General features: G+C 64.6%; 382 protein-coding genes, 17 tRNA genes, 3 other RNA genes, 6 pseudogenes and 1 riboswitch (2 of these 409 running past the window's edge). Of the genes and pseudogenes, 276 read left to right on the forward strand and 132 right to left on the reverse strand.

Translation table 11 applies throughout. The features are described from left to right. Positions 1 to 332, forward strand: the 3' portion of a protein-coding gene (locus ACCQ16_RS04435) for a glutathione S-transferase family protein (protein WP_031421206.1). 310 nt of this gene lie to the left of the window's left edge; only the last 332 of its 642 coding nucleotides appear in the window; its start codon lies beyond the left edge, outside the window; the stop codon is at positions 330 to 332. A gap of 1 nt (position 333) precedes the next feature. Next, positions 334 to 564 (forward strand): putative signal transducing protein, encoded by a 231-nt coding sequence (locus ACCQ16_RS04440; protein WP_014089453.1) that lies wholly within the window; start codon positions 334 to 336, stop codon positions 562 to 564. A gap of 94 nt (positions 565 to 658) precedes the next feature. Here ACCQ16_RS04440 and ACCQ16_RS04445 read toward each other — a convergent pair whose 3' ends face one another. From ACCQ16_RS04445 to ACCQ16_RS04455, 3 genes are read right to left on the reverse strand one after another with little or no spacing between them, the layout of a single operon-like run. After that, entirely contained in the window at positions 659 to 1,123 is a 465-nt protein-coding gene (locus tag ACCQ16_RS04445) for a response regulator (RefSeq protein ID WP_008572608.1), read from the reverse strand. Then, the gene (locus ACCQ16_RS04450; RefSeq protein ID WP_277573164.1) at positions 1,120 to 3,030 is read right to left on the reverse strand and encodes an ATP-binding protein; all 1,911 of its coding nucleotides are present in this window, start codon (positions 3,028 to 3,030) and stop codon (positions 1,120 to 1,122) included. Before ACCQ16_RS04450 ends, ACCQ16_RS04445 begins: the two co-directional genes overlap by 4 nt. Next, positions 3,027 to 3,734 carry a helix-turn-helix transcriptional regulator gene (locus ACCQ16_RS04455; RefSeq protein WP_109291192.1) on the reverse strand — a complete coding sequence of 236 codons (708 nt, stop codon included), beginning with the start codon at positions 3,732 to 3,734 and terminating at the stop codon, positions 3,027 to 3,029. The genes ACCQ16_RS04450 and ACCQ16_RS04455 overlap by 4 nt, the downstream gene beginning before the upstream one ends. Before the next feature lie 124 nt (positions 3,735 to 3,858). Here ACCQ16_RS04455 and ACCQ16_RS04460 point away from each other — a divergent pair, with 124 nt between their 5' ends. Next, positions 3,859 to 4,374 carry an SgcJ/EcaC family oxidoreductase gene (locus tag ACCQ16_RS04460; RefSeq protein WP_011346501.1) on the forward strand — a complete coding sequence of 172 codons (516 nt, stop codon included), beginning with the start codon at positions 3,859 to 3,861 and terminating at the stop codon, positions 4,372 to 4,374. 95 nt (positions 4,375 to 4,469) lie between these two features. Next, on the forward strand, positions 4,470 to 5,120 hold the full coding sequence (gene msrA / locus ACCQ16_RS04465; RefSeq protein WP_008576346.1) for a peptide-methionine (S)-S-oxide reductase MsrA: 651 nt from the start codon (positions 4,470 to 4,472) through the stop codon (positions 5,118 to 5,120). 415 nt (positions 5,121 to 5,535) lie between these two features. Here the strand turns inward: msrA and ACCQ16_RS04470 are convergent, their stop codons facing one another. From ACCQ16_RS04470 to ahpC, 6 genes are all read right to left on the reverse strand, one after another. Then, positions 5,536 to 6,105, reverse strand: a complete 570-nt coding sequence (locus ACCQ16_RS04470; protein WP_218506756.1) for a type 1 glutamine amidotransferase family protein — start codon at positions 6,103 to 6,105, stop codon at positions 5,536 to 5,538. A 356-nt stretch (positions 6,106 to 6,461) separates the two neighbouring features. Then, positions 6,462 to 7,430 carry a transaldolase gene (tal, locus tag ACCQ16_RS04475; protein ID WP_031421219.1) on the reverse strand — a complete coding sequence of 323 codons (969 nt, stop codon included), beginning with the start codon at positions 7,428 to 7,430 and terminating at the stop codon, positions 6,462 to 6,464. Between the two features lie 51 nt (positions 7,431 to 7,481). Next, positions 7,482 to 7,922, reverse strand: coding sequence for a nucleoside diphosphate kinase regulator (gene rnk / locus ACCQ16_RS04480; protein WP_011346504.1), 441 nt, complete (start codon positions 7,920 to 7,922; stop codon positions 7,482 to 7,484). A 497-nt stretch (positions 7,923 to 8,419) separates the two neighbouring features. Further along, entirely contained in the window at positions 8,420 to 9,361 is a 942-nt protein-coding gene (locus ACCQ16_RS04485) for a LysR substrate-binding domain-containing protein (protein WP_011346505.1), read from the reverse strand. A 91-nt stretch (positions 9,362 to 9,452) separates the two neighbouring features. Further along, entirely contained in the window at positions 9,453 to 11,045 is a 1,593-nt protein-coding gene (ahpF, locus tag ACCQ16_RS04490) for an alkyl hydroperoxide reductase subunit F (RefSeq protein WP_031421221.1), read from the reverse strand. A 186-nt stretch (positions 11,046 to 11,231) separates the two neighbouring features. Then, positions 11,232 to 11,795 carry an alkyl hydroperoxide reductase subunit C gene (gene ahpC, locus ACCQ16_RS04495; protein WP_003488826.1) on the reverse strand — a complete coding sequence of 188 codons (564 nt, stop codon included), beginning with the start codon at positions 11,793 to 11,795 and terminating at the stop codon, positions 11,232 to 11,234. Between the two features lie 202 nt (positions 11,796 to 11,997). Here ahpC and prmC point away from each other — a divergent pair, with 202 nt between their 5' ends. Then, entirely contained in the window at positions 11,998 to 12,858 is an 861-nt protein-coding gene (prmC, locus tag ACCQ16_RS04500; protein ID WP_277573166.1) for a peptide chain release factor N(5)-glutamine methyltransferase, read from the forward strand. 235 nt (positions 12,859 to 13,093) lie between these two features. After that, positions 13,094 to 14,035: a prolyl aminopeptidase gene (gene pip, locus ACCQ16_RS04505; protein ID WP_277573167.1), complete on the forward strand. Its 942-nt coding sequence runs from the start codon at positions 13,094 to 13,096 to the stop codon at positions 14,033 to 14,035. Positions 14,036 to 14,245: 210 nt separating this feature from the next. Here the strand turns inward: pip and ACCQ16_RS04510 are convergent, their stop codons facing one another. The 4 genes from ACCQ16_RS04510 to ACCQ16_RS04525 are packed head-to-tail and all read right to left on the reverse strand — an operon-like array spanning position 14,246 to position 17,130. After that, entirely contained in the window at positions 14,246 to 15,031 is a 786-nt protein-coding gene (locus ACCQ16_RS04510; protein WP_277573168.1) for an N-formylglutamate amidohydrolase, read from the reverse strand. Continuing rightward, on the reverse strand, positions 15,024 to 15,575 hold the full coding sequence (locus ACCQ16_RS04515; RefSeq protein ID WP_029818743.1) for an NUDIX hydrolase: 552 nt from the start codon (positions 15,573 to 15,575) through the stop codon (positions 15,024 to 15,026). The genes ACCQ16_RS04510 and ACCQ16_RS04515 overlap by 8 nt, the downstream gene beginning before the upstream one ends. Beyond that, positions 15,572 to 16,558 (reverse strand): 5'-3' exonuclease, encoded by a 987-nt coding sequence (locus ACCQ16_RS04520; protein WP_277573169.1) that lies wholly within the window; start codon positions 16,556 to 16,558, stop codon positions 15,572 to 15,574. The genes ACCQ16_RS04515 and ACCQ16_RS04520 overlap by 4 nt, the downstream gene beginning before the upstream one ends. After that, on the reverse strand, positions 16,555 to 17,130 hold the full coding sequence (locus ACCQ16_RS04525; protein ID WP_008578127.1) for a nitroreductase family protein: 576 nt from the start codon (positions 17,128 to 17,130) through the stop codon (positions 16,555 to 16,557). The genes ACCQ16_RS04520 and ACCQ16_RS04525 overlap by 4 nt, the downstream gene beginning before the upstream one ends. 585 nt (positions 17,131 to 17,715) lie before the next feature. On the opposite strand from ACCQ16_RS04525, the gene pacR reads away from it, so the two are divergent. Together pacR and ACCQ16_RS04535 are read left to right on the forward strand one after the other, a co-directional pair. Continuing rightward, positions 17,716 to 20,073: a PacR family protein gene (pacR, locus tag ACCQ16_RS04530; protein ID WP_011346511.1), complete on the forward strand. Its 2,358-nt coding sequence runs from the start codon at positions 17,716 to 17,718 to the stop codon at positions 20,071 to 20,073. Positions 20,074 to 20,218: 145 nt separating this feature from the next. Beyond that, positions 20,219 to 21,316, forward strand: a complete 1,098-nt coding sequence (locus tag ACCQ16_RS04535; protein WP_218555185.1) for an NAD(P) transhydrogenase subunit alpha — start codon at positions 20,219 to 20,221, stop codon at positions 21,314 to 21,316. Between the two features lie 402 nt (positions 21,317 to 21,718). Here ACCQ16_RS04535 and ACCQ16_RS04540 read toward each other — a convergent pair whose 3' ends face one another. Genes ACCQ16_RS04540 through ACCQ16_RS04550 form a run of 3 tightly spaced genes read right to left on the reverse strand, consistent with a single transcriptional unit; the run spans position 21,719 to position 23,126 of the window. Continuing rightward, complete coding sequence (locus tag ACCQ16_RS04540; protein ID WP_011346513.1) at positions 21,719 to 22,210, reverse strand: DUF3106 domain-containing protein; 492 nt, start codon at positions 22,208 to 22,210, stop codon at positions 21,719 to 21,721. 5 nt (positions 22,211 to 22,215) lie between these two features. Further along, positions 22,216 to 22,566, reverse strand: coding sequence for a hypothetical protein (locus ACCQ16_RS04545; protein ID WP_029818748.1), 351 nt, complete (start codon positions 22,564 to 22,566; stop codon positions 22,216 to 22,218). Further along, the gene (locus ACCQ16_RS04550; RefSeq protein ID WP_039417440.1) at positions 22,563 to 23,126 is read right to left on the reverse strand and encodes an RNA polymerase sigma factor; all 564 of its coding nucleotides are present in this window, start codon (positions 23,124 to 23,126) and stop codon (positions 22,563 to 22,565) included. Before ACCQ16_RS04550 ends, ACCQ16_RS04545 begins: the two co-directional genes overlap by 4 nt. Positions 23,127 to 23,249: 123 nt before the next feature. On the opposite strand from ACCQ16_RS04550, the gene ACCQ16_RS04555 reads away from it, so the two are divergent. Both ACCQ16_RS04555 and ACCQ16_RS04560 read left to right on the forward strand, forming a co-directional pair. Then, positions 23,250 to 23,555, forward strand: coding sequence for an NAD(P) transhydrogenase subunit alpha part 2 (locus ACCQ16_RS04555; RefSeq protein ID WP_008578134.1), 306 nt, complete (start codon positions 23,250 to 23,252; stop codon positions 23,553 to 23,555). Further along, positions 23,552 to 25,009 (forward strand): NAD(P)(+) transhydrogenase (Re/Si-specific) subunit beta, encoded by a 1,458-nt coding sequence (locus ACCQ16_RS04560; protein WP_046932510.1) that lies wholly within the window; start codon positions 23,552 to 23,554, stop codon positions 25,007 to 25,009. Before ACCQ16_RS04555 ends, ACCQ16_RS04560 begins: the two co-directional genes overlap by 4 nt. Before the next feature lie 570 nt (positions 25,010 to 25,579). Here ACCQ16_RS04560 and ACCQ16_RS04565 read toward each other — a convergent pair. After that, positions 25,580 to 25,999, reverse strand: coding sequence for a hypothetical protein (locus tag ACCQ16_RS04565; protein ID WP_014089469.1), 420 nt, complete (start codon positions 25,997 to 25,999; stop codon positions 25,580 to 25,582). Positions 26,000 to 26,185: 186 nt separating this feature from the next. Between ACCQ16_RS04565 and sufT the strand changes: the two genes are divergently transcribed. The 5 genes from sufT to ACCQ16_RS04590 all read left to right on the forward strand — a co-directional run bounded on the left by sufT (position 26,186) and on the right by ACCQ16_RS04590 (position 33,639). Continuing rightward, a complete protein-coding gene (gene sufT / locus ACCQ16_RS04570; protein ID WP_003488784.1) occupies positions 26,186 to 26,740 on the forward strand; it encodes a putative Fe-S cluster assembly protein SufT in 555 nt (184 codons plus the stop codon). A 64-nt stretch (positions 26,741 to 26,804) separates the two neighbouring features. Beyond that, a complete protein-coding gene (locus ACCQ16_RS04575; RefSeq protein ID WP_184420332.1) occupies positions 26,805 to 27,890 on the forward strand; it encodes a branched-chain amino acid aminotransferase in 1,086 nt (361 codons plus the stop codon). Positions 27,891 to 28,197: 307 nt separating this feature from the next. Further along, entirely contained in the window at positions 28,198 to 29,931 is a 1,734-nt protein-coding gene (locus ACCQ16_RS04580; RefSeq protein ID WP_014089471.1) for a S8 family peptidase, read from the forward strand. Between the two features lie 258 nt (positions 29,932 to 30,189). After that, positions 30,190 to 31,599 (forward strand): S8 family peptidase, encoded by a 1,410-nt coding sequence (locus tag ACCQ16_RS04585; protein WP_008578141.1) that lies wholly within the window; start codon positions 30,190 to 30,192, stop codon positions 31,597 to 31,599. Between the two features lie 342 nt (positions 31,600 to 31,941). After that, positions 31,942 to 33,639, forward strand: coding sequence for a S8 family peptidase (locus ACCQ16_RS04590; protein ID WP_014089473.1), 1,698 nt, complete (start codon positions 31,942 to 31,944; stop codon positions 33,637 to 33,639). A gap of 198 nt (positions 33,640 to 33,837) precedes the next feature. Here the strand turns inward: ACCQ16_RS04590 and ybaK are convergent, their stop codons facing one another. Together ybaK and ACCQ16_RS04600 are read right to left on the reverse strand one after the other, a co-directional pair. Further along, on the reverse strand, positions 33,838 to 34,311 hold the full coding sequence (gene ybaK / locus ACCQ16_RS04595) for a Cys-tRNA(Pro) deacylase (RefSeq protein ID WP_008578143.1): 474 nt from the start codon (positions 34,309 to 34,311) through the stop codon (positions 33,838 to 33,840). 4 nt (positions 34,312 to 34,315) lie between these two features. Continuing rightward, entirely contained in the window at positions 34,316 to 34,801 is a 486-nt protein-coding gene (locus ACCQ16_RS04600) for an asparaginase domain-containing protein (protein ID WP_008578144.1), read from the reverse strand. Between the two features lie 510 nt (positions 34,802 to 35,311). Between ACCQ16_RS04600 and ACCQ16_RS04605 the strand changes: the two genes are divergently transcribed. Continuing rightward, positions 35,312 to 36,532 carry a glycoside hydrolase family 30 beta sandwich domain-containing protein gene (locus ACCQ16_RS04605; RefSeq protein ID WP_277573170.1) on the forward strand — a complete coding sequence of 407 codons (1,221 nt, stop codon included), beginning with the start codon at positions 35,312 to 35,314 and terminating at the stop codon, positions 36,530 to 36,532. A 222-nt stretch (positions 36,533 to 36,754) separates the two neighbouring features. Here ACCQ16_RS04605 and ACCQ16_RS04610 read toward each other — a convergent pair whose 3' ends face one another. Beyond that, positions 36,755 to 37,099 (reverse strand): DUF2069 domain-containing protein, encoded by a 345-nt coding sequence (locus ACCQ16_RS04610; RefSeq protein ID WP_008578146.1) that lies wholly within the window; start codon positions 37,097 to 37,099, stop codon positions 36,755 to 36,757. Continuing rightward, a complete protein-coding gene (gene wrbA, locus ACCQ16_RS04615; RefSeq protein ID WP_033837399.1) occupies positions 37,096 to 37,692 on the reverse strand; it encodes an NAD(P)H:quinone oxidoreductase in 597 nt (198 codons plus the stop codon). The genes ACCQ16_RS04610 and wrbA overlap by 4 nt, the downstream gene beginning before the upstream one ends. A 111-nt stretch (positions 37,693 to 37,803) precedes the next feature. On the opposite strand from wrbA, the gene ACCQ16_RS04620 reads away from it, so the two are divergent. The 4 genes from ACCQ16_RS04620 to ACCQ16_RS04635 all read left to right on the forward strand — a co-directional run bounded on the left by ACCQ16_RS04620 (position 37,804) and on the right by ACCQ16_RS04635 (position 41,270). Beyond that, positions 37,804 to 39,081 (forward strand): YihY family inner membrane protein, encoded by a 1,278-nt coding sequence (locus ACCQ16_RS04620; protein WP_008578148.1) that lies wholly within the window; start codon positions 37,804 to 37,806, stop codon positions 39,079 to 39,081. After that, the gene (locus ACCQ16_RS04625; RefSeq protein ID WP_065628016.1) at positions 39,078 to 39,689 is read left to right on the forward strand and encodes a TlpA family protein disulfide reductase; all 612 of its coding nucleotides are present in this window, start codon (positions 39,078 to 39,080) and stop codon (positions 39,687 to 39,689) included. The genes ACCQ16_RS04620 and ACCQ16_RS04625 overlap by 4 nt, the downstream gene beginning before the upstream one ends. Further along, the gene (locus ACCQ16_RS04630; RefSeq protein ID WP_008578150.1) at positions 39,689 to 39,955 is read left to right on the forward strand and encodes an acylphosphatase; all 267 of its coding nucleotides are present in this window, start codon (positions 39,689 to 39,691) and stop codon (positions 39,953 to 39,955) included. Before ACCQ16_RS04625 ends, ACCQ16_RS04630 begins: the two co-directional genes overlap by 1 nt. An 85-nt stretch (positions 39,956 to 40,040) precedes the next feature. Next, entirely contained in the window at positions 40,041 to 41,270 is a 1,230-nt protein-coding gene (locus ACCQ16_RS04635; RefSeq protein ID WP_029818757.1) for a hypothetical protein, read from the forward strand. Here the strand turns inward: ACCQ16_RS04635 and ppk2 are convergent. From ppk2 to hemA, 5 genes are all read right to left on the reverse strand, one after another. Further along, positions 41,252 to 42,034 carry a polyphosphate kinase 2 gene (gene ppk2 / locus ACCQ16_RS04640; protein WP_008578152.1) on the reverse strand — a complete coding sequence of 261 codons (783 nt, stop codon included), beginning with the start codon at positions 42,032 to 42,034 and terminating at the stop codon, positions 41,252 to 41,254. The two genes, ACCQ16_RS04635 and ppk2, sit on opposite strands and share 19 nt — an antisense overlap. 32 nt (positions 42,035 to 42,066) lie before the next feature. Then, a complete protein-coding gene (moaB, locus tag ACCQ16_RS04645; RefSeq protein WP_011346528.1) occupies positions 42,067 to 42,585 on the reverse strand; it encodes a molybdenum cofactor biosynthesis protein B in 519 nt (172 codons plus the stop codon). A gap of 402 nt (positions 42,586 to 42,987) precedes the next feature. Further along, on the reverse strand, positions 42,988 to 44,694 hold the full coding sequence (locus tag ACCQ16_RS04650) for an O-linked N-acetylglucosamine transferase, SPINDLY family protein (protein ID WP_209261718.1): 1,707 nt from the start codon (positions 44,692 to 44,694) through the stop codon (positions 42,988 to 42,990). Beyond that, positions 44,691 to 45,776 carry a peptide chain release factor 1 gene (gene prfA, locus ACCQ16_RS04655; RefSeq protein WP_372380216.1) on the reverse strand — a complete coding sequence of 362 codons (1,086 nt, stop codon included), beginning with the start codon at positions 45,774 to 45,776 and terminating at the stop codon, positions 44,691 to 44,693. The genes ACCQ16_RS04650 and prfA overlap by 4 nt, the downstream gene beginning before the upstream one ends. Beyond that, positions 45,754 to 47,052 carry a glutamyl-tRNA reductase gene (hemA, locus tag ACCQ16_RS04660; protein WP_372380217.1) on the reverse strand — a complete coding sequence of 433 codons (1,299 nt, stop codon included), beginning with the start codon at positions 47,050 to 47,052 and terminating at the stop codon, positions 45,754 to 45,756. The genes prfA and hemA overlap by 23 nt, the downstream gene beginning before the upstream one ends. Before the next feature lie 65 nt (positions 47,053 to 47,117). On the opposite strand from hemA, the gene ACCQ16_RS04665 reads away from it, so the two are divergent. From ACCQ16_RS04665 to tuf (ACCQ16_RS04785), 25 genes are all read left to right on the forward strand, one after another. Continuing rightward, positions 47,118 to 48,806, forward strand: coding sequence for a tetratricopeptide repeat protein (locus ACCQ16_RS04665; RefSeq protein ID WP_071117517.1), 1,689 nt, complete (start codon positions 47,118 to 47,120; stop codon positions 48,804 to 48,806). Beyond that, complete coding sequence (gene lolB, locus ACCQ16_RS04670; RefSeq protein WP_057682254.1) at positions 48,803 to 49,450, forward strand: lipoprotein insertase outer membrane protein LolB; 648 nt, start codon at positions 48,803 to 48,805, stop codon at positions 49,448 to 49,450. The genes ACCQ16_RS04665 and lolB overlap by 4 nt, the downstream gene beginning before the upstream one ends. Then, a complete protein-coding gene (gene ispE, locus ACCQ16_RS04675; protein WP_008576042.1) occupies positions 49,432 to 50,319 on the forward strand; it encodes a 4-(cytidine 5'-diphospho)-2-C-methyl-D-erythritol kinase in 888 nt (295 codons plus the stop codon). The genes lolB and ispE overlap by 19 nt, the downstream gene beginning before the upstream one ends. A gap of 3 nt (positions 50,320 to 50,322) precedes the next feature. After that, positions 50,323 to 50,399, forward strand: a tRNA-Gln gene (locus ACCQ16_RS04680). 165 nt (positions 50,400 to 50,564) lie between these two features. Then, complete coding sequence (locus tag ACCQ16_RS04685; RefSeq protein ID WP_003486761.1) at positions 50,565 to 51,524, forward strand: ribose-phosphate diphosphokinase; 960 nt, start codon at positions 50,565 to 50,567, stop codon at positions 51,522 to 51,524. A gap of 108 nt (positions 51,525 to 51,632) precedes the next feature. Further along, entirely contained in the window at positions 51,633 to 52,268 is a 636-nt protein-coding gene (locus ACCQ16_RS04690) for a 50S ribosomal protein L25/general stress protein Ctc (RefSeq protein WP_003486759.1), read from the forward strand. Positions 52,269 to 52,319: 51 nt separating this feature from the next. Beyond that, the gene (gene pth / locus ACCQ16_RS04695; RefSeq protein WP_008576043.1) at positions 52,320 to 52,901 is read left to right on the forward strand and encodes an aminoacyl-tRNA hydrolase; all 582 of its coding nucleotides are present in this window, start codon (positions 52,320 to 52,322) and stop codon (positions 52,899 to 52,901) included. A 77-nt stretch (positions 52,902 to 52,978) separates the two neighbouring features. After that, positions 52,979 to 54,070 carry a redox-regulated ATPase YchF gene (gene ychF / locus ACCQ16_RS04700; RefSeq protein ID WP_029818762.1) on the forward strand — a complete coding sequence of 364 codons (1,092 nt, stop codon included), beginning with the start codon at positions 52,979 to 52,981 and terminating at the stop codon, positions 54,068 to 54,070. Between the two features lie 154 nt (positions 54,071 to 54,224). Next, a tRNA-Tyr gene (locus ACCQ16_RS04705) sits at positions 54,225 to 54,310 on the forward strand. Between the two features lie 29 nt (positions 54,311 to 54,339). After that, positions 54,340 to 54,413, forward strand: a tRNA-Gly gene (locus tag ACCQ16_RS04710). Positions 54,414 to 54,446: 33 nt separating this feature from the next. Then, a tRNA-Thr gene (locus ACCQ16_RS04715) sits at positions 54,447 to 54,522 on the forward strand. A gap of 46 nt (positions 54,523 to 54,568) precedes the next feature. Continuing rightward, positions 54,569 to 55,759 carry an elongation factor Tu gene (gene tuf / locus ACCQ16_RS04720; protein ID WP_003486726.1) on the forward strand — a complete coding sequence of 397 codons (1,191 nt, stop codon included), beginning with the start codon at positions 54,569 to 54,571 and terminating at the stop codon, positions 55,757 to 55,759. Between the two features lie 106 nt (positions 55,760 to 55,865). Next, positions 55,866 to 55,941 (forward strand) — tRNA-Trp (locus ACCQ16_RS04725). Between the two features lie 49 nt (positions 55,942 to 55,990). Further along, the gene (gene secE, locus ACCQ16_RS04730; protein WP_005917581.1) at positions 55,991 to 56,398 is read left to right on the forward strand and encodes a preprotein translocase subunit SecE; all 408 of its coding nucleotides are present in this window, start codon (positions 55,991 to 55,993) and stop codon (positions 56,396 to 56,398) included. Positions 56,399 to 56,411: 13 nt separating this feature from the next. Then, on the forward strand, positions 56,412 to 56,969 hold the full coding sequence (gene nusG, locus ACCQ16_RS04735; protein ID WP_011346537.1) for a transcription termination/antitermination protein NusG: 558 nt from the start codon (positions 56,412 to 56,414) through the stop codon (positions 56,967 to 56,969). A 198-nt stretch (positions 56,970 to 57,167) separates the two neighbouring features. Then, the gene (gene rplK, locus ACCQ16_RS04740; protein WP_008574191.1) at positions 57,168 to 57,596 is read left to right on the forward strand and encodes a 50S ribosomal protein L11; all 429 of its coding nucleotides are present in this window, start codon (positions 57,168 to 57,170) and stop codon (positions 57,594 to 57,596) included. Positions 57,597 to 57,599: 3 nt separating this feature from the next. Continuing rightward, positions 57,600 to 58,298, forward strand: coding sequence for a 50S ribosomal protein L1 (gene rplA / locus ACCQ16_RS04745; protein ID WP_003486747.1), 699 nt, complete (start codon positions 57,600 to 57,602; stop codon positions 58,296 to 58,298). Positions 58,299 to 58,840: 542 nt separating this feature from the next. Then, on the forward strand, positions 58,841 to 59,374 hold the full coding sequence (gene rplJ, locus ACCQ16_RS04750) for a 50S ribosomal protein L10 (RefSeq protein WP_005930748.1): 534 nt from the start codon (positions 58,841 to 58,843) through the stop codon (positions 59,372 to 59,374). 54 nt (positions 59,375 to 59,428) lie between these two features. Then, on the forward strand, positions 59,429 to 59,794 hold the full coding sequence (gene rplL / locus ACCQ16_RS04755) for a 50S ribosomal protein L7/L12 (RefSeq protein ID WP_008574194.1): 366 nt from the start codon (positions 59,429 to 59,431) through the stop codon (positions 59,792 to 59,794). A 285-nt stretch (positions 59,795 to 60,079) separates the two neighbouring features. Next, complete coding sequence (rpoB, locus tag ACCQ16_RS04760) at positions 60,080 to 64,231, forward strand: DNA-directed RNA polymerase subunit beta (RefSeq protein ID WP_029818764.1); 4,152 nt, start codon at positions 60,080 to 60,082, stop codon at positions 64,229 to 64,231. A gap of 100 nt (positions 64,232 to 64,331) precedes the next feature. After that, a complete protein-coding gene (gene rpoC, locus ACCQ16_RS04765) occupies positions 64,332 to 68,546 on the forward strand; it encodes a DNA-directed RNA polymerase subunit beta' (RefSeq protein ID WP_011346539.1) in 4,215 nt (1,404 codons plus the stop codon). Between the two features lie 218 nt (positions 68,547 to 68,764). Continuing rightward, on the forward strand, positions 68,765 to 69,139 hold the full coding sequence (gene rpsL, locus ACCQ16_RS04770) for a 30S ribosomal protein S12 (RefSeq protein ID WP_002811712.1): 375 nt from the start codon (positions 68,765 to 68,767) through the stop codon (positions 69,137 to 69,139). Positions 69,140 to 69,151: 12 nt separating this feature from the next. Continuing rightward, on the forward strand, positions 69,152 to 69,619 hold the full coding sequence (gene rpsG, locus ACCQ16_RS04775; protein WP_005917592.1) for a 30S ribosomal protein S7: 468 nt from the start codon (positions 69,152 to 69,154) through the stop codon (positions 69,617 to 69,619). A gap of 137 nt (positions 69,620 to 69,756) precedes the next feature. Further along, positions 69,757 to 71,874: an elongation factor G gene (fusA, locus tag ACCQ16_RS04780; RefSeq protein ID WP_008574200.1), complete on the forward strand. Its 2,118-nt coding sequence runs from the start codon at positions 69,757 to 69,759 to the stop codon at positions 71,872 to 71,874. A 48-nt stretch (positions 71,875 to 71,922) separates the two neighbouring features. After that, entirely contained in the window at positions 71,923 to 73,113 is a 1,191-nt protein-coding gene (gene tuf / locus ACCQ16_RS04785) for an elongation factor Tu (RefSeq protein WP_003486726.1), read from the forward strand. Positions 73,114 to 73,400: 287 nt separating this feature from the next. Here tuf (ACCQ16_RS04785) and ACCQ16_RS04790 read toward each other — a convergent pair whose 3' ends face one another. Then, positions 73,401 to 74,075 (reverse strand): secreted signal peptide protein, encoded by a 675-nt coding sequence (locus ACCQ16_RS04790; RefSeq protein ID WP_218501510.1) that lies wholly within the window; start codon positions 74,073 to 74,075, stop codon positions 73,401 to 73,403. A 1,008-nt stretch (positions 74,076 to 75,083) separates the two neighbouring features. Between ACCQ16_RS04790 and rpsJ the strand changes: the two genes are divergently transcribed. The 28 genes from rpsJ (at position 75,084) to ACCQ16_RS04930 (ending at position 90,317) form a co-directional block, all read left to right on the forward strand. After that, a complete protein-coding gene (gene rpsJ / locus ACCQ16_RS04795; RefSeq protein ID WP_008571672.1) occupies positions 75,084 to 75,419 on the forward strand; it encodes a 30S ribosomal protein S10 in 336 nt (111 codons plus the stop codon). 11 nt (positions 75,420 to 75,430) lie between these two features. Further along, positions 75,431 to 76,081, forward strand: a complete 651-nt coding sequence (gene rplC, locus ACCQ16_RS04800) for a 50S ribosomal protein L3 (protein ID WP_005917121.1) — start codon at positions 75,431 to 75,433, stop codon at positions 76,079 to 76,081. A gap of 12 nt (positions 76,082 to 76,093) precedes the next feature. After that, a complete protein-coding gene (rplD, locus tag ACCQ16_RS04805; protein ID WP_005917124.1) occupies positions 76,094 to 76,699 on the forward strand; it encodes a 50S ribosomal protein L4 in 606 nt (201 codons plus the stop codon). After that, on the forward strand, positions 76,696 to 77,010 hold the full coding sequence (rplW, locus tag ACCQ16_RS04810) for a 50S ribosomal protein L23 (protein ID WP_014089487.1): 315 nt from the start codon (positions 76,696 to 76,698) through the stop codon (positions 77,008 to 77,010). The genes rplD and rplW overlap by 4 nt, the downstream gene beginning before the upstream one ends. 10 nt (positions 77,011 to 77,020) lie before the next feature. Continuing rightward, positions 77,021 to 77,848 (forward strand): 50S ribosomal protein L2, encoded by an 828-nt coding sequence (gene rplB, locus ACCQ16_RS04815; RefSeq protein WP_003486715.1) that lies wholly within the window; start codon positions 77,021 to 77,023, stop codon positions 77,846 to 77,848. A 6-nt stretch (positions 77,849 to 77,854) separates the two neighbouring features. Continuing rightward, positions 77,855 to 78,124 (forward strand): 30S ribosomal protein S19, encoded by a 270-nt coding sequence (gene rpsS / locus ACCQ16_RS04820; RefSeq protein WP_005917128.1) that lies wholly within the window; start codon positions 77,855 to 77,857, stop codon positions 78,122 to 78,124. A gap of 12 nt (positions 78,125 to 78,136) precedes the next feature. Continuing rightward, on the forward strand, positions 78,137 to 78,472 hold the full coding sequence (rplV, locus tag ACCQ16_RS04825; RefSeq protein ID WP_003486710.1) for a 50S ribosomal protein L22: 336 nt from the start codon (positions 78,137 to 78,139) through the stop codon (positions 78,470 to 78,472). A gap of 17 nt (positions 78,473 to 78,489) precedes the next feature. Further along, entirely contained in the window at positions 78,490 to 79,224 is a 735-nt protein-coding gene (gene rpsC / locus ACCQ16_RS04830) for a 30S ribosomal protein S3 (protein WP_008571670.1), read from the forward strand. Between the two features lie 5 nt (positions 79,225 to 79,229). Then, positions 79,230 to 79,643, forward strand: coding sequence for a 50S ribosomal protein L16 (gene rplP / locus ACCQ16_RS04835; protein WP_003486706.1), 414 nt, complete (start codon positions 79,230 to 79,232; stop codon positions 79,641 to 79,643). Next, positions 79,643 to 79,828 carry a 50S ribosomal protein L29 gene (gene rpmC / locus ACCQ16_RS04840; protein WP_003486703.1) on the forward strand — a complete coding sequence of 62 codons (186 nt, stop codon included), beginning with the start codon at positions 79,643 to 79,645 and terminating at the stop codon, positions 79,826 to 79,828. The genes rplP and rpmC overlap by 1 nt, the downstream gene beginning before the upstream one ends. An 11-nt stretch (positions 79,829 to 79,839) precedes the next feature. Further along, positions 79,840 to 80,109, forward strand: a complete 270-nt coding sequence (gene rpsQ, locus ACCQ16_RS04845) for a 30S ribosomal protein S17 (RefSeq protein ID WP_003486701.1) — start codon at positions 79,840 to 79,842, stop codon at positions 80,107 to 80,109. Between the two features lie 14 nt (positions 80,110 to 80,123). After that, a complete protein-coding gene (gene rplN / locus ACCQ16_RS04850; RefSeq protein WP_003486699.1) occupies positions 80,124 to 80,492 on the forward strand; it encodes a 50S ribosomal protein L14 in 369 nt (122 codons plus the stop codon). 15 nt (positions 80,493 to 80,507) lie between these two features. Next, positions 80,508 to 80,825, forward strand: a complete 318-nt coding sequence (gene rplX / locus ACCQ16_RS04855) for a 50S ribosomal protein L24 (protein ID WP_003486696.1) — start codon at positions 80,508 to 80,510, stop codon at positions 80,823 to 80,825. 11 nt (positions 80,826 to 80,836) lie between these two features. Continuing rightward, positions 80,837 to 81,379, forward strand: coding sequence for a 50S ribosomal protein L5 (gene rplE / locus ACCQ16_RS04860; RefSeq protein WP_008571668.1), 543 nt, complete (start codon positions 80,837 to 80,839; stop codon positions 81,377 to 81,379). An 18-nt stretch (positions 81,380 to 81,397) separates the two neighbouring features. After that, positions 81,398 to 81,703 (forward strand): 30S ribosomal protein S14, encoded by a 306-nt coding sequence (rpsN, locus tag ACCQ16_RS04865; protein ID WP_008571667.1) that lies wholly within the window; start codon positions 81,398 to 81,400, stop codon positions 81,701 to 81,703. Between the two features lie 205 nt (positions 81,704 to 81,908). Next, complete coding sequence (gene rpsH / locus ACCQ16_RS04870; RefSeq protein ID WP_003486688.1) at positions 81,909 to 82,307, forward strand: 30S ribosomal protein S8; 399 nt, start codon at positions 81,909 to 81,911, stop codon at positions 82,305 to 82,307. Positions 82,308 to 82,322: 15 nt separating this feature from the next. After that, a complete protein-coding gene (gene rplF / locus ACCQ16_RS04875; protein WP_031421274.1) occupies positions 82,323 to 82,850 on the forward strand; it encodes a 50S ribosomal protein L6 in 528 nt (175 codons plus the stop codon). Between the two features lie 91 nt (positions 82,851 to 82,941). Then, a complete protein-coding gene (gene rplR, locus ACCQ16_RS04880; RefSeq protein WP_003486684.1) occupies positions 82,942 to 83,301 on the forward strand; it encodes a 50S ribosomal protein L18 in 360 nt (119 codons plus the stop codon). A 159-nt stretch (positions 83,302 to 83,460) separates the two neighbouring features. Beyond that, a complete protein-coding gene (rpsE, locus tag ACCQ16_RS04885) occupies positions 83,461 to 84,003 on the forward strand; it encodes a 30S ribosomal protein S5 (RefSeq protein WP_003486682.1) in 543 nt (180 codons plus the stop codon). Then, on the forward strand, positions 83,996 to 84,187 hold the full coding sequence (gene rpmD, locus ACCQ16_RS04890; RefSeq protein WP_003486678.1) for a 50S ribosomal protein L30: 192 nt from the start codon (positions 83,996 to 83,998) through the stop codon (positions 84,185 to 84,187). The genes rpsE and rpmD overlap by 8 nt, the downstream gene beginning before the upstream one ends. Positions 84,188 to 84,191: 4 nt before the next feature. Next, positions 84,192 to 84,635 (forward strand): 50S ribosomal protein L15, encoded by a 444-nt coding sequence (gene rplO / locus ACCQ16_RS04895; protein WP_003486676.1) that lies wholly within the window; start codon positions 84,192 to 84,194, stop codon positions 84,633 to 84,635. Positions 84,636 to 84,642: 7 nt separating this feature from the next. Next, positions 84,643 to 86,007 carry a preprotein translocase subunit SecY gene (gene secY, locus ACCQ16_RS04900; RefSeq protein WP_008571664.1) on the forward strand — a complete coding sequence of 455 codons (1,365 nt, stop codon included), beginning with the start codon at positions 84,643 to 84,645 and terminating at the stop codon, positions 86,005 to 86,007. 332 nt (positions 86,008 to 86,339) lie between these two features. After that, positions 86,340 to 86,696, forward strand: a complete 357-nt coding sequence (rpsM, locus tag ACCQ16_RS04905; RefSeq protein ID WP_003486672.1) for a 30S ribosomal protein S13 — start codon at positions 86,340 to 86,342, stop codon at positions 86,694 to 86,696. Between the two features lie 10 nt (positions 86,697 to 86,706). Further along, positions 86,707 to 87,099 (forward strand): 30S ribosomal protein S11, encoded by a 393-nt coding sequence (gene rpsK / locus ACCQ16_RS04910; protein WP_003486671.1) that lies wholly within the window; start codon positions 86,707 to 86,709, stop codon positions 87,097 to 87,099. A gap of 15 nt (positions 87,100 to 87,114) precedes the next feature. After that, positions 87,115 to 87,741: a 30S ribosomal protein S4 gene (rpsD, locus tag ACCQ16_RS04915; RefSeq protein WP_372380218.1), complete on the forward strand. Its 627-nt coding sequence runs from the start codon at positions 87,115 to 87,117 to the stop codon at positions 87,739 to 87,741. A gap of 53 nt (positions 87,742 to 87,794) precedes the next feature. Beyond that, positions 87,795 to 88,793, forward strand: a complete 999-nt coding sequence (locus ACCQ16_RS04920; RefSeq protein WP_002811635.1) for a DNA-directed RNA polymerase subunit alpha — start codon at positions 87,795 to 87,797, stop codon at positions 88,791 to 88,793. 180 nt (positions 88,794 to 88,973) lie between these two features. Then, entirely contained in the window at positions 88,974 to 89,357 is a 384-nt protein-coding gene (gene rplQ / locus ACCQ16_RS04925) for a 50S ribosomal protein L17 (protein ID WP_003486665.1), read from the forward strand. 441 nt (positions 89,358 to 89,798) lie between these two features. Next, positions 89,799 to 90,317 carry a disulfide bond formation protein B gene (locus tag ACCQ16_RS04930; protein WP_008571663.1) on the forward strand — a complete coding sequence of 173 codons (519 nt, stop codon included), beginning with the start codon at positions 89,799 to 89,801 and terminating at the stop codon, positions 90,315 to 90,317. A 148-nt stretch (positions 90,318 to 90,465) separates the two neighbouring features. Here ACCQ16_RS04930 and ACCQ16_RS04935 read toward each other — a convergent pair. Next, positions 90,466 to 90,775 (reverse strand): annotated as a pseudogene (locus tag ACCQ16_RS04935) (hypothetical protein); the annotation flags it as partial. A gap of 46 nt (positions 90,776 to 90,821) precedes the next feature. Next, a complete protein-coding gene (locus tag ACCQ16_RS04940) occupies positions 90,822 to 92,945 on the reverse strand; it encodes a TonB-dependent receptor (protein WP_277573174.1) in 2,124 nt (707 codons plus the stop codon). A 246-nt stretch (positions 92,946 to 93,191) separates the two neighbouring features. Between ACCQ16_RS04940 and ACCQ16_RS04945 the strand changes: the two genes are divergently transcribed. Together ACCQ16_RS04945 and ACCQ16_RS04950 are read left to right on the forward strand one after the other, a co-directional pair. Continuing rightward, positions 93,192 to 94,574: a class II 3-deoxy-7-phosphoheptulonate synthase gene (locus ACCQ16_RS04945; protein WP_031421281.1), complete on the forward strand. Its 1,383-nt coding sequence runs from the start codon at positions 93,192 to 93,194 to the stop codon at positions 94,572 to 94,574. 100 nt (positions 94,575 to 94,674) lie between these two features. Next, the gene (locus ACCQ16_RS04950; RefSeq protein WP_008571659.1) at positions 94,675 to 95,802 is read left to right on the forward strand and encodes a mechanosensitive ion channel family protein; all 1,128 of its coding nucleotides are present in this window, start codon (positions 94,675 to 94,677) and stop codon (positions 95,800 to 95,802) included. 241 nt (positions 95,803 to 96,043) lie between these two features. Here ACCQ16_RS04950 and ACCQ16_RS04955 read toward each other — a convergent pair whose 3' ends face one another. From ACCQ16_RS04955 to typA, 3 genes are all read right to left on the reverse strand, one after another. Continuing rightward, on the reverse strand, positions 96,044 to 97,693 hold the full coding sequence (locus ACCQ16_RS04955; protein WP_277573188.1) for an amidase: 1,650 nt from the start codon (positions 97,691 to 97,693) through the stop codon (positions 96,044 to 96,046). Between the two features lie 104 nt (positions 97,694 to 97,797). Further along, positions 97,798 to 98,217: a DUF2127 domain-containing protein gene (locus ACCQ16_RS04960; protein WP_372380345.1), complete on the reverse strand. Its 420-nt coding sequence runs from the start codon at positions 98,215 to 98,217 to the stop codon at positions 97,798 to 97,800. 67 nt (positions 98,218 to 98,284) lie between these two features. Then, entirely contained in the window at positions 98,285 to 100,114 is a 1,830-nt protein-coding gene (typA, locus tag ACCQ16_RS04965) for a translational GTPase TypA (RefSeq protein ID WP_003486646.1), read from the reverse strand. A gap of 241 nt (positions 100,115 to 100,355) precedes the next feature. On the opposite strand from typA, the gene ACCQ16_RS04970 reads away from it, so the two are divergent. Beyond that, positions 100,356 to 100,850, forward strand: coding sequence for a peptidylprolyl isomerase (locus ACCQ16_RS04970; protein WP_277569865.1), 495 nt, complete (start codon positions 100,356 to 100,358; stop codon positions 100,848 to 100,850). A 118-nt stretch (positions 100,851 to 100,968) separates the two neighbouring features. Then, positions 100,969 to 101,955: a malate dehydrogenase gene (locus ACCQ16_RS04975; RefSeq protein WP_008571655.1), complete on the forward strand. Its 987-nt coding sequence runs from the start codon at positions 100,969 to 100,971 to the stop codon at positions 101,953 to 101,955. Positions 101,956 to 102,038: 83 nt separating this feature from the next. Here ACCQ16_RS04975 and ACCQ16_RS04980 read toward each other — a convergent pair whose 3' ends face one another. The 4 genes from ACCQ16_RS04980 to ACCQ16_RS04995 all read right to left on the reverse strand — a co-directional run bounded on the left by ACCQ16_RS04980 (position 102,039) and on the right by ACCQ16_RS04995 (position 108,143). After that, positions 102,039 to 102,653 carry a glutathione binding-like protein gene (locus ACCQ16_RS04980; RefSeq protein WP_008571654.1) on the reverse strand — a complete coding sequence of 205 codons (615 nt, stop codon included), beginning with the start codon at positions 102,651 to 102,653 and terminating at the stop codon, positions 102,039 to 102,041. A 408-nt stretch (positions 102,654 to 103,061) separates the two neighbouring features. Further along, on the reverse strand, positions 103,062 to 103,523 hold the full coding sequence (locus tag ACCQ16_RS04985) for a cell wall hydrolase (RefSeq protein WP_005915848.1): 462 nt from the start codon (positions 103,521 to 103,523) through the stop codon (positions 103,062 to 103,064). Between the two features lie 1,354 nt (positions 103,524 to 104,877). Then, a complete protein-coding gene (locus tag ACCQ16_RS04990) occupies positions 104,878 to 106,917 on the reverse strand; it encodes an oxidoreductase (protein WP_372380219.1) in 2,040 nt (679 codons plus the stop codon). A gap of 203 nt (positions 106,918 to 107,120) precedes the next feature. After that, a complete protein-coding gene (locus tag ACCQ16_RS04995) occupies positions 107,121 to 108,143 on the reverse strand; it encodes a zinc-binding alcohol dehydrogenase family protein (RefSeq protein ID WP_014089494.1) in 1,023 nt (340 codons plus the stop codon). 415 nt (positions 108,144 to 108,558) lie between these two features. On the opposite strand from ACCQ16_RS04995, the gene ACCQ16_RS05000 reads away from it, so the two are divergent. The 3 genes from ACCQ16_RS05000 to ACCQ16_RS05010 all read left to right on the forward strand — a co-directional run bounded on the left by ACCQ16_RS05000 (position 108,559) and on the right by ACCQ16_RS05010 (position 111,244). Continuing rightward, entirely contained in the window at positions 108,559 to 109,656 is a 1,098-nt protein-coding gene (locus ACCQ16_RS05000; protein WP_008571649.1) for an OmpA family protein, read from the forward strand. Between the two features lie 192 nt (positions 109,657 to 109,848). After that, complete coding sequence (locus tag ACCQ16_RS05005) at positions 109,849 to 110,364, forward strand: hypothetical protein (RefSeq protein ID WP_007968908.1); 516 nt, start codon at positions 109,849 to 109,851, stop codon at positions 110,362 to 110,364. Between the two features lie 19 nt (positions 110,365 to 110,383). After that, complete coding sequence (locus ACCQ16_RS05010; protein ID WP_014089496.1) at positions 110,384 to 111,244, forward strand: pseudouridine synthase; 861 nt, start codon at positions 110,384 to 110,386, stop codon at positions 111,242 to 111,244. Here ACCQ16_RS05010 and ACCQ16_RS05015 read toward each other — a convergent pair. Together ACCQ16_RS05015 and kbl are read right to left on the reverse strand one after the other, a co-directional pair. Then, on the reverse strand, positions 111,195 to 111,587 hold the full coding sequence (locus tag ACCQ16_RS05015; protein ID WP_031421295.1) for an HNH endonuclease: 393 nt from the start codon (positions 111,585 to 111,587) through the stop codon (positions 111,195 to 111,197). The genes ACCQ16_RS05010 and ACCQ16_RS05015 overlap by 50 nt on opposite strands. Before the next feature lie 2 nt (positions 111,588 to 111,589). Then, entirely contained in the window at positions 111,590 to 112,798 is a 1,209-nt protein-coding gene (gene kbl / locus ACCQ16_RS05020) for a glycine C-acetyltransferase (RefSeq protein ID WP_031421297.1), read from the reverse strand. Between the two features lie 90 nt (positions 112,799 to 112,888). Here kbl and ACCQ16_RS05025 point away from each other — a divergent pair, with 90 nt between their 5' ends. From ACCQ16_RS05025 to ACCQ16_RS05045, 5 genes are all read left to right on the forward strand, one after another. After that, the gene (locus ACCQ16_RS05025; protein WP_014089499.1) at positions 112,889 to 113,986 is read left to right on the forward strand and encodes a sulfate ABC transporter substrate-binding protein; all 1,098 of its coding nucleotides are present in this window, start codon (positions 112,889 to 112,891) and stop codon (positions 113,984 to 113,986) included. Between the two features lie 3 nt (positions 113,987 to 113,989). Continuing rightward, positions 113,990 to 114,850, forward strand: coding sequence for a sulfate ABC transporter permease subunit CysT (cysT, locus tag ACCQ16_RS05030; protein WP_011346559.1), 861 nt, complete (start codon positions 113,990 to 113,992; stop codon positions 114,848 to 114,850). Continuing rightward, positions 114,847 to 115,800, forward strand: a complete 954-nt coding sequence (cysW, locus tag ACCQ16_RS05035) for a sulfate ABC transporter permease subunit CysW (protein WP_011346560.1) — start codon at positions 114,847 to 114,849, stop codon at positions 115,798 to 115,800. Before cysT ends, cysW begins: the two co-directional genes overlap by 4 nt. 7 nt (positions 115,801 to 115,807) lie before the next feature. Next, entirely contained in the window at positions 115,808 to 116,839 is a 1,032-nt protein-coding gene (locus tag ACCQ16_RS05040) for a sulfate/molybdate ABC transporter ATP-binding protein (RefSeq protein ID WP_008571641.1), read from the forward strand. Between the two features lie 279 nt (positions 116,840 to 117,118). Further along, positions 117,119 to 117,835: a TorF family putative porin gene (locus ACCQ16_RS05045; protein ID WP_372380220.1), complete on the forward strand. Its 717-nt coding sequence runs from the start codon at positions 117,119 to 117,121 to the stop codon at positions 117,833 to 117,835. Between the two features lie 663 nt (positions 117,836 to 118,498). Here ACCQ16_RS05045 and tdh read toward each other — a convergent pair. Further along, positions 118,499 to 119,533, reverse strand: a complete 1,035-nt coding sequence (gene tdh, locus ACCQ16_RS05050; protein WP_181388270.1) for an L-threonine 3-dehydrogenase — start codon at positions 119,531 to 119,533, stop codon at positions 118,499 to 118,501. A 273-nt stretch (positions 119,534 to 119,806) separates the two neighbouring features. Further along, positions 119,807 to 122,230: a TonB-dependent receptor gene (locus ACCQ16_RS05055; RefSeq protein ID WP_277573177.1), complete on the reverse strand. Its 2,424-nt coding sequence runs from the start codon at positions 122,228 to 122,230 to the stop codon at positions 119,807 to 119,809. A gap of 106 nt (positions 122,231 to 122,336) precedes the next feature. Here ACCQ16_RS05055 and ACCQ16_RS05060 point away from each other — a divergent pair, with 106 nt between their 5' ends. The 10 genes from ACCQ16_RS05060 (at position 122,337) to ACCQ16_RS05105 (ending at position 136,088) form a co-directional block, all read left to right on the forward strand. Then, positions 122,337 to 124,418, forward strand: coding sequence for a phosphocholine-specific phospholipase C (locus ACCQ16_RS05060; RefSeq protein WP_277573178.1), 2,082 nt, complete (start codon positions 122,337 to 122,339; stop codon positions 124,416 to 124,418). A gap of 237 nt (positions 124,419 to 124,655) precedes the next feature. Then, positions 124,656 to 126,740, forward strand: a complete 2,085-nt coding sequence (locus tag ACCQ16_RS05065) for a S46 family peptidase (RefSeq protein WP_372380346.1) — start codon at positions 124,656 to 124,658, stop codon at positions 126,738 to 126,740. A gap of 91 nt (positions 126,741 to 126,831) precedes the next feature. Beyond that, positions 126,832 to 127,476 (forward strand): histidine phosphatase family protein, encoded by a 645-nt coding sequence (locus ACCQ16_RS05070; protein WP_031421310.1) that lies wholly within the window; start codon positions 126,832 to 126,834, stop codon positions 127,474 to 127,476. Between the two features lie 328 nt (positions 127,477 to 127,804). Beyond that, a complete protein-coding gene (gene folC, locus ACCQ16_RS05075) occupies positions 127,805 to 129,103 on the forward strand; it encodes a bifunctional tetrahydrofolate synthase/dihydrofolate synthase (protein WP_277573179.1) in 1,299 nt (432 codons plus the stop codon). Positions 129,104 to 129,170: 67 nt separating this feature from the next. After that, positions 129,171 to 130,238, forward strand: a complete 1,068-nt coding sequence (locus ACCQ16_RS05080; protein WP_109291221.1) for an SPOR domain-containing protein — start codon at positions 129,171 to 129,173, stop codon at positions 130,236 to 130,238. A 213-nt stretch (positions 130,239 to 130,451) separates the two neighbouring features. Then, positions 130,452 to 131,198 carry a CvpA family protein gene (locus ACCQ16_RS05085; protein WP_008571630.1) on the forward strand — a complete coding sequence of 249 codons (747 nt, stop codon included), beginning with the start codon at positions 130,452 to 130,454 and terminating at the stop codon, positions 131,196 to 131,198. A 30-nt stretch (positions 131,199 to 131,228) separates the two neighbouring features. After that, the gene (purF, locus tag ACCQ16_RS05090; RefSeq protein ID WP_008571628.1) at positions 131,229 to 132,695 is read left to right on the forward strand and encodes an amidophosphoribosyltransferase; all 1,467 of its coding nucleotides are present in this window, start codon (positions 131,229 to 131,231) and stop codon (positions 132,693 to 132,695) included. A gap of 174 nt (positions 132,696 to 132,869) precedes the next feature. Further along, positions 132,870 to 133,715 (forward strand): ferritin-like domain-containing protein, encoded by an 846-nt coding sequence (locus tag ACCQ16_RS05095; RefSeq protein ID WP_209260845.1) that lies wholly within the window; start codon positions 132,870 to 132,872, stop codon positions 133,713 to 133,715. 565 nt (positions 133,716 to 134,280) lie between these two features. Further along, positions 134,281 to 135,534, forward strand: a complete 1,254-nt coding sequence (locus ACCQ16_RS05100) for a zinc-dependent metalloprotease (RefSeq protein ID WP_372380221.1) — start codon at positions 134,281 to 134,283, stop codon at positions 135,532 to 135,534. Between the two features lie 134 nt (positions 135,535 to 135,668). Further along, positions 135,669 to 136,088, forward strand: a complete 420-nt coding sequence (locus ACCQ16_RS05105) for a hypothetical protein (RefSeq protein WP_008571624.1) — start codon at positions 135,669 to 135,671, stop codon at positions 136,086 to 136,088. Between the two features lie 182 nt (positions 136,089 to 136,270). Here ACCQ16_RS05105 and lpxH read toward each other — a convergent pair whose 3' ends face one another. The 8 genes from lpxH to ACCQ16_RS05145 all read right to left on the reverse strand — a co-directional run bounded on the left by lpxH (position 136,271) and on the right by ACCQ16_RS05145 (position 147,165). Continuing rightward, a complete protein-coding gene (gene lpxH / locus ACCQ16_RS05110; RefSeq protein ID WP_008571623.1) occupies positions 136,271 to 137,014 on the reverse strand; it encodes a UDP-2,3-diacylglucosamine diphosphatase in 744 nt (247 codons plus the stop codon). Positions 137,015 to 137,536: 522 nt separating this feature from the next. After that, positions 137,537 to 138,079 carry a phosphatase PAP2 family protein gene (locus tag ACCQ16_RS05115; RefSeq protein ID WP_008571423.1) on the reverse strand — a complete coding sequence of 181 codons (543 nt, stop codon included), beginning with the start codon at positions 138,077 to 138,079 and terminating at the stop codon, positions 137,537 to 137,539. Beyond that, a complete protein-coding gene (locus ACCQ16_RS05120; protein ID WP_008571424.1) occupies positions 138,060 to 139,196 on the reverse strand; it encodes a glycosyltransferase family 4 protein in 1,137 nt (378 codons plus the stop codon). Before ACCQ16_RS05120 ends, ACCQ16_RS05115 begins: the two co-directional genes overlap by 20 nt. A gap of 134 nt (positions 139,197 to 139,330) precedes the next feature. Next, positions 139,331 to 140,851, reverse strand: a complete 1,521-nt coding sequence (gene ppx / locus ACCQ16_RS05125) for an exopolyphosphatase (protein WP_008571425.1) — start codon at positions 140,849 to 140,851, stop codon at positions 139,331 to 139,333. A 178-nt stretch (positions 140,852 to 141,029) separates the two neighbouring features. Beyond that, a complete protein-coding gene (gene ppk1, locus ACCQ16_RS05130; protein WP_008571427.1) occupies positions 141,030 to 143,132 on the reverse strand; it encodes a polyphosphate kinase 1 in 2,103 nt (700 codons plus the stop codon). 112 nt (positions 143,133 to 143,244) lie between these two features. Continuing rightward, positions 143,245 to 144,573, reverse strand: coding sequence for a phosphate regulon sensor histidine kinase PhoR (phoR, locus tag ACCQ16_RS05135; RefSeq protein ID WP_011346580.1), 1,329 nt, complete (start codon positions 144,571 to 144,573; stop codon positions 143,245 to 143,247). Positions 144,574 to 144,646: 73 nt separating this feature from the next. After that, positions 144,647 to 145,336, reverse strand: coding sequence for a phosphate regulon transcriptional regulator PhoB (gene phoB, locus ACCQ16_RS05140; protein WP_003483753.1), 690 nt, complete (start codon positions 145,334 to 145,336; stop codon positions 144,647 to 144,649). A gap of 182 nt (positions 145,337 to 145,518) precedes the next feature. Continuing rightward, a complete protein-coding gene (locus ACCQ16_RS05145; RefSeq protein WP_033837401.1) occupies positions 145,519 to 147,165 on the reverse strand; it encodes a M48 family metalloprotease in 1,647 nt (548 codons plus the stop codon). 149 nt (positions 147,166 to 147,314) lie between these two features. Here ACCQ16_RS05145 and grxC point away from each other — a divergent pair, with 149 nt between their 5' ends. The 3 genes from grxC to ACCQ16_RS05160 all read left to right on the forward strand — a co-directional run bounded on the left by grxC (position 147,315) and on the right by ACCQ16_RS05160 (position 149,249). Continuing rightward, positions 147,315 to 147,623: a glutaredoxin 3 gene (gene grxC, locus ACCQ16_RS05150; RefSeq protein WP_017158114.1), complete on the forward strand. Its 309-nt coding sequence runs from the start codon at positions 147,315 to 147,317 to the stop codon at positions 147,621 to 147,623. Further along, positions 147,620 to 148,015: a carboxymuconolactone decarboxylase family protein gene (locus tag ACCQ16_RS05155; RefSeq protein WP_008575003.1), complete on the forward strand. Its 396-nt coding sequence runs from the start codon at positions 147,620 to 147,622 to the stop codon at positions 148,013 to 148,015. Before grxC ends, ACCQ16_RS05155 begins: the two co-directional genes overlap by 4 nt. 226 nt (positions 148,016 to 148,241) lie before the next feature. After that, entirely contained in the window at positions 148,242 to 149,249 is a 1,008-nt protein-coding gene (locus ACCQ16_RS05160) for an isocitrate dehydrogenase (protein ID WP_008575004.1), read from the forward strand. Between the two features lie 134 nt (positions 149,250 to 149,383). Here the strand turns inward: ACCQ16_RS05160 and ACCQ16_RS05165 are convergent, their stop codons facing one another. After that, a complete protein-coding gene (locus ACCQ16_RS05165) occupies positions 149,384 to 150,145 on the reverse strand; it encodes a Bax inhibitor-1/YccA family protein (protein WP_008575005.1) in 762 nt (253 codons plus the stop codon). Between the two features lie 150 nt (positions 150,146 to 150,295). Here ACCQ16_RS05165 and ACCQ16_RS05170 point away from each other — a divergent pair. The 4 genes from ACCQ16_RS05170 (at position 150,296) to ACCQ16_RS05185 (ending at position 150,769) form a co-directional block, all read left to right on the forward strand. Beyond that, positions 150,296 to 150,372, forward strand: a tRNA-Pro gene (locus tag ACCQ16_RS05170). A gap of 42 nt (positions 150,373 to 150,414) precedes the next feature. Next, positions 150,415 to 150,491, forward strand: a tRNA-Arg gene (locus ACCQ16_RS05175). Positions 150,492 to 150,523: 32 nt separating this feature from the next. Then, positions 150,524 to 150,600 (forward strand) — tRNA-His (locus tag ACCQ16_RS05180). Positions 150,601 to 150,693: 93 nt separating this feature from the next. Next, positions 150,694 to 150,769 (forward strand) — tRNA-Lys (locus tag ACCQ16_RS05185). 391 nt (positions 150,770 to 151,160) lie between these two features. Here the strand turns inward: ACCQ16_RS05185 and ACCQ16_RS05190 are convergent. Beyond that, positions 151,161 to 152,429 (reverse strand): PAS domain-containing sensor histidine kinase, encoded by a 1,269-nt coding sequence (locus ACCQ16_RS05190; protein WP_277573180.1) that lies wholly within the window; start codon positions 152,427 to 152,429, stop codon positions 151,161 to 151,163. 248 nt (positions 152,430 to 152,677) lie between these two features. On the opposite strand from ACCQ16_RS05190, the gene ACCQ16_RS05195 reads away from it, so the two are divergent. The 10 genes from ACCQ16_RS05195 (at position 152,678) to ACCQ16_RS05240 (ending at position 162,098) form a co-directional block, all read left to right on the forward strand. Beyond that, positions 152,678 to 152,762 (forward strand) — tRNA-Leu (locus tag ACCQ16_RS05195). Positions 152,763 to 152,963: 201 nt separating this feature from the next. Next, positions 152,964 to 154,256 (forward strand): trigger factor, encoded by a 1,293-nt coding sequence (gene tig, locus ACCQ16_RS05200; protein WP_005913863.1) that lies wholly within the window; start codon positions 152,964 to 152,966, stop codon positions 154,254 to 154,256. 92 nt (positions 154,257 to 154,348) lie between these two features. Continuing rightward, positions 154,349 to 154,975 carry an ATP-dependent Clp endopeptidase proteolytic subunit ClpP gene (clpP, locus tag ACCQ16_RS05205; protein ID WP_002806026.1) on the forward strand — a complete coding sequence of 209 codons (627 nt, stop codon included), beginning with the start codon at positions 154,349 to 154,351 and terminating at the stop codon, positions 154,973 to 154,975. Between the two features lie 125 nt (positions 154,976 to 155,100). After that, positions 155,101 to 156,387 (forward strand): ATP-dependent Clp protease ATP-binding subunit ClpX, encoded by a 1,287-nt coding sequence (gene clpX, locus ACCQ16_RS05210; protein ID WP_003483788.1) that lies wholly within the window; start codon positions 155,101 to 155,103, stop codon positions 156,385 to 156,387. A gap of 144 nt (positions 156,388 to 156,531) precedes the next feature. After that, positions 156,532 to 159,003, forward strand: coding sequence for an endopeptidase La (gene lon / locus ACCQ16_RS05215; protein ID WP_127167994.1), 2,472 nt, complete (start codon positions 156,532 to 156,534; stop codon positions 159,001 to 159,003). A 213-nt stretch (positions 159,004 to 159,216) separates the two neighbouring features. Then, positions 159,217 to 159,489 (forward strand): non-specific DNA-binding protein Hbs, encoded by a 273-nt coding sequence (hbs, locus tag ACCQ16_RS05220; RefSeq protein ID WP_002806049.1) that lies wholly within the window; start codon positions 159,217 to 159,219, stop codon positions 159,487 to 159,489. Between the two features lie 11 nt (positions 159,490 to 159,500). After that, positions 159,501 to 159,575, forward strand: a tRNA-Val gene (locus ACCQ16_RS05225). Positions 159,576 to 159,603: 28 nt separating this feature from the next. Then, a tRNA-Asp gene (locus ACCQ16_RS05230) sits at positions 159,604 to 159,680 on the forward strand. A 94-nt stretch (positions 159,681 to 159,774) separates the two neighbouring features. Then, a tRNA-Asp gene (locus ACCQ16_RS05235) sits at positions 159,775 to 159,851 on the forward strand. A 276-nt stretch (positions 159,852 to 160,127) separates the two neighbouring features. Further along, on the forward strand, positions 160,128 to 162,098 hold the full coding sequence (locus ACCQ16_RS05240; RefSeq protein ID WP_277573182.1) for a peptidyl-prolyl cis-trans isomerase: 1,971 nt from the start codon (positions 160,128 to 160,130) through the stop codon (positions 162,096 to 162,098). Positions 162,099 to 162,795: 697 nt separating this feature from the next. Here the strand turns inward: ACCQ16_RS05240 and ACCQ16_RS05245 are convergent. Both ACCQ16_RS05245 and gloB read right to left on the reverse strand, forming a co-directional pair. After that, the gene (locus ACCQ16_RS05245; protein ID WP_008575009.1) at positions 162,796 to 163,974 is read right to left on the reverse strand and encodes a lytic transglycosylase domain-containing protein; all 1,179 of its coding nucleotides are present in this window, start codon (positions 163,972 to 163,974) and stop codon (positions 162,796 to 162,798) included. Then, positions 163,971 to 164,738 carry a hydroxyacylglutathione hydrolase gene (gloB, locus tag ACCQ16_RS05250; protein ID WP_372380222.1) on the reverse strand — a complete coding sequence of 256 codons (768 nt, stop codon included), beginning with the start codon at positions 164,736 to 164,738 and terminating at the stop codon, positions 163,971 to 163,973. The genes ACCQ16_RS05245 and gloB overlap by 4 nt, the downstream gene beginning before the upstream one ends. A gap of 12 nt (positions 164,739 to 164,750) precedes the next feature. On the opposite strand from gloB, the gene ACCQ16_RS05255 reads away from it, so the two are divergent. From ACCQ16_RS05255 to dnaQ, 3 genes are read left to right on the forward strand one after another with little or no spacing between them, the layout of a single operon-like run. Then, on the forward strand, positions 164,751 to 165,407 hold the full coding sequence (locus ACCQ16_RS05255) for a class I SAM-dependent methyltransferase (RefSeq protein WP_003483816.1): 657 nt from the start codon (positions 164,751 to 164,753) through the stop codon (positions 165,405 to 165,407). A gap of 27 nt (positions 165,408 to 165,434) precedes the next feature. Then, on the forward strand, positions 165,435 to 165,887 hold the full coding sequence (gene rnhA / locus ACCQ16_RS05260) for a ribonuclease HI (protein ID WP_008571574.1): 453 nt from the start codon (positions 165,435 to 165,437) through the stop codon (positions 165,885 to 165,887). Between the two features lie 8 nt (positions 165,888 to 165,895). Continuing rightward, positions 165,896 to 166,630 carry a DNA polymerase III subunit epsilon gene (gene dnaQ / locus ACCQ16_RS05265; RefSeq protein ID WP_008571573.1) on the forward strand — a complete coding sequence of 245 codons (735 nt, stop codon included), beginning with the start codon at positions 165,896 to 165,898 and terminating at the stop codon, positions 166,628 to 166,630. Between the two features lie 41 nt (positions 166,631 to 166,671). Here dnaQ and ACCQ16_RS05270 read toward each other — a convergent pair whose 3' ends face one another. After that, positions 166,672 to 167,376, reverse strand: coding sequence for a PP2C family protein-serine/threonine phosphatase (locus tag ACCQ16_RS05270; RefSeq protein ID WP_033478511.1), 705 nt, complete (start codon positions 167,374 to 167,376; stop codon positions 166,672 to 166,674). Positions 167,377 to 167,572: 196 nt separating this feature from the next. Here ACCQ16_RS05270 and ACCQ16_RS05275 point away from each other — a divergent pair. Both ACCQ16_RS05275 and ACCQ16_RS05280 read left to right on the forward strand, forming a co-directional pair. Continuing rightward, positions 167,573 to 167,663 (forward strand) — tRNA-Ser (locus tag ACCQ16_RS05275). Positions 167,664 to 167,920: 257 nt separating this feature from the next. Further along, positions 167,921 to 168,325 carry a DUF6165 family protein gene (locus ACCQ16_RS05280; RefSeq protein WP_277573184.1) on the forward strand — a complete coding sequence of 135 codons (405 nt, stop codon included), beginning with the start codon at positions 167,921 to 167,923 and terminating at the stop codon, positions 168,323 to 168,325. Positions 168,326 to 168,536: 211 nt separating this feature from the next. On the opposite strand, the gene ACCQ16_RS05285 is transcribed toward ACCQ16_RS05280, so the two are convergent. After that, a complete protein-coding gene (locus tag ACCQ16_RS05285; protein WP_031421417.1) occupies positions 168,537 to 169,586 on the reverse strand; it encodes a glycosyltransferase family 9 protein in 1,050 nt (349 codons plus the stop codon). A gap of 20 nt (positions 169,587 to 169,606) precedes the next feature. On the opposite strand from ACCQ16_RS05285, the gene ACCQ16_RS05290 reads away from it, so the two are divergent. From ACCQ16_RS05290 to ACCQ16_RS05320, 7 genes and pseudogenes are all read left to right on the forward strand, one after another. Continuing rightward, the gene (locus ACCQ16_RS05290; RefSeq protein ID WP_008571294.1) at positions 169,607 to 170,356 is read left to right on the forward strand and encodes a 3-deoxy-D-manno-octulosonic acid kinase; all 750 of its coding nucleotides are present in this window, start codon (positions 169,607 to 169,609) and stop codon (positions 170,354 to 170,356) included. Continuing rightward, complete coding sequence (locus ACCQ16_RS05295; protein ID WP_277573185.1) at positions 170,356 to 171,105, forward strand: MBL fold metallo-hydrolase; 750 nt, start codon at positions 170,356 to 170,358, stop codon at positions 171,103 to 171,105. Before ACCQ16_RS05290 ends, ACCQ16_RS05295 begins: the two co-directional genes overlap by 1 nt. Beyond that, complete coding sequence (gene moaA, locus ACCQ16_RS05300) at positions 171,105 to 172,136, forward strand: GTP 3',8-cyclase MoaA (protein WP_218489227.1); 1,032 nt, start codon at positions 171,105 to 171,107, stop codon at positions 172,134 to 172,136. The genes ACCQ16_RS05295 and moaA overlap by 1 nt, the downstream gene beginning before the upstream one ends. Further along, positions 172,133 to 172,512, forward strand: a pseudogene (locus ACCQ16_RS05305) (nuclear transport factor 2 family protein). Before moaA ends, ACCQ16_RS05305 begins: the two are co-directional and overlap by 4 nt. Before the next feature lie 24 nt (positions 172,513 to 172,536). Then, a complete protein-coding gene (moaC, locus tag ACCQ16_RS05310) occupies positions 172,537 to 173,034 on the forward strand; it encodes a cyclic pyranopterin monophosphate synthase MoaC (protein ID WP_008571290.1) in 498 nt (165 codons plus the stop codon). Beyond that, positions 173,031 to 173,276, forward strand: a complete 246-nt coding sequence (locus tag ACCQ16_RS05315) for a MoaD/ThiS family protein (RefSeq protein WP_277573186.1) — start codon at positions 173,031 to 173,033, stop codon at positions 173,274 to 173,276. Before moaC ends, ACCQ16_RS05315 begins: the two co-directional genes overlap by 4 nt. Then, the gene (locus ACCQ16_RS05320; protein WP_008571286.1) at positions 173,273 to 173,719 is read left to right on the forward strand and encodes a molybdenum cofactor biosynthesis protein MoaE; all 447 of its coding nucleotides are present in this window, start codon (positions 173,273 to 173,275) and stop codon (positions 173,717 to 173,719) included. The genes ACCQ16_RS05315 and ACCQ16_RS05320 overlap by 4 nt, the downstream gene beginning before the upstream one ends. Before the next feature lie 386 nt (positions 173,720 to 174,105). Here the strand turns inward: ACCQ16_RS05320 and ffs are convergent. Then, an RNA gene (gene ffs, locus ACCQ16_RS05325) (signal recognition particle sRNA small type) lies at positions 174,106 to 174,202 on the reverse strand. Between the two features lie 337 nt (positions 174,203 to 174,539). Between ffs and ACCQ16_RS05330 the strand changes: the two are divergent. After that, a pseudogene (locus ACCQ16_RS05330) lies at positions 174,540 to 174,800 on the forward strand (transposase); the annotation flags it as partial. Between the two features lie 835 nt (positions 174,801 to 175,635). On the opposite strand, the gene ACCQ16_RS05335 reads toward ACCQ16_RS05330, so the two are convergent. Beyond that, positions 175,636 to 176,598, reverse strand: coding sequence for an IS1595-like element IS1595 family transposase (locus ACCQ16_RS05335; protein ID WP_011347617.1), 963 nt, complete (start codon positions 176,596 to 176,598; stop codon positions 175,636 to 175,638). Between the two features lie 210 nt (positions 176,599 to 176,808). Here ACCQ16_RS05335 and ACCQ16_RS05340 point away from each other — a divergent pair. After that, positions 176,809 to 180,878: pseudogene (locus tag ACCQ16_RS05340) on the forward strand (RHS repeat domain-containing protein); the annotation flags it as partial. Positions 180,879 to 180,910: 32 nt separating this feature from the next. On the opposite strand, the gene ACCQ16_RS05345 reads toward ACCQ16_RS05340, so the two are convergent. After that, positions 180,911 to 182,013 (reverse strand): IS3 family transposase gene (locus ACCQ16_RS05345; protein WP_094030629.1). Its coding sequence is split into 2 segments (ribosomal slippage): positions 180,911 to 181,755 and positions 181,755 to 182,013, totalling 1,104 coding nucleotides; the frame shifts between segments, so codons are not numbered across the junction. Between ACCQ16_RS05345 and ACCQ16_RS05350 the strand changes: the two are divergent. Further along, a pseudogene (locus ACCQ16_RS05350) lies at positions 182,011 to 182,784 on the forward strand (RHS repeat-associated core domain-containing protein); the annotation flags it as partial. The gene ACCQ16_RS05345 and the pseudogene ACCQ16_RS05350 overlap by 3 nt on opposite strands. Then, on the forward strand, positions 182,781 to 182,993 hold the full coding sequence (locus ACCQ16_RS05355; RefSeq protein ID WP_144080866.1) for a hypothetical protein: 213 nt from the start codon (positions 182,781 to 182,783) through the stop codon (positions 182,991 to 182,993). The pseudogene ACCQ16_RS05350 and the gene ACCQ16_RS05355, both read left to right, overlap by 4 nt. Before the next feature lie 339 nt (positions 182,994 to 183,332). On the opposite strand, the gene ACCQ16_RS05360 is transcribed toward ACCQ16_RS05355, so the two are convergent. The 3 genes from ACCQ16_RS05360 to ACCQ16_RS05370 form a co-directional block, all read right to left on the reverse strand. Next, complete coding sequence (locus ACCQ16_RS05360) at positions 183,333 to 184,295, reverse strand: IS1595-like element IS1595 family transposase (RefSeq protein WP_011347617.1); 963 nt, start codon at positions 184,293 to 184,295, stop codon at positions 183,333 to 183,335. Positions 184,296 to 184,524: 229 nt separating this feature from the next. Further along, the gene (locus tag ACCQ16_RS05365) at positions 184,525 to 186,045 is read right to left on the reverse strand and encodes a site-specific integrase (RefSeq protein WP_218505298.1); all 1,521 of its coding nucleotides are present in this window, start codon (positions 186,043 to 186,045) and stop codon (positions 184,525 to 184,527) included. A gap of 87 nt (positions 186,046 to 186,132) precedes the next feature. Further along, positions 186,133 to 186,225: transfer RNA gene (locus ACCQ16_RS05370), tRNA-Ser, on the reverse strand. Positions 186,226 to 186,360: 135 nt separating this feature from the next. Here ACCQ16_RS05370 and dnaX point away from each other — a divergent pair. The 4 genes from dnaX to ACCQ16_RS05390 all read left to right on the forward strand — a co-directional run bounded on the left by dnaX (position 186,361) and on the right by ACCQ16_RS05390 (position 189,881). Further along, positions 186,361 to 188,412: a DNA polymerase III subunit gamma/tau gene (gene dnaX, locus ACCQ16_RS05375; RefSeq protein ID WP_372380223.1), complete on the forward strand. Its 2,052-nt coding sequence runs from the start codon at positions 186,361 to 186,363 to the stop codon at positions 188,410 to 188,412. A 6-nt stretch (positions 188,413 to 188,418) separates the two neighbouring features. Next, on the forward strand, positions 188,419 to 188,739 hold the full coding sequence (locus ACCQ16_RS05380) for a YbaB/EbfC family nucleoid-associated protein (protein WP_005913896.1): 321 nt from the start codon (positions 188,419 to 188,421) through the stop codon (positions 188,737 to 188,739). 97 nt (positions 188,740 to 188,836) lie between these two features. After that, a complete protein-coding gene (gene recR, locus ACCQ16_RS05385) occupies positions 188,837 to 189,430 on the forward strand; it encodes a recombination mediator RecR (RefSeq protein ID WP_011346623.1) in 594 nt (197 codons plus the stop codon). A 100-nt stretch (positions 189,431 to 189,530) separates the two neighbouring features. Beyond that, on the forward strand, positions 189,531 to 189,881 hold the full coding sequence (locus ACCQ16_RS05390; RefSeq protein WP_008571618.1) for a histidine triad nucleotide-binding protein: 351 nt from the start codon (positions 189,531 to 189,533) through the stop codon (positions 189,879 to 189,881). A 117-nt stretch (positions 189,882 to 189,998) separates the two neighbouring features. Here ACCQ16_RS05390 and ACCQ16_RS05395 read toward each other — a convergent pair whose 3' ends face one another. From ACCQ16_RS05395 to ACCQ16_RS05410, 4 genes are read right to left on the reverse strand one after another with little or no spacing between them, the layout of a single operon-like run. Further along, complete coding sequence (locus tag ACCQ16_RS05395) at positions 189,999 to 190,532, reverse strand: Slp family lipoprotein (RefSeq protein ID WP_007968994.1); 534 nt, start codon at positions 190,530 to 190,532, stop codon at positions 189,999 to 190,001. Further along, positions 190,529 to 192,481 (reverse strand): transglutaminase TgpA family protein, encoded by a 1,953-nt coding sequence (locus ACCQ16_RS05400; protein ID WP_218505300.1) that lies wholly within the window; start codon positions 192,479 to 192,481, stop codon positions 190,529 to 190,531. The genes ACCQ16_RS05395 and ACCQ16_RS05400 overlap by 4 nt, the downstream gene beginning before the upstream one ends. Next, positions 192,474 to 193,430: a DUF58 domain-containing protein gene (locus ACCQ16_RS05405; RefSeq protein ID WP_008571614.1), complete on the reverse strand. Its 957-nt coding sequence runs from the start codon at positions 193,428 to 193,430 to the stop codon at positions 192,474 to 192,476. The genes ACCQ16_RS05400 and ACCQ16_RS05405 overlap by 8 nt, the downstream gene beginning before the upstream one ends. Before the next feature lie 4 nt (positions 193,431 to 193,434). Then, on the reverse strand, positions 193,435 to 194,388 hold the full coding sequence (locus ACCQ16_RS05410; RefSeq protein WP_031421433.1) for an AAA family ATPase: 954 nt from the start codon (positions 194,386 to 194,388) through the stop codon (positions 193,435 to 193,437). A gap of 37 nt (positions 194,389 to 194,425) precedes the next feature. Between ACCQ16_RS05410 and ACCQ16_RS05415 the strand changes: the two genes are divergently transcribed. Then, positions 194,426 to 196,267: a glycosyltransferase family 39 protein gene (locus ACCQ16_RS05415; RefSeq protein WP_277572799.1), complete on the forward strand. Its 1,842-nt coding sequence runs from the start codon at positions 194,426 to 194,428 to the stop codon at positions 196,265 to 196,267. Positions 196,268 to 196,526: 259 nt separating this feature from the next. After that, positions 196,527 to 198,239, forward strand: a complete 1,713-nt coding sequence (locus ACCQ16_RS05420) for a hypothetical protein (RefSeq protein ID WP_228729575.1) — start codon at positions 196,527 to 196,529, stop codon at positions 198,237 to 198,239. 104 nt (positions 198,240 to 198,343) lie between these two features. Here ACCQ16_RS05420 and ACCQ16_RS05425 read toward each other — a convergent pair whose 3' ends face one another. Beyond that, on the reverse strand, positions 198,344 to 198,919 hold the full coding sequence (locus tag ACCQ16_RS05425; RefSeq protein ID WP_127167986.1) for a Maf family protein: 576 nt from the start codon (positions 198,917 to 198,919) through the stop codon (positions 198,344 to 198,346). Between the two features lie 111 nt (positions 198,920 to 199,030). Here ACCQ16_RS05425 and ACCQ16_RS05430 point away from each other — a divergent pair, with 111 nt between their 5' ends. The 15 genes and pseudogenes from ACCQ16_RS05430 to ACCQ16_RS05500 all read left to right on the forward strand — a co-directional run bounded on the left by ACCQ16_RS05430 (position 199,031) and on the right by ACCQ16_RS05500 (position 210,837). Continuing rightward, on the forward strand, positions 199,031 to 199,540 hold the full coding sequence (locus ACCQ16_RS05430) for a YceD family protein (protein WP_029818825.1): 510 nt from the start codon (positions 199,031 to 199,033) through the stop codon (positions 199,538 to 199,540). 97 nt (positions 199,541 to 199,637) lie between these two features. Further along, entirely contained in the window at positions 199,638 to 199,832 is a 195-nt protein-coding gene (rpmF, locus tag ACCQ16_RS05435) for a 50S ribosomal protein L32 (RefSeq protein ID WP_003483870.1), read from the forward strand. A gap of 90 nt (positions 199,833 to 199,922) precedes the next feature. Then, positions 199,923 to 200,900, forward strand: a complete 978-nt coding sequence (locus ACCQ16_RS05440) for a beta-ketoacyl-ACP synthase III (RefSeq protein WP_277569214.1) — start codon at positions 199,923 to 199,925, stop codon at positions 200,898 to 200,900. 247 nt (positions 200,901 to 201,147) lie between these two features. Beyond that, a complete protein-coding gene (locus ACCQ16_RS05445; protein ID WP_218499390.1) occupies positions 201,148 to 201,588 on the forward strand; it encodes an MEKHLA domain-containing protein in 441 nt (146 codons plus the stop codon). Between the two features lie 288 nt (positions 201,589 to 201,876). Next, positions 201,877 to 202,821 carry an ACP S-malonyltransferase gene (gene fabD, locus ACCQ16_RS05450; protein WP_372380224.1) on the forward strand — a complete coding sequence of 315 codons (945 nt, stop codon included), beginning with the start codon at positions 201,877 to 201,879 and terminating at the stop codon, positions 202,819 to 202,821. An 82-nt stretch (positions 202,822 to 202,903) separates the two neighbouring features. Next, positions 202,904 to 203,647 carry a 3-oxoacyl-ACP reductase FabG gene (gene fabG / locus ACCQ16_RS05455; protein WP_008571604.1) on the forward strand — a complete coding sequence of 248 codons (744 nt, stop codon included), beginning with the start codon at positions 202,904 to 202,906 and terminating at the stop codon, positions 203,645 to 203,647. A gap of 204 nt (positions 203,648 to 203,851) precedes the next feature. Continuing rightward, positions 203,852 to 204,091, forward strand: a complete 240-nt coding sequence (gene acpP / locus ACCQ16_RS05460; protein WP_002814322.1) for an acyl carrier protein — start codon at positions 203,852 to 203,854, stop codon at positions 204,089 to 204,091. Positions 204,092 to 204,232: 141 nt separating this feature from the next. Continuing rightward, positions 204,233 to 205,468 carry a beta-ketoacyl-ACP synthase II gene (gene fabF, locus ACCQ16_RS05465; protein WP_011346636.1) on the forward strand — a complete coding sequence of 412 codons (1,236 nt, stop codon included), beginning with the start codon at positions 204,233 to 204,235 and terminating at the stop codon, positions 205,466 to 205,468. A 165-nt stretch (positions 205,469 to 205,633) separates the two neighbouring features. Then, positions 205,634 to 206,989: an aminodeoxychorismate synthase component I gene (locus ACCQ16_RS05470; RefSeq protein WP_011346637.1), complete on the forward strand. Its 1,356-nt coding sequence runs from the start codon at positions 205,634 to 205,636 to the stop codon at positions 206,987 to 206,989. 60 nt (positions 206,990 to 207,049) lie between these two features. Next, a complete protein-coding gene (gene mltG / locus ACCQ16_RS05475) occupies positions 207,050 to 208,123 on the forward strand; it encodes an endolytic transglycosylase MltG (protein ID WP_277572801.1) in 1,074 nt (357 codons plus the stop codon). Beyond that, positions 208,120 to 209,079 (forward strand): DNA polymerase III subunit delta', encoded by a 960-nt coding sequence (locus tag ACCQ16_RS05480; protein ID WP_218501745.1) that lies wholly within the window; start codon positions 208,120 to 208,122, stop codon positions 209,077 to 209,079. The genes mltG and ACCQ16_RS05480 overlap by 4 nt, the downstream gene beginning before the upstream one ends. Continuing rightward, a complete protein-coding gene (locus tag ACCQ16_RS05485; protein WP_003483889.1) occupies positions 209,076 to 209,429 on the forward strand; it encodes a PilZ domain-containing protein in 354 nt (117 codons plus the stop codon). Before ACCQ16_RS05480 ends, ACCQ16_RS05485 begins: the two co-directional genes overlap by 4 nt. A gap of 164 nt (positions 209,430 to 209,593) precedes the next feature. Further along, positions 209,594 to 209,668 (forward strand) — tRNA-Val (locus tag ACCQ16_RS05490). Between the two features lie 72 nt (positions 209,669 to 209,740). Next, positions 209,741 to 210,307, forward strand: a pseudogene (locus ACCQ16_RS05495) (hypothetical protein). A gap of 203 nt (positions 210,308 to 210,510) precedes the next feature. Beyond that, the gene (locus tag ACCQ16_RS05500; protein WP_008571594.1) at positions 210,511 to 210,837 is read left to right on the forward strand and encodes a hypothetical protein; all 327 of its coding nucleotides are present in this window, start codon (positions 210,511 to 210,513) and stop codon (positions 210,835 to 210,837) included. Between the two features lie 202 nt (positions 210,838 to 211,039). On the opposite strand, the gene prpR is transcribed toward ACCQ16_RS05500, so the two are convergent. Next, entirely contained in the window at positions 211,040 to 212,665 is a 1,626-nt protein-coding gene (prpR, locus tag ACCQ16_RS05505) for a propionate catabolism operon regulatory protein PrpR (RefSeq protein ID WP_372380347.1), read from the reverse strand. A 145-nt stretch (positions 212,666 to 212,810) separates the two neighbouring features. Here prpR and prpB point away from each other — a divergent pair, with 145 nt between their 5' ends. From prpB to pbpC, 11 genes are all read left to right on the forward strand, one after another. Beyond that, on the forward strand, positions 212,811 to 213,707 hold the full coding sequence (gene prpB, locus ACCQ16_RS05510) for a methylisocitrate lyase (protein ID WP_031421450.1): 897 nt from the start codon (positions 212,811 to 212,813) through the stop codon (positions 213,705 to 213,707). A 74-nt stretch (positions 213,708 to 213,781) separates the two neighbouring features. Next, complete coding sequence (prpC, locus tag ACCQ16_RS05515) at positions 213,782 to 214,936, forward strand: bifunctional 2-methylcitrate synthase/citrate synthase (protein ID WP_008571591.1); 1,155 nt, start codon at positions 213,782 to 213,784, stop codon at positions 214,934 to 214,936. A 160-nt stretch (positions 214,937 to 215,096) separates the two neighbouring features. Continuing rightward, positions 215,097 to 217,691 carry a Fe/S-dependent 2-methylisocitrate dehydratase AcnD gene (acnD, locus tag ACCQ16_RS05520; protein ID WP_372380225.1) on the forward strand — a complete coding sequence of 865 codons (2,595 nt, stop codon included), beginning with the start codon at positions 215,097 to 215,099 and terminating at the stop codon, positions 217,689 to 217,691. A gap of 9 nt (positions 217,692 to 217,700) precedes the next feature. Further along, complete coding sequence (locus tag ACCQ16_RS05525; RefSeq protein ID WP_127172092.1) at positions 217,701 to 218,258, forward strand: hypothetical protein; 558 nt, start codon at positions 217,701 to 217,703, stop codon at positions 218,256 to 218,258. A 113-nt stretch (positions 218,259 to 218,371) separates the two neighbouring features. Continuing rightward, a complete protein-coding gene (prpF, locus tag ACCQ16_RS05530; protein ID WP_011346646.1) occupies positions 218,372 to 219,571 on the forward strand; it encodes a 2-methylaconitate cis-trans isomerase PrpF in 1,200 nt (399 codons plus the stop codon). A gap of 515 nt (positions 219,572 to 220,086) precedes the next feature. Then, a complete protein-coding gene (locus tag ACCQ16_RS05535) occupies positions 220,087 to 222,303 on the forward strand; it encodes a TonB-dependent receptor (protein ID WP_218505308.1) in 2,217 nt (738 codons plus the stop codon). A gap of 76 nt (positions 222,304 to 222,379) precedes the next feature. Continuing rightward, positions 222,380 to 223,387 (forward strand): nucleoside hydrolase, encoded by a 1,008-nt coding sequence (locus tag ACCQ16_RS05540; protein ID WP_277572805.1) that lies wholly within the window; start codon positions 222,380 to 222,382, stop codon positions 223,385 to 223,387. 547 nt (positions 223,388 to 223,934) lie between these two features. Beyond that, entirely contained in the window at positions 223,935 to 228,836 is a 4,902-nt protein-coding gene (locus ACCQ16_RS05545) for an alpha-2-macroglobulin family protein (RefSeq protein ID WP_277572806.1), read from the forward strand. Positions 228,837 to 229,162: 326 nt separating this feature from the next. Further along, on the forward strand, positions 229,163 to 232,165 hold the full coding sequence (locus ACCQ16_RS05550) for a TonB-dependent receptor (protein WP_277572807.1): 3,003 nt from the start codon (positions 229,163 to 229,165) through the stop codon (positions 232,163 to 232,165). Between the two features lie 144 nt (positions 232,166 to 232,309). Next, positions 232,310 to 233,257, forward strand: coding sequence for a glycerophosphodiester phosphodiesterase family protein (locus ACCQ16_RS05555; RefSeq protein ID WP_218499383.1), 948 nt, complete (start codon positions 232,310 to 232,312; stop codon positions 233,255 to 233,257). A 390-nt stretch (positions 233,258 to 233,647) separates the two neighbouring features. After that, on the forward strand, positions 233,648 to 236,068 hold the full coding sequence (gene pbpC, locus ACCQ16_RS05560) for a penicillin-binding protein 1C (RefSeq protein ID WP_372380226.1): 2,421 nt from the start codon (positions 233,648 to 233,650) through the stop codon (positions 236,066 to 236,068). A gap of 348 nt (positions 236,069 to 236,416) precedes the next feature. On the opposite strand, the gene ACCQ16_RS05565 is transcribed toward pbpC, so the two are convergent. Continuing rightward, entirely contained in the window at positions 236,417 to 236,977 is a 561-nt protein-coding gene (locus ACCQ16_RS05565; RefSeq protein WP_008571580.1) for a ferritin-like domain-containing protein, read from the reverse strand. 40 nt (positions 236,978 to 237,017) lie between these two features. Continuing rightward, on the reverse strand, positions 237,018 to 237,500 hold the full coding sequence (locus tag ACCQ16_RS05570) for a peroxiredoxin (protein WP_008571578.1): 483 nt from the start codon (positions 237,498 to 237,500) through the stop codon (positions 237,018 to 237,020). Positions 237,501 to 237,662: 162 nt separating this feature from the next. Between ACCQ16_RS05570 and ACCQ16_RS05575 the strand changes: the two genes are divergently transcribed. From ACCQ16_RS05575 to ACCQ16_RS05610, 8 genes are all read left to right on the forward strand, one after another. After that, a complete protein-coding gene (locus ACCQ16_RS05575; RefSeq protein WP_008571577.1) occupies positions 237,663 to 238,139 on the forward strand; it encodes an Hsp20/alpha crystallin family protein in 477 nt (158 codons plus the stop codon). 413 nt (positions 238,140 to 238,552) lie between these two features. Further along, entirely contained in the window at positions 238,553 to 239,458 is a 906-nt protein-coding gene (locus ACCQ16_RS05580) for a DnaJ C-terminal domain-containing protein (protein ID WP_014089562.1), read from the forward strand. A 494-nt stretch (positions 239,459 to 239,952) separates the two neighbouring features. Beyond that, positions 239,953 to 240,339, forward strand: coding sequence for a twitching motility response regulator PilH (gene pilH, locus ACCQ16_RS05585; protein ID WP_008578169.1), 387 nt, complete (start codon positions 239,953 to 239,955; stop codon positions 240,337 to 240,339). Between the two features lie 686 nt (positions 240,340 to 241,025). After that, positions 241,026 to 242,153, forward strand: a complete 1,128-nt coding sequence (hflK, locus tag ACCQ16_RS05590) for an FtsH protease activity modulator HflK (protein ID WP_011346658.1) — start codon at positions 241,026 to 241,028, stop codon at positions 242,151 to 242,153. Next, on the forward strand, positions 242,153 to 243,016 hold the full coding sequence (gene hflC / locus ACCQ16_RS05595; RefSeq protein WP_008578171.1) for a protease modulator HflC: 864 nt from the start codon (positions 242,153 to 242,155) through the stop codon (positions 243,014 to 243,016). The genes hflK and hflC overlap by 1 nt, the downstream gene beginning before the upstream one ends. Before the next feature lie 250 nt (positions 243,017 to 243,266). Next, positions 243,267 to 243,731, forward strand: a complete 465-nt coding sequence (locus tag ACCQ16_RS05600) for an REP-associated tyrosine transposase (protein WP_011346659.1) — start codon at positions 243,267 to 243,269, stop codon at positions 243,729 to 243,731. Between the two features lie 535 nt (positions 243,732 to 244,266). Next, positions 244,267 to 245,559, forward strand: coding sequence for an adenylosuccinate synthase (locus ACCQ16_RS05605; RefSeq protein ID WP_005913957.1), 1,293 nt, complete (start codon positions 244,267 to 244,269; stop codon positions 245,557 to 245,559). Between the two features lie 374 nt (positions 245,560 to 245,933). Further along, positions 245,934 to 248,606 carry a M1 family metallopeptidase gene (locus ACCQ16_RS05610; RefSeq protein WP_277572809.1) on the forward strand — a complete coding sequence of 891 codons (2,673 nt, stop codon included), beginning with the start codon at positions 245,934 to 245,936 and terminating at the stop codon, positions 248,604 to 248,606. Between the two features lie 245 nt (positions 248,607 to 248,851). Here the strand turns inward: ACCQ16_RS05610 and ACCQ16_RS05615 are convergent, their stop codons facing one another. Both ACCQ16_RS05615 and bdcA read right to left on the reverse strand, forming a co-directional pair. Continuing rightward, positions 248,852 to 249,004 (reverse strand): hypothetical protein, encoded by a 153-nt coding sequence (locus tag ACCQ16_RS05615; protein WP_218499379.1) that lies wholly within the window; start codon positions 249,002 to 249,004, stop codon positions 248,852 to 248,854. Between the two features lie 313 nt (positions 249,005 to 249,317). Continuing rightward, complete coding sequence (gene bdcA / locus ACCQ16_RS05620; RefSeq protein ID WP_277572810.1) at positions 249,318 to 250,031, reverse strand: SDR family oxidoreductase; 714 nt, start codon at positions 250,029 to 250,031, stop codon at positions 249,318 to 249,320. A 71-nt stretch (positions 250,032 to 250,102) separates the two neighbouring features. Between bdcA and ACCQ16_RS05625 the strand changes: the two genes are divergently transcribed. From ACCQ16_RS05625 to ACCQ16_RS05685, 13 genes are all read left to right on the forward strand, one after another. Further along, on the forward strand, positions 250,103 to 250,699 hold the full coding sequence (locus tag ACCQ16_RS05625) for a TetR/AcrR family transcriptional regulator (RefSeq protein ID WP_277572811.1): 597 nt from the start codon (positions 250,103 to 250,105) through the stop codon (positions 250,697 to 250,699). 130 nt (positions 250,700 to 250,829) lie between these two features. After that, complete coding sequence (locus ACCQ16_RS05630; protein ID WP_011346667.1) at positions 250,830 to 251,360, forward strand: hypothetical protein; 531 nt, start codon at positions 250,830 to 250,832, stop codon at positions 251,358 to 251,360. Beyond that, on the forward strand, positions 251,350 to 252,036 hold the full coding sequence (locus ACCQ16_RS05635; protein ID WP_277572812.1) for a hypothetical protein: 687 nt from the start codon (positions 251,350 to 251,352) through the stop codon (positions 252,034 to 252,036). Before ACCQ16_RS05630 ends, ACCQ16_RS05635 begins: the two co-directional genes overlap by 11 nt. 95 nt (positions 252,037 to 252,131) lie before the next feature. After that, the gene (locus tag ACCQ16_RS05640) at positions 252,132 to 252,395 is read left to right on the forward strand and encodes a YlcI/YnfO family protein (RefSeq protein ID WP_057681002.1); all 264 of its coding nucleotides are present in this window, start codon (positions 252,132 to 252,134) and stop codon (positions 252,393 to 252,395) included. 6 nt (positions 252,396 to 252,401) lie between these two features. Beyond that, on the forward strand, positions 252,402 to 252,710 hold the full coding sequence (locus tag ACCQ16_RS05645) for a type II toxin-antitoxin system RelE/ParE family toxin (RefSeq protein ID WP_277572813.1): 309 nt from the start codon (positions 252,402 to 252,404) through the stop codon (positions 252,708 to 252,710). Positions 252,711 to 252,931: 221 nt separating this feature from the next. Continuing rightward, on the forward strand, positions 252,932 to 255,349 hold the full coding sequence (locus ACCQ16_RS05650; protein ID WP_372380228.1) for a type I restriction-modification system subunit M: 2,418 nt from the start codon (positions 252,932 to 252,934) through the stop codon (positions 255,347 to 255,349). Then, the gene (locus ACCQ16_RS05655) at positions 255,346 to 256,602 is read left to right on the forward strand and encodes a restriction endonuclease subunit S (RefSeq protein ID WP_136733029.1); all 1,257 of its coding nucleotides are present in this window, start codon (positions 255,346 to 255,348) and stop codon (positions 256,600 to 256,602) included. The genes ACCQ16_RS05650 and ACCQ16_RS05655 overlap by 4 nt, the downstream gene beginning before the upstream one ends. After that, a complete protein-coding gene (locus tag ACCQ16_RS05660; protein ID WP_136733028.1) occupies positions 256,599 to 257,546 on the forward strand; it encodes an endonuclease NucS domain-containing protein in 948 nt (315 codons plus the stop codon). The genes ACCQ16_RS05655 and ACCQ16_RS05660 overlap by 4 nt, the downstream gene beginning before the upstream one ends. A gap of 59 nt (positions 257,547 to 257,605) precedes the next feature. Continuing rightward, the gene (locus ACCQ16_RS05665; RefSeq protein ID WP_136733027.1) at positions 257,606 to 257,881 is read left to right on the forward strand and encodes a hypothetical protein; all 276 of its coding nucleotides are present in this window, start codon (positions 257,606 to 257,608) and stop codon (positions 257,879 to 257,881) included. Positions 257,882 to 257,942: 61 nt separating this feature from the next. After that, positions 257,943 to 258,704 (forward strand): ATPase, encoded by a 762-nt coding sequence (locus ACCQ16_RS05670; RefSeq protein ID WP_234878371.1) that lies wholly within the window; start codon positions 257,943 to 257,945, stop codon positions 258,702 to 258,704. A gap of 36 nt (positions 258,705 to 258,740) precedes the next feature. Continuing rightward, a complete protein-coding gene (locus ACCQ16_RS05675; RefSeq protein WP_136733025.1) occupies positions 258,741 to 261,851 on the forward strand; it encodes a type I restriction endonuclease subunit R in 3,111 nt (1,036 codons plus the stop codon). A gap of 3 nt (positions 261,852 to 261,854) precedes the next feature. Continuing rightward, positions 261,855 to 262,571: a M48 family metallopeptidase gene (locus tag ACCQ16_RS05680; RefSeq protein WP_136733024.1), complete on the forward strand. Its 717-nt coding sequence runs from the start codon at positions 261,855 to 261,857 to the stop codon at positions 262,569 to 262,571. A 305-nt stretch (positions 262,572 to 262,876) separates the two neighbouring features. Then, a complete protein-coding gene (locus ACCQ16_RS05685) occupies positions 262,877 to 263,143 on the forward strand; it encodes an XAC0095 family protein (protein ID WP_016851301.1) in 267 nt (88 codons plus the stop codon). A 246-nt stretch (positions 263,144 to 263,389) separates the two neighbouring features. Here ACCQ16_RS05685 and xopAU read toward each other — a convergent pair whose 3' ends face one another. Next, a complete protein-coding gene (gene xopAU / locus ACCQ16_RS05690) occupies positions 263,390 to 264,964 on the reverse strand; it encodes a serine/threonine protein kinase (protein ID WP_277572814.1) in 1,575 nt (524 codons plus the stop codon). Between the two features lie 400 nt (positions 264,965 to 265,364). Between xopAU and xopAV the strand changes: the two genes are divergently transcribed. Then, entirely contained in the window at positions 265,365 to 266,141 is a 777-nt protein-coding gene (gene xopAV / locus ACCQ16_RS05695) for a type III secretion system effector XopAV (RefSeq protein ID WP_372380231.1), read from the forward strand. Between the two features lie 63 nt (positions 266,142 to 266,204). Here xopAV and ACCQ16_RS05700 read toward each other — a convergent pair whose 3' ends face one another. After that, entirely contained in the window at positions 266,205 to 266,834 is a 630-nt protein-coding gene (locus tag ACCQ16_RS05700; protein WP_277572816.1) for a TetR/AcrR family transcriptional regulator, read from the reverse strand. Positions 266,835 to 267,041: 207 nt separating this feature from the next. On the opposite strand from ACCQ16_RS05700, the gene ACCQ16_RS05705 reads away from it, so the two are divergent. The 3 genes from ACCQ16_RS05705 (at position 267,042) to ACCQ16_RS05715 (ending at position 270,500) form a co-directional block, all read left to right on the forward strand. Then, complete coding sequence (locus ACCQ16_RS05705) at positions 267,042 to 267,830, forward strand: histidine phosphatase family protein (protein ID WP_277572817.1); 789 nt, start codon at positions 267,042 to 267,044, stop codon at positions 267,828 to 267,830. Then, positions 267,830 to 268,699 carry an NAD(P)H-hydrate dehydratase gene (locus ACCQ16_RS05710; RefSeq protein WP_277572818.1) on the forward strand — a complete coding sequence of 290 codons (870 nt, stop codon included), beginning with the start codon at positions 267,830 to 267,832 and terminating at the stop codon, positions 268,697 to 268,699. Before ACCQ16_RS05705 ends, ACCQ16_RS05710 begins: the two co-directional genes overlap by 1 nt. A gap of 322 nt (positions 268,700 to 269,021) precedes the next feature. Next, a complete protein-coding gene (locus ACCQ16_RS05715; RefSeq protein WP_057680995.1) occupies positions 269,022 to 270,500 on the forward strand; it encodes a glycoside hydrolase family 30 protein in 1,479 nt (492 codons plus the stop codon). Between the two features lie 129 nt (positions 270,501 to 270,629). On the opposite strand, the gene ACCQ16_RS05720 is transcribed toward ACCQ16_RS05715, so the two are convergent. The 3 genes from ACCQ16_RS05720 to ACCQ16_RS05730 all read right to left on the reverse strand — a co-directional run bounded on the left by ACCQ16_RS05720 (position 270,630) and on the right by ACCQ16_RS05730 (position 276,116). Then, a complete protein-coding gene (locus tag ACCQ16_RS05720) occupies positions 270,630 to 272,435 on the reverse strand; it encodes a glycoside hydrolase family 15 protein (protein WP_209260877.1) in 1,806 nt (601 codons plus the stop codon). Then, positions 272,432 to 273,334 (reverse strand): SDR family oxidoreductase, encoded by a 903-nt coding sequence (locus ACCQ16_RS05725; RefSeq protein ID WP_029818864.1) that lies wholly within the window; start codon positions 273,332 to 273,334, stop codon positions 272,432 to 272,434. The genes ACCQ16_RS05720 and ACCQ16_RS05725 overlap by 4 nt, the downstream gene beginning before the upstream one ends. A 427-nt stretch (positions 273,335 to 273,761) precedes the next feature. Further along, complete coding sequence (locus ACCQ16_RS05730; protein WP_277572819.1) at positions 273,762 to 276,116, reverse strand: GH92 family glycosyl hydrolase; 2,355 nt, start codon at positions 276,114 to 276,116, stop codon at positions 273,762 to 273,764. A 127-nt stretch (positions 276,117 to 276,243) separates the two neighbouring features. Between ACCQ16_RS05730 and ACCQ16_RS05735 the strand changes: the two genes are divergently transcribed. Then, a non-coding RNA gene (locus tag ACCQ16_RS05735) (sX9 sRNA) lies at positions 276,244 to 276,320 on the forward strand. A 212-nt stretch (positions 276,321 to 276,532) separates the two neighbouring features. Here ACCQ16_RS05735 and ACCQ16_RS05740 read toward each other — a convergent pair. After that, on the reverse strand, positions 276,533 to 277,513 hold the full coding sequence (locus ACCQ16_RS05740; RefSeq protein ID WP_277572820.1) for an SDR family oxidoreductase: 981 nt from the start codon (positions 277,511 to 277,513) through the stop codon (positions 276,533 to 276,535). A gap of 160 nt (positions 277,514 to 277,673) precedes the next feature. Between ACCQ16_RS05740 and ACCQ16_RS05745 the strand changes: the two genes are divergently transcribed. The 3 genes from ACCQ16_RS05745 (at position 277,674) to ACCQ16_RS05755 (ending at position 280,663) form a co-directional block, all read left to right on the forward strand. Beyond that, positions 277,674 to 278,303 carry an alpha-ketoglutarate-dependent dioxygenase AlkB gene (locus ACCQ16_RS05745; RefSeq protein ID WP_008574129.1) on the forward strand — a complete coding sequence of 210 codons (630 nt, stop codon included), beginning with the start codon at positions 277,674 to 277,676 and terminating at the stop codon, positions 278,301 to 278,303. A 348-nt stretch (positions 278,304 to 278,651) separates the two neighbouring features. Further along, on the forward strand, positions 278,652 to 280,361 hold the full coding sequence (locus tag ACCQ16_RS05750) for an FAD-dependent oxidoreductase (RefSeq protein WP_031421519.1): 1,710 nt from the start codon (positions 278,652 to 278,654) through the stop codon (positions 280,359 to 280,361). Further along, a complete protein-coding gene (locus tag ACCQ16_RS05755; RefSeq protein WP_008574123.1) occupies positions 280,358 to 280,663 on the forward strand; it encodes a UBP-type zinc finger domain-containing protein in 306 nt (101 codons plus the stop codon). The genes ACCQ16_RS05750 and ACCQ16_RS05755 overlap by 4 nt, the downstream gene beginning before the upstream one ends. A gap of 203 nt (positions 280,664 to 280,866) precedes the next feature. On the opposite strand, the gene ACCQ16_RS05760 is transcribed toward ACCQ16_RS05755, so the two are convergent. Beyond that, positions 280,867 to 281,613, reverse strand: coding sequence for an EAL domain-containing protein (locus tag ACCQ16_RS05760; protein ID WP_277569202.1), 747 nt, complete (start codon positions 281,611 to 281,613; stop codon positions 280,867 to 280,869). A 148-nt stretch (positions 281,614 to 281,761) separates the two neighbouring features. Between ACCQ16_RS05760 and ACCQ16_RS05765 the strand changes: the two genes are divergently transcribed. Together ACCQ16_RS05765 and ACCQ16_RS05770 are read left to right on the forward strand one after the other, a co-directional pair. Continuing rightward, positions 281,762 to 282,400: an HD domain-containing protein gene (locus tag ACCQ16_RS05765; RefSeq protein WP_011346691.1), complete on the forward strand. Its 639-nt coding sequence runs from the start codon at positions 281,762 to 281,764 to the stop codon at positions 282,398 to 282,400. Between the two features lie 234 nt (positions 282,401 to 282,634). Beyond that, positions 282,635 to 285,163 (forward strand): excinuclease ABC subunit UvrA, encoded by a 2,529-nt coding sequence (locus tag ACCQ16_RS05770; RefSeq protein ID WP_277572821.1) that lies wholly within the window; start codon positions 282,635 to 282,637, stop codon positions 285,161 to 285,163. Between the two features lie 411 nt (positions 285,164 to 285,574). Here ACCQ16_RS05770 and ACCQ16_RS05775 read toward each other — a convergent pair whose 3' ends face one another. Genes ACCQ16_RS05775 through ACCQ16_RS05785 form a run of 3 tightly spaced genes read right to left on the reverse strand, consistent with a single transcriptional unit; the run spans position 285,575 to position 289,508 of the window. Then, positions 285,575 to 287,872: a xanthine dehydrogenase family protein molybdopterin-binding subunit gene (locus ACCQ16_RS05775; RefSeq protein ID WP_136733016.1), complete on the reverse strand. Its 2,298-nt coding sequence runs from the start codon at positions 287,870 to 287,872 to the stop codon at positions 285,575 to 285,577. Further along, positions 287,869 to 288,957, reverse strand: a complete 1,089-nt coding sequence (locus ACCQ16_RS05780; protein ID WP_211242534.1) for an FAD binding domain-containing protein — start codon at positions 288,955 to 288,957, stop codon at positions 287,869 to 287,871. Before ACCQ16_RS05780 ends, ACCQ16_RS05775 begins: the two co-directional genes overlap by 4 nt. Further along, on the reverse strand, positions 288,930 to 289,508 hold the full coding sequence (locus ACCQ16_RS05785; protein ID WP_005916366.1) for a (2Fe-2S)-binding protein: 579 nt from the start codon (positions 289,506 to 289,508) through the stop codon (positions 288,930 to 288,932). Before ACCQ16_RS05785 ends, ACCQ16_RS05780 begins: the two co-directional genes overlap by 28 nt. A 297-nt stretch (positions 289,509 to 289,805) precedes the next feature. Between ACCQ16_RS05785 and ACCQ16_RS05790 the strand changes: the two genes are divergently transcribed. The 4 genes from ACCQ16_RS05790 (at position 289,806) to ACCQ16_RS05805 (ending at position 292,788) form a co-directional block, all read left to right on the forward strand. After that, on the forward strand, positions 289,806 to 291,125 hold the full coding sequence (locus ACCQ16_RS05790) for a DUF763 domain-containing protein (RefSeq protein WP_057680987.1): 1,320 nt from the start codon (positions 289,806 to 289,808) through the stop codon (positions 291,123 to 291,125). Further along, entirely contained in the window at positions 291,122 to 291,715 is a 594-nt protein-coding gene (locus tag ACCQ16_RS05795; protein ID WP_008574111.1) for a GIY-YIG nuclease family protein, read from the forward strand. Before ACCQ16_RS05790 ends, ACCQ16_RS05795 begins: the two co-directional genes overlap by 4 nt. 62 nt (positions 291,716 to 291,777) lie before the next feature. Further along, on the forward strand, positions 291,778 to 292,122 hold the full coding sequence (locus tag ACCQ16_RS05800) for a cupin domain-containing protein (RefSeq protein ID WP_008574109.1): 345 nt from the start codon (positions 291,778 to 291,780) through the stop codon (positions 292,120 to 292,122). A 162-nt stretch (positions 292,123 to 292,284) separates the two neighbouring features. Further along, positions 292,285 to 292,788 (forward strand): DUF6496 domain-containing protein, encoded by a 504-nt coding sequence (locus tag ACCQ16_RS05805; RefSeq protein WP_014089599.1) that lies wholly within the window; start codon positions 292,285 to 292,287, stop codon positions 292,786 to 292,788. Positions 292,789 to 292,896: 108 nt separating this feature from the next. Here ACCQ16_RS05805 and ACCQ16_RS05810 read toward each other — a convergent pair whose 3' ends face one another. Further along, a complete protein-coding gene (locus tag ACCQ16_RS05810; protein ID WP_029818875.1) occupies positions 292,897 to 293,322 on the reverse strand; it encodes a type II toxin-antitoxin system death-on-curing family toxin in 426 nt (141 codons plus the stop codon). Positions 293,323 to 293,330: 8 nt separating this feature from the next. After that, complete coding sequence (locus ACCQ16_RS05815; protein ID WP_008574105.1) at positions 293,331 to 293,552, reverse strand: AbrB/MazE/SpoVT family DNA-binding domain-containing protein; 222 nt, start codon at positions 293,550 to 293,552, stop codon at positions 293,331 to 293,333. 149 nt (positions 293,553 to 293,701) lie between these two features. On the opposite strand from ACCQ16_RS05815, the gene lexA reads away from it, so the two are divergent. The 10 genes from lexA to ACCQ16_RS05865 all read left to right on the forward strand — a co-directional run bounded on the left by lexA (position 293,702) and on the right by ACCQ16_RS05865 (position 309,222). After that, positions 293,702 to 294,307 (forward strand): transcriptional repressor LexA, encoded by a 606-nt coding sequence (gene lexA, locus ACCQ16_RS05820; protein ID WP_031421534.1) that lies wholly within the window; start codon positions 293,702 to 293,704, stop codon positions 294,305 to 294,307. A gap of 1 nt (position 294,308) precedes the next feature. Beyond that, a complete protein-coding gene (gene imuA / locus ACCQ16_RS05825) occupies positions 294,309 to 294,962 on the forward strand; it encodes a translesion DNA synthesis-associated protein ImuA (protein WP_011346702.1) in 654 nt (217 codons plus the stop codon). A 9-nt stretch (positions 294,963 to 294,971) separates the two neighbouring features. Further along, a complete protein-coding gene (locus ACCQ16_RS05830) occupies positions 294,972 to 296,390 on the forward strand; it encodes a Y-family DNA polymerase (protein ID WP_008571902.1) in 1,419 nt (472 codons plus the stop codon). A gap of 174 nt (positions 296,391 to 296,564) precedes the next feature. Then, positions 296,565 to 299,813: an error-prone DNA polymerase gene (locus tag ACCQ16_RS05835; RefSeq protein ID WP_277572822.1), complete on the forward strand. Its 3,249-nt coding sequence runs from the start codon at positions 296,565 to 296,567 to the stop codon at positions 299,811 to 299,813. 432 nt (positions 299,814 to 300,245) lie between these two features. After that, positions 300,246 to 301,838: an alpha/beta hydrolase family protein gene (locus tag ACCQ16_RS05840; RefSeq protein ID WP_041470025.1), complete on the forward strand. Its 1,593-nt coding sequence runs from the start codon at positions 300,246 to 300,248 to the stop codon at positions 301,836 to 301,838. A 209-nt stretch (positions 301,839 to 302,047) separates the two neighbouring features. Then, positions 302,048 to 302,866 carry an HDOD domain-containing protein gene (locus ACCQ16_RS05845; RefSeq protein ID WP_014089602.1) on the forward strand — a complete coding sequence of 273 codons (819 nt, stop codon included), beginning with the start codon at positions 302,048 to 302,050 and terminating at the stop codon, positions 302,864 to 302,866. A 430-nt stretch (positions 302,867 to 303,296) separates the two neighbouring features. After that, positions 303,297 to 305,267, forward strand: a complete 1,971-nt coding sequence (locus ACCQ16_RS05850) for an OPT family oligopeptide transporter (protein WP_277572823.1) — start codon at positions 303,297 to 303,299, stop codon at positions 305,265 to 305,267. 706 nt (positions 305,268 to 305,973) lie between these two features. Continuing rightward, a complete protein-coding gene (locus ACCQ16_RS05855) occupies positions 305,974 to 306,810 on the forward strand; it encodes a transporter (protein WP_008571897.1) in 837 nt (278 codons plus the stop codon). Positions 306,811 to 306,873: 63 nt separating this feature from the next. Then, positions 306,874 to 306,948: non-coding RNA, sX9 sRNA (locus tag ACCQ16_RS05860), on the forward strand. Between the two features lie 153 nt (positions 306,949 to 307,101). After that, positions 307,102 to 309,222 (forward strand): alpha/beta hydrolase family protein, encoded by a 2,121-nt coding sequence (locus tag ACCQ16_RS05865; protein ID WP_277572824.1) that lies wholly within the window; start codon positions 307,102 to 307,104, stop codon positions 309,220 to 309,222. 239 nt (positions 309,223 to 309,461) lie between these two features. On the opposite strand, the gene ACCQ16_RS05870 is transcribed toward ACCQ16_RS05865, so the two are convergent. Continuing rightward, a complete protein-coding gene (locus ACCQ16_RS05870) occupies positions 309,462 to 309,887 on the reverse strand; it encodes a hypothetical protein (RefSeq protein WP_372178235.1) in 426 nt (141 codons plus the stop codon). A 284-nt stretch (positions 309,888 to 310,171) separates the two neighbouring features. Here ACCQ16_RS05870 and ACCQ16_RS05875 point away from each other — a divergent pair, with 284 nt between their 5' ends. The 4 genes from ACCQ16_RS05875 (at position 310,172) to xopP (ACCQ16_RS05890) (ending at position 316,583) form a co-directional block, all read left to right on the forward strand. Beyond that, on the forward strand, positions 310,172 to 310,630 hold the full coding sequence (locus ACCQ16_RS05875) for a hypothetical protein (RefSeq protein WP_011346711.1): 459 nt from the start codon (positions 310,172 to 310,174) through the stop codon (positions 310,628 to 310,630). 131 nt (positions 310,631 to 310,761) lie between these two features. Beyond that, positions 310,762 to 311,487: an AraC family transcriptional regulator gene (locus ACCQ16_RS05880; protein ID WP_008578160.1), complete on the forward strand. Its 726-nt coding sequence runs from the start codon at positions 310,762 to 310,764 to the stop codon at positions 311,485 to 311,487. Positions 311,488 to 312,162: 675 nt separating this feature from the next. Then, on the forward strand, positions 312,163 to 314,307 hold the full coding sequence (gene xopP, locus ACCQ16_RS05885) for a type III secretion system effector XopP (protein WP_277572825.1): 2,145 nt from the start codon (positions 312,163 to 312,165) through the stop codon (positions 314,305 to 314,307). A gap of 116 nt (positions 314,308 to 314,423) precedes the next feature. Beyond that, the gene (gene xopP / locus ACCQ16_RS05890; RefSeq protein ID WP_277572826.1) at positions 314,424 to 316,583 is read left to right on the forward strand and encodes a type III secretion system effector XopP; all 2,160 of its coding nucleotides are present in this window, start codon (positions 314,424 to 314,426) and stop codon (positions 316,581 to 316,583) included. A gap of 322 nt (positions 316,584 to 316,905) precedes the next feature. On the opposite strand, the gene ACCQ16_RS05895 is transcribed toward xopP (ACCQ16_RS05890), so the two are convergent. The 6 genes from ACCQ16_RS05895 to raxX all read right to left on the reverse strand — a co-directional run bounded on the left by ACCQ16_RS05895 (position 316,906) and on the right by raxX (position 327,493). Beyond that, the gene (locus tag ACCQ16_RS05895; protein ID WP_218501757.1) at positions 316,906 to 318,141 is read right to left on the reverse strand and encodes a type III secretion system effector protein; all 1,236 of its coding nucleotides are present in this window, start codon (positions 318,139 to 318,141) and stop codon (positions 316,906 to 316,908) included. Between the two features lie 800 nt (positions 318,142 to 318,941). Next, a complete protein-coding gene (locus ACCQ16_RS05900; protein ID WP_008576589.1) occupies positions 318,942 to 321,050 on the reverse strand; it encodes a catalase in 2,109 nt (702 codons plus the stop codon). 207 nt (positions 321,051 to 321,257) lie between these two features. After that, positions 321,258 to 322,112, reverse strand: coding sequence for an aldo/keto reductase (locus ACCQ16_RS05905; RefSeq protein WP_277572827.1), 855 nt, complete (start codon positions 322,110 to 322,112; stop codon positions 321,258 to 321,260). A 57-nt stretch (positions 322,113 to 322,169) separates the two neighbouring features. Then, complete coding sequence (locus ACCQ16_RS05910) at positions 322,170 to 323,804, reverse strand: carboxylesterase/lipase family protein (RefSeq protein WP_008576585.1); 1,635 nt, start codon at positions 323,802 to 323,804, stop codon at positions 322,170 to 322,172. 179 nt (positions 323,805 to 323,983) lie between these two features. Then, the gene (gene gcvP, locus ACCQ16_RS05915) at positions 323,984 to 326,857 is read right to left on the reverse strand and encodes an aminomethyl-transferring glycine dehydrogenase (protein ID WP_277572828.1); all 2,874 of its coding nucleotides are present in this window, start codon (positions 326,855 to 326,857) and stop codon (positions 323,984 to 323,986) included. 90 nt (positions 326,858 to 326,947) lie between these two features. After that, a riboswitch (glycine riboswitch) is annotated at positions 326,948 to 327,062 on the reverse strand. A 251-nt stretch (positions 327,063 to 327,313) separates the two neighbouring features. Beyond that, on the reverse strand, positions 327,314 to 327,493 hold the full coding sequence (gene raxX, locus ACCQ16_RS05920; protein ID WP_014089614.1) for a RaxX family RiPP: 180 nt from the start codon (positions 327,491 to 327,493) through the stop codon (positions 327,314 to 327,316). 422 nt (positions 327,494 to 327,915) lie between these two features. Between raxX and raxST the strand changes: the two genes are divergently transcribed. From raxST to ACCQ16_RS05945, 5 genes are all read left to right on the forward strand, one after another. Further along, on the forward strand, positions 327,916 to 328,719 hold the full coding sequence (raxST, locus tag ACCQ16_RS05925; protein ID WP_218211615.1) for a sulfotransferase family protein: 804 nt from the start codon (positions 327,916 to 327,918) through the stop codon (positions 328,717 to 328,719). Beyond that, entirely contained in the window at positions 328,700 to 330,043 is a 1,344-nt protein-coding gene (locus tag ACCQ16_RS05930) for an HlyD family secretion protein (RefSeq protein WP_277572829.1), read from the forward strand. Before raxST ends, ACCQ16_RS05930 begins: the two co-directional genes overlap by 20 nt. Continuing rightward, on the forward strand, positions 330,040 to 332,199 hold the full coding sequence (gene raxB, locus ACCQ16_RS05935) for a peptidase domain-containing ABC transporter RaxB (protein WP_277572830.1): 2,160 nt from the start codon (positions 330,040 to 330,042) through the stop codon (positions 332,197 to 332,199). Before ACCQ16_RS05930 ends, raxB begins: the two co-directional genes overlap by 4 nt. Positions 332,200 to 332,477: 278 nt before the next feature. Continuing rightward, the gene (locus ACCQ16_RS05940) at positions 332,478 to 333,731 is read left to right on the forward strand and encodes a multidrug effflux MFS transporter (protein WP_277572831.1); all 1,254 of its coding nucleotides are present in this window, start codon (positions 332,478 to 332,480) and stop codon (positions 333,729 to 333,731) included. 16 nt (positions 333,732 to 333,747) lie between these two features. Next, positions 333,748 to 334,152, forward strand: coding sequence for a hypothetical protein (locus ACCQ16_RS05945; protein ID WP_003484384.1), 405 nt, complete (start codon positions 333,748 to 333,750; stop codon positions 334,150 to 334,152). A 482-nt stretch (positions 334,153 to 334,634) separates the two neighbouring features. Here the strand turns inward: ACCQ16_RS05945 and ACCQ16_RS05950 are convergent, their stop codons facing one another. The 4 genes from ACCQ16_RS05950 to ACCQ16_RS05965 form a co-directional block, all read right to left on the reverse strand. After that, the gene (locus ACCQ16_RS05950; protein ID WP_277572832.1) at positions 334,635 to 336,653 is read right to left on the reverse strand and encodes a M2 family metallopeptidase; all 2,019 of its coding nucleotides are present in this window, start codon (positions 336,651 to 336,653) and stop codon (positions 334,635 to 334,637) included. 114 nt (positions 336,654 to 336,767) lie between these two features. After that, on the reverse strand, positions 336,768 to 338,435 hold the full coding sequence (locus tag ACCQ16_RS05955) for a phosphoethanolamine transferase (protein ID WP_014089619.1): 1,668 nt from the start codon (positions 338,433 to 338,435) through the stop codon (positions 336,768 to 336,770). Further along, complete coding sequence (locus ACCQ16_RS05960; protein ID WP_127167911.1) at positions 338,432 to 339,196, reverse strand: phosphatase PAP2 family protein; 765 nt, start codon at positions 339,194 to 339,196, stop codon at positions 338,432 to 338,434. The genes ACCQ16_RS05955 and ACCQ16_RS05960 overlap by 4 nt, the downstream gene beginning before the upstream one ends. Positions 339,197 to 339,295: 99 nt before the next feature. Further along, positions 339,296 to 341,029 carry an ArnT family glycosyltransferase gene (locus ACCQ16_RS05965; protein WP_277572833.1) on the reverse strand — a complete coding sequence of 578 codons (1,734 nt, stop codon included), beginning with the start codon at positions 341,027 to 341,029 and terminating at the stop codon, positions 339,296 to 339,298. A 216-nt stretch (positions 341,030 to 341,245) separates the two neighbouring features. Here ACCQ16_RS05965 and ACCQ16_RS05970 point away from each other — a divergent pair, with 216 nt between their 5' ends. Beyond that, entirely contained in the window at positions 341,246 to 341,962 is a 717-nt protein-coding gene (locus tag ACCQ16_RS05970; RefSeq protein ID WP_003484375.1) for a response regulator transcription factor, read from the forward strand. Further along, positions 341,928 to 343,244: a sensor histidine kinase gene (locus ACCQ16_RS05975; RefSeq protein WP_029818902.1), complete on the forward strand. Its 1,317-nt coding sequence runs from the start codon at positions 341,928 to 341,930 to the stop codon at positions 343,242 to 343,244. Before ACCQ16_RS05970 ends, ACCQ16_RS05975 begins: the two co-directional genes overlap by 35 nt. 170 nt (positions 343,245 to 343,414) lie before the next feature. Here ACCQ16_RS05975 and ACCQ16_RS05980 read toward each other — a convergent pair whose 3' ends face one another. The 5 genes from ACCQ16_RS05980 to ACCQ16_RS06000 all read right to left on the reverse strand — a co-directional run bounded on the left by ACCQ16_RS05980 (position 343,415) and on the right by ACCQ16_RS06000 (position 346,429). Beyond that, complete coding sequence (locus tag ACCQ16_RS05980) at positions 343,415 to 343,906, reverse strand: hypothetical protein (protein WP_014089622.1); 492 nt, start codon at positions 343,904 to 343,906, stop codon at positions 343,415 to 343,417. A gap of 68 nt (positions 343,907 to 343,974) precedes the next feature. Next, the gene (minE, locus tag ACCQ16_RS05985; protein WP_003484370.1) at positions 343,975 to 344,232 is read right to left on the reverse strand and encodes a cell division topological specificity factor MinE; all 258 of its coding nucleotides are present in this window, start codon (positions 344,230 to 344,232) and stop codon (positions 343,975 to 343,977) included. Between the two features lie 2 nt (positions 344,233 to 344,234). After that, positions 344,235 to 345,044: a septum site-determining protein MinD gene (gene minD / locus ACCQ16_RS05990; RefSeq protein ID WP_005930297.1), complete on the reverse strand. Its 810-nt coding sequence runs from the start codon at positions 345,042 to 345,044 to the stop codon at positions 344,235 to 344,237. 35 nt (positions 345,045 to 345,079) lie between these two features. Continuing rightward, positions 345,080 to 345,826: a septum site-determining protein MinC gene (gene minC / locus ACCQ16_RS05995; RefSeq protein ID WP_011346732.1), complete on the reverse strand. Its 747-nt coding sequence runs from the start codon at positions 345,824 to 345,826 to the stop codon at positions 345,080 to 345,082. A 3-nt stretch (positions 345,827 to 345,829) separates the two neighbouring features. Continuing rightward, a complete protein-coding gene (locus ACCQ16_RS06000) occupies positions 345,830 to 346,429 on the reverse strand; it encodes a GNAT family N-acetyltransferase (protein ID WP_008574695.1) in 600 nt (199 codons plus the stop codon). 236 nt (positions 346,430 to 346,665) lie between these two features. Here ACCQ16_RS06000 and ACCQ16_RS06005 point away from each other — a divergent pair, with 236 nt between their 5' ends. From ACCQ16_RS06005 to ACCQ16_RS06025, 5 genes are all read left to right on the forward strand, one after another. After that, positions 346,666 to 347,862, forward strand: coding sequence for a sensor histidine kinase (locus ACCQ16_RS06005; RefSeq protein ID WP_008574698.1), 1,197 nt, complete (start codon positions 346,666 to 346,668; stop codon positions 347,860 to 347,862). Next, the gene (locus ACCQ16_RS06010; RefSeq protein WP_008574699.1) at positions 347,862 to 348,503 is read left to right on the forward strand and encodes a response regulator; all 642 of its coding nucleotides are present in this window, start codon (positions 347,862 to 347,864) and stop codon (positions 348,501 to 348,503) included. The genes ACCQ16_RS06005 and ACCQ16_RS06010 overlap by 1 nt, the downstream gene beginning before the upstream one ends. A gap of 350 nt (positions 348,504 to 348,853) precedes the next feature. Then, positions 348,854 to 350,020, forward strand: a complete 1,167-nt coding sequence (locus tag ACCQ16_RS06015) for a polyketide cyclase (RefSeq protein ID WP_057680971.1) — start codon at positions 348,854 to 348,856, stop codon at positions 350,018 to 350,020. 81 nt (positions 350,021 to 350,101) lie between these two features. Next, the gene (locus tag ACCQ16_RS06020) at positions 350,102 to 350,488 is read left to right on the forward strand and encodes a DUF423 domain-containing protein (RefSeq protein WP_031421575.1); all 387 of its coding nucleotides are present in this window, start codon (positions 350,102 to 350,104) and stop codon (positions 350,486 to 350,488) included. Positions 350,489 to 350,490: 2 nt separating this feature from the next. Beyond that, positions 350,491 to 351,165, forward strand: a complete 675-nt coding sequence (locus ACCQ16_RS06025) for a DNA-3-methyladenine glycosylase family protein (RefSeq protein ID WP_031421578.1) — start codon at positions 350,491 to 350,493, stop codon at positions 351,163 to 351,165. Between the two features lie 75 nt (positions 351,166 to 351,240). On the opposite strand, the gene ACCQ16_RS06030 is transcribed toward ACCQ16_RS06025, so the two are convergent. The 4 genes from ACCQ16_RS06030 to ACCQ16_RS06045 all read right to left on the reverse strand — a co-directional run bounded on the left by ACCQ16_RS06030 (position 351,241) and on the right by ACCQ16_RS06045 (position 353,550). Further along, on the reverse strand, positions 351,241 to 352,038 hold the full coding sequence (locus ACCQ16_RS06030) for a M15 family metallopeptidase (RefSeq protein WP_039418947.1): 798 nt from the start codon (positions 352,036 to 352,038) through the stop codon (positions 351,241 to 351,243). 116 nt (positions 352,039 to 352,154) lie between these two features. After that, complete coding sequence (locus tag ACCQ16_RS06035) at positions 352,155 to 352,337, reverse strand: type II toxin-antitoxin system antitoxin (RefSeq protein ID WP_008574708.1); 183 nt, start codon at positions 352,335 to 352,337, stop codon at positions 352,155 to 352,157. Then, positions 352,334 to 352,618 (reverse strand): hypothetical protein, encoded by a 285-nt coding sequence (locus tag ACCQ16_RS06040; RefSeq protein WP_008574709.1) that lies wholly within the window; start codon positions 352,616 to 352,618, stop codon positions 352,334 to 352,336. The genes ACCQ16_RS06035 and ACCQ16_RS06040 overlap by 4 nt, the downstream gene beginning before the upstream one ends. 155 nt (positions 352,619 to 352,773) lie before the next feature. Continuing rightward, complete coding sequence (locus ACCQ16_RS06045) at positions 352,774 to 353,550, reverse strand: SPFH domain-containing protein (protein ID WP_371893724.1); 777 nt, start codon at positions 353,548 to 353,550, stop codon at positions 352,774 to 352,776. Positions 353,551 to 353,767: 217 nt separating this feature from the next. Between ACCQ16_RS06045 and purT the strand changes: the two genes are divergently transcribed. Continuing rightward, positions 353,768 to 354,970: a formate-dependent phosphoribosylglycinamide formyltransferase gene (gene purT / locus ACCQ16_RS06050; protein ID WP_277572834.1), complete on the forward strand. Its 1,203-nt coding sequence runs from the start codon at positions 353,768 to 353,770 to the stop codon at positions 354,968 to 354,970. Between the two features lie 256 nt (positions 354,971 to 355,226). On the opposite strand, the gene ACCQ16_RS06055 is transcribed toward purT, so the two are convergent. Next, entirely contained in the window at positions 355,227 to 356,555 is a 1,329-nt protein-coding gene (locus ACCQ16_RS06055; protein ID WP_277572835.1) for an endonuclease/exonuclease/phosphatase family protein, read from the reverse strand. Further along, the gene (locus ACCQ16_RS06060; protein ID WP_029818910.1) at positions 356,509 to 357,423 is read right to left on the reverse strand and encodes an arginyltransferase; all 915 of its coding nucleotides are present in this window, start codon (positions 357,421 to 357,423) and stop codon (positions 356,509 to 356,511) included. Before ACCQ16_RS06060 ends, ACCQ16_RS06055 begins: the two co-directional genes overlap by 47 nt. 40 nt (positions 357,424 to 357,463) lie before the next feature. Here ACCQ16_RS06060 and ACCQ16_RS06065 point away from each other — a divergent pair, with 40 nt between their 5' ends. Next, positions 357,464 to 358,054 carry an EF-hand domain-containing protein gene (locus ACCQ16_RS06065; RefSeq protein WP_011346743.1) on the forward strand — a complete coding sequence of 197 codons (591 nt, stop codon included), beginning with the start codon at positions 357,464 to 357,466 and terminating at the stop codon, positions 358,052 to 358,054. Positions 358,055 to 358,221: 167 nt separating this feature from the next. On the opposite strand, the gene ACCQ16_RS06070 is transcribed toward ACCQ16_RS06065, so the two are convergent. From ACCQ16_RS06070 to ACCQ16_RS06090, 5 genes are all read right to left on the reverse strand, one after another. Further along, positions 358,222 to 358,707 (reverse strand): hypothetical protein, encoded by a 486-nt coding sequence (locus ACCQ16_RS06070; RefSeq protein ID WP_008574722.1) that lies wholly within the window; start codon positions 358,705 to 358,707, stop codon positions 358,222 to 358,224. A gap of 259 nt (positions 358,708 to 358,966) precedes the next feature. Then, positions 358,967 to 360,160 carry an RNA polymerase sigma factor gene (locus tag ACCQ16_RS06075; protein ID WP_218501755.1) on the reverse strand — a complete coding sequence of 398 codons (1,194 nt, stop codon included), beginning with the start codon at positions 360,158 to 360,160 and terminating at the stop codon, positions 358,967 to 358,969. A gap of 109 nt (positions 360,161 to 360,269) precedes the next feature. Continuing rightward, positions 360,270 to 360,782 carry a putative signal transducing protein gene (locus ACCQ16_RS06080; RefSeq protein WP_014089633.1) on the reverse strand — a complete coding sequence of 171 codons (513 nt, stop codon included), beginning with the start codon at positions 360,780 to 360,782 and terminating at the stop codon, positions 360,270 to 360,272. A gap of 239 nt (positions 360,783 to 361,021) precedes the next feature. Beyond that, on the reverse strand, positions 361,022 to 361,927 hold the full coding sequence (gene tesB / locus ACCQ16_RS06085; protein WP_029818913.1) for an acyl-CoA thioesterase II: 906 nt from the start codon (positions 361,925 to 361,927) through the stop codon (positions 361,022 to 361,024). A 69-nt stretch (positions 361,928 to 361,996) separates the two neighbouring features. Next, a complete protein-coding gene (locus ACCQ16_RS06090) occupies positions 361,997 to 362,767 on the reverse strand; it encodes an enoyl-CoA hydratase/isomerase family protein (RefSeq protein WP_029818914.1) in 771 nt (256 codons plus the stop codon). Between the two features lie 65 nt (positions 362,768 to 362,832). Here ACCQ16_RS06090 and ACCQ16_RS06095 point away from each other — a divergent pair, with 65 nt between their 5' ends. Continuing rightward, on the forward strand, positions 362,833 to 363,261 hold the full coding sequence (locus ACCQ16_RS06095; protein ID WP_014089634.1) for a copper chaperone PCu(A)C: 429 nt from the start codon (positions 362,833 to 362,835) through the stop codon (positions 363,259 to 363,261). A gap of 113 nt (positions 363,262 to 363,374) precedes the next feature. Here ACCQ16_RS06095 and ACCQ16_RS06100 read toward each other — a convergent pair whose 3' ends face one another. Together ACCQ16_RS06100 and uvrA are read right to left on the reverse strand one after the other, a co-directional pair. Next, positions 363,375 to 363,779, reverse strand: coding sequence for an acyl-CoA thioesterase (locus ACCQ16_RS06100; RefSeq protein ID WP_007967522.1), 405 nt, complete (start codon positions 363,777 to 363,779; stop codon positions 363,375 to 363,377). Next, positions 363,779 to 366,745 (reverse strand): excinuclease ABC subunit UvrA, encoded by a 2,967-nt coding sequence (uvrA, locus tag ACCQ16_RS06105; protein ID WP_029818918.1) that lies wholly within the window; start codon positions 366,743 to 366,745, stop codon positions 363,779 to 363,781. The genes ACCQ16_RS06100 and uvrA overlap by 1 nt, the downstream gene beginning before the upstream one ends. A gap of 292 nt (positions 366,746 to 367,037) precedes the next feature. Here uvrA and rplU point away from each other — a divergent pair, with 292 nt between their 5' ends. The 3 genes from rplU to obgE all read left to right on the forward strand — a co-directional run bounded on the left by rplU (position 367,038) and on the right by obgE (position 368,945). Continuing rightward, positions 367,038 to 367,358 (forward strand): 50S ribosomal protein L21, encoded by a 321-nt coding sequence (gene rplU, locus ACCQ16_RS06110; protein ID WP_003484328.1) that lies wholly within the window; start codon positions 367,038 to 367,040, stop codon positions 367,356 to 367,358. Positions 367,359 to 367,370: 12 nt separating this feature from the next. Further along, the gene (gene rpmA / locus ACCQ16_RS06115) at positions 367,371 to 367,631 is read left to right on the forward strand and encodes a 50S ribosomal protein L27 (protein ID WP_003484326.1); all 261 of its coding nucleotides are present in this window, start codon (positions 367,371 to 367,373) and stop codon (positions 367,629 to 367,631) included. A gap of 246 nt (positions 367,632 to 367,877) precedes the next feature. Next, positions 367,878 to 368,945 carry a GTPase ObgE gene (obgE, locus tag ACCQ16_RS06120; protein WP_011346750.1) on the forward strand — a complete coding sequence of 356 codons (1,068 nt, stop codon included), beginning with the start codon at positions 367,878 to 367,880 and terminating at the stop codon, positions 368,943 to 368,945. 91 nt (positions 368,946 to 369,036) lie between these two features. Here obgE and rpsT read toward each other — a convergent pair whose 3' ends face one another. Beyond that, positions 369,037 to 369,306: a 30S ribosomal protein S20 gene (gene rpsT / locus ACCQ16_RS06125; protein ID WP_003484323.1), complete on the reverse strand. Its 270-nt coding sequence runs from the start codon at positions 369,304 to 369,306 to the stop codon at positions 369,037 to 369,039. Positions 369,307 to 369,422: 116 nt separating this feature from the next. On the opposite strand from rpsT, the gene murJ reads away from it, so the two are divergent. The 13 genes from murJ to ACCQ16_RS06190 all read left to right on the forward strand — a co-directional run bounded on the left by murJ (position 369,423) and on the right by ACCQ16_RS06190 (position 385,611). Next, on the forward strand, positions 369,423 to 371,015 hold the full coding sequence (gene murJ, locus ACCQ16_RS06130; protein WP_029818920.1) for a murein biosynthesis integral membrane protein MurJ: 1,593 nt from the start codon (positions 369,423 to 369,425) through the stop codon (positions 371,013 to 371,015). Between the two features lie 185 nt (positions 371,016 to 371,200). Then, positions 371,201 to 372,253: a bifunctional riboflavin kinase/FAD synthetase gene (locus ACCQ16_RS06135; protein ID WP_277572836.1), complete on the forward strand. Its 1,053-nt coding sequence runs from the start codon at positions 371,201 to 371,203 to the stop codon at positions 372,251 to 372,253. A 6-nt stretch (positions 372,254 to 372,259) separates the two neighbouring features. Further along, on the forward strand, positions 372,260 to 375,091 hold the full coding sequence (gene ileS, locus ACCQ16_RS06140) for an isoleucine--tRNA ligase (RefSeq protein WP_277572837.1): 2,832 nt from the start codon (positions 372,260 to 372,262) through the stop codon (positions 375,089 to 375,091). Between the two features lie 78 nt (positions 375,092 to 375,169). After that, positions 375,170 to 375,688, forward strand: a complete 519-nt coding sequence (lspA, locus tag ACCQ16_RS06145; RefSeq protein WP_008577115.1) for a signal peptidase II — start codon at positions 375,170 to 375,172, stop codon at positions 375,686 to 375,688. 66 nt (positions 375,689 to 375,754) lie between these two features. Further along, complete coding sequence (gene ispH, locus ACCQ16_RS06150; protein WP_014089639.1) at positions 375,755 to 376,705, forward strand: 4-hydroxy-3-methylbut-2-enyl diphosphate reductase; 951 nt, start codon at positions 375,755 to 375,757, stop codon at positions 376,703 to 376,705. 90 nt (positions 376,706 to 376,795) lie between these two features. After that, a tRNA-Thr gene (locus ACCQ16_RS06155) sits at positions 376,796 to 376,871 on the forward strand. Between the two features lie 360 nt (positions 376,872 to 377,231). Beyond that, positions 377,232 to 378,167 carry a ubiquinol oxidase subunit II gene (gene cyoA / locus ACCQ16_RS06160; protein WP_011346764.1) on the forward strand — a complete coding sequence of 312 codons (936 nt, stop codon included), beginning with the start codon at positions 377,232 to 377,234 and terminating at the stop codon, positions 378,165 to 378,167. Then, a complete protein-coding gene (cyoB, locus tag ACCQ16_RS06165) occupies positions 378,167 to 380,167 on the forward strand; it encodes a cytochrome o ubiquinol oxidase subunit I (protein ID WP_003484298.1) in 2,001 nt (666 codons plus the stop codon). The genes cyoA and cyoB overlap by 1 nt, the downstream gene beginning before the upstream one ends. Further along, the gene (cyoC, locus tag ACCQ16_RS06170) at positions 380,164 to 380,796 is read left to right on the forward strand and encodes a cytochrome o ubiquinol oxidase subunit III (RefSeq protein ID WP_008577121.1); all 633 of its coding nucleotides are present in this window, start codon (positions 380,164 to 380,166) and stop codon (positions 380,794 to 380,796) included. The genes cyoB and cyoC overlap by 4 nt, the downstream gene beginning before the upstream one ends. Continuing rightward, positions 380,796 to 381,131 carry a cytochrome o ubiquinol oxidase subunit IV gene (cyoD, locus tag ACCQ16_RS06175; protein WP_003484294.1) on the forward strand — a complete coding sequence of 112 codons (336 nt, stop codon included), beginning with the start codon at positions 380,796 to 380,798 and terminating at the stop codon, positions 381,129 to 381,131. Before cyoC ends, cyoD begins: the two co-directional genes overlap by 1 nt. Before the next feature lie 168 nt (positions 381,132 to 381,299). After that, positions 381,300 to 383,180, forward strand: a complete 1,881-nt coding sequence (locus ACCQ16_RS06180; RefSeq protein WP_029818923.1) for a M61 family metallopeptidase — start codon at positions 381,300 to 381,302, stop codon at positions 383,178 to 383,180. 241 nt (positions 383,181 to 383,421) lie between these two features. Then, the gene (radA, locus tag ACCQ16_RS06185; protein WP_008571089.1) at positions 383,422 to 384,813 is read left to right on the forward strand and encodes a DNA repair protein RadA; all 1,392 of its coding nucleotides are present in this window, start codon (positions 383,422 to 383,424) and stop codon (positions 384,811 to 384,813) included. Positions 384,814 to 385,224: 411 nt separating this feature from the next. Beyond that, entirely contained in the window at positions 385,225 to 385,611 is a 387-nt protein-coding gene (locus tag ACCQ16_RS06190) for a DUF805 domain-containing protein (protein WP_008571090.1), read from the forward strand. A 524-nt stretch (positions 385,612 to 386,135) separates the two neighbouring features. Here the strand turns inward: ACCQ16_RS06190 and ACCQ16_RS06195 are convergent. Then, positions 386,136 to 386,927 (reverse strand): response regulator transcription factor, encoded by a 792-nt coding sequence (locus tag ACCQ16_RS06195; RefSeq protein WP_008571091.1) that lies wholly within the window; start codon positions 386,925 to 386,927, stop codon positions 386,136 to 386,138. Positions 386,928 to 387,831: 904 nt separating this feature from the next. Here ACCQ16_RS06195 and ACCQ16_RS06200 point away from each other — a divergent pair. The 9 genes from ACCQ16_RS06200 to ACCQ16_RS06240 all read left to right on the forward strand — a co-directional run bounded on the left by ACCQ16_RS06200 (position 387,832) and on the right by ACCQ16_RS06240 (position 399,694). Beyond that, positions 387,832 to 389,187, forward strand: a complete 1,356-nt coding sequence (locus ACCQ16_RS06200; RefSeq protein ID WP_017156588.1) for a helix-turn-helix transcriptional regulator — start codon at positions 387,832 to 387,834, stop codon at positions 389,185 to 389,187. A gap of 211 nt (positions 389,188 to 389,398) precedes the next feature. Beyond that, positions 389,399 to 391,267: an ATP-binding protein gene (locus ACCQ16_RS06205; protein ID WP_372380235.1), complete on the forward strand. Its 1,869-nt coding sequence runs from the start codon at positions 389,399 to 389,401 to the stop codon at positions 391,265 to 391,267. A 25-nt stretch (positions 391,268 to 391,292) separates the two neighbouring features. After that, positions 391,293 to 393,617, forward strand: a complete 2,325-nt coding sequence (locus tag ACCQ16_RS06210; RefSeq protein WP_277572838.1) for a tetratricopeptide repeat protein — start codon at positions 391,293 to 391,295, stop codon at positions 393,615 to 393,617. 660 nt (positions 393,618 to 394,277) lie between these two features. Beyond that, a complete protein-coding gene (locus ACCQ16_RS06215; RefSeq protein WP_218491046.1) occupies positions 394,278 to 395,120 on the forward strand; it encodes an STAS domain-containing protein in 843 nt (280 codons plus the stop codon). 1 nt (position 395,121) lies between these two features. Continuing rightward, positions 395,122 to 395,484: an STAS domain-containing protein gene (locus ACCQ16_RS06220; RefSeq protein ID WP_003484273.1), complete on the forward strand. Its 363-nt coding sequence runs from the start codon at positions 395,122 to 395,124 to the stop codon at positions 395,482 to 395,484. Continuing rightward, entirely contained in the window at positions 395,481 to 395,876 is a 396-nt protein-coding gene (locus ACCQ16_RS06225; RefSeq protein ID WP_008571097.1) for an ATP-binding protein, read from the forward strand. Before ACCQ16_RS06220 ends, ACCQ16_RS06225 begins: the two co-directional genes overlap by 4 nt. A gap of 2 nt (positions 395,877 to 395,878) precedes the next feature. After that, positions 395,879 to 396,877, forward strand: a complete 999-nt coding sequence (locus ACCQ16_RS06230; RefSeq protein ID WP_277572839.1) for an ATP-binding protein — start codon at positions 395,879 to 395,881, stop codon at positions 396,875 to 396,877. After that, positions 396,874 to 397,749 carry a sensor histidine kinase gene (locus ACCQ16_RS06235; protein ID WP_014089646.1) on the forward strand — a complete coding sequence of 292 codons (876 nt, stop codon included), beginning with the start codon at positions 396,874 to 396,876 and terminating at the stop codon, positions 397,747 to 397,749. The genes ACCQ16_RS06230 and ACCQ16_RS06235 overlap by 4 nt, the downstream gene beginning before the upstream one ends. Continuing rightward, the gene (locus tag ACCQ16_RS06240) at positions 397,739 to 399,694 is read left to right on the forward strand and encodes a response regulator (RefSeq protein WP_014089647.1); all 1,956 of its coding nucleotides are present in this window, start codon (positions 397,739 to 397,741) and stop codon (positions 399,692 to 399,694) included. The genes ACCQ16_RS06235 and ACCQ16_RS06240 overlap by 11 nt, the downstream gene beginning before the upstream one ends. Before the next feature lie 92 nt (positions 399,695 to 399,786). Here the strand turns inward: ACCQ16_RS06240 and ACCQ16_RS06245 are convergent, their stop codons facing one another. Next, positions 399,787 to 401,472 carry a glycoside hydrolase family 43 protein gene (locus ACCQ16_RS06245; protein WP_209260906.1) on the reverse strand — a complete coding sequence of 562 codons (1,686 nt, stop codon included), beginning with the start codon at positions 401,470 to 401,472 and terminating at the stop codon, positions 399,787 to 399,789. 257 nt (positions 401,473 to 401,729) lie between these two features. On the opposite strand from ACCQ16_RS06245, the gene ACCQ16_RS06250 reads away from it, so the two are divergent. Beyond that, positions 401,730 to 404,099: a TonB-dependent receptor gene (locus ACCQ16_RS06250; protein ID WP_008571103.1), complete on the forward strand. Its 2,370-nt coding sequence runs from the start codon at positions 401,730 to 401,732 to the stop codon at positions 404,097 to 404,099. A 105-nt stretch (positions 404,100 to 404,204) separates the two neighbouring features. On the opposite strand, the gene trxC is transcribed toward ACCQ16_RS06250, so the two are convergent. The 6 genes from trxC to ACCQ16_RS06280 all read right to left on the reverse strand — a co-directional run bounded on the left by trxC (position 404,205) and on the right by ACCQ16_RS06280 (position 411,253). Beyond that, the gene (trxC, locus tag ACCQ16_RS06255; RefSeq protein ID WP_029818931.1) at positions 404,205 to 404,651 is read right to left on the reverse strand and encodes a thioredoxin TrxC; all 447 of its coding nucleotides are present in this window, start codon (positions 404,649 to 404,651) and stop codon (positions 404,205 to 404,207) included. Positions 404,652 to 404,824: 173 nt separating this feature from the next. Further along, positions 404,825 to 405,190, reverse strand: coding sequence for a DUF1428 domain-containing protein (locus ACCQ16_RS06260; RefSeq protein ID WP_008571105.1), 366 nt, complete (start codon positions 405,188 to 405,190; stop codon positions 404,825 to 404,827). A gap of 366 nt (positions 405,191 to 405,556) precedes the next feature. Then, entirely contained in the window at positions 405,557 to 406,687 is a 1,131-nt protein-coding gene (locus ACCQ16_RS06265) for a hybrid sensor histidine kinase/response regulator (RefSeq protein WP_008571106.1), read from the reverse strand. Then, on the reverse strand, positions 406,684 to 407,268 hold the full coding sequence (locus ACCQ16_RS06270; RefSeq protein ID WP_011346781.1) for a chemotaxis protein CheB: 585 nt from the start codon (positions 407,266 to 407,268) through the stop codon (positions 406,684 to 406,686). Before ACCQ16_RS06270 ends, ACCQ16_RS06265 begins: the two co-directional genes overlap by 4 nt. Beyond that, positions 407,265 to 408,113, reverse strand: coding sequence for a CheR family methyltransferase (locus tag ACCQ16_RS06275; protein ID WP_008571108.1), 849 nt, complete (start codon positions 408,111 to 408,113; stop codon positions 407,265 to 407,267). Before ACCQ16_RS06275 ends, ACCQ16_RS06270 begins: the two co-directional genes overlap by 4 nt. Continuing rightward, positions 408,086 to 411,253, reverse strand: a complete 3,168-nt coding sequence (locus tag ACCQ16_RS06280; RefSeq protein ID WP_372380236.1) for a response regulator — start codon at positions 411,251 to 411,253, stop codon at positions 408,086 to 408,088. The genes ACCQ16_RS06275 and ACCQ16_RS06280 overlap by 28 nt, the downstream gene beginning before the upstream one ends. 159 nt (positions 411,254 to 411,412) lie before the next feature. On the opposite strand from ACCQ16_RS06280, the gene ACCQ16_RS06285 reads away from it, so the two are divergent. Both ACCQ16_RS06285 and ACCQ16_RS06290 read left to right on the forward strand, forming a co-directional pair. Continuing rightward, positions 411,413 to 412,576: a two-component system sensor histidine kinase NtrB gene (locus ACCQ16_RS06285; protein ID WP_014089652.1), complete on the forward strand. Its 1,164-nt coding sequence runs from the start codon at positions 411,413 to 411,415 to the stop codon at positions 412,574 to 412,576. Continuing rightward, the gene (locus ACCQ16_RS06290; RefSeq protein WP_007967477.1) at positions 412,569 to 412,937 is read left to right on the forward strand and encodes a response regulator; all 369 of its coding nucleotides are present in this window, start codon (positions 412,569 to 412,571) and stop codon (positions 412,935 to 412,937) included. The genes ACCQ16_RS06285 and ACCQ16_RS06290 overlap by 8 nt, the downstream gene beginning before the upstream one ends. 228 nt (positions 412,938 to 413,165) lie before the next feature. Here ACCQ16_RS06290 and ACCQ16_RS06295 read toward each other — a convergent pair whose 3' ends face one another. Continuing rightward, positions 413,166 to 414,749, reverse strand: a complete 1,584-nt coding sequence (locus ACCQ16_RS06295) for an alpha-N-arabinofuranosidase (RefSeq protein WP_277572841.1) — start codon at positions 414,747 to 414,749, stop codon at positions 413,166 to 413,168. 237 nt (positions 414,750 to 414,986) lie between these two features. Between ACCQ16_RS06295 and ACCQ16_RS06300 the strand changes: the two genes are divergently transcribed. After that, a complete protein-coding gene (locus tag ACCQ16_RS06300; protein ID WP_372380237.1) occupies positions 414,987 to 416,036 on the forward strand; it encodes an aldose epimerase family protein in 1,050 nt (349 codons plus the stop codon). Positions 416,037 to 416,300: 264 nt separating this feature from the next. On the opposite strand, the gene ACCQ16_RS06305 is transcribed toward ACCQ16_RS06300, so the two are convergent. Then, positions 416,301 to 417,092, reverse strand: a complete 792-nt coding sequence (locus tag ACCQ16_RS06305; protein ID WP_008571117.1) for a cytochrome C assembly family protein — start codon at positions 417,090 to 417,092, stop codon at positions 416,301 to 416,303. 369 nt (positions 417,093 to 417,461) lie between these two features. On the opposite strand from ACCQ16_RS06305, the gene ffh reads away from it, so the two are divergent. The 7 genes from ffh to rplS all read left to right on the forward strand — a co-directional run bounded on the left by ffh (position 417,462) and on the right by rplS (position 423,172). Continuing rightward, positions 417,462 to 418,838 (forward strand): signal recognition particle protein, encoded by a 1,377-nt coding sequence (gene ffh / locus ACCQ16_RS06310; protein WP_008571118.1) that lies wholly within the window; start codon positions 417,462 to 417,464, stop codon positions 418,836 to 418,838. Positions 418,839 to 419,025: 187 nt separating this feature from the next. Further along, the gene (locus ACCQ16_RS06315) at positions 419,026 to 420,096 is read left to right on the forward strand and encodes an NAD(P)H-dependent flavin oxidoreductase (protein WP_122272230.1); all 1,071 of its coding nucleotides are present in this window, start codon (positions 419,026 to 419,028) and stop codon (positions 420,094 to 420,096) included. Next, entirely contained in the window at positions 420,087 to 420,884 is a 798-nt protein-coding gene (locus ACCQ16_RS06320) for an aminotransferase class IV family protein (RefSeq protein WP_065627818.1), read from the forward strand. The genes ACCQ16_RS06315 and ACCQ16_RS06320 overlap by 10 nt, the downstream gene beginning before the upstream one ends. Before the next feature lie 97 nt (positions 420,885 to 420,981). After that, a complete protein-coding gene (rpsP, locus tag ACCQ16_RS06325) occupies positions 420,982 to 421,239 on the forward strand; it encodes a 30S ribosomal protein S16 (protein ID WP_003484223.1) in 258 nt (85 codons plus the stop codon). Positions 421,240 to 421,282: 43 nt separating this feature from the next. After that, entirely contained in the window at positions 421,283 to 421,795 is a 513-nt protein-coding gene (gene rimM / locus ACCQ16_RS06330) for a ribosome maturation factor RimM (RefSeq protein ID WP_008571121.1), read from the forward strand. Between the two features lie 65 nt (positions 421,796 to 421,860). Then, positions 421,861 to 422,619, forward strand: coding sequence for a tRNA (guanosine(37)-N1)-methyltransferase TrmD (gene trmD / locus ACCQ16_RS06335; RefSeq protein WP_014089658.1), 759 nt, complete (start codon positions 421,861 to 421,863; stop codon positions 422,617 to 422,619). A 145-nt stretch (positions 422,620 to 422,764) separates the two neighbouring features. Continuing rightward, positions 422,765 to 423,172 carry a 50S ribosomal protein L19 gene (rplS, locus tag ACCQ16_RS06340; RefSeq protein WP_003484215.1) on the forward strand — a complete coding sequence of 136 codons (408 nt, stop codon included), beginning with the start codon at positions 422,765 to 422,767 and terminating at the stop codon, positions 423,170 to 423,172. Between the two features lie 268 nt (positions 423,173 to 423,440). Here the strand turns inward: rplS and ACCQ16_RS06345 are convergent, their stop codons facing one another. Beyond that, positions 423,441 to 424,934 carry an MATE family efflux transporter gene (locus tag ACCQ16_RS06345; protein WP_029818941.1) on the reverse strand — a complete coding sequence of 498 codons (1,494 nt, stop codon included), beginning with the start codon at positions 424,932 to 424,934 and terminating at the stop codon, positions 423,441 to 423,443. 390 nt (positions 424,935 to 425,324) lie between these two features. On the opposite strand from ACCQ16_RS06345, the gene ACCQ16_RS06350 reads away from it, so the two are divergent. The 3 genes from ACCQ16_RS06350 (at position 425,325) to ACCQ16_RS06360 (ending at position 427,367) form a co-directional block, all read left to right on the forward strand. After that, entirely contained in the window at positions 425,325 to 426,020 is a 696-nt protein-coding gene (locus tag ACCQ16_RS06350) for a helix-turn-helix transcriptional regulator (RefSeq protein ID WP_277572843.1), read from the forward strand. Positions 426,021 to 426,078: 58 nt separating this feature from the next. Continuing rightward, the gene (locus ACCQ16_RS06355; RefSeq protein ID WP_127167940.1) at positions 426,079 to 426,735 is read left to right on the forward strand and encodes a glutathione S-transferase family protein; all 657 of its coding nucleotides are present in this window, start codon (positions 426,079 to 426,081) and stop codon (positions 426,733 to 426,735) included. 224 nt (positions 426,736 to 426,959) lie between these two features. Further along, positions 426,960 to 427,367 carry an RNA-binding S4 domain-containing protein gene (locus ACCQ16_RS06360; protein ID WP_029818945.1) on the forward strand — a complete coding sequence of 136 codons (408 nt, stop codon included), beginning with the start codon at positions 426,960 to 426,962 and terminating at the stop codon, positions 427,365 to 427,367. 123 nt (positions 427,368 to 427,490) lie between these two features. Here the strand turns inward: ACCQ16_RS06360 and katG are convergent, their stop codons facing one another. The 3 genes from katG to mutS form a co-directional block, all read right to left on the reverse strand. After that, positions 427,491 to 429,737: a catalase/peroxidase HPI gene (gene katG / locus ACCQ16_RS06365; RefSeq protein WP_277572844.1), complete on the reverse strand. Its 2,247-nt coding sequence runs from the start codon at positions 429,735 to 429,737 to the stop codon at positions 427,491 to 427,493. Positions 429,738 to 430,168: 431 nt separating this feature from the next. Continuing rightward, positions 430,169 to 430,783 (reverse strand): DUF937 domain-containing protein, encoded by a 615-nt coding sequence (locus ACCQ16_RS06370; RefSeq protein ID WP_277572845.1) that lies wholly within the window; start codon positions 430,781 to 430,783, stop codon positions 430,169 to 430,171. 287 nt (positions 430,784 to 431,070) lie between these two features. Continuing rightward, the gene (gene mutS, locus ACCQ16_RS06375) at positions 431,071 to 433,692 is read right to left on the reverse strand and encodes a DNA mismatch repair protein MutS (RefSeq protein ID WP_372380238.1); all 2,622 of its coding nucleotides are present in this window, start codon (positions 433,690 to 433,692) and stop codon (positions 431,071 to 431,073) included. Between the two features lie 1,370 nt (positions 433,693 to 435,062). Between mutS and ACCQ16_RS06380 the strand changes: the two genes are divergently transcribed. The 6 genes from ACCQ16_RS06380 (at position 435,063) to ACCQ16_RS06405 (ending at position 441,399) form a co-directional block, all read left to right on the forward strand. Continuing rightward, positions 435,063 to 435,590 carry a VOC family protein gene (locus ACCQ16_RS06380; RefSeq protein ID WP_008571133.1) on the forward strand — a complete coding sequence of 176 codons (528 nt, stop codon included), beginning with the start codon at positions 435,063 to 435,065 and terminating at the stop codon, positions 435,588 to 435,590. A gap of 49 nt (positions 435,591 to 435,639) precedes the next feature. Next, the gene (locus ACCQ16_RS06385; RefSeq protein WP_014089669.1) at positions 435,640 to 436,761 is read left to right on the forward strand and encodes a tryptophan 2,3-dioxygenase family protein; all 1,122 of its coding nucleotides are present in this window, start codon (positions 435,640 to 435,642) and stop codon (positions 436,759 to 436,761) included. Then, entirely contained in the window at positions 436,758 to 438,203 is a 1,446-nt protein-coding gene (locus ACCQ16_RS06390; protein WP_014089670.1) for an FAD-dependent oxidoreductase, read from the forward strand. Before ACCQ16_RS06385 ends, ACCQ16_RS06390 begins: the two co-directional genes overlap by 4 nt. 174 nt (positions 438,204 to 438,377) lie before the next feature. Then, complete coding sequence (locus ACCQ16_RS06395; protein ID WP_277572847.1) at positions 438,378 to 439,463, forward strand: aminotransferase class V-fold PLP-dependent enzyme; 1,086 nt, start codon at positions 438,378 to 438,380, stop codon at positions 439,461 to 439,463. After that, entirely contained in the window at positions 439,460 to 440,251 is a 792-nt protein-coding gene (locus tag ACCQ16_RS06400; protein WP_372380239.1) for an SDR family oxidoreductase, read from the forward strand. The genes ACCQ16_RS06395 and ACCQ16_RS06400 overlap by 4 nt, the downstream gene beginning before the upstream one ends. Positions 440,252 to 440,262: 11 nt before the next feature. Beyond that, positions 440,263 to 441,399, forward strand: coding sequence for a pyridoxal phosphate-dependent aminotransferase (locus tag ACCQ16_RS06405; protein ID WP_008571138.1), 1,137 nt, complete (start codon positions 440,263 to 440,265; stop codon positions 441,397 to 441,399). Between the two features lie 356 nt (positions 441,400 to 441,755). On the opposite strand, the gene ACCQ16_RS06410 is transcribed toward ACCQ16_RS06405, so the two are convergent. Both ACCQ16_RS06410 and ACCQ16_RS06415 read right to left on the reverse strand, forming a co-directional pair. Next, positions 441,756 to 444,017, reverse strand: coding sequence for a methyl-accepting chemotaxis protein (locus ACCQ16_RS06410; protein ID WP_277572849.1), 2,262 nt, complete (start codon positions 444,015 to 444,017; stop codon positions 441,756 to 441,758). Positions 444,018 to 444,238: 221 nt separating this feature from the next. Continuing rightward, on the reverse strand, positions 444,239 to 444,523 hold the full coding sequence (locus tag ACCQ16_RS06415; RefSeq protein ID WP_277572850.1) for a hypothetical protein: 285 nt from the start codon (positions 444,521 to 444,523) through the stop codon (positions 444,239 to 444,241). 263 nt (positions 444,524 to 444,786) lie between these two features. Here ACCQ16_RS06415 and ACCQ16_RS06420 point away from each other — a divergent pair, with 263 nt between their 5' ends. Beyond that, positions 444,787 to 446,715, forward strand: coding sequence for an alpha-L-fucosidase (locus tag ACCQ16_RS06420; RefSeq protein WP_277572851.1), 1,929 nt, complete (start codon positions 444,787 to 444,789; stop codon positions 446,713 to 446,715). Between the two features lie 166 nt (positions 446,716 to 446,881). Further along, entirely contained in the window at positions 446,882 to 447,235 is a 354-nt protein-coding gene (locus tag ACCQ16_RS06425) for a hypothetical protein (protein ID WP_372380348.1), read from the forward strand. A gap of 236 nt (positions 447,236 to 447,471) precedes the next feature. On the opposite strand, the gene galA is transcribed toward ACCQ16_RS06425, so the two are convergent. From galA to ACCQ16_RS06445, 4 genes are all read right to left on the reverse strand, one after another. Continuing rightward, on the reverse strand, positions 447,472 to 450,036 hold the full coding sequence (gene galA / locus ACCQ16_RS06430) for a beta-galactosidase GalA (protein ID WP_277572852.1): 2,565 nt from the start codon (positions 450,034 to 450,036) through the stop codon (positions 447,472 to 447,474). Beyond that, positions 450,033 to 451,244 carry a glycoside hydrolase family 53 protein gene (locus ACCQ16_RS06435; protein ID WP_014089677.1) on the reverse strand — a complete coding sequence of 404 codons (1,212 nt, stop codon included), beginning with the start codon at positions 451,242 to 451,244 and terminating at the stop codon, positions 450,033 to 450,035. The genes galA and ACCQ16_RS06435 overlap by 4 nt, the downstream gene beginning before the upstream one ends. A 184-nt stretch (positions 451,245 to 451,428) precedes the next feature. Next, on the reverse strand, positions 451,429 to 454,122 hold the full coding sequence (locus ACCQ16_RS06440; protein ID WP_014089678.1) for a TonB-dependent receptor: 2,694 nt from the start codon (positions 454,120 to 454,122) through the stop codon (positions 451,429 to 451,431). 515 nt (positions 454,123 to 454,637) lie between these two features. After that, positions 454,638 to 456,023, reverse strand: coding sequence for a helix-turn-helix domain-containing protein (locus ACCQ16_RS06445; RefSeq protein ID WP_277572853.1), 1,386 nt, complete (start codon positions 456,021 to 456,023; stop codon positions 454,638 to 454,640). A 138-nt stretch (positions 456,024 to 456,161) separates the two neighbouring features. On the opposite strand from ACCQ16_RS06445, the gene ACCQ16_RS06450 reads away from it, so the two are divergent. The 5 genes from ACCQ16_RS06450 to mmsB form a co-directional block, all read left to right on the forward strand. Continuing rightward, positions 456,162 to 457,667, forward strand: a complete 1,506-nt coding sequence (locus ACCQ16_RS06450; protein ID WP_277572854.1) for a CoA-acylating methylmalonate-semialdehyde dehydrogenase — start codon at positions 456,162 to 456,164, stop codon at positions 457,665 to 457,667. Positions 457,668 to 457,677: 10 nt separating this feature from the next. After that, entirely contained in the window at positions 457,678 to 458,859 is a 1,182-nt protein-coding gene (locus tag ACCQ16_RS06455) for an acyl-CoA dehydrogenase family protein (RefSeq protein ID WP_277572855.1), read from the forward strand. After that, positions 458,856 to 459,653, forward strand: a complete 798-nt coding sequence (locus ACCQ16_RS06460) for an enoyl-CoA hydratase (RefSeq protein ID WP_209260920.1) — start codon at positions 458,856 to 458,858, stop codon at positions 459,651 to 459,653. The genes ACCQ16_RS06455 and ACCQ16_RS06460 overlap by 4 nt, the downstream gene beginning before the upstream one ends. Then, a complete protein-coding gene (locus ACCQ16_RS06465) occupies positions 459,653 to 460,840 on the forward strand; it encodes an enoyl-CoA hydratase/isomerase family protein (protein WP_277572856.1) in 1,188 nt (395 codons plus the stop codon). Before ACCQ16_RS06460 ends, ACCQ16_RS06465 begins: the two co-directional genes overlap by 1 nt. Before the next feature lie 150 nt (positions 460,841 to 460,990). Continuing rightward, a protein-coding gene (mmsB, locus tag ACCQ16_RS06470; RefSeq protein ID WP_031421779.1) for a 3-hydroxyisobutyrate dehydrogenase crosses the window boundary here: on the forward strand, positions 460,991 to 461,373 show its beginning. The gene runs 520 nt beyond the window's last position; 383 of the gene's 903 nt are visible here — the first part of the coding sequence; the start codon lies at positions 460,991 to 460,993; its stop codon lies beyond the right edge, outside the window.

Genomic DNA, 461,373 nt, shown 5'->3' on the forward strand with positions numbered 1-461,373 from the left:
ATTCGGGCTTTGCGGCCTTGCGCAGCCAATTGCCGATGAATTTGGCCCGCGCGCCGGGCCCTGCCCAGTGGGATGCCGCGGCCGAGCGCGACATCACGCGCATTCAGGCGCTGTGGGCCAGCCTGCGCGCCGAGCACGGCCATGCCGGGCAGTTCCTGTGCGGGCAGTTCGGCATTGTCGATGCGATGTATGCGCCGGTGGCGCTGCGTTTTTCCAGCTACGGCGTGCCGCTGTTTGAAGCGGCCGGAGATTATGTGGCGGCGCTGGATGCATTGCCGGCGCTACGCGACTGGCGCAATGGCGCGCAGCGCGAACGTGCAGAGCGCAGCTGAGATGCAGATCGCCTACCGCGCCAGTCACCTCATCGATGCGCATCTGGCCAAGCACGCGCTGGAAGATGCCGGCATCACCGCGTTTGTCTTCGGCGAATCGCTGCTGGGCGGTGCCGGCGAGCTGCCCGCCTTCGGCGTGCTGCAGGTCTGCGTGGCAGATATGCATTTGACTCAGGCCCAGGCGGTGCTGGCGGAGATCGGCTTGTGCGGGCAGGTCACGCGGGCGCTGTAGCGCAGCGCCAGTCGTAGGAGCGCACCCGGGCGCGACGAGGCTCTGCCGATAAACGCCACGTCGCGCCCAGGTGCGCTCCTGCGATGTATGCGCGTCATTCCTGCTGACGCCACCCCGGCGGCGCTGCATCCGGCGCGGCCAATGCGCGCAGACGCTTGAACAACACGGTGGTTTCGGCCACGTTCCAGACCCGCAGTGCGACTTCGAAGGTATCCAGCGGCTTGGTCAAAAAGTCCTTGGCGCCCAGGCCCAGGGCGCGGTGGCGCGCGCTGCGGCTGGGGTCGGCGGTGAGCACGATCACGGGCAGGAACCGGCCAGGGTCTGACAGCCGCGCCAGCTGTTCCAGCAGCGCGTAGCCGTCCAACTCGGGCATCTTCAGATCCAGCAGGATCAGGTCCGGGGCAAATGCCGAGACCAGGCCCATGACCCGTAGCGGATCGGTGGTGGCGATCACTTGCTGGAAACCTTCGCGTTGCAGCAGGTCTTCGAGCAACCGCACGTTGGCCGGCTCGTCGTCGACGATGAGGATGCGGGAACCGAGAATTTCGTCGCGTGTCATGCCAGCAACCCGTCGATCACGGTGAAGAATTCCGCCACGTCGAGCGGCTTGGTCAGATAGGCGCGCACGCCTTGATTGCCCACGCGCGCCAGTGTGGCGGTGGTGGCATCGGCACTGATCACCACCACCGGGATGGCCGCCAGCGCCGGCTGCGCCTGCAATTCGCGCAACAGCTCTTCGCCGTTGCCATCGCTTAGGTGCAGGTCCAGCAGGATCAGATCCGGCGCGCCGTGCTGCAATAGCGCACGCGCCTGCGCCAGGCTGGCCGCCTCGAGCAGCTGCCACTGCGGGCGACGCTCGGTGAGCGTGCGGATCAACGCCTGATTGGATGGATTGTCTTCGATGCTCAACAGCCGGCACACGCCGCTGCCGGCACTGCTTGGCGGTACCAGCGGCCGCGCCGGTTCACTGTGCTGATGCTCGCCCTGCGGCAGCGAAATCCAGAACCGCGCGCCCTCGCTGCTGCTGTCCACGCCGATCTGTCCACCCATCGCCTCGATCAAGCGCTTGCTCAGCGCCAACCCTAGCCCCGTTCCTTCCACCGCAGAGCGCTCGGCGCCCAACCGCTCGAACGGCGTAAACAGGCGGTCGATCTGCGCCGGGGTCAGCCCCGCGCCCTGGTCGGCCACGGTGATACGCACCTGTTCGCCATCGGCCTGCGCGCTCACCTGCACCTGCCCGCCAGTACGATTGAACTTGACCGCGTTCGACAGCAGATTGAGCAGCACCTGGCGCAGCCGCTGCGCATCGGCGCGCACCGTCCAGGGTCCGTCGATGGAGGCCGGTTGCAGTGCAATGCCATGCTTGTCGGCATCCGGCGCGATCAGTCCCAGGGCTTCGTGCACGGCCGCGCGTACCGTGACCGGCTCCGGACTCAGATCAAGTTGATCGGCTTCGATACGCGCGATGTCCAGCAGCTCGGTGATCAACCCGAGCAAGTGCCTGCCGGCACCCAGAATGTGCTGCAGATGCCGCCGATGACCCGGCTCGGGCAGATCCATTTCCAGCACCTGCGCATAGCCCAGGATCGCATTGAGCGGAGTCCGCAGTTCATGGCTGCTGCGCGAGAGAAATTCGGTTTTTGCGCGGTTGGCGGTTTCGGCCTCGCGCCGCGCCAGTTGCGCTTCGGCTGCGCGTGCGGCCAACAATTCGCTGGCTTGCGCCAGACGCTGGCCGACCTGGCCCAGTTCGTCGCCGGCACGCGGCTGCGGTGCCAGCGGCAGGCCTTCGCCCAGCCGGTCGGCGTTGGCGGCCAGGGTGCGCAGGCGCCCGGACAATGCCGAGGCGAACCATGCCACGGCAAATACCGCGCCCAGCCCGCCCAGCATCGCCGCGCTCAAGGTGATGATGAGGTTGCGCTGGCGCAGCCCTTGCGCCTTGGCGGTACGTACCTGCAACTGCGCGGTTTCGTAGTTGCGCAACTCGCGCAGTTCCGCACGCAGGATGTCGAGTTTGTACTTGCCATCCCACAGTTGCCGGATCTCTTCTTCGCGGCTCAGATCCGGTGCCAGCAATCGGCGCCAACCCTGCATTTTTTCCGCAAAAAGCGGCTTGATGCGCGCAAAGCGCCGCGCTTGGCTGGGATCGGTGATGCGTTGCGAAAGACGGTCGGCCACGCGCTGCAGCCGCGGCTCGGCATCGCGATACGGGGTCAGGAATTCATCGCGCCGCACCAGACGATATCCGCGCACGCCGGCCGCGGTTTCGGCCAACAGTGCGTGCGCTTCATACAGATCGCTGAGCACTTCCAGGGTCTGCCGCACGTCGTTTTCGGCGGCGATGTTCTGCCGTTCCACGCTGTAGATCGCCATCAACGCAACGGCCAGCAACAGCAGCGGCAGGGTGACCACCGCCAGGCTTTTGCGGGTAATCGGCCAATCGTTCCAACGCACCGCCAATGCATTCATAGCGCAAGTCCGGATTGGACCGCGTACACCGCGGCCTGGGTGCGATCTTTTACCTCAAGTTTCTGCAGGATTCGCTCCACGTGCACTTTGACCGTGCCGGGAGAAATCCCCAGTTCAGCTGCGAGGGTCGCGTTGGTGAGTCCGCGCGGGAGCAACGACAACACCTGTTTTTCGCGCTTGCTCAACGCGCCCAGACGGTCGTCCTGCAGCGGTTTGCGCCGCCGCGTGGCAACCGGTTTGGCCGGCTCCGCCACCATCGCCGGCAGCAGCAGCGCGAACGCCTGCAGCGCCTGCACGTCGTCATTGCCGGGGGCCGGGCGGCCTTCGCTCCAGGCCACGCAGAGCATGCCGTGCGTGGTGCCCAGCGCGTGGATCGGCACCCTGGCTTCGCGGATGTCGGACGGGCGCGGTGGCATCAACCAGGCCGCTTCCTGGCCGTCGCCGGCGGCGCTGGCACCGGGCGGCAATGCACGGCCGCGGCTGGCCAACACTTGCGCGCGCGGGCCGCGCTGCGCCAGTACCGCGCCGTGTTCCAGGCCCAGCAGCAGCAGCACCCGCCCAAGGACCGCATCGCAGGCCTGCTCGGGGCTGTGCACCTGGCGCAGTGCAACGGCAGCTTCCCACAGCGCCTGCCAACGCGCGCTATCGGAGGCCTCGCGGCGCAAGGCTAGGCGCCAATCGCCAGCATTGGTGGGAGTTTCCATAGGCTCGCTCTAGGCCGATCAGCATATTTGAGTATATGTCACCCGGCAGAATTGTTGGGGCTGCTTGATTTCGATACTGGCCCTGCCCGCTGAGGCACCCCCATCAATCACACGGAGATTTCCCATGCGTCGCACCCTCTTCTCTCTGGTTCTGGCTCTGGCTGCCACCCCGGCGCTGGCTGGCGGCGTGATGCATTACACCGACAAGGCCAAGCTGCCGGCCGGCGGCGAAGAACGCGAGGTCGCTGCCCTGTTCGACACCTGGAACGCGGCGCTGGCCACGGGCAACCCGCACAAGGTGGCCGACCTGTACGCACCGGACGGCGTGTTGCTGCCGACGGTCTCTAACGAAGTGCGCGCCTCGCGCGAGCAGATCGAAAACTACTTCGCGATGTTCCTGACCAAGAAGCCGCAGGGCGTGGTCAATTACCGCACCGTGCGCGTGCTCGACGACGACAGCGCCGTGGATGCCGGGGTGTACACCTTCACGCTGACCGACAAGCACGGCAACAAGAGCAACGTGCAGGCCCGCTACACCTTCGTGTACGAAAAGCGCGACGGCAAGTGGTTGATCATCAACCACCACAGCTCGGCGATGCCGGAAGTGGACACGCGCGCGGCGGTTGCCAAGGCGAAGTAATGCGGCGCGGGCGACAGGCGCTGGTCGGGCAGGCTTGAAAGTGGCTCTGGCCGGCGCCATCCAGCAGGCAATCCTCACGATTGCGGAGTTGCACCATGCTGGGAATCGGCGCCTTCAAACAACGTATGCCACGCCCGGGCGAGGCACTACCCGGGCGCGAGCAAGCGCTGCCGCTGCATAACACGCACCTGGTCAACGGCCATCCGTTGCGCGGGGAGTTCACCGGTCTGGCCCAGGTGCAATTCGGGCTCGGCTGTTTCTGGGGCGCGGAACGCAAGTTCTGGAACGTGCCAGGGGTCTACACCACAGCGGTGGGTTACGCCGGCGGGCAGACGCCGAACGCGACCTATTCGGAAGTGTGTTCCGGGCAGACCGGCCACACCGAAGCGGTGCTGGTGGTGTTCGACGAACAAGCGGTGTCGTTCGCACAATTGCTGCGCACCTTCTGGGAAAGCCACGACCCCACCCAGGGCATGCAGCAGGGTAACGATGTCGGCACGCAATACCGTTCGGCGATTTACTGCACCACGCAGGCGCAGTACGACGCCGCGCTTGCCAGCCGCGATGCGTATCAGCAACAACTGACTGCAGCCGGGTACGGCGCAATCACCACGGAGATCCGTTTCCCGGCGCCCACGTTCTATTACGCCGAAGACGATCATCAGCAATATCTGGCCAAGCACCCCAATGGTTATTGCGGGCTTGGCGGCACGGGAGTGAGCTGCCCGATCGGGCTGGATGCCTGACGGAAAGGCGGGCCGGATTGAAACGCTGTCGTCCACATGATCGTGGCAGCGTGCCGATGGCCGACAGTGACCGGCAGCGTTATCACGATCAGGCACTGCATGGGAGTGCGTGCTAGGCAACTTGAATGGCTGCGTCGGAGACGGCGCGGCCATCTTTTTTGAGTGCCATTCTCGCCAGGCATGCCGCTGATGGCGTGGTGCGTCTGCAGGCGAACCGGCTCGGTGGAGTTGTGCCGCGAATTGGCAGTTGCGCGCTGCCGCGGCACGCGCGGCGTCAAAACCGGTGCGCAGCCCACGTGACGTTCGTTGCGCCATCATTGGAAGCAAGGCGCCAGGGTGCGCGAACGACCGGTTTGGCGCATCGGAATGGTAGGCCTATGCAGCGCATCAACCATGCCGGCCCAAATCCGTTGGATTAAACGAATTCTCCGGCAAACATGCCGCGCAACTGGGCAAGCGTATCGGTGCGCTCCGGATGCAATTGCCGCATGCATGCCAATGCAAAATTCACCGGGCTGGTGCCAGGTGCGGTGATGACGCCATCGGCGCTGACGACCTTTTCGTGGCGATAGTGCGCGGCGCCTGCGTACGGCACCACGTGCTCCTGCAAGAAGGCCAACGCGTTGCTGGTGTGCGCGCGCTCATCGAGCAGGCCGGCATAGGCGAAGGCGAGGGTGGCGCCGCAAATCGCCGCGACCGGGCGCTGCTGCTGCACGCGCTCGACCAGCAAGCCGCTCAGCCCGGGAATTTCGCCGGCTTGCCAGCGTTCGCTGCCGGGCAGGATCCACAGATCGGCCTGCAGTGGCGCCAGATCGGAGAGGGCAAATTCCGGCGTGATGCGCACCCCGCCCATGGACTGCAGCGGTTGCCCGTCGATACTGGCAATGGCGACCTGGTCGCCGAACCATTCGCGTGCTGCCGGCAGCACCACGCCGATTTCCCAATCGGCCACGCCATCGACCATCACCACTGCAATGTTTGCCATTGTCCGTTACGCCAGTTGAGTGAATCCGGATTCTAGGCAGTGCGCGTGCAGCGGGTGTAAGCGATATGTGGAGAGCAGGGGGTTTGGTCCAAGGCGGTACACGGCGCAGGCATGGCTGTCCTGTGCCACGCGGTCTTCTGTCTGTCGTGCAGAGGTGCTGATAGGCGGCTGCTGTCGATCCCCGGCAATGCCGGCTGCGGAAGCGACAACGCCCACGTCCACGAGCTGCCCGCATCCTTACCCGTTATCGCGATGCAGACCGGCTTGGCCGCACACCTCTAAACCAGACTCAAAAACGACAACGCCCGCAGCCAGGCAGCTGCAGGCGTTGTATGCAGAACAGGCTCGCTGTGTGATTAGCCAGCGAGCTTGTCGGCGATGGTCTTGCGCAGTGCGTGCAAGTCCTTGGCGAACGTGTCGATACCGCCGGCCAGCTTCTCGGTGGCCATCGGGTCGGCGGCCAGGCCCGAAGCGAAGCTGTCGCTGTCGATCGGGGTGAACTGGGCATTGTCGGCCTTGGCCGGCGAGAGCTTGCGCGGCAATTCGCCGTGCTCGGCGTCGAGCTTTTCCAGCAGGTCCGGCGAAATGGTCAGGCGGTCGCACCCCGCCAACGCTTCGATCTGCGCAGTGGAGCGGAACGAGGCGCCCATGACCACGGTGGACGAGCCGCGCTGCTTGAACTCGTTGTAGACGGTGCGCACGAAGACCACGCCCGGGTCTTCGTCGATGCTGGCCGGGGTCTGCCCCTGGGCGACGTAGTAGTCCAGGATGCGGCCGACGAACGGCGAGATCAGGAACACGCCGGCTTCCGCACAGGCCAGCGCCTGCGCGCGGTTGAAGATCAATGTCAGATTGCAGTCGATGCCTTCGCGTTGCAGCTGGCGCGCGGCTTCGATGCCTTCCCAGGTCGCTGCAATCTTGATCAGGATCTTGTCCTTGGACACGCCGCGCTCGGCGTACATCGCAACGAACTTGCGCGCCTTGGCGATGGTGGCCTGGGTGTCGTACGCCAGGTCGGCATCGACTTCGGTGGAGACACGGCCCGGGACCAGCTCGGCCAGCTTGACGCCGACGCCGACGGTGAGGCGGTCGGCCACTTCGTTGACGGTGCTGGTGCGGTCTTCGCCACCGTGTTCGCGGCCCCAGGCCAGTTCGCGCTCGATCAGGTCGGCATACACCGGCAGATCCAATGCCTTTTTGACCAGGGTGGGATTGGTGGTGCAGTCGACCGGCTTCAGGCGCTTGATGGCGTCGTAATCGCCGGTATCGGCAACGACAACGGACAGTTCACGCAGCTGGGCGAGCTTGGAGGGGGATGCAGTCATGCGGGTTCTCTCGAATCGTGGAACGGGTCGGGGATGGCGCAGCGCGTTACGTTAGCGCGCCGCGCGCCGGAAGTCGCCCGCCGCTGCGGGTTGGTCGTGCACGGCAGTCACGCGCAGGCGCAGGTCGCGTCCGTCGGGCGTACGCCAATCGATGCTCTGGCCGACCGACAGGCCGAGCAACGCGCTGCCGACCGGCGCGAGCACCGAGATGCGGCCGTGCTGCACATCGGCCTCATGCGGGTACACAAGGGTGAGCGTATGCCGTTCGCCATGCAGTTGGTCCTCGCATTCGATGCGTGAGTGCATGGTGACAACATCGCCGGGAATCTGGTCGGGCGGCAGCACGCGGGCGCGGCCCAGTTCGTCGCTCAGCGCAGTGGCGGCGGGATGCTTGTTGAAGGCTGGCGAATCGAGCAATGCCTCAAGCCGGGCAAGGTCGTGGCTGGACACCAGGATGGATGGCGGCAAGCCGCTGTGGTGTTGCGAAGTCATGGCAGTCTCCTCATAGAAACGGCTCGCCAACATGGCAAGCAGCACTGACAAGATGAGGGCGCCGGCGGCTGATCGCAATGCATGGATGGTGCGAAGCCAAGACATCGGCAGGGACGCCAGGCAGTCGCTGCGGGCCTGGTGCGGCGAGCAAGCGCTGCGGTTGGATCAATTGGAGGAGGGCATGACGGCCGCTGCACACGAGCCTGCTTCCAGCGCATGCCGCAAACGCCGCATTATCGGTCTCAAGCAAGCGAACAAGACGCTACGCGTAAATCGCATGGTCGCGTGGGCAGCGTGCCCTCGCCAGCCGCGTCGAGCAGACAGCGGCGGATTGATGCTGGGCAAGAGGGCTGTACACAAACAAGCTGGGCAAGAGGGCTGCACACAAACAAAAAGCGACGCTCGCGCGCCGCCCCAATTTCAGACCTCCAACCACAGCCAAAGCGATCGCAACCGCGACACGCTTTTACGATTCCCGATTCCCGATTCCCGATTCCCTAAGCCGCAACCGCCTTCGGTCCCGTCGCAGGCTGATCCAGAGTGAACAGGCTCTCGGGCAATTCCTTGAACAGTTGCGACAACTGCTCCAGAAACGCGGTCATGGCCGAACTGCGCCGCCACGCCATCGCAATGCGGCGGCTGGGCTGCTTGTCTTCACGGAAGCGGATCAGGCGGATGTTTTCCGAGCGCGCAACCGGAGGCTTGACCGCCAGCAGCGGCAGCAAGGTCACGCCGACATTCGCCGCGACCATCTGGCGCAGGGTTTCCAAACTGGTGGCCTGAAATTCGGATTTTTCCATCGCCCCGGCCAGGTGGCAGACATCCAGTGCCTGGTCGCGCAAGCAGTGGCCATCTTCCAGCAGCAACAGGCGCTGCTCGGACAAGTCGTCCAGGGTCATGCTGTCGTGTCGCGACAGCGGGTGGCCTTCCGGCACGGCCAGCACGAAGGGTTCTTCGAACAGGAATTCGGCATGCAGTTGGTCGTCCTGCAATGGCAATGCAAGCAGCGCGGCATCCAGCCGGCCTTCGCGCAACTGGTGCATCAGCTGGTCGCTCTTTTCTTCGATCAGCAGCAATTCCAGACGCGGAAAACGCTCGCGGATGCGCGGTACCACGTGCGGCAACAAATACGGTGCCAGGGTGGGAAAGATGCCCAGACGTACCGTGCCCGCTTCCGGGTCCTGGCTGCGGCGTGCGGCTTCCTTCATCTGTTCCACCTCAGCCACGATGCTGCGCGCACGCACGGCAGCTTCGCGGCCGGCCGGGGTCAGCATGACCTTGCGCGGCGCACGCTCCACCAGCGACACGCCGAGTTCGTCTTCGAGTTTCTTGATCTGGGTGGACAGCGTCGGCTGGCTGACAAAGCAGGCCGACGCAGCGCGGCCGAAATGCTTGTGGTCGGCCAGGGCTACCAGATATTTCAGGTCACGCAGATTCATGTGCAGCAGCCTTCATTGCGGTGACGGGGAACGACTGGCGCGTGTTGCAAGCTTAGCGCCCGGGTCGGCCGGGCGCTAAGCAGGCGCTCGCTTATGCCGCCTGGGCCACGCTGTCGGCAGTGGCCGGTGCGCTGGTGCGGATCAGATGGTCGAAGGCGCTCAACGCGGCCTTGGAACCTTCGCCCATCGCGATCACGATCTGCTTGTACGGCACCGTGGTGGCGTCGCCCGCGGCGAACACGCCGGGCACATCGGTCTGGCCACGGTCGTCGACGATGATTTCGCCGCGCGGCGACAGCGCCACCGTGCCGCGCAGGAACTCGGTGTTGGGCAGCAGGCCGATCTGCACGAACACACCTTCCAGCTCGATGTGCTGGATATCGCCGCCGGTGCGGTCCTTGTAGACCAGACCGGTCACCTTCTGCCCGTCGCCCAGCACCTCAGTGGTCTGCGCGCTGGTGATGATGCGCACGTTGTGCAGGCTGCGCAGCTTGCGTTGCAACACTTCGTCGGCGCGCAGCTTGTCGTCGAATTCCACCAGCGTGACATGCGCCACGATGCCGGCCAGATCGATCGCCGCTTCCACGCCGGAGTTGCCTCCGCCGATCACCGCCACGCGCTTGCCCTTGAACAGCGGGCCATCGCAGTGCGGGCAATACGCCACGCCCTTGTTCTTGTACTGGTCTTCGCCGGGCACGTTCATCTGCCTCCAGCGCGCGCCGGTGGACAGGATCACGGTCTTGCTCTTGAGCGAGGCACCGTTAGCTAGCTTGATTTCGATCAGGCCGTCGGCACCGGCCGGAATCAGCTGCTCGGCACGCTGCAGGTTCATGATGTCCACGTCGTACTGGCGCACGTGCTGCTCGAGCGCGGCGGCCATCTTCGGGCCTTCGGTTTCCGGCACGGAGATGAAGTTTTCGATCGACATGGTGTCCAGCACCTGGCCACCGAAACGCTCGGCCGCCACGCCGGTGCGGATACCCTTGCGTGCGGCATACACCGCCGCTGCCGAACCGGCCGGGCCACCGCCCACCACCAAAACGTCGAACGCTTCTTTCGCGGCGATTTTCGCAGCGTCGCGCTTGGCGGCATTGGTGTCGAGCTTGGCGACAATCTGCTCCAGCGTCATGCGGCCCTGGTCGAACAGCTCGCCGTTCAAGTACACGGTGGGCACCGACATGATCTGGCGGGCCTCCACTTCGTCCTGGAACCAGGCACCGTCGATGGCCACGTGCTTGATGCGCGGGTTGAGCACGGCCGCCAGGTTCAGCGCCTGCACCACGTCCGGGCAGTTCTGGCACGACAGCGAGAAATAGGTTTCGAACCGGTAGTCGCCCTCCAGGTGCTGCACCTGCTCGATTAGTTCGGCTGCCGCCTTGGACGGGTGGCCGCCCACCTGCAGCAGCGCCAGCACCAGCGAGGTGAACTCGTGGCCCATCGGCAGGCCGGCAAAGCGCAGCGAAATGTCCTGGCCCGGCGTGGTCAGTGCGAACGACGGCTTGCGCTGGTTGTCGTCGCGGTGGATGTCCAGGCTGATCTTGTCCGAGAGCAGGACCAACTCTTCCAGCAGGTCGAGCATTTCGCGCGAGCCGGCACTGTCGTCGATCGAGGCGTTGATTTGAATCGGCCGCGTCACCCGTTCCAGGTAGGCGGTCAGCTGGGTCTTGAGATTGGCATCCAACATGGAGAACTCCTGGGAATGGGCAAGGGGAGGGCGTGGCGTCGCTGCGCTGAGGCAGGTCGCCGGGAAGGAAGGGAGTGAACCGCAGCCGGCGCGAGGTCGGGATGCGTGCTGGCGGCGGCTGGCGGGCAGCCCGGCACCGGCTCCGGTTCACCCCCGGCCCTTATCGGGCCGGAGGTGACAGCCGGCTTAGATCTTGCCGACCAGGTCCAGCGACGGAGCCAGGGTCTTGGCGCCTTCCTTCCACTTGGCCGGGCAGACCTGGCCAGGATTGTTGGCCACGAACTGTGCCGCGGTCAGCTTGCGCAGCGTCTCGGTGACGTCGCGAGCGATGGAGTTGTCGTGGATTTCCAGGGTCTTGATCACGCCTTCCGGATTGATGATGAAGGTGCCGCGCAGCGCCAGGCCTTCTTCTTCGATATGCACGCCGAACGCGCGGGTCAGCTTGTGGGTCGGGTCGCCGATCAACGGGAACTGCGCCTTGCCCACGGCCGGCGAGGTTTCGTGCCACACCTTGTGCGAGAAATGCGTGTCGGTGGTGACGATGTAGACCTCGGCGCCAGCCTTCTGGAAGGCGGCATAGTTGTCGGCGGCGTCTTCCACTTCGGTCGGGCAGTTGAAGGTGAACGCGGCCGGCATGAAGATCAGCACCGACCACTTGCCCTTCAGGCTGGCTTCGGTGACTTCGATGAAGTTGCCGTTGTGGTACGCATTCGCCTTGAACGGCTGGACCTGAGTGTTGATGAGAGACATTGAGTTTCCTCGTGCGGTGAAAAGGGGGCGGGGGATGGAACAGGCGCCATGGTAGGCAGGATCGATAGATTCCTCAAATCGATTGATGGAATTGCATAGATAGTCTTAGGCTATCGACTCGTCAGATGGCATCTAGCGCAATCGCGGTGCACGCCATGGTCGATAATGGTCAGCCGATGTTGCGTGTAGGTGAACAGCCCGTATGTCCGACGATCTCGCCGCCATTCCCGCCGATCAGCTGCTTCGCCGCGCCGCCGGGCGGGTCGAGCGCGGCGATGCCGAAGCACTGCTGCTGCACGCGCTGGGCCGTGATCGTGCCTGGTTGTTCATGCACGGGCGCGATGCGGTGCCTCTATCGGTCGCGCAGGCCTTCAATGCCCTGGTGCAGCGCCGTGAGGCCGGCGAGCCGGTGGCCTATCTGACCGGCTCGCGCGGATTCTGGACGCTGGACCTAGCGGTCTCGCCGGCCACGTTGATCCCGCGCGCCGATACCGAAGTGCTGGTCGAGCTCGCGCTGGAGCGCCTGGACACCTTGCCAGGCCGTCGTGTCGCCGATCTGGGGACCGGCAGCGGCGCGATCGCGCTGGCCATCGCCAGTGAACGTCCGCAGGCGCAGGTGATCGCCACCGATGCCAGCGCCGCGGCGCTGGCGATGGCCCGGCACAATGCAGACAGCCATGGCCTGCGCAATGTCGACTGCCGGCAGGGGAGCTGGTTTGCGCCGCTGGCTGGCGAGGCCTTCGACCTGATCGCCAGCAACCCGCCGTATATCGCCGCCCACGACCCGCACCTGCAGCAGGGCGATCTGCGCTACGAACCGGCCAGTGCCCTGGCCTCGGGCAGCGACGGGCTGGACGATATTCGCCTGATCGTGGCCGATGCGCCTGCGCATCTGCTGCCCGGCGGCTGGTTGCTGCTGGAACACGGCTGGGATCAGGGGGCGGCGGTGGCCGAACTGCTGGCCGCGCGCGGCTTCGCTGCGGTGGCCACGCATCAGGATCTGGAGCGGCGCGATCGCGTGACCTTGGGGCGCTGGTCGCCAACTGCGGGCCAGGCCGGCTGAGCAATTGCCGCAGCGTCCATTGTCGGCAGACTGGCCGCGCGTTCCGAAGCGGAGCACGCGCGTTCGATCGAGCGGTCGTGCGCACCGAGTGCGCCCGCCTGCCGGTAAGCGCGGAAGGTCGATGTGCTCTTCAGCGCCTCGCCCATCACCGCGCACCGGTCTTTTCGATCACATGGCGTTGCCCGTGTGCGCCCGCAGCAGCCGATACACTAGCGGTTTCCCGCAGGACCGACGCATGCGCACGCTCTATCCCGAGATCACGCCCTACCAGCAGGGCAGCCTGAAGGTCGACGACCGCCACACGCTGTATTTCGAGCAGTGCGGCAATCCGCAGGGCAAGCCGGTGGTGATGTTGCATGGCGGCCCTGGCGGCGGATGCAACGACAAGATGCGGCGCTTCCACGACCCGGCCAAGTACCGCATCGTGTTGTTCGATCAGCGCGGTTCCGGCCGGTCCACGCCGCATGCCGATCTGGTGGACAACACCACCTGGGATCTGGTGGCCGATATCGAACGGCTGCGCACGCATCTGGGCATCGACCGCTGGCAGGTGTTCGGGGGCAGCTGGGGCTCCACGCTGGCGCTGGCCTATGCGCAGACCCACCCGCAGCAGGTCACCGAGCTGGTGCTGCGCGGCATCTTTCTGCTGCGCCGCTTCGAGCTGGAATGGTTCTACCAGGAAGGCGCCAGCCGGCTGTTCCCGGATGCCTGGGAGCACTACATCGACGCGATTGCACAGGATGAGCGCGGCGACCTGATCGCTGCCTTCCATCGCCGCCTCACCAGCGATGACGAGGCCACGCGCCTGGCCGCGGCCAAGGCCTGGAGCGTGTGGGAAGGCGCCACCAGCTTCCTGCATGTGGACGAGGACTTCGTCACCGGGCATGAAGACGCGCACTTTGCCCTGGCCTTCGCACGCATCGAAAACCATTACTTCGTCAACGGCGGTTTCTTCGAGGTCGAAGACCAGTTGCTGCGCGACGCGCATCGCATTGCCGACATTCCCGGCGTGATCGTGCACGGCCGCTACGATGTGGTCTGCCCGCTGCAAAGCGCGTGGGACCTGCACAAGGTGTGGCCGAAGGCGCAGTTGCAGATCAGCCCGGCTTCCGGGCATTCGGCGTTCGAGCCGGAAAACGTCGATGCCTTGGTGTGTGCCACCGACGGGTTTGCGTGAGCGAATGCATGCACATCGATCAGAGTTCGCTTTGGTCGATGTGCATGATCACTCCGCGGCACGCGCTGAGGTGCGATGACATACGCATGACGTGTAGGAGCGCGCGTGCGCACACTGCGGCGTTACCGGTAACGCTCGATCGCGCGCAAGCGCGCTCCTACAGATTGCAGATGTTCAACGTGCCGGCATGCAGGCGCCAAACGCTGCTGCTCAAGGCGCCAGCAAGGCATCTGCCAACGGCGGCAGGATGCGCGCCAGGCGCGCTGCCCAGGCCTGTTGCCCGGCCGCGTCGGCAATCAGGTCCTGGCGGATTTCCAGTTCCACATGCAGCAGGCCGCGGCCCTCGCCATACACCGGGATGGCGTAATCGGTGGCATCGCTGACCGCATACGGCTGGTTGTCGCCCACCACCAGGTCGGGTTCGGCACGCAGCGCCTGCAACAGGCGATGCGCCAGCCGCGTATCGCGGTGGTAGAGCACGCCGGCATGCCAGGGCCGCGCGTTGCCGGCCATGACCGGGGTGAAGCTGTGCATCGACACCAATATTGTCGGCTGACTGCGCTGTGCACGCGCATCCAGTTCGGCGGCGATGCGTGCGTGATACGGCGCGAAGATCGCAGCGATGCGCTGCTGCCGGTCGCTGTCGGTCAGGTGCTGGTTGCCCGGAACCAGGGTGCCGTCGCTGACCGCCGGCATCAGGCTGGGTGCGTCGTGCGGGCGGTTGCAGTCGATCACCAGGCGCGAATACGTCTGCGCGATGGCCAACGCATCCAGCGCCTCGGCCAGCCGCTGCGTGACCTGCGCAATGCCGATATCCCAGCCGATATGGCGATCCAGCTCAGCCTGCGGCAGGCCCAGGTCGGCCAGCCGCGCCGGCACGCGCTGGCCGGCGTGGTCGGCGATCAACAGCCACGGCGATGCGGCCTGCGCGTTGTGCACGGTGAACGGCGCCGGATCGTCGGCGCCGAGCAAGGGTTCGATGGCTGCGTCAGCCACGCGGGGTGCCGTCCAATGCGTGATCGGCCAGATACAGGCCGGCCCACAGCTTGGGGTCCATCTGATAGCCCTCGGCCATCTTCTGCACCAGCCAGGCGCCGACCTGCGCGCGTGGAATTTCGTGCACGGTGATGTCTTCGCTAGCATCGCCGCCGCCGTCGCCGACCTTGCGCAGACCGGTGGCGCGCACGAAGGCGATCTTCTCGCTGCTGGCGCCGGCCGAAGTGGGGCCGATCATCAACACTTCGGCATGCTCGGCGGTCCAGCCGGTTTCTTCTTCCAGTTCGCGAATGGCCGACAGTTCGATCGACTCATCGGCATGCACATCGCCTACCAGCCCGGCCGGCATTTCGATGGTGCGCGCCTGCAGCGGCACGCGGAACTGTTCGACGAACAACATCGCATCGTCCGGCGTCACCGCCACGATGATCGCGGCCAGGCCGCCGGCATGCACTCGTTCGGAATACTCCCAGGTGCCACGCACGACCATGCGCTGGTACTTGCCTTCGTAAACCACGGTGGGCGGGGTGTCGTGTCGGTTCATGGGCGGGGACCTTGTGCCAGGGAAACGGGAGGAAACGGTGCGGCGGCGCCGGTGCTGGCGGCCAACAGACGGCGCCGGGTGAGCGGGCCGAAGCGCAGGCTCTCGCACAACCCTGTGAGCATGTCCGCATCGGCGTGGGCACGCGTGAAGCCGGTTTCGGTCAGCGCCAGCGGCGCGTCGAGCGCGATGGTGGTGAGCTGACGCCACAGCAATGCGTGTTCGCGCTGTTCGCGCAGCCGCACCGTCATTTGCGCCGCGCCGCGCAGGCGCAGGAAGGGAATCTCGTCGATGCGCTCCAGCAGCGCATCCAGGCTGCCGAAGTGCGCCAGCAGCACCGCCGCCGATTTGGCGCCGATGCCGGTCACGCCGGGGATGTTGTCGATGGCATCGCCGCATAACGCCAGGTAGTCGGCGATCTGGTGCGCATGCACGCCATGGCGCGCCTTCACCCCGTCGATGCCCCAGCGCTGGTTGCGCGCGTAGTCCCATTGCTCGTCATGCTCGAGCAATAACTGCGACAGGTCCTTGTCGGCCGACACGATCACTCCGCGCAAGCCGTGCGCCCGCGCGCTGTGCAGCGCGCTGCCGATCAGGTCGTCGGCCTCGTAATCGCGGTGGGCCAGCACGCTCAGCCCGAGCGCTGCGCACAGCGCCTTGCAATGCGCGAACTGGCGGCGCAACGCATCCGGCGCAGGCGTGCGGTTGCCTTTGTAGGCCGGGTAGATCGCATGCCGGAAGCAGCTGTCCAGGGCTTCGTCAAAGGCAATGGTGATGTGCTGCGGATCCTCGCGTTCGAGCAGGTCCAGCAGAAACCGCGCAAACCCGTGCACCGCATTGGTCGGCCAGCCCTGCGCATCCTGAAATTCGTCCGGGATGGAATGCCAGGCGCGGAACACGTACAGGCTGGCATCCACCAGATACAGCGGGGTCGGGCGCCGGATGGCCAGCGGCGCAGCGTCGAGCGGGTCGGTCGGTGTGGTCACGGGGTCCAGTCGCGCAGCAAGGCACGCGGGTCCGGGCGCTCGCGTTCGGGCACCTGCATGCGCGGCGTGCCGATGTGGATGAAGCCGGCGATGCGTTCGTTGTCTTCCAGGCCCAGGTAGCCCGTCACCGCCGGGTCGTAGGCCATCCACGCGCTCAACCACTGCGCGCCGAAGCCGTGCGCCTGCGCGGCCTGCAGCAGCGCGAAACAGACGCAGCCGGCGGTGAGCAGTTGCTCCTGCACGGGCACCTTGTGCTCGGGGCGCAGCGAGGCGATCACCACGATCACCACCGGTGCGTCGCTGAAGCGTCCACGTTCCTTGGCAAGGGTGGCCGGCGATGCCAGCGGGTCGGCGGCCAGGGTGCGCTCGGCGAGGAAATCCCCCAGCGCAGCGCGCGCGGCGCCGCTGATGCGCAGAAAACGGAACGGCACCAGCTTGCCGTGGTCGGGCACGCGCACCGCCGAGGTGAGCATGCGCAGCAAGGTGTCTTCATCCGGCCCGGGCGCGCCGAGTTGTTTGGAGGGAACCGAACGGCGCGCGTCCAGCGCCTGGAGCGAATACGGTGCGTGCATAAATCCGGGTCGGGGCAACGAGGCATTGAATTATAGACGGCCGCTTCCCAACGCTCGCCGCAGCATGGCCGGTGGGGGCCGTGGCCGCCGCGATCGACCTCATGTAATGGCACCCACCTGGATTTCATTGGCCGCGACGTTCTCGGAAAAGTAGGCACGCTGTCGTGGATCAGCCCGATCTCCGGGCGCCTGATGTTCGCCAACCGGCGTGGTGGCAGCTGTGCCTCGCTTCACCGGAGGAGCTGGCGATGACGGCGTTGCTGGACGGCCTGCGCCTGCACTGCGATGCCGCTGCCGCTGCCGCTGCGGCGCGATGCAAGGCGTGGCAGATGTCCGGAAGCGCCCGCGAAGCTGAAGGCTTAACACCCGCAGGCGCAGAATGACTGCCGGCAAGCTCCACCGCGACGTGGCGAGCTAGGATGGCCGCTTGACACGCAAACCCTGGGCGGTCACGAGTAAAGTGAGTAACATGTCACACTTAACGGATGCGCGAACCGCCTACCATGCACGGGCGGAATTTGGGGCCGCGTCTGTTTTTTCTCGTTCGAAAATTTTCACGCCTGCAGAGGCGGGGAGCCTTTGCGCATGACTTTTCAGCCCAGTCCGTCGGGACACCCGGGCCGTGACCAACGCTTGCTCGAGCAGGCCCACGACGTGTTCGTGCCGGCGCTCGCGCAGGTTTTTGCTGCTGCAGTTGCGCATTTCGACGATGTGCTGTTCGACCGTGCCGAATCCGCTGGCGCGTCGCAGTTGCTGTTTCTCGATGGCATGCGCGAATTGCGCCGCAAGCGCGAAGAGGTCGCCCGCCAGTTCCGCCAGCAGCTGGAAGACGGCTGGCAGGCGTTGGTGCTCGGCACGCCGTTGTCGGCCGAAGTGGTGCTGGCCGGCGACATGGGCAGCGGCCCGCTGAGCCTGGTGCCCGAGCACGTGCTCGAATCGCGGCTGGCTGTGCGCAATCTGGCCACGGTGCTGTTGCGCGATTTCAAACAGGTGCTGGCACGGGTGGACCGCCGCCTGGGCTGGATCGCCGGCGGGCTGGAGCTGATGGCCGACACCAACCCGATTGGCCCCGAACATCTGGGTGTGGCGATCCACGAAGCCTTCGCCACCTGCGATCTGGCGCCGGAAGTGCGACTGGTGCTGATCAAGCTGTGCGAGCGCGATCTGGCCGAGCCGATCGGCAAGTTGTACGCACGCCTGGACGAAACCCTGGCCAAGGCCGGGGTGATGCCGGAAATTTCACAGGCCAAGCGCGCGCCGCCGCGCATGCAGCCGCGTGGCGAAACGCCGGAAGAGCGCGCCCAGGTCGAGGCGCAGGGCGGTCACGCCGAGGTAGGTGGCGACGATCAGGGTGATCAGTACGCACCGGCCTGGGCCAACCGTTTCCTTGACCGTTGGGCGCATAGCCGCGGCCGCATGCAGGCTGCGACGCAGCGCGGGCATGCCGATGGTGGCGGGGCTGGCGGCATGGACGGTGAGGCCGACCATCCCGGCGGTAGCCAGGGCATGCTGCTCGAGGCGCTGCACGAGTTGCTGCAACAGACCCGCAGCGTGCGCGACACCGCCGCTTCTGCCGCCACCGTCGCGGTGGGGCAGCAACGCCCGTTGAGCCAGCGCGAAATGATGTCGGTGCTGTCGCTGTTGCAGGCCACACCCAGCGCGACGCTGCAGGCGGCCATCGGCGACGACACCGAATCGCTTGCGCAGCGATTGAAGAACGAGGTGCTTTCCAGCGCCACGCGGCTGGGCGTGGACCCGGCCACTGCAAAGCTCGACCCGATGGACGAAGACGCCATCGACCTGGTCGGCATGCTGTTCGATGTGATGCTGGACGAGCGCGATCTGGAAAATCGCTCGCGCGAAATGATCGGCCGCCTGGTGGTGCCGTTCGTCAAGGTCGCGCTGCTGGACCGCAAGATGTTCGTGCAGAAGACCCACCCCGCGCGGCGCCTGCTCAACTCGCTGGCCGAGGCCTGCGAAGGCAACAACGGCGACAGCGCTGCCGAGCGCGTGCTGATGGGCAAGGTCGAAGAGATCGTCGACCGCCTGGTGGCCGAATTCAACGAGAACCTGGCGATCTTTCTCACCCTGGAGGAAGAATTCCGCGACTTCCTGTCGCAGCACCGGCGCCGGGTGGAAATTGCCGAGCGTCGTGCTACCGAGACCCAGCGCGGGCAGGAAAAGCTCGAACTGGCGCGCAGCCGCGCGCTGTCGGAACTGGAGCAGCGTGCCCCCGAAGACGCGGGCCTGCCCAAGGCGGTGGACGACTTCCTGCGCCAGCCGTGGCTGCATCACCTGACCATGGCGATCCTGCGCGACGGCGAGGAAGGTCCCGGCACCATCGAGGCCCTGGCGCTGGCCGACGGCGTGCTGGAAGAACTGGCCGAAGCGCGCCGCCATATCGTCGGCAAGCCATGGCTGCAGGTGTGGCAGCCGGCGCTGCACCGCGTGTTCGCCAGCGTAGGCCTGCACGGGGATGCGGTGGTGGTGGCGATCACCGCCTTGCACGACACCCTGCAGGCGATCGCCGAAGCGCGCCCGGAACTGGAAAAAGCCCTGCCGGAACTGCCGCAGGTCAATCTGCCGCCACCGGCTGCCGAAAGCGTCAGCGTGGTGCTAGGTGCCGAAGCGGTCGCGCAGAGCATCGACAGTGCCGACGCCGAACGTTTCCGCGCGATGGATATCGGCACGTGGCTGGATTTTGTCGACAAGGACGGCAAGGTGCAGGCCGGCAAGCTGTCGTGGGTGAGCCCGATTTCGCAGCGCCTGCTGTTCGTCAATCGACGTGGCGTGCGTTTCTGCGTCGCCTCGCCGGAAGAACTGGCGGTGATGGTGCGCCTGGGCCGCCTGCGCGAGCACATCAACGACGGCGCTTTCGACAGCGCCATGCAGGGTGTGATCGATCGTCTGGATCCGTTGCAGAACAACAGCACGGTGCACTGAGCGGTCCCACGCGCATGGGGAGCCGCTGCGGCGTCCGTAGACATGTGGCACGCGCGCGCTGCACTGGCGTCGTTGCCGGTACCGCCGGCAGTGGCGCCGCGCTCTGCTAGCATCGCCGCGACTGGGCGCAAGACCGGAGCAACGCATGGCTGTGCAGGTGCTGGTGCTGAAAGAACGGGCCGCTGGCGAACGCCGCGTGGCCGCGACGCCGGAAACGGTCAAGAAACTGGTCGCGCTCGGTGCCGGCGTGTGGATCGAGTCGGGGGCCGGCCTGGCCAGCAGCATGGACGATGCCGCGTATCTGCAGGCCGGTGCGCAGCTTGCCGGCGCCGACGCCGTGGCACAGGCCGAGATGGTGCTGTGCGTGCAGGCGCCCTCTACCGGGACCTTGCTTGGCTGCAAACCGCACACGGTGGTGATCGGCATGCTGGCGCCGGACACGGATCCGGCGCGCGCGCAGGCCTTTGCCGCGCGGCAATTGATCGCGTTTGCCCTGGAGCGCCTGCCGCGCACCACGCGCGCGCAATCGATGGATGTGTTGAGCTCGCAGGCCGGCATGGCCGGCTACAAGGCGGTGCTGATTGCCGCGCAACTGGCGCCGCGCTTTTTTCCGATGCTGACCACTGCGGCCGGCACCATGCGCCCGTGCAAGGTGTTGGTGATCGGTGCGGGCGTGGCCGGCCTGCAGGCGATCGCAACGGCCAAACGGCTGGGCGCGCAGGTGGAAGGCTTCGATGTGCGGCCGGAAACGCGTGAGCAGATCGCCTCGCTGGGTGCGCGATTTCTGGACCTGGGCGTGAGCGCTGCCGGCGAAGGCGGCTACGCGCGCCAGCTCAGCGACGACGAACGCGCCGAACAGCAGCGCCGTTTGGCCGAACATCTCACAGGTGTGGATGTGGTGGTGTGCACCGCAGCGGTTCCGGGCCGGCCGGCGCCGAAGATCGTGACCACCGAGATGGCGCGTGGCATGCGCGCCGGCAGCGTGATCGTGGATCTGGCGGCGGAAACCGGCGGCAATTGCGCGGCCACCCGCCCGGGCGAAACGTATGACCTCGACGGCGTGGTCATCGCTGGCCCGCTCAATCTGGCCAGCCAGGGCGCAGTGCAAGCCAGCGAGATGTTCGCGCGCAACGTGTACGCCTTCGCCGCCTTGTTGATCAAGGACCGTGCGTTGACGCTCGACTGGGACGATGAGTTGCTGGCGAAGACGCGGTGGTCGGCGCCGGCGCCGACCACCGCGTAGGCGTCGCAGAAAGTTCGGTGCGTGCAATGCGGCAAGGGCAGCACGATGCGCATCGCGAGCCGTCGTCGGTCCGGCGCTGAAGAGCGCTCTTTCAAGCAGGTTGAGATTTGGCGCGGTCAGGGATTTCGTGGTTGTCCTTGCGACCAGCGACGCCACCGATGCCAGCACGGGTGCTGGCATGCATCTGGTTGCCGCGACGTCATGCAGCTGCGTGCGCTACACACACTTACGCGGCCGCGCGCGCGGGGTGCGCAGGGTGCGCGTCGCTGCAGCGACTGGCCCTGGCATGCTGCAAGATGCCAAGCGCGACGGCTGGATCATATCCAGCGCCCATCGCAACCCTGCGCGGCGCCTGAGCAAACGCAATCCGCTGCTGCGACCGCTGCGCAGTGCTGGGAAACGTCAGTCCTCCACCGGCGGATGCTCGCGCAACCAAGCGCTGCGCTCGGCCGGGCTCATCTTCTGCCAGCGTTGCTGCAGTTCGTTGCGCTGTTGCGGGTTGAGCGTGCGCATGCGGTCGAACAAGGCCTTGGCCTCGCGGCGTTGCTCCGGACTCATGTTGCGGAAGCGGTCCATGCCGGCCTTGGCCTGCTTGCGCTGCTCGGGCGTCATGTCCAGCCAGCGGCGGGCGTGCCGGTACATCCTGGGACGTTCTTCGGGCACGTCGTTCCAGCGCTCGCGCAGCGCATCGATCATGACCTGGCGCTGCTGCTTGGTCAGTTGGTCCCACTCGGGCATGGGCGTCTCGTCACGCGGACCTTGGCCGCGTGGGCCAGGCGCGTCCATGGGCGGACCCGGGGGAGGAGGTCCGGGTGGGCCGTCCTGAGCCAGCGTGGAGGCGCATGGCCCGGTGCACAGCAACAGGGTCAACAGCAGGCGGGTGGTGTGGGTCATCGTGCTTATTCCATGGCCAGGGCGGTGTCGGAGCCGAGCCAGACATACAGGTCCGGGTTCTGGGCCAGCAGGTCGTCTGTCTCGGTGGTGGCGCTGGTGCTGGCAACCGGCGAGGTCGGCGCGGTGCCAGAGGAGACGCTTTGGCTCGGATGCAGCTGCAGGCCGATGCCGATCGCCAGCAGGCCCGAGCACGCGGTGGCCAGCAACCAGTAGCCACGTCGGCTGCGCGTCGGGGCCGCGGCGTGGCGGGCCTGGCGCAGGCGCGCCAGGGTTTGCGGCGGCAGGCTGGTCAGCGCGGTGGCGTGCAGCTGGCGCAGCTGCGCATCCAGCCGGGCGGTGTCGTGGGAGCGGTTCACAGGAAATCCTCGAACTGTTTTTGCAACGCGTCGCGCGCGCGCGACAGGTGGGTTTTGACCGAGCCTTCGGAGCAGCCCATCGCCTTGGCAGTGGTGGCCACGTCCAGGTCCTCGAGCACGCGCAGGGTGAAGGCTTCGCGCTGGCGCGCCGGCAATGTGCGCAATGCATCGACCAGCCGTTGGTAGGCCTGTCGATGCTGTTGTTCGTCGACCGGTCCGGTGCCGGGGTCGGCCCAGTCGATCGGACCTTCGTCGTCGGCGCGCTCGGCCGGTGCCCAGAACTTCAGACGAAAGCTGCGTCGCCGCTGCAGGTCGATGATGCGGCTGCGCAGGATGCTCCAGAACAGCGGCGTCCATTCCTCGGCCGGCCGTTCGCGGTAGCCCAGCAGCTTCACCATGGCGTCCTGCACGGCGTCCAGCGCATCTTCGCGGTGCCGCAATCCGGCCTCGGCAAAACGGAAGGCACGCGGCCCGATGCCGGCCAGAAATGCATCCAGCGACACCGGTGCGGTGGCGGCCGGTGCGGTAGCTTGCGGATCGAAAGGAGTTCCCACCAGCACAGCGTAGCTTCCGCGGAGACGATACGACGTCAACGGGCGAGCGCGGATTCGGTTGACAGGCGCCCGCACGGGCGTGGCGTGGGTATGATCGGCGGGCCGCACCGGCCAGTGGAGCCAGAGACGATGAGCGACGGATTCGTAGCGCTGTACATCTTCATGCTGGCGGCCATCGCCGGCCATGTGATCATCTCGCGGGTGCCGGTGATCCTGCATACGCCGCTGATGTCCGGTTCCAACTTCATCCACGGCATCGTGTTGATCGGGGCGATGGTGGTGCTGGGGCATGCCGACACCACACTGGAAAAAGCTCTGGGATTTGTCGCAGTGGCGCTGGGCGCGGGCAACGCAGCGGGCGGTTATGTGGTGACCGAGCGAATGCTGGAGATGTTCAAGTCCAGCAAGAAGCCGCCGGGCGGGGATGCGCCATGAACGTGTCTATTGCCCAATTGCTGTCGTGGCTGGTGAAGTCGAGCTATCTGGTGGCAGCGACCTTGTTCCTGCTCGGCCTGCAGCGCATGGCCTCTCCATTGAGCGCGCGCAGCGGAATCCGCTGGGCCGGGCTGGGCATGTTGATCGCCACCGTGGCCACGTTCTTCCTGCCCGAGCTGCACAACGTGCCGCTGATCCTGGCGGCATTGGCGATCGGCACCGGCGTGGCGTGGGGGTCGGCCAGGAAGGTCGCCATCACCGACATGCCGCAGATGGTGGCGCTGTACAACGGCATGGGCGGCGGCTCGGCGGCGGCGATCGGTGCAGTGGAGCTGCTGCGGTTTTCGTTCTTCGCCAATCGCGACACGGCGCACTGGAGCGCGCAGGCGATTGCGCAGCTGGCGGCGCGGCAGCCGGACACCACCACGGTGGTGCTGGCGGTGATCGGTTCGGCGATCGGGGCGGTGTCGCTGTCGGGGTCGGTCATCGCGTGGGCCAAGCTCGACGGCCGGCTGGACCGGCGGGTGACCTTCCCCGGTCAACAGGTGTTCAATCTGGTGGTGGCCGTGGCGGTGCTGGCCCTGGCCGTCTGGGCGGCGAGCAGTCTGCAGCCGTTGGCGATCATTGCGTTCTTCGTGGTGGCGTTGGCCTTGGGCGTGCTGATGACGCTACCGATCGGCGGTGCCGACATGCCGGTGGTGATTTCGCTCTACAACGCGTTTACCGGGCTGGCGGTGGCGTTCGAGGGCTATGTGCTCGGCAATGAGGCATTGATCATCGCCGGCATGATGGTCGGCGCCGCCGGCATCTTGCTGACGCGGTTGATGGCCAAGGCGATGAATCGGCCGATCGGCGGCGTGCTGTTTTCCAACTTCGGCGGTGGCGGGCAGGCGCAGGAAATCAGCGGTGTGCAGAAGCCGATCGAGGCCGGCGATGTGGCGGCGATGATGGCCTTTGCCGAGCGGGTGGTGATCGTGCCCGGCTATGGCATGGCAGTGGCGCAGGCACAGCACAAGATCTGGGAGCTGGCGCAGCGCTTGATGGCGCGCGGGGTCAAGGTGAAGTTTGCGATCCATCCGGTCGCCGGGCGCATGCCCGGGCACATGAACGTGCTGCTGGCCGAGGCCGGTGTGCCCTACGATCTGATCGCCGACATGGACGACATCAATCCGGAATTTGCCAGCACCGACGTGTCGTTGGTGATCGGTGCCAACGACGTGGTCAATCCGGTTGCCAAAACCGATCCGGCCAGCCCGATCTACGGCATGCCGATTCTGGACGTGGTCAATTCGCGCAACACGGTGGTGATCAAGCGCGGCAAGGGGACGGGCTTTGCAGGCATCGAGAATGCGCTGTTCTACGCCGACAACACGCGCATGTTGTACGGCGATGGAGCAGAAGCCGCTGGTGCGCTGGTGAGCGAATTGAAAGCGCTGGATGGCGGCGGGCATTGAGTGCTGGTGTGTCGTCAGGCGCGCTCGGATGCTTGAGGCAACGCACGGTCGGTCGTGTCCTGTTGCGTTACAGGGGGGCGCTTACACGTGCGGATCAACGCCAGGGTTAGTCGAAGGCGCGGTGCCCTCACCGCTTGCGGGACACGCCGTCAATCCGTGCCTGGAGGCTCGATGGCGGCATCGATGCCGCCAACGGTCCCGCAATCGGCCAGGGCACCGCGCCAGACAGTTTGCTGATTGCCTCGTTCAAGAACAAAGGCACCGGGTTGGACAGTTTGCGAGCTGCTCTTTTGAACGCTACGCACCCCGACCAACGTGACTGGTCCTTGCCCGCCCACCGTCGCGGGACCCTTGGCGGCATGGATGCCGCCAAGGAGCTTACAAGGACGTACTTGCAGCGTGGCTCGCGATGGTGGGCGGGCACGGATCCTGCGGCAAACGCGCAGCGCTTTCCGATGTATCTCTGATGGGAGCGATGGCGCTTGACGAGCACCGGCGCTCGAATCTGTGCAGCTGACGCGTCAGCTTCAACGACGTGCGATGTTGGCTACTGAAACAATCGCGCCTGGCTCAACGCGCCGCCCACCACGCCACCAACAGTGCGGCGGCGTAGCACAGCAAGTCGAAGCCGTTGTTGGCCAGTTGCAGCAGCGTCCAGGCCAGGCCGGTGCCCATCTTCTGTGCCGAGGTCCACGGGTCCAGGCCCAGCGGTCCGCCCAGTTGCGCCGAGGCGATGCCCCAGTTGGCGCCCGCGATGATCAGCGCCGTCGCCACCATGGCCACGCCGATGCGCAGGCGGCCTGCATGCAGGGTGCCCAGGCGCAGCATCCAGACGATCTCCAGTGCTGCGACCACGGCCATCCAGCCGGCCTGGTTGCCCAGGGCCAGGGCGATGAGCAGCCAGGCGATGAGGGCGGTGACGCATCCCAGCAACAGGAGCGGGGGCCAGAGCCAGTGGGCCGTTCTGGCGGATGCGGTGGTGGGCGGCATTGGAGCTCCTGACAGTGCGCACATGATAGAGCGCGCGCCGGCGTTTGCGACGCACGCCACGCCACGACAGTGCGGCTGATGGAATGCAGCGTCGTTCCCGGCTGGCGCGGTGGCCGGCGGCGGTGGCGTCGTGGTCGGCTAGAATGGCCGACTTGCGCGCGACCTGCGCGGCCCCATATCCAGCCCATGTATTCCCGTAGCAGCGAACCCGTCCAGTTCGAACGCGATTGCGATGCCGTCATGGTGCCGCAGGGCGATTCGGTGACCCTGCCCGCAGGCAGTTACGGCTATATCACCCAGGCGCTGGGTGGCAGCTATACCGTCTTTGTCGAAGGCAATCTGTTCCGCATTGCCGGCAAGGACGGCGATGCGATCGGCAAGGAGCCGCCGCCGGGGCTGGAACTGCCCGCCAATGCCAGCGACGAAGAGGTGGAAGCGCTGGTGTGGCAGCAGCTGCGCACCTGTTTCGACCCGGAAATTCCCTTCAATATCGTCGATCTGGGCCTGGTCTACGAGGCGGTGGTCAGCCATCGCGAGGAAGACGACCAGCGCCGGGTCGACGTCAAGATGACCCTGACCGCGCCCGGTTGCGGGATGGGCGAAATCCTGGTCGACGATGTGCGCAGCAAGGTCGAGATGATCCCGACCATCGCCGAGGCCGACGTCGAGCTGGTGTTCGACCCGCCGTGGGGCCGGCATATGATGTCCGAAGCGGCCCGTCTCGAGACCGGCATGCTCTGATCGTCACGCGCCATGTCCACGATGTGGCGCTGCGTCCTTTCGCCCGCCATACAGGAATCTCCCGGTGTCCGTGTCCTTCGCTTCCACCCGTTCTCCGTCGCCGCGCAGCGCCGACGAATTGTCCGTGATCCTGGCCGCACCCGGTTTCGGGCTGCATTTCACCGACCACATGGTCGCCATCTCCTGGAACAACGAGCAGGGCTGGCACGACGCGCAAGTGCGCGCGTACGGCCCGCTGCAGCTGGATCCGGCAGCGTCGGTGCTGCATTACGGCCAGGAGATCTTCGAAGGCATCAAGGCCTACCGGCACGCCGACGGCTCGATCTGGACCTTCCGTCCGCAAGCCAACGGCGAGCGCCTGCAGCGGTCGGCGCGCCGTCTGGCGCTGCCGGAATTGCCGGTGGACCTGTTCGTCGAATCGCTGCGTCAGCTGGTCGCCGTGGACGGCAATTGGGTGCCGTCGGCGCCGGAGACCAGCCTGTATTTCCGCCCGTTCATGATTGCCGATGAGGCCTTCCTGGGCGTGCGTGCGGCGCACAAGGCGTCGTACTACGTGATCGCCAGCCCGGCCGGCCCGTATTTCGCCAAGGGCGTGGCACCGGTATCGATCTGGTTGTCCACCGAGTACGCACGTGCGGCCAAGGGCGGCACCGGTGCGGCCAAGTGCGGCGGCAACTACGCCGCCTCGCTGTTGCCGCAGCAGAAGGCCTATGCCCAGGGCTGCTCGCAGGTGTTGTTCCTGGACCCGGTGGAAGGCAAGTACGTCGAAGAACTCGGTGGCATGAACGTGTTCCTGGTCTACAAGGACGGCACGTTGGTGACCCCGGAACTGTCCGGCAGCATCCTGGAAGGCATCACCCGCGACAGCATCCTGCAACTGGCCCGCGACCGTGGCATGCAGGTGATCGAGCGCAAGGTCGCCATCGACGAATGGAAGCAGGGCGTGGCCTCGGGCGAGATCACCGAGGTGTTTGCCTGCGGTACCGCGGCGGTGGTGACCCCCATCGGCGAGCTGAAGGGCGAGGGGTTCGCGGTGGGCGATCTGTCCGCGCCGGCGGGCGAGGTGACCATGTCGCTGCGCCAGGAACTGACCGATATCCAGTACGGCCGCGTGCCGGACCGCCACGGGTGGTTGGTGCGTTTGTCGTAAGCAGACATATTCGTCAAACAAGGGCCTCCGTGTGTCAGCACGGGGGCCTTTTTGTTTGCGCAACAGCAAAAAGACCCTTTTTCGCCTGGGAACCGGTCGAATTCAGCATGAGTCAAGTGTGATTGAAGTCACGCAATGACATTTTGATTTCGAAAATTACCAACTCCGTATTGTCCAGTTCGGTTTCTTTGGGATAGGTTCGCTGAACGGATCGATAACAGGGGCGGTCCGGGGCACTGGGCCAGTCGCCATCGCGACGGTTTCGGAACTACCGCTTCGGCGGTTCTCTTGACTGGAAGGGAATTCGATGTCTAACGCGTCGTTTCGTCCGCGCCACCGTGCGCTCTGCATCCTGGGTGCTTCGGCACTTACCTCGCTGTTGCTGGCAACGCCGGCATTTGCCGGCGATGTCTACCTGGGTGGCCTGGCCACCGCGCAGACCCACCAGAAGTTCATCGTGACCTACAAGGACGGCAGTAGCGCCCTGAGCAGCCCCAGTGTGTTGACCACCTCGTTGCGCACCGCTGCACGTGCGTTGCCGGCCAAGGCCGGCAAGCCGCTGGGCCTGAACAGCGTGCGTCGTCTGGCCGTGGGACCGGAGCTGATTCAGGCCGACCGCGCGCTGGATCGCGCCGAAGCCGAAACCCTGATGCGCCAGCTGGCCGCCGACCCCAACGTGCAAAGCGTGGAAGTGGACCAGATGCTGTACCCCACGCTGACCCCCAACGACAGCCGCCTGTCCGAGCAATGGGCCTTCGGCACCACCAACGCCGGGCTCAACATCCGCCCGGCCTGGGACAAGGCCACCGGTGCCAACGTCGTGGTTGCGGTGATCGACACCGGCATCGTCAGCCACCCCGACCTCGACGCCAACATCCTGCCCGGCTACGACTTCATCAGCGATGCCACCGCCGCGCGCGACGGCAATGGGCGCGACAACAATCCTGCCGACGAAGGCGACTGGAACTCGACCAGTGGGTGCGCCACGTCCAATTCCAGCTGGCACGGCACCCATGTCGCCGGCACGGTGGCGGCGGTGACCAACAACACCACCGGCGTGGCCGGTACCGCGTTCAACGCCAAGGTGGTGCCGGTCCGCGTGCTGGGCCGTTGCGGCGGTTCGCTGTCGGACATCGCCGATGCCATCATTTGGGCCTCCGGCGGCACCGTCAGCGGTGTGCCGGCCAATCCCAACGCGGCCGAAGTCATCAACATGTCGCTGGGCGGCGGTGGCACCTGTTCGTCCACGATGCAGAGCGCAATCAACGGCGCCGTCTCGCGCGGTACCACGGTGGTGGTGGCGGCCGGCAACAGTGCCGCCAACGTGTCCGGTTCGTTGCCGGCCAACTGCGCCAACGTGATCGCAGTGGCGGCCACGACCTCGGCCGGTGCCAAGGCCAGCTATTCCAACTACGGCAGCGGGATCGACGTCTCCGCGCCAGGGTCGGGGATCCTGTCCACGCTCAACAGCGGTACCACCACGCCGGGCAACGCCAGCTACGCTTCGTACAACGGCACCTCGATGGCGGCGCCGCATGTGGCCGGCGTTGTTGCCCTGGTGCAGTCGGTGGCGCCCACCACGTTGACGCCTGCCGCAGTGGAAACACTGCTGAAGAACACCGCACGCGCCTTGCCGGGCGCCTGTTCGGGCGGTTGCGGTGCGGGCATCGTCGATGCCGATGCGGCAGTGACGGCGGCCATCGCCGGCAGCAGTGGCGGTGGTGGTGGCGGAACCGGCAACACCTTGACCAACGGCACGCCGGTGACCGGCCTGGGTGCAGCCACGGGCGCGGAGTTGAACTACACCATCACGGTGCCGGCCGGCAGCGGCACGCTGACGGTGACCACCAGCGGCGGCAGCGGCGATGCAGACCTCTACGTGCGGGCCGGTAGCGCGCCCACCGACACCGTCTATGCCTGCCGTCCGTATCTCGATGGCAATGCCGAAACCTGCAACATCACTTCGCCGTCGGGAACCTATTACGTGCGGATCAAGGCTTACAGCACGTTCTCCGGCGTGACCCTGACCGCCAGCTACTGACGCTGGATCGCTGCACGCGTTCCCTGGCATGACCGCCAGGGAACGCGCCTTCCTCGCTTCAACCCCATCTGCGATACCTCGCCCAGGTCTGCCGTTTCGGCAGGCGCAGGCGACGTGTTGCCGCTTGGCCGGAATGGACACCGGCCAGTCGCCCCGACGGGCCTGGCGCCCGTGCAGTTCCGGCTCCGAACCGCAGCGTGCGGCAACGAGCCGGCCCTCTCGCCGCAGCTGCGGTACCTCTCCAATAAGGAACGATCGATGTCCAATGTGTCGCAACGTCGTGCGCCCACGCGCGCGCTGGTAGTCCTGGGTGTTTCCGCGCTGACCTCGCTGCTGGCCGTGCCGGCGTTTGCCGGTCAGGTCAATCTGTCCGGGTTGGACTCGCAGCCCACCCTGGACCGCTTCATCGTCAAATACAAAGACGGTTCCAGTGCGGCGGTTAGCCCGACCTCGATGCGCGCATCGCTCAATTCGGTTGCCGGTGCGATGCCGGCACGCGCCGGCCGTGCGCTGGGCCTGAACCACGTGCGCCGCACGGCGCTGGGTTCGGAAGTGCTCAAGACCGACCGTGGCCTGGACCGCGCCGACGCCGAAACCCTGATGCGCCGCATCGCCGCCGACCCTAGCGTGGACTACGTGGAAGTCGACCAGATCATGTACCCGGTGCTGACTCCCAACGACACGCGCCTGTCCGAACAGTGGGGCTTCGGTACCTCTTCCTCCAGCATCAACGTACGCCCGGCCTGGGACACCGCCACCGGCACCGGCGTGGTGGTGGCCGTGATCGACACCGGCATCACCAGCCATCCGGACCTCAACGCCAACGTGCTGCCGGGCTACGACTTCATCAGCGATGCCACGCGTGCACGCGACAACAACGGGCGTGACAGCAATCCGGCCGACCAGGGCGACTGGACCACGGCCGGCCAGTGCGGCAGCGGTACGTCGGCCGCCAATTCCAGCTGGCACGGCACCCATGTGGCCGGCACCATCGCGGCGGTCACCAACAACAGCACCGGCGTGGCCGGTACCGCGTTCAACGCGCGCATCGTGCCGATTCGTGCGCTGGGCGCATGCGGCGGCGCGACCTCCGATATCGTCGATGCGATCGTGTGGGCCTCGGGTGGCACCGTGTCCGGCGTGCCGGCCAATGCCAACCCGGCCGAAGTGATCAACATGTCGCTGGGCGGCAGCGGCAGCTGCTCGAGCAGTTACCAGAACGCCATCAACAGCGCGGTGTCGCGCGGCACCACCGTGGTGGTGGCGGCCGGCAACAGCAATGCCAACGTGGCCAACTTCACCCCGGCCAGCTGCGCCAACGTGATTTCGGTGGCATCGATCACCTCGGCCGGCGCGCGTTCGAGCTTCTCCAACTACGGCACCGGCATCGATATCTCCGCGCCGGGTTCGGCGATCCTGTCGACCTTGAACAGCGGCACCACCACGCCGGGTTCGGCCAGCTACGCCAGCTACAACGGCACCTCGATGGCGGCCCCGCACGTGGCCGGCGTGGTGGCGCTGGTGCAGTCGGTCGCCAGCCGTCCGCTGACGCCTGCGGCGGTGGAAACGCTGCTGAAGAACACCGCACGTCCGCTGCCGGGCGCCTGCTCGGGCGGCTGCGGCGCGGGCATCGTCAACGCGGCCGGCGCGGTCAGCCAGACCCCGTAAACCTGCGCCGACGACCGCGATGCCGGCGCGATGCCGGCAATGCGTCGGGTCTTTTCCGACGCCGGTGTCGGTGCTTTGAAACCTGCACTGCCCCGCTCTACGCGGGGCAGTGTGCGTTCGGGAAGCGGTAATGGCCGCACCGCCGGCCAGGGCCGCCAGCGCTGGCTGAATGAAGCGCGTGCCAGCACGGCATGGCTGCCTTCAGTGCGCCCGGTAGCACGCCGATAGCCAGCCCACGTGAGGCATGCAACATCTGCATGCACGCGCAACGGGCACGGCGCAGCGCAGTGGCTTCAGTGCGTTGCCAACCGGGTTGCAAGATCCTTGGGGAGGGATGGAGTCATGCCGTATCACTCAGTGGGCGCACTGCGCCGCGTTGCATTCGTCTGTGCGTTGTCCTGCACGTTTCATGCCGCCGCTGGCGAGGTCAGTCTGCAAGGATTGAATTCCAGCAGCACCCATCAGCGCTTCATCGTCAGCTACAAGAACAGCGTCGGCAGCGGCCGGGCGACCGGGTTGTCTGCGCCATGGGGCGACATCGCGCGTGCCGTGCCGCAAGCGCGCGGGAAGGCGCTGGGCCTGTCGGCCACGCGCCGGCTCAGTGGCGGGCCGATGTTGCTGGTGGCCGACCGCAAGCTGGACCGCCTGGATTCGGAAAGCCTGATGCGGCGCCTGGCCGCCGACCCGGCGGTCAAACGCGTGGAAGTGGACATCCTGATGCGGCCACTGCTGGTTCCCAACGACCCCGGCGTGCCGCAGCAGTGGGCGATGGGCGCGACCGCCGCCAGCCTCAACATCCGTCCGGCCTGGGACCGTTCCACCGGCAAGGGCATCGTGGTGGCAGTGATCGACACCGGCATCACCAATCATCCGGACCTGGCAGCCAATGTGCTGCCCGGCTACGACTTCATCGTTGATCCGGCCACGGCGCGCGATGGCACGGCGCGCGATGCGAACGCGGCCGACCAGGGCGACTGGGCCGCGGCCAACGAATGCGGGCCCGGAGCGTCGGCGTCCAATTCCAGTTGGCATGGCACGCATGTGGCCGGCATCGTGGCGGCGGTGGGCAACAACGCGGTGGGCGTGGTCGGTACCGCGTTCAACGCCAGGATCCTGCCGTTGCGGGTGCTGGGCCGCTGCGGCGGCTACATGTCCGATATCGCCGATGCGATCGTGTGGGCGTCCGGCGGCAAGGTCTCCGGCGTGCCGACCAACCCCAATCCGGCCACGGTGATCAATCTGTCCTTGGGCGGTACGGGCACCTGCTCGGCGACGTTGAACAACGCCATCACCGCAGCGGTCACGCGCGGCAGCGCGGTGGTCGTGGCCGCCGGCAACAGCAATCTGGACGTCTCCACCAGCGTGCCGGCCAATTGCGCCAACGTGATCGCTGTGGCGGCCACCACCTCGGCCGGCGCCAAGGCCGGCTTCTCCAACTTCGGCAAGGGCGTGGATATCGCCGCGCCCGGGCAATCGATCGTGTCCACGCTCAATACCGGCACCACGGCACCGGGCAATGCGGCATATGCGGTGTACAGCGGCACCTCGATGGCGGCGCCGCATGTGGCTGGTGTGGTGGCGTTGATGCAGTCGGTGGCCCTGAATCCGCTGCCGCCGGCAACGGTGAAAGCCCTGCTCAAGGCCAGCGCGCGGCCCATGCCGGTCGCCTGCACGCAGGGCTGCGGGGCAGGGCTGGTGAATGCCGATGGCGCGGTGGCGGCGGTGATCGAGTCGACCACCTTGGCCAGGAATGTGGCACGCACCGGGCTGAGCGCAGCGCTTTCCGACTCGCTGTATTACCAGGTCAATGTGCCGGCCGGCACACGTTCGCTCAAGGTCACGCTCGCCGGTGGCAGCGGCAATGCCGACCTTTCGGTACGGGCCGGTGCGTTACCGACCGACGCCGCGTACAGCTGCCGCAGCGTGTTGCCGGGCAATGGCGACAGCTGCACGCTGGCCGCGCCGGCCGCGGGCGTCTATTACGTGCGCTTGAAGGCAACGCTGGGCTTTTCCGGCGTCAGTGTCACGGCAGCGTATTGAGTGGTGCCGGCGCGGCGTCGTTGCCGTGCCGAAACACGCGACATGGTGTTGTGGTGCGGCAGTGGTGCATGGGTGAAGTGCGAAGACACTGGCGGAAGATCGAAATACGCAAGCGGTCCGTCGAGAGGCATCGCGTGAGTTAAGTCCCAAACGCGTCACGCGCATGCCAAGCGGCATGCGCGCATTGCGTCTACGCGTTCACTCGCACAGCGCGCAAGCGCGTGCGGCGAGTGCATGCACCAGTTGGGTGCCGGGCAATTCCAGCAGCAGTCCGCGCTGGCCGGCGTTGATCCACAGCGCCGGTGCGTCCAGCGCGGTGATTTCGACCAGCACCGGCGCCTGCCGTTGCTGGCCGAGCGGGCTGATACCGCCGACCTTGTAGCCGGTGCGCCGTTCGGCATCGGCCACGTCCATCATGCGTGCCGACTTGCCACCGTAGGCGCTGGCCAGTTTTTTCAACGACACCCGGCGGTCGCATGGAATCACCACGCACACCGCCTTGTCATCAACCCATGCCATCAATGTCTTCAACACGGCATGCGGCGGCAGGCCCAACGCATGTGCGGCCTGCAATCCCTTCGCATCGGCATCGGCCTGATAGTCGTAAGGATGCAGCACATAACCCACGCCGGCCGCGTCCAGTGCCTTGGTGGCGCGGGTGGCCTTGCTCATGCACTCAGACCGATTCGAAGCGGTTGGCGGCCACGTTCTTGCGCACTTTTTGCGGATTCCAGATGCGGCCGTTCATGGCGATATAAACACCCGACGGCAGCGATTGCACTGCGCCCACCGCGCAACCGATATTGAATTCGGCATCCGAGCCGCGAAAGCGCGCCGGATTCAAGGCGCCGGTCATCACGATGGTCTTGTCGGCGATCGTCTGCAGCACCTTGCCGGTTTCCACCATCGAATCGGTGCCGTGGGTGATCAACACGTGGCGGGTGGGCTGGGCGGCGATGGTGGCGCGGATCAGTTCGCGGTCGGCATCGGTGATGTGCAGCGAATCCTTGCGGATGATCGGAATCACCGAAAAACGAAACGTCACGCCCAGTTCTTTCAGAATCTGTCCGATCTGCGGGTCGCCGATCTGGTAGTCCGATTTGTCGTCGAAGTAGATCTTGTCGATCGTGCCACCGGTGGTGACGATCAGGAGGTCTTCCATTGCTGCGGATCCTGTAGGGCTAACGCGGCGCAGGCCGCGCGCGGGCCGCCATGATACCGCCCGGCCAGGGGGCTGGCAGTACGTTAGCCATCGCGATAGACCAGCGGGGGGCAAGACCGGCGCCTGGCTGCCGACTATGTGGCGGCGCTGCATCCGATTGAGATGGCCTGGCGCAGGCGCACGCCGACATGCCCAAGGGTGCCTGCATGTTCGAGGGCAGCGGGTGTCGTGCAGGCTGGCGTAGCCCTGCCCCTGGCGTGCTTGCGCCAAGTCAGCGTGCAACTGGAGTTGCCACTGAATGCGTTGCTTCAGCGTTGCCCGTGCCCAGCCTCCACATGCCGCAGCGCAAAACGCAGTGTGATCCACGCACCGCTCCGCTGCGCCGGGCGCGTGTGCTACGTCACGAACTCAATAAAGAGACATTACGGAAATTGACTTGACATTTGTGCGGTCGATAGTCGGCGAGCCGTCGGTACGCATGCCGTCGGCATTCCCTTCCCGGAGAGCCTCATGAACAGGTCCTTGTTGATGTTACGCGCACTTACCTGCGCGATGGCTGTGCTGCTGGCGGGCCATGCCGCTGCGCAGACGGTGACGATCACGCCCACGCAGACCTACCAGACGGTGCGCGGGTTCGGCGGCATGAATGGCGCCGGCTGGATCAACGACCTGACACCGGCGCAGGTGGATCTGGCTTACGGCAGCGGCACCGGGCAGATCGGGTTGTCGATCCTGCGCATGCGCATCGACCCCTCCAGCTCAGGCTGGGCCACCCAGGTGCCGACGGCAACGCGCGTGCATGCGCTGGGCGGGCTGGTGTTCGCAACCCCCTGGACGCCACCGGCTTACATGAAGTCCAACAACAGCCTGACCAATGGCGGCAAGCTGCTGACGAACTATTACGGCGCCTACACCCAGCATCTGCTGGATTTCGCCAATTACATGTCGGGCAAGGGCGCGCCGCTGTATGCGATTTCCCTGCAAAACGAGCCGGATTGGCACCCGGATTACGAATCGGCCGACTGGAGCAGCAGCGACTTCGTCAATTATCTCGTGAGCCAAGGCAGCAGGTTCGGCAGCCTCAAGGTCATCGTCGGCGAGTCGGTGGGGTTCAACTTCTCCATCACCGACCCGGTCCTCAACAACGCCACGGCCAATCAGGCCACCTCCATCGTGGCCGGCCATCTGTATGGCGCAAAGCCGCGCGACTATGCCTTGGCGCGTAGCAAGGGCAAGCAGGTGTGGATGACCGAGCATTACACCGACAACACCGATGGCAACGCATGGCCGTCGGCACTGGGAGTGGCCAGCGAACTGCACGCCAGCATGGCGGCCAATTTCAACGCTTACATCTGGTGGTACATCCGGCGTAGCTACGGGCTCATCAGCGAAAACGGCGCAGTGAGCAAACGCGGCTATGCAATGTCGCAGTTCGCACGCTTCGTGCGGCCAGGGTCGGTGCGCGTGGGCGCCACTGAACACCCGTACAGCGATGTCTCGGTGACCGCCTACCGCACGCCGGACAACAAGTTGGTGGTGGTGGCGGTCAACACCGGCAGCGGCCATCAGCGGCTGGACCTGACGCTGCCCTCCGGCACTGCCACGCAGTTCGCCAAATACAGCACCTCGAGCACGCTCAATGTCGGGTTCGGCGGCAACTACAGCGTGGTCAACGGCAAGACCTCGCTGTATGTCGACCCGCAGAGCGTGGCCACGCTGGTCGGAAACTGACAGCGGCCGCCGAAACGCCGCACGTCCTCGTCAGGTGGCGTGGACGGCGCGCTCGGGCCAGAGTGGAGGCTGTGCATGCCACCTGATCGCCGGCCGCGTTCGCCTGACGATGATCGAAGTTGGTGTCGTGGTTGCCTTGGGGTAGTCGCGGCTGACCACCTCGGCTAGCTGCATGCGCAGCTGCATCGCGCAGCTGCGCCTACGGTTTGATCGGCTCGCCGATCAACGTGGCGGGCGCTTCCTGCCCAAGCGCGCCGCCATGCCGGGACCACCTACCAGGCCCACCACGGCCAGGGCGAGCAGTAGTTCCATCCACGCCATTCCACGTGCCTGCGGCTGGCTCCAGGCGGCCATGACGCCGTGGCTGAACCAGCCCAGCGCAAACACACCGGCCCAGAAGCGCGCACGCGCGCTGCGCACTGCCAGTACACCGGTCAGCGCGGCCGGCAGCACGAACACGATGAGCGCGGCCAGTGGGCGCGGGTCGTCGTGGAACCACACCGCAAACAACGCCGCCAGCGCCAGCAGCGCAGCGCTCAGCAGCCAGTGCGTGGCGCGCACGCTCACGGGGTTGCCAGCCGCCGTGCGACATCGGCCACCCGGCGGCCCAGCGCACGCGCCAGCAGCGCTTCGTCCTCGCTCGGTTGCGGGTCGCCGCCAGCGCCGGAGACATGGCTGGCGCCATAGGGCGTGCCGCCACTGGTGGTATGGCTGAGCGCAGCTTCGGTAAACGGAATCCCCACGATCAGGCAACCGTGATGCAGCAGCGGCAGGTGCATCGACAGCAAGGTGGATTCCTGTCCGCCATGCATCGACGCGGTAGAGGTGAACACGCCAGCCGGTTTGCCGGCCAGGGTGCCACTGGCCCATTCGGCGCCCAGGCTGTCGAGGAAATGCTTCATCGGTGCGGCCATGTTGCCGAAGCGGGTGGGGCTGCCCAGCAGCAGGCCGCTGCAGTCGGCCAGATCGGCGCGGTCTACATAGGGCGCGCCCTCGTCCGGGACCGGCGGGGCGCTGGTCTGGGTGACCGCAGCCACCGGTGGGACGGTGCGCAGCCGCGCGCTCATGCCGGGCACTTCGCCGATGCCGCGTGCGATCTGCCGCGCCAGCCGCGCCACCGAACCGCCCCGGCTGTAATACAGCACCAGAATCTCCGCCATCGTGTCGTTGCCGCCTGTGTGAGTTGCCGCAGTATCGGCCAAGCCAGCCTGTTGCTGCACGCCGCAGCTGCGGCAAGGCCGCGATGACGGCGCATCGGGTACCCTTGCGCGATGTCGCGCGTGAACAAACTCCACCAATGGAAAGAACGTCTGCGCGACCGCGCGCGGACGGTGAGTTTCGGGCGCTTTCTGTGGCGCCGCTTCCTGGACGACCGGCTGTTCCAGGCCGCCGCCTCGCTGGCCTACACCACCGTGTTCGCGCTGGTGCCATTGGCGATCGTGGTATTCGGCGTGCTGTCGGCGTTTCCGGCCTTCAACGAGTGGAAGGACGCGCTGACCGACTTCATCTTCAACAATTTCGTGCCAGGCGCGGCGCGCTCGGTACAGAACTATCTCAATCGCTCGCTGGAAGACCTGGGCAAGTTCACCGTGGCCGGCATGGTCGCGCTGGTGGCCTCGTTGCTGATCACCCTGCACAGCATCGAACAAACCTTCAACAGCATCTGGCGGGTTGCCGCCGCCCGTCCCAAGGTGACGCGCTTCCTGATCTACTGGACGGTGCTGACGCTGGGCACGATGCTGGCTGCCGCCTCCATGGCGATGGCGGCCTACGTGTTCGCGCTGCCGCTGTTCCGCACCACCGAGGGCCAGTGGCTGGCCGAATTCGCCTGGCGGCTGGCGCCGATGGCGGTGGAGTTCGTGTGCATCGTGCTGATCTACCGGGTGGTGCCGCAGCACGTGGTGCGGCTGCGGCATGCGCTGCCGGGCGCGCTGCTGGCGGTGATCCTGATGGAAATCGTCAAATGGGGGTTTGGCTTTTACCTGGGTAATTTCCAGACCTACCAACGCATCTACGGCGCGCTGTCGGCACTGCCGATCCTGCTGTTGTGGATCTACCTGAGCTGGGTGTCGGTGTTGCTGGGCGCCTCGCTGGCCTCCTCGATGTCCGCCTTCCGCTACCAGCCCGAGGCCATGCGGCTGCCGCCGGGCTTTGAGATTTACGGCCTGCTGCGTCTGCTCGGCCGGTTCCGCCAGGCGCGCGTCCACGGCGATGGCCTGGACGAAGACCGCATCCTGGCGCTGGAGCCGATGCTCACCGACACGCTGATGCAGGAACTGCTGTGCGAGCTCAAACGCATCCGCCTGCTGCGTCGCGACGAGCGGGGGCAGTGGCTGCTGGCGCGCGATCTTGACGTGGTGCCGCTGGCCGAACTCTACGAAAACTGCCAGCTGCGCGTGCCGATCGAAGACCGCCCGTTGCCGTGCCGCGACGATGCCTACGGCCAGGCCGCCGCCGCCGCGCTGGAACAGCTGCGCCAACCCTTGCGCAGCGTGCTGGCGCAGCCGGTCGGCGACCTCTACACCCACCTTCCCGGAGATCCTCCATGACCGTGCGTCTTGTCCGCAGCGCCTGTGCGCTGCTGTTGCCACTGCTGTTGCTGAGCGCCTGCAAGCCGGCCAGCGAGGCCACTCCCGCTGCCGGCAACGGCGCTGCGCCTGCCGCCACGCCCCAGGCGCCAGCCACGCCAGCCACCCCGGCCGACCCGGCTGCACCGCCCAATAGCTCGGTGGTGCAGCAGACCGCCCAGATGCCCAGGCTCTCGCTGCCGACCGTGACCGGCGAGACCTACGACCTGGCCGCGCACCGCGGCAAATGGGTGGTGGTGAATTTCTGGGCCACCTGGTGTGCGCCGTGCCTGAAGGAAATGCCCGAACTGTCGGCGCTGCACACCATGCGCGACACCGTCGAGGTGGTGGGTCTGGCCTACGAAGACATCACCAGCGCCGACATGCAGGCGTTCTTGAAGGACCACCCGGTGTCGTACCCGATCGCCATCCTCGACCCGTACCAGCCGCCACAGGACTTCGCCACCCCGCGCGGCCTGCCGATGACCTACCTGATCGGCCCGGACGGCAAGGTCGCCAAGCAATTCCTTGGCCCGGTGACCGCACGCGATATCGAGGCCGCCGTCGGCATCACCGGCAAGGCGGGTTGATGCAGGCGGCGCGTTTCGTGGTGAGCGGGGTGGTGCAGGGCGTGTGGTACCGCGCGTCCACCCGCCAGCGCGCAGTCGCACTCGGCCTGGTCGGGCATGCCCGCAACCAGGCCGACGGCAGCGTGGAAGTGGTCGCGGCCGGTAGCGCGGCGGCGCTGGACGCCTTGGAAGCATGGCTATGGCAGGGCCCGCCGGCTGCCACGGTTGCGGCGGTCACGCGCACGGCCTGCGCGGTTCCGCCGACTGAAGACTTTGTAACTGGGTGAGCGTGCGTCACTGAAGCGGGGCAACAGAGTTGGGTTGCCTCGCCGATAACCTTGTCAACGCGATCAGGCGTGCACGGGGAATGTAATGGCCGCTCCATCTCAAGACCGCAACGACGGGCACGACCTGCCCGCGCATCGCCGCCACCGCCAGATGGCGCAGCTGGCGCCGTGGTTGTATCTCGGTGTCCTGCTGGGCAGCGGCTGGTTGTTGTTCCTGCACCCGCAAACCCGCGTGCTAGCAACCGGACAGGCGGCAACCAGCTGGCTGCTGGCCTGGATCTTTGGCGGCATCGTGATCGGCGCAGTGGTGTGGAGCCTGCGTCTGGCACGCCAGGGGCTGGGTCAGCCCTCGGCAAGCTTCCCGCTGTCGGCGCGCTTGCCCGATTCGTGGGCCGATGCCTACGCCGCACTCCTGCGCCCGGCCACGGCAGCTCCGATGGCCGCGGCCCGGCCGGACCCGGCCGGCGCCCAGCGTGGCGCAGCCTGGCATCGCTTCGGCGGCGGCATGCTCAGCGCGGAAACCTTCGACCCGAACGACGCCACCCGTGCGCCGTGGGACGGACTGGATGCGCAGTCCTGCATCCTGCGTCTGGACGATGTGCGTCAGGCCTGGCACAACGCTGCCGCCAACCGCACGCTGCAGCAGGAGCGCCGTTACTGGCTGGATGTGGTGTTGTCGCTGCTCGACCACGGCGTGATGCGCCCGCTGCAGGACGGCTACCTTCCCGACACCGCCGCGCTGCGTACCGAACGTTTCCTGCTGGGCGCCGATGCCGGCCCGATCGTGCTGTCCGAGGTGCCGGCGTTGTTTGCGCGGCGCCTGGCACTGGCCATCGAGGCCATGCCGGCCGCCCAGCGCGAGGCCGCCGGCGTGCAATGGCGCCTGCTGCAGCAATTGCATGCGCTGGTCGCCGAAGGTCGCATGCTGGACGAACGTTCGCAGGTGATCCAGGTGCTGGCATGGAATCCGGATGTGGACCTGGACCAGGTCGAAGTGGCCTACATCCTGGCCGCCGAATACCGCGAAGGCATGCGCGACTGGCTGCGCCGCGCCGCGCTGGTGCGCCTGCCCGACAGCGCGCTGCGCCTGGACGAAGTGCTGCTGTCGTCCTGCAGCCCGCTCGGTGCGCAGGCCGACGATGTGGACTACATGGAAGCGATGCGCCCGCTGCATCGCGGTTTCATGCAATTGTTCAGTCAGCGCCTGAGCCAGCTGGTGCTGCAGGCCGAGCAGGCCGAACGTCAGGCCGGCCTGCACCCGCTACCGCGTGCCACCGCGGCCAGCGACGAAATCTCTCAGGACTGGGCGGCGTAATCGTCGATCGGCTCCAGCACGCCATAGCGTTCCTTGTGCAGCTTGCCGGGCAATGGCGGCAGCTGCACCAGCTCGTCGGGCACTGCGGTGTCCGGTAGCCGGTCCAGCAGATCGCGGATCAGGCTCAGGCGGCCACGCTTCTGGTCGTTGAAATCCACCAGCGTCCACGGTGCATCGGGCGTATGCGTCGCCTCCAGCATGCGTTCGCGCGCGGCGGTGTAGTCGTCGTACTTGGTGCGTGACTGCAGGTCCACCGGCGAGAGCTTCCAGCCCTTGAGTGGGTCTTCGCGGCGTTCGGCAAAGCGCTTTTCCTGCTCGGCCTGGTCCACGCACAACCAGTACTTGAACAGCAGGATGCCGTCGTCGACCAGCATCTGTTCGAAACGTGGCGCCTGCTCCAGGAACAGGTCGTATTGCGCGTCGGTGCAATAGCCCATCACCTTCTCGACGCCGGCGCGGTTGTACCAGCTGCGGTCCATCAGCACCAGTTCGCCGCCCGCCGGCAGGTGCGTCACATAGCGCTGGAAATACCACTGCGTGCTTTCGCGGTCGTTGGGCTTGGGCAGCGCCACCACGCGACACTGGCGTGGGTTGAGATGGCTGGCGATGGTCTGGATCACGCCGCCCTTGCCGGCGGTGTCGCGGCCTTCCACCAGCACCAGGGCGCGCTGGTTGGTGTGGCGCAACCAGCGCGCCATGTCCACCAGCTCCAGCTGCATCGGCGCCAGCAACTTTTTATAGGCCTTGCGTTTCAGGTGCGACATGCGCGTTCCAGCAACAGTGGAGAGCGCGCAGGCTATTGCCCCAGGCGTGGACGCAATGTCGCCAGATTGCAGGGCCTGGTGCGCGCATCCAGCTGCGCACGCACGATCTTCTCCCAGGCCGTGCGGCAGGCCGAGGTGGAGCCGGGCAGGCAGAACACGAAGCTGTGATTGGCCAGCCCGGCAAAGGCGCGCGACTGCAGCGAGGAGGTACCGATTTCTTCCACGCTGATCGCGCGGAACATCTCGCCGAAGCCAGGCATGACCTTGTCCAGCAACGGGGTGATCGCTTCCGGGGTGCTGTCGCGACCGGTGAAGCCGGTGCCGCCGGTGATCAGGATGCCGTCGACCTGCGCATCGGCAATCCAGCGCGACACGATCGCACGCATGCGGTAACGGTCGTCCGGGCACAGTGCACGTTCGTGCAGCACATGGCCTTCGTGGGTGAGGGCATCGGCCAGGTAATCGCCGGAGCGATCGTCGGCCAGCGTGCGGCTGTCGGACACCGTCAGCACGCACAGGCGCAGGGGAATGAAGTCGAGAGTGGAAGGCATGCCACAAGCCTAGCGAGCCGGGACGACCGGGTACAGCACCACGGCGTGAAGCCGCACAACGCAGCTGCTGGCGTCGGTCAGGGCAACAGCGCGGCCGCGGATCGGCTCCTCGGCCCGGCACACATCCTGTCTGGCTCGCCGTCGCGGCACATCCGTGTGCCGCTTTCCGCCAATCCCCGGCCACGCTGCCGACTCGGCGCGTGGCTTCCATGGCCTGAAAAGGTCTCGACGAAACTTGATGGCCCTTTCAATCCTCTCCGGCCCGGGGTGGGGAAGGACGGCTGCGCGCCCTGGGTGCACGTGCCCCGGAGCGCCCGCGCTGCAAGCGCCGGCCACGGCGGGGCGCGGAGGTTGGGGGCAGGGTGCGGCGGCAGACAGCGATCCATCACGTAGCGGCCGTTGCTAAACCCCTAACCAGCCATGCTTTCCCGCGACCCCACGCACCAATTCTCCAAACGCATCCGCAAACCCGTCCATATTGAACAGGTCCGATTCGCGCCGACGCTCCGCCACCCGAGCACGCAACGCACCCAGTGCCGCTGGATCGCTCGCCAACGCCACCGCCGTGGCCACGAACGCAGCGTCATCGGCCACATTCATTTCATCCAGCCCCAGATGATGATTCAGGCTGCCGGCCACACGCGCGGCAAACGTCTGGCCAGGTGTGGTCAAGACCGGGCAACCTGCCCATAACGCATCGGAGGCGGTGGTGTGCGCGTTGTAAGGGTGCGTATCCAAAAACAGATCCGCATGTCGATAGCGCGCCAGATACTGCGGGTGCGGCAGTTTGGGCATGAAGACCAAACGCTGCGCGTGCACGCCCTGTGCCTGCGCTGCTGCACGCAATCGCGCATCCGCCTCACCCGGGCCGGACAGCAGCCACAGCACGCTGCCGGGCACCGCGCGCAACACCGCCAGCATGCGCGCCATGCTGCGTGGATTGAGCTTGTAACTGTTGTTGAAGCAGCACAGCACCACAGCGTGCTCAGGCAGCCCGCACTGCGCACGCGATGGCGGTTCGGCTACCGTGCGCGAGGTGTCCGATGGCTGGAAGGCGCGCGGCAAGCGCAGCACCTGCTCGCTATAGAACGGCTCAAGCGACGTCGGCAATGCAACGGTATCGCCAAGCACATAGTCCATCCACGGCGCGCCCGAGGTGCCCGGATACGCCAGCCAGTTGAGCTGCACCGGCGCCGGCCGCAATGCGAAGACTTCCGGCCGTCCGCCACCGCCCCAGCCGCGCAGATCGAACAACAGATCGATGCCCTGGTCGCGGATATGTTGCGCGGTTGCCAGATGCCCCAGCGCAGTGACCTCGTGCATGCGCGTTGCCTGCGCCAGGCGCGCGCGAATGTCGCTGCCATCGTCCGGGCTGGTTGCAAACAGCTGCACGTGCAGGTCCGGTTGGCGTTGCTGCAACGCTTCGAACAAGGCCACCGTCAGTAAGCCCGTCGGGTGGGCGCCAAAGCCGTTGGACACGAACCCGAGTTGCAGCGCGCCGCGGCTGCGCAGCGTGGACGCTGGCAGCGGGCGCACCGAGGAGGCAATGGCGTGCGCACGGGTACGGGCGCACGCCAGTTGCTCCGCGGCGCTGGCGTCCTCGCTCAGGAACGCGAAAGGCTCCACGGCCGCCTCGCCTTGTGTGACTGCGGCCCGCACCTGTGCAGCCAGTGAGTCCAGCTCGCGCCAATCGCATAAGCGGCGTCGCCAGTTGAGCAGTTGTGCGGTGATGTAGGGCTCGTCGGGCAGCAGCTTGTGGGCGCGCGTATAGGCGGCCGCAGCCTGTTCCGGTTGGCCTGCATCTTCGAGCGCGTGCCCAAGCCACAGGGCGATCCCCGGATGCTGCGGTACCAGGTCCGAGGCCTGTTGGAGCAGCGTGGCCGCTTCTGCATGGCGCTGCTGCGCCCAGCGCACCCGTCCCAGCCGCGCCACCGCTTCCGGATGGCCCGGATGCAGCGCCAGCGCGCGCTGCACGGCCGCCTCGCCGGCAGCGGTGACGCCCATGCCCAGCTCGGCATCGGCCAGCATCAACCAGGCGACGAAATCGCCGGGCTGGCGTCGCACTTGCTCGCGCAGCTGCAGCAGCTCGCGCGGGACTTGCGCACTCACGGGCTATCGCTCAACCGTGCCAGTTCGTCGGCTTGATGTTCGTGCAGCAGCCGCCCGATCAATGCATCCAGATCGCCTTCGATGATGTTGGGCAGGTCGTACAAGGTCAGCCCGTCGACGCGATGGTCGGTGATGCGACCCTGCGGAAAACTGTAGGTGCGGATGCGCTGGCTGCGGTCGCCGCTGCCCACCTGCAACTTGCGCGTCTGCGCTTCGGCCGCTGCCGCCTTGCTGCGTTCGGCGTCCAGCAGCTGCGCCTTCAACCGCTTCATCGCCTTGTCGCGATTGGCATGCTGGCTGCGCTCGGTCTGGCATTCCACCACCACGCCACTGGGCACGTGGGTGATGCGGATTGCCGATTCGGTCTTGTTGACGTGCTGGCCGCCCGCACCGGACGAGCGGAACGTGTCCACCTTCAGATCGGCCGGATTGATCGTGATCTCTTCCACGTCGTCGGCTTCGGGAATGATCGCCACCGTGGCAGCCGAGGTGTGGATACGGCCTTGCGATTCGGTTGCCGGCACGCGTTGCACGCGATGGGTGCCGGATTCGAATTTCAGGCGCGAATACGCACCGCGCCCGACCACCCGCGCCACCACTTCCTTGTAGCCGCCATGCTCGCCGGGGCTGTCGGATTCGATTTCCACCTTCCAGCCCTGGCGCTCGGCGTAGCGTGCGTACATGCGGAACAGGTCGCCGGCAAAGATCGCCGCTTCGTCACCGCCAGTGCCGGCGCGCACTTCCAGAAACAGGTTGCCGTCGTCGCGCGGATCACGCGGTACCAGCAGCGATGCAAGTTGTGCATCGAGTTGTTCCAGGCGCGCCTGTGCAGCGGCGATTTCCTCTTCGGCCAGTTCGCGCATCTCCGGGTCGTTGCGCAGCGCTTCGGCCGTGGCCAGGTCGGCCTTGGCGCGCGCCTCCTCTTCCAGCGCCATCGCCACCGGCTCCAGTTGCGACAGTTCGCGCGAGAGCGTACGGAACGTGTCGTTGTTGCCCACCACATCGGGGTCGGAGAGCAGGTGCTGCAGTTCTTCGCGGCGCTCGGCCATCGCTTCGAGCTTACGGCGCAGGGTCGGCGTCATCGGTCCTCACGATCGGGGTAGCTATGGGGGGGTGTTGGTAACCCGGCTTTTCCGGAAACAGCCGGTCGGCCGCAGTGGTCAATTCCAGGTCGTTGTTGAGCGCCGCATTGCGCAATGCGGCCGTGGGCGGATGCAACAAACGGTTGGTCAGCGCATGCGCCAACTGTTCCAGCACTTCGTCGGCCGGCTTGCCGTTGTGCAACTGCTGGCGTGCCTTGGCCAGCAGCTCGTCGCGGGTGCTATCGCCAAAGGCGCGCAGCCGTTTGAGGGGTGCCTGGCGCGCAGTGGCCTGCAGCATTTCGACATAGCGCGCCACTTGCAGGTCGATGATGGCTTCGGCCTGGTCGGCCGCTTCGCGGCGGCCACGGCGATTGTCTTCGACCGCGCGTTCCAGATCGTCCACCGTGTACAGGTAGGCGTCGCCCAACTCGCCTACCGAGGCCTCGATATCGCGCGGCACGGCCAGGTCGAACAGCAGCATCGGCTTGCGCTTGCGCGTGCGCAACGCCTGTTCCACCTGTGCGCGGGTCACCAGCGGCTCACGCGCAGCGGTGGCCGAAAACACCACATCCGCCTCGGCCAGGTGGCGTTCCAGATCGGTCAGCGGCAAGGCGAAGCCGCCGTGCTGGCTGGCCAGTGTCTGGGCATGGGCCAGGGTGCGGTTGGCGATCAGCAGGCGGCGCACGCGGCCTTCGCTCAGATGCTTGGCCGCCAGTTCGATGGTTTCGCCGGCACCGATCAGCAACACCGTCGACTCGTTGAGCCGGGCAAAGGAGTCCTGTGCCAGCCGCACCGCCGTGGATGCGACCGAAACCGGATTTGCGCCGACACGGGTGTCGGTACGCGCGCGCTTGGCCACCGAAAAGGTCTGTTGGAACAGCCGGTCCAACCCGCTGCCCAGCGCGCCGTGCGCCCGCGCCACCGCCCAGGCGTCCTTCACCTGGCCCAGAATCTGCGGTTCCCCCAGCACCATCGAATCCAGCCCGGTGGCGACGCGGAACAGGTGGCGCACCGCCTCGGCTTCCCGGTGCTGGTACAGATGACCGCTCAGCCCGGGCGCGTGCGTTTCCAGCCAGTTGACCAGGCTGTGCGCCTCGTCGGCCATTGCATACAACTCGGTACGGTTGCAGGTGGACAACAGCGCGGCCTCGCTTACCTGGGGTAGCGCACGCAGCGATTCGAGCGCGCGCGGCAGCGCATCACCTGCGAACGCCGCGCGTTCGCGCAGGTCCACAGGTGCGGTCTGGTGATTCAGTCCGAGCACCCACAACGTCATTGTTCAGTTGCTTGCGATAAGCTGGCGGCCATTCAGGGCCCCATTTTACGGCCCGGTTGCCCCCGATGCCTGTACCGATTCGCATCCTGAGTGTTCTTTTGCTGGTCGCAGTCTCCGCCAGCGCCACTGCAGCACCCAAGAAAGCACGGCCCGCTCCGCCCCCAGGCAATGCCGGCACCTCGTCGCTGGAACCCGTGCTGGCCGGCGAATTCGCCTTGCAGGCCGGGCAGCTGGACGATGCCGCGCGCGCCTACCTGGACGCCGCCAAGGCCGAAGCCGGCGATGCCGGGCTGGCCGAGCGCGCCGCCCGCATCTCCATGCTGGCCAACGACGACCCGCGCGCGATCGAAGCGCTGGCGTTGTGGCGCGCCCGCGCGCCGTCGTCGATGTCCATGCGCAGCACCGAGGCCTCGTTGGCGCTGCGCCGCAACGACCTGCGCACCGCGCGCCGCGATTTGCTCGGCTTGCTCAAGGAGCCCGATCCGCGTGGCTGGCGCTTTGCGCTGATCGCCCTGGCCAACGGCGGCCGCGAGCCGGAAGCCTCGGCCGATGTGCTCGAAGACCTGGTCAAGGCCGGCGCCATCCCGAATCAGATCGAAGCCTGGCAGGAATTCGGCCGGCTCGCGCTGCGCATGGAGCGCCCCGCGCTGGCCAAGCGCATCGTCGACGAGGTGGTACGCCGCTTCCCCGAAGAGCCGCGCGTGGCCTTGTTGCATGCCACCCAGTTGCAGCAGGAAGGCAAGAACGACGAAGCGCTGGCGCTGCTCAAGAATATCGAACCGCAGGCGGTCAAGGACTCCGAGCTGCGCGGCGCGCTGGCATTTGCCTACGACGCCATGGGCCAGACCGAAGCTGCTGCACGCGTGCTTTCGACCGGGCCGCAGGACACCCAGACCTATGGCTTGCGTGCCTCGATGCTGGCCAAGGAGAAAGACCGCAGCTCGCTGGAGGCGCTGTACGCCGAGCTCAAGAGCAACGCTACCAAGCCCGATCCGGACCGCCGTCTGCTGCTGGGCAAGATCGCCGAATTCCTCAAGCGCTACGACGAGGCGGTGGAGTGGTATCGCGGCGTGCCGGGTGGTCCGCAGGTCAGCGAGGCGCGTCTGCGCACCGCCAGTGCCTTGTACGAACTGGGCCGCAAGCCCGAAGCGCTTGCCGAAGCCCGCGCCCTGCAGGGCGACGCCAGTGCCGACGATGACGCGCGCCGCGACGCCTACGTGCTCGAAGCCGAGCTGCATCAGCGGGCCGACGATGCGCCGGGCGAACTGGATGCCTTCGAACGTGGCCTGGCCGCCTACCCGGACGATAGCGCGTTGCTGTACGCCCGCGGGCTGGCCTGGGAGCGGCGCGACGACGTCCCGCGTGCCGAGGCCGATCTGCGCAAGATCCTGGTGACCGAGCCGGAAAACGTCGCCGCGCTGAACGCGCTGGGCTACACCTTGGCCGACCGCACCACCCGCTACAAGGAAGCGTTGGCGCTGATCGACCGTGCCCGCACCGCCGACCCGGACAACCCGGCCATTGTCGACAGTTATGGCTGGGTGCTGTACCGGATGGGCCGCACCAAGGAAGCGTTGGTGCAGCTGCGCCGCGCCTGGGCGCTGGTCAAGGACCCGGAAATCGCGGCCCACGTGGGCGAAGTGCTGTGGGTCAGCGGCAAGCAGGACGAAGCGCGTCGCTACTTCGATGAAGCGCGCCGCCTCGACCCGGACAACCGTGCGCTGCAGCGCGCCGTGGAAAAGTTCGGGCTATGAGCAGGGCGGTTCGAACGCTGGCCCTGGGCGGGCTGGTCGGGCTGTCGGCCTGCGTCAGCGTGCCGCGCGGGCAGGGCAGTGGGGCGGCCGTGGCCGATCACGTCTCCGACAGTGCGCGCCAGGCCGAAGCCGCTCGCCAGGCCTGGTTGCAGGCGCACCCCAATTGGTCCTTCCAGGGCCGGGTGGCGATCAGCAAGGACCGCAATGGCGGCAGCGGCCGCATCGACTGGCAGCAGGATGGCCCACGCTACCGCGTGCAACTCAGTGCGCCGGTCACCCGGCAAAGCTGGGTGCTCACCGGCGACACCACCAGCGGCGCCGGCCGGCTGGAAGGGCTGGACGGCGGTCCGCGCAGTGGTCCTGATGCCGAGCAGGTGCTGCTGGAAGCAACCGGCTGGACCATCCCGGTCAACCAGATGCCTGCCTGGGTGCGCGCGCTGCGCATCGCCGACGCCGGTGCCGCACGCGTCGACCTGGATGCCGCCGGGCGCCCGCGCACCGTGCAGCAGGATGGCTGGACGATCGAATTTTTGGCCTGGACACCAGCCGGCGCCGACCAGCCCGAGCTGCCGCAGCGGATCGAAGCCCGCAACGGCGAGGCAAAGGTGCGCCTGTTGGTCGACCAATGGACCGTGTCGCCCTGATGGACGCGCCGGGCACTGATTGGTCGGCGTGGCCTGCGCCGGCCAAGCTCAATCTGTTTTTGCAGATCACCGGGCGCCGTGCCGACGGCTACCACCTGCTGCAGACCGTGTTCCGGCTGCTGGACTGGGGGGACACCGTTCATCTTCGCGTGCGTCGTGACGGCCAGATCCGCCGCCTGGGCGAGAGTCTGCCCGGCGTATCCGAAGACGATGACCTGGTGATCCGCGCTGCGCGCCTGCTGCAATCGGCAGCCGGCACCCAGGCGGGCGCGGAGATTCGGGTCGACAAGCGCATCCCCGCCGGCGGCGGTTTCGGCGGCGGTTCCTCGGACGCGGCGACCGTGCTGGTGGCGCTCAACGCCTTGTGGGGCCTGGGCCTGGCGGCCGATGTGCTGGCCGAGCTGGGCCTGCAGCTGGGTGCGGACGTGCCGGTCTTCGTGCGCGGCCGCAATGCCTGGGCCGAAGGCGTGGGCGAACAACTGACCCCGATTTCCCTGCCGGAAGCGGCGTATCTGCTGGTCGATCCCGGCGTTCATGTACCGACCCCGGCGTTATTTCGATCACAGGAATTGACGCGGGATGCTGCGCCCGCGAAAATAGCGGACTTCGCTTCCGGTTCCCTGCTCGACAATGCGTTCGAGCCGGTCCTGCGGCGCCGCGAACCCGCCGTCGAGGCCGTGTTCCAGGCGCTTTCCAGGGTCGGTACACCGCGTTTGACCGGGTCGGGAAGTGGCTGTTTCGTCGAGTTCGCCACGCGCGCTGCTGCAGAGCAGGCGCTGGCGCAGTTGCCGGGCAGCCTGCGGGCGTGGGTGGTGGAGGGTGCAGCGCACTCGCCATTGCTCGATGCGCTGGACGCGACACAGGTTTGATGCAGGGGCGTCGCCAAGAGGCCCAAGGCACCAGGTTTTGATCCTGGCATTCGTAGGTTCGAATCCTACCGCCCCTGCCAGTTTGTCGAGAAAGGCAGGTCCGCCTGCACCAGGTTTCACTGCAGATCCTTCTGCAATACCTCGCGCATCCTTGCGCGGGAATCGAACGAAAGCCCGGCATTGGTTCGGCTTTGTCCTGCTCCACCATCGATCCGCACGCTCTTCGCCGCCGCCCGAGAGATCTCATGCAAGACCAACGTAATCTGCTGGTGTTCTCCGGCAATGCCAACAAGCCGCTTGCCCAGAGCATCTGCAAGGAACTCGGCGTTCGCATGGGCAAGGCGTTGGTCACGCGCTTTTCCGACGGCGAAGTGCAGGTGGAGATCGAAGAGAGCGTGCGTCGGCAGGAAGTGTTCGTCATCCAGCCCACCTGCGCGCCCAGTGCCGAGAACCTGATGGAACTGCTGGTGCTGATCGATGCGCTCAAGCGCGCCAGCGCCCAGTCGGTGACCGCGGTGATCCCGTACTTCGGTTATTCGCGCCAGGACCGTCGCATGCGCTCCTCGCGCGTGCCGATCACTGCCAAGGTGGCTGCCAAGATGATCTGCGCCATGGAGGCGGACCGCGTGCTGACGGTCGACCTGCACGCCGACCAGATCCAGGGCTTCTTCGATGTGCCGGTCGACAACGTCTATGCCTCGCCGCTGCTGCTGGCCGACATCTGGCGCGCCTACGGCACCGACAACCTGATCGTGGTGTCGCCGGACGTTGGCGGCGTGGTGCGCGCACGCGCCGTCGCCAAGCGCCTGGACGACGCCGATCTGGCCATCATCGACAAGCGTCGTCCGCGCGCCAATGTGGCCACCGTGATGAACATCATCGGCGACGTGCAGGGCAAGACCTGCGTGCTGGTCGACGACCTGGTCGACACCGCCGGTACCTTGTGCGCAGCTGCCGCAGCGCTGAAGCAGCGCGGCGCGCTCAAGGTCGTGGCCTACATCACCCATCCGGTGCTGTCGGGTCCGGCGGTGGACAACATCAACAATTCGCAGCTCGACGAGCTGGTGGTCACCGACACGATTCCGCTGAGCGAAGCGGCGCGTACCTGCGCCAAGATTCGTCAGCTGAGCGTGGCCGAACTGCTGGCCGAGACCATCCGCCGTATCGCCTTCGGCGAATCGGTCAGCTCGCTCTACGTCGACTGATACCCCATTCGGTGCCCGGATTCCCGGGTGCCGCCACACGTCTCACCTGGTCGCGGGTGAGACGCTTCATCGCCGCGAGGCGGTGTTCCAACTAGGTAGTGAAATCCAATGGCAAAGACTCATGAAATCAAGGTCGAGCGCCGCGCTGACGAGGGGAAGGGTGCGAGCCGCCGCCTGCGTCATGCTGGCGTCATCCCGGCCATCGTCTACGGTGGCGAACTCGAGCCGGTCAGCATCCAGCTCAACCACGAGCAGATCTGGCTCGCCCAGCAGAACGAGTGGTTCTACTCGTCCATCCTGGACCTGAACCTCAATGGCGACGTGCAGCAGGTGCTGCTGCGTGACATGCAGCGCCATCCGTTCAAGCAGCTGATCATGCACATCGACTTCCAGCGCGTCAGCGCCAACGAGAAGCTCAGTGCTGCCGTGCCGCTGCACTTCATCAACGAAGCGTCTTCGCCTGCCGGCAAGTCGAGCGAAGTGGTCGTCACCCACGAACTCAACGAAGTCCAGGTGGTCTGCCTGCCGAAGGATCTGCCGGAGTTCATCGAAGTGGACCTCGGTGCACTGGAAGTGGGCAACGTGATCCACCTGTCCGAAATCAAGCTGCCGGCCGGTGTTGAAATTCCGGAGCTGAAGCTGGGCAAGGAACACGACGTTGCCGTGGTGGCTGCCAAGCATGTACGGATCGAAGAAGACGACGCTGCCGGCGAAGAAGGCAGCGAAGGCGCCGAGACCAAGTAATCCGTTGGCCGGTCCCCCGCATTGCGCGCGGGATCGGCTGCGGTCACTGGCATGTCTGCACTTCGTCTGATCGTCGGGCTGGGAAACCCCGGCCCGGAACACGCGCAAACCCGGCATAACGCCGGGTTTCGTTTCGTCGATGCCCTCATCGAGCGCAGTGGCGCCCGCTGGGCATTGGATAGCAAGTTGTTCGGCGAGACCGCCAAGGTCCAGGTCGCGGGACAACCGGTCTGGCTGCTCAAGCCGGCCACCTTCATGAATCTCAGCGGCAAGTCGATCACCGCCGCATTGCGATTCTGGAAGATCGAGCCGGAGCAACTGCTCGTTGCACACGACGAACTGGATCTTGCGCCGGGCATCGCGCGGCTCAAGTTCGATGGCGGTCACGGCGGGCAAAACGGCTTGCGCGACACCATTCGCCTGCTCGGGCACGGTAAATTTCACCGTCTACGCGTTGGCATCGGTCATCCCGGTCACAAGGACCGCGTGGTGCCCTGGGTGCTGGGACGGGCAGGGCGCGAGGACGACGCAGCGATCGGCGCTGCGGTGGATGCCGCCATCGATGTGCTGCCGCTGGCGATGGAAGGCAATTTCAACGAGGCGATGAAACGCCTGCATACCGAAAAAAAATAGAGAATGGGGAATAGGGAATGGACAGGGCGCTGCTCCTGCCATTCTCCATTCCCGATTCTCCATTCACTGGAAAACCCATGGGTATCAAATGCGGCATCGTCGGCCTGCCCAACGTCGGCAAGTCGACCCTGTTCAACGCGCTGACCAAGGCGGGCATCGCTGCGGCCAACTTCCCGTTCTGCACCATCGAGCCGAACGTCGGCATCGTGCCGGTGCCGGATCCGCGTCTCAATCAGCTGGCTGACATCGTCAAGCCGCAAAAGCTGATTCCTACTGCGGTCGAGTTCGTCGATATCGCCGGTCTGGTGGCTGGTGCGGCGAGTGGCGAAGGCCTAGGCAACAAGTTCCTGGCGCACATCCGCGAAGTCGATGCGATCACCCACGTGGTGCGTTGCTTCGAGAACGACGACGTCATCCACGTCAACAACAAGGTCGACCCGATCGCCGATATCGAAACCATCGATACCGAGCTGGCGCTGGCCGATCTGGATAGCGTGGAAAAGGCCCTCAACCGTGCCGAACGCAGCGCCAAGGGCGGCGACAAGGATGCAGCGGCGCGCAAGCCGGTGCTGGCCAAGTTGCAGGCCGCGCTGGCCGACGGCAAGGCGGGTCGTGCCGCCGGTCTGGACGATGAAGAAAAGGCACTGGTGCGCGATCTGTTCCTGCTGACGCTCAAGCCGGTGCTGTACATCGCCAACGTGCTGGAAGACGGCTTCGAGAGCAATCCGCACCTGGATGCGGTGCGTGCGCATGCGGCTGTCGAAGGTGCCGAAGTGGTGCCGGTCTCGGCGGCCATCGAAGAGGAGCTCTCGCAGCTGGACGATGCCGATCGCGACAGCTTCCTGGCCGATCTCGGCCTGGAAGAGCCAGGCTTGAATCGCGTCATCCGTGCGGCCTATACGCTGTTGGGCCTGCAGACCTATTTCACCGCAGGCGTCAAGGAAGTGCGTGCCTGGACGGTCAAGGCCGGTTCGACGGCGCCGCAGGCTGCCGCCGTGATCCATACCGATTTCGAGAAGGGCTTCATTCGCGCCGAAACGATCGGTTTCGACGACTTCATCAAGTACCGCGGCGAAGCCGGTGCGCGCGATGCCGGGCGCCTGCGCCTGGAAGGCAAGGAATACCGCGTCCAGGAAGGCGACGTGCTGCACTTCCGCTTCAACGTGTGATCGGCTGTGCGTGGCGCCTGACGCCGCGTATCGTTGAGAGTGAAGAATTGCTCAAAATTTTTGTTGACACTACATGCGTCCCACAACAAAATAACGGGCTGCTTCACCCCGAACCGAATATGCCTCGCGGCGCACCGGTCCGGTAGTAAAAGCTGGAGGGATACCCAAGCGGCCAACGGGGGCAGACTGTAAATCTGCTGGCTTACGCCTTCGGTGGTTCGAATCCACCTCCCTCCACCAGTTTCACGTTGTGGCATGCAGTTCCCGGCGCGGGAGTAGTTCAACGGTAGAACCTCAGCCTTCCAAGCTGATGGTGCGGGTTCGATTCCCGTCTCCCGCTCCATTGAACGCAAATGCATGGCATAATGCAAAACTCGCTCACGTAGCTCAGTCGGTAGAGCACCTCCTTGGTAAGGAGGAGGTCGAAGGTTCGATTCCTTTCGTGAGCACCATTACTCAATCGTCTTCAACTCCAAACGATTACCGAGACACGCACCCATGGCAAAAGCTAAATTCGAGCGCACCAAGCCGCACGTGAACGTCGGCACCATCGGTCACGTTGACCATGGCAAGACCACGTTGACCGCTGCGCTGACCAAGATCGGTGCCGAGCGTTTCGGTGGTGAGTTCAAGGCGTACGACGCTATCGACGCGGCGCCGGAAGAGAAGGCGCGCGGCATCACGATTTCGACCGCACACGTCGAATATGAATCCCCGACCCGCCACTACGCGCACGTTGACTGCCCCGGCCACGCCGACTACGTCAAGAACATGATCACCGGCGCAGCGCAGATGGACGGCGCGATCCTGGTGTGCTCGGCCGCTGACGGCCCGATGCCGCAGACCCGTGAGCACATCCTGCTCTCGCGTCAGGTCGGTGTGCCGCACATCGTGGTGTTCCTGAACAAGGCTGACATGGTCGACGACGCCGAGCTGCTCGAGCTGGTCGAAATGGAAGTGCGCGAACTGCTGAGCAAGTACGACTTCCCGGGCGACGACACCCCGATCATCCACGGTTCGGCGCGTCTGGCGCTGGACGGCGATCAGAGCGACATCGGCGTGCCGGCGATCCTGAAGCTGGTCGAGGCGTTGGATTCGTTCATTCCGGAGCCGACCCGCGACGTGGACCGTCCGTTCCTGATGCCGGTCGAAGACGTGTTCTCGATCTCCGGCCGCGGCACCGTGGTGACCGGTCGTATCGAGCGCGGCATCATCAAGGTGGGCGACGAAATCGAAATCGTCGGTATCCGCGACACGCAGAAGACCACCGTCACCGGCGTGGAAATGTTCCGCAAGCTGCTGGACCAGGGTCAGGCAGGCGACAACGCCGGTCTGCTGCTGCGCGGCACCAAGCGTGACGACGTCGAGCGCGGCCAGGTGCTGTGCAAGCCGGGTTCGATCAAGCCGCACACCGAGTTCGAAGCCGAAGTCTACGTGCTGTCCAAGGACGAGGGTGGCCGTCATACCCCGTTCTTCAAGGGCTACCGTCCGCAGTTCTACTTCCGCACCACCGACATCACTGGCGCCTGCCAGCTGCCGGAAGGCGTGGAGATGGTGATGCCGGGCGACAACGTGAAGATGGTCGTGACCCTGATCAACCCGGTCGCAATGGACGAAGGTCTACGCTTCGCCATCCGTGAAGGCGGTCGTACCGTCGGCGCCGGCGTGGTTGCCAAGATCATCAAGTAAGTGCCTGTATCCAGCTGCCTATGGGCGGCTGGATTCAAACGAATGGCGGGCCGGCTGAACCGCGGTCCGCCTTCGTTGTCTTGGGGTTTGCGGTAAACGAGTACATACGCCAGTAGCTCAATTGGCAGAGCAGCGGTCTCCAAAACCGCAGGTTGGGGGTTCGAGTCCCTCCTGGCGTGCCACTCCTCTTTCCGGCCCAGCGATTCGGGTCAGATCGGTAACTAGAGCCGGATGAATAGCAAAATCGAGCCTTCCAAGAGCGCGTCCTCTAGCGCTGATGTCGTTAAGTACGTTGTCTCCGCTGCCCTGGTGGTTGCGGGGCTTTTTGTGTGGTTCTGGTTCTCCGCTCCCGAGCGCGCGACCCAGCTGGGCGCGTGGACGCCGCAGTTGCGTGCGTTGGCTGTCATCGTTGGGTTGGTGGCGGGCGCATTTGTGTTTTTGGGTACCGGCAAGGGCCGGGAGACCCGCGAATTCCTGTCCGAATCCAGGTTCGAGTTGCGTAAGGTTGTCTGGCCGACGCGCCAGGAAGCTATCCGCACCACCTGGGTCGTGATTGTGGTTGTAATCATTCTGAGTTTGCTGTTGGGCGGCTTCGACTTTGTCATCCAGAAGCTCACGCAGTGGTTCCTGGCTCGTTGAGGAGAATCAAGCAGTGAAGCGTTGGTATGTCGTTCACGCCTATTCAGGCTTCGAAAAATCCGTTGCGCAGGCATTGCGTGACCGTATCGCGCGCGCCGAAATGGAAGACCGTTTCGGCGACGTGCTGGTGCCGACCGAAGAGGTCATCGAAATGCGCGCCGGCCAGAAGCGTCGGTCCGAGCGCAAGTTCTTCCCCGGCTACGTGCTGGTGCAGATCGAAACGCATGAAGAGGGCGGTATTCCGCGCATCGACAACGAAAGCTGGCACCTGGTGAAGGAGACTTCGAAGGTGATGGGTTTCATCGGCGGTACCGCCGACCGTCCTCTGCCGATTCGCGACGAAGAAGCGGATGCGATCCTGCAGCGAGTGCAGGATGGCGTCGAAAAGCCGCGTCCGAAGGTGTTGTTCGAGCCGGGCCAGATGGTGCGCGTCACCGAGGGTCCGTTCAACGACTTCAATGGCGTTGTCGAGGAAGTCAATTACGAAAAGAGCAGGCTGCGGGTTGCCGTGCTCATCTTCGGCCGCTCCACGCCGGTCGAGCTCGAATTCGGTCAGGTCGAGAAGGGCTGACCCTGCGGGCGCCAGCTAGGCGCTCGCCCCAAATGCTGCTATAGTGCGCGGCTCGCTGTCCTGGCGAACCGCCTGGAACCAATGGCTGCCGCATGGCGGCCATCTGCGTGTGTGGTCAACAACGTGAAGCCGGGACACGTGAATCCCGGTCCGATGGGGAGCCTGCAGGTCAGGCGCTAGCACCCGGAGAGTATTGAAATGGCTAAGAAGATTACTGCTTTCATCAAGTTGCAGGTCAAGGCCGGTCAGGCCAACCCTGCACCGCCGGTCGGCCCTGCACTGGGTCAGCGCGGTCTGAACATCATGGAATTCTGCAAGGCATTCAACGCCGCGACGTCGAAGCTGGAGCCGGGTCTGCCGACGCCGGTGATCATCACCGCGTATTCCGACCGTACCTTCACGTTCGTCACCAAGAGCACTCCGGCCAGCGTGCTGCTCAAGAAGGCCGCAGGCGTGACCTCCGGCTCGAAGCGTCCCAACACCGACAAGGTGGGCAAGGTGACGCGCAAGCAGCTGGAAGAAATCGCCAAGGTCAAGGAAGCCGATTTGACGGCAGCCGAGCTGGAAGCGGCGGTGCGCACGATTGCGGGTTCTGCCCGCAGCATGGGTTTGACGGTGGAGGGCTAAGACATGGCACAGAGCAAGCGCGTTAAGGCCATCACGGCCGCTGTCGTTCCGGGCAAGACCTATGCCTTCGAAGACGCAATCAAGATCCTGAAGACTGCCACCAAGGCCAAGTTCGTCGAGTCGATCGACGTCGCCGTGCGCCTGGGCGTGGACGCCAAGAAGTCCGACCAGCAGGTGCGCGGTTCCACCGTGCTGCCGGCCGGTACCGGCAAGAGCGTGCGCGTTGCAGTGTTCGCACCGGCAGGCGCCAAGGCCGACGAAGCCCTGGCTGCGGGCGCCGAGGCGGTGGGCATGGACGACCTGGCCGAGAAGATGCAGGCCGGCGATCTGAACTATGACGTGGTCATCGCGACCCCGGACGCCATGCGCGTCGTCGGTAAGCTGGGCACCCTGCTGGGTCCGCGCGGCTTGATGCCGAACCCGAAGGTCGGCACCGTGTCGGCCAATCCGGGCGAAGCGGTCAAGAATGCCAAGTCGGGCCAGGTGCGCTACCGCACTGACAAGGCCGGCATCATCCACTGCACGATCGGCAAGGCCAGCTTCGACGACGAAGCGCTGAAGTCGAACCTGCAGGCGCTGTTGCTGGATCTGGTCAAGGCCAAGCCGGCCACCTCCAAGGGTACCTACCTGCAGAAGGTGTCGGTCAGCTCGACCATGGGTCCGGGCGTGACGGTGGATCAGTCGAGCCTGTCGTTGAAGTAAGCGAATGCGTCCGGCGTCATGCGCCTGACGTATTTGGCAGTACAGCATTGTTTTTCCGGCCCGGGTCACCGTGTGCTGGGAGTCCGTTCCCTCCTTTGGGGTAACGGACATTTTGAAGGCGATCGCCGGCACGTCCGGCGGTAGCCGTCAAAGACCGCAGGCGCGGTCAGCGCAGATCGACGACGGGCACGGATGCTCGCACTGGCAAGGAGTCGCCGTCGATGCAGCGGGATCGCTTAATTGGTTCGTGTCGAACCGGCCGGCGTAGATGGTGTCGCCCTTCTGGAGCTTTCTGGTTTACGCGCGTCTGGGACATCCCGGATCGAGTCCACTCCAGGTCTAGAACGGCCACCAAAGGAACATCGGTCGATGTTCCCGGCTTCCAGGAAGGAGGCTGCCCTGGACCGCAACCGGCAGGAGCCGCGAGCGGAGTAGTTTGAAGCGGGGATGACGATTCGGTATGTGGGATCTGGCAACGGCGTGATCGCTGTGACGGATCCCGAAGTACCAATCCCGAATCCCGGCTTTAACGGAGGAGTGCAATGGCTCTCAATCTGTCCCAGAAGCAAGAAGTAGTCGCCGAGCTGGCAGACATCGCCGCCAAGGCCCACTCCCTGATCGCCGCCGAATACGCTGGCACCACGGTCTCCCAGATGACCGCGATGCGTAAGCAGGCCCGCGAAACCGGCGTGTTCTTGAAAGTTGTCAAGAACACCCTGGCCGCGCGCGCCGTTGAAGGTACTGATTTCGCTGTCGCTGCTGACAAGCTGGTCGGTCCTTTGCTGTATGCGTTTTCGATGGAGGAGCCCGGCGCAGCCGGTCGCCTGATCAAGGAATTTGCCAAGAGCAACGACAAGCTGCAGGCCAAGGTCGTGTCCATCGGCGGGGAACTGTTCCCGGCGGGTCACGTCGACGTGTTGGCCTCGCTGCCGACCCGTGACCAGGCCCTGGCCATGCTGGCCCGCGTGCTGTCCGAACCGGCTGCCATGTTCGCCCGTGCCGTCAAGGCCGTTGGCGACAAGCAGGGTGGTGGCGACGAAGCCGCCGCGCCGGTTGCCGAGACTGCCGAAGCTTGATGTCCTAGCGTTCGCTAGAACCCCAATCCAGAAAATCATTTAAAGGTAATCACAATGTCCCTTACCAACGAACAGATCGTCGACGCCATCGCCGAGAAGTCCCTGATGGAAGTGATGGAGCTGGTCAAGGCCATCGAAGAAAAGTTCGGCGTCTCCGCCGCTGCCCCGGTCGCTGCTGCTGCAGCTGGCCCGGCCGCCGTGGTTGAAGAGCAGACCGAGTTCAACGTGGTGCTGACCAACTGTGGCGCCAACAAGGTTGGCGTCATTAAGGCCGTGCGCGCCGTGACCGGCCTGGGTCTGAAGGAAGCCAAGGATCTGACTGAAGCCGGTGGCATGCTGAAGGAAGGCGCTTCGAAGGACGAAGCCGAGAAGATCAAGAAGGAACTGACCGAAGCTGGCGCGACTGTCGAAATCAAGTAAGCAGCACCTTGCATCGCCAGCGTTTCATGGTGATGCACTGAAGGCTGGGAGCGTAAAGCTCCCGGCCTTTGGCCGTTTCGGAGGGGAATCGGGATTGGACAATCGCAGTGCAACATCGCGCGATCATCCGATTCTCGATTCCCGATTCCCGGCCTCACCGAGTTGGTAGTTGGAAGTAGCGGGAGAAGGCGTGCTGGTGCCGGCAATACCAGCGACTTCCAACTGACAATTTTGTTATTTCAGGGCCGCCGCGATGTGGCCCCCGCAGCCTAGGGTGAAGACCTCATGACGTCTTATTCGTTCACCGAAAAAAAGCGTATCCGCAAGGACTTCGGTAAGCAGCGCTCGATCCTCGAAGTGCCGTTCCTGCTTGCCATCCAGGTGGATTCCTACCGCGAATTCCTGCAGGAAGACGTGGAGCCGAACAAGCGTAAGGACCTCGGTCTGCACGCGGCATTGAAGTCGGTGTTCCCGATTTCCAGCTACAGCGGCAACGCTGCGCTGGAGTACGTCGGTTACAAGTTGGGTCAGCCGGTGTTTGACGAGCGTGAATGCCGTCAGCGCGGCATGAGCTATGGCGCGCCGCTGCGCGTGACCGTGCGCCTGGTGATCTACGACCGCGAGTCGTCGACCAAGGCGATCAAGTACGTGAAGGAGCAGGAGGTCTATCTCGGCGAAATTCCGCTGATGACCGGCAACGGTACCTTCATCGTCAACGGCACCGAGCGCGTGATCGTTTCGCAGCTGCATCGCTCGCCGGGCGTGTTCTTCGACCACGATCGTGGCAAGACCCACAGCTCGGGCAAGCTGCTGTACAGCGCCCGCATCATTCCTTACCGTGGCTCGTGGTTGGACTTCGAGTTCGACCCGAAGGATGCGCTGTTCACCCGTATCGACCGTCGCCGCAAGCTGCCGGTGTCGATCCTGCTGCGCGCGCTCGGCTACAGCAACGAAGAAATGCTGGCCGAGTTCTTCGAGATCAACACCTTCCACATCAACCCGGACGAGGGCGTCCAGCTGGAGCTGGTGCCTGAGCGCCTGCGTGGTGAAACGCTGAACTTCGACCTGGCCGACGGCGACAAGGTCATCGTGGAAGCGGGCAAGCGCATCACTGCGCGCCACGTCAAGCAACTGGAAGCTGCCGGCGTTGCCGCGCTGGCCGTGCCGGACGACTACCTGGTCGGTCGCATCCTGTCGCACGACGTGGTCGATGGCTCCACCGGCGAACTGCTGGCCAATGCCAACGACGAGATCAACGAAGACCAGCTGGCTGCCTTCCGCAAGGCCGGCGTCGACGCGGTCGGCACCCTGTGGGTGAACGATCTGGATCGTGGTCCGTACCTGTCCAACACCTTGCGCATCGACCCGACCAAGACGCAGCTGGAAGCGCTGGTCGAAATCTACCGCATGATGCGTCCGGGCGAGCCGCCGACCAAGGAAGCGGCGCAGAACCTGTTCCACAACCTGTTCTTCACCTTCGAGCGCTACGACCTGTCCACGGTCGGCCGCATGAAGTTCAACCGTCGCGTCGGCCGCAAGGACGTGCTGGGCGAGTCGGTGCTGTACGACAAGAAGTACTTTGCCGAGCGTAACGACGAAGAATCCAAGCGCCTGGTCGCCGAGCACGCCGACACCTCCGACATCCTGGAAGTGATCAAGGTGCTCACCGAAATCCGCAACGGTCGCGGCGTGGTCGATGACATCGATCACCTGGGCAACCGTCGCGTGCGTTCGGTCGGCGAAATGGCCGAGAACGTGTTCCGCGTGGGCCTGGTCCGCGTCGAGCGCGCGGTCAAGGAACGCCTGTCGATGGCCGAGTCCGAGGGGCTGACCCCGCAGGAACTGATCAACGCCAAGCCGGTGGCCGCTGCGATCAAGGAATTCTTTGGTTCCTCGCAGCTGTCGCAGTTCATGGACCAGAACAACCCGCTGTCGGAAGTGACGCACAAGCGTCGCGTCTCCGCGCTGGGTCCGGGCGGTCTGACCCGCGAACGCGCCGGCTTCGAAGTGCGCGACGTGCACCCGACCCATTACGGCCGCGTCTGCACCATCGAAACGCCGGAAGGCCCGAACATCGGCCTGATCAACTCGCTGGCCGTGTTCGCCCGCACCAACCAGTACGGCTTCCTCGAGACGCCGTACCGTAAGGTGCTGGACGGCAAGGTCTCCGACGACGTCGAATACCTGTCGGCGATCGAAGAAAACGAGTACGTGATCGCCCAGGCGAACGCGCTGACCGATGCCAAGAACATGCTGACCGAGCAGTTCGTGCCGTGCCGGTTCCAGGGCGAATCGCTGTTGAAGCCGCCGTCCGAAGTGCACTTCATGGACGTCTCGCCGATGCAGACCGTGTCGGTCGCAGCGGCGCTGGTGCCGTTCCTGGAGCACGACGACGCCAACCGCGCACTGATGGGCGCCAACATGCAGCGCCAGGCCGTGCCGACGCTGCGTTCGCAGAAGCCGCTGGTCGGTACCGGCATCGAGCGTGCGGTTGCGCGCGACTCGGGTGTGACCGTCAATGCGCTGCGTGGTGGCGTGATCGAGCAGATCGACGCAGCCCGCATCGTGGTCAAGGTCAACGAGGCAGAAATCGGCGGCGGCACCGATGCCGGCGTGGATATCTACAACCTGATCAAGTACACCCGCTCCAATCAGAACACCTGCATCAACCAGCGTCCGCTGGTGAATGTGGGCGACGTGATCGCGCGCGGCGACGTGCTGGCCGACGGCCCGTCCACCGATATCGGTGAACTGGCGCTGGGCCAGAACATGCTGATCGCCTTCATGCCGTGGAACGGCTACAACTTCGAAGACTCCATCCTGCTCTCCGAGCGCGTGGTGGAAGAGGATCGGTACACCACGATCCACATCGAGGAACTGACCTGCGTTGCGCGCGACACCAAGCTGGGGCCGGAGGAAATTTCCGCCGACATCCCGAACGTGTCCGAGCAGGCCTTGAATCGTCTGGACGAAAGCGGCGTGGTGTACATCGGTGCAGAAGTGCGCGCCGGCGACATCATGGTCGGCAAGGTCACGCCGAAGGGCGAGAGCCAGCTGACCCCGGAAGAAAAGCTGCTGCGTGCGATTTTCGGCGAAAAGGCGTCCGACGTGAAGGACAGCTCGCTGCGCGTGCCCCCGGGCATGGACGGCACCGTCATCGACGTGCAGGTCTTCACCCGCGACGGCATCGAGAAGGACAAGCGCGCCCGCCAGATCGAGGAAAACGAGATCAAGCGGGTCAAGAAGGACTTCGACGACCAGTTCCGCATCCTGGAAGCGGCCATCTACGCGCGTCTGCGCTCGCAGATCGTGGGTAAGGTCGCCAACGGCGGCGCCAACCTGAAGAAGGGCGACACCGTCACCGACGCGTACCTGGACGGGCTGAAGAAGTCCGATTGGTTCCAGCTGCGCATGAAGGACGAAGACGCTGCCGACGCCATCGAGCGTGCGCAGAAGCAGATCCAGGCGCACGAGAAGGAATTCGAAGCACGTTTTGCCGACAAGCGCGGCAAGATCACTCAGGGCGACGACCTCGCACCGGGCGTGCTGAAGATGGTCAAGGTGTTCCTGGCCGTGAAGCGCCGTATCCAGCCGGGCGACAAGATGGCAGGCCGCCACGGCAACAAGGGTGTGGTCTCCAACGTGGTGCCCGTGGAAGACATGCCGTACATGGCCACCGGCGAGTCGGTCGACATCGTGTTGAACCCGCTCGGCGTGCCGTCGCGTATGAACATCGGCCAGATTCTGGAAGTGCATCTGGGTTGGGCCGCCAAGGGCCTGGGTCGCAAGATCCAGCGCATGCTGGAAGCCCAGGCCGCCGTCAGCGAGCTGCGCAAGTTCCTCAACGACATCTACAACCACGACAACGCGATCAATGCACAGCGCGTGGACCTGTCGCAGTTCAGCGATGAGGAATTGCTCAACCTGGGCAAGAACCTGATCGACGGCGTGCCGATGGCGACCCCGGTGTTCGACGGCGCCAGCGAAGCGGAAATCAAGCGCATGCTGGAACTGGCCGACCTGCCGCAGAGCGGTCAGACCCAGCTGTACGACGGTCGCACTGGCGAAGCGTTCGATCGCAAGACCACGGTCGGCTACATGCACTACCTGAAGTTGAACCACTTGGTCGACGACAAGATGCATGCGCGCTCGACTGGCCCGTACTCGCTCGTGACCCAGCAGCCGCTGGGCGGCAAGGCACAGTTCGGTGGTCAGCGCTTCGGTGAGATGGAAGTCTGGGCGCTGGAAGCCTACGGCGCGGCCTACACCCTGCAGGAAATGCTGACGGTGAAGTCCGACGACGTGCAGGGCCGCAACCAGATGTACAAGAACATCGTCGATGGTGAGCACGAGATGGTCGCGGGCATGCCGGAATCCTTCAACGTGTTGGTGAAGGAAATCCGCTCGCTGGCGATCAACATGGAACTGGAAGAGTGATCGAGACGGATCCCGGCGCCGCAATGCGCTGCCGGGATCCGGAACGTAACGCCCTCGGTTTCATCTCAGATACGAAATTCCTCCGACCCGGAGATATCAAATGAAAGACCTGCTCAACCTCTTCAATCAGCAGCGCCAGACGCTGGATTTCGACGCGATCAAGATCGCGCTGGCGTCGCCGGACCTGATCCGTTCGTGGTCCTACGGCGAAGTGAAGAAGCCCGAAACCATCAACTACCGTACCTTCAAGCCCGAGCGTGACGGCCTGTTCTGCGCCGCCATCTTCGGACCGATCAAGGACTACGAGTGCCTGTGCGGCAAGTACAAGCGCATGAAGCACCGTGGCGTGGTCTGCGAAAAGTGCGGCACCGAAGTCACCCTGGCCAAGGTGCGTCGCGAGCGCATGGGTCACATCGACCTGGCCTCGCCGGTCGCGCACATCTGGTTCCTCAAGTCGCTGCCGTCGCGCATCGGCCTGATGCTGGACATGACCCTGCGTGACATCGAGCGCGTGCTGTACTTCGAAGCCTATGTCGTCACCGAGCCGGGCCTGACCCCGCTCGAGCGCCGCCAGCTGCTGACCGAAGAGCAGTACCTGACCGCACGCCAGGAGTACAACGACGACTTCGACGCCGCCATGGGCGCCGAGGCGGTGTACGAGCTGCTGCGCACGATCGACCTGCAGTCGGAAATGACCCGCCTGCGCGAAGAAATCGCCAGCACCGGTTCGGAAACCAAGCTCAAGCGCCTCACCAAGCGCATCAAGCTGATCGAAGCCTTCCTGGAATCGGGCAACCGTCCGGAGTGGATGGTCATGACCGTGCTTCCCGTGCTGCCGCCGGACCTGCGTCCGCTGGTGCCGCTGGATGGCGGCCGCTTCGCGACCTCGGATCTGAACGATCTGTACCGCCGCGTGATCAACCGCAACAACCGTCTGCGTCGCCTGCTCGAGCTCAATGCGCCGGACATCATCGTGCGCAACGAAAAGCGCATGCTGCAGGAATCGGTCGATGCGCTGCTGGACAACGGCCGTCGCGGCCGTGCCATCACCGGCACCAACAAGCGTCCGCTGAAGTCGCTGGCCGACATGATCAAGGGCAAGCAGGGCCGGTTCCGTCAGAACCTGCTCGGCAAGCGCGTGGACTACTCCGGTCGTTCGGTCATCACCGTCGGTCCGTACCTGAAGCTGCACCAGTGCGGCCTGCCGAAGAAGATGGCGCTCGAGCTGTTCAAGCCGTTCGTGTTCGCCAAGCTGCAGCGTCGTGGCCTGGCCACCACCATCAAGGCCGCCAAGAAGCTGGTCGAGCGCGAAGAAGCCGAAGTCTGGGACATCCTGGAAGAGGTGATTCGCGAGCATCCGGTGCTGTTGAACCGTGCGCCGACCCTGCACCGTCTGGGCATCCAGGCGTTCGAACCGGTGTTGATCGAAGGCAAGGCCATCCAGCTGCATCCGCTGGTGTGTACTGCCTTCAACGCCGACTTCGACGGCGACCAGATGGCCGTCCACGTGCCGCTCTCGCTGGAAGCCCAGCTGGAAGCGCGTGCGTTGATGATGTCCACCAACAACATCCTGTCGCCGGCCAACGGCGAGCCGATCATCGTGCCGTCGCAGGACGTGGTGTTGGGCCTGTACTACATGAGCCGCGCCCTGGAGAACAAGAAGGGCGAGGGCATGGTGTTCGCCAACACCAGCGAAGTGAAGCGCGCCTACGACAACCGCGTGGTCGAACTGCACGCCAAGGTCAAGGTGCGCATCACCCAGGTGGACGTGGAAGCCGGCGGCAAGCGCAGCAGCGGCACCTCGATCGTGGACACCACGGTCGGCCGTGCGCTGCTGAGCGAAATCCTGCCTGAAGGCCTGCCGTTCCAGCTGGCAAACACCGAGATGACCAAGAAGAACATCTCGCGTCTGATCAACTCCAGCTACCGTCTGCTGGGCTTGAAGGACACCGTCGTGTTCGCCGACAAGCTGATGTACACCGGCTACGCCTACGCAACCCGCGCCGGCGTGTCGATCGGTATCGACGACATGCTGATCCCCGACGAGAAGAAGGGCATCCTCACCGAGGCAGAAGCCGAAGTGCTGGAAATCCAGGAGCAGTACCAGTCGGGCCTGGTCACCGCCGGCGAGCGCTACAACAAGGTCGTGGACATCTGGTCGCGTACCAGTGAGCGCATCGCCAAGGCGATGATGGACACCATCGGTACCGAAAAGGTCGAGAACGCCAAGGGCGAGACCATCGACCAGAAGTCGATGAACTCGCTGTACATCATGGCCGACTCCGGTGCCCGTGGTAGCCAGGCGCAGATCCGTCAGCTGGCCGGCATGCGCGGCCTGATGGCGCGTCCGGACGGCTCGATCATCGAGACGCCCATCAAGGCGAACTTCCGCGAAGGTCTGAACGTGCAGGAGTACTTCAACTCCACCCACGGTGCCCGTAAGGGTCTGGCCGATACCGCGCTGAAGACGGCGAACTCCGGTTACCTGACCCGCCGCCTGGTCGACGTGGCGCAGGACGTGGTGATCACCGAAATCGATTGCGGCACCACCGAAGGGTTGATCATGACCCCGATCGTGGAAGGCGGCGACGTGGTCGAGCCGTTGCGCGAGCGCGTGCTGGGCCGCGTGGTGGCCGAGGACGTGTACCTGCCGGGCAACGACGAAGAGCCGATCGTCACCCGCAACACGCTGCTCGACGAAGCCTGGGTGGCCAAGCTCGAAGACGCCAGCGTGCAGTCGGTGAAGGTGCGTTCGACCATCAGCTGCGAATCCTCGTTCGGCGTGTGCGCACGCTGCTACGGCCGCGACCTCGCACGTGGTCACCAGGTCAACATCGGCGAAGCGGTCGGCGTCATCGCCGCGCAGTCGATCGGCGAGCCGGGTACCCAGCTGACCATGCGTACGTTCCACATCGGTGGTGCGGCATCGCGTGCGGCTGCGGTGGACAACATCACCGTCAAGACCACCGGTTCGGTGAAGTTCAACAACCTCAAGTCGGTGGCGCATGCCAGCGGTTCGCTGGTTGCGGTCTCGCGTTCTGGCGAACTGTCCGTGCTCGATGGCCATGGCCGCGAGCGCGAGCGTTACAAGCTGCCGTACGGCGCGACCATCACCGCCAAAGACGGCGATGCGGTCAAGGCCGGGCAGAGCGTTGCCAACTGGGATCCGCATAACCACCCGATCGTGTCGGAAGTGGCCGGTTTCATCCGCTTCATCGACTTCGTCGACGGCGTCACCGTCATCGAGAAGACCGACGAGCTGACCGGTCTGGCGTCGCGTGAAATCACCGACCCGAAGCGTCGCGGTGCACAGGCCAAGGAACTGCGCCCGATCGTGCGCATCGTCGATGCCAAGGGCAACGACCTGACGATTCCGAACACGGATCTGCCGGCCCAGTACCTGCTGCCGCCGCGCTCCATCGTCAACCTGCAGGACGGCGCTGCCGTCGGCGTGGGCGACGTGGTGGCCAAGATCCCGCAGGAAGCGTCCAAGACCCGCGACATCACCGGTGGTCTGCCGCGCGTTGCCGACTTGTTCGAAGCACGCAAGCCGAAGGATCCGGCGATCCTGGCCGAACGCTCGGGCATCATCAGCTTCGGTAAGGACACCAAGGGCAAGCAGCGCCTGATCATCAAGGACACCGATGGTTCGGAACACGAAGAGCTGATTCCCAAGTACCGCCAGATCATCGTGTTCGAAGGTGAACACGTGACCAAGGGCGAGACCGTGGTGGACGGCGAGCCGAGTCCGCAGGACATCCTGCGCCTGCTGGGTGTCGAGCCGCTCGCTGCATACCTGGTCAAGGAAATCCAGGACGTGTATCGCCTGCAGGGCGTGAAGATCAACGACAAGCACATCGAGGTGATCACGCGCCAGATGCTGCGTAAGGTCGAGATCGTTGACCAGGGCAACAGCAAGTTCCTCAACGGCGAGCAGGTCGAGCGCCAGCGCGTCATCGAGGAAAATGCCCGCCTGGTCAAGCGCAACGAACTGCCGGCCAAGTACGATCCGGTGTTGCTGGGTATCACCAAGGCGTCGCTGGCCACCGAGTCGTTCATCTCGGCGGCATCGTTCCAGGAAACCACCCGCGTGCTGACCGAGGCGGCCGTCCGCGGTACCCGCGACAACCTGCGCGGTCTGAAGGAAAACGTGATCGTGGGTCGCCTGATCCCGGCCGGTACGGGTCTGGCGTATCACGCCGGACGTCGCAAGGCCTCGGGTCTGACCGACTCGGAAATGGAAACGCTGTCGGGCAAGCCGGCAGCCGCCGAACCGGTCGCTGCAGTGGCCGACGCTGGCGCGGACGAGGAGTAAGCGCTCCGACGGCGGTCGCAAGACCGCCGTAAGCCAGGCGAAAAGGAGGGCAGGAGGCCCTCCGTTTTCCGGCCTTGGATGGGCCAGCAGGTTCAGATTCCGTGAAGTTGACGGAGTTTCATCCTGCCAGCTATACTTCTCTGTCTCGGTGGGCCGGTCTCGGCCTGCCTTTGTTTTCGTGCAGGCCGTCTCGGCCTATCAATCAGAAGAATCAACTGATGACGACGATCAATCAGCTGGTCCGCAAGCCTCGGCAAGCGACCACCTACAAGAGTGCCTCTCCGGCACTGGACAAGTGTCCGCAGCGCCGTGGCGTCTGCACACGCGTCTACACCACTACCCCGAAGAAGCCGAACTCGGCCCTGCGTAAAGTCGCCAAGGTGCGCCTGACCAACCAGGAAGAGGTCATCAGCTACATCGGTGGTGAAGGCCACAACCTGCAGGAGCACTCCGTTGTCCTGATTCGCGGTGGCCGCGTCAAGGATCTTCCCGGTGTGCGTTATCACACCGTCCGTGGTTCGCTGGACGCCGCCGGCGTCGCCAAGCGTCGTCAAGGCCGTTCCAAGTACGGCGCCAAGCGCCCGAAGAGCTAAGGAAATACTCAAATGTCCCGTAAAGGTTCTACTCCGCAGCGCACCGTCCTGCCAGATCCAAAGCATGGCAGCGAAACCATTGCCCGCTTCATCAATATGGTGATGCAGAGTGGCAAGAAGTCGGTTGCTGAGAAAATTGTCTATGGCGCAATGGACGTCATTGGCGAAAAGAATCCGAATGCCATCGAACTGGTGCAGAAGGCACTGGACAACGTGGCCCCGGCTGTCGAAGTTAAATCGCGTCGCGTCGGTGGTGCTACCTATCAGGTGCCCGTCGAAGTGCGTTCCTCCCGTCGCATGGCGCTGGCAATGCGCTGGTTGATCGATTCCGCGCGCAAGCGTGGCGAGAACACCATGCCGCGTAAGCTGGCTGCAGAACTATTGGACGCCTCGGAAAGCCGCGGCGGCGCGATCAAGAAGCGCGAAGAGACCCACCGTATGGCGGAGGCGAACAAGGCGTTCGCACATTACCGCTGGTGACCTCGGGGGCCTTGGTAACGGGGCCCTTCAGCACCATATGAGTGCTGTTTGTGACGCATGTTGCGTCGCATCCAATCCGAAGGCCGCCGAAAGGCGGCGTTCGGCCATCCGAAATCCAAGAAATTGAGAGGCTCCCCGTGGCCCGCACCACCCCTATCGAGCGTTACCGCAACTTCGGCATCATGGCCCACATCGATGCCGGCAAGACCACCACTTCCGAACGCATCCTGTTCTACACCGGTGTGAGTCACAAGATCGGCGAAGTCCATGACGGCGCTGCAGTGATGGACTGGATGGAGCAGGAGCAGGAGCGTGGTATCACCATCACCTCCGCTGCGACTACCGCGTTCTGGTCGGGTATGGACAAGTCCATGCCGCAGCACCGCTTCAACATCATCGACACCCCCGGGCACGTCGACTTCACCATCGAAGTGGAGCGCTCCTTGCGCGTGCTCGACGGTGCGGTGTTCGTGCTGTGCGCCGTCGGTGGCGTGCAGCCGCAGTCCGAGACCGTGTGGCGCCAGGCCAACAAGTATTCCGTGCCGCGCATGGCCTTCGTCAACAAGATGGACCGTACCGGTGCCAACTTCGACAAGGTCGTTGAGCAGCTGAAGGCCCGTCTGGGTGCGTACGCCGTGCCGATGCAGGTGCCGATCGGCGCCGAAGACGGCTTTGAGGGCGTGGTCGACCTGCTGAAGATGAAGGCGATCCATTGGGATACCGCATCGCAGGGCACCACCTTCGAATACCGCGATATTCCGGCCGACCTGGTCGATGTCGCGACCGAGGCACGTTCGTTCATGGTCGAAGCGGCTGCAGAAGCCAGCGAAGACCTCATGGACAAGTACCTCAACGAGGGCGACCTGAGCGAACAGGAGATCCTGTCGGGTCTGCGCGAGCGCACCTTGAAGGTGGAGATCGTGCCGGTGTTCTGCGGCTCGGCGTTCAAGAACAAGGGCGTGCAGGCCATGCTCGACGGCGTCGTGCACCTGCTGCCGTCGCCGGCTGACCGTCCGCCGGTGCAGGGTATCGACGAAGACGAGAAGGAAGACACGCGCGCTGCCACCGATACTGCGCCGTTCTCGGCGTTGGCGTTCAAGATCATGACCGACCCGTTCGTGGGCTCGCTGACGTTCTTCCGTGTCTATTCGGGCACGCTGAACTCCGGCGACCAAGTCTACAACCCGGTCAAGTCGAAGAAGGAGCGCGTAGGCCGCATTCTGCAGATGCACTCCAACAATCGCGAAGAGATCAAGGAAGTGCGCGCGGGCGACATCGCCGCTGCCGTGGGTCTGAAGGATGTCACCACCGGCGACACGCTGTGTGCGCAGGACAAGATCATCACCCTGGAGCGCATGGTGTTCCCGGAGCCGGTGATCTCGATGGCGGTGGAGCCGAAGACCAAGTCGGACCAGGAAAAGATGGGCATGGCCCTGGGCCGTCTGGCGCAGGAAGATCCCTCGTTCCGCGTCAAGACCGACGAAGAATCCGGCCAGACCATCATCTCGGGCATGGGCGAGTTGCACCTGGACATCATCGTCGACCGCATGCGTCGCGAGTTCAATGTCGAGGCCAACGTCGGCAAGCCGCAGGTGGCCTACCGCGAAACGATCCGCAAGTCCGACGTCAAGTCTGACTATAAGCACGCCAAGCAGTCCGGTGGTAAGGGTCAGTACGGTCACGTCGTGATCGAGCTGTCGCCGATGACCGAGGAAGAGCGCAAGAGCGAGAACGTCAAGGACGATTTCCTCTTCATCAACGACATCACCGGCGGCATCATTCCGAAGGAATTCATCCCCTCGGTCGAAAAGGGTCTGCGCGAAACGATCACCAGTGGTCCGATCGCCGGCTTCCCGGTGGTGGGCGTGAAGGTCAAGCTGGTGTTCGGCTCGTACCATGACGTCGACTCCTCGGAAATGGCGTTCAAGCTGGCTGCATCGATGGCGTTCAAGCAGGGCTTCGCGAAAGCCAGCCCGGTGTTGCTGGAGCCGATCATGAAGGTCGAAATCGTCAGCCCGGAGGATTACCTGGGTGACGTGATGGGCGACGTGAGCCGCCGTCGTGGCGTGTTGCAGGGTCAGGACGACAGCCCGTCGGGCAAGATCATCAACGCGATGATCCCGTTGGGTGAAATGTTCGGTTACGCCACTTCGCTGCGCTCGATGAGCCAGGGCCGTGCGACGTTCTCGATGGAGTTCGACCACTACGAAGAGGCACCGGCCAACATCGCCGACGCCGTCACCAAGAAGGGCTGAGTTCGCTCAGCCGCTTCTCACAAATTTTTCAATTAGAGGTAGTTAGTCATGGCAAAAGCTAAATTCGAGCGCACCAAGCCGCACGTGAACGTCGGCACCATCGGTCACGTTGACCATGGCAAGACCACGTTGACCGCTGCGCTGACCAAGATCGGTGCCGAGCGTTTCGGTGGTGAGTTCAAGGCGTACGACGCGATCGACGCGGCGCCGGAAGAGAAGGCGCGCGGCATCACGATTTCGACCGCACACGTCGAATACGAATCCCCGACCCGCCACTACGCGCACGTTGACTGCCCCGGCCACGCCGACTACGTCAAGAACATGATCACCGGTGCAGCGCAGATGGACGGCGCGATCCTGGTGTGCTCGGCCGCTGACGGCCCGATGCCGCAGACCCGTGAGCACATCCTGCTCTCGCGTCAGGTCGGTGTGCCGCACATCGTGGTGTTCCTGAACAAGGCCGACATGGTCGACGACGCCGAGCTGCTCGAGCTGGTCGAAATGGAAGTGCGCGAACTGCTGAGCAAGTACGACTTCCCGGGCGACGACACCCCGATCATCCACGGTTCGGCGCGTCTGGCGCTGGACGGCGATCAGAGCGACATCGGCGTGCCGGCGATCCTGAAGCTGGTCGAGGCGCTGGACTCGTTCATTCCGGAGCCGACCCGCGACGTGGACCGTCCGTTCCTGATGCCGGTCGAAGACGTGTTCTCGATCTCCGGTCGCGGTACCGTGGTGACCGGTCGTATCGAGCGCGGCATCATCAAGGTGGGCGACGAAATCGAAATCGTCGGTATCCGCGACACGCAGAAGACCACCGTCACCGGCGTGGAAATGTTCCGCAAGCTGCTGGACCAGGGTCAGGCAGGCGACAACGCCGGTCTGCTGCTGCGCGGCACCAAGCGTGACGACGTCGAGCGCGGCCAGGTGCTGTGCAAGCCGGGTTCGATCAAGCCGCACACCGAGTTCGAAGCCGAAGTCTACGTGCTGTCCAAGGATGAGGGTGGCCGTCATACCCCGTTCTTCAAGGGCTACCGTCCGCAGTTCTACTTCCGCACCACCGACATCACTGGGGCCTGCCAGCTGCCGGAAGGCGTGGAGATGGTGATGCCGGGCGACAACGTGAAGATGGTCGTGACCCTGATCAACCCGGTCGCGATGGACGAAGGTCTGCGCTTCGCCATCCGTGAAGGCGGTCGTACCGTCGGCGCCGGCGTGGTTGCCAAGATCATCAAGTAAGCAACACCTGCAGCACGGCAGCTTCGGCTGCCGTGTCGCTGGAAAAGAAAAGGTCGGCGAAAGCCGGCCTTTTTCTTTGTCCGCGTGTTGGCCGGGACCCTGCCTGGCGCGGGAATGCGCTTGCCGATGCAAAGAGAAAGATGAAGAAAACAGGCGCCTGCCCCACTCATAACGCTGCGTCCGGTGGGCAGATGGTGCGTGCGCAAGTCGCATCGGCGGCATGATTGCGGATTGGTGAACCGGCTGTCATGACGTAAGGAGGCATGGCGCGCAGATGCCGGTGACAGTCAGCGAATGCCGTTGATCAAGCCGCTTGTCGGGTTCTTGAGCAGATTCAGGCCGGGCAGGTCGAAATTGTCCAGCTCCTGTTTGGTGGTTGCGATATTCAGCCCGACGATGGCCAAAGTGTCCGGGTCCACGTCAATGCCCAGTGGCATGGCGGAGAACTGGACGTAATCGCGGCTGGCATTCCATTGCGGGCTGCCGCCGATGGTTTGGAGGATGCGGTTGATCTGGGTGCCGACCGGATGGCCGAGTAGATGGAAGGGCAGGTGCGCCCTCTGATCGGCGAAGGCGATCAGGTTGCTGACACGGTCATTGCGCAATCCCACCGCCAGCTCGCCTTGCACGAGGGTGCCAGCTCGACGCGGATGCTGCGCCAGCTGTGCTTTGATGTCGCGCGGGTATAGATACAGCAGGCTGAGTCTGTTCGGATCCACCGCATCGGTGTGGGTAACGTCAGGCTGCCCTAGCGCGGCCAGTACCTGTTGCTTGCGCATTCCAAGTGCGAGCGGACCGATGTGCGCGCATGCCACCGGCAACGTGGTCGCGCTGGCGGAGATAGTAAACGTCTGGTGCAACGCACGCGAGCAGGCCTTGCCATCGTTGCTGGCAGCGCGGGAAGGCGGGGCGACGAGTCCGAAGAGTAGCAGGCCGCAAAACAAGAGGGGGTGCCGGGGCATAGGAGGTGTCCGGTGGGGAAATCCTGCAAGGACGAGGCCGGGTGGGAAAGAAAGGTTGGTTACTTGTATTGGCTGATACGTCTACCTTATGCCGCCTTTGCAGCTGTCGGTAATCCGGTCCGCGACGGAGGTCGACCCGATAAGCGCCGATGGGGCCGTCGATGTCGCTGAGACCGGAAGCGTTCACCGCGATACGGTCTAGCATCAGCGTCGTCAAATGGCGCGCCGCTTGCGCGGATACGGACGTCTTTGGTGAGTTCGATATGGATGGCGTTCCCAGTGTAGTGGGCGGATTCTTGCCGGTGGTTGACACCCTGCCACCGGGCGGATCGGGGGCGTGCTGCTTAGGTGTTATCTGCAGGGCCATCTTCGGAAGCCGCATTGCTGCAGTCGTGGCAGGCTTTGCCTGCACCAGCAGACCGGTGATGCAAACGCGTTGGCAAAGTAGGGCCCTGCAACGATCACTGCAGTATCCCGGCAACGCCGCTGGGGTCCGATATTGCCTGGAACCAGAGTCGCTATACTCCAGCCGTTGTCCATGCCCGCCGTGTTTGATTCCCGGCCCTGAGTTTGGTCAGTCCGGACTGGCGCCACGACAAAGGTGGTGTCCGGGGCGGATTTATGCGTCACAGCTGCTACCGGGCTAACTCTGGATCAGAGTAGCGCGCTTGCAGGAGCGGAGGTGAGCCGCTAGAATGCGCGGCTCGGTGTCCCTGGGTAGGGCGCTGAGTTACAGCGAAAAGAACGGCAGGATGCCGCTCGTGTTCGCCAGACCGGGAAGGTCGCGTTGCATGGAGCACTCAACAACTCTCACGTTGTTGACCGTGCTCTTGTTGCGCATTATACTTTTCCGTCTGGGCAGGCCGGGTCACCGGGCTGCCTCAGTTTTTGGGCGGAGGAAATGCCCTCGCCAGCAGGATGCGCGGCGATTTCATCAACGTCAGGAATATCGGGGCAGGTATCCCAGAGGCCTTGCCCGTCGCTCTTTTAACGAAGGAACCCACCGTCATGGCGGAGCAAAAGACCGGTCAGAAGGCGGATCAGAAGATCCGTATCCGGCTGAAGGCGTTCGATCATCGCTTGATTGACCGTTCGGCCAGCGAGATCGTCGAAACGGCTAAGCGGACTGGCGCGCAAGTGCGTGGCCCGATCCCGTTGCCGACCAAGATCGAACGTTACACCATCCTCGTATCCCCGCATGCTGACAAAGATGCGCGTGACCAATACGAAACCCGCACGCACAAGCGTGTGCTCGATATCATCGACCCGAACGACAAGACCGTGGACGCGCTGATGAAGCTCGAGCTCGCGGCTGGCGTCGACGTCCAGATCAAGTTGACCTGAGGACTACGACCATGACGAAGAAATATTCGTTGGGCTTCGTGGGCCGCAAGGCTGGTATGAGCCGCGTCTTCACTGAAGATGGCCGCTCGGTACCGGTCACGCTGATCGAAGCAACTCCTAACCGCATCGCGCAGATCAAGACCGTCGAAGTTGACGGCTACAGCGCCGTGCAGGTCACCGTTGGCGCCCGTCGTGCCGCGCTGGTCAACAAGCCGGCTGCAGGCCACTTCGCCAAGGCGAAGGTGGAAGCGGGTCGCGGCCTGTGGGAATTCCGTGTTGAAGATGCCCAGCTCGGCGATTTCGCCGTCGGTGGCGAAATCAAGGCGGACATCTTCGAGGTCGGCCAGAAGGTCGACGTCCAGGGCGTCACCAAGGGTAAGGGTTTCCAGGGCACCATCAAGCGCTACAACTTCCGTATGGGCGATGCAACCCACGGTAACTCGCTGTCGCATCGCGCGCCGGGTTCGCTGGGTCAGCGCCAGACCCCGGGTCGCGTTTTCCCGGGCAAGAAGATGTCGGGCCACATGGGCGCAGTGCAGCAAAGCACGCAGAACCTGGAAGTGGTCAAGGTCGACGTCGAGCGTGGTCTGATTGCTATCCGCGGCGCCGTGCCTGGCGCAGCTGGTGGCGATGTGATCGTCCGTCCGGCGAGCAAGGCATAAGGAGAGATGACGATGGAACTCGTTATCACGGGTAGCAACAACAAGGTCTCGGTCTCCGATGCCGTGTTCGGTCGCGAATTCAGCGAAGATCTGGTTCACCAGGTCGTTGTCGCTTATCGCAATGCCGGTCGCGCCGGTACCAAGGCACAGAAGACGCGTTCGGAAGTTGCGGGCACGACCAAGAAGTCGAAAAAGCAGAAGGGCGGCGGTGCGCGTCATGGCGCGCTGACGGCTCCGATCTTCGTCGGCGGTGGCGTGACCTTCGCGGCCAAGCCGCGCAGCTTCGAGCAGAAGGTCAACCGCAAGATGTACCGTGCGGCCATCTGCGCGATCTTCTCCGAGCTGAACCGTCAGGGTCGTCTGATGATCGTCGACGCGTTCGACCTCGAAGCGACCAAGACCAAGGGCTTGATCGAAAAGCTCAAGGGGCTGGAAGTGGGCAAGCGCCCGCTGATCGTTACCGAAGAGGCTTCCGAGCACCTGTATCTGTCCGCTCGCAATCTGCCGTATGTGCAGGTGCGTGACGTGCAGGGTCTGGATCCGGTCGCTCTGGTCGGGGCCGATACGGTCGTGATCACCGCCGACGCGGTCAAGAAGGTCGAGGAGTGGCTGGCATGAGCAGCAACGAAAAAAGCAGCAACGAAAAAATCTTCAGCGTGCTGCGTGCTCCGCGAGTCTCCGAAAAGACCGCGCGCCTGCAGGAAATTTCCAACCAGTATGTCTTCGAAGTTTCGAACGAAGCCACCAAGGCCGATGTAAAGGCCGCGGTTGAGCAGCTGTTCGACGTCAAGGTCAAGGCAGTCAACGTGGTCAACGTCAAGGGCAAGAGCAAGTCCTTCCGTAACCGTGCTGGCAGCCGCGGCAATTGGCGCAAGGCGTACGTCCGCCTGGTTGATGGTCAGTCCATCGACGTAACGGCCAAGGCCTGAGGTCCATCCCATGCCATTGATGAAGTTCAAACCCACCTCTCCCGGCCGTCGTTCCGCCGTGCGCGTGGTTACTCCCGATCTGCACAAGGGCGCACCGCACGCGGCGCTGCTCGACTCGCAGAGCAAGTCCGGTGGTCGTAACCACCACGGCCGCATCACCGTGCGTCACGTCGGTGGTGGCCACAAGCAGCACTACCGCATCATCGACTTCAAGCGCAACAAGGAAGGCATTCCGGCGCGTGTGGAGCGGATCGAATACGATCCGAACCGTACCGCTCATATCGCCCTGCTGTGCTACGTCGACGGCGAGCGCCGCTACATCATCGCCCCCAAGGGCCTGAAGGCCGGCGACCAGGTCATTGCCGGTGCCAACGCACCGATCAAGACCGGCAACACGCTGCCGCTGCGCAACATCCCGGTCGGTACGACGGTTCACGGTATCGAGCTGAAGCCGGGTAAGGGCGCTCAGATCGCACGTGCCGCCGGTGCAGCCGTCCAGCTGGTCGCTCGCGAAGGCATCTATGCCACGCTGCGTCTGCGCTCGGGCGAAATGCGCAAGGTGCCGGTCGAGTGCCGCGCCACCATCGGCGAAGTCGGCAACGACGAGCACAACCTTGAGAAGCTGGGCAAGGCCGGCGCCAAGCGTTGGCGCGGTGTTCGTCCGACCGTTCGCGGTGCGGCCATGAACCCGGTCGATCACCCGCACGGTGGTGGTGAAGCGAAGGCTGGTCAGGGTAATCCGCATCCGGTCACCCCGTGGGGTGTTCCGACCAAGGGTTACAAGACGCGCAAGAACAAGCGCACCCAGCAGTTCATCGTCCGCGATCGTAGGGGCTAATCGACCATGGCACGTTCACTTAAGAAGGGCCCGTTCGTCGATCACCACCTTGCAAAGAAGGTGGAGTCCGCTGCGGGTAGCAAGAAGCCGATCAAGACCTGGTCGCGCCGTTCGATGATCCTGCCTGAAATGGTAGGCATCACCATCGCCGTGCATAACGGCAAGAACCACATTCCGGTGCTCGTCAACGAGAATATGGTCGGCCACAAGCTCGGCGAATTTGCCGTCACCCGGACCTTCAAGGGTCACGGTGGCGACAAGAAGTCGGGCAGGTAAGGAGAGATGACGATGGAAGCGAAAGCAATCCTGCGCACCGCGCGCATCTCCCCGCAGAAGGCCCGCCTGGTCGCTGACCAGGTGCGTGGTTTGTCCGCCGAACGTGCGGTCAATCTGCTGAAGTTCTCGGACAAGAAGGCTGCACACCTGATCAAAAAGGTGGTGGAGTCGGCGATCGCCAATGCCGAGAACAATCAGGGCGCGGATGTCGACGAGCTGAAGGTCAAGACCATCATGGTTGATGAAGGTCCCTCCCTGAAGCGTTTCATGGCGCGGGCGAAAGGCCGCGGTACCCGCATCCTCAAGCGCACCAGCCACATCACTGTGGTTGTGGGCGCCGCCAAGTAAGCGGAAAGGAAAAGACCATGGGTCATAAAGTTCATCCGACTGGAATCCGCCTCGGCATCGCCAAGGACTGGAATTCCAAGTGGTACGCAAACAAGGCCGAGTTCGCCTCCTATCTAGCAGCCGACCTGAAAGTGCGTGAAATGCTGCGCAAGAAGCTCGCGCAGGCAGGTGTCAGCAAGATCTTGATCGAGCGCCCTGCCAAAACCGCCCGCGTGACCATTCACACCGCCCGTCCGGGTGTGGTGATCGGCAAGCGTGGCGAGGACATCGAAAAGCTGCGCAAGGAAGTGAGCCAGCTGATGGGCGTTCCGGCGCACATCAACGTCACCGAAGTGCGCAAGCCGGAGCTGGATGCGCAGCTGGTCGCCGAGTCGATCGCGCAGCAGCTTGAGCGTCGCATCATGTTCCGCCGTGCAATGAAGCGCTCGGTCGGTAACGCGATGCGCCTGGGTGCCTTGGGCATCAAGGTCAATGTGGCTGGCCGCCTCAACGGTGCAGAAATTGCCCGTTCGGAGTGGTACCGCGAAGGCCGCGTGCCGCTGCACACGCTACGTGCCGACATTGATTACGGTTTTGCCGAGGCGTCCACGACGTACGGCATCATCGGCATCAAGGTCTGGATCTATAAGGGCGAAGTCTTCGACTTCTCTCAGGTTGGCCAGGAAAAGCAGGACGACAGCCCGCGCAACGATCGTAACGATCGCGGCGACCGTGGTGACCGCCCGTCGCGCCCGGCTCGTGAAGCGAGGTAACGGCAATGTTGCAACCCAAGCGAACCAAATATCGCAAGATGCACAAGGGCCGTAACGACGGCCTGGCATGGAGCGGAAACGCCGTCAGCTTCGGCGAGTACGGCCTCAAGGCCACGGCGCACGGTCAGCTGACCGCACGCCAGATTGAAGCAGCACGCCGCACGATCAGCCGCCACGTCAAGAAGGGCGGCAAGATGTGGATCCGTGTGTTCCCCGACAAGCCGATCACCAAGAAGCCGATCGAAGTCCGCATGGGCTCCGGTAAGGGCAACGTGGAGTACTGGGTCGCGCAGATTCAGCCGGGCCGCATGATCTATGAAATCGAGGGAATCCCCGAAGAGACCGCACGTGAGGCGTTTCGCCTTGCCGCTGCCAAGCTCTCGGTGACCACCACTTTCGTGACCCGGACGGTGCGCTGATGGATATCAAACAACTCCGCGAGAAGTCGGCTGACGAATTGAAGGCCCACCTGACCGATCTGCGTAAGGAGCAGTTCTCGCTCCGTATGCAGCAGGTCACCGGCCAGCTGCCGAAGACCCACGAAACCCGCCGGGTGCGCCGCGAGATTGCTCGCGTCAAGCACCTGCTCGGCAGCACCAAGTAAGGACGGCCGCGATGAGCGACAATAACGAAAAGCAAACGCTGCGCACGGTCGAAGGCCGTGTCGTCAGCAACAAGATGGACAAGACGGTCACCGTGTTGGTGGAGCGCCAGGTCAAGCATGCGCTGTACGGCAAGTACATCAAGCGCTCGACCAAGCTGCACGCACACGATGCCGACAATGCCTGCAACGAAGGCGACGTCGTGCGTGTGACCGAGATTGCTCCGATGTCCAAGACCAAGAACTGGCGGGTGGTGGAAATCGTCACCCGTTCGGCCGAATAAGGGAGATCTGAATCATGATCCAGATGCAGAGCTACCTCGATGTCGCCGACAATTCGGGTGCCAAGGAAGTGATGTGCATCAAGGTGCTGGGCGGCTCCAAGCGCCGTTACGCACACATTGGTGACATCATCAAGGTGACCGTCAAGGACGCCATTCCGCGTGGCAAGGTCAAGAAGGGCGAAGTCTACGACGCCGTCGTGGTGCGTACCCGCAAGGGTGTGCGCCGTCCCGACGGTTCGCTGATCCGCTTCGATGGCAACGCCGCTGTGCTGTTGAACAATAAGCAGGAGCCGATCGGGACCCGCATCTTCGGGCCGGTGACGCGCGAGCTGCGTTCCGAGAAGTTCATGAAGATCGTCTCGCTCGCTCCCGAAGTGCTGTGAGCGGAGGACATACACATGGCTAACCGTATCAAGAAGGGCGACCAGGTCGTCATCAACACCGGCAAGGACAAGGGTAAGCAGGGTGAAGTGGTGCGTGTGGACGGCGATCGCGTGATCGTCTCCAACGCCAACGTCATCAAGCGCCACACCAAGCCGAACCCGCAGGCAGGCGTTGCCGGCGGCGTGGTCGAGCGTGAAGCGTCGATCCATATCTCCAACGTCAATATCGTCAACCCGGCAACGGGCAAGGGCGAGCGCGTTGGCTTCAAGGTGCTGGAGGATGGACGCAAACTGCGTGTGTTCCGCTCCAGCGGTGAGGCGCTCGACGCCTGAGGAATGAGATCATGAACACTCGTCTCGAAAAGTTTTACAAGGAAAACGTGGTGCCGGCCCTGATGAAGGAATTCGGCTACACCAATCCGATGGAAGTGCCGAAGCTGGTCAAGGTCACGCTCAACATGGGCGTGGGCGAAGCCGCTACCAACAAGAAGATCCTGGAAAATGCGGTCGCCGACATGGCCAAGATCTCCGGTCAAAAGCCGGTGGTCACCAAGTCGCGCGTTTCGGTCGCATCCTTCAAGATCCGTGACGGTTGGCCGATCGGCTGCAAGACCACCTTGCGTCGCGCCAAGATGTACGAGTTCCTGGATCGCCTGATCAACATCTCGTTGCCGCGCGTGCGCGACTTCCGTGGTGTGTCCGGTCGCTCCTTCGACGGTCGTGGCAACTTCAACATGGGTGTGAAGGAACAGATCATCTTCCCGGAAATCGACTTCGACGCCGTCGACGCGATTCGCGGTATGGATATCGCCATCACCACCACCGCCAAGACGGATGCGGAAGCGAAGGCGCTGCTGGCAGCGTTCAAGTTCCCGTTCCGTAACTGACCGTCGAGGACATCCGAAATGGCAAAGACCTCCATGATCCACCGCGACATCAAGCGTGCAAAGCTGGCGAAGAAATTCGCCGGCAAGCGTGATGCGCTGAAGAAGATCCTCTCCAGTCAGGATGCGTCCTACGAAGAGAAGATCGAAGCGTCGACCAAGTTGCAGAAGCTGCCGCGCGATTCGTCGCCGAGCCGCTATCGCAACCGTTGCGAGCTGTCCGGTCGTCCGCGCGGTGTCTACCGCAAGTTCGGTCTGGGTCGCAACATGCTGCGCAAGGCCACGATGAACGGCGACGTTCCGGGCCTGCGTAAGGCGAGCTGGTAACAGCATTCCGGCCGTTCGCGGCCGGATTTGAACAGGATGGTTCTGTTCAACAAGAGAGTCCGACGCAAGTCGGGCTCTTTTGTCGTATACTTCCGCTTCTGTCTTGCCCGTTCGGGCTTGGCGTGGCGTCAAGGGTCCTGGCCCGTCCCCAGGAAAACACAAGATTTTCGCGAAAGCGGATATCGGTGCACTCAAAGGTACTCACATGAGCATGACTGATCCCATCGCCGACCTGCTGGTTCGCATCAAGAATGCGGCCGCGGTTGGTAAGCAGACGGTGAAATTGCCGTCGTCCAAGATTAAGGTTGCGATCGCCCAGGTCCTGAAGGACGAGGGTTACATCACCGACCTGCGCGTGACCCAGACCGAAAACAACAAGGCGGAACTGGAAATCGTGCTGAAGTATTTCGAAGGCCGCCCGGTCATCGAGACCCTGAAGCGTTTTTCGCGCTCGGGTCTGCGCCAGTACCGCGGCAAGACCGAGCTGCCCAAGGTCCTCGGTGGCCTGGGTATTGCCATCATCTCCACGTCGAAGGGCATCATGACCGATGCGCAGGCTCGCGAAGCCGGCGTTGGTGGTGAAGTTCTGTGCTTCGTGGCCTAAGGGAAGGAATCGAACATGTCCCGTGTAGCCAAGAAGCCTGTCTCCCTCCCGAAGGGTGTTGAACTCAAGGTCCAGCCTGAGCTGGTCAGCGTCAAGGGCCCGAAGGGCACGTTGACCCTGCCCAAACCGGCTGGTGTCGAAATCGCCATCGATGGCGACGTTGCCACGCTGTCGGCCAACGATCCGTCGCAGATCGCCCTCACCGGCACCGTGCGCGCCATCCTGGCCAATATGGTCAAGGGTGTCTCCGAAGGCTTCGAGCGCAAGCTCGAGCTGGTCGGCGTCGGTTACCGTGCTGCCATGCAGGGCAAGGACCTGAGCCTGGCGCTCGGTTTCTCGCACCCGTTGGTGTTCGTGGCGCCGGAAGGCATCACGCTGTCGACTCCTACCCAGACCGAAATTGTGGTCCAGGGCGCCGACAAGCAGCGCGTCGGCGAAGTTGCCGCCAAGATTCGCGGCTTCCGTCCGCCGGAGCCCTACAAGGGCAAGGGTGTGAAGTACGCCGGTGAAGTCATCATTCGCAAGGAAGCCAAGAAGGCGTAAGGCAGGTCCCTCTGCGAGGAGCCTGGCCATCCATGGCCGGACTTTTCAATGTAAAAGCCTGTTTTCCTTCAGCTTTCGTAGGATAAATATCATGAGCATCAACAAGAACATCGCCCGTCTGCGTCGCGCCAAGTCCACCCGTGCGCACATCCGTGAGCTCGGCGTTGCCCGTCTGTCGGTGCTGCGCACCGGTCAACATCTGTATGCGCAGGTCTTCACTGCCGACGGCTCCAAGGTGATCGCTGCTGCGAATACCCTGCAGGCCGACGTCAAGGATGGCTTGAAGAACGGCAAGAACAGCGATGCGGCCGCTAAGGTCGGCAAGCTGATCGCCGAGCGCGCCAAGGCTGCAGGCATCGAGAAGGTCGCATTCGACCGCTCGGGCTACCGCTACCACGGCCGCATCAAGGCGCTTGCCGACGCTGCGCGCGAAGGCGGCCTGCAGTTCTAAAGCACTGCTGCGGAGGTGGTCATCGACCACCTTCGCGATACCGCCGGCAGGGAGATGCCGGACCGTCCCGTTCTTTTGCAACGGTGCCGGGAACACCGCTTCACTTCACAGCCATAAGCGGCTTCGAGCCGTACATACTCAATCAATCAAGGAATCAAGATGGCAGAAGAACGTGCACCGCGGGGTCGTGATCGCGACCGTAACCGCGAAGAGAAAGTCGACGATGGCATGATCGAAAAGCTGGTCGCGGTCAATCGCGTCAGCAAGACGGTCAAGGGCGGTCGCCAGTTCACCTTCACCGCGCTGACCGTGGTCGGCGATGGTCTGGGTAAGGTCGGTTTCGGTTACGGCAAGGCGCGCGAAGTGCCGGTTGCCATCCAGAAGTCGATGGAACAGGCGCGCAAGAATCTGGCCACTGTCGATCTGAACAACGGCACCTTGTGGCATGCCGTCAAGTCCGGCCATGGCGCAGCACGCGTCTACATGCAGCCGGCTTCGGAAGGTACGGGCGTCATCGCAGGCGGCGCCATGCGCGCTGTGCTGGAAGCGGTTGGCGTCAAGAACGTGCTGGCCAAGGCTGTCGGTTCGCGTAATCCGATCAACCTGGTCCGTGCGACCCTGAAGGGTCTGTCGGAAGTGCAGTCGCCGGCACGCGTTGCGGCCAAGCGCGGCAAGAAGGTGGAGGAGCTCAACCATGGCTAAGGACACCAACAAGACCGTGAAGGTGCGCCTGGTGCGTGGCCTGCGTGGAACCCAGTCGCGTCACCGCCTGTCGGTGCGTGCGTTGGGCCTGAATAAGCTGAACGATGTGCGTGAACTGAAGGACAGCCCGCAGGTGCGTGGCCTGATCAATACGGTTCATTACCTCGTCAAGGTTGAGGAGTAATCCCATGACTCTGCGTCTTAATGACCTCAAGCCGGCCGACGGCGCCCGTACCGAGCGCACCCGCGTCGGTCGTGGTATCGGTTCGGGCCTCGGCAAGACCGCTGGTCGCGGTCACAAGGGCTCGTTCGCTCGTAAGGGCGGCGGCAAGATCAAGGCCGGCTTCGAGGGCGGCCAGACCCCGATGCAGCGCCGTCTGCCGAAGATCGGTTTCCGCTCCAAGATGGCGCGCGATACCGCAGAAGTGTTGTCCTACCAGCTGGACAAGCTGGATGCCGGCGATGTCGACTTCGCAGCGCTGCGTGCGGCCAATCTGGTCCCGAGCCGCGCCAAGAAGGCGAAGATCGTGCTGAAGGGCGAGCTGAGCAAGAAGTTCGTGCTGAAGGGCGTTGCGGCAACCGCAGGCGCCAAGGCGGCAATCGAAGCTGCCGGCGGCAGCGTAGAGGAGTAATCGGCAGATGGCGCAGGCTGGCATTGGTAACCTCGGTGGCGGGCTCGGCAAGTTCACGGAACTTCGCCAGCGGCTACTGTTCGTCCTCGGGGCATTGATCGTCTATCGCATCGGCTGCTATGTGCCGGTGCCGGGCGTGAATCCCGATGCCATGCTTTCGTTGATGCAGGCGCAGGGCGGCGGCATCGTGGACATGTTCAACATGTTCTCGGGCGGCGCCCTGCACCGTTTCAGTATTTTTGCGTTGAACGTGATGCCGTACATCTCGGCGTCGATCGTGATCCAGTTGGCCACGCATATCTTTCCCGCCCTCAAGGCGATGCAGAAGGAAGGCGAGTCGGGTCGACGCAAGATCACCCAGTATTCGCGCATCGGTGCGGTGTTGCTGGCTGTGGTGCAGGGCGGCAGTATCGCGCTGGCACTGCAGAACCAGACCGCGCCCGGTGGCGCTCCGGTGGTGTATGCGCCGGGCATGGGCTTCGTGCTCACCGCGGTGATCGCATTAACCGCTGGCACCATCTTCCTGATGTGGGTAGGCGAGCAGGTCACCGAGCGCGGCATCGGTAACGGCGTATCGCTGATCATCTTTGCCGGCATCGTGGCTGGCCTGCCGTCGGCAGCCATCCAGACGGTCGAAGCCTTCCGCGAAGGCAATCTGAGCTTCATTTCGCTGCTGTTGATCGTCATCACGATCCTGGCGTTCACGCTGTTCGTCGTATTTGTCGAACGTGGGCAGCGCCGGATCACGGTCAACTACGCGCGCCGCCAGGGCGGTCGCAATGCGTACATGAACCAGACCTCGTTCCTGCCGCTCAAGCTCAACATGGCCGGCGTGATTCCGCCGATCTTTGCGTCCAGCATCCTCGCTTTCCCGGCGACGCTGTCGATGTGGTCGGGCCAGGCGGCGTCGGGTGGGGTGGGGTCTTGGCTGCAGAAGATCGCCAACGCGCTTGGGCCCGGTGAGCCGGTGCACATGCTGGTCTTCGCTGCGCTGATCATCGGTTTTGCGTTCTTCTACACTGCGCTGGTGTTCAACTCGCAGGAAACCGCCGACAACCTCAAGAAGTCGGGCGCGCTGATTCCGGGCATCCGTCCTGGCAAGGCCACCGCCGACTACGTCGATGGCGTGCTGACGCGCCTGACCGCGGCCGGTTCGCTGTACCTGGTGATCGTGTGCCTGTTGCCGGAAATCATGCGCACGCAGCTCGGCACCTCGTTCCACTTCGGCGGCACCTCGCTGTTGATTGCAGTGGTCGTGGTGATGGACTTCATTGCGCAGATTCAGGCGCATCTGATGTCGCACCAGTATGAGAGCTTGCTGAAGAAGGCCAACCTCAAGGGCGGCTCGCGCGGCGGTCTTGCGCGCGGTTAAGTGGTACACTAGATCTTCATTGCGTGAAGACGGCCCGGTTCCCGGGCCACGATCTTCCGATCAGAAGGGCGGCTCGCGCGACGTCTCGCGCGCGGGTGTGACGGGGTGGTCCTGTGCGGGAGTAGCACAGGCGATTCGGAGTAGTTTTCTGGATCAACACCGTCCGGCGCCGGAGCGAGGGCACACTCCCCACGCCGGGTCCATGGAACCTCTGGTTCCACGGGCTTCAAAGCAATCCGAGGCCTTGCTATAATTCCGAGTTCACTTTTGATCCATCCTGCCGGATGGCGCCTGGGCGCTGTCGGGCCATCACTCAGTTGGAGAATCGCGTCATGGCGCGTATTGCAGGCGTCAACCTGCCAGCCCAGAAGCACGTCTGGGTCGGGTTGCAAAGCATCTACGGCATCGGCCGTACCCGTTCGAAGAAGCTCTGCGAATCCGCAGGCGTTACCTCGACCACGAAGATTCGTGATCTGTCCGAACCCGAAATCGAGCGCCTGCGCGCCGAAGTCGGCAAGTATGTCGTCGAAGGCGACCTGCGCCGCGAAATCGGTATCGCGATCAAGCGACTGATGGACCTGGGCTGCTATCGCGGTCTGCGTCATCGCCGTGGTCTCCCGCTGCGTGGTCAGCGCACCCGTACCAACGCCCGCACCCGTAAGGGTCCGCGCAAGGCGATCAGGAAGTAAGGGATAGATCATGGCCAAGCCAGCAGAAAAGAAAACGAAGAAGAAGATCAAGCGCGTCATCACTGACGGCGTCGCTCACGTCCACGCTTCGTTCAACAACACCATCGTCACCATCACCGATCGCCAGGGCAACGCGCTGTCGTGGGCTACGTCCGGCGGCGCCGGTTTCCGTGGTTCGCGCAAGTCGACCCCGTTCGCTGCCCAGGTTGCCGCCGAGAAGGCTGGCCGCGCTGCGCTCGATTACGGCGTGAAGTCGCTGGAAGTGCGTATCAAGGGTCCGGGTCCGGGCCGTGAGTCGGCCGTGCGTTCGTTGAACAACGTGGGCTACAAGATCACCAACATCATCGACGTGACGCCAATCCCGCACAACGGGTGCCGTCCGCCGAAGAAGCGTCGCGTCTAAAGGGAGCGATAAGAAATGGCTCGTTATATCGGTCCTACCTGTAAGCTCGCGCGTCGCGAAGGCGCCGACCTTTCCCTCAAGAGCCCGGCGCGTGCGCTGGACTCCAAGTGCAAGCTTGAGCAGAAGCCCGGCCAGCACGGTGCGGCTCGCAAGGGCAAGCTCTCCGACTACGCCACCCAGCTGCGCGAAAAGCAGAAGGTCAAGCGTATCTACGGTCTGCTGGAACGTCAGTTCCGCAACTACTACAAGAAGGCCTCGACCAAGAAGGGCAACACCGGCGAGAACCTGCTGCAGTTGCTGGAAACCCGTCTGGACAACGTCTGCTACCGCATGGGCTTTGCCGTCACCCGTCCGGCCGCGCGCCAGCTGGTGTCGCACCGTGGCGTGCTGGTCAACGGCAAGTCGGTGAATCTGGCCTCGTACCAGATCAAGGCTGGCGATGCGATCACGCTGTCGGAAAAGGCACAGAAGCAGCTCCGCGTGCAGGAAGCCCTGACCGTGGCTGAGCAGCACGACATTACGCCGTCGTGGGTTGAAGTCGATTCGAAGAAGTTCAGCGGCGTGTTCAAGGCCGTTCCGGATCGCGCTGACCTGCCTTCGGATATCAACGAAGCGCTGATCGTCGAGTTGTATTCGAAGTAATTCACATTGGAGAACCTCCGGTACTGCCGGAGGTTCGCAGGAGACCCCGCAACATGACGGTTACCGCCAACCAGGTTCTGCGCCCCCGTGGTCCGCAGATCGAACGTCTTACCGACAACCGCGCCAAGGTCGTGATCGAACCCTTGGAGCGCGGTTACGGGCACACGCTGGGCAATGCCCTGCGTCGTGTGTTGTTGTCGTCGATCCCCGGTTTTGCGATCACCGAGGTCGAGATCGACGGCGTGCTGCACGAGTACACCACGGTGGAAGGTTTGCAGGAAGACGTGCTTGACGTCCTGCTGAACCTGAAAGACGTGGCGATTCGTATGCACAGTGGCGACAGCGCCACGCTGTCGTTGTCCAAGCAGGGTCCGGGTACGGTCACTGCGGCAGACATCAGGACCGATCACAACGTTGAGATCATCAACGGCGACCACGTGATCTGCCACCTGACCAAAGACACCGCATTGAACATGCGCCTGAAGATCGAGCGTGGCTTTGGCTACCAGCCGGCTGCTGCGCGTCGTCGCCCGGATGAAGAGACCCGCACCATCGGTCGTCTGATGCTGGATGCGTCGTTCTCGCCGGTGCGTCGCGTTGCCTACGCCGTGGAAGCTGCGCGCGTCGAACAGCGTACCGACCTCGACAAGCTGGTCATCGATATCGAAACCAACGGCACGATCGATGCCGAGGAAGCTGTGCGCACCGCCGCCGACATCCTCAGCGATCAGCTGTCGGTGTTCGGCGATTTCACCCACCGCGATCGCGGTGCGGCCAAGCCGGCTGCCAGCGGCGTGGATCCGGTGCTGCTGCGTCCGATCGACGACCTTGAGCTGACCGTGCGTTCGGCCAACTGCCTCAAGGCCGAGAGCATCTACTACATCGGCGATCTGATCCAGAAGACCGAAGTCGAGCTGCTTAAGACCCCGAATCTGGGCAAGAAGTCGCTGACAGAAATCAAGGAAGTGCTGGCACAGCGCGGCCTTGCGCTGGGCATGAAGCTGGAGAACTGGCCGCCGGCCGGTGTCGCCCAGCACGGCATGCTTGGTTAATGCATCAAGGCATGGGCGTCTTCGGGCGCCCATGTTTGTTTTCTACATCGACGGGTTAAAGCCTGCGATGACATCCGGTTCAAGGACGGCCGGCTCGGACCAACCGCAGTCCATTCAACAGCGCCAGGATGGCGACAACGTTTCTCAAGCAGTCTCAACATTCCCTAGGAAACCATACTCATGCGTCACCAGAAATCCGGCCGTAAGTTCAACCGCACCAGCGCGCATCGCGAAGCCATGTTCCGTAATATGGCCGCCTCGCTGTTCAAGCACGAGCTGATCAAGACCACCTTGCCGAAGGCCAAGGAACTGCGTCGCGTCGCCGAGCCGCTGATCACCATCGGCAAGGTCGATGGCGTTGCCAATCGTCGTCTGGCGTTCGCTCGCCTGCGCGACAAGGAAGCCGTGGGCAAGCTGTTCGTCGAACTGGGCCCGCGTTACGCGACCCGTCCCGGCGGCTACCTGCGCATCCTGAAGGCCGGCTTCCGTGCCGGCGACAATGCGCCGATGGCGTATGTCGAGCTGGTCGACCGTCCGGTCGTTGCCGAAGAAGTGGCCGAGTAATCGGATCGCTGCTGCACAGATTCTCGAAGAAGCCCGGCTGACGCCGGGCTTTTTTGTTGGATGCTTGAAACTGCGTGTCTGCCGACGGCTGTCGACTGCACGGGCACGCGTGCGTGCGCGTGGATGTGTGCGTTACGCAGCAAGCAGGGCGACGTCGCCAAAGCCTATGATCCAGTGCAGCTGCTGCCGCTTGCTGGGCCAATTGGAATCTCCTTCCGCTTGGTCGACGACGGCTTGCGGGCTCTGGATTGCCGCTCGCGGGTGGGCGTGCGGTGGGCCCTGGTCTTTCGGACATCGCATGCGTGTCACCCCGTGCCGCGGCGGCGCTGCAGCGCACAAGCAGCAGACGCTCGCGCGATTGGACTGCCCGCTCAGTCATGCGTGGTCACGGCCGTGGCGATGGCTGATAATCGACGACTTGACCCAAGGCAAGCAGTGACGATGAATCCATTTCGCTGGAGTTTCCGGGCGCAGTTTCTGCTGGGCTTTCTTGCATGCGCAGGATTGCTGGCTTACGCGATCTATGTGCAGTTGCATCTGGGTCTGGAGCCTTGCCCGCTGTGCATCTTCCAACGGATCGCCTTCGCGGCGCTGGCCGTGTTTTTTCTGCTCGGCGCGCTGCATGGGCCGCGTGCCGCCGCCGGGCGCAAGGTCTATGGGGTCTTGAGTTTCATCGCCGCGGGCGTGGGCATGGGCATCGCTGCGCGGCATGTGTGGGTGCAGATCCGGCCCAAGGACATGATGTCTTCGTGCGGGCCGCCGTTGAGCTTTCTGAGCGAGACCATGGGGCCCTTCGAGGTGTTCCGCACCGTGCTGACCGGCACCGGCGATTGCGGCAATATCGATTGGCGCTTCCTCGGGTTGAGCATGCCCATGTGGAGCATGGTGTGGTTCGTGGGGTTGGCGCTGTGGGCGCTGTACGCGGGCTTCAAGGCGCGGCGTAGCTCGGTCCATCACTGACGCATGACAGGTCTAGCGGCTCGCAAAGCCCTGCGGCAGCCTTGTAGGCGTGCAGTGGGATCGTGATGGGCAACGGGCGCTGTGCGCTGCTCAGGCGAGGCTGCTGCGCGGTTGGCGGTTGAAGGGCCGCCTGATCCGCTGCAGGTCGGGCGGCTTGATTCGTCGCAAGGCGCCCGACCTGCGCTGCGCTTGCTCGACGCGTCTGCTTCCTGGCCTTGATACTGGATGCCGTTGTTGCCGCTTGCATGCGTCTGCGGCGTGTCGACCGCGAGCGCCAAGAACGACATTGGAGACGTGACTGATTCCTGGCTCTTTCCGCTGGCTAGCGCGGATGGATCGCGGCATTGCTTCAATCGATAAGCCGATATTTACGTGTCTGCCAAACGATGCGCATCAGCCAGGCAGGCGGTCCGCAGCGTGGCCAGCCGTGCTGCAGGCTTGGCATCGGACTTCGGCAACGAATGGGCCGGTGTTGTTCCGGTCCATTCGCCGCCTTGCACCGCGTCAGAAGTCCTGCTGCAGGCTCACATAGACGCCGCGGCGCGGCGCCCACTGCGGCGCGAAGACGCCGATACCGCCGCCATCGCGCAACTGGTAGCTGCGGTTGAGGACATTGACCGCGGCCAGTTGCACATGCAGCGGATGCGTATTGACGTCGAAGTCGTGGCCGACGCTGGCATTCAACTGGAAGTACGACGGAAGCGAGGCGCCGTTGGGCACGGTGTCGGTATCGGTGCGCAAGCCGCTGCCGAACAGATAGTTGAGGCCGACCTTACTGCCTTCGCTGAAGGCGTAGTTGATGCCGCCGGACGAGGTCAGCTTCTGGTCGTGATCCAGGTGGATCCAGTTGTCGTAGGTGTAGGCCAGCGCATCCGGATCGAAGTTGTACAGGCTGGTCATGACCCGCTTGCCCATGGCTTTGCTGTAGGCGAGGTTGAAATATGCCGTCACTGGCCCGTTGGTGTAGTCGGCGCTGAATTCGGCGCCGCGGATGCGGCCATAGCGGTAATTGAAGGTGGAATAGATATAGGCGGCACCGAACTGGCCTTCGTCCTGCAGCCGGTCGGCCTTGCGGTAATAGGTGTCCAGGCCAAGCGTCAGATGGTCGGTGACCACTTGCGAGATGCCCAGGTCGTAGTAGTCGCTACGTTCGCTCAGTGGCGTGGTCGGGCCGTCACCGGCCGACTGCTGGTTGGTGGTGCCGTCGTAGAGCGCGATGTCGCTGGTGGAGATCAGCTCGCTGGCCGGCGGGGTGAAGTAACGCGCGTATCCGGCATGCACGGTGGTGCTGTCGGTGGCGTGCCAGATGACGCCCAGGCGCGGGCTGAGCTGACCTTCGGTCGTGCCGAAGGCCTTGTACTTGTCGCCGCGCAACCCGTAATTGACGGTCCAATCTTCGCCGATCTTCCACTCGTCCTGCAGGTAGAGCGCGTAGGTGCTGGCATGGAAACGGCTGCCGTCGGGAATGAACAGCGGCACGTTGCTGCTCTGGCTGCCGTCATCGTTGGCGGGGAAGACAGACGAATTGTTGCTGGCGATGGCGTGTTCGAAATTGCCGTACACGCCGTAGCGCAGCGTATGCGAGCCGCCCCATGGCGTTGCGAAGTCCGCCTGCACGGTATTGGCGCGGTTGCTGCGGTCCACCTGCGAGGCGATGCCGTTGAAGATCAGGTCGCCGGCGACGTCGGGGGAGAAGGCGACGCTGCTGTAACGCTGGCCGGCGGAGAGCTGATAGTTGGTGTCGCCGAGCGTGCCTTGCAGGGCCAGGGTGCCGAAACGGGTGTTTTCGCGCTGGTTCTCGTCCAGGCGCGAGGAGTCGAAATCGGTGGTGCCCAGGTAATCGAAGGCTGGCGTCTGCCCCGGATTGTTGGGGATCTGGAAGCGGTTGTTCGCGTAGCCGACCAGCAGGCTGAGACGGGTGTTCTCGTTGACCAGGTAGGTCAGATCGGCGAAGCCCTTGCCCTGATGGGTTTTGTCGTGGATGGGGTTGAGGCTGTCGACCGGGTTTTCCAGGCCATTCTTGTTCTGGTCGTAATCGCCGCTGACGAACCAGCTCCAACGCCCGCTGCTGCCCCACAGCGAGGCGTTGGGGTTGATGGTGCCGAATGAGCCGGCGGTGATGCCGACGCTGCCGCCATTGCCGAGTTCGGCACCGCTCTTGGTGGTGATGTCGACCACGGCTGCGGTGCGGTCGCCGAACTGCGCCGGCAGCGCACCATCGAGCAGCTTGAGGTTCTTGATGATGCGCGGCTCCAGACTCTGGCCGAAACCGGAGATGGATTCGGGAATCATCACCCCGTTGATGCGGTACTGCAGGTTGGCGTGGTCGCCGCGGACGTGAATGCCGCCGTAGGAATCCTGTACCACGCCCGGCGCCTGCAGCAGGACCTGATTGAGTGGAGTCGCCGCGCCGAGCGGCAGGCGATCGATATCGTCAGCGGTGATGGCAAATTGGCTGCTGCCGATGTCCGGCGACAGGGCATTGCGCGCCGCCTCGAGCTTGGCGATCACGTTGACCGTGTCCAGATCGGTCGTGCGTTCGGAGTCGGCATCGGCGGCAAACGCCGCACCGATGGGGGCGGCCAGCAGGGCGACGGTGATGGCAGCAGACAGAAGACGAGGAGTCATGGCAGTTTCGCGAGGCGGGTGAGGGGGAGGGTGTTGTTATTTTGTAACGTTGAGCGCTTTGGCGAGCGCTAGCGTAGGTCGAAAGTCATGGCTCGACGGGCGATGTTGTTTGCTGTTCAGGTCGAAAGGGCCGGCGCGCGACCGCACGTCGGACGGACGCGGCGGCAATTCGGTGCCATTGGCCTTCAGGCGCTTTGCGTAGCGTTCCGGCTCTGCCAACATCGCAGGCTGCCTAGGAGTCCTTTCATGAATCTTTCCGCTGCCACTTCCGCTACCGATTCGGCCGCCGCAGCGTGGGCGCCGGACAGCTGGCGCGGCAAGCCTGCATTGCAGCTGCCGGTGTACCCGGATGAGAACGCGCTGCAGGCGGCCATGCACGAGTTGGGGCGGCTGCCGCCGCTGGTGACCTCGTGGGAAATCTTTGCGCTCAAGCGCCAGCTGGCCGAAGCGCAGGAAGGCAAGCGCTTCCTGCTGCAGGGTGGCGATTGCGCCGAAAATTTCAGCGATTGCGAATCGGGCACCATCTCCAACCGTTTGAAGGTGCTGCTGCAAATGAGCCTGGTGCTGGTGCACGGCCTGCATTTGCCAGTGGTGCGGGTGGGTCGCTTTGCCGGGCAATACGCCAAGCCGCGCTCGGCCGACACCGAAACGCGCGATGGCGTGACCTTGCCGAGCTATCGCGGCGATGTGATCAATGCGCCGGCCTTCACCGAGGCCGCGCGCGTGCCCGACCCGCGCCGCATGATCACCGCACATTCGCGCTCGGCGATGACGATGAACTTCGTGCGCGCGTTGATCGACGGCGGCTTCGCCGACCTGCATCACCCCGAATACTGGAATCTGGACTGGGTGGGCTATTCGCCGCTGGCGGCGGACTACCAGAAGATGGTTGCCTCGATCGGCGACGCCGTGCGCTTCATGGAAACGCTGTCCGGGGCAGAGGTGTACAACCTCAATCGCATCGATTTCTACACCTCGCACGAGGCGTTGTTGCTGCCGTACGAAGAAGGCCTGACCCGTCAGGTGCCGCGTCAGTGGGGCTGGTTCAATCTCAGCACGCACTACCCGTGGATCGGGATGCGGACGGCCGCGCTGGATGGCGCGCACGTGGAATACCTGCGTGGCGTGCGTAACCCGATCGCGATCAAGGTGGGTCCGTCGGTGCAGCCGGACCAGCTGCTGCGCCTGATCGATGTGCTCAATCCCGAGGACGAGCCCGGGCGTTTGAGCTTCATCCATCGCATGGGCGCGGCGCAGATCGCCGACAAATTGCCGCCGTTGCTGGATGCGGTCAAGCGCGACGGGCGGCGGGTGCTGTGGGTGTGCGATGCGATGCATGGCAATACCGAAAGCACCGGAAATGGCTATAAAACGCGGCGTTTCGACAATATCCGCAACGAAGTGGAGACCTCCTTCGACCTGCACGCGGCCGCCGGCACGCGGCTGGGCGGCGTGCATCTGGAACTTACCGGCGAAGATGTCACCGAATGCACCGGCGGTGCGCGCGAGCTCACCGAGCGCGATCTGGAACGGGCGTATCGCTCCAGCGTGGATCCGCGGCTGAACTACGAACAGTCGCTGGAAATTGCGATGGCGATCGTGCGCAAGCAACAACAGGTGGCTTCGTAGCCGCTGGGCGGATGATCAACGTGTGCGCATGACGTGATGCTCATGCCGCGTGCGGCATGCTCTGGCAGCCATCCCTCTTTCCCCCCACAGGAGGAACGGTTTGACTGCCGATTGGAACGTCATCCGCGAATATGCAATTCCGCTCGGTGCCTCGCTGCTGGCGGGCATCGTCACCTGGTCGTTGATGCTGTGGCTGTTTCGCCGCATGCAGGGTCGCGACTACCGCCGTGCGCGCATCATTCGCGTGATCACGCTACCGGCGGCGTTTATCTTGCCGCTGTTGTTTCTGGGGGTTGCCACCGAAGCGACCCCGTTGGCCGGCAAGGCGCTGGCAGCGGTGCAGCATCTGCTGCACCTGGGAATCGTCGGCTGCGTCACCTGGTTGCTGGTACGCGCGGTGGCCGCCGGCGAGGCGGCGATCTTGCGCAGCAATCCGATCGAGGTGTCGGACAACCTCACCGCGCGGCGCATCCAGACCCAGACGCGGGTGCTGAGCCGCGTGCTGATGGGCACGGTGATCTTGCTCGGCATTTCGGTGGTGCTGCTGACCTTCCCGCAGGTACGCCAGATCGGCAAGACCTTGCTGGCGTCGGCCGGCATCATCGGGCTGGTGGCCGGTATCGCGGCCAAACCGGTGTTCGGCAACCTGATCGCCGGTTTGCAGATTGCACTGACCCAGCCGATTCGCCTGGATGACGTAGTGATCGTGGAAGGCGAGTGGGGCCGCATCGAAGAGATCGGCAGCTCGTACGTGGTGGTGCGGATCTGGGACGAGCGCCGCATGGTGGTGCCGCTGACCTGGTGGATTGAAAACCCATTTCAGAACTGGACGCGCAGCAGTGCCGATCTGCTCGGCACCGCGTTCCTGTGGCTGGATTACCGTACGCCGATTGCAGCGGTACGTGCGGAACTGGAGCGTATCTGCCACAGCGAACCGCTATGGGACGGCCGCGTGTGCGTGACCCAGATTACCGACACCAGCGACAACACCATCCAGGTGCGACTGCTGGTGAGCGCGCGCAATTCCGGCGATGCCTTCGATCTGCGCTGCCTGGTGCGCGAACGCATGATCGATTTCCTGACCCGCGAGCATGCGTATGCCTTGCCGAGGCTGCGCGCCGAAATCGCAACGCAGGAAAGAACGCCATCACGCCCTGCCGAGCCGATTGCACAGGAGAGCGTGCGCTCGCCGGGCGCAGAAGACGGCGAGCCTGCGGCCAGCATCTAGCGCGCCAAGAAAACGACGGCATCCCAGCCAGGCGCGTGCGGCCGGTGCCCGGAACCGGCATGTATTCCGCGGGCAGGCGGTTCTTGCGCGCCGCCCACGCCCGCCTGGCGACGCTCGTTGCGTTTTGTGGGACTGCTTTTATCGGGTGGTGTTGCGCAACTGCCGGCATCGAATGTGTTCGGCAGGCAGTTGCACAAGCACCCGCCAGGGCATTCTTCTTGGGCGCCAGGTATAGCGGCGGTCAATCATGCTGGCGCGAACCGGGCGCAGGCGCGACGGGTGTCGTGCCTGACGTGGCCCCACCTGGCGCAGCCGGCGCACTCGGCGCATAGCCAGGCGTAAAGCGCGCATGGCTGCGTTGCTCGTATGCATACGCCAGCTCGATCAGGCGCGGCTCGCTCCAGGCCGTGCCCATGAACAACAGGCCCAGTGGCAAGCCCTGGGTCTGTCCCATCGGTACGCTCAGGCTTGGATAGCCGGCCACCGCCGCGGCACCATAGCCGGCGCCGGGGAAGGTATCGCCCTTGCCGAGTGTGGTGATCCACGCCGCGCCCGTCGTGGGCACGATCAAGGCATCCAGGCGATCTGCCTTCAAGGCTGCGTCGATGCCTTCCGGCCCCGCCAATCGCTTGGCGTTGGCGCGCGCGCTCAGATACCCCGCATCGTCGAGACCGGGCGCTGCCTGCGCCTGTTCGAACAATTCCTGCCCGAAGTACGGCATTTCGCGCTGCGCGTGCTTGCGATTGAACGCAATCAACTGCTCCAGGTTCGCCACAGGCGCGTGGTGGTTCTGCAGATACGCGTTCAAGCCGGCCTTGAATTCGACCAATAAGACCATCTGCTCTGCAGCATCCCACTTGCCATCCGTGGCCAGGGCGGTCTCGACCACGGTGGCGCCTGCGTCACGCAGGGTGCGCACGGCGCGGTCGAGCACCGCGGCGATTGCCGGATCCTCGCGCAGCGGGTTGCGCAACAGGCCCAGGCGCGCGCCACGCAGGCTGTCGGGTTTCAGGTGGGCGAGATAATCGACACTGGTCGCCGGCGCCTTGGCGGTGGCGGGGTCCTGCGGGTCGGGTGCGGCAATGGCCTGCAGCACTGCAGCCGCATCGGCGACGCTGCGGGTCATCGGGCCGGCGGTGTCCTGGCTGGCGGAAATCGGGATGATGCCGTCGCGACTGACCAGGCCAACGGTCGGCTTGAGCCCGACCAGGCCGTTGACCGATGCCGGACAGGTGATGCTGCCGTCGGTTTCGGTACCGATGCCGACGGTGGCCAGGCTGGCCGCGATGGCCGCACCGGTGCCGGCACTGGAGCCGCAGGGATTACGATCCAGCGCATATGGATTGCGCGTGAGCCCCCCGCGTCCGCTCCAGCCGGAACTGGATTGGGTGGAGCGGAAATTGGCCCATTCGCTGAGGTTGGTCTTGCCCAGGATCACCGCGCCGGCGGTGCGCAGGCGCTGCACCATAAACGCATCGCGAGCGGGGCGGAACTCGGCCAGGGCGAGGGAGCCGGCGCTGTTGACCATCGGCAGCGCGTCGATATTGTCCTTGAGCAGCACCGGGATGCCGTGCAGCGGCCCACGCACGTGGCCGGCTTTGCGTTCGGCATCCAGGGCGCGTGCGTCGGCTTCGGCCTGTGGATTGAGTTCGATCACCGCGTTGAGCCTGGGGCCGGCGCGATCGATGCCGGCAATACGCTGCAGATACGCGCGCGTCAGTTGCAGGCTGCTGCTCTGGCCGCTGGCCATGCGCGCCTGCAGGCCGGCCACGTCGGCCTCGCTCAGATCGAGAGGGTGGGCGGTGGACGCGTCGGCAGCGCTGGCCGCAGAACGCGACGGAACATCGGCATGCACACAGCCGCACAGCGCGGCAAGCAGCGCGAAGGACAAAAGGGTGGATCGCATGGATGGTCGTCCCCGGGGAGAAGTCGCAGGCTAACGGCGCTGCGTCGGGGTGACAACGTAAGGACGTGCCCGCCAACGGGCAGGCAGGCTCAGCGACGGCGGCGTCGCACCAGGTCGCGTGCCAGCACGCCGACCACCAGCAGGTTGATCGCCAGCACACCCCAGGCGGTCCAGCCGGGATGCCGCACGATGGCGTAGATATCGAAAGGCAGATAGATGGCCGCCGACAGGCAGCCCAGCACCGAGGCCCAGGCCTTGGCACGCCACAGACCCCAGGCTTCCACCACATGCAGCAGGCCATAGGCCAGCATGGCGGCAGCGGCCAGATGCACCGCATCGGGGCTGATGGTCTTGAGCAACGACGGCAGTGCGCCGTGGCCGGGGTCCAGGTTGAAGCGGCGGATCAGGGTGATGACCGCGTTTTGCAGCGGGAGCGGGCCCAGAATTTCCAGGCCCGTCGCCGCCAACAGCGCAAGCGTCCCCTTGACCGCCTCAAGCAAGGCGATCACATGCAGTCCCGGATGCGCGCGCGGATCCGGGCTATAGGGTTTGTTACTCACGCGTCAGCTCAACAACTCAGCCCGAACGGCCAGCGCGCTTGCGGTCGCTTTCGGTCAGGAATTTCTTGCGCAGGCGGATTTCCTTCGGGGTGACTTCCACCAGCTCGTCGTCCTCGATGAAGTCCAGCGCCTGTTCCAGCGTGTACTTGATCGCTGGGGTCAGCTTGATCGCATCGTCCTTGCCCGAGGCGCGCATGTTGGTCAGCGGCTTGGTCTTGATCGCGTTGACGGTCAGGTCGTTGTCCTTGGAGTGGATACCCACCAGCTGGCCTTCGTACACGTTGTCGCCTTCGGCGGCGAACAGGCGGCCACGCTCTTCCAGCGGCCCCAAGGCATATGCCGGGGTCGCACCCGGTGCATTGGCAATCATCACGCCGTTCTGGCGCTTGGCGATGGCGCCCTGTTCCTTCGGACCGTAGTGGTCGAATACGTGGAACAGCAGGCCCGAGCCCTGGGTCAGGGTGCGGAATTCATTCTGGAAGCCGATCAGGCCACGCGCCGGGATCATGTAATCCAGGCGCACGCGGCCCTTGCCGTCGGGCTCCATGTTCTTCAGCTGGCCCTTGCGGGTGCCCAGCTTTTCCATCACGCCGCCCTGGTGCTGTTCTTCGATGTCCACCACCAGCTGCTCGATCGGCTCCATCAACTTGCCGTCGATTTCCTTGATGATCACTTCCGGGCGCGATACGGCCAGCTCGTAGCCTTCACGACGCATGTTTTCGATCAGCACCGACAGGTGCAGCTCGCCACGGCCGGAGACCAGGAACTTGTCGGCGTCCGAGCCTTCCTCGACCTTCAGCGCCACGTTGTGCACTTTCTCGCGGTCCAGACGGTCGCGCAGCTGGCGGCTGGTCAGGAACTTGCCGCCGGAAAGGTCCTTGTTGCCGGCGAACGGCGAGTTGTTGACCTGGAAGGTCATCGAGATGGTCGGTTCGTCCACGGTCAGCGCCGGCAGCGCTTCGGGATGATCGAGCGCGCACACGGTGTCGGAGATGGTCAGTTCCTGGATGCCGGAGATGGCCACGATGTCGCCGGCCTCGGCGGTGTCCTGCTCGATACGCTCCAGGCCCAGGAAGCCCAGCACCTGCAGCACCTTGCCCTGGCGCTTCTTGCCTTCGCGGTCGATCACGCTGACCGGCATGTTCTTCTTCAACGTGCCGCGCTGGATGCGGCCGATGCCGATCACGCCGACGAAGTTGTTGTAGTCCAGCTGGCTGATGCGCATCTGGAACGGGCCGTCCGGGTCCACGTCCGGGGCCGAGACGTGCTGCATGATCGCTTCGTACAGCGGGGTCATGTCGCCTTCGCGCACGTCCGAATCCAGGCTGGCGTAGCCGTTCAGTGCGGAGGTGTAGACGATCGGGAAATCCAGCTGCTCGTCGGTGGCGCCGAGCTTGTCGAACAGGTCGAACACCTGGTCGATCACCCAGTCAGGGCGTGCGCCGGGACGGTCGATCTTGTTGACCACCACGATCGGCTTGAAGCCCATCGCAAAGGCCTTCTGGGTCACGAAGCGGGTCTGCGGCATCGGGCCGTCCATCGCGTCGACCAGGATCAGCACCGAGTCCACCATCGACAGCACGCGCTCGACTTCGCCACCGAAGTCGGCGTGTCCGGGGGTGTCGACGATGTTGATGCGGTTGCCCTGCCAGGTGATGGCGGTGTTCTTGGCCAGGATCGTGATGCCACGTTCCTTTTCCTGGTCGTTACTGTCCATCACGCGTTCAGCCAACACGGTGCGTTCGGACAGGGTGCCGGACTGCTTCAGCAGGCAGTCGACGAGGGTGGTCTTGCCATGGTCGACGTGCGCGACGATGGCGATATTGCGGAGTTTTTCGATAGACATGCGGAAAGGGCCCCTGTCTGGCGCCAGTCTTGAGATGAGGTAAGCCCGACATTATAGCGGTTTCGTTGCGCTGCCGTTGCCGATTGCCCGGAGTCGATTCAGATCGCCCATTCAGCCAGCGTGACGGGCCGCGCGCCGGGCGGGCGGGAGCGTTGAACGATGGTCGTACCCATGCGGCCGGCCACGCACCCGGGTGTATCCTAGCGGGCTATTGATCACCCCAGAACCTGCAAGGATTTCTATGTCCCTGATCGCCACTTTCGACACCTCCCGCGGCCCGATCGTCGTCGAGCTGTACCCGGACAAGGCCCCGCTGACGGTTGCCAACTTCGTGAACCTGGCCAAGCGCGGCTTCTACAACGGCCTGAGCTTCCATCGCGTCATCGCCGACTTCATGATCCAGGGCGGTTGCCCGGAAGGTTCCGGCCGCGGCGGCCCGGGCTACCGTTTCGAAGACGAGACCAACAATGGCGTCGGCCACGAGCGCGGCGTGCTGTCCATGGCCAATGCCGGCCCGAACACCAACGGCAGCCAGTTCTTCATCACCCACACCGCCACCCCGTGGCTGGACGGCAAGCACACCGTGTTCGGCAAGGTCACCCAGGGCCTGGACGTGGTCGATAGCGTTGCCCAGGGCGACACCATCAATAGGCTCACCATCGAAGGCGACACCGACGCCGTGCTGGCCGCCAAGGCCGACCGCGTTGCGGAGTGGAACAAGATCCTCGCCGCCTGATCGCATCCCGTCGAACGGCCGCCATGTGCGGCCGTTCGCTTGTCAACGCGCGCCGCCAGGCCCTGCGCCCCGCCAGCGTGCGACCCCCACCAACGTTTTTTAGCAGAGGAAACACCCCATGAAAGCACCTGTTCGTGTTGCTGTGACCGGCGCTGCCGGCCAGATCGGCTATGCCCTGCTGTTCCGCATCGCTTCCGGCGAAATGCTGGGCAAGGACCAGCCGGTCATTCTGCAGTTGCTTGAACTGCCCATTGAGAAGGCCCAGGCCGCCCTCAAGGGCGTGATGATGGAACTGGAAGACTGCGCGTTTCCGCTGCTGGCCGGCATGGTCGGTACCGACGACGCCGAAGTGGCCTTCAAGGACGTTGATATCGCCCTGCTGGTCGGTTCGCGTCCGCGCGGCCCGGGCATGGAGCGCAAGGACCTGCTGCTGGCCAATGCGGAGATCTTCACCGCACAGGGCGCGGCCCTGAACAAGGTCGCCAAGCGCGACGTGAAGGTGCTGGTGGTCGGCAACCCGGCCAACACCAACGCCTACATCGCCATGAAGTCGGCGCCGGACCTGGACCCGAAGAATTTCACCGCCATGCTGCGCCTGGACCACAACCGCGCGCTGAGCCAGCTCTCGGCCAAGCTCGGCAAGCCGGTTGCCGGCATCGAGAAGCTGGCGGTGTGGGGTAACCACAGCCCGACCATGTACCCGGATTATCGTTTCGCCACCGCCGATGGTGCCTCCGTCGGTGATGCGATCAACGACCAGGAGTGGAACGCTTCCACCTTCATCCCGACCGTGGGCAAGCGCGGCGCAGCGATCATCGAAGCGCGTGGCCTGTCCTCGGCCGCCTCCGCCGCCAATGCCGCCATCGACCACATCCGTGACTGGGTGCTGGGCACCAACGGCAAGTGGGTGACGATGGGCGTGCCGTCGGACGGCTCCTACGGCATTCCGGAAGGCGTGATGTTCGGCTTCCCGGTCACCACCGAAAATGGCAAGTACACCATCGTCAAGGATCTGCCGATCGACGACTTCAGCCAGAAGTACATCGACAAGACCCTGGCCGAGCTGGAAGAAGAGCGCAGCGGCGTGGCGCACCTGCTGGGCTGAGTTATTCGGTCACTGCTGTCATGAAAACGCCGGGCATTGCCCGGCGTTTTTTTATTGCGCCTCGCGTGGCAGAGACTGCGCGGTCAGGCCAGGCCTTCGGCCTTGAGTGCAGCCTGCACATCGGCATCGGCCAGCATGCGTTGCACGAACGCCTGCAGCGCATTCAATCCATCCAGATTCACCGCAACTTTCTGCGCCCACAGCAAGGTGACGAACAAATACGCATCGGCACCGGTGTGGCTGTCGCTGGCGAGCCAGGTGCGGCCTTGCAGATGCGCATCGACGCGCTCGTACAGCGTGCGCAATTTGCTGCGCGCATCGTCCTGGCTGCGCGCAATCAGCGCCGGGTCCTGCAGATACGCGGTGCTGCCGAAGATCGGCTTGAAGGTGGGGTGCACGTCGGCATTGACGAAGGCGATCCACCGATTGATCTCGGCACGGCTGCGCGCGGTGCCATCGCCGGATAGGCCGGTGAGTGGTGCGATGTCGGCGATGTAATTGAGAATGGCTGCATTCTGGGTCAGTGCCCAATCGTCGACCATCAGCAATGGCACCGAGCCTGCCGGATTCAGACGCAGATACTCTGGAGATTTCATCGTTGCCGCATCGACCACACTCAGGTCGAACGGCAGCCCCGACCAACGCAACACGATGTGATCTGCCAGCGAACAAGCGCCGGGCTTGGTATACAGCTTCATGGACGATCCACGCGGGAATGAAGACCCAAGCTTAGCGGGCAGACGATGCCGTGTGGAGCGCGCAGCGGGAATTGGGCTTCAGCAGGGCGCCGCTCATTGGCCCATGGCTCGCTCGCGCTGGTGTCGCGCCGATATGAACGGCATCACCGAACTGGCAGCGCGCACGTGGCGGCTCCGGCCTGGTCAGGCTCTTCTTTGCAATCTGTCCGGGCGCGGGAAGCGAGTCGGTGCCTGATAAGGCTTGCTGCCGCGCCGGTCGATCGCCATGCGTGCAGTGTGTCCGTTGTATGCGACGCATGAGCGTCTTGAGATAGGCGCTTGAAACACGTCAAACGCAGCGGCACTGCGTCTCGATGATCAACGATCCCAGCGACGTATGACGCTCAGAGGTACCGCGCCAGTCCGCGCTTAGGACGCGTTGCGCGGGCGCAGCGATTGCACGCGATAGAACGTGTGGTCGCCGATGGTGGCCACCTGATAGGCATTACGCCAGCTGGGGCTCGCAATTGCGCTTGCGGCAAAGTGGCTGGCGCCCGGCACGATCTCCTTGCGTTGGCCAACCGGCAATGCCCAGTTGCGCTGCGCCGCCAGTGCCACGCCCAATGCCTTGTTCCAGGCATCGTCGTTCTTCAGCTGCGTGCCTGGCGCGACGATCGTCGGCGCGAACTGCTTGCGTGCAGTGACCACCTGACACATCGAGTCGCCCCACAAACCACTATCCAGGCGACGCAATGCAACTTCTGCAACGGCCTGCTGGCCACGCAAGGTCTGGTCGCGCGCTTCCAGATAGACGGTCGTGCTCAAACACAGCGAATCTGCGGCTGGCTGCGGCAACACATGCGACAGCCAGAGTATCCAAACAAGTTTCATAGAACTCCTTGCTCCGTATGGGCCGGTCCGCAGAGCATCCAATGTGGATGCACCAGTGCAGAAGGCTTGGCGTCATGGGGAGGCGACCTGCCACCGGTCGCCAAATGCTTCGGCGAAAGACCATCTGCCGAAGGCGCCCACCAAATGCGGTGGGTCAAAAAGTTGGCGCAAGGTAGGCGTCGATCACACAATCGCGGCTGAATGAGAGGGGTTGACGATTGCAACTGCCCGCAGCGCATGGCGCTGCGCACCCGCGTCGCGTGCATCGCAACATCGCATCTGCGTCGCATGGTTGCAGCGACTGTTGTGTTGCCTGGATTCTTAGCCACATCGCGCACGCTGCGGCATTGCGCGTTGGTTTGGGAAGATCGCCTGGCGGCCAAAAAAGCACCCTCCGCATAAGCGAATTTTTCTTACACGCGCTCGTCACGTGTTGTTGTGTTGTCCAGTGGAGTTGCGCAATTGGGTTTCGTACATCGACCACGGATGCGCGAGAAAAAAGAGCGTTGCGGTGACGCCAGCGATGGCGGACGTGCCATGTGTCCGAGATACATCGTCGTGCTGCAGTCTTGGCGATTTAACCATCATCTTGGATGCGTACAGATGCGCGGTCTCGACGCATCTTGCTGATAACGCCATCGGAAGCAGCACAGACGCCATCCGTTGCAGAGAAAGCTATCTGCCCTTACGACGCGATCTCCGTCACTGCATGACGTTCGGAGGATGCGTGACCATGTTTCGACAGCTTGTCGATCATTCGGTGCGCCAGGGGTGCGCCCTACCGCGTTGCGATGCGTTCCGAGGTCGCCTGCTTATGCGCGCAAGAGCACGAAGATGCTCAAGTGCAGAAGTGCCAGGCACATAAGTTTCAAAACGAATGGACGCCAAAGCGAAGGAGGCGATGAGGCGCCAGGTGCTGCAGTCAGTGCAGCATGCACTGTCGGCATCGCGTGCATGCAGCTTTCGAAAATCTTTATCCAAGTGACAAAGCGTGCGGTGTATTCGCATCCCATAACCGCGTTGATGCTCTCGCAGTAACTGCGAATCGACAGCGCAAGAAACAAGCATCGACCCGAGCGCGTTTCAGGTGCGCGAAGTGCCCACCCGTCTACCAGGCAGGTGCTTGTCGAAAATGCGCTGCGGGGCAGGCACGCAATATGGCAGGCGGCAGTGCGCGCGGTGACGATGCATGCGGCACTTATCGCCGAGCCGCACGACAAAAAGAGGGAATGGGCGTCGCAGACCGCCACATCCGCGTGCATGTCGGCGTCGGTAACGCCGCATGCACGTCAGCAGTGCAGCTAGGACGCGAACACAACGACGGCGTCGTGGTGACGCCGTCTTCGAAAACCCGTTACAAGATCGCGGCCAGCCGACTTGCCTGGTTGATCGCGCGCTTGGCATCCAGTTCGGCCGCCACGTCCGCGCCACCGATCAAATGCGGCTGCTGGCCATTGGCCTGCAGCGCAGCCAGCAACTCGCGACGCGGCTCCTGCCCGGCGCACACCACCACCGTACCGACATCCAGCAGCTGTTCGCTGCCTTCCACGCGAACGCGCAGGCCGGCATCGTCCACGCCCAGATATTCCACGCCGCCGAGCATCTTGACGCCCTTGGCCTTGAGCGTCGCGCGGTGGATCCAGCCGGTGGTCTTGCCCAGGCGTGCACCAGGCTTGCCGGGGCTGCGCTGCAACAGCCAGACCTGGCGGGCGGCGCGCTCGGGTTGCGGTTTGGTCAACGCACCGCGCGCTTCGAAGTTCGGGTCTACGCCCCATTCGGCCATCCAGCGCTGCGGATCCAGCGCAGGCGATTGGCCGGTGTGCACCAGAAACTCACCGACATCAAAGCCAATGCCGCCGGCACCGATGATCGCCACCTTGTCGGCGGCCACGTGGCGGCCCAGCACCACGTCGAGATAGCTCACCACCATCGGATGATCGGCACCGGGGAAATCCACCTTGCGCGGCTCGATGCCGGTTGCCAGCACGACTTCGTCAAAGTCTTTCAGATCGGCCGCCTGTACCGGGGTGTTCAGACGCAGCTGCACGCCGGTCGCTTCGATGCGATGGCCGAAGTAACGCAAGGTCTCGTTGAATTCTTCCTTGCCCGGAATGCGCCTGGCGACATTGAATTGCCCCCCGATCGCATCGCTAGCATCGAACAAGGTCACCCGGTGCCCGCGTTCTGCCGCCACCGTCGCGCAGGCCAGACCGGCCGGGCCGGCCCCGACCACGGCGATGCGCTTGGGCGTGGCAGTCGGGGTGTAGTTGAGTTCGGTCTCGTGTGCGGCACGTGGGTTGACCAGGCAGCTGGCCAGCTTGTTGTCGAAAACATGATCCAGGCAGGCCTGATTACAGGCGATACACGTATTGATGGTGTGCGACTGCCCGGCGCGCGCTTTATTGGTCCACTGCGGGTCGGCCAGCAGCGGCCGCGCCAGCGACACCATGTCTGCGGCACCGTCGGCCAGGATGCCCTCGGCCACCTCCGGCATGTTGATGCGGTTGGTGGCCACCACCGGAATGCGCAGATGCGGCTTGAGCTTGGCGGTGACCCCGACAAACGCGGCGCGCGGCACCGAGGTGGCGATGGTGGGAATGCGCGCTTCGTGCCAGCCGATACCGGAATTGATGATGGTCGCGCCGGCCGCTTCGATCGCCTGTGCCTGCGCCAGGATTTCCTGCCATTGGTTGCCGTCTTCGACCAGATCCACCAGCGACAGCCGGTAGATGATGATGAAGTCCGGCCCGCAGGCCTCGCGGATGCGCCGCACGATCTCCACCGCAAAGCGCATGCGCTTGCTGGCATCGCCGCCCCAGGCATCGCTGCGCCGATTGGTGCGCGCGGCGGTGAATTCGTTGATCAGATAGCCTTCCGAGCCCATGACCTCGACGCCGTCGTAGCCTGCCTCGCGCGTCAGCCGCGCGGCACGCGCATACGCGGCGATCTGCCGGTCGACCGCGCCGGCCGACAACGCACGCGGAGTGAACGGGTTGATCGGTGCCTTGAGCCTGGACGGCGCAACCGACAGCGGGTGGTACGCATAGCGCCCGGCGTGCAGCAGCTGCAGGCAGATCTTGGCGCCGTGTTCGTGGACTGCGCGGGTGACCTGGCGATGCGGGCGTACTTCCCACGGCCACGATAACTTGCCGCCGAATGGCTTGAGCCAGCCCACCAAATTGGGCGAAAACCCACCGGTCACGATCAGGCCCACGCCACCGGCGGCGCGCTCGGCGAAATACGCCGCCAACTTGGGGAAGTCGCGCGCACGGTCTTCCAGGCCCGTGTGCATCGAGCCCATCAGGACCCGATTACGCAATTGCGTGAAGCCCAGATCGAGCGGGGTGAACAGGTGCGGGAAAGACAAGGCGGAGGGGCCGGTGGCGGGCGACATGATGTGGATACGCTGGCGTACGGATTGCGCACGATGCCGGCAAACCGGTCTGGCGGCAAGTCCTGGTGCATGCAGCGGCGCGCCGATGCTGCAGACGCCCGTTCGGCACCACGCCTGTGCTGCCGTCCGCACAGGCGCGCCCCGATGCGCAGGCGCCTTTCGCACCAGGGCATCGGGGCAGCGACCTTGGCCCGCCGGCCGCCTTACCAGCCGGCCAGCACCAGCTTGCCGATCGTGCTGCCGCTTTCCAGGCGACGATGCGCCTCGCGCAGCTGCTGCGCATTGATCGGCGACAGCGTCTCGGTATGCGTGGTGCGCAGTTCGCCGGCATCGATCAGGCTGGCTGCCCGGTTGAGGATACGGTGCTGCTCGACCATGTCCTCGGTCGCGTAGCGCGCGCGCGTGAACATCAACTCCCAATGGATGCCGATGCACTTGGATTTGTAGGGGTCGCCGATCGACAACGGCCCGCGCGGCTCCACGATCAGGCCCACATGGCCCTGCGGCGCCAGCACTTCGCCCAGTGGCTGCCAGTAGCGGTCGGTGTCGGCCAGATTGAGCGCCGCGTCCACCGTGTCCAGTCCCAGCGCCTGCAGTTGCGGCTGCAGCGGTTGGTGATGATCGATCACGTGATGCGCGCCCATTTGGCGAACCCACTCGATGCTCTCCGGGCGCGAGGCGGTGGCAATCACCGTGAATCCGGCATGCCGCGCCAGCTGGATCGCGATGGAGCCCACGCCACCAGCGCCGCCGATGATCAGCAGATGCCTGCCGCGATTGCGTGCACCGTCGAACGAAAAGGGCATGCGCTGGAACAGCAGCTCCCATGCCGTCAGGGTGGTCAGCGGCAACGCGGCCGCCTGCGCGAAGCTGAGCGAGGTCGGTTTGCATCCGGCAATGCGGGCGTCCACCAGCTGGTACTGCGCATTGCTGCCCGGCCGCCCGATATCGCCGGCGTAGTAGACCTCGTCGCCGACCGCAAAGGCGGTGACCTCCGGGCCGACCGCCTCGATCACCCCGGCGGCGTCGTAACCCAGGATCTTCGGCGCGTGCAGCGGTTGCGGCTTGGGCGCGCGCACCTTCGTATCGACCGGGTTCACCGAGATCGCTTCCACCCGCACCAATAAGTCATACCCCGACGGCGCCGCAGGTGTCGGAAGTTCCATATCAAGCAGCGATTCGGGATCGTCGATCGGAAGATGGCGGGTGAGGGCGACAGCTTTCATTGGAGCGCTCCAGAGCGGGAGGTTCAGGGTGCGTTGTGGAGCAAGTCGCCCGCAACCACCGACCCCACAATTCAGCTCGGACGGGGCCTGGCGTTCACCAATGTAGTTTTCGAGGCCGCCTGGAACGCTAAAAACCAGTCAGCCTGAAAGCGTATTCAAGTGACTTAATTGGGCTGCGGTTCATGCAGGTGCGTTATCCGAATTGGGCGCACGGTCCTTTCCTTCATGAAGCTGTATACGTAGTATTGATTGGCGTTGCGGGACCCGGTGATTGCTTTCACATGTTATATGACCGTTAACGCGATCTTCACCGAGGCCGGCTTAATCTGCGCCCCGATGGCTCTGGATGTGACGAGCATCTTTACCAAGCACAACGCCTCTATCGGTTTTATCTCCCAAAGAAGGAGCTGTATAAATGAACAAGAAAATTCTCACTGCCGCGTTGCTCGGCGGTCTGGCAGTTGCCCAGGCTGCTTCCGCGCAGGAGTTCGACGACCGTTGGTACCTGACCGGTAGCGCTGGCTTCAACTTCCAGGACAGCGATCGCCTGACCAATGATGCCCCGTTCGTCACCCTGGGTCTGGGCAAGTTCGTCAGCCCGAACTGGTCGATCGACGGTGAGCTGAACTATCAGAACCCGAACTTCGATGCCAACCAGGATCTGAACTGGAGCCAGTACGGCATCTCGTTCGACCTGCGTCGCCACTTCATCCAGGAAGGCCGCGGCTGGAACCCCTACCTGCTGTTCGGCCTGGGCTACCAGCGTTCGGAAGAAGAATTCGACGCGACCCCGAACCCGGTTTCGCCGGGCCAGCAGAAGGACGGCAACTTTGCCGCCAAGGCTGGTGTCGGTCTGCAGACCACCTTCGACAAGCGCGTCGCCGTGCGTGCCGAGTTGGCCTACCGCGCTGACTTCAACGACCAGAGCGTCGCCGCTCCGCGCGAAGACTGGTTCGGTGACGTGCTGGCTTCGGTCGGCGTCGTGATCCCGTTGGGACCGGCTCCGTCGACCGCTCCGCCGCCGGCTCCGGCTCCGGTTGCTCCGAGCTGCGCCGATCTGGATGACGACGGTGACGGCGTCAACAACTGCGACGACAAGTGCCCGAACTCGCAGCCTGGCCAGACCATCGGTCCGGACGGTTGCCCGGTTCCTGTCTCGATCGACCTGAAGGGCGTGAACTTCGACTTCAACAAGTCGACCCTGCGTCCGGATGCCGTCTCGATCCTGAGCGAAGCGACCGAAATCCTGAAGCGTTACCCCGACCTGAAGGTCGAGGTTGCCGGTCACACCGACTCGAAGGGTACCGACGCGTACAACCAGAAGCTGTCCGAGCGTCGTGCGACCACCGTGTACGACTACCTGACCAAGAACGGCGTCGATGCGTCGCGTCTGGTCGGCCCGATCGGCTACGGCGAGAGCCGTCCGATTGCTCCGAACACCAACCCGGATGGTTCGGACAATCCGGAAGGTCGTGCGAAGAACCGTCGTACCGAGCTGAACGTCCAGAACTAATTGGACCGCTAGCTTTGCTGCATACAAAACCCGGCCTTGCGCCGGGTTTTGTCTATGCAGGCCCTGGAAAAGCGCGCTCAGGCGCTGCCGATCCTGTCTGTGTTGCCATCCAGGCACGGTTCCTGTTGAAACAGCGTTCATCGCTGCCTACACTCGCCGCGTCAATACCACACTCATACTTGGAAGAACCCGATGCTGCGTACCGCTACGGCAGGACTGCTCTGTCTCGCTCTGATCCCCGCCGCCTACGCCGCTCCGAACTGCGCCGGCAGCATGGTGTCCCAGCCACTGCCGTTGCCCGCCACCGTGGTTGCACCGGCGGCTGCCGAGTTCTACACCCGCAGCGTGCAGCTGGGCATGCCCACTGGCGTGCTGGCACAGCCCTATAGCAGCGACCAGTCGGTGGATCGCGTGCTGCTGCGCCTGCGCGTGGAAGGCTGCCAGGATCTGGCCAAGGTCATTCCGCCTGGCGGCACCGTCAACCCGAACGACCCGGCGGCCTACAAGGCGACCACCGCGTTCGACAACACCCCGTGGCGCTTCGACATGAGCCAGAACGGCAAGCGCATGACGGCAGAAGAATTCGATGCCTGGATGAAGGCCCGCGGTGTGCGCGTGGTCAAGGCACGCCCGGCCGCTGGCGCGGCACCTGCCGCGGCAGCGCCCGCAGCACCTGCAGCCGACGCCAAGTCGGTCGAAAACAAGTAAGCCCTGCGGTCGGGACGGCATGCCCCGGCGACCTGCGCCGGCAACGTCCCGGCAGCGTCAGCGTGGTCCGGGAGCGGCCGGTGCAGTGCGCACGTCCGCTGCCGCATCCGCCAATGCCGCGCCACGCCATGGGCTGGCGCGTGTGCTGTCCAAGCTTGGTGTGTGTTCGCGCACCGAGGCAGCGCGCTGGATTGCCGATGGCCGCGTCAGCGTGTCGGCGCGTGTGGTGCGCGACCCAGAATTTCCGATCCGCGGCGATCAGCAATCGTCCATCACTGTCGATGGGCAGCCGCTCGCGGGGCCGGCGCGTTGCTATCTGATGCTCAACAAGCCGCGTGGCGTGGTCACCACCGTGCGCGACGAGCAGGGCAGGGACACTGTCTACCGTTGCTTCGATGGCGCCGGCCTACCGTGGATCGCGCCGGTGGGGCGCCTGGACAAGGCCAGCGAAGGCCTGCTGCTTTTCAGCAACGACCCCCAATGGGCGGCGACGGTGACCGACCCGGCGAGAGGGCCGGACAAGACGTACCACGTGCAGATCGATTGCCGCCCCAGTGCCGCGCAACTGGCGCAGCTGCAGGCCGGTGTGGCAGATGCCGACCCTGAGGGCGAGGGTGTGCTGTTGCGTGCCAAACAGGTCAGCGTGCTGCGCGAAGGCGAGCGCAATGCCTGGCTGGAAATCGTGCTGGACGAAGGCCGTAATCGGCAGATCCGCCGGCTGTTGGCCGCAGTCGATATCGGCGTACTGCGGCTGGTGCGGGTGGCGATCGGCCCGCTGGCGATGGGGGAGCTCGGCAAAGGCGCGTGGCGGATGCTGAGCGCCGAGGAAGTCAGGGCGTTGGTGCCGGCGGCGCGCGCCAGCGCGCCAGACGCGCGCTGAGCAGGGCGCTCACCACTTCGTAAGCGCGTGCGTCGCCGGCGCCGTTGGCATCGTGGCGGCGACCCTTGGCGTGATTGCAGCCGGCACAGGCCAGCGCCAGATTGCGCGCATCGTTGGCATCGCCGCCCACCAGCGCGCACAGCGCCGCCGCCGCGCGACGACCGAACCAGGCCTGCGGCACCACGTGTTCCAGCGTGGTGTGGCCAAGCGGTTCGCCGTCGGCGCGCACTTGCAGATGCCGACGGCAATGCAGGCAGCGTGTCTCCCAATGACCGTCGCGCAGCTGCGCCTGCGCATCGGTCTGCGCCGCCAGCAGCAGCCGTTGGCGCAGCACCGTGCGCATGCTCAGGCGTCGATGACCTTGAGTTCGCGCCCGATCTTGATGAACGCTTCGATCGCTTGATCCAGGTGCTCGCGCGTATGCGCTGCGCTGATCTGGGTGCGAATGCGCGCCTGGCCTTTCGGAACCACCGGGAAGAAAAAGCCGATGGCGTAGATGCCTTCTTCCAGCAAGCGCTCGGCGAATTTTTGCGCCAGCGGTGCGTCGTACAGCATCACCGGGCTGATCGGATGCACGCCCGGCTTGACGTCGAAACCGGCGGCGGTCATGCGGGCGCGGAAATAGGTGGTGTTTTCGACCAGCTGCGTGCGCAGCTCGCCCGCGGCATCCAGCATGTCGAAGGCCTTGATGCCGGCAGCCACCACGTGCGGCGGCAATGAATTGGAGAACAGGTAGGGGCGCGAACGCTGGCGCAGCAACTCGATCACTTCGCGCTTTGCGGTGGTGAAGCCGCCGAGTGCGCCGCCCATGGCCTTGCCCAGGGTGCCGGTGAAAATATCGATCTGATCCAGGACGCCCTTGACTTCGGCCGAGCCGCGGCCGGTGGCGCCGAGGAAGCCGGTGGCGTGGCATTCGTCGATATGCACCAGCGCGTTGTACTTGCGGGCCAGGGCAGTGATTTCGTCGAGCGGGGCGATGAAGCCGTCCATCGAGAACACGCCGTCGCTGGTGATCAGCTTGGTCTTGCAACCGGCGGCGTCGGCGGCCTGCAGCTGCGCCTCCAGATCGGCCATGTCGCAGTTGGCGTAGCGGAAGCGCTTGGCCTTGCACAGGCGCACACCATCGATGATGGAGGCATGGTTGAGCGCGTCGGAAATGATGGCGTCGTGCTCGCCCAGCAGCGGTTCGAACAGGCCGCCATTGGCATCGAAACAGGCCGCGTAGAGGATGGTGTCTTCGGTGCCGAAGAACTCGGCGATGCTGCGTTCCAGTTGCTTGTGCAGGTCCTGGGTGCCGCAGATGAAGCGTACCGAGGCCATGCCGAAGCCGTGGCTGTCCAGCGCGTCCTTGGCGGCCTGGATGATGTCCGGGTGGTCGGCCAGGCCCAGATAGTTGTTGGCACAGAAGTTCAGCACGCGGCGGCCATCGGCCAGGGTGATCTCGGCCGACTGCGGACCGGTGATGATGCGCTCGGACTTGAACAGGCCTTGGGCCTGGATGGCATCCAGTTCGGCGGCGTAATGGGCAGTCAGCGCGGCGGGAGCGGTGGTCATGGCGGTCGCAGTGGCAGAAAGAAGCGCAATTTTAACGATCACGGTGGCATACCACTACGTCATGCAAAATCGGCATAAGAGGCGGCGCTGATGTCATTTCACCGCCTGCGTGCCGCTGCGCAGCATGGCATGCTTGCTGTTCAGCTGTGCTCAACCGGCCAGGAGATCGTCGTGACATACCCCCGTTTCCGTTTTGCCTCCCTTCTTTGCGCCTTGCTGGTCCTGGCCGGGCCGGCTGGCGCGCGCGAGATCGGGCTGCTCAACGTGAGCTACGACCCCACCCGCGAGTTCTACCGTGACTACAACGCCGCCTTCGCCGCGCAGTGGAAACAGCAGCACCCGCAGGACACGGTGACCGTGGAAACCTCGCACGGCGGCTCTGGCAAGCAGGCGCGCGCGGTGATCGATGGCATCGAGGCCGACGTGGTGACCCTGGCGCTGGCCTACGACGTGGATGCCATCGCGCAGAAGGCCAAGCTGATCGATGCCGATTGGGAAAAGCGCCTGCCCGACAACAGTGCGCCGTATACCTCGACCATCGTGTTCCTGGTGCGCAAGGGCAACCCGAAGAACATCCACGACTGGCCGGACCTGCTGCGGTCTGGCGTGGCGGTGGTGACGCCTAACCCGAAGACCTCCGGAGGCGCGCGCTGGAACTATCTGGCCGCCTGGGCGTATGCCGACCACATCTTCAAGGGCGACCGCCAGCGCATCCTGCGCTACATGCAGGCGCTGTTCCGCAACGTGCCGGTGCTGGATACCGGCGCACGCGGTGCCACCACGACGTTCGTGCAGCGCGGCATCGGCGATGTGCTGCTGGCCTGGGAAAACGAAGCGCTGCTGGCGCGCGAGGAACTGGGCAAGGACAAGTTCGAGATCGTGGTGCCGAAGTTGTCGATCCTGGCCGAGCCGTCGGTGGCGCTGGTGGACAAGAACGTCGACAAGCATGGCACCCGCGAGGTGGCCGAAGCCTACCTGCGCGATCTGTATGCGCCTGAAGGGCAGAAGCTGGCAGCCAAGCATTTCTATCGCCCGCGGCATCCCGAATTTGCCGACCCGGCCGACATGGCGCGGTTTCCGGACATCAAGCTGGTGACCATCCAGCAGGCGTTCGGCTCATGGGAGAAGGCGCAGCAGGAGCACTTCGCCGACGGTGGCGTGTTCGACCAGATCCAGGCCAACAAGTAGGCGATGTCGATGTCGGTTGCACCCCACCCAGCGCCGTCATCGCGCCGACGCGTGATGCCGGGGCTGGGCCTGAGTCTGGGCATCACCCTGACCTGGCTTGGCCTGATCGTGTTGATCCCGCTGCTGGGCATCTTCATCAAGACCAGCGGTCTGGGCTGGGAGGGCCTGTGGCGTGTATGGAGCGAGCCGCGCGTGCTGTCGGCGCTGCGGGTGAGCTTCGGCACCGCGTTTGCGGCCGGTGCCTTCAACGCGGTGATGGGCACCTGGGTGGCCTGGGTCTTCGTGCGTTACAGGTTCCCGGGCAAGCGCTTTTTCGATGCGGTGATCGATCTGCCGTTCGCGTTGCCCACCGCGGTGGCCGGCATTGCGCTGACCGCGCTGTACGGCGGCAACGGGTGGGTGGGGCGCTGGCTGGAGGCGATCGGGATCAAGGTGGCTTACACGCAGCTGGGCATCGTGCTGGCGTTGGTTTTTGTGGGCCTGCCTTTCGTGGTGCGGGTGGTGCAGCCGGTACTGGCAGAGAGCGATCGTGAAATGGAGGCTGCCGCCGCCACGTTGGGCGCCTCGCGCTGGCAGACGGTATGGCGGGTGGTGCTGCCGGGGCTGTGGCCAGCGGTCCTGACCGGGTTTGCGCTGGCATTTGCGCGCGGCGTGGGGGAGTACGGCTCGGTGATCTTCATTGCCGGCAACCTGCCCAATTCCACCGAGATCGCCCCGCTGCTGATCACCATCCGGCTGGAAGAATTCGACTACGCCGGCGCCACTGCCATTGCCGCGGCCATGTTGTTGCTGTCGTTCGTGATCTTGCTGGTGGTCAATACGCTGCAGGCACGGCTGCTGCGCTATCAACGGAGGCCCGTATGAACGATGCCGTTTCATCGCTGCCTTCCATGTTGCCTACCCACGCCATGACCAAGCAGGCGCGCCGCATCAGCGATTCGGCCACCAATGAGCCGCGCTGGGTGCAATGGCTGATGATCCTGGGGGCCGTGCTCTTTCTGCTGGCGTTCTTGCTGCTGCCGCTGGTGCTGGTGTTCGCCGAGGCATTGCGTGGCGGTTGGGAAACCTTCCTGCGTGCGGTGGTCGACCCGGACGCGTTGTCGGCGATCAAGCTGACCTTGCTGGTGACGGCGATCGTGCTGCCGTTGAATCTGGTATTCGGCGTGGCCGCGGCGTGGGCCATCAGCAAGCATCAGTTCTGGGGCAAACGTCTGCTGGTCAGCCTGATCGACCTGCCGTTTTCGGTGTCGCCGGTGGTGGCGGGCTTGATCTTCGTACTCATCTTCGGCCGCAGCGGCTGGGCCTGGCCGCTGATCGACGAAGGCTGGCATGTGCAGCTGCCGGTGCTGGGCGAGTTGGTGATTCAGCTGCCGCGGATCGTGTTCGCGTTGCCGGGCATCGTGCTGGCGACCACGTTCGTGACATTCCCCTTCATCGCGCGCGAACTGATGCCGCTGATGGAGCAGCAGGGCAGCGACGAGGAACTGGCGGCACTAAGCCTGGGCGCGAACGGCTGGCAGATGTTCTGGCGGGTGACGTTGCCCAATATCCGTTGGGGCCTGCTGTACGGCGTGCTGCTGTGCGCGGCGCGCGCGATGGGCGAATTCGGTGCGGTGTCGGTGGTGTCCGGGCATATCCGTGGACGCACCAATACGCTGCCGCTGCATGTGGAAATTCTCTACAACGAATATGCCTACAGCGCCGCATTTGCCTGCGCGTCGCTGCTGGCATTGACCGCGCTGCTGACGTTGGCGCTGAAGACGTATCTGGAATGGCGACACGGCGATTCGCTGGCCGCCAACCACCGCCATTGAGGTGACCATGGGCATCCGCATTCACCGCCTGCGCAAGCAGTTCGAGACCTTTACCGCGCTGGACGACATCAATCTGGAAGTGCGCCAGGGCGAGTTGCTGGCCTTGCTTGGGCCCTCCGGCTCGGGCAAGACCACGCTGCTGCGGATCATGGCCGGGCTGGAGCATGCCGATGGCGGCCAGGTGCTGTTCGGCGATGAAGATGCCACCCGCATGAGCGTGCAATCGCGCCGGGTCGGCTTCGTGTTCCAGCACTACGCATTGTTCAAGCATATGGACGTGTTCGAGAACATCGCGTTCGGCTTGCGCGTGCGCCGCGGCAACGCGCGTTGGGCCGAAGCACGCATCCGTGCGCGCGTGGAGGAACTGCTGGCGCTGGTGCAGCTGCAGGGCCTGGAACAGCGTTATCCCACCCAGCTCTCCGGCGGCCAGCGGCAGCGCGTGGCGCTGGCGCGCGCGCTGGCGATCGAGCCGCGCGTGCTGTTGCTGGACGAGCCATTCGGGGCGCTGGATGCGCAGGTGCGCCGCGACCTGCGCCGTTGGCTGCGCGAGTTGCACGAACGTACCGGCCTGACCACCGTCTTCGTCACCCATGACCAGGAAGAAGCCCTGGAACTGGCCGACCGCGTGGCCATCCTCAACCGCGGCCGCATCGAGCAACTCGACACGCCGGCCATGATCTACGACAAGCCGGCCTCGCCATTCGTGTATTCGTTCGTGGGTGCGGTGAACCGTATCCCCGGGGTGCTGGCGCAGGGGCAGATCCAGGTGGCTGGGCACGCACTTCCCCTGCCCAATGCCGCGCTGGCTGCAGGGCCGGTGGAGGTATATGTGCGGCCGGAAGATCTGGTGCCCGACGAGGCGGGCTGGCCGGCGACGGTGGCGTGGTCGCAGCGCAGCGGCCCACGCCTGCGGCTGCGCGCAACGCTGGAACCGGCGGGCAACGAAGTGGAGGTGGAACTGCCGGCCTCTGCCGGTAGCTTTCAGCCAGGGCAGCAAGTGCGCTTGGCAGCACGGCAGTACGGGATATTTCCCGCGTAAGCGGGCGCCGGCTGAGATCGCAGGGCGCGGGAATGGATGAGCGAGGCGCGTTTCGCCTTTGCTGCGACCAATTCCCACCGCCCGATTTCAACCCCGAACATCAAGATTCGGCGCAAGCGGTCGATGACATCGACACCTGATTCGCGCATGGGCTCTTGAGTGTGTGCGCTGGATCAAGCGAACGCGACTTTCATGTTGCGCTGCAATGACAGTTGGACTAATAAGTCCTTGCAGCCTCGCTTCGCGCCATCCCACCGTTCATCGCTCCAGGAGATGCCCATGAAGTCGTCCCCGCTCGCTTGTTGTCTTTCGTTACTCCTGTTGGGCGTTGCACCGCTTGCGCAGGCGCAGGACGAAGATGCGTCTACATCGCCGTTCAGTGGCACCTTCGCGGTGACCAGCGATTACCTGTTCCGCGGTATTTCGCAGACAAATGAAGAGCCTGCGTTTCAGGCCGGTTTGACCTACAAGACGCCATTCGGGTTGTACCTGGGGACCTGGTCGTCCAACGTCGATTTCGGCGCCGGCGACCCGGATTGGGAAGTGGATGGTTTCGTCGGCTACAACACCGACCTGGGCACCCACTGGAACTTCGACGTCATGATCAACCGTTACCAGTATCTGGGAGCGGGCGCATCCAACTACGCCGAGTTGATCACCAAGACCACGTTCCTGAAGACCTATAGCGTGACGGTCGCCTATACCGACGATCTGTACGGCAGCAAGACCGATGGCTATTACTACGCCTTCGATGCCAACTGGACGTTGCCGTACAACTTTACGCTCGGCGCGCACGCAGGTCACAGCGTCTACACCTCGTCGCTGAGTCAGGTGGACCACGACTACAACGATTTCGGCGTCAACGTCGGCAAGACGTTCGGCCCGCTGGGTTTGAGCGTGGGTTATTACGACACCAGCAAAGCCGCCGAATTCGGCTTCGGTCGTCAGAATTCGCAGAACCATCTGGTGGCAACGGCGACCGTCACCTGGCCGTGATGGCGACTGATTGAAGCGACTCTGACAACGTGCAGAGTCGTCGTCATGCGGGAAGCGTCGGCGCACTGGGTTGTCTGCCTCTGCGTCCAAACCAGGTCAAGACTCGTGGCTTGGCTGGTTCGATTCTTGAATGACTGCAGCTTGTGGATCGATCACGTGTGGAGCTGCCGATCGGCGGACCGTCTGCAGGGTCCTTGCCCGCCCACCATCGCGCAGCACGCGGCACGTGCGTCCGTGCAAGCTCCGTGGCGTTGTCCATGCCGCCACGGGTCCCGCGACGGTGAGCGGGCAAGGACCAGTTGAGCTGGTCGGTGCGTCGAGTTCCAAGGAGGCATTCAGTAGACGATCTGCCGCGGTGTGTTCGTTCTTCAATGAATCCACCACCAACTATCCGGCGCGGTGTCCTTGCCGATTGCGGGACCGTTGGCGGCATGGATGCCGCCATCGCGCCTACATGGACGTACTTGCGGCGTGTCCCGCGAGCGGCGAGGGCACCGCGCAATCGGCCCACTAGGCGTTTATCCAGACCCTAGCCGACCCCGCGTTGCTTGAGACGCTTCGCCAGCTCCTGAAAATCGCTCGCAGCATTTGTCAGCAAGCGCATGTCTTAAAAACGCAAAAGGCGCCTCGCGGCGCCTTTCGCAGATCTGCAGTGTCAGCCGATCAATTCCAGCTCAGCACGACCTTGCCGGCCTTGCCTTCTTCCATCAGGTCGAAGCCCTTCTGGAAATCGTCGATCGGCAGCTGATGGGTCAGCACCTTGTGCAGCGGAAAACCCGACAGCACCAGCTGCGTCATCTTGTACCAGGTCTCGTACATCTTGCGGCCGTAGATGCCCTGCACGGTGAGGCCCTTGAAGATGATCTTGTCCCAGTCGCAACCGGCGCCACGCGGCATGATGCCGAGCATGGCGATCTTGCCGCCGTGGTACATGCAATCGAGCATATCGTTGAACGCACCTGGGTTGCCGCTCATTTCCAGGCCCACGTCGAAGCCTTCCATGTGCAGGTCGGCCATGACGTCCTTGAGCGAGGTCTTGGAGACGTTGACCACGCGCGTGGCCCCCATGTCGGCAGCCAGCTTGAGGCGGAAATCGTTGACGTCGGTGACCACCACATTGCGCGCACCGATGTGCTTGCAGATGCCGGCGGCAATGATGCCGATCGGGCCGGCGCCGGTGATCAGCACGTCCTCGCCGATGACGTCGAATTCCAGCGCGCAGTGCGCGGCGTTGCCGTAGGGGTCGAAGAACGCGGCAAGCTCGGACGGAATCTGGTCCGGGATCGGCCACAGGTTGCTGGCCGGCATCACCATGTATTCGGCGAAAGCGCCGTTGACGTTGACACCGATCCCGACCGTGTTGGGGCACAGGTGCGGACGGCCGCCACGGCAGTTGCGGCAATGGCCGCACACGATGTGGCCTTCGGCCGACACCCGCTGGCCGACCTGATAGCCGGTCACGGCCGAACCGAGCTCGGCCACGCGGCCGACGAATTCATGACCGATGGTCAAGCCCGGCCTGATCGTGCGCTGGCTCCACTCGTCCCACAGGTAGATGTGCAGGTCGGTGCCGCAAATGGCGGTCTTTTCCAGCTTGATCAGCACCTCGTTGGGGCCGGGCGTCGGCACTGGCACCTGTTCCAGCCAGATGCCCTTGTTCGCTTCGCGCTTGACCAGCGCCTTCATCGTCTGCGCCATCTGGCGGAACCTGCTGAGTGAAAGTAAGCCGGCGATTATAGGCGTCGCGGCCTGTATGCCATGCGGCGGTGCGGGAATGGACGTGATGCCGCCCTGGATCCACGGTGGGGGCAGGGCCGATCCGGCCCGTGCCCGTTGCGACGAAGTTGGCACCTCGGCGCAGGATGAGAGCCACGCTCCAGACCTGCCGCCGCCTGCCAGGGCTAGCGCGTTGGCCAAACGGCAGGCGTGCGTCATCGGCGCCAGCACCGCTCCAATGCTGGTCAGCCGCGCCTAGAACTTCACATCCAGGCTCATGAAGTACTGCCGCGGTGCGCCGACCACCATGGTCTGGTTGTAGCCATCCGGATCGGAGGCGACATAGCCGTTGGTGCCGGTGCTGGCGAAGTAGCGCTTGTCGGTGAGATTGCTGATGTTGAGCGCCAGCGCCACATCGGCCACCCCGCCGACACGGCCGAAGTCGTAACGTGCCCCGGCATTGAACAGCCAGTAGGACGGCACCTGCGAATCGTTGAGGAAGGTGATGTAGCGCTTGTCCACGTACTTGCCGTCCAGATCCAGGCGCAGGTTGCCGATCTGGTAGCTGGCGCTGGAAGAGAACATCAACGCCGGGATGCCCACCACGTCCTTGCCGGAGGTGGCGACCACGCCGTTGTTGAGGTAATCGTCCTGGTAACGCGAGCGATTCCACGACAACGAGTTCAACCAGCTCACTCCTTCGGTCGGGCGCCACATCAGTGCCAGATCCGCGCCGGCGCTGTGCACCGCACCGACGTTGCTCAGGATCGAGGCGCAGGTCTGCACCGCGGTGCACGGCGAGGTGGTCAGCAGGCGGTTGGAGAACTCGGTGAAATAGGCGTCGGCCGAGAGCTGGAACTGCGCATCCTGCACGCGGTAACCCACCTGCACGGTCTGCGATTGTTCCGGTTCCAGCGTGGAGCGGCTGCGGTCGAACGCCGCCTGCGAGGTGGCGAACGGGGTGAAGCCGAACGCCGCGATGTTCTTGCTGTAGGACGCGTACAGGTCTTGGCGTTCGTCGAGCTTGTAGTTGATGCCCACTTGCGGCAGGAAATTATCTTCGGCGCGAATGCGGCCTTGCGCCAGTGCGGTGGTCGGCACCAGCGATTGTGCGCGCGTGGTGGTGCTGAGCGCCTTTGCGCCGTAGTTGAGGGTCAGACGGTCGTCGAGCAAGCGCACGGTGTCCTGTAGATACAGCATGCGGGTCTGGGTGGTGTAGCGCTGCAGGAAGTCGCGACGGAACGGGGTCTGTGCCTCGTATACGTTGTACAGCGAGGTGTAACCTTCGTTACCAAGCGCGAAGTAATTGCGGCCCTGCGTGGTGCGCGCGTTTTCTGCCCATGCGCCCACTTCCAGATCGTGATTGCCCCACGACCATTTCAGTGCGCTGGTCCCGCCGAAGCGATCGAGGCCGTAGTCGGTGGTGCGCATCGACAGCGGCATCTGCGCGGAGGTGGGCACATACGGTGTCACCCATTGCCCTTCGCCACGATTGCCGTGGTAATAGCCGCTGGCATCGAGCGTGGCACCGCCGAAGACAAACGTGCCCGACAAGCCCGCCAGGTTGTCGCGACGCAGTCCGCCGCCGGCGTAATAGCTGGCGTCGAGCCAGCTGTAGTCGCTGGGCAGACCGGCAAGCGATTGCGGGTAGCCGTTGGCCACGCCGCTGGTGGCCCCGGTGTTCTGGTAGGCGCGCGCCATCTGCACGGCAGTGGCCCAATCCGGTTGCAGGTAATCGTAGTCCCAGCCGAGCGCGCGCTGGCTGGTCAACGACAGATCCATGTAGTCGTATTCCTTGCGCCGCGAGGTATCGACGAACAGGCTCAGGCGGTTGCCGTCGCCCCACTGGTACACCGTCTTGAGATTGGCCTGTTCGGATGTCTGATCGCCATAGCCCTTCCATTTGTCGGTGCTGGCATTGGCATACGACAGATACGCCGACAACCCATCGCGATCGCCGGTGTCGGCGCGCACGAAGGTGCGGCGCGTTGCATCGCTGCCCACCGTCTGCACCAACCGTGCGCCAGGCGTGGTCTGCGGGTCGGCCGAGTAGAACTGCATGGTGCCGCCGAGATTGGTGTTGGACGCAGTGCCTAGTGCACCGGCGCCTTGCGCAATTTCCACCGAACCGAGGTTTTCCGAAATGATGGCGCGCGTAATGTGCAGGCCATTGGTCACGCCATAGCTCATGTTGCCCAGTGGAATGCCGTCGAGCGTGTAACCCAGGCGGCTTTGGTCGAAGCCATGCAGGGTCACCTGCGTGGACCATTCGTAGGTGCCGAATGGATCGGCGGACTGGAACTGCACGCCAGGCAGTTTTTCCACTGCCTTGAATGCGCTGCTGCCGGGCGTCAGCTGCTCGATGTCCTGCTGGCTGATACGTTGCACCTGGCGCGTGCTGCCTTGCGACACCACATTGATTGCATCCAGTTGCGTTGCATTGGCGGCGTCGGCCACAGGTGTCGCTGCCTCCGCTGCCGGAGCAACGGCAACCGGCTCAGCCGGCGACGCGGCCTGCGAAACGACGGGAAGCAGCGTTGCCAGGGCAAGCGCCAGCGGTGTGACATGAAAGCGACGAGCGGAAGTCATGGGGGAGTCCTGTTCGGCCACGGCTGAGGGCGGACGCACGGTGCAAAGCCGGCGTTTCGCGACGCAGGGTGTCAACGGCTCATGAAACATTGATGACGATCGCTGTCGCAAAACTGTCGCGCTCGCCCGCTATACGTGTCGTGTCCAACCGCGCTGCGCGGTGAAAAAAGCGCCACTTTTTGCAGGTTCTGCCGCCATGACATCTTCCTCTTCGCGTCGCGATTTCCTCAAGCGCGTCGCTGCGCTCACTGCTGCCGGCGCCTTGCCGTCTTCGATCGGCCGTGCGCTCGCGCTGCCGGCCAACGCGCGGACCGGCACGTTGCGCGATCTCGAACATGTGGTGATCCTGATGCAGGAAAACCGCTCGTTCGATCATTATTTCGGCGCGCTACGTGGCGTGCGTGGCTTTGGCGATCCGCGCGCGCTGCAACTGCGCGATGGCCATCCGGTATGGAGTCAACCCACGTCCGATGGACGACGCTTGCTGCCGTTCGCGTTCGATTCGCAAAATACCTGCGCGCCCTTGATCAAGAGCCTGGATCATTCCTGGAAGGCCGGTCACGGGCAGGAGCCGGCACGCTGGGCCGAATACGATGCGTGGGTGCCGTACAAGGGGGAATTGACGATGGGATACTTCCAGCGTCACGACATCCCGTACTACCACGCGCTGGCCGACGCGTTCACCATCTGCGACGGCTATTACTGCTCGCTGCACGGGCCGACCAATCCCAACCGCATGTATCTGTTCACCGGTACCAGCGGCCCAAGCGTGGGCAACGTCGGCGCGCAGGCGGTGACCAATGCCGACGATGGCAACTGGACCGCCGACATGGCGCGCGACAAGCCCGGCTACGCAGCACTGCAGTGGACCACGTACGCGCAGCGTTTGCAGGCTGCCGGCGTGGACTGGCGCGTGTATCAGGAATACGACAACTTCGGCTGCAACTCGCTGGCGTACTTCTCGCACTACCGCGATCTACGCACCGACGACGAACGGTACCGGCGTGCACGTGCGTGCGTGCCCGGGTCAACCGCGGACAATGCCGCCACCACCCAGGCCGAGCATCTGGTCGCCGCGATCGCTGCCGATGTGCAGGCCAATCGCCTGCCGCAGGTGTCGTGGGTCATCCCGCCCACCGCGTACTGCGAACATCCCGAAGCGCCGCCTGCCTATGGCGAGTCGCTGGTGGCGCGTCTGATCGATGCGCTCACCGCCAATCCCGAGGTGTGGGCCAAGACGGCACTGATCATCAATTACGACGAGAACGACGGCTTCTTCGATCACGTGCCCGCGCCGTTGCCGGCAGTGGACGCACGCATGGGGCGCAGCAATGTCGACACGCGTGGCGAGGTCTACGATGGCGTGCCGATCGGCCTGGGCATTCGCGTGCCGATGCTGGTGATCTCGCCGTGGACACGTGGTGGCTGGGTCAACTCGCAGGTATTCGATCACACCTCGGTCCTGCGTCTGCTGGAACGCCGCTTCGGCGTGGCCGAGCCGAACATCAGCCCATGGCGGCGTGCGGTCAGTGGCGATCTCACCAGCGTGTTCGACTTCCGCAAACCGGACGATTCGGCGTTGAGCGCATTGCCGTCGGTCGAGGACTATCGCGCACGTACCGCTGCCGTGCGCGACAAACCGCTACCGTCGGTGCCTGCCGCCGCAGCGATGCCGCGGCAGGCACCGGGGCAACGGCCAGCGCGCGCATTGCCGTATGCCTTGCAGGTGCATGCACGCGTGCAGGAGGGCGCCCCCGTGCAGTTGCAGTTCGTCAACAGCGGCGCGGCGGCCGCGGCGTTCAACGTCTACAGCAGCGCGGCCAGTGGCGGCCCCTGGTATTACACGGTGCTGCCCGGCACGCAGCTGGAGGATGCGCCGGTTGGGGCCACGCACGCGGGTGCATACGCCTTGCGCGTGCACGGGCCGAATGGCTTCTTGCGCGAGTTCGCCGGGCAGGTGCCAAGTGCCTCTGCGCCATCGGCCGCGCCATGGGTGGAGGCGCGGCAGGAGGGCGACGCCTTGGTGCTGGAAATCGGCAATGCCGGGCAGCGCGCCTGCACCGTGCAGCTGCGTGCGCTGGACTACGCGGACCCAGATGCGCGCACCTTGCCGCTGGCCGCAGGTCAGCGCGAGACCATTCGCCTGGCGCTTGCCGCCAGCGATCACTGGTACGACCTGGTGGTGGAACAGCCGGGCAGCGCTTTCCGCCGCCGGCTGGCCGGGCATCTGGAAACCGGCAGGCCCAGCCGCAGCGACCCCGCGTTCGGCCGCGCCTAGGCGGGCGCCCGGCCGCGGTAGCTGCAGGCGAACCGCGGGCGCCTGCTGCGCGGCACACGTGCGCGCGTGGGGAAAGGGCGCGCGCCGATCCTGTCATCGGCCGTGGGTTTGCCAGCAGACGTTGGCGTTACACTGTAACGACAATAACCCTTGGGGCTGTCGATGCGTCCGAACCTGTTCGCTGTTTCCGTGCTGGCCACGCTGGCTGTCGTTTCGTCTGCACAGGCGGGCGAGGGGATGTGGGTTCCACAACAGCTGCCCGAGATCGCCGGGCCCCTCCAGCAAGCAGGCTTGCGGCTTTCGCCGCAGCAGCTGGCCGACCTGACCGGCGATCCGATGGGCGCCGTGGTCGCCCTGGGTGGTTGCACCGCCAGCTTCGTCTCGCCGCAGGGTCTGGTCGTCACCAACCACCACTGTGCCTATGGCGCGATCCAGCTCAACTCCACCGCGCAAAAGAACCTGATCAAGGACGGGTTCAACGCTGTACGTCCCCCCGACGAGCTCAGCGCAGGTCCCAGTGCGCGTATCTACGTGCTTGATGCCATTACCGACGTCACGGCACCGGCAAGGGCAGCGATGGCCACTGCAGGCGACGATGCGCTCAAGCGCACGCTGGCCCTGGAGGATTTCAGCAAGCAACAGATCGCGTCCTGCGAAGCGCAGCCCGGTTACCGCTGCCAGTTCTTCAGTTTTGCCGGGGGCAACGCCTACCGGTTGTTCAAGAACCTGGAGATCAAGGATGTGCGCCTGGTCTATGCACCGCCCGGCAGCGTGGGCAAGTTCGGCGGCGACATCGACAACTGGATGTGGCCGCGCCACACCGGCGATTTCTCGTTCTATCGCGCCTATGTCGGCAAGGACGGCACGCCTGCTGCCTACGCCAAGGACAATGTGCCCTATCAGCCCAAGCACTTCCTGAAGTTCGCCGACCAGCCGCTGGGCGCTGGCGACTTCGTGATGGTGGCCGGCTATCCGGGCCGCACCAATCGCTACGCGCTGGCTGCCGAATTCGACAACACCGCCAGCTGGACCTACCCGGTGGTCGGCCAGCAATTGAAGGACGTGATCGGCCTGATCGAACAGGCAGGCAAGCAGGATCCCGACATCCAGGTGAAATATGCCAGCACCGTCGCCAGCCTCAATAACTCCGCCAAGAACTTCGACGGGCAACTTGAAGGTTTCAAGCGCATCAATGCGCAGGCCACCAAGCAGGCCGACGAAGCGGCCGTGCTGGCCTGGCTCAAGGGGCGGGGTGCGAGCGGGCGTAATGCGCTTGCCGCGCACGACACCTTGGTCAAGCTGCTCAAGCAGACCCAGGCCACGCAACAGCGCGACTTCGTGCTGCGCCAGTTCGACTCCACCGGCACGGTGGGTGCCGCGGTGACGCTGTACCGGCTGGCGCTGGAGCGTGCCAAGCCCAATGCGCAACGCGAATCCGGGTACCAGGACCGCGACCTGCCGTCGATCGAAGCGACGATGAAGCAGATGGAGCGCCGTTACGTGCCGGCCATGGATCGTCAGCTGCAGCAGTACTGGCTCAGCCAGTACCTGAAGCTGCCGGCCAACCAGCGCATCGCCGCGCTGGACCAGTGGTTGGGCGGTCGCGATGCGGCGGCCGTGCAGGCGGCCGTGGGCAAGCTCGATGGCACGGCGTTGGGGAGCACGCAAGCGCGGCTGACGTGGCTCGCCGCCGACCGGGCCGCCTTCGAAGCCAGCACCGACCCGGCGATCCAGTACGCCGTGGCGGTGACACCGGCCCTGTTGCAGATCGAGCGCGAGGACAAACTGCGTACCGGCGAGCAGCTCAAGGCGCGGCCGGTGTATCTGCAAGCCCTGGCCGACTACAGGAAGAGCCGGGGCGAATCGGTCTATCCGGATACCAACCTGTCGCTGCGCATCACCTTCGGCAACGTCAAGGGCTACGCCCCGAAAGATGGCGTGGCCTACACACCGTTCACCACGCTGGAAGGGGTGGTCGCCAAGGAGACCGGCGCCGATCCGTTCGATTCGCCCAAGGCCCTGCTGGATGCGGTCAAGGCCAAGCGCTACGCCGGGCTGGAGGATAAACGCCTGGGCTCGGTGCCGGTCAATTTCCTGTCTGACCTGGACATCACCGGCGGCAACTCCGGTTCGCCGGTGATGGACGCGCAGGGCAAGCTGGTCGGCCTGGCGTTCGACGGAAATTGGGAGTCGGTGAGCAGCAACTGGATCTTCGACCCGGCAATGACCCGCATGATTGCCGTGGACAGCCGCTATCTGCGCTGGATCATGACCGAGGTCGCTCCGGCGCCACAGCTGTTGAAGGAGCTCCGCGTGCGCTGACGCCGGCGCCGGCGCGGGGGCGGCAGGGGTTATCATGCGGTCCCGTTTTCGCTGCGGCGAGCGGGCCCCTCCCCCAAGGAACTCCCAGCGCATGCGCATCCTGCTTGCTCGTCACGGCGAGACGCCGTGGAACGCCGAAGGCCGTTACCAGGGCCAGATCGATATTCCGCTTTCGCCGGTCGGCGAAGGCCAGGCGCGCGCATTGGGCGAACGGCTGCACACGCTGCAGATCGACCGAGCGGTGGCATCGCCGTTGTCGCGTGCGCAGGCCACTGCCAAGGCCGCGTTGGGCGCGTCGCGTCAAGCGCTGCTGCAGACCGATGCCGATCTGCAGGAAATTGCGCACGGCGAGTGGGAGGGCCTGCTGGCCAGCGAGATCAACGACAAGGATCCCGCACGTCTGCGCGCCTGGCGCGAAGAGCCCGATACCGTGTTGATGCCGGGTGGCGAATCGCTGCGTCAGGTGCTCGATCGCAGTTGGCGCGGCCTGGTGCGTGCCACCGATGGGCTGGGCGCGCACGAAACCTTGCTGGTGGTTGCGCACGATGCGGTCAATCGCGTGATCCTGTGCAAGATCCTGGGCCTGCCGTTGTCCAAGCTATGGAGCTTCCGCCAGGCCCCGACCACGCTGAACCTGCTCGAAGGCGATGACGTGGAGCATCTCGAAGTGGTGCGCCTCAACGACTGTGCGCATCACACACCGTTCTTTGGTGAGGCAAAGCATCGGGCGTTGTAAGGCGAGGCAAGGACGCTGGATCACCAATGACACGCCATGTCGTTGCAGGTGCCAAAATGCCGAACGTCGTTGATACACGCTTGCAGGTTTGGGTGAGTTGGTGGAACAGGCCTCGGTGCGGTTGCGTAGTCAACGCTCCGTGTCGGGGCTGCGTCTTGGGGTGATCGCTAAACGTCCTGGGATGCGCTGGTGACGGCGTTCGCACCATGCGCGATCAACCGAGCTGCGTCGTACTAACCAAGCACGCGCGATACATCCAACACCGACGTGGCGTGCGTTGCGCAAGCGCAAATGGCGATAATGTGCCCCTCTCTGCGCAGCCCTCCCCATGAACGCAACCGACTCCCTCTCCGCCTGGCTCGCCTATATCGAGCAGCAGCATCCCAGTGCCATTGCGATGGGCCTGGAGCGTGTGCGCGCGGTTGCGGCGCGGTTGCAGCTTGCCGCGCCGGCCACGCATGTCATCGTCGTGGGTGGGACCAATGGCAAGGGCTCGACGGTGGCCTTCATCGAGGCGATCGGGCGTGCTGCCGGCTGGAAGGTGGGGGCCTACACATCGCCGCATCTGCTGCGCTACAACGAGCGCGTGCGCATCGATGGCGAAGAGGCCAGCGACGCGCAGCTGGTCGACGCGTTTGCAGCGGTCGAAGCAGCACGCGGCGACACCGCGTTGACCTATTTCGAGTTCGGTACGCTGGCGGCGCTGTGGTTGTTTCAGCAGTCGGCGCTGGAGTTGGCGGTGCTGGAAATCGGCCTGGGCGGGCGCCTGGATGCGGTCAACATCGTCGATTCGGATGTGGCGGTGATCACCACGGTCGATCTCGACCACACCGACTGGCTGGGCGAGGACCGCGAGGCCATCGGCGCCGAGAAGGCCGGGATCATCCGCGCCTGGAAGCCGGTGGTGCTGGGCGAGATCGATCCACCGTCCAGCGTGCTGCGTCGCGCCTACCAGCTGGGTGCCAATGCCATCCGTGCCGGCAGCGATTATTTCTTCGAGCCGATCGACACACCGCACGCCGAGAGCCCGCAACCAGACGCGCCGCGCTGGCGCTGGCGCGATGTGGCAGTGACGTTGGAACTACCGATGCCGGCACTGCGTGCGCCAGTGCAGCTGGCCAACGCGGCTGCCGCGATCGCCGCGTTGCAGGCATTGCCGGTGGAAGTGCCCGACGCGGCCTGGGCGCAGGGCATCGGCAACGCGCAAGTGGCCGGGCGACTGCAGCGGCTTGAGGTCGACGGCGTGCAGGTATTGCTGGATGTCGGACACAACCCGCAGGCCGCACGCGCGCTGGCCGCCGCGCTCGGTACGCAGGCGCATGCCGGCCGCACCTATGCGATCTACGCCGCATTGGCCGACAAGGATGTGCTCGGCGTGGTGGAGGCAGTGGCTGGGCAGATCGACCACTGGGCGCTGGCGGGGCTGGAAGGCGCGCGCGGCCAATCGGCGCAAGCATTGCATGCCCGTCTGCAAGGCAGTGCCGCCGCGCACGCGCCGTGTCATCGCGATGTTGCCAGTGCAGTGCGCGCGGTCCTGGACAGGGCCAGCCCCGGCGACCGCGTGCTGGTGTTCGGCTCGTTTCACACCGTGGCCGACGCGCTCGACGCACTTCATTCAGCCCGCTGAGGTCGTCGGGGTGGCGCCGGCCTTATAATCGCCGCGGCACCCCGCCACGCCGCCTCTCGTCTCTTCCGTGGATACTGCTCTGAAACAGCGACTGATTGGCGCCATCGTTCTGGTGGCGCTTGCCGTGATCTTCTTGCCGATGCTGGTCAAGGGCCCCGCGCCGTCGAGCGGTGTGGCCGATGTACCGCTCGAGGCGCCCGCAGCGCCCGCCAATGGCGAGTTCGAAACCCGCGAATTGCCGCTGGTCACTCCGGGCAATGCGCCGGCCGGTGGGGCGCTAGGCATGGCCGGTGCGCCGGCGCCGGTGCAGAACAACCCCGATGCCGCCGATCTGGCCGCTCCGTCCAGCACGCCCTCGGCTCCGGAAGTGGCTGCCGGCAACTACGCAGTGAATTTTGGTGCATACGCCACCAGCGCCGACGCCGACGCGGTGATTGCGCGGCTCAAGCAGGCGCAATTGCCCGGCTTCAGCGAAAAGACCCAGATCAACGGCCGCCCCGCCTGGCGCGTGCGCGTGGGGCCGTATGCCGACCAGGCGCAGGCCGAATCGGCCCGGCTGCAGGCAGTGAAGGTACGCAGCGACGTCAACGCCCAGGTGGTGACGTTGGACGCCAACGCCGCCGCGCCGGCGCCTGTCGCCAGCGCACCGGCGCCTGCGCCTGCCGTCAAACCCGGTAGCAGCGTCGCCGCCGCCAGCACCACCGCACCGACAAAGACCGAAAGTCTGCCGCCGGAGCCCGCCAAACCGGTGGCCGCCGCGCCCAAGCCGGCCGAGGTGGCCAAGCCCGTGCCGGCCAAGCCTGAGGTCACCAAGCCCGCCCCCGCCAAGCCCGAGCTTGCCGCCAAGCCTGAACCCGCCAAGCCGGTGGCCACCGCGCCGGCAGCGCCTGCGGCCAGTGCGGTCGGGTTTGCAGTGCAGCTGGGCGCATTCGGTCGTGCCGAAGATGCCGATGCCTTGCGCGACCGCGTGCGCGCTGCCGGCTTCAGTGCCTTCGTCGAACAGGTGCGGACCGACAAGGGCGCGTTGAACCGCGTGCGCGTCGGCCCGGTCGCCAATCGCAGCGATGCCGAACAGTTGCGTGCCCAGGTGGCAGCCAAGGTCGGTATCTCCGGCATGGTGCGTCCGCATCCGTAACCGCCATGCCGGCCGCAAGCAAACGCGGCCGCCGCGCAGGTGGCAGCCGCTCGTACACTGCACTGCCGGCGGACCGTCACGTGTCTGCCAACTGCCTGCACTGCGCGCCTGCAGCTGCTGTATTTTCCAACGCCTCGCACCCATGGAGGGGAGGGCAATGACGACCGAGCCCCATTGCATTCACGGCGCGCGCGCCACGCGGAGAGGTTGCCCATGATCGACATGGTGCTGGGCGTCATCATTCTGGTGTCGGCCCTGTTGGGCTTGTTGCGCGGCTTTGTGGCCATCGTGGTGGGTACGTTGTCGTGGTTGCTGGCCGGCTGGGCCACCTTCATGTTCGGCGGCGCGGCCGCGCGCTGGCTGGCCGATGGCAAGCATCCGTCTGCGACCGAATCGTTCGGCGGCTACGCCATGGTGTTCGTCGGTGTGCTGATCAGCGTGGCGGTGATTGGCATGGTGATCCGCGCGGGCGTGGATGCGATCAAGCTCGGCGGCACCGACCGCATGCTCGGGTTCGGCCTGGGCGTGGTGCGCGGTGCGTTTCTGGCCAGCGTGCTGGTGCTGCTGATGGGCTTCACCCCGCTGCCGCGCGAGCCGGCATGGCGCCAGTCGGTGCTGCTGCCCATGCTGCAGCCGGGCGCGGGCTGGATGCGGGCACAACTGCCGGCCTGGCGAATGCCATCGATGGAGATGCCATCAATGGAACTCGGCAACTTGCCCACGGAGTTGGGGAAGTTGCCTTCGGCAGGCGATAATACGGACCTGGGCAAGGCACTTGGCGGTTCCGGGCTGAGCGACACCATCACCCGTGCGCTTGGCAACCCCGGCAAGACGGCTGGCGACGGACGCGATCCGACGCAGGCGATGCCGGCCAACATCGATCCGGCGCAGGTTCGCGGCGGAGAAAGCGACCCGGCTCGGGTCGAATCCCAAGGCCAGGCACGGCCACCTTCACAGTAACGGCGCAAGCCGAAGCGGAGAACGCGCACCATGTGTGGCATCGTCGGTATTGTCGGCAACCAGAACGTCGCCGGGCAGCTATATGACGGCCTGACCGTCCTGCAGCATCGTGGGCAGGACGCCGCGGGCATCGCGACCGCAGATGGCACGCGCCTGCGCGTGCAGAAGGCCAACGGCCTGGTGCGCGACGTCTTCGACGAAAAGAAGATGGCGGTGCTGGAAGGGCGCGTCGGCATCGCCCATTGCCGCTACCCGACCGCAGGCTCGGAAGGCATGGACGAGGCGCAGCCGTTCTACGTCAATTCGCCCTACGGCATCGCGCTGGCGCACAACGGCAACCTGATCAACACCGAGGCCTTGCGCCAGCAGGTGTTCGAAGCCGACCGCCGCAACATCAATACCGATTCGGACAGCGAAGTGCTGTTGAACGTGTTCGCCTACGAGCTGGACGCGCAGCGCATGCTCACCCCTGAAGCGGCGATCCGCGCGGTGGCCGGCGTGCACCGCCGTTGCAAGGGCGGTTATGCGGTGGTCAGCGTGGTGCTGGGCCTGGGCCTGGTGGCGTTCCGCGACCCGCACGGCATCCGCCCGCTGGTGCTGGGCAAGCGCGAACACGCCGAAGGCACCGAATACATCGTGTCCTCCGAGTCGGCAGCGCTGGATATCCTCGGCTACCAGCGGATGCGCGATGTGCGCCCGGGCGAAGCGCTGGTGATCACCGCGCGCGGCGAGCTGTTCTCGGAAGTCTGCGCCGCACCGACCAACAACGCGCCGTGCATTTTCGAGTACGTGTACTTCGCGCGCCCCGATTCGATGATCGACAACATCTCGGTGCACAAGGCGCGCATGCGCATGGGCCTGAAGCTGGGCGAAAAGATCCTGCGCCTGCGACCGGACCATGACATCGACACCATCATTCCGATCCCGGACACCTCGCGCGATGTGGCGCTGGAGATGTCCAACGTGCTCGGCGTGAAGTACCGCGAGGGCTTCGTCAAGAATCGCTACGTGGGCCGCACCTTCATCATGCCGGGGCAGGGCGAACGGCAGAAATCGGTGCGCCGCAAGCTCAATCCGATCCACCTGGAATTCCGTAACCGTGTGGTGCTGCTGGTGGACGATTCCATCGTGCGCGGCACCACCAGCCGGCAGATCGTGCAGATGGCGCGCGATGCCGGTGCGCGCAAGGTGTACCTGGCCTCGGCCGCGCCGCCGGTGCGTTACCCCAACATCTACGGCATCGACATGCCGGCGGCCGAAGAGCTCATCGCACATGGCCGCAGCGAGCTGGAAATCCAGGAGTTTCTGGGCTGCGACTGGCTGATCTACCAGGATCTGGAAGACCTGGAAGTGGCAGTGCGCGAGGGCAACCCGGACATCAAGCAGTTCGATTCCTCGTGCTTCAACGGCGAATACATCACCGGCATCGAGCCGGGGTATTTCGAACGCATCCAGCAGCTGCGCTCGGACGATGCCAAGAAGCGTCGCCGCGCCTGAGTCACCGAACCAGGGCGGCCGATTGGCCGCGCTGGTTGGCGTGCGGAGAGGGTCGGCGAGGTGCGGCAAACAAAACACCGCAGCTATCGACACGCTCGATGAAGCGCGCCTGCGCAACGGGCAGCTACCTGCGGCCGAACATGTGCAAGCGCAGTGCGTTTCTGCAGCGCGCCAGTGCCCCGTGCGGCCAACGGCGTGAGCATCGATCCGTTCGCAAGCGCGGACCTGTTCGACGCTGCGCGCCTGTGCCTGGACCAGGCCGACCCGCGACAGAAAGTCGCGCTGACCCAGCACTACGCGGCCGCCTTTCGCGAAGGCGTCTTGACGCTCGATCCGGCAGCGCCTGCGCCTGCGCCGATCCGTATGCCAGGCCGTCCGGCAACGCCACTGCTGGTGCATCCGCGCCACTTGCCGCGCCGTGGACTGGGCACGCCGGAAGGGCGCGCTGCGTTTATCCATGCCATTGCGCACATCGAACTCAACGCCATCGATCTGGCCTGGGATGCGGTGTATCGCTTTCGCGGGCTTCCCGCGGCGTTCTATGCCGATTGGGTCGCGGTCGCCGACGATGAATCGCGCCACTTCATGCTGCTGCGCGCACGATTGCAGGCGCACGACCACGACTACGGCGATTTCGCCGCGCATAACGGGCTGTGGGAAATGTGTGAGAAGACTGCACACGACGGCCTGGCGCGCATGGCCCTGGTACCGCGCGTGCTCGAAGCGCGCGGCCTGGACGTGACACCGGCGATGATCGTCAAACTCCGTTCGCTCGGCGACGCTGCCACTGCCGAGGTGCTCGAAACCATCCTGCGCGAAGAGGTGGCGCACGTGGCTGCCGGCTCGCGTTGGTACCGGTGGTATTGCGAGCAGGCCGGTGTCGAACCGCGCGCACGCTTCAAGGCGCTGCTGCGCGAATACGCTGGCGGGTATCTGCATGGGCCGTTCAATCTGCAGGCGCGCCTGCTTGCCGGTTTCGACGAGGACGAGCTGGCCGACCTGGTGGAGCAGGCTGGCTGAGCGTGCCTGCACGGGAGCCGCGAATCTGCGTTCGTGACCTGTGAATCTACCTGACGCATGCGTGCGCGGATTCCGATGACGCCACACACGCCGCGTCACGCGCCACAGCTTGGAGCGCACCTTCACGTCATGGCCGATGAGGCGGGCATCGATGCACGCGATGCCATGCATGACGACCTGGCGTCACTCGCCATCTGCACCGACGCCGACGCGGCGCGGTGTCCACGACACAGGCGAGGATCGACGAAGCCAATCGCGGGGCGGACGCAATCGGGTCCATGTGCATCGATCCGTAGGGCGACGCAGGATCACCGTATTGTCCGTGAAGACCGCTTGTGCTCGTTTGACGCACGCCTTCAACGCGCGCGCTTTCAGTACGACTGTGCGCTGGTTCCCGTTCGAGAGCTGCTGGAATCGCATCCAGGGATTGGTAAACATCACAGAAACATAATTTTCCGTTGTAACAACTTGCATTCTGTGCAGTGCCACGCGCCCTAATGGCGTCCCGGGGACAGGGGCCCGGTGTTTCACATCCGTAACTTTCATGTCTTAGGAGAGAAAGACGATGAAGTCGAAGTCGATGTGCACCACGGTCGGTCTGATTGCCATGTGCCTGGCCGGCTCGGCCGCCGCTGCCGGCAAGCCGTTGTATCAAACCGGCCCTGCGCTGAGCCGCAGTGCCGCCGCCACCGCTGCAGCCGAACCTTCGCTGCAACGCCTGTTGAGCGCCCCGTCCACTGCCAACGCGCAGGTGGTTCAGCTCGATGCCGGCGCGGTAACCGCCTCGGAAAAATTGCTGGAGCTACAGCTGGATGGCCAGACCATCACCGCTACCCAGGCCAAGGTCGATGCCCTGGAGGGTGGCGACAGCGTCTGGTACGGTAACCTCGGGCCGCGTGCCGGCACCCGCGCACGCACGCTCTCCGGCGTGGACCCGCTGAACTCGGCCATCTTGGTGCGCAGCGGCGACACCGTGACCGGCACGATTCGCTACGCCGGCAAGCTCTATCGCCTGCGTCCGCTGGCCGATGGCCGCCACGTGCTGGTGCAGGTGGATGAGCAGCGCATGCCGCAGGAGCATCCGGCCGAATACAGCCTGCTGCCGAAGTTCGACATGCCCGGCGACGGACGCGTGACTGCCGCTGCTGCCTCATCAGGTAGCCCGGCCACCATTCGCGTGCTCGTGGTGGCCACCAACAAGGCCGTGACCGCTTACGGCGGCAACATGCAGTCGCTGGTGCAACTGGCGGTGGCCGAAGCCAACCAGGGCTACATCAACAGCAACGTGGGTATCACCTTGCAGCTGGCGCGCTACGAGACCACCAGCTACACCGAGACCGGCAACTTCACGACCGACCTGCAGCGTTTCCGCGTGACCAACGACGGCTACATGGACAGCATCCACACCAGCCGCAACACCTACACGGCCGATGTGGGAGTCATCCTGCTGGACAACAGCAGCTACTGCGGCCTGGCGTCGGGTATTGGCTCTAACGCCGCGAGCGCATTTGCGTCGGTGTACTGGGATTGCGCCACCGGCTACTACAGCTTCGCTCATGAAATCGGGCATCTGCAAAGCGCACGCCACGACGCCACCAACGACCCGAGCACCTCCCCGTATGCGTATGGCCACGGCTACCGCTACGGCAACAGCTGGCGCACCATCATGGCCTACGACTGCACCAGCGGTTGCCCACGCCTGAACTACTGGTCCAACCCCAACATCAGCTACAACGGCGTGCCCATGGGCAATGCCAGCACCGCCGACAACCAACGCGTGCTGGTCAATACCAAGGCCACGATTGCGGCCTTCCGTTGAGCGGTTGTTGACCGATCCAAGCCCGGCCCGGCACCGCAAGTGCCGGGCGTTTTGGCTACACCCGCGCGCATGGATCGCGCAGACTAGGCGCACCGCCGGTGACTGCCGGCCTTGTCCTGTCGAGCGGAGCCCTCATGTCCACGTCTCTGCGTCATGCGCTTGTGTTCCTGGCCGCGCTGACGGTTGCCGGATGCAAGCAGCAACCGGCCGACCCTGTCGCCACGCAACCCAAACCTGCCGTGAGCGCACCGGCGCCACCCCCCGGCGGCGACGCGCAGGCCCGCGCACTGCAGGCGCTCGAAAGCCGCTTGCAGGGCGACAAGGTGTACCCGGATAACTGCATCAGCATCATGGCCGAGGACGGCGATGCGCCTGCGCCGGACACGTTCGATTTTGCGGTGCGCGAACGCCATGGCGACGGCTGCCCCGGCGACCCGCAGACCAGCCCGGTACGCGACCGTTTCCGCGTACAGGCCGATGGCACGCTGCTGTGGTACGACGTGGTGAATGCCGATTTCGTCGACTACGCCGAGCGTGCGCGAAGCCTGCAGTGATGCGGTGCGGTCATTGATTGGCACGCTCGACGATGCTGCGTACCTCGATCGGCAAACGCTGCCGATCCATCGTTGCATCGCCGCGTGTCTGTGGCGTCAGGCGCGCTTTCGATCTTGCTGCGTGCCTTGAATGCAGCACCGCGTCGCTGCGCCTGCCATGGCAGGCGCGTGGATCTGCCGCGCTATAACGCCAACTGCTCCAGCGACACGCCATCGGCATCCACGCGCAGGACCGATCCTTGCTCGTACCAGTCGCCCAGCACGATGCGCGTGCAGGTGTTGCCGCCGGCCTGCAAGGTGTGGATCGCAGGGCGATGGGTGTGGCCGTGGATCAGCCGATCCAGCCCGTAACGCACGAAGGTGGCTTCCACTTCGGCCGGCGAGACATCGGTGACGGTTTCGAAGCGCGACTGGTCGCCCTGCTTGAGTTCTGCATGCCGCGCCTGGCTGGCAGCGCGCGCCTGCTGCGCGAACGCGACGCGTGCGGCCAGCGGCTGGGCCAGGAACTGCGCCTGGAACACCGGGTCGCGCGTCTGCGCGCGGAAGGCCTGGTAGGCCGTGTCGTCGGTGCACAGCAAATCGCCGTGCATCAGCAGCGTGGTGTGCCCGTACAGATCGATGACGGTGGGGTCGGGCAGGATCCGGAAGCCCGCGCGCTGCGCATAGGTTTCGCCTACCAGGAAGTCGCGGTTGCCTGCCATGAAGAACACCGGCACCCCGGAATCTGCCACTGCATGCAGGGCCACCGCCACTGCATCGGCGGCGGTGGATGGGGTGTCGTCGCCGATCCAGGCTTCGAACAGATCGCCCAGGATGTAGAGCGCGTCGCTGCCGGGAACCTGCGTGCGCAGGAACTCCAGAAACAACTCGGTGATTGCCGGCCGGGCCGGATCCAGATGCAGGTCGGAAATGAACAGGGTCGTCATTGCGCCATTGTACGGCGGTAGAGCGGGGCGGGAATCGGGAATCGGGAATCGGGAATCGGGAATCGGGAATCGCAGAAGCATTGCAGCTTCGCGGCGATTGGTGTGCCAACTTGCAACGACGCCGCAGGCTGGCGATCGCCATTCAGACATCCTGCGGGTCGCACGCGCCGTGCGACATGCGCGTGGGTGGGCAACCTGCCGCCAGTTCACCGCGTACCGTCAGCGCAAGATCCCCTCTCCCTGCGGGAGAGGGGTGAGGGTACGGGGCGAAGCCACGCGCTGGAGTCGCAATTGCTGCGCTGGGGCTCTTTTCGGCGTTTGCGAAAACACCCATCGACGGCGAGTGCATGAGGCTTCGCACGTACCCTCATCGGCCCTTCTCCCCCATAAAGGAGGACAATGTCCCGAAGGGAGAAAGATGAGGCGAAGAGGCCTTGTTGCTGACTGGGCAGCGTCTTGGTACCTGTCCGTTTGCCGTTACGCTTACCTGTCAGCGAGCCGCCATCACGCAACCACTAGCGCTTATCCCAACACCACCGGCAAGCCCCACAGCGACAGGCTGGCCAGCAGCACGCCGATCAGCGTGGCGGCCAGCACGTCGCTGGGATAATGCAGCCCTAGCACCACCCGCGAGAGCGCCACGCCGGCCGAAAACGGCACCAGCAAGGGGGCCAGCCAGGGGTAATAGGCCAGCGCCACGATGCTGAAGGACACCGCGTGCAAGGTATGGCCGGAGGGAAAGCTGAACTCGTCCAGCGGTGCCACCCACGCGCGAATACGCACGTCCGCCGCATATGGCCGCGGACGCCGGGTCCAGCGTTTGAGCGCCTTGTAGAGCGTCAATGCAAGCACGCCGGTGGCAGCCATGTGCGCCGATGCACGTACACCGTCCATGCCGTCGAGCACCACCAGCAACCCCATCAAGGCGTACCAGAACACGCCGTCGCCCAGGCGGCTGATGGTGGCGAAGACGCGCCGTACCGGGTGGCGTCGGCACCACAGATTGGCGCGTCGGCACCAGCGCGCTTCGTGACCGCGCAAGACCTCAAGCCGCGTTGACGACATAACGCCCCCGTGCAGCGCTGATCCCCAGCAACAAGGCTTCGAAGTCGCAGACCACATTGTCCGGATGCAATTTTTTCATCGCCTGCGCCGCCGCCGTGCCCATGCGCTGGCGCAGGGCGTCGTCTTCGGTGAGCGCGACGGCGGCCTGGATAAAGGCCTCGTCGGTGTCCACGGCCGCGCCGGTATGGCCGTTGCGCAGATATTCGCGGGCCGCGCCGTAATCGAAAGCGACCGTCGCCACGCCACTAGCCATCGCTTCCAGCGTCACATTGCCGAAGGTTTCGCTGCGGCTGGGAAACAGGAACAGATCGCCGCTGGCGAAGTGACGGGCCAATGCATCGCCACGCTGGACGCCGCAGAAGATGAAGTCCGGATTGTCGTGCGCAAGCTTCTCGCGCGCCGGGCCATCGCCCACCCAGACGAAGCGTGCCTTCGGGCGGATCTGCTGCAGTTTGCGAAAGGCGCGTACGGCCAACGGCAGATTCTTTTCGCTGGCGATGCGCCCCACATAGATGGCGGCAAAGCCTTCGCCTTCGATGCCCCAATCGGCGCGCAATGCGCAATCGCGACGGCTCGGATCGAATTGCTGGCTATCCACTGCCCGCGCCAGCAATTGCACACGCTCAAAGCCATCGTTGCGCAGGAACTGCTGCAGCTCGCGCGTGGGCACCAGGGTGGCATCGGCCTGGTTGTGGAAGCGCCGCATCCAGCGCAACGCGGTGCCCTGCAGCCAGGCAGCGCCGTAGTCGGGCAGGTATTCGTCGAAGCGGGTGTGGAAGCCGGTGGCGACCGGAATGCCGAGCCGGCGGGCTGCGCGCATTGCCGACCAGCCCAGGGGGCCTTCCGTGGCCACATAGATCGCGTCCGGCTGCGTGCTGCGCCAATGACGGACGAGGCGTTGCGTCGCCGGCAGGCCGAATTTCAATCCCGGGTAGCGCGGCAACGACGCGCCACGCACCAGTAGCGCATCGGTCGGGGCGGTATCGGCGCTCTGGCGTGGCCGCACCACATCCACCTGGTGTCCGCGCGTGCGCAGACCGGTTTCCAGACCATGCACGGTCAACGCAACACCGTTGACCTCGGGGGGATAGGTTTCGGTAACGATCGCGTAGCGCATGCCCGTTCTCCCGTTTTGACTAGCTTCCGGGAGTGCGATGGCATTGATGTTGCGCTAGTAAGACGTGGCGGTGACAGGTGTGACGGGAATGGAGAATCGGGAATCGGGAATCGCACCGCCTGAGGCCGCAGGCCTCAGGTCACAAACGGTTTGAACGCAATTCCCAGCCCGGCCATGCTGTCGACTTCGCCGATCAGGTCGGCGCGCAGCAGCGGGCGCGAGTCGATCCAGCTTTGCGACAGGATCAACGACAGCCGGGTGTCGTCGGCGGTGAGTTCCAGGGTCGGAATCGGGTCGGACTCATGCGCGCGGTGCAGCAACACCGCCAGTCGCAGCAGCGCAGCCTTGCGTCGGGTTGGCAGCAGCAGGCGGTCGGGCAGCGCATCGAAGGCCGTCTTGGGCACATTGCGCCGGTGCGTGCGTACCAGCGCCGCCAGCACCTGCTGTTCCTGTCGCGAAAAACCCGCGATATCCGAATGTTCCAGGATGTAGCTGCCGTGCACGTGGTACTGGCTGTGCGCGATGATCAGCCCCAGCTCGTGCAGGCGCGCGGCGCGGCGCAGCACCTGCGCATCGTCGCCATCCAGTTGCCAGGATTCGCAGACCTGGTCGAACAGGCGGCAGGCGGTCGCTTCCACGCGCTGCGCCTGCACTTCGTCGATGCCGTAGCGCTGCATCAGCGAGGTCACCGAACTGTCGCGCGGGTCGTTCTCGCCGCCGCGGCCAAGCATGTCGTACAGGATGCCTTCGCGCATCGCCGCCTTGCTGACCATCAGTTTCTCCAGCCCCAGCGCCTGGAATGCAGCTTCCAGCACCAGGATGCCACCAGCGATGATCGGCCGCCGTTCGGCCGCCAGGCCGGGCAGCTGGATGTCTTCGATGCGCTTGGCCTTGAGCAACTCATCGCGCAGCGCCGGCAGCGCCTGCGCGGTGATCGCGCCCTTGGTTAGCTTCATCGCCGCGCACATCTCGCCGATGGCCTTGTGCGTGCCGGACGAGCCGATCGCCTCATGCCAGCCCAGTGCCTTGTACTGGCCGGCAAATTGCTGGAACTCGGCGCCGATCTCGGTCAGCGCGTCCTTCCATTTCTTCTTGGACAATTTGCCGCCGGGGAAAAACCGCCGCGTGCTGGCAATGCATCCGGCCTGCAGACTTTCGCGTTCCAGTGTCTGAAACCCGCGGCCGATGATGAACTCGGTCGAGCCGCCGCCGATGTCGATCACCAGCCGGCGTTGGTCGGGCTTGGGCGGTTGCGCATGCGCAACGCCCAGATAGATCAGGCGCGCTTCCTCGCGCCCGCTGACCACCTCGATCGCATGGCCCAGCGCGGTTTCGGCCGGCATCAAAAACGCCTGTGGCGAACGCAGCTGACGCACCGTGTTGGTCGCCAGCGCACGCACGCGCAGCGAAGGCACGTCGCGAATGCGCTGGCCGAACCGCGCCAGGCATTCCAGTGCGCGCTGTCGCGCTTCATTGGAGAGCCCACCTTTGCCATCCAGGCCATCGGCCATGCGCACGGTCTCGCGCAGGCGATCGACGACGCGCAGCTGACCCATCAGGTAGCGCGCAATGACCATGTGGAAACTGTTGGAGCCTAGGTCGATGGCGGCAAGAAAATCGCCATCGCGCAGGGGCGGAATCGTGGGGGAGGGCATTGGCATGGCCGCATGGTAGCCGATGGGCTGTTGGCCACGTGAGAGGCCATGCGTGCGCCCAGCGGCAGGCGCACCAGATCTGCATTCGCAAGCGCGGCAAGCGGGCGGTCAATCGCCGTGATGGGCATGCCGCATGCCTGCGCAAGCGGCTTGCCACCTGGCGTGCGGCAGTGCGCGCTCAGATCCGCTCGAGCAAGGTCATCTGCGCCGAATGCGCCGGCTCGCCCGGGGCGGGCGTGCGCTTGTGGTACACGCCCTCGGCGTCCAGCTCCCAGGCGCTGACGTTGTCGTCCAGATAGTTCTGCAGCACTTCGCGGTAGATGCGCTTGGCCAGGTCCGGTTCCAGGATCGGGAAGCAAGTCTCCACCCGCCGCAGCAGATTGCGTTCCAGCCAGTCGGCACTGGCGCAGTACAACTCGGCGGCCCCGTCGTTGCCGAACCAGTACACGCGGCTATGTTCCAGAAAGCGGCCCACGATCGAACGCACGCGGATGTTGTCGGACACGCCTGGCACCCCGGGGCGCAGCGTGCAGGCCCCGCGCACGATCAGATCGATCTGCACCCCTGCCTGCGAGGCCATGTACAACGCACGCACCACCTGCGGTTCGTTGAGGGCGTTCATCTTGGCGATGATGCGGCCCGGGCGACCCTTGCGGGCCAGCCGTGTCTCGCGATCAATCCGCTTCAACACGCCCGCATGCAGCGTAAACGGCGACTGCAGCAACTGGTCCAGCTTCATGCGCGGCGCAAGTCCGGACAACTGCTGGAAAAGCATGTGCACGTCGTTGCCGATCTCGGCATCGGCGGTGATCAGGCTGATGTCGGTATACAGGCGCGCGGTGCCGCTGTGGTAATTGCCGGTGCCCAGGTGCACGTAGCGTTTGAGCTTGCGGCCCTCGCGGCGCACGATCAGCAGCATCTTGGCGTGGGTCTTGAAGCCGACCACGCCGTAGACCACCTGCACGCCGGCTTCCTGCAGTTTGTCGGCCAGGCCCAGGTTGGCTTCTTCATCGAAGCGCGCACGCAACTCCACCACCACCGTGACGTCCTTGCCGTTGCGCGCGGCCAGAATCAGCGCATCGACAATCAACGAATCCTTGCCGGTGCGGTACAGCGTCTGCTTGATCGCCAGCACGTTCGGGTCGACCGCGGCCTGGCGGATGACATCCAGCACCGCGGTAAACGCATCGAAGGGGTGATGCAGCAATACATCGCCTTTTTTGACGATCTCGAAGATGCCCTCGCTGTCGCGCAAGGTGCGCGGATTGAACGAGGGATACTTGAGTTCGGGGCGCTGCACCAGGTCATAGACCTGGGTGACGCGGCTCAGGTTGACCGGCCCGGTGATGCGGTACACCGCGTTCTCGTTCAGGCCGAAATTCTGCAACAAGGTGCGCAGGATCGGCGCCGGGCAATCGTGCGCGATCTCCAGCCGCACCGCCGGACGGTAGCCGCGCGTGACCAGTTCATCGCGCAGGGCCAGTGCCAGGTTTTCGACTTCTTCCTCGTCCACCACCAGTTCGGAATTGCGGGTGACGCGGAACTGGTATGAGCCCATCACCTGCATGCCCGGGAACAGCTCGTCGACGAATTCGGACAACACCGACGACAGGAACACGAAGCTCTGCGTGCCCTCCGGCGACAGGCTGGCCGGCAGCTGGATGATGCGCGGCAGCGAACGTGGTGCGCGCACGATGGCCAGATGCCCGGCGCGACCGAACGCGTCCTGGCCTTCCAGCACCACCACGATGTTCAAGGTCTTGTTGAGGATCTTCGGGAACGGGTGCGCCGGGTCCAGGCCCAGCGGCGACAGCACCGGCATGATCTCGTTGCGGAAATACGCACGCAGCCAGCGTTTCTGCCGCGCCGTCCATGCCGAGCGGCTGAGTACGGCAACGCCTGCGTCTTCCATCGCCGGCCGCAGCACCTCGTTCCACGCGTGGTATTGCTGCTCGACCAATTTGGCGGCGCGATCGTGCACGGCGTTGAGGATGGCGGTCGGGCTCAGCCCGTCCGGTGCTGGCGGCAGCCCGAACTCCTGTGCGTGCCGCACCGTGGCCGCGCGGATTTCGAAGAACTCGTCCAGGTTGGTGCACGAGATGCACAGGAAGCGCAGCCGTTCCAGCAATGGCACCTGCTCGTCGAGCGCCTGCGCCAGCACCCGGAAGTTGAAGTCCAGTTGCGACAGCTCGCGGTTGATGTACAGCGCCGGATCACGCAACGGATCGGTGGCGATGTCGTCGCCGGGTGTGATGTCGTGCAGTTCTTTGGCGTGGCCCATGGAATCGATCGTCAAGACGGGTTGTGTAATTGCCTGGGGCGCGCAACGCAGGCAATGCGGCGCGTGGCAGACGCGTCCATCGCAGCGCGCTGCGGCGCGCACTGACTACATATCACGCCGAGCGTGACAGTGGCACCGATTGCTCGCGCTGCACGACGCGCGCAGGCACGAAATGACACGAGAATTCGCTGCCGCGTCCCACTTCGCTTTCGATGTCCAGGCGCGCCTGATGCAGCCCCAGGATGTGCTTGACGATCGACAGCCCCAGCCCGGTGCCGCCGCTCTCGCGCGAGCGGCTGCTGGACACCCGGTAGAAGCGTTCGGTGATGCGCGGCAGGTGCGAGGCGGGAATGCCATAGCCGGTGTCGCGCACGGCCAGCGCCGCACCATCGCCTTCGCGCACGAAACGGATCGTCACCGTGCCGCCGCCGGGCGTGTAGCGCACCGCATTGGTCACCAGGTTGGAAAACGCACTGTGCAGCTCCTTGTTGGAGCCGAGCAGATCCACGCCGGCCTCGTCGATCACCTCCACGGTGTGGCGGCCCTGGCTGTGCGCCTCGGCCTCGCGGCGCAAGGTCGACAGCATCGGCGCCATCGCCACGTGTTCTTCGCCGAGTTCTTCCTGCGATTCCAGCCGTGACAGCGTCAGCAGGTCTTCGACCAGCTGCGCCATGCGCTGGGATTGCTTGCGCATTTCCGCCAGCATCGGACCCGAATCGGGGAAGTCTTCCGGATCGAGCATGTCCAGATAACCGTGCACCACCGTCAGCGGGGTACGCAGTTCATGCGAGACGTTGGCCACGAAATCGCGGCGCACCTGTTCCAGCCGCAGCAGCTTGCTGACATCGCGCGCCACCAGCAGCCAGTAGTCGTCGGAGTAGGGGATCAGGCGCAGATTCAGGCGCAGATCCGGGTCTGCCGGCGAGGCGGCATCCAGCATCGGCTCGGCGTTGCGCCCGGCCGCCAGCCAATGCGCCAGCGGCAACGGCTGCAGCCGCTCCACGATCGACACGCCCATGTCGCCGGGATGGTGCAGGCCGAGCAAACCGCCGGCCGCCTTGTTGAACCACTGCACGCGCTGGCTGTTGCGATCCACGACCACCACTGCATCCGGCAGCGCCTGCGCCGCGGCGCGGTAGGTGCGCAACATTTCGATCAGGCGCCGCTTGCGCGCGCGCATTTCGTCCTGGCTGCGATACAGCAGCCGGTCCAGTTCGTTCCAGGCCCCGATCCCGGCCGCAGGCTCGGCACGCTGGCGTGCAGTCAGCCGCCGCAGCACCTGGCGCAGCCGCCAGTAATGCCAGGCCAGCACGCCCAGAGCGGTGAGCGTCAGCGCCATCCACACATGCCCGATCAGCACGCCGACGACGACGGCAGCGCCCAACAACAGCGCGAGAGTGCCGAGCGTCTTGAGCCAGGCGGAACGGATGTGTTGAGGCATGGAAGGCGTTACCACGAAGCGTCAGGTAGGCAGCCACCCGGCCGGACTGCGGCCGGGGCGGCTTTGCGGCACGTCAGGTCGCCGAGGAAAAACGATAGCCCGAGCCGCGCACGGTCTGCACCATGTTTTCCAGCCCGAACGGTTCCAGCGTCTTGCGCAGGCGGCGGATATGCACGTCGATGGTGCGCTCTTCCACATACACGCTGCCACCCCAGACATGGTCCAGCAGCTGGGTGCGTGTATACACGCGCTCGGGGTGTGTCATGAAAAAGTGCAGCAGACGATATTCGGTCGGGCCGATCGGCACCGGCGCATCGCCGGCGAACACCCGGTGCGCGGCGCCGTCGATGCGCAGCTTGCCGACCGCCACGCTACCGTCTTCGTCGTCTTCGCGGGTGCGCCGCATCACCGCGCGGATGCGCGCCAGCAGCTCGCGTGCCGAGAACGGCTTGACCACGTAATCGTCGACGCCGGCTTCCAGGCCGCCCACGCGGTCGTTTTCTTCGCCGCGCGCGGTGAGCATGATGATCGGAATCTCGCGGGTCAGCTGCTCCTTGCGCCAGCGCCTTGCCAGGTCCAGCCCGCTGGTGCCCGGCAACATCCAGTCCAGCAGGATCAGGTCCGGCACGCGGTCGGCGATGGCGGTCTGCGCCTCGCGGGCATCGCCGGCATGGATGGGCTCGAACTCGCCTTTGCGCAGCGCGAACGCCACCATGTCGCGGATCGCGGGTTCGTCATCGACGATCAGAATGCGTTTCTGCACGCGGGGCTTACCGTCTGGCTTTGGTTGATCGCCAGTAGACTACGGTTTTGTGACTCTAATGTGACATCCCCGGCGGCGCCTGCGTGGCGAAACAGGGGCGTGAAGCGGACTGGGCAGTTCCGTTACCGGGAGGCGGCCGCGCGATGCCCTGTCGTCGTGAACAGCCGGCAATGCATCGGCGATCAGCGCGTGGACAAATCCGGGTCGCGGATCCCCTGGCGACGCAGCTCCAGCACGGTTGGGGTGATCGCGGCGATGCGCGCATCCACGCGCGCCCGTGTCACATAGTCGAGATCTTTCTTCTTCAGTGCTTCCAGCTGGATCAGGGCCTGTTCGGCGCGGCCGTTCAAGAACGCCGCCTCCGCATACGCTTCGCTGGCGCGCAATGGGTCGCCGGACAGCTCGCAGGCCCGCGCGTAGCTCTGTTGCAGCAATGGGTCGTCGCTGCTCCGGTGCAACAACGGTTCCAGCACCTGGCGCGCGCGCTGGCCGGATTCCTTGCTGGCCTGCTCGTTGAGCGCAGTGGCATAGGTCAGCGCAACCGCGCGGTTGTTCGGCAATTGCTTGAGCAGCGCATCGAAGCGGGCATTGGCCGCCTCGCGCGGCCCCACGCGCGCCTGCGCCTCGCTCAGGCCCAGCGCCAGCCACACATTGTCCGGATGCGCCTCGAGCAGGCTGGTCAGCTCGGCCACCGGCTCGCCCGGCCGCCCGCCGCTGTTGCGCAGCCGCGCCAGCGCCAGGCCATAGCGCTGCGGATCGCTCAAGCCTTGTTTGGCGCTGCGGCGAAGGTTTTCGTACTCGCGAATGGCCGCATCCGGCGTGGCTGCGCTGAGCACGCGCAGGCGTTCCTTGGCCCAATCGAAACCCTGCTGGTCGCCGCCGCGGCTGAGCGCATCCACCGGCAACCGCAGCGCGTAAGGGAGCAGCGCGTTGCCATTGCGACTGAGCGGCTCCGACAGCGACGGGTCGGCCGGGTCTACGCGCTCCTGGCGCGTCCCGCCCGGCACCGAGGTGGTCAACACCACGGTGTTCTTCTTCATCTGTTCGGCGCGCGACTTGGCCTCGCTGATGCGGGTGACGGTCACCGGATGGGTCTGCAGGAAATCCGGCGCGCTGTAGCCGCCCTCGTTGGCGCGCATCGCCACCGACATGCGCTCGAAGAAGCCGGCCATCGCATCCACGTCGTAGCCGCTGCGCGCCAACGTGCGGATGCCCAGCCGGTCGGCTTCGGATTCGTTGGAGCGGGTGTAGTCGATCTGGCGCTGCTGCATCAGCCCCATCGCGCTGGTGATGGTGGCCATGGTGGCGTCGCCCTTGGAATTGCCACCGGCCTGCTGCGCTGCCACCACCGCCGCCAGCATGCCGAGCAGGATCGGAATCTGGTCGCGCTGCGCTCGCTCCACTCCACGTAGCACGTGCTGCTGGGTGACGTGGGCAATTTCGTGCGACAGCACCGCCGCCACTTCGTCCTCGCGCTCGGCAGTCAACACCAGCCCGGCATTGACGGCGATGTAGCCGCCCAGCGTGGCGAATGCATTGATCTGGCGGTCGCGCAGCATGAAAAACGTAAACGGCTGCTGCGGTTGGTCGCTGTTGGCGCCCAGCCGGGTGCCCATGGTCTGCAGCCAGTCTGTGATCAGCGGGTCGTCCAGCACGTAGTCGTAGTTGCGCAACTCGGCCAGCATCATCCGGCCGTATTCGGCCTGGCGGGCCGGGGTCAGCAACTCGCCGGCCGACGAGCCGATATCGGGCAGGCGGCTTTCCTGCGCAGGTGCCACGCCCATGGCGACGGCCAGCGTGAGGGCAGTGGCGAGCGGTAGCAGGCGCAAGTGGAACTCCCAGGTGGTGTGCGGAGCATGCGGGCAGCCCGGCGCAGAGGCGTGAATCATCGGTTAACCCACAGTGTTGCGGTGACGACATGGAAATTCCAGTCGCCCGGTACCATGTGTCAGACCTCACACCAACCACGGAGTTTCCCGTGAGCCAAGACCATACCGATCAGGATGCGGCCTCCGGCCCGCAGATCACCCTGTATTCCTCTGCCATCTGCCCGTATTGCGTGGCGGCCAAGAACTTCCTCAAGAGCAAGGGCAAGACCTGGACCGAAGTGCGGATCGACCTGGATCCGGCCGAACGCGACAGGATGATCGCCCTGGCCAAGCGCACCAGCGTGCCGCAGATCTTCGTCGGCGACGTCCACGTGGGCGGCTACGACGACATGATGGCCATGCATCGTGCCGGCAAGCTCGAGCCGCTGCTGGCCGGCAGCGCGGGCGGCCAGGCATGAGTGGTCCCGACGACGGCAGCGCCGACCGCCTGCGCGAGTTCACGCAATTCCGCCAGCGCATGAACCAGCGCATCCTGGCCGAGCCGAACCAGGTGGTGCGGCGGTTCTTCGCGCTGGACACGCAGACCTACCAGGCCGGCGCGCTGGACGTGAAGACCAAGGAACTGCTCGGCCTGGTCGCCTCGATGGTGCTGCGCTGCGACGACTGCATCAGCTATCACGTGGCCCAGTGCAAGGAAGCCGGCGTGACCCGGGAAGAGTTCTTCGAAACCTTCTCGGTCGGCCTGGTGGTCGGCGGCTCCATTGTCATCCCGCATCTTCGCCGCGCGGTGGATTTCCTGGACCAGCTCGAAGGCGGTGCGCAGGCGCCGGCCCAGCACGCACACGACTGAACGGGTCGCTGCGGCGCGCAAGCGTCGGTCGGGGTTCGTCAAAGCGAGTAACGCACGCGCCGCCCACCGAGGCGGCGCGTTGCGTTCGGGCGCCTGCACCCTTAGACCAAGGTCGGTTTGGGCGCCTTCACCGGCATCGGGCATAATTGCCCGTGAAACCTCCTTGCGCCGCTCTGCCGGTTATCGCGGCTGGCGCTCCCCCCTTCAAGTTCGGAAACCCAACGTTATGACGCAGACAATCACGGTCATCCGCGGCGACGGCATCGGCCCGGAGATCATGGATGCCACGCTGTTCGTGCTCGACGCGCTGCAGGCTGGCCTGACCTACGAGTACGCCGACGCCGGCCTGGTCGCCCTGGAAAAGCATGGCGATCTGCTGCCCGAGTCCACTCTGGCGTCGATCAGCAAGAACAAGGTGGCGTTGAAAAGCCCGCTGACCACGCCGGTCGGCGAGGGTTTCAGCTCGATCAACGTCGCCATGCGTCGCAAGTTCGACCTGTACGCCAACGTGCGTCCGGCCAAGTCGTTCCCGAACACCAAGTCGCGTTTCGCCGACGGCGTGGACCTGATCACCGTCCGCGAAAACACCGAAGGCGCGTACCTGAGCGAAGGCCAGACCGTGTCCGAGGATGGCGAGACCGCGTTCTCCGGCACCCGGATCACCCGCAAGGGCTCCGAGCGCATCGTGCGCTACGCCTTCGAGCTGGCCAAGAGCACCGGCCGCAAGAAGGTCACCGCCGTGCACAAGGCCAACATCATCAAGTCGACCTCGGGCCTGTTCCTGAAGGTGGCTCGCGATGTCGCCGCGCAGTATCCGGACATCGAATTCCAGGAAATGATCGTCGACAACACCTGCATGCAGCTGGTGATGCGTCCGGAGCAGTTCGACATCATCGTGACTACCAACCTGTTCGGCGACATCATCTCCGACCTGTGCGCCGGTCTGGTCGGCGGCCTGGGCCTGGCCCCGGGTGCCAACATCGGTCTGGACGCGGCGATCTTCGAAGCCGTGCACGGCTCGGCGCCGGATATCGCAGGGCAGGGCAAGGCCAACCCGTGCGCGCTGCTGCTGGGCGCAGCGCAGATGCTGGACCACATCGGTCAGCCGCAGAACGCCGAGCGCCTGCGCGAAGCCATCGTCGCTACCCTGGAAGCCAAGGATTCGTTGACCCCCGACCTGGGCGGCACCGGTAACACCATGGGCTTTGCCAAGGCCATCGCCAGCCGCCTCTGAGCGCACTGGCAAATTGCACAAAAAGAAAGGGCGCCTAGGCGCCCTTTCTGTTTGCTCGGGATTCCTCCTGAGCCGTCCTCGGTCATCGAGCGCAGGGGAAACGCTGTTGCGATTCCCCAATCCCGATTCCCCGCTCAATTGCGCGACTGCAGCTTCGACAGCAGGCGCAGGAACTCGATGTACAGCCACACCAGCGTCACCATCAGGCCGAATGCGCCGTACCACTCCATGTGCTTGGGCGCACCGTGCTCGACGCCGCTCTCGATGAAGTCGAAGTCCAGCACCAGGTTCAGTGCTGCCACCACCACCACGAACAGGCTGAAGCCGATGCCGATCAGGCCCGAGTCGTGGATGAAAGGGATGCGCACACCGAACAAGCCCAGCACGATGGTCGCCAGATACACCAGTGCAATGCCGCCGGTGGCTGCGACCACGCCCAGCTTGAAGTTCTCGGTGGCCTTGATCATGCCGCTGCGATACGCGAACAGCAGCGCGAACAGGGTGCCAAAGGTGAGCAGGACGGCCTGGAACACGATGCCGTTGAAGCGCGCTTCGTACACCGCAGAGATCGAGCCGAGGAAGAAGCCTTCGATCAATGCATACAGCGGCGCCGTGATCGGTGCCCAGGTCGGCTTGAAGCTGGTGGCCAGCGCGAATACCAGGCCGCCAATCGCGCCGGCGATCATGTAGATGCGCGCGACGGGCAGCGGCATGCCATCGGCCCCGATCGATTGCGACCAGGCGAAGGCGGCCGTGATCACCGCCATCAGCAACAACGCGCCGGTCTTGTTGACCGTGCCGTTGAGGGTCATCGCCTGACCGTCGCGGGTGACGATCGAGCCGGAGCCGGAGTCGAGGAATGTGGATTCCCGAAGGGCAGGGTTACCGCTACGCATGCATGTTCTCCATGAAAATAGTGCTCACCCTACTGGCGAACGTTGGTGTGAGGATAGCTGATCGTTCAAGTTACACAGGGTGATTGACAGCGAGGCCAATCATTCCCAAAATAGCCGACCTTTCGAGCCTTCGGGATTGAAAGGTCCCGCCGGGGTATAGCGCAGTCTGGTAGCGCGCCTGCTTTGGGAGCAGGATGTCGGGGGTTCGAATCCCTCTACCCCGACCATTCCGAGCTTTCGACGGCGTGGGAATGCGAAGTTCGGTCCGGGCGCCCGTAGCTCAACCGGATAGAGCACCGGCCTTCTAAGCCGGCGGTTACAGGTTCGAGTCCTGTCGGGCGCGCCATCGGCGGTACGGTAGGAAGCAGGTTTTCAGTGGTGGCTGTAGCTCAGCTGGTTAGAGTACTGGATTGTGATTCCAGATGTCGGGGGTTCGAGTCCCCTCAGCCACCCCACTGATGACAAGCGATTGCAGGAATGTTTGACCCGATGTGTCACAGGGTGTTGCAACGAAGCAAAAATGCACATACAATGTGCGACCAGTTTCAGGGCCGTTAGCTCAGTTGGTAGAGCAGTTGACTCTTAATCAATAGGTCCAAGGTTCGAATCCTTGACGGCCCACCAAATAAAAGCACTTAGGCGTCTGCCTAGGTGCTTTTCTTTTTCCCGGACTGAAAACAGAGGCGCCCTGGTTGGCCTGCTGTGAACGCATCAAGGCCGCGATAGTTTGGCGTCGCCCGCGCAAGATCCGGCTGGATACCAATGGCTTTACAACGCCCTTGGGCAACGCTCGCTATCGAATGCCTTGGCTGGAGCGCGCTTGCCGCAGCCGCGGTCAGCGATCGAACCCCGGTGAGATCGTCGGCGATGCCAGAAGTAGCGCCGTGCGCCACTCCTGCACCCCGTCGTTGCCTGTGCTGAGCGCTTGGCGCGACGTGCTCTGCGATCTGCAAGCAGTTGCAGGAAGCAGCCATGTCACTCATAAGCGCGTCCGTGCAACACCCGCAACAGGCGTCTAGCCTCGCTGCACGCGCGGAAATGCCAGCACGAAGCGCGCACCCTGGCCCGGCGCCGAGAAGACGTCTATAAAACCGCCGGCCTGGCGCACGGCGCTATAGACCTGCGCCAATCCCAGGCCAGCGCCCTTATTGGCGTGCTTGGTGGTGAAGTACGCCTCGAATAACCGCGCCTGCACCACGCTGTCCATGCCGTGCCCGGTATCGGCAACCGCGATGGTCATGTAGTGCCCGGCCGGTTTGGCCAGTCGCGCCTGCTCCTCGGTGACGAAGGTTTCGCCGGTTTCCACACTGATGCAGTCGCCGCTGGTGCAGGCATCGCGCGCATTGATCACCAGGTTCAAGATGGCGCGCTCCACGGTGTGGCGGTCGACCATCGCGCAGCATCCGCCCTCTGCGGTGCGCAGCTGCAACCGCAGGTCTGCGCCGACCACCTGTTCCAGTAACGGGCTGAGCTGTTCTGCCAGTTCGGCCAGGTCCACCGCTTCGGGGCTGTAGGGGTACTGACGCGAGAAGCCGACCAGGCGCTGCGCCATCACCGAGCCATGTTGAAGCGCCGCGTCGGCCACGCTTAGCAACTTGGCGTCGTGCGCGTCGATCTGCGCGCGCTGCACGACCAGGTCGATCGCCGATGTGGCAGCCTGCAGCACGTTGTTCAAGTCGTGGACCACGCCGGCCAGCAGTTGTCCTACCGCTTCGCCTTTCTGCGCCTGCTCGGAGATCTTCTCGGCGGCGTTCTGCGCGGCGCGCGCGATGTCCAGGTCGCCTTCGATGCGCTCGTGCAAGTCGCGCAGGCTGTGCAGCTCGGTCGACAGCGAGGTTTCGCGCGCGCGCGCCAGCATCAGGGCACTGGTGGAAAACGCGCGTTCTGCCGACAGGGTGCTGTCCAGGGTGTGAAAGGCCGCCTCCAGCGCGCGGCGGTCGGAGACATTCCTGCTGACCGCCAGGATGGCCTCGACCTTGCCCAGCTCGTCGAACAATGGGCTGGTGACGACCTGCCAGGTCTGGCGCACGCCGGCCAGGTTCACGCAGCTGGCCTCGAATTCCCGGGTTGCGCCTTTGGCGGCCTCGGCCATGGCTGCATCCACCGTGGCCGCCGCCTCGGGTGGCCACAGCTCGCGCCAGGGGCGGGCAAGAACCTGATCCGCAGAACTGGCCCCAAGTCCGACCAGGCCGTTGCGGTTGACCGACGTGATTCGCCCATCCAGGTCGATCTCTTTGATGCAATCGCGCGACAGTGCCACGATCTGGCGATATCGGTCTGTCATTGCAATTGCTGCCCCCGGAATGGAATTAACGGAATTTTCGCAAATCCGGTTGCTGCAAAGTGCCGGTAGCGAACATGGGCTTTGTCTGGATTCAGGCGGGCTGGCCGCTGCCGCCTCCCTGCAGTGCGTGAAGCCTCAAGTCACCGCGCCAAGCAGCCCATGCCCACTGCAGTCATCACGCGCCCAGGCCTCGCAGCGCTTTTTCTTTACCGGCATCCCTGCAACAATAGCCGGGCATCTACGGCATTGCGAAAGTGGCGGAATTGGTAGACGCACCAGATTTAGGTTCTGACGCCGCAAGGCGTGGGGGTTCGAGTCCCCCCTTTCGCACCAACGCCGCGCGGCCGTGTGGGTTCCGGCCGCTGCATTTCCTGCAAACCAGTCGCTTCTGTCCGTGAGGCCGCTGCACGCATGCCGCTGGCAGCGGCCGCCGTTATCGGCGAAACTACAAGGCTCGGCGGCATTCTCGCCATCCGTCAACCCGCATCTTCCATCTCGTGCCGACGCTGTGCGCTGTCGGTGGCAGGAGTCAACATGCAAGCATCGATCGAATCCACCGGCAATCTGGAACGCCGCCTGACCTTCACCCTGCCGCAGGAGCGCCTGGAGACGCACGTTGGTGGCCGCCTGCGCGAGCTTGCGCGGACCACGCGCATCAAGGGCTTCCGTCCCGGCAAGGTGCCGACCAAGGTGATCGAGCAGCGCTTCGGTCAGCAGGTGCGTGCCGAGGCGATGGAAGGCCTGCTGCGCGAGACCTTCGATTCGGCCGTGCGCGAGCATTCGCTGCGCCTGGCCGGCAACCCGCGTATCGATCAGGGCGAGACCGATTTCGACTTCGTCGCCACCTTCGAAGTGGTGCCGGATTTCGGCGACATCGACGTGACCAAGCTGTCGGTGGTGCGCGCGACCGCTGAAGTGACCGATGCCGACATCGACCAGATGATCGAAAACCTGCGCCTGCAGCGCCGCACCTGGAATCCGGTCGAGCGCGGTGCGCAGGTCGGCGACCTGGTGGCGCTGGAGACCTGGTCGCAGGCCGGCGACGAGCGTCTGCCCGCCGAAGGCGTGGAGACCGGCAGCAGCGTGCTGGGTTCGGGCGTGATGTTCGACCAGATCGAAAAGGGCCTGGAAGGCCTCACCAAGGGTGAAGAAAAGACCCTGACCGTCGATTTCCCCGCCGAATGGCGCGTGCCACAGCTGGCCGGCAAGACCGTGCAGGTGCACGTCAAGGCGGTCGAAGTCTCCGAGCCGGTGTTGCCGGCAGTGGACAAGGAGTTCATCAAGAGCTTTGGCGTGAAGAGTGGCGATGCCGAGCAGTTCCGCGCCGATATCCGTACCAACCTGGAGCGTGAGCTCAAGGGTGCGCTGATGAACCGCCTGCGTCGCGAAGTGGGCGAGCAGCTGATTGCCGCCTACGCGCATGTCGAAATGCCGCCGCGCCTGGTCGAGAACGAAGCGCGTTCGATGCTGGCCCAGCAGGTCGAGCAGGTCCGCCGCAGCGGTCGCGATCCGGGTCAGGTGCCGGCGGACGCGCACCAAGGATTCATGGATGCCGCCGCCAAGCGCGTGCTGGTCGGCCTGCTCGTGGGCGAGGTGGCGCGCCGCAACGAATTGCGCCTGGAATCCAAGCGCGTCAGCGAAACGCTGCGTCTGATCGCTTCGACCTACGAAGAGCCGGAACAGGTCATTGAGATGTACCGCAACGACCCCCAACTGATGAACGGGCTGCAGAGCCGCGTGATGGAAGAGCAGGTGATCGACTGGATCGCCGAGCGCGCCCAGCACACCGAGCAGTCGCTGTCGTTCCAGGACGCCATCCGCGTCTGATCCGGCAGTAAGAGAAGAACCGCGCCCGCAGTCTGGGGTGCGGATTTCGAACACGGGCAGCGGCACAGGCCGCTGCCACAACGGGAAGACTGATGAGCATTGTGACCAAAGCCCTGAACCTGGTGCCCATGGTGGTCGAGCAGACCAGCCGTGGCGAGCGTGCGTACGACATCTACTCGCGTCTGCTGAAGGAGCGTCTGATCTTCCTGGTCGGTCCGATCGACGACCATATGGCCAACGTGATCGTGGCCCAGCTGCTGTTCCTGGAAGCGGACAACCCGGAAAAGGACATCAGCATCTACATCAATTCGCCCGGTGGCGTGGTCACCGCCGGCATGGCCATCTACGACACCATGCAGTACATCAAGCCGGACGTCAGCACCATCTGCGTCGGCCAGGCCGCCTCGATGGGCGCATTGCTGCTGGCGTCGGGTGCGGCGGGCAAGCGTTATGCGCTGCCGAATTCGCGCGTGATGATCCATCAGCCGCTGGGTGGCTTCCAGGGCCAGGCGACCGATATCGACATCCACGCGCGCGAGATCCTGACCCTGCGTTCGCGCTTGAACGAGATCCTGGCCAAGCACACCGGCCAATCGCTGGAGACCATCGCGCGCGACACCGAACGCGACAACTTCAAGAGCGCGGTCGATGCGCAGGCCTACGGCTTGGTGGATCAGGTGCTCGAGCGTCGTCCGGAAGAGTCGATCCAGCCCTCTTGATCGTCAAGCCACTGAAATTTTAGGAAAAACCGGCAGGGTCGGGCGGGGCGAATGTCCTCCCGACCCTGTGCTATTCTCGAAATCGAACCCCCGTGCATCGGGTGGGGTAACTGGGTAACAGAAGCATGAGCGAAGACCGCCAAGGTCGTTCCGGCGACAGCAACAAGATTCTCTACTGCTCGTTCTGCGGTAAGAGTCAGCATGAAGTCCGTAAGCTGATTGCCGGTCCCAGCGTATTCATCTGCGATGAGTGCGTTGAGCTGTGCAACGACATCATCCGCGAGGAACTCGAAGAGAAGGCGCAGTCGGCACGTTCCAGCCTGCCCAAGCCGCGCGAGATTCTCGAGGTGCTAGATCAATACGTGATCGGGCAGTTGCGCGCCAAGCGCACGCTCGCCGTAGCGGTGTACAACCACTACAAGCGTATCGAGAGCCGCAGCAAGAACGATGACGTCGAGCTGGCGAAATCCAACATCCTGCTGGTCGGCCCGACCGGTTCGGGCAAGACGCTGCTGGCCGAAACGCTGGCGCGCCTGCTCAATGTGCCGTTCACGATCGCCGATGCCACCACGCTTACCGAAGCCGGCTATGTCGGCGAGGACGTGGAAAACATCATCCAGAAGCTGTTGCAGAAGTGCGATTACGACGTCGAAAAGGCGCAGCAGGGTATCGTCTACATCGACGAAATCGACAAGATCTCGCGCAAGAGCGAGAACCCGTCGATCACCCGTGATGTGTCCGGCGAAGGCGTGCAGCAGGCGCTGTTGAAGCTGATCGAGGGCACGGTTGCCTCGGTGCCGCCGCAGGGTGGCCGCAAGCATCCGCAGCAGGAATTCCTGCAGGTGGACACCAAGAACATCCTGTTCATCTGCGGCGGCGCGTTCGCTGGGCTGGACAAGGTGATTCAGCAGCGTTCCAACGATGCCGGCGGCATTGGCTTCGGCGCCAAGGTCAAGAGCAGCGAGCGCAAGCAGGAAGTGGGCAAGATCCTGGCCGAAGTCGAGCCGGAAGATCTGATCAAGTTCGGCCTGATTCCCGAGTTCGTCGGCCGTCTGCCGGTGGTCGCCACGCTGGAAGAGCTGGACGAGCCGGCGCTGATCAAGATCCTGACCGAGCCCAAGAACGCCATCACCAAGCAGTTCAAGAAGCTGTTCGACATGGAAGGCGTGGAGCTGGAGTTCCGCCCCGATGCCCTGTCTGCGATCGCCAAGAAGGCGCTCAAGCGCAAGACCGGCGCCCGCGGCCTGCGCACCATCGTCGAATCGGTGCTGCTGGACACGATGTACGAGCTGCCGTCGCAGGAAAATGTCAGCAAGGTCGTGGTGGACGAGTCGGTGATCGAGCATAAATCCGAGCCGTATCTGATCTACCAGGCGCAACCGGCGCCCGCCAAGGCTGCGTCCGGAGACTGAGTCCGTTGGCCGCCTCGCCAGGCCTCGGCCTCGCTGGCGGATAACCGCTTTCCGAACGCTACTTGCAACACCTCGCCGATGGCCCCATAACGGGGCCATCGGCTTTTTACTGCCCCAAAAACCCCCATTCCTGCGGAGTGCCCCATGGCCCAGTCCCAACCAGAAATTCTCGATCTGCCAGTGTTGCCGCTGCGCGACGTGGTGGTGTTTCCGCACATGGTGATCCCGCTGTTCGTCGGCCGCGACAAGTCGATGCGTGCGCTGGAAAAAGCGATGGAGGCGGACAAGCGCATCCTGCTCGTTGCGCAAAAGTCGGCCGAGACCGACGACCCGGCTGCCGGCGATCTGTATACCGTCGGCACCCTGGCGCAGGTGCTGCAATTGCTCAAGCTCCCCGATGGCACCATCAAGGTGCTGGTCGAAGGTCTGTCGCGGGTCACCGTGGACAAGGTGGTCGAGCAGGACGGCGCGTTGCAGGGGCAGGGCACCGAAATCGAAGCCAGCGATGCGCGTGAGCCGCGCGAGGTGGAAGCGATTGCGCGGTCGCTGATGTCGCTGTTCGAACAGTACGTCAAGACCAATCGCAAGCTGCCGCCGGAGCTGCTGCAGACCTTGGCCGGCATCGATGAGCCGGGCCGCCTGGCCGACACCATCGCCGCCCACATCGGTGTGCGTCTGGCCGACAAGCAGCGCCTGCTGGAGATCACCGACATCGGCGAGCGGCTGGAATTGCTGGTCGGCCTGGTCGATGGCGAAATCGACGTGCAGCAGCTGGAAAAGCGCATCCGCGGCCGCGTGAAGTCGCAGATGGAAAAGAGCCAGCGCGAGTACTACCTCAACGAGCAGATGAAGGCGATCCAGAAGGAACTGGGCGACCTGGACGATGCGCCCGGCGAGCTGGAAGAGCTGGCGCGCAAGATCGCCGAGGCGGGCATGCCCAAGCCGGTCGAAACCAAGGCCAAGGCCGAGCTCAACAAACTCAAGCAGATGTCGCCGATGTCCGCCGAGGCGGCCGTGGTGCGCAACTACCTGGACTGGCTGCTGGGCGTGCCGTGGAAAAAGCGCACCAAGGTGCGCAAGGACCTCAAGGTTGCCGAAGACACGCTGGACGCCGATCACTACGGCCTGGACAAGGTCAAGGAACGCATCCTCGAGTACTTGGCCGTGCAGTCGCGCGTGAAGCAGATGAAGGGCCCGATCCTGTGCCTGGTCGGGCCGCCGGGCGTGGGCAAGACCTCGCTCGGGCAGTCGATCGCCAAGGCGACCAACCGCAAGTTCGTGCGCATGAGCCTGGGCGGCATTCGTGACGAGGCCGAAATTCGGGGCCACCGCCGGACCTATGTCGGTTCGATGCCGGGCCGCCTGGTGCAGAACCTCAACAAGGTCGGCAGCAAGAACCCGCTGTTCCTGCTGGACGAGATCGACAAGATGTCGATGGACTTCCGTGGCGACCCGTCGTCGGCGTTGCTGGAGGTGCTCGATCCGGAGCAGAACAACTCGTTCAACGACCACTATCTGGAAGTCGACCTGGACCTGTCGGAGGTGATGTTCGTCGCCACCTCCAACTCGCTCAATATTCCGGGTCCGTTGCTGGACCGCATGGAAGTGATCCGCATCCCCGGCTACACCGAGGACGAGAAGCTCAACATCGCCACGCGCTACCTGGTGCCCAAGCAGATCAAGGCCAACGGCCTGAAGCCGGAAGAGATCGAAATCGCCAGCGATGCGATCCAGGACATCGTGCGCTACTACACGCGTGAGTCGGGTGTGCGTAATCTCGAACGCGAAGTGGCCAAGATCTGCCGCAAGGTGGTCAAGGAGATTGCGCTCGCAGGTCCGCAGCCGGCGGCAAAAAAGGCGGTTGCCAAGAAGGGCAGGCCGAAGGCACTGGTCACCGTCAACGCGAAGAATCTCGACAAGTATCTGGGCGTGCGTCGCTTCGACTTCGGCCGTGCCGAAGAAGAAAACGAGATCGGTCTGGTCACGGGTCTGGCATGGACCGAAGTCGGCGGCGAACTGCTGCAAGTCGAGTCCACCTTGGTGCCGGGCAAGGGCAACCTGATCCTCACCGGCCAGCTCGGCAATGTCATGAAAGAATCGGCATCGGCTGCATTATCGGTGGTGCGTTCGCGCGCCGAGCGGCTTGGCATCGATGTGGATTTCCTGCAGAAGCAGGACGTGCATGTGCATGTGCCCGACGGCGCCACGCCCAAAGACGGTCCAAGCGCAGGTATCGCGATGGTGACCTCGCTGGTGTCGATACTGACCCGGGTGCCGATCCGCGCCGACGTGGCGATGACCGGCGAGATCACCCTGCGCGGACGGGTATCGGCAATCGGTGGCTTGAAGGAGAAGTTGCTGGCGGCCCTGCGTGGCGGCATCCGCACCGTGCTGATCCCCGACGAGAACCGCAAGGATCTGGCCGACATCCCGCCGAACGTGACCCGCGATCTGAAGATCGTGCCGGTGAAGTGGATCGACGAGGTGCTCGATCTGGCGTTGGAACGTCCGCTCACACCGAAGAAGGCCGGCAAGGAAAAGGCACGCAAGGCGGCCTCGCGCGTGACCGTGCGCGGCAAGTCGCGTAGCACGCCGGGTACCCGCGTCAAGCACTAACGAGGGCTGTCTGAGCCTCGCCAAAACAAGCCAAAACCCGCGTCGTTATTGGGTTTTGGCTTGCGTGCTGTTGGGGGCGCTGGTATAAATGCACGACTCGTGGGCGCGGCAAATGTGATGCGTCATGCGATACCACTTGTGTCGGGTTCTTCGCTTACGGCAAGAGCGCCGATTGTCGATTCCGCGGCATCTGCCGCAAAGGGAGTTTCAAGAATGAATAAAACCGAATTGATCGATGGCGTTGCCGCTGCCGCTGACATCTCCAAGGCTGAAGCTGGCCGTGCTGTTGACGCGGTTGTGAGCGAAATCACCAAGGCACTGAAGAAGGGCGACGCCGTCACCCTCGTTGGCTTCGGTACCTTCCAGGTCCGCGAGCGCGCCGAGCGCACCGGCCGCAATCCGAAGACCGGCGACAGCATCAAGATCGCTGCTTCGAAGAATCCTGCATTCAAGGCTGGTAAAGCCCTGAAGGATGCAGTAAACTAATCGACTCGCTAGGGTGCTTAGCTCAGCGGTAGAGCGTCTCCCTTACACGGAGAGGGTCGGGGGTTCGAAACCCTCAGCACCCACCATTAAGCACCAGGCAAATGTTTCAAGCGCGGAGCGGTAGTTCAGCTGGTTAGAATGCTGGCCTGTCACGCCGGAGGTCGCGGGTTCGAGTCCCGTCCGCTCCGCCAGTTACACGCGAAGCCCCTGAGCAATTGGGGGCTTCGTTTTCTCCACGAAATTCGTCATGCGAATGGGGTGGGGGCAGATGTTCAAGTTTAAAGCGGAGCGGTAGTTCAGCTGGTTAGAATGCTGGCCTGTCACGCCGGAGGTCGCGGGTTCGAGTCCCGTCCGCTCCGCCAGTTATACAAAGCCCTCGGCCCTGTGCCGGGGGCTTTTTTTTTGGATGTCGGTTGATGGGTGTGGGTCCATGCAGGCATGCCGGTGCGGCGTATTGCAGCGCATCCGGCAGCGGCGCGTTCTGCTGCGTCTGAAGGTACTCGGGTATCTGGCCCGAGCTGGCGCCGTTCGCCCTGGACCGATGAATGCGCACGACGCCATCGTCACGGGCATTGGGCTGGGTGCCTGGCGTCAAGCGCGTTACACTGCGCGGCTCGCCCACAGGCCGTGATTTGCCAATGCTGCAGAAACTTCGCGACAAGACGTCAGGCTGGATCGCTACCGCCATCCTGGGGTTGCTGATGATTCCGTTCCTGTTCGTCATCGACAACAGCTACCTCGGCGGCATTGGCGCCAACAACGTGGCCAAGGTGCAGGCGCCGCCGACCTGGTGGAAATCGGCACCGTCGTGGTGGCCGGTCTCTTTGCTGTGGCAGCACCATGAAATCAGCACGCAGGATTTCCGCGCGCGCTTTGAGCAGGCGCGCATGCAGGAGCGTCAGCGTCAGGGCGAGAAATTCGATCCGCGCACCTTCGAGTCCCGCGAAAACAAGCTGCAGGTGCTCGACCAACTGGTCGACGAACAGGTGGTGCGATTGGGGGCGGAAGACGCTGGAATCGTCATCGGCGATGCGACTGTGCGCGATTACATCTCCAACATTCCCGCATTCCAGGTCGATGGCAAGTTCAGTCCCGACCAGTACCGCGCCGCACTCGCGCAGGGCACGCCGCCGCGCACGCCAGCGCAGTTCGATGCGCTGGTGCGCGATAGCCTGCAGCAGTCGGTCATCCCGCAGGCGGTGGCGGAGTCCGGCTTTGCCACCAAGTCCGAGTTCGAGCGCCTGCTCAAGCTGATGGGCGAAACGCGCGATGTGGAGCTGGCGATGCTGCCGCCACCGGCCGCAGATACCGCGCCGGTGAGCGATGCGCAGATCAAGCAGTGGTACGACGGGCACGCGCAGGATTTCCGTCAGCCGGAAACCGTGATGATCGAATACGTGGAGCTCAACGCCGCCACGATGCCGCCAGCCACTGCGGCCGACGAGGCCACGCTGCGCAAGCGCTATGAAGACGAGAAGGCACGTTTCGTCGAGCCGGAGCAGCGTCTTGCGTCGCACATCCTGATCAGCGCCGGCGCCGATGCCGCCGCGCAAAAGGCTGCCGAGGCAAAGGCTGCCAAGCTCGCTGCCGAGGCCAAGCAGCCGGGTGCCGACTTTGCTGCGCTGGCCAAAGCCAATTCGCAGGACCCCGGCTCCAAGGATGCCGGCGGCGACCTGGGCTGGGTGGAGAAGGGCACGATGGTCAAGCCGTTCGAGGACGCGCTGTTCTCGATGAAGGCTGGCGAGGTAGTCGGCCCGATCAAGAGCGAATTCGGCTACCACGTGATCCAGCTGCGTGAGGTCAAGGGCGGCCAGGGCAAGTCGTTCGAGCAGGTGCGCGACCAACTGGCGGCCGAGCAGCTCAAGGCTGACGCAGACAAGGCCTTTGCCGATGTCAGTGGCAAGTTGGTGGACCAGGTTTACAAGAACCCCACCGCACTGGAGCCGGCGGCCAAGCAGGTCGGCTTGCCGGTGCAGACCTTGGGACCGTTCTCGCGCAGTGATGCCAGCGGTGTTGCTGCCAACCCGGCTGTGCTGCGCGCGGCGTTCTCAGAAACGCTGGTGCAGGACGGTACGGTGAGCGATCCCATCACCATCGCGCCGAACCATAGCGTGGTGTTGCGTGTCACCAACCACACCGCCGAACAGGCCTTGCCGTTGGACAAGGTGCGCGACAAGGTGACCGCGGCAATCCGTGCGGACCGTGCCGAGAAGGCCGCCGCGGCTGCTGCCGATGCCTTGCTGGCACGCTTGCAGAAGGGTGAGACGCTGCAGGCGCTGGCCGCCAGCGAGAAGCTGCAGGTGCAGCCGATCCCGGGGCTACCGCGGACGGCACCGATCCCGACCCCGGCTGCGAACCGTGCGATCTTCAGCGCGCCGCGACCGACCGAAGGCAAGCCGTCGGTTGGCAAGGTGGAGCTGGATGGCGGGCGCTTTGCTGTCTTTGTCATCAGCAAGGCGACGCCGGGCGATCTGAAGCAGATGCCGGCCGAGCAGCAGACGATGCTGCGCGAGCAGTTGAGCCAGATCGACGGAAACAACGCTGCGCAGGCTTACGTCAAGGAAATGCGCAAGCGCTACAAGATCCAGATCGAAGAAGCCCAGCTGTAAGGCTGGATAATCGATTGGTGAGAAAAGCCCGGGCAACCGGGCTTTTTCTTTGGGCGTTTGTCGTGGAGAACACCGGCCGGCTGGCGCGCAGTCGCCGTCGATCTTACGCGGCGCATATCGATTTGCCGGCGGTGTCTGCGCGCTGCATGGCTGCCGGGAGCTGCGATTCCTGGGCGCCAATCGCCGGTTGTCGGCTAGTCGCCTGACGATCTGGCAGTCGTCGCTGACGCTCGATTGGGCGACGGCGCGCGCCGGGAGCGCTCCTGACAGACATGCCAGGTGTCCCGCTGATGATCTCCGGTGGCCGGGTCAGCTGAATGGCTCGGCGTATTGACTCGCCGGGGAGCACCGCTAACGTCGTGGCGCGCATTGCAGAGAGGCCTGCAAGCTTCGAGTTTTGCCGGAGCTCGGCTCGCACGTACAGCGCCAAGTCGATTCCCCGGCGCGACGCGCAGCAGACGCTAACTGTGCCTTTGCACCCCGGCAACGCTCAAGATCCATCTTTCGCGACCGAAGCGGCCTGACGAGAAGGCTGGGTTGGTGAGCGAAGTTCAGGATCGGCGCGATCATGCCGCCTACCGCCTACCGCCTACCGCCTACCGCCTACCGCCTACCGCCTACCGCCTACCGCCTACCGCCTACTGCCTGCCTGTGCCCACGACAACGTCCAAGGTGCGTCGCACCTTGGCGCGTCACTTTAGGGCGAGTCGTCGAACGACAGCACCATGCCAGGCTTCAGAATGGCGCTTTTGTCCAGGCCATTGGTGGCGAGCAGCGTCGTCACGGTGATGCCATAGCGGCGTGCGATCGCCCAGGCCGATTCGCCATTGCGCACGGTGTGGGTACGTGCTGGCGAGGTCGACGCTTTGCTGGCTGCAGAGGCAACGGCGGTCGGTGCGGGAGTGCTGCTGGCGGCGCCAGTTCCCACCTCGGCAGAGGCGACCATGGCGCTATTTGCACCGGGCTGCGGCGGCGCAAGCGGCGCAAGCACGTGCACGCCGCGCGGCGCAGCGCGCGCGCCAGCGAGGGCGGGATTCAGGCGCGCGAGCAGTTGCGGCTCGATCGCGCGCTGTCCGGCCCAGGCGTTGAGGCTGGTGCCTGCCGGCAACGCATGTTCGGTGAGGACGGGCACCTGGCGATCCAGCGACGTCAGCAGGTTGCCCTGCTGTTGCGCGTGATCCAGCACGCAGGCAAGTGCGTGCAGTTTCTCCACATAGTCGTAGGTAACCTTGGACATGCCCGGCAATTCGGAGGGGCGTGCGTTTTGCGCGTTCATCCCGGCGCTGCGCATTGCCTGCAGCACGCGGTACTCGCCGGCGTTGTAGGCCATCAGGGCCAGGCGCCAGTCTCCGCCGAACATGCCGTAAAGGGTTTTGAGATAGCGCACCGCCGCAGTGGTGGAGTCCACTGCCGACAGGCGTCCGTCGTATTGCGCACCGACCGGCACCTGGTGGTTGCGCGCGGTGGTCGCGATGAACTGCCACAGGCCGGCAGGGCCGCTGCCGTTGCGGGCCCCGGGGCGGTAGCCGCTTTCCACGAACGGGATCAGCGCAAATTCGGTCGGCATGTCGGCCTTACGCAACTCGTCGACGACATAACCGAATAACGGCAGGACATCCTGCGCATCGTCTGCCAGACGTGCCGGGGCGCGCGAAAAATGCTGTTCCCAGCGGGCATCGCTATGGGCGCTGTCGCAGCCCGGGTCGGCGCGACCGTCGAGGAAGGCCGAAAAAATCTCGCGCCCGTTGCGGAGGCTTGGCGCGCTGGCTTGCGCGGTCTGGCTACTGGCGGGGGCGGAGCTTGCGTCATTGGGCGATGCGGCTGCCGGTGCGATGGCCGAACAGACGGCCAGCACTGTCAAAACCAGGCGCCTCATGCGCGAAATTCGTCTTTCCAGCGCCGAAGTTCGGCGAAAACATCGACTTCAGAGGAAAGCTCGCCGGCTGCGCGCGGTGCCACTGCAGCGCGGATCTCGGGGCGGCCGGTGCGTAAGAACGGATTGGTGGCCAGTTCACTCTTGAGCGAAATCGGCAGGGTAGGACGGGCTGCATGACGCATGGCCTGGGCTTCCTGTTGACGGCGCTGCAAGGCAGCGTTGGTGGGATCGACGTGCAGCGCGAAGGCCGCATTGGCCAAGGTGTATTCGTGGCCGCAACACACAAGCGTTTCGCCAGGCAGGGAGGCCAGGCGCTGCAACGAGTCGAACATCTGGGGAGCGGTACCTTCGAACATCCGCCCACAGCCTAGGCTGAACAGGGTATCACCGCTGAACAGGTAGCCGTCAGCGACGAAGGCGATGTGGCTGCGGGTGTGGCCGGGCACCTGGAGCACCTGGAACTCGACATCGAGCAGGCGCAGGCGCTCGCCCTGGCCTACCTGATGCGCGTGGGCCTGGATGCGTTCGTCGGCCGGGCCGAACAACGCCAGGTTCGGCCAGCGCTGCTGGAGCTCGGCAACGCCGCCGATATGGTCGCCGTGGTGGTGGGTGAGCAGGACGGCGCTCGGCACCAGGCCCTGGTGCTGCGCGGCAGCCAGGACCGGCTCGGCCTGACCGGGGTCGACAATGATGGCGCGGCCATCTGCAGCGATCAGCGCCCAGATGTAGTTGTCGTCGAATGCGGGCAGGGCGATCAGTCGCATAGAATTGGGACCATGCCTGCCCCGCCATTCTCACGTCAAGCTGGCGTCTCATCCTGGTTTGAAACCGGCGCGGGGCGCGGCCTGCTTCAGCTGGAGCGTCGTCTGGCGTTGGAAGCGCTACAGACACGGCCGTCGCAGCCGTGGTTGTGGCTGACGCCGACCGCCGACATGCCTGCGCGCGAGTTGCTGCAAGGGCGCGGTTTGCGCCTGCATCGCAGTGCCGGGCGCTTTGCCGGCGACGCACGCTGCGCGCTGCCGTTTCCGCTGCCGACCGAGAGCCTGCAGGCGATCGTGGCGCAACATGCGGTAGTTGGCGGGGCAGCGGACTTTCTGGCCGAATGCGAGCGTCTGCTGATGCCCGGCGGCCGTCTGTGGCTGTTCACGCTCAATCCGATGAGCCCCTACCGCTTCCGCTGGGCGCGGCGCGGGCCGGTCGCGTTGCGCCCGGATCGCTGGCGCCTCCTGGCCCAGCGTGCCGGTCTGCACAGCGTGCAGGCCGAGCGCTACCTGGGGCCGATCTGGCGCCCCAGCGGCGAGTCCACCGACCCCGGCCGGGCACCCTGGCGCGCGGTGTATCTGCTGGAAGTGGAAAAGCGTGCTGCCGCGGCGATCGGGCCGACGCCGATCGCCCTGCCTGCCCGCTGGCCACAGCCGGTGGCCACGATCTGACCTGTTTACGTTCAACTCTGGAACCTGATGAAATCCATTGAAGTGCATACCGATGGCTCCTGCCTCGGCAACCCCGGCCCGGGCGGCTGGGCGGCCTTGCTGCGTTACAACGGCCGCGAAAAGGAGCTGGCCGGCGGCGAGGCGGTATCGACGAACAACCGCATGGAATTGATGGCGGCGATCATGGCGCTGGAAACGCTGACCGAGCCGTGCCAGATCGTGTTGCATACCGATTCGCAGTACGTGCGCCAGGGCATCACCGAATGGATGCCGGGGTGGGTGCGACGCAACTGGAAGACCGCCGGTGGCGATCCGGTCAAAAATCGCGAGTTGTGGGAGCGGTTGCACGCGGCCACGCAGCGCCATCGCATCGATTGGCGTTGGGTGAAAGGCCACAATGGCGACCCGGACAACGAGCGCGTCGACGTGCTCGCCCGCAATCAGGCCATCGCCCAGCGCGATGGCCTCGCGACATCGTAAGAGGACACATGCGTCAGATCATTCTCGATACCGAAACCACCGGCCTGGAATGGCGCAAGGGCAACCGCGTCGTCGAAATCGGCGCGGTGGAGCTGCTGGAGCGGCGCCCGAGCGGCAACAATTTCCATCGTTACCTGAAGCCGGACTGCGACTTCGAGCCGGGCGCGCAGGAGGTGACCGGGCTGACCCTGGAATTTCTTGCCGATAAACCGCTGTTCGGCGAGGTGGTGGATGAGTTTCTCGCCTATATCGACGGCGCGGAACTGATCATCCACAACGCTGCGTTCGACCTGGGGTTTCTGGACAACGAACTGGCGCTGCTGGGCGATCACTACGGGCGCATCGTCGAGCGCGCCACGGTGGTCGATACCTTGATGATGGCGCGCGAGCGCTATCCGGGGCAGCGCAATTCCCTGGATGCCTTGTGCAAGCGTCTGGGCGTGGACAACTCGCATCGCCAACTGCACGGCGCGTTGCTCGATGCCCAGATCCTGGCCGATGTGTATATCGCGCTGACCTCCGGCCAGGAGGAAATCGGGTTTGCCAGTGCCGACGCCGGTCAGCAGACCGATGCGGCGAGCGGCGTGATTGCGTTCGACCCGGCGCTGCTGTTGCCGCGTCCGCGCATTGCGGTGACCGCTTCCGAATTGCAGGCCCACGAGGCACGCTTGGCGCAGCTGCGCAAGAAGGCAGGGCGTGCGTTGTGGGATCCGCCGGTCGAGGAGATTGCGGTCGCCGGGTGAGGCGTCTTGCCTGAGGTATTTTGCTCGCGCGCGGCGCTACATCAGTAACTGCGCACCAGGATCGCGGTGATGTTGTCCGAACCGCCGCCATCCAGTGCGGCGGCGACCAGGCATTCCACGCATTCCTGCGCGCTGCAATCGGCCTGCGACAACGTGGCCGCGATGGCGGCATCGTCCACCTCTTCGGTCAGGCCGTCGCTGCACAGCAACAGCTGCATGCCGGATTTGAGTTCGCCTTGCATGATGGCGACATTCAGATGTGCCGGGTCGGTCACGCCGAGTGCCTGGGTCACCACGTTGCGATGCGGGTGCGCGCGTGCCTGCTCGCTGGTCAGCGTGCCCTGGGCGATGAGCTCCTGCACATAGCTGTGGTCCTGGCTCAGCTGCGCCAGCCGGCCATCGCGCCACAGGTAGGCGCGGCTGTCGCCAACCCAGGCCACTTCGAAACGCTGGCCGATTACGCGCGCGGCGACCACGGTGGTGCCCATCGGCAAGGTGTCGTTGCAGCGGCGCGAGGTCTTGATGATCTCTTCGTCGGCGATGCGTACCGCCTGCGCCAGCGGGGTACCGGCGCGGACTTCGCGCACGATGGTCTCGCGGGCCAGTGCGCTGGCCACTTCCCCGCAGGCATGCCCCCCCATGCCGTCGGCGACCAGCCACAATCCCAGCTCGCTGTCGCCGTAGTAGGTGTCCTCGTTGAGGTCACGGCGCAGGCCGACATGGGTGAGGTGTCCGAATTCGAGCATGGGGCCGGGTCGCCAAGGAGAAGATGCGCCACCATCATCGCGGCCCGGCCGGTTAGCGGCAACACGCCACGCACGGGCGCCGCAGCACCGGTTCACGCCTGGACGCGCGCTGGCCCTGCCTGCGCCGGCCCGGGCCGCTTGTGGCGCGGGCCATGTGCCCGTATGATGCACGGCCCCAGGACACTGGGGACCATCTGGAGAGGTGGCAGAGCGGTTGAATGTACCTGACTCGAAATCAGGCAGGCGTTTATAGCGCCTCGGGGGTTCGAATCCCCCCCTCTCCGCCAGATTGAGGCGAGTAGGTGCGCCAGTGCCGCGTGGGTTTCGCCGGCGGCATTGGGGGGGTGAGAATCCCCGGGTTCGACAGGCAGCGCAGCTGTCTGCACGGCGAAGCCGCCCGTAGGGCGAAGGCACGAAGTGCCGAGTGAATCCCCACTCTCCGCCAGATTCGCATCAGCCCCCGCAAGGGGGCTTTTGTTTATGTGTGGCAGTCGCCGGCCGCGGCGATGACTACAATCCGCCCGATCCCCGTTGGAGGCCTGTCATGTCCGAGATCCTGGTGCCCGTGTCTTTTGGTGAACTGCTCGACAAGATCGCGATCCTGCAGATCAAGTCCGAGCGCATGCGCGATGCATCCAAGTTGACCAATGTGCGCAACGAGCTGTCTGCGCTGGAAACCAGCTGGATGGCGCATCCGGCCGCCGGCCACGACATCGTGCGCCTGCGCGCCGAGCTCAAGGCCGTCAATGAGCGACTGTGGGTGATCGAGGACGACATCCGCCTCAAGGAGCAGGCGCAGAGCTTCGATGACGCCTTCGTGCAGCTGGCGCGCAGCGTGTATATCGAAAACGACGAGCGCGCGCGCATCAAGAAGGAGATCAACCTGGCGCTGGGTTCTTCGTATGTGGAAGAAAAGTCCTATCAGGACTATCGCGCTACCGGCGCCTGAGCGTGTTGACGGTTTGATCGCGCAGGTGGTCTGACAGCGCGAGTTGTTGCAGGAAGCGTCTTCGCTCGATCTCACGCCCATTGGTGCGGGCGCCTCTGCAACTTGCCCGGCGCCTGATCGCCGAGCAGCTTCAGAGCCGGTGCTGAAGTGCTGGCTGCGTCGCCTTTTGCGCCAACCGTGTGGCGGTCCGGCGGCGATTGATCGCCGATCGTCAGCGCGGGTGGTCGGCGCGATAACGCTCGAAGGCGGCGATCGCATCGTCCACGGTGATCAGCGACATCACCTCGTCGAATTCGATCTTCGTTCCCCAGCGTAGCTGGTCGGCTGGCTTGTGCAGGAATTTGCGCGCGGCGGCGTCGTAGCGGTCCACGCAATAGCGCACGTCCGAGTACGGGCCGCTTCGTCGCGGGTTGCTGGCCGCATGCAGGCCGAGCACCTTGGTGCCCATGGCGTTGGCGATATGCATCGGCCCGGAATCCGGCGTGACCACCAGGTCCGCGCGCGCGAGCAGGGCAGGCAGTTGCTTAAGGGTGTCCTTGCCAACCAGATCCAGCACCGGCGTGCGTGCGGCCGCAACGGTGGCATCGGCAGTGCTGCGTTCCAGGTCGCTGCGGCCGCCGCACAGCACGATCCGCCAGCCCTGCGCGGCGGCATGATCGGCCAGCGCGGCGAGGCGATCGGGATACCAGTTGCGACGCGGGTGGCTGGAGCAGGGCGAGATCATCAGTACAGGGCGGCCATCGTCGTCCCATTGCGCGCGTGCCCAGGCATGCGCCTGGTCGGGCACCGGCAGGTCCCAGCGCACCTGGGTCTGGCGCAGGCCCAGCGGCTCGGCAAAGCTGCCGATGGCGTCGAGCACGTGGATGCCGGGGCGATCGGCGATGCGCTCGTTGACGAACAGGCCGTGCAGGTCCTTGGAGCGGCTGCGGTCGTAGCCGATGCGTCGCCGCGCCGGCACGAAGGCCGACAGCACATTGGCCCGAAAGGCCACCTGCATCTGCAGCAAGGCATCGAAGCGGCCCAGCGGTGCCAGCGACCGGCGTAGTGCGCGCATGCCGGCCACCCCGCTGCGTTTGTCGTAGGCGTGGAATTGCACGCCGGGCAGACCCTCGAGCAATTTCAGCCCGGCCTTGTCGATGACCCAATGCAGTTGGGTTTCAGGAAACCCGGCCTGCAACGTCCGTACCAGCGGCACCACGTGCGTGACATCGCCCAGGGCGGACAAGCGCAGCAAACACAGCGATGCGGGCGTTACAGCCATGGTGTTGTTAGACTCGATAGATGGTTTCTTTCGATGCCACCGAAGCGCTGGCGCCGTACCGCGAAGGTCGCGGGTATGGCGCCATTCTGTTCGACCGCGAACGGCTGCGGCAAGCCGATGCCAGCCTGTTTTCGCCGCAATCATGGGGCGACAGGGCGCGGCCGGTGGACGCGGGCGGGCGTGGCGGCGCGTGGTTCGTGGATGCGCCATTCGGGCATAGCGTGTTGCGGCAGTACCTGCGCGGCGGCATGGCCGCACGCGTGAGCCGCGATCGCTACCTGTGGAAAGGGGCAGGGCGCACGCGCAGTTTTGCCGAGTTCCGGCTGATGCGCGAACTGATCAAACGCAAGTTGCCGGTGCCGCGCCCGTTGGCCGCCTGCTATCTGCGCGAAGGCGTGGGCTATCGCGCTGCGCTGTTGATGGAGCGGCTGGAAAACGTGCGCTCATTGGCCGACCACGCCCAGGTGGCCGGTCGCGGTGCGCCGTGGGAGGCGACCGGCCAGCTGATTGCACGCTTCCATCGCGCTGGCCTGGATCACGCCGATCTCAACGCGCACAACATCCTGTTCGATGCCGGCGGGCATGGCTGGCTGATCGATTTCGACCGCGGCGTGCTGCGCATTCCGGCCACGCGCTGGCGCGAGCGCAACCTCAGGCGGCTGCATCGCTCGCTGTTGAAGCTGCGCGGCAACCGCAGCCGCGAGGACGTCGACAAGGACTATGCGCGCCTGCATCGGGCCTACGAACTGGCCTGGGGCCGGGGCTACTGATGGACTGGGGCTTGCGGGTGCAGGGAGTCGGCAATGCGTCGGCGGTGGCCCTTGGCTCGCCGATGGCCACGCTCGAGCGCGCCGGTGCGCCCTGGCTGACCATCGATTGCGGCAGCGAGGGGCTGACCGCCTATCAGGCCCACTATGGCCAGCTGCCACAGGCAATCTTCATCACCCACGTGCATCTGGACCATGTCGGTGGCCTGGAACGGGTGTTCGTCGACAGTTATTTTTCCGAGCGCCGCGGGCGCACGCGCCTGTACGTGCCGGCGCCGGTCGTGCCGCTGCTGCAGCGGCGCATCGCCGATTACCCGAATGTGCTGGCCGAGGGCGGGGCGAACTTCTGGGACGCATTCCAGCTGGTGCCGGTCGGCGATGCGTTCTGGCACGACGGCATGCGGCTGGAAGTGTTCCCGGTCCGCCACCACTGGCCCGAGACGGCTTACGGGTTGCGTTTGAAGGGGGCGCTGGTCTGGACTGGCGATACCCGGCCGATCCCCGAAATGCTGAAGCGTTATGCGGACGACAGCGAACTCATCGCGCATGACTGCGGCGTTCACGGCAACCCGTCGCATACTGGCGTGGACGATTTGGAGCGGGAATACCCGCAGGACCTGCTGAGCCGCATGCTGCTGTACCACTACGCCAGCGACGCCGACGGCGATGTGCTGCGTGCACGTGGCCACCGCGTCGCCGTGCCCGGCCAATACCTTGCGCTGGCGAACCCGACCGCAGCGACGGTGCCCTGATGGGTGCCTTGCTGCTGCCGGATCTTGCCACGGCGCCGATGCAGGACCGCTACGGCCGTCCGCTGCGCGATCTGCGCCTGTCGGTGATCGAGGCCTGCAATTTCCGCTGCGGGTACTGCATGCCGGCCGATCGCGTGCCAGACGATTACGGCTTCGACTCGCAGCAGCGGTTGAGTTTCGATCAGCTGGAAACCCTGGTGCGTGCCTTCGTTTCGGTCGGGGTGACCAAGGTGCGCCTGACCGGCGGCGAGCCGCTGCTACGGCGCGACTTACCGAGCCTGATCGCACGGCTGACCGCGATCGAGGGCATCGAAGATCTGGCGCTGACCACCAACGGCACCTTGCTTGGGCGCCAGGCCGTCGCGCTGCGACAGGCCGGGCTGCGCCGCATCACCGTCAGCATGGATGCGCTGGAACCGGCGTTGTTCAGGCGCATGAGCGGCGACCGCGGCGAAATTGCGCAGGTGCTGGCTGGCATTGCCGCCGCCGAGCAGGCCGGTTTCCAGCGGCTGAAGATCAACTGCGTGGTGCAGCGTGGCGTCAACGAAGATCAGGTGCTGCCGTTGGTGGAGCACTTCCGTGGCACCGGGCACGTGCTGCGCTTCATCGAATTCATGGATGTGGGCAGTTGCAATGGCTGGACGCCGGATGCGGTGGTGACCTCGGCGCAATTGCACGAACGCATCCACGCGCGCTGGCCGTTGGTGGCGCTGGACGCCAATTACACCGGTGAAGTGGCGCAGCGCCACGCGTTTGCGGATGGCGCTGGCGAAGTGGGCTTCGTCAGTTCGGTCAGCGTGCCGTTCTGCGGCGATTGCCAGCGTGCGCGCGTCTCGGCCGACGGGCATCTGTATACCTGCCTGTTCGCCAGTCAGGGCCACGACCTCAAGCCGGCCCTGGCCAACGGCGAGCCTGCGCTGGCGACGCATCTGCGCCAGCGCTGGAGCGTGCGTGGCGACCGCTACAGCGAAGTGCGCGCCTCGGTGCCGCGGCGCGGCAAGCCGGTCGAGATGTTCTTGATCGGCGGATGAGCGAGGACGCGCTGCTGGTGCAGCTGCGCACGCTGGAGCTGCGTCTGCTCGATCCGCAGCAGCGTGCCGATGTGCAGGTGTTGGAAGCGCTGCTCGATCCGGCCTTTGTCGAGTTCGGTACGTCGGGCCGCCGGTACACGCGGAGCGAGGTGATCGCGGCCCTGCGCGCCCCCGGTGTCGCTGCCGAGTACTGCGCAGAAGACTTCGAATGCGCTCGGCTGGCACCGGATCTTGCGCAGGTGCGCTATCGGTCGGTGGAACGCCGTCAGGTGTTGAGCGGCAGGCCTTGCGCAGCTCGTTGTGGCGCAGCAATGCTGCTGGATGGCAGCTGCTGTTCCATCAAGGCACCTTGTTCACCGAGAATGCCGCATCCTGAGTGCCTGTCTTCGCGTCGCTTCCCATGCCTGCAAATTCCCGCTCCGCCCGCCTGACCCATCTGGATGATGCCGGGCTCCCCACCATGGTGGATGTCTCGGACAAGGCGGTTACCGCCCGTAGCGCCACTGCGGAAAGCCGCGTGCGCTTTCCGGCGGCCGTGGCCGCACAGTTGCGCGCCAACGGCTTGCGTAGTGCCAAGGGCGGCATCGTGGAGACGGCGGTGATTGCCGGCACCATGGCGGTCAAGCGCACGCACGAATTGATTCCGTTCTGCCATCCATTGCCGATCGATGCCTGCCGTTTCGAGATCGACTGGGCGGGCGAGCAGCTGCTGGATATCCGTTGCACGGTGCGCTGCGTGCATCGTACCGGCGTGGAAATGGAGGCGCTTACCGGTGCCAGCGTGGCGGCGCTGACGGTGTATGACATGTGCAAGGCGTTGTCGCACAGCATGAGCATTGGTCCGACCAAATTGGTATCCAAGCGCGGCGGCAAGCGCGACATCGGAGCGGCACAATGACCGCCACGGTGACGGTGCTGTATTTCGCCAGCCTGCGCGAGGCCGCAGGAATTGCCGACGAGCGCGTGCAGAGCGGCGCGCAGGATCTGCGCGGCCTGTACGCGGAACTCGATGCGCGGCATGGCCTGCGCTGGACGCCTGCGCAGTTGCGTGTGGCCGTGGATGGCGCATTCGCGCGCTGGGAGGATGCGCTGCGCGATGGCAGCGAAGTGGTGTTCATTCCGCCAGTGTCGGGAGGTTGAGCGTGAGCGAACAGGTTGCAGCGATCTTTGCGCTTTCCGAGGTGCCGTTGCCGATCGATCGGCTGCGTGCGGGGGTGGAACATCCGCATGCCGGCGCGTTCGCCAGCTTCGAAGGCTGGGTGCGCAATCACAACGAAGGCCGCGGCGTGGCCGGCTTGCGCTACGAAGCCTATGCCGCGCTCGCACAGGCCGAAGGGCAGCGTGTGCTGGACGAAGCAATGCAGCGATACGCCATCGTGCACGCGCATTGCGTGCACCGCGTGGGCGAGCTGCGTATCGGCGACATGGCGGTGTGGGTCGGCGTCAGTGCGGCGCACCGTGGCGCCGCATTCGATGCGTGCCGCTACATCATCGATGAGGTCAAGGCGCGCGTGCCGATCTGGAAGCACGAGCATTACCTGGAAGGCGACGCGGATTGGTTGCATCCCCAATCGCAACCGTAGCAGGCGGATGCGGGTCCGGCGCGCACCTGCGCGCGAGCCGGCGCCGGCCTTGCATAGCCGCGCGGCGCAGCACGAGCTGACTGCCGCTTTTTGCTGGATCGATCGTGCGCAAGTCGATGCTCCGGGTAGCTCGCCTGGAGTCTTGCGAAGTTGGGGTGGTGTCCCCGCCGGTTGACCTCGGCGCCCGCATCGCGCCGTGGGAAACACTCACGTTGCGGGGATGGGGGCGCCGTCGCCACGGCGGGTACGAATGACTGGTCAGCTTTTCGCCTCGGCTTTGCGCATGCGCGCAGCGCTGCACGTGATGATCGTAGTTGTTCGATCAATCGCGCCCAAGCCAGAGGTTCCAGCTAGTTCGCCTGGCATTGCCGAAAGTTGGGGTGGTGTCCCCGCCGGTTGACCTCGGCGCCCGCATCAATCGATACCGTTGCTGCCTTCCGGCCCTGGCGGGATTTTCGATCTAGCGTCGCGAGGGACCGACGGGGCCACCATAAGACGTGGGCCATTGGCATGGCCCTGCGATTTGCGACATGGGTGTCTTTGCGCAAATCATGAAACTGGCGGAGAGAGGGGGAGGGGGGCTGATCCCGCCCGAACGTCCTGATTCTCCTGCAGCCACGCAAACCAGGAAGGCGTCCTGTTTTTTATGGTTCGCCATTGTAGCGGGTCTGGCATGCTCGCCGCTAGCCTAGAATGGTGATGAGGTCTGGCTCAGAGTCTGTACCAGTGAGCTGATGACTGACCCACTCCGAAAAACCGTGCCGACGTAAAGTAGAGACTTCGCCCCGCATGGGCCCCGTGGATCACGAGGAATCAGGCGATGAAGAAGTCCCGTTTTACCGAAGAGCAGGTCGCATACGCGCTCAAGCAGGTCGAGCTGGGGATGGCGGTTGGCGAGGTGTGTCGCAAGATGGGCATTGCGGAGGCGACGTTCTATGTGTGGCGCAAGGAATACGATGGGCTTGGACTCTCCGAACTGAAGCGCCTGCGCGTGCTGGAAGAGGAAAACCGCAAGCTCAAGCAGCTGGTTGCCGACCTGAGCCTGGACAAGGCGATGCTCCAGGAGGTGGTCACAAAAAAACTCTAAGGGCGCCCCAGAAGCGCAGCTGGGTTGCTGATGGCCCTGCTATCGGGGGTGGGTCTGCTTGGGCTATAGGAGAGCCACATGTCGCTCAAGGTCAGATAGGCAAGAGCGGCGACGAATTGCTTTTGTCAGTAGGCCGTAGGTGGCGCTCTTAAGAACTTAGCGAGCAGAGGACCCTACAACGGCCATTCGGGCCTTACCAGGCTGGGCTTATGGGAGTAGCGCAGTTGAGACCGGCGGGCAGACTAAGCTCTTTCTCGCGCTGAGTCTCGACCCCAAGAACGGCTCGGCGGCCTGAGGAGGGGGCGGGACGTATGCGGCCTCACGCTACGGTTGAACTGTGATCAACGCAGCTGTAGTGGCAGGGGCCGACATGGCAACTAAAACCGCTATCTGCTGGCCGAAGGCCGCTGGAGTTCGCTGGGAAATGTAATTGGAATACGTGGAGTGCGAACTTTTGGAATGGCAGAAATGTGCCCATCAGATGCGTGGAGCCAGGCAAGTACGGGGCGTTTGGGAAGGCTAGCAATCCGGCGCGGGCTTGGGCTGTCAGTTCACTGAATGCGAGAGCGAAGAGGGCATTGCTGATGCGTTTTTTTGTAATAGCTCGTGCGCAAGCGAGCGGCTCGGACGGGCGCGAGTGGTTCCGTCAGATCGACTCCCGCTTCCTGCGAAGCGCAGACCTGCCAACCGCAGTGTCCTCGTGCTGAATGAGGAGGCTGGGACGGCTGCGGAGGTAGCTCGAAGACGACGGGGTGGCCTGGTTCAGGTATAGGCCAATGCGCCGTTTCATTTTCGCCCATTGAAAAGACTTCCTGATTAGCCCTGACTCTCAGCCATGAAAATTGCTCGCTGCACGCAGGACCGGCTCTGGACATGGGTTGGATTGCATCATGGCCGTGGCAAGTCGCGGCAGCATCTCGCGCAAGCGGAATCGACGATTAAAACGATAGGCCGCTTCTCCCAGGTAGCGCCTTGCGTATTTGCCTTGCGCGATAGCGTGATACACGCCGCTGATGGCGCGTTTGAGATTGCCCAGCACCACGTTGAGCCAACGTGCACCGGCCGTTTCGGTCGCGGCACGACCACCGCCAGTGTCCAGCGTGGTGTGCGCGTGGCCGGCGTCTTCCAGCCGGCGGAAGCAGGCCAGCCCATCGGTGTAGACCTCGCATTCGGGCGCCAGGCGACGGGCAATCCAGTCCTGCAGCGAGGTGTTGTCGAAGCTGCGCACCGGCTCAATCACCACAAAGCGCGGCGCGGTGAAGGTGGCATCGGTCTGCACCGCAATCAGGAACGCTTGTTTGTTCTCTGATCCGCGTCCGGCCTTGCCACCGTTACGCTCGCCGCCGAGATAGGCATCGTCGATCTGCACGAAACCCGCCAATTTCCGCGTGGCTTCACGCTCGGCCATGACCTGCATGATCTTGTGCTTCATCCGCCAGGCCGTCTTGTAGTTAACCCCCAGATGACGCATCAGCTCCAGTGCGGCCATGTTGGTTTTGGTCGAGGTCAACAGGTGCAAGGCCAGCATCCAGGTGCGCAGCGGCAGTTTGGTGCCTTCGAACATCGTGCCTGCCATCAGACTGGTCTGATGCCGGCACGCGCTGCATTGGTAGTAGATCGCAGCACGCCGCTTGAAACGCGAGCGCACGCGCCCGGCACAAACAGGGCAACGAAAGCCCTGCGGCCAACGCCACGTGTAGAGCGCGCGATAGCACTTGGCCTCGGTGCCGTAGAACGCGAAGAACTCAGGCATCGACAATCCAGCCTGGAACTGCACCGCATTGATGCTCATCACGTCACCTCGTTGGCTTCAGAGTGACAGCAGCATCCACCCAGCGCGGCGCAGATCCTGCGACTGGCGGCTGAAGGTCAGGGCTAATCAGGAAAGACTTTACTTGTCGACTTATCGCTAATATCGTTGGCCCTAGCCGCTCCCCTTGATGGGAAGGTTTGTGATCACCACTGCTGCAAGCGTGGGTGGGTGGGAATGGATTCCTAACTGATGCTGCAAGTGCAGCTGACAAGGAGTGTTGCCGTGTCAAATCGGGTCGTGGCGCGTTTCTCTGCTTCCTCAGTTCTGTCAAAGGGCGCGCGTTACGCGACACTCTTGATGCCGGTTGTTTTTAGTGCCTATGGGTTACTAGGCGCTAGTCCTACGCACGCCCAAACCCCGCCTAAAGCGACATTCTGTGCGCTGTCTCTCGGCTGCTACGACACAATGGAGAAGGCTGCCGATGCCCTTCGCAACTCCAAGGACTACCAAGGCATCGGTCAGTATTTGAAAGCCTACTCCAGAGGTTTTTTGAATCGGGGAGCGGGAGAGGTGTGGACCTATTTCCGTGTTCCGTCGCTAAAAGCCACCTCGGTCTCTAACCCATCCTATGGGGTCAACCTAGGTATCTACGGGGTCGGAAACCCCGGCTGCACAGCGTCCCCAGAGTTTGGATCAAGCTGGTGCACGGATGAAGGCGCACTCATCGCCAAGTCGTTGGACATCCTAACGACCAAGGTCGGGAAATCTTGTTCGCTTCAGTCCAATACTCAAACGTCGGACTACAACACGACGGGACTGGGTCTGCTCCCAAGTGGCGATGTTAGCTATAGCTCAGACAAGTATTTCACTGCGACCTTTAACTGTGTGTCGAACTCGGGTGCACCTGTCTCCGTGTCGCAGCGCTGGAATGTCTATAAGAAGCGGAAGTTGACGTGCGAAGCGAACTTCACGCCTTTTCTGGGAAACTCAATTCTCGCCGAGGCAGCTCTTACGACAGAGGCTCTTTGTAAGCCAAAGAACGATGACAACACCTGGGTCACGTCACCCTTAAAGCAGTTCCAAAGCTGCAGCACCAATAATCCTTGCCATCCCACGACAGGCGACAAGTCTCGCGAAGAGAAGGACTTTGAGTTCGCAGGTCGCTCGTTCAATCGCTACTATCATTCCGTCAACCAGACCAAGAGTTCCATTCCGGTCGGAGAAGGCTGGTCGCTGAGTTACAGCGATCGATTCGATAGTTCCAACACAGCCTATCTCGACGAGGCGGGCAACAGGGATGTTTTCACCACGGTTGCTGCTGGCACCGGCCGTGCTCAGAATTCGGGGCGGCTATATCGCCGCATCAGCAACAGCACTACTTATTACCGGGTCATCGAAGAAACTGGCGAATACCGCGATTTCGGTAAGGATGGCCAGCTGCTCGCGGTGCGCAATCCAGCCTCTCCGGATCGTGATGTAACCGTGGTTTACGAGGGCACGCGCATTGCGCGATTGGTTGATGGCCATGGCCGCGCCGTGACGTTCACCTATACCGACGGGCGTGTCACAGGCATGGAGATTCCTGGTGGCGGCATCGTCCTTTACGACTACGATGTGGATGGAAATCTGATTGTCGCAACGTATCCCGACGGCGAAAAGCGCCTTTACCACTATCATGAGAAGGGGCTTGCGGAGCCCCAGCTGGTCAACTATTTGACTGGTATCACCGGGGAGAACGGACAGCGTTACGCTTCGTTTGGTTACGACACTTATGGACGCGTGATCAGCAGCGTTCTCCATGGCGATACCGAGGTGGTCGATGGAGTGACCCTGAACTACGTGGCCGAAGGCGTTACGGAAGTCACACAAGCTTCTGGCGCGGTCAAGCGCTTCGAGTATGGGTCTACCATTTTCAGCCCGGTCAACAACGTAACCGAAGGCCCAGCAAGCACGTCCAACACCTACTTCAGCGATGGTCGGCTGCAAAGCGTGACGGACGCATCGGGCAGCAAGGTTTCCTACGAATACGCGCCGGCGTATCAATCGGCGGTGACGGTCGGCGACGGCACGCCGGAGGCGGTGCGCACCGAGAGCGTGAGAGATGCGCTGACCCACCAATTGACCGAGCTCAATGTGAAGGGGGCGCAGGGGCTGGTTGTGTCCAAGCGATGGACGCGCAATGAGCGTGGCCAAGCACTGACCCAGGTCGAGCAAGATGCCGTTTCCGGGAAGCAGCGTCAGCAGACCTTCACCTATTGCGAGCAGGCCGACGTAACCGCAGGAAGCTGCCCCTGGTGGGAGTGCTGCTGCGTGTGGACGGAGCGCGCACGGATCTCAGCGACGCCACCACCTACGACTACTATCCCGCGGCCCAGGGCGGAGACCTGAAGACGATCACCAATGCAGTGGGCCAGGTCACCCAACTCCTCAGTTACGATAGCGCCGGCCGTGTGTTGTCGCAGAAGGATCCGAATGGGGTTGTGACCGACTACAGCTACGATGCGCGAGGTCGGCTGACGGCAAGCATGGTCCGGGGACAGGACAGCGGCTCGGAGACGGATGACCGCATTACGCGCTACAGCTATTGGCCCACCGGCTTGGTCAAGCAGGTTGCGCTGCCGGGCGGCGACGTGTCTAACTTCACCTACGACAGCGCATTCCGGCTGACCCGGGTATCGGATCGTTACGGCAACTCCTTCGTCTACACGCTGGACACGTCGGGACACCGGATCAAGGAAGACATCACGGATGCCAAAAACACCTTGCTGTTCACGGTGTCCCGTATTTACGACGAACTCGGTCGCCTGAAGACGCAGGCGGATGCGCAAGGCAACCCAACGGATTTTACCTACGATGCAGTGGGCACGTTGAAGGAGCGGATAGACGCCATGGGTAGGTCAAGCACCTATGCCTATGATGCATTGCATCGCTTGAAGCAGAGTATTGAAGACACCGCCGGCATCAAGGCGACGAGCGCTTTCCAATACGACGTGCTTGGACAACCGTCAGTGGTAACGGACCCGAAAGGCCTGAAGACGACCTACAAGCGCAATGGTCTGGGCGAACTGTTGGCGTTACAGAGTCCCGACACGGGCAGCACCGGCTTCACCTACGACGACGCAGGCAACGTGCTGTCCAGGAAGGACGCAGCTAACCGGCAAGCCACCTACACCTACGATGCATTGAACCGCCCAGTGTCGGTGACCTATGCCGATGCAGCGCTCGAGACCCGTTTTGTCTACGACGTGGCCCCGGCCGTCTGCGTGGCGGGAGAGCAATTCGCAGCCGGGCGCTTGGCCAGCATGAAGGACGGCAGCGGCACGACGCAGTATTGCTACAACCGATTCGGCGACCTGGTGCGCAAGGTCCAGACGACCAATGGCAAGGCATTGACGGTCCGTTATGCCTACACGGCAGGCGGGAACTTGACGAGCATGGTTTATCCGGACGGGGCGATGGTTGACTATGTCCGCAATGAGCTGGGTCAGATCGCCGAGGTTGGCTATACCGCGCCTGGCGGCTCGCGCGAGGTGTTGGTCAAGGGTGCCACGTATCTGCCCATGGGCCCGGTGGCCGGCTGGACCTACGGCAACGGGCGCGTGCTGACCCGAGCTTACGACCAGGATTACCGCCCCAAGGCCATTCAGGACAAAGCGGTTGGCGGTCTGGATGTCGGGTTCGGGTTCGATGCGGTGGGCAATCTCACCGCACTGACCCCAGCTGGCAATCTAACGCCGGAGATCGGCCTGGGTTACGACACGCTCGGTCGCCTTACTGCCCTCACCGATGGCATCACGGGAACAGTCATTGACGGCTATAGCTATGACGCCACCGGCAATCGCCTCAGCGCCAAGGTCGGCAGCGTTACACAGGCTTATACCTATCCAACGACCAATCATCGCCTGAGTGCAGTGGCTGGCGTGGCGCGCACCTACGACAAAACAGGCAATACGCTGAGCATCGGTGGCAAGGCGAGGGAGTTCCCATACGACGCATCCGGCCGCATGAGCATGGTCAAGCGTGCAGGCGTGCTGGTGATGAATTATCGCTACAACGGTAAAGGCGAGCAGGTGCGCCGCTTCCTCGGCACCACCAACACCTACACGCTTTATGACGAATCAGGCCATTGGCTGGGCGACTACGATAACAACGGCGTGCCTAAGCAACAGGTGATCTGGCTGGACGACCTCCCGGTCGGCCTGCTTGCTAACGCCAACAAGCTGCACTACATCGAACCCGATCACTTGGGCAGCCCGCGCGTGGTGGTTGACCCGGTTCGTAACGTGGCGGTGTGGAGCTGGAGCCTAAAGGGCGAGGCCCGACGTCCCCCCGCTCTGAGTAGCGGCCGGGTTTAGAGTCCGGGGTTGATGATATCGGTGTTGGCCAGCTGTTGGGCATACGCAGATGGCGTCATGCCGCCAATGGCCTTCTTGGGTCGCTCCTCGTTGTATTCGCGTCGCCAGCGTTCGATCTCGGTACGCGCATGCAGCAGGGTTGGGAACCAGTGCTCGTTGAGGCATTCGTCGCGCAGCCGGCCATTGAACGATTCGACGTAGGCGTTCTGGTTTGGCTTGCCAGGCTGGATCAGCCGTAACTGCACGCCACGCGCATGTGCCCAGGCCACCATCGCTTTGCCGCAAAACTCCTTGCCGTTATCTGTGCGGATCACCTGTGGCAAGCCGCGACTGTGCGCCAGCCGATCCAGCACGCGTGTCACGCCATGGCCCGAGATTGCGCGCTCCACCTCGATGGCGATCGCTTCGTGGGTTGCATCGTCCACGATCACCAGACACTTGATCACTCGGCCTTCGGCGCTGCGGTCGAACACGAAATCCATCGACCACACCTGATTGGCCTGCGATGGCCGCAGCAGCGGCTGACGCTCTCCTATCAGCACCTTTTTGCGCTTGCGGCGCCGGACCTGCAGCTGCTGCTCGCGGTACAACCGCTCCACACGCTTGTAGTTCACGATGCGTCCTTCCTGTCGTAATTTGAGATAGATCATCCCCACACCATAACGGCGATGGCGATGCGCCAACGCACAGATGCGTTCGCGCAGTTCGACGTTGCGATCTTCGCGCGGGCAATATCGCAGCGCACTGGCGCTCATGCCGATCACTGCCAACGCACGACGCTCGCTGGCACCACGCCCGATCCACTCGCGCACCAGCATGCGACGCGCCGGTGCGCTCACCACTTTTTTCGCAGTGCATCCTTGATCAGGTCGTTCTCGAACAGCTGCTCGGCCAGCAACTTCTTCAGCCGCGCGTTCTCGGACTCAAGGTCCTTGAGCCGCTTGGCATCGGGCACGCTCATCCCGCCGAACTTGCTGCGCCACAGATAATAGGAAGCCTCGCTGAAGCCATGCCGCCGGCACAGGTCCTTGATCGCCACACCGGCATCAGCTTCGCGCAGGAAGCCGATGATCTGTTCTTCAGAAAAACGCTTCTTCACGTCCAATCTCCTCGAGTTAGGGAATTGGACTCCAAACTGAGGTGCTACTCAAAATCGGGGGGGCGTCGGGCCTTCGGCAACACGGCGCCGAATCAGGATCCGGATGGCGATGGAGCGGCGTTGGTGTTGGATATGCGGTTCCCAGGGCAGCGGTTTGATGCGGCCAGTGGACTGAATCAAAATTACTTCCGGGACTACGACTCTGCTACCGGGCGGTATGGGCAGAGTGATCCTCTCGGCTTAAGAGGTGGAATTAGCACATACGCCTATGTAGGCCTAAACCCCTTCTATGCCAGTGACCTTTTCGGGCTTGAATCGCCTGGTTGGTGGTCTTTCCCTCCTGGAAAGCAACGAGAGGACTGGCGGAGAGCCCAAACATCTGGTTATAAAGGGGAGCTCAATGCTCAGTTTGGCGTTGCAGCTTCTTACGGTAATTTTGCTGCGGGCGGGGGCGGCGAGGCAGGTGTTGCTCTCGATACGGCTCTAACAGTGTGCGTTTACGTGAAGGGTTGCGGGGCATCCCCGGTAGCCGGCGGGTTCATTGGGGGGCTGGCGGGCTCAGTTAGCGGTTCCTGCGGAACTGGCGAATTGTCTTCTGGTAAAAGCCAATCAATGCAACTCCAGCTTGGTGCTTTTGAAGGGGGCGGTTTGAAGGGGTCCGTGGAAATTGGGAAAAGTGGTGGGGCGAGCGTGGGTTTAAACGGTGGCGTGGGAGCCCAAGCTTCAGGCGGACTACAACAATGCGCAACTAAAATGTGGTGCACTAAATGAAATACAAATCCGTAAGAGGCGATAAGGCTCTGCTGGCCGGCGCCGGCACATTTTGTGTTTGCCTGATAATAGCGCTACTCCTGTTTTTTTTGAAATATCAAAAAATAATTGATGTTCCTTTTATATTTTTTGGATTCCTTTCTATAGTAATGGCGGTGGCAGTAATCTTCACTGCCCAGCATGGGTTAAATAATTACTTAAGGAAGTGAATTAGTGTCGATGAAGTATTTAACCAACTGTCATGCGCTCCTTGTGACGATTTAGCTAAGTGCGCCGAGCTGTGAAGAGGGCGGTGATCGGTGAGTGAAAATTTAATCTTGCTGATGTGCTTGTCGTTGGCATTATTCGTGGATTTTTGGTCATGGTGATTTCGAGTGCGAAAAGACGAGTGATGTCTCTGTCGCAATTTTCAGTCGATAGCGAAGGGAGACGTTTACCTAGGATGGGTCATTGTCAGTAGTTCCCAGTGAGTAGCTTTTTATTTAGAGGATTCCATTGCGAGCTCAAAAGTCCATTGCCTCCTAAAATTTCCTGATTAGCCCTGACTCTCAGCCATGAAAATTGCTCGCTGCACGCAGGACCGGCTCTGGACATGGGTTGGATTGCATCATGGCCGTGGCAAGTCGCGGCAGCATCTCGCGCAAGCGGAATCGACGATTAAAACGATAGGCCGCTTCTCCCAGGTAGCGCCTTGCGTATTTGCCTTGCGCGATAGCGTGATACACGCCGCTGATGGCGCGTTTGAGATTGCCCAGCACCACGTTGAGCCAACGTGCACCGGCCGTTTCGGTCGCGGCACGACCACCGCCAGTGTCCAGCGTGGTGTGCGCGTGGCCGGCGTCTTCCAGCCGGCGGAAGCAGGCCAGCCCATCGGTGTAGACCTCGCATTCGGGCGCCAGGCGACGGGCAATCCAGTCCTGCAGCGAGGTGTTGTCGAAGCTGCGCACCGGCTCAATCACCACAAAGCGCGGCGCGGTGAAGGTGGCATCGGTCTGCACCGCAATCAGGAACGCTTGTTTGTTCTCTGATCCGCGTCCGGCCTTGCCACCGTTACGCTCGCCGCCGAGATAGGCATCGTCGATCTGCACGAAACCCGCCAATTTCCGCGTGGCTTCACGCTCGGCCATGACCTGCATGATCTTGTGCTTCATCCGCCAGGCCGTCTTGTAGTTAACCCCCAGATGACGCATCAGCTCCAGTGCGGCCATGTTGGTTTTGGTCGAGGTCAACAGGTGCAAGGCCAGCATCCAGGTGCGCAGCGGCAGTTTGGTGCCTTCGAACATCGTGCCTGCCATCAGACTGGTCTGATGCCGGCACGCGCTGCATTGGTAGTAGATCGCAGCACGCCGCTTGAAACGCGAGCGCACGCGCCCGGCACAAACAGGGCAACGAAAGCCCTGCGGCCAACGCCACGTGTAGAGCGCGCGATAGCACTTGGCCTCGGTGCCGTAGAACGCGAAGAACTCAGGCATCGACAATCCAGCCTGGAACTGCACCGCATTGATGCTCATCACGTCACCTCGTTGGCTTCAGAGTGACAGCAGCATCCACCCAGCGCGGCGCAGATCCTGCGACTGGCGGCTGAAGGTCAGGGCTAATCAGGTAAAATTTTTGATCAATCCCTCGATTAGAACGTTCCTCGTAAAGGCTCTAGACCTTCACATCGAGCGGCAGGTCGATGGACTTTGTCGCAATCTGCCATCACGGCGGCGCGGGATTCGTGCGGAAGTCTGGGTGTGCTCATGTGGATTGCTTCCTTGGCTTCGAGGGTTTCTTGCTCGGCGGTGGTTCTTTGAGCAACGGTAGGAGGGCAGGAAGACCGAGGCCGTAGGCCAACACCGAGAGCCCCGGCGATACGCTCCCCAGGCCATTGAGTTTCTCCTTGGCGGTGAACGCCCGGCTGTAAGTGACGTGGTGCTCGTCGTCCAACTCGTGGCCGACCAACTGAGCCCGGAGCTCGGACACCACGCCCGCGCCCTGCAACTCTTGAATCAAGGTCTTGCGGAGCGAGTGGAAGCCGCGCTTGGCCGTGGGCCAGTTCTTGCCCACCTCGACCAGGTGCCGGCTGAAGGCTTTGGAGATCCAGTTGCCTTGCCCATTTTTAGCGTCGGCCTTGGCCGCCGGGAACAAGCGCTCCTGGCCCTCGGTTCGCGCCCGCTCGACCCAGGTTAGGAAGCCCAGGGCGAGCAGGTCGGGGTGAACCGGCACGGTCCGCAAGCTCACGTCGGTTTTCACTTTCTGGTGTTCGCCTTCGTCCGAAATCTGGATGCAAGGGATACCGCCGTCCTCCACCACGTCGGCGGTCAGCAGTTGGCCGACCTCCGAAGCGCGGGCGCCCGTATACAAGCCAATGAGGGAGGCCCACCGCGCGGTCAGGGGCAGGCCCTCGAAGGCTGCGGGTGCGAACAAGGCCTGGACCTGGTGGGCGTCGTAGGCTTTGAAGGCGAACTTGCGCCGGGCCCGCTTCTCGCGGGTGGAGTAGCTCACGTGCCCAGACGCAGGATTGTCGCCGCGGGGGTAGTGGCCGGAGGCTTGGGCCCACTCGAAGAACCCGCCCTTGCCGCCGATGTAGGACTGCTTGTTGGTGAGCGTGGGTGTAGAGGCGCCTTTTTCCCGCATGTCCTGATACCAACGCGCCAAGTCCGAGCGGGTGACCGTGTGCAGCTTGGTCTTCTCGCCCAAGAAGCTAGTCAACAGCTCGATGGCGGTCCGCTTGATGGTCCAGGTCTTGGGCAGGGTGCTGCCCTTGAGGCTGTTCAGCCAGGCGTCTCGGGCCTTCCCGAGCGTGATTGATTCGAGGGAAGGTTTGGTTACCCGCCTCGGCGTGGGGAGAGGCGGCACGTGCTGTTGAATCAGCTCCCCCAGCGCGCTGGGCTGCGGGGCGGTGAGCGCCATCAGCTGCTGGAAGAGTGTGACGTCCTCTGGGGTGTCGATCTGCCATTGCTCGGTGATCGACCCGTCCGCCGAGCGCGTCCGATTCAAGGTCAGCTCCTGCGGGCGTTGGGTGCCGGTCAGGCGCGCCAGAAGCGCGTCCAGGTCGTCGTCTTGGCTTTGCATGCGTCGTTCCTTCAACACAGTGAAGACCTGAGCATAGCGGGCGGCCAGGGTCAGCGCGCGCAGTCTTGCCTCGCGCATGTCGTAGGTGTGCAGGGTGCGTTTGAAGGTCTGGCGACCCACGATGGGCTGCAAATCGACCGGCACACGCTGTCGGTAGGACCAGAGTCCGGAGGGGGCTCGAACAAGATGATGAGGGATGCGCATGGGCGTCGTGTGTTCCGACTTGCGCAGCTGCAGCCAGTTTTTACGCTAACAAAAAAAACCCCTGATTTCTCAGGGGTTTGCGTATTCTGGCGGAGAGAGGGGGATTCGAACCCCCGAAGCGCGGTTTAGACGCTTACACACTTTCCAGGCGTGCTCCTTCAACCACTCGGACACCTCTCCGTGCCTGCCCGACCGTGGTCGAACAGGGCCGCAAATTCTAGCGGTCGCCGGCCCGTACCACAAGCTGAATCTTCCAGCCGCAGTCGCTGAGACCGGGCATGGCACAATATCGGCTCAAACAGAGCCGGTTGCCCGATGTCTTATCTCGTTCTCGCCCGCAAGTGGCGCCCGAAGCGTTTTGCCGAACTCGTAGGCCAGGAACACGTGGTCCGCGCGCTCAGTAACGCGCTCGACAGTGGGCGCGTGCATCACGCGTTCCTGTTCACCGGCACCCGTGGCGTGGGCAAGACCACCATCGCGCGCATCTTCGCCAAATCGCTCAATTGCGAGACCGGCACCAGTGCCGATCCCTGCGGGACGTGCCCGGCCTGCCTGGACATCGACGCCGGGCGCTACATCGACCTGTTGGAGATCGATGCCGCATCCAACACCGGCGTGGACGATGTGCGCGAGGTGATCGAAAACGCGCAGTACATGCCCTCGCGCGGCAAGTTCAAGGTCTACCTGATCGACGAAGTGCACATGCTGTCCAAGGCGGCGTTCAACGCGCTGCTGAAGACGCTGGAAGAGCCACCGGAGCACGTGAAGTTCCTGCTGGCCACCACCGACCCGCAAAAATTGCCGGTGACGGTGTTGTCGCGCTGCCTGCAGTTCAACCTCAAGCGATTGGACGAAGACCAGATTCAGGGGCAGATGACGCGCATCCTGGCCGCTGAACAGATCGAGTCGGATCCGTCGGCGATCGTGCAGCTGTCCAAGGCGGCCGACGGCTCGCTGCGCGATGGTCTGTCGCTGCTGGACCAGGCCATCGCCTATGCCGGCGGCGCGCTGCGCGAGGATGTGGTGCGCACCATGCTGGGTACGGTCGATCGCACCCAGGTCGGCGCGATGCTGCAGTCGCTTGCCGATGGCGATGGCGCGCGCCTGTTGCAGGTGGTGGCCGCGCTGGCCGAATTTTCGCCCGATTGGAGCGGTGTGCTGGAGGCGCTGGCCGAGGCCCTGCACCGGGTGCAGGTGCAGCAGTTGGTGCCATCGGTGGCCTTTGTCGGCGACGGGATCGACCCGACGCCGTTTGCGGCGCAGCTGCGGCCGGAAGTGGTGCAGCTGTGGTACCAGATGGCGCTCAACGGGCGACGCGACCTGTATCTGGCGCCCAGCCCGCGCGCCGGTTTCGAAATGGCAGTGCTGCGCATGCTTGCCTTCCGCCCCGCAGCGGCGGTGCCGGCTGGCGGCTCGGACGACGGTCGCGGTGCCTCGGCGGGCGGTGGTGCGCGTTCTGGCGCTGCCGGCGGTCAGGCTGCTGCGCCGGCAGCGGCAGCGCCCGCCGTAGTGGCCGCGACTGCTGCGGTCACGGATACGATGCCGGCTGCGGAGGCGTCCTTGCCGGCATCAGCGACCCGGGCAACGCCGATTTCGGCTGCGCCTCCCGTTGTCGTGCTTGCCCCCCAAGAGTCTTCTCCGGCCAGCCGTGCGTCTGCAGCCAGTGCGCGTAATGACGACACGCCGCCGTGGGCAGTGGACGATGCGCCGGTGCGTGCGCAGGTCGCGCCGGCACCCGACGCGATGGCCGTGCTTGCGCCCGAAGCGGCGATGGCTCCGCCAGCTGCCACCGTCGAGCTCGCGCACCCCGATGCGATTGCGTCTGACGCTGCGGTGGAGGCTCCGGCTTCGGTCGCAGTGTCGTCGCTTGTCGAGCCCTCGTCGCTTGAGGAGCCAGCGGTGGTCGCGCCATCGGCAACGGCAGGGGCTGCATCAGGCTCGGCGACCGACGCGACGGCCCTGCTCGATGACGGCCGCATCGCCGATGCCGAGCAATGGCTGGAGCTGGTCACGCGCAGCGGCTTGAATGGCCCGTCGCGGCAGCTGGCCGCCAACGCCGCATTCATCGGCCATCGCGATGGCGTGCTGCGGCTGGCGCTGGCGCCTGGCTTCGAATATCTGAACTCCGAGCGCTCCATCGCCAACCTCGCGCAGGCGCTGGCACCGGTGTTGGGAAACCCGCCGCGCATCGTCATCGAAACCGGCAGCGCCGATGTCGAAACCTTGCACGAGCGTGCCAACCGCCAGAAAGGCGAGCGCCAGAGCGCGGCCGAAACAGCCTTCATGAACGACCCGACGGTGCAGTTGCTGATCCAGCAGCAAGGCGCGCGGATCGTGCCCGATTCCATCCGCCCTTACGACGAGTAACGACCCATGCGTGGAAATATTGCCCAACTGATGCAGCAGGCGCAGAAGATGCAGGAAAACCTGCAGCGCGCCCAGGAAGAACTGGCCAAGCTGGAAGTCACCGGCACCGCCGGTGGTGGCATGGTCAGCGTGACGCTGACCGGCGCCAAGGAGTGCCGCAAGGTGCGCATCGACCCGAGCATCCTCTCCGACCAGGAGATGGCCGAGGATCTGATCGCTGCCGCCTTCAACGACGCCTCCAACAAGATCGACGCCGAATCCAAGGACCGCATGGGCTCTGCGACCGCCGGCATGCAGTTGCCGCCGGGCATGAAGTTGCCGTTCTAAGCGAGGGGATTCGGGAGTGGGGATTCGGGATTAGCCAAGCGCAAAGGCCTTTGCCGTTGCGAATCCCAAATCCCGAATTTCCAATCCCGGCCACCCAATGTCCACTTTGCTCGAACAACTGATCGAGGCCTTCCGGGTATTGCCCGGCGTGGGCCAGAAGTCGGCCCAGCGCATGGCCTATCACGTGCTCGAGCGCGAGCGCGAGGGTGGGCGGCGGCTGGCCGCTGCGTTGGGCAACGCGGTGGAAAAGGTGGGGCATTGCGTGCAATGCCGCGACTTCACCGAATCGGAAATCTGCACCATTTGCGCCAGCAGCAGCCGCGACCGGCAGCAACTATGCGTGGTGGAGTCGCCGGCCGATCGCCTGGCGATCGAACATGCCACCGGCTACCGCGGGCTGTATTTCATTCTGCAGGGGCGCCTGTCGCCGCTGGATGGCATCGGCCCGCGCGAACTGGGGCTGGATCGGCTCGGCGAGCGTCTGGCTGCCGGCGAAGTGACCGAAATGATCATCGCCACCAATGCGACGGTCGAAGGCGAGGCCACGGCCCATTACCTGGCGCAACTGGCGCGCCAGCACGCAGTACGCCCAAGCCGGCTCGCCCAGGGCATGCCGCTGGGTGGCGAGCTGGAGTATGTGGATCGTGGCACCCTGTCGCACGCCTTCGGCACCCGCAGTGAGGTGCTTTGAGGGCCGGGATTGGGGAGTCGGGATTGAGGATTCGCAAAAGCCGGTCGGCGCGCGCGGTAAGCTTTGGCCAATCCCGAATCCCGAATCCCGAATCCCGTCTATGACCGACACCATCTTCGGCAAAATCATTCGTCGCGAAATTCCGGCCACCATCGTTTACGAGGACGATGAGGTGCTGGGCTTCGAAGACATCGCGCCGCAGGCGCCGGTGCATGTGCTCTTCATTCCCAAGCAGCACGCCTTTCCGACCCTGGACGATGTGCCGCCGGAGCAGGCGCTGCTGGTTGGCAAGCTGGCCATCGCAGCGGCGACCTATGCGCGTGCACAAGGGCTGGCGCAAGACGGCTACCGCATCGTGATGAATTGCCGCGAGCATGCCGGCCAGACGGTGTTCCATCTCCATCTGCATTTGCTGGCCGGTGCGCCGCTGGGCCGCTTCGGCACGCCTTGACGCGTCGTCGGATCGCGCGTTGCGCGCAAGCCGCGTCATGCAGCGATCGTCGTGCACAAACAAAAACGCCGCTCCCTGCGAGCGGCGTTTTTGCGAGTAACCCAGCTCAGCGGCGCATTACCACCAGCCGCGGCCCCAGCCCCAACCGCCGCCCCAGCGCGGGCCCCACGGGTCGCCCCACGGGCCATACGGGTAAGCCGGCACGACTTCCACGTCGCGCACGACCGGCCACAGGTAGACCACGTCGGCATTGACCTTGGGCAGCTTGTAGTCGTATTCGCCGATCTTAGTGGTTTCGTAGCCTTCGATCTTGCCGATGAAGGTCACTTCGCGCCCCGGCTCGAACACCGCCGGATCGTAGAAGCCCGAGCGGCAGGCCAGGAAGCGGCCATCGCTGGCATCCACGGCATTACGGTCGGGGCGACCGCTGGCATTGAGCGGGCGCGAGATCAGCTCGAAGCAGGTCTGGCCCTGGCCAGGCGTGGTCTTGATGATCTTGCCACCCCAGCGCACGGACGTGCCGACCTGGGCGCTGGCAGTTGAATCACTCGGACTGACCGCGGGGAACTGGCCCTGCAGCGGCTTGGGTGCGGTGGCGCAGGCTGCGAGCCCGAGCACAGCGATAAGAGGAACAAGAAAACGGGTACTCATGAGGAAGCTCCGGTTCGCGGGCGATGCTGCAGCAAGTCTTTCAAGAGAGTGGCGCTGTCCGAATCAGCGCCAGCGTATCGCGCGGCAGCGAAACGTTGGCTGAGTGCCAACAGTGCCGTATTCGGGTGTGAGCGGGCGACACGTTGCGCCCACACACCGGCCGGTTCGTGCGGTTCACGGGCAAGGCCGAGCTTGCGGTAGCGGCGGCTCAGCCGGTGCCAGGCGCGCAGCAACGGGTCGCGCTCACGTTCGCCACGTGCCAGCAGCCAGCCCATCCACGCTAGCGCGCTTACCGCGAACACGCCGAAGATGGCGGCCAGCTGCGAGGTGTCCAGGCGATCGATGCCCAAGGGTTGCAGCAGCCGTTGCTGACGGTCGGCATCGAAGGACAGCACTAGCTCGTTCCAGCCGCGCCGCAGCCAGTCGCTGACCTGGCCCAGGCTGGCCCATGTGCCGAGGTCGGCGAAGTCGTTGCCGCCGCCGGCTTGCAGGCGATCTTCGAGGGTGTCGTAGATGCGTTCCGGCGCCACTGCGGCGGTGGGGTCCACGCGAACCCAGCCACGCCCGGCCAGCCAGACTTCGGTCCAGGCGTGCGCGTCCATGCGGCGTACCACCCAGTAATTGCCCAACCGGTTGTAGGTGCCGCCGGCATACCCGGTCACCACGCGCGCCGGGATGCCGGCCGCGCGCATCAGCACCACGAACGAGGAGCTGAAGTGTTCGCAGAAACCGGCCTTTTGCTGAAACAGGAACTCGTCGACGCTGTTGCGGCCGAGCAGCGGCGTGTCCAGCGTGTAGGCGAATTCTCGGGTGATCCACTGCAGTGCGCGCTGCACCACCGCATCGTCGTTGTTGCCGGCCTCGCCACGCCATTGCCGTGCCAGCGTCAGCGTACGCGGATTGAAACCGGGCGGCAGGGCAAGTGCACGCTTGCGCAACTGGTCGGGCAGGTCGGTATCGAAGCGCGTTGGCGGTGCCGATTGCAGGTCCCAGCGCGTCAGTGCGCTCAACGGCCGTTGCGCGAACAGTTCGTAGTCCGGCGATAACTCGGCGTTGGGCACGCCCTGGGTAGGCAGATCCAGCGACACCAGCTGGCGGCGATCGGTGGGCTCGTAATCCAGGCGATAACGGTAGGTTTGCGGACCTGCGGTGACCGAAGCGGGCTGACCGCGGCCGGTCCAGCGCGCGCGCTGCCAGGTGCGGCCGTCGAAGTCCCACATCACCGGGCCGCGCCAGTAGCGCTGTTGCGGCGGCGGCGCCTTGCCGGCGAATTGCACGCGCAAGGCCGGGCTGTCGTCGGCCATCAGGTCGATCCATTCGCCCGGCGACATGTTGTCCGACAGGCCAGGCCGGGATAGCGCGCGCTCGGGCACGCCCCACAGCGGCGCACTCAGCCGCGGCAGCAACCAGAACGTGGCCAGCGCCAGCGGCACGCCGATGGCAACCAGCTTGCCCATACTGCGCAATTGCAGGCGCAGGGCCGGCGTGGCGGCGTGGTGTTCTTCGTCGGCCAGCCGCTGCATGCTCAGCAAGGCGCTGACCACCGCCAACAATGCCAGGCCCATCGTTGCCGGGCCCTGGTCGAGCAGAAAGGCGGCAAACGGTGCGAACAACGCAAAACCCAACAGGCTGCGGGCATCGCGCAAGGTGCGCAGTTCGGAGGCCTTGATCGCCAGCATCGATGCCAGCACCGCGCAGCCGGTATCGCGGCCAAAGCGCATGCCGATCTGCCAATACACCGCTGCCAGCATTGCGATCACCAACAACAGCCGCACCGGCGCCATCAAGGTGCCGCGCCAGCTCAGCACGCCGACCAGCACCGCCGCCACCGCGACAGTGGCCGCAAGCAGGCCGGGCAACTGCAACAGCAGCGGGGTCAAGGCCAGCCAACTGGTGGCCAGTACCCAGGCGCGGCTGGCCTGGCTGATCGGGGGCGAGGGCTCAGTCATGCGGAAGCAGGGCCAGGGCGCGTTGGCACAGGTGGTGGTGCGAAGGTCCTTGCGCGGGACCTAACGGTGGCTGGCCAGGCAACAGCAGGCGATACCGGCGCCCGTCGCGCTCGGCCAGGTTGACCCAGCGGGCAAGGCGCGCAATGCGGCGCTCGTACGGCAGCGCGCTGAGCGCCCGCCAGTCCAGCGTGACGTCGATTCCCAGCGGCTGTTCGTATTCGCGCACCAAGAGGGTGTCGCGCCGTGCCGAGTGTTTCCAGGAAATCGTGCGCGGAGCGTCGCCAGCGCGATACGGGCGCAGCTGGTGCAGCTCTTCGCCTTGCGCATGCAGACGCGTCTTGTTGGGCGAGCCCGTCCCCTCGGGCAACGCCGGACCCTGTTCTTCGGGCCGGGGGTAGGCCAGCAACGGCGTTTCCGGCCATACCCACGACCAGGCGCGCACCAGGCCCAGCGGCTGGGTGCTGGACAGGCGGATGCGCTCGATATCCTGCCAGCCGCGGCGCTCGGTCGGCACCAGCAGGTCGATCTCGGCCATGTCGTGCTCGATCAACGCACAGAAGCCGCTGCTGTCCAGATGATCCAGCCGCAGCCCGCGTCGTAAGCGGGTATCGCGACGCGCCAGCGACACCCGCATGCGCAGCGGTTCGCCGGCGACCACCGGTTCGGCCGAGACCGCTTCGATACGCAGTGCCGATAGCTGCAGGTGCGCCATGATGCTGCTGGCGATCCCGGCCGTGGCCAGCAACAGCGCGAGCAGCAGCGCCGGATTGTTGTTGTAGTTCAGTGCGCCGAGCAGCATCGCCAGCAGTAACGCCGTGACGAACAGCCCGAAGCGGGTCGGCAACACATAGATGCGCCGCCGATCCAGCACGATCGGCAAGCCCTCCGCGCCCCGCGGCCGCGCCAGCAGGCTGAGTCGGCGGACGATGCCGCGCAGGTGCGCGCGCACCAGGTCAGTCCACCGGCACGCTGTGCAGCAGCGCCTTGGCCAGTGCCGGCCCGGACGACGATTCGGCTTCCGGCACCAGCCGGTGCCCGGCCACGGCCACAAACAGCGCCTGCACGTCTTCGGGCAGCACGTGCTCGCGCCCAAGCAGCAATGCGTAGGCCTTGGCCGCGCGCAGCAAGGCGATCCCGGCGCGTGGCGACAGGCCCACGCGCACCCCGGCATGCTGGCGGCTACGCAGCAACAGGGCCTGCACATAGCCGATCAGCGCATCGCTGGCATGGATCTGGTTGACCACACCGCGCAGCGCGACCACGTCGGCGTCGCTCAGTTGCGGGGCGGCCTGGGCAATCAGTTCGCGCCGATCCGTACCCGACAGCAGCGCACGCTCGGCATCGGCGCTGGGGTAGCCCAGGCTCAGCCGCAGCAGAAAACGGTCCAGCTGCGAATCGGGCAGCGGAAAGGTGCCGGACAGATCGACCGGGTTCTGCGTGGCAATCACGAAAAACGGCTCCGGCAATGCATGCGTCACGCCATCCAGGGTCACCTGCTGCTCGGCCATTGCTTCCAGCAGCGCGCTCTGCGTACGCGGCGGGGCCCGGTTGATTTCGTCGGCCAGCAGCACGTTGGTGAACACCGGTCCGGGATGGAACTGGAACTGCCGCGAGGCGGCGTCGTAAACGGACACGCCCAGCACATCGGCCGGCAGCAGGTCGGAGGTGAACTGCACGCGCTGGAAGCCCAGCCCCAGGCTGGAGGCCATCGCGTGGGCGAGCGTGGTCTTGCCCAGGCCGGGCAGGTCCTCGATCAATAAATGTCCTCCGGACAGCAAGGCCACGAATGCCAGCCGCACTTCCTGCGCCTTGCCCAGCAGCAGCGAATTGACCTGGTCTTGCGCGCGCCGCAGCGATTGGCGCAGCGCATCGGTTAGCATTTCCGTGGAACGCAGCGGTGTCGACATCACAATTCCGTAGGTGAAAAGAAGAGTGCACAGGGCAATGCAGGGGGACCAACGCGCACATCGCACCTTCGTGATCCTGTGGACACTGGCGACAGCCGTCAAGCTGTTGATCGCCGCACGCTTGCCGCTCTTCGTTGACGAGGCCTTCTACTGGCAGGAAGGCCAGCATCTGGCGGCGGCGTATTCGGATCTGCCGGGCATGACCGCCTGGCTGGCGCGGCTGGGCGTGGAGCTGGGCGGACATCATCTGCTGGCGCTGCGGCTGCCGTTTCTGGCCATTTCCGCGCTGATTCCCTGGTTGATCGCGCATATCGCCACACGCTGGTTCGGCTCCACGATGGGGTGGCAAGCTGGCAGCCTGACCTTGCTGATGCCGCTGTCTGCAACGCTGGGCATTCTGGCCGTGCCGGATGTGCCGATGGCATTGGCGGCGGTGCTGTGCATGGATGCCGGGGCGCGCTTGTTGCGCGAGGTCGATGCCACCAGCGCGCTGGAGCTCGCCATCGGCCTGGTCATCGGCGCGCTCAGCCACTACCGCTTTGTCGGGGTGATCGGGGTGGGCTGCATCGCATTGCTGTGCATCCCGCAGGGGCGTGCGGTGTTGCGCGACCCACGCATCTGGATGGCACTGACCGTCGGCGCGGTGAGCTGGCTGCCGCTGCTGTTCTGGAATACCGACCACGACGATGCCGGGTTGCGTTTTCAATTGGTCGACCGGCACCCGTGGCGGTTCCAGATCGGCGGGCTGTGGTTTGTGCTGATCCAGACGGTGGCGGTGACGCCGCTACTGGCCTGGGCGATGGTCAAGGTCGGTCTGGCCGGCACCCGCAGCGGCGGCGGCTCGCGCGCGCAGTGGCGCTATTTCGGTTTGCTCGGCGGCATTTCGACCGTGGCGATCTTCGTGCTGGGCTTCTTCAGCGATGCCGAGCGGATCAGCTTCCACTGGCCATTGCCCGGCTACCTGGCGTTGCTGGTGGCGGTGCCGGTGATCCTGATGCGCTGGCCGCATCCGCTGCGCCGCGCGGCGTGGCTCATCGCACTGCTGGGCATGCTTGGCGCATACGGCTACTACCTGGCGGTGTCGGTGCCGTCGATCCGCGCGCATGCCGCTGGCGAAAAGTACTACCCGCGCAACTTCGCCGGCTGGAACGATCTGGCCCATGCGGTCAAATCCCGATTGGCGCAGATGCCGCCAGGCACACGCGTGTTGGCAGAAAATTTCAAGGTTGGCGCCGAGCTCGGCTTCCAATTGCACGACGCCAAGATCGAGGTGCTGCCTGCCACGTTGAACGACAAGCACGGGCGCAGCGCGCAGCTGCAGCAGTGGGGCCTGCTCAGCGATGGCACGCGCACCGGACCACGGCTGCTGGTGCTCTCACCCAGCGATCAGCGCTATCGCGAGCTGTTGAAGCGCTACCACGCCATCTGCGACATGGTCGGCCCGCTGCCGCCGCCCACCGTGGTGTCCACCGATCACGGCTATCAGCGCTTTCTGCTGTTCGCACTGCCTGCGCAACGCCAGCCGGGCCCGTGCGTGGCCCCGTCGATGGCCTGGATCGATGCGCCGCTGCCGAAGGTCTCGGTGTCCGGCAAGTTTGAGGTGCGCGGCTGGGCCTTCAAGGATGGCGTCGGGCTGGCGAATGTCGAGCTGCTGCTCGACGGTCGCCCGGTCGCGCAGGCTACGTACGGCACGCCGCTCGATGTGCGCCCATATTGGAAAATCTCCAACGACCCACAGCACCCCAACGTCGGCTTCACCGCCACGCTCGACACCCACGCCTTGCCGCCCGGCACGCATTGGTTGGGGCTACGCCTGCACGGCCGCGACGGCAGCGTGGAAGATTGGTGGGAGCAACCACTTATTTACTGTCAGAAATGATGCCCAGTTGCACCGATCGAGCGCCCGTTAGAGCGGTCGGCAAGAGTCGCCACGCTGTTCAAGCAAACTTCTACGTTGTCCTGTTTCTCGGGCCGGAGACGTAGGCTGTGGGTGAGGAGTGTTACAAATCGATCAGAGATACTGAGCGAAAACGTTTGGCCGCGCTGGCGGTCGCCAAGATGCACCCATCAGGCCTTGTGCTTGGCTCCCCCGTCGTGACAGGCCGGCGCTGGCCGACAAGGCAATAAAGGAAAAGCAATTGCAGCGCAAATATAGGGATTTATCCAGCGACTCCGGCCACCGGCTGGGAGCAGGCCGGGCTTGGAGCAGGCTCTCGCGCCAGTTGCTGGTTGGTGCAAAGTGGTTCTATCTCGCGGTCGGCGTGCTGGCAATGGTCGCGCTGTCGCCTAAGGTGCTCTATGCCGATCCATGGCGATTCGCAAACAACCTGCTGAGCCAGCCTTGGCCGCGCAATGTACTTGCGGTGGATAACGGACATCGTGAGGCCCTGCCCAATCTGCTGCGTCTTGCCGAGCTCAGATGGTTTGATGGAAATCAATGGCTGCAGATCTGGGCGGGTGTTGCGCTGGCTTTGCTGACAGTGTGGATGCTGCTACGTCTGGTTCGGACTGAGCGTCTGGGTGCTATGGCGTACGCCGCCGCCGGGCTGGTTTGTACGCTAAGTGTTTTCTGGCTGGGAAACGAGCGGGCACTGGCGCATGCAAATGAGTCGGTGCATGTCTATCTGATTACCACGTTTCTGGTCGGCGGTTGTTGCTTGCTCGGTCGCGGTGGCGGTTGGTGGCGTGCCGTGCTTGCGGCACTGTGCGGGCTCGCAGCGACATTCTGTTTTGGTGCGGGGATTGCCACGTTCGTTGCCTTGCTGGTGATGTTGTTGCTGCGGAGGGCGTCATGGCTCCAGTGGTGCATTGTGCTAACGGGCTTTTCTGTATCCCTGCTGCTGGTCGTGGGCTTTGGTGATGCGCACATGCAAAATGCGCGCGTCATCGCGCCACTTTCTCAGTTGGATATTGTGCTGGGTTGGCTGTCGGCGCCGTTTATCTATGCCTTGCTGCCACTGGTTGACGTGAGCGTTGCAGAAAAATTGCCGGTGGAATCATTGAGGGCAATGGCCGTTGCAATCTCACATGGGTACACATCGGTATTCGGCCCGGTCATGATCTCGGCCTGGCCGCACAGAGTGGTCGGGCTGTTGGGCGTAAGTGGGTTGATGGGCATTACCTACTCGCGCTGGCGTCAGCGGGCCGAATCGGCTGCAGAGCTGACGGCGATCTCGATGGCCTGGTTTGCGCTTGCCGTCGGAGCGGCAATCGCGTTGGCGCGAGCCGTGTATTTTCAGTCGTTTCCCGAGCAATTGCTCGCGGCGCGCTACTTGCCTTGGTCGGTCCTGTTCTGGAGCGGTCTATTGTTGTGGTCGTTCGTTCGGTATGGAAATTTGCACCCGCGCCGTGTCGCGTTGGCGGGCCTGGCGCTGGCCTGTTGCCTGGTGCCGAGCACGCTATGGATGGCGCTCCTTGCGCAGCGCATGCAGACTGCCGCCAACATGACGGCAACCGCAGCAGCGGCCGGCGTGATTGATGTCGATGCCATCCACGGAGAGACGGTTCTTGCGGAAGTTGCCGACGCGCTGCCGGTACTGAAGGCAGCAGATACGTCCATCTTCGCTTGGCCAGAAACGCGCTATCTGGAGGGCACGCAGGTCCCCACCGATCCAGTTGCCATCGACGATGTTGCTGCGACACCTGTCCGTAACCTCTTGAAAGATGCCTCGGCGGTTCGATTTGATTTCAAGGCAGAGACATCGGCATCGCGGCTGGTACTGGTATGCGATGAAGCTCCGCTAGGCATGGCAACGCGTGTGGGAGGGGCGCAGTGGGTTGGTTGGTCGGCACGCAGCGTTGCTCCCTCGTGTCTTCGTGCTTTCAAGGTAAGAAGGAGCGCCTGGTTTTAGGCTTGCCTTCGCGTCTGGTGGTTCAAGCGGTTGAATCGGTTCTGGCGCCCTGCTTGCCTGGCAGGTGAGGTCGTGCGCCCTTCTGAGTCATCGCTGTCGATCACTCAAGGCAGGTCGAATTCCGCCTCCCGTAGCAGCCGCGCCAGCGCGATCAACGGCAGGCCCACCAGGGCGGTGGGGTCCTGCGAGCGGATCGCGTCGAACAGGCTGATGCCGAGGCCTTCGCATTTGAAGCTGCCGGCGCAATCAAGGGCCGGTTCGGCGTCCAGGTAGCGTTCGATCTCGGCGGACGTCAGCGCGCGGAGCTGCACCTCGGTCAGGTCCAGCGCGTGCAGCTGGCGCTCCGGGCCGACCAGGCTGACGGCGGTATGGAAGCGCACGGTGTGGCCAGACATGGCAGTCAGCTGCATTCGGGCCCGCTCGCGCGTGCCGGGTTTGCCCAGCGGCTGGCCGTCCAGGTCGGCGACCTGATCCGAGCCGATCACCCAGGCGGCGGGGAAGCGGGCTGCCACCGCGGCGGCTTTTTCCACGGCCAGGCGGCTGGCCAGTGCGCTCGGGGATTCGCCCGGCTGCGCCTGCTCGTCGACCTCCGGCCGGACGGTGTCGAAGTCGAGTTGCAGACGGGCGAGCAGCTCACGCCGATAGACAGAGGTGGACGCGAGGATCAGGCGTGGCATCATGGCGCGCTACCGGGGTGGTCACGGGAGTCTGCCGTCCTGCGGCCCATGCGGCAATCGCATGAATGGGGTCATTTGACAGGGCTGCCGCGGGTCTTTAACATTCTGCGGCTTATGTCCGCGAACGTGCCCGAAATGCTGGATGCTTGGCGGATGGTCGCAGCGCGCAGGCGCTTCGATGGCCGCATCCCGCTATCTGCGATGACCCGCCTGCAGGGAAGCCTTGTCGATACCGATGGCGAATGTGTCTATTCGCTTCAATTCGATCAAGACCCTCTGCTCAAGGTCGCCTATGTCGAACTCAGTATCGATGTGGAGCTTCCGCTGGCCTGCCAGCGCAGCCTGCAACGCTTCCTGTATCCGGTGCAAATCAGACAGCGTCTTGGTTTGATCCGTGACGAGGCCGACGAAGCTGCATTGCCGGCCGAGTACGAAGCGTTGCTGGTACCGGAAGATGGCATGCTGCGGGCCGTCGACATGGTCGAGGACGAACTGGTGCTGTCGGTGCCAGTGGTGCCGGTGGCGCCGGGCAGCGAAGCGATCGACGCCGAATGGGTTCCGACCCAGGAAGAGCAAGACAAGGCCAGTCCGTTCGCGGCGCTGGCAGCGTTGAAGAAACAGTAACCGCCGCTGTTAAGGGCGGTAAGACAGGTCGACGCGGGCGTAGAGCGTGCTGTTCGACTCAACAGACAAGTTATCGAACTAAAGTTGGAGCAATCCCATGGCTGTGCAGAAATCCCGTGTCACCCCGTCCCGTCGCGGCCAGCGTCGTTCGCACGATGCCCTGACCGCCAAGCAGCTGTCGACCGACCCGACCAGCGGCGAGATCCATCTGCGCCACCACATCACCGCCGACGGTTACTACCGTGGCAAGAAGGTGATCGCGACCAAGTCGTCGGCCGTCCAAGAAGATTGATCCGTGACGCCCGCCGCGTTCGAAGCGGCCGGGTGACTCTCGCTTCTTCAGGAGCCGCCGGTCACCGCGGCTCTTGCAACAGGAAACAGTATGAGCAAGCGGATCTATTCCAGAATCGCGGGCACGGGTAGCTATTTGCCCGAAAAGGTGTTGACCAACGACGACATGTCGAAGATCGTCGACACCAGCGATGAATGGATCTTCTCGCGCACTGGCATCCGTGAACGTCACATCGTTGCCGACGACCAGACCACCAGCGATCTGGCGTATTTCGCCTCGCTGAAGGCGATGGAAGCGGCCGGTGTGACCGCCGAGGAGATCGATCTGATCGTCATCGGCACCACCACCCCGGACCTGATCTTTCCGTCGACCGCCTGCTTGTTGCAGGCCCGGCTGGGTAACGTCGGTTGCGGTGCGATGGACGTCAACGCTGCCTGCTCGGGCTTTGTCTACGCGCTCAGCGTGGCCGACAAGTTCGTGCGCAGTGGCGACGCCAAGACCGTGCTGGTGGTGGGCGCAGAAACCCTGACCCGCATCGTCGACTGGACCGATCGCACCACCTGCGTGCTGTTCGGCGATGGTGCCGGCGCGGTGATCCTCAAGGCCGACGAAGAAACCGGCATCCTCAGCACCCATTTGCACGCCGATGGCAGCAAGAAAGAACTGCTGTGGGACCCGGTTGGGGTCTCGGTGGGCTTCGGCGAAGGCAAGAATGGCGGCGGCGCGTTGCTGATGAAGGGCAACGACGTCTTCAAGTATGCGGTCAAGGCGCTGGACTCGGTGGTCGATGAGACCCTGGCGGCCAATGGCTTCGACAAGCACGACCTGGATTGGCTGATTCCGCATCAGGCCAACCTGCGCATCATCGAAGCCACCGCCAAGCGGCTGGAGCTGCCGATGGATCAGGTGGTCGTCACCGTGGATCGCCATGGCAATACGTCGTCTGCGTCGGTGCCGCTGGCGCTGGACGAGGCGGTGCGCTCCGGTCGCGTGCAGCGCGGCCAGTTGCTGTTGCTGGAAGCCTTCGGCGGCGGGTTTACCTGGGGCTCGGCGCTGCTGCGCTACTGACGTTTCTGCGTCCTGCGCCGAGCAGGTGCGCACGTTCACTCACGCGGATGCGTGCATGGCGGGACACTCGTCTTTCCTTGCGATGGTGGCAATCTTGCCGCCTGGGGCCTGTGTAGGTTTCCGGAGCGCTTGAATTCCGTGAAGGGTAGCGCCCGGTTTTAGGTCACGTGAGTGGCTTGATTCGCTGGATGCGACCCGTCTGCGGGCCGGTGCGTCGGACAGGCCGGCCGGCAAGTAAAGTCAGCGCATGCACCCCGCCCACGACCCCGTTTTCGTCGCCTTGCTCACTGGCAGTTACCAGCGGTTTGCAGGCCGCCCGCTGGTCGCAGATCGACAGATCGAGCCCGATTGGCTGTATCGCGATGCGCCGTTCGCCCTGCTTGCGCACGATACCGCGGCAGATCCGCGGTTTGTCTATGCGAACCAGGCTGCGCAGCGCGTATTCGGCTACAGCTGGGGCGAGTTCGTCGGCATGCCATCGAGGCTATCGGCAGAATTGCCGGAACGCGCGGAACGTCAGCGTTTGATCGATGCGGTCACCCGCGATGGCGTCGTCAGGAACTACGCGGGTGTGCGGATCGCGAAGGATGGTTCCCGCTTCCGGATCGCCGACGGTGTGGTCTGGCAACTCGTCGATGAGGACGGGGTGCTGCGTGGACAAGCGGCAACATTCCCATTGCCAGGGTAGACGAGGCGCAGGCGGCAGCACCGGATGCGCCTGGCCCTTCACTTCCTCGCCCGCCGGCCTTGCGGGCGCTGGCCGCGCCGCCTTTGCCGGCAGCGCTTTCACCATCGAACCCGAATAGCGGCGCGTCAGCGCGACGGTTGCCGTTGCGCGCGCCCGGCCCGACCAGGCCCGGTGTGCGGTTTCGCGACGTCGCGACACGGTCGCGGAGCCTTCTGCATACGCGGCAGTACAGACGCCGGGGCGATTTCGCACGTATGATCCCGGCTCGATTTTTGTAGGCAGCAACGCGTGACCGAATCCACTCTCGCCTTCGTGTTTCCCGGCCAGGGCTCGCAGTCCTTAGGCATGCTGGCCGAACTGTCCGAACTGCACCCGCAGATTCGTGAAACGTTCGCCGAAGCCTCCGAGGGCGCCGGCGTCGACTTGTGGGCATTGTCCCAGGGCGGCCCGGAAGAAATGCTCAATCGCACTGAATACACCCAGCCCGCCTTGTTGGCTGCGGGCGTGGCGGTGTGGCGTCTGTGGACTGCCCAGCGCGGGCAGCGCCCGACGCTGCTGGCGGGACACAGCCTGGGCGAATACACCGCGCTGGTCGCGGCTGGCGCCCTGTCGTTGCACGATGGTGCGCATCTGGTGCGGTTGCGCGGCCAGTTCATGCAGGCTGCGGCACCGGCGGGCGTTGGCGCGATGGCTGCGGTGCTGGGCGCCGAAGACGCCGTGGTGCAGGAGGTCTGTGACCAGGCGTCCGGTAGCGACGTGGTGGTGCCGGCCAACTTCAATTCGCCCGGTCAGATCGTGATCGGCGGCCACGCTGCGGCGGTGGATCGCGCGTTGGCGCTGCTGGCCGAGCGCGGCGTGCGCAAGGCGGTCAAGCTGGCAGTGAGCGTGCCCTCGCATACCCCGCTGATGCGCGATGCCGCCAATCAGCTTGGCGAGGCGATGGCCGGGCTGACCTGGCACGCCCCGCAGATTCCGGTGGTGCAGAACGTGGACGCGCGCGTGCATGAGGGCAACACGGCCATCCGCCAGGCCTTGGTGGAGCAGCTCTACCTGCCAGTGCAATGGACCGGCTGCGTGCAGGCGCTCGCCAGCCGGGGCATCACCCGCATTGCCGAATGCGGCCCGGGCAAGGTGCTGAGCGGGCTGATCAAGCGTATCGACAAGAGCCTGGACGCGCGGCCGCTGGCAACGCTTGCCGACTATGCCGGCGCGCTCGACGCGTGGGCGCACTGATCCAACGCCGCTGCCGGCCGTGCCGGCATCCCTCGACGTTCGCGGCCACGGTTGCGGCGTCCCCCATCGAGGAACAGCAATCATGAGCAAGCCCCTGCAGGGCGAAATCGCCCTCGTCACCGGCGCCAGTCGCGGCATCGGTGCGGCCATTGCCGATACCCTGGCCGCCCAGGGCGCCACGGTCATCGGCACCGCCACCTCGGCTTCCGGCGCCGCGGCGATCGGCGAGCGTCTGGCCGCCCACGGCGGACACGGCCGTGAGTTGAACGTCACCGACGCGACTGCAGTCGATGGCCTGATCGATGCCATCGGCAAGGAATTCGGCGCCATCTCGATCCTGGTCAACAACGCCGGCATCACCCGCGACAATCTGTTGATGCGGATGAAGGACGACGACTGGCAGGCGATCATCGACACCAACCTGACCAGCGTGTTCCGCACCTCCAAGGCGGTCATGCGCGGCATGATGAAGGCGCGCAAGGGCCGCATCATCAATATCGCCTCGGTGGTGGGCGTGACCGGTAATCCTGGCCAGACCAACTATGCCGCCGCCAAGGCCGGCATCATCGCGTTCTCCAAATCGCTGGCCAAGGAAATCGGCTCGCGCGGGGTGACCGTGAATGTGGTGGCGCCCGGTTTCATCGATACCGACATGACCAAGGCGCTGCCGGACGAGGCCAGGACCGCCTTGCTGCAGCAGATTGCGCTGGGCCATCTGGGCGAGCCGGAAGACATCGCCAATGCGGTGGCGTTTCTGGCCGGCCCGACGGCCCGCTACATCACCGGTGAGACCCTGCACGTCAACGGTGGCATGTACATGCCGTAAGCGTGCGGCGCCGGGAGGCGCTAAGTGGCTGATCGGCCGGGAGTTGTGATGCAATGCAAGGCCCGGTCGCTTCCACTACACTATCCAACGCGGCCATCGCAGCGGCGATGGCGTTTTGTGAGTCCCTCACAGGAGCACCGCACATCCGTGTGCGGGGATCCTAAAACTCGAACCACCACTACTCCAGCTGGAGCGATATCCCCAATGAGCACCATCGAAGAACGCGTCAAGAAAATCGTCGTCGAACAACTCGGCGTCAAGGAAGAGGAAGTCACCACCAGCGCATCGTTCGTCGATGATCTGGGTGCCGACTCGCTGGACACCGTCGAGCTGGTGATGGCGCTGGAAGAAGAGTTCGAGTGCGAGATCCCGGACGAAGAGGCCGAGAAGATCACCTCGGTGCAGCAGGCGATCGACTACGTCAAGGCTCACGTCAAGAGCTGATGCGTTGTTCCTGATCGTGGCGGCGTGCATCAAGCCGCTGCCGCATCAGACATTCCATGGGGCCGCTGATGCGGCCCTGTGTTTTTCAAGTGTCACCCGCAAACCCCAAGCACCGTCCGTTCCGTGGTGAGGAGATCTGCAATGAGTCGTCGTGTTGTCGTTACCGGCATGGGCATGGTGTCGCCGCTGGGCAATGATCTGGCCACCAGCTGGGATGGAATCGTCCACGGCCGCTCGGGCATTGGCCCGATCACGCAGATCGATGCCTCGCAGTTCACCACCAAGATCGCCGGTGAAATCAAGAATTTCGACCCCACGCTTTTTGTGTCCGCCAAGGACGTCAAGAAGATGGATTCGTTCATCCACTACGGTGTCGGCGCCTCATTCATGGCGCTGGACGATTCAGGCCTGGAAATCGACGAAAGCAACGCCGAACGCGTGGGCGCCATTCTCGGCTCCGGCATCGGCGGGCTGCTCGGCATCGAAGAGCAGACCATCAAATTCCATGAGGGCGGCGCGCGCAAGATTTCGCCGTTCTATGTGCCCAGCACCATCATCAACATGCTGCCCGGCCAGGTGAGCCTGATCAAAGGCCTGAAAGGCCCGACGTTCTCGGCAGTATCGGCCTGTGCCACGTCCAACCACTCGATCGGTACCGCGATGCGCATGATCCAGCACGGCGATGCCGATGTGATGCTGGCTGGCGGTGCCGAGCGCGGTTCGTCGCCCAGTTCGGTGGGCGGCTTTTGCGCCATGAAGGCGATGTCCACCCGCAACGACGACCCGACCGGCGCTTCGCGGCCGTGGGACAAGCAGCGCGATGGCTTCGTGCTGGGCGACGGTGCCGGCGTGCTGGTGCTGGAAGAGTACGAACACGCCAAGGCGCGTGGCGCGCGCATCTATGCCGAGCTGGTGGGCTTTGGCGCCAGTTCCGATGCGTTCCACATGACCGCTCCCAGCGAAGACGGCGAGGGCGCGGCGCGCAGCATGGCGGCAGCGATGCGCGATGCCAAGCTCAACCCCGAGCAGATCGGCTACCTCAACGCGCACGGCACCTCCACGCCGCTGGGCGACCTGGCCGAAACGATGGCGATGAAGCGCGCCCTGGGCGATCACGCCTACAAGACCATGGTGAGCTCGACCAAGTCGATGACCGGGCATCTGCTCGGCGCGGCCGGCGGTGTGGAAGCGATTTTCTCGGTGATGGCGCTGCACACCGGCATCATCCCGCCGACCATCAACCTGGAAGAGCCAAGCGAAGGCTGCGACCTGGATTACGTGCCGAACGTGGCGCGCGAGGTACAGGTGGATGCGGTGATGTCCAACGGCTTCGGCTTTGGCGGCACCAACGGCACGCTGGTGTTCAAGCGCGTTTGACCCTGCATATCAGTCGCGTGGCCGTCATCGGCGCGCGACCTGCCTGGCTGCTGCATGCACTGCCGGCTTGCGGGTTGATGTTCACTCCTGCGATCACCCTTTGATTCACTCCTCGCGCGCTGCGTACGGCAGCGGCGCGTCTGTATCCCACGCCATGCCGGACCGATGACGCTTACCCGATCACTGCACGCGGACATCGACCTGCTGGCGCTGCATCGGCTGTCACCGCAACGCTATCCGGCCCTGCTGGAATCCAGCGCTTCCGGCACCGAGCACGGTCGCTGGGATGTGCTGTTGCTGGCAGAGGGGCCATGCCTGCGGCTGGATCCGGACGGATGCACGCGCGATGGCGCTGGGCAAGTGCTGGAGGGCGGCTTTCTGGCGGCGCTGGATGCCGCCTGGCAGGCCGAGCGGGTGCCGCACGCGCCTGCAAGCCCCTGGCCGTTTCGCGGCGGTTGGGCGGTGCTGCTGGATTACGAACTGGCCGCGCAGGTCGAACCGATTCTGCAACTGCCGACGCGCGCCGATGGCTTGCCCACTGCGCTGGCCTTGCGCGCGCCGGCAGCGGTGCTGCGCGATCGCCTGCACGGGCACTGCGTGGCGCTGGCAGAGCCGGGCCGCGAGGAGTTGTTGCAGCAGATCGGCGAGGACATTGCTGCCTGCGCCGCACTGCCGCCGCTGCCTGCCTGGGCCGGGCCGCTTGCCGTGGACGAAGATGCTCCCGAGCGTTTCACCGCGGCGGTGGAGCGCGTGCTCGATTACCTGCGCGCCGGCGATGTGTTCCAGGCCAATATCTCGCGCGCGTGGCACGCGGCATTCGCTGCGGTGGTCGATCCGGCCGCGTTGCATGCGCGCCTGCGTGCGGCCAATCCGGCGCCGTTCGCCGGCCTGTTCGTGGCGGCCGGGCGTGCAGTGGCCAGTTCCTCGCCCGAGCGGCTGGTGTCGGTACAGGGCGATGTGGTGCAGACGCGCCCGATCGCCGGCACCCGCGCGCGGTTTGCCGGCGACGACGATGCCGCACGTATCCGTGAGCTGGTCGGGCATCCGAAAGAGCGCGCCGAGCACGTGATGCTGATCGATCTGGAACGCAACGACCTGGGCCGCCTCTGCGCGCCGGGCACCGTGGAGGTGGACGAGTTGATGTGCGTGGAGAGCTATGCCCATGTGCATCACATCGTCAGCAACGTGCGCGGGCGCCTGCGTGCCGGAGTGACGCCCGGTGAGGTGATTGCCGCGGTGTTCCCCGGCGGCACCATTACCGGTTGCCCGAAGGTGCGCTGCATGCAGGTCATCGCCGAGCTCGAACAGACCGCGCGTGGGGCCTATACCGGCGCATTCGGCTGGCTCAATCGCGACGGCGACATGGATCTGAATATTCTGATCCGCACGGCCGAGGTGGCCGGTCACCAGGTGCGGTTCCGCACCGGGGCCGGGATCGTGGTGGATTCGGATCCGCAGCGCGAGCTGGACGAAACCCGCGCCAAGGCACGGGGCGTATTGCGTGCGATCGAGCAGACATGAGCGCTTCAACGGGACATCACCGGCGCGCGGTATCCTGCGCGGCGCAGGGGCAATGACGAGGTGGGTGTGGCGGTGACTGGCAAACGCGGATGTCTGGCCGTGCTGGGCACGGCATTGCTGCTTGCAGCGCTGCTGGCGATTGCCGCCGTGGTGGCGTGGCGGCATTACCTGCACTTCGCCGATACCCCCGTGCCTGCGAGCGCGCCCAGCGTGGTGATTGCGCCCGGCGATTCGCTCAAGGCCACATTGCGCAAACTGCGCGCTGCCGGCCTGGTGCAGGGCACCGAGCTGGAGTGGCAGCTGCTGGCGCGCCAGGTCGATGCGGCCGGCAAGCTCAAGGTGGGCGAATACGCGCTATCGCCAGCGCTGTCGCCGCGGGAACTGCTGACGCGCATGCGCCAGGGACGGGTGATCCAGTACCGCTTCACGATCGTGGAAGGCTGGAACTTCCGTCAGCTGCGCGCCGCACTGGCGACCGCCACGCCGCTGCAACATTCCATCAATGCGCTGGACGATGCGGCACTGATGGCCCGCCTTGGATTTGCCAAGCAGCATCCGGAAGGGCGCTTCCTGCCGGAGACCTATGTCTACCAGCGTGGCGACAGCGACATCGATGTACTCAAGCGCGCACACGCCGCCATGGACAAAGCATTGGCACAGGCCTGGGAGCAGCGCGCCCCGAATCTGCCGCTTGCCTCGCCGGAGCAGGCATTGATTCTGGCCTCGATCATCGAGAAGGAAACGGCGCTGGCCTCCGAGCGCCCGCTCATTGCCGGGGTGTTCCTGCGCCGCTTGCAGCTGGGTATGAAGCTGCAGACCGACCCCACCGTGATCTACGGCATCGGCAGCAGCTACGACGGCAATATCCGTCGCCGCGACCTGACCACCGATACGCCGTACAACACCTATACCCGCACCGGCCTGACGCCGACGCCGATCGCCATGCCGGGGCGCGATGCGCTGCTGGCGGCGGTGCGGCCGGCGCCCGGCGAGGCGCTGTATTTCGTGGCGGTGGGCGATGGCACTGGCGCGCACGCGTTTTCGGCCACGTTGGCCGAACATAACGCAGCGGTGGCGCGCTATCTGCAGCGCCGCCGCCTGCCGAGTGCGCCGCAGACGGAGACCACGCCATGACCGCCGCATTTTCGCCCTGGCAGCAGCGCGCCTTCGACCAGACCGTGGCTGCGCTGGATGCGGGGCGGCTTGGACATGGGCTGCTGATCTGCGGCCCGGAAGGGTTGGGCAAGCGTGCCGTCGCCCTGGCCCTGGCCGAGCACGTCCTGGCCGCCTCGCCCGACCCGGCGCTGGCGCAGCGCACGCGCCAGCTGATTGCCGCCGGTACCCATCCGGACCTGCAACTGGTCTCGTTCATTCCCAATCGTACCGGCGACAAACTGCGTACCGAGATCATCATCGAGCAGGTGCGCGAGATTTCGCAGAAGCTCGCGCTGACCCCGCAGTACGGCATCGCCCAGGTGGTGATCGTCGACCCGGCCGATGCGATCAATCGCTCGGCCTGCAATGCCTTGCTCAAGACCCTGGAAGAACCGTCGCCGGGGCGCTACCTGTGGTTGATCAGCGCGCAACCGGCGCGTCTGCCGGCGACCATCCGCAGCCGTTGCCAGCGCCTGGAATTCAAGCTGCCGCCTGCGCACGAGGCACTGGCCTGGTTACTGTCGCAAGGCGTGAGCGAGCGCGCCGCGCAGGAAGCGCTGGACGCCGCGCGCGGCCACCCCGGCCTGGCCGCGCAGTGGTTGCGCGAAGACGGCCTGGCCGTGCGGCGTGCGGTCGCGCAGGATCTGGAGCAGATCGCCAGTGGCCGCGCCGGCGCAGTCGATGTCGCGCAGCGCTGGACCAGCGATGGCCAGGCCGACCAGCGCCTGCGCCATGCCGCCGATCTGGCATTGGCACAGGCATCGGCCGGCTTGACCGATCCATCGCGGTTGCACAAGCTGGCGACCTGGTTCGACGCTGCCAACCGCACCCGCGATCTGCTGCGCACCACCGTCCGCGCCGACCTGGCAGTGACGGAATTATTGCTGTCCTGGCGCGAGGGAGAGCGCCAGCCACGTTCTAGGGGAACTCGATGAGTGCAATGAATGCACGCCAAGGCATTTTGTCGCTGGCGTTGAAAGACAAGCCAGCGCTTTACAGCGCCTACATGCCGTTCGTGAAAGGCGGCGGCATCTTCGTGCCCACGCCCAAGCGCTACATGCTGGGCGACGAAGTCTTCCTGCTGCTGACTCTGCCTGACTCCAGCGAGCGCCTGCCGGTCGCCGGCAAGGTCATCTGGACCACGCCTGCCGGCGCGCAGGGCAACCGCGCCGCCGGCATCGGCGTGCAGTTCCCCGACGGCCCGGAAGGCGAGGCGGTACGCAACAAGATCGAGACGCTGCTGGCCGGATTGACCACCTCGGACAAGCCGACGCATACGATGTAAGCGCCAGGGGCACGGCAAGACGCCAGTGAGGCTCGCGGTGAAGCTGCTAGGTCATCGCGGCAGACCGGTGCGATGAAGGTGCGATCTGGCTGGCGTGAAAGAGGGCAGGTAAACAGTTGTTGACGACCGCCGCCGCTGCCCTATAATGTGCGGCTCGCGTCACCGGGCGGTTAGCTCAGCGGTAGAGCATTGCCTTCACACGGCAAGGGTCACAGGTTCGAACCCTGTACCGCCCACCATGAATTCAGAGTCAAACGAAAACCGGCGAAAGCCGGTTTTTTCGTAGTTGCAGGGCACCAACCACAGGCTTGGTGACTACGCGGCAGTCACCTTTCGATGCAGCGATACAGCCAGTCACCGCCGCCAACTCGGCGGTATGGCATGCGATCGCTGGCTTCCGCTACACGCGGGAGGCTGGGGACGCAGGGGTCCCCTTTGAGCTCATTCTCGACGGCGACGACATTGCGACCGAGCCATTTCCCGGTCTTGGGGTGAACTGGACCTTTAAGGTCTACCCAGAACAGTTGCGCGAGCGTGCGCAGGAAGTAGTTCGATATACCGCGCGTCAAGCAATCGTCGAAATCTCTGATGCCATGTGGAAGTATGCGTTGGCATCAGACCTCAAGCGGAGCTATCAAAGTGAGCCCGCCGTTGTCTTGCTGCGCGCCTTGCGCAACGCATATGCCCATCGTAGGGACGACTGGAATTTCGGGAATGCAAAGTTGCCGCTTCGGTGGCGGTAGCTGGATCTTGTTGCTGGAATGCAGGGACTGACAGTCAGCGAGATGATTTTTCTCAATGAACAACTGTTACTCATCAACGACGCGATCCATCTGCTCGATCCCGACAGCGCTTTGACGACACAGATTCATCGTTGAACTGGGCGCTGCACAGTTTGCTTGGCCTATCGACTGCCAGAGCAACTGGCTCCGGTGCTGGTATCACCATGCTTAATTGAGAACGGCGTTCGGCACTATTGGCGACAGACGCTTCATTTAAGCACTTTTCGCTAGGGCCGGTGCCTTGCGAGCTCGACAGGGACTTGCCATCCTGCAAGGCCCCGGATCGAGATGGAGTGGCGATGAAGACGCTGCTTGGAAGTGCGCTGGTTGCGACATTGCTGTTGGCCGGGTGTGCGCGCGACGTTGGTGAGCAGTACGTGGGCAAGTGGGTCAACGTGAAGTCAGAAAAGAATGTGCTGAGCATCGAGCACAATGGCGAGAGTTTCATCATTCGCGACACCCAGCCGGAGCTGTTCGGCAATGGCGTCAAGACCCGCAACCATCCGGCGCTGCTGACCAAGGGCGTGCTGCAGGTGTCCAACGGGGTCGGCACGGTCAACTACGCGATCGATGAGGCGACCGGCAAGTTGAGCACGGGCGATACCGAGTACACGCGGGTCAAGTGACGGCGAGACGCTTTTCAAAGACATGCGATGAAGGCGCGCGGCGTTGCGGCAGGCGAGTTGATCGTTTCATCGGCTCGCTGCCTCGTGTCGTTCTGAGTGCGTCCATATCGCGATCAGCGTGGCTCGGGCATTCATGCGCCGAGCGTGCATGCCATTCATTGCCGCCTGAGGGTGGAAGGCCGCGCCTCTATGTGTGGCCCGGTCAGCCGCGCGAGTTCGCGCTTGCCTTATGCACGCGATGCCCCGCCTGCGCCTGCATCCAGCGCCACAGCGTGGTGCGCGAGACGCCGAGCGCTTGCGCGGCAAGGGCGCGGTTGCCGTTGGCGCGGTCGAGCGCTGCGCGGACTGCGGTGGCAGTGAGCTGCAGGCGAGAGGTTGCCAAATCGGCAAGCTCACGCGGTGCTTCGTGGTTGCCGAAATGCGTATCGAATAATTCCGGCGCCCAGCGTTCGAGTTGCTCCAGGCTCAGGCTGTCGTGCGCTTGGGCTTTCCAGTGAATGCACAGGCGTTCGACCAGGTTGCGCAGTTCGCGTACGTTGCCGGGCCAGGTGTGCTGTTGCAGGCGTTGCAATGCCGCTGGCGATAACGGCGATGCGATGCTGCCGAGTTGCTGGAAATAATGCGCAAGCAACAACGCAATGTCGTTGCGGCGATTGCGCAACGGAGGCAGTGCGATGCGTAGCGCGGCAAGACGATAGAACAGGTCGCGGCGGAAGCGGCCTTGTTCGACCAACTGCTGCAGGTCCTGCAGGCTGGCGGCGACCACGCGCACGTCGATCGCAACGGGCACCGTTGCGCCGACACGCACTACTTCACGTTCTTCCAGGACGCGCAGTAGCCGGGTCTGCAACGGCACGGGCAATTCGCCGATTTCGTCGAGGAACAGCGTGCCGTCCTGCGCAGCTTCGATCAGGCCGGTGTGGCCGCCGCGACGTGCGCCGGTGAAGGCGCCGTCGCTGTAGCCGAACAGTTCCGCCTCCAGCAACGATTCGCTGATGGCGCCACAGTTGATCGCCACGAAACGGCCGCGGCGGCGACTGCCGGCATGCAGTTGTCGTGCGACCAGTTCCTTGCCGGTGCCGGTGTCCCCGCTGATCAACACGGTGCCGGTATGCGGTGCGTAGAGCTGCACCAGCTCGCGCGCGCGCCGCATTGCGCCGTCTTCGCCCAGCAGGGCGTCGGCGCGTCGTGCGCGGCGCGGGGCGGCACGGCCGGCGACGCGATCGATGCCTGGAGCGGTGCCCAGCGCGATGGCCTGTTCCAGCGCATGACGCACCGAATCGGCCGAATACAGCAGCACTCCAGGCAGCCCGGCCTGCTCGGCGAAATCGATCGCCATGCCGGTGCCGACAATGACCTGGATGCCGCTGGCGCGCAGATCGGCAATGCAGTCGCGTGCGTCTTCGGCGGTGACGAAACGGCGGTGTTCGATCTCCAGATCGAAGCTGTGCTGAAACGCGCGGAACGACGGCACATCGGTGGCGTGGGTGACCACGCCGATGCGTGGCGCAATGCGGCGCGCACGCGCCAGCGCTTCCATCAGATCGAACCCGGTGGCCTGGATGGGCGCCAAGGGCAGCGCGAGCCGGCTGCGCAGGTACGCCGCATTGGATCCGCCGGCCACCAGCGCGTCGCAGCGCTCGCGGCGCAGGCGCTGGCCGATGACCTCGACCGCTTCGGCAAAGCCGAGGTTGATCTGCTCGATGCGCGCGCGCTGGTCGAACTCGGGGATGACATCGGCCAGCAGGCCGGTCAGGCGCGAGACGCTGACGGTCCAGATGATGGGCAAGGAGGCGTCTGCGGTTTCCGGAGGGGCAGGGGGGCGCATGACGGTGTCGCGTTTCAATGATGTTTCATAGTAGATCAGCCGTTGCATTTTTGCAACAATTGGCGCGTGGGATTGTCATCAAATCAACGACTTGTACTTGGCATGGTGCTTGCGCCTGCACGGTGATCCCATCCAAGGAACCGCCATGACGTCCTCGTCCACTCCCTCTGCTGGCACGCGGTTTCGCGCTGCACTGGCTGCCGAATCGCCGCTGCAGGTGATCGGCGCGATCAATGCCAACCATGCGCTGCTGGCCCAGCGCGCCGGCTATCGGGCCCTCTACCTGTCCGGCGGCGGCGTGGCGGCCGGGTCCTTGGGGTTGCCGGACCTGGGCATCAATACGCTGGAAGACGTATTGATCGACGTGCGCCGCATCACCGACGTGTGCGAGCTGCCGCTGCTGGTGGACGTGGACACCGGCTTCGGGCCGAGCGCGTTCAATATCGAGCGCACCATCAAGTCGCTGATCAAGGCCGGCGCGGGCGGTTGCCATATCGAAGACCAGGTGGGCGCCAAGCGCTGCGGTCACCGGCCGGGCAAGGAGATCGTGAGCCAGGGCGAGATGGTGGATCGGGTCAAGGCCGCGGCCGATGCCAAGACCGATGCGGCGTTCTTCCTGATTGCGCGCACCGATGCAATCCAGATGGAAGGCGTGGATGCGGCGATCGAACGTGCCATCGCCTGCGTGGAAGCGGGTGCGGACGGCATCTTCGCCGAAGCTGCCTACGACCTGGACACCTATAAGCGCTTCGTCGATGCGGTAGGCGTGCCGGTGCTGGCCAACATTACCGAGTTCGGCAAGACCCCGTTGTTTACGCGCGACCAGCTGGCGCAGGCTGGCGTGGCGATCCAGCTGTTTCCGCTGTCGGCATTTCGCGCAGCCAACAAGGCGGCCGAGGCGGTCTATGCCGCGATTCGGCGCGACGGTCATCAGCAGGGCGTGCTGGACAGCATGCAGACGCGCGAAGAGCTGTACGAGCGCATCGGCTATCACGATTACGAGCAGCGCCTGGATGCGTTGTTTGCGCGCAAAGGCGCATGATTGCGCGCTGCTGATCATCTCATTGCCACCTCGCACGCCATACCGCGACACCACACAGTTTGGGAGCTCATCGCATGAACGACACTGCTATTGCTGGTTTCAAGCCGAAAAAGTCCGTTGCCCTGTCCGGCACTGCCGCCGGTAACACGGCCCTGTGCACGGTGGGGCGCAGCGGTAACGATCTGCATTACCGCGGTTACGACATTCTCGATCTGGCCACCACCAGCGAGTTCGAAGAAATCGCGTACCTGCTGGTGCACGGCAAGCTGCCCAACAGCGGCGAGCTGCGCGGTTACAAGGCCAAGCTGCGCTCGCTGCGCGGTGTGCCGGCAGCGGTGAAAACTGCGCTGGAACAGTTGCCGCCGTCGGCGCATCCGATGGATGTGATGCGCACCGGCGTGTCGGTGCTGGGCTGCCTGCAGCCGGAAAAAGACGACCATAACCACCCGGGTGCGCGCGACATCGCCGACAAACTGATGGCCTCACTCGGTTCGATGCTGCTGTACTGGTATCACTACAGCCACAACGGCAAGCGCATCGAGGTGGAGACCGACGACGATTCCATCGGCGGCCATTTCCTGCACCTGCTGCACGGCTTTGCCCCCAAGGATTCGTGGGTGCGCGCGATGCATACCAGCCTGATCCTGTATGCCGAGCACGAATTCAATGCATCCACCTTTGCGAGCCGCGTGATTGCCGGGACCGGCAGCGATATGTACAGCGCCATCGCCGGCGGCATCGGTGCGCTGCGTGGCCCCAAGCATGGCGGCGCCAACGAAGTGGCGTTCGAAGTGCAGAAGCGCTACGACACCCCGGACGAAGCAGAAGCCGATATCAAGGCGCGGGTGGAACGCAAGGAAGTGGTGATTGGCTTTGGACATCCGGTGTACACGGTGTCGGACCCGCGCAACAAGGTGATCAAGGAGGTGGCGCGCGAGCTGTCCGATGAGCAGGGCAGCCGCAAGATGTACGACATCGCCGAGCGTCTGGAGAGCGTCATGTGGGACATCAAGAAGATGTTCCCGAACCTGGATTGGTTCAGTGCGGTGAGCTACCACATGATGGGCGTGCCGACGGCGATGTTCACCCCCTTGTTCGTGCTGGCGCGCACAGCCGGCTGGAGCGCGCACATCATCGAGCAGCGCATGGACGGCAAGATCATTCGCCCCTCGGCCAATTACACCGGGCCGGAAGATCAGGTGTTCGTGCCGCTGGATCAGCGCAGCTGAGGACGCTTTGCGCAGCCGCTGATTTCTGGGTTTCGGTCGCCTTCGATGAAGGCGATCGGACCTCGCAAGCCAGGTCAGCAGCAAGACTTGCAAACCTCTGCAACGCCAAGTTCGATTCCCGATCCCCGATTTCCCCCCGCCTGCTTCGATATCGCCAGCCATGAATAGCCAGTACCGCAAGCCCTTGCCGGGCACCTCGTTGGATTACTTCGATGCACGCGCCGCCGTCGATGCGCTGCAGCCCGGTGCGTATGCAACCTTGCCATACACCGCACGCGTGCATGCCGAGAACCTGGTGCGGCGGGCAGAGCCACAACTGCTGGAGGCGTACCTGCGGCAATTGATCGAGCGCAAGCGCGATCTGGATTTCCCGTGGTTTCCGGCACGGGTGGTGTGTCACGACATCCTGGGTCAGACCGCGCTGGTGGATCTTGCGGGCTTGCGCGATGCCATTGCCGAGCAGGGCGGCGACCCGGCACAGGTCAATCCGGTGGTGCCGGTGCAGTTGATCGTGGATCACTCGCTGGCGGTGGAATACGCCGGCTTCGACAAGCAGGCGTTCGCCAAGAATCGCAGCGTGGAAGATCGTCGTAATGCCGATCGCTTCCACTTCATCGAATGGACCAAGCGTGCGTTCGAGAACATGGAAGTGATTCCGCCAGGCAACGGGATCATGCACCAGATCAATCTGGAGAAGATGTCGCCGGTGATCTACACGCTGGACGGGGTGGCGTTTCCGGATACGTGCGTGGGCACCGACAGCCATACGCCGCACGTGGATGCGCTGGGCGTGATCGCGGTTGGCGTTGGCGGGTTGGAAGCGGAGAACGTGATGCTGGGGCGCGCCTCGTGGATGCGCCTGCCGGACATCGTCGGCGTGGAATTGACCGGCCGGCCGGCGCCGGGCATCACCGCCACCGACATCGTGCTGGCATTGACCGAATTCTTGCGCGCGCAGCGCGTGGTCGGCGCGTATCTCGAGTTTTATGGCGATGGTGCACGCGCACTGACCATCGGCGACCGCGCGACCATTTCCAACATGACACCGGAATTCGGTGCGACGGCGGCGATGTTCTACATCGACCAGCAAACCATCGATTACCTGCGCTTGACCGGTCGCGACGATGCGCAGGTCGCGTTGGTGGAGACCTATGCGCGGCATACCGGCCTATGGGCGGACGATCTGGCCACCGCGCAGTACGAACGCGTGCTGCAGTTCGATCTGGCCAGCGTGGTACGCAACATGGCCGGGCCGTCCAATCCGCACAAACGCGTGGCCACTACCGAGCTGGCGGATCGTGGGATTGCCGGTGCGTGGGGGCAGGTGCCGGGGCAGATGCCCGATGGCGCCGTGATCATCGCAGCGATCACCTCGTGCACCAATACCTCCAACCCGCGCAATGTCATCGCTGCCGGCTTGCTGGCGCGCAACGCCAATGCACGCGGATTGACCCGCAAGCCGTGGGTGAAGAGCTCGCTGGCGCCGGGGTCCAAGGCCGTGCAGCTGTACCTGGAAGAGGCCGGTTTACTGGGCGAGCTGGAGCAGTTGGGCTTCGGCATCGTGGCGTTTGCCTGCACCACCTGCAATGGCATGAGCGGGGCGCTGGATCCTGCGATCCAGCAGGAAATCATCGATCGCGATCTGTATGCCACAGCGGTGCTTTCGGGCAACCGCAATTTCGATGGGCGCATCCATCCGTATGCCAAGCAGGCGTTCCTCGCCTCGCCGCCGCTGGTGATTGCCTACGCCATTGCCGGCACGGTGCGCTTCGATATCGAGAAGGATGTGTTGGGCATCGACGCCGCCGGCGTGCCGGTCACGCTCAAGGACCTGTGGCCGAGCGATGCCGAGATCGACGCGGTGGTGGCGCGCAGCGTCAAGCCGGAACACTTCCGCAGCGTATACGACCCGATGTTCAAGCGCAGCGTGGGGCAGGGGGTCAGCGTGAACCCGCTGTACGACTGGCGCCCGACCAGTACGTATATTCGGCGTCCGCCGTATTGGGAAGGCGCGTTGGCCGGTGCGCGCACGCTACGCGGCATGCGCCCGTTGGCCGTGCTGGGCGACAACATCACCACCGACCACTTGTCGCCGTCGAACGCGATCATGGCCGGCAGTGCGGCCGGGCAATACCTGGCGCAGATGGGCGTGCCGGAGGAGGACTTCAATTCCTACGCCACCCATCGCGGCGACCATCTCACCGCACAGCGCGCCACGTTCGCCAACCCCAAATTGATCAACGAAATGGCGGTGGTCGATGGGCAGGTCAAGGCCGGCTCGCTGGCGCGGCTGGAGCCGGAAGGCCAGGTGCTGCGCATGTGGGAGGCGATCGAAACCTACATGACGCGCAAGCAGCCGCTGATCGTCATCGCTGGCGCCGATTACGGGCAGGGGTCTTCGCGCGACTGGGCGGCCAAGGGCGTGCGGCTGGCCGGTGTGGAAGTGATCGTCGCCGAAGGCTTCGAGCGGATTCACCGCACCAACCTGATCGGCATGGGCGTGCTGCCGCTGGAGTTCAAGCCGGGCACCGATCGCAAGACCCTGGGCATCGATGGCAGCGAAACCTTCGACGTGGTGGGTGAGCGCACGCCCGGCGCCACGCTGACGTTGTCGATCCACCGGCGCAATGGCGAGCAACTACAGGTGCCGGTGACTTGCCGCCTGGATACTGCAGAGGAAGTGTCGATTTACGAAGCCGGTGGCGTCTTGCAGCGGTTTGCGCAGGACTTTCTTGAGGCAAACAGGGCCGCATAGGGCAGCACCATGGCCGATTCTTCGCGATTGATCTTCATGCTCAAGCCGCCACCGCAGGTGCTTGAAGCGATGGCCGGTGTCGTGGCCGCACACCGCCTGGATGCAATGCTTGCGGACGCGTACTTCGATCCAGGCAACTGGCATCAGTCGGTTTCGGATCGGTTTGAAGGGTCGGCTGCGCGTGCCGCAATGCTGCGCGCGGGCGATCGTCTCGATGCTCAGGCAGTGACGTTCTGCTTGAACAGGATCACCAGTGGCGGAACCGACCCGGTGCATTGGGCATTCCGGGCAGAGGGCACGCCATTTGCCTTCGTTGCATTGCAGGCTGCCATCGCAGCAGCCCTGCGTGCGGAAGGCCTGCATGTTGGGGGCGGACACACGCCGCACGTAACGATCAGCTATGCAGCGCCCGGTAAGCTCAACCAGCCAATCGTGCCCATCATCTGGCACGCCACCGAGGTGCTGTTGGTTGAAGGCGGTGGGCGACCGTATCGCTATGTACCCATCGGATCTTGGCCATTGCGACCTGAGGGGCTCATGCCGGAGCAGACGCAACTGCCGCTATGACCTGAGCAGCAAGGCGTGCCTGCGACTGTCATGGTGACGCTTGACCAGGCCGTACAGATGCATTAGGCAAAATCATTGACATCACGTCCGCACGTCGTTTCCAAGGAACATGCATGGCATTCGCTCCCCAACTCCGCATCCCCGCCACCTACATGCGCGGCGGTACCAGCAAAGGCGTGTTTTTCCGTCTGCAGGATCTGCCCGCGGCCGCGCAGCAACCGGGCGCTGCACGCGATGCGCTGTTGTTGCGGGTGATCGGCAGCCCGGATCCGTATGCCAAGCAGATCGATGGCATGGGCGGTGCCACTTCCAGCACCAGCAAGAGCGTGATCGTGTCGGCCAGCACGCGCGATGGGCATGATGTGGACTACCTGTTCGGGCAGGTGTCCATCGACAGCGCGTTCGTGGATTGGAGCGGCAACTGCGGCAATCTGTCGGCGGCGGTGGGACCATTCGCCATCGCCGGCGGTTTGATCGATCCCGCACGCGTGCCACGCGATGGCGTAGCCACGGTGCGCATCTGGCAGGCCAATATCGGCAAGACGATTGTGGCGCATGTGCCGATGGCCGATGGGCTGGTGCAGGAAACCGGCGACTTCGAACTGGACGGCGTGACCTTTCCTGCAGCCGAAGTGCAGCTGGAATTTCTCGACCCGGCCGACGATGCCGAAGGCGAGGGCGGGGCGATGTTTCCCACCGGCAACGTCATCGATCAACTGGAAATTCCCGGGCTGGGCACGCTCGATGCCACGCTGATCAATGCGGGCATTCCCACCATCTTCGTCAACGCGCGCGACCTGGGCTACACCGGGGCCGAGCTGCAGGACGCCATCAATGGCGACCCGCGCGCCTTGACCATGTTCGAGACATTGCGCGCGCACGGTGCGGTGCGGATGGGTTTGATTGCGAAGGTGGAAGACGCCGCGACACGGCAACACACGCCCAAGGTCGCCTTCGTGGCACCGCCGGCCGACTACACCGCGTCCAGCGGCAAGCCGGTGCACGCGGCCGAAATCGATCTGTTGGTGCGTGCGATGTCGATGGGCAAATTGCATCACGCGATGATGGGCACTGCAGCAGTGGCGATCGGCACCGCTGCAGCCGTGCCGGGCACGCTGGTCAATCTGGCTGCCGGCGGTGCGGCGCGCTCGGCGGTGCGCTTCGGGCATCCATCCGGCACCTTGCGGGTCGGCGCGCAGGCGCAGCTGGTCGAGGGCCAGTGGCAGGTGACCAAGGCGCTGATGAGCCGCAGTGCGCGGGTGTTGATGGAGGGGTGGGTCAGGGTGCCGGCGCCTGTTGCCGAGGTTGGATAGGCCTGCGCAGGGTGTTGGCGCGCGTGGATGCAGGCGACACATGCCTGGCGTGCGAGGCGCTTCATCGGTGCTGGTGTGCGAGATGTGCATCGCGTCGGTCGGGCACGCCTGGTGGCGATGCGGAGCCGGCGTCGCGCTGCCCGCATTAGCCGGATCTGCTCCGCATCGGCTCTTCCAGGCATACGCGTAGAACCCGGAACATCTGCGTTTCAGTCCGGCGTGTGTCCACGCTGGATGGTCATTCCCGATGCCATTGATCGATGTTGTTGCGCCCCCAAGTGATTGGCGCTGGCCACCACAGCGCAGTAAATGGCAGCGTGGCCAGCGTCGCTAACGAGCCTCCGTTTTCGCCATCGTGTAAAACGCACTGCCGTGTTGCATTAATTCGAACGCTATTTCGAATTCTGGAAACTTTTTCGCACGCGCCCTGCCATAATTGTGTAAATCGTGTTAATTCTGTTGCACCGCGGCACGCAGGCCGGGCCGCCCCGCCACCAGAATCCGGAGTTCTTCCCATGTCCGCCAGCCGGTCGCTCAAGATCAGCGCGCTTGCCGTTGCCGTCGTTTCCCTTCTTCCGCTCCATGCCGCTGCCCAGCAGACGCCCGGCGACGACGGCGTCGTGCGTCTGGATGCGGTCAAGGTCACGGTCGAGCGGCGTTCGGAAGACTCCAAGGACGTGCCGGTCTCCGCCTCGGTATTGCGCCCGGAGTTCCTGGACGCCATCTCCACCAGCGGTTCGGACATCCGCGTGCTGGCCGGCAAGGCGCCCAGCCTGAACATCGAATCGTCCAACGGCCGTGTGTTCCCGCGCGTGTACATCCGCGGCTACGGCAATACGGACTTCAACACCTACGCCTCGCAGCCGGTGTCGTTGATCTATGACGACGTGGTGCAGGAAAACGCCTTCCTGAAGGGCTTCCCGATCTTCGATCTGGAAGGCCTGGAAGTGCTGCGCGGCCCGCAAGGCACGCTGTTCGGCCGCAACACGCCGGCAGGCGTGGTCAAGTTCAATTCGGTCAAGCCGACCATCGGCGCCAATGACGGCTACGCCAGCCTGTCGTACGGCACCTACGGCACCATGACCCTGGAAAGCGGCCTGAGCATCGCGATGGGCGACCATTGGGCAGCGCGTCTGTCCACGCTGGGCCAGCGCCGCGACGATTGGGTGGAAAACCGCGACGGCCGCGACCTGGAAGGCTATACCGATTCGGCCGTGCGCCTGCAGCTGCTGTACCAGGCCAGCGACGACTTCAGCGCGTTGTTCAATGCGCATGCGCGCCATCTGGACGGTACCGCGCGCCTGTTCCGCGCCAACATCATCCAGCCCGGTACCAATCAGCTGGTGGATGGCTTCGATGCGGAAAAATCCTTCATCGACGGTGGCAACCGCCAGGAACTGCAGACCTACGGCGGCAGCGCCAACCTGACCTGGGACCTGGGCGACATCGCGCTGCACTCGATCACCGCCTACGAAGGGATCGGCAAGTACTACAGCCGTGGCGATATCGACGGTGGCTTCGGCGCGGTGTTTGCGCCGCCGTCGGGCCCGGGCGTGATTCCGTTCCCGGTGGAAACCGCCGGCGGCATCAAGAGCCTGGACCAGTACAGCCAGGAAGTGCGCGCCGAATCGCAGTACGACGGCCCGCTCAACTGGCAGGCCGGCCTGTACTACTTCCACGACGATGTGGAAGGCGAAAACTACACCTACAACACCCTCAGCGGCGGTGATCTGGCCAGCTATCAGCTGACCCGCCAGCGCAATACCTCCTGGGCGGCGTTCGGCTCGTTGAACTACGCGGCCACCGACCGTTTGAACCTGCGCGCCGGCATCCGCTACACCTACGACAAGAAGACCTTCGACGTGCTGGCGCTGGACCGCGTCACCCTGGTCGAACCGTCCAGCGGCGAGACCGACAACTCCAAGGTCACCGGCGATCTGGCGGCTACGTTCTCCATCAACGACGCCGTCAATGTGTACGCACGTGCCGCACGCGGTTTCCGCGGCGCCAGCTTCGGCGTGCCGTCGGGCACCGCGCCGCTGACCGTGGCCGAGCCGGAGACGGTGGATTCGTTCGAGGTCGGCATCAAGTCGGACCTGTTCGACAACCGCGCGCGCCTGAGCTTTGACATCTACGATTTCCGGGTGAAGAACCAGCAGCTCACGGCGGTGGGTGGCGCGTCCAACGACATCCGCCTGCTCAATGCCGACAAGACCAAGGCCCGCGGCGCGGAGTTCGATTTCGAAGCCTTGCTCACCCAGAACCTGCGCGTCACCGCCGGCGGCGCCTACAACTGGACCCGCATCGACGACCCGAACCTGTCGGTGGGCATCTGCCGTACCTGCACGGTCACCGACCCGATCAACGCGGCCGGCCGTGCGGTGATCGACGGCAACGACCTGCCGCAGGCAGCGAAGTGGATGGCCAACGCCACCCTGCGTTACGGCATTCCGATGGGCAACGACGGCGAGCTGTTCTTCTACACGGACTGGTCGTACCGCAGTGAAGTGAACTTCTTCCTGTACGACTCCAAGGAATTCACCGGCCAGCCGCTGGTCGAAGGTGGCGCCAAGATCGGCTACAACTGGGGCGCGGGTGCGTACGAGTTGTCGGTGTTCTGCCGCAACTGCACCAATCAGATCCGCGTGACCGGTGCGATCGACTTCAACAACCTCACCGGCTTCATCAACGACCCGCGCATCGTGGGTGCGCAGTTCCGCGCCAACTTCTGATCGGCGTTTTGGTGGAGCACTATCGAACCGCCGGCGATCATGCCGGCGGTTTTTTTATGGCAGCAGGAGTGGGCAGATGCAGCGGACCTGGCAACGCGCGTGGGTAGCGATGGCGATGTTGTGGTGCGTGGCGACAACCGCGGTGGCGCAGCAGTCGGCCGCGGCCGTGCAATCCACGCTGGCATCGGTGCAGGCCGAGAAAGTGGTGGTCTCTACCGACGTTGGCGACGATATCGACGATGCCTTCGCGTTGGGGCTATTGCTGCGTCGCCCGCAGTTGCAGGTGCTGGGCATCGCATCGACATGGGGCGACACCGCGTTGCGTGCGCAGTTGCTGCAGCGGTTGTTGCAGCAGGCCGGGCGCAGCGAGATTCCGCTGGCAGCGGGCGCGCGTACCACCAGCACCATCGCCTTCAGCCAGGCGCGCTGGGCGGCCAAGGGGCAGTTGCCGGCGGCACTGCCGGATGCGGCCGCGATGATCCTGCAGCAGGCGCGCCAGCATCCGGGCGAGGTCACCTTGCTGGTGCTGGGGCCGATGACCGATGCGGCGCTGGCGCAGCAACGTGACCCGGTCGGCTTTGCCAAGCTCAAGCGTGTGGTGGCGATGGGCGGATCGGTGCGGGTGGGTTATGGCAAGTCTGCGTATCGTCCGGCCAGTGCGCCGGCGCCGGAGTACAACATCCTGGCCGATGTGCCGGCAGCGCAGCGCGTGTTCTCATCTGGTGTGCCAATCGTGCTGTTGCCACTGGATGCCACGCAGATCACCCTGGAAGAACCCGAGCGCATCGCACTGTTTGCGCATGGCGACGGGCTGACCGATGCGCTCACGCAGCTGTACTACCAGTGGCGCAACACCGACCAGCCCTGGGCCAGTGCCACGCCCACGTTGTTCGATGTGGTGCCGGTGGCCTGGTTGCTACGCCCGGCGCTGTGCCCGACCACGCCGTTGCATCTGGACGTGGATGCGCAAGGCTATACCCGCGAAGGGGCTGGTGCGCCCAATGTGCAGGCCTGTTTGCACGTGGACAAGCCGGCGCTGATCGAGATGTACATGCGTGCGTTGTTGGAGTTGCACGGAGAATGAGGAACACAAAGAGTCATGCCTGATCCCGCGGCGAGTGCTTCTTTGCAGCTCTTTGTGATCTAGCCCAAAGCCGGGTTGGTCGACAGCGCGGTGCCCTCACCGATCACGGGACACGCCGTGAACCTGTCCGTGGGGGATCGATGGCGTCATCCATGCCGCCATCGGTCCCGCAAGCGGTGAGGGCACCGCGCTAAACAGTTGGCTGCTGACCAACTGAACGCGGGTCACTCGGCTCGCGTGCTGCCGCGGATCGATTGTTGGCATTCGATGGACGCGATGACAGAACGAGCGAGGCCCTGCAGGCAAGTCGCAGTCCAGCTGCCTGCGCCAGGCGGCATGACGTGGTTCGGCGGTCGCTCCAAGCGCGAGTACCAGACCACTGCGCTCACCGCCAGTCTGCCATCGCATCGCTCGCCAGCAGCGCACGCTTGCCGCCCATCGGCAAGCAGCCACGTCGTCGCATCGGCGCCATCAGCCAGATGCGCAGCGTCGTTATACTTGCGTTCTCACATTGCGAGTAGCACGAATGGACAGCCAGGGATCACGGATGATGCGGTCGGGCACGCGGCGGGTTGTGCTGTGGGCGGTGTTGCTGGCCGTGGCGATCGGCGCGGTGGCGTGCAAGCGCAACGAAAGCGGTCAGCTACCCGCCGCCAGTGGCGAGGCGATCAAGGCCGAAAAGCAGGCCATCACCGGTTTCGCGCTGGCGCGTGCCTATCCCGACCAGACCAGCGACGGCCTGTCGCTGGCACTGGAATTCTCGCGGCCACTGGTCGGCACGCAGGATTTCGATGCGCTGGTGCGCTTCGAAGAAAAGGTGGGCACGGGCGACAGTAGCTGGACGCTGTCCGAGGACGGCAAGACGCTGCGCTACCCGTACGTCGAAGCGGCCAAGGACTACACCGTACTGGTCGACGCCAACCTGCTGGCCGCCGACGGCAGCCGCCTGGGCAAGCCACTCAAGCAAAAGGTCTACACCGGCGAACTCAAGCCTGTGGCCGGGTTCGCTTCGCAGGGCAGCGTGCTGCCGGCGCGCGAGAGCCGTGGCCTGCCGGTGGTGTCGGTGAACGTGCCGGAAGTGGACGTCGAGTTCCTGCGCGTGCGCGAGAAGTCGCTGCCGGCGTTCTTCCAGCAGTTCCAGCGTGGCGGGCGCCGTGGCAGCTGGGATCTGGAGAGCGAATACAGCGGCAACCAGCCGTTGTCCAAGCTGGCCGACCCGGTCTACGTCAATCGCTTCATCCTTGGCGGCAAGCAGAACGAGCGTGTGCTGACCTACCTGCCGACGCAGGACATCAAGGAACTGCAGGAACCGGGTTTGTATTTCGCGGTGATGAAGCGCGCCGGCAGTTTCGAAAACGAATTCGACACCGCGTTCTTTACCGTCAGCGACATCGGCCTGCATACGCGCGCCTACAAGGACAAGTTGTTCGTGCACACCGCCTCGTTGCAGAGCGGCGAGCCGGTCAAGAACGCGGAGCTGCGCATCCTCGATGCCAAGGGCGAGTTGTTCCTGAAAGGGGCGACCGACGGTAACGGCAATGCGCTGCTCAACTACACGCTCGACGCCGGCCATGTGCTGACCGCACGCAGCAAGACCGACATTACGCTGCTGCCGTTCAACCAGCCCGCACTGGATCTGAGCGAGTTCGCCGTGGCCGGGCGCCAGGGCGCGTGGTTCGATGTGTTCGCCTGGGCCGGTCGCGATCTGTATCGCCCCGGCGAGACCATGCGCGTCTCGGCGATCCTGCGCGACAACGACGGCAAACCGACCAAGCCGCAACCGGTGTTCCTGCGCCTGAAGCAGCCGGACGGCAAGACCTTCCGCGAGACCAAACTGCTGCCGGGCGAGCAGGGCTACTTCGAATTCGCCCAGCAGATTCCGGCCGATGCACCGACCGGCCGTTGGCAGGTGGAATTTCGCACAGATCCGGCCAGCAAGGACGCCGTGCAGGGCATGACCGTGCGCGTGGAAGAGTTCCTGCCCGAGCGCATGAAGCTGGACCTGGACAGCACGCAAAAGACCTTGAGCGCCGGCCAGCCGTTCAAGCTGGTGGCCAATGCCGCGTATCTGTACGGCGCACCGGCCGCTGGCAACCGTTTCACCGCCAAGCTGGCAGTCAGTGTGGAGCAGCATCCGCTCGAAGCGTTGCCCGGCTGGTTCTTCGGCGACCCCACGCTGGAGCTGCCGCGCGAAGCCAGGGACGTGATCGACACCGAATTCGGCGGCGACGGCATCCTGCACGAAGACATCGCATTGCCGGACGAGGCCAAGCCGGTCAGCACGATTGCCGCGGTCGTCTCCGGTAGCGTGTACGAAACCGGCGGGCGCACGGTCACCCGCACCCTCAAGCGCGTGCTGTGGCCGGCCAAGGCGCTGGTCGGCGTGCGCCCGTTGTTCGACGACGCCGACGGCGCCGATGCCAATGGGACGGCGCGCTTCGAAGTGACCCGCGTGGATGCCGACGGCAAACCGCAGCCGGCCAAGGGCCTGAAGGTCACGCTGGTGCGCGAGCTGCGCGATTACCACTGGAACTACACCGACAACCACTGGGATTACGACTTCACCCGTCGCTTCGAAAACAAGGACACGCGCACGCTGGATGTGGGTAGCGTCAATGCCAAGATCGATTTCCCGGTGGAATGGGGCGAGTACCGCCTGGACGTATTCGACCCGGCGAGCGGGCTGACCACGCGTTACCCGTTCCGCGCCGGCTGGAGCTGGAACGATGAAAACCGTGGCCTGGATGCGCGCCCGGACAAGGTCAAGCTGGCGCTGGACAAGACCGGCTACCGTGCCGGCGACACGCTCAAGGTCACGCTGACTCCGCCGCATGCCGGCAAGGGCGTGCTGCTGGTGGAAAGCGACAAGCTGTTGTACGTGCAGGACATCGACGTCAAGCCCGGCAGCAGCTTCGAGATTCCGGTGACCGAGGCGTGGGAGCGCCACGATGTGTATGTCACCGCACTGGTCTTCCGCGGCGGCAGTGCGCCCAGCAAGATCACCCCGGCACGCGCGGTGGGCGTGGCCTATGTGCCGATGGACCGCAAGGCGCGGCGGGTGGCGGTGGGCTTGTCCGCGCCCAAGCAGATGCGGCCCGAGCAGCCGTTGCCGGTGACGGTGAGCGTGCCCGAACTGGCGGGCAAGGCCGCGCACGTGACCATTTCGGCAGTGGACGTGGGCATCCTCAACATCACCCGTTTCCCGGTGCCCGATGCCAACGCACAGTTCTTCGCGCAGCGTCGTCTGGGGACCGATGCGTACGACATCTATGGGCGGGTGATCGAAAGTTTCGAAGGCGCCAGCGGCAAGCTGAAGTTCGGCGGCGACATGGCGCTGGAAGCCTTGCCGCAGGCCAAGCGCCCGACCGCGCGCGTGCAGACGGTTGACCTGTTTTCCGGCTCGGTAAAACTCGACGCAAAGGGCAATGCGCGCGTGCAACTGCCGGTGCCGGATTTCAATGGCAGCTTGCGCGTGTCGGCGTTGGTGTACTCGGATACCCGTTACGGCAACCGCGATATGGAAACCATCGTGCGTGCGCCGATCCTGGCCGAAGCCAGCATGCCGCGCGTGATGGCACCGGGCGACCGCAGCACGGTGACGCTGGACGTGCAGAATTTCACCGGCAAGCCGGGCGAATTCAGCGTGCGTGTGGAGGGCATTGGCCCGCTCGCCATCGGCGAGGCGTCGCGCAGCGTCAAGCTCGGCGTGGACGCCAAGCAGACGCTGAGCTTCCCGCTGAGCGCCACCGAAGGCTATAGCGTGGCCAAGGTGCGCGTGCGCGTGGATGGCAATGGCTTCAAGGCCGACCGCAGCTACGAGCTGCCGGTGCGCGCCGGCTGGCCACAGGTGTTGCGGGCACAGACCCGCGTGCTCGACCCGCTGGCGCCGATCACCCTGGACAGCGGCTTTGCCGATGGCCTGATGGCCGGCTCGGTGACCGCGCGCATGGTGGTCAGCGCGTTGCCGCCGATTCCGTTCGCCAGCGCATTGCAGGGCGCGTTGGAGTATCCGTACGGCTGCGCCGAGCAGACCACCAGCAAGGGCTATGCGGCGCTGCTGCTCGACGATGCCGCCGCCAGAACGCTCGGCACCAAGGGGCTGGAGGCGGCCAAGCGCCGCGAGCGCATGGAAGGCGCGTTCGGGCGTCTGGCGTCGATGCAGATCGCCAGCGGGCATTTTTCGATGTGGGGCGACGATGGCCACGTCAATCCGGGCCTGACCCCATACATTGCCGAATTCCTGCTCGACGCCAAGGAGGCCGGTTTTGCGGTGCCCGACACGGTGCTGCAGAAGGCGCTCAATCGCCTGAGCGAAGATCTGTTGTCCGGTGGCAACGAGTTCTATGGGCAGGACCGTCGCGACAACTTGAAGTTCGCCAATCAGGCCTGGTCCGGCTACGTACTGGCACGCGTCAACCGCGCGCCGCTGGGCACGCTGCGCGCGCTGTACGACAACCAGCGCGACAAGGCGCTGACGGGCCTGTCGCTGGTGCATCTGGGCATCGCCTTGTCGCTGCAGGGCGATACCAAGCGTGGCGATGCGGCGATCAAGGCCGGGTTTGCCAAGGACAGCAGCGAGCGTCCGCCGTACTTCGGCGATTACGGCAGCGCGATCCGCGACGACGCGTTGATGATGGCGTTGCTGCACGAACGCGGTTTGTCCAAGCCCGAGTACGACACCCGCGCGGTGGCCCTGGGCCGCGCGCTGGATGCACGTCGCGCGACCGGTTGGTTGTGGCTGAGCACGCAGGAGCAAGTGGCGCTTGCGCGGTTGGGCAAGGCGTTGATGGTCGGGCAGGGCAAACAGGTGTCCGGCAGCTTGACGGTGGGCGACCAGGTACAGCAGATCGCACCGGCACGCGTGTTCGGGCGCAGTTTCGACAGTGCCGCCCTGGCGCGCGGCGTGCAGTTCGCGCCACAAGGCGAGGCGCCGATGTACGCCAGCCTGGAAGTGGCCGGCATTCCGCGCAGCGCACCGGAACCGGACACGCGCAATCTCAGCGTGGAGCGCAGCTGGTACACCACCGACGGCAAGCCGTGGACCCCGCGTCCACTCAAGGAAGGCGAAGCGTTGATCGTGCGCGTCAGCATCACTGCCAACAGCAGCATGCCCGACGCCTTGCTCACCGACCTGTTGCCGGCCGGTTTGGAAATCGAGAATTTCAATCTGGGCGATGCCAAGCAATGGGCCGACGTGGTGGTGGACGGCATCGGCATCAGCGAGCGGTCCAGCGCCGCCGACGTCAAGCACGAAGAGTTCCGCGACGACCGCTATGTGGCCGCGCTGGCGCTGTCTTCGGGCAGCAAGGCGCAGGTGTACTACCTGGTGCGTGCCGTCACCCCGGGGACCTACACGGTGCCGCCCTCGCTGGTGGAAGACATGTACCGGCCGGAGTTGCGTGGTGTGGGGCGCAGCACGCCAGCCACGATGACGGTGGTGCAGCCGTAAGGCGACGCGTTCGCCCTTCTCCCGTCGGGAGAAGGGGCCCTGCCAGGGGCGGATGAGGGGACGAGCGAAGCCTGGTGTCGTTGGCATGGCATGAGTGGCTTCGCCCGTACCCTCACCCCAACCCCTCTCCCGCAAGTAGAGGGGCTTTTGCAGGGCGCTTGCGATGTTTCCCGGTAGCCGCTGAGTGCTTGCTTCGCATGCAGCGATATCGCTGCGCCTTGTCTTTTCGGTGCGATGGTAGCGACACGCAAAGGTCATTTTTACGCTCTACGGTGGCGTGCTTTCTCATCAGCGCAGCATGATTGCTGCGCGACCTACGGGATTCCATGCAGCGCTTCGATCCGTACCGTATGCACCTGTCCGTTCTCGCTGTGGCCATCGCAGCATGCTCGCCTGGCGTGCAGGCTCAAAGTGTCGCTACCTCATCCGACTCCGCGCGCCTGGCGTCAGCGATGCGCCCAGCCGGTGCTTCATCCAACGAGAGCCAGCGACCTGTCGAGACAGCGTCAGCCCTAGGAAAACTCTCTGGCCCCGCGACCACAGCCTCGCCAAGCGAGGCACCCAACAGCGACGCACCTAGCAGAGATGCAACTGCCGCAGACATGGCCAAAACCGGCGTACAAACCCTCGATGCCATGCAGGTCACCGGCGTGCGCCGCGCCAACGCGGCTGCGGTGGAAAGCAAGCGTGCGGCCACCAATATCACCGATGTGATCAGCGCCACCGACGTGCGTGCCTTGCCCGACAGCACCATCGTTGAGGCATTGCGGCGCGTGCCGGGCTTGTCCGTCTTGCCTGCCACCGACAACGAGCATCCGCGCGATGAAGCGGCCACGCCGGTATTGCGTGGCCTGGGGCCGTCATACAACAACGTCACCATCGACGGGCTCACCATCGCCTCGCCCGGTACACCGAACGGCACGCTCGGTTCGATCACCCGCGGTGTGCGCCTGGATCTGTTGCCGGCCTCGATGGTCAGCGAATTGCAGGTGGTCAAGACCTTCACGCCCGACCTGGACCCCAACGCCACCGGCGGTGCGATCAACCTGAAAACCCGCAGCGCGTTCGAAAACGGTGGCAAGCCGTTCTTCAGCGCCGAGGCGGCGCTAGGCCACGCCAACGATGTGGGCAAGCCGCGCGATCAGGACGATCCGGGCTATCGCGTCAACGCCACCGGCAGCCGCACCTTCGGTAGCGAGCAGCAGTACGGTCTCACCGTGTCTGCCAACTATCAAACACTGAGCAGCTACACCGAAACCCATATGACCACCGACACGGTGCACTACGGGTTCTACGACAACAGCGGTGTGTTGCAGACCGGCGACAATCTCGGCAATGGCTGGGCGGTGCCGCAGCAGGATAAATACTGGTACGTGCAAGATCAGCGCGACCGTTATGGCCTCACCGGCAAGTTAGAGATGCGGCCCAGCGCGGCGCTCGAAGCCTACGCCATGGCCGGCTACTACTATTTCAAGGACGACATGGAGCGCAACGAGGTCATCATCGACCCGCGCAACCGTGGCCAGGTCTTCAATCAAACCGCAACCTCCGGCAGTTATCCCGGTGGCGACATCGAGGTGGGCTATTCGAACCAGATCGTCACCACGCGTACCAAGGTGGCGCAGCTGGGAACGATCTGGCGGCCCACCGATCGCCAACAGCTTTCCGCGCGTGGCGCGTGGTCGGATGCGACCTACGACGAGCCGATTCGCATGATCAAGTACGCTACCGGCATCACGCGTCCGGCACCGGTGCCGGTGGGCCAGACCGGCAGTGGCGTGACCATCAATGCCACGCCCAATTATGCGTTCAATTACGAAACTTCCGGCCTGGATCAACGCTTCGGCGTGTCGCCGCAAGCGTATGACGACCTGGACAATTACAGCCTGTCGTACTGGCGCCCGGACTATAAACGCACCGCGTCCGACCGCATCCTCACCGGTCGGCTCGATTACGGCTTCAATCAAGGCGAAAGCGATCAAGGCATCGGTTTTGCGGCAGGCGTGTCGTATACCACCGACAAGCCGTCCTATGAGATCTATCGCGTCGAGTATCAGCCCAATACGACGGCGCCGGCGTTCGGCCTGGCCGACGTGGTGGGCACCGGCAGGGCGCCGATGCGCTATGCCGGTTTGAACCTGCTGAGCATCGACCCGAACAAGGCCAATCGCGTGCTGGCGGCCACGCCGTTGAGCGCGTTCAACAGCACCGACCAGCAGGCCTTCAGCAACCAGGATAATTTCACGCATACCGAAAAAATCTTCGGCAGCTATGGCTTGGTCAGCTATCGCAGCGATCGCTTGAACGCGCAGGCCGGTGTGCATTTCGACAGCACCAAGCTCGACACGGTGGGCCGCCAGCGGCAGCTGGATGCGGCAACCAATCACTACGTGTACGTCGATAACCCGACCAGTGCGGATTACGACTATCTGCTGCCTTCGGCGGTGATGACCTACCACCTGACCGATGCGCTGGATCTGCGTGCCGGTGCAAGCCGCACGTTGGGCCGCCCGCCGTACGACGCCTATGCGGCGCGCACCTCCATCGGCTTTGTCAATACGACAGACGCCGGCAACCCGAATGCGCAGGGCGTCACCGTCACCATCGGCAACCCCGACATCAAGCCGCGCGTATCCAACAACCTGGACCTGTCGCTGGAATGGCGCCTTCCCGGCGATTTCGATGCGTTCGCATCCGCTGCCGTCTTCGACAAACATATCCAGGACGAGATCTTCACGCTCTCGCGCACCGATAGCTTCACCTTCGACGGCACCACGTATGCGAATGCGTTGATCAGCACACCGGCCAATGCCGCCAAGGCGCGCATCCGTGGTGTGGAGTTCAACGGCATCGTCAACACGTTAGGGCCGGTCGCGCCGTGGTTGAGCGGCGTCGGTTTCAGCGCAAACCTCGCATTGCTCGATGGCAGCCTGGACGTGCCTTACAGCGTCGGTAGCGGCAGCAGCCTGACCCAGCGCGAGCGCACGCTCGACAATCTGGTCGGTCAGCCCGATTACACCGTCAACGCAACGCTGTTCTACAACACCGGTGGGCTGGAACTGCGTGCGGCCTACAACCGGCAAGGCAAGGCGCTGCGCTCGGTCGTCAGCAATATCGACTGGCAGGACCTGTATTGGTCGCCGCGTTCGCAACTGGATTTCACCGCCACCTATGCGGTGAGCAAGCAGTTGAGCCTGATCGGCCAGGTCAGCAACATCACCCACAGCCGCATCACCAGCGTGACCGGCCCCGGGCAGAATCTGCTCAAGGACAGTTACTCGGTGCCCACCACCTATTGGGTGGGTCTGCGGTTCACGCCCACGTTGTGAGGGCAGTCGGGCAAGAGGTGGCGGAGCCTGCCATCCTGAAATCGATGCCTGCCGTCCACCCGCTTAATTTCAGCCGCGTGTGCGACGCGCGGCAACGCCGGTCCGCCGCGCTACCGTTTGCAAACATCTGCTTGGAGTTGTTCGATGACATCACGCCCCATTGCCGTCCTCGCCGCCGTGCTGTGCACAGTCGTGACCACTGCAGCAAGTGCCGCACCGACAGGCGTGGCCGCGATCCAGGCGCGCCTGACCAACCCGCAGGGCGGCCTCGTCGTGGTGGCGCACCGCGGATGTCATGCCGCCGCGCCACAGCATGGCTTCACCGAGACCGCACCGGAAAATTCGCTGGCGGCGTTGGAGCGCTGCATCGCCATCGGCGCCGATGTGATGGAAACCGATGTGCGGCGTGCCGCCGACGGCAGCCTGGTGATGCTGCATGACGCCACCGTGGACCGCACTACCGATGGCACCGGCAAGCTCTCCGAGTTGACCCTGGCCGATCTGCAGAAGCTACGCCTGCGCAGCGACGAAGGCGGTGCACAGGCACCGCTGACCGACCAGCGCGTGGTCACGCTCGAGCAGATGCTGGCCAAGGCCAAGGGGCACATCCTGCTCAACCTGGATGTCAAGGACGCGATCTACGTGCAGGTGATCGACGCGGTCGCACGCGCCGGCATGCAGCATCAGGTGATCGTCAAGGCCGAAGCCGGTATTTCTACCGCGCCACTGGCTGCGATGCCGCCCTTCAATACCGTGTACTTCTTCCCGATCCTGATCAACGCGCATGGCAATGCCGATCTTGCGGCCATTGCAACGGCACAGACGCGCAATGCGCGTCCGATGGCATTCGAGTTACCCAAGATGACTGCCGCGCAATTGCCGGCCCTGGCAGCGGTGAGCAAGGCGCACAACGTGCGGCTGATGGTCAATTCGTTATGGGAAGGCTTCATTGCCGGCTATGGCGGCGATGCGGACGCCGAGCGCGACCCTGACAAGGTCTGGGGCCGGATGTACCGCGACGGTGTGTCGATCATCCAGACCGATGCACCGGAAGCCTTGTTGCGCTACCGCGCCACGTTGGAAAAGCGCTGAGCGGAAGCGACTAGGCCGCCGTCCCAAGCGGCGGCAACCAGGTCTGGCACGGCGCGCTGTGCACCAGACAACTCGACGGACGAGACATAACGTCTACCGAAGTGCGCACGTGGGCATCGCCACCAGCTGCCGCCAATGCGTGCTGCTGCCGAAGTGCGCCGGCCGCGCCTTCGGCGTGAGCGGCTGATCATCGCAGTCACCTGCATGCGGTGGCCACAGGTAGGATCAGACGGTTGCGCGCAGGCAGGTCCGCATGTCGCTCACGGGCTGTGCCTGGCCTTGCGCCCGTCGCTTGTCCGGCTGGCTGTGCGGCTGATCGCGCTGCCGATACGCCAGGCCCGAGCCGCGTAGGAGTGGCCGAAACGCGTTTTGCCCTGCATGCTTTGCGCAATGGATGAACAGCCGCAGGCACCAACAGGGATGGACCGCACGCAGCCGCGCCCGCAAGCGCCGAACCATCAGGCCCGCAACCGACGTCGCTGGCTGCGGTGGCTGCGCTTGAGTGCGGCGGCCTTGCTGAGCGTCATGCTGCTGCTCGATCTGGCTTTTCCATTGCCGTTGCCCAAGTCCCGCGATACCTCCACGTTGGTGGTTGCGCGCGACGGCACGCCGTTGCGTGCATTCGCCGACCGTCATGGCGTATGGCGCTATCCCGCCACGCCGCAGAGCGTCTCGCCGCTGTATTTGCAGGCGCTGCTGAACTACGAAGACCGCTGGTTCTGGCGTCACCCGGGCGTCAATCCCTGGGGTCTGCTGCGTGCCGGTGGGCAGTGGATCGGGCAGGGCCACATCGTGTCCGGCGGCTCCACACTGACCATGCAGGTGGCACGCATCCTGGACCCGCATACGCGCACACCGTGGGGCAAGGCCAAGCAATTGTTGCGCGCGTTGCAGCTGGAAGCGCACCTGAGCAAGCACGAGATTCTGATGCTGTATCTGGAGCGTGCGCCCTATGGCGGCACCATCGAAGGGGTGGAGGCGGCCAGCTGGGCGTATCTGGGCAAGCCGGCCAGGGCCTTGTCGCACGCCGAGGCCGCGTTGCTGGCGGTATTGCCGCAGTCGCCCAGCCGGTTGCGCCCGGACCGTCATCCCGAAGCCGCGCAGCGCGCACGCGACAAGGTGCTCGATCGCATGGTCGAGCTGGGCGTGTGGTCGCGCGCGCAGGTGGACGATGCGCGCATCGAACCGGTGGTCACCCGCTCGCTCAAACCACCGTTGCATGCCGCGTTGCTGGCGCAGCGCCTGCACAGTGCGCAGCCGCGTGCGGCGCGTATCGTCACCACGCTGGATGTGGAATTACAGCGCACGCTGGAAGAGCGCGTGTCCACGTATTTTTCGCAGCTGCCGGAGCGCACTTCCGCGGCATTGCTGGTGGTGGACAACGCCACGATGGAGGCGCGCGCCTATGTGGGCTCGGCCAGTTTCGGCGACCGCAAGCGCCTGGGTCATGTCGACATGGTGCAGGCATGGCGCTCGCCCGGCTCCACGCTCAAGCCCTTCCTGTATGGCATGGCGCTGGACGATGGCCTGATCCATTCCGAAAGCCTGCTGGTGGATGCGCCGCAGAGCTTTGGCGACTACCGGCCCGGCAACTTCGATGCGGCGTTCAACGGCCCGGTGAGCGCGGCCACGGCGTTGCGGCTGTCGTTGAACGTACCGGCGGTGGATCTGCTTGATCGCATCGGCCCGGCGCGCTTTGCTGCGCGACTGTCCAATGCCGGGATTGCGCTGCATTTTCCCTCCGGCAGCACGCCGTCGCTGGCCTTGATACTGGGCGGCACCGGCGCACAGTTGCAGGAGTTGGTGGGCGCGTTCGCCGCGCTCAATCGCCGCGGCATTGCCGGACGCGTGCGCTATACGCCGGATGACGCGCGCATCGATCGGCGCCTGATGTCGCCGGGTGCAGCGTGGATCGTGCGCGAAATCTTGCAAAGTAATCCGCGGCCCGGCTACGGCAGCGGTACTTTCGACACTACTGCACGCCCAGGCGTGGCGTGGAAGACCGGCACCAGTTACGGCTACCGCGATGCATGGGCCATTGGCGGAACGCGGCGTTACACCGTCGGCGTCTGGGTAGGACGGCCGGACGGCACCCCGTTGCCGGGCCAATACGGTGCGGTCACCGCATTGCCGTTGATGTTCGAAGTCATCGATGCCTTGCCCCGCAGTGCTGGCGACAGTGCGCCATTGCCGATGCCGCCCTCGGTGCAGGCAATCGACATCTGCTGGCCGCTGGGCGGCGCTGCCGATCAAACGCCACCGGCTCTGTGCGCACGTCGTGCCGATGCATATGCACTCGACGGTGCGGTGCCACCCACCTTTGCCGAGCGCGATGCGCGCCTTTGGCAAAGCGGGCAGGTGCGCTTCGAGGCCGATGCGCGCAGCGGTCAGCGGTTGTCGCAGGAATGCAGCCAACCGCATGCGCGTGCACCGCGCGCGGTGGCGCGTTGGCCAGCGTTGGTCTCGCCCTGGCTCAGTACATCCGAACGCGCCGCCGCACAACTGCCGCCGTTGGCTGACGATTGCATGCCGGACGGGCGCATGACCGGTGGCGGGGTGCTACGCATCGACGGCTTGAGCGACCGCGCCACGCTTGCGCGGGCCAACGACGCCGCGCACCCGGTGCGGTTGCAGTTACGTGCGCTGGGCAGCGAGGCGCGAATCGATTGGCTGCTGGATGGCCGCTGGATTGCGCAAACCACCGGAAGACAAGGGTTTCAGCGCGATTTCGAAGAAGTGGGGTTGCACACGCTCACCGCAATGGCCAGCGATGGCGCATGGACGCAGTTGCGCTTTCGCGTGTTGCGCTGACCGGGTCGCCAACCAGGTGCGGCCGCCCCGTGCTTGGCGGCAGACCTGCTGCGCACGACAAACGTGTAGGAGCGCACCTGGGCGCGAAGAGGCCTTACCGGGAATGCGTCATCGCGCCCAGGTGCGCTCCTACAGAGGCGTTGACGAAGGCGGCGGCGTGTCGGGATCTGGCCGCCTCATGCGGTCGTTGCTCATTCGGGACGCGACCGTTTACGCGCAATCTGGCGGCACAAAAAAAGACAGACAGGGCGCTCTAGGCGCTGCCCTGTCTGTCTCATCATTGAATCGATTTCAATTCAACTCGCTGCGATCTTCATCGCAACGCAGCGCTACATCGCAGAACTCAACTCACTCGCCAATCCAGCCTTCCAGCATGTCGGCAAATTCATCGGCATGCTCTTCTTCCTGGGCCAGGATGCTTTCGAGAATGCGCTTGGTGGTGGTGTCCTTGTCGCCGATGAAGTCGATCATCTCCCGGTAGCTATCGATGGCGATGCGTTCGGCGATGAGATTTTCCTTGACCATGTCGCGCAGGTCGGTGCCTTCCTTGTATTCGGCATGCGAGCGCTTGGTCAGGGTGTCCGGATTGAGATCCGGTTCGCCGCCCAGCTGCACGATGCGCTCGGCCAGCTTGTGCGCGTGCTCTTGCTCCTGTTGCGCATGCTCCAGGAACTCGCCCTTCACTGCGTCGGCAAGCATGCCCTTGGCCATGAAATAGTGGCGGTAGTAGCGCAAGGTGCACACGTATTCGGTGGCAAGCGCGGTATTGAGCAATTCGATCACCTTCTCGCGATCGGCGTGGTAGCTCTCGGTGATGGCGCCGTCTTCGATGCTCTGGCGCGCGCGGGCGCGCAAGGTGGCAGTGTCGGTGATACCGGCGGGAGTTTTGGTGGCTGGCTGATCAGACATGGCTGGCCGTTTTCCTTCTGAGTGATGGGAGAAAGGGGTCTCAATCCGGCAGATGCTGCAGCACGTAATCGGCTGCAGAGACTTTGAATTCGCCGGGTTCTTCAACAAACAACGCCTTGACCACGGCGTCGTCTGCATACAGCGCGTAGCGGCGTGAGCGCAGGCCCATGCCCGAGCCGCTGGCGTCGATTTCAAGGCCCAGGGCGCGCGCCAGTTCGGCGTTGCCGTCGGGTAACAGGTGCAGGCCGTCGGGAATCAGCTGGCTGCGTCCCCAGGCCTGCATCACGAACGGGTCGTTGACCGCGGTGCACAACACCTCGATACCGCGCTTGCGGAATTGCTCGAAGTGTTCCACGTAGCCCGGCAGGTGCTTGGCCGAACAGGTGGGGGTAAAGGCCCCCGGTACCGCAAACAGCAGCACCTTGCGGCCTGCGAACAGGCTGTGGGTGTCGATAGCCTCGATGCCATCGCGCAGGCGCTTGAGCACGACTTCGGGAATGCGGTCACCAACGTGGATGGTCATGCGGCTAGCTCCTGTGGCTGAACGGATTCTAGAAAGGGGTAGGGGAAAAGCGCGTCAACGCGCTTGAAATCCGTGCGGCCACGCCTATCTGACGCACATGGCCGGCGCAACCGCGCACCGCGTAGTCGCCGGCCCCGTCATCAACCTGTTTGGAGGCTTTCAATGAACATCGTTCGTTATCCCCAATTTCCCACCCACGCGCTGCAGAACGAGATCAAGCATGTGTTCGATCGCTTCTTCGAGCAGAACGGTGACACCGACGAATCGGCCGTGGTGACCGCGCAGTGGGTGCCGCGCGTCGACATCAAGGAAGAGCCCAATCACTTCGTGCTGTACGCCGATTTGCCGGGCATCGACCCGAGCCAGATCGAGGTGCAGATGGACAAGGGCATCCTGTCGATCAAGGGCGAGCGCAAGAGCGAATCCAGCACCGAAACCGAGCGCTTTTCGCGCATTGAGCGCCGTCACGGCAGCTTCCATCGCCGCTTCGCGCTGCCAGACAGCGCCGATGCCGATGGCATCACGGCTGCGGGCCATAACGGCGTGCTGGAAATCCGCATTCCCAAGCGCCCGGCCGCCACGCCGCGCCGTATCCAGGTGGGCAACGGTCAGAGCACCAGCGGCAGCACGGTGCAGTAAGCGTAAGGAACGTCGCGGCGGCGCGCTGTGCAGGCGCGCGGTGTCCGCTGGGCCGGCCTGTACTGTGCGTGCAGGCTGGCCAGGCGCCCGGCAGTTTCGCATGGCACCTCATGCCATGCCGGAACTGGCCGTCGCGCGACGCTGGACCTGGAGCGAGGCCGCAGCTTCGCTCTCCGGCGACAGTCGCGCCGTAGAATAGGCGCGGTTGCCCGCCCGGCTGCGAATAGATTGGCCAACAGCTCCATGGCGTGACCGCTTGTGGACGCGGCTGGTATGCGAACCCGGCACGTACGTCCGTACGGTGCAGGGTTGCGTGCCTGCCGCGCCGCACTCGCGCTGTCCGCCGCAGCGCTGGCCGTTCGGACTGGCTCGTGGCCTCGGCTGCGGGCCGTTTTTTTTCCAGAGGTGATTAGATGGAATTCAAGGATTACTACGCAACGCTCGGCGTGGAGCCCAGTGCAGGCGATGCGGAAATCAAGACCGCCTACCGCCGGCTCGCGCGCAAATATCACCCCGACGTCAGCAAGGAAGCCGGCGCCGAAGACAAGTTCAAGGCGATCAACGAAGCCTACGAAGCGCTGCGCGACCCGGCCAAGCGCAAGGCCTACGACCAGTTGAAGGCGCAGGGATTCCGGCCGGGCGACGAGTTCCAGGCCCCGCCCAATTACGGTGGCGGGCAGGGCTTCGATTTCGAAGAGGTGTTCGGCAACGGCGGCGCCGGTGGCGGCTTCAGCGATTTCTTCGAAAGCCTGTTCGCCGGCCAGCGCGGTGGCCGTCCGCGCGGCCCGGGCGCCGGGCCCGGTGCAGGTGCAGGTGCCGGCCCGCAGGCGCGCGGCGACACCCGCGCCAAGCTTGCGGTGCCGCTGGAAGCGGTGCATTCGGGCGACAGCGTGCGCATCACCATCAATGGCAAGCAACTGGACGTGCGGGTGCCCAAGGGCGTGCAGCCCGGCCAGGTGATCCGCCTGAGCGGGCAGGGCAACGGCGGCGGCAACCTGTTGCTGGAGATCGAATACGCGGCGCATCCGCATTTCGAAGTGGACGGGCGCAACATCCTGTACACCTTGCAGGTCATGCCCTGGCAGGCGGCGCTGGGCACCACCATCAGCGTGCCCACCTTGGGCGGCTCGGTCGAATTGAAGGTGCCGGCCGACTCCGATGCCGGGCGCAAGCTGCGCCTGCGCGGCCGCGGCCTGCCGGGCACCACCCCGGGCGACCAGATCGTGGAACTGGAAATCCTCGCCCCGGCCCCGACCGACGACGCGCAGAAGAAGGCATACCGCAATCTGGCCAAGGCATTCGGCGAGACCGTGGGCTGAGCCGGTCGACGCGGGCTAGATCAGCTGTGCGCGCACGAGGGATGAGGAAGGCTAGGGTCGCCCAGCGATGCGGCCGTTGATGTCGCCCGACAGCGTCGAGTCTTGGCCGCACCCTCAGCCGGCCCCGGAGAGGGGAGCCAGCCCTCTCCCTTGGGCGAGGGGGGGCGGGGATTCGGTTGCTCCGCAACGTGATCATCAACTCGATCTGCCCCCGCGCATCGGGATCCCGCCCCATCCAGCGCCACGCGCCCCTTTCCCTGCCCCCGAAAGGGGAGTAGGCGGGGCAGCGAATCAACGCGGTGGCTCGGTAAGCCCTGTATTGAATCCAGCCTGTGCTACTGGACGTAATGGCTCCAGCGGCTCGCAAAAACAGCGCCTCGCTCCATCACCTCTGGCCTCGCTCGCAAACCTCGAACCAGCACACAACTCACCTGGCCCAGCTATCGAAAGCGCGGCCGGCGCACTACACTCGCCGCGCACACTAGGGGAAACACATGGCACGTATTTTGATCGTCGACGACTCGCCGTCGCAGCTGCTGGGGATTCAGCGCATCGTCGAGAAGCTGGGCCACGAAACCATCACCGCCACCGATGGGGCCGCCGGCGTGGAAGCGGCCAAGGAATCGCTGCCGGATCTGGTGCTGATGGACGTGGTGATGCCCAACCTCAACGGGTTCCAGGCCACGCGCACGCTCAAGCGCGAGCCCACCACCCAGCATATTCCGGTCATCCTGGTCACCACCAAGGATCAGGACACCGACCGCATGTGGGGCATGCGCCAGGGGGCCCGCGCCTACATCACCAAGCCGTTCTCCGAAGACGAACTGCTGGAAGTGATGGAGCGCGTGTTCAACCAGAAAGACGAGCCGCCGAAAGCGTAAGTGCACCGGCCAGCCGTGATCGCAGTCGGATTTCGGCAACGCAAAGGTGGGATTAGCGGGAGACGGGCCAACCCTCTCCTGCGCACTGGGGAGCCGGTGTGAGTCGGCAGCCCGGCGATGCGCAACTCGACCTCGTCGTGCACCATCGCTTGGCAACTGGACCCCTCAGCCTGCGCCGAGCTCCATCTTTTGCCAACGGGCCAGGGGAGATCAGTTGGGGTGAGGCGGTGCAGCCGTCATTGCCTGGGACAAGGTGTGGTTGAAAGAATGGGTGCCAAGGACGCAATCGCCGCTTGGCCCGCACGCGTGCGACGTCCCTCCCATCACCATCCGTGCCCGGATCCCTGCCAGCAGGCATGCGCCCGGTAAATGGTCTTCAGCCGCCCAAGACCAATCAGGTACCCGGCTGCATCCAATGGACGCGCACGCAGCGCTCGGCAGGCGCACCCGGTGCCCGGCGCCGCCACGTGCAACCTTGTCTCCAGGTCTTCAGCGCAAAGGCCCCTGCCGGTCGGCCGCTGCGTGTGTCCCCAGTCAGCCCGATCCGCCCCGCCGGCTAAACCAACAATGCATCGCACCGGGCCTTTCAAAACGGTGGGTCTGCCCCATCTAGTAGAATCGGCGAATCAAACAACATGGCGGCACTGCGGGACTGGCCCGCACAGCCCCTCGATCATGGAGCGTGCATGGCCTGGAACACACCCGGCAACAAGGGCGGAGACGGCCCGGATCCCAACCGTCGCAGGTCCTGGGGCCCGCGCGGTGGTGGCAACGGTGGCGGTTGGGGCAATCTGCCCGCTCCGTTGAAGGAGCTGTTCGATGGCGGCGTGGGGCGCTGGATCCTGGTCGCGGTGGTGCTGATGGTGCTGTTCTCCAGCTTCCAGCTCATCGGCGAGCAGCAGCGTGGCGTGGTGCTGCGCTTCGGCCAGTTCTCGCGCATCCTGCAGCCCGGCCCGAACTTCAAGCTGCCCTGGCCGATCGAGTCGGTGCGCAAGGTCAATGCCACCGAGATCAAGACCTTCAGCAACCAGGTGCCGGTGCTGACGCGCGACGAGAACATCGTCAACGTCTCGCTCAACGTGCAGTACCAGATCAGCGACCCGCGCAAATACCTGTTCGGTTCGCGCAACGCCGATCTGGTGCTGGAGCAGGCCGCGCAAAGTGCCGTGCGCGAGCAGGTGGGGCGTTCGGACCTCAATACCGTGCTCAACAATCGCGGCCCGCTGGCGATCGCGTCCAAGGACCGTCTGCAGGCGGCGCTGGATGCCTATAACACCGGCCTGGCCGTCACTGGCGTGACCCTGCCCGACGCCCGTCCGCCGGAAGAAGTGAAGCCGGCCTTCGATGAGGTCAACGGTGCCCAGCAGGTGCGCGAGCGCCTGATCAACGAAGCCCAGGCGTATGCCGCCAAGGTGGTGCCGGAAGCGCGCGGCCAGGGTGCGCGCACCCGTACCGGCGCCGAGGGCTACAAGCAGGCCACCATTTCCAAGGCCGAGGGCGACGCCGATCGCTTCACGCTGTTGCAGGCGCAGTACGCCGGCGCGCCGGAAGTCACCCGCAAGCGTCTGTGGCTGGAAACCGTGCAGAAGGTGCTGTCGGAGAACCGCAAGGTCATCGGTAGCGATGGCCGCCAGGTCATCTACGTGCCGCTACCGGCCGACGCCAGCAAGCCGGCCACGACCGGTGGCAATGCCGGCATGCCGTCGATGGTGCCCCAGGACGTGCTGTTGAATCCGCCGCAAAGCGCCAGTAGCGAGGCCATCCGCAACCCGGAGCGCGGCCCGCGCCCGACCGGCCGTGAGGGAACCGAATAATGAAGAATTCGCTAGTCATCGGCCTGATCATCGCCGTCTTGCTGACCCTGATGGGCTCGGTATTCGTTGTGCGCGAAGACCAGACCGCCATGGTGCTCAACCTGGGCCGTGTCGTGCGTGCCGACCTCAAGCCCGGCCTGCACTTCAAAATTCCGGTGGTGGAATCGGTGCGCGTGTTCGACCGCCGCTTTCAGGTACTGGACACCGCGCCGGCGCGTTACTTCACTGCCGAGCAGAAAGACGTGAGCGTGGACTTCTTCGCCATCGGCTACATCTCCGATGTGCGGGCGTTCTATCGTGCGACCGGTGGCGAGGAATCGGTGGCCAACTCGCGCCTGGCCCCGATCATCACCGATTCGCTGCGCAACCAGATCAACTCGCGCACCCTGCAACAGCTGGTTTCCGGCGACCGCAGCGAACTGATCGCCAACCAGCTCAAGGGCATCAATGGCGCCATCAAGGGCTTAGGCATGCAGATCACCGACCTGCGCATCAAGCAGATCGACCTGCCGACCGACAGCCAGGTGATCACCGACGTCTACGAGCGCATGCGCGCCCAGCGCAAGCAGGAAGCCAGCAAGCTGCGCGCCGAAGGCGAAGAGCAGGCCCTGACCATCCGCGCGCAAGCCGATCGCGAGTCCACCGTGATCGTGGCCGACGCCGAGCGCGACGCGCAGAAGCTGCGTGGTGAAGGCGATGCCGAAGCGGCCCGCATCTACGGCCAGGCCGGTTCCAAGGACCCGTCGTTCTATGCGTTCTACCGCAGCCTGGAGGCTTACCGCAGCTCCATGGCAGACGGCAACGGCGTGGTGGTGCTGGACAAGAACGACCCGTTCCTGCAGTACCTCAAGAGCGACCGTTGATCGCTCTGTCTTGAAACATCGCTCTGCCTTGAACCAAGAACGCCCGCGTCATGCGGGCGTTCTTGTATGTGCCTGTCACCGCAGGGCAGACAGACGCGCGCGCCCCATCGTAGGAGCGCACCTGGGCGCGACGGGCCTCACCGGTCGACCCCGCTGACGGCCTCTGACAGTCAGTCGCCACATGGATTCCTAGCGCAGAACACGGCAACCGCCGATATCCCGCGTGGTCCAAGGCCATCAGCATTGCGGTATGGCCAATATCGACTCTCCCGGGCATCGCGCGCTGCGCCGCGGTAGGCAGTCTTCGCCCAACAGCGCTTACCTGCTGACTACCGCGACATGGCAGCGTCGCGCCGTGTTCGCAGATTTTCTGATTGCGGCAACCGCCTGTCGAGCATTCACCAAAGCGACGCCTTGCGATGCCAGGCTGCTGGCCTGGGTGTTGATGCCTGATCATGTCCATTGGTTGTTGCAACTTGGGAGCGACACCGCATTGAGCGACGCGGTTTCACGCATGAAAGCTTGCTCAGCCCGCGCAGTGAATGCGCAGCGTCAGTCTCGTGCACCGGTCTGGAGCCGCAGCTATCACGACCATGCATTGCGCACGGACGATGATCTGCCCGCTGCGGCGCGCTACATCATTGCCAATCCGCGACGGGCCGGGCTGGTGACGCGGGCCGGGGACTATCCGTTCTGGGACGCAGTCTGGCTGTGAGACACATCTGCCGTAGGAGCGCACCTGGGCGCGATGGCTTCACCGGTAATGCCTGTCGCGCCCGGGTGCGCTCCTACGGGGTGGTTTTATCGGGGTGGTGGTTAGGGCTGCCCGTCGTGGATCGGGCGATGGCCGCTTTGGGCGGTCTGCAGGTTTGCCAAGGCTCGCTACGTTGCCGTCCCTACGACCCAATCGGGATTGTCGCTACGGTGACCCGGCAGGCTAGGGGCCTTAGGGACCCTGGTGGCCGGCAGCGCTCGGAGCACCACGCAACCGACTGCCAGCCGCAATCTGACCCGCCCCCCGATCCGCCGTCCGCCAGGGGTAGTGCAGGCCAGCGGAAACCCGGATAATGCACAAAAGCCGGCCGGGCACGCTCCAACCAGAGCACTCGGTTCGGCTTTTTCCGTGTCAGGGCTATCGCGCCGCTGCAACGCTCCCCGATGGAGCCGCGCGCAGGGTGTCGCGGCCAGCCCTGCAGCGGTCCCATCCCGCGGCCCCGATGGCCGCAGCAAAACTTAGGAGTTCACCCGTCATGGGTCAGTCAGTTGTCGTGCTCGGTGCCCAGTGGGGCGATGAAGGCAAAGGCAAGATCGTCGATCTGCTCACCGAGGAAATCGGTGCGGTGGTCCGCTTCCAGGGCGGCCACAACGCCGGCCACACGCTTGTCATCAACGGCAAGAAGACCGTCTTGCATCTGATTCCGTCCGGCATCCTGCGCGACGACGCGCTGTGCCTGATCGGCAATGGCGTGGTGATCTCCCCGGCTGCCTTGATCAAGGAAATCAGCGAGCTGGAAGACGCCGGCGTGGAAGTGCGTTCGCGCCTGAAGATCTCTCCGGCTGCGCCGTTGATCATGCCCTACCACATCGCCCTGGATCAGGCGCGCGAGAAGGCGGCCGGCGGCAAGGCCATCGGGACCACCGGTCGCGGCATCGGCCCGGCGTACGAAGACAAGGTGGCGCGTCGCGGCATCCGCATCGCCGACCTGCATTACCCGCCGCAGCTGGAAGAGCTGCTGCGCACCGCGCTGGATTACCACAACTTCGTGCTGACCAAGTACTTGGGCGTGGAAGCGGTCGATTTCCAGAAGACCTACGACGAGGCGCTGGCCTTCGGCGAGTACGTGCAGCCGATGAAGTCGGACGTGGCCGGCATCCTGCACGACCTGCGCAAGCAGGGTAAGCGCGTGCTGTTCGAGGGCGCGCAGGGTGCGTTGCTGGACATCGACCACGGCACCTATCCGTACGTCACCAGCTCCAACACCACCGTGGGCGGCGCACTGGCCGGTACCGGCGTTGGCGCCGATGCGATCGACTACGTACTCGGCATTGCCAAGGCGTATGCCACGCGCGTCGGCGGCGGCCCGTTCCCGACCGAACTGGACGATGAAGTGGGCCAGGGCATCCGCGACCGCGGTGCCGAATACGGCGCCTCCACCGGTCGCCCGCGTCGTTGCGGCTGGATGGATATCGTGGCGCTCAAGCGTGCCGTGGCCATCAACGGCATTTCCGGCCTGTGCATCACCAAGCTCGACGTGCTCGACGGCATGGAGAAGCTGAAGATCTGCATCGCCTACGAATATCACGGCAAGCGCACCGAGTACGCGCCGCTGGACGCGCAGGGCTGGGAAGAGTGCACCCCCGTGTACCTGGAGTTCCCGGGCTGGAGCGAGAACACCCACGGCATCACCGTGTGGGATGACCTGCCGCCGGCCGCCCGCGCCTACCTGCGCGCGCTGGAGGAACTGGCCGGCTGCCCCATCTCGATCGTTTCCACCGGCCCGGACCGCGACCACACCATGGTGCTGCAGGACCCGTTCGCCTGATCGGCTGATGCGTGATCGAACCGACGAAAGCCCTGCGAAAGCGGGGCTTTTGTTTGCGCAATGCCATTGCGCTGCCTGGCCACGCGCCCGGCACCTGTCTGACGGCCGCTGATGAGGTGTTGCTGGCCGCCCCCGCCTGATCGATGCGGGGCGGGTTCAGCATGGCCGTGTAGCATGCTCGCGCCAGCCGGGATTGCCTTGCCCTGGTTTGATGCATGCGTGCCCTGTCGTTGCCGTGGCTTCTCTTTGACGTGTGTGTCTTCGCCTCTGTCAGGCAGGCGCATGACTTTCGGCCGTGTGTGGTCTTGCGGGCCGGCGCCATGATGCTGGCCGCTGTACGACTTCGTTTACTTCATTACTCTTTTAGGAATGTCATGCGCCAGATCCTGGTGACTGCTATTGCGCTGGCCCTGGCCAGCACCTGCGCCGTTGCGCCGGCTCACGCTGCTGTGGCTGCACCGGAGGTGGTCAGCGCATCGGCCGCGCAGGTCACCAGCCAGTTGCCGCGCACGGCCAAGCCCACCCACTACGCGGTGGAGATCACCCCGCATGCCGACAAGATGACCTTCGACGGCAAGGTGGCCATCGACATCGTGGTGCTACAAGCCACCGACCGCATCGTGTTGCAGGCGGCCAACCTCAGCTTCGCGCGCAGTACGTTGGCGCAGCGCAAGGGGGGCAAGCCGCAGATGGCCAAGGTCAGCACCGATGAGCAGGCGCAGACCGCCACCTTCGCCTTCGACAAACCGCTGGCACCGGGCAACTACGTGTTGTCCATCGACTACAGCGGTGTGATCAATACCCAGGCCAACGGCCTGTTCGCACTGGATTACGCCACCCCGCAAGGCCAGCGCCGCGCGTTGTTCACCCAGTTCGAAAACTCCGATGCGCGCCGCTTCATCCCCTCGTGGGACGAGCCTGATTTCAAGGCCACCTTCGACCTGGCAGTCAATGCGCCGGCCGCGCAGATGGCGGTGAGCAACATGCCGGTTGCCTCGTCCAGCAATGCTGCTGGCGGCATGAAGCGCGTGGCGTTCCAGACCACGCCCAAGATGTCCACGTACCTGTTGTTCCTGAGCGTCGGCGACTTCGAGCGGGCGACGCGCAAGGCCGACAACGGCACCGAGATCGGCGTGATCGCGCAGAAGGGCAAGGTGGGCCAGGCGCAGTTCGCACTGGATTCCGGGCGCGACGTGCTGCATGAATACAACGCCTATTTCGGCATTCCATATCCGTTGCCGAAGCTGGACAACATCGCCGCACCCGGGCAAAGCCAGTTCTTCAGCGCGATGGAAAACTGGGGGGCGATCTTCACCTTCGAGTACTCGCTGCTGCTCGACCCGGCCACGTCCAACATCAACGACAAGCAGGACGTTTTCACCGTTGCCGCGCACGAGATTGCGCACCAGTGGTTCGGCAACCTGGTGACCATGGCGTGGTGGGACGACCTGTGGCTCAACGAAGGGTTCGCCAACTGGATGGAGGCGCGCACCACGCACAAGCTGCACCCGGAGTGGGATATCGACAACACCGGCGCAGCCTTCAAAAGCCGCGCGGCGATGCAGCGCGATGCGTATGTCACCACCCATCCGGTGGTGCAGCACGTCGCCACGGTGGAGCAGGCCAGCCAGGCATTCGACCAGATCACCTACGACAAGGGCGAAGCGGTGATCGCCATGCTCGAAGACTATGTGGGCGCGGACAACTGGCGCAGCGGCGTGCGCAGCTATCTCAAGCAGCACCAGTACGGCAACGCCGTCACCGATGCGCTGTGGCAGCAGATCGATGCAGTGGCACCGGGCAAGCAGTTCACCCAGGTGGCGCACGACTTCACGCTGCAGCCGGGCGTGCCGTTGATTCAGGTCAGCGCCAGCTGCACGGCCGGCACCTCGACCGTGCAGCTGAAACAAGGCGAATACACTGTCGACCGCCCCGACAAACAGCCATTGCGCTGGCATGTGCCCGTCACGGTGCGCGGCGCCAGAGGCACGCCGGTGCGCGTATTGGTGGATGGCAGCGCGCAGGTGCAGTTACCCGGCTGCGATACGCCTGTCGTGGTCAATGCCGGGCAGAAGGGCTACTTCCGCACGCTGTATGCACCGGCGCAATTCACCGCGCTCACCAAGGGATTCGACGCCTTGCCGGTGGTCGATCAGTTGGGTGTGCTGATGGATACCGCTGCGCTGGCACCGGTGGGGCTGCAGCCCGAAGCGGACCTGCTTGAGCTTACCGCCAAGGTGCCGGTCGGTGGCTCGCCGGATCTGTGGAAAGTGGTGTCCGAAACGTATTCCAACATCGATCGCCTGTTCGCGGGCGACCTCAAGGCGCAGGCCAGCTGGCGGCGCTTCGCGCGTGCGCGGCTTGCTCCCGAGTTCGCCACGCTCGGCTGGGACGAGCGCAAGGACGACAGTGCACAGACCAAGCAGCTGCGTGCCAGCCTGCTCAACAGCCTGAGCGCGCTGGACGATGCACAGGTGATTGCCGAAGCGCAGCGTCGTTTCGCTGCGTTCCAGGCCGACCCGGGCACGTTGTCGCCGGAGTTGCGTAGCACGGTGCTGCGCATCGTCGCCCGCCACGCCGACTCCGCCACCTGGGACGCATTGCATGCCATGGCGAAGAAGGAAACCTCCTCGATGCTGCGCGACCAGTCCTACGCGTTGCTCGCCTACGCCAAGGACCCGGCGTTGGCGCAGCGCGCCCTTGAACTTGCGCTCACCGCCGAGCCCGGCGCCACCACTGGCGCCAGCATGATCGGCGATGTCGCCAGCGAGCACCCGGAGCTGGCATTCGACTTCGCCTTGGCGCATCGCACCCAGGTGGACACGTTGATCGACTCCACCTCGCGCGCCCGCTATTACCCGCACCTGGCTGCAGGCTCGAACAAGCTGGAGACCATCGACAAGATCAAGGCGTATGCCGACACCTACCTGGCCCCCACCTCACGCCGCGATGCCGAAACCGCCATCAGCACAATCCAGACGCGCGTGACGTTGCGCGAGCGGCGTGTGCCGCAGATTGCAGCCTGGTTGAAAAAGCGCAAAGTCTGACGCGTTGCGTGAAGCAACAAAAAGCCCGGTAGTTTCCGGGCTTTTTGTTTGGTGCAGTGGCCACCAGTGCAGATGAAGCGGATTGGCCAGCAACAGTAGCGCAGGGATCCGGCGGGTGTGCACCGCTTGCGGGGTGACTGCCGATTTCGGTGTCTAGCGATTCCGCGCGGTGCTGCGTGCTGCATCTTTGTGAGCTGCGCCTGGCTCCGGCGCGCTGGCCGACCGGCTGCGGTTGGCTGCGTGCATCACGCCATGCGCATCGACATATTCTCGCGAACCCGATTGTCCATGTCTTGCTGCTGGCTCTGCGCCAGCGCCTGCTGCCGCTGCACGCTGGCGGTTTCCAGTTGTTGCAGCGACTGCTCAACCGGTGTGCGCACCGCCACATCGGTGGGCATGGCAGCACGCAAGTGGGCAGGGTTAAGCACCGACCGGATGACATCATGCGCATTGGTCAATCCATTGCTGGGTTCGTCGCGAACGATAGGCAACGCAGGGTCAACAGGGTATGCAAGCTCAAGCCAGCGATTGCATGTGCAATATGGCGCAAGACATGCGAAGACGATCCATCACGGCCAACAGCATCATGCGTGTGGATCACGATGCTGGCGATGCAACAGCAGCTCGCCCTGCACGTCGACGGAGGGCGCTTGCCGCCATCCGTTGCGCTACATGTCGAGCTGCAGTGGCATCAATCCAAGCGACGACGTGTCACGCCCCGAACGCACCATCGATGGTATGCATCGCGCCGGTCACAAAGCTCGCTTCCGGGCCCGCCAGCCAGGCCACCATGCCGGCCACTTCGTCGGCGCGGCCGTGGCGTTTGATCGCCATGAAGCTGTGCATCAGGTCTTTCATCGGCCCGTTTTCCGGGTTGGCATCGGTATCGATCGGGCCCGGTTGCACCACGTTGATGGTGATGCCACGCGGCCCGAAGTCGCGGGCCAGCCCGCGCGCCAGCCCTTGCAGCGCGGATTTGCTCAGCGCGTAGGACGCCATGCCGGGCAGCGGCATGCGGTCGCCGTTGACCGAGCCGATCACGATGATGCGCCCGCCGGGCGGCATCTGCCGAGCGGCCTCCACGGAGGCGTGGTAGGGCGCGTGCACGTTGATGCGGAACAGCCGGTCCACCGCGTCCGGATCCTGGTCCAGCGCATCGCCGAACAAGGCGATGCCGGAGTTGACTACCAGCACATCCAGCGGCCCACCGCGGCGCACCGTGTCGATGACCGCATCGCGATCGGCGCTGTCGGCCAGCACCGCGGTGCTGCCGGTTTCGCCGGCCAGGCGCTGCGCCGCCTCGGCGGAGCCGGCGTAGGTAAACGCCACTCGCGCGCCGTCGGCCACGAAGCGCCGCACGATGGCGGCCCCAATTCCCCGGCTGCCGCCGAGCACCAACACCGACTTGTTCTTGAACGCTGACATGCACCCACCTCGCTATTAATGTAGCGGGTAATACATAATAGATCTCGTCTGCCGTCAAGAGTTTTGTAACAATGACTACAGAAATCTCCCGGTCGCGCGGCCGGCCGCGGGCGTTCGACCCGGATCAAGCGATCGCCACCGCGCAGCAGCTGTTCCATGCGCGTGGCTACGACGCACTGAGCGTGGCCGACCTCACCGCGGCGCTGGGCATCAACCCGCCCAGTTTCTACGCCGCCTTCGGCAGCAAGGCCGGCCTGTATGCGCGCATCCTCGACCGCTACGCGCAGACCGGCGCTATTCCGCTGCCGCAGATTCTGGACGCCAACCGTCCGCTGGCCGACGCCCTGGCCGACCTACTGGAGCAGGCCGCCCGCTGCTACGCCGCAGACCCCGCCGCCACCGGCTGCCTGGTGCTGGAAGGCACGCGCAGCAACGACGCGCAGGCGCGCGAGGCGGCCTGCACCTTTCATGTCGCAGCCCAGGAGTTGATCCGCTCCCACATCGCCAAGCAGTGCCCGCACGAGGCAGACCGGCTGGCGGATTTCGTCAGCACCACCATGGCCGGGTTGTCGGCCAGCGCCCGGCATGGGCAGAGCCTGGAGCGTCTGCTGGCGAGTGCGCGGTTGGCGGGGGAGGGGATTCGGGTGGCGCTGCGGGGAATTGGGTGAGCATGTCTGGCTTTCGCCGTTGAGCGGTAGGCCCTCGTTTGGTCAGAGCGCTTAGCGAAGATCGCTTGCAAAAACAGCTGGTCCGCCGGATATTCCATATTTCGGAATATGGAATAAGGTGGGCTTGGCTGTGGAACTGAAGCCCCAGGATCTGGTGGTGCTGTACAAGCAGGTCGCGCAAGCGGGCCAGGTCTGGACGTATGCATCGCTTGGAGAAGCGCTGGGCATGAGCGCCTCCCAGGTGCATCGCAGCGTCAAGCGCGCGGTGGCATCCGGCTTGGCGCTGGAAAAAAGTCGCGGCGAGTGGGAGACGGTGCGCACGGCGCTGCACGAGTTTGCTGTCCACGGCGTGCGTTACGCCTTTCCTGCCGTCATCGGGCCGCTAAGGCGTGGCATTCCTACGGCCTTCGGCGTGCCCCCACTTTCCATTGCCATTTCCAGCTCCCCAGGGGATGCACCGGTATGGCCAAGCGCGCAGGGCACGGCCAAAGGCCCGAGCTTGTCGCCGTTGTCGGCAGGTGCGCCCAACGCTGCGCTGGCCGACCCTGCCTTGCACCAACTGCTGGCGCTGCAGGACGCCCTACGCAGCGGGCGTGCCCGCGAGCGCACGCTGGCAGGGAGCTATCTCAAACAATTGCTGAGGCTTGGCGATGCGCTCTGACGATCCTAATTTGCCGCACCTGCTTGTGATTGCGAATGCATTGGGCGAGCTTTGCGAACACGTAGTCTTCCTCGGCGGAGCAGTTGTTGGCCTGCTGGTATCCGATCCATTGGCGGAAAACGTCCGCGCCACCTATGACGTCGATGCGGTGGTCAATCTTGATTGGGCCCGATTCCGCGGTATCGAGGCGCGCGTGGAATCTCAGGGATTTGCGCGCGAGATGCGCAGCGGTGTCGTCTGCCGCTGGGTACACCAAGCGTCGGGCGTCATCTTCGACCTGATGCCAGTGGATGCCGGCGTGCTTGGCTTCTCCAACCGCTGGTACGCCCATGCTGTAGAGACGGCCCAAGTGGTGGCCTTGAGCGATCGCCTGTCCATCCGTTTGGTGACAGCGACAGCATTCGTGGCGACCAAGCTCGAAGCCTTCGCTACCCGAGGCAACAGCGACTTTCTTTCCAGTCACGACCTGGAGGACGTCCTCAATGTCGTCGATGGCCGGGCCGAGCTGGTGGAAGAGCTTGCAGTGGAGCATGCAGACCTTCGACAGTGGGTTGCCGACGTGTTTGTGGGGCTAGTGGATAACCCGGCGTTTGTGAACGCGTTGCCGGGATTGGTCGCCGAACCGGAGCGCGCAGGCGTCGTGCTTCAGCGCCTACGTACCATTGCATCAGCGTAGCTGCGACATCGTCGGCTTAGGTCTGCAAAGAGAACCTTGAAGCACCGGCGCTCGCTTGCGATGATGCATCGCAATTGCAACGCACTGGGCCTGCCATGAAATCCGCATCTCTTCCATCGCTCCGGGTAGATCCCGCGCTGCGCGAAGCGGCCGAAGCCGTGCTGCAGGAGGGAGAGACGCTTTCCAGCTTTGTCGAGCACTCCGTGCGCGCCCAGGTGCAGCAGCGTCAGCAGCAGGAAGCCTTCATTGCGCGCGGGCTGGCCTCGCGTGACAGCGCCAAGGCGTCCAACCGGTACACCGACGCGAAGGATGTGCTTGCCGGGCTGCAGTCCCAACTTGACAAGGCGCGCAAGGGCTAAACCAAGGTGGGATTTTCCGTCCGCTTCACTCAGCAAGCGCGCGACGATCTCGCGAGTCTTTACGACTGGCTGCTACAGCGTGCCGAAGGCGACTTCACCGTGGCCGAGCGCGCGCTGCAGGCCATCCGCGACGGCGTCACCGTGCTTGAGCTGGCCCCGTTGAGCTGCCGCAAGGCGGGGGTGGCGGACCCGTTCTTGCGCGAGCTGGTGATCGGCTTCGGTGCCAGCGGTTATGGACTGCTGTTTGAGGTGGAAAGCGATCAGGTCGTCACCGTTTTGGCAGTCAGGCATCAGCGTGAAGACGACTATCAATAGCGCGGCCCTAGTGCTTGCATTGCGCCGCGCGAAAGAGCGAGAGAAAACTGCCGCACCGCTGATTTATCGCCATCAATGAGCCTGATCACGTTCTTCATGTCACCCTTTTCACCAAACATTTCCCGGCCTTTGCAAGCCGGCTATGCTCCCGCGGCTTCGTCCAAGCTGTTCCACAGCGGACTTGGGCACATAACGTTGCAACAGAAGAATTCCTAGACCTCATGCCCATCAAGAAATCCGATCTCTACTCTAAGCTCTGGGCCTCGTGCGATGAGCTGCGCGGCGGCATGGACGCCAGCCAGTACAAGGACTATGTGCTGGTGATGCTGTTCATCAAGTACATCAGCGACAAGTATGCCGGCCAGCCGTTCGCGCCTATCCAGATTCCCAAAGGCGCCAGCTTTGCCGACATGGTGGCGCTCAAGGGCAAGAGCGATATCGGCGACCAGATCAACAAGAAGATCATCCGCCCGCTGGAAGACGCCAACCGGCTACGCATCAAGGCCGACTTTGACGATTCGTCCCTGCTCGGTGCAGGCAAGGAAAAGGTCGAGAAGCTCGGCAACCTCATCGGCATCTTCGAGTCCCGGGACCTGGATTTCAGCCGCCACCGTGCAGATGGCGACGATATCCTGGGTGATGCCTACGAATATCTGATGCGCCACTTCGCCACCGAAAGTGGCAAGAGCAAGGGGCAGTTCTACACCCCTGCCGAAGTTAGCCGGGTCATGGCCCAGGTGCTGGGCATCGCCAAGGCCAAGACCAGCCCCAACACCACTGTGTACGACCCGACCTGTGGATCAGGTTCGCTGCTGTTGAAGGTGGCCGAGGCCGCGCCCACCCAGGTCAGCGTCTATGGTCAGGAGAAGGACGAAGTCACCAGCGGCCTGGCCCGCATGAACATGATCCTGCACCACAACCCGGGCGCGGTGATCGAGCAGGGCAACACTCTGGCCGATCCCAAATTCCTGCAGGGCGATGCGCTGAAGACCTTCGACTACGTGGTCGCCAACCCGCCGTTCTCCGACAAACGCTGGAGTACTGGCGTCATCGGCGATTCCTATCAGCGTTTCGAAGGCTTCGGCACTCCACCGGCCAAGCAGGGCGACTATGCGTATCTGCTGCACATCATTCGCTCGCTCAAGCGCACTGGCCGCGGCGCCTGCATCCTGCCGCACGGTGTGTTGTTCCGCGGCAACGCCGAGGCTGAGATCCGTCGCAATCTGGTGCGGCGCGGCCTGATCCAGGCCATCATCGGCCTGCCGGCCAATCTGTTCTATGGCACCGGCATCCCGGCCTGCATCATCGTCATCGACAAGGCCGGTGCTGCGGCGCGCAAGGGCATCTTCATGATCGATGCCGCGCGCGGCTTCATCAAGGATGGCCCTAAGAACCGCCTGCGCGAACGCGACATCCACCGCATCGTCGATGCCTTCACCACGTTTTCCGACAGCAACCCGCGCTATGCGCGCATGGTGGGCCTGGAAGAGATTGAGAAGAACGACTTTAATCTCAACCTGCCGCGCTACATCGATAGCAGCACGCCAGAAGATCAGCAGGATATCGATGCCCATCTCAACGGCGGCATCCCCGAGGCGGATCTGCATGCACTTGGCCATTACTGGGCGGTATGCCCGCAACTGCAGGCCGCCTTGTTCCGCCCACGCCGGCCGGGCTACCTGGACCTAACCGTGGCGCCAGCGGCCATCAAGCCCATCATCTACCAGCATCCGCAGTTCCAGGCCTACATCCAGGCCATGAACGTCCACTTCGAGGCGTGGCGGACGCCGGCTGCGGAGCGGCTTAAGGCGCTGGTGCCGGGCTTCCGCCCCAAGGAACTGATCCACGAGCTGGCCGAAGGTCTGCTGGCCCACTATCAGCACCAGCCCGCCGCGCAGCCGCTAATCGATCCCTATGCGGTGTATCAGCATCTGCTGGACTATTGGGCGACCACGCTGCAGGACGACGCTTACCTGATTGCAGAAGATGGCTGGAAGGCGCAGCCCTACCGCGTGCTGGAAACCAAGAAGAACAAGGACGGCACGCCGGGCAAGACCGTGGACAAAGGCTGGGCCTGCGATCTGGTGCCCAAGGCGCTGCTGGTACAACACCACTTTGCCGCCGAGCAGGCGGAGCTGGATCGGCTGGCTGTTGAGTTGGAAAGTGCCCAGGCTGCGCAAGCAGAGTTGGAAGAAGAGCACAGCGGCGAAGATGCGGTGTTCAGTGGTTTCGACAAGATCAACGACAAAGAAGTGAAGTCGCGCATCAAGGAAATAGCAAAGGATGCCGATGCGGCTGATGAGCTGGCGGTGCTGAAGCAGTGGCTGGCCTTGTCTGAGAAAACCAGTGCATTGAAGAAGCGTATCGCTTCGCTGAAAGCCGAATTGGATGCCAAAGCCTTGGCGCGTTATCCCACGCTGACGCCCGACGAGGTGAAATCCCTGGTGGTGGACCACAAGTGGCTGGCCACACTGAACATGGCCGTGCATCGCGAACTTGAACGTGTCAGTCAAGCATTGACTGGACGAGTGAAGGAGCTAGCTGAGCGCTATGGGCGAACAATGCCTGAGCTTGCTCAACAGGTGGATGATCTGGAAGTGCGGGTGGCCGGGCATCTAGCGAAGATGGGGTTCGCATGAGTAGAGAAAAGCCCGAGTCCGTATCCGATGTTGGCACGTGGGTGCAGGTGTCACTCTCAGCTCTGTATGAGTTCAAGAACGGCGTAAATGCAGATCGGCGAGCCTACGGGCAAGGCATTCCTTTTATCAATGTACTTGAGCCCATAACTTTTTCACATCTGCAAGGCCATGAGATATCTGGGCGGGTAGATCTGCCCGATGCCGCAGTCGCTGCATACGAGGTGCGAAAGGGTGACCTGGTCTTCAATCGAACGTCGGAAATTGGTGACGAGGTAGGGCTTGCTGCAGCTTATCTCGGCATCGAGCGTATTGTGTTCGGCGGATTCGTCATTCGAGCTCGACCAATCTCAACGCTTATTGACGCGAATTTCGCCGCATATGCGCTGCGGGCGTCAGATGTGCGGGGCCAGATCATTGCGATGGGTCAGGGTGCGGTACGCGCCAATATTGGGCAGGAGAATCTTCGTCGTGTTGAGCTGAAGCTCCCGCCATTGCCTGAACAGCTGGCGATAGCAACGGCGCTAACTGACATGGACGCTCTGATCGAATCTATGGAGCAACTGCTGACCAAGAAGCGCCAGATCAAGCAAGGCGCCATGCAAGAGCTGCTCACCGGCAAGCGGCGGTTGCCGGGCTTTGTCTGTCCTTGGGAAAAGTCAAAATTAAGCTGCATGGGTGTGTTCTTGAAGGGGGCTGGTGTCAAGCGCGATGAAGCTCTCAGTGGCGATCTTCCGTGTATTCGCTACGGTGAAATCTATACCACGCATTCAGATCATGTCCGAAGCTTCACTTCGTGGATTTCGCCTTCTGTCGCAGCATCCGCGACGTTGATTCGCCAAGGCGATCTGCTGTTTGCAGGATCTGGCGAAACCAAAGAAGAGATTGGTAAGTGCGTTGCATTTCTTGATGAGATGCCCGCATACGCAGGTGGCGACATCTTGATTCTTCGCCCGACGATAGTGGTTGACTCAATGTTTCTGGGCTATCTCCTGAACGTGCCGGCAGTGGTGCGCCAGAAAGCAAGCAAAGGCCAGGGTGATGCAGTAGTGCACATCAACGCTAAAGCTCTCGGGGACATCGAGGTGAAATTGCCGGAGGCGCAAGAGCAAGCAGCAATCGCCGAAGTTCTTTATGACATGGATGCCGAGCTGGCTACTCTCGAAGCCCGCCTCACCAAAGCCCGTGCCCTCAAGCAATCCATGGCCCAGGCCTTGCTAACCGGCCGCATCCGCCTGGTGGAGCCTGCCGCATGATCCAACCGTCCAGACAGTACTACCGGGTGATGCTGGGCCGCCAGAGCGCGTATGCCGCCGAGTGCCTAAAAGGCGGATTCATCGGCGCGGACTTCGGTATCGCGAAGGATCTCGACGGCCATTTGCCCGAGCAGTGGCGGCTCTTCAATGCTGAGTTCATCCCGGTGTTTCTGGCTGGCCACCCCGACAAGAGCAGGATTGCCGCCGGCCTGGCCTGCGGTGCGCTGTGGACGGTGGCCAAGGGCATCCGGCCTGGCGACGTGGTGCTGTGCCCGGACGGCACTGGCGTGTATCACGTGGGCATCGTGGCGGGCGAGTACCGCTACGCGCCCGGGCAGGTGCTGCCGCACCGCCGCCAGGTGGACTGGTTGCCCATGACCATTGCGCGCGCGGCCATGAGCGAAGCGCTGCGCAATTCCACCGGGTCCATCGGTACGGTGAGCACCATCACCGATCACCACCAGGAGATCGAGCAGTTTCTGGCGGTGCTGCCGGGCCAGGCCACGCCCATGATCGTGGCCACCGACCCGGTGGTGGAAGATCCGGTGGCCTTTGCCATGGAAAAGCACCTGGAAGATTTCCTCGTGAAGCACTGGGCGCAGACCGAGCTGGCCAAGACCTTCAAGATCTACGAGGAAGATGGCGAGCTGGTCGGCCAGCAATACGCCACAGATGCAGGCCCCATCGACATCCTGGCGGTCAGCAAGGATGGCCAGCGTTTGCTGGTGGTGGAACTCAAGCGCGGCCGGGCGTCGGACGTGGTGGTGGGGCAGATCCTGCGCTACATGGGTTATGTGAAAGAGCAGATCGCTGAGCCGCATCAAGCCGTGGAAGGGGTGATCATTGCGCTGGACGACGACCAGAAACTGCGCTGGGCGCTGGCGGCGGTGCCCAGCATTGGTTTTTACCGCTATCAACTCAGTTTCAAGCTGATCCGGCAGTGATGGCAGCCCGTGCGCGGACGTTGCACAATGGCCCTACGCCGTATCAGAGGAGTAGCACCATGCGTCGTACCAAGCCTCTCAGCGAAGCCTCCATGCAGACCGCAGAGTCCCATATCCCCGCGTTGGCCGCCCAGGCGGGCCGGGAGGCGCATGCGCGTGCCCTACGCCAGGGCGGGCGGGTGGTGATGAAGTCTGCCGCCGGGTGGTTGATCGAACGCCATGTCAGCGGGAAGGACGTGGAAATCAAACGCTTGCCCAAGAGCACACCGGTGTCGGCCGGCGCAGTACTCAGGCGGGGCGGAAAGCCGGCGTCAAAGCCAGCGGCGGAACGCTGATTAGGCGATGGCGCAAGGTGTAGACGACGCCGGCCCCGCCGTTGGTGCTGCCCAGCCCCGCATGCGGGTCTTTGCCGGGCCCAACGGTTCGGGCAAGAGCACCATTCACGAACATTTGCGCCCTGAGTGGATCGGGGTCTACGTCAATGCAGACGACATCGAGCGGCAGCTGCGGCAGACCGGTGCGCTGGATCTGCGGTCGTTCGATCTGCAGTGCCCGCCTGCCGAGTTGCAGGCACGCATGCGCGAACATCTGGCGCACTCTGTTCTGCTGCGCAAAAACGGATTAGAGGGTGTGGCCGAGACGCTGGTGATTGATGCCAGTGGCACGCTGCAGCTTCCGCAACCCAATATCAACTCCTATGTGGCTGCGGTGCTGGCCGACGGACTTCGAAGGCAGTTACTGGAGCAGGGCGCGACCTTTACTTTCGAGACGGTGATGTCCTCGCCGGACAAGATCGATTTCATGCGTCAGGCACAGGCGCGCGGTTACCGCACGTATCTGTACTTTGTCGCCACCGATGACCCGGCCATCAATCTTGCGCGCGTGGCGCAGCGGGTCGCGCAGGGCGGGCACGATGTGCCGGATGACAAGGTGCGTGAACGGTACCGACGCTCCATCGACCTGTTGGATGCTGCCTGCGCCGCCTCCAATCGTGCCTACGTGTTCGACAACTCTGGCGAAGCCCACGAGTTGCTCGCCGAGATCGTGGACGGTGATGAGTTGCACATCCATGCAGACGCGTTGCCGGCCTGGTTTACCACCACTTCGCTTTGGCGGTCGTTCCAGACAGCCGGCCCGTCGGCCACCCCTGATACCTAGATCTTTGCAACACGACACGCCCGCCAAGGAAGCTGCATGAGCGATCGCATCAACAAGTCTGAGCGTGCGACACAGGCGCGTGTGGTCCAACTGTTCACCGAGCAACTAGGTTATCGCTATCTGGGAGATTGGGCCGACCGCGTTGGCAACCATTGCCTGGAAGAAGGACTGCTCAGCGAGCACCTGGACCGGCGTGGCTATAGCCCCGCGCACATCAGCTCTGCGCTCTACAAGCTCCGTACCGAGACACTGTTGCATGGGCGCACGCTTTATGCCGCCAATGCAGCGGTGTACGACCTGCTGCGCTACGGAGTTTCTGTGAAGCTGGCGGCCGGCCAGGTGAACGAAACCGTGCATCTGGTGGACTGGCACACGCCCGAGAACAACGACTTCGCCCTGGCCGAAGAGGTGACCTTGGCAGGCGGGCATGAGCGTCGGCCGGACATCGTGCTCTACCTCAATGGCATTGCCATGGGCGTGCTGGAGCTCAAGAACAGTCGCGTGGGGCTAGGCGAGGGCATTCGCCAGTGCCTGTCCAACCAGCAACCGGAGTTCAACGACTGGTTCTTCAGTACGATCCAACTGGTCATGGCGGGCAACGATTCGGAAGGCCTGCGCTACGGCACCATCGAAACCCAGGAAAAATATTTCCTGGCCTGGAAGGAAGACGAAGCCGATAACACCGGTTATAAACTGGATAAATACCTGGTCAAGCTATGTGGCAAAACGCGTCTGCTGGAGCTGCTGCGCGACTTTGTGCTGTTTGATGGGGGCGTTAAGAAGCTGCCGCGCGTACACCAGTACTTTGGCGTCAAAGCCGCGCAGGCACATGTGCAGCAGCGGCGTGGCGGGGTGATCTGGCATACCCAGGGTGCGGGCAAGAGCATCCTAATGGTTCTGCTTGCGCGCTGGATCCTGGAGAACAATGCTGCCGCGCGTGTGGCCATCATCACTGATCGCGACGAGCTGGATCAGCAGATCGAGCGCGTATTCCAGGATGCAGGCGAGACGATTCACCGCAGCAAAAGCGGGCGCGATCTCATGGCCCAGCTGGCCCAGCCAAACCCCCGGCTGCTGTGCGCGCTGGTACACAAGTTCGGGCGCCGCGACGTGGACGACTTCGAAGCGTTTCTGCGAGATCTGGCGGCGCAGCCGAGCCCGACCCAGGGCGATCTCGTGGTGTTCGTGGACGAGTGTCACCGCACGCAGAGTGGCAAACTGCACCGGTTGATGAAAGCCATGCTGCCCAATGCGGTGTTCATCGGCTTTACCGGCACACCGTTGTTGAAGTCCGATGCGCAGACCAGCCTGGAGGTCTTTGGCGGCTACATCCACACCTACAAGTTTCCCGAAGCCGTGGAGGACGGTGTGGTGCTGGATCTGGTCTACGAGGCCCGCGACATCGACCAGAGGCTAGGCAGCAACGAGCAGATCGACCAATGGTTCGACGCCAAGACCCGCGGGCTGAACGACTGGCAAAAGGACGAGCTGAAGAGCCGATGGGGCACGTTGCAAACCGTGCTCAGTTCGCGTGCCCGCATGGACCGGGTGGTGATGGACATCATCCATGACTTTGCGGTCAAGCCGCGTCTTAACGATGAGCGGGGCAATGCCATCCTGGTCGCCTCCAGCATTTATGAGGCGTGCAAGTATTTCGAGCGCTTCAACAAGACGGTGTTCAGAGGCCGTTGTGCCGTTGTCACCTCCTACAATCCGCAGGCCTCGGATATCAGCAAGGAAGAGACCGGTGCCAATACCGAGAGCGACCGGCAATTCATCTATAACACCTACAACGAGCTATTGAAGGGCGTTGTGGCCGAGTCCGGCAAAACCAAGACCGAAACCTACGAGAAGCAGGTCAAGAACGCCTTCGTCAAGACGCCTGCGAAGATGAAGTTATTGATTGTTGTCGACAAGCTCCTGACAGGCTTCGACGCCCCGCCTTGCACGTATCTCTACATCGATAAGTCGATGCAGGATCATGGCCTGTTCCAGGCAATCTGCCGCACCAACCGGCTGGACGGCGACGACAAGGAATTTGGCTACATCGTCGATTACAAGGATCTGTTCAAGAAGGTCGAAAAGGCAATTGCGGTCTATACCGCAGAGCTTGACCACAGCACTGGAGAGTCTGATCCCCAGATCCTGCTCAAGGATCGGGTGGAGGCGGGCCGTGAACGCCTTGACGATGCACTGGAGGCGCTGGCCCTGCTGTGCGAGCCGGTAGGGCCGCCCAGGGGCGACCTGGAGCATATCCACTATTTTTGCGGAAACACCGAGATTGCCGACGACCTGCGGGCGCGTGAGCACCACCGGGTGGCGCTCTACAAAAGTGTCGTCGCGCTGGTGCGTGCATACGCCAACTTGGCCGACGAGTTGGAAGCGGCTGGTTACACGGCCGCGCAGATCGAGGACATCAAGCGTCAGCAGAAGCACTACCTGGACCTGCGTGAGATCATCCGCAAGGCGGCGGGCGAGTCGCTTGACCTGAAGCCCTTCGAGGCCGACATGCGCCACCTCATCGATACCTATATCGAGGCGCAGGCTCCGCGAAAGATTTCCCCCTTCGATGGTATCGGCTTGCTGGACCTCATCGTCAAGACCGGCATAGCCGATGCCATTGCCGAGCGACTGGGGGAGATGAAGGGCAACAAAGAGTCGATTGCCGAAACAATCGAGAACAATGTCCGCAGCAAGATCCTGAAGGAAGAACTGACCGACCCGGCATTTTTTGCCAAGATGTCGGCTCTGCTGGACGAGATCATTCGCCTCCGCAAGGAAAAGGCGATCGAATATGAAGAGTACTTGGCCCGCATTGCCGAGGTGGCCAAGAAAGTGAATGCCGGCAAGGCCGACGACACGCCCGTGCGACTGAAGACGCTCGGGCAGCAGGCGCTTTACAACAACCTGAAGAATCACGTGGTTGGCAACACCCTGCGGGAGCCGGAGATCCCATATGCAGGCAGGGGCAAGACCCTGGAAACCGCCCTGGCCTTGGATGGTGCAATCAAGGCGCGGCGGCCGGATGGCTGGCGTGGCGTGGTGGCGAAAGAGCAGATGGTTAAGCAGGCCATGTTTGACGTACTCAAGGACATCGACGAGGTCGCTCGGCTGTTCCCCATCGTGGTTGCGCAGAAGGAGTACTGACAGGTGTTGGATGTGCTGGATTTGGGTGGGCTGCGCGCCGAGGTGACTCGCAAGCCGATCAAGCACGTGCATTTGAGCGTGCTGCCGCCGACGGGAAAGGTGCGGATTGCCGCGCCGGAAAGTATGGCGCTCGAAACCATCCGTCTGTTCGTCATCTCCAAGCTCACCTGGATCCGTGCGCAGCAGCGCAAGCTGCAGGCCCAGCAGCGCGAGACTCCGCGCGAGTTTCTCAACAAGGAAAGTCACCATGTCTGGGGCAAGCGCTATCTGCTTGAGGTCCGCTTTGTCGATGCGCCACCCTCGGTGGGCTTGACGCCACGCAAGTTGTACCTGCAGGTGCGGCCGGGCGCAGATCAGGCGCGATGCGAGCAGGTGCTCGATCGCTGGTACCGGCAGCAACTGCGCGAGGCCGTGCCCACGTTACTGGACAAGTGGGAGCCCGTGCTTCAGGTCAAGGCGCAACGCGTCTTCGTTCAACGCATGAAAACCAAGTGGGGCAGCTGCACCCACACTCTTGGATACATCCGGCTCAATACAGACCTTGCCAAAAAGCCACCCGAGTGCCTGGAATACATCGTAGTACACGAGCTGATCCACCTGCTGGAGCCCACCCACAACGCGCGCTTCATTGCGCTCATGGACTTGCACTTACCACACTGGCCGCACTTGCGGCGGCAGCTAAACGATTTGCCGGTGCGGCATGAAGACTGGCACTACTGAGCATGTATCCGTGGGCTGTGCATTGGTCCGTTAGCGCTTGACGTAAATCTCCTGCAGTAGCACGATCACCCCACGGAGCCTCGAAACTCCGCTAACAGCGGTACCCACCTCCGACAAACCGGTGGGTTTTTTGTGCCTGCATATTTTGTGGGCGCAACCGACGTGATGATCTGCGTCGGGAGGGCGGCTAATACAACACCCGCAAGGGGAATACGCCCGCCGGCTGTTAGCGGTTTCGAGCCTCCCGACTTCCCGTCCACCGCCTTGCGGCGGGCGGGCTGATTCCATGGAATGAGGAGCAGGCCATGTCGGACGTTGTACGCGATGTGCAGTCACACCCGGGCTACTACCTGCCAGAAGGCGCGCAATACCGTTTGCAGCAATTGCGCGACCACATGCGCTTTTTGGCGCGTTTGGCACAGCCACGCACGCAGGCCGAAGAGCAGGCTAGGCAGCCGGCTATCTGCATGGATGAGTTGGCGTTCTGCCTGGAGCTACTGGCCGAGCAGGTGGGCCGGGTGCTGGACGATGTGGAGTGCGCTGTCATCGAAGGGGCGCATCCGTTGCCATGACGTGTTGTGCCCTCCGGATCCTGTTGACGTCTGGATCACCGCCGAATGGACGCATGATCGGCACGGGTATGGCAGCACGCAGCGGTGCCGATCGAATGCCCGTATCAGCACTCAGACTGCGCGCGTACGTGCACACTTGGCTCACTTGTTTTTCAATCCCGCGCTTCTAGACCCAGCCACTACAACCTACGTGGTCTATTGGCTCGCGCTCACCTGTAACGTGGGCGCTGCTAAAAATAATTGCTGCTAAAAAGAAGGCAGGCGCTTCAGTTTTTCGTAGGTGCGGTGCATCCGATCACGGGGCGGGAGCGGCGGTTCGGTGAAAAATGGGTCGCGCAGCAGTCTCTCTGCCTTGGTGCGCTCACCGGTTCCGTCGTCCAGCATGCTGTTGAAGAAGCGGACCACAATGCGCTTGTGGTCGGCCGGGAGAGCCTGCAACGCATCCATGAAGGGGAAGGTGTCTGCGGTCTTGGCGCGATTGATCCCGATCATGCCCATGTTGTAGTCGGGGCGCTTGAGCACATGCACCAGCAATTGCGCCACGCTGTAGACGTCGCGCGCATGCCTGGCAGGGGTGCTCAAGTCGTAAAAGCCCGGTGTGCCGCCGCGGTTAGGGTCGCCTTCTTCTGCGCCGAGCCCCATGTCGATCAGCCGGAAGATCTTCATGGGTTGGTCGTACATGACGTTGTTGTGCGAGATGTCCTGATGCACGATGCCGGCGTCTTCGCAGCAGGCGATCCCCACCAGTACGTCGGCCATCAGCTGCCGGGCCAGGCCGAGATACTCTATTGCGCTGATGGCGCCTTGCTGCAGCGCTGTGCGTGCGCGGCCAATCATGCTGCGCACGCTGATGCCGTCGATTTTCTCCAGCAAAATGCCGAAGGTGTGTTCGATCTGCACCACGCCGTGGGCGCGCACGATATACGGCACTGCATCCACCGACCTGATCATTTGATACTCCTGGAAGATCATGGCTTTGCGCTCAGCGACCCGTTGCTGCAGCGCCGGTGCGTCTGCAGCGGTGGCAGGGTCGCACAATGTCGGCGGGATCGGCCGTTGCGGGTCGGTGCGCAACAAGGCCTTGAAGATGAAGTCGCGTCCGCAATTTTGCTCGCCCTGCCAAAGATCTTCGGCCAGCCGCACCGCGTAGGTCGAGGCGGATGCGCCGGTGCCGACGGTGGGCATGGCGTCCAGCGTTCCTGCAGTGCCTGCGTGCCCGGTTTCCAGGGTTACGTGGAGAAATCCATTGTCTACATCCAGGGCGCCGGGCTTCAACGCCGAGAGCTTCTGGATCAAGTCCGGGCGTTCGGAGCGGCTGGTCAGCGATTTCACCAGGCGCGGGCTCAGCACGACGTGCTGCCGGGCATGACGCGTATCGCTGACCAGCCGCCGTGCGTTGCGCAAGTTCTGGAATGCGTCACTGCTGTCGGCGCCCGCAAGGGCCGACAGGCGCGCCGGCGTCTCCAGCAGACAGGCCCAGGTCGGTGAGCCGGGGTGCGGGTCCAGACGGGGGCTGCGGCCGGTGACAGGCGTCGTTGGCGAGTCGCTACTGGATGAGGACCAGGTGTGCGGTGCCAACGCTGCCTGCAGGCGGGGCACCACGACCTCCAGACGCTTACGTTCGTCGGCAAGTACGCCGGTGATGCTTCTTCTTTTTTCCAGCAGGTTGAGCGGATGGTCTGCGTCAGGATGGGGCGGGGTGTGTGGTTCGGGCGCCTGTGCAGTTTCGGGCGCATCGCGCTCTGCGTCTGCGCGCAGCGCCGTGGAGGGGAGAGTGAAGTTGCCGGAGATCTGTTTCATGGTCGAGGACAGTGGGGTCAACGATCAGGGGAGGTGGCTCTGGCGGTTCGCTTGCAACACGCGGCAGCTGGAGTGAGCCGCTGGCACCAGGGGCCACTCAGCGGCGATGCCGGCTGCGTCACTTTGATCATCATTGAGGCAGTGGTGCATGCGGAGGGAGCAATGCACGAAGCAGTGCAGGCGTGGGCGAAGTTGCGCGGGTGCTGCATGTCTTGGCCGCTGGCGCGGCGGGATCGGCGCCGGCTGTGGTGGCCAACGTGCGCGTTCAACACGATCGCCAGCCACCCTGCTGGTTTGCCTGCAGCGATACGTGGCGCGTGCGTGCACCGCCTGCGCACTTTGGCAAGCTCCGTGCCGCTTGTTTCGTGTTCGGCAATGGTTTTTCGGCCGGATGCGTCATGCCCGATCACGCTGGGGAACAATGGCGCGCATCGATAGCGGAGAAGTGACGATGCGGCCTTTAGCATTGACGTCCGTCACGCGCCGAGGCGCCAGGCGCGAGCAGCAAGAGGGTGCGACCGTGGCAGATGCCGGCCCGCCTGCACCGGCCAACGACCCGCATGCCAATACGCAGTTGGCCCAGAGCCTGCCGCGGCGCCCCGTGCGCGAGGCGCGGCTGAGGGCGCCTGGCACGCCGCGTGGCGTCCCCCTCGTCAATCTAGGGCGAACGATGGCCCATTTGGGCGCCGTCGGGGCCGCAGTATGGGGCGGTTTTGCGGCAATCCAGGCGCCTGCAGCGGCGGCCTACGGCTATTTCAACGATGACCTGTATTACAAGAATCTTGCTGTAGTCAGTGGCTACCAGGCAGTGGGAGCGCTGGCCGCATTCCTGGGAATGGGGCTGGCCGACGTGTTGGCCGCGCGCTACGTGGAGGCGCAAAGCCGGTGGTACGAAGTGCCGACCAAGGCGCAGCGCGCGAGCGAGTTGGGAGCCACCGAGGCCTGCCTGGATCAGGCGGTCGACATGGTGACCAGATTGGACGCCGATCCTCCTGGGCCTGGCATGGACGAAGGCGAGCGGCTGGCCTTGGCCAGGGATCTGATGCACCTCATGACGGTGGAGCGTTCTCGCTTGCCGCCGGAATTGTGGCAAGCGGCCAGCGGTGTTGGCGACGATGCGCACAGGTTGGTCACCCAGCTTTTGCAGGCAGCCAGAGCCCGTGCAGCGGATGAAGCGTCGACGTCGTCGGCAGACTGAGTGAGCGCTGGCAAATGGCGGGAGCATGCGGCCCGCAATCGGCGAGCCGGTGCTGCTCGAGGATTACACCGGCGCCGACTTGAGGATGCCCGACAAACTCTCCCGCAGGATCAGCTGCAGATGCATGCGGTTGAGTTCCATGCCGCTGGTCATCACGCTGTGCAGGCCGCCGCACATGGCAGCGACGGCGAAGACGCGGGCCTGGAATTCGTGTTCGCTGCTGGCCGGGTCGGCGTGGCCGCGCAGCAGGCGCTTGAGCAGGGCGCTGAGGTGTTCGATCAGCGATGCGCTCTGCCGGCGCATGAAGGCGGCCAGCACCGGGTCGCGCAGGGTGGCCAGGTGCAGTTCCAGGTCGATGCGGGTGCGCTTGATGTTGATTTCCTGCAGCAGCCAGTCTTCGAGCAGGCCGGCGATGAAATCCACCACGTGCACGTTGGCCGGGCGTTCCACCAGCCACATCTGGCGGATGGCGCGCATGTAGTTGCGTTCGAGCAATGCGCGCACCAGCGCGTCCTTGTCTTCGAAGCGCTGCAGCAGGCTGCCGCATGACAGACGGGTGCGTTCGGCGATGAGTTCGAAGCTGGTGGCCGAAAGGCCGATCTCGTCGATGCAGCGTTCGGCGGCATCCAGTACGTCGTCTAGCAGGAGCTCTTCGCGCTGTTTTGCGGTGCGCAGCTGAAGGACGTTGGACATGGGCGAGCGGCGTGGCGGGGGCCTGCAGTATACCGAGCCAGGGTTATGCATCCGTTGGAGCGGCGCTGGTCCGTGCCATGGCGCATGTTCCCTGCGGCATGCACCGTGTGCGGGCTCATGCATGACACCGGTGGCGCGGCGGCGCATGGCCGCACGCATGGTCGACCACCCGTTCACGGCGGCTGTGCGACACGTGGTGCCGACGTGATGCAGGAGACGGGTGTGAGTGAGCACAGTGCGGTTGCAGGGGTGTCGGCGCAGTGGCCGGCGCGCCTGTGGGTGGTGCGGCATGGGCAAAGCGCAGGCAACGTGGCGCGCGATGTGGCCGAGTCCAATGGCGCGACGTTGATCGACCTGGAGCACCGCGATGCGGACGTGCCGCTCTCGGCGCTGGGCGAGCGCCAGGCCGAAGCCTTGGGCGCGTGGATGGTCGGGCTCCCCGAACACGAGCGGCCGACCTTGATCCTGAGTTCGACCTATGTGCGTGCGCGGCAGACCGCCGCCGCGGTTGCGCGTGCGCTCGGCCGGCCGGCCGATGCGGTCAGCGTGGACGAGCGGCTGCGCGAGAAGGAATTCGGCGTGCTCGACCGCTACACCACGTCCGGCATCCTGGCGACGTTTCCGGAGCTGGCCGAGCAGCGCAAGCTGGTGGGCAAGTTCTATTTTCGCCCGCCTGGTGGCGAGAGCTGGTGCGATGTGATCTTTCGGTTGCGCAGCATCGTGGGCGACCTGCAGCGCAATCATGTGGGGGCGCGCGTGCTGATCGTGGGGCACCAGGTGATCGTCAATTGCTTCCGTTACCTGATCGAGCGGATGGACGAGGCCACCATCCTGGCCATCGACCGCGAAGGCGATGTGCCCAATTGTGGCGTCACCGAATATGCGGCCGCGGCCGATGGCCAATCGCTGCAGTTGGTGCGCACCAAGTTCGTACCGCCAGAGCTGGCCGATGAGCCGGTGACCACCGAATCCGACCGCCCGGCCGGAGCGCGCTGATGGCTGCCGTACGCCTTCGCACGCTGAGCGCTGCTGCATTGCGTGCGATGCCGCTGCCATCGCCCGGCGGCGACAAGGAGCAGCGGGGGCGCGTGTTGGTGGTGGGTGGCTCGATGCGCGTGCCCGGTGCGGCATTGCTGGCCGGAGAAGCTGCATTGCGCGCGGGCGCCGGCAAATTGCAGATCGCCACCGCTGCCAGCGTGGCGCCGGCCATGGCCCTGGCGGTGCCCGAGGCGTTGGTGCTGGGGCTGGGGCAGAACGGGCAGGGCGAGATCACGCGCGGGCACCGTGCGTTGGATGCGGCGCTGGCAGCCTGCGACGCCGCCGTGATCGGGCCGGGCATGGCGTCCACCACAACGACAACGGCGCTGGTCAGGCTGGCCGCTGCAAAGGCGGTCTGTCCCTTGGTGTTGGACGCCGGTGCGTTGTCGCGCAGCTTGCGTGCGCCGCCTGGGCGGCCCTTCGTGCTGACGCCGCATGCGGGGGAGATGGCGACCCTCGCTGGCGACGACAAGGCTGCGGTGGAAGCAGCGCCGGGCGAGTACGCGCTGGCCTTCGCGCAGAAGATGCGCAGCGTGGTGATCGTCAAGGGCGCGGACAGCTTCATCGCCGGGCCGGACGGTGCGTTGTGGGTGCATCGCGGTGGCGTGCCTGGGCTTGGCACGTCGGGCTCTGGCGATACCTTGGCCGGATTGATCGCAGGGTTCGCTGCACGGGGCAGCGATGCATTGACCGCTGCGCTATGGGGCGTGTTCGTGCATGCGGCGGCGGGCAAGCAACTGGCAAAGCGCATCGGCACGGTGGGCTTCTTGGCGCGCGAGATCCCGCCGGAAGTGCCAGGCATCCTGGATCGTTTGTCGCGTAGGTGATCACGCCCCTTTCCCTGCGGAAGAGGGGTTGGGGTGAGGGTGCTGTTGCTGGGATTGGTGCAGATTGAAGTCTTGTATTTCCTGCAGGTTGTGATGCATCACAAACTGCAGGCATCGCCACGGGTGCACGTCCCCTCATCCGGCCCTGCGCGCCACCTTCTCCCCCATCAAGGGGGACGATGTCCCAGAGAGCAAAGGGAAGCTCGATTCGCGCTTGCGCTCGTTTGGAAGGCGATGTTGCGGCGCGTTGGTCGGTTAGGCTTGCGCGATCTACCTGGGAGGGTGCGCGGTGAAGCGAGCGATGACGTGGTCGGTGGTGGGAATGCTGGGGATGGGGCTGGGCACGGCGAGCAGCGCGAGCGCCGCAACGGCGGCCATGGCACACGCGGCAGCTCTGGCAGCATCGGATGCCAGCCCACCAGCGACGAACAACGATGGCGCGTTGCGTATCTACACCAGCTCTCAAGGCGCCACGCAACAGATGCGCGCCAGCACGGCGGCCGCTCCTGTCGCCGGCCATGCATTGACCGAAAAAGAAAACTCCATCTTCGTCAATCCGCAGCGGCAGTTTCAGCAGGTGCTGGGTATCGGTGGCGCGATCACCGATTCCAGCGCAGAGACCTTTGCCAAGCTGCCCAAGCGTACGCAACGTGCGTTGCTCACGGCCTACTACGATCCGCAACAGGGCATCGGCTACACGCTGGCGCGCACCACCATCCATAGCTCGGATTTCAGTAGCGGCAGCTACACCTACATCAAGGAGGGCGATGCGACGCTGAAGAGCTTTTCGGTCAAGCACGATGCCAAATACCGCATCCCGATGTTGCGCCAGGCGATTGCGGCGGCCGGCGGCAAGCTCACCACGTTTGCCAGCCCATGGAGCGCGCCGGCCTTCATGAAAGACAGCAAGACCATGCTCAAGGGCGGCAAGCTATTGCCCGAGTACGCGCAGGCCTGGGCAAGCTACTACACGCGCTTTATCGCGGCATACGAAAAAGCGGGCATCCCGATCTGGGGCGTCAGCCTGCAGAACGAGCCGATGGCGGTGCAGACCTGGGAGTCGATGCTGTTTTCGGCCGAGGAAGAACGCGACTTTTTGAAGCATCATCTCGGGCCCACCATGGCCAGCGCCGGCTACGGCGATCGCAAGATCATCGTGTGGGACCACAACCGCGACATGATGGTGCACCGCGCGCATGTGATCTTCGACGACCCGGAGGCGGCAAAATATGCGTGGGGCATGGGCTTTCATTGGTATGAAACCTGGGCCGGATTCGAGCCGATGGTGGAGAACGTGGCGGCAGTGGCGCAGGCGTACCCTGACAAGCACTTGCTGTTGACCGAAGCGGCGGTGGAAAAGTTCGACCCGGCCAAGTTGCAGTACTGGCCCAATGGCGAGCGCTACGGCACGGCCATCATCAACGACCTCAATCATGGCGCAGTGGGCTGGACGGACTGGAACATTCTGCTCGACCAACACGGTGGGCCGAACCACGTGGGCAACTATTGCTTTGCGCCGGTGCATGCCGATACGCGCACGGGCGAGGTGATCTACACGCCGAGCTATTGGTATATCGGCCACTTTTCCAAATTCATCCGGCCGGGTGCACGACGGGTCAGCGCAGCCAGCAGCCGTAGCAATCTGGCAACCACCGCGTTTCTCAACACCGATGGCAGCCTGGCCATGGTGGTCATGAATGCCAGCGACGCTGCGATTGCTTACAACCTGTATGTGGGCGAGGCATCCAGCACGTTGGAGATTCCGGCGCATGCGATCCAGACCGTGGTACTGGCGCAGTAAACGAATCGACGCACTTGGTTGAGCTGCGTTCTGGCGCAGCTGCATCCACCGAGCGTGCTCCTTCTGCCGATGGGAGAAGGAGTTTGCGGCGATAACAGCCTGGTGAAGGCGACAGATGCTGCGCTGCGCTTATTCGCCATCCACGGCCAGCGCCGCGTGGATCAGCGCAAGGTGGCTCAAGCCTTGCGGGACGTTGCCCAGCGCGGCGCCCGTGCTCGTGTCCAGCATCTGCGGCATCAGCGCGACATCGTTGCCCAGCTGTTCCAGCAACTGTTCGAACAAGCGCCTGGCTTCAGCACGCTCGCCGAGCAGGCCATAGGCTTCCACCAGCCAGAACGAGCAGGCAATAAATGCGCCTTCGCGTTGTTGCATGCCGCTGTAGCGGTGCAGCAATGCGTCGCTGCCAAGTTCTGAGGCAATGGCATCGCGGGTGGCGATCATGCGCTGGCGGCGCGGCCCGCCCAGCCCAAAGCGCGAGGCCAACAGCAGGCTTGCGTCCAGGTCGTCGGTGCCCGCGTAGAAGGTGTAAGCCTGCTTGGCGTCGGACCAGCAGTGCATGTCGATCCACTCGAGAATCCGCGCCTGTTCGCGTTCCCAGCGTGGCAGCATCGCGGTGGAGAGATGGCCGGCCTTGGCCAGCTCGCTGGCGCGGCGTAGCGCCAGCCAGCATTCCACTTTGGACATGGTGTAATGCTCGGCGGTTTCCAGTTCCCAGAAGCCGGCGTCCTTGCGCATCCAGGTGTTGGCGCATTCGTTGCCGAGCTCGAACAACTGGCGTGCGGTTTCCTGGTCCAGGATGTGCCCGGCATCAAGAAAGCGCGCGGCCATTTCGAAGATATCGCCGTACAGGCACAGCTGCAGCTGGTTGTTGGCGGTGTTGCCAACGCGCACCGGGCGCGTATTGCAATAACCGGGAATGTCGATCTCGCGTTCGTCCGGCACCAACGCGCCATCCAGGGTGTAGCAGGGGCGCACGCCAGGCCGATGCTGGCGGATGGTGCGCATCAACCAGCTAAACGCGGCCTTGGCATCGGCCAATGCGCCCACGCGCAGGAAGGCCTTGGTGGTGTAGGCGGCATCGCGGACCCAGGCATAGCGATAATCCCAATTGCCATTTGCGCCAATTTGCTCCGGCAATGACGTGGTGACCGCAGCGGCGATGGCGCCGGTAGGTGAAAACCACAGGAACTTGAGCGCCAGCGCAGAGCGCACGACCGCATCGTGGTAACTATTGGCGTAAGACAGGTTGCCGCTCCACTCGCGCCACTCCTGGTCGCTGCGCTCGATGCGCCCACCGATGTCTTCCAGCGCGGGCACCGGTAGCGCATCTTCTTCGGCGGCCAGCAACGCAACGACCTGTGTGTCGCCTGCGCGGATCGCCAGCGTGGCGTGCACGCCGCGGTCGTCGCAGTGCACCATCTGCGCTGCCTCCGTGTCGTAGCGCAGCATGGTCATGAGCGGGCCGACGTGATGCACACGGCCGTTCGGCGTCTCGCTTTGCCAGGGAGTGGCTTCTCCGGCACGTGTACCGGGGCGGTAGATCAGGTCGAAGACAACGCGGCCTTCGAGACCTTCGATGCGTCGCGCAAGTTCCGACCACGGCAGCCGGCCGGCTTCGCCGCTGTTGAGCGACTCGGTCAGACGTGCGCTGCCGGTTGCGGTGCTGAAGGTCGTTTCGAGAATATTGCTGCCATCGCGGTATCGGCGCTGTACCTGCTGCAGCTGTTGCGGCGTGAGGGCAAAATAGCCGCCTTCGCCTGCATCCAACAGGCGATCGAACAACGGCGGCGAGTCCATCTTCGGCACGCACCACCAATCGATGCTGCCATCGGCACCGCATAACGCCACCGAGCGCCCGTCGCCAATCGCCGCATAAGCGGCGATTGGCAAGGTGCCGGTGGCATCACGCTGAAACTCGGCGCCGGGACGGCTCAAGACAACAGCAGGCCGCCGGTGGCACCGAACACTTCGCCGGTGACGTAGCTCGATTCCTGCGATGCCAGAATCACATACAGCGGCGCCATTTCTACCGGCTGGCCGGCGCGCTTGAGCGGCGTCTCCGAGCCGAAATCGGGAATCTTTTCCGGCGGCTGACCACCGCTGGGCTGCAGCGGCGTCCACACCGGTCCGGGCGCGACTGCGTTGACGCGGATCCCCTTCTCGGCAACTTGCTGCGCCAGGCCCTTGGTGAAGTTGACGATGGCCGCCTTGGTGGAGGCGTAGTCGAGCAGCGTCGGCGAGGGCTGGTACGACTGGATCGAGCCGGTGTTGATGATGGATGCGCCCGGCGGCAAATGCGGGATGGCGGCCTTGCATAGCCAGAACATCGCATAGACGTTGGTCTTGTAGGTGGCGTCGAACTGCTCGGTCGTGATGTCTGCGATGTCTTTCACGGCGGTCTGTTTGCCCGCGATATTGACCAGGACATCCAGCCCGCCGAGCTCTTTCACTGCACGGTCCACCAGTTCGGTGCAAAACGCCTCGTTCTTGAGGTCACCCGGAACGCTGATGGCTTTGCGCCCTTCTGCCTGGATCAGCTGCACCACTTCGGCTGCGTCCTGTTCTTCTTCAGGCAGGTAATTGAGCACGATATCCGCACCTTCGCGTGCAAAGGCAATGGCGGTGGCGCGCCCGATGCCGGAGTCTGCGCCGGTGATCAGGGCCTTGCGGCCCTGCAGACGACCGAAGCCCTTGTAGCTGTGCTCGCCATGGTCTGCCTTGGGCTGCAGTTCGTGGATGGTGCCCGGTGCCTGCTGGGTTTGGTGCGGAAATTGCGGCTGCGGGAACTGGGTCAACGGGTTCTGCATTTCGTACTGATTCTTGGTGCCGGACATGCACACTCTCCTGCATTGGGGGAAGGGCAGGCACGCAGTCGTCGTGCGTACCGATGACGGGGAGTGTGGAAAGCGAGGCGATGCGTATCAGTGAACGAAACTTGTGCATCATGTGAATGCGTGACGGCGGTGCACGCCGTGCGATCACCTCGGCATTGAAAACGTCGCATTCAGAAACCGGCGGCAGACAAGCGCGTGCGTCATGCAGGAATCGACGGCGCTGGCACTGCTGGCGACATGGCAGCGGTGGTGGAACGCGCTGCGTGCGGCTTGCGCATGCGGATCTGTTACCGAGTCAGAAACCGAGTGCCACTGCGAATGCCGCTACCGACCTAGCGAACATCAGCTCGTGGCCGCGCAGACACCGCATCTGCTGCGGTTGCATCGCTACAGGATCATCCGGCCGCTACCTTGCAATTGCGTTGGATCATTGCAGCTGCGCCGACATCGAATACGGCCGCTGCGCTGGGTCGGTGGCCCACTGCTGATTCGGTTTCGCCTGCATGCGGAAACGCAATTCACCGCCAGCCTGGATTTGTTCGTGTGTCACGTAAGCGTGGGTCAACGGTGTGCCGTTGAGCGTGACGCTGCCGACGTAGCTGCGTGCATCGCTCAAGCCCTCGGCGATGATCGCGAAACGTTTGCCATTGGGCAGGTTGAGCGTAGCGCGCGGCAGGAAGGGGCGGCCGATGATGTACTGGTTGCTGCCGGGCGCCACCGGATAGAAGCCCAGCGTGGTGAACACGTACCAGGCCGACATCTGGCCGAGGTCGTCGTTGCCGGCCAGGCCCTCGGGCCCTGCGTGATACTGGCTGCGCATGATCTGGGTCAGGCGCGCCTGCGTGCGCCACGGTTGGCCTGCGTACGCATACAGATAGGCAACGTGATGGCTGGGTTCGTTGCCGTGCGCGTACCAGCCGATCAGGCCGGTGATGTCTTCCATGTGCTCGAAGATCTTCGGGTCCACCTTCGCATCGAACACCGCATCCAGCCGGGCAAGCAATTCGTCGTCGCCGCCATGCGCGGCAGCCAGCCCGGCCACGTCCTGCGGCACGTACCAGGAGTATTGCCACGCGTTGCCTTCGGTGTAGTCGCTGCCGTAGCCACTGGCAGACGGGTCGAACGGCTCGCGGAAGGTGCCGGCGCGGGTGCGCGCGCGCATGTAGCCGGTGGCCGGGTCAAAGGCATGCTTCCAGTTGCCGGCGCGCTGGCTGAATTCTGCGGCGATGGCGGGCTTGCCGAGCTTGTCGGCCATGCGCGCGATGGTCCAGTCGTCGAAGGCGTATTCCAGCGTCTTGGATGCGGCTTCGCCTTCTTCGTCGATGGGCACGTAGCCCAGCTCACGGTATTGCGCAATGCCATCGTACGGGCCGTAGTTGGCGCTGGCGACCATGGCCTGCAAGGCTTCCTCTGCGTCGAAGCCGCCGATGCCTTTCATGTACGCGTCGGCAATCACCGGGACGGCGTGGTAGCCGATCATGCACCAGGTTTCCAGGCCGTGGAATGCCCATACCGGCAGGATGCCGTAGGCGCTTTGGCGACGCGAGGCGAGCAGCGAATTGACCACGTCGCTGCTGCGTTGTGCCGGCTGCACCAGGGTGAGCAGCGGATGCAGGGCGCGGTAGGTGTCCCACAGCGAGAAGGTGGAATAGTTGGTCCAGCCAGTTGCTTGATGCACCGCATTGTCTGGCCCGCGGTAGCGGCCGTCGCTGTCCATGAACAGCGTTGGCCCCAGCAGGGTGTGATACAGCGCGGTGTAGAGCTGGGTGCGCTGTTGCGTGGTGCCTTGTGCATCGATCGCCGACAGCGCCTGCGTCCATTGCGCGCGTGCATCGGCGCGTACGCGATCGAAATCGAAGCCGGGCATTTCGGCATCGAGGTTGGCGATGGCACCGGCCTCGCTGACTGGCGAGAGCGCCACCTTCACCACCAGCGGCGTGCCGTCGTTGGTGACATCGAATACGCCGACCAGTTGCCGGCCTTCAATCTGCGCGCGCTGTGCAGGATTCTTTTCGCCCGGCGGTGGGAACCCCTTGTAGGGGATGTCCTGTTCAGTGTCGTGGAGTTGCGTGGCAGTGAGCGGGCGCGAGAAGCGCATGGCGAAATACAGCTGCCGGCCGGGCGCCCAACCGCGCGTTTCGCGAAAGCCGGTCACCGTGCCATCGCTGCGCACCCGCAGCCGCGACCACTGCACCTTGCCGGGGTAGTCGTACAGGCTGGTGCGCAGGTCGACCAGCACATGCGCCGGCGTGCCTTTCGGAAACTGGTAGCGGTGCACGCCCACACGCGCGCTGGCAGTGAGTTCGGCGCGGATGTTGCGGTCCTTCAGGGTCACTGCGTAATAGCCGGGCTGCGCCTGTTCGCTGGTGTGGTCGAACTGCGCGGTATAGCCGCTGCCCGGCTTGCTGGCATCGCCGCGTTCCAACTTGATGGCGCCAGCTTGCGGCATCAGCAGGATGTCGCCCAGATCCGAATGCCCGGAACCGGAAAAATGCGTGTGCGAGAACCCGACGATGGTGGTGTCGCTGTGCCGGTAGCCGGCCGCCCAGCCGTAGGCGTCCTTGCGCGGCTTGATTTGCGTATCCGGGCTCAGCTGCACCATACCGAATGGCACCGTGGCGCCAGGATAGGTATGGCCTTCGCCGCCGGTGCCGATGAACGGGTCTACCGCGTCGAAGGCAGTTGCAGGCGTGCGCGGCGCAGCGTTGCCGAAAACTGCGACGACAGCGGCAAGCACTGCCAGCCAACGGGCCCGACGCGGGGCGATCAAGCGAGGCGACATGCAGATTGCTCCAGGCGGATGCAGCGCCGGACCGTAGCACAGCTGCGTGGGCGCGCTACACCCTGGAGCCGCTAACAAAAGCCATTGCGTAGCCGCCAGGCGGGCGCGGCCGGTGCCCGGAATCGGCATATACCACGCGGACACTGCGGTGATGAGCGCGCCTTCCGCGCCCACCCGACGGCTGCGCGCTACGTTTTGTTAGCCACTCTTGGAGGGTGCGATGGCCCTCGCGGCCATGGTTGGGTTCGCTGATCACTCACGGCGTCACGATGTGTGCCGATCGGCATGCACGGCGGCGCACGCGCTTGCTGCGGTGGTGTCGCATTGAGGCTGGTCTACTTTCCCGCGTTGCCGCAGCGTCTGGAAATCGCCGGCAAACGCGCAATTGTCGGCACGGCATTGCAGACTTCAGCGACTCACTTGCGTCGTAAAGCCAGCACTGCCAAACCCGTGACTGCTGCAGCGGCCGCACCGATCAACATCTTGTCGCGCGCAGAGCGTGCCCGCAACGTGGGGCGCCGCCGGTAGCCACCGTCGATGCCGCCGGCAATGCCGGGCGCTGCGAACACATTGCCGCTGGATCGCGCCACCTGTGGTGCCTGCGCAAAATACCGCTTGAAAATACGGTACATGGCGCGCGCCAGGGTCTGCGGTGCCAGCGCATGACCTAGGCGCATCGCATGGACGGCGGTGCCCAACACCACCGTGTTGCGTGGCCGGTCCAGCAGGCGCACGACAGCTGCCGCGACGGTGCGGGTGTCCAGCATCAACGGCGGCCCGCTGATGCGGCGGCCCACGTAATTGGCGCCATGGGTCAGGCCTGGCGTGTCGACGAAGTACGGGTACACATCGCACACGTAGATATGCGGGTAGTCGCTCAACTCGGCGCGTAACGCTTCGGAAAAGCCGCGCTGGCCGAATTTGCTGGCGCCGTACGCCGCTGCAAACGGCGTGGATGCAAAGCCGCCCGAAGAGATCATGTTGACGAAGATGCCGTGGCCTTGTTCGACGAAGATGGGGATGGCGGCATGGGCGTCGTGCATGCGACCGAGCAGATTGGCGTGGATGACGGCCGCGCTTGCTTCCATCGGTACCTCGTGGAATTTGCCGACCGTGCCCACCCCGACATTGCCGAACCACAGGTCGATGCGGCCTAGAAAACTCTGCGCGCTGGTGGCCAGTGCCTTGACCTGTTCGGCCTGTTTGACGTCGGTGGGCACCACCAAGACTTCGGCACCGCGCGCACGGCAGCGTTCGGCAACCGCATTGAGGGCTTCTTCGCCGCGTGCAGCCAACACCAGGCGGGCGCCTTGTTCGGCGAATGCTTCTGCAGTGGCTTGGCCGATGCCGCTGGACGCGCCGGAAATCACCACGTGGGCAGGAGGGGTGCGATGCATGCGATGTCTCCACGAAACGAGCAGGCATGCTTGATCGTCGTGCGTGAACACGGTGCGGCGCTTTGCGTACCGTAGCGTGAAGCTGAACTGGTCGGGCTGGCGCCACGCGTGATGACAGCGTGGCGCTGAAATCGGCGGCAGGCGCCCGCATATCGCGCCGATGGATCTGTTCAACGCTCCCATCGCACCGCTGCAGGTGCTGCACGACCAGCAAGGCGGCGTGCGCTACTGGCCGCAGCTGTTGCCGCCCGCACTTGCGCAGGAGGCGTTCGACGCATTGCGCGATGGCGCCGATTGGCGCAGCCAGCGCCGCGAAATGTACGAACGGGTCGTGGACGTACCGCGCTTGCTGGCCTCGTATCGGTTGGATGATGCATGGCCTGCGGGATTGCCGCTGCAGCGCTTGCTCGATGCGGTGCAGGCGGTGCTCCCGGCGCCATACAACGCGGTAGGTTTGAATCTGTACCGCGATGGGCGCGACAGCGTGGCAATGCATCACGACGCATTGCACACGCTGGTGGCACCGCACCCGATCGCGCTGCTGTCGCTGGGTGCACCGCGCCGGATGCAACTGCGCGCCAGGGACGGCAGCACGCGGGCGGTTGCGCTGGAGCTGGCGCCGGGGAGCCTGCTGGCGATGAGCCACGCCTCGCAACACACGCACGCGCACGGCATTGCCAAGACCGCGCGCGCGGTGGGCGAGCGCATCAGTGTGGTGTTTCGCGTGCGCCCGGCCCAGCGCATGGCGGCCGGGCAACATGGGCCACACTGGGAGCCTGTGCGATCGTAAGGCACAGGCTTGGGCTCGATTGATTGGCAGCTTGCAAACCGCCTGTACTGCTGCCAGGGACACACGGCCGTTGCTTCGTGCCGGATGCACCGCATTGCGTTTGCCATGTGCGGTTCGCCCCCGGCCTGAGGACTGCTCGCTAGGTTATTTTCGTGCTGGATGTCCCGCATGCTGGGCGTATGCGGTCTTTACAGCAGCTGCGTGCGCCTGACCGGCAGCAGCGCTCGCTCGCCTACGCGTGCCTGGCGTCTGCGCGCTGTCGTGGCATCAGTGACCATTTCGGGTGATTGCCATTGCCATCACCACTGCCCATGCTTGCATGTGATCCCCTAGCCGCGTCGCCCCTCCATGTCTTTGGACCAGACCCGCCACCATCAGATGTTTCCCGAACTGGACGCAGGCCAGTTGTCGATCACCCGGCGCTTTGCCAGCGGGCCGGCGCAACGGTTCGACGCGGGCGACCCCGTGTTTGAGGTCGGCGATGCCCATGCGCCGGTGTGGGTGGTGCTGGAGGGCGCCATCGAAGTGGTGCGCCGCGACGGACTGGGCAACGAAAAGCCGATCACCCGGCACACGCCCGGCCAGTTCACCGGCGAGGTGAGTCAGCTGGCCGGTCGCGCGTCGCTGGCGGCTGGACGTGCCGGGCCGGACGGCTGCCTGGCGCTGCCATTCGATACTGCGCATCTGCGCGCGCTGATGATCAGTTCGGCCGAAGTGGGCGAAGTGGTGATGCGTGCCTTGATCCTGCGCCGCGTTGGGCTGATCGAGGGCGATGCGTCGGGTTCGGTGCTGATCGGCGAGCCTGACGATCCGCATCTGACCCGTTTGCAGGGCTTTTTGACCCGCAACGGCTACCCCAACACGGTGATGGACGTCTCCGACGACGAAGGCCGCGCGTTGGTGGAGCGCCTGGGTATCCAGGAGCACGACCTACCGGTGATGGTGTGCCCGAGCGGGCGCGTGCTGCGCCAGCCCAGCGATGCCGAAGCTGCGCATTGCCTGGGCATGACGCCGGACATCGACCCGGACAAACGCTACGACGTGGCGATTGTCGGCGCCGGCCCTGCCGGCCTGGCGACGGCGGTGTATGCCGCATCCGAAGGCTTGTCGGTGCTGGTGCTGGACCAGCGCGCCATCGGCGGGCAGGCGGGTGCCTCGGCGCGTATCGAAAATTATCTTGGCTTTCCCACCGGCATTTCCGGGCAGGCGCTGGCCGGGCGCGCCTACAACCAGGCGCTGAAATTCGGCGCGGAACTGGCGATTCCGATCGAAGCGGCCACGTTGGAATGCGGCCGCGACGATGGCGCGCTGAAGCTGGATCTTGCCGATGGCAAGCAGTTGCTGGCCAGCACGGTGGTAATCGCCTCCGGCGCGCGTTACCGGCGCCCGGAGATCGAGGGCCTGGATCGCTTCGAAGGCCACGGTGTCTCGTACTGGGCCTCGCCGGTGGAGGCGCGCCTGTGCGAAGGCGGCGTGGTGGCGCTGGTGGGCGGCGGCAATTCTGCAGGGCAGGCGGTGGCGTTCCTGGCGCCGCGGGTCAAGGAACTGCACCTGATCATTCGGGGCGATGGGCTGGAGAGCTCGATGTCGCAATACCTCATCGAGCGCATCGCCGCGTTGCCGAACGTGCAGCTGCACACCGGCACCGAAGTGGCCGCGCTGGAAGGCGACCCCGAGCGCGGCCTGCAGGCCGCGGTGTTGCGCACCCGCAAGGACGGTGCAACCGCGCGCGTGGCGTTGCGGCACCTGTTCCTGTTCGTCGGGGCAGATCCCAACACCGGTTGGCTGCAGGACTGCGTGGACACCGACAAACGCGGCTTTGTCATGACCGGCACCGCGCGTGGCGACGGCGTACCGGCGTGCCTGCCGCTGGAAACCAATCGCCCTGGCGTGTTCGCCATCGGCGACGTGCGTGCGGGTTCGGTCAAGCGCGTGGCGGCCGCAGTGGGCGAGGGCGCCGCCGTGGTCGCGCAGATCCATCAGTACCTCGCCCATCAGGCCAACCCGGTGCCGGTCTCCGAACTTGCCAGCGCCACCCAGGAGTCGACCAGCGCATGAGCCAGCACTGCCGCCATACTGATCAAATCCATGCAGTCACGCCCAGTGCGCGTGGCTGCGAGGAGTGCCTGGCCATCGACGGCGTCTGGGTGCATCTGCGCCTGTGCCGCAGCTGCGGCCATGTCGGGTGTTGCGACGATTCGCCCCACCGCCACGCCACCGCGCATCACCACGCCACCGGCCACCCCATCATCGAAGGCTACGACCCGCCCGAAGGCTGGGGCTGGTGCTACGTGGACGAAGTGGAAGTGGAGCTGCCGGATCAGACGCCGCAGCTGGGGCCGATTCCGCGGTATGTGTGAGCGGCGCCGCGTGGTGTTCGGCGGTCGCTGCTGGCTTGCGAGGCGGCCGGGAATCGGGAATCGGGAGTCGGGATTAGGGAATCGTAAGAGCGGCTTCCGCACGTTTCATTGCCGCTGTGTTCGGATGTTGTGGGTCTGTTACGGCGAGTGGCGCCTGCTGCTAGGTGCGCTGAGTTGCTTAGTTCATACGCACAAGCGTGAGCTTACTGCGGCCAATGCACCTTCGGCAGCTCGCCGATTTGCGGTCTGGCGAACAGATAGCCTTGCTGCAGGTGGATGCCCAGGTCGCGCAGGGCGCGGTATTGATCGGGTTGTTCGATGCCTTCGGCAATGACGGCGATGCCGAGTTCTTCGCACATGCGCGTCACGTGGCGCACGATGGCCTGGCGGCTGCGGTCGGTGTCGATCCCGCGGACCAGGGCGATGTCCAGCTTGAGCAGGTCCGGCTGGAACTCGGCCAGCAGGCCGAGCCCGGCGTAGCCGGCGCCGAAGTCGTCGATGGCGGTTTTCATGCCGCGCGCCTGATAGGTGCGCAGGATGCCGAGCAGATGCGCCGGATCGGTGAGATGTTCCTGTTCGCTGACCTCGAAGATGATGGCGTTGAGCGGCCAACCGTATTGCGCAGTGGCCGACAGCGTGGCGCGCAGGCAATGCTCGGGGTTATAGACCGCGTTGGGCATGAAGTTGATCGACAGCAGCGCCGGCAAGCCAATCTGCGCAGCGCATTCGATGGCCTTGATGCGGCAGGCCTGGTCGAATGCGTAGCGATTGCGCTCATCCACTGCGGCCAGGATGCTGCCGGCCGACTCGCCGTTGATGCCGCGCACCAGGGCCTCGCCTGCGTAGATGCTGCGGGTGGACACGTCCACGATGGGCTGGAAGGCCATGGTGATCGCGGTGGGGAAGTCCTGGCCGTCGCGGCAGGCATTGCAGACAGGAAGCGTGGTCATGGCGTCAGGTCATCGAACGGCGTAGGTGCAGCCTAGACCTATCGGCCGCAATCGCGTGGGATTGAGCCTGAATCGCTCATGGCAGCGTCCTCACCTGTCGGCAGTCGGGCTCGGCGATACTAGGCGCATCGCTCGCATCGGATGCCCCATGACCGCTCTCACCGAACGCTACGCCCTGGCCGTGGACTACGCGCGCATCGCTCACGCCGGGCAGGTGCGCAAGGGCACGCAGGTGCCCTACCTGAGTCATTTGCTGGGTGTCTCGACGCTGGTGCTGGAATGCGGCGGCGATGAGGAACAAGCCATCGCCGGCCTGCTGCACGATGTGGTGGAAGACTGCGGTGGCGGGCACGAGGCCTCGATCCGTGCGCAGTTCGGCGATGCGGTGGCCGATATCGTGATGGCTTGCACCGATGCCACTGCCGAAGACAAGGCCGAGGTGGACAACAGCGAGCGCGCACGCAAACGCGATTGGCGCGAGCGCAAGCAGGCCTATCTTGCGCACCTGCGCAAGACGCCCGAGCGCGCGCTGCTGGTGTCCGGCTGCGACAAGCTCTATAACGCGCGCAGCATCGTGCAGGACCTGGAAAATCCTGCCGTCGGTCAGGGCATCTTCGATGTGTTCACTGCCGGGCGCGAAGGCACGCTGTGGTATTACGCCGCGCTGGAAGAGGTCTTCCGTACACGCAATGCCGCTACCGCGCGGTTGTTCAGTGGCGTGGTGACGCGCATGCATACCCTGGCCGACACCGGTGAGCAGGTGACGCCGGCACATGCGCTGGGCTGAGCGCCGCTGGGAGACGGCGGTACGTCCGGCAGCGGCAGGTACGACGCGCAGATGTGTTGCTGGGCCCTGTCCGCCCTCCATCTGATGAATGCGTCCCGTGCCTCGTCAGCCACCGCATGCGCCCTGCAGCGCCTGGCACCTTGGGTGTTGCCTGCGCTCGATCACCATCGCTGACACCGGCTGCATGGCGCGCACGCTAGGCTGGCGTCTTGTCGATCTCTGGTTTCGGTAGTCATGTCAAACGCGACGTCTTCCACTGGCCTGGTGCGCGTGCGCGGCGCGCGCGAGCACAATCTCAAGAACGTGGATGTGGATATCCCCCGCGATGCGCTGGTGGTGTTCACCGGCGTTTCCGGCTCGGGCAAGTCGTCGTTGGCGTTCGGCACCATCTTTGCCGAGGCGCAGCGGCGCTATCTGGATTCGATCTCGCCGTATGCGCGGCGGCTGATCGACCAGGTAGGCGTGCCGGAGGTGGATTCCATCGATGGCCTGCCACCGGCAGTGGCCTTGCAGCAGGCGCGCGGCGCGCCGAGTGCACGCTCGTCGGTGGGCAGCGTCACCACCATCTCCAACTCATTGCGCATGCTGTATTCGCGTGCCGGCCAGTACCCGCCGGGGCAGGAGATCATCTACGCCGACGGTTTTTCGCCGAACACGCCTGCGGGGGCATGCCCGACCTGTCACGGCCTGGGGCGCATCTATGACGCCACCGAAGCGACCATGGTGCTGGACCGCAGCCTGAGCATTCGCGAGCGTGCGGTCGCCGCCTGGCCGGGCGCATGGCATGGGCAGAACCAGCGCGACATCCTCACCACGCTGGGCATCGATGTGGATGTGCCATGGCACACGCTGCCGAAGAAGACCCGCGACTGGATTTTGTTCACCGACGAACAGCCGGTGGTGCCGGTATACGCCGGTTACGACCTGGCCGAGGTCAAACGCGCGCTCAAGCGCAAGGAAGAGCCCAGCTACATGGGCACCTTTACCAGTGCGCGGCGTTATGTGCTGCACACCTTTGCCACCACCCAGAGCGCGCAGATGAAAAAGCGCGTGGCGCAGTATTTGCTCAGCACGCAATGCCCACAGTGCGATGGCAAACGCCTGCGCCGCGAGGCCTTGTCGGTCACCTTTGCCGGGCTGGATATCGGGGAGCTGTCGCGGCGCCCGCTGGACGAGGTGGCCGAGCTGCTGCGCCCCGCCGCCGAAGCCGCCCCATCCAAAGGTACGCGTAAAGATGCGCGCCAACATCCGGAACAAGCGATCGCCGCGCGACGCATCGCCGCGGATCTGCGCGCGCGTATCGCCGTCGTACAGGCGCTGGGTCTGGGCTACCTCAGCCTGGAGCGCAGCACGCCCACCTTGTCGCCGGGCGAGTTGCAACGGCTGCGGCTGGCCACGCAGATCCGCTCGCAGTTGTTCGGCGTGGTGTACGTGATGGACGAACCATCGGCAGGCTTGCATCCCGCCGATGCGCAGGCGCTGCTGGGTGCGTTGGATCAACTCAAGTCGGCCGGAAATTCGGTCTTCGTGGTCGAACACGAAGTGGACGTGATCCGCCATGCAGACTGGATCGTGGATGTCGGCCCGGCAGCCGGCGTACAGGGCGGGCAAGTGCTCTACAGCGGGCCGCCCGCGGGATTGGAGCAGGTGCAGGCCTCTTCCACACGGCGCTATCTGTTCGGCACGCCGCCGCAGGTGCATCGCCAGGCGCGCGCGGCAAGCGGTTGGTTGCAGCTGCGCGGCATCACCCGCAACAACGTCCGCGCGCTGGATGTGGACCTGCCGTTAGGTGTGTTCACTACCGTGACCGGTGTGTCCGGCTCGGGCAAATCGTCGTTGGTGAGTCAGGCGCTGGTGGAACTGCTGGCCGCCCATCTGGGGCAGGCGCAGGCAGAGGACGAAGAAGCGCTGGATCCACTGGAGCGCGGCACGCAGGTGCCGTCGGAGGGTGCGATTGTTGCCGGGCTGGATCAGGTGCGCCGCCTGGTGCGCGTGGATCAAAAACCCATCGGCCGTACCCCGCGCTCCAATCTGGCTACCTACACCGGCCTGTTCGACCCGGTGCGCAAGCTGTTTGCGGCCACGCCCGCCGCGCGCCGGCGCCGCTACGACCCGGGGCAGTTCTCCTTCAACGTCGCCAAGGGCCGCTGTGCCACCTGCGAGGGCGAAGGCTCGGTGTATGTGGAATTGCTGTTTATGCCCAGCGTCTACGCACCGTGTCCCACCTGCCACGGCGCGCGCTATAACGCCAAGACGTTGGAGATCGCGCTACGCGGTCGCAACATCGCGCAGGTGCTGGAAATGACGGTGGATCAGGCAGCCATCTTCTTTGCCGACGATGCCAGCGTGTTGCGCCCGTTGCAGGTGTTGCGCGAAGTGGGGCTGGGCTATCTGCGTCTTGGCCAGCCGGCCACCGAACTGTCCGGTGGCGAAGCGCAGCGCATCAAGCTGGCGACCGAACTGCAACGCGCCCAAAGGCGCGACACCGTCTACGTGCTGGACGAGCCCACCACCGGCCTGCATCCGTCCGACGTGGATACCTTGATGGCCCAGTTGCAAGGGCTGGTCGATGCAGGCAATACCGTGATCGTGGTCGAACACGATATGCGCGTGGCCGCCAGCAGCGACTGGGTGCTGGATATGGGGCCGGGCGCGGGCGGTGCGGGCGGCAAGGTCGTGGTGGCCGGAGCGCCGGATGTCGTGGCGCGCCATCGTGGCAGCCGCACCACACCGTTTCTGGCGCAGGTGTTGCGCGGACAGTAGAACCAACAGGTCAGCCCGCGCCGCATCGTACGAAGTGCCGTGCCTGCGATCCCCCGTGAGCCTACGGACGACGCTAACGGATGATGCCGGAAAGCTGTGTGCGTTGCGGGATGTATCTGGCATCGCGGTCAACTTGCCGCTGCCTGCCCAGGCTGATCACCCGCATGCCTGCCTGTCGATCACGACCGCTTGTGCAGGTGCGTACGAGCGGTATCGACACATAAGGCAGAAGACGCTGCGCATGACAGGGTTGCAAGTGGCATGCGTCGCATTTGCCGCGCTACCGTACGGCCATGCGTCTGACCGACATGGCAGCGGGCCCAATGCATCGCTGCATTGGGCCCGACTGTTGGGATCACTTCACTACCCAAAGCGCCAAGCATTGCCTGCAAGCGCAACGTGCACTGCAGGTCAGTCCGCCATCACCTTGTCCGGCGTCATCGGCGTGCTGCGGATGCGCTTGCCGGTGGCGTGGAAGATGGCGTTGCAGATCGCCGCAGACACGCCGACCAGGCCGATCTCGCCCACGCCCTTCGCACCCAGGCTGCTGACGACGCGGTCGTCTTCGTCGGCGAAGATCACGTCGATGTCGTGAATGTCGGCGTTGGCGGAGACGTGATACAGCGCCAGGTCGTGATTCATGAAGCGGCCGAAGCGATGGTCCGATTGGGTGTGCTCGTGCAGCGCCTGGCCGATGCCCCAGACCACGCCACCCACGATCTGGCTGCGTGCGGTGATCGGATTGAGGATGCGCCCGGCGGCAACGGCGCTGACCACGCGGGTAACCCGCACCGTGCCCAGTTCTTCGTCCACCCGGACCTCCACAAACACCGCGCCGTGCGTGGCACGGGTGTATTTGCGTTGCTTGAGCACGTTCGGCAGCAGGAGGAACTTATCTTCGATCTGCTCCAGCCCTGCAGTGCGCAGCAGGTCGGTCAGGGCGATAGGGCTGCCGGCATCGGCCCGCAATGCCAGCTTGCCGTCGGCAAAGACCACATCGTCAGGTTTGGCCTTGGCAAAGCGCGAGTCGGGCAGGGCCTGGGCCAGACGCAATAGACGCCCGCGCAGCTTTGCGCACACGCCATCCACTGCCGAGCCCACCGTGGTGACGTGCGAGGAGCCACCTTCGATCGGCGCAACCGGCAAGGTGGAGTCGCCAAGTTGAAACGTCACCTGCTCCAAGGGCAGGCCCAGCGCTTCGGCAGCGATCATCGCCATCACCGTGTAGGTGCCGGTGCCGATGTCGCTGGCTGCGCTGCTGACCACCAAACGGCCGTCGGCATGCAGCGCCGCATGTGCGCGCGCGAACATCTGCATCGCATCCCACTGCCCGGTGGCCATGCCCCAGCCCACCCACTCGCTGCCTTCCTTGCGCGCGCGCGGTTGCAGGGGGCGTTGTGCCCAACCGAAGCGTTCAGCCCCTTGCTCGTAACACTGGCGCAGCGCCTTGGTAGAGTAGGGCTTGTCGTCGGCCGGATTGACCTCGGCGTAGTTCTTCAGGCGCAGTGCCAACGGATCGATGCCGACCTCATAGGCCAACTCGTCCATCGCCACTTCCAGCGCATGCACACCATGCGCGGCGCCGGGCGCACGCATGTCGATGGGGCTGTATTGGTCCAGACTCACCAACTTGTAGCCCAGGTGCACGTTGTCGCAGGCGTACAACTGACCGCTCCAGTTGACCACCACCTCCACGTAGTCTTCGATGCGCGAGGTTTCGGCGATGGCTTCATGCCAGACCGAGCGCAAGGTGCCGTCGCGGTCTGCGCCGAGCTTGAGCCGCTGCAGCGTTTCCGGGCGGTGGCCGAAGGTGAACATCTGTTGCCGCGTCAGCACCACGCGCACTGAGCGATCCAGCAGGATCGACGCCATCACCGCCAGCGGCAACTGATACTGCGGGCGCAGCCCGGAGCCGAACGCGCCGCCCACGTACGGGTTGCGCACGGTCACCTTGCGCTTGCTCAGCCCGAACACGTGCGACACGTACCAGCGGCTGTTCTGCGAACCCTGGGTTTTGTCGTAAATGGTGAAATGGCCGTCAGCGTCGCGGATGACGGTGGAAGCGAACAATTCCATCGGGTTGTGGTGCTCGACGCCGCTATAGTAGTCGGCCTGTACCTGGCAGGCGGCATTGTCGAATGCGCTTTGCGGATCGCCCTTGTCCTTGGGCGGCGGCGAAAATCCGGCCTTCAGCGGCTTGGGCGCGTGTGCACGGTCCAGGTTGGTCATCAGGTTGGTGTCGTGCGGGTCCTGCAACAGCTCCACTTCCACCAGATGCGCGGCATGGCGCGCCGCTTCGAAGGTCTCGGCAACCACCAGCGCGATGGGCTGGCCGCTGTACAAGATCTTGTTGTCGTACAACGGACGGAACGGCGAGCCGGCCGGCGCCGTCATGTCCTTGTAGAACAGGTCCATGCCGCGCATGTGCGGGCGGTTTTCATGGGTGACGATCTCCAGCACGCCGGGGACTGCGCGTGCTGCATCCAGATGGAAGGCAACGATCTCACCCTTGGCAATGCTGCTGTTGACCACCACGCCATAGGCCAGGTCCGGCACCGGCCATTCGGCGGCATAACGCGCCTGGCCGGTGACTTTTGCGCGTCCGTCGATGCGCGTGACGCCGGTGCCGGTGGGGCGATAGCCGGTGCCGCTGTCGGCAACCGGCGGGGTCAGCGCACTGTCGGACAGGTCAGGGATGCGTGCGTTCATGGCGATTCCTCCAGCGCACTGGTGCGCCCGCGGTTGTCGATGGTGCCCTCGCGCGCAACGCTCAATGCGCGCACGATGGCGCGGCGTGCCAGCGGCAGCTTGAAGGCGTTCTCGCCCTGCGGTTGTGCACCCTGCAGCAGCGCATCGGCCAGGCGGCCGAAGGTGTCGGCAGTGGCCGGCTGGCCGACCAGCGGTGCCTCTGCATCGGCATTGCGCCAGGGTTTGTGGGCCACGCCGCCCAGTGCCACACGCACCTCGCGAATGCTGCCGTCGTCGGCCAGATCCAGGGCCGCTGCCACCGACACCAGCGCGAACGCATAGGAGAGGCGCTCGCGGATCTTGAGGTAGGCACTATGCGCAACGAAGCGCTGCGCATCGGGCAGATCGATATGCACGATCAATTCGTCCGGCGCCAAGGTGCTATCCAGTTCCGGGTGATCGCCAGGCAGACGGTGGAACTGCGCGAACGGAATGTCGCGCTCGCCATTGGCGCCCTGCACGTGCACCACGGCATCCAGCGCGGCCAATGCCACGCACATATCCGATGGATGCGTGGCGATGCAATGCGCGCTGGTGCCGAGAATGGCGTTGTATTTGGTCAGCCCGCCAATGGCCGAGCAGCCGGTGCCCGGGTCGCGTTTGTTGCACGGGGTGGCATGGTCGTAGAAATACATGCAGCGCGTGCGTTGCAGCAGGTTGCCGCCATTGCTGGCCATGTTGCGAATCTGCGGCGAAGCGCCGGCCAGAATCGCCGCGCTCAGCAAGGGGTAACGCGTTTCCACCTCCGGGTGATATGCAGTGTCGGCATTGCGCGCCAACGCACCCAGGCGCAGGCCGCCGTCGGGTTGGGTGCTGATGCTGTCCAGCGGCAGCCGATTGATGTCGATCAAACTGCTGGGGCGCATCAGCTGCAGTTTCATCAAATCGGTCAGATTGGTGCCGCCGGCGATGAAGCGTACCGGTGCCTCGGAGGGCACCGGCTGCGTGTCGCCGCTGCGCACTGCAATGGCGCCAAGCGCCGCATCGACGGTGTCCGGGCGGGTGTAGGTGAGCGGAATCATGCCGGCACCGTCCCGGGCGTCCACGGAGTGGCCGCGCTGTCGCTGCTGTCGCTGGGCTTGCCCATCACCTCCATCACGGCATCGGTGATCTGCGGATAGGCACCGCAACGGCAGATATTGCCGCTCATCAGTTCACGTACCTGGTCGCGGTCGTGCGCCTTGCCTTCGTTGATCAAGCCCACGGCCGAGCACAGCTGCCCCGGAGTGCAGTAACCGCACTGAAATGCGTCGTTGGCGATGAAGGCGCGTTGCAGCGGATGCAGTGTGTCGCCATCGGCCAGCCCTTCGACGGTGGTGATGTCGGCGCCGTCCTGCATGACGGCCAGGGTCAGGCAGCTGTTGATGCGGCGGCCATCGACCAGCACCGTGCAAGCGCCGCATTGGCCATGGTCGCAACCTTTCTTGGTGCCGGTGAGGTCGAGGCGGTCGCGCAGCAGGTCGAGCAGGCTCACCCAGGCTTCGAGCTGCAAGTGATACGGCTGAGCGTTGATGCGCAGGTTGACCGGGTAGGTCGGCGCACTGGTGGTGGCAGTGGCCGGCGCCGTGTCATGGGCAGTGGCGGGTGTGGCAGTCATGCGAACCCCGTGGCGATGGCTGAGGAGAAGGACCACCACCTTGACGGCGCTGTGGTCAACGCAAAGTGACCACGGCTGCGATTGGCACCGATACGACGCGGCGTACGCGCATTCAGGAGCGGCATCGTGATCGCTGCACGCTCGTGCCTGCATGGCGCGAGCGTGCAGGCGGGCACTGTGTGGAGTGTCACGCGGTGCGCTGAATGTGTCAGCTTTGCGCATGCGTCGTGGTGCTGGTGTCCCAGCTGTTGCGACGTGCCGCCATTATCCTGGCGGCATGAAGACGAGGTGGCAGCAATGAGCCGGCGTGGTGGTAGTGCGGATCTTCCCTTGCATGGAGGCCGCGTTCCGCGTTGGTTGGGTGAGCGGATGACGCGGCTTGGCGCAGTGATGTGCGAGGCGATCGTGCACAGCTATGGGCGCGATGAATTGTTGCGGCGGCTTGCGCACCCGTTCTGGTTTCAGTCGTTCGGTGCGGTCATGGGCATGGACTGGCATTCGTCCGGCATTACCACCAGCGTGATCGGCGCGCTCAAGCGTGGGTTGACGCCACTGTCCGGCGAACTGGGCATTCATGTCTGTGGCGGGCGCGGCCGGCATTCGCGTGCCACGCCTTCGGAGTTGCTGGCCGTGGGCGATGCGGTCGGGTTGGACGGCGCCGCATTGGCACAGGCCAGCCGCCTGGTCGCCAAGGTGGACAGCGCTGCCGTGCAGGACGGTTTCGATCTGTATCTGCACGGCTTCATCGTCAGCGACGATGGCCGCTGGGTGGTGGTGCAGCAAGGCATGCATGGGCAGCGCAAGCAGGCACGCCGATATCACTGGCTCTCCGAAGGCCTGAGCAGTTTTGTGGATGCGCCGCATGCTGCCATCGATGGCGCGCATCAAGGCAACATCGTCAATCTCGCCGACCACCGCGCCGCTGCCTCGCGCGATGCGCAGGTGGCACTGCTGCGCAGCACCGCGCCGGACCGGCTGGCACAGCAGTGGCAACGGATTGCGGGTGTGGAGGCGCCTGCGGCGCAAGGTCCGCTCACCGGCGATCTGTTCGCCGTGCACGCCTGGGACCCGGCACAACAACCGCACCTGTGCATGCCCGACCATCATGACGTGCGCAGCGAAAACGTGATCACACGACGGCTGCACGCCAGCTTGGCCGCCGCTGCCGAAGCGGGGCCGCGCGATTTCACCGCGCTGCTGCAAGTGCCCGGCGTGGGTGCGCGCACCTTGCGCTCGCTGGCGATGGTGGCCGAAGTGATGCACGGCACGCCATGCCGTTTCAGCGACCCGGCACGCTTTTCGCTTGCGCATGGCGGCAAGGACCGGCAACCGTTCCCGGTGCCCACACGCGTGCTCGATCACACCATCGGCGTACTCAAGCAAGCGATGCAGCAGGCCAGACTGGGCAACGACGAACGCTTGCAGGCGATTGCGCGGCTTGACGCGCAGGCGCGTCGACTCGAAGCCAGCGCGCAAGGGCCGACGGTGGACGACTACATCGCGCAGGAACGTCGCGATTCGCATCGCTATGGCGGGCGTAGCGTATTCGGGTGGGAACCGGCGCCGGAGGATGCGCGCGCGGTGCAGCCGACCCAAGCGCATGCAGGTCGCCGATGAGCGTGCGCGCGCCTGGCAGCACGCCAGTGGCCATCGACGGACGTTGCTTCACCTATGTGTTCCCATGCCAGTGGGAAGACCATTGCAAGATCGGTTTCTCGCGCGATCCGCTGGGGCGCATCGGTAGCCTGCATCCGCGCTGGTTCGATTTTTTCGATCTGGAGCACGGGCTGCTGGTGGAAACCGAGCGCGAGCGCGATGCGCGCGATCTCGAACTGCAACTGCGGCGCCCGCTGCTTGCGCACAACGCACCGCCACCGATGGCGATCCGCGCAGTGGCCGGTGGGCATACCGAATGGTTTCGGGGCGTGGGCGAGGCGTTGCAACGTGCAGTTGCGCAACTGCAGCAGGGCGGGTATCGCGTGTTCGTGTTGCGCGACTGGCTGCAGGCGGCGATGGCCCAGCGTATCGATCGCCTCTACGACTGGGCCGCGGTGCAGTTGAGTGCGGACGAACTGGATGGCCTGGTCGGCCCCACGCCAGCACAACGTGCGCTGCGCGATGTACTCGATGGTTACCGCGCATTGGATCTTCCCGTGCAGGCACATGTGCCCGAACATATTTGGGCCTGGTATTGCCGCAACGGCTGAGCATGTTGCCAGCACCTTGACGTGCGTCGCCTCAGCATCGCCTCAACCCTGAGGAGTGCCTTATGCAGATTGCACAACTGACATTGACCGACGCGTTCAAGGTGCTGTTTTCGGTGCGCCAGGTGCAAGCTGCCGAAATGGCGATTGCACCGGGCCAGGGCGAGGGCGGGCCAGACAATCGCCACCGTGGTGCCGATCAATGGCTGTATGTGGTGGACGGCACCGGCGAGGCGGTGATCGAGGGGCAGACGCATGCACTGCAGGCCGGTAGCCTGATCGCCATCGAGCGCGGTGAAACCCATGAGATCCGCAATACCGGGAGCACACCGTTGAAGACGGTCAATTTCTATCACCCGCCTGCCTACGATGCCCAAGGCGAACCCTTGCCAGCCGGTGAGGGGGCGTGATCGCTGGCGGTTTCGCATGTCGTTGAGTGGATCGGTCACGGCGCAGGTGCATGACCTGGAAAAAGCGGCAGGCAGGCTTCAACGCCAGGTGAGCACCGCGCCCACTGCGCATTGACGCGGCGCTTGTTACATCGAGTTGCCATCCACAACAGGGGAAGTGCCATGCCACAGGCCAAGACACGCCGCGCTGCTGCCAAGGACAAGCGCGAAGGAAAATCGGCCAGCACCCAGGCCGGCGAATATGTCAAAGAAGAAATCGACCAGGTGCGCGACGGCGCGCATGGTGTGAAAAGTACCAAGCAGGCCATTGCGATCGGTTTGTCCAAGGCGCGCCGCGATGGCGTGGACGTTGCCCCGCGCAGTTCCGCGTCCAGGGCCACCAAGAAAAAAGCCGCGCAGGACAAGGCAGCGGCAACCTCCAAAAAGCCGGTGTCGCCTACGCGCTCGGCCGGTGCCAAGAAAGCCCTCAAGACCGCCAGCAAGGGCACTACCGCCAAGAAGACGGTAGGCAAAAAGGCATTGTCCAAACAGACCACGGGTGCCGCAAAAAAGCGCACTGCCAGCGACCGTTCGACGGCAGCAAAGAAGGCGGCCAAGACCAAGGGCCCGGCAGTACGCAAGGCCGCCGCAAAGAAAGCCGCGGCAACGCGCAAGCGTGCCGAGTAAGAGCGTCTATGCCGTGCAGTGACGTCAGTGCTGACTGGTTGCGGCGTGTGGATCCAAGACTGCGCGTGCAAATGCCAGACAAGCGCGTCGCGTGCCACAGTCCTGTTTTCAGCCGTAGTGGCCCTGCGGTTCGTGTACATGCGTGTCCGCGCGCAAACGCACGCGAGGTCGCAGCCATTGCGCAAACGTCGCTTCGCTCCACGCGCCATCGGCCAGGCCCATCATGGCAACGTATTTCTCTTCCTGCGAAGCGATGAGTTCGGCGCCGTTGAGTAGCAAAAAAACCCGATAGCACACATGGGCAGTCCGTTTGTTGCCATCTACGAACGGATGATTGCGCGCGAGCCCGTAGGCCAGGCTGGCCGTCAGCTCTACAAGATCGGGTGGAGGATCGCCGTAGGAAAAAAGTTGCTGCGGGCGTGCCAGTGCCGAGGCCAAGAGTGCCTCGTCGCGCACTCCGCTTGCGCCGCCGTGCTCGCTCAATTGACGTTCGTGGATCGCCAATGCAAGTGCGTGCGTGATCCAGACCAGCATGCGCGTGTTCACTTGGCCAGCTTGTTCAGCACTTGGCGATCCTCGCGCATCACCTGCTCGGCCACATCCATCTGCGCGGCCAACGTCGGGTCGAATGCGGTCAGCCTGATGCCGTCGGGCGTTTCCAGTGCATAGAGTTCGTCGCCCTTTCCAAGCCGCAGGCGGGCCAGCAGTTCCTTGGGCAGGATGATGCCGGCGGAATTGCCGATGGCGGTGATCTTGAGCTTCATGGCGGCATCTCGCGTTATTACGAAGGTTATAACCCTGTCGTCAGCCAGTCGCAAGTGGCGTGCTGAAGCGGCTCAGCACGCCAGTCTCGCCTGCTGCGATCGATTGGTGTACAAATGTACACCTTGTCCCGTCCTGCTGCCTCGCCCCGATGCCATCGCTTCCCCCCCAACGTGCCGCCGTGCTGGCGTTCCTGCAGGAGCAGGCCCTGGCGGGCGTCTCGCCCAGTCTGGCCGAGATCGCGCAGGCCTTCGGGTTTGCCTCGCGCAATGCTGCACAAAAGCACGTGCAGGCGCTGGCCGACGCCGGATTGATCGAGCTGCTGCCCAATCAGAAACGTGGCATCCGTGTACCGGGAGGCGCCGGTCGCGATGCATTGCTGGCCTTGCCGGTGCTGGGGCGAGTGGCAGCAGGTCTGCCGATCGGTGCGGATATCGGCCTGGAGCGTCAGCTCTGGCTGGACCGCGCGCTGTTTTCGCTGCGCCCGGATTACCTGCTGCAGGTGCAGGGCGATTCGATGATCGATGACGGCATTCTGGATGGCGACCTGGTGGGCGTGCATCGCAGCAACGAGGCGCGCGACGGGCAAATCGTGGTGGCGCGGGTGGATGGCGAAATCACCATCAAGCGCCTGGAGCGCGGCGCCGAACGGATCCGCCTGCTGCCGCGCAATCGCGCGCATGCGCCGATCGTGGTGGCGGCCGATGCCGACTTCGCGATCGAAGGGCTGTACTGCGGCCTGATCCGGCAGGGCTGACATGAGCCAGGAGCCGGCGCGCATCAGACAGGACGGCAATGCGGCCGTGGCACTGCCGTTGGACGCCCTGCTGGCCGCGCGCACGGTCTGGCGTGCAGGCCAGGGCACGGCCACCGCCAATGGCGGTGAATCCACCGGGCATGTGGCATTGGATGCATTGCTTCCCGATGGCGGCTGGCCGCGGCGTGCCTTGACCGAATTGTTGTTGCCTGCGCATGGCATCGGCGAGATCGCCTTGTTGCTGCCCACGCTGGCACGCATGACCGCCAGCAGCAGCCGGGTGGTATTGGTGGCACCGCCGTTCATTCCCTACGCGCCGGCCTGGCAGGCGGGCGGGGTGGTGCTGGAGCATCTGGAAGTGGTGCAGGCCGAGCCGCGCGAAGCGTTATGGGCGTTCGAACAATGCCTGCGCAGCGGCGCATGCGCTGCGGTACTGGGCTGGCCGCAGACCGGCGATGCGCGTGCGCTGCGCCGGTTGCAGGTGGCGGCCGATAGCGGCAATTGCTGCGCGTTCGCACTGCGCGACCGCCGTCATGCGGTGAATGCATCGCCGGCGGCCTTGCGGCTGGAATTCCTGCCCGAGCGCGATGCCTGGCAGGTGCGCAAATGCCGGGGCGGGCAGGTGCCGTCGCAGCCGTTGCGGCTGGCGCATTGAGGCGCGCGCATGTTGTGGGCCTGCATATTGCTGCCGCAGCTGGCGCTGGACGCCGTCCTTCGGCGTCTGGAAGAACCGCAGGCGCCACTGGCGCTGGTGGAAGGCCCGGCGCAGCTGCGCAGCCTGCATTCGGTCAATGCTGCCGCTGGCGCAGCTGGGTTGAAGGCCGGCATGCGGCTATCGGCGGCGCATGCCTTGATGACGCAGGTACGCACCATCGATTACGACGCGCAAAACGAAGCGCGCACGCAGCGGTTTCTTGCGGCCTGGGCGTATCGGCATAGTTCGCTGGTCAGCCAGCAGTGGTCGCGCGCCATCGTGCTGGAAGCCGGTGCCAGCTTTCGCCTGTTCGGCCCCTGGCCGCGCTTCGAGCGTCGCCTGCGCGATGAGCTGCAGGCCTTGGGCTTCCAGCACCGGCTTGCGCTGGCGCCCACGCCGCGCGCCGCACGCGTGCTGGCTGGGCTGCGCGACGGCATGGTGGTGACGCAATTGCCGGCCCTGCACAGCACGCTCGACAAGGTGCCTGTACGCCGCGCTGCATTGCCTGACGATGCCGGCGAGCGCCTGCAGCACATGGGCGTGCGCACGCTCGCGGCGGTGCGCGGCCTGCCGCGTGACGGGTTGCGCCGGCGGTTTGGTGCGGGCCTGCTCGATCACCTGGATCGCCTCTACGGGCAGGTCGACGACCCACTGGAGTGCTACGCGCCGCCAGACCACTTCGACCACCGCGTGGAGCTGGGCTATGAGGTGGAAACGCATCCGGCGCTGCTGTTTCCGTTGCGCCGGCTGATCGGCGACCTGTGCACGTATCTTTCCATTCGCGATGGCGGCGTGCAGCGGTTTTTATTGCGCCTGGAGCATGAAGAAGGCGCGACCGATGTGGAGATCGGTCTGCTCACGCCGGAACGCGCGCCCACCTTGCTGTTCGAGCTGGCCCGCAACCGGCTGGAGCGGGTGGAGATTCCGCGGCCGGTGGTGGCGATGCGCTTGCTGGCACGGCAGCTGCCACCGTTCGTACCGGCCATGCGCGACCTGTTCGATCAGCGCGCGCAGCAATCGGTGGAGTGGCCGCAACTGCGCGAGCGCCTGCGTGCACGGCTTGGCGATGACGCGGTCTATCGCGTGTTGCCGGCCGACGACCCGCGCCCGGAGCGCGCGTGGCGTCGCGCCATCGGCGATGCGGTGCGCGAAGCCGCTGCGCCGCCGCGTCCGCCGCGCCCCACCTGGTTGCTGCCGCAGCCGGTGCCGCTGCACGACCCGCACCTGCGCATCGTGTCCGGCCCGGAACGGCTGGAAAGCGGTTGGTGGGACGACGATGAAGCCCGTCGCGATTACTACGTGGTGGAGACTGCGCGCGGCCGGCGTGGTTGGGCCTTCGCCGCGCCCGGTCGGGTGGACGGCTGGATGCTGCATGGATGGTTCGCGTGAGCGCGCGTATGTTCGCGCGGTATCGGAGCAGGTACCGGCTGTCTGGTGGTTGCGGCTGGGGCGCGCGTGGCCGATGCCAGGGCTGCAGGCAAGAGCAGCAGCATCTGCAACGGCGCGATCTGCTGCGCATTGCAAAAACCGTCTGGCGCAGCGCGCTGTTGAAGGCAGCCGTCCATGAGCTGGGATGACGCCATCGATGGCGTAGACCGCGACACGCCCGGCGGGCGCATGCCGCGCGCCTGGAATGTGGCCGCACGGTTGCGCGCGGCCAACGACGACATCAGCCATGCGCACGTTGCCGATGGCTTGCCCGCCTATGCCGAGCTGCACTGCCTGTCGGACTTCTCGTTCCTGCGTGGCGCCTCCAGCGCCGAACAGCTGTTCGTGCGCGCACAACACTGCGGCTACAGCGCCTTGGCCATCACCGACGAATGCTCGCTGGCCGGCATCGTGCGTGGCCTGGAAGCGTCGCGCGCCACCGGGGTGCGGTTGATCGTCGGTAGCGAATTCGCCCTGGTCGATGGCACCCGCTTCGTGCTGCTGGTGGAAAACGCGCACGGTTACCCGCAGCTGTGCGGGTTGATCACCACCGCGCGGCGCGCGGCCAGCAAGGGCGCTTATCGCTTGGGGCGGGCCGAGGTGCAAGCGCAGTTTCGCGATGTGGCGCCGGGCGTGTTTGCACTGTGGCTACCCGGCGCGCAGCCGCAGGCAGAGCAGGGTGCCTGGTTGCAACAAGTCTTCGGCGAGCGGGCGTTTCTGGCAGTGGAATTGCATCGCGAACAGGACGATGTCGCACGCCTGCAGGTCCTGCAAGCGCTGGCGCAGCAGTTGGGCATGACCGCGTTGGCCAGCGGCGATGTACATATGGCGCAGCGTCGCGAGCGCATCGTGCAAGACACCTTGACCGCCATCCGCCACACGCTGCCGCTGGCCGAATGCGGCGCACACCTGTTCCGCAATGGCGAGCGCCATCTGCGCACCCGGCGCGCGTTGGGCAATATCTACCCGGATGGGTTGTTGCAGGCCACGGTGGAGCTGGCGCAACGCTGCACCTTCGACATTTCCAAGCTCCAATACACCTATCCCAGAGAATTGGTGCCGCAGGGGCATACGCCTGCCAGTTATCTGCGTCAGCTCACTGAAGCCGGGATGCGGGAGCGCTGGCCGGATGGGGTGCCGAAGAAAATACGCGACGACATCGAGAACGAATTGGCGTTGATCGCCGAACTGGAATACGAGGCTTTCTTTCTCACGGTACAGGATGTGGTGCGGTTTGCGCGTTCCAAAGACATCCTGTGCCAGGGGCGTGGATCTTCAGCAAATTCGGCAGTCTGCTATGCACTGAGCATCACCTCGGTTGATCCGAGCAAGACGCGATTGTTGATCTCGCGCTTCTTGTCCAAGGCGCGTAACGAGCCGCCGGACATCGACGTGGATTTCGAGCACGAACGCCGCGAGGAGGTGTTGCAATACGTCTACGCCAAATACGGGCGCGAACGCGCAGCGCTGGCGGCGACGGTGATCTGCTATCGCGGCAAGAGCGCGGTGCGCGACGTGGCCAAGGCCTTCGGTCTGCCACCGGACCAGATTGCCTTGCTGGCCAATTGCTATGGCTGGGGCAATGGCGAAACACCGATGGAACAGCGCATCGAAGAAGCCGGCTTCGATCTGGCCAACCCGCTGATCAACAAGATCCTGCTCGTGACAGACCACCTGCGCGATCACCCACGGCATCTGTCGCAGCACGTGGGCGGATTCGTCATCTCCGACGAGCCGTTGTCGTTGCTGGTACCGGTGGAAAATGCCGCGATGGCCGACCGCACCATCATCCAGTGGGACAAGGACGATCTGGAAACCATGAAGCTGCTCAAGGTCGATTGCCTGGCCCTGGGCATGCTGACCTGCATTCGCAAGACGCTGGACCTGGTGCGTGGCCACCGTCATCGCGACTACACGTTGGCGACCTTGCCGGATGAGGATGCGGCGACCTACAAGATGATCCAGCGCGCCGATACGGTCGGCGTGTTCCAGATCGAGTCGCGTGCGCAGATGGCCATGCTGCCAAGGCTCAAACCGGCAGAGTTCTACGACCTGGTCATCGAAGTGGCGATCGTGCGCCCTGGCCCGATCCAGGGCGACATGGTGCATCCGTACCTGCAACGTCGCAAGGACAAGAGCCTGATCAACTATCCCTCCGAAGGCGTAGAGCAAATTCTCGGGCCGACATTGGGGATTCCGCTGTTCCAGGAGCAGGTCATGGAGTTGGTGATCCACGCCGGCTACGACCCTGACGAGGCCGACAAGCTACGCCGTTCGATGGCGGCCTGGCGCCGCGGTGGCGACATGGAATCGCATCGCGTGCGCATTCGCGCATTGATGGAAGGCAAAGGCTACGCCTCCAGCTTCATCGACCAGATCTTCGAACAGATCAAGGGTTTCGGTTCCTACGGTTTTCCGCAGAGCCATGCCGCCTCGTTCGCCAAGCTCGTCTACGCCAGCTGCTGGCTCAAACGCCACGAGCCGGCCGCCTTCGCCTGCGGGCTGCTCAACGCGCAGCCGATGGGTTTCTATTCGGCCAGCCAGATCGTGCAGGATGCGCGCCGCGGCAGCCCCGAGCGCGAGCGTGTGGAGGTGCTGCCGGTGGATGTATTGCACAGCGACTGGGACAACACCCTGGTCGGCGGCCGGCCGTGGCGCAGCGCTGCCGATCCTGGCGAACAACCGGCGATCCGGCTGGGCATGCGGCAGGTCGCCGGACTGTCGCAAGTGGTGGCGCAGCGCATCGTTGCCGCACGCACGCAGCGGGCGTTCGCCGATATCGGCGATCTGTGCCTGCGCGCCGCACTCGACGAAAAAGCACGCCTGGCATTGGCAGAAGCCGGCGCTCTGCAAGGCATGGTGGGCAACCGCAACGCCGCGCGCTGGGCAATGGCCGGCGTGGAGGCGCGCCGCCCCCTGTTGCCGGGCAGCCCGGAGGAACGCCCGGTGGAGTTCGAGGCGCCGCGCGCCGGCGAAGAAATCCTTGCCGATTACCGCTCGGTCGGCCTGAGTCTGCGCCAGCACCCGATGGCGCTGCTGCGGCCGCAGATGCGCCAGCGACGCATCCTGGGTCTGCGCGAATTGCAGGGTCGCCGCCACGGCAGCGGCGTGCATGTGGCTGGCCTGGTTACCCAGCGCCAGCGCCCGGCCACCGCCAAGGGCACTATCTTCGTCACCCTGGAAGACGAGCAGGGCATGATCAACGTCATCGTCTGGTCGCACCTTGCGCTGCGTCGCCGCCGTGCGCTGCTGGAATCGCGCCTGCTCGCCGTGCGCGGTCGCTGGGAACGCGTGGACGGCGTAGAGCATCTCATCGCCGGCGACCTGTACGACCTCAGCAACCTGCTCGGCGACATGCAGCTGCCCTCGCGCGATTTCCATTGACGCTTTTTAGGTGCATGGATTGCTGCTAGATTTCGCCATCGGTTTGCCTACAACACGGAGTCGTACATGCGGAAATGGATCATTCCTGCGGCCTTGGTGCTGCTGATGGCGGCCGGCACTGCCACGGCCCAGGTGGATGTCGGCGCCTATATCAAGAAGGACAAGTTCGCCGACATCAAGCTATCGCCCAGCGGCGCGTATTTCGCCGCGACCGTGCCGATGGAAGACAAGACCGCCCTTGCGATCATGCGGCGTTCGGACAACAGCATCGGCGCCACCTTCGTGCTGGAAAAAAACACCTACGTGAGCGATTTCGCCTGGGTCAGCGACACCCGCGTGTTGATCTCCATTGCACAGAAGTACGGCCTGCTCGACAAGCCGCTGCCGACCGGCGAGCTGTATGCCATCAATGCCGATGGCACCGGAGCCGAGTTGCTGGTGGGTTACCGCGCACGCGGCACCGGCCTTGGCACCAACATCAAGGTCAAGAAGACCGAAGCGGTGGCCGCATTCCTGACCGATCCCTTGCCCGACGACGACCGCAGCGTGATCGTGGCGATCTGGCCGATGTCGGGGCAGGATCCTTATACGCGCGCAGAAAAGCTCGACGTCACCACCGGCCGCCGCCTCCCGCTGGCGCGTGCGCCGATTCAGCGCGCCAGCTTCACCACCGACCATCATGGGCAGGTGCGCTTTGCGCAGGGGGCGGGCTCGGACAACGTCAGCAAGCTGTATTACCGCAAGGGCGCGGGCGACGAATGGGCGCTGATCAATGACGAGCAGGTCAGTGGCCATGTCGAAACACCGCTGGGTTTTTCGCAAGACGAGCGCATTGCGTACTTGCGCGTGCAAAGTGCCGACGGCCCCGATGCGATCGTCGGCTGGGACATCCAGGCCAATCGCCGTGAGCAGGTATTGCGCGACGCGGTGGCCGACCCACTGGAGATCATCTACCGCAACGGCACCACCATCCCGGTCGGCGCCATTTTCATGGCCGACCGCCCCCGCACCCGCTTTTTCGACGAGCATGGGGCACAGGCGCGGATGTATCACAGCCTGGAGGCGGCCTTTGCCGGCAATGCGGTGCGCGTGACCTCCAGCACCAAAGACGGTCGCTACGTGATGCTTGAAGCCTATTCGGGCAGCAACCCTGGCGATTTCTACGTGTTCGATACGCAACAGAACAAAGCCCAGCATGTGATCAGTCGGCGCGACTGGTTCGACCCCGAGCGCACGGCCACCGTGCAGCCGATTGCACTGCAGGCACGTGACGGGGTGCCACTGCATGGGTATCTCACGCTGCCGCGCAGCGGGGGCGACAAACATCTGCCAATGGTGGTGATGCCCCATGGCGGTCCCTTCGAGATCTTCGACAGCTGGCAGTTCGACGACGATGCGCAGCTGCTGGCGCAAGCGGGCTATGCGGTGCTGCAGATCAATTTCCGTGGCTCGGGCAATTATGGGCGCCACTTCCAGCACGCCGGCGCGCGTCAGTGGGGCGGCACCATGCAGGACGATGTGACCGATGCAACGCGTTGGGCGATTGACCAGGGGTATGCGGACGCACGTAAGATCTGCATCTTTGGCGCCAGTTACGGTGCGTACGCAGCCCTGATGGGTGCGGCCAAGGAATCGGGCCTGTATGCGTGCGCGGCCGGTTATGTGGGCGTCTACGACTTGCCGATGATGTTCACCAGCGGCGATATCCAGAAGCGCGGTTCCGGCGAGAACTATCTCAAGCAATGGTTGGGCGATCCGGCCACCCTGGCCGCGCGTTCGCCGGTCAGTCTGGCCAGGCAGATCAAGGTGCCGGTGTTTCTGGCTGCAGGGGGCGAAGACGAGCGCGCGCCCATCCAGCACAGCAAGCGAATGGAAGCAGCGTTGCGCCAGGCCGGCACCCCAGTGGAAACGCTGTACTTCGACACAGAAGGCCACGGCTTCTACACCGAGCCCCATCGACGCGCGTTCTACACCCAGCTGTTGGCGTTTTTATCCAAATCGCTGGGTGGCGCCAAGGCCGACTGAGGGTCACCGAGACGGTCGCCTCGTCGAACTGTCCAGTTCGCTTGCCTCTCCTGTCAGTTGGGCCACGCGGTGAGGCAGTGCGCTGTACAGACCCAGCCAGAAGCCTGAGTGAATCATCCTGCCGTCGGTCATTGGCAGTGAACCGGTCCGTGCTACACCATGCAGGTCCGCGCAGCCGCGCTGGCTTGTCTTTCACCCACGAGGCGATCATGAAGTTGGAGGCGTTGTTCGACCAGTTGCACACCTTGCCCACCGTGCCCAAGGTGGCGCAAGACCTGATCCGTCAATTCGACGATCCGCAGACCGATATCGATACGCTGGCGCATAGTATCGAGCGCGATCCGGTGATTGCCGCCAAAGTGTTGCGGCTGGCCAATTCGGCGCGCTTCCATGGCCTGCGCGATTCCACCAGCGTGGAAGACGCGGCCATGCGGCTGGGCTTCAATACCCTGCGCACCCTGGTGCTGGCGTCGGCGATGACGGGCGCGTTCCGGGCTGGCCCGGGCTTCGACCTCAAGGCCTTCTGGCGGCACAGTTTCGAAGTGGCCGGCATCTGCCGCCTGCTGGCGCGCCAGCAGGGGTTGGACCCGGAGACGGCCTTCACCTGCGGGATGATGCACAACATCGGCGAGCTCTTGATCCAGTCCGGTGCGCCGGAATACGCCAGCCGCATCAATCACGAAACCTCCTCTGCCGGTCATGCGGCCGAAGAAACCCTGCAACTGGGCTTCGGCTACCCGGAAGTCGGGGCCGAGCTGGCACGGCGCTGGCAGCTGCCCGTGGTGATCCAGCAAGCCATCGCGTACCAGGTCCGGCCCGCCGCGGCCCCGGACGGGGCACGCATGCCATTGCTGGTGGCCCAGGCGGTACTGGTCTGCGATGCGCTGCATGCGCATGGCGGCGCCACCGCGGCGGCATTGGAAGCGATACGCAGCCCGCTGATGGACGGCGTGGATCTGGACGCGTTGTTCGCCGCGCTGCCGGAGGTCATCGAGGCTGATCGCGCCTTTGCCGAGTTGCTGCACTAACCCTCGGCAGGATGCGCTGCTGCGTCATTCCCGGCGTAGCGGCGCACGCGCACTCTTCTGCGCCTGGCGTCGCACGCGCGGTGTCGGGCTGTTGCCGTGCAGTGATCGCCGCGCCGGGCGCAGATCCCGGCAGGCGCGTTAGCGCAATAACATCCACCCGGCAGCAGCTGACGCCAGTTGCACGGCGCGGCGCACCTGTATCGACGCTGGGGGTGAGCGTGGTTCGAAACGTGCCCGCGTCCTCAACAGCCAACGCGCCGGATACCGCTGCGATCGGACAGATTGCAACCCAGCCGGCAGCGCGTGCGTCGGTTGCCCCTGCGACGTCCACCCGCCATCGCACGCACACTGTCACGCCGCGCCGCAGCTGGACTCGCGTGGACGCAGGCGCTAGCGTGGTGCGGATTTTTTGCCTACAGGGGAATGCCCAATGAGCCACGACGCGCAGCCGCGCCAGCTCACCTTCCGTGCCGTCGCGCTGGCCATCGTGCTGGCGGTCGTGCTTTCGGCCGCCAATGCCTACCTCGGCCTGTTCGCCGGCCTGACCATCGCCACCGCCATCCCGGCAGCCGTCGTGTCGATGGGTGTGCTGCGCCTGTTGGGCGGCGGCACCATTCTGGAGAACAACATCGTCCAGACCGGTGCGTCGGCCGGCTCGTCGATCGCGGCCGGGGTGATCTTCACCATCCCCGCGCTGGTGATCATGGGCTACTGGCCGGACTTCAAGTACTGGTGGGTGCTCGGCATCGCCGGCATGGGCGGCCTGCTTGGCGTGTTGTTCTCGGTGCCGTTGCGTCGCTCGATGATCGTTGAAGACCCGCTGCCGTTCCCCGAAGGCAAGGCGGCGGCCGAAGTGCTCAAGGCCGGCGAAAATCCCGGCCCGGGCTTGAGGATCCTGGCCATCTCCGGCGCCATCGGAGCGCTGGTCAAGCTGGCTGCGGCCAGCGGCCTGCGCGTGATTCCCGACACCTGGGCGCAGGCCACCTACCTGGGCAGCAGCCGGCTGGTGGGCTATATCGGCACCAACCTGTCGCCGGCGCTGCTGGGCGTGGGCTACATCGTCGGGTTGAACGTGGGCATCGTGGTGCTATCCGGCTCGATCCTGTCCTGGCACATCGCCATCCCGCTGTACCAGCAGTTCTTCATGGGCTCGGACCCGGCCCTGGCGCAGAGCCTGGTCGATGCGTCGGCGGCCGATGCAGCGTTCGGCATCTGGGGCGCGAAGATTCGCTACCTGGGTGTCGGCGCGATGTTGATCGGCGGCGTGTGGACCTTGTTCTCGCTGCGGAAATCGCTGTTTTCCGGCGTCAAGAGCGGCTTTGCCGCTGCGCGCAAGAGTGGCGGCGGCGTGGTTGCAGAGACCGAGCGCGATCTGCCGATGAAGTGGATGCTGGTGGCGCTGGTGCTGTGCACGCTGCCGCTGCTGGGCCTGTATCAGGCCATCGTGCAGCAGTGGCATGTGTCGATCCCGATGACCATCATCATGATCGTGGCCGGCTTCCTGTTCGTGTCCGTTTCGGGCTATCTGGCCGGTTTGATCGGCTCTTCCAACAACCCGGTGTCGGGCATCACCATCTCCACCATCCTGTTCGCCTCGGCGGTGCTGGTGTTGCTGCTCGGCAAGAGCGGCCTGGTGCCGGTGGGTATCGGCGCTGCACCGCTGGGCGCAGTGGCCGCGATCATGATCGGTGCGGTGGTGTGCTGCGCGGCGGCGGTGGGCGGGGACAACCTGCAAGATCTCAAGGCCGGTTATCTGGTCGGTGCCACACCGTGGAAACAGCAGCTGATGCTGGGTATTGGCGCGTTCTCGTGCGCGTTGATCATGGCGCCGGTGCTGAACCTGCTGGCTCAAGCCTACGGCATCGGCCCAGCAACGCCACAGCATCCCAACTCGCTGGGCGCGCCGCAGGCGACGCTGATGGCCTCGGTGGCCAAGGGCCTGTTCGGTGGCCAGCTGCCGTGGAGCATGATCGCGATCGGTGCCGGCGTGGGCGCGGCCATCATCGCGCTGGACGAATGGTTGAAGGCCAACGGCAAGCGCTTCCGTGTACCGGTGCTGGCCGCGGCCATCGGCATCTATCTGCCGCTGGAACTGATGGTGCCGATCTTCCTCGGCGGCCTGATCGCGCATCTGGTGGAGCGCTTCCACAACATCCGTGCCGACGACGAAGACGGCCGTGACCGCGTGCATCGCCCGGGCGTGCTGTTTGCCGCTGGCCTGATCACCGGCGAGGCGTTGATGGGCATCGCCATTGCGGTGCCGATCGTGTTGTCCAGCCGCGCCGACGTGCTGGCATTGCCGGCCGCGCTGCAGCTCAACCAGTGGGTCGGCCTGGCGATTCTGGCCCTGGTCGGCTGGCTGCTGTATCGCGTTGGCAAGCGCGGCGAACAGGCCGCCTGAGTGTGATGCCAGATGGCGCATGCGCCCCGCATGCGCCATCTGCAAGCGGCGCCTGGTTGTGCGCGCAGCTTGATCCAGCACAGCTGTGAGGGAACGGGAAACAGCTGTCTGGGCCGCCGGGCTTTACCTGGCGAAGACATGCCAGCGCTGCAATGGCGCCAGGTCCTGCGCACGATGGAGCTCGATTCGCCGTTTCGATTGCATCGCTGCCACTGCGTCCTGCACACCGCATGCAAACCGTGCAGCACTGCCGCATGCGGGCATCGCGGCCTGCACAGCCACCCGCTAACCCGCCATCCAGATTCAATGTCTTTGCGCCGGCTTTACGCCCTGCGCAACTGCCGTGCATAGCGACTTTATGCCGCTGCTGCTTATCGTGCCGTCTCCCGCACAACGGTGCGCTACGAGTGCTGCATGCCTGGACTGATCTGATCCCAACCACCCGGTAGACCGTGGTGCGCTCATGCGCTGTGCATGACGCCGCAACGCCAGGCAAGTGTCTGGCAGTGCAGGCCCGCGCACTTCCCTGCAGTGGGCGTGTGCATCGCATCGCGACTGCACCGACGCCGCCCCGAAAAAACCGCAGTTGCGGCACTGCAGACCAAGTGCAGCGCCGCCATACCGCGCGTCGTAACGCACCACCTCCCACTCTTCAACGCGGCACGGTCATGCGATTCGTGCCGCGCTTTGCCCTGGAATCACCGCAATGCCCACCATCACCTCGCGCTCGTCTTCCCGCAAGACACTGCTCGCCGTCATCGTTACGGCAGCGCTGAGCAGCCTCGCAGTTCAGGCGCAGGCGCAAGACGCCACCGACGCGGCGCTTTGCACCGATCGGCCGACCAAGGCCAATGCCACCTGCACCGTGCCGGCTGGCGAGTGGCAACTGGAAACCGACATCGGCAATTACACGCGCGACAGCCAGCCCGGCACACGCACAGAGACGGCGTACTTCACCAATCCCACGCTCAAGTACGGCGTCAGCGACCGCATCGATCTGCAACTCAACTGGGCGCCGCAACTGCAGGTCAAGACCACCGACCGCGCCACCGGTGCGCGCAGCAGCCTGAGCGGCGGCGGCGATCTCTATCTGCGCATGAAGGCGCGTGTGTACGAGAGCGACACCGCCAGCGTGGCGCTGCTGCCGTTCGTGAAGGCACCCACCGCGCGTACCGGCCTGGGCAACGACACCTGGGAAGGCGGCCTGGCGCTGCCGGTCAACTTCGTGCTGCCCAGCAGCTTCTCGCTGACGTTCGGTCCGGAACTGGATTGGTTGGCCGACAGCGATGGCAGCGGCAAGCATGTGGCCATCGTCAACGTGATCAATCTGGCGCGCCCACTGACACCAAAGTTGTCGATGGCGGTGGAGGTGTGGTCCTCCATCAACCGCGATCCGGCGCAGACCGTGGAGCAGTACTCGGCCGATATCGCGGCGTCGTATCTGCTCAATCCGCTCCTGCAGCTGGACGTAGGCGCCAATTTCGGCCTCAACGACCGCACGCCCGACACCCAGGTCTACGTCGGCTTGTCGCACCGCTTCTAAGAGCAGCGAACAAAACGACTGCGCAGCCGCCAGGCGGGCGCGGCCGGTGCCCGGAATCGGCATGTGTACCACTCGTCCACGCCGGTTTTGAGTGCGCCGTCCGCACCCACCTGACGACTGCTCGCTACGTCGTAAGCCGCTCTAAAGCGCCCAGCCGCCCGTGTCGCGTGCAGGCGGCATGGTCTGCGCATGCGTGCGCGGCGCACCGCGTCGCGCCGCAGGACCTCCTGCCTTTGCGCGTGCGCCGCAGCAACGCCTACCATCGACGTTTTGCCGTTGCCGGAGATCTCGATGAAGCTGCGTCACGCCGTACTGCCCCTGTGTTTGCTGGCTGCCCTGCCAAGCCTTGCCGCTGCGCGCGGTTTCGATGTGCGCGACATGGTGGCGCTGGACCGGGTGTCCTCGCCTACGCTCAGCCCGGATGGCAGCGTGGTGCTGTTCGCCAAGCGCCAGGCCAAGACCGCCAATGGCAAGCCGGCCACCAGCCTGTGGGTGCGCAATCTGCGCACGCGCGATCTGGCGCCGCCCAAGCGGCTCACCCCGGAAGGATGGAACGTCAACAGCCCGGCGTTGTCGCCGGACGGCAAGACGGTGTACTTCCTCAGCAGCAAATCCGGTAGCCAGCAGCTCTACGCGCAGCCGATGGCCGGCGGCACGCCGCAGCAACTCACCGCATTTGCGGTGGACGTGGACAGCTACAAGCTCTCGCCGGACGGCAAGCGCATCGCCTTCAGCGCGGGCGTGTTCCAGGACTGCGGCTCGGACCTGGGCTGCACCAAGAAGAAGCTGGGCGAGCTCAAGAACAACAAGGCCAGCGGCGTGGTGTACGACCAGTTGTTCGTCCGTCATTGGGACACCTGGAACGATGGCCGCCGCAACACCCTGTTCGTGGCCGAGTTGCCTGCGGCCGGTGCCAAGGCAGTGGTCGGGGCATCGGCGATCAGCGCCACGTTGGCCGGCGACGCGCCGTCCAAGCCGTTCGGCGGCAACGACGATTACACCTGGTCGCCCGATGGCGCCAGCGTGGTGGCCAGCGTGCGCATTCCGCAGCCGCATGGCCCGGAGGCGAGCAAGAATGCCAAGGCCAGCGGCAAGCCCACCGGCAACGACGAGCCGTGGCAGACCAACTTCGATCTGTACCGCCTGGATGCGACCGGCAAGTCCGCGCCGGTCAACCTGACCGCGGCCAACCCGGCCTGGGATGCCGGCCCGGTGTTCAGCACCGACGGCAAGACGCTGTACTACCGCGCCATGAAGCGCCCGGGCTTCGAGGCCGACCGCTTCGGCCTGATGGCGATGGATGTGGCCAGCGGCAAGACGCGCGAGATCGCGCCGAAGTGGGACCGCTCGGCGGGCGAGATCGTGTTGAGCGAAGACGGTGCCAGCCTCTACACCAGTGCCGACGAACTCGGCGAGCACCCACTGTTCAAGATCGATATCGCCGGCGGCGAGGCAACCAAGCTGGTGGGCGAGGGCAGCGTGCACGCCCCCACGCTGGCCGGCAATACGCTGGCCTTTACCCGCAACTCGCTCAAGAGCGGTGACCAGATCTTCGTCAGCGACACGCAAGGCCAGGGACTGCGCGCGATCAGCCAGAGCGCGGGCGAATTGCTGCCGGACGTGCAGTTCGGCGACTACGAGCAGTTCCAGTTCAAGGGCTGGAACAACGACACCGTGCACGGCTACGTGGTCAAGCCGTACAACTACCAGCAGGGCAAGACTTACCCGGTGGCGTTCCTGATCCACGGCGGCCCGCAGGGCAGCTTCGGCAATGGCTGGAGCAACCGCTGGAATCCGCAGACCTACGCCGGCCAGGGCTACGCGGTGGTGATGATCGATTTCCACGGCTCCACCGGCTACGGCCAGGAATTCACCGACGCCATCAGCCAGCATTGGGGCGACCGCCCGCTGGAAGATCTGCAAAAAGGCTGGGCCGCCGCGCAGAAGCAATACGGCTTCCTCAACGGCGACAAGGCCTGCGCATTGGGCGCCAGCTACGGCGGCTACATGGTCTATTGGATGGCAGGCAACTGGAATCAACCATGGAAGTGCCTGGTCGACCACGACGGCGTCTTCGACAACCGCACCATGGGCTATGCCACCGAGGAACTATGGTTCAGCGAGTGGGAAAATGGCGGCACGCCGTGGCAGAACCCGGCCGGCTACGAGAAGTTCAACCCGGTGCTGCACGTAGACAAGTGGAAGGTGCCGATGCTGGTGATCCACGGCCAGCAGGATTTCCGCATTCCGGTCGAACAGGGCCTGGCTGCCTTCACCGCGCTGCAGCGCAAGGGCATCGATTCCAAGTTCCTGTATTTCCCGGACGAGAACCACTGGGTACTCAAGCCGGACAACAGCATCCTGTGGCATGACACCGTCAATGGCTGGTTGAAGCAGCATATCGGCCAGTGACGGACGACCGACACGCCGCCAGGCGCGGCGTGTCGGTTGCTTGAGCGAATGCGTTCCCTGGGCGATGGGCGTTGTCGAAGTCAGCGTTTCGGCAACCGCATCCTGCCCGTTGCGCCTGGAGTGCTAGCGCGCCGACTGCGCGCACCGCCAGAGCACGCAGCCGCTATTCCACCTCGCATCTGCCGCGCGTGCACTGCAGTCTTGCCGGCAGTCCATGCCCACCTGATACCTGCGCAGCGCTAGCCGCGCTTGGCCAGCTGGCCTTCCACGATGTCCAGAATTTCCGACACCGCAATCCCGAACGAGCCGGCACGCCCGGCGTCGAACGCGGCCTTCCACTCGGCATACCCGGGCAGATACGCCTGATTGGGCGTGCTGTCGCCGACGTGTTCGGCAGCGCTGCGCTCCAGCGTCTGTGCAATCACCGGAATGTGCGGCAGCGTGTCCAGCGTTCCGTTGGGCATTCCCGCATGACGGACCTGGACCTCGCTGATGGTCACGTGCAGGATCTGGCCACCCTGCGGATGCGTATCGATCTGGTTGATCAGCAGTAGCGGCGTTTCGGCGGCACTGCGCCCGCGGCAGCGCCATAGCTGGCCGACTGCATAGGTTGAAGACGTTGGGGTTGAAGCATTGGCAATGGCCATCGGGAACTCCGCGCGCAAACCGCAATGATGCAGCTTGCTTGCGACGATGGCGACCGGATCGGCGGTGGACGCGCTGATACCGATGAGTCCGCCGGCGGCAATCGTCGATCCGGAGCGTCTGGCCGTTCCACTGACATTCCGCGCGCTGGATGAGTACGCTTGACGTGAACCGCTTGCAACGCCGCGGTGCAGATCACGGGCCAATGCATCCCAAATGCAATTGCCGCAGCGCATCACAGGCATGTCAAACTAGCGCATCTTCCTCTTCCAAGTTCCCTGCCAGGACCGCAAGGACCGTTTGCATGCGCACGTCGTTCCGCCCCGCATTGTGGGTAATCGCTCTGATCTGCAGTCCCGCCCTGGGCGCCGCGTCGCGGCCTGCCGTTGCGCCCGCGCGCGCCCCGGTGGCGGTTGCGTCTTCCGAGCAAGGCGGCGATACGAGCGTGCCATTGCCGGCCGTGCTGAAATCCGGCATGGGGTATCGCGCGTTTGCGCAGGCGGTGATGGAGCAAGGCTGGCAACTGGTGGATCCCCTTGCGGCCGATAGCTGCATGGCCGCGGGAGACTGCGAGATCGAGTTCATCGCGCCCGGCGGCAGCGCGCGGCTGCGCGTGCAGGTGGGCTCACAGGCCGGTGCGGCGGTAGTGCAGAGCTGGCGTGCGCGACAGGTGCCGCTGGATCGCATCGGTAACCCGACCGCTGCGGCGGGAGATGCCAAGCCTGCACCGGCGGCAGTGGACGCAGGCAACACCTCGCGCTGAGTCCTCCGGCCGCAGGCCGATCGCGCATGCGGCGTATCATGGCGCGGCAGGGGCGAATCGTTTCAATCGCGCGCCTGGTTTGATGCGCCTTTCCCGGTCTCGAGCACCTTGCCCTGCATGAACCCTCTCGCATGAAGAGCATCGATCCTGCCGATCTTGAAGCGTTGTTCGATGCCGTGCCGGACGTGTTGTTCTTCGTCAAGGATCGCGAGGGCCGCTACACCCACGTCAACCAGACCATGCTGCGGCGGCTGGGGCTGAAATCGCGCAAGGACCTGATCGGCAAGCGTGTTGCCGAGGTCTATCCCAGTGGCCTGGGCGCCAATTACGCCAATCAGGACGAGCAGGTGCTGGCCGGCGAGGTGATCGACAACCTGCTGGAGCTCCACCTGTTCGCTAACCGTGAGCCTGGCTGGTGCCTGACCTGCAAGCGTCCGTTGCTGGTGAATGGCAAGGTGCAGGGCATCATCGGCATCTCGCGCGATCTGGGCCCGCAGGACGGGCACGAATCGCAGTACGAAAAGCTGCGACTTGCGCTGGCGTATCTCAACGCCAATTACGCGCAGAACGTCCGCATGCAGGCGCTGGTGGAGATCACCGGGTTTTCCATGTCCAAGCTGCAGCGCTCGTTCCGCAAGGTATTCCAGCTCACGCCGCAGCAAGTGTTGGCCAAGCTGCGTCTGCAGATGGCGATGCATCTGCTGCACGGAAACAAGAGCCTTACCGAAATCGGCCACGCTTGCGGCTTCAGCGACCAAAGCGCGTTCGCGCGGCAATTCAAGCAAGCGGTGGGCATGACGCCGCGCGAATATCGTGCGTTGGCGAATGCGCAGCAGTTTTCAGCCGAAACAGTGTAGAGGGCGGGGCGATCTCAACGTGCATGCGCAAGACGTGCGTTGAGCCTGAAAATTCTCTCGAACTGCCTGCTGAGGTTTCCGAACTAGGGCTTGCCATGGATATGCGTCCACCGGATCTGCAACATTGCGTCGTTTCTTGATTCCTGAGCGTTGTGCCGATGATTCAAAGGCATCGGACATGATGACGGGTCTTGAGAGGTGCCCAAGTTATTGGGAGATGCCTTGACCGCCTCGTCTGGTCATTGAACAACTGCATGCGCAGCCGGCTCTTCTTCGTCTCAGTCACCACGCATTCGCGCCGCATGCAAACCGCGCCGCATTCGGTGGTTTACTAAGGCAGCGATGTCACGCACATCGACATGAGTGGGTCGTGCTTCCTGCGTTGAAACGGCAACACGGTTTTTGCTGCACTTCATCCGCAATTGCATGATGAACAATGCCGGGTCGAGCCAGCAGTGAGTGAGGCAGGCACTGCAGCATGCAACACGATGAGGCAGGCGGTTCGAGCGCCATGGCACGGGTCACGCGGTGACTGCGCCACGCAGTGGCAACACGCATCGCTGCCGGCTCGCAAGGCCTGGCGTAAGGCTCCGCCACGTTCCACGCACATTCCGGGACGGGGAAAACTGGGCGCGGTGTGCGAGCAAATCGAATGGCGATATCGGAGGATGCACCGTGCCTAAAATTGAATCGACCAAGCAGGCCCCACCGGATCCCGCGCAATTGATTCAAACTGCACCGACACCATCGGGCTCGGGATCAGCCGCAAGTAGCTCTGCCGCCAGTGCGGCGCCCTCAGCGCAACTCGGCGGGCTTTCCATCAGGCCGCGACGGCTGGGCCGAGCCTCCAGAGCCAATCTTCCAGCGGCATCGTCCACCAACGCACAGGACGTCATGGCGGCGCTCTTTGCCGCGGCGCCAGTTCCGCAAGGGCCAGATCCTTTCGAAGTATTGAGCAAGGCCTCTTCCAGGCTGAAACGCTTCAACGACCTGGCACAAAAACGTGACGCACCAGCGGATATCAGAGCGCTGGAAGCAAGACTCGAATCCGGAAAGTCTGCGATCGAATCCGCTCGACAAGCCTTGCAGGCGCTGGCCGAGCTGAATATCCAAAAACGCATGCCGGTCGACAACGTCGAAGAACACGAGAATTTCCTGGTGCCGCATTTCGCAGTAGCCGCATCGCTTCACTACGGCGCATGCGAGAAGATGATCGATCAGAAAATGGCCACCGAATTTGGCCATGTGAATACCCAAAGGGTCGAGATGGTGGTGTTGTCCGCTGACGCCATGCGTCTGCAGCAACCGGGACCATGGCTTGCGTTACGCGGGCATCTTCTGAATGCGCTTGCAGCGATGGAGGAGGTTTGCCAGCGCATCAGGTCGCCGATGACGGGTCAGGGGCCACGCGACTCGCTCAAGGACCATCTCCCGGTCGTCAGGGCGATGATGGGATCGTGCCATGAACGGATGCAGACCGTCCGCGGAATGCTCGTCGAAATACATTCAAGGCGCCTTGCCGATGAGGCCAGCGAGTGCGGCCTGCCCCAGGTGCTTGACGGACTGAGGGAGCTCGAAGAAATCGACAGCCTTCACCATGCTGAGGTGGGCGAAGCACTCAAGCATGTGATCCAGGTCCATGTCGAACGCTTTTCCTCAACCGAGCATTCGCTCACCCCGGAGGGGCTGGCCCGGTGCAAAAAGGTACTCGTCGAATACGCCGAGATACGCGGCCGAGCCGGGATGCAGCTGTGTGTGGATGCCGCCGCGCTCATCGAAGCAGGTGAGCATGCCAGAGATCATCTATGGCCGACGATGCTCGATCTTGCACAGGCACTTGCCGACCAACGTCAGGCAATTGTTGACATGTGTGAGTTCGCCGTCCAGGACAGACAGCTGATTGGCACAGCGGCGGCCTCGCCCGGGCAGGCACCGGCGTCGACAACATCAAGCGTGCCGACAACCACGACGACAGCAGGCAAATCGAGCCGGTCGCGCAAGGCACGCGTGCGCACGCCTGATGCTTCAAGCTTGGCGGCAGCGCCCGCGCGGCGGGTCATGGACGAGCGCAGCGCAGCGCAAAAGCAGGCCGACGAGATACTGAAAGGCACGCGTCTGGAGTCGTTGCCGGTGGCAGAACTCGGCGGCGATTTCATCGCGCTCGCCAAGCGGCTTGGCAAGGACACCACCGACGTAGAGCGGCTGATCGGCGACTCCAGATATGACGCGGCGACGGCCTTCGATTCTGCCAGGATCACCATGCAGGGCTGGTTCGGATCCAGTGAGCGTGTGCTGCAGCTCAAAGGCAAACTCCGTGCAGGAGACGCGCGCATCGACCACCTCAACACGCGGCTGCGTCTTCTCCAGAGGATCGAGCACGACTTCAAACGGCGCGAAGCCGATGCGCTCAAGACCGATCCGCAGCCACGTGCGCCGCATCTGGAGCGCCTGTTGGCGATGAATGGACTGGCACGCGTCACGGCGCCGAACCGCCTTCGCTCGGAGGACGACATTGGCGACCGTGGCAGCCTATTTGAAGTGCGTATCGAGCACACACCGCAGTCGAATGGAAACATCCCGCGACCCTGGTTCGTCCACGTACATGCCAAAAGACCGGTCACCCCCGACGCGCTGCGCGCGCTCGACTATAAGGACTTGGCCGCCGTCCACTTGAAGACGGAGAGAGAAGTCAACCTGGGCGCACGCTGGGAGGAGATGATGCGCGCCCTCGGAAACACCGAGGCCAAGGTGCACCGGGCAACCATCGGCTCCAAGCTGCTTGGCCAGCTGTGGGCGCTTGGCGCTGGTGGACAGCAATAGCCACAACGGCCCAGGTGCCGTCGCATACCCAGACCACCAGGTCTCGGATCTGCCGAGAACAGGCGCATCTGGGCGTCCATGCGTGGCAATAGAATGGCAATGTCGGAGGATGCACCGTGCCGAGAGTTCGAGCGACCAATCAAGCCCCAGTGGATCCCGCGCGGTCCGCTCAACCAGCGGCGCCGCCACAGGATGCATCAACCAACGCGAGCGTGCCTGACGAGGTAGCGGCGCTCTCCACGCAACTCAGCGGGCTTGCCATCAGAACGCCGCGACCGGCCAGAGCTGCCAGAGCTGCCAGAGCCAGTGCGCCTGCATCATCATCCGCTAACGCCAGGGGCGTCCGCGGACCGCTCTTCACCTCGGCGCCTGTCTCAGCAGGACCAGATCAGCTCGAGGTATTGCACACGGCCTCGGCCAGGCTGCAACTGTTCAATCACCTGGTCACAAACGTGGCGCCAAGGGGGGTGGCAGACACAAGATCCCTTGAAGCAAGGCTCAAGTCAGGCGCATCGGCGATCGCATCCGCGCGACAAGGCTTGCAGGCGCTGAGCGAGCTCAAGATCCAACGCCGCATGTCATCCTCCGACATCGAAGCCCATGAGGATCGATTGATTTCGTCTCTCGGGCAAGCCGCAGCGATGAACTATCTGTCATGCGAAAAAATGATCGATCACAAATTGACCCAGGAATTGGGGTCTGTGCTTGCGGAAAGCAGCCAGTTTGCACGGTTTAATGTCCAGGCCATCCGTCTGCAGCAGCCGGAATCATGGCATGCGTTACGCACGCATCTTCTTGATGTCATTGCAGCACTGGAAGAGGTTTTCCGGCGTATCAAGTCGCCGATGACGAATCGGGCGCCGCCCGACGTGCTGAAGGCCCAGCTGCCGATCATCAGGATCACGATGGGATCTTGTCACACGCGGATGCAAACCGTTCGTGGAGTGCTGTACGAAATATATTCAAGAAGGCTTTCCGATCAAGCCAGTCGTTGCGGGTTGCGACAGGTGATGGATCGATTGAGCGCGCTCGAAGAAGTAGACAGGTGCATGGAAGCCAAGGTCGGACAAGCGTTTACGGAGCTGACCAAGATCCATCTTGAACGCTTTCTCTCAACCGAGCACTCGCTGACGCCGCAGATGCTGGCCATGTACAAGCAAGTGCTTATCGAATACGCCGAGCTGCGTGGCCGAGCGGCGACGCAGCTGTGTATGGATGCCGCCGTGCTCATCGAAGCAGGTGAACATGCCAGAGATCATCTATGGCCGACGATGCTCGATCTTGCACAGGCACTTGCCGACCAACGTCAGGCGATTGTTGACATGTGTGAGTTCGCCGTCCAGGACAGACAGCTGATTGGCACAGCAGCGGCCTCGCCCGGGCAGGCACCGGCGTCGACAACATCAAGCGTGCCGACAACCACGACGACAGCAGGCAAATCGAGCCGGTCGCGCAAGGCACGCGTGCGCACGCCTGATGCTTCAAGCTTGGCGGCAGCGCCCGCGCGGCGGGTCATGGATGAGCGCAGCGCAGCGCAAAAGCAGGCCGACGAGATACTGAAAGGCACGCGTCTGGAGTCGTTGCCGGTGGCAGAACTCGGCGGTGATTTCATCGCGCTCGCCAAGCGGCTTGGCAAGGACACCACCGACGTAGAGCGGCTGATCGGCGACTCCAGATATGACGCGGCGACGGCCTTCGATTCTGCCAGGATCACCATGCAGGGCTGGTTCGGATCGAGCGAGCGTGTGCTGCAGCTCAAAGGCAAGCTCCGTGCAGGAGACGCGCGCATCGACCACCTCGACACGCGGCTGCGTCTTCTCCAGAGGATCGAGCACGATTTCAAACGGCGCCAAGCCGATGCGCTCAAGACCGATCCGCAGCCACGTGCGCCGCATCTGGAGCGCCTGTTGGCGATGAATGGACTGGCACGCGTCACGGCGCCGCGCCGCCTTCGCTCGGAGGACGACATTGGCGACCGTGGCAGGCTCTTTGAAGTGCGTATCGAGCACACGCCGCAGTCGAATGGAAACATCCCGCGGCCCTGGTTCGTCCACGTACATGCCAAAAGACCGGTCACCCCCGACGCGCTGCGCGCGCTCGACTATAAGGACTTGGCGGCCGTCCACCTGAAGACGGAGAGAGAAGTCAACCTGGGCGCACGCTGGGAAGAGATGATGCGCGCCCTCGGAAACACCGAGGCCAAGGTGCACCGGGCAACCATCGGCTCCAAGCTGCTTGGCCAGCTTTGGGTGGCTGGCGCTGGTGGGGAGCGCTAATCACGACGCGTCGCCTGTCCTCACCAAGGAAGAGATCCTCGAACACACGGCTCAAAGCTCCACGGATCGCTCAACGTGAGTGGCCAGTTGCAGCGGGCCAGGCAGGAACCTGAAAACGGTGAGCATCTGATAGAGGCAATTCGGCGGGCAGGGAGCTCGGTCTTTTTGCCCGCCAACGCCGTGCGGAATGAAGCCGGTGGCGACGCCCGAGCCGCGCACGCGCAGGCATTGGCGCGAGGCCAGGCGTGGTTCGCCTGACCGTCGCCGTGGGCGGTACTGGTATCGCGCACGTGCAGCCCGTGGCGCGTACTGGTCGCAGTCGTCATGTCCGGGATTTTTGAATCACATTGCTGAGGAAGGAGGAATTGCGTGCCAACACCTGATTCACCAGCGCGGCATCCGGCATCCAACCCGCGCCAGACATGTCTTTCAATTGATCGCCCAGCGAGTGCAAGGAGGACGTGACGGAGTCCACATCGAGCGCGGCGTACCACTGCTTGACCATTTCCACTTCAGGCGTGGCTTGCCAGGCAAGCGCCTCGCGTATCGCCTCAATCACCATGGCATGTACGCCATCCAGGCCTTTCGCATAACGGCTGCTCATCACGCTGGCATCAAGCAGCACTTGCAGCGCCCGTGCCGGGTTCTGGACGACGTCTCCCCAACCATACCGAAGCGGCTCTCGTGGATTTGCCGGGGTATCTTTCTCCCGGTCGTAGCGAAAGCCGGTTACGTCAATGCTGACGACCTTGTGGCGTGCATCTTCTCCGGGAATGACCAGCATATTGTCAGGGCCCAGATCAGACGCTTCGCCCAGGGTCAGCCTGGCCAGCAACGAGGCGAACAGCCCGTCCAGACCGCTGTGGCGCAAGGTATCGATCAACGCCTGTTTGCCCGAACGAAGATTGACCGGATCGTTGATCCGCGCAAGCAGCGCGTGGTCTGCGGCGAGTTCATCGGCCTGCGCACCGCTGCCGGCTGCGCTTTTCACACGGGCAGCGGCTTGCTTGGCCTGCGCAAGCGAAACGTCAGGCGGCAAGAACGCCTTGGTCAGGAATGTATCCAGCGGCTCTGCATCATGAATCAGTCGCGAGGCGATGAAGGCGTTGTCGGGCAGTGTCAGCAGCGATGAGTCCGGAATGTGTTGCCGCGGAAGATGGCGTGCCTGTAGCGCGTTGACCAAATCCTGTGCGGCAGCGACGTTGATGATGTCAAACAAGGCCGGGATGCCAAGCGGATTGCGTAGACGAGGATCTGCAGCAACCAGGCTTTCGTGAATCTCGCAGACATCGTCGATGTCCAACGCATCCGTCTTCGCTTTTTCCGTCAATCTCTTACCTTTTTCGGTATCGAGAAAGGCATGGAAGGCCAGTGTCAGCCATTGCTGCGTGGCCTGCTTGTCCATGCTGCCCTCAAGCAGCCTGGCTGCCGAGCCGACGATGTAGCCCAAGCGTTTGTTGGCCTCCGCGCCTTGCCCCTTCGCGCAACATTTCACTGCCTGACCCAGCAGGCTGCGCGAAATTCCGGTTTTGACAAGATGCTCCTGGCCATCGAGCATCCCGACCATGCCCACATCGCTGCCTCCCAATGTCGCCTTGGAGCGCGAGAAGACAACAGCGCTTTCGGACAGGCTCATCGGGTGGCGATGGCCGCCGATGTCGGCCCTGGTGGCTAGAAACGCGATAGGCCGAATGATCGAGAATAGAGGTCTATCCGGGCGATTTACGACAGGAGCCGAGGCAGGCGCACCGATGCTCCTGCTGCCCGCGGCGTCCGGCATTACGCAATCGAGCGCGGTGGCTGTGCTGGTCCGCGCCGCGCTGCGGCGGGGCGTTAGTCCAGCCAATCGGGCATCAGTGCGGTGGTGCCGATCGTCGTCAGTCGCCGGGCTGCGTGGTAACGCCGCGTCATCGGCTGCAGGAAGCGGCAAGTTTGCTGCGCCAGAGGTCGGGGTGATCCGAGATTCCATACCGTGCTCCAGTGACTAGCGGCACATTCTGCAATGCGGCCAATCCCAAGCAACGCCAGTTGGCGTAATCGTCATCCGGGAAGCGAATAGCGACCGAGCGTCGTCATCGACGCGACCTACATGACCTTGGACGCGAGCGACAGGTAAACCTCGCTCGCGTCAGGGTGCTCCATCGCGGCCTGGTAACGAACATCGCGCAGTGCGCATGCTGGCTGCGCGATCGAAGCTGTGGCCAACGCGAAACAGCTAGCGCTTGCCGTGGAAATGCGCAGTAACCTGCCGCTACCGCGCAAACGCGCGGTAGCGGCAAAAGCCGAGGGGTTTGGGGCCGCCAGCGCGCGGACGTGGCGTGCCTCGGTTTCAAACCCGGGTACCGGGTCTTCCCGCGGTTACGCCAGCATGCGCACCTTCGGCTCGCGTGCCCACTGGCGCGTTTTTGCTGCGGTAATGAATGCCTTGGTATCGGCGGCGGGAACGACGCCCGCATCCTTGCCGACGTTGCCGGCCTTCAACAACACCTGCGCGCCTTCGTCGAATGCGATGGCCTTCAGATGCGCCCAGGCAAAGCTCACAAAATCCAGCGCCGCCGATTCGCGTGTCAGCAGCTTGGCCGCTTCCGAGGACAGCAATACCGCCACCGCGTCGAACACCACCGAAGGCGTCCCAGCCAGCTGCCCATCGGCGGCCAACTGCTTGCCGTCGCTCAGCTTGGCGCCGCCGAGCTTGGGCGCAACGATCTTGACCGTCGCACCCGCAGCTTCGGCCGCCTTGCGTACGGCCTTGATCGCCGCGGCATCGGAGCCGTCGTGAATCAGGATGCCCACCGTGCGCCCTTTCAGGGTGTCCTTCATCTTGCCGATGACCTGCAAGGCAGGCGAGAGCGGCATGTCGATCGGCGCCACTGCAGCCGGCGGTGCTGGCGGCAGGGCGGTCATGCCCATGCCATCGGCCACACGTTGCGCCAGCTCCTGGTCGATGTGGCGCAGATGACCCACGATGGCCTCGCGTACGTGGGCGGTTTCCACCTTCGACAGTTCGAACACCAATGCCGAGGCGATATGCGCCTGTTCCGGTGCGGTCTGGCTGCGGAAGAACAGTCGCGCCTGGCTGTAATGGTCGGCAAAGCTTTCTGCACGCACTCGGCCCTTGGTGCCTTCTTCGGCCGCAGTTGCATGGCTGGGGAAGCCACGCAGCGCTTCACGCGGCGCATCGGCCTGCAGCGAACTGGGCTCATAGGCGACGCGGCCCTTGGGTACGTTCATCTGCATGTGACCGTCGCGCTGGTTGTTGGCGAACGGGCACTTGGGTGCGTTGATCGGAATCTGATGGAAGTTCGGCCCGCCCAGGCGGCTCAGCTGCGTATCCAGATACGAGAACAGGCGGCCTTGCAGCAGCGGGTCGTTGCTGAAGTCGATGCCGGGCACGATGTTGGCCGGGCAGTAGGCAACCTGCTCCGTTTCGGCAAAGAAGTTGTCCGGCCAGCGGTCGAGCACCATGCGGCCGACGATTTGCAACGGCACAAGCTCTTCGGGAATGACCTTGGTCGAATCCAGATGATCGAACGGGAACGTTGCTGCCTGGGCTTCGGTGAACAACTGCACGCCGAGTTCCCACTCGGGGAAATCGCCGTTCTGGATTGCTTCGAACAGGTCGCGGCGGTGGAAATCCTGATCGGCGCCGGCGATCTTGACCGCCTCGTCCCAGATCGTCGATTGCAGGCCCAGCTTGGGCCGCCAATGGAACTTGACGAAGGTGCTTTCGCCCTTGTCATTGAGGAATCGGAAACTGTGGATGCCGAAACCCTCGATCATGCGGAGCGAGCGCGGAATGGTGCGGTCGCTCATCGCCCACATCACCATGTGCATCGATTCGGGTGTCAGCGAAATGAAATCCCAGAACGTGTCATGCGCGCTGGCAGCCTGCGGGAAGCCCCGGTCCGGCTCCATCTTCACCGCATGAATCAGGTCCGGGAACTTCATCGCATCCTGGATAAAGAACACCGGGATGTTGTTGCCGACCAGATCCCAGTTGCCTTCCTTGGTGTAGAACTTCACCGCAAACCCGCGCACATCGCGCGGCGTATCCACCGAGCCGGCGCCGCCTGCGACAGTGGAAAAACGGGTGAATAACGGGGTCTTTTCGCCCACCTCGGTAAAGATCTTGGCGGTGGTGTACTGGCTCAACGACTTGGTGAGCTCGAAATAGCCGTGGGCGGCACTGCCGCGCGCATGCACGATGCGCTCGGGAATGCGTTCGTGATCGAAGTGGGTGATCTTTTCGCGCAGGATGAAATCTTCCAGCAACGTCGGGCCGCGCGGGGTGGCGCGGAGCGAATTCTGGTTGTCACCTACCGGAATGCCCTGGTTGGTGGTCAGCTGCGGGTGCGTGCCGCCTGCCTTCTGGTGCAATTCATCGCCAGTACCGCGCGACCCATCGACGGTGGTGTTGGCAGGTGCGAGGGCAGGGACCTGCGCGGATTTGCTGGGGGACTTGGCCATAGGAACTCCACTCTGGCGGGCTTGGGATGCGGGCTGAGCAATAAAGCCTGGGAGTGGCGCTGTTAATTGCATGTGTCTGCTTGCGAACGAAAACTCACATGTGCAGCAAACATTGCGCGAAGTCGCAGTTGCATGTTGCAGCGATCACGAGCACGCACACGCGCAGCCGTGCAGATGCGCAGACAAGCGGGCGCGACTATCCATGTTTTACAGCAGATCCAGCGGCTGTTTGCGGGTAGGCGGCGCGAAGGCGCGATCGATCTCGGCAAGATCGTCTGCGTGCAATTGCAGCGTGCAGGCCGCGGCATTGGCACGCACATGCGCCGGCGTTCCGGATTCGGGAATGGCGATGACATTGCCGCTGCGGATCGCCCACGCAAGCGCCACCGCGGTGGCTGCAACGCCACGACGCTCGCCGATGGCGTGCAAGACCGGATGATCCAGCAACGCGCGGCTGCCAAGCGGCGAATAGGCCATCACGGCCACCTCGTGCGCGGCGCACCACGGCAACAGGTCGAATTCGATACCGCGGCTGCCAGCGTGGTACAGCACCTGGTTGACCAGGCAACGCGAGCCGCCATCGATTGCCCAGAGCTCCTCCATGTCATCGACATCGAAGTTGGACACGCCCCAATCGCGGATCTTGCCGGCATCGCGTAGTGCTTCGAATGCATCCACCACTTCGGCCAGATCGCTGCCGCCACGCCAGTGCAGCAAATACAGATCCAAGGTGCGCACCCCCAGCCGTTGCAGGCTGGCTTCGCAGGCGCGTGCGATTTCGCGGGCGCTGGCATTGCCGGGCAACACCTTGGACACCACGTAGGGCGGCTGCGCACGGCCGATGGCCTGGCTGATCAGTTGCTCAGAGCGGCCATTGCCGTACATCTCGGCGGTGTCGATCAGCTGCATCCCCAATTGCTGACCGAGTTGCAGCGCCTGAATTTCCTGCTCGGGCGCATGCCGGCCCTGGCCCAGGTTCCAGGAGCCCAGACCTAATGCGGGCACGCGACGCCCGTTGCGCAGGCGCACCTGTGCGCAGGAAGGGGAAGACGATTCGGACATGATGGGTTCCTGTCGCGTTGGAATGAGGGTGGCGGTCGCATCACACCGATCGCCCTGTCACGGCGACGATGGCTGCACCGATGTTGTCGCAGTGTCTGCACGCGCATCCCAGAACGCACAACGATGACGCTGCACGAAGTCGGGCGTTGCGCCGATCCTGTGCGGCGACAGTGTCAGCGGCGTGTCGCCATCAAACAGCGGCCACCGCGGCCGCCCGCCACCGTTGGGATCGCCGGTGCGCGCGAACGCACCCCAATAATCCTGCACCGTATTGGCAAACGCCTGCTGCGCCGGACTGAACTGCGCCCGGCCACTGAGTACCCACGGGCGCTGAAACAGATACACCAGTTCAGAGGCGTGGAACGCGCCCAATGCAGGCGAAAACGGCAGGCGTAACAGACCGTACGGCGCGTGCGGGTCGTCGAACTCGTAGGCGTACACCGGCGCATGCGTGCGCAATGCCCGCCCCAGCCGGCGTGTGGGGCAGGCGAAGCCGCCATCGGTCACGATGTCGGCGAACGCCTCCCAGCGCGATTGCGCGGCAACGGCTGCGTATTGCGTCAGCACCGGGGCTGGAGAGGCATGCATGCGTTGCACGCGCGCTTCATATCCGCCGCGCAGGTTGAGCTTGCCGATGTAGGACAGCAATTGCGCAAACAAACGCCCTTCATCACGATTGGTGCCCATCAGTACCGGCACCTGCGCATGCCGACCGCTGGCGATTGCGGCGGCCGGCGGCAGCGGCAACGCCTGGCCGCCGGACATCGGCGCCCACGCATCGCTGCCGGTCAGGCCACGCCGTTGTGGTACTGCATCGGCCAGCGTTTCGGCCGGCAGTGCGCGCAGGCATGCGGCAACATCGTGCGTGCGTGCGCAACCCAGGCGTTGCGCCATGCGGACGCCGCCACTTTCTGCTTCGCGCTGTGGCACGCTGGAATCGCTCGCCAGGCAACTGCCGCTTTGCAGGATGGCGCGTTGAAACAACCCCGCCGCGCCGGGCGAGGCGAGCTGATAACAGATGCTCCACGCACCGGCCGATTCGCCGAACACGGTGACGTTGTGCGCATCGCCGCCGAACGCGGCGATATTGCGTTGCACCCAGCGCAAGGCCGCTTGCTGGTCGAGCAATGCATAGGCGCCTTCGCCTTCGCCACGCAGGCCTGGATGCGCGAAGAAACCGAACACGCCCAGGCGATAGTTGGGTGCCACCACAATGACATCCTGGCGCGCAGCCAACGCGCTCAGGTCGTAGTCGACATTGCTGCCCAATTCCAGCGCACCGCCATAGATCCACACCATCACCGCGCGTGGATGCGCTGCTGCCGGGCCGGGCGGTGCGTAGACATTGAGCGTGAGGCAATCTTCGGACACATGCTTCTGCCCGAAGCGATAGCGCGGCAGGCAGGCCGGGCCGGCCTGGGTGGCATCGCGGACCTGCGTCCATGCGGCTGGCGGTTGCGGTGCGCGAAAGCGCAGTGCACCCACCGGCGGCGCTGCGAACGGCACCCCCAGGAATGCCCGACCCTGTGCACTGGCCACACCGCGCACCGGGCCGGCCGTTGTCTGCACCACTTCGGCACGCGCATCGGGCGCGTGCACCAGCGCCGGCACTTCGCCGGGACGGCGCGGTGCGCAGCCAATCAGCAGGCAGGCTGCCACCAGAACGGCACCAAGAAAGTTCAGTTCACGCATGCGCCAGGGTCTGCTGTGGGATGAAAGCGTCCGTCATCATCCTGGTGGCACGTGTAGGCCAGGAAAACGGCTGGCAGCGCGCTGGGGCGTGTATGGCATCCGGGCATTGACACGCAGCGCAATAAAAAAACCCAGCCGTGTCACCGGCTGGGTTTTGTTAGCCATCGCGGGTACGGCGATCAGGCCTCGACGTCTTCCTTGTATGCATCCACCGGGATGCAGGCGCACATCACGTTCTTGTCGCCGTAGACGTTGTCCACGCGCGCCACCGGCGGCCAGTACTTCTGCTGCTTGAGGCTGGGCAGCGGGAAGGCAGCCAGTTCGCGCGGGTAGGCATGCGTCCACTCGCTGGCCGACACCTGCGTTGCGGTATGTGGCGCGTGCTTGAGCGGGTTGTCCTCGCGGTCAAGGCGGCCGTCTTCGATGGCGCGGATCTCTTCGCGGATCTGGATCATCGCGTCGATGAAGCGGTCCAGTTCATGCTGCGATTCGCTTTCGGTCGGTTCCACCATCAGCGTGCCGGCGACCGGGAAGCTCAAGGTCGGCGCATGGAAGCCGAAGTCGATCAGCCGCTTGGCGATGTCCTCGGCGCCGATGCCGCTGGTCTTCTCCAGCGGGCGCACGTCGAGGATGCACTCGTGCGCCACCAGCCCGTTGCGGCCGGTGTACAGCGTCTTGTAGTGCGGCGCCAGGCGCTTGGCGATGTAGTTGGCGTTGAGCAATGCCACTTGCGTGGCCTTGCGCAGACCGGCGCTGCCCATCATGGTCACGTACATCCAGCTGATCGGCAGGATCGAGGCCGAGCCGTAACTTGCTGCGCTCACCATGCCGACATCGCCTTCGCCGCCCAGCGTCTTCGGCAAATACGGGGCCAGGTGGGACTTCACCGCACACGGGCCCACGCCCGGACCGCCGCCGCCATGCGGAATGCAGAAGGTCTTGTGCAGGTTCAGATGCGACACGTCCGAGCCCCACTTGCCGGGCTTGGCCACGCCGACCAGCGCGTTCATGTTGGCCCCGTCGGTGTAGACCTGACCGCCATGCGCATGCACCGCTTCGCAGATCGCCACCACATCTTCTTCGAACACGCCGTGGGTGGACGGGTAGGTGATCATCAGCGCCGCCAGGCGGTCGGAATATTTTTCCGCCTTGGCGCGGATGTCATCCACGTCCACATTGCCGTTGGCATCGCACTTGGTCACCACCACGGTCATACCGCACATCTGCGCCGACGCCGGATTGGTGCCGTGCGCGGACTCGGGAATCAGGCAGATGTCGCGATGCGCTTGCCCACGTGCGCGGTGATAGGCGCGGATCGCCAGCAGGCCGGCGTATTCGCCCTGCGCGCCGGAGTTGGGTTGCAGGCTCACCGCGTCGTAGCCGGTGCACTCGACCAGCATCGCTTCCAGCTCGTCGATCAGCTGCGCATAGCCGGCCGATTGTTCTGCCGGAGCGAGCGGATGGATCGCACCGAACTCCGTCCAGGTCACCGGGATCATCTCGGCGGTGGCGTTGAGCTTCATGGTGCAGCTGCCCAGCGGGATCATGGTGCGATCCATCGCCAGGTCCTTGTCGGCCAGCGAACGCATGTAGCGCAGCAGTTCGTGTTCGCTGTGGTGGGTGTTGAACACCGGGTGGGTCAGGAACGGGGTGGTACGCAGCAGACCCTGCGGCAAGGCATCGGCGGTGGCGGCATCCAGCGCGTCCACATCGGCCGTGGCACCGAACAGCTGCGCCAGCGCAACCACATCGGCCCGTGTGGTGGTTTCATCCAGGCTGATGCCCACCGCTTCGCTGTCGATGGCGCGCAGGTTGATGCCGGCCGCACGCGCACGGGCGTGGATGGCATCGGCATCGATCGCCTTGACGTGCAGGGTGTCGAAGAAGCGCTCGCCGACGGTAATGCCGGCGCTGCGCAGTGCCGCCGCCAGGATCGCCGCCAGGCGGTGCGTGCGGCGCGCAATGCGGGTCAGGCCATCGGGGCCGTGGTAGACCGCATACATCGACGCCATCACCGCCAGCAGCACCTGCGCGGTGCAGATGTTGGACGTGGCCTTTTCGCGGCGGATATGTTGCTCGCGGGTCTGCAAGGTCAGGCGATACGCCGGGTTGCCGGCGGCATCGATCGACACGCCGATCAAACGGCCCGGCATCGAGCGCTTGTAGGCATCGCGGCAGGCCATGAACGCGGCATGCGGGCCGCCGAAACCGAACGGCACGCCGAAGCGCTGCGAGTTGCCGACCACGATGTCGGCGCCCCATTCCCCCGGGGCGGCGATCAGCGTCAGTGCAAGCAGATCGGTGGCCACCGCGACCAGGCCGCCTTGTGCGTGCACGGCGTCTGCCAGTGCAGCGTGATCGCCGATATGACCGAAGCTGTCCGGGTACTGCAGCAGCACGCCGAAGCACTCGGCCTGCAGCGCTTCTTCCGGCATGCCGACGCGCAGCACGATGTCCAGCGGCTCGGCGCGCGTGCGCAGCAGTTCCAGCGTCTGCGGATGCACTGCGTCATGCACGAAGAACGTGTTGGACCTGGACTTGGCCGAACGCTTGGCCAGCGTCATTGCCTCGGCCGCGGCGGTGGCTTCGTCCAGCAGCGAGGCGTTGGCGATCTGCATGCCGGTGAGGTCGGCGCACAGGGTCTGGAAGTTGATCAGCGCTTCCATGCGGCCTTGCGAAATTTCCGCCTGGTACGGCGTATAGGCGGTGTACCAGGCCGGGTTTTCCAGGATGTTGCGCAGGATGACCTTCGGCGTGTGGGTGCCGTAGTAGCCCTGGCCGATGAAGTTGCGGAACACGGTGTTCTTGTCGGCGATGGCGCGGATCTTGGCCAGCGCTTCTTCTTCGGTGATCGCCTCGGGCAGCGCCAGCGGCGCCGGCGACTTGATGTTGCCCGGCACGATGGCATCGGTCAGCGCATCCAGGCAGGCGTGGCCGACCACGTCCAGCATCTGGGCGATTTCCGCGTCGTTGGGGCCGATATGGCGCTCGACGAACGCGCTGTGGTGTTCGAGGTCGCGCAGGGAAGACGGGGTCTGGGACATGGCGGGCATCCGGAGTAGGGGCAGACGAATGGTCGACCCGCATCACGGCCGGTATGACGCGCATGCGCGCACCACGACCTGCCGCAGCAGCAGTCTTCCTCGCGCCCCTCTGTCCTTTTGCCTGAGAGTTTAAAAACGCGGCCTGGCCCGCGGCCTGCCTGCGTTTCGTGCCCCTTCGGCGCCGGCATCGGCCGGTCTCTCCAGAGTTGTACTGCGGATGGTATCGGGCCTGAGCGATTACGGGCTGTTGCGCCTTCGGCAGCGGCAGTGCCGCTTCTCCCACCGTGTTGCCTGGCTAGTATAGCCAGCGCCCAGCCGCTTGGCGAAACGCTTTTCGGCGCCATGAAATGCCAAAGGCCGGGCGAGTCGCCTCGTCCGGCCTCCGGGGTTTGAGCGGCTGCTGTTCTCCGCTACCGGGTGGTCCGGCAACGGCAGCGCCCGCTCGCTACTGCCCGCGCAGGCGGATCAGTGGTGCCCGTTCTTGGGCGGCGGATCGTGCTTGGTATTGGCGCCCGGCGGGGGATAGTCCCCACCGCCGACATGCTTCCACAGACGCTGGTCCAGGGGCTCCAGCTGGCCCTTGGCCCCGGCGGGCCGCTGCAGCGCTTGCGCACCATTGGTTGGCGATTTTTTCGACAGATTCATGTTGACGTCCTCACGGGTTTTCCCTTCGTACGCAGCGTCACGCCGCCCGAAGGGACGACTGCGTGACCGCCTCGGCCATCTGCCCGTTGGCCGGTGAGGCGACAGTGGTCGCTGGACCGCAGAGCCGGGGACAGCACCATGCGATCCAGCGTGCGCGGGTGCCGTTGCGACCCAGGGCCGGCGCACGACGCTGTGTGCGCGGTAACGAACGTCGCATCCGCCAGGTCCGTGCCGGCATGTGCCGATGTGATGCCGGTCACGGCAAGCGCTCCCGACCGCTCGGCCGGATCGCTGGCATTCGCAAAGCGCAGCGCCTTTGCGCAGCGCGTCCGCGTGTGCAGTGGCACGCGATGCAGGCTTGGCTGGCGATGCGTCTGGCCGGCATGCCGCCGCCGACCAGCATCGGACAGGGGAGGCGCGAGGTGAACTACCATTTCATTTCCGGGCTGCCGCGGGCGGGCTCGTCCTTGCTGGCCGCGTTGCTGCGACAGAACCCGCATGTGCACGCCGATGTCACCTCGCCGGTGGCGCGACTGTACGCGGCGATGCTGATGGGCATGAGCGAGGAACATCCCTCCAACGTGCAGATCGACGACGCACAGCGGGTGCGGCTGCTGCGTTCGGTCTTCGACGCCTATTACCAGGATCGCCAGGGGCTGGGCACGGTGTTCGACACCAATCGCGCCTGGTGCAGCCGCCTGACAGGGCTGGCGACGCTGTTCCCGCACAGCCGCCTCATCTGTTGCGTTCGCGATGTTGGCTGGGTCGTCGATAGCTTCGAGCGCCTGGCGCAGACCCAGCCGCTGCGCTTGTCGGCGTTGTTCGGCTACGACCCGGAAGACTCGGTCTCGATGCGCGCGGACCTGCTGACCGCACCGCGCGGCGTGGTGGGCTATGCGCTGGACGGGCTGCGCCAGGCGTTCTACGGCGAACATGCCGATCGACTGCTGCTGTTGCGCTACGAAACGCTGGCGCAGCGGCCGGCGCAGGCGATGGAGCAGGTCTACGCCTTCCTGCAACTGCCGGCGTTCGCGCACGACTACGCTGGTGTCCAGGCCGAGGCCGAACGCTTCGATGCCGCGTTGCAGATGCCGGGCCTGCATCGCGTCCGTCGCGGGGTGCAGTATGTCCCCCGGCGCAGCGTGTTGCCGCCGGCGCTGTTCGAGCGGTTGCAGGAGCTGGCCTTCTGGGAACGCGGGCCCTCGCATGGAGCCCTGCTGGTATGAGCAGGCGCGTGGCGTGGCAGCGCACGGCGACGCGGCATCACCGAGCAGGCAGGCAGCACGGGCGGGCGTCGGCGGCCGCCAGCGGATGACGACCCTGTTTCGACGCGAGGCGGTGGACTACCGGCAGCGCAGTCGGCTCGGGTCTGTGGTGCTGCGCCAGCATGGCGCGCTACGTTGGTGCGTCGGCCTGCTGATGACGACCGTGATCCTGCTGCTGGTCGGATTCTTCCGCCTGGGCTTCGCGCGCAGCGAGACCTTGTATGGCACGGTCGTCCCGGCGGGCGGACTGATCTCCGTCACCACACCGCAGTCGGGCGTGGTGGTGCAGGTCGGCGCCGTGCAGGGCCAGCGCGTCGCTGCGGGCCAGCTGCTGTTCGTGTTGTCGGCCGAACATCGCGACGATCGCGGGCGGCCGACCCAGCGCGCTGCTGTGGTGCTGGCCGAACAGCAGCGCCTGGCCGTCGAGGCGATGGCGCAGTTGCGTGCCCAGGGGCGCGTGCAGCAGCAGGCGGCTGCGCGGGCGCTGGCCGGCCTGCGCGACCGCTTGCAGCAGATCGACGCCGAGCTGGACTTGCTGCGCCATCGGCAGCAACTGACCCAATCGATCGAGCAACGTTACCGTACCGCGTTGACGCGCGGCCTGGTCAGCCAGCAATTCGTCGATGAGAAACAGGCCGACGTGCTCGACCAACGCGCGCATACCCTGGAGCTGCAGCGCGAGCGCATGGCCTTGGCCGATGCGCTTGCGCAGGCCCAGGCCGAGGTGCAGCAGTTACCGTCGAACTTGCGCCAACAATTGGCGATGGCCGGTGCCGGCCTGCAGGAGGACCGGCGTGCGGCGGTCGAGCAGGCGGCCGCGTCGCGTTGGGAAGTGCGCGCGCCGCGTGCCGGGCGTGTAGCGCTGCGACCGCTGCAGCGCGGGCAGGCGGTCGCGCAGGGGCAACGCCTGGCCGATCTGCTGCCGACGTCGATGGCGACCGAGGTCGTGTTGTATGCGCCCTCCAGGGCCGCCGGGCTGATCGGCCCCGGCATGCCGGTGCAACTGCGCTTCGATGCCTTGCCCTACCAGCACTACGGTCAGTTCGCCGGGCAGGTGGTCGAGATCGCCGTCGCGCCCGAACCGCCGCGTGTCGACTCGGTCTCGGTAAGCGAGCCGTTGTACCGCGTGCGGGTGCGCCTGGCCGGGGATGCCGCGCTGCGTGCAGGACGCACGGCGGTCCTGCGACCGGGTATGCGCGTGCAGGGCACGCTGGCATTGGAATGGCGGCGCTTCTCGCAGTGGGCATTCGAGCCGCTGTCCAGTTTGCACGGCACGCTGCGATGAGCCGCTGGTGGGCGCAGTTGCGCCGAGCGTCCGGCGTGCGTGGATTGCCGATGATCCTGCAGGGGCAAGTCGGCGAATGCGGATTGGCGGCCATGGCCATGATCGCCCACTATCACGGTTGCCACATCGGCCTGGCCGAACTGCGCCGCCGCTTCCTGCTATCGCGACAGGGCACCAACCTGGCCAATCTGGTCGCGATCGCGCAGGCGCTCGGTCTGCAGGCGCGCGCGTTGCGGCTGGAAATGGACGCGCTGCCGGAGTTGCAGCTGCCCTGCGTCGTGCATTGGGATCTCAATCATTTCGTCGTGCTCAAGCGGGTGGGCACCCGTCGTCTGCAGATCCACGATCCGGCCAGCGGGCCGCGGAGCCTGACGCCGGGCGAATTCTCCCGGCATTTCTCCGGGATCGCGCTGGAACTCAGCCCGGCCGCCGACTTCCGTCCGCAAGCTGCGGCGCCGGCAGTGGCGTTGTCCTCGTTGATCGGTCGTGTCCACGGGCTTGGACGGGCGGTCTGGCAGGTGCTTGCGTTGGCATTCGCGCTCGAGGTACTCAGCCTGGGAATGCCGTTCCAACTGCAGTGGATCGTCGATCAGGCGGTGCCGTCGGCCGACATCGGGTTGATCCATGTCCTTGGCGCCGGGTTCCTGTTGCTGGTGGTCCTGCAATCCTGCATCGCCCTGCTGCGCGGATGGCTGATCGCCAGCGTGTCGGCACAGCTGGGTTTTCAATGGATGGGGCAGGTGTTTGCACACCTGCTCGCGCTCCCGTTGGCGTATTTCGAGAAGCGTCACCTCGGCGGAATCCAGTCGCGATTCGCCTCGATCGTGCAGGTGCAACGCACCTTGACGACCGGATTCACCCAGACCCTGGTCGATGGCGTGCTGGTGATCGGCACCCTCGGCCTGATGCTGGTCTACAGCGTCGGCCTCAGCGCGATCACGCTGGTGGCGGTAACGCTGTATGCGGCGACACGCTGGCTGTGGCTGCGGAGGATGCGCGAAGCTGCCGCCGAGCAGTTGTTGTGGGACGCGCGCCAGCACACCCACCTGCTGGAGAGCGTGCGCGGCATCCAGGGCGTGCGGCTGTTCGGGCGCCAGCAGGTGCGGCGCATGGACTGGACCCATCTGCTGGCCGAACAGACCAATGCACAACTGCGCCTGGCGCAGGGCGAGGTCTGGCAGTCGTCACTCAAGCGCCTGCTGTTCGGATGCGAGCGGGTGCTGGTGATCTGGCTCGCCGCGTTCGCGATCCTGCGCGCAGAGCTTTCGCTGGGCATGCTGTTGGCATTCATGGCCTATCGCGAGCAGTTCGCCATGCGCTTGTCAGAGCTGATCGATCGGCTGGTGGAGTTCCGCCTGTTGCGCGTCCATCTGGAGCGGGTGGCCGACATCGTCCACCAGCCGCGCGAGGAGGCCGCCGATCAGCGCATCGATGCGCCTGCCTGGAACGACACCACCATCGAACTGTGCGGCATCGGCTTCCGCTATGCCGACGATACCCCGGCCGTGCTCGAAGACGTCAGCGTGCGCATCGCCAGCGGGGAATGCGTGGCCATCACCGGCGCGTCAGGGTGCGGCAAGACCACCTTGGTCAAAGTGATCCTCGGGCTGCTGAAACCCAGCGCCGGACACGTAAAGATCGGCGGGCGCCCGCTGAGCGAGACGGCGCTGACGCCCTATCGCGCCATCGTCGGCACGGTGATGCAGGACGATCTGCTGTTCACTGGATCGGTCAGCGAAAACATCAGTTTCTTCGACCCGGAGCCGGATCAGGCGCAGGTCGAACGTTGCGCGCGCATCGCCGGCGTGCACCAGGAGGTGGAGCAGATGCCGCTAGGCTACGCCTCGTTGTTGAGCGAGGCGGGTACCGGGTTGTCGGGCGGGCAGCGGCAACGCGTCTTGCTGGCACGCGCGCTGTACAGGTCGCCACGCATCCTGGTGCTGGACGAAGCGACCAGCCATCTGGACGTCATGAACGAGCAGCGCGTCAATCGCGCCATCCAGGCAATGCAGGTCACCCGGATCATCGTGGCGCATCGGTGCGAAACCGTGGCCATGGCCGCGCGCGTCATTACCCTGGAGCAGGGCCGGGTGGTGAGCGATCAGCCGATCGCCGATTGGCAGCGGCTGCAGGAGCGCTCCGCCGCAGCCGACTGATCGCTGCCGTTGGCCGCTGGCGCCGAGCACTGCCGGCGCCGTCATTGCCGGGTGCGCAGCCGCTCGGCTGGGCAGGATGACGATGCCGTGCTAGGACGAAGCGGACGCGGCTGCGATTTATGTGCCTGCGTGCCGCGCATGCGCTCCATCGCTGGCCGCATGCGGTGGCAGTTGGCGTAAAGTGTCGGCTTCTTTGCCCCATGCCTGCCGCTGCGCTCGTTGGCCTGACCACCGCTGCCGGTGCCTGCGCGTGGGGAGTCCTCCGGATACCGTTGCGCATGACTTCTGCTGTTCCCTCCACCCGTCGCATGGCGCTGCTGCTGGCCGGGCTGGCGATGTTCGGCCCGTTTTCGATCGACACCATCTTCCCGGCGTTCTCGCAGCTGGGCCGCAGCCTGGCGGTGGACCAGGTGGCGATCCAGCAGACCATCAGCGTCTATCTGCTGGCGTATGGCCTGATGAGCATCGCGCACGGGCCGTTGTCCGATGCCTGGGGCCGCAAACGGGTGATCCTGGGCGGGCTGGCCTTGTTTATCGCCGGCTCGATCGGCTGTGCGCTGTCGCAAGACTTGCCCACACTGCTGGCATTCCGCGCGCTGCAGGGCCTGTCGGCCGGCGTGGGCATGATCGTCGGGCGGGCGGTGATCCGCGACCTGTTCCATGGCCCGGACGCACAACGGCTGATGAGCCAGGTGTCGATGATCTTCGGGATTGCGCCGGCCATCGCGCCGATCATCGGCGGCTGGATCCTGCTCAGTGGCGGCGGCTGGCCGTTGATCTTCTGGTTCCTGGTGGTGTTCGGCCTGGTGCTGCTCATCGCAACCCTGACCTGGCTTCCCGAGACCCACCCGGTGGAGGCGCGCACGCCGCTGCAGTTCAAACGCCTGTTGCAGGATTACGTGCGCATCGGCTTCAACCCGCGCTTCCAGCGCCTGGCCGCGGCCGGTTCGTTCAACTTCGCCGGCATCTTCCTGTACATCGCGTCGGCGCCGGTGTTGATCATGCAGCACCTGAAGCTGGGCGAAGGCGATTTCGCCTGGCTGTTCATTCCCACCATCGGCGGCATGACGCTGGGCTCGTTCCTGTCCGGGCGCATGGCCGGGCGCATGCAGCCGGTGCGGCAGATCCGCATCGGCTTCATCTGCTGCGGGGTGGCGGCGCTGGCCAATCTGGCCTACACCTTTGCGGTGGCGCAGATCGCGCTGCCGTGGGCGGTGCTGCCGATCTTCCTGGCCGGCGTGGGCATGGCGCTGATCTTCCCGATCCTGGCGCTGGCGGTGCTGGACATGTACCCGCAGCAGCGCGGCCTGGCGTCCTCGCTGCAGGCCTTCACGCAGTTGATGACCAATACGGTGGTGGCCGGGGTGCTGTCGCCGCTGCTGAGTGAGCATCCGCGGCATCTGGCGATCGGCATGACCGGCTTTTTCTTGCTGGGCTGGCTATTCTGGCGCTGGGAGCGCCGCAGCGGCCGCCGTCTACGGCACCGCCAGGCCACCGAGGCAGTGCCTCTGGAGCCGGCCGACCACCTCTGACCTCACAGGAGCCTGCATGTCCACCGATTCCAAGTTGCGCCGTGATGCCCGCAAGCGCGCCGCCGAGCGCCAGCGCAACCAGGCCGCCGCCAATCCCGCGCCGGTGTCCCCGATCGAACCGCATGCCGAACTCCGCGACCAGCAACGCACCCTGTTGGCCGGCATCGTCCGCCGCGACGGTGAATGGGTGCTGGGCATGGATGGCCGCATCGCCGGCGAAAGCACCAGCGCCGCCCAGGTGCTGGCGCTGATCATGCGCGCGGCCGAGTTGCACGAACGCCAGGGCACCCCCGTGCGGCTGACCTACTCGGACGCCCTCAAGGACGCCGCGCACGCCGAAGCCCGTGCCGACGGCATGGAGTTCGAGCAGTTCAAGACCAGGTTGAGCGAACGGTTGCAGGGCGGCACCAAGCTCAACTGAGCCTGCTGGAACAAGCGCTGCTAGACGCACTGCCTGACACGTCTGCTGCCCACGACAGCGTGGGTGTCAGTCAGGGCGTGTCACTGGACGCGCAACAGCGGGTGGACGATGCCGAAGTAGATGGTGCAGCAGCCTGCCGCAGGTCGCCAAAGCGATGAGCATGCTCATCGCGATCACGGTTTGATCAGTGGCAGGATGCCACCGCGCCATGCAGGCGGGAAACGCTGGCATCTGCGCGCTGTGTTGCGAGCCGATCAATCCCGGCCACTGCCAGCAATAAGCAATCGTCAGGTGCCACGCCAGCGACAACAGCACCGCCAACGCTGCGATGCACCCACCTGCCGTCATACAGACCAGCAACCACCGCGTGCAACGCTGACCGATCATCGACGCAACACCTCGCTGTCAGAGAGCGCTGCGCCTGAGCAATCTGCCGAAGCGACGGTTGGCCGGTGGTCGACGCTTTCCTTTGACATGCGTCATCAGCGCGCCGTCGCAGGCGCAGTCGTCGTGGTTGCCGGAGCGGCGGCCGTTGCCTGCCACCCGCACATCTGCCCTTGATTCTGCTGCTTGAGCCATTCGCTCATCGGCGCGAAGTATTCCAGCATCGGGCCGGCATCGAGTTTGTCGTTGCCGGTGAGTTCCTTGAGTGTGGTCTGCCAGGGTTGGCTGGAACCACGCTGCAGCATCGACCAGAACTTCTGCCCGGCGTCCTTGTTGCCGTAGAAGCTGCATTCGTACAGCGGCCCCTGATGGCCGGCAGCCTGGCACAGGCCTTTGTAGAATTGGAATTGCAGGATATGCGCCAGGAAATAGCGCGTGTACGGCGTGTTGCCCGGCACGTGGTACTTGGCGCCAGGGTCGAAGAATTCTTCGCCGCGCGTGCCGACCGGCGCCACGCCCTGGTACTTGGCTTTCAGTTCCCACCAGGCCTGGTTGTAATGCTCGGGCGTGATGGAGCCGTCGAACACGCCCCAGCGCCAGCGGTCGATCATCAAACCGAACGGCAGGAACGCCACCTTGCTCAGGGCCATGCGCATCTGCGAATTGATCAACGACTCGCGGCCGGTCTGTTGCTCGCCCACCATGCCGATCGACTGCAGGTACTTGGGCGTCATCGCCAGCACGATGGTGTCGCCGATCGCTTCGTGGAAGCCATCGTTGGCGCCGTTCTGAAACAGCGGCGGCAACGGGTTATAAGCCAGGTCGTAATAGATGTGGCCCAGCTCGTGGTAGATGGTGGTGAAGTCTTCTTCGGTCGGCTTGATGCACATCTTGGTGCGCACGTCCGCGCCGATGTTCTGGTTCGGCTCGCCGCCCATGTTCATGTCCCAGGCGCTGGCGTGGCACACCACATCGCGGTCCAGCGGCTTGATGAACTGCGAGCGCTGCCAATACGTGTCCGGCAGCTTGGGCATGCCCAGCGATGTGTAGAAATCCTGCGCGCGTTCGGTCATCTGCTTGGCGGTACGCAGCTGCGCCTCGCGTTCGGCGTTGAAGCGTGCGGCCGCGCCACCATCGCCGCCGGTGTTGCGCGCCAGCACTGCGCTGAGGTTGCCTTGGTACTGCTTTTCCAGCGCGGAGGTGATGTCCAGATCACCGGCGCCAGGGTAGGGCTGCAGCAGATCCCACAGGTTGCTCCAGTCCTGCTGCCACATATTGCCCATCAGGTGTGCCGGCAACAGGCCGCCGGCGACCTCGCCCTTGTCCTTGCCGTATTGCGTATCGAGTTTGCCGCGCGCATAGCACTGCAGCTGCGCATACAACGGTTTGACCTGTTCCCACAGACGGTCGGTTTCGCTGGCCAGTTGCGCCGGCGGCATGTCGTAGCCGCTGCGCCATAGCACCCCGACGTTGGCGAAACCCAGCCCGCGTGCGCCCTCGTTGGCCAGTTCGACGAAGCGTTGGTAGTCCTTGCGCATGGGCTGCGCAGTGCTGTGCCAGCCCTGCCAGGCGTCGAGTTGTTCGTTGTAGTCGCGGCTGCTGGCCAGCACTTGCTCCAACTCGCCGAGCTGGCGGCAGCGGCGCTGCTCGCCTTCGCCCACGCAGTAGCTGCCCGCGCCGTAATCGCCTTCCATCTTGGCGGCGATGCGGGTGAGTTCGGCCAGCTTGGCCGGGTCGCGCGGTGCGGGCAGGGCACTCATCAATTTCAGCAATTGCAGCGCACGCGCACTGTCGGCCGACATCGGTGTGCCGGCGTACTGCTTGGATTGTTCGATCCACCGGTCCAGCTGCGCCAGCGAGCGTTCGTTGGCCTTGGCCGCCAGCAACTGCGAATCGCCGTTGATGTAGGTCGACGACAGCCACTGCGCCGCAGTGATTTCCGGATAGGCCGCCTTGTATTCGGCGCTGATGCGCGCAACGAACTGGTCGGCGCTTTCGGCCAGCGCGGTCTTGCTCGCCACAGGTGTGTCCGGTGGTGCCGCATCCCGGCGGCAGGCCGACAAGCTCAGGGTGCCGGCAGCCACAGCCAACGCCAGCAACAACAAACGAGGATTCACGGGTGGTCCTTGCAGTGAAGTCCGGCGAAGGCTAGAGCGCGCCGGGGTTCAGGGCAAGGGGCAACGCACGCCACGCATGCGATGTGCGGCGCGGGCAGATGCAGGCGTTGGCGATCAGCGCAGCGTGGTGCCGGTGCACTTGGCGAACAGGTCGCGCTCGGGCGCATAGACGCTGGTCTTGACCTGCATCAACCCAAGCACGGACGGGAACAGCGCATCCTGATCGGTATATTGCCCTGCACGGTGGCGCAGGCAGGCTTCATCCAGGCCGCGATCGCGCGCGAACTCCGGCGAGAACCACATCACCATCGGCACATGGGTCTGCTCCTTGGGCGCGATGGCATACGGAACGCCATGCAGGTACAGGCCTTTTTCGCCAAGCGATTCGCCGTGATCGGAGAGATAGATCATCGCCGTGTCGTAGTCCGGCAGGCCACGCAGCGCGTGGATGGCCTGATTGAGGAAATGGTCGGTGTACAGGATCGAATTATCGTAGGCGTTGACGATGTCCTGGCGGCCGCAGCTGCCCAGATCCGCGGTCTTGCACACCGGCTTGAAGCGTTCGAACTGCGCCGGGTACCGTTCGAAGTAGCTCGGGCCATGGCTGCCCAGTTGGTGCAGCACCACCACGCGGTCGCCAGGCTTTGCGCGCACCTGCGCAGCCAGGTCGCTCAACAGGATCTCGTCCATGCAGCGGCCATCGGCGCACAGGCCCGGTGTGGTGGCATCGTCCAGCTTCTGGATCTCCAACCCGTCGCACACGCCCTTGCAGCCGGACTGATTGTCGCGCCACAGCGTCGAAATGCCGGCATGTTCCAGCACATGCAGGAACGACTGATGGCCACGAATCATGTCTTCGTTGTAGTCGCGACGCCCGTAGGGCGAGAACATGCAGGGCACCGAGACTTCGGTGCTGGTCCCGCACGAATGCATGTCGGGGAAGTTGATCACCCCTGCCTGTGCCAGCTCCGGCGTGGTCTGTCTGGCATAGCCGTTGAGTCCCCAGTTCTGCGCGCGTGCGGTTTCCCCCAGCACCACCAGCAACAAGCGCGGGCGGCTGCCAGGCGCGCGCGGCGTGGCCATGGCGTCGTGTTCGATCGGCTGTTTGGGAGCACGCTTGATCGGCGATTCGGATTTGAGGTTTTGCCGCAATGCCACGATGTAATTGATCGGCGTGGCCAAATAACGCACTTCGCGGTGATTGCGCATCAGTGCGGAAATATCCTGCGACGAGAGCATGGCGCCAGCAGCGCCCACCACTGCGACCACCAGCAGGAAGCCCGATCGCACCAGCACCGCCTTGCCCGCACTGCGTGCGCGCAAACGTGTGCGCCACAGCAATGCGGTCGGAATCAGGAAGTAGCACACCAGCGGCAGGATCAGGCCCGGCGTGAGCAACTCGCGCGATTCCTTGTGATCGGTATGCAGCACGTTGCGCAGCATGTCCGCATCCAGATAGACGTTGTAGCTGTCCATGTAGTGCGCGGCCAGCGCGGTGGTGAACAGCAAGAGCGTCAGCAGCGGCTTTGCATTCCAGCGCCAGACCAGGATGCCCAGGAGCAGCGCATGCACAGCCACCAACAGCGCCATCAACGAGATCGCAAACCCGATGCTGCCCGGATGCGTGGCCATGGCCGTGCGCCAGAACAACTGATTGCACACCAACGCAAAAAACAGGCTCGACAGCAGCACCAAAGCTTCGGTCGACACCGTCGGCCGCGTACTCCACGTCAGCGCGCGCAGGCCACCACGCCTGCGCGGTTCCGGCAACCAGGTACTCATGCTGCATCCCCCGAGAGCAACACCAATCCAAGCGCGCGACGCGGCCGTTGCAGCATCACGCAGTACAGCACCAGTGCGCTCACCCAGCACACCGCCAGCGACCACAGGTCATGCGAGAGAAAATGCGCGCCGCGCAATTGTTGCGCAACACCGAAAATGAGACCTGCTGCCAAGCCTATGAACAAACCTGCAAACCGCCATGTAGGACTGAGCGCCAGCGCACAAAAATACAGTGCCACCCACGCATAACCGGCACTGGCATGGCCGGCAGGAAAACACCCGGACGCGGCGATGCCGTGGCGCGATTCGAATAGCCCGATCATCGCCTGCGTACCGCCATAGCGGCTCAGATCCCATGGGCAATCCATCGCCGTCCACGACTTGAGCAGCGACACCAGCGAGGTCGACAGCGCGACGGAGGCGGCCAGGTAGGTCAGCGGCCAGCGCAACACCTTCAGGCGCGGCCTGCACCACGCAACGATGGCCAGCACCAGCACGCCGACGCCGGCTGCCGTGCTCAACCATTTACCCACGCGGTGGATCACGCCGCTGGTGAACCAGTGGTCCTTGAGTAGCCAGTGCCCGCCTTCCAACCGATACAGCGCATCGGCGATCCATTGGTCGCCACCGGCGCCCATCAGCAGCGCGCTCGCCAACAGGACGCACGCCAGGGGCAGCCACAGATGGCGCACGAAGAAGTGCGTCTCCACGCCGCTGGCGGTATGCGCCACGGCCGGCGCACGGATGGGAAGCGTTGTCATCGAGATGGCGGCCTGTGTCAATGCCCGACATCTTCGAAACCCGGATGTCGGAAAGCGGTCGGACCGGGGTTGCCCGGCCGTTAACCCGACACCAAGCGTTCAGTCTGCATCGCCTTCGCTACCGGTTTGTTCGGCGTCGGACGCAGCGGCGATGCAACCGGCATGCCACGCCGTGCCGGGCAGCAACTGCCATTGATTGCGATTGGACTCGCCGATATCGATGCGTTGCGCCGGATCGATGCACGCCGGCACCGCCTGCTTGAGCACGAACAGCCAGCGAGTGTGCGGCGCTTGCGCAAGCCACGGGCCGGCCTTGGCCCATTGGTTCTGCCAGCTCGCCTTGAAGCCGAAATCGGTCACCGGGCGATCGGCCTGCAGCAGGTTCTGCTCGCGCCAGGCCAGCATGCCCAGCTGCGCGTCCGGGCCGATGCGCTGGCCCACGCGCTGCATCAGACGTGCGGACGAGCTATAAGGATCCAGCGCCGGCATCAACCCCAGGCCGAACACCGTCCACAGCGCGGCGGTCATCAACACCAACGCGGTGCCCGCGCGTTTACCGCGCGACCATGCACTCGCCGCCAGGCCGACCACGCCCAGGCCGATCAACCAGAAACCCACCGGCTGCAGCGAGGCAAGCTCCATGCCGCGCTTGACTGCGGTGTTCTCGGCCCAGTGCAGATGCAACGCAATGCCGCCGCCCAGCGCCAGGCCGGCGACGGCAAGCAGCAGCACATACCCGGTCAGCAGCGCCCGCACGCCGCGCCGGCGCAACAACCCGGCCAGCAACGGCGCCGCGGCAATGCACAGTGCCGGCAGCATCGGGAAGATATAGACCTCGCGCTTGCCCGGGCTGGCGCTGAAGAACAGCAGCACCAGCACGCTCCAGGCCAGCAGCAGCACATAGCGCGGGTCGCCGCGGCGCAGTCGCCGCCACCAGGCCGGCAGCAGCCACGGCACCAACAGGCAGCCGGGCAGCCACAAGGTGGCGATCACCTGCAGGTAGTACCAGAACGGTTTGACGTGATGCCAGGCGTGCGCGTAGCGCGTGCCGGTCTGCTTGAACAACAGCTCGTGCGCGTAGGCATGCAGCTGCGGGTCGTCGCTGTGCCACAGCGCGATGCCCAGCGGCCCCAGCCACACCGCCGTACCGGCCACGAACGCCGGCAGCACCAGTGCCCAGCTGCGTCCTGCCAGCGCGCGCGCCGGCAATACGCGCCAATGCGTACGCCGCAGCGCCATCCACGGCAGCAACAGCAGCAGCGGCAGAAAACCGACGCCCTTGGTCACCGTGCCGACGCCGGCAGCAAACAGGCCCAGCGTCCAGGCGCGCCAGTCCGGCCCGCGCAGCAGGTGCCGCAGCAGTCCCCACAACGACAGTGTGGTCAGCGCGACCAGCACCATATCGATCTGCGCACGCTTGGCCATCAGGCCGAACTGCAGCACCGTGAACAAGGCCAGCACCGCATGGGCCGCCACGCGCCGCGTCCAGAGCCGGTGCGCGATATCCCAGGTCAGCCACAACGTGGCCAGCGCGGCCAGCAGCGACGGCAGCAGGAAGGCCACCGGCCAGTGCGGTACCAGTTCGTAGGTGGCCGCCTGCAGCCACATGAAGACCGGCGGTTTTTCTGCATACAACTCGCTGCCACGGTGCGGCAGCAGCCACTGGCCGGTCTCGACCATAGTGCGCGCGGCCAGCACGAAGCGCGGCTCGTCCGGCGGATTGGGTTGGCGCATGCCCAGCCCGGCCAGCAAGCTGACGACGATCAACAGCAGCGCGGCCAGCAGTGCGCGCTGGCGGGACGAGGAGGCAGCGATGGCAGGCGACACGCGCACGCCCTGAGTAAATGCGGGCAGACACTATCTGGCAAGTGGGTCGGAAATTTGTCGGAGCCGCGCCTGCGTGATCGCGCATCGCAGCGCAGGCATCGCCGTGCGCGGCTGCCGAAGCGCAACCGGTTGGAAGGCCGTACCGGCGATAGCGGTCGCGTTTGGCCGGCCTCGGTTAGGATGCGCACACTGTGCCTGCCGGGCCGTCCTGGAACCCCGCTCATGCGGCTGCTGGTCATTGAAGACAACCGCAATATGGTTGCCAACCTGTTCGACTATTTCGAAGCGCGCGGGCATACCCTGGACGCCGCGCCCGATGGCGTCACCGGCCTGCATCTGGCGACCACCCAGCATTACGACGCATTGATCCTGGACTGGATGATGCCGCGCATGGATGGACCGGAAGTGCTGCGTCGGCTGCGCGAGCAGCACCAGTCCGAATTGCCGGTGATCATGCTCACCGCACGCGACGAACTGCCGGACAAGATCGCCGGCTTCCGCGCCGGCGCCGACGACTACCTGACCAAACCCTTCGCACTGCCCGAGCTGGAGGTGCGCATCGAAGCCTTGCTGGCGCGTGCGCACGGCCGTCGCCGCGGCAAACTGCTGCAAGTGGCCGACCTGCGCCTGGACCTGGCCACGCTGGAAGCGACGCGCGCCGGCCAGGTGCTGCATCTGTATCCGGCCTGCCGCAAGTTGCTGGAGGTGCTCATGCAGGCCAGCCCGGCCGCGGTGACGCGGCAACGCCTGGAGCAATCGTTGTGGGGCGACGATCCGCCCGACGGCGACATGCTGCGCTCGCATATCTATGAGTTGCGTCGCAGCGTGGACGGCCCGTTCGCGCAAAAACTGATCCATACCTTGCCGCGGCTCGGCTACCGGCTGGCGCAGCTGGATGCGGCCGATGCACCTGGCGCTGGCGACTGCAGCGATGTCTAAACAGCGCCCGTTGGGTCGCCGCGTGCTGGTGTGGTTGTTCGGCTACACGCTGCTGATGACCCTGGCGGTGTTCGGCACCGCGCAGTACCTGCACGAACGCGCCGAACACGGCGTGTGGCGCTCGCTGCTCAATTCCGAACTGGACAGCATTCTCGAGCGCAGCGTGCAGAATCCGGAGTATCACTGGCAGGACTCGGACACCTTGCGGCTGTACCGCGTCGACGATGTCGCGCGCACGCCGCCGGTCTTGCGCACCCTGCATCCCGGCCTGCACGACGGTCTGGAGATCGCCGGCCGCCAGAGTGCCGTGATGGTGCGCGACACCGCGCATGCCGGCCGCCTGGCCCTGGTGCTGGACATCACCGATTTCGAAGCGCTGGAAAAATTCCTGACCCGCTGGATGCTGGCCGCTGGCATCGCGCTGATCGGCATCACCTTGCTGATGGGTACGTATGCGATGGCCCGGCTGGTGCGCCCTTTGGTGGAACTTGCGCGCGACATCGGCGCGTTGCGTCCAGGGCAGCGTGCGCAGCAGATTGCGGTCGGGCCACAGGGCAGCGCCGAACTGTACGTGATTGCCGATGCGCTCAACGATTATCTGGAACGCAACAGCCAGTTCGTCGACCGAGAGCGGGCCTTCATCGACAGCGCCAGCCACGAATTGCGCACGCCCATCGCGGTGATCGGCAATGCGGTGGAGCTGGCGCTGGAGCAACCCGGCACGCCGCCGGCGGTACGCCACCAGCTGCAGCGCATTGCCCAGACCAGCGCCTCGGTCGAGCAGTTGATCACCTTGCTGCTGGTGCTGGCCAAGGACCCCGGCCGGCTGGTGCGCAGCAGCGATGCGTTGCGGCTGGATCAGTTGCTGCCGGACATCGTGGCCGACCACACGCACCTGTGCGCCGACAAGGATCTGCAACTGGTCGTGGACCCGTTGCCGCCGTGCAGCTTGGTCGCCCCGGTCGCCATCGTGCAGACGGCCATCGGCAACCTGCTGCGCAACGCCATCGAAAACAGCGACCGCGGCATCATTCGCATCTCGCTATCGGCGCCCGGCGTGGTCCGCATTGCCGACCCCGGCCATGGCATGACGCCCGAAGAGATCAGCGCCATCTATACGCGTCTGGCACGCGGCAACGCACGCCAGGGGAGTGGCATCGGGCTGGAGCTGATCGGACGGTTGTGCGAGCACCTGGGCTGGCATCTGCAGCTGGATTCCAATGCAGGGCAGGGCACGGTGGCCACGCTGGATCTCTCCGGCGCCACGGCAACGGGATCCTGAGGCCGATCACTCGACCGACTGCGCTCAGCCCAGACGGCGCGTCCGCTATTCGGTACTGCAGGTGCCACACGTTCGCCGCTGCTGCTGCGAACGCCGCACTGCCCTGATGCCCGTCGCTGCTGACCACTGCTCGCTGCGGTTGGGCAGCCACTTGAACGCGCCGCGCAAGCTCAGGCAGGCAACAGGCCGCGTGCGTCCAGCCAGCTGCGCGCGTTCTCCGCGTCCTGCTCGAACCAGGCACGGGTGGAGCCCAGCCGATACGTATAGCCCCAGCTGTCCATGTCCGCCATCAGGCGCGCGCTGCCCACGCCGGGCAGTTGCTCGGCCAGCAGGATCTGCAGGTAACAGGTGGCGTCTTCTTCCTCCACCGAATCGGTGGCGTCGGTATGCACGGCGGCGCGTTTTTCCGCAGGCAGCACGATCAGATGTCCGGCTTCGTGCAGGAGCGAATGCACCGGTGTGTCGTCGCGCACGTACACGTCGCAGCCGATGATGCCGGCTTCCGGTTCGCCCCAGAAACTGCCTGGAATCGCTGCACCACTGTCCACGCGATGCAGGCGCAAGCCATAGCGCGCGAGCAGGGCGGCAGGTGCGTCCAGGCCGATATCGGCCACGCACAGGACATCGGCAGCGGTGGGTGTGGCAGTGGGGGCGGTGGTCACGCGCAATGGCTCGCGGTCGGGTCACATGCAACAACGGCACCGTGCGAACGCGGTGCCGTTGTCGGCGCTTACTTGTCGCCGTCTTCCGGCAGGGCGACCGAGATGTCCAGCACGTCGTGTTCGCCGTCCTTGACCAGATCCACGCGCACCGCATCGGCATCTATGTTGACGTACTTCTTGATCACTTCCAGCAGTTCGCGCTGCATCAGCGGCAGGTAATCCGGCCCGCCGCGGTGGTTGCGCTCCTGCGCAATGATGATCTGCAGGCGGTTCTTGGCCGTCTCGGCGGTGTTCTTCTTGCTCTTGAGAAAATCGAGCAGGCCCATGCTTACCCTCCGAACAGCTTGCTGAAGAAGCCTTTCTTCTCCACGGATGTGAATCGCATCGGGCGCTCCTCGCCCATGATGCGGGCGACTGCGTCGTCATACGCCTGGCCGGCCGGGGACTCGGCATCCAGGATCACCGGCTCGCCCTTGTTGGAGGCGTTGAGCACGTCGCCGGATTCGGGAATCACGCCGATTGCCTTCAGGCCCAGCACTTCTTCCACGTCGGTGATGCTGAGCATCTCGCCGCCTTCCACGCGGCCCGGGCTGTAGCGGGTCAGCAGCAGGAACGCCGGCACGGCCTTGCCTTCTTCGGCCTTGCGGGTCTTGGAATCGAGCAGGCCGATGATGCGGTCCGAGTCGCGCACCGAAGAGACTTCCGGATTGACCACCACCACCGCGCGGTCGGCGAAATACATCGCCAGGAACGCGCCTTTTTCGATGCCGGCCGGCGAATCGCAGACGATGTAGTCGAAGCCGTCGGCGGCCAGGTCCTTGAGCACCTTTTCCACGCCTTCCTGGGTCAGCGCGTCCTTGTCGCGGGTCTGCGAGGCGGCCAGGACGTACAGGTTCTCGAACCGCTTGTCCTTGATCAGCGACTGCTTGAGCGTGGCTTCGCCGTGCACGACATTGACGAAGTCGTACACCACGCGCCGCTCGCAGCCCATGATCAGGTCCAGGTTGCGCAAGCCGACGTCGAAGTCGATGACCGCCACCTTCTTGCCGCGTTTGGCCAGCCCGCAAGCCAGGCTTGCGCTGGTGGTGGTCTTGCCGACGCCGCCCTTGCCGGAGGTGACTACGATGATTTCAGCCAAAGGATTTCTCCGAATATTTCTGTGGTTGGGCCGCGTCAATCAAGCGCAGCGATCTTGATCTGATCCTGCTCCAGCCAGACCTGGACGGCCTTGCCACGCAGGTCCATGGGAACATCGTCCAGCACCTTGTAGTGGCCAGCGATGGCAACCAGTTCGGCGTGGAAGTCGCGGCAGAAGATGCGCGCGTCGGGATTGCCCTGCGCGCCGGCCAGAGCGCGGCCACGCAGGGTACCGTAGATATGGATGCTTCCGTCGGCGATGACCTCGGCCCCGGCACCGACCGTACTGAGTACGGTCAGGTCGCAGTTCTCCGCGTACAGCTGCTGACCCGAACGCACCGCGGTGCGCTGCATCCGGCCCGGCGCCGGTCGCGCGGCCGGCGGTGCCGGCTCGGCACGTGCGGGCGGCGGCGGTGGCGGTGGCGGACTGACCGCGGTCGGCTCGTACTGCGCGCGAAATTTGGCCAGCAGCGGCACGCCCAACTGCTGGGACAGCAGGTCGATCTCGCTGGTGCCGTAGGCCAGCGCCACCGGCAGCACGCCGGCATCGCGCAGGCCGTCCAGCAGCGCCTTGGCCGTAGCCAGGTCCGGCACCTGCGACAGCCCGCCGAAATCCAGGATCACCGCCGCACGGCCGAACAACTTGGGCGCGCGGCTCACGCGCTCGCGCATTTCCTGCACCAGCCGCGGCACATCCAGCGTCCGCACACGCAGGTTGGCGATGCCCACCTGGCCGATCTTCAGTTCGCCGGCCTGTTCAAAATCCACATTCACACTTGCCACAACTCAGCTCCCCGTCGATGGGCTAGCGGTGGTGGCGGCATGACGCGGCCGGCCCACCCACGGCAAGTGGTCGGGCAACTTGCCGCCATAGGTCTCCTTGACCCACCGATAGCTGCACATGTCTTTCATCAGCATGCTGGCGCGCACTTCCACATCGGGCATGGTGTTCTGGCCAACCTCGCGGAAGCCGAAGCTGCCATGGAACAGCAAGGCCGCATCTGCGCCATGGTCCAGGAACACCTCGCACGCCAGCTGCGGGTAACGCAGCTCGGTATAGCTCTGCACATCGGCATAGAACGCCCGCCCGACGCCACCGCCGCGGCGGCGGCTGGCGACCACGATGCGGTCGATATAGAAGAATTCCGGGTGACGGTCCCGGAACCAGGCGAAATTGCTGCTGTCGTGCGCACTGCCGCTTCCGAAACCGACCAGAAACCCGGCCAGGTTGCCGTCGCGCTCGGCGACGCGGAAATACTCGGCCTGCTCGTAGAAACGTTGCAGCCTGGTTGAATCCAGCGGCAGGATCGCCAGTCCGGCATTGTTGTTCAGGGCCAGGACGGAATCGAGCTCGTGCTCGCGCACGTCGCGGATGACGATCGACATTGGGACTCCGTGGGGTAACGCGTCGACCCGAAATCGGATCTGCGTCGGATTATTACATGCGGGGCCTGAAGCGGCGACCCAGCGCATGCGATCGGCCGGCGCGCGGCAGGTGCCGGCGTGCAACGGCGCGTCAGTACAGGCGCTGTGCGGGTCCGACATCCGCCACCCGTGTACCTGCCGGCATGCATGACTTCCGGCAAGAGGGCAGCGCGGTCGCTTACGCCTAAGATGCGGGCATGTTGGGATACCTCAGTCACACGCGCGTCCTGCGCTTTGCCGGCCTGTTCACCTGGGCGATGATCGTCATGCCCTTGGTGTACACCTACTGGCCGCCGGCCGAAGAGGGCGACCACCGCAGCGTGGCCGAGGCGGTGATGATGTCGGCATTCTTCATCGGCTTCGGCGCCAGCTACTTCTGGTTGACCCGCGGCTTGAACAGCGGCGGCCACGCGCACTGGTACGACCGGTTGATCCTGTTGCTGCTCACCATCTGCGCGCTGGCAGTGAGCTATCTGAGCGGAACCGGGCTCGGCAGCATCCTGATGATGGTGGCGGCCGGGGTGATCCCGTGGCTGCTGCCGCTGCGCGTAGGCGTGCTATGGCTGGTGCTGAGCCAGCTGGCGGTGCTGCCGGTGTTCTACTACCTGCGCCCGGACTTCACCCTGTTCGCGGCGCTGATGCAGTCGCTGTTGTACGGCGGCTTTTCGATGTTCATCTTCGTCACCAGCCTGGTGGCCCGCCAGCAGACCGATGCGCGCGAAGAGCAGCGCCGGCTCAACGCCGAACTGCGCGCCACCCGCGCGTTGCTGGCCGAGAGCGCGCGCATCAACGAGCGCACCCGCATCTCGCGCGAGCTGCACGACCTGCTCGGCCACCACCTCACCGCGCTCAGCCTCAACCTGGAAGTGGCCGGCCACATCACCGAGGGCCAGGCCCAGGAGCACGTGCGCCAGGCGCACACGCTGGCCAAATTGTTGCTCACCGATGTGCGCGAGGCGGTCAGCCATCTGCGCGACAGCGGCGCGATCGACCTGGAAGCGGCGCTGCGCCCGCTGGTCACCCAGGTGCCGTCGCTGGATATCCACCTGGACATCGCCCAGCCGCTGACCCTGGACGACCCCGAGCGCGCCCACGTGCTGCTGCGCTGTACCCAGGAAATCATCACCAATGCGGTGCGCCATGCCGGCGCGCGCAACCTGTGGATCCAGGTGCGCCGCGATGCCGATACGGTTTTGATCGACGCCCGCGACGACGGCCACGGCGCCGATGCGGTCGCGCCCGGCAACGGGCTGCGCGGCATGCGTGAGCGGCTGAACCAGTATGGTGGGAAGCTCGAAATTCAAACCCGGCGGGGTGAGGGCTTTGGCCTGCGCATCGCTGTTCCAGGCGCGCCGGCACTGATGCCTGCGGCCGTGACCCAAGGAGTGTTGTGATGATCCGTGTGTGCCTGGTCGACGATCAAACCCTGGTGCGCCAGGGGATCCGCTCGCTGTTGGCGCTGGACGACGGCATCGAGGTGGTGGCCGAGGCCTCCGACGGCAAGCAGGCAGTGGAGCAGATTCCGCAGATCCAGCCGGACGTGGTGCTGATGGACATGCGCATGCCGGTGATGTCCGGGCTGGAAGCGCTGCAGATGCTCTCGCGCAACGGCACCCTGCCGCCGACGATCATCCTGACCACCTTCGACGACGACCAATTGGTGCTGGCCGGGCTCAAGGCCGGCGCCAAGGGCTATCTGCTCAAGGACGTCTCGCTGGAACAACTGGTTGGCGCCATCCGCACCGTCGCCGAAGGCGGCTCGCTGGTGCAGCCGGCGGTGACCCAGCGCCTGCTGTCGGGTCTGGAGCACATGCGTAACGAGTTCGTCAGCCTGGACCGCCCCGATCCGCTCACCGACCGCGAAACCGAGATCCTGCGGCTGATGGCGAGCGGGTTTTCCAACAAGGAAATCGCCAACTCGCTGGGCGTGGCAGAAGGCACCATCAAGAATCACGTCTCCAACATCCTTTCCAAGCTCGGCGTACGCGACCGCACCCGCGCGGTGCTGAAAGCATTCGAACTGCAGCTGGTGTGAGCTCGGCCCTGCGCCGGCGAGCTCGACGCCAAGCCGGCCTGCAGCAGGCACCGGACTCGCATTCAGGACGCTGCGGCGCCGGTCGGACTGCGAAATGGGCGGACCGGTGCCGCCCGGCCACTGCAACATCACACGCACGCAGCACGTGATGTGCATGATAGCGGCGCGCAATCGCCCAAACCCTTGTGCAGGTTGGTATTGCGCATCCCCCACGCGCTGCGTTGCGCGGTGAATGACACCGCAAGACCGCGCTACCCGTCGCACAACTGAACATCTTTCTCGAAGCCTGCTAGGATGGTGGCTTCGCTTCACTCAACCCGGCCGTGGGATCGGCCCCGGAGACCTCCTGAATGACCCGTATTATCGAGTTCCTGATCGCCTTGGGGATCGTGGCTGGCTTGTTTGTCGTGGTGGGCTTGGTGTTGCCCTCGGAGCGGCAGATGTCCGAGAGTGTTGAGACCAACCGCAGGATGACGATTGTTTACGACACCGTGAACAGCTTCCGTCGTTTCAAGGATTGGAACCCGCTTGTGCTGCGTGACCCGAAGATCCAGCTGAAGCTGGCCGGCCCGGAAGAGGGCAAGGGTGCACGCGTCGAATACAGCTCCACCGAGGGCTATATCGGCAACGGCAGCTGGGAGATCACCAACAGCGTCAAGAACGAGCGTGTTGAGATCGCAATCGAAGATCCCACCAAGGGCTACGACAAGGTCACCAATTTCACCCTGGTGCCGACCGGCAAGAACAACAAGAACGTCAAGATCACCCAGGATTACAGCGTCAAGTACGGCTGGAACCTGTTTGGTCGCTATGCCGGCCTGTACGTCAGCCGTCACGTGGGCGACGACCTGAAGCTGGGTCTGTCGCGTCTGGCGACCGCGCTGGCCACCGTGCCGAACTTCGACTACCGCGCCGAGCTTGACGGCAAGCCGGTGTTGAGCGACCTCAAGATCGTCGATGTGCCGGCCGAGGACCTGTTGGTCGTCACCGCGGGCAACATCGATCGTGACAACGAGACGATCAAGAAGTCGATCAAGGACAACCAGGAGTGGATCAAGCGCGTGATGGATTCCAACGGCCTTGAGGCGGTTGGTCCGGTGCGCATCGTGACCACCGACTTCGCTTCGGACAAGTACGCCTTCGACGTGGTGCAGCCGGTGCGCAAGCGCGCTGGTGGTGCTCCGAAGGCCGACGCCAAGGCCGACGCCAAGAAGGACGACGCGACTGCCGCGGCACCCGCCGATGCAACCCCGGTGGCTGCAACGGGCGACGAGTTGAAGCTCAATATTCCGTCCGAAGCACCGGTGAAGTACCAGCGGGTTCCGGCGCACCGTTCGGCCTTTGCGACCTACGCAGGCCACATGGCCGGTCTGGACGCAGTGCGTAACTCGCTGCGCGCCTGGGCTGCCACCAGCGGCATGGACGTGACCGATCGTCCGTACGAAGCGTGGAAGGGTGGCGTGGACAAGTCGTTCACCCAGGACGGCACCTACGACGTCTACTGGGCCATCAAGTAATCGTCTCACCACGATGAGCTGATCCAGACGAAAACGCGCCGCAGTCTTGCGGCGCGTTTTTTTTTGCGCTGCGGCGCTGCCATGGAAGTTGCCTGCATGTCTTTGCTTGATCGTCGCAAGAAACACCCCTCGCTGCTGGCTTGCTGCGGCGGCCTGCTGGCGGCCACTGCCGTCGGTCTATCGGCCTATGCCTCGCACGGCGTTGCCGATGCGGTGGTGCAGTCGCGGCTGCAGCTGGCGTCGTTGTACGCATTCGGCCATGGCGCGGTCCTCACCGTGCTGGGCGCCACCGAAACGCGTGCGCTGGGCCGGGTGGGCTTGCACCTGCTGTTGCTCGGCACGTTGCTGTTTGCCGGCAGCCTGGTCGGGGGCGCGTTGCTGCAGTGGCCGACCACCCTGGCGCCGGTCGGCGGAGTGGGCCTGATGCTGGGCTGGGTGGTGCTGGCCATTGGTGCGTTGAGGCGCTGAGCATGCCGCGCCATGCCCGCGGATTCGATGTGGAGGCTGCGTTCGCGCATGTGTCCCGGCGCGATCGCGCGCTGGGTGCGTGGATGAAGCGCATCGGCCCGATCGCCCCGCAACCGGGCTGGCACAAACCCTTCGACCCGGTCGATGCGCTGGCACGCGCCATCCTGTTCCAGCAACTCAGCGGCAAGGCGGCGTCGACCATCGTGGCGCGGGTGGAAGTGGCGATCGGTGCGCAGCGGCTGCATGCGGACACCCTCGATCGTATCGACGATGCAGCGCTGCGTGCCTGCGGCGTTTCCGGCAACAAGGCGCTGGCGTTGCGCGATCTGGCACGGCGCGAACGCGAAGGCGAGATTCCCTCGCTGCGCAGGCTCGCTTTCATGGACGAGGACGCCATCGTGCAGGCGCTGGTGCCGGTGCGCGGCATCGGCCGCTGGACGGTGGAAATGATGCTGATGTTCCGCTTGGGCCGCCCGGATCTGCTGCCCATCGACGACCTGGGCGTGCGCAAAGGGGCGCAGCGCGTGGACAAGCAGGAGCAGATGCCCACCCCTAGCGAACTGGCCGCACGCGGCGAACGGTGGGGCCCGTACCGCACCTATGCCGCGTTCTATCTGTGGAAGATTGCCGACTTCAGTGTGGCGACCAAGGTGCCGACACCGCGTTCGCAGGAGTAGGGCGAACGCACGCGGGGCAGACGCGACGGGCCGTCCTGTCCAGCCGCGCTGCGTGGCGCATGACGTTCGACCGGCTCATCCCGCCGACCAACGCCAATGCCACGGTTCGTAGACGATGCCATGCGGGTTGTCGCGTGGATAACTCAGGCGGTAGCCGAATGCGTGTGCGTTGCTGCACAACCAGGCGAATGCGTGCGTGGCTTCGAAGGACTCTTCGGCCGGCGGCTCGCCCGGTGTGCCCAGATCCAGTGCGTCGCCGCTGTGATGTTCGCTGAAACCCGGCGCTGCGTTGACCGTCAGGACCTGTTCCAGGGTGAGTCCGCGCGCGAACTTGCGCTCGAAGATGCCCAGTTGGTAGTCGTGGCTGCGATAGCCTGAAATCGCATCGATCACGATGTCTGCGCGCAGCGCAGCCGCACGCATCTGTCGCCATGCGCGTGCAGCGCCGGCACTGAGCCATAGCGGGCGGCCGAAGCGATCGCGTCCGGCAAACTGCAGTGCGGCCGGTTCGGCAATCAACTGCAGGCCGGTCCGTTGCACATAGTCGTCGGCGGCGAGCCCGAGCTGGCTCAGCCGGCGCTGCAATCCGTCGATCGCCAGCGTGTCGTCGCGTACCTGGCCGATGCGGCCGGTTGCGGTCTGCAGACGGTCCAATGCTTCGTCCAGGCCATGCTCGCGTGCCAGCCGCGGGATCAGCGGCATCAGACCCTGCGGAAGATGTGCAGCCAGATAGCGCCCATCGCGTTTGCGCCGCAGTAGCCAGTCGGCCTGTGCCAGCACACGCGCATCCGCATTGCCGCGCGCGCGCAGCAGATCGGCCGGCCACAGCTCGATCGCGCTGGTATTGAGGAGTACACGTTGAAGATGATGCATCTACGCAGCTTAGCGGTTGCCTTGTGAGCGCTGCCAGTCCGGCCAGGCGCTGTGACCCGCACCGACCCGGCGCTACACCGGTGCGTAGTCGCGTCTGGATGATCGACGGCGCGTGATCAATTTTCGGATTGTTCTTTTTCGCCCTGCGGCTTCGGTAGCCGGCCAGCCTTGCGTAACGCATCGCGCAGCACGTATTCGATCTGCGCATTGAGGCTGCGCAATTCGTCGTCGGCCCAGCGCTGCACGGCGGCCAACACATCGGCGTTGATACGCAGCGGGTAGGCTTTTTTTTCGCTCATTTGCCGTCTCTGCGGCCGCCGTGACGGCGCAGGTGCATCACCATCGACACGATCAACGCGTTGACGCCGATGAGCATGCCGATCACCACGGCATAGATGCCGGCGCGATTGTCGCCGGCCCAGTACAGGCATGCGGCGCCGACCAGGATCACCAGGCTGATCAATGCCCAGCGCAGGCCCAGCCCGCGTGCGCGGTCGTCATCGTCGGCGCCGATGGACGCGGCGATGGCCAGCGCGGGCAAGCCGGAAAGCGCAACCACCAGGGGCACCATGATATTCATCAGATCGATCTCGGAGTGGCTGACGCAACGGAAGCGAGCGCTCGCCAGGTGGCGTGGAGGGCGCGCCCACAAGCGCAGTGTACGAGTGGCGCATGCCGATGCCGAACCGTGGCTGCGCCCGGCGGCAGTAAGCGCAGGTGTTTTATCGGCTGCCCTCAATACAGCGAGCCGGCGTTGACCACCGGTTGGGTCCCGCGATCGGAACACAACACGGTAAGCAGGTTGCTGACCATATGCGCCTTGCGCTCTTCGTCCAGCTGCACCACACCATTCTTGTGCAGCTCCGACAGCGCCATTTCGACCATCCCCACTGCGCCGGCAACGATGCGCGAGCGTGCGGCAATCACCGCATTGGCCTGCTGGCGCTGCAGCATGGCCTGGGCGATTTCCGGCGCGTAGGCGAGGTGGCTGATGCGCGCCTCGATCACGTCCACGCCGGCCTGGGTCAGGCGCTCGTCCAGATGCCGCTTGAGTTGCTCGCTGATTTCGGCCGGATGGCTGCGCAGCGAGATCTGGCCGTCTTCGTGCTGGTCGTACGGATAGCTGGTCGCCATCGCACGCAGCGCCGCTTCGGACTGGATATGCACGAAGCTTTCGTAGTCGTCGACGTTGTAGACCGCTTCGGAGGCATCGAGCACCTGCCATACGATGACCGCAGCGATTTCGATCGGACTGCCATCCAGCTCGTTGACCTTGAGTCGCCCGCTTTCGAAATTGCGTACGCGCTGGCTGACGCGACGCTTGGCGTAGAATGGCACATTCCAGCGCAGGCCGGCGTCCTTGACGGTGCCGACGTACTTGCCGAACAGGCTCAGTACCGCGGCCTGGTTGGGCTCCAGCGTGTACAGCCCGGCCAGCATGAAAATGCACGCCGCCGCGACCAGTACCGCAGCGACGAACGCGCCCAGCGTGACGCTGTTGTCGGCCATCATCGTCAGTACAACCCAAGACGTACCGACAAGGCCGGCGCCTGCGACGAGAACGATGGGAATGCCGGGTAACGAACCGATCGGCTTCTCTTTCATGAGCGCGAGTCCTTGTGGAATGGTAAAAAGATATCAATGTGATATCAGTTAAACAACAGCCGTTCGTCGGCGTGGCAGTGGGCAACCGTTAGAATGGCGGCCCCTCTCGCTCTGGACCGCGCTCATGACCACTTTCGGCACGCCGTTATCGCCTTCCGCCACCCGCGTGTTGTTGCTGGGCTCGGGCGAACTGGGCAAGGAAGTGGCGATCGAGCTGCAGCGTTTCGGTGTGGAAGTGATCGCAGCCGACCGCTATGCCAATGCACCGGCGATGCAAGTGGCGCACCGCTCGCATGTGCTGGACATGCTCGACCCCGCAGCATTGCGCGCGCTGATCGCCAGCGAGCAGCCGCATCTGATCGTGCCGGAGATCGAAGCGATCCATACCGAAACCCTGGTGGCGCTGGAACGCGAGCAAGGCCAGAAGGTCATCCCGACGGCGCGTGCCGCGCGCCTGACCATGGACCGCGAAGGCATCCGCCGCCTGGCAGCCGAAACGCTGGGCCTGCCGACCTCGCCGTATCGCTTTGTCGATACCGTCGAGGAATATCGCGATGCAATCGCCGCGGTGGGGGTGCCATGCGTGGTCAAGCCGGTGATGTCGTCCTCGGGCAAGGGCCAGAGCACCCTGCGTAGCGAGGCCGATATCGATGCGGCGTGGGCGTATGCGCAGACCGGTGGGCGTGCCGGTGCCGGTCGCTGCATCGTCGAAGGCTTCATCGATTTCGATTACGAAATTACCTTGCTTACCGTGCGGCATGCCGGTGGCACCTCGTACTGCGACCCCATCGGGCACTGGCAGCAGGACGGCGACTACCGCGAAAGCTGGCAGCCGCAACCGATGTCGGCCGCTGCGTTGCGCCGCTCGCAGGAAATCGCCAAGGCCATCACCGACGAGCTCGGCGGCTGGGGCCTGTTTGGCGTGGAGTTGTTCGTCAAGGGCGACGAAGTGTGGTTCAGCGAAGTCTCGCCGCGCCCGCACGACACCGGTCTGGTCACGCTGGTCTCGCAGGACCTGAGCGAATTCGCGCTGCATGCCCGCGCCATTCTCGGCCTGCCGGTGGGCGCGCAGGACGGCGGCGTGATCCGTCAGGCCGGCCCCTCGGCATCGTGCGCGTTGCTGGCGCACGGCAATGGCGTGCCAGTGTTCGACAACGTGGCCGAGGCGCTGCACGACCCGGACACCGCACTGCGCCTGTTCGGCAAACCTCGGGTGGACGGCCATCGCCGCGTCGGCGTCACCCTGGCGCGCGCGGACAGCATCGATGCGGCGCGTGAGAAGGCGCGCGTCGCCGCTGCCGCGTTGACGATCCAGCTGCAGGCCTGAGCGCGTACGTCAGACGCAGTGCAGCGCACCGCTGCATTGCGTCGACGCGCCAAGGGCGCTCGGGGTCTATGCACATGTCTCTCGACGCTGCCCGACGTCAGGTGTTGAGCACACTTGGTGACGCCACGTCATCGGTCACCGCAAGCAGCACTGCGCCTGACGAGCCGCTCATGCGTGGATCTTTTTCCAAGCCAGGTGCCGATACTGCACACGGACAAGGACTTGCTGTTCCGAAGCCCCAATCCCCAATTCCCCGCTACTTAGCCACATCCACCCACACCGCATGGTGGTCGCTGCCATCGGCAATCGCCGCTTCTGGTGCGCTGCTGGCCGGCCAGAAAATGCCGCTGCCGATCAGGGTGAACTGGCGCGACGGCAGCACGTAGTCCAGGCGCATGGTGCCGGCCTGCGGGCCGAAGTCGCCGGTGACCTGGTGCGGGTCGCCGCTGTGGGCGATGCCCAGTGCGGCGTATTCGGCGGTTTTTTCCGGGCCGCCATCGCTGCGCGGGGTGGGGTAGTGAAGGACGCGCGGGTGGTCGATCAAGGCGCGGATCGCCGCATGCCGGCCGGCACCATCGACCGGGTCGTTGTTCAGATCGCCCAGGATGACGAAGCGCGCATCGCTATCCAGACCACCGCAGCCGCCCTTGTCGTCGCAGAGCCAGCGTTGGCTTTCGGGTGCGTTGTCCAGATACGCGCGCCACAGCTGCAGTTCGTCGTGGTTGCGCGCGGCGTTGCGTTTCTCGGCACCGTCGAACACCGGCGGGGTGGGGTGCGACACCAGCGCATGCACGACGCCCAGCGGCGTGCGCACCGGCACATCCCAATGCGATTTGGACGAAAGCCGCAGCTGTGCCCAGATGGCATCGCTGTAGTACGACGTCTTGCTGGCCGGATCGATCGGGCGCAGTGCGCCGGGTAGCGCGCTCCACTTCAGCAGCTGGAAGCTTCGCACCGCCTGCGCATCGATCGGGTAGCGCGACAACACCAGCATGCCGTACTGGCCAGGATGCAGCCCGTAGCCCCACGCGTCGTTGCCACGCGCGCGGCCTTCGCCGCCGGTGCTGCCGTTGTTGTCCAGATCCAGGCCGCTCGGCACGCCGGTGTTGACCGGTGCCAGATAGCGGTACGGATAACGCAACGCCTCGCCGCCGCCCGGCTGGGGGACCTGCAGGTAGCGTTGCTGGAACAGATCGGCAGCGCGGTGTTCCGGGTCGAAGTCGAATTCGTTGAGCAGCACCAGATCCGGGCGCACGCGCTGCAGGACCGCAGCGATCTTGCGCGCATGCGCGCTATCGCCCTGCAGCTCGCGAATCAGGCCGCCGGCCTCGTCCGAATATAGCGAGGTGTTGTAGGTGGCGATGCGCAGCTGTGCCGCGGCCGGCCGGGCGGCGAGGGTGTCGGTCTGCATCTTGGGCGAGGGCGCGGGGTGGGCGCAGGCCGCGCACAAGGCGGTCAGCGTCAGCAGCAGGAAAGGTTTGATCATTGCGAGATTCTCGCATGCGGGATGCGACACGCCGATGTCGCAATTCGGCGGTTCAGTCGACCGATGCGTGAGCAGGCAAGCCGCGCCAGTGGCGACCATCGTAGGCTTCCAGTGCACTGAAGCGGCGCTTGTAGTTCATCTTCGCGTGGCCATCGATCCAGTACCCCAGATACAGGTGCGCGCGTCGCTCGCGTTGCGCCCACTGGATCTGCTGCAGAATCGCGAACGTGCCCAGGCTGCGCGCTGCCGCCTCCGGCGCGTAGAAGGTGTAGACCGCCGACAACGCATGCTCGGTGACATCGGTCACTGCAACCGCCAGTAGCCGGCCGGGCAGGTGGGCGATGGCTGGTTCGCGGATCTCCAGAAAGCGCCCGTGCGACCAGCCGCCGATCAGGAACTGGTCGAACTCGGTGGCGCCATGTTCGTCCATGCCGCCGCCGGGATGCCGGTGCTTGAGGTAGCGGCGATAGAGCGCCAGTTGTTCGTCGGTGCGCTCGGCGGCCACCACGCGGACCAACAGATCCTGGTTGCGCGCCAGGCAACGGCGTTGGCTGCGGTCAGGGTGGAACGCATCCACCGCGATGCGTACCGGCACACAGGCACGGCACCGTTCGCAGTGCGGCCGGTAGACCAGGTCGCCGGAGCGACGGAAGCCCCATGCCAGCGCTTGCGGATAGATCGCCCCCAGGCGCGGATCGTGCGGATCCAGCACCAGATCGCGCGCCTGCCGGTCGGACCAATAGCCACAGGCATGCTCGCCGGTCTGGAACAGGCGCAGGTCGTCGTGGGTGTCGGCATGGATGGCCATGGCCGAAGGATAGCGCCTGAGCGTCGCATCAGCGGCGACTGTCCGCCGGATGAATACGTCCGGCCTGGGCGTCAACGCGCGCATCGATGGCTCGTTGATGGGGGTGTTGGTGGCAGCGCACGGATGATCCGCACGCACCACCCACGCGATGCGGCCCATGCAGGTGCCGCGTGTGGTTCCTATCTTTCAGGAGTGTCTCATGACGTCACGCAAACCCTTTCTCGCCCTGGCCGTGCTGGCCGCGCTGTCCGCTGGCACCGCATTCGCCGCCACCGTGCCGGCTCCCGGCGATGCGCCGCGGCCTGCCAAGCTCGACAAGAACGGCGATGGCGTGATCGACCGCAGTGAAGCGGCTGCCGATCCGACGCTGGCCGCGCAGTTCGATACGTTGGACACCAACAAGGACGGCAAGCTGTCGCGCGACGAGCGCCCGCACCATCGTGGCCCGGGGCGCGGCGGACGTGGCGAATGGATGGCCAAGCTCGATACCAACAAGGACGGCCGTATCAGCCGCGAAGAAGCCAAGGCCGACCCCAAGTTCGCTGCGCGCTTCGACCAGATGGATCTCAACAAGGACGGCTTCGTCGACCGTGCCGACCGTGAGTTGCGCATGCAGCAGCATCGCGATGCGTGGTTCGCCAAGGCCGACACCGACAAGGACGGCAAGTTGAGCAAGGCCGAGTTCGATGCCGCGTCCAAGTGGCGTGGCGGGCACGGACCGGGTGGGATGGGCAGGCACGGCGACGATGGCAAGCCGGCACCGGCGAGCGCACCTGCGGCCAACCGTTGAGGCATCGCCGAGTGCGGCGCTCGCTGCGTATCGGCGAGTGCCGCTTGGGTGAGCGGTGAGTTCACCCCGCGATTTGCAGTACGTAACAAGGCGCCGATCGACCGCGCCCTTCCGCCTGGCGGGAGGGCGCTTGCGTTTGGGGCAGACGCTGAGCGCGGCTACAACGCTCAGTCGTGCTTCCAGGACGTGGGAACCGGATTGGAGACGGTGTTCTTCTCCAGCGTGTAGGTGCCGTTCTGCTGCGCGATCGCTTCGCCGGTGTCGACGATGGCGTTCTGGATAAAGACATTCTGCTTGTCGCCGCGCACGAAGGTCAGCTGATGGAACGCGGTCTTGTTGCCCCAGTCTTCCGAGGGCAGGGAAATGAACCGGATGGTGTAGCTCTGGTCGTCGAATGTTCCCTGCAGGACATAAACGCCGTAATGGTTTTCGCCCTGGGAAATGATCTTGTACATGCCGTTGCTGAAATAATAGATTTCCGCATCGGGGAAGGGCTTCTTGTCGTAGAGCTTGCGGTAGTGAAGCACCTGCTTGAAGGTGGGTGCTCCGAAACTCACCGATAGCGTCTTGCCATCGGGGGACTTGGTGAGTCCGTCCGCATGCGCGCTCATGCTGACCATCATCAGCAGACTGGTGAACAGGCTTGCCTTCACTTCATGACTCCGTGGTCTGGTTGAATCCTGCCTGCTTATAGCAGCGCGGGCGCTGCCCGATGACGGCGACAGTCGGATACGAACCCATCACTTCGGATCATGCGACGTTGCTTGCTACGGGCTCACCGCCGCACGCGCATCGCACTGAACCGGTTCTCATCGCCCATGCCACCAGGCTGCCATACGCAGGGTTGCTCCGTCTGCGATCACTTGGCCCGCACCGGCGTGTCATCGTCTCCAGCGGTGATATCCGGTCGGCTCAGAGCATTCCCAACTGCATGTAGTGCCGCACGACGGGCACAATGACAGCCGCAGTGCTCACCAGCATCGCGCCTGGACTGAACATGCAGCGGTATAACAGCGGTGCCCGGGTGACGCCGCGTCTGCGCGCATCGCGCTCGAGCATGGGGCGCATGACGCGTGGCAGGACGCGCAGGGATTGATAGTTGAGCACCGCCATGCCCGCGCACAGCGTCAGAACCGATGCCCACGCGCCCGTCTGCAGGTATTTCAGCACCAACGTGCTGCCGCACACCAGCACCGAGGTCAGCGTGGTGACGTGCACGAACCGACGGATCGCCGCTGCCTCGCTGGCGGTCTGTGCGAAGCGCAGCAGGTACCAGTACGTCCAGTAGGTGCCGATCCCGGCAACCAGCACCGCGCACGCAGCGAACAGGGCCGGCATGCCGAGCCAGAGGCTGAGTGCGCCCGCGGCGCCGCCCCCACCCAGCGCCGAGCCGCTCAACCCGCTCGCGCCCAGTTTTCCCGCGCCTCCGATGCCCGTCAGCACAACGGCCGCGCTAGCCTTGCCCGGCGCGCCCAACAGGCTGGCCGAGCTTACTGCGCTGGCGAACGCCACGCCGGGGGCGCTGCCGCGCGCGAATTCGCCGAACCGGCGCAGCAGCTCGCTGCGTACGCTGGCACGTGCGCGCGACAGGCGCTTGCGCACCGCTGCATCGCTGAGTCCAAGCAGCGAGGCAACCTGTTGCGAGCGCTGGCCTTCGCGGTAATACAACAGCAGCGTTTCGCGACTTTCTTCCGGCAGTGCAGAAATGATGTCGAGCGCCGCGATCTCTTCTTCCACCTGCAGCAACTGGTCGGCGGGCGAGGGCGCCGGGTCGGCTGCCATCGCGATGGCAAGCTCCGCCGCCCCACCACCGAGCGCACGATGGCGGTTGGTGCGCAGCCAGTCGCGTGCCAGGTTGCGGGTGATCTGCCGAAGCCAGGGCAGGAAGCTGGCCGGCTGATGCAGTTGCGCCAGCCGCTGCCAGGCACGCAGGAAGGCCTCCTGGGCAATGTCTTCGCTGGCCGCGAGATCGCGGGTGATCGCCAGCGCGATCGCAGTCACCGTGTTCTGGCAGGCAAGCACGATGCGTCCGTAAGCCTGCTGGCAGCCAGCCGCGGCGCTGGGCAGGTCGCGTTGCAACATCAGATTCAGCGTGTCGGCGTTCATCGGCGCAATCCATGTCCTGGTGCCAGCATGACGCAGGCCGGCAACGGATGTGACCGCGCCGACGAGCATGCCCGTCGGACCAGCGGATGGCCGCGCTGGCCAGCTGCGTTCAGCGGGTCGGCTGGATCCGTACGCGCACTTCGTCGTCTTCTGCTGCCGGTGGTGCGCCATCTGGCGTCGGCGTCCGTTGCGATGCCGGCTGGGCTGCTGGTGCCAGTTGCGTCGGCGCGCTGCGATGGCGCATCACCACCACCATCGCCACGGCGCCGATCACCAGCAGCAACACCAGGCGGATACGCCAGGCCCAGCTGCGCGCACTGGAGCTGGAGCCGTTTTCGCCTTCGCGGAAGGTGTATTCCACATTCGGCAGGTCGCGGCGGGTGGTGTCCAGCAGGCGGGCGTCGCGCAACAGCTCGCGTGCGCGCGGTTGGTCGTTGGCATGCACGATCCAGACGGTGGGCTGCGCCTGGGCGTTGCTCTGCTCCAGGTAGCTGAACTGGCCGCCGCGCTTGCTCTGATAAGAGCGACCGTTGCTGATGCGGATCTCGATTCCCGCATCGCGCAAGAGATTGGCCACGCCTTCGGCGGTTTCGATACGTTGACTGCTGAAGATCTTGCGCATGGTGGAAAACGCCGTTGGGTCCGGAACAGATGGCACCGTTGAGGCGCCAGTTCAAGATGAAACATCAAGGTGCGGGTGGTGTGGTCAGGTGATCGCATGCGCATGCGCATGCCCATGGCAGGCAAGCATGCCAGCTTGCGGCGTCTGCAGTGCGCGGGGCGCGTTGCTCGGCTGCCTTCGACCCGGCCAAGGGTGCGTGCTGGCATCAAGCAGCGTGCCTTACCGTCGCGGCGTGAGGTCTACTCCTTGGCCGGCACGGCAATCGCGCTGCCGTCAGGCACCACCCGGATCAGGCCTTCCTGCGTGGTGCTTGCCACCAGCACGCCGTCGCGGGTGAAAAACTGCCCGCGGGCCAGGCCGCGTGACCCTTGCGCGGTGGGGCTGTCGAGCGAGTACAGCAGCCAGTCGTCGGTACGGAATGGGCGATGGAACCACAGGGCATGATCGAGCGAGGCCATCTGCACGTTCGGCGTGTAATAGCTGATGCCGTGCGGAAATGTCGAGGTACCGAGCAACTGAAAATCCGACGCGTACGCAAGCAGCGCTTGATGCAGGCCCACATCGTCGCCGATGGGATCGTTCAGGCGCAGCCACATCTGCTGGAACGGCGGACGCTTGGGCGGCTTGAGTTCGTCGCGCGGAAAGACATGGCGAAATTCGAACGGGCCGCCGCGCGACAGCCAACGCTGCACCTTGGCCGGTAGCTTGGCCAACACTTCCGGTGCCAGCGGTGCGGCCGGTTCGATGTCTTCCGGTGGCGGCACCACCGGCATCGCCGACTGATGCTCGGCGCCATCTTCGCGCTCCTGAAACGAAGCTGCGCAGAAAAAGATCACCTTGCCATGCTGGATCGCGGTAACCCGGCGCACCGAGAAACTGCCGCCATCGCGGGTGCGGTCGACGTCGTAGACGATGGGGTGGTCGATATTGCCGGCACGCAGGAAATACGCATGCAGCGAATGCGCCTGGCGGCCGTTTTCGACCGTGGCCTGCGCTGCCGATAACGCCTGGCCCAGCACCTGCCCGCCGAACACGTATTTGGTGCCGATGTCGCGGCTCTGGCCACGGAACAGGTTGTCTTCCAGACGCTCCAGCGACAGCAGGCTGATCAGTTCGGAGACGACGGGTTCGGCGGTGGCGGACAAGGGGCTGGCCTGGGCATGCGACGGAACGCGAGTATACCGGCCCGCCCAATGGGCGCCGCGAGGCAGGGCTCAGGCCTTTTGCAGGCGCGCCACCAGGCCATGCAGCGCGGCCTGCGCATCCGGCGCGTACCAGCCATCGATGAAACGCTCCAGCTGGATCAACTCCGGCGCCAATGCCGCGCGCAGGTCGGCACGCGCAATCGCGCGCGTGGTCAACATCGGTTGGCGGGGGAGCTGCTGCAGCTCCTGCAGCCACGCCACCGCACGCGCGGTGACCAGCTCGCCATCGACCAGTTCGTCCACCAGCCCGATCGCCACCGCCTGTTCGGCCGGCAGCAGTTGCCCGGAGATCAGCAGGCGTTCGGCGCGGTGCCCGCCTACCACGCGGCGCAACAGGCGTTGAATCCCCTCTGGCGCAGCAAGGCCAACCTGCACCTCGTTGAGGCCGATCGTATAGGGTCTTGCGGTATCGGCACTGCGTGCCATCACCCGGTAGTCGCAGCACAGCGCTAGCACGCAGCCGCCGGCCGGCGCATGCCCGCCGATGGCCGCCACCACCGGCACGCGGCTGTTGGCCAGCGCCTGCGCCGCATCGAAGAACGCGGTCCAACTGGCCAGTAGCGCGGCGCGGTCGGTACCGTGCGCCAGCAGATGGGGGACATCCATGCCGCCGGAAAAAATCCGCTCGCTGCCCGACAGCACGATGCCATCGACTTCCTCGCCCGCCTGCTGGACCGCGACGCTCAACGCCTGGCACAACGCGCTGTCCAGCGCATTGACCGGCGGACGCGCCAGACGGATTTCGCGAAGACGGCCATGGTCTAAGATCTGGATGCTCATTCGGGGCTCCTGGAGGTCAGGTCATGATAGACGGCAGTCGAAGCAGGCGGGTTAGGTGTGCCGGCGTGGTGCTCGCGGCGTTGGCGCTGGTGGCAAGTGCGGGCGTGTCGGCGCAATGCCTGCCCGAATTCAAGAATGGCTGGATCCGCATCCCGCCGCCCGGTGGCATGGGCATGGCGGCCGGGTTCGGGCAATTTCATAACGGCTGTGCGCAGCCGCTGAAGATCACTGCTGCCAACAGCAGCGTGTTTGCCGATGTTTCCTTGCACGAAACCACCCAGGTCAATGGCGTCAGCCGCATGCGTGCGGTGCCCGAACTGGCATTGCCGGCCGGCAAATCGGTGCCGCTGGCGCCGGGCGGCCTGCACCTGATGTTGATGGACGCCACTGCGCCACTGCAGGAAGGCGCGCAGGTGCCGGTGAGCTTCACCCTGCAGGACGGCCGCCAAATCAAGGCCACCTTGGAAGCACGCAAGCGCGCGCCCGGGTCTTGAGTGTTTGATGGCTGTTGCGCACTTGCGCCAGCATTGAAATGAAAGCGGCGGCTCCATACGGAGCCGCCGCCGATCTTTCGCGCTGCAACCTCAGCGAATGGGCCGATAGGAATTCAGCTGCTGGCCGCGCGCACCGCATCCGGCAGCGCGGCGCTCTTGCCGGTCTGCGTATCGATCCACACCACCACCACGTTGCCATCGGAGTACAGCTTGCTGTCGTCCTTCTGGTCGAAGATGCGGTGGCCGATGGTCACGCTGCTGGTGCCCAGGCGTTCGACGAACAACTCGACGGTGATGTCGTTGGGCCAGATCAACGGCTGCTTGTAGTTGACATTGGTGGCGGCCACCACCGGCGCGATGCGGTCGGTCATCGCCACGCCTTGCACGCCCAGCATCCAGCGCACCCGCGCTTCTTCCAGATAGGAAATGTACTTGGCGTTGTTGACATGGCCCATGCTGTCCATGTCGCGCCAGCGCACGCTGATCGGAATGCGTGCCAGTACCTTGTGTTCGCTCATCAGCTTGCCTTCTTCTTCGCAGTCTTCTTGGTGGCGGATTTGGCGGCCTTGGCCACCTTCTCCGGTTTGACCTTGCGCGGCGGGCGCGCATCGGGCTTGTTGGCCATCGCCGCCGGACGCGTCTCGCGCGCCTTCACCGATGGCAGCATCTTGGCCAGGAACTGCCCGGTATAGGACGGCTTATGCGCGGCCACGTCTTCCGGCGTACCGGAAATCAGGATGGTGCCGCCGCGATGTCCACCTTCCGGGCCCAGGTCCACGATCCAGTCGGCGGTCTTGATCACGTCCAGATTGTGTTCGATCACCACCACCGTGTTGCCTTCGTCGCGCAGCTTGTGCAGCACGCCGAGCAACGCTTCGATATCGTGGAAGTGCAGGCCGGTGGTCGGCTCGTCCAGGATGTACAAGGTGCGCCCGGTATCGCGACGCGACAGTTCCTTGGATAGCTTGACGCGCTGCGCTTCACCGCCGGAGAGCGTGGTCGCGCTTTGGCCCAGCTTGATGTAGCTCAGACCCACATCGACCAGCGTTTCCAGCTTGCGCGCGATCGACGGCACCGGTTCGAACAGGCGCAGCGCATCTTCCACGGTCATCTGCAACACGTCGCTGATGTTGAAGCCCTTGTAGCGGATCTCCAGCGTTTCGCGGTTGTAGCGCTTGCCGTGGCAGACATCGCAGGGCACGTAGACATCGGGCAGGAAGTGCATTTCCACCTTGATCATGCCGTCGCCCTGGCAGGCCTCGCAGCGGCCGCCACGCACGTTGAAGCTGAAACGCCCCGGCGAGTAGCCGCGTGCACGCGCCTCCGGTACCTGCGCGAACAGCTCGCGCAACGGCGTGAACATGCCGGTGTAGGTCGCCGGATTGGAACGCGGCGTGCGCCCGATCGGCGACTGGTCGATATCCACCACCTTGTCGAACAGGTCCAGGTTTTCGACTTCGCGATGCGGCGCCACCGTGTGCGAGGCGCCATTGATCTCGTTGGCCGCCAGGGTGAACAAGGTATCGTTGATCAGCGTCGACTTGCCCGAGCCGGACACGCCGGTGATGCAGGTCAGCAGGCCGGCGGGAATATCCAGGTCGACATTCTTCAGGTTATTCCCGGTGGCGCCGCGCAGATGCAGCATCATCTTCGGGTTGGGCTTGTGGCGCTGCTTGGGAATCTCGATGCGGCGCTTGCCCGACAGGTATTGGCCGGTCAACGAGCGTGGCGATTTCAGGATGTCGTCCAGCGTGCCTTGCGCGCAGATTTCGCCGCCATGCACGCCGGCGCCGGGGCCGATGTCCAGCACGTGGTCGGCCAGGCGGATCGCATCTTCGTCATGCTCGACCACGATCACCGTGTTACCCAGGTCGCGCAGCCGCGTCAGCGTGCCGAGCAGGCGCTCGTTGTCGCGCTGGTGCAGGCCGATCGAGGGCTCGTCCAGCACGTACATCACCCCGACCAGGCCGGCACCGATCTGGCTGGCCAGGCGGATGCGCTGCGCCTCGCCACCGGACAAGGTGTCGGCCTTGCGCTCCAGGGTGAGGTAATCCAGGCCCACGTCGACCAGGAAGCCCAGCCGCTCGGCAATCTCCTTGACGATCTTGGCCGCGATCTCGCCACGCCAGCCCGGCAACGACAGGCCGCGGAAGAAATTCAACGCCTCGTTGACCGGCAGCACCACCAGCTCGGGCAGCGGGCGATCGGCCACGAACACGTTGCGCGCAGCGCGATTCAAGCGCGTGCCGTTGCACGCGGGGCAGGGCTGCTGGCTGACGTACTTGGTCAGTTCTTCGCGCACCGCTGGCGATTCGGTTTCGCGGTAACGGCGTTCCAGGTTCGGCAGGATGCCCTCGAAGCGGTGCTTGCGCGTGGTGCGCCCGCCCGCATCGGTGAAATAGGTGAAGCTGATCACCTCATCGCCGCTGCCGAACAGCACCGCCTGCCGCACCTTGGCCGGCAGCGTATTCCACACCGCGTCCACGTCGAACTTGTAGTGCTTGGCCAGCGAGGCAATCAGCTGGAAATAATAGGCGTTGCGCCGGTCCCAGCCGCGCACCGCGCCGGCCGAAAGCGACAGCTCCGGATGCACCACCACACGATCGGGGTCGAAGAATTCGGCCACGCCCAAGCCATCGCAGCTGGGGCAGGCGCCCACCGGTGCGTTGAACGAAAACAGACGCGGTTCCAGCTCCGGCAGCGAGTAGTCGCACACCGGGCAGCTGTACTTGGACGAGAACAGGTGCGGCGCGGCCGCCGGGTCGTCCAGCGACTGCACCGCCACCATGCCTTCGCCGAGCTTGAGCGCGGTCTCGAAACTTTCCGCAAGACGCTGCTTGATGTCCTCGCGCGGACGGAAGCGGTCGATCACTGCCTCGATGGTGTGCTTCTGGCGCAGCGCCAACGGCGGCACCGCATCGATTTCATAGAGCTCGCCGTCCACGCGCACGCGCACGAAGCCCTGCGCACGCAGTTGCTCGAACACCTGCGCATGCTCGCCCTTGCGGTCGCGGATCACCGGGGCCAGCAACATGTAGCGCTGCTCCTGATCCTGGGTGAGCATGTGGTCGACCATCTGGCTGACGGTCTGCGCTTCCAGCGGGAAGCCGTGGTCCGGGCAACGCGGCTGGCCCACGCGCGCGTACAGCAGGCGCAGGTAGTCGTAGATCTCGGTGATCGTGCCGACGGTGGAGCGCGGGTTGTGCGAGGTGGATTTCTGTTCGATCGAAATCGCCGGCGACAAGCCTTCGATGTGGTCCAGGTCCGGCTTTTCCATCACGCTGAGGAACTGGCGCGCATACGCCGACAGCGACTCGACGTAGCGGCGCTGGCCTTCTGCGTAAATGGTGTCGAACGCCAGCGACGACTTGCCCGAGCCGGACAGGCCGGTAATCACGATCAACTTGTCGCGGGGCAGGTCGAGGTCGATGTTCTTGAGGTTGTGCGTCCGCGCGCCGCGGATGCGGATGAAATCCATCGCCATGGGGGATCCGATGTCGGGCCGGCGAACCGGCAGTGGTGCGAGCGTGCTCAGCAGGAATGAGTGGCAGTCGATCAGCCTACCCGCCGACCTAGGTGAGGGCAATTGCCCCAAATGCCAGTCTGCCGGGGCCGTTGTGGCGGCCGGATGATGCGTTCTACCAGCCCAATGCGGGCCAGTCGCGGCCAGGTCGCTTGCGACTTGACCCGAAACCGGCTAGGCCAGTACAATTCCGCTCCTGTCTGCCCCATGGGTAAGTCAGGCGACCATAATAACTACAGAGGAACACCTGGTCATGTACGCAGTTCTGGTAACCGGCGGTAAGCAATACCGCGTCGCGCAGGGCGAAACGCTCCGCGTGGAAAAGCTCGAAGTCGAAGCTGGCAACGAGATCAAGTTCGACACCATCCTGATGCTGGGCGATAGCGATGGCATCAAGCTGGGCGATGCGCTGAAGGGCGCCTCGGTCACCGCCAAGGTCGTGGCCCACGGCCGCGCCGACAAGGTGCGCATCATCAAGTTCCGCCGCCGCAAGCACCACATGAAGCGTCAGGGACACCGTCAGCACTACACCGAAATCGAGATCACCGGCATTGCCGGTGGCGACAAGAAGTAAGGAGAACCAGTCATGGCACATAAAAAGGGCGTAGGTTCCTCGCGCAACGGTCGCGATTCGAATCCGAAGTACCTCGGCGTGAAGATCTTCGGTGGCCAGGCCATCGACGCCGGCAACATCATCGTGCGTCAGCGCGGCACCCAGTTCCATCCGGGCGCCGGCGTCGGCCTGGGTCGTGACCACACGCTGTTTGCGCTGGTCGACGGCAAGGTGGAGTTTTCCACCAAGGGTCCGAAGAAGCGTCGTACCGTCAGCGTGGTTGCCGAGGCGTAATCGCCCGCTCCATGCAGGCCAGTCCATGAGGCGGTAATGCCTTACGGGCAAGACGGAAAGCCCCGCTTTTGCGGGGTTTTTCGTTTGAAGGCCGGGAATTGGGAATGGGGAGTAGGGAATCGGAAAAGCGATTCTGCACCCCGACCGGATTCCACGGCTGTGCTGGCAAGCATTCTTGCTGGCAGGAGGCGGCCACTCGCTGTGCCAATTCCCGATTCCCCATTCTCCATTCCCGGTTGTCATCCCATGAAGTTAGTCGACGAAGCAGAAATCCTGGTCACCGCCGGTAATGGCGGCAACGGCTGTGTCGGCTTTCGCCGCGAGAAGTTCATTCCGCTGGGTGGGCCCGATGGCGGCGATGGCGGTGCGGGCGGTAGCGTCTGGATCGTGGCCGACGAGAACGTCAACACGCTGGTCGATTTCCGCCATGAGCGCACCTTCAAGGCGCAGCGCGGCGAGAACGGCATGGGCCGCCAGGCCTACGGCAAGGGCGGCGAAGACCGCATCATCGTGGTGCCGGTCGGTACCGTGGTGATCAATGTGCAGACCGACGAAGTGATCGGCGACCTGACCCGGCACGGCGACCGCTTGCTGGTCGCCAAGGGCGGCAAGGGCGGCCTGGGCAACATGCATTTCAAGAGCTCGGTCAACCGTGCGCCACGCCAGGCCACCACCGGTGAGGAGGGCGAGGAGCGTTTGCTCAAGCTGGAACTGAAGCTGCTGGCCGACGTTGGCCTGCTGGGTTTCCCCAATGCCGGCAAGAGCACCCTGATCCGCGCAGTGTCCTCGGCCACGCCGAAGGTGGCCGACTACCCGTTCACGACCCTGTACCCGAATCTGGGCGTGGTCAGTGTCGAGGCGTACCGCAGTTTCGTCATTGCCGACGTTCCGGGCCTGATCGAAGGTGCTGCCGACGGTGCCGGTCTGGGCACGCAGTTCCTGCGCCATCTGCAGCGCACCCGCCTGCTGCTGCATCTGGTGGATATTTCGCCTGCGCTGGGCGTGTATGGCGAGGGTGGTGTGGACGGCGTATCGCCGGCCGATCAGGTGCGCACCATCGAACGCGAACTGGAACGACACGATCCCGAGTTGCTCAAGAAGCCGCGCTGGCTGGTGCTCAACAAGGCCGACCTGATGTTCGAAGACGAGGCGCGTGCCGCCGCAGAGAGCATCGTGGCCGAGTTGGGCTGGACGGCGCCGTGGTACCTGGTGTCCGCTCTCGGGCGTGACGGCACGTTCCCGATCATGAAGGACGTGATGGCGTTCTTCGACCGCCAGCGCGAAGACGAGCTCGATGCACGCAATGCAGGCTGAGTGCAGGCGCAGGCACACAAAAAACCCGGCCAAGGCCGGGTTTTTCTGTATTGCCGGAAGCCAGGCTCCCGGCAATGCGCAAACCGATCGCTTATGCGGCCTTGATGGCCTTGATGCGCGCGGTCAGGCGGCTCTTGTGACGTGCAGCCTTGTTCTTGTGAATCAGGCCACGGGCGCTGAAACGGTCGAGGATGGGCTGGGCAACGGCGAAAGCAGCTTCGGCGCCTGCAGCATCGTTGGCGTCAAGGGCCTTGATCACCTTCTTGACGGCGGTGCGCAGCATCGAGCGCTGACCGGTGTTGCGCTCATTGCGCACAATGGTCTGCTTGGCGCGCTTCTTGGCGGACTTGATATTGGCCACGGTGGTGGGTTCCTGAAAAATCGGTATGGTGGAAAAAGCAAGCGCGAAAGTATGATGGACCCGGATATGTACGTCAAGTCAGTTGTCAAGAGGGATGCAGAGTGAGCAAGCCCGGCATGTTGAGAGGCCTGCTCTCATTCAGCAGTATGACCATGATCTCGCGGGTGCTGGGCCTGATCCGCGATCAGGCGATTTCCACCACCTTCGGCGCCAATGCGGTGACCGACGCGTTCTGGGTGGCCTTCCGCATTCCCAATTTCCTGCGCCGGCTGTTCGCCGAAGGCTCGTTCGCCACTGCGTTCGTGCCGGTGTTCACCGAGGTCAAGGAGACCCGCCCGCATGCCGACCTGCGCGAGCTGATGGCGCGCGTGTCCGGCACCTTAGGCGGGATGTTGCTGCTGATCACCGCACTGGGGCTGATCTTCACCCCGCAACTGGCCGCGGTGTTTTCCGATGGCGCGGCCACCGATCCTGAAAAATACGGTTTGTTGGTCGATCTGTTGCGGCTGACCTTTCCGTTCCTGCTGTTCGTCTCGTTGACGGCGCTGGCCGGCGGCGCGCTCAACAGCTTCCAGCGCTTTGCCATTCCGGCGCTGACGCCGGTCATCCTCAATCTGTGCATGATTGCCGGCGCGCTGTGGTTGGCGCCGCGGTTGGAGGTCCCGATCCTGGCGCTGGGCTGGGCGGTCCTGGTGGCCGGTGCGTTGCAGTTGCTGTTCCAGTTGCCGGCGCTGAAGGGTATCGACCTGCTGACGCTGCCGCGCTGGGGCTGGAATCACCCGGATGTGCGCAAGGTGCTGACCTTGATGATCCCGACCTTGTTCGGCTCGTCGATTGCGCAGATCAACCTGATGCTGGATACGGTGATCGCCGCGCGCCTGGCCGATGGGTCGCAGTCGTGGTTGTCGCTGGCTGACCGGTTCCTGGAACTGCCGCTGGGTGTGTTCGGTGTGGCGCTGGGCACGGTGATCCTGCCGGCGCTGGCCCGCCATCACGTCAAGACCGACCGCAGCGCTTTCTCCGGCGCGCTGGACTGGGGATTTCGCACCACCTTGCTGATCGCGATGCCGGCCATGCTCGGCCTGCTGCTGCTGGCCGAACCGTTGGTGGCGACGTTGTTCCAGTACCGCCAGTTCACCGCGTTCGACACCCGCATGACGGCGATGTCGGTCTACGGTCTGAGCTTCGGTTTGCCGGCCTACGCCATGCTGAAGGTGCTGCTGCCGGCCTTCTACGCGCGCCAGGACACCCGCACGCCCGTGCGTGCGGGCGTGGCGGCGCTGATCGCCAACATGGTGTTCAACTTCGCATTGCTGGCGGTCGTGTACCAGATCATGGTGCCGCCCGAACTCAAGGCGCAGGGTGTGATGCAGGCGCTGGGCAAGCAGCCGGGCCTGCATCTGGCGTTGGGTATCGCCAGTGCGTTGTCGAGTTATCTCAATCTGGGATTGCTGTGGTATTGGCTGGGCAAGTCCGGCGTGTACCAGCGCCGCCCGGGCTGGGGGGGCTATACGCTGCGGCTGCTGCTGGCGTGCGCGGCGATGGCGGCAGTGCTGTTGAGCCTGCTGTGGTGGCTGCCGTCGTTTACGCAGATGGACAAATGGAGCCGCATCGGCTGGCTGGCGGTGCTGGTGGGCAGTGGCGGGGCGACGTATCTGGTCGCGCAGTTGGCGCTGGGGCTGCGGCCGCGGCATCTGCGCGAAGGCTGAGGCAACTGCCGAACGCGTGCGCTGCCGGCCGCCCGCACTGTCCAGAGATCGCGCATCCCGCGCACCGCAGGCGGGGGCGCGCTGCCACGCCAAGGTGCCCATACGGCTTGACAGGCACGGCTATACTTGCAGGTTATGTATCAACGAGGGTCGGCCGGCGGGCCGGCATCTGTTTGGATCGAGGAATGAGCAGGCTGTTTAGAGACGTCGAAGGCGGGACGCTGTTCCCGCGCGGAAGCGTGGTCTGCATCGGTGCCTTCGATGGCCTGCATCTGGGGCATCGGACGCTGGTGCAACACGCCGTGGCGCGTGCCCGCGCACTCGGTGTGCCGGCAGTGGCGGTGAGCTTCGAGCCGCTACCGCGTGAATTCTTCGCACCCGCCGCGCCGCCGCCGCGTCTGACCCTGGCGCGCGCCAAGATCGAAGGCTTGTACGGGTTCGGCGCCGACAGCGTGGGCATGATCCGTTTCGACGGTCGCCTGTCCAAGATGCGTGCGGAAGATTTTGTGCGGCTGGCGCTGGTTGGCCGGCTGCACGCGCGCGAAGTCTGGATTGGCCCGGAATTCCGTTTCGGCCATCGACGCAGCGGCGACATCGGCCTGTTGCGTACGCTTGGCGAGCAGCATGGGTTTGTGGCGGGTGAGATTGCGCCGGTGCATCTGCATGGGGAGCGGATTTCGGCGACGCGGATTCGCGAACTGCTCGGCGCCGGCGAATTTGCCCACGCTGGCGACTTGCTCGGTCGCCCGTACGCCATCGGTGGCCGGGTCGTGCGCGGCAAGCAGCTTGGTCGGACCTTGGGCTATCCCACCGCCAACCTGCGCTTTCCGCGCACGCCGGCGTTGTCGGGGATCTATGCGACCTGGGTGCACGGCGTGGCCGAACGGCCGTGGCCGTCGGTGTCGAGCTTCGGCACGCGCCCCACGGTAGCGGGCGTGGAGCCGCTGCTGGAAGCGCACTTGTTCGATTTCCAATGCGATCTGTATGGCCGGCACATTGCCGTGGAATTCGTCGCCAAGCTGCGCGACGAAGAAAAATTCGATGGCCTGGAGGCGCTGACCGTGCAGATGCACCGCGATGCCGAGCAGGCACGTGAGGTGCTGGCGGCGCAGATGCATGCTGAGCAACAACCCTCGAGTACGGCCAGTCCCTTGCAAGAGCCCGAAGATAATGCGAGTCCCTCGCAAGAGCCCGCACATCCATGTGCGGACTTCTCAAGCAATCCAGCGCAACGGTAGATTCCTGTGACCCAAGACTACAAAGCCACTCTTCATCTGCCTGCGACGGAATTTCCGATGCGCGGCGACCTGCCCAAGCGCGAGCCGGCGATGCTGGAGCGCTGGGAGCGCGAGGGCTTCTACGCGCAGCTGCGTGCCAATGCCGCCGGCCGCCCGTTGTTCGTGCTGCACGACGGCCCGCCGTATGCCAATGGCCAGATCCATCTGGGCCATGCGGTCAACAAGATCCTCAAGGACATCATCGTCAAGTCGAAGTATCTGGCCGGCTTCGACGCGCCGTACATCCCGGGCTGGGATTGCCACGGCCTGCCGATCGAGATCGCGATCGAAAAGAAATACGGCAAGGTCGGCGTCAAGCTCGATGCGGCCCAATTCCGGCAGAAATGCCGCGAGTACGCCACCGAGCAGATCGATCTGCAGCGACGCGATTTCAAGCGCCTGGGCGTGATCGGCGATTGGGACAACCCGTACAAGACGCTGGATTTCCGCTTCGAAGCCAACGAAATCCGCGCGCTGGCCAAGGTGGTCGACAACGGCCATCTGACCCGCGGCGTCAAGCCGGTGCACTGGTGCTTCGATTGCGGTTCGGCGCTGGCCGAGGCCGAGATCGAATACGCCGACAAGGTGTCGCCGACGGTGGATATCGCCTATCCGGCGCGCGATCCAGGTGCAGTGGCTGCCGCATTCGGCGCGCGCCTGCCGGCGGGCGTGGGCGTGGCGGTGCCGATCTGGACCACCACGCCGTGGACGCTGCCGGCGTCGCTGGCGGTGAGCCTGGGCGCGGAGCTGGACTATGTGCTGGTGGAAGGCCCGGCCGATCGCGGCCAGCCGCGCTGGCTGGTGATCGCCGAAGCGTTGGCTGCCAAGGCGCTGGCGCGCTACGGCGTGGATGCGGTCGTGGTGCACGGCCACGCCAAGGGCGCCGCGCTGGAGCAGATGCTGCTGAACCACCCGTTCTATGCCGAACGCGAGATCCCTCTGCTGCTGGGCGATCACGTGTCAGCCGAGGACGGTACCGGCGCCGTGCACACCGCACCGGGTCACGGCCAGGAGGACTATCAGGTCTCCAAGCACTACGGTCTGCTGGAGCGCTATGGCGCCGCGCAGATCAATCCGGTGGACGGGCGCGGTGTGTATCTGCCGTCGACGCCGCCGCTGGGCGATACCGCGCTGGCCGGCCTGCATATCTGGAAGGCCAACGACGTCATCATCGACGCGCTGCGCGGCACCGGTGTGCTGCTGGCGGCCAGCAAGATGGAGCACAGCTATCCGCATTGCTGGCGGCACAAGACGCCGATTGCGTTTCGCGCCACGCCGCAGTGGTTCATCTCGATGGAGCAGGCCAATCTGCGCGCCGATGCGCTGAAAGCCATCGAAAACGTGCATTGGTATCCGTCCTGGGGCCAGGCGCGCATCGCCGGCATGGTCGACGGGCGCCCGGACTGGACCATTTCGCGGCAGCGCACCTGGGGCGTGCCGATCGCCTTGTTCGTGCATCGCGAAACCGGCGAACCGCATCCGCGCAGCACCGAGTTGCTGCGCCAGGTGGCCGACCGCGTGGAGCAGGGCGGTGTGGATGTCTGGTACACGCTGGACGCGTCCGAGCTGCTGGGTAGCGAGGCGGCCGACTACGAGAAGATCACCGACATCCTGGATGTGTGGTTCGACTCCGGCGTGACGCACGAAGCGGTGCTTCCGGATCGTGGCCTGCCCAAGCCGGCCGACCTGTATCTGGAGGGCTCCGACCAGCACCGCGGTTGGTTCCAGTCCTCGCTGCTGAGCGGCGTGGCGATGGACAAGGCCGCGCCGTACAAACAGTGCCTCACCCACGGCTTCACCGTGGACGAGCACGGCCGCAAGATGTCCAAATCGCTGGGCAACGGCATCGAACCGCAGGACATCATGAAGACGCTGGGCGCGGACATCCTGCGCCTGTGGATCGCTTCTGCCGACTACAGCAACGAAATGTCGCTGTCGCAGGAGATCCTCAAGCGCAACGCCGATGCCTACCGCCGGCTGCGCAACACCGCGCGCTTCCTGCTCGGCAACCTGCATGGTTTCGATCCGCTGCAGCACCTGGTGGCGCTGGACCAGATGGTGCTGCTGGACCGCTGGATCGTGCATCGTGCCCACGAGCTGCAGGAAAAGATCGTGGCCGCCTACGCGCGCTACGACTTCGCCGAGATCGTGCAGGCGCTGCTGAATTTCTGCAGCGTGGACCTGGGCTCGCTGTACCTGGACGTCACCAAGGACCGCCTGTACACGATGGCCGAAGACGCACGCGGCCGCCGTTCGGCGCAGAGCGCGATGTACCACGTGGCCGAGGCGTTCGTGCGCTGGATCGCGCCGGTGTTGAGCTTCACCGCCGAGGAACTGTGGGGCTACCTGCCGGGCCAGCATGTCGACAACGTGCTGTTCGCCACCTGGTACGACGGCCTTGCGCCGTTGCCGGCCGATGCTGCATTGACCGGTGCGGATTTCGACAAGTTGCTGGTCCTGCGCGAGCAGGTGGCCAAGGTGCTGGAGCCGATGCGTGCCAATGGCGCGATCGGTGCGGCGCTGGAAGCGGAGATCACCGTGGCCGCCGATGCGCAGACCGCTGCGCGCTGGCAGCCGCTGGCCGAGGAACTGCGCTTTTTGTTCATCAGTGGCGATGTCACCGTGACCGCAGCCAGCACCGACGACATCTTCGTCAGTGCGCAGCCCACCACCAAGGCCAAGTGCGTGCGCTGCTGGCACCACCAGGCCAGCGTGGGCAGCGACCCGCGTCACCCGGAACTGTGCAGCCGTTGCGTCAGCAATATCGAAGGTCCGGGCGAGCAGCGTCGCTGGTTCTGACGCCGCCGCCGTCACTGTCTCCCACCCAGGCGTCTTCTCCGGCATCGGAGCAGCGGCCACCAACTGCGATCCTTCGACATGAGTCAACGCCCCAATCCCTCCGCCCTGATCTGGCTGCTGCTCTCTGTGCTGGTGGTCGGCCTGGACCAGTGGAGCAAGGCCTGGGTGCTGTCCAGCCTGCCCGAGTACACCCCGGTGCCGGTGATCGACGGCTTCTGGAACTGGTACCGCACCTACAACACCGGCGCGGCCTTCAGCTTTCTGAGCGATGCCGGCGGCTGGCAGCTATGGTTCTTCACTGCATTGGCGGTGGGCATCAGCGGCCTGCTGGCGTTCTGGCTCTCGCGCACCGCGCGTGGGCAGTGGCGCAGCGCGCTGCCGTATGCGCTGGTGATCGGCGGGGCGATCGGCAATGTGATCGACCGGCTGATGCACGGCCACGTGGTGGATTTCATCCAGTGGTACATCGGCAGCCATACCTGGCCGTCGTTCAATATCGCCGACTCGGCGATCGTGGGCGGCGCGATCGGAATTGCCGTGTTCGGCTTGTTCGACAAATCCGGCAAGCAGGAGCCGGGAACCGGGAATCTGCGCTGAAGCCTGCCTGCAGGCGCATGCCGCCCGGTCCGACCCCGCATCCCTCATTCCCGTAGAATGCCCGCCATGGATGTCCTGCTCGCCAATCCCCGTGGTTTTTGTGCCGGTGTCGACCGTGCGATCGAGATCGTCAAGCGTGCGATCGAGACGCTGGGCGCGCCGATCTATGTGCGGCACGAGGTCGTGCACAACCGCTTCGTGGTCGATGACCTCAAGCAGCGCGGCGCGATCTTCGTCGAAGAACTCGACGAGGTGCCCGACGACGCCACCGTGATCTTCAGCGCGCACGGCGTCTCGCAGGCGGTGCGTCAGGAGGCCGAGCGGCGTGGGCTGAAGGTGTTCGACGCCACCTGCCCGCTGGTGACCAAGGTGCATTTCGAGGTGGCGCGGCACTGCCGGGCCGGCCGCGACGTGGTGCTGATCGGCCACGCCGGGCACCCGGAAGTGGAAGGCACGATGGGGCAGTGGAGCCGCGAGCGCGGAGCGGGCACGATCTACCTGGTGGAAGACATCGAACAGGTCGCCACGCTCGATGTCCGCCAACCCGATAACCTTGCCTACACCACCCAGACCACGCTGTCGGTGGACGACACCATGGGCATCATCGAAGCCCTGCGGGCCCGGTATCCGGCCATGCAGGGGCCGCGCCACGACGACATCTGCTACGCCACCCAGAACCGCCAGGACGCGGTCCGCGATCTGGCGCGCCAGTGTGATCTGGTGCTGGTGGTCGGTTCGCCCAACAGCTCCAATTCCAACCGGCTGAGCGAACTGGCCCGGCGCGACGGGGTGGAGTCCTACCTGATCGACAACGCCAGCGAGATCGACCCGGCCTGGATCGTTGGCAAGCAGCATATCGGCCTGACCGCCGGCGCCTCTGCGCCGCAGGTGCTGGTCGATGGCGTGCTGGCGCGCTTGCGCGAACTGGGTGCGGCCGGCGTCTCCGAACTGGAAGGCGAGCCGGAATCGATGGTCTTCGCGCTTCCCAAGGAGCTGCGCTTGCGTCTGGTCAGCTGACGCGATTGCTTGCTGCATGACGGTGCAGGCGCGACGCGGTGCCTGCAGCGATTGACCCGGGGGCGGCTGCGCTCCTACAATTCACGGCTCGCCGGAATAGCTCAGTTGGTAGAGCGGCGCATTCGTAATGCGTAGGTCGTAGGTTCGATTCCTATTTCCGGCACCACGCTTCAAGACTGGGTCGGCCTGTGCCGGCCCAGTTGCGTTTTGAGGCGTCGAGTGCCGCGTTTCACGCATTGCCCGCGCGTGTTGCAGCCGCGCAGGCGTTTCCCGTTCGGCGGCCGCAACGGCGCAATTCTTGCGTCGCGCTGCGCTGCGACAACATGTCGCACAAATTGGCGCGCTTTTATTGCGTCAGATCATTGCCAATGGGTTTCGTGCAGGTGCAGCAAAGACTAAAATTAGCGCGCTAACCCGTGTCTTCGGTCTGCGCAGTTCATCTCCTCCAGGAAGACAGCTGCGTCGGGAACATCCCGCGACCGATACGACGAACGAGGCTGGCGTTCCTTCGCACTTGGATCGACCGATGATTCCGCTGAAACAGCTCGGGCGTTTACTTCGTCCAGGTCTGATGTTGCCCTTCCTGCTGCTGGCAGGCTGCAACTCGGCCATCCTCAATCCGAAAGGCCAGATCGGCCACGACGAAAAGCAACTGCTGATCACCTCGGTGGTGCTGATGCTGATCGTGGTCATCCCGGTGATCGTGATGACGATTGCGTTCGCATGGAAATATCGCGCATCCAACACCAAGGCGCGCTACGAGCCGGACTGGTCGCACTCCACTGCCATCGAAGTGGTGGTGTGGTCGATCCCGTGCGTGATCATCCTGGTGCTGGCGGTGCTGACCTGGCGCTCGTCGCACGCGCTGGACCCGTACCGGCCGCTGGATTCGGACGTCAAGCCGATCAACATCGAAGCGGTGTCGCTGGACTGGAAGTGGATGTTCATCTACCCCGACCAGAACATCGCCACCGTCAACGAGATCGCGTTCCCGGTGCATACGCCGCTGAACTTCAAGATCACCTCCGACACGGTGATGAACTCGTTCTTCATCCCGCACCTGGGCACCATGATCTACGCCATGGCGGGCATGGAAACCAAGCTGCACCTGGTGGCCAACGAGCCGGGCGAATACTTCGGCCTGTCGACCAACTACAGCGGCCACGGCTTTTCGAAGATGAGCTTCAAGGCGCACGCCGTCGATCAGGCCGGCTTCGAGGCCTGGGTGGCCAAGGTCAAGGCATCGCCGACCGCGTTGAACGCTGCCGAGTACCAGGTGCTGGCAGCCAATCGCAACGACAAGGAACAGTATCCGGTCACCTACTACTCGTCGGTGCAGGACGGCATGTTCCGCTCGCTGGTCGACAAATACATGAATGGTCCGGGCCACAGTAAGGGCCACGGCGACCATCAGGCATCGGCTACGGAGCCGGTCGCCATGTGCACTTCTGGAGACAAGTGATGCTAGGCAAACTCACCATCGAGGCAGTTCCGTACCACGAGCCGATCATCATGGTCGCGCTGGGTGGTGCCGGCCTGCTCGGCCTGCTCATCGCGGGCGCCATCACCAAGTACAAGCTGTGGGGCTATCTCTGGAAAGAGTGGTTCACCTCGGTGGATCACAAGCGCATCGGCGTGATGTACATCATCGTGGCGCTGGTCATGCTGCTGCGCGGCTTCGCCGACGCGGCGATGATGCGCACCCAGCAGGCGCTGGCCGGCGGCGGTGGCGAAGGCGTGCTGCCTCCGCATCACTACGACCAGATCTTTACCGCGCACGGCGTGATCATGATCTTCTTCATGGCCATGCCGTTCATGACCGGCCTGTTGAACCTGATCGTGCCGCTGCAGATCGGCGCGCGCGACGTGGCCTTTCCGTTCCTGAACTCGCTGAGCTTCTGGCTGTTCGTGGCCGGCGCGGCGCTGATCAACATCTCGCTGGGTGTCGGTGAATTCGCGCAGACCGGTTGGCTGGCGTACCCGCCGTTGTCGGGGCTGGAATACAGCCCGGGGGTCGGTGTCGATTACTACATCTGGGCGCTGCAGGTGTCCGGTTTAGGCACGTTGCTGACCGGCATCAACTTCTTCGTGACGATCATGCGCATGCGCGCGCCGGGCATGACCCTGATGCGCATGCCGATCTTCACCTGGACTGCGCTGATCACCAACATCCTGATCATCGCCGCGTTCCCGATCCTGACCGTGGCGCTGGCGCTGCTGGGTGCCGACCGTTACCTGGGCACGCACTTCTTCACCAACGACGGTGGCGGCAACGCCATGATGTACGTCAACCTGATCTGGATCTGGGGTCACCCGGAGGTCTACATCCTGATCCTGCCGGCATTCGGCATCTTCTCCGAGTTGATTGCCACCTACAGCCGCAAGCGCCTGTTCGGCTACACCTCGATGGTGTACGCCACCTCGTGCATCGGCGTGCTGTCGTTCGTGGTGTGGCTGCACCACTTCTTCACCATGGGCTCGGGTGCCAACGTCAATGCCTTCTTCGGCATCACGACGATGATCATCTCGATCCCGACCGGCGTGAAGATCTTCAACTGGCTGTTCACCATGTTCCGCGGTCGCGTGCACATGACCTCGCCGGTGCTGTGGACGATCGGCTTCATCATCACCTTCACCATCGGCGGCATGACCGGCGTGATGCTGGCGATTCCTGCCGTGGACTTCGTGCTGCACAACAGCCTGTTCCTGATCGCGCACTTCCATAACGTGATCATCGGCGGCGTGGTGTTCGGTTACCTGGCGGGCCTGACCTACTGGTTCCCGAAGGCGTTCGGCTTCAAGCTCAACGAGAAGATCGGCAAGGCCTCGTTCTGGTGCTGGATCATCGGTTTCTTCGTGGCCTTCATGCCGCTGTACGTGCTTGGCTTCATGGGCATGACCCGTCGCATGAACACCTACAACCACCCCGAGTGGGCGCCGTGGCTGTACGTGGCCGCGGTGGGTGCTGCCATCATCGGCATGGGCATCTTCCTGAACCTGGTGCAGATCGGTTACAGCGTGTGGAAGCGCAAGGAGCATATGGACTACACGGGCGACCCGTGGGATGGCCGTACGCTGGAATGGGCAACCTCCTCGCCGCCGCCGTTCTACAACTTCGCCGTGCTGCCGCACATCGACGACCGCGATCAGTTCTGGGCCGACAAGCAGAATGGCAAGGGCTGGGTGCGTCCGTCCAAGTACGAAGCGATCCACATGCCGCGTAACACCGGCGCCGGCGTCTATATCGGTGCCTTCAGTGTGCTGCTGGGCTTCGGTCTGATCTGGCACATCTGGTGGCTGGCCATCATCGGCCTGGTGGGCATGATCGGCAGCTTCATCGCGCGCACCTTCGATGACGACATCGATTACTGGGTGCCGGCCGACGAAGTGGAGCGCATCGAAAACGCACGTTTCGCCCTGCTCGAACAGCAACAGGCGGCGCAGGCCGCGAAGGTGGTATGACCATGGCTTCCTCGACCACGCTTGACCACGCCGCCCACGCGGGCGGCCACGATCACGACCACGAGCATCACGACGGCGGTGGCAACACCGTCTTCGGGTTCTGGGTCTATCTGATGAGCGACTGTCTGCTGTTTGCCGGTCTGTTCGCCACCTATGCGGTGCTCTCTGGCGCCACGGTGGACGGGCCGACCGCCAAGGAGCTGTTCGATCTGAAGTTCGTGCTGGTGGAAACCTTCCTGCTGTTGTTCAGCAGCCTGAGCTTCGGCTTTGCGATGATTGCCGCGCACAAGCGCAAGATGGGCGGCCTATACGGCTGGCTGGCCGTCACCGCGCTGCTGGGTATCGGCTTCCTGTGCATGGAAGTATGGGAGTTCAACCACCTGATCCATGAGGGTGCCGGTCCGGGTCGCAGTGCGTTCCTGTCTGCATTCTTCACACTGGTGGGCACGCACGGCCTGCACGTGGCCTCCGGCCTGCTGTGGATGGCCGTGCTGGTGATCCAGATTTCCAAGAACGGCCTGACCGCGCGCAACAGCACGCGTCTGGCCTGCCTGAGCCTGTTCTGGCACTTCCTGGACATCATCTGGATCGGTGTGTTCACCGTCGTCTATCTGCTGGGAGCGCTGTAATGGCCAATCACCACCACACCGATACCGCTGCCGATGCGCATGCCGGCGGCCTGAAGTCCTACCTGATCGGCTTTGTGATGGCCGTGATCCTCACCGTCATCCCGTTTGCGATGGTGATGAGCGGCGCGTTCTCCAAGGGTGTCACCATCGTCGTGATCTCGGTCATGGCCGCGGTGCAGATGCTGGTGCACATGGTGTACTTCCTGCATATGGACCGCACGCCCGAGCAGCGCTCCAACGTGCAGGTGGGCCTGTTCTCGCTGCTGATCATCGGCATCGTGATCGTCGGCTCGCTGTGGGTGCTGCACAACATGAATGTCAACATGATGCATTGAGACGGCGACACGCCGAATCGCCGCAACGTTGAAGAAGAGGTCGCCAAGTGACTGGCGGCCTTTTTTTTACGCTTCAATCGCCCGCAGCATGACCAATGGCATACGGTCAAGCACAGGCAGGCGCTTAGCATCGTGGGCTTGCCTGTCCAGGTCACCTGCGGAGTTGCGATGAAAATGCCCACCCTGTTGTCCGTGTCGTTGTTGGCGGCGTTGTCGCTGCCGGCGGCTGCGCAAACCGCACCGCCGCAGGACGTGCCGTTCGACGGCACCTTGAAGATCGACGTGGACGCCACCGATCTGGCGCACCGCATCTTCAAGGTCAAGACCACCATGCCGGCCAAGCCGGGCCCGATGACGCTGCTGTACCCGCAGTGGATTCCCGGCAACCATTCGCCGACCGGACCGATCGACAAGCTCGCCGGTCTGGTGATCAAGGTCGATGGCAAGGTGGTGCCCTGGAAACGCGACCAATTCGATGTCTATGCGTTCAAGGTGGATGTGCCACAGGGCGCCACCGAGCTGACGGCCGAGTTCAGGTTCCTCTCGCCGCAGGCCGGCAACCAGGGCCGGGTGATGATGACCCCGGAAATGCTCAACCTGCAGTGGAACACCACGGCGCTGTACCCGGCCGGCTATTTCGCGCGCAACATCAAGGCGCAGGCCAGCGTCACGCTGCCGGCCGGCTGGAGCTATGCCACGGCACTGGAAACCGATCGCCGCGTCGGCGACACGGTGAGCTTCAAGCCGATCGATTTCGACGACCTGGTCGATTCGCCGATGTTCGCCGGCAAGTACTACAAGCGCGTGGAGCTGAGCACCGGCAAGCAGCCGGTCTACCTCAACGTGTTCGCCGATGAAGCCAAATCGCTGGAGGCCAAGCCCGAGCAGATCAAGGCACACGCCGCGTTGGTGCAGCAGATGGACAAGCTGTACGGCGCGCGTCACTTCGACCATTACGAATTCCTGCTGGCGCTGACCAAGAAGCTGGGCGGCATCGGCCTGGAGCATCACCGTTCCAGCGAAAACAGCGGCCCGCCGAATTACTTCACCGAGTGGGACAAGAGCTGGACCATGCGCGACCTGCTGGCGCACGAGTTCAACCACTCCTGGAACGGCAAGTACCGCCGTGGCGCCGACCTGGCGACGCCGAACTTCAACGTGCCGATGGGCGACAGCCTGCTGTGGCTGTACGAGGGCCAGACCCAGTTCTGGGGCGAAGTGATGGCCGCACGTTCCGGCCTGTGGACGCAGGACCAGGCGCGCGACATGCTGGCCGGCGTGGCGGCAACCTACGAGCGCGGCCGCCCCGGCATGGCCTGGCGCACGGTGCAGGACACCACCAACGACCCGACCATGTCGATGCGGCGTCCCAAGGCGTACCGCAGCTACCAGATGAGCGAGGACTACTACTCCGGCGGCCAGATGATGTGGCTGGAAGTGGATAGCAAGCTTCGCGCGCTCACCAACAACAAGCGTTCCATCGACGATTTCGCCAAGGCGTTCTTCGGCATGAAGAACGGCGATTGGGACGTCAATCCGTATACCTTCGACGACATCGTCAGCACGCTCAACGGCGTGGCCGCCTACGACTGGGCCAGCCTGTTGCGCGAGCGCATGGACGGGCACGGTTCGTTGAATGGCGGCATCGAAGCCAATGGCTGGAAGCTGGTCTACAACGACGAACCGAACCTGGCGATCAAGACCTACGAGAGCAACGAAAACGACGTCAGCCTGACCTATTCGCTGGGCCTGTCGCTGGAGGGCTCGGGCGAAGTCAACGAAGTGTTGTGGGACAGCCCGGCATTCAATGCCGGCATCATCAACGGCAATACCCTCGTGGCCGTCAACGGCCGCGCCTTCAGCGCCGATGTGATCAAGGATGCGATCAAGGCGGCCAAGGGCACCACTGCGCCGATCGAACTGCTGGTCAAGCGCGGCGACCGCTACGAAACCGTCCGTATCGACTACCACGGCGGTCTGCTGTATCCGCATCTGGAGCGCATCGCCGGCAAGCCAGATCGCCTGAGCGAGTTGTACAAGGCGCGCTGAGTGGCACACGCCCACGTCGTTGCCCGACGTGGGATCAGTGGAATCCAAGCGGCATGGCCGGTCGTCACCGGTCATGCCGCCGTTGTGTGGGCGCAGCTGGTCAATCGCTTGCACTGCACATCAGCAGTCGTCGACTTGTCCGAATCCCGAATCCCGAATCCCGAATCCGCAAAGTCCTGCGTCGCGCACACTGAGACCGTCAGCCACTATCCTGCTGCTTCAATAACGATGGGCAAGAGCGATGGCGAAGGCGAAAACGGCCTATGTCTGCGGCGAGTGCGGTGCCGAGTACACCAAGTGGCAGGGTCAGTGCACCGAATGCGGTGTCTGGAACACGCTGAGCGAAATCGTGCTCGAGAGCGCCGCGCCGGGCGGCAAGGCGTCGCCAGCGGCATCGCGGCGTAGCGGCTGGGCCGGCAAGGCCGAGGCGCCCAAGATCACTGCGCTCAAGGACGTGCAGCAGTCCGAGCAGGCGCGTGTCTCCACCGGTATCGGCGAGTTCGATCGGGTGCTGGGTGGCGGGCTGGTGGAAGGTGCGGTGGTGCTGATCGGCGGCGATCCCGGCATCGGCAAGTCGACGCTGCTGCTGCAGGCGCTGGCGAGCATGGCCTCCACGTTGCCGGTGTTGTATGTGACCGGCGAGGAATCGCTGGCCCAGGTGGCCGGGCGCGCGGTGCGCCTGGACCTGCCGCTGGAAGGCCTGAACGCCCTGGCCGAAACCGGCATCGAAAACATCCTGCAGCACGCCAGCGTGGCGCGACCGAAGCTGATCGTGGCCGATTCGGTACAGACCTTGTGGACCGAATCGTTGACCGCAGCGCCGGGCTCGGTGAGCCAGGTGCGCGAGAGCGCAGCGCGGCTGGTGCGCTACGCCAAGGAAACCGGTACCGCGGTGTTTCTGGTCGGCCATGTGACCAAGGAAGGCGGCATCGCCGGGCCACGCGTGCTCGAGCACATGGTCGATGCAGTGCTGTATTTCGAAGGCGAGAGCGGTAGCCGGTTCCGCCTGTTGCGCGCGTTCAAGAACCGCTTCGGTGCGGTCAACGAACTGGGCGTGTTCGCGATGGGCGAGAAGGGCCTCAAGGAAGTCTCCAACCCGTCGGCGATCTTCCTGTCCGGCGGCAGCACCCAGCAGCCGGGCAGTTGCGTGATGGTCACCCGCGAAGGCACCCGCCCGCTGATGGTGGAGGTGCAGGCGCTGGTGGATGCCTCGCCGTTGTCCAACCCGCGTCGGGTGGCGGTGGGTCTGGAGCAGAACCGGCTGGCGATGCTGCTGGCGGTACTGCATCGCCATGGAGGCATCGTGGTGGGCGATCAGGACGTGTTCGTCAATGTGGTGGGCGGCATCCGCGTGCAGGAAACCGCGGCCGATTTGCCGGTGCTGCTGGCGGTGCTGTCGTCGCTGCGCGACCGGCCGCTGTCCGAAAAGACCATCGCGTTCGGCGAAGTGGGCCTGTCCGGCGAAATCCGCCCGGTGCCCAATGGCGAGGACCGCCTGAAGGAAGCGGCGACGCATGGCTTCAAGCGCGCCATCGTGCCCCGCGCCAATGCGCCCAAGACCACCAGCATCAAGGGCATGGAAATCATTGCCGTGGAGCGCTTGAGCCAGGCATTGGAAGCGGCGGCCGACTGAAGCCGCGCACCGCGCGGATGTTGCGATAGGCCGGGTTGGCGGCCTGCGAATGCGCCGGAAGTCTTTGCCATGTCCGGGGCCAGCCTGCCGCCATCGTCTCGGCCGGCTGCCGGGCGACCATCGATGATCGTCCGGCTTGGTCACCACTGGTGCGGCCGTGCCGCCACCCTCAAGAAACGCTGAGTGCAGAGGTCATCGCGTGCCTTTCAGACGTGCTGCGGGAGGCGCGCATGGCATGCGTCGCGGGGCGACCTGACGCCCGCAAGCCGTTTGTCGGACAAACGCCGGGATTTGGTAGTTGGTTGTCGAGAAAGCGTTTTCAGAAAGAGTGGGGCTATGGCAACATGCGCGGCCCGTTGCACTGTGCACCGGACCACAGACACCACTCACTGCGTTTTCAGGAGAATCACGATGGAATGGATGTTGCTGCCGCTCAAGCGTTACGCCGACTTCAACGGTCGCTCGCGCCGCAAGGAATACTGGATGTTCGCGCTGATGCAGCTCCTGGTGCTGTTCGTGTTTGGCGGCCTGTTCGCCGTCGCGGCAGTGGCGATGGGGAACGAGAACGGCCCGGGCGCGCTGGCTTGGCTGATCTGTGCAGTCATGGTGATCGTTTGTCTGGCGTTGATCGTGCCCGGTATTGCAGTCACGGTGCGCCGCCTGCACGACCAGGACAAGTCCGGCTGGTTTTATCTGATCAGCCTGGTGCCGTACGTCGGTGCTTTCGTGTTGCTGGTCTTCATGTGCATCGAAGGCACGCCCGGCCCGAACCAGTACGGCGAAAACCCTAAGCAGTAATTCGCGCGCTATGAAAGCGGACAACGGCGCAGGAGTTCCCTGCGCCGTTGTCGTGTGTGAATGTGCCAATCGTGCCATTGCGTATGGCGCATAGGCGCAAGGTCAAGGCCTGCGTGCGTGAGAGTTGCCAAGTCTGCGCTCTGCAGAGTGGGCGTCCGCATCCGATCCCCAGAGATGGACGGCGGAGACACAGCGACATGCATGAAGCGTGTTTCGCTGGACAGTCCCGGCGCAGCAGGCAGCGCCGCATTCGTCGCTGCCACGCCTGCTCACGGATGCAGCGACGTCGCTCAACGCCGATCAGCGTGCACCCCACGCTGTGCAGTGAACGATGCAGCCAGCCGCATGGCCGGTACCTGCAGAACTTGAATGACGGCACAGCTTGCGGGCCGAGTGCGCGCGTGCAGGCCGCTCCGTCGTCGATGGCGTGCCGACGCCCGTCCTGTCATCAAGCACCCTTCGCTGTCACGCAGGCGAGACTGCGCAATGCAGGTCGCAGGTCGCATCTGCAGCGGTGCGCTTGCTCAGCAGGCGGCTGCGTGATGTGCAGGGCCAAGACTTGGGCTAACGGACTTGCTCATTGTCGTTGCCTCGGTATCGTGCAACGCGAGCTCCAGCTTGTAGCCGTGCGAATAGACGGTTCTGATGCGCACCGCGCTGCTGTCACCGCTCAGCTGCAGTTTCTTGCGCAACTTGTAGATGTGCTGCTCCATGGTGCGGTCGGTGAATTCGGTATGGCTGCCCCAGACCGCCTTGGCCAGCTGGCAACGCCGGAAGCACACGCCGGGGCTGGAAAAGAGCAGCCAGGCAATCGAGAACTCGCGTGCGGTCAACGCGATCGGCTTGCCTTCCAGATAGACGGTATTTTCATCGCGGATCAGCTTGTAGGGACCCACGCTCAGGTGCTGCGTCTCCGGGCAGGCATGCGCCACCGGCGATATCGCCAGGGCCGCGCGCACGTGCAACTCATGCGAATTGAAAGGCAGCGCAAGGACCTCCTGCGCGCCTGCGCGATACCAGGCCAGAATGTTGTCGGCGCAATCGAAACGGCCAAGCACGATCAGCGGCGTGGGCTGGCCGCTATGGCAGCGCTGCCAGGCCAGCAGTGAACTGTCATCGGCGGCGACACAGCTGGCATCGAAGATCAGCAGCTCGCACGGCGAATGCCGCAGCGAGCGCAGGAGCTCCAGTTCATCGGAAAACGTCGAGACGTTGCGTGCGAGCGGTGCAAGGCTGGCGTTGACCTGCGAGGTCAGGCGCGCGTCCTGCGTCAACAGGAACACCGATCCGGCATTGGAGGGGGAGTGGTCGTTCATTCAGGCGGCCTTCGCGTGTCGGCGTACAAGCCACGCATGGGACGGGCGCCGGTGCAGGTCGGCCAATGCCAGGACAAAATCCATCTTCAAAGATCGCTGCATCGTCGGACCAGTCGGTTGGCGGGGGAGAGTCCAGTGGAGCTGGACGAATGGTATGTACCATTGCAGAGACCAAAAGTTTCACGCTTGCGTACGCGTCTTCGGATTTGTCGACATCGGCTTTAACTCGCGCTCATTTAGACGTAACAGAGCTCTTACATAGCGGGCATGTCTGGGCCGCGTGCCATTGCGCCATGCGCGTCATGCAGTAGCGAGTAAGCATGGACCGACGTGCGTGGGCAGAGACATCCGGTTGCCGAGGTCTAGACCAATCTATTGCGATTGGTCGTGGGATCGCGCGCGGCTGGAATAGGTCGGCAGCGATTTTCCGTCGCGGCATGCCTGCTTCTCGCGATCAAGAACTCTTCGGCGTACGTGTCCGTACAGTCACGGTGCATCGTGTTGACCATCGCCGATGACCATCAATGCGCATGGAAGCGGCGCGTTCGCAGACGTTGTCCGACTGTGCCTGGGGATTGGCGTAGACCGGCGATATCGATACTCAACCGGATGGCGCGAAATGTCTGGCGTACGACAAGGCCGACGATGTGCAAATGCGCTTTGCGTCGGGAGAAAACGCATCACATGGTTGTTTGACAGAGTGAGCTTTTTTGATTTTTTCAATGGCTTTCAGAGAGAAATTCTATTGGATCCGCTGCATACAATCGTTTGCGCCAGCGAGTTCGGCGCCTGTTGTCTTTTGCTCCGCCCCCCAAAGAGAGAGACCGGCATGATCCTTTCCACCTACTTTGCAGCGATCTCTGCGTTGTCATACGCAGAACGTCTTCCTACCTATACGAGCAGGATGCTGGTTGGTGCTTGGCCACAGGGACTGCAACATCTCCAACAGCGACGCGACGGACAGGGCGCAGCGGATGGCGCCGACGATGAGGTCAGCTTGTTCGGTGCCAGCGGCGATGCGTTGCTGATCCTGGAATATCAGGAAGAGGCCGAAGATGCGTATCGGCAGGCCTTGAAGGCCATGCGCGGGCATCAGCGTCAATTGCGCCTGCTGTCGTGCCGGAACACCGCCTGGTTGATGCTGAGCCAGCGGCGCCTGAGCGCGGCGTTGAATTGCTTCGCGCAGTTGGCAATGGACCGCGAAACGCCGCCCAGCCTGTGCGGCGAGAGCCTGTTGGGCAAATCGCTGACCCACTTCCATCTGGGCCAGAGCACGTTGGCCTTACAGACCCTGGAGCGTGCCCGCGAGGTGCTGGCCGACCTGGAGAGCGGCGCGTCGGACTGGCTGCGGATTGCCACTGCGCTGCGTCTGGACATGATTGCGCAGCTGCGTATCCGTCGCTCCGACCGCATGAGCGACCATGTGTTCTGGCAAGCCACGCTGCGCCAGGAAGATGCCACGCATGCCTTCGAGCCCAGCGACCTGCGCGCCTGCATCGCCGATCTGGCAGAGAGCATGCCGGTGCTGGCGCAGCGCATGCGGCATGTACGCAGCCTGTTGCGTATTGCCGGCGGCGACACCTTCGGCTTCGACGCGCAGATCGACGCATTGCCGGCCGCAGCCACCGGCTGCCCGCCGTGCGCGCGTCAAGACGCGCAGGTGGAACTGGCGCTGGCGGCATTGGCGGTGGGCCGTGCCGATCTGGCCGAGCGTGCGCTGGCCGGTGCCGGCCGACATCATGCGCCGCGCTGGAACCTGGAGTTCGAGTACTGCCAGGCCAAGATCAGCCAGGCGATGGGGCGCACCGAACAGGCGTTGCTGCTCTACAACCGCTACGCGCTGGGCGCGGTGCAGTGCCTGCGCAGCGAAGTGCAGGCACCGCGCTTGCTGGAAAGCGGCACCCCGGCGCACGTCAGCGACGATATCTCCGCCCGGTTGCCGGCCAAGTATCGGCGCGCCTACAGCTACATGATCACCAATGCGCATCGCTCGGATCTGTCGATCAACGAAGTGGCCGCACAGATCGGGGTCACCGGGCGCGCGCTGCAGCAAGCGTTCAAGTCGGCTACCGGGCTATCGCCGACGCAGGTGCTGCGCCGCTACCGGATGCAAAGCATCCGCGACGAACTGCTGGCCGAAGGCGGCTGCGGCAGTGTGTTGCAGGCGGCCAGTCGCTGGGGCGTCGGCAGCCGTTCGGCGTTGGCCAAGGGCTATCGCCAGCACTTCAATGAGGCGCCGATGGAGACCCTGCAGCGGTAATCTCCGCAACCCACGGATTGGTAGCGCTACCGATCCGTGGTGGGTCAACCCGGCGTGCGGTGCAGTGCGCGTCGCTGTACGCAACGGAGGGCAGGGGTCAAACTGAGACGTGCGTGCAATGTGGGTTCCGGCTATCCTTTCCGGCTGGCACTGGCACCCAGGGGGACGCGTCCGAGGATGGGCGTCGTCGCCAAGGAAACGACGACCGATCATGCAAGATCCCACTCCCGAGGCGACCGACGCCTCGCAGATCCGCCGGGCAGGCGTCGATCTCAATGGACTGATGTCGGTCCTCGGCAAGCACCTGTACTCCACCCCGGTGGTGGCGCTGCGCGAGCTGGTGCAGAACGCGCACGATTCCATCCTGCGTCGTCGTCTGGAACAACCCGATTGGGACGGCCAATCGCGCATCGAGGTGCATGCCGATACCGCGCAAGGCATCGTGCGCATCGTCGATACCGGTGCCGGACTGACCCAGCAGGAAATCCACGACTACCTGGCCACCGTGGGCGTGGGCTATACGCGTGGGCTGCGCCAGGGCGGCCACGAGGACAGCGGCCTGATCGGAATGTTCGGGCTGGGCTTCTTGTCCGCCTTCGTGCTGGCGCGGCGGGTGACCGTGCGCACCACCTCCTACCAGTCTCCCACGCTGGGCTCTTGCTACATCTCCAGCAACGCCGAGCAGTACACGGTCAGCCCGATTCCTGCGCGTGCGCAGGTGGGCACCGAGGTGGTGCTGGAACTACACGGCGATTATCTGTCGTTGGCTCAGGAAGGGCGGCTGCGCGAGATTCTGTCGCGCTATTGCGCGCTGTTGCGCGAGCCGATCTGGATCGGCGCCGCAACGCAGCCGATCAATCCCGAGCCGCCGCCGTGGCGCGTGCAGGACGCCGTACCGTTGCATCCGGTGCAGGCCTGGCGCCGGCAACGCGAGTTCGCCGCGCGCTTTGAGCGCAATTTCGAGCCGTTGTGCTGCATGCCGGTGCGTGCGGAAGAGGGCAGCGATGCGGTCGGCCTGTTGTGGGTGCAGGACGGTGCGACCTACGGCACCAGCGACAACCGCAATCTGTCGGTGTTCCTGCGCGGCATGTTGCTGGATGACAACGCGCGCGAACTGCTGCCGCCGTGGGCGGGCTTCATCGGTGGGGTGATCGAATCCAATCGGCTGACGCCTACCGCAAGCCGCGAAGACCTGCAGCGCGATACGGTCTATAGCGCGGTGCAGCACGCCTTGTCCGAGGCCTTGGTGCAAGGCCTGGCCGATGTGGCGCGCCAGCAACCGGAGGCATGGCGACGCATCCTGTTGCGTCATAACGAAGCTCTGCTGGGCGCGGCGCTGTGCGATGAGCGCCTGTTCGAATTGCTGCTGGAACACGTGCGGGTACCGACGTCGCAAGGCGATCTGCCGGCGCAGCAATTGCCATCGCGCGGTGCGGTGCACGTGATCCTCGACAGCGACAGCGGTTTCGAAGAAATGCTGTTCCGTGCGATGGGCGTGCCGGTGGCCTACGGCAACCGGTATGCGGTGGTGCCGTTTCTGCGGCGCTGGGCGCAGGTCAAGGGTGTGCGTCTGGTCGAGCTGGGCACCGAGCAGGGCAACCGCCAGTTGTTCCAGCTGGACACGCTGCCGGCCGATGAACTGGCCTGGCTGGAACAGCACCTGGGCGATGGCGAAGCGCTGGTGCCGGCGCGTTTCAGCCCGCAGGAACTGCCGTTGGTGGTAGTGCCCGACCGCGAGGCCGAGCTCAAACGCCGCCTGGAGCAGGACGAAAACGACAAGCGTGTCTCTACCGCCGCGTTGCGCCTGGCGCGGCAATTCACCGCGCGCATCCAAGCGCGGCAGACCCAGCGGCTGTATCTGAATCTGGATAATCCGGCGCTGCAGGCCTTGCTGGGCGCGCAGCGCGCAGGCAACCCGCAGGCCGCGGTGGCGGCGCGCTTGCTGCGTGCGCTCAAGGTGATCGTCGCGGCGCAGGGGCGTACGCAGCCGCAGCCGGGCAGCACCGAATCAGGTGTTTCCGATCTCAACAAGGCCTTCGGCGATTTCGCCGAGACCGTGACCCAATTGCTGGCGCGCTGAAGCGCCGCATCGCAGGAGCGGCACGATGGAAATCTGGAACTGGGTAGAAAAACTGCAGGACGATCTGGGCGAAGCCGGGCAGCCGCAAAATGCGCAGTTGCTGACGCGGCTGACCGACCACATCTGCGATCTGCAGATCGACCGCGCCGAGGCCTTGTTGCCGGAGGCACGTGCGCTGGGCAAGACGCTGGCCAACCCGTGGCTGGAGGTGTTCGTCGGGCATTGGGAAATGCGCAACCGGGTCGGCAACCTGTGCGAAGGCGAGCGTGCGCTGGGCGATGCGGTGGCGCTGTTCGAGCGTGCGCATCGCGCCGACGCAGTGGAGTGCCCGCAATCGGTCTGCGTGACCCAGGACCTGGCCGCGTGTTATGCCAACATCGATGGCCCGGGTTGGGTGGAAGAACGTATCGAGGTATGCGACGAAACCCTGGGCCGCATCGACCCGAGCTGGTCGTGTTACCAGTGCCTGAGCTGCGAAAAAGCCGATGCATTGCTCGACGACGGGCGCGGTGACGCGGCGCTGCAGTACCTGGAGCAGCAGTCGCAGGCCATCCTGGACCATGGCGGCGAAATCTACGACGGCGTGCCGGACATGCGCATCTCGATCCTGCTTGCGCTTGGGCGTGCGCAGGAAGCGCTGGCGCTGGTGGAACAGCGCGAACGCGACGCCGCGCGCGAAGGTGCCGAGTGGGCCAATTGCAGCCAGCCGCGGCGCCTGCAGAAGGCACGCGCGTTGGCGCTGTTGCAGCGCGATGACGAAGCCATGGAAGCGCTGTTGCCATGGCGCGAGATTGCGCCGCGTTATCGCCTGCACTGGCTGCGTGCGGTGGCGGTGCTGGTGGCGCGCGCGCCCGAGCGCAATAGCTGGGACCTGGGCAGCCGCGTGCAGCAGATGCTCGACCATTACGCGCAGGTTGGCGCGCATCGCATCCTGATCGAAGCGGCCGAGCTTGCTATCGGGCTGGCGCTGCAACGCGGCGCGGTGTGGACCGCGCGCAGGCATCTGGCGCTTGCACGTGCGCATCTGCCCAAGTTGCGACAGGACCGTGGTGCCACGCTGGCGCTGGACGGTTGGGCTGCGCGCATCGCGGCCGTATCGGTGGGCGAGGAGTCACCGGTCGCTGCCGCGCAGTTGCTGGAATGGTTGAACGCGCAGGGCGATGATGTGGTGCGCAATCCCGAGCGCGAAGCGCAGTGGTTGCTGCAGGCCGTCGCTGACTGTCCGGACGATGCCGAGCTTGTCGACACCACTGCTTCTGCCTTGAGTGCCTGTGCGGCTGACGAGGAAGCGATCGCGTTGCTGTGGTCATTCGTGCAGCGGCATGCCGATCGCGAAACCAGCCCCACCTTCCGGCTGATGAATCTGTTGCTGGGCCGCGGCGATGAAGCCGGTGTGCGCCGGCTGGCACAGCTGTATCGCCCACAGGCGCCGGTGGCGGCATTGTGGTGCGAGGCGCAGCTGGCGCAGCGGCTGGGCGACTGGCCGGCGCTGGAGCAGGCCTGCACCGCACTGTTGGAGCTATCGCCCGGCTCGCACGGCGCACGCGGCTTGTTGGCGCGCATGTATCTCGATACCGGCCGGTTTGCCGAGGCCGCCGCGGTCTATCGGCAACTTACCGAGCTGCTGGAAGAGCCGCGTTCTGCGCATTGGGATCATATGACGGCGGCCAGTGCGGCGCAGGATTGGGACGCGGTGCGTGCCTCTGCGCAGGCCATTGGCATGGAGCTGAGCAGCACCAGCGGCGTAGTCGAAGAGACCTGGGGCTGGGTGATCATTCGTTGCATGGATGATGGCGAAGTGGCCGAGTACTACGCGCGCCGCACCGGCCCGGTCACTGCACGCATCGTCGAAAACGCGCCTGCGCATCGGCGCCAGCATGTCGGCGACTGGGTGGTGTTCGACGCGGAACTGTTGTATCCGCCGCCGGAAGACGAAGCCGAACGCGAGCGTTTCGTGCCGACCTACGCGCAGGTGCATGTGCTGCAAGCGGGTGGCTATGCCAATAGCTGGCTGGTGGACGGCGTGCATCCTGGCGACGAGGTGATCGAGGCGATGCGTGCAGACCTGGAAATGCGCGGCTGGAAGATGTGGCTGCACAGTCGCGACGACTACCGCGTGGTCGACCCGGACCATCCGGACGCGTTCAACCCGGAGGATGCAACATCCGGACTGCCGGGCGTGTTGTTCACCGTGGCGCTTCCGGAAAACGTCGCCCCGCAGGAACTGCATCGCGTCCTGCGATGCACGACCTCGCGCTGGTCGCATCCGATGTGCTGGCTGCGGCTTGCCGAGGCCTGCGGCCAGGATCCGCAGCCGCATCTGGATGCGGTGGAGCGTTACGGACTATAGGGCGGCGATCGGCTTGATCCAACGGCGTTTGTCGCCGGGGTGGGTGGACATTGGCGATCGTGGCGTGCGTTCGGGCGCCACGCTGGATGCGCGGCGCTGCATCCGGCATCAGAACACGCTCATTGCCCTTCCGCAACGCGGCGGCATTCACGCCGGCACACCCTCCCGCTTTGGACGTGCCGCCACACCGTCGGCAGGGCGATGACGCAAGTGCATGCCCTGCGTGCAGGCGCAGGGCGCAGCGCCACGCACTGCCGTTTCTGCGGCGTTTGGTCCTGTTTGGTCTCCAGTGTCCTGATGGAGCTCGCCATGGCAGTGGCAATGCCGATCGGAAGAGCATCGCCGCAGGCTCAAAACGCAGTGACGCGCCGTCGATCGGCCATCGCCAGGGCCCGGGGTGATGGCACGCCGACCGGTTGGCGTGTTGCCTTGCACGGGCGCTGGTGCAGTGCATGTCCGCAGGCGTGGACCGGCGCACGTTCGGCGTGCGCGCGGCAATGTCACACTGCGCCCGTGGGCCGGATGACTGCTACAGGTTGGCTCGCTGGTTGGTCAATCTGAATTGCTTTATTCTGCTGCGCATCGGCGTGGGGGCGCCGCGTCGGTCAGGGCGCAGTCCAGCCCGCATGCCCAACCTCTTTTCTTTTGGTGGGTGATCTCATGGTGGCATTGCAGCAGCGCTCGATCGATGCGATTGGTGGCCAGGAACATGCGTTGCTGGCCGCATGGTTGGAGTCCAGCCTGGGCAACGATGCGCGTCTGTCGCGGCAGGAATTCGAGGCGCAGGCCGGCGAATTCCTGCGCTTGCTGGTGGCATCGTTGAAGCACGAAGGTAGCAGCCTGGACAGTGCCGAATGGAGCGAGGTGCGTCGCTTCCTGGAACATCTCTCGCGCGACCGCGCCACGCGTGGTTTCGATTCGCAGGAAACCGCCAACTTCATCTTTTCGCTCAAGCGCGTGTTGTTTGCGCTGGTACAGCGCGAATACGCCAGTACCCCGGAAGAACTGGGCCAGCAGTTGTGGGCGTTGTCGGAATTGCTCGACCGCCTGGGCTTGTACACCGTGAAGGTCTTCCAGAAGACCCGCGAAGACATCATCGTGCGTCAGCAGGAAGAGATGCTGGAGCTGTCCACCCCGGTGGTGAAGCTGTGGGACGGCGTGCTGGCGCTGCCGATGATCGGCACACTGGATTCGCAGCGCACCCAGGTGGTGATGGAGTCGCTGTTGCAACGCATTGTCGACACCGGCTCGGAAATCGCCATCATCGACATCACCGGCGTGCCCACCGTGGACACCCTGGTGGCACAGCATCTGCTCAAGACCGTGACCGCGATCCGGCTGATGGGGGCCGACGCCATCATCAGCGGCGTGCGCCCGCAGATTGCGCAAACCATCGTGCATCTGGGCCTGGACCTGCAGGGGATCGTGACCAAGGCCAACCTGGCCGATGCGTTGGCGCTGGCGCTCAAGCGCACCGGCGTGACCGTCAGCAAGGCAGACTGACATGGAACGTATTCCGATCCTGCGGATGGGCCATCTGTTGCTGGTCACCATCCAGGTGGACATGCACGACCAACTGGCGCTGCAACTGCAGGACGACCTGTCCGAGAAGATCAGCGCCACCTCTGCGCGTGGCGTGTTGATCGACATTTCCGCGCTGGATATCGTCGATTCGTTCATCGGGCGCATGATCAGCACCATTTCCGGGCTGGCGACGCTCATGGGCGCGCAAACCGTGGTGGTGGGCATGCAGCCGGCGGTGGCGATCACCCTGGTGGAGTTGGGGCTGACCTTGCCGTCGGTGCGCACCGCGCTCGATGTCGAGCGCGGCATGCGCCTGCTGCAACAACCCGATGCGGCTCCATGACGGTCGGCTCGCAACCGGTACGCACCGAGCAGGATGTGGTGCTGGCGCGGCAGACCGTGCGCAAGCTGGTGGTGCAATGCGGGCTGCGGTTGGTCGATCAAACCAAGCTGGTCACCGCGGCCAGCGAACTGGCGCGCAATACGGTGATCTACGGCGGTGGCGGCGACATGGACTGGGCGCTGGTTGAAAGCGGCATCCGCAAGGGCGTGCAGCTGACGTTCCGCGACCAGGGCCCGGGCATTGCAGACCTGGAGCTCGCACTGACCGACGGCTGGACCTCTGGCAGTGGCCTGGGGCTGGGACTGTCCGGCAGCCGGCGGCTGGTGGACGATTTCGTGCTCGATAGCGCAGCCGGCAAGGGCACCCGCATCACCATCACCAAATGGAAGTAACCATGACCGGCGCGCTCACCCAGGTGATCCGCGTCGAAGAGGGTACCCAGGTCGGGCAGGTGCGCCGCGAAGCGGTGGCGCTTGCACAGGCCTGCGGTTTCGATGAAGACGGCTGTGGCCGCGTGGCCCTGGTGGCGACCGAGTTGTGCACCAACCTGCTCAACCATGCCGGTGGCGGGCAGATGCAGCTGTGCAGCGTCGCCGGCCGCGATGGTCTGGGCATCGAGTTGTGCACGCTCGATCAGGGGCGCGGATTCGTGCTGGCCGATTGTCTGCCGGACGGGTATTCCACCGGCAGCACGCCTGGCAACGGCCTGGGCACGGTGCAGCGACATGCCGCGTTGCTGGACGCCTATTCCGATGCCCGGGGGGCCGTGGTCCTGGCGCGCGTGTACGCCGATGCCGAGAACATGCCCGACCTGCCCTACGGCGCGCTGCGTCTGCCGCTGCAGAACGAAACGGTCTGCGGCGATGGCTGGCATCTGGCGATCGATGCGCAGGGCGTGACCGTGAGCATGATCGACGGCCTGGGCCACGGAGCGGGCGCGGCCGATGCCGCCGATGCGGGGACGCGCGCTGCGGCAGCGGCCCGTGGCGAACCCGGCGAACGCATCGCGCGCCTGCATGCCGGCATGAGCGGCACGCGCGGCGGCGCGGCGGCGGTCATGCAGTTCGATCCCGGCAGCGGCCAGGTGCGCTTTGCCGGGGTGGGCAATATCGTCGCCTCGTTGTGCGATGGCGACGGCGTGCGCGGCATGCCCTCGCACCCGGGCATCGTCGGGGTGCAGTTCCGCAAGGCGCAACCGTTCGACTTTCCACACGCCGCCGGCAAGTTACTGGTCATGCACAGCGACGGCCTGCAATCGCGCTGGACCCTGCGCGATCATCCGGGCCTGCTGTCGCGCCATCCACGCATCGTTGCCGCAGTGCTGGCGCGCGATTACGCGCGCGGCCGCGACGATTGCTGCGTGTTCGTCATGCGCTTGGGAGGCATGCAATGAATTCAACCACCGAGATGCCGGCAGCCGAGGCGATGGCTGAACTGGAAAGCTTGCGCCAGCAGAACCAGGCCTTGCGCGAAGAGCTGGAAGAAACCAACCAGGGCGTGCTGGCCTTGTATGCCGAGCTCGACCAACAGGCCGAACAGCTGCGCGAGGTGTCCGAACTCAAGAGCCGCTTTCTGTCGTACATGAGCCACGAGTTCCGCACCCCGCTAGGCTCGATCCTGAGCATCACCCGGCTGCTGGAGGATGGCATGGACGGGCCGCTCAATGCCGAGCAGCTCAAGCAGGTGCGCTTTGTCAGCGGTTCGGCGCGCGAGCTCACCGAGATGGTGGACGACCTGCTGGACCTGGCCAAGATCGAAGCCGGGCGCATCACTATCTCGCCGGGCTGGTTCGACCTGATGGACCTGTTCGCGGCGCTGCGGGGCATGTTCCGTCCGCTCACCGATGTGGGCACGACCACGCTGATCTTCGAGGATCCGCCGGTGCTGCCGCTGCTGTACACCGACGACAAGAAGCTGGCGCAGATCCTGCGCAATTTCATTTCCAACGCGCTCAAGTTCACCCCGCAGGGGCAGGTGCGCGTGTTTGCGCAGCTGGAAGGCGACAGCCATGTACGCTTTGGCGTGCACGACACCGGCATCGGCATTCCGGCCGAGCTTCACGAGGCCTTGTTCGAAGATTTCGTACAGGTGGACTCGCCGCTGCAAAAACGCCTGACCGGCACCGGCCTGGGGTTGTCGATCTGCAAACGGTTCGCCGAATTGCTGGGCGGCCGGGTGGGGATCAACAGCGTGGTCGGGCAGGGTTCTGAATTTTACGTGGTGCTGCCGATGACACTGGCAGCGGAGGAAACGCGTGGGCAGTAAGCACCACATCCTGGTCGTCGACGACAACGCGGTGACGCGTTATTCGGTGCGGCGCGTGCTCGAACACCATCAGTTCGCGGTCGAAGAAGCCGGCACCGGGACCGAGGGTCTTGCCAAACTTTCCGCGCAGACGTTTTCTGCGGTGGTGCTGGACGTCAACCTGCCGGACATGAGCGGCTTCGATATCGTGCGGACGCTGCGTGCCGAGCCGCGCACCGCGTTGCTGCCGGTGGTGCATGTTTCGGCGGCCTCGATCGCCACCGGCGACATGATCACCGGGCTGGATGCCGGCGCCGACGCCTACCTGATCCATCCGGTCGACCCCAACGTGTTGCTGGCCACCTTGCGCACGCTGTTACGCGCACGCCGCGCCGAGGAGGCGTTGCGGGTCAGCGAGGCGCGTTTCCGCGAAATCTTCGAACACATCAGCGCGCCGATTGCGGTGGTGGATGCCAACCTGCACATGCACGAGGCCAATGCCGCATTCCAACGCTTGATCGGTAGCGCCACGCCCGGCGCAGCGATCCATGCCGCCGGGTTGGATCAGGCCGCCGCCGTGCACGCACTGACCACTGCGTTGGCGCAACGCGAGCGCTGGAGCGGCACCTTGTCGCTGCTGCGCGATGGCAAGCTCTGCGAAACCGAATGGCGCGTGTCGCCCTACCGCGAGCCGGATCTGGGGCTGTTGCTGGTGGAAGACGTGACCGAGCAGCGCCTGCGCGAGCGCGAGCAGCGCCAGGAACTGGATACCGCTACCAGCGAGCTCGCGCATCAGATCGCGCAGCGTCAGCACACCGAAATCCAGCTGCTGCAGGCGCAGAAGATGGAAGCGCTGGGCAAGCTCACCGGTGGCATCGCGCACGACTTCAACAACCTGCTGACCAGCATCATTTCCGGCTTGGACATGATCCAGCTCGCAGTGGAATCCAATCGCATCGAACGCGTGCCGCGCCTGGCCGAGATCGCTAACGGCTCGGCGCACCGCGCCGCCGCGCTGACCCAGCGCATGCTGGCGTTCGCACGCAAGCAATCGCTGGACGCGCAACCGTTCGACGTCAACACCCGTGTGCGTTCGCTGGAAGACATGCTGCAACGCTCGATCGGCGAAAACATCGCGCTGGAGCTGGATCTTGCGTCCACGCCGCTGGTGGCCATTGCCGATGCCAACCAGCTCGAAAACGTGGTGCTCAACCTGGTCATCAATGCGCGCGATGCCTTGAAAGGGCAGGGCACCATCCGCATCCAGAGCGCGGCCTACACCGCGCACAACGATCCGGAACTGGACGACGGCGACTATGTCGCGGTGAAGGTGATCGACAACGGGAGCGGGATCGAGCCGGCCATTCTCGACCAGGTGTTCGAGCCGTTTTTCACCACCAAACCCATCGGCGAAGGCACCGGTCTCGGCCTGTCGATGACCTACGGGTTCGCACGTCAATCCGGCGGTACCGCACGCATCACCAGCGATGTGGGTCGTGGCACCACGGTGGCGCTCCTGCTGCCGCGCGGGCTCTCGGCCAACGAAATGCTGCCGGCACCGGCGCCCAGCGCGCCGCGCACGCGCAACGAGCGCATCCTGCTGGTGGACGACACCGACGTGGTGCGCATGATGGTGAGCGAAGTGCTCAGCGATGCCGGCTACCAGGTCATCGAAGCCGAGGATGCCAACGGCGCGCTGGAACACTTGCGCACCGAGGCGCACATCGATCTGGTGGTCTCCGATGTCGGCCTGCCCGGCATGAACGGGCGCGACATGGCCGATGTGGCGCGCACGCTACGCCCGGGTCTGCCGATCCTGTTCATTACCGGCTATGCCGAAAACGCGGCCACGCGGCAAGAATTTCTGGCAGAGGGCATGGCCTTGCTGCCCAAGCCTTTCAGCCTCAACGATCTGCTCAACACGGTGGTGCAGATGCTCGACAGCAGCGTCCTGGCGCGGGCGTAGGGCGTTAAGCGGCTCCAAACACGCATGCGTCGCTGCGGGGCGGGCGCGGCCTGCGCATGCAGCGGGCGTGCAGCCACGTTCCTGCATTTCGCTTAGCGCGCATACGCGTACGGCCCGAATGTGGCGCCAAGAAAACCGCCGGCCGACTCGGTACTGAGCACACTTGCATCGCCTTGTTCGAGCAGCGTCTGCCACTGCCCCTGGCCGACGGCGTAATCCACGCGCACGCGTGCGGCATCCAGCGCAAAGCGCAGTTTCACCGGTTGCGTGGCATCGGGCAGTGGCGCGCGTGCCAGTTCGGTGCCGGTGCCGGGCTGTTGCGCTCCGGCGCGGCAATACAGCACCACCGCAGCGCCGCTGTCCTCGCGCACCAGCATTGCTGCCAGGAAGTTGCTCTCCTTGGCCACGATCGCCAGACCGGCCTGTTCGCCTGGTGCCAGCGCACTGCCATCCACGCTGGCGACCAAGGTGGCGTGATGATGCTGCAGGCGATGACCCAGATAGGCCGGCTGACCACGGCCGATATCGCCCAGCGCAATGTTTGCCGGCGTCACGCGCAAGCCTTGTGCGCCGGGCTGATACCACGGCCTGATGGGTGGGTGGATGGTCATCCATTGCATCGGCACGCGCGCATCCCCGAAGCGCTCGCTCCACTGCATTGGCCCGGTGGTCGGCAGGGGCTGCGTGCCCGCCGGCAAGGGTGGGCGCGCTGCCACGACAGGGACCGCGGCGCCGTGCGGCAGCACCACCGGCCAGCCATCGCGCCATTGCACCGGCAACAGGAAGGTTTCCCGGCCCAGGTTGTAGTGATTGCCGCGGTAAGGGCGCGTTGCGAGAAACACCGCCCACCATGTGCCGTCCTTGAGTTCGACGAACTGTGCATGCCCGGCCGAGGTGATCGGCGCATTGCGCAATGGGTCCAGGTCGCGTTGGGTGAGTACCGGATTGCCGCTCCAGGTTTCGTATGGCCCGGTGATCTGGCGGCTGCGGTAGATCATCTGCGCATGCTGCTCGCCGGTGCCACCTTCGGCCGCGGTGAGGTAGTAGTGGCCATCGCGGCGGAACAGGTGCGGGCCTTCGATGTGTTCGGGATTGGTGGCCGGCTTGAAGCCCGAATCCACGATCACCTGACGGGTGCCGACCAACTTCATGCTGGCCAGATCCAGCCGCTGCAGCCAGATGGCGCGGTGCCCGTCGTAGCGCAGCTTGCCGGCCGGCACGTCGTTGTTGACCAGCCAGGCACTGCCATCGTCATCGAAAAACAGCGAGGGGTCGATGCCCTTGGCGTCCAGCCAGATCGGATCCGACCACGGCCCGGCCGGATCGGTGGCGGTGATCAGGAAATTGCCGCCATCGCAGTAGAAACAGGTGTTGGCGATATAGAAAGTGCCAGCGTGGTAGCTGATGCTGGCGGCAAACAGGCCGCGGGTCAGTTCGTCGTTGCCGTAGTTGATCTGGGTTGGACGGTCGATCGCGTTGCCGATCTGGTTCCAATGCACCAGGTCGCTGCTCTTGAACACCGGCAGGCCGGGGAAATAGCCGAAACTGGAATTCACCAGATAAAAATCGTCGCCGACGCGCACCGCCGATGGGTCCGGATGAAAACCGGCCACGACCGGGTTGCGGTACTGCGCGGCGGTTGGCGCGGGGCCGCCGTCGTCGCCCTGGTAATCGATCTGCGTGATCAACGCGGTGCCGGCATGCGCCAGCTGACAGCTCAATGCGGCCAGCAGGCCGGCCACCCATGCGAGTCGTTTCAAGAGATCCCCTCGTGCCATGCCCTGGCGCAACGCCAGTACGACACCAGCATGACAGCACGCAGGGCGGCGTGGCATGACGTTTTGCGATGCCAACGCTGCATGGTGGCATGCCTCCACGCGCGTGGCGGGGTGTGTGGAACGGGCGCTGCCACTTCGCTGCAACATTGCTGACATATCGTGCGCGCGGCGCCAAGCGGCGCCGCCAACCGGCGTGCCATGCCAAACGGCTTCGACGCTGTGTCATCACCTCGCATCACTACCTAGGATCAACCCGCATGTCGTTGTACTCGCCTGTCTTTCCGTCGCCGGTGTCCGCTATTGCACAGGTCGCTGCGCGCCGCCGCACCGCCTTGCAGCGCACGCCGCTGGCACGTGCCTGCGCCGGCCTGTTGCTAGCCTCGCTGGCGGCAACCGCGTCTGCGCAGCAAGCGCCGGCGACCCAGGGCGAAGCGAGCCCGACCGCGCTGGACACGGTCACCGTCACCGCCGAGCACCGCGAGCAGAACCTGCAGGACGTGCCGGTCTCGGTCGGCGTGGTGCAGGGCGCAGCGATGCGCGACTACACCGCCGGTGGCGATGACACGCTGCTGGCGCTGTCCGGCCGCGTGCCGGGCTTCTATGCCGAAACCACCACCGGGCGCATCTTCCCGCGCTTCTATATCCGTGGCCTGGGCAATATCGATTTCTACCTGGGTGCCTCGCAGCCGGTCTCCATCATCCAGGACGATGTGGTGCTGGAGCATGTCGTGCTCAAATCCAATCCGGTCTATGACGTGGACCAGGTCGAAGTGCTGCGCGGTCCGCAAGGCACGCTGTTCGGCCGCAACACCACCGCCGGCATCGTCAAGTTCGACACCGTCAAGCCCAGCGACACCTACACCGGTCGCGTCAACGCCAGCTACGGCAGCTACAACACCATCTCGCTGGATGGCGGCTTCGGTGGCCCCATCAACGACGTGCTGTCTTTCCGCGTGTCCGCGTTGTACCAGCACCGCGACGATTGGGTGGACAACACCTTTGCCGGCAGCAGCGCCGATGGCACGCGCACCCCGCGCAAGGACGCGATGGGCGGTTACAACGACCGCAATGCGCGCCTGCAGGTCTTGCTCAAGCCCAACGATGCGTTTTCGCTGCTGGGCTCGGTGCACACGCGCGATTACGACGGCACTTCCACCTTGTTCCTGCGCAACGCGATCACGCGTGGCAGCGACAAGGTGGACGTGCCGCGCGACCGTGTGGCCTATGATGAGGGGCACGACAACCCGCAGGCGTATCAAACCGATGGCGGCTCGCTCAAGGCGATTTACGACTTCGGTGGCGTGTCGCTGACCTCCATCACCGCCTACGAAACCACTTCCGGCTACAGCCGTGGCGACACCGATGGCGGTGCTGCCGCCAATTACCCGGTCAATGGCGTGCCGAACGGCTTTGGCCAGTCGATGGGACAGATCCGCGACCTGGACCAGTACACGCAGGAATTGCGCCTGGCCAGCGAAGGCGACGAGGCCCTGCAGTGGCAGGTGGGCGCGTTCTATTTCGACGGCCGCGACACCACCGATTTCTATCAACGTGCCTATTTCCTGCAGACCGCCGCGCGCAACCCGAATAACTGGGTGCGCCTGCGCAATACCAATACCTCGTGGGCCGGCTTCGGGCAGATCAGCTACAAGGCGACCGACGCGCTGACGCTCACCGCCGGCATCCGCCAGACCAAGGACACCAAGGAAACCCGTCTGCTCAAGACCGCCGATACCGCAGCCGGTGTGGTGACCTACCGCGGCCGGCGCGATGTGCGCATGTCCGATACCCAGCCCAGCTGGGATCTGAGCGCGATGTATGAGATCGACCCGCAGCTGAGCGTGTATGCGCGCGTGGCGCGCGGTTTCCGTGGCCCCACCATCCAGGGCCGCAGCGCGGTGTTCAATTCGGACTTCACCACCGCCGATTCGGAAACCATCCTGTCGTGGGAAGCCGGCATCAAGAGCAGCCTGTTCGAGAACCGTCTGCGCCTGAATGTCAGCGGCTTCACTTACACGGTCGACGATATCCAGCTCAACGGCAACGACTCGGACGGCAATGGCGTGCTGTTCAATGCCGACAAGGCCAAGGCCTACGGCATGGAAGCGGACCTGGACTGGCGCCCGATCTCCAACCTGTCGATCACCGCCGGCCTGAGCCTGTTGCACAGCGAAATCCACGATAAGCGCGTGTTTGCGCAGGCCTGCGCGCTCAATGGCGTGGTGGTGTGCACCGTCAACGACCCGACCATCCGCGTAGGTGCCAACACCTTCGCCCAGATCGACGGCAACCCGCTGCCCAACGCGCCCAAGTACAACCTCAACCTGGCCGCGCGCTACGACATCCCGGTGGGCAACGACGGCGCGTTCTTCGTGTCCACCGACTGGAACAAGCAGGGCCAGACCAGCTTCGTGCTGTACGACTCCACCGAGTTCCGTTCCGACGGCAATTTCGAAGGTGGCCTCAAGCTGGGTTACACCGGTGGCTACGGTGCCTGGGAAGTGGCGGCGTTCGCGCGCAACATCACCAACGAAAAGAACCTCAAGGGTGTGATCGAAAACTACATGGCCGCGGTCTACAACGAGCCGCGTGTCGTTGGGGTGTCGGTCAACGTCAACTGGCAGTAACCGGTTGATCGGCTGATGCAGTCACTGCGGCAACTGCGCCGCAGTGATGTTTCCTGCAGGTGGATGGGCCAACTGCGTGTATGCGCAGCTGGCCGTCGTGTCGTTTCACCGCTTGCTCAGGACAGAGCGCACCCAGTTGACGATTTGCGCGCTGCTCACTGCGCCGGAATGACGGCCTAGTTCCTGCCCACCCTGGATGACCAGCAAGGTGGGAATGCTGCGGATGCCAAAGCGCGTGCCCAGCGCCGGATGCAGGTCGGTATCCACCTTGGCCAGGCGCACCTGCGGTTCCAATGCTGCAGCGGCTGCGGCAAATTGCGGCGCCATGCTCAGGCATGGCCCGCACCAAGGTGCCCAGAAATCCACCACCAGCGGCAGTGCACTGCGCACCGCATGCTTGTCGAAATCTGCAGCCGACAAAGCCACCGGCGTCCCCAGGAACAGCGGCTGATGGCAGCTGCCGCAGTTGGGCGCATCGCGCAGGCGCGTGGGCGCAATACGGTTCATCGCAGCGCAACTCGGGCAGGCGATCAGTAGTGGTGCATCGGTCATGTGGGTCTCCAGTCGGCGGCGCTGCCTGCGCTGTCTTCGGCCATCGCTGGCGGCGCATGCTGCATGCGGCCAGTGTAGCGATCACCACCAGCGATTCCGTGCCCAATGCCAGCGGCGGCACCAGCCTGCGCATGCCTGGCCAAGCTCCTGCGGGCCGCCACGCGCCACACCGCTCACGCCGATTGGCCCAGCGCCACGATCGGCACGAAGCCACCGTAGACCATGCGCTTGCCATCGAATGGCATCGGATTGACTGACGGGTCCATGCGTGGGTCTTCCATCATCTTGCGCATGCCCTCATCGCGGGTGGCCTTGTCCGGCCATTCGATCCAGGAAAACACCACGGTCTCTTCGGCGGTGGCATCCACGGCGCGATAGAAATCGGTCCATTGCCCCGGTTGGACATCGTCGCCCCAACACTCCACTACACGCAGCGCACCGTATTCCATGATGACCGCATCGCCCATGCGGGCATGCGCGATGAATGCTTCTTTGTTGGCCGTGGGGACGGCAAGCACAAAACCATCGATATACGACATAACCACCTCCGCAGACGGGGTGCACGGTGTGCACCCGAGGATGACCAAGGGATGTTGGTACGACCAAGAACTGGAGAGCAGTGGGGCAGGAGCGTGCGTCCAGCGCGCTGGCCGCACGAGCATACGGCGCATGGGGTGCAACGGCACTGCTTGAGTTGGCTGTCACCTGGGCCGCCTGGCGCACTGCCAAGGCCCTGGCTGTCGGGCTCGCTGACACGGCGGCAGCGGATCTGTTGTGCGTCGATCGACGGCAGCGCGCTGTTGGCCCCTCTTGCTGGAGGCCGTGGCAATGCATCGGCCAAGATGCGCTGGTCGTACTACACCCGCGTGCGCACCGGCACTGCAGTTGCCGGGAACGTGCGGCGGTCAGGCTGCCAGGTTGTGGCGGCGCAATCGTGCTTCGAAGACCACATCGCCGTCCTCGTTGCGCGCCTGCAGCGTGCCGCCGTGTGCCTTGACGAACTGGTCGGCGATGAACAGGCCCAGTCCCAGTCCTTGGCTGGCATGGAAGCTGGCCTTGAACGGTTCGAACAGGCGCGGCATCAGGCTGTCGGGGATGCTGCCGGCGTTGCGCACCGACAGGCGCAGGGTGTCGTGTTCGCGTCCATCCAGATGCACCTGCACCGGATGGCGTCCGCCATGCAGGACGGCGTTGCCGACCAGATTGGACACGACCTGCGCCAACCGGTCGCCATCCCCATCGCCATCCAGGTCGCCCTCGGTGCGCAGGTCGATCGTAGTGTGCGGATTGGCCTGCGCCACTTCGCCTACCACGCTGTGCACCACCTCGCCCAGGTTGCATGGGCCGAACTGCATCGGCAAACCATCGGTGCGCAGGCGCGAAAAATCCAGCAATTGCTCGACCATGCGCGACATGCGGTGCGCGCTGTTTTCCAGGTGTTCCAGCGTGCGCGCCGCCGAACTGTCGGCATCGACATCCAGGCCGAGTTTGTCGGCGCACAGCAGGATCACCGACAGCGGCGTGCGCAGGTCGTGGGTGAGCACGGCCATCATGGTTTCGTTGAGCGTGAGCGCGCGTTCGAGCGAGGCATTTCTCGCCTTGAGCAGCCGCCGCTGCTGGTACAACTCGATGAACACGTTGACCTTGCTCAGGATCACGTGCGGCTCGATCGGCTTGTGCAGAAAATCCACGGCGCCGGTTTCATAACCCTGGAAAGCGCGCATCGGATCGTTTGGCGAGGCGGTCAGGAAAATGATCGGCACATGCCGGGTGCGCTGCGAACCGCGCATCAATTCCGCTAGTGAAAAGCCGTCCATTTCCGGCATGTGCACGTCCAGCAGCGCCAATGCCACGTCGTGTTCGAGCAGCAGTTCCAGCGCCTGCGCACCGGAGGCGGCGCATAGCACGCGGATGCCGTCGCGTTGCAGCAGCGCTTCCATGGCCACCAGGTTCTGCGGCACATCGTCCACGATCAGGATCTTGGTCGATTCGGTGTCGTCGCTGCTTGCAGCCAGGCCGGTCGCGGTGAGGTTCATGCGTGAAAAGCTTCCAGTCGGGTGCAGATGGCTTGCAAGGTCAGCACCGCATCGGCGCCGGCGTGGGCGAGAGCGGAGGCGGGCATCAACGAGGCGGCAGCGTCATCGGGGCGCTGGATCCAGGCGGTACCGCCCACCGCACGCACCGCGGCCACCCCGGCGCTGCCGTCGCTGCTGGCACCGGTGAGCAGGATCGCCAGCAGGCGTTCGCCGAAGACATCGGCAGCCGATTCGAACAGCAGGTCGATCGCCGGGCGCGAAAACAACACCGGCGCATCCATCGACAACGCCAGGCTGTGGCGGGTTTCCACCAGCAGGTGGTAGTCGGGCGGGGCGATGGTGACGGTGCCGGGTAGCAGCGGTTGCTTGTCGTCGGCCTCGCGCACCGGCAACGCGCAGCGCGCATCCAGCAGCTCGGCGATGTGGCTGGGCCGGTCGCGCGGCAGATGCAGCACGACCAACACCGGCATCGGCAAATCTGCCGGCAGCCCGGACAACAACGCCTGCAGGGCCATCACGCCACCGGCGGAGGCACCGATCACGATCGCATCGAAACACTGGGCTGCAGACGCGCGGCTCATGCGGCCTTCCGATACAGCCGCTGCTCACGCGCGCAGGCTTCAAAGGCCTGCGCGTGCGCGCCGAACTGCAGCGACTCCTTGCTGCCCAATCCGAGAAATCCGCGATGCACCAATGCGTCGTAGAACAGCCCCACCGCGCGATCCTGCAAGCTGCGGTTGAAATAGATCAGCACGTTGCGGCACGACACCAAGTGGACTTCGGAAAACACCGTGTCGGTGGCCAGGCTGTGATCGGCGAACACGATATTGCGTTTCAGGCGCCGGTCGAACACCGCACCGTCGTAAGCGGTGGTGTAGTAGTCCGACAGCGAGGTGCGGCCACCGGCGTCCAGATAATTGCGGCTGAACTGCGCGATACGATCGATGCCATAGGCGCCGGCTTCGGCCATGCCCAGCGCTTCGGGGTTGATGTCGGTGGCGTAGATCACCGCCTTTTCCAACAGGCCTTCTTCGTGCAGCAGGATGGCCAGGGACCAGACTTCTTCACCGGTACTGCAGCCTGCCACCCAAAGCTTGATCGAGGGATAGGTGCGCAAGACCGGCACCGCATGCTCGCGCAGGACGCGGAAATATGCCGGGTCGCGGAACATCTCCGAGACCTGCACGGTGAAGAACTGCATCGCCTGCGCGAAGGTGTCCGGCTCGTGCAGCAGACGGTGCTGCAGATCGGCCACGCGCGCGCAGTCGAAACGCGCCATCGCGTGGCGCATGCGCCGTCGCAACGACGACACTGCATAGTCGCGGAAGTCGTAGTGATAGCGCTGGAAGACCGCTTCCAGCAGCACGCGCAGTTCCAGGTCGAACAGCTCTACCGCGTTCATTGCCGCGAGCACCACACGCGGCACAGCGAGACCAGCTTGTCCACGTCGATGGGCTTGGCGATGTAGTCGTTGGCGCCGGCTTCCAGGCAGCGTTCGCGGTCGTCGGCCATGGCCTTGGCGGTCAGCGCGATGATGGGCAGATCCTGCCATTGACGGTTCGTACGGATCTGCCGCATCGCGGTGATGCCATCCATCTCCGGCATCATGATGTCCATCAGGACCAGGTCCACCTCGTGCTTGGCCAGGTGCTCCAGCGCCTCGCGGCCATTGCGTGCGATCTGCAGCGTGACGCCCAGCGGTTCGAGCACGCTGGAGAGCGCAAAGATGTTGCGCACGTCGTCTTCGGCCAGCAACACGGTGGCGCCGTCCAGCACCGCGTCGCGGCGGCGTGCTTCGCGCAGCAGGCGCTGCTGATCGCTGGGCAACGAGGCTTCCACGCTGTGCAGGAACAGCGTCACCTCGTCGAGCAGGCGTTCCGGCGAGCGCACGCCCTTGATGATGATGCTCTTGGAATACCGGCGCAGGCCTTGTTCTTCGTCGCGGGTCAGGGCGCGCCCGGTGTAGACGATCACGGGAGGGAAGGCGACCGCATCGTTGCCGGCCATGCGTTCGAGCAGGTCGTAGCCGCTGCCGTCGGGCAAGGCCAGATCGGTAACCATGCAATCGAAGGTGGAGCCTGCCAGCTGATCCATCGCCTCGGCAATGCTGCCGACCGCGACGATGTCCAGCTGGTCGCGCGCCAGCAGCAATTGCAGGTTCGCGCGCAATGCGCTGTCGTCTTCGACGATCAACAAACGACGCACTGCGCGTGCATTGGTTTCTTCCAGCTGGCGGATCGCACCGGCCAGCAGTTCGCGCGTGGCCGGCTTGATCAGGTAGCCAACCGCACCAAGCTCCAGCGCAATCTGGCTGCGTTCCAGCGCGGACACCACGTGGACAGGCACATGGCGAGTGGCCGGATCGCGCTTGAGGCGTTCGAGCACGCTCAGACCGGACGCATCCGGCAGGCCGATGTCCAGCAGGATGCCGCTCGGGCGCATCTCGGCGGCCAGGCGCAGGGCCTCTTCTGCGTTGGGGGCCACCACGCAATCGAAATCCAGTTCGTGGGCCAGTTCCACCAGTGCTTGCGCAAAGCGGGTGTCGTCTTCCACCGCCAGGATCAGCCGGCCGGGGCGGCTGCGTTGGTCGCGATCGTCGTCGGCCCGTTGGATCGGTGCAGCGTTGGGCGATGCGATCGGCACCGTGTGTGCCACCGCACCACCAGTTGCGCCGGATTGCGCACCCATCGCGCTGCCGTTGCGTTGTTGCACATGGGCAGCAGACGCCGGGCCTGCGACCGCGGCGGCGTTCGTAGCTGTATCGGCAGGGCCGGTCACCTCCGCAGGTGCGCCATCGGTCGGCAATTCCAGCGTAAAGCAGCTGCCGCGCCCGGGCTCGCTGTCCACACTGATGCTGCCGCCCATGCGTTGGGCCAGGTCGCGCGAAATCGACAGACCCAACCCGGTACCGCCATAACGGCGGCGCGTGCTGCCGTCGGCCTGACGGAACGCTTCGAAGATCACCTCGCTCTGTTCGCGCGCGATGCCGATGCCGGTATCGGTCACCGCAAAGTGCACACGGCCGGGCGCATGCGCCTGGACCGTCAAGCTGACCTTGCCGTGTTCGGTGAACTTGATGGCGTTGGCCAACAGGTTCTTCAGGATCTGCTGCAGGCGCTGGTTGTCGACGACCAACTGTGCCGGCGCGCCGGCAGCTGCCGCGATCTCCAATGCCAGACCCTTCTGTCGCGCCAGCGGTTCGAAGGTTTCGCGCAGGCGTTGCAGCACCGAATCGGTGACGACCGTTTCGTCGGCCAGCTCCACGTGCCCGGCTTCGATCTTGGACAGGTCCAGGATGTCGTTGATAAGCGCCAGCAGGTCGTTGTTGGACGACAGGATCGCCTGCGCATATTTCACCTGCTCGGCGCTGAGCGTGCCGTCCTTGTTGTCGGCCAGCAACTTGGCCAGGATCAAGGCGCTGTTGAGCGGCGTGCGCAACTCGTGCGACATGTTGGCCAGGAATTCCGACTTGTAGCGCGATGCAGTGGACAACTCGTTGCTATTGCGCACCAGCTGATTCTGCGCGATCAACAAGGCCTGCTTTTGCGCCTCAAGCGCCTGCGTGCGCTCTTCCAGCTGCACGTTGGTCTGTTCCAGTTCTGCCTGCTGCATTTCCAGGTCGCTTTGCGATTGCTGCAGGCTACGGCTCTGTTCTTCGAGTTCCTCGTTGGCCACGCGCAGTTCTTCCTGCTGGGTCTGCAGTTCCTCGCTCTGTCGCTGGGTTTCTTCCAGCAACGCCACCAGCTGCGCGCGCAGCAATGCGGTGCGCAGTGCCAGGCCGATGTTCTCGCCGCAGCGTGCCAGCAGTTCTTCTTCGCGCGAGCCGGCGGTGCGTGGGTCGGTCACGCGCCCGAGCTCGATGACGCCGATCACCCGGTCGTCGGCGGTGATCGGCGCCAGCAGCAGCTCCTGGCAGCTGCTCTGGCCCAGCCCGGAGGCAATCTGCAGATGCCCGGCATCCATGCCACGGATGCGACGCACCGTGCCACGTTGCAGCACTTCGCCGAGCTGGCCGGCTGCGGTGGGCAGCGTCTGCGGCAGATCCGGCGGCAACGCGGCACCACCGGTGAGTCGCAGACGGTCGCCCTCGATGCGATACAGCGCGCCGACCTGCGCATCCAGTGTCTGGCACAGTGCGCGCACCGCGGCATCGGCCAGCTCCTGCGGTGCCTGATCGCCGCGCAAACTGGCTTCGACCGTGTTTTCTGCCTGCTGCAACCATAGTGCGAATTCGGCCTGGCGGCGTGCGCGGATCGCCTGCATCACCACCAACGCCATTGCCAGGAACGACACGCCGCCAATGCTGCGATTGACCGAGGAAAAGCTCGAATTCGTGCTTGGTGGCGCGAGCTGAAAACCGATCGCCAGCAAGACACACGACAGCACGCCGACGATGAGTGGCACCTGCGGGCGGTTCTGAAACACCGTCACGCCCACTGCCACGAAGTAGGTCAGCCACACTGCATAACCGAGCGGGGTCACCAGTTCCATGCCCAGCGTTCCAGCCATCAAGGCCCCCGCGATGACCCACACCCAGCGGTCGCGTGTGGTCGAGATGGTGTGCATAAGGTGCGTGGACCGAACTGGAAGGGCGGTCATGGTAGCCGATAACTTTCATGCACAAATCGCCGGGAAATTGACGCTTTTTGCTGCCGGGTTGGCTTGCACGCAGCCTTCACGTCGCTATCAATATGGTCCCGCGCTTTTCCGGAGAATCATCGCGCGATGGATGCGGAAACGGCCGTCGACAGCGCAGGGCCGCTTTCTTACGACAGCCGGCAGTGTCAGCTGTTGGTACAGAGCGTGTCCGATTACGCGATCTATATGCTCGATATCGGTGGGCATATTCGCAGCTGGAACCCCGGCGGCGAACGCATCAAGGGCTACAGCGCAAGCGAGGTCCTGGGCACGCATTTCTCGCGATTCTACCTGCCCGAGGATGCGCAACGCGACGAACCCAGCCGCAATCTGGAAATTGCCAAGCAAGCAGGGCGCTTCGCTGCCGAAGGGTGGCGCCTGCGCAAGGACGGCAGCCGGTTCTGGGCCAGCGTGGTGATCGAACCGGTGCTGGAATTCGGCGTGCTGGTCGGGTTTGCAAAAGTCACCCGCGATCTGACCGAGCGCCATGAAGCGCAGCAGTTGCTGCAACAGGCGCAGCAGGCGTTGCTGCAATCGCAGAAGGTCGAAGCCTTGGGCCGGTTGACGCTGGGCATGGCCCACGATTTCAACAACCTGCTCACGGTGATGGTGACCAGCCTGGACCTGATAGCGCTGCGCGCCGGCGAGGATGCGCGCACCCGCATGTTGATCGAAGTGGCGCAAACTGCGGTGGATCGCGGCACCTTGTTGACGCGGCAACTGCTTGCTTTCGCGCGCGGGCAACAGCTGAACCCCGAACGCCACCCCGTCAACGACATCGTGACCCGTTCGTTGGAACTGTTACGGCGTGCTTGCCCGCCGGGTGTGAGCTTGGCGTTGCAGTTCGCCGACGCACTGCCGCATGTGCGCGTCGACCCTGGCCAGCTGGAGGCGGCGCTGCTCAACCTGGTCTTCAATAGTTGCGATGCGATGCCCGCTGGCGGCAGCATCGTGTTGCTTGCTTCTGCTGCGCAACGACCCGAACCCTCAGGCCACCAAGGCGTCCTTCGCCCGTACGTCGCCCTTGCGGTACGCGACGATGGTCCGGGGATGTCCGCCCACGTTGCACAGCGCGCCAGCGAACCTTTTTTCACCACCAAAGATGTCGGCAAGGGCTCCGGCCTGGGCTTGAGCCAGGTCTATGGCTTCGCATCCCAGTCCGGTGGCTTCGTCGAGCTTGAGACCGCACCTGGACGCGGCACCACCGTCACCGTGTTTCTCCCGGCCGTCGAGGAGGCCGAGCATGACTGAATCCCTTCGCCTGCTGATGGTGGAAGACCAAGAAGAACTGCGCGAACTGATCGGCGAAGCGCTGCGCGATGCCGGCATCAGCGTCGACACCGCCGATGATGGTCACAGCGCGTTGCGCATGGTGCGCGACAGCGGCCCGTACGATGTGGTGTTCAGTGATATCCGCATGCCCAACGGCATGTCGGGCATTGAACTGAGCGAGCAGGTGGCGCAACTGCTGCCGCAGGCACGCGTGATTCTGGCCTCGGGATTTGCCAAGGCGCAGTTGCCGCCGTTGCCGGCTCAGGTCGATTTCCTGCCCAAACCCTACCGCCTGCGCCAGCTCATCGACATGCTCAAGAGCACCCCCGCCAACGCGTAAACGTTGGCGGGGCGTGCGGCATCGACGGCGCTGCTAGTGCGCCTTGTCGATGGCGCCTTCAACCCGGAGTGTCACGCCGGCACGGCGACGTGACCACCAGGCACATCAGATGCAACGATCGCGCCCCGTTTGAAGGCGCGTCCGAACGAGGCAATACGGCGCCCACACGGCTGGCGGTGCACGACACGCCATGCGTCTGGGCAGGCTCTGTACATTGAATTCGATCGCTCATCGCAACTTGAGCATCACGATCGAATGCGCCGGCAGCGCCACGTTCACTGCCTTGCCTTGGACACGTGCGCCCTTGAATGCCGCCGGCGCAACGGCCTTTGGCTGCGCATAGGTGTTGTACGTGGTGATCGCCGGTGCGGTCAGGATCTGTCCCTCCACCGCACGCAGCGGCAGCCCTTCCACCTGCACGCTCACAGCCGCCGCCGCAGTCGCGTCCAGGTTGGTCAGCGCGAGATACACATGGCCGTCCTTCGCCTTGACCGCCGAGCCGTGCACGGCCGGCACCTGCGTGTCGCCATGACGATACGCCGGTGTCTGCAATTGCAGCGGCAGGTGTGTGGCGTCCTGGTAGGGCTTGTAAAGCGCAAACACGTGATAGGTCGGCGTCAGCACCATCTTGACGCCATCGGTGAGGATCATCGCCTGCAGCACATTGACCATCTGCGCGATGTTGGCCATGCGCACACGCTCGGCATGCTGGCTGAAGATGTCGAAGTTGAGCGACGCCACCAGCGCGTCACGCAGGCTGTTTTGCTGCTGCAGGAAGCCGGGATTGGTGCCTGGCAATGGCGCATACCAGGTGCCCCATTCGTCCACGACCAGGGATACTTTCCTGGCCGGGTCGTACTTGTCCATGATCGCGCTGTGCTTGGTGATCAGCTCGTCCATCACCAGCGTGCGCGACAACGTCTGGATCCACGCGGCTTCGTCGAACGTGGTCGAAGACGCGCGCGGCGGCCAGCCACCGGGAATGGTGTAGTAGTGCATGCTCAGCCCATCCATGAACTTGGTGGCCTCGCGCATCATCACCTCGGTCCAGTGATAGTCGTCGTCGCTTGGGCCGGGCGCGATCTTGAAAATCTTCTGGTTGGCCGGCGACTTGACGAAGGTCTGGTAGCGGCGAAACACATCGGCTGCGTACTCCACGCGCATATTGCCGCCGCAGCCCCACAGCTCGTTGCCCACACCGAAGTAGGGAACCTGCCAGGGCGCATCGCGGCCATTGGCGCGGCGCTCGTTGGCCAGGCTCGAGCGTGTCGGCGCGGTCATGTATTCGGTCCACTGCGCAATCTCCTCCGGCGCAGCATCGCCCACATTCCCGGCGACATAGGCCTGGGTGCCGAGCAATTCGGTGAAGTCCATGAACTCGTGCGTGCCGAAACGGTTGGACTCTTCCACACCGCCCCAGTGCGTGTTGACCCGGATCGGGCGCTTGCCCGGCGTGCCGACGCCATCGCGCCAGTGGTATTCGTCGGCGAAGCAACCTCCAGGCCAGCGGATGTTGGGCACGGCAATGGCTTTCAGCGCGGCGACCACGTCGTTGCGATAGCCGCGCGTATTGGGGATCGGCGATTCCTCGCCCACCCACACGCCACCATAGATGCCGGTGCCCAGATGCTCGGCGAATTGGCCGAACAGTTGCCGTGACACCTGCGCGCCGGGCTGGTCCACGCGCAAGGTGCCGCTGGCTTTGACCTCGGCAGCGAAGCTGGCCGGCACGCTGGCAAGCGCGGCGGCGACGAAAACGGCGTTCAACAGCTGCCTGCGCGATGCCTGCAACGCGGGGGAAATCCACTGCATCGGGTCGGTGCTCCTGTGCTGGTCGATGGTCGGGTGGGTGCTGCTGCGATGGGAAGTGCGCGGCTAGCGTAGTGCCGGTGGCCGCCCTTTGTATTGCTGCAGCGCGGCCGCTGCAGGCGAGCGCGGCAGTCGCTTCGCCACTGCAATCGCCTCGCCGGCCAGGATGTGCGCAGCGGCATGGTCGGCAGCCATCGCATGCGGCTATGCTCGCGGGCTACCTCATCGGCAGGACGATCCATGCAGCGAGTGTTCGGGCAGTTGCCAGACGGTGTCGAAATCCATGCGCTCACGCTACGCAGCCAGGCTGGTCTGCAGGCGGAGGTACTCACCTACGGCGGCATCCTGCATACGCTGCAGTTGACCACCGCACAGGGTGTCGTGCCGCTAGTGCTGAACCTGCCGGATCTAGCCGCCTATGCTGCCGATGGCGACAGCCTCAACATTCTGGTGGGCCGCTTCGGCAACCGCATCGCCGGTGCGCGTTACACCCTGGAGGGCGTCACCCACGTGCTGGCCGCCAATGAGGGGCGTAACCAGTTGCACGGCGGGCTGCGCGGTTTCGGGCGACGGGTGTGGAGCGTGCTGGAGCAGGCGCCGGACCAGGTGCTGTTGGGCTACGACTCACCCGATGGCGAAGAGGGCTACCCCGGCAATCTGCATGTGCGCGCGCACCTGCAGCTTCACGGGCTGAGCCTGCAGCTGGACTTCCAAGCGCACTGCGATGCCGCGACTGCGTTGAACCTTACCCACCACCCGTATTTCAATCTGTCCGGCGATCCGCAGCTGCGGGCCGCAGCGCAGGTGCTGCGCGTGCCGGCCGATCGCTACCTGCCGGTGGATGCCGAGTCGATCCCCACGGGCGAGATCGCATCGGTGACCGGTACGCCATTCGATTTCCGCCAGCCTGCTGCGCTGGCCGACAACATTCAGCCGGCGCATCCCCAGATCATCCTCGGCAAGGGCTACGACCAGTGTCTGGTGCTGGCCGCCGACGCGGACTGCGTTGCCGAGCTGTACTCCCCGCACAGTGGCGTGGCGCTGCGCATCAGCAGCGATGCCCCGGCGGTGCAGGTGTACGAAGGCCAGCATCTGGACGCCCACCATCCCGGACTGGGCCGTGGCGTATGCCTGGAGCCGCAGGACTATCCGGACGCTCCCAACCACCCCAACTTCCCTTCGACCATCCTGCGGCCGGGTCAGACCTACCGCCGCAGTATCAGCTATCGCTTTGCCAAGGCGGGGCCGGACCAGCCCTGGGACGCCGTGCGCGCCGCGCTGGATGCGTGAGAGATTTCAGCGCTTGGGGGTTGGCTGAGCTGCGTCGTGCGGGCGCGACCCGGCACCGCTGATCGCAGTGCCCACTCTGAAGTTGCAAGACCTTCAGTTGCCGCAAGCCTGGGTTGCCAATGCTCTGGTGTGCCTGCCCGTAGCAGGCCGCAGAAGTTCGATCCATGCGCGCGGCCAGCGCACCGGCCAGGATGTGCAATCCAGGCGATCGCACTTCGCCGTGTTCGATTTCACATCAGAGACGCTGGGCTAGGCCAACCGCGCTCAACGCGGCCCCAGCACCAGCTCGATGACGAACTTGCTGCCGAAGAACGACAGCACCAGCAGCGCCATCGCGGTCAGCGTCCAGTGCACCGCCTTGGTGCCGCGCCAGCCATTGCGCCAGCGGCCGATCAGCAGCGCACCGAACACGATCCACGACAGGATGCTCAGCACGGTCTTTTGCAACAGCCGCTGCGCCAGGAAGTCCTGCACGAACAACAGGCCGGTCAGCAGGGTCAGGCTCAACAGCACAAAGCCCACCGTGATCGTGCGGAACAGCAGCGTTTCCAGCTCGGTCAGCGGTGGCAGTGCGCGCAGCCAGCTATGGAAATCGCGCCGCCGCAACGCGCGTTCCTGCAGCCACAGCATGATTGCCAGCAGCGCAGCGATGCCCAGCGTGGCGTAGGCCAGCAAGGCCAGCCACGCGTGCAATTCGAGTCGCCAGCCCAGATCCGAACTGGGCTCATGGCCGTAGGCGTGGTAGCTGGCCAGCAGGATCGCCGACAGCGGGAACACCACCACACCCACCGCCGCCATCCGCCCGCGGCCGCCGAACACCGCCGTCAGCGCAGCCATACCTAGCCCGCACAACGACAAGGCCGCGAAGAAGTGCATGTCCGGCCCGCCGGCGGTGCGCACGGCCACCAGCACGTGGTAACCGGCGTGCAAGGCCACTGCAGCCAATGCGGGCGCCAGCCAGTGCGCAGGCGATTGGTTGCCATCGCGCAACACCGCCCGGGTGAGCAGTGCCGTGGCAAGCAGATACAGGGCGAACGCGATGAGAACGATTGTCATCGTGGAAGTTTCGCATGGTGGGGCCGGGATTGGGGATTGGGGAATCGGGAATCGGGAATCGGGGAATCGGGGAATCGGGGAATCGGGGAATCGGGGAATCGGGGAAGCCTGGCAATGGGTCGCTTGGGTTTTGCTGGCCGGCAAGGGGGGCGGTACCTCGCATGAAGCGGGGGTGCGCCGGGTATGCAGTAGAGCGTCTATTACCGGCCTTGCTGCCGTTCTGCTCGTCGCAGTCCCGGTCCCGGCGGATTGCCCGCCGCGCGGTGCGGTCGAAGAGTTCCTTAAAAGGTCACGTTTCCGGGGCTGGGGCCGGCCGCCAGCCGGTGCCGCTATAATCGGCACCCGTTTCCCCTCCGCGGTCCTTTGCGCATGTTCGAGTCCCTTACCCAACGTCTCTCCGGCACCATGGAGCGCCTGCGCGGCCGCGGCCGCCTGACCGAGGAGAACATCCGCGAAGCCACCCGCGAAGTGCGCATCGCGCTGCTCGAGGCCGACGTGGCGCTGCCGGTGGTGCAGGCGCTGATCGAGCGCATCAAGGTGCGCGCAGTCGGTCAGGAAGTGCTCAAGTCGCTGACCCCGGGCCAGGCGCTGATCAAGGTGGTGCGCGACGAGCTCACCGCCGTCATGGGCGCGGCCGCCACCGACCTCAACCTCAACGTGCCGGCGCCGGCGATCGTGCTGATGGCCGGTCTGCAGGGCGCAGGCAAGACCACCACGGTCGGCAAGCTCGCCAAGCACCTGAAGGAAAAGCGCAAGAAGAAGGTCATGGTGGTCTCGGCCGACGTCTACCGCCCGGCCGCGATCGAGCAGCTCAAGACCCTGGCCGAACAGGTGGGCGTGCTGTTCTTCGCCTCCGACGCCTCGCAGAAGCCGGTGGACATCGTGCGCGCGGCCATCTCCGATGCGAAGAAGTCGTTCGTCGACGTGTTGCTGGTCGATACCGCCGGCCGCCTGGCGATCGATCAGGCGATGATGGACGAGATCAAGGCGCTGCACGCCGCGGTCAACCCCACCGAAACCCTGTTCGTGGTCGATGCGATGACCGGCCAGGACGCGGCCAACACCGCCAAGGCGTTCGGCGAGGCGCTGCCGCTGACCGGCGTGGTGCTGACCAAGACCGACGGCGACGCGCGCGGCGGCGCGGCACTGAGCGTGCGCTACATCACCGGCAAGCCGATCAAGTTCGTCGGTACCGGCGAAAAGACCGACGGGCTGGACGTGTTCCATCCCGATCGCGTCGCCAGCCGCATCCTGGACATGGGGGACGTGCTGTCGCTGGTGGAGCAGGTCGAGCACAGCGTCGATCAGGAAAAGGCCGCCAAACTGGCCGCCAAGGTCGCCAAGGGCAAGAAGTTCGACCTCAACGACATGAAGGAACAGCTCGAGCAGATGCAGAACATGGGCGGCATCCATGGGCTGATGGACAAGCTGCCGGGCATGGGCCAGATCCCGGACAACGTCAAGCAGCAGGTCACCGGCAAGGAAGTGCCGCGCATGATCGCCATCATCAATTCGATGACCAAGAAAGAGCGCCGCAACCCCGCGCTGCTCAACGGCTCGCGCCGCGCCCGCATCGCCCGCGGCTCCGGCATGCAGCCGGCCGACGTCAACAAGCTGATGAAGCAGTACCAGCAGATGGAAAAGATGATGGGCAAGCTGGCCGGCGGCGGCATGAAGGGCCTGATGCGCAACATGAAGGGCATGATGGGCGCCATGGGCGGCCGCGGCGGCATGCCGTTCCGCTGAGCAACCTGCGTACGCCGCGCTGCGAAGACATTCGCAGGCGCAGTGCGTGCATCTTGCGCTGGCCCTTGTGCTGGCGTGGCAGACCACTTCAAGGTAGACGGGCGCGGCAGGTGCCCGTGCCCGTGCCGGCATCAGCGTTTCTCCATCGCGGTTACCATGCGCCATCTCATGGTGTGCGAAGTGATTGATGACCAGGTTTTCCAACGTCGATGCCTTCCAGCAGCGCTTTGGGGTGCGGACTCCGATCCTGCTCAGTCCCATGGCCGGCGCCTGCCCGGTGCCGTTGTCGGCGGCGGTTGCCAACGCCGGTGGCATGGGCGCGATGGGTGCGGTGTTATCGCAGCCGCATGACATCGTGGCGTGGATGGCGGCATTCCGTGAGGCCAGCGCAGGGCCTGCGCAGATCAATCTATGGATTCCCGACCCGACACCTGCACGCGATGCGGCCACCGAGGCGCGGCTGCGCGCGTTTCTTGCGCAGTGGGGGCCGCCGGTGGCGGAGACAGCGGGCGATGCGACACCTGCCGATTTCGATGCGCAATTGGATGCCTTGCTCGCTGCGCGGCCAGCAGTTGCCTCATCGATCATGGGTGTCTTTCGGCCCGATCAGGTGGAACGTCTCAAGAATGCCGGGATCGCCTGGTTCGCCTGCGCGACCACCTTGAACGAAGCCCTTGCGGCGCAGGCAGCAGGCGCCGATGCAGTGGTTGCGCAAGGGGCCGAGGCCGGTGGTCATCGCGGTGCGTTCGAGGCCGGCCGCGCAGCGCAGCAGATGACCGGGCTATTGGCGCTGTTGCCGCGTCTGGTCGATCGTCTCGATGTCCCGGTCATCGCGGCCGGCGGCATCGCCGATGCGCGCGGCATCGCGGCAGCGCTGACCTTGGGCGCAAGCGCGGTACAGATCGGCACCGGCTTGCTACGCACGCCCGAAGCTGCATTGCCGAGCGCCTGGGCCGACGCGTTATCTCAGGCAGAGCCGGAGCACACCCAGCCAACCCGTGCATTCTCGGGCCGGTTGGGGCGCGCGCTGACCACAGCGTATGTCAGTGCAGCAAGCGCTGCAGACGCACCGCCACCCGCGCCGTACCCGGTGCAGCGCGGGCTCACCGCGCCGATGCGCCAGGCGGCCGCGCGCGATAACCGTCTGGATGCGATGCAGGCCTGGGCCGGCCAATCCGCCTGGATGGCGCCTGCACAGCCGGCTGCGCATGTCGTGACGCAGTGGTGGGAACAGGCGCAGGCGCTGTTGTGCCGTTGATCTTCTGCAATGGCATGGCCGCCACCGCGCAGCAGCTCAGTGCCGCGGCGTTGAACAATTACGGCCACTTCACCACGCTGCAGGTGCGCAACAACGCTGCGCTTGGGCTGGACCTGCATCTGCAACGTCTGCAGCACGACAGCGCAGCCCTGTTTGGTGCTGCCGTCGATATTGAGGCCATTCGCGCGCAGTTGCGGGCCGCATTGTCGGTTGCCGGCAGTGCCGATGCGAGCGTGCGCATCACGGTGTTTTCGCAGGATTTCGACCTGCGCGATCCAGCGCGCGTCGTCGCACTGGATGTGTTGATCGCGCTCTCGCCCGCCGCGCAGATGCCAGCGACTGCGGTGCGCGCGCAGCCGGCCTGCTACGTGCGCGAGCAGCCGCTGTTAAAGCACGTCGGCACCTTTGCGCTGCTGCAACTGCGCCGTCAGGCAATGCTTGCCGGGTTCGACGACGCGCTGCTGATCGATCCGCAAGGCCGGCTCGTGGAGGGGGCATTCTGGAATCTGGGCCTGTGGCAGCAGGGCAGGGTCGTGTGGCCACGGGGGCCGGCCTTGCGCGGCACCCGGCAGCGGCTGCTGCAGGCCGGGCTGCAATCGCTTGGCATCGAGCAGGACACGCGCCCCGTCACGCTGGACGAACTCCACGGTTTCGATGGCGGCTTCAGCTGCAATGCGCGCGGGCAACAGGCGTTGGCGGCGGTCGGGTCTGTGCAGTGGCCGGACGCCGCCGCCCAGCTGGCAATTCTGGAGCAGGCCCTGCAAACCCAAGCCTGGCAAGCGATCTGAGCGGTTCAGGGGTGACTTGGCTTCGCCGCCGGAGCCCGCTATAATCGCCGGCTTACCGCGCCACTCTGGCGACTGGGCAACTCAGGAAAACAACACCATGGTCAAGATCCGACTGACCCGCGGCGGCGCCAAGAAGCGTCCGTTCTACCACATCATCGTGACCGACGTGCGCAGCGCGCGCGACGGCCGCAACATCGAGCGCCTGGGTTACTACAACCCGGTTGCCCAGGGCGCAGAACCGCGCATCGTGCTGGACGTCGCACGCGTCGACCATTGGGTCGGCAACGGCGCGCAGCTGACCGACAAGGTGCGTAACCTGTATCGCGAAGCCAAGTCTCAGGCCGCTGCGGCCTGATCTTGAGGGCCGGGTGTCGCCACCTGGCCCAGAGTCGACGCAGATGAAGCAGACCGAGCGCCGCATCCTGTTAGGCAGGATTGTCGGCGCTTTTGGTGTCAAGGGTGAGCTGAAGCTCGAATCCTGGACCGAGCCACGAACCGCCATCTTCCGGTACCAGCCGTGGATCGTGCGCGCGCCATCCGGACAGGAGTCGGTGGTCAGCGGCGTGCGTGGGCGCGATCAGGGCAAGAATCTGATTGCGGTGTTCCCCGGCGTCACCGACCGCGACACGGTCGAAGCCATGCACGGGACTGAAATCTACGTCGCGCGCAGTGCGTTGCCGCCGCCCAAGCCCGACGAATATTACTGGGTGGACCTGGAAGAGTTGCAGGTGGAAACCGTCGAAGGCGTCAAGCTGGGCACGGTCTCGCACTTGTTCTCCACCGGCTCCAACGACGTGGTGGTGGTGCGTGGCGATCGCGAGCGGATGATTCCGTTCGTGTTCCCGGATTTCGTCAAGTCGGTCGACTTCGACGCCAACCTGATCGTGGTGGACTGGGATCCGGATTTCTGATCAAAGCGGTGCTTCGGCGCTGCGCTTGACTCTACCCATTCCCCAATTCGACTCCCGATTCTCCAGTGCGCATCGACGTCATCAGCCTGTTTCCCGAGTTCATCGCGCAATGCGCGGCGTTCGGCGTGGTCGGGCGTGCGCAGGAGCGCGGCTTGCTGGAATTGCAGGGCTGGAATCCGCGCGAGCACGCGCAAGGCAACTATCGCCGCGTGGACGACCGTCCGTTCGGTGGCGGGCCTGGCATGGTGATGCTGATCGAGCCGTTGCGGGCCTGTCTGGAGACGGTGCAGGCCGCAGATACGCGGCCAGCGCCCGTGATCTACCTCAGCCCGCAGGGGCGTCCGCTCACGCAGGCGCTCGCACGCGAGTTGGCGCAGTTGCCGCGCATGGTGTTGTTGTGCGGCCGCTATGAAGGCGTGGACGAGCGCTTTCTGGCGCAGGCGGTGGAGATGGAAATCTCCATCGGCGATTACGTATTGTCCGGCGGTGAATTGGGTGCAGCGGTTGTCGTGGACGTGGTGGCGCGGTTGCAGGACGGCGTATTGAACGATGCCGAATCTGCCGCCCAGGACAGTTTCGAAGGCCCGCAAGGCCTGCTCGATTGCCCCCATTACAGCCATCCGGCGACCCATGCATGGGGCGATGTGCCCGATGTATTGCGTTCGGGCAACCATGCGGCAATTGCGCGCTGGCGCCGGAAGCAATCGCTGGGCCGGACCTGGCTGCGCCGCCCGGACCTGCTCGACGAGGCGGGGCTGGAGAAGAACGATCGCCGTCTGCTGGACGAGTTTCGCCGCGAACTCGCCCCGGACGACGAGAAATAAAGGGCTCACCCCTAGCTCTTGCAAGATTGATTGGGGTACAATATGCGGCTTGCTGGCCAGCCTTGCGTCTGGCCCTCTTACGAACCTCGAGCAATCGCCGTGCGGCGACTGCCGGTCCAATATCACCAGACACGCGGTGCCCACCATGAGCAAACTCAACAAGACCATCCTGGCTGACTTCGAAGCCGCCCAGATCCAGCGCAAGCTGCCGGAATTCAACCAGGGCGACACCGTTGTGGTGAACGTCAAGGTGAAGGAAGGCAACCGCGAGCGCGTGCAGGCCTATGAGGGCGTGGTGATCGGGACCAAGAATGCCGGCCTGAACTCCTCCTTCACCGTGCGCAAGATCTCGCACGGCTTCGGCGTCGAGCGCGTGTTCCAGACCCACAGCGCCATCATCGACTCGGTCGAAGTGAAGCGTCGCGGTAAGGTGCGCGCCGGTAAGCTGTACTACCTGCGTGGTCTGGAAGGCAAGGCTGCCCGCATCAAGGAAGATCTGGCCGCCGCTGCGCAGGCCAAGGCCGCTCGCCAGGCTGCTGCCAAGGCCGAGTGAGCCACATTGGCGGGCCTGTCCCGCCACTGCCAAACAGCCGCCTTCGGGCGGCTGTTTGCGTTTGTGGGAATGGTTTTTGGGAATGCCTGTCCGGTTGCGGCATCCACGCATGATGCACACTGCGCCTTGCGGGAATTCTTCAGCAACCCCGTGTTCTCGATCGCGGGTGGTCGAGATACGGAGGCTGGCTACCCCGATCCCATGACGGTTCCAAGCGCATGCGCCCGGGATGGCTACGGAGCCGGCGGTACGCCTGCCGCCAACGTAACTAACGCTGCGGTGTCCGCGGTACTTGCTGCGCGCCTGGTGCGTCGGTGAGCGGGGCCGGGTCGGCGACCGGTGAGGCCGGATGCGCGGGCACTTCCGCTGCAGCCGCAAGCTCCGACGGATGCGCGGGTGCGGTCAGCATGCGCGCCTTGCGCCAGCCGCCCCAGCGGTAATACGCCAGCGACAGCAGCATCGAACAGGCCGAACTGATCGGAAAGCTCCACCACACCGCATCGGCGCCCAGATGCGGCAACAGCGCGTTGGCCAACGGCACGCGCACGCCCCACAGCGAAAACGCCAGGATCAACAACGGCGGAATCACCGCACCGGTGGCGCGTACCACGCCCGAGACCACGAAGCTGACACCGAACAGCAGGAACGACCAGATCGCGATGTGGTTGAGGTGCCGCGCAACCTCCAGCGTGGCGCTGCCTTCGGGCAGGAACAGGGCCAGGGTCCAGCGATCGAACAGGATCAGCAGCACGATCAGCAGGCCCGTCATTAGGAAATTGGCGGCGATGCCGGTACGTGCGACCGCATCCACGCGTGGCCACAGGCCGGCGCCCACATTCTGCGCGGCCATCGACGAACAAGCGGCGCCCACCGCCATGGCCGGCATCTGCACATAGTTCCATAGCTGCAATCCTGCGCCGAATGCCGCAGCGGTTTCGGTGCCGAAGCCATTGACCAGCGACAACATGGCGATCATCGACAGCGAGATCATCACCATCTGCAGGCCCATCGGCACGCCTTTGACGATCAACGCGCGCAGGATGGCTGGGTCGATGCGAAACAGGCGCAAGTCGCTCCGGCCCAGCCACAAGACATGGCGTTTGTTGCGCAGATACACCAGCAACCCGGCCAGTGCGACGACCTGCGCGATCAACGTGGCCCAGGCCGCACCGGCAATGCCCAATGCCGGAAACGGGCCGATGCCGAACAACAGCAGCGGGTTGAACACGATATCCAGCAGCACCGACAGCAACAGGAAACGGAACGGCGTGCGCGCATCGCCGGTGCCGCGCAAGGCCGCCGACAGGAAGGCGAACAGATACAGCGTGGGCATCGCCAGGAAGATCACCCGCAGATAGTCTTCGGCCAGCGTTTGCGAGGCGGCGGGCGTGCCCATGGCGGTCAGCAGATGCGGCGCCAGGTACCAGCCGAGCACGGCAATCACGGCCGACAGCCCGCCGAAGAAGCTTGCGCTGGTGCCCATCACTTTGCGCGCTTGGGCGATATCGCGTGCGCCCATCGCCTGGCCGATCAGGATGGTCGAGGCCATGCCGATGCCGAACACCGAGCCGATCAGGAAGAACATGATGCTGTTGGCATTGGCCGCCGCGGTCAGCGCTTCTTCGCCGAGATAGCGACCGATCCAGATCGCGTTGATCGAGCCGTTGAGCGACTGGGCGATGTTGCCGGCCATGATCGGCAGCGCGAACAACAGCAGGTTCTTGCCGATCGGGCCTTCGGTCAGGACAGCGGATTTGGGCATCGCAGTCGTATCGTCGCGCAGAAGGTGCGCACACTAGCATTGCCTAGGTGAGCCCGGATGCAGCGCACTTGCGGCGAGGCGGCGAGGCGGCGTGGGGCGCGCTGATCGTGGAGCACGCTGCGCATTTTGTCTGGCGGCGGCATGCGAAGTTGCCGCAGGCTTGCGCCCGCATAGGCAACGCGGCAGGTGCAGCCTGGCGAGGATGGGGGAGTGCGCGTCGGCTGGGGCGCAGCCAGGTCGGACGTGTTCGACAGTTGGCCTGCTGATGCGCCGATCGATCGCTGCATCGCGATTGGATTCCTATTGGTGCGCGCGTTCGTCTAAGACCCGAATGCAGGATCGCTGTGCGGCCCAAGGCAGCGAGGACGCAAAGCCCACTATGCTGTCGCGATGGTGATCCGTGCGACCCGTTTGCTGCATCTGCTCGACGCCCTGCGCGGACGGCGTCGGCCCGTGGCCGGTGCGCAGCTCGCCACTGCGCTGGGCGTCAGCCTGCGTACGCTGTATCGCGATATCGCCACCTTGCGCGCGCAGGGCGCCGACATCCTCGGCGATCCCGGCGTCGGCTATGTGTTGCGTCCAGGCTTCCTGCTGCCGGCACTGAATTTCACCGAGGACGAACTGGAGGCCTTGACCCTGGGCGCGCGCTGGGTGGCGCGCCAGGCCGATCCGGAACTAGCGCAGGCGGCGCAGCGTGCGGTAGCGCGCATCACCGCCACGCTGCCCGGCAACCTGCGCGCATCGATCGAGACCAGCGGGCTGCTGGTGCCTGCGGCCGATGCCGCGCAACCGCCCGCACCGTGGCTGCCGATCCTGCGTCGCGGCATCCGGCTCGAACACGTGCTGCGGATGGACTATGCCGATGCCGAAGGCGCTGCCTCGCAACGGCGGGTCTGGCCGTTCGCGATGGCCTTTCTCGGCGGCTACGGCATGATCGCCGCGTGGTGCGAACTGCGCGGCGATTTCCGCCATTTCCGCGCCGACCGGGTGCTGGCCCTGGCCGACGATGGCGAACGCTATTCCTCGCGCCGGCATCTGCTGATCAAGCGCTGGCGCGCGGCGACCGGCTACGGAGCCGACTGCTGACAGCACCTGTCAGCAGGGCAGGACCAGACTGCAGGCTGTCCACCAGGAAAGTCTGCCCATGTCCACCGAGATCGTGCTCTACACCCACCCGTTGTCACGCGGCCGTGTCGCCCGCTGGATGCTGGAGGAAACCGGCCTGCCGTACCAGGCGGTCATCCTCGACTACGGCACCACGATGAAGGCGCCGGACTATCTGGCGATCAACCCGATGGGCAAGGTGCCGGCGCTGCGCCATGGCGAGGCGGTCGTCACCGAAAACGCGGCGATCTGTGCCTACCTGGCCGACCTGGTGCCGGAGCGGCACCTGGCGCCGCCGCCGGGATCGCCGGCGCGCGCCGATTATTACCGCTGGCTGTTTTTCCTGGCCGGCCCAGTGGAGGCGCTGCTGACCGCGAAGGAAAGCGGCGTGCTGGCACCGGCACGCAGCGCCGGCTACGGCCACGAAGCGGACGTTCTGCAGGCCCTGGAACAGGCCATCGCGGGCCGCGAATACCTGGCCGGCGCGTGCTTCAGCGCGGCCGACCTGTACATGGCGGCGGTGGTGGGTTTCTACACGCGTACCGGCATGCTGGAGCCGCGGCCTGCGTTTACTGCCTTCGCGCAACGGCATGCCGCCCGACCTGCGGCACTGCGTGCCAACGCTGCCGACGATGCGTTGATTGCGGCGCATCCGAACCCGGACATGCCGCGCACCGTGGACACGACGAACACCTAGCGGCGGCGACGGTCCGCTGGCGGTGGTGCCCTGCGGTGCGGACCAGGCCGCACCTGGTTCTGCCCGCTTGAGTTCCGCAGTCGTTGCCCAAACATCGGGTGTGGCGCACACCATCGTCGCCGAAGGCGCCGGCAAGCGAGCCGGCGTTTGCGCAAGATCGCAGCGCTTGCACGCATGCAAGGCGTGCTGCGCTAGCCAACGCACGACACGAGACCGCGAGACGAATGAATCTAGAGCTGGAACGGGCGATGACGGTCAGGCTGGATGTCTGGCTGTGGGCAGCGCGCTTTTTCAAGACGCGTAGCCTGGCCAAGAATGCAGTGGAGACCGGCAAGGTCGACGTGGCCGGTCAGCGTCCCAAGCCGTCGCGTGCGCTGCGCAGCGGCGAACGACTGCGTATCGACCGCGGCGGCGAAATCTTCGAGATCACCGTTGCCGCGCTCAGCGATGTGCGCGGCCCGGCCCCGGTCGCACAGGCGCTCTACATCGAAACCGACAGTTCGCGCGAGGCCCGCGCGCAATGGCGCCTGCAGCGCGCTGCCGAGCGCACCGGCTACCGTGCGCCCGAGGGTAAACCGGACAAGCGTGCGCGCCGCCTGATCACGGCATTGGGCGATATCGACGCGTTGTAGCGCGCTGTCGGCACAGGCTGTCATGCAATCGACCCGCAAATGCAAACGCCCCGGCGATTCGGGGCGTTTGCATTAGGTGGAACACGCACCTGGGTGTTGGCAGGTGCGTGTGAGTGAGCACGCTTAGGCCAGATCGAAACGATCCAGCTGCATCACCTTGGTCCAGGCGGCAACGAAGTCGTGCACGAACTTCTCCTGCGCATCGGCGCTGGCGTAGACCTCGGCCACCGCACGCAGGATGGAGTTGGAGCCGAACACCAGGTCCACGCGCGTGCCGGTCCAGCGAAGTTCGCCGGTGCTGCGGTCGCGGCCTTCGTACTCGTCCTTCGCCTCCGAGGTGGCCTTCCACTCGGTGCGCATGTCGAGCAGGTTGGCGAGGAAGTCATTGCTCAACACACCGGGACGGCTGGTGAACACACCATGCTTCGAGTCGCCGACATTGGCGCCCAGCACGCGCAGGCCGCCGACCAGCACGGTCAGCTCCGGCGCGGTGAGGGTGAGCAGCTGGGCCTTGTCGATCAGCAGCGCTTCGGCCGGCACTGCGTAGCGACGCTTGGCGAAGTTGCGGAAGCCATCGGCCACCGGTTCGAGCACGGCGAAGGATTCCACATCGGTCTGTTGCTGCGACGCATCGGTACGGCCGGGTGCGAACGGCACGGTGACCTGGTGGCCGGCGGCTTGCGCTGCATGTTCCACTGCGGCGTTACCGGCCAGCACGATCAGGTCGGCCAGCGAGATCTTCTTGCCACCCGATTGCGCAGCGTTGAAGTCGGCCTGGATGCGTTCCAGCGTCGCGAGCACCTTGGCCAGTTGCTCGGGCTGATTGGCCTGCCAATCCTTCTGCGGGGCCAGGCGGATGCGCGCACCGTTGGCGCCGCCACGCTTGTCCGAGCCGCGGAACGTGGAGGCCGACGCCCACGCAGTGGACACCAGGTGCGCCACGCTCAGGCCCGAGGCCAGAATGGTCTGCTTGAGCGCGGCGGCGTCCTGCGCATCGACCAGTGGGTGATCGACCGCCGGCACCGGGTCCTGCCACACCAACTCTTCAGCAGGCACGTCAGCGCCCAGGTAGCGCGAGCGCGGGCCCATGTCGCGGTGGGTGAGCTTGAACCAGGCGCGTGCGAAGGCATCGGCGAATTGTTCGGGATGCTGCTGGAAACGCCGCGAGATGGCTTCGTACGCCGGGTCGAAGCGCAGCGCCAGATCGGTGGTCAGCATCGTCGGGCGATGCTTCCTGGAGGCGTCGTGCGCGTCGGGAATGATGGCGTCGGCGTTCTTGGCCACCCACTGATGCGCGCCGGCCGGGCTCTTGCTCAGCTCCCACTCGAAACCGAACAGATGGTCGAAGTAATCGTTGCTCCACTGCGCCGGCGTGGTGGTCCAGGTGACTTCCAGGCCGCTGGTGATGGTGTCGGCGCCCTTGCCGCTTCCATAGCGGTTGTGCCAGCCCAAGCCCTGGCTTTCCAGCTCGCCGGCTTCGGGTTCGGCACCCACGTTGTCGGCCGGGCCGGCACCGTGGGTCTTGCCGAAGGTGTGGCCGCCGGCGATCAGCGCCACGGTCTCTTCATCGTTCATGGCCATGCGCGCGAAGGTGTCGCGGATGTCGCGCGCGGAGGCGATCGGGTCGGGGTTGCCGTCCGGGCCTTCCGGATTGACGTAGATCAGGCCCATCTGCACGGCGGCCAGCGGGTTTTCCAGGTCGCGGGTATGCGGCACCTGGCTGTCGTCGTCCTTCACCAGCACCCCGTGCGCTTCGTCCACGCCCGGCGAACCGCGCGAGTAGCGGTCGTCGCCACCCAGCCACTTGGTTTCACGACCCCAGTACAGGTCCTGATCCGGCTCCCAGGTGTCTTCGCGGCCACCGGCAAAACCGAAGGTCTTCAAGCCCATCGATTCCAGCGCGACGTTGCCGGTGAGAATCATCAGGTCGGCCCAGGAAATGGCCTGGCCGTACTTTTGCTTGATCGGCCACAGCAGGCGACGCGCCTTGTCCAGGCTGACGTTGTCCGGCCAGCTGTTGAGCGGGGCGAAGCGTTGCTGCCCACGTCCGCCACCGCCACGTCCGTCGCCGATGCGATAGGTGCCGGCGCTATGCCAGGCCATGCGCACGAACAGCGGGCCGTAATGGCCGAAGTCGGCCGGCCACCAGTCCTGCGAATCGGTCATCAACGCATGCAGATCCCGCTTGAGCGCCTGCAGGTCCAGGCGCTTGAATGCGTCGGCATAGTTGAACGACTGGCCCAGCGGGTTGGATTTGCTCGAATGCTGGCTGAGCAGATCCACGCGCAGCTGCTTGGGCCACCAATCGCGATTGGTGGTTCCGGTACCGACGACGGCGTGGTTGAACGGGCACTTTGCTTCGGTGGTCATGGCAATACCTGTGTGCGGGAGCACTTGGGGAGCTGCGTGCCGAAGGTTGCAGACACGTGCTGTTGGAGTCGAAGTGGCGGACGGGGCTTAAGGCTGGGTCATCGGGATTGCGGGAAGGTACGAGCGATACCGGTCTGACGTGGCCGCCGCGTTCGTCGATGCTAGCGCCTGCCCGGAAGGCCCGGAACAGGTCGACCGGGAGCGGACGGAGATCGCAAGGACACGCATCAGGCGGACTCATCACGGTGGCGTCCGGACACGATAAGGAGCATCGATCATTTGGTGAATTCGAATTATTCAACCATATCGATAGCGTGCCACTATGGATAGCACGCCGGTGCCCGACCGGCGTGCTGCACGCCCATTGCATGGGGGTTGCAGGCCGTCATCCGCATCTGCAACAGAGGACGCCGCCCGGTTGGCCTGCTGGCTCAGCGTTTGCCGAACAGGCTGCCGCCCAGCTTCATGACGTCGCCCAGGCCCAGCTGCCCGTCGCCGTCCTGGTCCAGCACGCTGGTCAGTAACCCGCCGGCGCCGGGATGGCTGCGCACCTGCTGATGTTCCTGTGCCAGCGCAGGCCCGAGCTGGCTGCTGGCTGTGGCATCGTCGCCCAGAAAGCGCTTGGCCAGATATGCCATCACGATCGGGGCAAGCAACTGCAACAGCTGACTGGCCTTGCTGGTCTCCAGCCCGGTGGCCTGGCCCAGGCCGGCAGCGGCCTGCGCCGCCTTGTCGCCGAACAGATGGCCGACGATGCCGGCACCGTTGCCCTGCGCACCGGTGGCCGAGCCGCCCAACAACGAGCCGAGCAAGCTGCCCAGGTCCGGGCTGGCGGCATGGTCGCGTTGCAGTGCGCCCAGCAACGCGTCGGTGCCACCGGCCTGCTGGCTATTGCGGCCCAGCGCACCCATCAGCAACGGCAGCGCGGCCTGCACTGCCGACTGCGCCTGCTCAGGCGCAATGCCCAGGCGGCCGGCGAGTTGCTGCAGCTGCGGGCCCTGCAATTGCGCGGCAAGTTGATCGGTCAACGAAGCGGACATGGTCATCGAAAGGTTTCCTGTCTGGCGAAGCGTTGCGGCAGGGTGCGCCCGTCGCGCCGACAGATCAATCCGGCGGCAAGCACACGCCGCGCGTTACGCACGGCGCGATGCAGGACATCGCAATCACGCAACCATGCCTCGACGGCTTCCAAATTCTGCTAACAAACCTCCGCAAAACAGCATCAAGCCGATCACCAATTCCCGCATGGCAAAGCATCCGCACGCGCAGCAAACGTCAGCCATGCAGCCCCGCTCCTACGAATCCCAAATCCCGACTCCCCAATCCCGGCACCTCAAAGCAACGCCTTCAACCGATACAGCGCCTCCAGCGCCTGCTTGGGAGTGAGCTCATCCGGGTCCAGCGCCTGCAAGGCTTCCTGTGCAGCGGAGGAGGGTGCGGTGAACAGCCCGAACTGTTGTGGCGCATCCAGCGCGGTGGGCGCCATCTGCGCGCTGTGGCTTTCGCCGCCGCGTTGTTCCAGTTCCACCAGCCGCCGCCGCGCCTGCGTGACCGCCGCCTTGGGCAGGCCGGCCAGCGCCGCCACCTGCAGGCCGAAACTGCGATTGGCCGGGCCATCTTTCACTGCATGCATGAACACCAGGCGCTCGCCGTGTTCGACCGCATCCAGATGCACGTTGGCGATGCCGCTGGCGCCACCGGCATGCGATTCGTCGGCCAGTGCGGTGAGCTCGAAATAATGCGTGGCAAACAGCGTGTAGCAGCGGTTGGTATGCGCCAGATGGCGCGCGACGGCATCGGCCAGTGCCAGGCCATCGTAGGTGGAGGTGCCGCGGCCGATCTCGTCCATCAGCACCAACGATTGCGGCGTGGCGTGATGCAGGATGTAGCTGGTTTCGGCCATTTCCACCATGAAGGTGGATTGCCCGCGCGCCAGGTCGTCGCCGGCGCCGATGCGGGTGAGAATGCGGTCGATCGGCCCGATCACCGCACGGCTGGCCGGCACATAGCTGCCGATATGCGCCAACAACACGATCAGCGCGTTCTGCCGCATGTAGGTCGATTTACCGCCCATGTTCGGGCCGGTGATCACCAGCATGCGGCGATCGCTGTGCAGGTCCAGATCGTTGGGCTCGAATGGTTGCTCGCGTACCGCCTCCACGACCGGGTGACGGCCGCGCTCGATGCGCAGGCACGGCGCATGAGCGAGTTCCGGCTGCGACCAATCCAGCGCCTGCGCGCGTTCTGCAAAGCCGGCCAGGACATCCAGTTCGCTCAAGGCACCCGCGCAGCGCTTGAGACCTTCCAGCTCGGTGCCGAGTGCGTCGAGCAGACCTTCGTACAGCAGTTTTTCGCGCGATAGCGAACGCTCGCGCGCGGACAGCACCTTGTCTTCGAAACTCTTGAGTTCTTCGGTGATGTAGCGTTCGGCGTTGGTCAACGTCTGCCGGCGGCTGTAATGCAACGGGGCTTTCTCGGCCTGGCCCTTGCTGATCTCGATGTAGTAGCCGTGCACGCGGTTGTAGCCGACCTTGAGCGTGGCGATGCCGCTGCTGGCGCGCTCGCGTTGTTCCAGGTCGATCAGGAATTGATCTGCATTGGTGGATAGGCGGCGCAACTCATCCAGCTCGGCGTCGTAGCCGGTGGCGATGACGCCGCCGTCGCTGAGCTTGAGCGGCGGCGTCTCGGCCACTGCGCTGATCAACAGATGCGCGGTGGCATCGTGCTCGCCGAGTTCGGCATGCAGCGTCTGCAGGCGCGGCGAATCCAACGGTGCCAGGATCGTGCGCACCTTCGGCAACAGCGCCAGGCCATCGCGCAAGGTGGAAAAATCGCGCGGCCGCGCCGAGCGCAGCGCTACGCGGGTGAGGATGCGTTCCAGATCGCCGAGCGCACGGAAGGCTTCGCGCAGATCGGCATCGGCACCTGCATCGATCAGCGTGCCGACCGCATGGTGGCGCTGCAACAGCACATCGCGCAGGCGCAGCGGACGGTGCAGCCAGCGCCGTAGCAGACGCCCACCCATCGGCGTGACGGTGCTGTCCAGCACGCCGAGCAAGGTGTTGCGCGTATCGCCATCCACACGCGTGTCCAGCTCCAGATGCCGGCGCGTGGCCGCGTTCATCGAGATGGCCTCGCTGGCCACTTCCATCGCGATCGAGGTCAGATGCGGCAGGCGCTGTTTCTGGGTCTCTTCGACATAGCCCAGCAGCGCGCCGGCGGCGGCCGTGGCACAGGGTTTGTCGTCGATGCCGAAGCCGGACAGATCGTGCAGTTTGAAGAACGCCAGCAGCTGTCGGCGCCCGCTGTCGGCATCGAACAACCACGGCGGCCGGCGCCGCACGCCGATGCGTCCGCGCAGGAAGTCCGGCCAGTTGTCTTCGTCGGGCACCAACAGCTCGGCCGGTTCCAGGCGCGCGATTTCCGCTTCCAGCGCATCGACGCTGTCCACTTCGTTGACCAAGAAGCGCCCGCCGGCCAAATCGGCCCAGGCCAGGCCGTAGCCGTGTTTACTGCGCGAAATGGCCATCAACAAGGTGTCGCGACGTTCGTCCAGCAGCGCCTCGTCGGTGACCGTGCCCGGCGTGACGATGCGCACCACCTTGCGCTCGACCAGCCCCTTGGCCAGCGCCGGATCGCCGATCTGCTCGCAGATCGCCACCGACTCGCCCAGTGCCACCAAGCGCGCCAGATAGCCTTCATACGCATGCACCGGCACCCCGGCCATGGGAATCGGCGCACCGCCGGAGCTACCGCGCTGGGTCAGGGTGATGTCGAGCAGCCGCGCGGCCTTGCGCGCGTCGTCGTAGAACAGCTCGTAGAAATCGCCCATGCGGAAGAACAGCAGCAGGTCGGGGTAATCCGATTTGGCTGCGAAGAATTGCTTCATCAGCGGCGTGTGCTCGGGAGTACACGTGCTGGGCTTGGAGGTGTCTTTAGCGTTGGAGCTTTGCAAGAAGGTCTTCCAGAATCGGGGCGAGTTGGCGCAAACACGATGGGGGGACACTGCGCGAGTGACGCTGCGATGGTGCCCGCCCTCTCGGCGCTGCGGCGGCCGTGGGGCCATCAGCCTGCGAGCCGTCAGTTTAGCCGAGTAGTGGCCAGATCCTGGACTCTCGTTGGCGGCCTGGCGCCCGCATCCCTGGGGCGCAACGCGGTCTCGGTCGGTTCATCCGCGTGGCATTCAGAGCTTCTGCCTCCGGGCGCTGTACGGGCTTCCCTGTCGACGCGCCCCCGCGCTGCGAACATCGTTGGACGGCCCGTCGTTAAAGGAATGCGAGCCCGTCCTTGCTGCAGATCCGCTGGTGCGGACGCGATGACCAACCGTTGTCGCGACGCATGCAACTGCCGCCCGGCAGAAAAGGCGACGAGACCGCACGCGGAAGCTCCACGCCCGCGCGATGCGGCGCGTGCGAAGACAGGCGCAATGGCAATGCCCCGAGATGTGGGCGCCGGCGAAGGACTCGCTTGAGTGCCTTGACCCGACCGCCGCTGTGAACGGATACGGACGATGACGCAATCGCGTTCGACCTGACACGCTGCACGCGGCTGCATGTCATGGACAGGCACGGCCAGTGCGGCACGACGTCGGCGACATGGCTTATGCGCCCGGTTGCTGCCAACTGATCGGACGCCCCGCAAGCGTGCCGCTTCACCGACGCCAGCGTGCGGCCACGCCGCGGCCGATGGGTAGCTGGCGGGCTGGTTGCTATTGGGGGCCAAGGCGGTGACTTGCCAGGTCGCGATACCGATGCGTACACGCCCGCCGCATCGGTCAGGCAGCGGCGATGTCGCCGCTTGCGACGCCGTTTCGTAGCGTGCGTCTGGCTATTGCATGGAGAGACGGCGAAACCCTCGACGACTTCGTTAGTAGTAAACAGGCGTAACAGCTATCAGATCATCGTCGGAATGCGATTTGGTGACGCGCAGCGCTTGCTTCGCGATGGGAAAGGATTTTTGTAATGGCCTGTGTGATCGCGATCAATCGCGGATTGTGAAAAAACATGCTCCGTGCTGGATTCCGAAAAACTGGTTGCCTTTCCATGATTGAAATTCCGGGCGCAATTGTGCGGTTTCGATAATAAAAAACATCTGGCGTTTGTCGCGGCGTCACAAGACTCTTTTGCAGCAACTACGCATACCGGCGCGATCGATGGGCATAGATTTGCGCTCTGGGAATTGACTGATTTCTCAAAAGGCTTGTCGACCGAACGCGCGCGAGCTGCCGCTCTCCAATGCCATTGGTTCCAGGTTTTGCGTTCGGTTGCAGCGTGATGTACGGATGCCTGCATGCAGTGGTTCCATCCAATCAAGAGGCGCTAGTTCATGTTGAAAAAACTGCATCACGTCGGATACCGCTGCAGGGACGCCAGCGAGACCGTTGCGTTCTATACGCAGGTTATCGGCTTGAAGTTTGCCGCTGCCATGATCGATCACGTGCCATCGAGTGGGGCACGGCCGATCAACAACAATATTTTCTTCGAAATGGAAGACGGCAGTTACATCTGCTTCTTCGACATCCTGGGAAGCGACGATGCAATGGTGCCGGTTGCCGATGACTGGGCGCAGCATCTGGCGCTGGAGGTAAGCGATGAGACGCGTGCCGAACTGATCGCATCCAGGCTGCGCGCACACGGCACTCAGGTCGAGGGACCGGTGATCCATGACGTGGCCGGTGACGATACCCATGCCGAGCTCGCGCGTTCCTGGTACTTCCAGGATCCCAACGGACATCGACTGGAACTGCTGGTCAAGCCGGCCATTGCCCAGACCGGCATCTGGAGCGACTTGCATAAAAATGCCTACGCCAATCTTGCCAGGTGGGAGCGTTTGAAGAGGAGCGCCGCAGCATGAGCGCCCTGCATTCACTCAGCGGCCAGCAGGCACTTCCGAGCGCGCCGCGGTGCAAGTGACCGGAGCCGAGCGTGGCGCAATGAACTACTGGGACTACATCAAGGTGGAGCAACTATTGGCGCTGCAGGGCGGGCTGGGAGACGACGAAACGGCCGTCGGCAACGACGAGGCGCTGTTCATCGCAGTGCACCAGATCTACGAGTTGTGGTTCAAGCTCATCCTGCGTGAGCTCGGCTCGACACGCGACTTGCTGCAGGAACTGCAGCCGGACGACGAACGTATCGTCACCGCCGTTCGCTCGCTGGGCCGTGCAACGGCGGTGTTCGAGCAGGCCAATCTGCATTTCAAGCTGATGGAGACCATGACGGCGCGCGATTTTCTGGAGTTCCGCGGCCGTCTGGCGCCTGCCAGCGGCTTCCAGTCCGCTCAGCTGCGCGAGATCGAGGTGTTGCTGGGTCTGGAGGATTCCGACCGTCTTGCCACCGGGCAGGGCTACTCGTTCAAGGATGCCCTCAGGCTGCCCGATGGCGCCCTTTCGGCATCGGCGCGCCGTCTCGAAGCGCGGATCGCAGGTGGTCCCAGTCTCAAACAATGCCTGTACGCGTGGTTGGAACGTCTGCCGATCGCTGGATCGACCGATCCGGCGGTCGCCGAGCGGTTTGCGCAGCGCTATCTCGATGCCCTGCGTGCTGAAGGCCGCTGGCGCCTGAAGTTGGCGCAGGACAACGGGACGCCGCCGCAGGCCATCGATCAGCAACGCTCGCGATTGGCACTTGAAGACGCGCGTGCAGCGGCCTTCCTGCGTGCAGAGGAAGATCCGCCGGCACCGGCACACGTGCGTGCGCAACGCCGTGCGGTGCGCACGGCCATGATCTTCGTGGAAAGCTATCGCGAGCTGCCGCAGATGGCCTGGCCACGCGAGCTACTTGAAGGCGTGATCGCGCTGGAACAGGCCATGCTGATCTGGCGCCAGCGGCATGCGCGGATGGTGGAGCGCTTCATCGGTCACCGTGCAGGTACCGGTGGATCGCCCGGGGTCGCTTACCTGGACCAGACCGCGCTGCAGTATCGCGTGTTCTCCGACCTGTGGACCGTGCGTTCGCTGCTGTTGCGCAAGGACTGCCTACCGTCGCTGGATGCTGTCCGGCATGGCGAGGACGTCACCCAATGAGAGGCAAGCACATTGCCGTGCTGGGCGGCAGTATCGCGGGGTTGACGAGCGCGCTGGCGTTCGCGCGCAGTGGTGCCAGGGTGACATTGATCGAGCGGGACGCGGTTGATGCAGCGCTTCCTTCGGGTGCTGCCGGTGGTGGGTCGGTCGATCATGGGTGGCGCAAGGGGGTGCCGCATGCCAGACATACGCACGCGCTGGCCGCGCTCGGGCGGCGGACGCTACGAGAGCGTGCGCCGGACGTGTGGAGCGCATTGATCGCCGCAGGCGCCATCGAAATGCCCTTCGGTGCGCAGTTGCAGGGCCTTGCCGCCACACCGCGTTGCGACGATCCGGACCTGTTCGGGTTGTCGGTGCGTCGGGCCTTCGTCGAGACGGTGTTGCGGCCGATCGTGCTGGCCGAGCCAAACGTCACCGTGCTCGCGCAGACCGCGGTAAGCGGGCTGCTTGTTGGAGGGGAGGGGATTGCGATGGTGCACGGCGTGCAGACCGGCAACGGCGAGGTACGCGCGGATCTGACCATCGATGCGCTTGGCCGCGGGTCCGCGCTTTGCAAGTGGCTGCGCACGGCAGGTGCTGCACCCCCCTCGGAATCAGTTGAGAACTGCGGGCTTGCCTACTACACCCGCTGGTACCACCTGATCCGTCGGCCAACGGTTCGGCTTGACGCAGGGTTCTCCGCAGGCGGGTATGCCGCCACAAGCGGGTGCATCGTCTGTCCTGCGGACAATGGCTACGCGTCGATCACCCTGATGGTGCCGCAGGGCGACAAGGCGCTGCATGCGTTCGATGCGCCGGAGCTGTTCACCGCTGCGGCGCGGCAACACGTCGGCATCGCAGCGTGGCTGCAGCCTGGCGTCTGCGAGCCGGTATCGGACGTGCTGCGCTGGCCTGTCTGCGAGAACCGCTTCCGACACTTCATGGTCGATGGGCAGCCGGTGGTGCTGGGTGTGGTCGCCGTTGGCGATGCGTTGTGCACGACCAATCCCACTTATACCCGCGGCATGTCGTTGGCGATGCGTCATGCGTTCGCGCTTGCCGATCTAGTGCAGCAAGACGGCTTGGACGATCCGCATCGCTTCGCGGCGCAGGCCGATGCTCTCGTACAACAGTGGATTCGGCCATGGCACGACGACAGCGTCATGCAGGACCGTACGCGCAGCGCGCTGTGGGCCGGTACGCCATCCCCGCCGCCGCAGGGGCAGATCACGCTGCAGCACATCTCCGCCGCCGCGCGCCATGACGCAGTGGTCTGGCAGGCACTGGCGCGCCGGACAGGGATGCTGGACCCGCCCGATGCGATCTTTGCGCGGGCCGATGTGCTGGCGCGCGTGCGCGCATTGGGCGTGCAGCCCATGCCGCCATCGCAACCTGGCCGAGACGCACTGCTACAGCTCATCGACCGGCACCGCTCCGCCAACTGTGTCCACCCGCCTGCCTGATGACCGGGTCACCTGGAGTTCTTCATGCAACAAGCAACCTGGGGTCTGGACCGCAGTCCAAGCCCGTTTCGGAGCTACTTTGCGTTGGATCCCGACGTGCGCTGTCTCAATCACGGCATGTTGGGCGCCTGTCCTGTCATGGTCCTGCAACGGCAAGCCGAGCTGCGCGCGCGCATGGAACGTCAACCCGCGGCGTTTGTCCTGCGCGAACTTCCGCTGTTGCTGGACGAGGCTCGTCAGGCCCTGTGCGAGGTGATCGGCGCCGATCCCGAGGATCTGGCTCTTGTCCCCAATGTCACCACTGCGTTGAGCGCGGTGCTGCGCTCGCGTGTCTTCGTGCCGGGCGATGAGATCCTCACTACCGATCACGCCTATCTGTCCTGTGCCAATCTGCTGGATTTCATTGCGCGTTCCACCGGGGCGGGGGTGGTGGTGGCCAGGGTACAGGTGCCTGTCAGTCATCCCGATGAGATCCTCGATGCGGTGCTCGATCGCGTGACCACGCGGACACGCTTGGCGGTGCTGGACCATGTCAGCAGCCCGACCGCCATCGTGTTCCCGATCGCAGCATTGGTGCAGCGCCTGGACGCGATGGGGGTCGACACGCTGGTGGACGGTGCGCATGCACCGGGCATGCTGGCGCTAGATCTTCGCGCCATTGGGGCGGCCTACTACGCAGGGGATTGCCACAAATGGCTGTGCAGCCCGCGCGGCGCGGGTTTCCTGCATGTACGAAGCGATCGCCAGCAGGGCCTGCATCCGGCAGTGATCAGTCGCGGCTACGGCGATACGGCGACACGTAGGCCGCGTCTGCATCTCGAGTTCGACTGGCTGGGCACTTCGGATCCGACCGCGCTGCTTTGCATTCCCGCCGCGCTGCAGTTTCTGGCCGGCCTGCTGCCTGGCGGCTTGGACGCCCTGTACACACGCAACCATGCATTGGCCACCAGCGCAGCTGCGCGTCTTGCACAGTCGTTGCCGTTGATACGCGTGGCCCCGGATACGATGGTGGGCAGCATGGTGGCGTTGCTGATGGAATGCCAAGCTCCGACGATCACCGCCGCCCAACTGCAGGATCGGCTGTACGACGCCCACGCGATCGATGTCGCAGTAGCCGCCTGGGCAATGCCATCGGGGCAGTTGGTCCGGCTATCGGCGCAGGTCTACAACGCCCTGGACGACTATGCCCGGCTGGGGGAGGCATTGGCTCACTGCCTTGCGGCACCAAGCGATGCCCAGACGCAAGGAGTGCTGGCATGAGCATTCCCGACTTCGAGAACAAGCATGTCGTGATCACCGGTGGCGCAGGCGGGATCGGTATCGAGCTGATCAAGGTCTTTGCGCATGCGGGGTGCAAGGTGACCTTTACCTACCGGCCGGGCGAAGACAGTCGCTTGCGCGCAGGCGCGCTGGTAGCGGCGATCGGTGCCGACCGGGTGGTTGCACGCGTTCTGGATGTTGGCGATCGCGACAGCCACGCACACTTCATGCAGGCCCTGCGCGAGCCTGTCGACATCGTCATCCATAATGCAGGTGTCGGCACCAAGACCGTGGAGCGCGCAGCGGCAAGCCACAAGGAACAGGACGAGGTGTTCTTCCGCGTCAATACGCTCGGGCCGTTGTGGTTGAGCGAAGATCTGATTCCCGGCATGCAGGCGCGCGGGCACGGGAAGATCCTGTTTATGAGTTCGGTGGATGGCGGCATCACACATTTCCCACGCTTCCGTGCCGCCGACGGCATGAGCAAGGCGGCGGTGGCGTTTCTGGGCCGGCAACTGGCTGCGACGTACGCGTGTACCGGCATCGATGTCTTTACCGTCTGTCCAGGCGCGACCGATACGCCGATGTTCCAGGCCAGTACCTTGAACGCGCTGTCGACCGAGCAACGACGGGTGCTCGAAGCCTCGCTGCCGGGGGGACGGTTGATTCATCCACGCGAGATCGCCGATCTCTGCTTCTACCTCTGTCGCGAGGAGGCGCGCATCCTGCGTGGCGCCGTCATCGATGCATCGCTTGGCCTGGGTGTCTGCCCGGCCGTCATGGGATAAGGACCGCACGCATGCCTGTACCGTCGAACAGTTTTTGGGAGCAATGGCTCACCGCGCATCGTGCCAAGCCCGAGGCCTGCGTGACCTACTCGTTGTCGCCCCCGCCGCCGTTGCAGCCGTTCCTGTCGCAACTGGATCCAGCGTCGTCGCTGGACTGGACGGGTGAGGATTACCAAGGCTTGCCCAGCTTGCGCGAGCGGGTGCTTGAGCAGTACGGCTACCGTCCGAGCTGCGATGTGGACGATGTGCTGATCACCGCCGGTGCGCAGGAGGCCAACTATCTGGCGCTGACGCAACTGTTGCGTGCGGACGACGAATTCATCATCGACGCACCGGGCTGGCAGCAGCCACTCGTACTTGCCGAGCAGATCGGTGCGGTCGCCAAGCGGGTGCACCGGACGGAAGCATCTGGCTGGGAGCTGGACATCGCGCAGCTCGAATCGCTGGTGACGCAGAAGACCAAACTCATCTTCCTGTGCAACCCGAACAATCCCACCGGGCGGGTGGAAGATGCGCAGACGGTGCAACGCATCATCGCCGCCGCAGACCGGGTCGGTGCGTACATCTTGTCCGACGAGGTCTATCGTGGACTGGAGTGGACCGGGCAGGAGACCCCGCGTATCGCAACGCTGTACGCACGCGGCATCAGTACCGGAAGCGTCTCCAAACTGCTTGGTTTGCAGGGCTTGCGTACCGGGTGGATGGTGACGCGCGACCGCGCGCTACTGAACGCGGCGATGGTGTTGCGCGAGAACACCAGCGAGATCATGAACGTGCTGGGCGAGCGCATTGCCGAGATTGCGCTACGACCGGAATACTTCGGGCCGGCGGTGACGCACTCGCGTGCTGTCGGGCAAGAACGAATCGCGTTGCTGGATCGTTTTGTCTCCGGGCAGCCTGCGTTGACATGGACGCCGCCGCAAGCCGGGCTGCTGGGACTTGCACGCTTGCATTTGCCGATCGGTGCCGATGATTTCAGCAGGCAACTGCTGGCGCCGCCATACAACACGTTCGTGATGTCCGGTGGTGCGTATGCCTGTCCGCAGCATATGCGTCTTGGAGCGGGCGGGGTGTCGCTGCCGGAACTGGAGCTGGGGCTTGCGCGGATGGCGCAGTTATTGGCGGCGATCAGGCAGGACCGGCAGTAGCCCGGCTACGGCGGCGTTCGCGTCTGGCCTGTCAGCGCGCATCAGCGAACGGGTTTTTGATACGCCATGACGTCTTCGGTGCCTGTCGTCCGTTCGACAGTGCGGGCTATGGCGGCTCAGTCCGATTTGGACGACATAACCCATGACACAGCCTGCTGCATGTTCCCGGCCTGCCTGGCGCGGAGATGCCAGTCCGGCTGCTTGCGCAGCCGGCCGTCAGTCGATGCTTGTGTGGTTGGGAAGTGCAACTGGGCGTCGCGGTGAAGCTGTCAGGTGAGTGTGGAGGGAGGAGAATCGCAAAAAATCCCGCACTGGCAAGGCCAGCCCGACGAATGGCAACGCCTCTGGTCGCGCGCTTAGAAATCCTGCCAGTCGGTAGTGTTGCCTGCGACACTCCCTATTGCCGCCTGCCTGGCCGGACGCTTGGCCGCTACTGTGGCGACGTCGTGCTTGGCGGTGGCGACTGGCTTGCGCTTGGGCTGCAGCACGGCGGGCGCAATCGGGCGTATGGCGGCCGGCCGCTCGGCTTGGATCTTGAAGATCGACACCGCCTGGGTGAGTTCGCCGGCCTGTTCTTCCATCGAACGTGCGGCAGCAGTGGCTTCTTCCACCAGCGCGGCGTTTTGCTGGGTGGTTTCGTCCATCTGGGTGACGGTGAGGTTGACCTGTTCGATGCCCGCCGACTGTTCCTGCGAGGCAGCAGAGATCTCGCCCATGATGTCGGTGACGCGCTGCACGCTGGCAACGATTTCCGCCATGGTGGTGCCGGCGGTGTGCACCAGGGTGGAACCTTCTGCCACCCGCTGTACCGAATCGTCGATCAGGCTCTTGATCTCCTTGGCGGCCGCGGTGGAGCGCTGCGCCAGCGTGCGCACTTCGCTGGCCACCACGGCAAAGCCGCGGCCCTGTTCGCCGGCGCGCGCCGCTTCCACCGCGGCGTTAAGCGCCAGGATGTTGGTCTGGAACGAGATGCCGTCGATGACGCTGATGATGTCGGCGATCTTCCTGGACGAGGCCTCGATGCCGCTCATGGTCCCGACGACCTTGCTGACGACGTCGCCACCTTGCGAGGCGACGCCGGCAGCGCCGATCGCCAGTTGATTGGCCTGGCGGGCGTGCTCGGCATTCTGGCGCACGGTGGAAGTGAGTTCTTCCATCGACGCTGCGGTTTCTTCCAGATTGGCAGCCTGCTGTTCGGTGCGCTGCGACAGATCCTGGTTGCCGGCGGCGATTTCACTGGCTGCCGCGTTGATCGACACCGCCGAGTGCTGGATGCGCCCGACGATCTCGGCCAGCTGCGTGGTGGTGGCATTGGCATCGTCGCGCATCTGCGCGAACACGCCCTTGAAGTCGCCGCTCATGCGTGCGGTCAGGTCGCCTGCAGCGATGGATCGCAGCAGCGAGGATAGCGATTGCAGGTTGCCGTCTGCGGTGGACATCAACTGGTTGAGGCTGTCGACCATGATGTGGAAGTCGTACTGGAAGCGGCTGGCATCGCCACGCGCGCTGAAGTCGCCATTGGCGGCGGACTGCGCAAGTTGCTTGATTTCCGCGTTCATCGCCGACAGGTTGGCCTTGACCTCGTTCATGGTCTGCGTAAGCACGGCTTTTTCGCCGGGCAATGCGTCCATGCTCACGCTCAGATCGCCAATGGCATAGCGCCCCATGATGCGGGCGAGCGTGGCCTGCACCTCAAGATGCGAGGCAACCAGCGCGTTGGTGTCCTGTGCCATGCGGCCGTACTCGCCGGGGAACGCATCGGCGTCGATTCGGAAGCTGATCTGTCCCTGGTCATGGCGCTTGGCCATGTCGGTCTGCGCGTGCAGCAACGACTGCAACTGCGTCTGCATGCCGCTCATGGCACGTAGCAGGCGACCGGTTTCATCTCGCGCGTTGGACTGCACCTGGTTGTCCAGTTGGCCCTTGGCAATGGCTTCGGCGGCCTTGGTGGCGCGGGCGAGCGGGTGGGTGAGGCTGCGGGTGATCAGCCAGGCAAGCAGGGCGCTGACGGTGACCACGGCGACGCCGCCGAGAAACAACAGCCACTTGGCGCGGGTCAGGGACTGCACAGCGTCGGCGTAAGCTTGCTGGCTCTGTCCTTCCTGCCGGCTGACCAGCTGGCGGATCTTGTCCTGCCATGCGGCATTGGCCTGACGCCCCGTCTCGTTGAGCAGTGCCTGCGCGGCTGCGTTTTCGTCTTTGGCCGCCAGTGCCATGACCTGATCATTGATCTTGCCGGAAATCAGGCGCTGCGCATCCATTTCCTTGCGGATCTTGCGGCCTTCTTCCGAGGTGGGCAGCGTATCGAGCTTTTCGCGCAGTTCCTTGTAGCGCTGGCGTTGCGCCTTGATCGCTTCCAACGCCTGTGCGTTGAGCGCTTCGCTGGTGGCCATGGCGTAAGTGCCCAAGGCGATCATGATCGACGAGTTGGCGTCCAGCATCCCGTTGCCCATCTGGATTTTGGCCATACGATCCAGCACGATGAAATCCAGCTGCTTCCTGGCGCTGGCCATCGAGCTCAGCCCGGTCGCGACCAGCAAGCCCGAAAGCACGATCAGCAGGCCGAAGGCGGCGCCGAGACGGCGACCGACGGAATAACGTTGAAGTAAGGCGGTCATGCAGCAGTCCCGGAATGAAGTTGATGGGCGCCGTCCGGTCAGCTGTGTGAAGAATGCATGAAGGTGGGCAGCATCGGGATAACGACAGGAAATCGTCAAACTTGACTCCCCGCGGTACCGCTCGGATTTAGGCCCGAGTTGCAACGTCGACGTTCAGACCCCAGCGCCGGCAAGCGCTGCATGACGAAGTCAAACCATGGCAGCGGCCGCTTTCTGTGCCGTCATTGCTGACCTCTGCTGTCCATCTCGTTGCGGTTGTCGGGTCTGCTGCCTGCAACCTTCCCGTGCGACAGCCGCGCATGAAGGACAGGAATGGGCGTGCTGCCGTCGACGCGCCGGGCGATCTGCTGGCCGCGCTGCGCCAGCGCGCTGCTGAAGCCGACGCTGATTTCGCATCTAGTTCCACTCGTCTCGCGGAACGCCTGATGCGAACCGTCTTCCTGGATCGTCGTCCTTACACAGAACAAGGCTGTCGCCGCGGTGGAACGACCGGCGGATGAGGGCATCCTGGAACACCCAAGGCATGCGAAGCCACGTCTCGCGCCACTGTGCCAGGTAGATTCGCGATAGGCGCGCCATCGCGTGTCTTGTTGTCCTGCCATTCGCCGTCGACCATGAACGCTTGTCGCATGCTTCCACGTTCTTCGACGCCAGCCGGGACGGCGCCAGTGCGCGTGCGGTGCTTGCATCACCATCCGTTGCTGCGGGGTAGGACGCTTCGCCGTTGGAAAAGCTAAGATCGAAACTTGTGCAAAGTCGGAAGTCGCCAATGATCGATCGTCGTACCTTTCTTGCCACGGGTGTGGTGGCCGCTGCCTCCAGCTTCGGCGCGTCGGCAGCGCGCATCGCGCAGACGCCGCGTGCCAGCGGGCCGGCGCCGTGGGGTGCGGTGCCCAGCCCGCGCCAGCTGCGCTGGCATCGGTGGGAGCAATACGCCTTCGTGCATTTTGCGATGAACACCTTCACCGACAAGGAATGGGGCTACGGCGACGAGGATCCGCGCAAATTCGATCCCAGCGATTTTTCAGCCGACCAGATCGTCGCTGCTGCGAAGGCCGGCAATCTGAAAGGGCTTATTTTCACTGCCAAGCATCACGATGGATTCTGTCTTTGGCCGACACGCCTGACCGAGCATTGCATCCGCAATTCGCCCTACAAAGACGGCAAGGGTGACATCGTCGGCGAGATGGCCGCGGCGTGTCGACGCGCCGGCCTGGCCTTCGGCATCTATCTGTCCCCCTGGGATCGCAACCACGCCGAATATGGCCGCCCTGGCTATCTGGACTATTTCCGCAAGCAGATCGTCGAACTCTGCACAGGCTACGGGGATCTGTTCGAGTTCTGGTTCGACGGCGCCAATGGCGGCGATGGTTATTACGGTGGGGCGCGCGAATCGCGCAAGATCGATGCGCCTGCGTACTACAACTGGCCACGGATGATCGAGCTGGTGCATCGGCATCAGCCGATGGCATGCACCTTCGATCCGCTTGGCGCCGATATCCGGTGGGGCGGCAACGAAGATGGCATCGCCGGCGATCCGTCCTGGCCGACCATGCCCAATGCGCCGTACACCCAGGAAAACGGCAATTCCGGCGTGCGCGGCGGGGCGCTGTGGTGGCCGGCCGAAACCAATACGTCGATCCGCCCGGGCTGGTTCTACCATGCCGACGAAGACGGCAAGGTGCGGAGCCCGGAGAATCTGGTGCGCTATTTCGACACCTCGGTGGCGCGCGGTACCAACATGAACCTGAATCTGCCGCCCGACCGACGCGGCCGCATCCCCGACCACGACGTGGCGGTGCTGCAGAGTTTCGGCGACGCGATCCGCGCCAGCTTCGCCATCGACCTGGCCAAGGGCGCCAAGGCCAGCGCCAGCGCCTCGCGCGGTGCCGGGTTCGAGCCGGCGCGCGTACTCGATCGCCAGCCGGACAGCTACTGGTCCACGCCGGACGAGGTCACCACGCCGACGCTGACGCTGGAACTGTCGAGCGCGCACAGCTTCGACCTGATCCGGTTGCGGGAGTATCTGCCGCTGGGCGTGCGCGTCACCCGCTTCGCGGTCGAAGCCGAGGTCGATGGGCAGTGGCGGCGGCTGGCCGAGGCGCAGTGCATCGGTGCACAGCGGATCGTGCGTCTGGAGCGCCCGATCGCCGCACGCCGGGTGCGCCTGGTCGTGCTCGAGGCGCCGGTCTGCCCGGCGATCAGCGAATTTGCCCTGTTCCGCGCCGTTGCGCCGGTGCCGGTCGCACGGCCGACGGCGACAGCGCCGGACGTGCTGTCCACCGCCGGCTGGCGCATCGTCGAGGCGAGCGCGCCAGGGGCGGAGACGTTGCTCGACGACGATGCCAGCACGATCTGGATCACGCCCGCACCGACGCCGGGCCATCCCGTGCAGGTAACCATCGACCTCGGCGGCTCGCGTCAGGTTGCCGGGTTCAGCCTCACGCCCTCGCGCGCAGTGATGACCGGTGCGGCGCCGCCGAAGGGCTATCGCGCAGAAACCAGCGAAGATGGCCAGCACTGGCAGCCGGCCGGCGCGGGCGAGCTCTCCAACATCGCCTATGCGCTCTCGACCCAGCGGCTGAATTTCCCCGAAGTCCGCCAGATCCGCTATCTGCGGCTGTCGTTCGCGGAGACGGCCGTGCCCGCCGAGCGGCTGGCGATCGCAGGGATCGGCGCGTTCTCACGCTTGCGATGAGAGCCTGCACTCCCGCGCGGCCGTGCGTCGCGTGGGAGGGGATTGCTGGGTGGCGACAGTTTCGTGCGTCGAAATACGTCAAGCGAAGCGATGGAGAGGGCGCTGGCCGCAGTCGCACCACGCGGTGATCTGAATCTTCAACCTGCCTTGCACGCCGCCGTTCCAGATCAGGCGCTATGGTGCGCGGCGCATTACGCAAGCGAGTTGGCTGGATATGGAACAGAAACAACACGAGTGGATGCAGGCCGTGACCGAGGCGCTCAGCGATATGCTGGCCGCGCGCGTGGCCCAGGCCACCCTGCTGGAGGCGATGCTGGTCTCGCATCCGGATCCGGTCATGCTCAGGAAGGCGTGGGATGAACTGTCGTCCCAGCGCATCGCCTATGTGGCGCAGAAGAAGGCCCTGGCCGACGACCCGCGTCCGATGGATGCCCAGACCTTGGAGCAATTTCGCGCGTGGGAAGAAAAACTCAACCGCTATTTTCCGCGCGACCCGGCTGCCGGAAGTGCACAGACCTGAGGTTGCCGGTATCACGCGAACGGTCGCGAGCTGACCGGTCAGCACTGCCGACGATGTTCTGGCAGCGGCCAACGCCCGCATGCGATCTTCTACCTGGGATCACCTGCTCGGCCATCCCCGTCAGCACACATGCCGATGGCTGGCCTTCGACTCGCGTATGGCATCGCGACGCTACCGAGGCCACCACTGGCCCAGGTAACGCAGCACGTTCCGTTGTCGTGCGCAGCGACTGCGTTTCAAGCCACCGACGCGCGCGCTCGGGTGGGCTCGGCAGGCAGGCGCAACGTGGATGCGGTCAGGCCAGGCGCGGTGGCGTGCAGCACGATGTCGCCGCTGCTGCGCGTGGTTTGCAGCAGCGCCGCACACAGGCCGTTGAATGCCTTGCGCCGCGGCGCCTTGTCGTCTTCGTGGCTGCTGGGATCGCCATTGCCGACCCCAATCAGCCGTGCAGGTCCGCGCAGCGCGAACTGCACCAGGTTGTCGGCAGTCGGTACCAGGCGGCCTTGTGCGTCGACGATTTCCACCTTGACCACTGCGACGTCTTCGGCATCGGCACGTAGCGTGTTGCGATCGCAGCTCAAGCGAATCGCCGCCGGCTTGCCCGTGGTTTGGCGACGCTCGCTGAGCACCAGCTTGCCGCCGCGATAGCCGCGCGCTTCGATCATGCCGGGCGCATAGAGCACACGCCATTCGACATGGCCGTAGGCCGGCACCTGCTGCGTGCCCTGGCTGACGCCGTTGACCAGCAGTTCCACCGCCTCGAGATTGCTGTGGCACCAGACCGCGATGCGGCCGTTGTCGTCGGGCTGCAGCAAGCCGTCCCAGTTCCAGTGCGGGAACAGATGCAGTACCGGTTCGCTGGTCCACTGCGCGCGGTAGTACCAGTAGTTGTCTTTCGGAAAACCGCAGCTATCGAGTACGCCGAATTGCGAAGCCACATTCGGCCAGCGGTTGTAGGGCGTGGGCTCGCCGCGATAGTCGAAGCCGGTCCAGATGAAGCCGCCGGCAATGTATGGGCGTTGCGCGACATAGCTCCACCAGGCTTCGGCGGTGCTGGCCCACCAGGGGTGGTCCAGGTCGTAGGCACGGGTATGGCCGCGTTGGTCGTCGCGCTGATAGTTGCCGCGCACTGACACGGTGCTGCCGGTTTCGCTGCCGTAGATCGGGATGTGGGGATATTGCGCGTGGAAGCCATCCATCTGGCTGGTGCGGTAGTTGAAGCCGACCACATCCACCACCTGGCCCACGCCATCACCGAAGCCCTTGTCCATCGCGAAGGTGGTGGGGCGGGTGGGATCGAGCTGGCGCACACGTTGTTGCATGCGGGTCACGATGCGTGCACCGCGCTCGGTCACTTGCTGCGGCTCTTCGTTGCCGAGCGACCACAGGATGACGCTGGGATGATTGCGGCCACGCCGCACCATCGTTTCCAGTTCGCCCATCGCTTCGGGGTCGGTCGACATGCGGCGGGTTTCTTCGATCACCAACATGCCGAGGCGGTCGCACAGCGCGAGCAATTCCGGCGTGGCCGGATTATGCGAGCTGCGATACGCGTTGCAGCCCATCGACTTGAGCTGGCGCAGGCGCCAGGCGTGCAAGGCGTCAGGAATGGCGGTGCCGACACCGGCATGATCCTGGTGATTGTTGGTGCCATGCAGCTTGAGCGGTGCGCCGTTCAACAGGAAACCGCGTTGCGCATCGAAGGCGATGCTGCGCACGCCGAACGGCGTCACCAGCGCATCGAGCGCGGTGCCGTCGCTGTGCACGCTGGTGGTCAGGCTGTAGAGCTGCGGGGTGTCGATCGACCACCGCGCCGCCTGCCCGAGCGGCAAGGTCTGTTCGACCACCTGCACCTGGCCGGGCGCGACCGTGATCGCTGCGCTGGCCGCCTGCGCCACGGTGCGTCCGTCCGGCGCGGCAATGCGCGCCTGCACCACGCACTGGCGTGGCGCGGTGCCGTCGTTGCGCACTTCGGTGGAGAGCTGCGCAGTGGCGTTGCCGTCCTGCACGCTGCTGCGTACGAACACACCGTCTTGCGGAATGTGGAGGGGGTCGGTCTTCTGTAGCCACAGATGCCGATAGATGCCGGCGCCTTCGTAGAACCAGCCTTCGCCCAGCGTGGCATCCACGCGGATGGCGATGATGTTGGGCTTGCCGTAGTCGAGCACTTCGCTGAGGTCGACTTCGAAGCCGCAGTAACCGCTCGCATGACGGCCGACGATGTGGCCATTGCAGAACACGATGCACTCGCGGAACACGCCATCCAACACCAGGCTGATGCGCTTGCCCAGATCGCTTGCCGGAATCTGCAGCGTGCGCCGGTACCAGCCCACGCTGTTCTCCGGGAAACTCGTGCCCAGCGGCTTGTAGCCGTGCGCGGCGGCCGGGTCTTCCTCGGTCATGAAGGCCGAGATCGGCTCCTGCCGAAATGGCAAACCGACGGCCCAGTCGTGCGGCAAGTCCACCTGCTGCCAGGCGCTATCGTCGAATGCCAGTTGCGCGGCGGTCGCGGTGTCCTTGCCGGCCTTGGCGAAGGTGCGCTGGAAGGTGCCGAACTCGAAATCGCGCGCGGCATCGCTGGCATGGCCCAGGTGGAAGCGCCAACCGAAGTCGAACAGCAGACGCTCCCGCGGTGCCAGCGCTGCATCGCCTAGCGCTGCTGTCGATACGGTGTTTTTGGCCGCAGGTGCAGCCATCGCGCCAGGCGATGCCAAAGCACCGGCTGCCCCCACCGGCAACGCGGCGCTTACCCCACTGGCCAGCATGCCGCGCAGCAACTCGCGTCGATTGATACCACTCATGGCTGCGTCCTTTTGCCGGCATCTACAGAACTCTCTGGCGCGCTCGCATCATGCTTGCCCGCGTCGGATGCACGCGATGCAGGCACACCGGTATACGGGTGGCGCATGAAGTCGATCGCCGGCAACACCTCGTTGCCGTGCTTGAAGTCGAAGAAGCTGGCGTTTTCCCACGACGAGCCGGTGCCCCAACGCGTTTTGCAATGGCTGCTGGTCCATGCCGGCTCCCAATACACCACGCCGGCGCCGCCGGTATCGATGACCAGTTGGGTGAGGTCCACCATGTAGCGCGCCTGGCCTTGCGGCGTGGCCGGGTAGCCGGCAATCAGCGAATCCTCGCCGAGCAGATTGTGCGAGGTGTCGCCGGAGTCCAGCGTCCACGGGTACGCGGTTTCCACTACCACCACATCGGCATCGTAGCGGCCGCGCAAACGCCTGATGGTCTTGCCCAGCTCGGCCATCGATTGCGTGGACCATTTACGGTAGTAGCTGATGCCGATCAGATCGAAATCGGTGACGCCGGCCTTGGTGGCGTCGGCGAACCACGGCTCCACATTTTCCGGCTGGGCGATATGCAGCATCACCCGCGGTTTGATGGCCGAGCGTACGCTCATGTCGCGCACCGCCTTGATGCCGGCGTTGAACAGCTTGGCATTGCGCTGCCAGTTGATGGGGCGTTTTTTGTCCCAGGGCGTGCTGTCCATCAGGTCGGAATTGCTTTCGTTGCCCACTTGCACGAGCTCGGGCATCAGACCGGCACGGTCGAGCGCGCTGAGCGTGTCATAGGTGAAGCCGTACAGCGTGCGTGCCAGTTCATCGGTGTCGGTGATGCTGGCCCAGGCCTTGGGGATCAATTGCTTTTCGCCGTCGGCCCAATCGTCGGAGTAGTGCAGATCCAGCAGCACCTGCATGCCTTGCGCGCGTGCACGTGCAATGGTCTTCTTGACGTCCGCCAGGTCGCTGTAGCGGGTCCAGCGCGCATCGTTCCACAAGCGTACGCGCACCAGATTGGCCCCGTGCGCATGGAACAGTTCGAACGGATCTTTGACCACGCCGTTCTCGCGGTATTGCACACCGCATTCTTCCATCTCGTTGACGTAGGACAGGTCCGCGCCGAGATACAACGTGGCCGGAGCCGGGGCGGCGTGTGCGAAGGTGGAAATGGCCAGCGCCAGGAGCGCGGGTGTCCAGAGACGGCGTGGTGAGCGCATGCAATTCCTCGACAGAGGCAACGTGGAGCGGGTGACAGCATGCCGCAGGCAGCCGTGCTGCTGCACGGCCGCTGTGCAGAGTCCAAACGTGGCTTGCAGATTGGATTCCACCTAGTAGCTGCGGTGTAATGCAGGTGCAATCAGATCGGCTGCGCAGCAGCATGTGCAGCCGATCAAGCGACGCCTAGAACTTGTAGGTTGCTTCCAACTGGTAACGGCGACCGAATACCTGGTAGCCGCCATCGTCCTGATTGGCCAGCCGGTTGGGCTTGTTGTCGGTATAGGCGCGCAACGGCTCGTTGGTGAGATTGCTGGCCTGGAAACGGAAGCCGAGCTGCTTGCTGTACTGCCAGTTCAAGCTCAGATCCACCGTGCCTTCGCTCTGCAGGCGCGCCAGCCGTGCGGCATTCCAGCCGTACACCACCGTGTAGGGGCTGTGGTACTTGTAGCCCACGCGCGCTTCGAAGGTGCCGTTGCTGTACCACAGGTCGAAGGTGCCGGTCTTGCGTGCCAGCCCGCTCAACGGCAGCGGGTTGTCTTCCGGCGAGAATTCCTTGAGGTTGGAATCGACCAGCGAATAGTTCGAGTAGACGCCGAAGTTTTCCATGTGCGGGATGAAGTAGAACGGCGTCTGGAAGGTGAGCTCCACGCCATTGATGTAGCCGCCACCGCCATTGAAAGGGGCGCTCACCAGGTAATCCAGGCCGTTGATCGTTTCGCGGTCGGTGCGGTAGCCGATGCTCGAATCCACTTCCTTGCGATACACCGCCAGGGCGGCGAGCGCTTCGGTGTGGAAGTACCACTCGTAAGAGACATCGACCTGGGTGGCCTTGAACGGGTCCAGCTGCGGGTTGCCGCCGCTGCCGGTGAGCTGGCCAACGGTCACGCTGGGGTCGTCCAGACGGCGGCCGGTGCGCAGTTCGTCCAGCGGCGGACGCGCGATGACCTTGGCCACTGCAAAGCGCAGGATGCGCTGGTCGTCGATCAGGAAATTGAGCGTGGCACTGGGCAGCACGTCGGTGTATTCCTTGCTGCCGGTGCTGGGCTGGATGGTGCTGCCGACCGAATCGAAACCCTCGCTGGTGGTCCTGGTGTTGACCAGGCGCACGCCGACATTGCCGGTGACATCGGTGCCGAACAGTTGCGAGCTGAAGACAGCTTTGGCGAAGGCTTCGCGCACGTCTTCCTTGACGTTCCAATGGTCGAGCAGTTGTTCGTCGAGCGTGTTCGGATCGAACCCGCCAAAGCCGATGCGTGCGATCTCGGCCATGTTGCCGCCGGTCAGCGTGGGCACGTTCAAGTCGGGCATGGTGACCGGGTAGATCAGGTCCTGATACGCCGAGATCGGCTGATCGTAGCCGGACTGGTTGCTGAGAAAGCGACGGTTCTGTTTTTCGCGACGCGCGGCGCGTGCGCCCAGTTCCAGCGACGTGAACGGGCCGGCATCCACGGCGCGGCTGGCGTTGAGTGCCAGCGCAGCGATCTTGTCGCGCAGCGCCTGCGGCTCGGTCTGCCCGGCAATGCCGTATTCGGGCGTGTCCGAGCTGGTGCTGATGGTGGGGGTGACGCTGCGACGGAAATCGAACGAGATGGTGTCCGGGTTGCTGCCGAAACGCACCGCCTGCCAGGTGTTGTCGCGCTTGGCCTGCGAAAACGACAGGTCGCTGCCCAAGGTCCATACATCGCCGCTCCACTTGGCGTTCAAACCGCCGGCGGTGAGTGTCTTGACCTCGTTGTAGTGGCTGACCACATGGTCGACCTGCAGGTTCGAATTGGCCAGCGTACCGGCCACCACATCGCCATCGACGATGGTGTAGGACGAGCCCGGCGTGGTGTATGGATTGGTGCTGCCGGAGAAGGTGCTGAAGGCCAGCCCGTTGAACCAGTTCTGCAACTGGTCTTCGTCGATTTCGATGCGCGAATACAGGCCGTCGAATTTCAATTCGAGATTGCCCGAGCGCCACTGCACGGTGCCCATCGCGCCGGTGCGGGTCTGGTCGATCAGCTTGAGCTGGTCGGCCGCGCCCCACGGGGTCGGGTCCACGGTGCCGTCGCCATCCACATCGCGCGAGGTGGTGGCATCGGTATAGCCCCAGCTGCCGATCGACGAGCTGGCGTTCTTCTGCTTCTGGTAGGTGGCGCCGAAGGCGACCGCCAGGTTGTCGTTTAGCTTGTGCACCCAGCTGGCGCCGAAGCGGCTGCCCCACGGGCTGTAGCCGTCCACATCCTTGGCGTGGTCGTAGAACACCGGGCCGGCGGTGCCGACGAATCCCGGGCCGGTGTAGTCGAGCGGGCTGATGGTGGAGATGTCCACGGTGGCGGCAAGACCGCCGGCGACCAGATCCGCCGACTGGGTCTTGTAGACCTTGACGGTGGAGACGATCTCGGTGGGGAACACCTCCCAACGCACTGCGCGGTTGGGCTCGGACGAGGCGATTTCGCGCCCGTTGACGGTGCCCATGGTCATGCGCGGGCCCAGCCCGCGCACGGTGGCCAGGCTCTCGTTGCCGCGGTCGCGGGTGCCATTGACGCCGGGCAGCCGCACCAGCGCCTCGGCCACGGTGACGTTGGGCATCTGGCCCATGTTGTCTGCGGAAATCACTTCCACGACATGATCGGACATCTGCTTGGCTTGCACCGCCTGATTCAGGCTGGCGCGCTGGCCGATCACGGTGATGTTGTCCAACGTGACCGGCGCCTGGCCATTGCTGGCGGCGCTGCTGGTGTCGTTGGCCGGCGGCGCGGCGGGTGCAGTGTCCTGTGCATGCGCGCCGAACGCGGTGGCCAGCACACAAGCGATGGTGGTGCACAGGATGGCGCGAACGGGCGTGCGGCGCAGGCGCCGACTGGCCGGGTGGCCGGTATGGTGAACAGGCATCGGTTGATCCCTCCCAGGACAAAGTGACCGAATACGGTGGTAGCTGCGGGTGCGGCCAGCCGCATGGAGCGGGGCGGGCGCATCTGCGCGGGTGTGGCCAGTGGTGCTGTGCTGCGTGATCGCTGTTGGTCGTTCGGTGCGTGACGCCGCACGCGCGCTGCGGCGCGCTGGCGTCCCCCCTGTCTTGCATGTGTCCGCTTCAGGGTAGAAGCGCAAGCCATTCCATTCCAATGAAGCATTTTGCGACAGCTATCTCGGCTTGGAATGCTGCGCTGCGGCACTCGCGCTTGCTTGGCCCCTGAAGGTAAGGCGGTGATGCGGCAGAAGCTTTGGGATCGGGGCGGGTGCTTGGCTGACGTGGACTGATGCGATTGCCCAAGGCTGTTGCCGCTTGTGCACGCGGCGGGAGCGCCAGAGTGGCCAATGCAACCAACCCAGGTGCAGTGGGTCTGTCATTGCGATCGCGGGCCGACGCACGGCCACGTCCGACAACCAGATCCAATTCCACCAACTCGCTAACGCGCGCGCGCCGGCAGGCGCGGCAGCGCAGGAAACGCGCGCTGCACGCAGTCGCTGCGTTCGCAGGTCAGGCAGCCCGGGCCGATCGGTACCGCATCGTCGACCGCGTTCAGATCCCAACCCCGCGCATACACCAACTGATCGGCGTGGCGCAGGTCGCAGCCCATTGCCAGGGCAAAGGTCTTGCGCGGGCGGCCATACCCGGGCGGGCCGCTGCTGACCTGGCGGGCCAGCCAGAAATAGCGCCGGCCGTCGGGCATGCGCGCGATCTGGGTGAGGATGCGGTCAGGCTGGTTGAACGCCTCGTACACGATCCACAGCGGGCAGGCGCCGCCGACATGCGAGAAATGGAAATCGGTGGCCGAGTGGCGCTTGGAGACATTGCCGGCGCGGTCCACCCGCAGGAAGAAGATCGGCAGACCGGCTGCCCCGCGCCGCTGCAAGGTGCTGAGCCGGTGACACACCGCTTCGAAGCCCACCTCGAAGCGGTCGGCCAACCATTCGATGTCGTAGCGCGAGGTTTGCGCGCTGTGCAGGAACGCGCTGTAGGGCATCACCAGCGCGCCGGCGAAATAGTTCGACAGGCCAATCCGCGACAGCGCGATGCGCTCGGCGTCCTCGAAACCGGCATCGGCAATGCGCGCGTCCAGCAGCGGCGCGCACTCCAGCAAGGCCAGCTGTGCGGCCATCTGAAATGCCTGCTGGCCCGGCCGCAAGTGCGCCGGCAGCCACAGCACGCGCGCCTGCGCATCCATCCTGCGTTTGTCGTTGTGCAGGTCGGGAGCGTCCTGCACCAGCAGGCCGTGGCGATCGGCGAGGCGTTGGCGCAGCCGCAGCGGCAGATTTTCCGGGGTCAACCCAAGTTCGGCGTAAAGCGCTTCGGCGCGCTCGTCCAGTTCCGGCAGATAGTTGTGCGCGCGGTTGAAGTAGTCGCGCACCTGCTCGCCGGGCGATAGCGATGGGATTGCCGCGTGCTCGACCCCGATCTGCAGCTCCAGCGCCGCGTTGCGTTCGAGCAGATGCTGATGGGCGCGGTGCAGGTCCAGCAGCGCCTGCGCTACCTGCGGCAGATTGCCGGTCAGCGCGCGCAGCTCGGCCGGCAACAGCGTATGGCCCAGGCTGCGCAGCGATGCGTCCAGCGGCTCGACCAGTGCGGCCGGGTCGTCCAGGTCCAGCAGGCCGTCCAGGTCGCCCAGCGCGCTCTTGAGCCGCTGCTGGATGGCCAGGGTGAGCGGGCGCTGATTGCGCTCGATCTGGTTGAGATAGCTCGGCGACAGCTCGAGCCGGCGCGCCAGCTCGGCCTGGGTCAGGCCATGGCGCTGGCGCAGCCGCTGCAGGCGCAGCCCAAGCTGGTGGCGGAGTTGAGCGTGCGACTGGGGCATTCGCAAGATTCGCAAAATTGTGTCGTCAGCTTAGCGCGATTAAGCAATAGCGGGCTGGGAATGGAGGGTGTCGATGCAAACAATGCGAAGTATTGGCCTGCAATGGCCCGATGTCCTTCTCAACAAGCGAGCCCTGCAATGAGCCAATCCGTCCCCCGCGTCTTCCTGTTGATCGATGGCGAAATGGTGGTGTCCGCCAGCACGCAGTGGCAGGACGTGGTCAACCCGGCCGACCAATCGGTGCTGGCCCAGGTGCCGTTCGCCACCACTGCCGAAGTGGATGCCGCAGTGGCGGCGGCCAGCCGCGCCTTCGTGACCTGGCGCAAGACGCCAATTGGCACCCGGGCGCGTATTTTTCTCAAATACCAGCAGCTGATCCGGGAACACATGCCCGAACTGGCTGCGCTGCTCAGCGCCGAGCAGGGCAAGACCCTGGCCGATGCCGAAGGCGATGTGTTCCGTGGCCTGGAAGTGGTGGAGCACGCCGCGGCGATCGGCAACCTGCAACTGGGCGAGCTGGCCAACAACGTCGCCAACGGCGTGGACACCTACAGCCTGCTGCAGCCGTTGGGCGTATGCGCGGGCATCACCCCGTTCAACTTCCCGGCCATGATTCCGCTGTGGATGTTTCCGATGGCGATTGCGACGGGCAACACCTTCGTACTCAAGCCCTCCGAGCAAGACCCGATGGTGACCATGCGGCTGGTGGAGCTTGCGCTGGAAGCCGGCATTCCCAAGGGCGTGCTCAACGTCGTGCATGGCGGCGAGGAAGTGGTCAATGCGCTGTGCGATCACCCCGACATCAAGGCGTTGTCGTTTGTCGGTTCCACCAAGGTGGGCACGCACGTTTATCGACGTGCCTCGCTGGCCGGCAAACGCGTGCAATGCATGATGGGCGCCAAGAATCACGCCGTGGTGCTGCCCGACGCCAACCGCGAGCAGACGCTCAATGCGATGGTCGGTGCCGCGTTCGGCGCCGCCGGGCAGCGCTGCATGGCCGCCTCCACGCTGGTCCTGGTCGGTGACGCCCGTACCTGGATTCCAGAGTTGGTGGCCAAGGCCAAGAGTTTGAAGATCGGCGCCGGTAACGCGCCGGGCACCGAGGTCGGTCCGCTGATTTCCTGCGCCGCACGCGAGCGGGTGGAAGGCTTGATCGCCTCCGGCGTGGAGCAGGGCGCCACCCTGGAACTGGATGGCCGCGCGCCACAGGTGCCGGGCTTCGAGCAGGGCAACTTTGTTGGCCCGACCATCTTTTCCGGCGTCAAACCCGGCATGCGGATCTACGACGAAGAGATCTTCGGGCCGGTGCTGGTGATTCTGGAAGCCGCCACGCTGGACGAGGCCATCGCCTTGGTCAACGCCAACCCCAACGGTAACGGCACGGCGCTATTCACTCAATCCGGCGCGGCTGCGCGGCGTTTCCAGGAAGACATCGATGTGGGTCAGGTCGGCATCAACGTGCCGATTCCGGTGCCGGTGCCATTGTTTTCCTTCACCGGCTCGCGCGCTTCCAAGCTCGGCGACCTGGGCCCGTACGGCAAGCAGGTGGTGATGTTCTACACCCAGACCAAGACCGTGACCGCGCGCTGGTTCGACGATCAGACGCTGGCCCATGGCGTCAACACCACCATCTCCCTCAAGTGACCCGATCGCCATGAATGCAGCCATCCAGCTCCACCCCAACGCGGCCGATTTGAACGGCGAGCAGGAAGCCTTCCGCGCTGCCGCGCGCGACTTCGCCGACAAGGAACTCGCCCCGCATGCAGCGCAGTGGGACGCAGAAGGTCACTTCCCGCGCGAGGCCATCGCCAAGGCCGCCGAGCTCGGCTTTTGCGGTCTCTACACCGACGAAGGCGTGGGCGGCCTGGGCATGCGCCGCCTCGATGCTGCAGTGGTGTTCGAAGAACTCGCCACGGTGGATCCGTCCACCTCGGCGTTCATCAGCATCCACAACATGGCCACCTGGTTGATCGCCAGCTACGGCACCGAGACGGTGCGCGCGCAGTGGGGCCAGGCGATGACCAGCGGCGCCAAGCTGGGCTCGTACTGCCTGACCGAACCGGGCAGCGGCTCGGATGCGGCATCGCTGAAATCGCGCGCCCAGCGCGACGGCGACAGCTATGTGCTCAATGGCAGCAAAGCCTTCATTTCCGGCGCCGGCGCAACCGACGTGCTGGTGGTGATGGCACGCACCGGCGAAGACGGTGCGCGTGGCATCAGCGCCTTCGTGGTGCCGGCCGATGCGCCTGGCATCAGCTACGGTCGCAAGGAAGAGAAGATGGGCTGGAACAGCCAGCCGACGCGCGGTGTCAGCTTCGAAAACGTGCGTATTCCGGCCGAGAACCTGCTGGGCAAGGAAGGCGAAGGCTTCAAGATGGCGATGAAGGCGCTGGATGGTGGCCGCATCAATATCGCCGCATGTTCGTTGGGCGCCGCGCAAGGCGCGCTGGATGCCGCACGTCGCTACATGGGCGAGCGGCGCCAGTTCGGCAAGAAACTGGCCGATTTCCAGGCATTGCAGTTCAAGTTGGCCGACATGGCCACGCAGCTGGTGGCCGCGCGGCAGATGGTGCACACCGCCGCGCGCAAGCTCGATGCCGGCAGCCACGACGCCACCGTGTGGTGTGCGATGGCTAAGCGCTTCGCCACCGATGCCGGCTTTGCCATCTGCGACGATGCCTTGCAGATCCATGGCGGCTACGGCTATATCCGCGAATACCCGATCGAGCGTTTGCTGCGCGATAGCCGCGTGCACCGCATTCTGGAAGGCACCAACGAGGTGATGCGCATGATCGTGGCGCGTCACCTGCTCAATGGCGAGGAGGACTTGCGATGAGCGATTGGGAAGGACGTCTCCATACCGGTCTGCAGGTCGAGCGCGATGGGCACGTGGCCATCGTGACCTTGAGCAACCCACCGGCCAACACCTGGACCGTGCACAGCCTGGCGGCCCTGCGCGACCTGGTGCGCGCACTGGATGCCGATCGCAGCATCTATGCGCTGGTGATCACCGGCGAAGGCGATAAGTTCTTCAGCGCCGGGGCCGATCTCAAGCAGTTCGCCGATGGCGACAAGGCCAATGCACGCCAGGCGGCGCGCCGGTTCGGCGAAGCATTCGAAGCCTTGAGTGCGTTCCGCGGCGTGTCGATTGCCGCCATCAACGGCTATGCGATGGGCGGCGGGCTGGAGTGCGCATTGGCTTGCGATCTGCGCATTGCCGAGCAGCATGCACAGCTCGCGTTGCCCGAAGCCAGCGTTGGCTTGCTGCCGTGTGCCGGTGGCACCCAGAACCTGCCGCGTCTGGTGGGCGAGGGCTGGGCCAAGCGCATGATCCTGTTGGGCGAACGTATCGATGCGGCAACCGCGCAGCGCATCGGCCTGGTGGAAGAGGTGGTCGGCAAGGGCGAGTCGCGCGCGCTGGCGGTTGCATGGGCGCAACGTGCCGGCAAGCAGAGCCCGGTCAGTGTGGCGGCGTGCAAGCAGCTGGTGCAGTCCACGCGCCATGGCACCCACGCAGCGGCGTTGATTGCCGAGCGCGAAGCCTTCGTCGATCTGTTCGAGCACGCCGATCAGGCCGAAGGTGTGGCTGCGTTTCTGGACAAGCGCGCGCCGCAGTGGAGCAACCGCTGATGGGGCAGGTCAGCGCAACCGACGAGGCACCGGTGCTGTTCGAGCAGCGTGCGTGCGCCGATGGGCATCGCATCGGCATTGCCACCTTGAATGCGCCCAAGACGCTCAACGGCCTGTCGCTGCAGATGACCCGGCAACTGGAGACGCAGTTGCGCGTGTGGGCCGACGATGCGCAGATCGCATGCGTGGTGTTGCGTGGCGCCGGCGAAAAAGCGTTCTGTGCTGGTGGCGATCTGCATGGCCTGTACCAGAGCATGCGTGCGCACCGCGATGCAGTGCCCGACAGTGCAACGCGACGCGCAGCGCCGCAGGCCAACGCGCAGGCGGCCGCATTTTTCGAAGAGGAATACCGGCTCGACTACCGCATCCATACCTATCCGAAGCCACTGCTGTGCTGGGGCCACGGCATCGTGATGGGCGGTGGCATCGGCTTGATGTCCGGCGCCAGCCATCGCGTGGTCACCGAACGCTCGCGACTTGCCATGCCGGAGATCAGCGTGGGGCTGTTTCCCGATGTGGGTGGCAGCTGGCTGTTACGCCGCGTGCCCCAGGGGGCCGGCCTGTTTCTGGCGCTGACTGGCGCGCCGCTGGATGCCAGTGATGCCATTTACGCGGGGCTGGCAGATGTACGCCTGGAGCATGCGCAGTACGCAGCAGTGCTGGATGCGCTGAGCGCGCACGCATGGACAGGCAATGCGGACTACGACCGCAACCAGCTCAGTGCATTTCTGCATGGCATCGCGCAACCGACCGAGCCGGGCCCGCTGCAAGTCCACGCACAGTTGATCGAACAGTTGGTGGCCGGCGAATCACTGGAGCACGTTGTCGCTGCGATCCTGGCGCTGCAAAGCGAAGACGGCTGGCTGCAGGCTGCACGTGCCACCTTGGCCGCGGGTGCTCCGGGCTCGGCACGCCTTGCCTGGGAGCTGCATCGCCATGCGGGCACCACGACGCTGGCCGACACCTTCCGTACCGAATACGTGGTCGCATTGCATGCGGCGGCGCACGGCGATTTTGCCGAAGGCATCCGCGCGCTGTTGATCGACAAGGATCGTCAACCGCACTGGCAACCGGCGTCGCTGGAAGCAGCCGATGCGCAGTGGGCCGCAGCCTTCTTTGTTGCGCCCTGGTCGCCTGCATCGCATCCGCTTGCCGATCTGGGGGCAGGCGAGCTGGGTGTGCAGTGAGTGGCTGGCAACTTGCGAAGCGCGTTCGGCTCACGCCGGATTGCAGTGCGGTTGCCATCTCTGACCTGCGTCATCGCAGCTGAAAACCGGCGGTGGCTCCGCGCGCGCAATCCGCGATGATCCCGGCCATCTGTTGAAGATGGTCCTATTTTGGAAACCGACACCATGAGCAAGATCGCTTTTATCGGCCTGGGCAATATGGGCGGGCCAATGGCTGCCAATCTGATCAAGGCCGGGCATCAGCTGCGGGTATTCGATCTCGCACCGGCCGCCCTGGAGGCTGCCTCGGCGGCTGGTGCGCATGCTGCCAGCTCCGCGCAGGACACGCTGGCCGATGCCGAGGTCGTGATCTCGATGCTGCCTGCAAGCCGCCACGTCGAAGGTGTGTACCTGGGCGAATCCGGCATCCTGGCGCAGATCCCGGATGGCGCCCTAGTCATCGACTGCAGCACCATCGCGCCGGTGTCTGCGCGCAGGGTGGCCGATGCGGCCAAGGCGCGTGGCCTGACGATGCTCGACGCCCCGGTCTCCGG

Source organism: Xanthomonas sp. NCPPB 1062, from assembly GCF_041481705.2.
GTDB lineage: Bacteria > Pseudomonadota > Gammaproteobacteria > Xanthomonadales > Xanthomonadaceae > Xanthomonas > Xanthomonas euvesicatoria.

Bases quoted from the DNA above. Each gene is read 5' to 3' on its own strand.
- ACCQ16_RS04440 (WP_014089453.1), top strand. From the start codon at position 334: ATGCAGATCGCCTACCGCGCCAGTCACCTCATCGATGCGCATCTGGCC.
- ACCQ16_RS04445 (WP_008572608.1), bottom strand. From the start codon at position 1,123: ATGACACGCGACGAAATTCTCGGTTCCCGCATCCTCATCGTCGACGAC.
- ACCQ16_RS04450 (WP_277573164.1), bottom strand. From the start codon at position 3,030: ATGAATGCATTGGCGGTGCGTTGGAACGATTGGCCGATTACCCGCAAA.
- ACCQ16_RS04455 (WP_109291192.1), bottom strand. From the start codon at position 3,734: ATGGAAACTCCCACCAATGCTGGCGATTGGCGCCTAGCCTTGCGCCGC.
- ACCQ16_RS04460 (WP_011346501.1), top strand. From the start codon at position 3,859: ATGCGTCGCACCCTCTTCTCTCTGGTTCTGGCTCTGGCTGCCACCCCG.
- msrA (WP_008576346.1), top strand. From the start codon at position 4,470: ATGCTGGGAATCGGCGCCTTCAAACAACGTATGCCACGCCCGGGCGAG.
- ACCQ16_RS04470 (WP_218506756.1), bottom strand. From the start codon at position 6,105: ATGGCAAACATTGCAGTGGTGATGGTCGATGGCGTGGCCGATTGGGAA.
- tal (WP_031421219.1), bottom strand. From the start codon at position 7,430: ATGACTGCATCCCCCTCCAAGCTCGCCCAGCTGCGTGAACTGTCCGTT.
- rnk (WP_011346504.1), bottom strand. From the start codon at position 7,922: ATGACTTCGCAACACCACAGCGGCTTGCCGCCATCCATCCTGGTGTCC.
- ACCQ16_RS04485 (WP_011346505.1), bottom strand. From the start codon at position 9,361: ATGAATCTGCGTGACCTGAAATATCTGGTAGCCCTGGCCGACCACAAG.
- ahpF (WP_031421221.1), bottom strand. From the start codon at position 11,045: ATGTTGGATGCCAATCTCAAGACCCAGCTGACCGCCTACCTGGAACGG.
- ahpC (WP_003488826.1), bottom strand. From the start codon at position 11,795: ATGTCTCTCATCAACACTCAGGTCCAGCCGTTCAAGGCGAATGCGTAC.
- prmC (WP_277573166.1), top strand. From the start codon at position 11,998: ATGTCCGACGATCTCGCCGCCATTCCCGCCGATCAGCTGCTTCGCCGC.
- pip (WP_277573167.1), top strand. From the start codon at position 13,094: ATGCGCACGCTCTATCCCGAGATCACGCCCTACCAGCAGGGCAGCCTG.
- ACCQ16_RS04515 (WP_029818743.1), bottom strand. From the start codon at position 15,575: ATGAACCGACACGACACCCCGCCCACCGTGGTTTACGAAGGCAAGTAC.
- ACCQ16_RS04525 (WP_008578127.1), bottom strand. From the start codon at position 17,130: ATGCACGCACCGTATTCGCTCCAGGCGCTGGACGCGCGCCGTTCGGTT.
- pacR (WP_011346511.1), top strand. From the start codon at position 17,716: ATGACTTTTCAGCCCAGTCCGTCGGGACACCCGGGCCGTGACCAACGC.
- ACCQ16_RS04535 (WP_218555185.1), top strand. From the start codon at position 20,219: ATGGCTGTGCAGGTGCTGGTGCTGAAAGAACGGGCCGCTGGCGAACGC.
- ACCQ16_RS04540 (WP_011346513.1), bottom strand. From the start codon at position 22,210: ATGACCCACACCACCCGCCTGCTGTTGACCCTGTTGCTGTGCACCGGG.
- ACCQ16_RS04555 (WP_008578134.1), top strand. From the start codon at position 23,250: ATGAGCGACGGATTCGTAGCGCTGTACATCTTCATGCTGGCGGCCATC.
- ACCQ16_RS04560 (WP_046932510.1), top strand. From the start codon at position 23,552: ATGAACGTGTCTATTGCCCAATTGCTGTCGTGGCTGGTGAAGTCGAGC.
- ACCQ16_RS04565 (WP_014089469.1), bottom strand. From the start codon at position 25,999: ATGCCGCCCACCACCGCATCCGCCAGAACGGCCCACTGGCTCTGGCCC.
- sufT (WP_003488784.1), top strand. From the start codon at position 26,186: ATGTATTCCCGTAGCAGCGAACCCGTCCAGTTCGAACGCGATTGCGAT.
- ACCQ16_RS04580 (WP_014089471.1), top strand. From the start codon at position 28,198: ATGTCTAACGCGTCGTTTCGTCCGCGCCACCGTGCGCTCTGCATCCTG.
- ACCQ16_RS04585 (WP_008578141.1), top strand. From the start codon at position 30,190: ATGTCCAATGTGTCGCAACGTCGTGCGCCCACGCGCGCGCTGGTAGTC.
- ACCQ16_RS04590 (WP_014089473.1), top strand. From the start codon at position 31,942: ATGCCGTATCACTCAGTGGGCGCACTGCGCCGCGTTGCATTCGTCTGT.
- ybaK (WP_008578143.1), bottom strand. From the start codon at position 34,311: ATGAGCAAGGCCACCCGCGCCACCAAGGCACTGGACGCGGCCGGCGTG.
- ACCQ16_RS04600 (WP_008578144.1), bottom strand. From the start codon at position 34,801: ATGGAAGACCTCCTGATCGTCACCACCGGTGGCACGATCGACAAGATC.
- ACCQ16_RS04605 (WP_277573170.1), top strand. From the start codon at position 35,312: ATGAACAGGTCCTTGTTGATGTTACGCGCACTTACCTGCGCGATGGCT.
- wrbA (WP_033837399.1), bottom strand. From the start codon at position 37,692: ATGGCGGAGATTCTGGTGCTGTATTACAGCCGGGGCGGTTCGGTGGCG.
- ACCQ16_RS04620 (WP_008578148.1), top strand. From the start codon at position 37,804: ATGTCGCGCGTGAACAAACTCCACCAATGGAAAGAACGTCTGCGCGAC.
- ACCQ16_RS04625 (WP_065628016.1), top strand. From the start codon at position 39,078: ATGACCGTGCGTCTTGTCCGCAGCGCCTGTGCGCTGCTGTTGCCACTG.
- ACCQ16_RS04630 (WP_008578150.1), top strand. From the start codon at position 39,689: ATGCAGGCGGCGCGTTTCGTGGTGAGCGGGGTGGTGCAGGGCGTGTGG.
- ACCQ16_RS04635 (WP_029818757.1), top strand. From the start codon at position 40,041: ATGGCCGCTCCATCTCAAGACCGCAACGACGGGCACGACCTGCCCGCG.
- ppk2 (WP_008578152.1), bottom strand. From the start codon at position 42,034: ATGTCGCACCTGAAACGCAAGGCCTATAAAAAGTTGCTGGCGCCGATG.
- moaB (WP_011346528.1), bottom strand. From the start codon at position 42,585: ATGCCTTCCACTCTCGACTTCATTCCCCTGCGCCTGTGCGTGCTGACG.
- prfA (WP_372380216.1), bottom strand. From the start codon at position 45,776: ATGACGCCGACCCTGCGCCGTAAGCTCGAAGCGATGGCCGAGCGCCGC.
- hemA (WP_372380217.1), bottom strand. From the start codon at position 47,052: ATGACGTTGTGGGTGCTCGGACTGAATCACCAGACCGCACCTGTGGAC.
- ACCQ16_RS04665 (WP_071117517.1), top strand. From the start codon at position 47,118: ATGCCTGTACCGATTCGCATCCTGAGTGTTCTTTTGCTGGTCGCAGTC.
- lolB (WP_057682254.1), top strand. From the start codon at position 48,803: ATGAGCAGGGCGGTTCGAACGCTGGCCCTGGGCGGGCTGGTCGGGCTG.
- ispE (WP_008576042.1), top strand. From the start codon at position 49,432: ATGGACCGTGTCGCCCTGATGGACGCGCCGGGCACTGATTGGTCGGCG.
- ACCQ16_RS04685 (WP_003486761.1), top strand. From the start codon at position 50,565: ATGCAAGACCAACGTAATCTGCTGGTGTTCTCCGGCAATGCCAACAAG.
- ACCQ16_RS04690 (WP_003486759.1), top strand. From the start codon at position 51,633: ATGGCAAAGACTCATGAAATCAAGGTCGAGCGCCGCGCTGACGAGGGG.
- pth (WP_008576043.1), top strand. From the start codon at position 52,320: ATGTCTGCACTTCGTCTGATCGTCGGGCTGGGAAACCCCGGCCCGGAA.
- ychF (WP_029818762.1), top strand. From the start codon at position 52,979: ATGGGTATCAAATGCGGCATCGTCGGCCTGCCCAACGTCGGCAAGTCG.
- tuf (WP_003486726.1), top strand. From the start codon at position 54,569: ATGGCAAAAGCTAAATTCGAGCGCACCAAGCCGCACGTGAACGTCGGC.
- secE (WP_005917581.1), top strand. From the start codon at position 55,991: ATGAATAGCAAAATCGAGCCTTCCAAGAGCGCGTCCTCTAGCGCTGAT.
- rplK (WP_008574191.1), top strand. From the start codon at position 57,168: ATGGCTAAGAAGATTACTGCTTTCATCAAGTTGCAGGTCAAGGCCGGT.
- rplA (WP_003486747.1), top strand. From the start codon at position 57,600: ATGGCACAGAGCAAGCGCGTTAAGGCCATCACGGCCGCTGTCGTTCCG.
- rplJ (WP_005930748.1), top strand. From the start codon at position 58,841: ATGGCTCTCAATCTGTCCCAGAAGCAAGAAGTAGTCGCCGAGCTGGCA.
- rplL (WP_008574194.1), top strand. From the start codon at position 59,429: ATGTCCCTTACCAACGAACAGATCGTCGACGCCATCGCCGAGAAGTCC.
- rpoB (WP_029818764.1), top strand. From the start codon at position 60,080: ATGACGTCTTATTCGTTCACCGAAAAAAAGCGTATCCGCAAGGACTTC.
- rpoC (WP_011346539.1), top strand. From the start codon at position 64,332: ATGAAAGACCTGCTCAACCTCTTCAATCAGCAGCGCCAGACGCTGGAT.
- rpsL (WP_002811712.1), top strand. From the start codon at position 68,765: ATGACGACGATCAATCAGCTGGTCCGCAAGCCTCGGCAAGCGACCACC.
- rpsG (WP_005917592.1), top strand. From the start codon at position 69,152: ATGTCCCGTAAAGGTTCTACTCCGCAGCGCACCGTCCTGCCAGATCCA.
- tuf (WP_003486726.1), top strand. From the start codon at position 71,923: ATGGCAAAAGCTAAATTCGAGCGCACCAAGCCGCACGTGAACGTCGGC.
- ACCQ16_RS04790 (WP_218501510.1), bottom strand. From the start codon at position 74,075: ATGCCCCGGCACCCCCTCTTGTTTTGCGGCCTGCTACTCTTCGGACTC.
- rpsJ (WP_008571672.1), top strand. From the start codon at position 75,084: ATGGCGGAGCAAAAGACCGGTCAGAAGGCGGATCAGAAGATCCGTATC.
- rplC (WP_005917121.1), top strand. From the start codon at position 75,431: ATGACGAAGAAATATTCGTTGGGCTTCGTGGGCCGCAAGGCTGGTATG.
- rplD (WP_005917124.1), top strand. From the start codon at position 76,094: ATGGAACTCGTTATCACGGGTAGCAACAACAAGGTCTCGGTCTCCGAT.
- rplW (WP_014089487.1), top strand. From the start codon at position 76,696: ATGAGCAGCAACGAAAAAAGCAGCAACGAAAAAATCTTCAGCGTGCTG.
- rplB (WP_003486715.1), top strand. From the start codon at position 77,021: ATGCCATTGATGAAGTTCAAACCCACCTCTCCCGGCCGTCGTTCCGCC.
- rpsS (WP_005917128.1), top strand. From the start codon at position 77,855: ATGGCACGTTCACTTAAGAAGGGCCCGTTCGTCGATCACCACCTTGCA.
- rplV (WP_003486710.1), top strand. From the start codon at position 78,137: ATGGAAGCGAAAGCAATCCTGCGCACCGCGCGCATCTCCCCGCAGAAG.
- rpsC (WP_008571670.1), top strand. From the start codon at position 78,490: ATGGGTCATAAAGTTCATCCGACTGGAATCCGCCTCGGCATCGCCAAG.
- rplP (WP_003486706.1), top strand. From the start codon at position 79,230: ATGTTGCAACCCAAGCGAACCAAATATCGCAAGATGCACAAGGGCCGT.
- rpmC (WP_003486703.1), top strand. From the start codon at position 79,643: ATGGATATCAAACAACTCCGCGAGAAGTCGGCTGACGAATTGAAGGCC.
- rpsQ (WP_003486701.1), top strand. From the start codon at position 79,840: ATGAGCGACAATAACGAAAAGCAAACGCTGCGCACGGTCGAAGGCCGT.
- rplN (WP_003486699.1), top strand. From the start codon at position 80,124: ATGATCCAGATGCAGAGCTACCTCGATGTCGCCGACAATTCGGGTGCC.
- rplX (WP_003486696.1), top strand. From the start codon at position 80,508: ATGGCTAACCGTATCAAGAAGGGCGACCAGGTCGTCATCAACACCGGC.
- rplE (WP_008571668.1), top strand. From the start codon at position 80,837: ATGAACACTCGTCTCGAAAAGTTTTACAAGGAAAACGTGGTGCCGGCC.
- rpsN (WP_008571667.1), top strand. From the start codon at position 81,398: ATGGCAAAGACCTCCATGATCCACCGCGACATCAAGCGTGCAAAGCTG.
- rpsH (WP_003486688.1), top strand. From the start codon at position 81,909: ATGAGCATGACTGATCCCATCGCCGACCTGCTGGTTCGCATCAAGAAT.
- rplF (WP_031421274.1), top strand. From the start codon at position 82,323: ATGTCCCGTGTAGCCAAGAAGCCTGTCTCCCTCCCGAAGGGTGTTGAA.
- rplR (WP_003486684.1), top strand. From the start codon at position 82,942: ATGAGCATCAACAAGAACATCGCCCGTCTGCGTCGCGCCAAGTCCACC.
- rpsE (WP_003486682.1), top strand. From the start codon at position 83,461: ATGGCAGAAGAACGTGCACCGCGGGGTCGTGATCGCGACCGTAACCGC.
- rpmD (WP_003486678.1), top strand. From the start codon at position 83,996: ATGGCTAAGGACACCAACAAGACCGTGAAGGTGCGCCTGGTGCGTGGC.
- rplO (WP_003486676.1), top strand. From the start codon at position 84,192: ATGACTCTGCGTCTTAATGACCTCAAGCCGGCCGACGGCGCCCGTACC.
- secY (WP_008571664.1), top strand. From the start codon at position 84,643: ATGGCGCAGGCTGGCATTGGTAACCTCGGTGGCGGGCTCGGCAAGTTC.
- rpsM (WP_003486672.1), top strand. From the start codon at position 86,340: ATGGCGCGTATTGCAGGCGTCAACCTGCCAGCCCAGAAGCACGTCTGG.
- rpsK (WP_003486671.1), top strand. From the start codon at position 86,707: ATGGCCAAGCCAGCAGAAAAGAAAACGAAGAAGAAGATCAAGCGCGTC.
- rpsD (WP_372380218.1), top strand. From the start codon at position 87,115: ATGGCTCGTTATATCGGTCCTACCTGTAAGCTCGCGCGTCGCGAAGGC.
- ACCQ16_RS04920 (WP_002811635.1), top strand. From the start codon at position 87,795: ATGACGGTTACCGCCAACCAGGTTCTGCGCCCCCGTGGTCCGCAGATC.
- rplQ (WP_003486665.1), top strand. From the start codon at position 88,974: ATGCGTCACCAGAAATCCGGCCGTAAGTTCAACCGCACCAGCGCGCAT.
- ACCQ16_RS04930 (WP_008571663.1), top strand. From the start codon at position 89,799: ATGAATCCATTTCGCTGGAGTTTCCGGGCGCAGTTTCTGCTGGGCTTT.
- ACCQ16_RS04940 (WP_277573174.1), bottom strand. From the start codon at position 92,945: ATGACTCCTCGTCTTCTGTCTGCTGCCATCACCGTCGCCCTGCTGGCC.
- ACCQ16_RS04945 (WP_031421281.1), top strand. From the start codon at position 93,192: ATGAATCTTTCCGCTGCCACTTCCGCTACCGATTCGGCCGCCGCAGCG.
- typA (WP_003486646.1), bottom strand. From the start codon at position 100,114: ATGTCTATCGAAAAACTCCGCAATATCGCCATCGTCGCGCACGTCGAC.
- ACCQ16_RS04970 (WP_277569865.1), top strand. From the start codon at position 100,356: ATGTCCCTGATCGCCACTTTCGACACCTCCCGCGGCCCGATCGTCGTC.
- ACCQ16_RS04975 (WP_008571655.1), top strand. From the start codon at position 100,969: ATGAAAGCACCTGTTCGTGTTGCTGTGACCGGCGCTGCCGGCCAGATC.
- ACCQ16_RS04980 (WP_008571654.1), bottom strand. From the start codon at position 102,653: ATGAAGCTGTATACCAAGCCCGGCGCTTGTTCGCTGGCAGATCACATC.
- ACCQ16_RS04985 (WP_005915848.1), bottom strand. From the start codon at position 103,523: ATGAAACTTGTTTGGATACTCTGGCTGTCGCATGTGTTGCCGCAGCCA.
- ACCQ16_RS04990 (WP_372380219.1), bottom strand. From the start codon at position 106,917: ATGTCGCCCGCCACCGGCCCCTCCGCCTTGTCTTTCCCGCACCTGTTC.
- ACCQ16_RS04995 (WP_014089494.1), bottom strand. From the start codon at position 108,143: ATGAAAGCTGTCGCCCTCACCCGCCATCTTCCGATCGACGATCCCGAA.
- ACCQ16_RS05000 (WP_008571649.1), top strand. From the start codon at position 108,559: ATGAACAAGAAAATTCTCACTGCCGCGTTGCTCGGCGGTCTGGCAGTT.
- ACCQ16_RS05005 (WP_007968908.1), top strand. From the start codon at position 109,849: ATGCTGCGTACCGCTACGGCAGGACTGCTCTGTCTCGCTCTGATCCCC.
- ACCQ16_RS05010 (WP_014089496.1), top strand. From the start codon at position 110,384: ATGCCCCGGCGACCTGCGCCGGCAACGTCCCGGCAGCGTCAGCGTGGT.
- ACCQ16_RS05015 (WP_031421295.1), bottom strand. From the start codon at position 111,587: ATGCGCACGGTGCTGCGCCAACGGCTGCTGCTGGCGGCGCAGACCGAT.
- kbl (WP_031421297.1), bottom strand. From the start codon at position 112,798: ATGACCACCGCTCCCGCCGCGCTGACTGCCCATTACGCCGCCGAACTG.
- ACCQ16_RS05025 (WP_014089499.1), top strand. From the start codon at position 112,889: ATGTCATTTCACCGCCTGCGTGCCGCTGCGCAGCATGGCATGCTTGCT.
- cysT (WP_011346559.1), top strand. From the start codon at position 113,990: ATGTCGATGTCGGTTGCACCCCACCCAGCGCCGTCATCGCGCCGACGC.
- cysW (WP_011346560.1), top strand. From the start codon at position 114,847: ATGAACGATGCCGTTTCATCGCTGCCTTCCATGTTGCCTACCCACGCC.
- ACCQ16_RS05040 (WP_008571641.1), top strand. From the start codon at position 115,808: ATGGGCATCCGCATTCACCGCCTGCGCAAGCAGTTCGAGACCTTTACC.
- ACCQ16_RS05045 (WP_372380220.1), top strand. From the start codon at position 117,119: ATGAAGTCGTCCCCGCTCGCTTGTTGTCTTTCGTTACTCCTGTTGGGC.
- tdh (WP_181388270.1), bottom strand. From the start codon at position 119,533: ATGGCGCAGACGATGAAGGCGCTGGTCAAGCGCGAAGCGAACAAGGGC.
- ACCQ16_RS05055 (WP_277573177.1), bottom strand. From the start codon at position 122,230: ATGTTTCATGAGCCGTTGACACCCTGCGTCGCGAAACGCCGGCTTTGC.
- ACCQ16_RS05060 (WP_277573178.1), top strand. From the start codon at position 122,337: ATGACATCTTCCTCTTCGCGTCGCGATTTCCTCAAGCGCGTCGCTGCG.
- ACCQ16_RS05065 (WP_372380346.1), top strand. From the start codon at position 124,656: ATGTGGGTTCCACAACAGCTGCCCGAGATCGCCGGGCCCCTCCAGCAA.
- ACCQ16_RS05070 (WP_031421310.1), top strand. From the start codon at position 126,832: ATGCGCATCCTGCTTGCTCGTCACGGCGAGACGCCGTGGAACGCCGAA.
- folC (WP_277573179.1), top strand. From the start codon at position 127,805: ATGAACGCAACCGACTCCCTCTCCGCCTGGCTCGCCTATATCGAGCAG.
- ACCQ16_RS05085 (WP_008571630.1), top strand. From the start codon at position 130,452: ATGATCGACATGGTGCTGGGCGTCATCATTCTGGTGTCGGCCCTGTTG.
- purF (WP_008571628.1), top strand. From the start codon at position 131,229: ATGTGTGGCATCGTCGGTATTGTCGGCAACCAGAACGTCGCCGGGCAG.
- ACCQ16_RS05100 (WP_372380221.1), top strand. From the start codon at position 134,281: ATGAAGTCGAAGTCGATGTGCACCACGGTCGGTCTGATTGCCATGTGC.
- ACCQ16_RS05105 (WP_008571624.1), top strand. From the start codon at position 135,669: ATGTCCACGTCTCTGCGTCATGCGCTTGTGTTCCTGGCCGCGCTGACG.
- lpxH (WP_008571623.1), bottom strand. From the start codon at position 137,014: ATGACGACCCTGTTCATTTCCGACCTGCATCTGGATCCGGCCCGGCCG.
- ACCQ16_RS05115 (WP_008571423.1), bottom strand. From the start codon at position 138,079: ATGTCGTCAACGCGGCTTGAGGTCTTGCGCGGTCACGAAGCGCGCTGG.
- ACCQ16_RS05120 (WP_008571424.1), bottom strand. From the start codon at position 139,196: ATGCGCTACGCGATCGTTACCGAAACCTATCCCCCCGAGGTCAACGGT.
- ppx (WP_008571425.1), bottom strand. From the start codon at position 140,851: ATGCCCTCCCCCACGATTCCGCCCCTGCGCGATGGCGATTTTCTTGCC.
- ppk1 (WP_008571427.1), bottom strand. From the start codon at position 143,132: ATGGGCCACGCCAAAGAACTGCACGACATCACACCCGGCGACGACATC.
- phoR (WP_011346580.1), bottom strand. From the start codon at position 144,573: ATGCCTCAACACATCCGTTCCGCCTGGCTCAAGACGCTCGGCACTCTC.
- ACCQ16_RS05155 (WP_008575003.1), top strand. From the start codon at position 147,620: ATGAGTGGTCCCGACGACGGCAGCGCCGACCGCCTGCGCGAGTTCACG.
- ACCQ16_RS05160 (WP_008575004.1), top strand. From the start codon at position 148,242: ATGACGCAGACAATCACGGTCATCCGCGGCGACGGCATCGGCCCGGAG.
- ACCQ16_RS05165 (WP_008575005.1), bottom strand. From the start codon at position 150,145: ATGCGTAGCGGTAACCCTGCCCTTCGGGAATCCACATTCCTCGACTCC.
- ACCQ16_RS05190 (WP_277573180.1), bottom strand. From the start codon at position 152,429: ATGACAGACCGATATCGCCAGATCGTGGCACTGTCGCGCGATTGCATC.
- tig (WP_005913863.1), top strand. From the start codon at position 152,964: ATGCAAGCATCGATCGAATCCACCGGCAATCTGGAACGCCGCCTGACC.
- clpP (WP_002806026.1), top strand. From the start codon at position 154,349: ATGAGCATTGTGACCAAAGCCCTGAACCTGGTGCCCATGGTGGTCGAG.
- clpX (WP_003483788.1), top strand. From the start codon at position 155,101: ATGAGCGAAGACCGCCAAGGTCGTTCCGGCGACAGCAACAAGATTCTC.
- lon (WP_127167994.1), top strand. From the start codon at position 156,532: ATGGCCCAGTCCCAACCAGAAATTCTCGATCTGCCAGTGTTGCCGCTG.
- hbs (WP_002806049.1), top strand. From the start codon at position 159,217: ATGAATAAAACCGAATTGATCGATGGCGTTGCCGCTGCCGCTGACATC.
- ACCQ16_RS05240 (WP_277573182.1), top strand. From the start codon at position 160,128: ATGCTGCAGAAACTTCGCGACAAGACGTCAGGCTGGATCGCTACCGCC.
- ACCQ16_RS05245 (WP_008575009.1), bottom strand. From the start codon at position 163,974: ATGAGGCGCCTGGTTTTGACAGTGCTGGCCGTCTGTTCGGCCATCGCA.
- gloB (WP_372380222.1), bottom strand. From the start codon at position 164,738: ATGCGACTGATCGCCCTGCCCGCATTCGACGACAACTACATCTGGGCG.
- ACCQ16_RS05255 (WP_003483816.1), top strand. From the start codon at position 164,751: ATGCCTGCCCCGCCATTCTCACGTCAAGCTGGCGTCTCATCCTGGTTT.
- rnhA (WP_008571574.1), top strand. From the start codon at position 165,435: ATGAAATCCATTGAAGTGCATACCGATGGCTCCTGCCTCGGCAACCCC.
- dnaQ (WP_008571573.1), top strand. From the start codon at position 165,896: ATGCGTCAGATCATTCTCGATACCGAAACCACCGGCCTGGAATGGCGC.
- ACCQ16_RS05270 (WP_033478511.1), bottom strand. From the start codon at position 167,376: ATGCTCGAATTCGGACACCTCACCCATGTCGGCCTGCGCCGTGACCTC.
- ACCQ16_RS05280 (WP_277573184.1), top strand. From the start codon at position 167,921: ATGTCCGAGATCCTGGTGCCCGTGTCTTTTGGTGAACTGCTCGACAAG.
- ACCQ16_RS05285 (WP_031421417.1), bottom strand. From the start codon at position 169,586: ATGGCTGTAACGCCCGCATCGCTGTGTTTGCTGCGCTTGTCCGCCCTG.
- ACCQ16_RS05290 (WP_008571294.1), top strand. From the start codon at position 169,607: ATGGTTTCTTTCGATGCCACCGAAGCGCTGGCGCCGTACCGCGAAGGT.
- ACCQ16_RS05295 (WP_277573185.1), top strand. From the start codon at position 170,356: ATGGACTGGGGCTTGCGGGTGCAGGGAGTCGGCAATGCGTCGGCGGTG.
- moaA (WP_218489227.1), top strand. From the start codon at position 171,105: ATGGGTGCCTTGCTGCTGCCGGATCTTGCCACGGCGCCGATGCAGGAC.
- moaC (WP_008571290.1), top strand. From the start codon at position 172,537: ATGCCTGCAAATTCCCGCTCCGCCCGCCTGACCCATCTGGATGATGCC.
- ACCQ16_RS05315 (WP_277573186.1), top strand. From the start codon at position 173,031: ATGACCGCCACGGTGACGGTGCTGTATTTCGCCAGCCTGCGCGAGGCC.
- ACCQ16_RS05335 (WP_011347617.1), bottom strand. From the start codon at position 176,598: ATGAGCATCAATGCGGTGCAGTTCCAGGCTGGATTGTCGATGCCTGAG.
- ACCQ16_RS05355 (WP_144080866.1), top strand. From the start codon at position 182,781: ATGAAATACAAATCCGTAAGAGGCGATAAGGCTCTGCTGGCCGGCGCC.
- ACCQ16_RS05360 (WP_011347617.1), bottom strand. From the start codon at position 184,295: ATGAGCATCAATGCGGTGCAGTTCCAGGCTGGATTGTCGATGCCTGAG.
- ACCQ16_RS05365 (WP_218505298.1), bottom strand. From the start codon at position 186,045: ATGCGCATCCCTCATCATCTTGTTCGAGCCCCCTCCGGACTCTGGTCC.
- dnaX (WP_372380223.1), top strand. From the start codon at position 186,361: ATGTCTTATCTCGTTCTCGCCCGCAAGTGGCGCCCGAAGCGTTTTGCC.
- ACCQ16_RS05380 (WP_005913896.1), top strand. From the start codon at position 188,419: ATGCGTGGAAATATTGCCCAACTGATGCAGCAGGCGCAGAAGATGCAG.
- recR (WP_011346623.1), top strand. From the start codon at position 188,837: ATGTCCACTTTGCTCGAACAACTGATCGAGGCCTTCCGGGTATTGCCC.
- ACCQ16_RS05390 (WP_008571618.1), top strand. From the start codon at position 189,531: ATGACCGACACCATCTTCGGCAAAATCATTCGTCGCGAAATTCCGGCC.
- ACCQ16_RS05395 (WP_007968994.1), bottom strand. From the start codon at position 190,532: ATGAGTACCCGTTTTCTTGTTCCTCTTATCGCTGTGCTCGGGCTCGCA.
- ACCQ16_RS05400 (WP_218505300.1), bottom strand. From the start codon at position 192,481: ATGACTGAGCCCTCGCCCCCGATCAGCCAGGCCAGCCGCGCCTGGGTA.
- ACCQ16_RS05410 (WP_031421433.1), bottom strand. From the start codon at position 194,388: ATGTCGACACCGCTGCGTTCCACGGAAATGCTAACCGATGCGCTGCGC.
- ACCQ16_RS05415 (WP_277572799.1), top strand. From the start codon at position 194,426: ATGCAGGGGGACCAACGCGCACATCGCACCTTCGTGATCCTGTGGACA.
- ACCQ16_RS05425 (WP_127167986.1), bottom strand. From the start codon at position 198,919: ATGATGCCACGCCTGATCCTCGCGTCCACCTCTGTCTATCGGCGTGAG.
- ACCQ16_RS05430 (WP_029818825.1), top strand. From the start codon at position 199,031: ATGTCCGCGAACGTGCCCGAAATGCTGGATGCTTGGCGGATGGTCGCA.
- rpmF (WP_003483870.1), top strand. From the start codon at position 199,638: ATGGCTGTGCAGAAATCCCGTGTCACCCCGTCCCGTCGCGGCCAGCGT.
- ACCQ16_RS05440 (WP_277569214.1), top strand. From the start codon at position 199,923: ATGAGCAAGCGGATCTATTCCAGAATCGCGGGCACGGGTAGCTATTTG.
- ACCQ16_RS05445 (WP_218499390.1), top strand. From the start codon at position 201,148: ATGCACCCCGCCCACGACCCCGTTTTCGTCGCCTTGCTCACTGGCAGT.
- fabG (WP_008571604.1), top strand. From the start codon at position 202,904: ATGAGCAAGCCCCTGCAGGGCGAAATCGCCCTCGTCACCGGCGCCAGT.
- acpP (WP_002814322.1), top strand. From the start codon at position 203,852: ATGAGCACCATCGAAGAACGCGTCAAGAAAATCGTCGTCGAACAACTC.
- fabF (WP_011346636.1), top strand. From the start codon at position 204,233: ATGAGTCGTCGTGTTGTCGTTACCGGCATGGGCATGGTGTCGCCGCTG.
- ACCQ16_RS05470 (WP_011346637.1), top strand. From the start codon at position 205,634: ATGACGCTTACCCGATCACTGCACGCGGACATCGACCTGCTGGCGCTG.
- ACCQ16_RS05480 (WP_218501745.1), top strand. From the start codon at position 208,120: ATGACCGCCGCATTTTCGCCCTGGCAGCAGCGCGCCTTCGACCAGACC.
- ACCQ16_RS05485 (WP_003483889.1), top strand. From the start codon at position 209,076: ATGAGTGCAATGAATGCACGCCAAGGCATTTTGTCGCTGGCGTTGAAA.
- ACCQ16_RS05500 (WP_008571594.1), top strand. From the start codon at position 210,511: ATGAAGACGCTGCTTGGAAGTGCGCTGGTTGCGACATTGCTGTTGGCC.
- prpR (WP_372380347.1), bottom strand. From the start codon at position 212,665: ATGCGCCCCCCTGCCCCTCCGGAAACCGCAGACGCCTCCTTGCCCATC.
- prpB (WP_031421450.1), top strand. From the start codon at position 212,811: ATGACGTCCTCGTCCACTCCCTCTGCTGGCACGCGGTTTCGCGCTGCA.
- prpC (WP_008571591.1), top strand. From the start codon at position 213,782: ATGAACGACACTGCTATTGCTGGTTTCAAGCCGAAAAAGTCCGTTGCC.
- acnD (WP_372380225.1), top strand. From the start codon at position 215,097: ATGAATAGCCAGTACCGCAAGCCCTTGCCGGGCACCTCGTTGGATTAC.
- ACCQ16_RS05525 (WP_127172092.1), top strand. From the start codon at position 217,701: ATGGCCGATTCTTCGCGATTGATCTTCATGCTCAAGCCGCCACCGCAG.
- prpF (WP_011346646.1), top strand. From the start codon at position 218,372: ATGGCATTCGCTCCCCAACTCCGCATCCCCGCCACCTACATGCGCGGC.
- ACCQ16_RS05535 (WP_218505308.1), top strand. From the start codon at position 220,087: ATGTCCGCCAGCCGGTCGCTCAAGATCAGCGCGCTTGCCGTTGCCGTC.
- ACCQ16_RS05540 (WP_277572805.1), top strand. From the start codon at position 222,380: ATGCAGCGGACCTGGCAACGCGCGTGGGTAGCGATGGCGATGTTGTGG.
- ACCQ16_RS05545 (WP_277572806.1), top strand. From the start codon at position 223,935: ATGATGCGGTCGGGCACGCGGCGGGTTGTGCTGTGGGCGGTGTTGCTG.
- ACCQ16_RS05550 (WP_277572807.1), top strand. From the start codon at position 229,163: ATGCAGCGCTTCGATCCGTACCGTATGCACCTGTCCGTTCTCGCTGTG.
- ACCQ16_RS05555 (WP_218499383.1), top strand. From the start codon at position 232,310: ATGACATCACGCCCCATTGCCGTCCTCGCCGCCGTGCTGTGCACAGTC.
- pbpC (WP_372380226.1), top strand. From the start codon at position 233,648: ATGGATGAACAGCCGCAGGCACCAACAGGGATGGACCGCACGCAGCCG.
- ACCQ16_RS05565 (WP_008571580.1), bottom strand. From the start codon at position 236,977: ATGTCTGATCAGCCAGCCACCAAAACTCCCGCCGGTATCACCGACACT.
- ACCQ16_RS05570 (WP_008571578.1), bottom strand. From the start codon at position 237,500: ATGACCATCCACGTTGGTGACCGCATTCCCGAAGTCGTGCTCAAGCGC.
- ACCQ16_RS05575 (WP_008571577.1), top strand. From the start codon at position 237,663: ATGAACATCGTTCGTTATCCCCAATTTCCCACCCACGCGCTGCAGAAC.
- ACCQ16_RS05580 (WP_014089562.1), top strand. From the start codon at position 238,553: ATGGAATTCAAGGATTACTACGCAACGCTCGGCGTGGAGCCCAGTGCA.
- pilH (WP_008578169.1), top strand. From the start codon at position 239,953: ATGGCACGTATTTTGATCGTCGACGACTCGCCGTCGCAGCTGCTGGGG.
- hflK (WP_011346658.1), top strand. From the start codon at position 241,026: ATGGCCTGGAACACACCCGGCAACAAGGGCGGAGACGGCCCGGATCCC.
- hflC (WP_008578171.1), top strand. From the start codon at position 242,153: ATGAAGAATTCGCTAGTCATCGGCCTGATCATCGCCGTCTTGCTGACC.
- ACCQ16_RS05600 (WP_011346659.1), top strand. From the start codon at position 243,267: ATGGCCAATATCGACTCTCCCGGGCATCGCGCGCTGCGCCGCGGTAGG.
- ACCQ16_RS05605 (WP_005913957.1), top strand. From the start codon at position 244,267: ATGGGTCAGTCAGTTGTCGTGCTCGGTGCCCAGTGGGGCGATGAAGGC.
- ACCQ16_RS05610 (WP_277572809.1), top strand. From the start codon at position 245,934: ATGCGCCAGATCCTGGTGACTGCTATTGCGCTGGCCCTGGCCAGCACC.
- ACCQ16_RS05615 (WP_218499379.1), bottom strand. From the start codon at position 249,004: ATGCCCACCGATGTGGCGGTGCGCACACCGGTTGAGCAGTCGCTGCAA.
- bdcA (WP_277572810.1), bottom strand. From the start codon at position 250,031: ATGTCAGCGTTCAAGAACAAGTCGGTGTTGGTGCTCGGCGGCAGCCGG.
- ACCQ16_RS05625 (WP_277572811.1), top strand. From the start codon at position 250,103: ATGACTACAGAAATCTCCCGGTCGCGCGGCCGGCCGCGGGCGTTCGAC.
- ACCQ16_RS05635 (WP_277572812.1), top strand. From the start codon at position 251,350: ATGCGCTCTGACGATCCTAATTTGCCGCACCTGCTTGTGATTGCGAAT.
- ACCQ16_RS05640 (WP_057681002.1), top strand. From the start codon at position 252,132: ATGAAATCCGCATCTCTTCCATCGCTCCGGGTAGATCCCGCGCTGCGC.
- ACCQ16_RS05650 (WP_372380228.1), top strand. From the start codon at position 252,932: ATGCCCATCAAGAAATCCGATCTCTACTCTAAGCTCTGGGCCTCGTGC.
- ACCQ16_RS05655 (WP_136733029.1), top strand. From the start codon at position 255,346: ATGAGTAGAGAAAAGCCCGAGTCCGTATCCGATGTTGGCACGTGGGTG.
- ACCQ16_RS05660 (WP_136733028.1), top strand. From the start codon at position 256,599: ATGATCCAACCGTCCAGACAGTACTACCGGGTGATGCTGGGCCGCCAG.
- ACCQ16_RS05665 (WP_136733027.1), top strand. From the start codon at position 257,606: ATGCGTCGTACCAAGCCTCTCAGCGAAGCCTCCATGCAGACCGCAGAG.
- ACCQ16_RS05670 (WP_234878371.1), top strand. From the start codon at position 257,943: ATGCGGGTCTTTGCCGGGCCCAACGGTTCGGGCAAGAGCACCATTCAC.
- ACCQ16_RS05675 (WP_136733025.1), top strand. From the start codon at position 258,741: ATGAGCGATCGCATCAACAAGTCTGAGCGTGCGACACAGGCGCGTGTG.
- ACCQ16_RS05685 (WP_016851301.1), top strand. From the start codon at position 262,877: ATGTCGGACGTTGTACGCGATGTGCAGTCACACCCGGGCTACTACCTG.
- xopAV (WP_372380231.1), top strand. From the start codon at position 265,365: ATGGCGCGCATCGATAGCGGAGAAGTGACGATGCGGCCTTTAGCATTG.
- ACCQ16_RS05700 (WP_277572816.1), bottom strand. From the start codon at position 266,834: ATGTCCAACGTCCTTCAGCTGCGCACCGCAAAACAGCGCGAAGAGCTC.
- ACCQ16_RS05705 (WP_277572817.1), top strand. From the start codon at position 267,042: ATGCAGGAGACGGGTGTGAGTGAGCACAGTGCGGTTGCAGGGGTGTCG.
- ACCQ16_RS05710 (WP_277572818.1), top strand. From the start codon at position 267,830: ATGGCTGCCGTACGCCTTCGCACGCTGAGCGCTGCTGCATTGCGTGCG.
- ACCQ16_RS05715 (WP_057680995.1), top strand. From the start codon at position 269,022: ATGCTGGGGATGGGGCTGGGCACGGCGAGCAGCGCGAGCGCCGCAACG.
- ACCQ16_RS05725 (WP_029818864.1), bottom strand. From the start codon at position 273,334: ATGTCCGGCACCAAGAATCAGTACGAAATGCAGAACCCGTTGACCCAG.
- ACCQ16_RS05730 (WP_277572819.1), bottom strand. From the start codon at position 276,116: ATGTCGCCTCGCTTGATCGCCCCGCGTCGGGCCCGTTGGCTGGCAGTG.
- ACCQ16_RS05740 (WP_277572820.1), bottom strand. From the start codon at position 277,513: ATGCATCGCACCCCTCCTGCCCACGTGGTGATTTCCGGCGCGTCCAGC.
- ACCQ16_RS05745 (WP_008574129.1), top strand. From the start codon at position 277,674: ATGGATCTGTTCAACGCTCCCATCGCACCGCTGCAGGTGCTGCACGAC.
- ACCQ16_RS05750 (WP_031421519.1), top strand. From the start codon at position 278,652: ATGTCTTTGGACCAGACCCGCCACCATCAGATGTTTCCCGAACTGGAC.
- ACCQ16_RS05755 (WP_008574123.1), top strand. From the start codon at position 280,358: ATGAGCCAGCACTGCCGCCATACTGATCAAATCCATGCAGTCACGCCC.
- ACCQ16_RS05760 (WP_277569202.1), bottom strand. From the start codon at position 281,613: ATGACCACGCTTCCTGTCTGCAATGCCTGCCGCGACGGCCAGGACTTC.
- ACCQ16_RS05765 (WP_011346691.1), top strand. From the start codon at position 281,762: ATGACCGCTCTCACCGAACGCTACGCCCTGGCCGTGGACTACGCGCGC.
- ACCQ16_RS05770 (WP_277572821.1), top strand. From the start codon at position 282,635: ATGTCAAACGCGACGTCTTCCACTGGCCTGGTGCGCGTGCGCGGCGCG.
- ACCQ16_RS05775 (WP_136733016.1), bottom strand. From the start codon at position 287,872: ATGAACGCACGCATCCCTGACCTGTCCGACAGTGCGCTGACCCCGCCG.
- ACCQ16_RS05785 (WP_005916366.1), bottom strand. From the start codon at position 289,508: ATGACTGCCACACCCGCCACTGCCCATGACACGGCGCCGGCCACTGCC.
- ACCQ16_RS05790 (WP_057680987.1), top strand. From the start codon at position 289,806: ATGAGCCGGCGTGGTGGTAGTGCGGATCTTCCCTTGCATGGAGGCCGC.
- ACCQ16_RS05795 (WP_008574111.1), top strand. From the start codon at position 291,122: ATGAGCGTGCGCGCGCCTGGCAGCACGCCAGTGGCCATCGACGGACGT.
- ACCQ16_RS05800 (WP_008574109.1), top strand. From the start codon at position 291,778: ATGCAGATTGCACAACTGACATTGACCGACGCGTTCAAGGTGCTGTTT.
- ACCQ16_RS05805 (WP_014089599.1), top strand. From the start codon at position 292,285: ATGCCACAGGCCAAGACACGCCGCGCTGCTGCCAAGGACAAGCGCGAA.
- ACCQ16_RS05810 (WP_029818875.1), bottom strand. From the start codon at position 293,322: ATGCTGGTCTGGATCACGCACGCACTTGCATTGGCGATCCACGAACGT.
- ACCQ16_RS05815 (WP_008574105.1), bottom strand. From the start codon at position 293,552: ATGAAGCTCAAGATCACCGCCATCGGCAATTCCGCCGGCATCATCCTG.
- lexA (WP_031421534.1), top strand. From the start codon at position 293,702: ATGCCATCGCTTCCCCCCCAACGTGCCGCCGTGCTGGCGTTCCTGCAG.
- imuA (WP_011346702.1), top strand. From the start codon at position 294,309: ATGAGCCAGGAGCCGGCGCGCATCAGACAGGACGGCAATGCGGCCGTG.
- ACCQ16_RS05830 (WP_008571902.1), top strand. From the start codon at position 294,972: ATGTTGTGGGCCTGCATATTGCTGCCGCAGCTGGCGCTGGACGCCGTC.
- ACCQ16_RS05835 (WP_277572822.1), top strand. From the start codon at position 296,565: ATGAGCTGGGATGACGCCATCGATGGCGTAGACCGCGACACGCCCGGC.
- ACCQ16_RS05845 (WP_014089602.1), top strand. From the start codon at position 302,048: ATGAAGTTGGAGGCGTTGTTCGACCAGTTGCACACCTTGCCCACCGTG.
- ACCQ16_RS05850 (WP_277572823.1), top strand. From the start codon at position 303,297: ATGAGCCACGACGCGCAGCCGCGCCAGCTCACCTTCCGTGCCGTCGCG.
- ACCQ16_RS05855 (WP_008571897.1), top strand. From the start codon at position 305,974: ATGCCCACCATCACCTCGCGCTCGTCTTCCCGCAAGACACTGCTCGCC.
- ACCQ16_RS05865 (WP_277572824.1), top strand. From the start codon at position 307,102: ATGAAGCTGCGTCACGCCGTACTGCCCCTGTGTTTGCTGGCTGCCCTG.
- ACCQ16_RS05875 (WP_011346711.1), top strand. From the start codon at position 310,172: ATGCGCACGTCGTTCCGCCCCGCATTGTGGGTAATCGCTCTGATCTGC.
- ACCQ16_RS05880 (WP_008578160.1), top strand. From the start codon at position 310,762: ATGAAGAGCATCGATCCTGCCGATCTTGAAGCGTTGTTCGATGCCGTG.
- ACCQ16_RS05895 (WP_218501757.1), bottom strand. From the start codon at position 318,141: ATGCTCGATGGCCAGGAGCATCTTGTCAAAACCGGAATTTCGCGCAGC.
- ACCQ16_RS05900 (WP_008576589.1), bottom strand. From the start codon at position 321,050: ATGGCCAAGTCCCCCAGCAAATCCGCGCAGGTCCCTGCCCTCGCACCT.
- ACCQ16_RS05905 (WP_277572827.1), bottom strand. From the start codon at position 322,112: ATGTCCGAATCGTCTTCCCCTTCCTGCGCACAGGTGCGCCTGCGCAAC.
- ACCQ16_RS05910 (WP_008576585.1), bottom strand. From the start codon at position 323,804: ATGCGTGAACTGAACTTTCTTGGTGCCGTTCTGGTGGCAGCCTGCCTG.
- gcvP (WP_277572828.1), bottom strand. From the start codon at position 326,857: ATGCCCGCCATGTCCCAGACCCCGTCTTCCCTGCGCGACCTCGAACAC.
- raxX (WP_014089614.1), bottom strand. From the start codon at position 327,493: ATGAATCTGTCGAAAAAATCGCCAACCAATGGTGCGCAAGCGCTGCAG.
- ACCQ16_RS05930 (WP_277572829.1), top strand. From the start codon at position 328,700: ATGGAGCCCTGCTGGTATGAGCAGGCGCGTGGCGTGGCAGCGCACGGC.
- raxB (WP_277572830.1), top strand. From the start codon at position 330,040: ATGAGCCGCTGGTGGGCGCAGTTGCGCCGAGCGTCCGGCGTGCGTGGA.
- ACCQ16_RS05940 (WP_277572831.1), top strand. From the start codon at position 332,478: ATGACTTCTGCTGTTCCCTCCACCCGTCGCATGGCGCTGCTGCTGGCC.
- ACCQ16_RS05945 (WP_003484384.1), top strand. From the start codon at position 333,748: ATGTCCACCGATTCCAAGTTGCGCCGTGATGCCCGCAAGCGCGCCGCC.
- ACCQ16_RS05955 (WP_014089619.1), bottom strand. From the start codon at position 338,435: ATGAGTACCTGGTTGCCGGAACCGCGCAGGCGTGGTGGCCTGCGCGCG.
- ACCQ16_RS05960 (WP_127167911.1), bottom strand. From the start codon at position 339,196: ATGACAACGCTTCCCATCCGTGCGCCGGCCGTGGCGCATACCGCCAGC.
- ACCQ16_RS05970 (WP_003484375.1), top strand. From the start codon at position 341,246: ATGCGGCTGCTGGTCATTGAAGACAACCGCAATATGGTTGCCAACCTG.
- ACCQ16_RS05975 (WP_029818902.1), top strand. From the start codon at position 341,928: ATGCACCTGGCGCTGGCGACTGCAGCGATGTCTAAACAGCGCCCGTTG.
- minE (WP_003484370.1), bottom strand. From the start codon at position 344,232: ATGGGCCTGCTCGATTTTCTCAAGAGCAAGAAGAACACCGCCGAGACG.
- ACCQ16_RS06000 (WP_008574695.1), bottom strand. From the start codon at position 346,429: ATGTCGATCGTCATCCGCGACGTGCGCGAGCACGAGCTCGATTCCGTC.
- ACCQ16_RS06005 (WP_008574698.1), top strand. From the start codon at position 346,666: ATGTTGGGATACCTCAGTCACACGCGCGTCCTGCGCTTTGCCGGCCTG.
- ACCQ16_RS06010 (WP_008574699.1), top strand. From the start codon at position 347,862: ATGATCCGTGTGTGCCTGGTCGACGATCAAACCCTGGTGCGCCAGGGG.
- ACCQ16_RS06015 (WP_057680971.1), top strand. From the start codon at position 348,854: ATGACCCGTATTATCGAGTTCCTGATCGCCTTGGGGATCGTGGCTGGC.
- ACCQ16_RS06020 (WP_031421575.1), top strand. From the start codon at position 350,102: ATGGAAGTTGCCTGCATGTCTTTGCTTGATCGTCGCAAGAAACACCCC.
- ACCQ16_RS06025 (WP_031421578.1), top strand. From the start codon at position 350,491: ATGCCGCGCCATGCCCGCGGATTCGATGTGGAGGCTGCGTTCGCGCAT.
- ACCQ16_RS06030 (WP_039418947.1), bottom strand. From the start codon at position 352,038: ATGCATCATCTTCAACGTGTACTCCTCAATACCAGCGCGATCGAGCTG.
- ACCQ16_RS06035 (WP_008574708.1), bottom strand. From the start codon at position 352,337: ATGAGCGAAAAAAAAGCCTACCCGCTGCGTATCAACGCCGATGTGTTG.
- ACCQ16_RS06040 (WP_008574709.1), bottom strand. From the start codon at position 352,618: ATGAATATCATGGTGCCCCTGGTGGTTGCGCTTTCCGGCTTGCCCGCG.
- ACCQ16_RS06045 (WP_371893724.1), bottom strand. From the start codon at position 353,550: ATGATGGCCGACAACAGCGTCACGCTGGGCGCGTTCGTCGCTGCGGTA.
- purT (WP_277572834.1), top strand. From the start codon at position 353,768: ATGACCACTTTCGGCACGCCGTTATCGCCTTCCGCCACCCGCGTGTTG.
- ACCQ16_RS06055 (WP_277572835.1), bottom strand. From the start codon at position 356,555: ATGGTCGCCACTGGCGCGGCTTGCCTGCTCACGCATCGGTCGACTGAA.
- ACCQ16_RS06060 (WP_029818910.1), bottom strand. From the start codon at position 357,423: ATGGGCCGCATCGCGTGGGTGGTGCGTGCGGATCATCCGTGCGCTGCC.
- ACCQ16_RS06065 (WP_011346743.1), top strand. From the start codon at position 357,464: ATGACGTCACGCAAACCCTTTCTCGCCCTGGCCGTGCTGGCCGCGCTG.
- ACCQ16_RS06075 (WP_218501755.1), bottom strand. From the start codon at position 360,160: ATGAACGCCGACACGCTGAATCTGATGTTGCAACGCGACCTGCCCAGC.
- ACCQ16_RS06080 (WP_014089633.1), bottom strand. From the start codon at position 360,782: ATGCGCAAGATCTTCAGCAGTCAACGTATCGAAACCGCCGAAGGCGTG.
- ACCQ16_RS06090 (WP_029818914.1), bottom strand. From the start codon at position 362,767: ATGAGCATCCAGATCTTAGACCATGGCCGTCTTCGCGAAATCCGTCTG.
- ACCQ16_RS06100 (WP_007967522.1), bottom strand. From the start codon at position 363,779: ATGAGCGAACACAAGGTACTGGCACGCATTCCGATCAGCGTGCGCTGG.
- uvrA (WP_029818918.1), bottom strand. From the start codon at position 366,745: ATGGCGATGGATTTCATCCGCATCCGCGGCGCGCGGACGCACAACCTC.
- rplU (WP_003484328.1), top strand. From the start codon at position 367,038: ATGTACGCAGTTCTGGTAACCGGCGGTAAGCAATACCGCGTCGCGCAG.
- rpmA (WP_003484326.1), top strand. From the start codon at position 367,371: ATGGCACATAAAAAGGGCGTAGGTTCCTCGCGCAACGGTCGCGATTCG.
- obgE (WP_011346750.1), top strand. From the start codon at position 367,878: ATGAAGTTAGTCGACGAAGCAGAAATCCTGGTCACCGCCGGTAATGGC.
- murJ (WP_029818920.1), top strand. From the start codon at position 369,423: ATGTTGAGAGGCCTGCTCTCATTCAGCAGTATGACCATGATCTCGCGG.
- ACCQ16_RS06135 (WP_277572836.1), top strand. From the start codon at position 371,201: ATGAGCAGGCTGTTTAGAGACGTCGAAGGCGGGACGCTGTTCCCGCGC.
- lspA (WP_008577115.1), top strand. From the start codon at position 375,170: ATGAGTCAACGCCCCAATCCCTCCGCCCTGATCTGGCTGCTGCTCTCT.
- ispH (WP_014089639.1), top strand. From the start codon at position 375,755: ATGGATGTCCTGCTCGCCAATCCCCGTGGTTTTTGTGCCGGTGTCGAC.
- cyoA (WP_011346764.1), top strand. From the start codon at position 377,232: ATGATTCCGCTGAAACAGCTCGGGCGTTTACTTCGTCCAGGTCTGATG.
- cyoB (WP_003484298.1), top strand. From the start codon at position 378,167: ATGCTAGGCAAACTCACCATCGAGGCAGTTCCGTACCACGAGCCGATC.
- cyoC (WP_008577121.1), top strand. From the start codon at position 380,164: ATGACCATGGCTTCCTCGACCACGCTTGACCACGCCGCCCACGCGGGC.
- cyoD (WP_003484294.1), top strand. From the start codon at position 380,796: ATGGCCAATCACCACCACACCGATACCGCTGCCGATGCGCATGCCGGC.
- ACCQ16_RS06180 (WP_029818923.1), top strand. From the start codon at position 381,300: ATGAAAATGCCCACCCTGTTGTCCGTGTCGTTGTTGGCGGCGTTGTCG.
- radA (WP_008571089.1), top strand. From the start codon at position 383,422: ATGGCGAAGGCGAAAACGGCCTATGTCTGCGGCGAGTGCGGTGCCGAG.
- ACCQ16_RS06190 (WP_008571090.1), top strand. From the start codon at position 385,225: ATGGAATGGATGTTGCTGCCGCTCAAGCGTTACGCCGACTTCAACGGT.
- ACCQ16_RS06195 (WP_008571091.1), bottom strand. From the start codon at position 386,927: ATGAACGACCACTCCCCCTCCAATGCCGGATCGGTGTTCCTGTTGACG.
- ACCQ16_RS06200 (WP_017156588.1), top strand. From the start codon at position 387,832: ATGCTGGTTGGTGCTTGGCCACAGGGACTGCAACATCTCCAACAGCGA.
- ACCQ16_RS06205 (WP_372380235.1), top strand. From the start codon at position 389,399: ATGCAAGATCCCACTCCCGAGGCGACCGACGCCTCGCAGATCCGCCGG.
- ACCQ16_RS06210 (WP_277572838.1), top strand. From the start codon at position 391,293: ATGGAAATCTGGAACTGGGTAGAAAAACTGCAGGACGATCTGGGCGAA.
- ACCQ16_RS06215 (WP_218491046.1), top strand. From the start codon at position 394,278: ATGGTGGCATTGCAGCAGCGCTCGATCGATGCGATTGGTGGCCAGGAA.
- ACCQ16_RS06220 (WP_003484273.1), top strand. From the start codon at position 395,122: ATGGAACGTATTCCGATCCTGCGGATGGGCCATCTGTTGCTGGTCACC.
- ACCQ16_RS06225 (WP_008571097.1), top strand. From the start codon at position 395,481: ATGACGGTCGGCTCGCAACCGGTACGCACCGAGCAGGATGTGGTGCTG.
- ACCQ16_RS06230 (WP_277572839.1), top strand. From the start codon at position 395,879: ATGACCGGCGCGCTCACCCAGGTGATCCGCGTCGAAGAGGGTACCCAG.
- ACCQ16_RS06235 (WP_014089646.1), top strand. From the start codon at position 396,874: ATGAATTCAACCACCGAGATGCCGGCAGCCGAGGCGATGGCTGAACTG.
- ACCQ16_RS06245 (WP_209260906.1), bottom strand. From the start codon at position 401,472: ATGGCACGAGGGGATCTCTTGAAACGACTCGCATGGGTGGCCGGCCTG.
- ACCQ16_RS06250 (WP_008571103.1), top strand. From the start codon at position 401,730: ATGTCGTTGTACTCGCCTGTCTTTCCGTCGCCGGTGTCCGCTATTGCA.
- trxC (WP_029818931.1), bottom strand. From the start codon at position 404,651: ATGACCGATGCACCACTACTGATCGCCTGCCCGAGTTGCGCTGCGATG.
- ACCQ16_RS06260 (WP_008571105.1), bottom strand. From the start codon at position 405,190: ATGTCGTATATCGATGGTTTTGTGCTTGCCGTCCCCACGGCCAACAAA.
- ACCQ16_RS06265 (WP_008571106.1), bottom strand. From the start codon at position 406,687: ATGAACCTCACCGCGACCGGCCTGGCTGCAAGCAGCGACGACACCGAA.
- ACCQ16_RS06270 (WP_011346781.1), bottom strand. From the start codon at position 407,268: ATGAGCCGCGCGTCTGCAGCCCAGTGTTTCGATGCGATCGTGATCGGT.
- ACCQ16_RS06280 (WP_372380236.1), bottom strand. From the start codon at position 411,253: ATGCACACCATCTCGACCACACGCGACCGCTGGGTGTGGGTCATCGCG.
- ACCQ16_RS06285 (WP_014089652.1), top strand. From the start codon at position 411,413: ATGGATGCGGAAACGGCCGTCGACAGCGCAGGGCCGCTTTCTTACGAC.
- ACCQ16_RS06290 (WP_007967477.1), top strand. From the start codon at position 412,569: ATGACTGAATCCCTTCGCCTGCTGATGGTGGAAGACCAAGAAGAACTG.
- ACCQ16_RS06295 (WP_277572841.1), bottom strand. From the start codon at position 414,749: ATGCAGTGGATTTCCCCCGCGTTGCAGGCATCGCGCAGGCAGCTGTTG.
- ACCQ16_RS06300 (WP_372380237.1), top strand. From the start codon at position 414,987: ATGCAGCGAGTGTTCGGGCAGTTGCCAGACGGTGTCGAAATCCATGCG.
- ACCQ16_RS06305 (WP_008571117.1), bottom strand. From the start codon at position 417,092: ATGACAATCGTTCTCATCGCGTTCGCCCTGTATCTGCTTGCCACGGCA.
- ffh (WP_008571118.1), top strand. From the start codon at position 417,462: ATGTTCGAGTCCCTTACCCAACGTCTCTCCGGCACCATGGAGCGCCTG.
- ACCQ16_RS06315 (WP_122272230.1), top strand. From the start codon at position 419,026: ATGACCAGGTTTTCCAACGTCGATGCCTTCCAGCAGCGCTTTGGGGTG.
- rpsP (WP_003484223.1), top strand. From the start codon at position 420,982: ATGGTCAAGATCCGACTGACCCGCGGCGGCGCCAAGAAGCGTCCGTTC.
- rimM (WP_008571121.1), top strand. From the start codon at position 421,283: ATGAAGCAGACCGAGCGCCGCATCCTGTTAGGCAGGATTGTCGGCGCT.
- rplS (WP_003484215.1), top strand. From the start codon at position 422,765: ATGAGCAAACTCAACAAGACCATCCTGGCTGACTTCGAAGCCGCCCAG.
- ACCQ16_RS06345 (WP_029818941.1), bottom strand. From the start codon at position 424,934: ATGCCCAAATCCGCTGTCCTGACCGAAGGCCCGATCGGCAAGAACCTG.
- ACCQ16_RS06350 (WP_277572843.1), top strand. From the start codon at position 425,325: ATGGTGATCCGTGCGACCCGTTTGCTGCATCTGCTCGACGCCCTGCGC.
- ACCQ16_RS06355 (WP_127167940.1), top strand. From the start codon at position 426,079: ATGTCCACCGAGATCGTGCTCTACACCCACCCGTTGTCACGCGGCCGT.
- ACCQ16_RS06360 (WP_029818945.1), top strand. From the start codon at position 426,960: ATGAATCTAGAGCTGGAACGGGCGATGACGGTCAGGCTGGATGTCTGG.
- katG (WP_277572844.1), bottom strand. From the start codon at position 429,737: ATGACCACCGAAGCAAAGTGCCCGTTCAACCACGCCGTCGTCGGTACC.
- ACCQ16_RS06370 (WP_277572845.1), bottom strand. From the start codon at position 430,783: ATGACCATGTCCGCTTCGTTGACCGATCAACTTGCCGCGCAATTGCAG.
- ACCQ16_RS06380 (WP_008571133.1), top strand. From the start codon at position 435,063: ATGTTGAAAAAACTGCATCACGTCGGATACCGCTGCAGGGACGCCAGC.
- ACCQ16_RS06390 (WP_014089670.1), top strand. From the start codon at position 436,758: ATGAGAGGCAAGCACATTGCCGTGCTGGGCGGCAGTATCGCGGGGTTG.
- ACCQ16_RS06395 (WP_277572847.1), top strand. From the start codon at position 438,378: ATGGAACGTCAACCCGCGGCGTTTGTCCTGCGCGAACTTCCGCTGTTG.
- ACCQ16_RS06400 (WP_372380239.1), top strand. From the start codon at position 439,460: ATGAGCATTCCCGACTTCGAGAACAAGCATGTCGTGATCACCGGTGGC.
- ACCQ16_RS06405 (WP_008571138.1), top strand. From the start codon at position 440,263: ATGCCTGTACCGTCGAACAGTTTTTGGGAGCAATGGCTCACCGCGCAT.
- ACCQ16_RS06410 (WP_277572849.1), bottom strand. From the start codon at position 444,017: ATGACCGCCTTACTTCAACGTTATTCCGTCGGTCGCCGTCTCGGCGCC.
- ACCQ16_RS06415 (WP_277572850.1), bottom strand. From the start codon at position 444,523: ATGCCCTCATCCGCCGGTCGTTCCACCGCGGCGACAGCCTTGTTCTGT.
- ACCQ16_RS06420 (WP_277572851.1), top strand. From the start codon at position 444,787: ATGATCGATCGTCGTACCTTTCTTGCCACGGGTGTGGTGGCCGCTGCC.
- galA (WP_277572852.1), bottom strand. From the start codon at position 450,036: ATGAGTGGTATCAATCGACGCGAGTTGCTGCGCGGCATGCTGGCCAGT.
- ACCQ16_RS06435 (WP_014089677.1), bottom strand. From the start codon at position 451,244: ATGCGCTCACCACGCCGTCTCTGGACACCCGCGCTCCTGGCGCTGGCC.
- ACCQ16_RS06440 (WP_014089678.1), bottom strand. From the start codon at position 454,122: ATGCCTGTTCACCATACCGGCCACCCGGCCAGTCGGCGCCTGCGCCGC.
- ACCQ16_RS06445 (WP_277572853.1), bottom strand. From the start codon at position 456,023: ATGCCCCAGTCGCACGCTCAACTCCGCCACCAGCTTGGGCTGCGCCTG.
- ACCQ16_RS06450 (WP_277572854.1), top strand. From the start codon at position 456,162: ATGAGCCAATCCGTCCCCCGCGTCTTCCTGTTGATCGATGGCGAAATG.
- ACCQ16_RS06455 (WP_277572855.1), top strand. From the start codon at position 457,678: ATGAATGCAGCCATCCAGCTCCACCCCAACGCGGCCGATTTGAACGGC.
- ACCQ16_RS06460 (WP_209260920.1), top strand. From the start codon at position 458,856: ATGAGCGATTGGGAAGGACGTCTCCATACCGGTCTGCAGGTCGAGCGC.
- ACCQ16_RS06465 (WP_277572856.1), top strand. From the start codon at position 459,653: ATGGGGCAGGTCAGCGCAACCGACGAGGCACCGGTGCTGTTCGAGCAG.